The 461,373-nt window shown below is 29.6% G+C and carries 460 protein-coding genes, 20 tRNA genes, 3 rRNA genes and 15 pseudogenes (2 of these 498 only partly in view); 281 read left to right on the top strand and 217 right to left on the bottom strand.

The window, feature by feature from the left end:
* The 15 genes from CSPB_RS08105 to CSPB_RS08035 form a co-directional block, all read right to left on the bottom strand.
* Nucleotides 1–1,069, bottom strand: partial view of a heavy metal translocating P-type ATPase gene (locus tag CSPB_RS08105; RefSeq protein ID WP_404813368.1) — the 5' portion only. 1,001 nt of this gene lie to the left of the window's left edge; 1,069 of the gene's 2,070 nt are visible here — the first part of the coding sequence; the start codon lies at nucleotides 1,067–1,069; the stop codon falls past the left edge of the window.
* Nucleotides 1,047–1,391, bottom strand: a complete 345-nt coding sequence (locus CSPB_RS08100) for a hypothetical protein (protein ID WP_089193847.1) — start codon at nucleotides 1,389–1,391, stop codon at nucleotides 1,047–1,049. Before CSPB_RS08100 ends, CSPB_RS08105 begins: the two co-directional genes overlap by 23 nt.
* Nucleotides 1,392–1,688, bottom strand: a complete 297-nt coding sequence (locus CSPB_RS08095; RefSeq protein WP_089193846.1) for a hypothetical protein — start codon at nucleotides 1,686–1,688, stop codon at nucleotides 1,392–1,394.
* On the bottom strand, nucleotides 1,689–2,030 hold the full coding sequence (locus CSPB_RS08090; RefSeq protein WP_089193845.1) for a hypothetical protein: 342 nt from the start codon (nucleotides 2,028–2,030) through the stop codon (nucleotides 1,689–1,691).
* Between the two features lie 11 nt (nucleotides 2,031–2,041).
* Nucleotides 2,042–2,647 (bottom strand): hypothetical protein, encoded by a 606-nt coding sequence (locus CSPB_RS08085; RefSeq protein ID WP_089193844.1) that lies wholly within the window; start codon nucleotides 2,645–2,647, stop codon nucleotides 2,042–2,044.
* Complete coding sequence (locus CSPB_RS08080) at nucleotides 2,644–2,982, bottom strand: HMA2 domain-containing protein (RefSeq protein WP_089193843.1); 339 nt, start codon at nucleotides 2,980–2,982, stop codon at nucleotides 2,644–2,646. Before CSPB_RS08080 ends, CSPB_RS08085 begins: the two co-directional genes overlap by 4 nt.
* Nucleotides 2,983–3,058: 76 nt before the next feature.
* Entirely contained in the window at nucleotides 3,059–5,161 is a 2,103-nt protein-coding gene (locus tag CSPB_RS08075; RefSeq protein WP_089193842.1) for a heavy metal translocating P-type ATPase, read from the bottom strand.
* Nucleotides 5,149–5,577, bottom strand: a complete 429-nt coding sequence (locus CSPB_RS08070) for a Fur family transcriptional regulator (RefSeq protein WP_161492202.1) — start codon at nucleotides 5,575–5,577, stop codon at nucleotides 5,149–5,151. The genes CSPB_RS08075 and CSPB_RS08070 overlap by 13 nt, the downstream gene beginning before the upstream one ends.
* A 30-nt stretch (nucleotides 5,578–5,607) precedes the next feature.
* Nucleotides 5,608–5,739: a FeoB-associated Cys-rich membrane protein gene (locus CSPB_RS08065; RefSeq protein WP_089193840.1), complete on the bottom strand. Its 132-nt coding sequence runs from the start codon at nucleotides 5,737–5,739 to the stop codon at nucleotides 5,608–5,610.
* Nucleotides 5,740–5,777: 38 nt separating this feature from the next.
* On the bottom strand, nucleotides 5,778–6,596 hold the full coding sequence (locus tag CSPB_RS08060) for a DUF4198 domain-containing protein (RefSeq protein ID WP_089193839.1): 819 nt from the start codon (nucleotides 6,594–6,596) through the stop codon (nucleotides 5,778–5,780).
* 20 nt (nucleotides 6,597–6,616) lie between these two features.
* Entirely contained in the window at nucleotides 6,617–6,916 is a 300-nt protein-coding gene (locus CSPB_RS08055; RefSeq protein WP_089193838.1) for a hypothetical protein, read from the bottom strand.
* Nucleotides 6,913–9,438, bottom strand: a complete 2,526-nt coding sequence (gene feoB / locus CSPB_RS08050) for a ferrous iron transport protein B (RefSeq protein ID WP_089193837.1) — start codon at nucleotides 9,436–9,438, stop codon at nucleotides 6,913–6,915. The genes CSPB_RS08055 and feoB overlap by 4 nt, the downstream gene beginning before the upstream one ends.
* Nucleotides 9,435–9,659 carry a FeoA family protein gene (locus CSPB_RS08045; protein WP_033917240.1) on the bottom strand — a complete coding sequence of 75 codons (225 nt, stop codon included), beginning with the start codon at nucleotides 9,657–9,659 and terminating at the stop codon, nucleotides 9,435–9,437. Before CSPB_RS08045 ends, feoB begins: the two co-directional genes overlap by 4 nt.
* Nucleotides 9,660–9,889: 230 nt before the next feature.
* A complete protein-coding gene (locus CSPB_RS08040; RefSeq protein WP_089193836.1) occupies nucleotides 9,890–10,552 on the bottom strand; it encodes a TorD/DmsD family molecular chaperone in 663 nt (220 codons plus the stop codon).
* Nucleotides 10,549–12,210 (bottom strand): 4Fe-4S binding protein, encoded by a 1,662-nt coding sequence (locus CSPB_RS08035; RefSeq protein WP_089193835.1) that lies wholly within the window; start codon nucleotides 12,208–12,210, stop codon nucleotides 10,549–10,551. The genes CSPB_RS08040 and CSPB_RS08035 overlap by 4 nt, the downstream gene beginning before the upstream one ends.
* 123 nt (nucleotides 12,211–12,333) lie before the next feature.
* Here CSPB_RS08035 and selA point away from each other — a divergent pair, with 123 nt between their 5' ends.
* The 28 genes and pseudogenes from selA to CSPB_RS07905 all read left to right on the top strand — a co-directional run bounded on the left by selA (nucleotide 12,334) and on the right by CSPB_RS07905 (nucleotide 39,718).
* Nucleotides 12,334–13,668: an L-seryl-tRNA(Sec) selenium transferase gene (gene selA / locus CSPB_RS08030; protein ID WP_089193834.1), complete on the top strand. Its 1,335-nt coding sequence runs from the start codon at nucleotides 12,334–12,336 to the stop codon at nucleotides 13,666–13,668.
* Nucleotides 13,661–15,481: a selenocysteine-specific translation elongation factor gene (selB, locus tag CSPB_RS08025; protein WP_089193833.1), complete on the top strand. Its 1,821-nt coding sequence runs from the start codon at nucleotides 13,661–13,663 to the stop codon at nucleotides 15,479–15,481. The genes selA and selB overlap by 8 nt, the downstream gene beginning before the upstream one ends.
* 185 nt (nucleotides 15,482–15,666) lie before the next feature.
* Nucleotides 15,667–15,858 (top strand): twin-arginine translocation signal domain-containing protein, encoded by a 192-nt coding sequence (locus CSPB_RS08020; protein WP_033917245.1) that lies wholly within the window; start codon nucleotides 15,667–15,669, stop codon nucleotides 15,856–15,858.
* Between the two features lie 9 nt (nucleotides 15,859–15,867).
* The gene (locus CSPB_RS08015) at nucleotides 15,868–18,783 is read left to right on the top strand and encodes a formate dehydrogenase subunit alpha (protein WP_089193832.1); all 2,916 of its coding nucleotides are present in this window, start codon (nucleotides 15,868–15,870) and stop codon (nucleotides 18,781–18,783) included.
* Between the two features lie 12 nt (nucleotides 18,784–18,795).
* The gene (gene fdh3B, locus CSPB_RS08010; RefSeq protein ID WP_089189896.1) at nucleotides 18,796–19,368 is read left to right on the top strand and encodes a formate dehydrogenase FDH3 subunit beta; all 573 of its coding nucleotides are present in this window, start codon (nucleotides 18,796–18,798) and stop codon (nucleotides 19,366–19,368) included.
* A 146-nt stretch (nucleotides 19,369–19,514) separates the two neighbouring features.
* A pseudogene (locus CSPB_RS09160) lies at nucleotides 19,515–20,216 on the top strand (cache domain-containing protein); the annotation flags it as partial.
* A gap of 885 nt (nucleotides 20,217–21,101) precedes the next feature.
* Nucleotides 21,102–21,503 (top strand): annotated as a pseudogene (locus CSPB_RS09155) (methyl-accepting chemotaxis protein); the annotation flags it as partial.
* Nucleotides 21,504–21,633: 130 nt separating this feature from the next.
* Nucleotides 21,634–22,545, top strand: a complete 912-nt coding sequence (locus CSPB_RS08000) for a methionyl-tRNA formyltransferase (protein WP_089193830.1) — start codon at nucleotides 21,634–21,636, stop codon at nucleotides 22,543–22,545.
* Nucleotides 22,526–23,164 (top strand): biotin--[acetyl-CoA-carboxylase] ligase, encoded by a 639-nt coding sequence (locus tag CSPB_RS07995; RefSeq protein WP_089189893.1) that lies wholly within the window; start codon nucleotides 22,526–22,528, stop codon nucleotides 23,162–23,164. The genes CSPB_RS08000 and CSPB_RS07995 overlap by 20 nt, the downstream gene beginning before the upstream one ends.
* Nucleotides 23,161–23,931 (top strand): ParA family protein, encoded by a 771-nt coding sequence (locus tag CSPB_RS07990; protein WP_033916664.1) that lies wholly within the window; start codon nucleotides 23,161–23,163, stop codon nucleotides 23,929–23,931. The genes CSPB_RS07995 and CSPB_RS07990 overlap by 4 nt, the downstream gene beginning before the upstream one ends.
* Nucleotide 23,932: 1 nt before the next feature.
* Nucleotides 23,933–24,796, top strand: coding sequence for a ParB/RepB/Spo0J family partition protein (locus CSPB_RS07985; protein WP_089189892.1), 864 nt, complete (start codon nucleotides 23,933–23,935; stop codon nucleotides 24,794–24,796).
* Nucleotides 24,797–24,848: 52 nt separating this feature from the next.
* The gene (locus tag CSPB_RS07980; protein ID WP_089189891.1) at nucleotides 24,849–25,271 is read left to right on the top strand and encodes a F0F1 ATP synthase subunit B family protein; all 423 of its coding nucleotides are present in this window, start codon (nucleotides 24,849–24,851) and stop codon (nucleotides 25,269–25,271) included.
* 11 nt (nucleotides 25,272–25,282) lie between these two features.
* Nucleotides 25,283–25,798, top strand: coding sequence for a F0F1 ATP synthase subunit B (locus tag CSPB_RS07975; protein WP_089193829.1), 516 nt, complete (start codon nucleotides 25,283–25,285; stop codon nucleotides 25,796–25,798).
* Nucleotides 25,798–26,328 carry a F0F1 ATP synthase subunit delta gene (locus CSPB_RS07970; RefSeq protein WP_089193828.1) on the top strand — a complete coding sequence of 177 codons (531 nt, stop codon included), beginning with the start codon at nucleotides 25,798–25,800 and terminating at the stop codon, nucleotides 26,326–26,328. Before CSPB_RS07975 ends, CSPB_RS07970 begins: the two co-directional genes overlap by 1 nt.
* 13 nt (nucleotides 26,329–26,341) lie before the next feature.
* On the top strand, nucleotides 26,342–27,859 hold the full coding sequence (atpA, locus tag CSPB_RS07965; RefSeq protein ID WP_033916669.1) for a F0F1 ATP synthase subunit alpha: 1,518 nt from the start codon (nucleotides 26,342–26,344) through the stop codon (nucleotides 27,857–27,859).
* Nucleotides 27,860–27,867: 8 nt separating this feature from the next.
* Complete coding sequence (atpG, locus tag CSPB_RS07960) at nucleotides 27,868–28,758, top strand: ATP synthase F1 subunit gamma (protein ID WP_033916670.1); 891 nt, start codon at nucleotides 27,868–27,870, stop codon at nucleotides 28,756–28,758.
* 16 nt (nucleotides 28,759–28,774) lie between these two features.
* Nucleotides 28,775–30,175 (top strand): F0F1 ATP synthase subunit beta, encoded by a 1,401-nt coding sequence (gene atpD, locus CSPB_RS07955; RefSeq protein ID WP_033916671.1) that lies wholly within the window; start codon nucleotides 28,775–28,777, stop codon nucleotides 30,173–30,175.
* A gap of 12 nt (nucleotides 30,176–30,187) precedes the next feature.
* Complete coding sequence (atpC, locus tag CSPB_RS07950; RefSeq protein WP_033916672.1) at nucleotides 30,188–30,577, top strand: ATP synthase F1 subunit epsilon; 390 nt, start codon at nucleotides 30,188–30,190, stop codon at nucleotides 30,575–30,577.
* A complete protein-coding gene (locus CSPB_RS07945; protein ID WP_033916673.1) occupies nucleotides 30,577–31,149 on the top strand; it encodes a MotA/TolQ/ExbB proton channel family protein in 573 nt (190 codons plus the stop codon). The genes atpC and CSPB_RS07945 overlap by 1 nt, the downstream gene beginning before the upstream one ends.
* Nucleotides 31,149–31,544 carry a biopolymer transporter ExbD gene (locus CSPB_RS07940; protein ID WP_033916674.1) on the top strand — a complete coding sequence of 132 codons (396 nt, stop codon included), beginning with the start codon at nucleotides 31,149–31,151 and terminating at the stop codon, nucleotides 31,542–31,544. The genes CSPB_RS07945 and CSPB_RS07940 overlap by 1 nt, the downstream gene beginning before the upstream one ends.
* Complete coding sequence (locus tag CSPB_RS07935) at nucleotides 31,537–32,415, top strand: TonB C-terminal domain-containing protein (protein ID WP_089193827.1); 879 nt, start codon at nucleotides 31,537–31,539, stop codon at nucleotides 32,413–32,415. The genes CSPB_RS07940 and CSPB_RS07935 overlap by 8 nt, the downstream gene beginning before the upstream one ends.
* A gap of 2 nt (nucleotides 32,416–32,417) precedes the next feature.
* On the top strand, nucleotides 32,418–33,689 hold the full coding sequence (gene tolB, locus CSPB_RS07930; protein ID WP_089193826.1) for a Tol-Pal system protein TolB: 1,272 nt from the start codon (nucleotides 32,418–32,420) through the stop codon (nucleotides 33,687–33,689).
* Nucleotides 33,690–33,745: 56 nt separating this feature from the next.
* Nucleotides 33,746–34,264, top strand: a complete 519-nt coding sequence (locus CSPB_RS07925) for an OmpA family protein (RefSeq protein WP_033916677.1) — start codon at nucleotides 33,746–33,748, stop codon at nucleotides 34,262–34,264.
* 39 nt (nucleotides 34,265–34,303) lie between these two features.
* On the top strand, nucleotides 34,304–35,185 hold the full coding sequence (locus CSPB_RS07920) for a tetratricopeptide repeat protein (protein WP_227484179.1): 882 nt from the start codon (nucleotides 34,304–34,306) through the stop codon (nucleotides 35,183–35,185).
* A gap of 91 nt (nucleotides 35,186–35,276) precedes the next feature.
* Nucleotides 35,277–35,966 carry a thiol:disulfide interchange protein DsbA/DsbL gene (locus CSPB_RS07915; protein WP_404813370.1) on the top strand — a complete coding sequence of 230 codons (690 nt, stop codon included), beginning with the start codon at nucleotides 35,277–35,279 and terminating at the stop codon, nucleotides 35,964–35,966.
* A gap of 9 nt (nucleotides 35,967–35,975) precedes the next feature.
* The gene (gene dsbI / locus CSPB_RS07910; RefSeq protein ID WP_033916680.1) at nucleotides 35,976–36,626 is read left to right on the top strand and encodes a protein-disulfide oxidoreductase DsbI; all 651 of its coding nucleotides are present in this window, start codon (nucleotides 35,976–35,978) and stop codon (nucleotides 36,624–36,626) included.
* A 310-nt stretch (nucleotides 36,627–36,936) separates the two neighbouring features.
* Nucleotides 36,937–37,089 (top strand): hypothetical protein, encoded by a 153-nt coding sequence (locus tag CSPB_RS08630; RefSeq protein WP_161492201.1) that lies wholly within the window; start codon nucleotides 36,937–36,939, stop codon nucleotides 37,087–37,089.
* 805 nt (nucleotides 37,090–37,894) lie between these two features.
* On the top strand, nucleotides 37,895–39,718 hold the full coding sequence (locus tag CSPB_RS07905; RefSeq protein ID WP_033916681.1) for an aryl-sulfate sulfotransferase: 1,824 nt from the start codon (nucleotides 37,895–37,897) through the stop codon (nucleotides 39,716–39,718).
* Nucleotides 39,719–39,775: 57 nt separating this feature from the next.
* On the opposite strand, the gene CSPB_RS07900 is transcribed toward CSPB_RS07905, so the two are convergent.
* The 10 genes and pseudogenes from CSPB_RS07900 to CSPB_RS07870 all read right to left on the bottom strand — a co-directional run bounded on the left by CSPB_RS07900 (nucleotide 39,776) and on the right by CSPB_RS07870 (nucleotide 44,404).
* Nucleotides 39,776–40,459 carry a response regulator gene (locus tag CSPB_RS07900; protein ID WP_033916682.1) on the bottom strand — a complete coding sequence of 228 codons (684 nt, stop codon included), beginning with the start codon at nucleotides 40,457–40,459 and terminating at the stop codon, nucleotides 39,776–39,778.
* Between the two features lies 1 nt (nucleotide 40,460).
* Entirely contained in the window at nucleotides 40,461–42,089 is a 1,629-nt protein-coding gene (locus CSPB_RS07895; protein ID WP_089193823.1) for a sensor histidine kinase, read from the bottom strand.
* Nucleotides 42,090–42,172: 83 nt separating this feature from the next.
* A complete protein-coding gene (locus CSPB_RS08625) occupies nucleotides 42,173–42,328 on the bottom strand; it encodes a hypothetical protein (RefSeq protein ID WP_161492200.1) in 156 nt (51 codons plus the stop codon).
* A 96-nt stretch (nucleotides 42,329–42,424) separates the two neighbouring features.
* Complete coding sequence (locus CSPB_RS08620) at nucleotides 42,425–42,574, bottom strand: hypothetical protein (protein WP_156108491.1); 150 nt, start codon at nucleotides 42,572–42,574, stop codon at nucleotides 42,425–42,427.
* 85 nt (nucleotides 42,575–42,659) lie between these two features.
* Nucleotides 42,660–43,132 (bottom strand): annotated as a pseudogene (locus tag CSPB_RS07890) (MFS transporter); the annotation flags it as partial.
* Nucleotides 43,133–43,844: 712 nt separating this feature from the next.
* Nucleotides 43,845–43,932 (bottom strand) — tRNA-Ser (locus tag CSPB_RS07885).
* Between the two features lie 13 nt (nucleotides 43,933–43,945).
* Entirely contained in the window at nucleotides 43,946–44,101 is a 156-nt protein-coding gene (locus CSPB_RS08705) for a hypothetical protein (protein WP_193625294.1), read from the bottom strand.
* Nucleotides 44,102–44,122: 21 nt separating this feature from the next.
* Nucleotides 44,123–44,196, bottom strand: a tRNA-Cys gene (locus tag CSPB_RS07880).
* Nucleotides 44,197–44,214: 18 nt separating this feature from the next.
* Nucleotides 44,215–44,302, bottom strand: a tRNA-Leu gene (locus CSPB_RS07875).
* Between the two features lie 27 nt (nucleotides 44,303–44,329).
* Nucleotides 44,330–44,404: transfer RNA gene (locus CSPB_RS07870), tRNA-Gly, on the bottom strand.
* Nucleotides 44,405–44,766: 362 nt separating this feature from the next.
* On the opposite strand from CSPB_RS07870, the gene CSPB_RS07865 reads away from it, so the two are divergent.
* The gene (locus CSPB_RS07865; protein WP_089193821.1) at nucleotides 44,767–45,483 is read left to right on the top strand and encodes an MlaA family lipoprotein; all 717 of its coding nucleotides are present in this window, start codon (nucleotides 44,767–44,769) and stop codon (nucleotides 45,481–45,483) included.
* 109 nt (nucleotides 45,484–45,592) lie between these two features.
* Here CSPB_RS07865 and CSPB_RS07860 read toward each other — a convergent pair whose 3' ends face one another.
* The 24 genes and pseudogenes from CSPB_RS07860 to CSPB_RS07745 all read right to left on the bottom strand — a co-directional run bounded on the left by CSPB_RS07860 (nucleotide 45,593) and on the right by CSPB_RS07745 (nucleotide 73,230).
* Nucleotides 45,593–46,276: a tRNA threonylcarbamoyladenosine dehydratase gene (locus tag CSPB_RS07860; RefSeq protein ID WP_089193820.1), complete on the bottom strand. Its 684-nt coding sequence runs from the start codon at nucleotides 46,274–46,276 to the stop codon at nucleotides 45,593–45,595.
* Nucleotides 46,264–47,034: a 5'/3'-nucleotidase SurE gene (gene surE, locus CSPB_RS07855; protein WP_089193819.1), complete on the bottom strand. Its 771-nt coding sequence runs from the start codon at nucleotides 47,032–47,034 to the stop codon at nucleotides 46,264–46,266. Before surE ends, CSPB_RS07860 begins: the two co-directional genes overlap by 13 nt.
* 12 nt (nucleotides 47,035–47,046) lie before the next feature.
* The gene (locus CSPB_RS07850; RefSeq protein ID WP_089193818.1) at nucleotides 47,047–47,445 is read right to left on the bottom strand and encodes a DoxX family protein; all 399 of its coding nucleotides are present in this window, start codon (nucleotides 47,443–47,445) and stop codon (nucleotides 47,047–47,049) included.
* Nucleotides 47,446–47,497: 52 nt separating this feature from the next.
* Complete coding sequence (locus tag CSPB_RS07845) at nucleotides 47,498–49,873, bottom strand: ribonucleoside-diphosphate reductase subunit alpha (protein ID WP_089193817.1); 2,376 nt, start codon at nucleotides 49,871–49,873, stop codon at nucleotides 47,498–47,500.
* Nucleotides 49,874–49,887: 14 nt separating this feature from the next.
* Nucleotides 49,888–51,216, bottom strand: a complete 1,329-nt coding sequence (purB, locus tag CSPB_RS07840) for an adenylosuccinate lyase (RefSeq protein ID WP_089193816.1) — start codon at nucleotides 51,214–51,216, stop codon at nucleotides 49,888–49,890.
* Nucleotides 51,217–51,349: 133 nt separating this feature from the next.
* Nucleotides 51,350–52,375, bottom strand: coding sequence for an aspartate-semialdehyde dehydrogenase (locus CSPB_RS07835; protein WP_089193815.1), 1,026 nt, complete (start codon nucleotides 52,373–52,375; stop codon nucleotides 51,350–51,352).
* A gap of 38 nt (nucleotides 52,376–52,413) precedes the next feature.
* Entirely contained in the window at nucleotides 52,414–53,568 is a 1,155-nt protein-coding gene (locus tag CSPB_RS07830) for a sigma-54-dependent transcriptional regulator (protein WP_089193814.1), read from the bottom strand.
* The gene (locus tag CSPB_RS07825; protein WP_089193813.1) at nucleotides 53,569–53,967 is read right to left on the bottom strand and encodes a hypothetical protein; all 399 of its coding nucleotides are present in this window, start codon (nucleotides 53,965–53,967) and stop codon (nucleotides 53,569–53,571) included.
* On the bottom strand, nucleotides 53,943–54,449 hold the full coding sequence (locus CSPB_RS07820; protein WP_033916703.1) for an LPP20 family lipoprotein: 507 nt from the start codon (nucleotides 54,447–54,449) through the stop codon (nucleotides 53,943–53,945). The genes CSPB_RS07825 and CSPB_RS07820 overlap by 25 nt, the downstream gene beginning before the upstream one ends.
* Before the next feature lie 39 nt (nucleotides 54,450–54,488).
* Nucleotides 54,489–57,077 (bottom strand): DNA gyrase subunit A, encoded by a 2,589-nt coding sequence (gene gyrA, locus CSPB_RS07815; protein ID WP_089193812.1) that lies wholly within the window; start codon nucleotides 57,075–57,077, stop codon nucleotides 54,489–54,491.
* Between the two features lie 71 nt (nucleotides 57,078–57,148).
* Entirely contained in the window at nucleotides 57,149–57,931 is a 783-nt protein-coding gene (locus CSPB_RS07810) for an AAC(3) family N-acetyltransferase (protein WP_089193811.1), read from the bottom strand.
* Nucleotides 57,928–58,152: an acyl carrier protein gene (locus CSPB_RS07805; RefSeq protein ID WP_089193810.1), complete on the bottom strand. Its 225-nt coding sequence runs from the start codon at nucleotides 58,150–58,152 to the stop codon at nucleotides 57,928–57,930. The genes CSPB_RS07810 and CSPB_RS07805 overlap by 4 nt, the downstream gene beginning before the upstream one ends.
* Before the next feature lie 12 nt (nucleotides 58,153–58,164).
* Nucleotides 58,165–58,911, bottom strand: coding sequence for a GNAT family N-acetyltransferase (locus CSPB_RS07800; protein ID WP_089193809.1), 747 nt, complete (start codon nucleotides 58,909–58,911; stop codon nucleotides 58,165–58,167).
* The gene (locus CSPB_RS07795) at nucleotides 58,898–60,385 is read right to left on the bottom strand and encodes an amino acid adenylation domain-containing protein (protein WP_089193808.1); all 1,488 of its coding nucleotides are present in this window, start codon (nucleotides 60,383–60,385) and stop codon (nucleotides 58,898–58,900) included. The genes CSPB_RS07800 and CSPB_RS07795 overlap by 14 nt, the downstream gene beginning before the upstream one ends.
* Nucleotides 60,382–61,649, bottom strand: a pseudogene (locus CSPB_RS07790) (DUF4910 domain-containing protein). The gene CSPB_RS07795 and the pseudogene CSPB_RS07790 overlap by 4 nt, the downstream one beginning before the upstream one ends.
* 43 nt (nucleotides 61,650–61,692) lie before the next feature.
* On the bottom strand, nucleotides 61,693–62,265 hold the full coding sequence (locus tag CSPB_RS07785) for a ComF family protein (RefSeq protein WP_089193807.1): 573 nt from the start codon (nucleotides 62,263–62,265) through the stop codon (nucleotides 61,693–61,695).
* Nucleotides 62,262–62,810, bottom strand: coding sequence for a YajG family lipoprotein (locus CSPB_RS07780; protein WP_193625295.1), 549 nt, complete (start codon nucleotides 62,808–62,810; stop codon nucleotides 62,262–62,264). Before CSPB_RS07780 ends, CSPB_RS07785 begins: the two co-directional genes overlap by 4 nt.
* 9 nt (nucleotides 62,811–62,819) lie before the next feature.
* Nucleotides 62,820–63,542: a hypothetical protein gene (locus CSPB_RS07775; RefSeq protein ID WP_089193805.1), complete on the bottom strand. Its 723-nt coding sequence runs from the start codon at nucleotides 63,540–63,542 to the stop codon at nucleotides 62,820–62,822.
* Between the two features lie 89 nt (nucleotides 63,543–63,631).
* Nucleotides 63,632–63,793: a 2-hydroxymuconate tautomerase family protein gene (locus CSPB_RS07770; protein ID WP_089193804.1), complete on the bottom strand. Its 162-nt coding sequence runs from the start codon at nucleotides 63,791–63,793 to the stop codon at nucleotides 63,632–63,634.
* A 61-nt stretch (nucleotides 63,794–63,854) separates the two neighbouring features.
* A complete protein-coding gene (gene lepA, locus CSPB_RS07765) occupies nucleotides 63,855–65,645 on the bottom strand; it encodes a translation elongation factor 4 (RefSeq protein WP_089193803.1) in 1,791 nt (596 codons plus the stop codon).
* 64 nt (nucleotides 65,646–65,709) lie between these two features.
* The gene (locus CSPB_RS07760; RefSeq protein WP_089193802.1) at nucleotides 65,710–66,396 is read right to left on the bottom strand and encodes an SIMPL domain-containing protein; all 687 of its coding nucleotides are present in this window, start codon (nucleotides 66,394–66,396) and stop codon (nucleotides 65,710–65,712) included.
* 67 nt (nucleotides 66,397–66,463) lie between these two features.
* The gene (locus tag CSPB_RS07755; protein WP_089193801.1) at nucleotides 66,464–68,407 is read right to left on the bottom strand and encodes a BCCT family transporter; all 1,944 of its coding nucleotides are present in this window, start codon (nucleotides 68,405–68,407) and stop codon (nucleotides 66,464–66,466) included.
* 202 nt (nucleotides 68,408–68,609) lie between these two features.
* A complete protein-coding gene (locus tag CSPB_RS07750; RefSeq protein ID WP_089193800.1) occupies nucleotides 68,610–70,715 on the bottom strand; it encodes an AMP-binding protein in 2,106 nt (701 codons plus the stop codon).
* 1,021 nt (nucleotides 70,716–71,736) lie between these two features.
* On the bottom strand, nucleotides 71,737–73,230 hold the full coding sequence (locus tag CSPB_RS07745) for a C69 family dipeptidase (RefSeq protein ID WP_089193799.1): 1,494 nt from the start codon (nucleotides 73,228–73,230) through the stop codon (nucleotides 71,737–71,739).
* Nucleotides 73,231–73,390: 160 nt separating this feature from the next.
* On the opposite strand from CSPB_RS07745, the gene CSPB_RS07740 reads away from it, so the two are divergent.
* Nucleotides 73,391–74,230, top strand: a complete 840-nt coding sequence (locus CSPB_RS07740) for a biotin synthase (RefSeq protein ID WP_089193798.1) — start codon at nucleotides 73,391–73,393, stop codon at nucleotides 74,228–74,230.
* 24 nt (nucleotides 74,231–74,254) lie between these two features.
* Here the strand turns inward: CSPB_RS07740 and CSPB_RS07735 are convergent, their stop codons facing one another.
* The 9 genes and pseudogenes from CSPB_RS07735 to nspC all read right to left on the bottom strand — a co-directional run bounded on the left by CSPB_RS07735 (nucleotide 74,255) and on the right by nspC (nucleotide 82,535).
* Nucleotides 74,255–74,974 carry a winged helix-turn-helix domain-containing protein gene (locus CSPB_RS07735; protein ID WP_089193797.1) on the bottom strand — a complete coding sequence of 240 codons (720 nt, stop codon included), beginning with the start codon at nucleotides 74,972–74,974 and terminating at the stop codon, nucleotides 74,255–74,257.
* Complete coding sequence (gene fdhD, locus CSPB_RS07730) at nucleotides 74,967–75,749, bottom strand: formate dehydrogenase accessory sulfurtransferase FdhD (protein WP_089193796.1); 783 nt, start codon at nucleotides 75,747–75,749, stop codon at nucleotides 74,967–74,969. Before fdhD ends, CSPB_RS07735 begins: the two co-directional genes overlap by 8 nt.
* Nucleotides 75,750–75,761: 12 nt before the next feature.
* Nucleotides 75,762–76,703, bottom strand: coding sequence for a formate dehydrogenase subunit gamma (locus CSPB_RS07725; RefSeq protein WP_089193795.1), 942 nt, complete (start codon nucleotides 76,701–76,703; stop codon nucleotides 75,762–75,764).
* A 71-nt stretch (nucleotides 76,704–76,774) separates the two neighbouring features.
* The gene (gene fdh3B, locus CSPB_RS07720) at nucleotides 76,775–77,368 is read right to left on the bottom strand and encodes a formate dehydrogenase FDH3 subunit beta (RefSeq protein WP_089193794.1); all 594 of its coding nucleotides are present in this window, start codon (nucleotides 77,366–77,368) and stop codon (nucleotides 76,775–76,777) included.
* A gap of 10 nt (nucleotides 77,369–77,378) precedes the next feature.
* Nucleotides 77,379–79,883 carry a molybdopterin-dependent oxidoreductase gene (locus tag CSPB_RS07715; protein ID WP_324248622.1) on the bottom strand — a complete coding sequence of 835 codons (2,505 nt, stop codon included), beginning with the start codon at nucleotides 79,881–79,883 and terminating at the stop codon, nucleotides 77,379–77,381.
* 6 nt (nucleotides 79,884–79,889) lie between these two features.
* A pseudogene (locus tag CSPB_RS08985) lies at nucleotides 79,890–80,057 on the bottom strand (hypothetical protein); the annotation flags it as partial.
* A gap of 137 nt (nucleotides 80,058–80,194) precedes the next feature.
* Entirely contained in the window at nucleotides 80,195–80,377 is a 183-nt protein-coding gene (locus CSPB_RS07705) for a twin-arginine translocation signal domain-containing protein (RefSeq protein WP_089193791.1), read from the bottom strand.
* Entirely contained in the window at nucleotides 80,358–81,071 is a 714-nt protein-coding gene (locus tag CSPB_RS07700) for a TorD/DmsD family molecular chaperone (protein WP_089193790.1), read from the bottom strand. Before CSPB_RS07700 ends, CSPB_RS07705 begins: the two co-directional genes overlap by 20 nt.
* A gap of 309 nt (nucleotides 81,072–81,380) precedes the next feature.
* Nucleotides 81,381–82,535 (bottom strand): carboxynorspermidine decarboxylase, encoded by a 1,155-nt coding sequence (gene nspC / locus CSPB_RS07695; RefSeq protein ID WP_089193789.1) that lies wholly within the window; start codon nucleotides 82,533–82,535, stop codon nucleotides 81,381–81,383.
* A gap of 144 nt (nucleotides 82,536–82,679) precedes the next feature.
* Between nspC and CSPB_RS07690 the strand changes: the two genes are divergently transcribed.
* Together CSPB_RS07690 and CSPB_RS07685 are read left to right on the top strand one after the other, a co-directional pair.
* Entirely contained in the window at nucleotides 82,680–83,630 is a 951-nt protein-coding gene (locus CSPB_RS07690) for a hypothetical protein (RefSeq protein WP_089193788.1), read from the top strand.
* On the top strand, nucleotides 83,627–84,679 hold the full coding sequence (locus CSPB_RS07685) for an N-acetylneuraminate synthase family protein (protein ID WP_089193787.1): 1,053 nt from the start codon (nucleotides 83,627–83,629) through the stop codon (nucleotides 84,677–84,679). Before CSPB_RS07690 ends, CSPB_RS07685 begins: the two co-directional genes overlap by 4 nt.
* Before the next feature lie 72 nt (nucleotides 84,680–84,751).
* On the opposite strand, the gene CSPB_RS07680 is transcribed toward CSPB_RS07685, so the two are convergent.
* The 16 genes from CSPB_RS07680 to CSPB_RS07605 all read right to left on the bottom strand — a co-directional run bounded on the left by CSPB_RS07680 (nucleotide 84,752) and on the right by CSPB_RS07605 (nucleotide 103,079).
* Nucleotides 84,752–86,032, bottom strand: a complete 1,281-nt coding sequence (locus CSPB_RS07680) for an ANL family adenylate-forming protein (protein ID WP_089193786.1) — start codon at nucleotides 86,030–86,032, stop codon at nucleotides 84,752–84,754.
* A complete protein-coding gene (locus tag CSPB_RS07675) occupies nucleotides 86,025–86,741 on the bottom strand; it encodes an SDR family NAD(P)-dependent oxidoreductase (RefSeq protein WP_089193785.1) in 717 nt (238 codons plus the stop codon). The genes CSPB_RS07680 and CSPB_RS07675 overlap by 8 nt, the downstream gene beginning before the upstream one ends.
* Nucleotides 86,722–87,021: a hypothetical protein gene (locus CSPB_RS07670; protein ID WP_089193784.1), complete on the bottom strand. Its 300-nt coding sequence runs from the start codon at nucleotides 87,019–87,021 to the stop codon at nucleotides 86,722–86,724. The genes CSPB_RS07675 and CSPB_RS07670 overlap by 20 nt, the downstream gene beginning before the upstream one ends.
* Nucleotides 87,014–87,544, bottom strand: a complete 531-nt coding sequence (locus CSPB_RS07665) for a hypothetical protein (RefSeq protein ID WP_089193783.1) — start codon at nucleotides 87,542–87,544, stop codon at nucleotides 87,014–87,016. The genes CSPB_RS07670 and CSPB_RS07665 overlap by 8 nt, the downstream gene beginning before the upstream one ends.
* Nucleotides 87,545–87,576: 32 nt before the next feature.
* The gene (locus CSPB_RS07660) at nucleotides 87,577–90,150 is read right to left on the bottom strand and encodes a polysaccharide pyruvyl transferase family protein (protein WP_089193782.1); all 2,574 of its coding nucleotides are present in this window, start codon (nucleotides 90,148–90,150) and stop codon (nucleotides 87,577–87,579) included.
* Complete coding sequence (locus tag CSPB_RS07655; protein ID WP_089193781.1) at nucleotides 90,151–91,173, bottom strand: class I SAM-dependent methyltransferase; 1,023 nt, start codon at nucleotides 91,171–91,173, stop codon at nucleotides 90,151–90,153.
* Nucleotides 91,170–92,489: a capsular polysaccharide export protein, LipB/KpsS family gene (locus CSPB_RS07650; protein ID WP_089193780.1), complete on the bottom strand. Its 1,320-nt coding sequence runs from the start codon at nucleotides 92,487–92,489 to the stop codon at nucleotides 91,170–91,172. The genes CSPB_RS07655 and CSPB_RS07650 overlap by 4 nt, the downstream gene beginning before the upstream one ends.
* Entirely contained in the window at nucleotides 92,486–93,907 is a 1,422-nt protein-coding gene (locus CSPB_RS07645; protein WP_089193779.1) for a CDP-glycerol glycerophosphotransferase family protein, read from the bottom strand. The genes CSPB_RS07650 and CSPB_RS07645 overlap by 4 nt, the downstream gene beginning before the upstream one ends.
* Nucleotides 93,897–94,784 carry a class I SAM-dependent methyltransferase gene (locus CSPB_RS07640; RefSeq protein ID WP_161492199.1) on the bottom strand — a complete coding sequence of 296 codons (888 nt, stop codon included), beginning with the start codon at nucleotides 94,782–94,784 and terminating at the stop codon, nucleotides 93,897–93,899. Before CSPB_RS07640 ends, CSPB_RS07645 begins: the two co-directional genes overlap by 11 nt.
* Nucleotides 94,777–95,493 carry a phosphocholine cytidylyltransferase family protein gene (locus CSPB_RS07635; protein ID WP_089189847.1) on the bottom strand — a complete coding sequence of 239 codons (717 nt, stop codon included), beginning with the start codon at nucleotides 95,491–95,493 and terminating at the stop codon, nucleotides 94,777–94,779. The genes CSPB_RS07640 and CSPB_RS07635 overlap by 8 nt, the downstream gene beginning before the upstream one ends.
* Nucleotides 95,490–96,548, bottom strand: a complete 1,059-nt coding sequence (locus CSPB_RS07630) for a pyridoxal-phosphate-dependent aminotransferase family protein (RefSeq protein WP_089193777.1) — start codon at nucleotides 96,546–96,548, stop codon at nucleotides 95,490–95,492. Before CSPB_RS07630 ends, CSPB_RS07635 begins: the two co-directional genes overlap by 4 nt.
* Entirely contained in the window at nucleotides 96,545–97,987 is a 1,443-nt protein-coding gene (locus CSPB_RS07625) for a CDP-glycerol glycerophosphotransferase family protein (RefSeq protein ID WP_089193776.1), read from the bottom strand. Before CSPB_RS07625 ends, CSPB_RS07630 begins: the two co-directional genes overlap by 4 nt.
* A gap of 106 nt (nucleotides 97,988–98,093) precedes the next feature.
* Nucleotides 98,094–98,786: a pseudaminic acid cytidylyltransferase gene (gene pseF, locus CSPB_RS07620; RefSeq protein WP_089193775.1), complete on the bottom strand. Its 693-nt coding sequence runs from the start codon at nucleotides 98,784–98,786 to the stop codon at nucleotides 98,094–98,096.
* A gap of 114 nt (nucleotides 98,787–98,900) precedes the next feature.
* Nucleotides 98,901–100,730 carry a methyl-accepting chemotaxis protein gene (locus CSPB_RS07615; protein WP_418219548.1) on the bottom strand — a complete coding sequence of 610 codons (1,830 nt, stop codon included), beginning with the start codon at nucleotides 100,728–100,730 and terminating at the stop codon, nucleotides 98,901–98,903.
* Between the two features lie 130 nt (nucleotides 100,731–100,860).
* Nucleotides 100,861–102,141 carry a dihydroorotase gene (locus tag CSPB_RS07610; protein ID WP_089193773.1) on the bottom strand — a complete coding sequence of 427 codons (1,281 nt, stop codon included), beginning with the start codon at nucleotides 102,139–102,141 and terminating at the stop codon, nucleotides 100,861–100,863.
* Nucleotides 102,138–103,079: an aspartate carbamoyltransferase catalytic subunit gene (locus tag CSPB_RS07605; RefSeq protein ID WP_089193772.1), complete on the bottom strand. Its 942-nt coding sequence runs from the start codon at nucleotides 103,077–103,079 to the stop codon at nucleotides 102,138–102,140. Before CSPB_RS07605 ends, CSPB_RS07610 begins: the two co-directional genes overlap by 4 nt.
* Nucleotides 103,080–103,210: 131 nt before the next feature.
* Here CSPB_RS07605 and CSPB_RS07600 point away from each other — a divergent pair, with 131 nt between their 5' ends.
* A complete protein-coding gene (locus tag CSPB_RS07600) occupies nucleotides 103,211–104,446 on the top strand; it encodes a M20 family metallo-hydrolase (protein ID WP_089193771.1) in 1,236 nt (411 codons plus the stop codon).
* A 96-nt stretch (nucleotides 104,447–104,542) separates the two neighbouring features.
* Here the strand turns inward: CSPB_RS07600 and CSPB_RS08615 are convergent, their stop codons facing one another.
* The 4 genes from CSPB_RS08615 to CSPB_RS07585 all read right to left on the bottom strand — a co-directional run bounded on the left by CSPB_RS08615 (nucleotide 104,543) and on the right by CSPB_RS07585 (nucleotide 106,240).
* On the bottom strand, nucleotides 104,543–104,680 hold the full coding sequence (locus CSPB_RS08615) for a hypothetical protein (protein WP_161492198.1): 138 nt from the start codon (nucleotides 104,678–104,680) through the stop codon (nucleotides 104,543–104,545).
* A complete protein-coding gene (locus CSPB_RS07595) occupies nucleotides 104,681–104,935 on the bottom strand; it encodes a Fic family protein (RefSeq protein ID WP_089193770.1) in 255 nt (84 codons plus the stop codon).
* Entirely contained in the window at nucleotides 104,935–105,138 is a 204-nt protein-coding gene (locus CSPB_RS07590; protein ID WP_033916769.1) for a hypothetical protein, read from the bottom strand. Before CSPB_RS07590 ends, CSPB_RS07595 begins: the two co-directional genes overlap by 1 nt.
* A 67-nt stretch (nucleotides 105,139–105,205) precedes the next feature.
* A complete protein-coding gene (locus tag CSPB_RS07585; protein ID WP_089193769.1) occupies nucleotides 105,206–106,240 on the bottom strand; it encodes a type II asparaginase in 1,035 nt (344 codons plus the stop codon).
* Between the two features lie 146 nt (nucleotides 106,241–106,386).
* On the opposite strand from CSPB_RS07585, the gene CSPB_RS07580 reads away from it, so the two are divergent.
* From CSPB_RS07580 to CSPB_RS08960, 7 genes and pseudogenes are all read left to right on the top strand, one after another.
* On the top strand, nucleotides 106,387–107,697 hold the full coding sequence (locus CSPB_RS07580) for an amidohydrolase (protein ID WP_089193768.1): 1,311 nt from the start codon (nucleotides 106,387–106,389) through the stop codon (nucleotides 107,695–107,697).
* A gap of 10 nt (nucleotides 107,698–107,707) precedes the next feature.
* Nucleotides 107,708–108,409, top strand: a complete 702-nt coding sequence (gene pepE / locus CSPB_RS07575; protein ID WP_089193767.1) for a dipeptidase PepE — start codon at nucleotides 107,708–107,710, stop codon at nucleotides 108,407–108,409.
* 24 nt (nucleotides 108,410–108,433) lie between these two features.
* Nucleotides 108,434–109,738, top strand: coding sequence for a C4-dicarboxylate transporter DcuC (gene dcuC, locus CSPB_RS07570; protein ID WP_089193766.1), 1,305 nt, complete (start codon nucleotides 108,434–108,436; stop codon nucleotides 109,736–109,738).
* 10 nt (nucleotides 109,739–109,748) lie between these two features.
* Nucleotides 109,749–110,972 (top strand): peptidase T, encoded by a 1,224-nt coding sequence (pepT, locus tag CSPB_RS07565; RefSeq protein ID WP_089193765.1) that lies wholly within the window; start codon nucleotides 109,749–109,751, stop codon nucleotides 110,970–110,972.
* A gap of 131 nt (nucleotides 110,973–111,103) precedes the next feature.
* Nucleotides 111,104–111,618: pseudogene (locus CSPB_RS07560) on the top strand (PAS domain-containing protein).
* A 9-nt stretch (nucleotides 111,619–111,627) separates the two neighbouring features.
* Complete coding sequence (locus CSPB_RS08930; protein ID WP_256363465.1) at nucleotides 111,628–111,759, top strand: hypothetical protein; 132 nt, start codon at nucleotides 111,628–111,630, stop codon at nucleotides 111,757–111,759.
* 17 nt (nucleotides 111,760–111,776) lie between these two features.
* Complete coding sequence (locus CSPB_RS08960) at nucleotides 111,777–112,892, top strand: methyl-accepting chemotaxis protein (RefSeq protein WP_151899147.1); 1,116 nt, start codon at nucleotides 111,777–111,779, stop codon at nucleotides 112,890–112,892.
* A 43-nt stretch (nucleotides 112,893–112,935) separates the two neighbouring features.
* On the opposite strand, the gene cuyB is transcribed toward CSPB_RS08960, so the two are convergent.
* The 5 genes from cuyB to nrfH all read right to left on the bottom strand — a co-directional run bounded on the left by cuyB (nucleotide 112,936) and on the right by nrfH (nucleotide 118,959).
* The gene (cuyB, locus tag CSPB_RS07550; RefSeq protein ID WP_089193764.1) at nucleotides 112,936–113,619 is read right to left on the bottom strand and encodes a cysteate racemase; all 684 of its coding nucleotides are present in this window, start codon (nucleotides 113,617–113,619) and stop codon (nucleotides 112,936–112,938) included.
* Between the two features lie 43 nt (nucleotides 113,620–113,662).
* Entirely contained in the window at nucleotides 113,663–115,009 is a 1,347-nt protein-coding gene (locus tag CSPB_RS07545) for an anaerobic C4-dicarboxylate transporter (protein ID WP_089193763.1), read from the bottom strand.
* A gap of 56 nt (nucleotides 115,010–115,065) precedes the next feature.
* The gene (locus tag CSPB_RS07540) at nucleotides 115,066–116,475 is read right to left on the bottom strand and encodes an aspartate ammonia-lyase (protein ID WP_089193762.1); all 1,410 of its coding nucleotides are present in this window, start codon (nucleotides 116,473–116,475) and stop codon (nucleotides 115,066–115,068) included.
* Between the two features lie 283 nt (nucleotides 116,476–116,758).
* Nucleotides 116,759–118,441 carry an ammonia-forming cytochrome c nitrite reductase subunit c552 gene (locus tag CSPB_RS07535; protein ID WP_089193761.1) on the bottom strand — a complete coding sequence of 561 codons (1,683 nt, stop codon included), beginning with the start codon at nucleotides 118,439–118,441 and terminating at the stop codon, nucleotides 116,759–116,761.
* 20 nt (nucleotides 118,442–118,461) lie between these two features.
* The gene (gene nrfH / locus CSPB_RS07530; protein WP_089193760.1) at nucleotides 118,462–118,959 is read right to left on the bottom strand and encodes a cytochrome c nitrite reductase small subunit; all 498 of its coding nucleotides are present in this window, start codon (nucleotides 118,957–118,959) and stop codon (nucleotides 118,462–118,464) included.
* A gap of 174 nt (nucleotides 118,960–119,133) precedes the next feature.
* Between nrfH and CSPB_RS07525 the strand changes: the two genes are divergently transcribed.
* The 12 genes from CSPB_RS07525 to CSPB_RS07470 all read left to right on the top strand — a co-directional run bounded on the left by CSPB_RS07525 (nucleotide 119,134) and on the right by CSPB_RS07470 (nucleotide 131,522).
* Nucleotides 119,134–120,102: a putative transporter gene (locus CSPB_RS07525; RefSeq protein ID WP_089193759.1), complete on the top strand. Its 969-nt coding sequence runs from the start codon at nucleotides 119,134–119,136 to the stop codon at nucleotides 120,100–120,102.
* Nucleotides 120,103–120,174: 72 nt separating this feature from the next.
* Entirely contained in the window at nucleotides 120,175–120,966 is a 792-nt protein-coding gene (locus CSPB_RS07520) for a M48 family metallopeptidase (protein ID WP_089193758.1), read from the top strand.
* Between the two features lie 4 nt (nucleotides 120,967–120,970).
* Complete coding sequence (locus tag CSPB_RS07515) at nucleotides 120,971–121,633, top strand: 4Fe-4S dicluster domain-containing protein (RefSeq protein WP_089193757.1); 663 nt, start codon at nucleotides 120,971–120,973, stop codon at nucleotides 121,631–121,633.
* Nucleotides 121,633–123,579: a proton-conducting transporter transmembrane domain-containing protein gene (locus CSPB_RS07510; protein WP_089193756.1), complete on the top strand. Its 1,947-nt coding sequence runs from the start codon at nucleotides 121,633–121,635 to the stop codon at nucleotides 123,577–123,579. The genes CSPB_RS07515 and CSPB_RS07510 overlap by 1 nt, the downstream gene beginning before the upstream one ends.
* 8 nt (nucleotides 123,580–123,587) lie before the next feature.
* Nucleotides 123,588–124,505: a respiratory chain complex I subunit 1 family protein gene (locus CSPB_RS07505; RefSeq protein ID WP_089193755.1), complete on the top strand. Its 918-nt coding sequence runs from the start codon at nucleotides 123,588–123,590 to the stop codon at nucleotides 124,503–124,505.
* A gap of 1 nt (nucleotide 124,506) precedes the next feature.
* Nucleotides 124,507–125,154, top strand: a complete 648-nt coding sequence (hyfE, locus tag CSPB_RS07500) for a hydrogenase 4 membrane subunit (protein WP_033916786.1) — start codon at nucleotides 124,507–124,509, stop codon at nucleotides 125,152–125,154.
* A gap of 3 nt (nucleotides 125,155–125,157) precedes the next feature.
* Entirely contained in the window at nucleotides 125,158–126,624 is a 1,467-nt protein-coding gene (locus CSPB_RS07495; RefSeq protein WP_089193754.1) for a proton-conducting transporter transmembrane domain-containing protein, read from the top strand.
* Between the two features lie 9 nt (nucleotides 126,625–126,633).
* Complete coding sequence (locus CSPB_RS07490) at nucleotides 126,634–128,373, top strand: hydrogenase large subunit (RefSeq protein WP_089193753.1); 1,740 nt, start codon at nucleotides 126,634–126,636, stop codon at nucleotides 128,371–128,373.
* A complete protein-coding gene (locus CSPB_RS07485; RefSeq protein WP_089193752.1) occupies nucleotides 128,370–128,909 on the top strand; it encodes a formate hydrogenlyase complex iron-sulfur subunit in 540 nt (179 codons plus the stop codon). Before CSPB_RS07490 ends, CSPB_RS07485 begins: the two co-directional genes overlap by 4 nt.
* Nucleotides 128,906–129,733: an NADH-quinone oxidoreductase subunit B family protein gene (locus CSPB_RS07480; RefSeq protein WP_089193751.1), complete on the top strand. Its 828-nt coding sequence runs from the start codon at nucleotides 128,906–128,908 to the stop codon at nucleotides 129,731–129,733. Before CSPB_RS07485 ends, CSPB_RS07480 begins: the two co-directional genes overlap by 4 nt.
* Complete coding sequence (locus tag CSPB_RS07475) at nucleotides 129,727–130,101, top strand: formate hydrogenlyase maturation HycH family protein (protein WP_089183060.1); 375 nt, start codon at nucleotides 129,727–129,729, stop codon at nucleotides 130,099–130,101. Before CSPB_RS07480 ends, CSPB_RS07475 begins: the two co-directional genes overlap by 7 nt.
* 116 nt (nucleotides 130,102–130,217) lie before the next feature.
* A complete protein-coding gene (locus tag CSPB_RS07470; RefSeq protein ID WP_089189815.1) occupies nucleotides 130,218–131,522 on the top strand; it encodes a hemolysin family protein in 1,305 nt (434 codons plus the stop codon).
* Here CSPB_RS07470 and cheQ read toward each other — a convergent pair.
* Entirely contained in the window at nucleotides 131,519–131,995 is a 477-nt protein-coding gene (gene cheQ, locus CSPB_RS07465) for a cheVAW transcriptional regulator CheQ (RefSeq protein ID WP_089189814.1), read from the bottom strand. The two genes, CSPB_RS07470 and cheQ, sit on opposite strands and share 4 nt — an antisense overlap.
* 111 nt (nucleotides 131,996–132,106) lie before the next feature.
* Here cheQ and CSPB_RS07460 point away from each other — a divergent pair, with 111 nt between their 5' ends.
* The 15 genes and pseudogenes from CSPB_RS07460 (at nucleotide 132,107) to CSPB_RS07395 (ending at nucleotide 152,090) form a co-directional block, all read left to right on the top strand.
* On the top strand, nucleotides 132,107–132,736 hold the full coding sequence (locus tag CSPB_RS07460) for an NAD(P)H-dependent oxidoreductase (protein ID WP_089193750.1): 630 nt from the start codon (nucleotides 132,107–132,109) through the stop codon (nucleotides 132,734–132,736).
* 561 nt (nucleotides 132,737–133,297) lie between these two features.
* Nucleotides 133,298–135,039 (top strand): 16S ribosomal RNA (locus CSPB_RS07455).
* Between the two features lie 634 nt (nucleotides 135,040–135,673).
* A tRNA-Ala gene (locus tag CSPB_RS07450) sits at nucleotides 135,674–135,749 on the top strand.
* 83 nt (nucleotides 135,750–135,832) lie between these two features.
* Nucleotides 135,833–135,909 (top strand) — tRNA-Ile (locus CSPB_RS07445).
* Between the two features lie 553 nt (nucleotides 135,910–136,462).
* Nucleotides 136,463–138,196 (top strand): GGDEF domain-containing protein, encoded by a 1,734-nt coding sequence (locus CSPB_RS07440; protein ID WP_089193084.1) that lies wholly within the window; start codon nucleotides 136,463–136,465, stop codon nucleotides 138,194–138,196.
* Nucleotides 138,197–138,913: 717 nt separating this feature from the next.
* A 23S ribosomal RNA gene (locus CSPB_RS07435) occupies nucleotides 138,914–142,479 on the top strand.
* 564 nt (nucleotides 142,480–143,043) lie between these two features.
* Nucleotides 143,044–143,161: ribosomal RNA gene (rrf, locus tag CSPB_RS07430) — 5S ribosomal RNA — on the top strand.
* Between the two features lie 428 nt (nucleotides 143,162–143,589).
* Nucleotides 143,590–143,835, top strand: coding sequence for a hypothetical protein (locus CSPB_RS07425; protein WP_089193749.1), 246 nt, complete (start codon nucleotides 143,590–143,592; stop codon nucleotides 143,833–143,835).
* Between the two features lie 29 nt (nucleotides 143,836–143,864).
* Nucleotides 143,865–144,065, top strand: a pseudogene (locus CSPB_RS08880) (hypothetical protein); the annotation flags it as partial.
* 813 nt (nucleotides 144,066–144,878) lie between these two features.
* A complete protein-coding gene (locus CSPB_RS07420) occupies nucleotides 144,879–146,069 on the top strand; it encodes a major outer membrane protein (protein WP_089193748.1) in 1,191 nt (396 codons plus the stop codon).
* A 544-nt stretch (nucleotides 146,070–146,613) separates the two neighbouring features.
* Nucleotides 146,614–147,309 (top strand): annotated as a pseudogene (locus CSPB_RS09150) (methyl-accepting chemotaxis protein); the annotation flags it as partial.
* Between the two features lie 209 nt (nucleotides 147,310–147,518).
* Complete coding sequence (locus CSPB_RS07410; RefSeq protein WP_201260250.1) at nucleotides 147,519–147,869, top strand: beta/alpha barrel domain-containing protein; 351 nt, start codon at nucleotides 147,519–147,521, stop codon at nucleotides 147,867–147,869.
* Nucleotides 147,870–148,056: 187 nt separating this feature from the next.
* Nucleotides 148,057–149,403 (top strand): sodium-dependent transporter, encoded by a 1,347-nt coding sequence (locus CSPB_RS07405; RefSeq protein ID WP_089193746.1) that lies wholly within the window; start codon nucleotides 148,057–148,059, stop codon nucleotides 149,401–149,403.
* Between the two features lie 3 nt (nucleotides 149,404–149,406).
* Nucleotides 149,407–150,747, top strand: coding sequence for a sodium-dependent transporter (locus tag CSPB_RS07400; RefSeq protein ID WP_089193745.1), 1,341 nt, complete (start codon nucleotides 149,407–149,409; stop codon nucleotides 150,745–150,747).
* Nucleotides 150,748–150,749: 2 nt separating this feature from the next.
* Entirely contained in the window at nucleotides 150,750–152,090 is a 1,341-nt protein-coding gene (locus tag CSPB_RS07395; protein ID WP_089193744.1) for a sodium-dependent transporter, read from the top strand.
* Here CSPB_RS07395 and CSPB_RS07390 read toward each other — a convergent pair.
* From CSPB_RS07390 to CSPB_RS07380, 3 genes are read right to left on the bottom strand one after another with little or no spacing between them, the layout of a single operon-like run.
* Nucleotides 152,087–152,854, bottom strand: a complete 768-nt coding sequence (locus CSPB_RS07390; RefSeq protein ID WP_227484161.1) for a UDP-N-acetylmuramate dehydrogenase — start codon at nucleotides 152,852–152,854, stop codon at nucleotides 152,087–152,089. The two genes, CSPB_RS07395 and CSPB_RS07390, sit on opposite strands and share 4 nt — an antisense overlap.
* Entirely contained in the window at nucleotides 152,851–153,117 is a 267-nt protein-coding gene (gene fliQ, locus CSPB_RS07385) for a flagellar biosynthesis protein FliQ (RefSeq protein ID WP_033916361.1), read from the bottom strand. Before fliQ ends, CSPB_RS07390 begins: the two co-directional genes overlap by 4 nt.
* Nucleotides 153,118–153,119: 2 nt before the next feature.
* On the bottom strand, nucleotides 153,120–153,986 hold the full coding sequence (locus CSPB_RS07380; protein ID WP_089193742.1) for a menaquinone biosynthesis family protein: 867 nt from the start codon (nucleotides 153,984–153,986) through the stop codon (nucleotides 153,120–153,122).
* Nucleotides 153,987–154,134: 148 nt separating this feature from the next.
* On the opposite strand from CSPB_RS07380, the gene CSPB_RS07375 reads away from it, so the two are divergent.
* The 22 genes from CSPB_RS07375 (at nucleotide 154,135) to CSPB_RS07275 (ending at nucleotide 171,387) form a co-directional block, all read left to right on the top strand.
* Nucleotides 154,135–154,210 (top strand) — tRNA-Val (locus CSPB_RS07375).
* A gap of 14 nt (nucleotides 154,211–154,224) precedes the next feature.
* Nucleotides 154,225–154,301 (top strand) — tRNA-Asp (locus tag CSPB_RS07370).
* Nucleotides 154,302–154,307: 6 nt separating this feature from the next.
* Nucleotides 154,308–154,380 (top strand) — tRNA-Lys (locus CSPB_RS07365).
* Between the two features lie 248 nt (nucleotides 154,381–154,628).
* Complete coding sequence (locus CSPB_RS07360; protein ID WP_033916359.1) at nucleotides 154,629–155,129, top strand: hypothetical protein; 501 nt, start codon at nucleotides 154,629–154,631, stop codon at nucleotides 155,127–155,129.
* 111 nt (nucleotides 155,130–155,240) lie between these two features.
* Entirely contained in the window at nucleotides 155,241–155,975 is a 735-nt protein-coding gene (locus CSPB_RS07355) for a CPBP family glutamic-type intramembrane protease (RefSeq protein ID WP_089193741.1), read from the top strand.
* A gap of 281 nt (nucleotides 155,976–156,256) precedes the next feature.
* Nucleotides 156,257–156,331 (top strand) — tRNA-Glu (locus CSPB_RS07350).
* A 127-nt stretch (nucleotides 156,332–156,458) separates the two neighbouring features.
* Nucleotides 156,459–157,700: a GGDEF domain-containing response regulator gene (locus tag CSPB_RS07345; RefSeq protein WP_089193740.1), complete on the top strand. Its 1,242-nt coding sequence runs from the start codon at nucleotides 156,459–156,461 to the stop codon at nucleotides 157,698–157,700.
* Nucleotides 157,697–158,485, top strand: coding sequence for a TatD family hydrolase (locus tag CSPB_RS07340; RefSeq protein ID WP_089193739.1), 789 nt, complete (start codon nucleotides 157,697–157,699; stop codon nucleotides 158,483–158,485). The genes CSPB_RS07345 and CSPB_RS07340 overlap by 4 nt, the downstream gene beginning before the upstream one ends.
* Nucleotides 158,486–158,493: 8 nt before the next feature.
* A complete protein-coding gene (locus CSPB_RS07335) occupies nucleotides 158,494–159,711 on the top strand; it encodes a lytic transglycosylase domain-containing protein (RefSeq protein WP_089193738.1) in 1,218 nt (405 codons plus the stop codon).
* 64 nt (nucleotides 159,712–159,775) lie between these two features.
* Nucleotides 159,776–160,462 carry a septal ring lytic transglycosylase RlpA family protein gene (locus tag CSPB_RS08700; RefSeq protein WP_404813366.1) on the top strand — a complete coding sequence of 229 codons (687 nt, stop codon included), beginning with the start codon at nucleotides 159,776–159,778 and terminating at the stop codon, nucleotides 160,460–160,462.
* A gap of 6 nt (nucleotides 160,463–160,468) precedes the next feature.
* The gene (gene hisB, locus CSPB_RS08695) at nucleotides 160,469–161,041 is read left to right on the top strand and encodes an imidazoleglycerol-phosphate dehydratase HisB (protein ID WP_033916354.1); all 573 of its coding nucleotides are present in this window, start codon (nucleotides 160,469–160,471) and stop codon (nucleotides 161,039–161,041) included.
* Complete coding sequence (locus CSPB_RS07325; protein WP_089193737.1) at nucleotides 161,038–161,520, top strand: KdsC family phosphatase; 483 nt, start codon at nucleotides 161,038–161,040, stop codon at nucleotides 161,518–161,520. Before hisB ends, CSPB_RS07325 begins: the two co-directional genes overlap by 4 nt.
* Nucleotides 161,514–162,032, top strand: coding sequence for an LPS export ABC transporter periplasmic protein LptC (lptC, locus tag CSPB_RS07320; protein ID WP_089193736.1), 519 nt, complete (start codon nucleotides 161,514–161,516; stop codon nucleotides 162,030–162,032). Before CSPB_RS07325 ends, lptC begins: the two co-directional genes overlap by 7 nt.
* The gene (locus CSPB_RS07315) at nucleotides 162,014–162,490 is read left to right on the top strand and encodes an LptA/OstA family protein (protein ID WP_033916351.1); all 477 of its coding nucleotides are present in this window, start codon (nucleotides 162,014–162,016) and stop codon (nucleotides 162,488–162,490) included. The genes lptC and CSPB_RS07315 overlap by 19 nt, the downstream gene beginning before the upstream one ends.
* Nucleotides 162,487–163,083, top strand: a complete 597-nt coding sequence (gene yihA / locus CSPB_RS07310; RefSeq protein ID WP_033916350.1) for a ribosome biogenesis GTP-binding protein YihA/YsxC — start codon at nucleotides 162,487–162,489, stop codon at nucleotides 163,081–163,083. Before CSPB_RS07315 ends, yihA begins: the two co-directional genes overlap by 4 nt.
* Nucleotides 163,080–163,538 carry an N-acetyltransferase gene (locus tag CSPB_RS07305; RefSeq protein ID WP_089193735.1) on the top strand — a complete coding sequence of 153 codons (459 nt, stop codon included), beginning with the start codon at nucleotides 163,080–163,082 and terminating at the stop codon, nucleotides 163,536–163,538. Before yihA ends, CSPB_RS07305 begins: the two co-directional genes overlap by 4 nt.
* Complete coding sequence (locus CSPB_RS07300; protein ID WP_033916348.1) at nucleotides 163,505–163,993, top strand: hypothetical protein; 489 nt, start codon at nucleotides 163,505–163,507, stop codon at nucleotides 163,991–163,993. Before CSPB_RS07305 ends, CSPB_RS07300 begins: the two co-directional genes overlap by 34 nt.
* On the top strand, nucleotides 163,990–165,804 hold the full coding sequence (mrdA, locus tag CSPB_RS07295; RefSeq protein ID WP_089193734.1) for a penicillin-binding protein 2: 1,815 nt from the start codon (nucleotides 163,990–163,992) through the stop codon (nucleotides 165,802–165,804). The genes CSPB_RS07300 and mrdA overlap by 4 nt, the downstream gene beginning before the upstream one ends.
* An 83-nt stretch (nucleotides 165,805–165,887) precedes the next feature.
* Nucleotides 165,888–168,431 carry an alanine--tRNA ligase gene (gene alaS / locus CSPB_RS07290; protein ID WP_089193733.1) on the top strand — a complete coding sequence of 848 codons (2,544 nt, stop codon included), beginning with the start codon at nucleotides 165,888–165,890 and terminating at the stop codon, nucleotides 168,429–168,431.
* Nucleotides 168,428–168,916, top strand: a complete 489-nt coding sequence (locus tag CSPB_RS07285; RefSeq protein ID WP_089193732.1) for a hypothetical protein — start codon at nucleotides 168,428–168,430, stop codon at nucleotides 168,914–168,916. The genes alaS and CSPB_RS07285 overlap by 4 nt, the downstream gene beginning before the upstream one ends.
* Nucleotides 168,917–169,459, top strand: a complete 543-nt coding sequence (gene maf / locus CSPB_RS07280) for a septum formation inhibitor Maf (protein WP_089193731.1) — start codon at nucleotides 168,917–168,919, stop codon at nucleotides 169,457–169,459. It abuts the gene before it with no gap.
* On the top strand, nucleotides 169,456–171,387 hold the full coding sequence (locus CSPB_RS07275) for a transglycosylase domain-containing protein (RefSeq protein WP_089193730.1): 1,932 nt from the start codon (nucleotides 169,456–169,458) through the stop codon (nucleotides 171,385–171,387). The genes maf and CSPB_RS07275 overlap by 4 nt, the downstream gene beginning before the upstream one ends.
* Here CSPB_RS07275 and CSPB_RS07270 read toward each other — a convergent pair.
* The 9 genes from CSPB_RS07270 to CSPB_RS07230 all read right to left on the bottom strand — a co-directional run bounded on the left by CSPB_RS07270 (nucleotide 171,384) and on the right by CSPB_RS07230 (nucleotide 176,864).
* Nucleotides 171,384–172,022 carry a Crp/Fnr family transcriptional regulator gene (locus CSPB_RS07270; RefSeq protein WP_089193729.1) on the bottom strand — a complete coding sequence of 213 codons (639 nt, stop codon included), beginning with the start codon at nucleotides 172,020–172,022 and terminating at the stop codon, nucleotides 171,384–171,386. The genes CSPB_RS07275 and CSPB_RS07270 overlap by 4 nt on opposite strands.
* Complete coding sequence (gene mscL / locus CSPB_RS07265; protein WP_089193728.1) at nucleotides 172,016–172,420, bottom strand: large-conductance mechanosensitive channel protein MscL; 405 nt, start codon at nucleotides 172,418–172,420, stop codon at nucleotides 172,016–172,018. Before mscL ends, CSPB_RS07270 begins: the two co-directional genes overlap by 7 nt.
* A gap of 9 nt (nucleotides 172,421–172,429) precedes the next feature.
* A complete protein-coding gene (hemE, locus tag CSPB_RS07260) occupies nucleotides 172,430–173,452 on the bottom strand; it encodes a uroporphyrinogen decarboxylase (RefSeq protein WP_089193727.1) in 1,023 nt (340 codons plus the stop codon).
* Between the two features lie 77 nt (nucleotides 173,453–173,529).
* Nucleotides 173,530–174,531, bottom strand: a complete 1,002-nt coding sequence (locus CSPB_RS07255) for a beta-ketoacyl-ACP synthase III (RefSeq protein WP_089193726.1) — start codon at nucleotides 174,529–174,531, stop codon at nucleotides 173,530–173,532.
* A gap of 6 nt (nucleotides 174,532–174,537) precedes the next feature.
* Nucleotides 174,538–175,530 (bottom strand): phosphate acyltransferase PlsX, encoded by a 993-nt coding sequence (gene plsX / locus CSPB_RS07250; RefSeq protein WP_033916338.1) that lies wholly within the window; start codon nucleotides 175,528–175,530, stop codon nucleotides 174,538–174,540.
* A 3-nt stretch (nucleotides 175,531–175,533) separates the two neighbouring features.
* Nucleotides 175,534–175,680, bottom strand: coding sequence for a 50S ribosomal protein L32 (gene rpmF, locus CSPB_RS07245; RefSeq protein WP_033916337.1), 147 nt, complete (start codon nucleotides 175,678–175,680; stop codon nucleotides 175,534–175,536).
* Nucleotides 175,681–175,694: 14 nt separating this feature from the next.
* A complete protein-coding gene (locus CSPB_RS07240; RefSeq protein ID WP_089193725.1) occupies nucleotides 175,695–176,048 on the bottom strand; it encodes a DUF177 domain-containing protein in 354 nt (117 codons plus the stop codon).
* A 6-nt stretch (nucleotides 176,049–176,054) separates the two neighbouring features.
* Nucleotides 176,055–176,468, bottom strand: coding sequence for a nucleoside-diphosphate kinase (gene ndk, locus CSPB_RS07235; RefSeq protein ID WP_033916335.1), 414 nt, complete (start codon nucleotides 176,466–176,468; stop codon nucleotides 176,055–176,057).
* 111 nt (nucleotides 176,469–176,579) lie between these two features.
* Entirely contained in the window at nucleotides 176,580–176,864 is a 285-nt protein-coding gene (locus tag CSPB_RS07230) for a DUF362 domain-containing protein (protein WP_033916334.1), read from the bottom strand.
* A 178-nt stretch (nucleotides 176,865–177,042) separates the two neighbouring features.
* On the opposite strand from CSPB_RS07230, the gene CSPB_RS07225 reads away from it, so the two are divergent.
* Nucleotides 177,043–178,302 (top strand): uracil-xanthine permease family protein, encoded by a 1,260-nt coding sequence (locus CSPB_RS07225; RefSeq protein ID WP_089193724.1) that lies wholly within the window; start codon nucleotides 177,043–177,045, stop codon nucleotides 178,300–178,302.
* 23 nt (nucleotides 178,303–178,325) lie between these two features.
* Here CSPB_RS07225 and msrB read toward each other — a convergent pair whose 3' ends face one another.
* From msrB to CSPB_RS07205, 5 genes are all read right to left on the bottom strand, one after another.
* Nucleotides 178,326–179,342 carry a peptide-methionine (R)-S-oxide reductase MsrB gene (msrB, locus tag CSPB_RS07220; RefSeq protein WP_089193723.1) on the bottom strand — a complete coding sequence of 339 codons (1,017 nt, stop codon included), beginning with the start codon at nucleotides 179,340–179,342 and terminating at the stop codon, nucleotides 178,326–178,328.
* A gap of 105 nt (nucleotides 179,343–179,447) precedes the next feature.
* Complete coding sequence (locus CSPB_RS07215) at nucleotides 179,448–179,840, bottom strand: rhodanese-like domain-containing protein (protein WP_089193722.1); 393 nt, start codon at nucleotides 179,838–179,840, stop codon at nucleotides 179,448–179,450.
* Between the two features lie 48 nt (nucleotides 179,841–179,888).
* Nucleotides 179,889–180,563, bottom strand: a complete 675-nt coding sequence (locus tag CSPB_RS07210) for an anaerobic ribonucleoside-triphosphate reductase activating protein (RefSeq protein ID WP_033916330.1) — start codon at nucleotides 180,561–180,563, stop codon at nucleotides 179,889–179,891.
* A gap of 3 nt (nucleotides 180,564–180,566) precedes the next feature.
* Nucleotides 180,567–180,737 (bottom strand): anaerobic ribonucleoside-triphosphate reductase, encoded by a 171-nt coding sequence (gene nrdD, locus CSPB_RS08890; RefSeq protein ID WP_033916329.1) that lies wholly within the window; start codon nucleotides 180,735–180,737, stop codon nucleotides 180,567–180,569.
* 1 nt (nucleotide 180,738) lies between these two features.
* On the bottom strand, nucleotides 180,739–182,844 hold the full coding sequence (locus tag CSPB_RS07205; RefSeq protein WP_089193721.1) for a ribonucleoside triphosphate reductase: 2,106 nt from the start codon (nucleotides 182,842–182,844) through the stop codon (nucleotides 180,739–180,741).
* A gap of 717 nt (nucleotides 182,845–183,561) precedes the next feature.
* Between CSPB_RS07205 and CSPB_RS08870 the strand changes: the two genes are divergently transcribed.
* On the top strand, nucleotides 183,562–183,723 hold the full coding sequence (locus CSPB_RS08870; RefSeq protein WP_227484163.1) for a hypothetical protein: 162 nt from the start codon (nucleotides 183,562–183,564) through the stop codon (nucleotides 183,721–183,723).
* A 155-nt stretch (nucleotides 183,724–183,878) separates the two neighbouring features.
* Here the strand turns inward: CSPB_RS08870 and CSPB_RS07195 are convergent.
* A tRNA-Met gene (locus CSPB_RS07195) sits at nucleotides 183,879–183,955 on the bottom strand.
* Between the two features lie 187 nt (nucleotides 183,956–184,142).
* Between CSPB_RS07195 and mqnP the strand changes: the two genes are divergently transcribed.
* The 23 genes from mqnP to CSPB_RS07080 all read left to right on the top strand — a co-directional run bounded on the left by mqnP (nucleotide 184,143) and on the right by CSPB_RS07080 (nucleotide 200,220).
* Nucleotides 184,143–185,018, top strand: coding sequence for a menaquinone biosynthesis prenyltransferase MqnP (mqnP, locus tag CSPB_RS07190; protein WP_033916326.1), 876 nt, complete (start codon nucleotides 184,143–184,145; stop codon nucleotides 185,016–185,018).
* Nucleotides 185,006–185,530, top strand: a complete 525-nt coding sequence (locus CSPB_RS07185; protein WP_089193720.1) for a hypothetical protein — start codon at nucleotides 185,006–185,008, stop codon at nucleotides 185,528–185,530. Before mqnP ends, CSPB_RS07185 begins: the two co-directional genes overlap by 13 nt.
* Nucleotides 185,527–186,051 carry a hypothetical protein gene (locus CSPB_RS07180; RefSeq protein ID WP_089193719.1) on the top strand — a complete coding sequence of 175 codons (525 nt, stop codon included), beginning with the start codon at nucleotides 185,527–185,529 and terminating at the stop codon, nucleotides 186,049–186,051. The genes CSPB_RS07185 and CSPB_RS07180 overlap by 4 nt, the downstream gene beginning before the upstream one ends.
* A 9-nt stretch (nucleotides 186,052–186,060) precedes the next feature.
* On the top strand, nucleotides 186,061–187,026 hold the full coding sequence (gene moaA / locus CSPB_RS07175; protein WP_089193718.1) for a GTP 3',8-cyclase MoaA: 966 nt from the start codon (nucleotides 186,061–186,063) through the stop codon (nucleotides 187,024–187,026).
* Complete coding sequence (locus CSPB_RS07170; protein ID WP_089193717.1) at nucleotides 187,026–187,778, top strand: 7-carboxy-7-deazaguanine synthase QueE; 753 nt, start codon at nucleotides 187,026–187,028, stop codon at nucleotides 187,776–187,778. The genes moaA and CSPB_RS07170 overlap by 1 nt, the downstream gene beginning before the upstream one ends.
* Nucleotides 187,778–188,359 (top strand): 6-pyruvoyl trahydropterin synthase family protein, encoded by a 582-nt coding sequence (locus CSPB_RS07165; protein ID WP_089193716.1) that lies wholly within the window; start codon nucleotides 187,778–187,780, stop codon nucleotides 188,357–188,359. Before CSPB_RS07170 ends, CSPB_RS07165 begins: the two co-directional genes overlap by 1 nt.
* Nucleotides 188,360–188,539 carry a lipoprotein gene (locus CSPB_RS07160; protein WP_033916321.1) on the top strand — a complete coding sequence of 60 codons (180 nt, stop codon included), beginning with the start codon at nucleotides 188,360–188,362 and terminating at the stop codon, nucleotides 188,537–188,539. It abuts the gene before it with no gap.
* A gap of 29 nt (nucleotides 188,540–188,568) precedes the next feature.
* Nucleotides 188,569–188,931: a hypothetical protein gene (locus CSPB_RS07155; RefSeq protein WP_151899146.1), complete on the top strand. Its 363-nt coding sequence runs from the start codon at nucleotides 188,569–188,571 to the stop codon at nucleotides 188,929–188,931.
* Nucleotides 188,931–189,590 (top strand): 16S rRNA (uracil(1498)-N(3))-methyltransferase, encoded by a 660-nt coding sequence (locus tag CSPB_RS07150; protein ID WP_089193714.1) that lies wholly within the window; start codon nucleotides 188,931–188,933, stop codon nucleotides 189,588–189,590. Before CSPB_RS07155 ends, CSPB_RS07150 begins: the two co-directional genes overlap by 1 nt.
* Before the next feature lie 70 nt (nucleotides 189,591–189,660).
* Complete coding sequence (gene rpmE / locus CSPB_RS07145; protein ID WP_033916318.1) at nucleotides 189,661–189,861, top strand: 50S ribosomal protein L31; 201 nt, start codon at nucleotides 189,661–189,663, stop codon at nucleotides 189,859–189,861.
* Nucleotides 189,861–190,673, top strand: a complete 813-nt coding sequence (gene rsmI, locus CSPB_RS07140) for a 16S rRNA (cytidine(1402)-2'-O)-methyltransferase (RefSeq protein ID WP_089193713.1) — start codon at nucleotides 189,861–189,863, stop codon at nucleotides 190,671–190,673. Before rpmE ends, rsmI begins: the two co-directional genes overlap by 1 nt.
* A gap of 36 nt (nucleotides 190,674–190,709) precedes the next feature.
* A complete protein-coding gene (gene rlmB, locus CSPB_RS07135; protein WP_089193712.1) occupies nucleotides 190,710–191,390 on the top strand; it encodes a 23S rRNA (guanosine(2251)-2'-O)-methyltransferase RlmB in 681 nt (226 codons plus the stop codon).
* Entirely contained in the window at nucleotides 191,383–192,318 is a 936-nt protein-coding gene (locus CSPB_RS07130) for a helix-turn-helix domain-containing protein (RefSeq protein ID WP_089193711.1), read from the top strand. Before rlmB ends, CSPB_RS07130 begins: the two co-directional genes overlap by 8 nt.
* Nucleotides 192,312–192,953, top strand: coding sequence for a hypothetical protein (locus tag CSPB_RS07125; protein WP_089188590.1), 642 nt, complete (start codon nucleotides 192,312–192,314; stop codon nucleotides 192,951–192,953). Before CSPB_RS07130 ends, CSPB_RS07125 begins: the two co-directional genes overlap by 7 nt.
* 14 nt (nucleotides 192,954–192,967) lie before the next feature.
* Nucleotides 192,968–194,173 carry an LL-diaminopimelate aminotransferase gene (locus CSPB_RS07120; RefSeq protein WP_089193710.1) on the top strand — a complete coding sequence of 402 codons (1,206 nt, stop codon included), beginning with the start codon at nucleotides 192,968–192,970 and terminating at the stop codon, nucleotides 194,171–194,173.
* On the top strand, nucleotides 194,170–195,435 hold the full coding sequence (locus CSPB_RS07115) for a homoserine dehydrogenase (protein ID WP_089193709.1): 1,266 nt from the start codon (nucleotides 194,170–194,172) through the stop codon (nucleotides 195,433–195,435). The genes CSPB_RS07120 and CSPB_RS07115 overlap by 4 nt, the downstream gene beginning before the upstream one ends.
* Before the next feature lies 1 nt (nucleotide 195,436).
* Nucleotides 195,437–195,775 carry a YraN family protein gene (locus CSPB_RS07110; RefSeq protein WP_033916313.1) on the top strand — a complete coding sequence of 113 codons (339 nt, stop codon included), beginning with the start codon at nucleotides 195,437–195,439 and terminating at the stop codon, nucleotides 195,773–195,775.
* Between the two features lie 50 nt (nucleotides 195,776–195,825).
* Entirely contained in the window at nucleotides 195,826–196,140 is a 315-nt protein-coding gene (gene trxA, locus CSPB_RS07105; RefSeq protein ID WP_033916312.1) for a thioredoxin, read from the top strand.
* Nucleotides 196,141–196,155: 15 nt separating this feature from the next.
* Nucleotides 196,156–197,094: a thioredoxin-disulfide reductase gene (gene trxB / locus CSPB_RS07100; protein WP_089193708.1), complete on the top strand. Its 939-nt coding sequence runs from the start codon at nucleotides 196,156–196,158 to the stop codon at nucleotides 197,092–197,094.
* A gap of 161 nt (nucleotides 197,095–197,255) precedes the next feature.
* Nucleotides 197,256–197,858 (top strand): FKBP-type peptidyl-prolyl cis-trans isomerase, encoded by a 603-nt coding sequence (locus CSPB_RS07095; RefSeq protein WP_033916310.1) that lies wholly within the window; start codon nucleotides 197,256–197,258, stop codon nucleotides 197,856–197,858.
* A 14-nt stretch (nucleotides 197,859–197,872) separates the two neighbouring features.
* Nucleotides 197,873–198,802 carry an ACP S-malonyltransferase gene (gene fabD, locus CSPB_RS07090; RefSeq protein ID WP_033916309.1) on the top strand — a complete coding sequence of 310 codons (930 nt, stop codon included), beginning with the start codon at nucleotides 197,873–197,875 and terminating at the stop codon, nucleotides 198,800–198,802.
* Complete coding sequence (locus CSPB_RS07085) at nucleotides 198,803–199,486, top strand: 5'-methylthioadenosine/adenosylhomocysteine nucleosidase (RefSeq protein WP_089193707.1); 684 nt, start codon at nucleotides 198,803–198,805, stop codon at nucleotides 199,484–199,486.
* A complete protein-coding gene (locus CSPB_RS07080) occupies nucleotides 199,483–200,220 on the top strand; it encodes a tRNA 2-thiocytidine biosynthesis TtcA family protein (RefSeq protein WP_089193706.1) in 738 nt (245 codons plus the stop codon). Before CSPB_RS07085 ends, CSPB_RS07080 begins: the two co-directional genes overlap by 4 nt.
* Before the next feature lie 27 nt (nucleotides 200,221–200,247).
* Here the strand turns inward: CSPB_RS07080 and tpx are convergent, their stop codons facing one another.
* The 7 genes from tpx to CSPB_RS07045 all read right to left on the bottom strand — a co-directional run bounded on the left by tpx (nucleotide 200,248) and on the right by CSPB_RS07045 (nucleotide 204,564).
* Nucleotides 200,248–200,775 carry a thiol peroxidase gene (gene tpx / locus CSPB_RS07075; RefSeq protein ID WP_089193705.1) on the bottom strand — a complete coding sequence of 176 codons (528 nt, stop codon included), beginning with the start codon at nucleotides 200,773–200,775 and terminating at the stop codon, nucleotides 200,248–200,250.
* Nucleotides 200,776–200,844: 69 nt separating this feature from the next.
* Nucleotides 200,845–201,264 carry an RDD family protein gene (locus tag CSPB_RS07070; protein WP_089193704.1) on the bottom strand — a complete coding sequence of 140 codons (420 nt, stop codon included), beginning with the start codon at nucleotides 201,262–201,264 and terminating at the stop codon, nucleotides 200,845–200,847.
* Nucleotides 201,265–201,873 carry an orotate phosphoribosyltransferase gene (gene pyrE / locus CSPB_RS07065; protein WP_033916304.1) on the bottom strand — a complete coding sequence of 203 codons (609 nt, stop codon included), beginning with the start codon at nucleotides 201,871–201,873 and terminating at the stop codon, nucleotides 201,265–201,267.
* A 3-nt stretch (nucleotides 201,874–201,876) separates the two neighbouring features.
* Nucleotides 201,877–202,434 (bottom strand): ribosome recycling factor, encoded by a 558-nt coding sequence (frr, locus tag CSPB_RS07060; protein WP_089193703.1) that lies wholly within the window; start codon nucleotides 202,432–202,434, stop codon nucleotides 201,877–201,879.
* 141 nt (nucleotides 202,435–202,575) lie between these two features.
* Nucleotides 202,576–203,379: a polysaccharide deacetylase family protein gene (locus CSPB_RS07055; RefSeq protein WP_089193702.1), complete on the bottom strand. Its 804-nt coding sequence runs from the start codon at nucleotides 203,377–203,379 to the stop codon at nucleotides 202,576–202,578.
* A gap of 4 nt (nucleotides 203,380–203,383) precedes the next feature.
* Nucleotides 203,384–203,752, bottom strand: coding sequence for a preprotein translocase subunit SecG (gene secG, locus CSPB_RS07050; RefSeq protein WP_089193701.1), 369 nt, complete (start codon nucleotides 203,750–203,752; stop codon nucleotides 203,384–203,386).
* 122 nt (nucleotides 203,753–203,874) lie between these two features.
* Complete coding sequence (locus tag CSPB_RS07045) at nucleotides 203,875–204,564, bottom strand: Bax inhibitor-1/YccA family protein (RefSeq protein WP_089193700.1); 690 nt, start codon at nucleotides 204,562–204,564, stop codon at nucleotides 203,875–203,877.
* Between the two features lie 161 nt (nucleotides 204,565–204,725).
* Between CSPB_RS07045 and CSPB_RS07040 the strand changes: the two genes are divergently transcribed.
* The 4 genes from CSPB_RS07040 to CSPB_RS07030 all read left to right on the top strand — a co-directional run bounded on the left by CSPB_RS07040 (nucleotide 204,726) and on the right by CSPB_RS07030 (nucleotide 208,207).
* Nucleotides 204,726–205,391 (top strand): carbonic anhydrase, encoded by a 666-nt coding sequence (locus CSPB_RS07040; RefSeq protein WP_089193699.1) that lies wholly within the window; start codon nucleotides 204,726–204,728, stop codon nucleotides 205,389–205,391.
* On the top strand, nucleotides 205,369–207,375 hold the full coding sequence (locus CSPB_RS07035; RefSeq protein WP_089193698.1) for a mechanosensitive ion channel family protein: 2,007 nt from the start codon (nucleotides 205,369–205,371) through the stop codon (nucleotides 207,373–207,375). The genes CSPB_RS07040 and CSPB_RS07035 overlap by 23 nt, the downstream gene beginning before the upstream one ends.
* A 24-nt stretch (nucleotides 207,376–207,399) precedes the next feature.
* Nucleotides 207,400–207,552: a hypothetical protein gene (locus tag CSPB_RS08610; RefSeq protein ID WP_161492196.1), complete on the top strand. Its 153-nt coding sequence runs from the start codon at nucleotides 207,400–207,402 to the stop codon at nucleotides 207,550–207,552.
* An 88-nt stretch (nucleotides 207,553–207,640) separates the two neighbouring features.
* Nucleotides 207,641–208,207 (top strand): bacteriohemerythrin, encoded by a 567-nt coding sequence (locus CSPB_RS07030; RefSeq protein WP_089193697.1) that lies wholly within the window; start codon nucleotides 207,641–207,643, stop codon nucleotides 208,205–208,207.
* Here the strand turns inward: CSPB_RS07030 and CSPB_RS07025 are convergent.
* Nucleotides 208,204–208,845, bottom strand: coding sequence for a helix-turn-helix transcriptional regulator (locus tag CSPB_RS07025; RefSeq protein WP_089193696.1), 642 nt, complete (start codon nucleotides 208,843–208,845; stop codon nucleotides 208,204–208,206). The genes CSPB_RS07030 and CSPB_RS07025 overlap by 4 nt on opposite strands.
* A gap of 208 nt (nucleotides 208,846–209,053) precedes the next feature.
* Here CSPB_RS07025 and CSPB_RS07020 point away from each other — a divergent pair, with 208 nt between their 5' ends.
* From CSPB_RS07020 to flgE, 3 genes are all read left to right on the top strand, one after another.
* Entirely contained in the window at nucleotides 209,054–210,379 is a 1,326-nt protein-coding gene (locus tag CSPB_RS07020) for an aromatic amino acid transport family protein (RefSeq protein WP_089193695.1), read from the top strand.
* Between the two features lie 9 nt (nucleotides 210,380–210,388).
* On the top strand, nucleotides 210,389–211,753 hold the full coding sequence (locus tag CSPB_RS07015) for an L-serine ammonia-lyase (protein WP_089193694.1): 1,365 nt from the start codon (nucleotides 210,389–210,391) through the stop codon (nucleotides 211,751–211,753).
* A 123-nt stretch (nucleotides 211,754–211,876) separates the two neighbouring features.
* Nucleotides 211,877–214,444, top strand: coding sequence for a flagellar hook protein FlgE (flgE, locus tag CSPB_RS07010; RefSeq protein WP_089193693.1), 2,568 nt, complete (start codon nucleotides 211,877–211,879; stop codon nucleotides 214,442–214,444).
* Nucleotides 214,445–214,534: 90 nt separating this feature from the next.
* Here flgE and CSPB_RS07005 read toward each other — a convergent pair whose 3' ends face one another.
* Nucleotides 214,535–215,101: a molybdenum cofactor guanylyltransferase gene (locus CSPB_RS07005; protein WP_089193692.1), complete on the bottom strand. Its 567-nt coding sequence runs from the start codon at nucleotides 215,099–215,101 to the stop codon at nucleotides 214,535–214,537.
* Nucleotides 215,102–215,103: 2 nt separating this feature from the next.
* Nucleotides 215,104–216,369, bottom strand: a complete 1,266-nt coding sequence (gene leuC / locus CSPB_RS07000) for a 3-isopropylmalate dehydratase large subunit (RefSeq protein ID WP_089193691.1) — start codon at nucleotides 216,367–216,369, stop codon at nucleotides 215,104–215,106.
* A 67-nt stretch (nucleotides 216,370–216,436) separates the two neighbouring features.
* Here leuC and CSPB_RS06995 point away from each other — a divergent pair, with 67 nt between their 5' ends.
* From CSPB_RS06995 to CSPB_RS06970, 6 genes are all read left to right on the top strand, one after another.
* Nucleotides 216,437–217,753, top strand: a complete 1,317-nt coding sequence (locus tag CSPB_RS06995; protein WP_089193690.1) for an NFACT RNA binding domain-containing protein — start codon at nucleotides 216,437–216,439, stop codon at nucleotides 217,751–217,753.
* 18 nt (nucleotides 217,754–217,771) lie between these two features.
* A complete protein-coding gene (locus tag CSPB_RS06990; RefSeq protein WP_089193689.1) occupies nucleotides 217,772–218,113 on the top strand; it encodes a hypothetical protein in 342 nt (113 codons plus the stop codon).
* 35 nt (nucleotides 218,114–218,148) lie between these two features.
* Nucleotides 218,149–218,904: a phosphatidate cytidylyltransferase gene (locus CSPB_RS06985; RefSeq protein WP_089193688.1), complete on the top strand. Its 756-nt coding sequence runs from the start codon at nucleotides 218,149–218,151 to the stop codon at nucleotides 218,902–218,904.
* Nucleotides 218,901–219,986 carry a 1-deoxy-D-xylulose-5-phosphate reductoisomerase gene (dxr, locus tag CSPB_RS06980; RefSeq protein WP_089193687.1) on the top strand — a complete coding sequence of 362 codons (1,086 nt, stop codon included), beginning with the start codon at nucleotides 218,901–218,903 and terminating at the stop codon, nucleotides 219,984–219,986. The genes CSPB_RS06985 and dxr overlap by 4 nt, the downstream gene beginning before the upstream one ends.
* A gap of 781 nt (nucleotides 219,987–220,767) precedes the next feature.
* On the top strand, nucleotides 220,768–221,130 hold the full coding sequence (locus CSPB_RS06975; RefSeq protein WP_324248610.1) for a chorismate-binding protein: 363 nt from the start codon (nucleotides 220,768–220,770) through the stop codon (nucleotides 221,128–221,130).
* Nucleotides 221,096–221,578, top strand: a complete 483-nt coding sequence (locus tag CSPB_RS06970; RefSeq protein WP_227484165.1) for an aminotransferase class IV — start codon at nucleotides 221,096–221,098, stop codon at nucleotides 221,576–221,578. The genes CSPB_RS06975 and CSPB_RS06970 overlap by 35 nt, the downstream gene beginning before the upstream one ends.
* A gap of 682 nt (nucleotides 221,579–222,260) precedes the next feature.
* Here CSPB_RS06970 and fldA read toward each other — a convergent pair.
* The 3 genes from fldA to CSPB_RS06955 are packed head-to-tail and all read right to left on the bottom strand — an operon-like array spanning nucleotide 222,261 to nucleotide 223,688.
* Nucleotides 222,261–222,752 carry a flavodoxin FldA gene (gene fldA / locus CSPB_RS06965; RefSeq protein ID WP_089193686.1) on the bottom strand — a complete coding sequence of 164 codons (492 nt, stop codon included), beginning with the start codon at nucleotides 222,750–222,752 and terminating at the stop codon, nucleotides 222,261–222,263.
* Complete coding sequence (locus CSPB_RS06960) at nucleotides 222,749–223,381, bottom strand: hypothetical protein (protein ID WP_089193685.1); 633 nt, start codon at nucleotides 223,379–223,381, stop codon at nucleotides 222,749–222,751. Before CSPB_RS06960 ends, fldA begins: the two co-directional genes overlap by 4 nt.
* On the bottom strand, nucleotides 223,374–223,688 hold the full coding sequence (locus CSPB_RS06955; RefSeq protein ID WP_089193684.1) for a DUF2325 domain-containing protein: 315 nt from the start codon (nucleotides 223,686–223,688) through the stop codon (nucleotides 223,374–223,376). Before CSPB_RS06955 ends, CSPB_RS06960 begins: the two co-directional genes overlap by 8 nt.
* 146 nt (nucleotides 223,689–223,834) lie before the next feature.
* On the opposite strand from CSPB_RS06955, the gene lpxB reads away from it, so the two are divergent.
* The 25 genes from lpxB to serC all read left to right on the top strand — a co-directional run bounded on the left by lpxB (nucleotide 223,835) and on the right by serC (nucleotide 249,812).
* Nucleotides 223,835–224,863, top strand: a complete 1,029-nt coding sequence (gene lpxB, locus CSPB_RS06950; RefSeq protein WP_089193683.1) for a lipid-A-disaccharide synthase — start codon at nucleotides 223,835–223,837, stop codon at nucleotides 224,861–224,863.
* 45 nt (nucleotides 224,864–224,908) lie between these two features.
* On the top strand, nucleotides 224,909–225,397 hold the full coding sequence (gene greA / locus CSPB_RS06945) for a transcription elongation factor GreA (protein ID WP_033916283.1): 489 nt from the start codon (nucleotides 224,909–224,911) through the stop codon (nucleotides 225,395–225,397).
* Nucleotides 225,398–225,400: 3 nt separating this feature from the next.
* On the top strand, nucleotides 225,401–226,411 hold the full coding sequence (gene argC, locus CSPB_RS06940; protein WP_089193682.1) for an N-acetyl-gamma-glutamyl-phosphate reductase: 1,011 nt from the start codon (nucleotides 225,401–225,403) through the stop codon (nucleotides 226,409–226,411).
* Entirely contained in the window at nucleotides 226,401–227,123 is a 723-nt protein-coding gene (locus CSPB_RS06935; protein WP_089193681.1) for a UDP-2,3-diacylglucosamine diphosphatase, read from the top strand. Before argC ends, CSPB_RS06935 begins: the two co-directional genes overlap by 11 nt.
* Nucleotides 227,116–228,063: a chemotaxis protein gene (locus tag CSPB_RS06930; protein ID WP_089193680.1), complete on the top strand. Its 948-nt coding sequence runs from the start codon at nucleotides 227,116–227,118 to the stop codon at nucleotides 228,061–228,063. The genes CSPB_RS06935 and CSPB_RS06930 overlap by 8 nt, the downstream gene beginning before the upstream one ends.
* Nucleotides 228,064–228,072: 9 nt before the next feature.
* Entirely contained in the window at nucleotides 228,073–230,385 is a 2,313-nt protein-coding gene (locus tag CSPB_RS06925) for a hybrid sensor histidine kinase/response regulator (protein ID WP_089193679.1), read from the top strand.
* 4 nt (nucleotides 230,386–230,389) lie between these two features.
* Nucleotides 230,390–230,893 carry a chemotaxis protein CheW gene (locus CSPB_RS06920; protein WP_089193678.1) on the top strand — a complete coding sequence of 168 codons (504 nt, stop codon included), beginning with the start codon at nucleotides 230,390–230,392 and terminating at the stop codon, nucleotides 230,891–230,893.
* A gap of 1 nt (nucleotide 230,894) precedes the next feature.
* Complete coding sequence (gene serB / locus CSPB_RS06915; RefSeq protein ID WP_089193677.1) at nucleotides 230,895–231,521, top strand: phosphoserine phosphatase SerB; 627 nt, start codon at nucleotides 230,895–230,897, stop codon at nucleotides 231,519–231,521.
* An 11-nt stretch (nucleotides 231,522–231,532) separates the two neighbouring features.
* Nucleotides 231,533–232,543, top strand: coding sequence for a transaldolase (locus CSPB_RS06910; protein WP_089193676.1), 1,011 nt, complete (start codon nucleotides 231,533–231,535; stop codon nucleotides 232,541–232,543).
* A gap of 7 nt (nucleotides 232,544–232,550) precedes the next feature.
* Nucleotides 232,551–233,777 carry a type IV pilus twitching motility protein PilT gene (locus CSPB_RS06905; RefSeq protein WP_089193675.1) on the top strand — a complete coding sequence of 409 codons (1,227 nt, stop codon included), beginning with the start codon at nucleotides 232,551–232,553 and terminating at the stop codon, nucleotides 233,775–233,777.
* 76 nt (nucleotides 233,778–233,853) lie between these two features.
* Complete coding sequence (locus CSPB_RS06900) at nucleotides 233,854–234,390, top strand: 50S ribosomal protein L25/general stress protein Ctc (protein ID WP_089193674.1); 537 nt, start codon at nucleotides 233,854–233,856, stop codon at nucleotides 234,388–234,390.
* Between the two features lie 9 nt (nucleotides 234,391–234,399).
* On the top strand, nucleotides 234,400–234,957 hold the full coding sequence (gene pth / locus CSPB_RS06895) for an aminoacyl-tRNA hydrolase (RefSeq protein ID WP_089193673.1): 558 nt from the start codon (nucleotides 234,400–234,402) through the stop codon (nucleotides 234,955–234,957).
* Complete coding sequence (locus CSPB_RS06890; protein ID WP_089193672.1) at nucleotides 234,954–236,015, top strand: LptF/LptG family permease; 1,062 nt, start codon at nucleotides 234,954–234,956, stop codon at nucleotides 236,013–236,015. Before pth ends, CSPB_RS06890 begins: the two co-directional genes overlap by 4 nt.
* A 53-nt stretch (nucleotides 236,016–236,068) precedes the next feature.
* Entirely contained in the window at nucleotides 236,069–237,277 is a 1,209-nt protein-coding gene (gene lysA / locus CSPB_RS06885; protein WP_089193671.1) for a diaminopimelate decarboxylase, read from the top strand.
* Nucleotides 237,278–237,287: 10 nt separating this feature from the next.
* Nucleotides 237,288–238,367: a prephenate dehydratase gene (gene pheA, locus CSPB_RS06880; protein ID WP_089193670.1), complete on the top strand. Its 1,080-nt coding sequence runs from the start codon at nucleotides 237,288–237,290 to the stop codon at nucleotides 238,365–238,367.
* A complete protein-coding gene (gene hisC / locus CSPB_RS06875) occupies nucleotides 238,364–239,461 on the top strand; it encodes a histidinol-phosphate transaminase (protein WP_089193669.1) in 1,098 nt (365 codons plus the stop codon). The genes pheA and hisC overlap by 4 nt, the downstream gene beginning before the upstream one ends.
* 13 nt (nucleotides 239,462–239,474) lie before the next feature.
* Nucleotides 239,475–241,196, top strand: a complete 1,722-nt coding sequence (fliF, locus tag CSPB_RS06870) for a flagellar basal-body MS-ring/collar protein FliF (RefSeq protein ID WP_033916269.1) — start codon at nucleotides 239,475–239,477, stop codon at nucleotides 241,194–241,196.
* A complete protein-coding gene (gene fliG, locus CSPB_RS06865) occupies nucleotides 241,196–242,224 on the top strand; it encodes a flagellar motor switch protein FliG (protein ID WP_033916268.1) in 1,029 nt (342 codons plus the stop codon). The genes fliF and fliG overlap by 1 nt, the downstream gene beginning before the upstream one ends.
* Complete coding sequence (gene fliH / locus CSPB_RS06860; RefSeq protein ID WP_193625279.1) at nucleotides 242,224–243,051, top strand: flagellar assembly protein FliH; 828 nt, start codon at nucleotides 242,224–242,226, stop codon at nucleotides 243,049–243,051. The genes fliG and fliH overlap by 1 nt, the downstream gene beginning before the upstream one ends.
* 5 nt (nucleotides 243,052–243,056) lie before the next feature.
* Nucleotides 243,057–244,895: a 1-deoxy-D-xylulose-5-phosphate synthase gene (dxs, locus tag CSPB_RS06855; RefSeq protein WP_089193940.1), complete on the top strand. Its 1,839-nt coding sequence runs from the start codon at nucleotides 243,057–243,059 to the stop codon at nucleotides 244,893–244,895.
* A gap of 53 nt (nucleotides 244,896–244,948) precedes the next feature.
* The gene (locus tag CSPB_RS06850; RefSeq protein ID WP_089193667.1) at nucleotides 244,949–245,359 is read left to right on the top strand and encodes a Fur family transcriptional regulator; all 411 of its coding nucleotides are present in this window, start codon (nucleotides 244,949–244,951) and stop codon (nucleotides 245,357–245,359) included.
* Nucleotides 245,360–245,417: 58 nt separating this feature from the next.
* Nucleotides 245,418–246,833: a CYTH and CHAD domain-containing protein gene (locus tag CSPB_RS06845; RefSeq protein ID WP_089193666.1), complete on the top strand. Its 1,416-nt coding sequence runs from the start codon at nucleotides 245,418–245,420 to the stop codon at nucleotides 246,831–246,833.
* A gap of 9 nt (nucleotides 246,834–246,842) precedes the next feature.
* The gene (gene ubiE / locus CSPB_RS06840) at nucleotides 246,843–247,559 is read left to right on the top strand and encodes a bifunctional demethylmenaquinone methyltransferase/2-methoxy-6-polyprenyl-1,4-benzoquinol methylase UbiE (protein ID WP_089193665.1); all 717 of its coding nucleotides are present in this window, start codon (nucleotides 246,843–246,845) and stop codon (nucleotides 247,557–247,559) included.
* 1 nt (nucleotide 247,560) lies between these two features.
* Nucleotides 247,561–248,727: an exodeoxyribonuclease VII large subunit gene (gene xseA / locus CSPB_RS06835; RefSeq protein WP_089193664.1), complete on the top strand. Its 1,167-nt coding sequence runs from the start codon at nucleotides 247,561–247,563 to the stop codon at nucleotides 248,725–248,727.
* Nucleotides 248,728–248,741: 14 nt separating this feature from the next.
* Nucleotides 248,742–249,812, top strand: a complete 1,071-nt coding sequence (gene serC / locus CSPB_RS06830) for a phosphoserine transaminase (RefSeq protein ID WP_193625281.1) — start codon at nucleotides 248,742–248,744, stop codon at nucleotides 249,810–249,812.
* On the opposite strand, the gene CSPB_RS06825 is transcribed toward serC, so the two are convergent.
* Nucleotides 249,796–250,422, bottom strand: coding sequence for an IMPACT family protein (locus CSPB_RS06825; RefSeq protein WP_089193663.1), 627 nt, complete (start codon nucleotides 250,420–250,422; stop codon nucleotides 249,796–249,798). The genes serC and CSPB_RS06825 overlap by 17 nt on opposite strands.
* Nucleotides 250,423–250,430: 8 nt before the next feature.
* Nucleotides 250,431–251,258, bottom strand: coding sequence for a tungstate ABC transporter substrate-binding protein TupA (gene tupA, locus CSPB_RS06820; protein WP_089193662.1), 828 nt, complete (start codon nucleotides 251,256–251,258; stop codon nucleotides 250,431–250,433).
* Between the two features lie 116 nt (nucleotides 251,259–251,374).
* Between tupA and tupB the strand changes: the two genes are divergently transcribed.
* The 4 genes from tupB to CSPB_RS06800 are packed head-to-tail and all read left to right on the top strand — an operon-like array spanning nucleotide 251,375 to nucleotide 254,297.
* Complete coding sequence (gene tupB, locus CSPB_RS06815; RefSeq protein WP_089193661.1) at nucleotides 251,375–252,067, top strand: tungstate ABC transporter permease TupB; 693 nt, start codon at nucleotides 251,375–251,377, stop codon at nucleotides 252,065–252,067.
* The gene (gene tupC, locus CSPB_RS06810; protein WP_089193660.1) at nucleotides 252,064–252,996 is read left to right on the top strand and encodes a tungstate ABC transporter ATP-binding protein TupC; all 933 of its coding nucleotides are present in this window, start codon (nucleotides 252,064–252,066) and stop codon (nucleotides 252,994–252,996) included. The genes tupB and tupC overlap by 4 nt, the downstream gene beginning before the upstream one ends.
* A gap of 9 nt (nucleotides 252,997–253,005) precedes the next feature.
* Nucleotides 253,006–253,827: a bifunctional hydroxymethylpyrimidine kinase/phosphomethylpyrimidine kinase gene (thiD, locus tag CSPB_RS06805; RefSeq protein WP_089193659.1), complete on the top strand. Its 822-nt coding sequence runs from the start codon at nucleotides 253,006–253,008 to the stop codon at nucleotides 253,825–253,827.
* 11 nt (nucleotides 253,828–253,838) lie between these two features.
* The gene (locus tag CSPB_RS06800; RefSeq protein WP_089193658.1) at nucleotides 253,839–254,297 is read left to right on the top strand and encodes a hypothetical protein; all 459 of its coding nucleotides are present in this window, start codon (nucleotides 253,839–253,841) and stop codon (nucleotides 254,295–254,297) included.
* Nucleotides 254,298–254,312: 15 nt separating this feature from the next.
* Here the strand turns inward: CSPB_RS06800 and CSPB_RS06795 are convergent, their stop codons facing one another.
* The 3 genes from CSPB_RS06795 to CSPB_RS06785 all read right to left on the bottom strand — a co-directional run bounded on the left by CSPB_RS06795 (nucleotide 254,313) and on the right by CSPB_RS06785 (nucleotide 258,188).
* Nucleotides 254,313–255,302, bottom strand: coding sequence for a Cj0814-related protein (locus CSPB_RS06795; RefSeq protein WP_089193657.1), 990 nt, complete (start codon nucleotides 255,300–255,302; stop codon nucleotides 254,313–254,315).
* A 116-nt stretch (nucleotides 255,303–255,418) separates the two neighbouring features.
* On the bottom strand, nucleotides 255,419–256,633 hold the full coding sequence (locus CSPB_RS06790) for a saccharopine dehydrogenase family protein (protein WP_089193656.1): 1,215 nt from the start codon (nucleotides 256,631–256,633) through the stop codon (nucleotides 255,419–255,421).
* A 142-nt stretch (nucleotides 256,634–256,775) separates the two neighbouring features.
* The gene (locus CSPB_RS06785; protein WP_089193655.1) at nucleotides 256,776–258,188 is read right to left on the bottom strand and encodes an alanine/glycine:cation symporter family protein; all 1,413 of its coding nucleotides are present in this window, start codon (nucleotides 258,186–258,188) and stop codon (nucleotides 256,776–256,778) included.
* A 255-nt stretch (nucleotides 258,189–258,443) separates the two neighbouring features.
* On the opposite strand from CSPB_RS06785, the gene CSPB_RS06780 reads away from it, so the two are divergent.
* The 4 genes from CSPB_RS06780 (at nucleotide 258,444) to CSPB_RS06765 (ending at nucleotide 262,491) form a co-directional block, all read left to right on the top strand.
* The gene (locus CSPB_RS06780) at nucleotides 258,444–259,625 is read left to right on the top strand and encodes a glutathionylspermidine synthase family protein (protein WP_089193654.1); all 1,182 of its coding nucleotides are present in this window, start codon (nucleotides 258,444–258,446) and stop codon (nucleotides 259,623–259,625) included.
* A 2-nt stretch (nucleotides 259,626–259,627) separates the two neighbouring features.
* Complete coding sequence (locus tag CSPB_RS06775) at nucleotides 259,628–260,554, top strand: D-2-hydroxyacid dehydrogenase (protein WP_089193653.1); 927 nt, start codon at nucleotides 259,628–259,630, stop codon at nucleotides 260,552–260,554.
* A gap of 1 nt (nucleotide 260,555) precedes the next feature.
* Entirely contained in the window at nucleotides 260,556–261,053 is a 498-nt protein-coding gene (locus CSPB_RS06770; RefSeq protein WP_089193652.1) for a YajQ family cyclic di-GMP-binding protein, read from the top strand.
* Between the two features lie 109 nt (nucleotides 261,054–261,162).
* Nucleotides 261,163–262,491, top strand: coding sequence for a coproporphyrinogen III oxidase family protein (locus tag CSPB_RS06765; protein ID WP_193625284.1), 1,329 nt, complete (start codon nucleotides 261,163–261,165; stop codon nucleotides 262,489–262,491).
* A 10-nt stretch (nucleotides 262,492–262,501) separates the two neighbouring features.
* On the opposite strand, the gene CSPB_RS06760 is transcribed toward CSPB_RS06765, so the two are convergent.
* Entirely contained in the window at nucleotides 262,502–263,110 is a 609-nt protein-coding gene (locus tag CSPB_RS06760) for a nitroreductase family protein (protein WP_089193650.1), read from the bottom strand.
* 127 nt (nucleotides 263,111–263,237) lie between these two features.
* On the opposite strand from CSPB_RS06760, the gene tatB reads away from it, so the two are divergent.
* From tatB to CSPB_RS06660, 20 genes are all read left to right on the top strand, one after another.
* Nucleotides 263,238–263,636 carry a Sec-independent protein translocase protein TatB gene (tatB, locus tag CSPB_RS06755; RefSeq protein ID WP_089189728.1) on the top strand — a complete coding sequence of 133 codons (399 nt, stop codon included), beginning with the start codon at nucleotides 263,238–263,240 and terminating at the stop codon, nucleotides 263,634–263,636.
* A 2-nt stretch (nucleotides 263,637–263,638) separates the two neighbouring features.
* Complete coding sequence (gene tatC / locus CSPB_RS06750) at nucleotides 263,639–264,400, top strand: twin-arginine translocase subunit TatC (RefSeq protein ID WP_089193649.1); 762 nt, start codon at nucleotides 263,639–263,641, stop codon at nucleotides 264,398–264,400.
* On the top strand, nucleotides 264,393–265,412 hold the full coding sequence (gene queA / locus CSPB_RS06745) for a tRNA preQ1(34) S-adenosylmethionine ribosyltransferase-isomerase QueA (RefSeq protein ID WP_089193648.1): 1,020 nt from the start codon (nucleotides 264,393–264,395) through the stop codon (nucleotides 265,410–265,412). The genes tatC and queA overlap by 8 nt, the downstream gene beginning before the upstream one ends.
* Before the next feature lie 11 nt (nucleotides 265,413–265,423).
* Complete coding sequence (locus CSPB_RS06740; protein WP_151899145.1) at nucleotides 265,424–266,620, top strand: hypothetical protein; 1,197 nt, start codon at nucleotides 265,424–265,426, stop codon at nucleotides 266,618–266,620.
* A gap of 406 nt (nucleotides 266,621–267,026) precedes the next feature.
* Complete coding sequence (locus tag CSPB_RS06735) at nucleotides 267,027–267,947, top strand: Wzz/FepE/Etk N-terminal domain-containing protein (RefSeq protein WP_161492195.1); 921 nt, start codon at nucleotides 267,027–267,029, stop codon at nucleotides 267,945–267,947.
* Between the two features lie 9 nt (nucleotides 267,948–267,956).
* The gene (rfbA, locus tag CSPB_RS06730) at nucleotides 267,957–268,841 is read left to right on the top strand and encodes a glucose-1-phosphate thymidylyltransferase RfbA (protein ID WP_089193645.1); all 885 of its coding nucleotides are present in this window, start codon (nucleotides 267,957–267,959) and stop codon (nucleotides 268,839–268,841) included.
* On the top strand, nucleotides 268,838–269,413 hold the full coding sequence (gene rfbC, locus CSPB_RS06725) for a dTDP-4-dehydrorhamnose 3,5-epimerase (protein WP_089193644.1): 576 nt from the start codon (nucleotides 268,838–268,840) through the stop codon (nucleotides 269,411–269,413). Before rfbA ends, rfbC begins: the two co-directional genes overlap by 4 nt.
* The gene (rfbD, locus tag CSPB_RS06720; RefSeq protein WP_089193643.1) at nucleotides 269,406–270,278 is read left to right on the top strand and encodes a dTDP-4-dehydrorhamnose reductase; all 873 of its coding nucleotides are present in this window, start codon (nucleotides 269,406–269,408) and stop codon (nucleotides 270,276–270,278) included. Before rfbC ends, rfbD begins: the two co-directional genes overlap by 8 nt.
* A complete protein-coding gene (gene rfbB / locus CSPB_RS06715; protein ID WP_089193642.1) occupies nucleotides 270,278–271,321 on the top strand; it encodes a dTDP-glucose 4,6-dehydratase in 1,044 nt (347 codons plus the stop codon). Before rfbD ends, rfbB begins: the two co-directional genes overlap by 1 nt.
* Complete coding sequence (locus CSPB_RS06710; RefSeq protein WP_089193641.1) at nucleotides 271,314–271,727, top strand: sugar 3,4-ketoisomerase; 414 nt, start codon at nucleotides 271,314–271,316, stop codon at nucleotides 271,725–271,727. The genes rfbB and CSPB_RS06710 overlap by 8 nt, the downstream gene beginning before the upstream one ends.
* A 43-nt stretch (nucleotides 271,728–271,770) precedes the next feature.
* Nucleotides 271,771–272,973, top strand: a complete 1,203-nt coding sequence (locus tag CSPB_RS06705; protein ID WP_089193640.1) for an ankyrin repeat domain-containing protein — start codon at nucleotides 271,771–271,773, stop codon at nucleotides 272,971–272,973.
* Complete coding sequence (locus CSPB_RS06700) at nucleotides 272,970–274,070, top strand: DegT/DnrJ/EryC1/StrS family aminotransferase (protein WP_089193639.1); 1,101 nt, start codon at nucleotides 272,970–272,972, stop codon at nucleotides 274,068–274,070. Before CSPB_RS06705 ends, CSPB_RS06700 begins: the two co-directional genes overlap by 4 nt.
* Nucleotides 274,057–275,313 carry an O-antigen translocase gene (locus tag CSPB_RS06695; protein WP_089193638.1) on the top strand — a complete coding sequence of 419 codons (1,257 nt, stop codon included), beginning with the start codon at nucleotides 274,057–274,059 and terminating at the stop codon, nucleotides 275,311–275,313. Before CSPB_RS06700 ends, CSPB_RS06695 begins: the two co-directional genes overlap by 14 nt.
* Entirely contained in the window at nucleotides 275,306–276,106 is an 801-nt protein-coding gene (locus CSPB_RS06690) for a glycosyltransferase (RefSeq protein ID WP_089193637.1), read from the top strand. Before CSPB_RS06695 ends, CSPB_RS06690 begins: the two co-directional genes overlap by 8 nt.
* A gap of 6 nt (nucleotides 276,107–276,112) precedes the next feature.
* Nucleotides 276,113–277,414: a Coenzyme F420 hydrogenase/dehydrogenase, beta subunit C-terminal domain gene (locus tag CSPB_RS06685; protein WP_089193636.1), complete on the top strand. Its 1,302-nt coding sequence runs from the start codon at nucleotides 276,113–276,115 to the stop codon at nucleotides 277,412–277,414.
* 1 nt (nucleotide 277,415) lies between these two features.
* Nucleotides 277,416–278,552 carry a polysaccharide pyruvyl transferase family protein gene (locus tag CSPB_RS06680; RefSeq protein WP_089193635.1) on the top strand — a complete coding sequence of 379 codons (1,137 nt, stop codon included), beginning with the start codon at nucleotides 277,416–277,418 and terminating at the stop codon, nucleotides 278,550–278,552.
* A 287-nt stretch (nucleotides 278,553–278,839) separates the two neighbouring features.
* Nucleotides 278,840–279,844 (top strand): hypothetical protein, encoded by a 1,005-nt coding sequence (locus tag CSPB_RS06675; RefSeq protein WP_151899144.1) that lies wholly within the window; start codon nucleotides 278,840–278,842, stop codon nucleotides 279,842–279,844.
* Nucleotides 279,841–280,914 (top strand): glycosyltransferase family 4 protein, encoded by a 1,074-nt coding sequence (locus CSPB_RS06670; RefSeq protein ID WP_089193633.1) that lies wholly within the window; start codon nucleotides 279,841–279,843, stop codon nucleotides 280,912–280,914. The genes CSPB_RS06675 and CSPB_RS06670 overlap by 4 nt, the downstream gene beginning before the upstream one ends.
* Nucleotides 280,902–281,780, top strand: a complete 879-nt coding sequence (locus CSPB_RS06665; protein WP_089193632.1) for a glycosyltransferase family 2 protein — start codon at nucleotides 280,902–280,904, stop codon at nucleotides 281,778–281,780. The genes CSPB_RS06670 and CSPB_RS06665 overlap by 13 nt, the downstream gene beginning before the upstream one ends.
* Nucleotide 281,781: 1 nt before the next feature.
* On the top strand, nucleotides 281,782–282,600 hold the full coding sequence (locus CSPB_RS06660; protein ID WP_089193631.1) for a glycosyltransferase family 2 protein: 819 nt from the start codon (nucleotides 281,782–281,784) through the stop codon (nucleotides 282,598–282,600).
* Between the two features lie 2 nt (nucleotides 282,601–282,602).
* Here the strand turns inward: CSPB_RS06660 and CSPB_RS06655 are convergent, their stop codons facing one another.
* The 4 genes from CSPB_RS06655 to aspS form a co-directional block, all read right to left on the bottom strand.
* Nucleotides 282,603–283,541 (bottom strand): sugar transferase, encoded by a 939-nt coding sequence (locus tag CSPB_RS06655; protein ID WP_227484166.1) that lies wholly within the window; start codon nucleotides 283,539–283,541, stop codon nucleotides 282,603–282,605.
* 63 nt (nucleotides 283,542–283,604) lie between these two features.
* Nucleotides 283,605–284,114 carry an inorganic diphosphatase gene (gene ppa / locus CSPB_RS06650; protein ID WP_089188521.1) on the bottom strand — a complete coding sequence of 170 codons (510 nt, stop codon included), beginning with the start codon at nucleotides 284,112–284,114 and terminating at the stop codon, nucleotides 283,605–283,607.
* A gap of 15 nt (nucleotides 284,115–284,129) precedes the next feature.
* Complete coding sequence (locus CSPB_RS06645; RefSeq protein WP_089193630.1) at nucleotides 284,130–284,711, bottom strand: adenylate kinase; 582 nt, start codon at nucleotides 284,709–284,711, stop codon at nucleotides 284,130–284,132.
* Nucleotides 284,708–286,462, bottom strand: coding sequence for an aspartate--tRNA ligase (aspS, locus tag CSPB_RS06640; protein WP_089193629.1), 1,755 nt, complete (start codon nucleotides 286,460–286,462; stop codon nucleotides 284,708–284,710). The genes CSPB_RS06645 and aspS overlap by 4 nt, the downstream gene beginning before the upstream one ends.
* 93 nt (nucleotides 286,463–286,555) lie before the next feature.
* Between aspS and CSPB_RS06635 the strand changes: the two genes are divergently transcribed.
* Nucleotides 286,556–287,425, top strand: a complete 870-nt coding sequence (locus CSPB_RS06635; protein ID WP_089193628.1) for an NAD(+) kinase — start codon at nucleotides 286,556–286,558, stop codon at nucleotides 287,423–287,425.
* Nucleotides 287,418–288,944 carry an AAA family ATPase gene (locus CSPB_RS06630; RefSeq protein ID WP_089193627.1) on the top strand — a complete coding sequence of 509 codons (1,527 nt, stop codon included), beginning with the start codon at nucleotides 287,418–287,420 and terminating at the stop codon, nucleotides 288,942–288,944. The genes CSPB_RS06635 and CSPB_RS06630 overlap by 8 nt, the downstream gene beginning before the upstream one ends.
* Here CSPB_RS06630 and CSPB_RS06625 read toward each other — a convergent pair.
* From CSPB_RS06625 to dapB, 4 genes are read right to left on the bottom strand one after another with little or no spacing between them, the layout of a single operon-like run.
* Nucleotides 288,931–289,512: a hypothetical protein gene (locus CSPB_RS06625; RefSeq protein WP_089193626.1), complete on the bottom strand. Its 582-nt coding sequence runs from the start codon at nucleotides 289,510–289,512 to the stop codon at nucleotides 288,931–288,933. The genes CSPB_RS06630 and CSPB_RS06625 overlap by 14 nt on opposite strands.
* Complete coding sequence (locus CSPB_RS06620; RefSeq protein WP_033916074.1) at nucleotides 289,512–290,072, bottom strand: hypothetical protein; 561 nt, start codon at nucleotides 290,070–290,072, stop codon at nucleotides 289,512–289,514. Before CSPB_RS06620 ends, CSPB_RS06625 begins: the two co-directional genes overlap by 1 nt.
* Before the next feature lie 10 nt (nucleotides 290,073–290,082).
* Nucleotides 290,083–291,423 (bottom strand): amidophosphoribosyltransferase, encoded by a 1,341-nt coding sequence (purF, locus tag CSPB_RS06615; RefSeq protein ID WP_033916075.1) that lies wholly within the window; start codon nucleotides 291,421–291,423, stop codon nucleotides 290,083–290,085.
* Between the two features lies 1 nt (nucleotide 291,424).
* Complete coding sequence (dapB, locus tag CSPB_RS06610; protein WP_033916076.1) at nucleotides 291,425–292,186, bottom strand: 4-hydroxy-tetrahydrodipicolinate reductase; 762 nt, start codon at nucleotides 292,184–292,186, stop codon at nucleotides 291,425–291,427.
* Between the two features lie 118 nt (nucleotides 292,187–292,304).
* Here dapB and CSPB_RS06605 point away from each other — a divergent pair, with 118 nt between their 5' ends.
* Together CSPB_RS06605 and CSPB_RS06600 are read left to right on the top strand one after the other, a co-directional pair.
* Nucleotides 292,305–292,949 (top strand): uracil-DNA glycosylase, encoded by a 645-nt coding sequence (locus tag CSPB_RS06605; RefSeq protein ID WP_052137625.1) that lies wholly within the window; start codon nucleotides 292,305–292,307, stop codon nucleotides 292,947–292,949.
* Nucleotides 292,946–294,181: a hypothetical protein gene (locus CSPB_RS06600; protein ID WP_089193625.1), complete on the top strand. Its 1,236-nt coding sequence runs from the start codon at nucleotides 292,946–292,948 to the stop codon at nucleotides 294,179–294,181. The genes CSPB_RS06605 and CSPB_RS06600 overlap by 4 nt, the downstream gene beginning before the upstream one ends.
* Nucleotides 294,182–294,183: 2 nt before the next feature.
* Here the strand turns inward: CSPB_RS06600 and CSPB_RS06595 are convergent, their stop codons facing one another.
* From CSPB_RS06595 to CSPB_RS06585, 3 genes are read right to left on the bottom strand one after another with little or no spacing between them, the layout of a single operon-like run.
* Nucleotides 294,184–294,582 (bottom strand): YbgC/FadM family acyl-CoA thioesterase, encoded by a 399-nt coding sequence (locus tag CSPB_RS06595; RefSeq protein WP_033916079.1) that lies wholly within the window; start codon nucleotides 294,580–294,582, stop codon nucleotides 294,184–294,186.
* 1 nt (nucleotide 294,583) lies between these two features.
* Nucleotides 294,584–295,105, bottom strand: a complete 522-nt coding sequence (locus CSPB_RS06590) for a threonine/serine exporter family protein (protein ID WP_089193624.1) — start codon at nucleotides 295,103–295,105, stop codon at nucleotides 294,584–294,586.
* Complete coding sequence (locus tag CSPB_RS06585) at nucleotides 295,102–295,872, bottom strand: threonine/serine exporter family protein (RefSeq protein WP_089193623.1); 771 nt, start codon at nucleotides 295,870–295,872, stop codon at nucleotides 295,102–295,104. Before CSPB_RS06585 ends, CSPB_RS06590 begins: the two co-directional genes overlap by 4 nt.
* Before the next feature lie 82 nt (nucleotides 295,873–295,954).
* Here CSPB_RS06585 and CSPB_RS06580 point away from each other — a divergent pair, with 82 nt between their 5' ends.
* Complete coding sequence (locus CSPB_RS06580) at nucleotides 295,955–296,269, top strand: hypothetical protein (protein ID WP_089193622.1); 315 nt, start codon at nucleotides 295,955–295,957, stop codon at nucleotides 296,267–296,269.
* A gap of 198 nt (nucleotides 296,270–296,467) precedes the next feature.
* Here the strand turns inward: CSPB_RS06580 and CSPB_RS06575 are convergent, their stop codons facing one another.
* The 5 genes from CSPB_RS06575 to CSPB_RS06555 all read right to left on the bottom strand — a co-directional run bounded on the left by CSPB_RS06575 (nucleotide 296,468) and on the right by CSPB_RS06555 (nucleotide 299,126).
* On the bottom strand, nucleotides 296,468–296,788 hold the full coding sequence (locus tag CSPB_RS06575; protein ID WP_089193621.1) for a hypothetical protein: 321 nt from the start codon (nucleotides 296,786–296,788) through the stop codon (nucleotides 296,468–296,470).
* 3 nt (nucleotides 296,789–296,791) lie between these two features.
* A complete protein-coding gene (locus CSPB_RS06570) occupies nucleotides 296,792–297,484 on the bottom strand; it encodes a nucleotidyl transferase AbiEii/AbiGii toxin family protein (protein WP_089193620.1) in 693 nt (230 codons plus the stop codon).
* On the bottom strand, nucleotides 297,475–298,341 hold the full coding sequence (gene abiEi, locus CSPB_RS08865) for a type IV toxin-antitoxin system AbiEi family antitoxin (protein WP_227484167.1): 867 nt from the start codon (nucleotides 298,339–298,341) through the stop codon (nucleotides 297,475–297,477). The genes CSPB_RS06570 and abiEi overlap by 10 nt, the downstream gene beginning before the upstream one ends.
* An 85-nt stretch (nucleotides 298,342–298,426) precedes the next feature.
* Nucleotides 298,427–298,720, bottom strand: coding sequence for a hypothetical protein (locus CSPB_RS06560; protein WP_089193619.1), 294 nt, complete (start codon nucleotides 298,718–298,720; stop codon nucleotides 298,427–298,429).
* A gap of 31 nt (nucleotides 298,721–298,751) precedes the next feature.
* Nucleotides 298,752–299,126 carry a hypothetical protein gene (locus CSPB_RS06555; RefSeq protein WP_089193618.1) on the bottom strand — a complete coding sequence of 125 codons (375 nt, stop codon included), beginning with the start codon at nucleotides 299,124–299,126 and terminating at the stop codon, nucleotides 298,752–298,754.
* 402 nt (nucleotides 299,127–299,528) lie between these two features.
* On the opposite strand from CSPB_RS06555, the gene CSPB_RS06550 reads away from it, so the two are divergent.
* Nucleotides 299,529–300,044 (top strand): hypothetical protein, encoded by a 516-nt coding sequence (locus CSPB_RS06550; RefSeq protein WP_033916087.1) that lies wholly within the window; start codon nucleotides 299,529–299,531, stop codon nucleotides 300,042–300,044.
* Here the strand turns inward: CSPB_RS06550 and ciaB are convergent.
* Nucleotides 300,039–301,835, bottom strand: a complete 1,797-nt coding sequence (ciaB, locus tag CSPB_RS06545; RefSeq protein ID WP_089193617.1) for an invasion protein CiaB — start codon at nucleotides 301,833–301,835, stop codon at nucleotides 300,039–300,041. The genes CSPB_RS06550 and ciaB overlap by 6 nt on opposite strands.
* A 95-nt stretch (nucleotides 301,836–301,930) precedes the next feature.
* Here ciaB and CSPB_RS06540 point away from each other — a divergent pair, with 95 nt between their 5' ends.
* From CSPB_RS06540 to cydB, 3 genes are read left to right on the top strand one after another with little or no spacing between them, the layout of a single operon-like run.
* Nucleotides 301,931–302,143 (top strand): DUF4492 domain-containing protein, encoded by a 213-nt coding sequence (locus CSPB_RS06540; protein ID WP_089193616.1) that lies wholly within the window; start codon nucleotides 301,931–301,933, stop codon nucleotides 302,141–302,143.
* Entirely contained in the window at nucleotides 302,140–303,657 is a 1,518-nt protein-coding gene (locus tag CSPB_RS06535; RefSeq protein ID WP_089193615.1) for a cytochrome ubiquinol oxidase subunit I, read from the top strand. Before CSPB_RS06540 ends, CSPB_RS06535 begins: the two co-directional genes overlap by 4 nt.
* 1 nt (nucleotide 303,658) lies before the next feature.
* Nucleotides 303,659–304,771, top strand: a complete 1,113-nt coding sequence (gene cydB / locus CSPB_RS06530; RefSeq protein WP_089193614.1) for a cytochrome d ubiquinol oxidase subunit II — start codon at nucleotides 303,659–303,661, stop codon at nucleotides 304,769–304,771.
* Nucleotides 304,772–304,957: 186 nt separating this feature from the next.
* On the opposite strand, the gene CSPB_RS06525 is transcribed toward cydB, so the two are convergent.
* Entirely contained in the window at nucleotides 304,958–306,388 is a 1,431-nt protein-coding gene (locus CSPB_RS06525) for an SLC13 family permease (RefSeq protein ID WP_089193936.1), read from the bottom strand.
* 427 nt (nucleotides 306,389–306,815) lie between these two features.
* Between CSPB_RS06525 and CSPB_RS06520 the strand changes: the two genes are divergently transcribed.
* The 6 genes and pseudogenes from CSPB_RS06520 (at nucleotide 306,816) to CSPB_RS06495 (ending at nucleotide 313,598) form a co-directional block, all read left to right on the top strand.
* Nucleotides 306,816–308,159: an FAD-dependent oxidoreductase gene (locus tag CSPB_RS06520; protein WP_089193613.1), complete on the top strand. Its 1,344-nt coding sequence runs from the start codon at nucleotides 306,816–306,818 to the stop codon at nucleotides 308,157–308,159.
* 54 nt (nucleotides 308,160–308,213) lie between these two features.
* Complete coding sequence (gene pyk / locus CSPB_RS06515; RefSeq protein WP_089193612.1) at nucleotides 308,214–309,653, top strand: pyruvate kinase; 1,440 nt, start codon at nucleotides 308,214–308,216, stop codon at nucleotides 309,651–309,653.
* A gap of 619 nt (nucleotides 309,654–310,272) precedes the next feature.
* Nucleotides 310,273–311,815 (top strand): annotated as a pseudogene (locus CSPB_RS06510) (flavocytochrome c).
* Between the two features lie 55 nt (nucleotides 311,816–311,870).
* Entirely contained in the window at nucleotides 311,871–312,302 is a 432-nt protein-coding gene (locus CSPB_RS06505; RefSeq protein WP_404813395.1) for a cytochrome c3 family protein, read from the top strand.
* Nucleotides 312,281–312,916 (top strand): cytochrome c3 family protein, encoded by a 636-nt coding sequence (locus CSPB_RS06500; protein WP_235606480.1) that lies wholly within the window; start codon nucleotides 312,281–312,283, stop codon nucleotides 312,914–312,916. Before CSPB_RS06505 ends, CSPB_RS06500 begins: the two co-directional genes overlap by 22 nt.
* 25 nt (nucleotides 312,917–312,941) lie before the next feature.
* Nucleotides 312,942–313,598 (top strand): response regulator transcription factor, encoded by a 657-nt coding sequence (locus tag CSPB_RS06495; RefSeq protein ID WP_089193610.1) that lies wholly within the window; start codon nucleotides 312,942–312,944, stop codon nucleotides 313,596–313,598.
* A 124-nt stretch (nucleotides 313,599–313,722) separates the two neighbouring features.
* Here the strand turns inward: CSPB_RS06495 and glyS are convergent, their stop codons facing one another.
* The 12 genes from glyS to uvrB all read right to left on the bottom strand — a co-directional run bounded on the left by glyS (nucleotide 313,723) and on the right by uvrB (nucleotide 326,222).
* Nucleotides 313,723–315,744 carry a glycine--tRNA ligase subunit beta gene (gene glyS, locus CSPB_RS06490; RefSeq protein WP_089193609.1) on the bottom strand — a complete coding sequence of 674 codons (2,022 nt, stop codon included), beginning with the start codon at nucleotides 315,742–315,744 and terminating at the stop codon, nucleotides 313,723–313,725.
* Nucleotides 315,728–315,877, bottom strand: a complete 150-nt coding sequence (locus tag CSPB_RS08690) for a hypothetical protein (RefSeq protein WP_193625231.1) — start codon at nucleotides 315,875–315,877, stop codon at nucleotides 315,728–315,730. The genes glyS and CSPB_RS08690 overlap by 17 nt, the downstream gene beginning before the upstream one ends.
* Nucleotides 315,874–317,196 (bottom strand): endonuclease/exonuclease/phosphatase family protein, encoded by a 1,323-nt coding sequence (locus CSPB_RS06485; protein WP_089193608.1) that lies wholly within the window; start codon nucleotides 317,194–317,196, stop codon nucleotides 315,874–315,876. The genes CSPB_RS08690 and CSPB_RS06485 overlap by 4 nt, the downstream gene beginning before the upstream one ends.
* The gene (locus CSPB_RS06480) at nucleotides 317,193–317,663 is read right to left on the bottom strand and encodes a tRNA (cytidine(34)-2'-O)-methyltransferase (protein WP_089193607.1); all 471 of its coding nucleotides are present in this window, start codon (nucleotides 317,661–317,663) and stop codon (nucleotides 317,193–317,195) included. The genes CSPB_RS06485 and CSPB_RS06480 overlap by 4 nt, the downstream gene beginning before the upstream one ends.
* The gene (gene purU, locus CSPB_RS06475; RefSeq protein ID WP_089193606.1) at nucleotides 317,664–318,503 is read right to left on the bottom strand and encodes a formyltetrahydrofolate deformylase; all 840 of its coding nucleotides are present in this window, start codon (nucleotides 318,501–318,503) and stop codon (nucleotides 317,664–317,666) included. It lies immediately after the preceding gene.
* Nucleotides 318,504–318,557: 54 nt separating this feature from the next.
* Complete coding sequence (locus CSPB_RS06470) at nucleotides 318,558–319,655, bottom strand: tRNA nucleotidyltransferase/poly(A) polymerase family protein (protein ID WP_089193605.1); 1,098 nt, start codon at nucleotides 319,653–319,655, stop codon at nucleotides 318,558–318,560.
* Complete coding sequence (locus CSPB_RS06465; RefSeq protein WP_089193935.1) at nucleotides 319,639–319,974, bottom strand: CiaD-like domain-containing protein; 336 nt, start codon at nucleotides 319,972–319,974, stop codon at nucleotides 319,639–319,641. Before CSPB_RS06465 ends, CSPB_RS06470 begins: the two co-directional genes overlap by 17 nt.
* The gene (locus CSPB_RS06460; RefSeq protein ID WP_033916103.1) at nucleotides 319,971–320,219 is read right to left on the bottom strand and encodes a hypothetical protein; all 249 of its coding nucleotides are present in this window, start codon (nucleotides 320,217–320,219) and stop codon (nucleotides 319,971–319,973) included. The genes CSPB_RS06465 and CSPB_RS06460 overlap by 4 nt, the downstream gene beginning before the upstream one ends.
* On the bottom strand, nucleotides 320,209–321,285 hold the full coding sequence (leuB, locus tag CSPB_RS06455) for a 3-isopropylmalate dehydrogenase (RefSeq protein ID WP_033916104.1): 1,077 nt from the start codon (nucleotides 321,283–321,285) through the stop codon (nucleotides 320,209–320,211). Before leuB ends, CSPB_RS06460 begins: the two co-directional genes overlap by 11 nt.
* A 17-nt stretch (nucleotides 321,286–321,302) precedes the next feature.
* Nucleotides 321,303–321,785, bottom strand: a complete 483-nt coding sequence (locus tag CSPB_RS06450) for a 3-isopropylmalate dehydratase small subunit (protein WP_089193604.1) — start codon at nucleotides 321,783–321,785, stop codon at nucleotides 321,303–321,305.
* A 270-nt stretch (nucleotides 321,786–322,055) separates the two neighbouring features.
* Nucleotides 322,056–324,149 (bottom strand): RNA degradosome polyphosphate kinase, encoded by a 2,094-nt coding sequence (locus CSPB_RS06445; RefSeq protein WP_089193603.1) that lies wholly within the window; start codon nucleotides 324,147–324,149, stop codon nucleotides 322,056–322,058.
* Between the two features lie 96 nt (nucleotides 324,150–324,245).
* Nucleotides 324,246–326,222 (bottom strand): excinuclease ABC subunit UvrB, encoded by a 1,977-nt coding sequence (gene uvrB / locus CSPB_RS06440; RefSeq protein WP_089193602.1) that lies wholly within the window; start codon nucleotides 326,220–326,222, stop codon nucleotides 324,246–324,248.
* A 67-nt stretch (nucleotides 326,223–326,289) separates the two neighbouring features.
* Here uvrB and CSPB_RS06435 point away from each other — a divergent pair, with 67 nt between their 5' ends.
* From CSPB_RS06435 to CSPB_RS09140, 9 genes and pseudogenes are all read left to right on the top strand, one after another.
* A complete protein-coding gene (locus CSPB_RS06435) occupies nucleotides 326,290–326,523 on the top strand; it encodes a coiled-coil domain-containing protein (RefSeq protein ID WP_033916109.1) in 234 nt (77 codons plus the stop codon).
* Nucleotides 326,520–326,762, top strand: a complete 243-nt coding sequence (locus CSPB_RS06430; protein WP_089193601.1) for a hypothetical protein — start codon at nucleotides 326,520–326,522, stop codon at nucleotides 326,760–326,762. The genes CSPB_RS06435 and CSPB_RS06430 overlap by 4 nt, the downstream gene beginning before the upstream one ends.
* On the top strand, nucleotides 326,759–327,169 hold the full coding sequence (locus CSPB_RS08955) for a type II secretion system protein (protein WP_089193600.1): 411 nt from the start codon (nucleotides 326,759–326,761) through the stop codon (nucleotides 327,167–327,169). Before CSPB_RS06430 ends, CSPB_RS08955 begins: the two co-directional genes overlap by 4 nt.
* Before the next feature lie 18 nt (nucleotides 327,170–327,187).
* Nucleotides 327,188–329,029: a primosomal protein N' gene (locus CSPB_RS06420; protein WP_089193599.1), complete on the top strand. Its 1,842-nt coding sequence runs from the start codon at nucleotides 327,188–327,190 to the stop codon at nucleotides 329,027–329,029.
* 60 nt (nucleotides 329,030–329,089) lie between these two features.
* On the top strand, nucleotides 329,090–330,256 hold the full coding sequence (locus CSPB_RS06415; RefSeq protein WP_193625232.1) for a peptidoglycan DD-metalloendopeptidase family protein: 1,167 nt from the start codon (nucleotides 329,090–329,092) through the stop codon (nucleotides 330,254–330,256).
* 9 nt (nucleotides 330,257–330,265) lie between these two features.
* Entirely contained in the window at nucleotides 330,266–331,633 is a 1,368-nt protein-coding gene (mgtE, locus tag CSPB_RS06410) for a magnesium transporter (RefSeq protein ID WP_089193597.1), read from the top strand.
* Nucleotides 331,618–332,202, top strand: a complete 585-nt coding sequence (locus CSPB_RS06405; protein ID WP_089193596.1) for an NUDIX domain-containing protein — start codon at nucleotides 331,618–331,620, stop codon at nucleotides 332,200–332,202. The genes mgtE and CSPB_RS06405 overlap by 16 nt, the downstream gene beginning before the upstream one ends.
* Nucleotides 332,203–332,277: 75 nt before the next feature.
* Nucleotides 332,278–332,886, top strand: a pseudogene (locus tag CSPB_RS09145) (methyl-accepting chemotaxis protein); the annotation flags it as partial.
* A gap of 54 nt (nucleotides 332,887–332,940) precedes the next feature.
* Nucleotides 332,941–333,354, top strand: a complete 414-nt coding sequence (locus CSPB_RS09140; RefSeq protein WP_404813367.1) for a CZB domain-containing protein — start codon at nucleotides 332,941–332,943, stop codon at nucleotides 333,352–333,354.
* A gap of 43 nt (nucleotides 333,355–333,397) precedes the next feature.
* On the opposite strand, the gene purH is transcribed toward CSPB_RS09140, so the two are convergent.
* The 11 genes from purH to rpmH all read right to left on the bottom strand — a co-directional run bounded on the left by purH (nucleotide 333,398) and on the right by rpmH (nucleotide 344,675).
* Entirely contained in the window at nucleotides 333,398–334,936 is a 1,539-nt protein-coding gene (gene purH / locus CSPB_RS06395) for a bifunctional phosphoribosylaminoimidazolecarboxamide formyltransferase/IMP cyclohydrolase (RefSeq protein WP_089193594.1), read from the bottom strand.
* Nucleotides 334,937–335,147: 211 nt separating this feature from the next.
* Nucleotides 335,148–335,870, bottom strand: a complete 723-nt coding sequence (locus CSPB_RS06390; protein ID WP_227484121.1) for a type II restriction enzyme NmeDI-related protein — start codon at nucleotides 335,868–335,870, stop codon at nucleotides 335,148–335,150.
* A gap of 95 nt (nucleotides 335,871–335,965) precedes the next feature.
* Nucleotides 335,966–337,063, bottom strand: coding sequence for a DNA adenine methylase (locus tag CSPB_RS06385; RefSeq protein ID WP_418219547.1), 1,098 nt, complete (start codon nucleotides 337,061–337,063; stop codon nucleotides 335,966–335,968).
* 5 nt (nucleotides 337,064–337,068) lie between these two features.
* A complete protein-coding gene (locus CSPB_RS06380) occupies nucleotides 337,069–337,800 on the bottom strand; it encodes a J domain-containing protein (RefSeq protein WP_089193592.1) in 732 nt (243 codons plus the stop codon).
* A gap of 2 nt (nucleotides 337,801–337,802) precedes the next feature.
* On the bottom strand, nucleotides 337,803–339,998 hold the full coding sequence (gene purL, locus CSPB_RS06375) for a phosphoribosylformylglycinamidine synthase subunit PurL (RefSeq protein WP_089193591.1): 2,196 nt from the start codon (nucleotides 339,996–339,998) through the stop codon (nucleotides 337,803–337,805).
* A 66-nt stretch (nucleotides 339,999–340,064) separates the two neighbouring features.
* Entirely contained in the window at nucleotides 340,065–341,390 is a 1,326-nt protein-coding gene (gene mnmE / locus CSPB_RS06370) for a tRNA uridine-5-carboxymethylaminomethyl(34) synthesis GTPase MnmE (RefSeq protein WP_089193590.1), read from the bottom strand.
* Nucleotides 341,383–342,315 (bottom strand): Jag N-terminal domain-containing protein, encoded by a 933-nt coding sequence (locus CSPB_RS06365; RefSeq protein WP_089193589.1) that lies wholly within the window; start codon nucleotides 342,313–342,315, stop codon nucleotides 341,383–341,385. The genes mnmE and CSPB_RS06365 overlap by 8 nt, the downstream gene beginning before the upstream one ends.
* Nucleotides 342,302–343,846 (bottom strand): membrane protein insertase YidC, encoded by a 1,545-nt coding sequence (gene yidC / locus CSPB_RS06360; protein ID WP_227484134.1) that lies wholly within the window; start codon nucleotides 343,844–343,846, stop codon nucleotides 342,302–342,304. Before yidC ends, CSPB_RS06365 begins: the two co-directional genes overlap by 14 nt.
* Nucleotides 343,847–343,876: 30 nt before the next feature.
* Nucleotides 343,877–344,218, bottom strand: a complete 342-nt coding sequence (gene yidD / locus CSPB_RS06355; RefSeq protein WP_033916121.1) for a membrane protein insertion efficiency factor YidD — start codon at nucleotides 344,216–344,218, stop codon at nucleotides 343,877–343,879.
* The gene (gene rnpA, locus CSPB_RS06350) at nucleotides 344,215–344,544 is read right to left on the bottom strand and encodes a ribonuclease P protein component (protein ID WP_089193587.1); all 330 of its coding nucleotides are present in this window, start codon (nucleotides 344,542–344,544) and stop codon (nucleotides 344,215–344,217) included. Before rnpA ends, yidD begins: the two co-directional genes overlap by 4 nt.
* Nucleotides 344,541–344,675, bottom strand: a complete 135-nt coding sequence (gene rpmH, locus CSPB_RS06345) for a 50S ribosomal protein L34 (protein ID WP_033916123.1) — start codon at nucleotides 344,673–344,675, stop codon at nucleotides 344,541–344,543. Before rpmH ends, rnpA begins: the two co-directional genes overlap by 4 nt.
* Nucleotides 344,676–344,831: 156 nt before the next feature.
* Between rpmH and CSPB_RS06340 the strand changes: the two genes are divergently transcribed.
* The 24 genes from CSPB_RS06340 (at nucleotide 344,832) to rho (ending at nucleotide 365,932) form a co-directional block, all read left to right on the top strand.
* On the top strand, nucleotides 344,832–345,638 hold the full coding sequence (locus CSPB_RS06340; protein WP_089188481.1) for a flagellar hook-basal body protein: 807 nt from the start codon (nucleotides 344,832–344,834) through the stop codon (nucleotides 345,636–345,638).
* Nucleotides 345,639–345,654: 16 nt separating this feature from the next.
* Nucleotides 345,655–346,443 carry a flagellar basal-body rod protein FlgG gene (gene flgG / locus CSPB_RS06335; protein ID WP_033916125.1) on the top strand — a complete coding sequence of 263 codons (789 nt, stop codon included), beginning with the start codon at nucleotides 345,655–345,657 and terminating at the stop codon, nucleotides 346,441–346,443.
* Nucleotides 346,444–346,451: 8 nt separating this feature from the next.
* Nucleotides 346,452–346,628 (top strand): hypothetical protein, encoded by a 177-nt coding sequence (locus CSPB_RS08605; RefSeq protein ID WP_161492194.1) that lies wholly within the window; start codon nucleotides 346,452–346,454, stop codon nucleotides 346,626–346,628.
* A gap of 87 nt (nucleotides 346,629–346,715) precedes the next feature.
* Complete coding sequence (locus CSPB_RS06330; RefSeq protein WP_089193586.1) at nucleotides 346,716–347,141, top strand: desulfoferrodoxin family protein; 426 nt, start codon at nucleotides 346,716–346,718, stop codon at nucleotides 347,139–347,141.
* A gap of 119 nt (nucleotides 347,142–347,260) precedes the next feature.
* Nucleotides 347,261–348,358: a UDP-N-acetylbacillosamine transaminase gene (gene pglE, locus CSPB_RS06325; RefSeq protein ID WP_089193585.1), complete on the top strand. Its 1,098-nt coding sequence runs from the start codon at nucleotides 347,261–347,263 to the stop codon at nucleotides 348,356–348,358.
* The gene (gene pglF, locus CSPB_RS06320; protein ID WP_033916127.1) at nucleotides 348,358–350,157 is read left to right on the top strand and encodes a UDP-N-acetylglucosamine 4,6-dehydratase (configuration-retaining); all 1,800 of its coding nucleotides are present in this window, start codon (nucleotides 348,358–348,360) and stop codon (nucleotides 350,155–350,157) included. The genes pglE and pglF overlap by 1 nt, the downstream gene beginning before the upstream one ends.
* Nucleotides 350,157–350,768 carry an imidazole glycerol phosphate synthase subunit HisH gene (hisH, locus tag CSPB_RS06315; RefSeq protein ID WP_089193584.1) on the top strand — a complete coding sequence of 204 codons (612 nt, stop codon included), beginning with the start codon at nucleotides 350,157–350,159 and terminating at the stop codon, nucleotides 350,766–350,768. The genes pglF and hisH overlap by 1 nt, the downstream gene beginning before the upstream one ends.
* Nucleotides 350,769–351,479 carry a 1-(5-phosphoribosyl)-5-[(5-phosphoribosylamino)methylideneamino]imidazole-4-carboxamide isomerase gene (hisA, locus tag CSPB_RS06310; RefSeq protein WP_089193583.1) on the top strand — a complete coding sequence of 237 codons (711 nt, stop codon included), beginning with the start codon at nucleotides 350,769–350,771 and terminating at the stop codon, nucleotides 351,477–351,479. It abuts the gene before it with no gap.
* Nucleotides 351,480–351,559: 80 nt separating this feature from the next.
* Entirely contained in the window at nucleotides 351,560–351,925 is a 366-nt protein-coding gene (locus CSPB_RS06305) for a chemotaxis response regulator CheY (protein WP_033916130.1), read from the top strand.
* Nucleotides 351,925–352,749 (top strand): 50S ribosomal protein L11 methyltransferase, encoded by an 825-nt coding sequence (locus tag CSPB_RS06300; RefSeq protein WP_089193582.1) that lies wholly within the window; start codon nucleotides 351,925–351,927, stop codon nucleotides 352,747–352,749. The genes CSPB_RS06305 and CSPB_RS06300 overlap by 1 nt, the downstream gene beginning before the upstream one ends.
* A gap of 15 nt (nucleotides 352,750–352,764) precedes the next feature.
* Entirely contained in the window at nucleotides 352,765–354,684 is a 1,920-nt protein-coding gene (gene ftsH, locus CSPB_RS06295) for an ATP-dependent zinc metalloprotease FtsH (RefSeq protein ID WP_089193581.1), read from the top strand.
* Nucleotides 354,681–355,424 (top strand): CDP-diacylglycerol--serine O-phosphatidyltransferase, encoded by a 744-nt coding sequence (pssA, locus tag CSPB_RS06290; RefSeq protein WP_089193580.1) that lies wholly within the window; start codon nucleotides 354,681–354,683, stop codon nucleotides 355,422–355,424. The genes ftsH and pssA overlap by 4 nt, the downstream gene beginning before the upstream one ends.
* Before the next feature lie 41 nt (nucleotides 355,425–355,465).
* Nucleotides 355,466–356,980, top strand: coding sequence for a 2-isopropylmalate synthase (locus CSPB_RS06285; protein ID WP_089193579.1), 1,515 nt, complete (start codon nucleotides 355,466–355,468; stop codon nucleotides 356,978–356,980).
* 30 nt (nucleotides 356,981–357,010) lie between these two features.
* Nucleotides 357,011–357,622, top strand: coding sequence for a trimeric intracellular cation channel family protein (locus CSPB_RS06280; protein WP_033916190.1), 612 nt, complete (start codon nucleotides 357,011–357,013; stop codon nucleotides 357,620–357,622).
* A gap of 2 nt (nucleotides 357,623–357,624) precedes the next feature.
* Nucleotides 357,625–358,788, top strand: coding sequence for an acetylornithine transaminase (locus CSPB_RS06275; protein WP_089193578.1), 1,164 nt, complete (start codon nucleotides 357,625–357,627; stop codon nucleotides 358,786–358,788).
* On the top strand, nucleotides 358,778–359,758 hold the full coding sequence (locus tag CSPB_RS06270) for an SAM-dependent methyltransferase (RefSeq protein ID WP_161492193.1): 981 nt from the start codon (nucleotides 358,778–358,780) through the stop codon (nucleotides 359,756–359,758). Before CSPB_RS06275 ends, CSPB_RS06270 begins: the two co-directional genes overlap by 11 nt.
* Before the next feature lie 2 nt (nucleotides 359,759–359,760).
* Nucleotides 359,761–360,630, top strand: a complete 870-nt coding sequence (locus CSPB_RS06265; protein ID WP_089193576.1) for a fumarylacetoacetate hydrolase family protein — start codon at nucleotides 359,761–359,763, stop codon at nucleotides 360,628–360,630.
* Between the two features lie 52 nt (nucleotides 360,631–360,682).
* Entirely contained in the window at nucleotides 360,683–361,426 is a 744-nt protein-coding gene (fabG, locus tag CSPB_RS06260) for a 3-oxoacyl-ACP reductase FabG (protein ID WP_089193575.1), read from the top strand.
* Between the two features lie 54 nt (nucleotides 361,427–361,480).
* The gene (gene acpP, locus CSPB_RS06255; RefSeq protein ID WP_033916139.1) at nucleotides 361,481–361,714 is read left to right on the top strand and encodes an acyl carrier protein; all 234 of its coding nucleotides are present in this window, start codon (nucleotides 361,481–361,483) and stop codon (nucleotides 361,712–361,714) included.
* Nucleotides 361,715–361,737: 23 nt separating this feature from the next.
* Nucleotides 361,738–362,949: a beta-ketoacyl-ACP synthase II gene (locus CSPB_RS06250; protein WP_089193574.1), complete on the top strand. Its 1,212-nt coding sequence runs from the start codon at nucleotides 361,738–361,740 to the stop codon at nucleotides 362,947–362,949.
* A 2-nt stretch (nucleotides 362,950–362,951) separates the two neighbouring features.
* Entirely contained in the window at nucleotides 362,952–363,890 is a 939-nt protein-coding gene (locus tag CSPB_RS06245) for an acetyl-CoA carboxylase carboxyltransferase subunit alpha (RefSeq protein ID WP_033916141.1), read from the top strand.
* 66 nt (nucleotides 363,891–363,956) lie between these two features.
* Nucleotides 363,957–364,031, top strand: a tRNA-Gln gene (locus tag CSPB_RS06240).
* Nucleotides 364,032–364,058: 27 nt separating this feature from the next.
* Nucleotides 364,059–364,133 (top strand) — tRNA-Met (locus CSPB_RS06235).
* Between the two features lie 500 nt (nucleotides 364,134–364,633).
* Entirely contained in the window at nucleotides 364,634–365,932 is a 1,299-nt protein-coding gene (gene rho, locus CSPB_RS06225) for a transcription termination factor Rho (RefSeq protein WP_089193572.1), read from the top strand.
* A 3-nt stretch (nucleotides 365,933–365,935) separates the two neighbouring features.
* On the opposite strand, the gene CSPB_RS06220 is transcribed toward rho, so the two are convergent.
* Complete coding sequence (locus CSPB_RS06220) at nucleotides 365,936–366,400, bottom strand: hypothetical protein (RefSeq protein WP_089193571.1); 465 nt, start codon at nucleotides 366,398–366,400, stop codon at nucleotides 365,936–365,938.
* Between the two features lie 121 nt (nucleotides 366,401–366,521).
* On the opposite strand from CSPB_RS06220, the gene CSPB_RS06215 reads away from it, so the two are divergent.
* Complete coding sequence (locus tag CSPB_RS06215) at nucleotides 366,522–368,087, top strand: DNA polymerase III subunit gamma/tau (protein WP_089193570.1); 1,566 nt, start codon at nucleotides 366,522–366,524, stop codon at nucleotides 368,085–368,087.
* Nucleotides 368,088–368,103: 16 nt separating this feature from the next.
* Here the strand turns inward: CSPB_RS06215 and CSPB_RS06210 are convergent, their stop codons facing one another.
* Genes CSPB_RS06210 through CSPB_RS06190 form a run of 5 tightly spaced genes read right to left on the bottom strand, consistent with a single transcriptional unit; the run spans nucleotide 368,104 to nucleotide 372,201 of the window.
* On the bottom strand, nucleotides 368,104–368,748 hold the full coding sequence (locus CSPB_RS06210) for a tetratricopeptide repeat protein (protein ID WP_089193569.1): 645 nt from the start codon (nucleotides 368,746–368,748) through the stop codon (nucleotides 368,104–368,106).
* Between the two features lie 12 nt (nucleotides 368,749–368,760).
* Nucleotides 368,761–369,084 (bottom strand): type II secretion system protein, encoded by a 324-nt coding sequence (locus tag CSPB_RS06205; RefSeq protein ID WP_089193568.1) that lies wholly within the window; start codon nucleotides 369,082–369,084, stop codon nucleotides 368,761–368,763.
* A 10-nt stretch (nucleotides 369,085–369,094) separates the two neighbouring features.
* Nucleotides 369,095–370,198: a peptide chain release factor 2 gene (prfB, locus tag CSPB_RS06200; protein ID WP_089193567.1), complete on the bottom strand. Its 1,104-nt coding sequence runs from the start codon at nucleotides 370,196–370,198 to the stop codon at nucleotides 369,095–369,097.
* A 4-nt stretch (nucleotides 370,199–370,202) separates the two neighbouring features.
* On the bottom strand, nucleotides 370,203–371,222 hold the full coding sequence (locus CSPB_RS06195) for an alanine racemase (protein ID WP_089193566.1): 1,020 nt from the start codon (nucleotides 371,220–371,222) through the stop codon (nucleotides 370,203–370,205).
* 7 nt (nucleotides 371,223–371,229) lie between these two features.
* Nucleotides 371,230–372,201, bottom strand: a complete 972-nt coding sequence (locus tag CSPB_RS06190; protein ID WP_089193565.1) for a L,D-transpeptidase family protein — start codon at nucleotides 372,199–372,201, stop codon at nucleotides 371,230–371,232.
* A gap of 145 nt (nucleotides 372,202–372,346) precedes the next feature.
* On the opposite strand from CSPB_RS06190, the gene CSPB_RS06185 reads away from it, so the two are divergent.
* The 5 genes from CSPB_RS06185 to CSPB_RS06165 all read left to right on the top strand — a co-directional run bounded on the left by CSPB_RS06185 (nucleotide 372,347) and on the right by CSPB_RS06165 (nucleotide 376,498).
* Nucleotides 372,347–372,784, top strand: a complete 438-nt coding sequence (locus tag CSPB_RS06185) for a copper chaperone PCu(A)C (protein ID WP_227484123.1) — start codon at nucleotides 372,347–372,349, stop codon at nucleotides 372,782–372,784.
* A gap of 19 nt (nucleotides 372,785–372,803) precedes the next feature.
* Entirely contained in the window at nucleotides 372,804–373,355 is a 552-nt protein-coding gene (locus tag CSPB_RS06180) for an SCO family protein (RefSeq protein ID WP_089193564.1), read from the top strand.
* Between the two features lie 139 nt (nucleotides 373,356–373,494).
* Nucleotides 373,495–373,809, top strand: coding sequence for an HU family DNA-binding protein (locus CSPB_RS06175; protein WP_033916166.1), 315 nt, complete (start codon nucleotides 373,495–373,497; stop codon nucleotides 373,807–373,809).
* Nucleotides 373,810–373,888: 79 nt separating this feature from the next.
* The gene (locus CSPB_RS06170; RefSeq protein WP_193625233.1) at nucleotides 373,889–374,380 is read left to right on the top strand and encodes a putative metalloprotease CJM1_0395 family protein; all 492 of its coding nucleotides are present in this window, start codon (nucleotides 373,889–373,891) and stop codon (nucleotides 374,378–374,380) included.
* Nucleotides 374,381–374,491: 111 nt separating this feature from the next.
* A complete protein-coding gene (locus CSPB_RS06165) occupies nucleotides 374,492–376,498 on the top strand; it encodes a mechanosensitive ion channel domain-containing protein (protein ID WP_089193562.1) in 2,007 nt (668 codons plus the stop codon).
* A gap of 37 nt (nucleotides 376,499–376,535) precedes the next feature.
* On the opposite strand, the gene htpX is transcribed toward CSPB_RS06165, so the two are convergent.
* Genes htpX through ribA form a run of 5 tightly spaced genes read right to left on the bottom strand, consistent with a single transcriptional unit; the run spans nucleotide 376,536 to nucleotide 379,081 of the window.
* A complete protein-coding gene (htpX, locus tag CSPB_RS06160) occupies nucleotides 376,536–377,399 on the bottom strand; it encodes a zinc metalloprotease HtpX (RefSeq protein ID WP_089193561.1) in 864 nt (287 codons plus the stop codon).
* Nucleotides 377,386–377,757 carry a hypothetical protein gene (locus CSPB_RS06155; RefSeq protein WP_089193560.1) on the bottom strand — a complete coding sequence of 124 codons (372 nt, stop codon included), beginning with the start codon at nucleotides 377,755–377,757 and terminating at the stop codon, nucleotides 377,386–377,388. Before CSPB_RS06155 ends, htpX begins: the two co-directional genes overlap by 14 nt.
* Complete coding sequence (locus CSPB_RS06150; RefSeq protein WP_089193559.1) at nucleotides 377,741–377,983, bottom strand: PP0621 family protein; 243 nt, start codon at nucleotides 377,981–377,983, stop codon at nucleotides 377,741–377,743. The genes CSPB_RS06155 and CSPB_RS06150 overlap by 17 nt, the downstream gene beginning before the upstream one ends.
* On the bottom strand, nucleotides 377,977–378,519 hold the full coding sequence (rsmG, locus tag CSPB_RS06145; protein ID WP_089189994.1) for a 16S rRNA (guanine(527)-N(7))-methyltransferase RsmG: 543 nt from the start codon (nucleotides 378,517–378,519) through the stop codon (nucleotides 377,977–377,979). The genes CSPB_RS06150 and rsmG overlap by 7 nt, the downstream gene beginning before the upstream one ends.
* On the bottom strand, nucleotides 378,512–379,081 hold the full coding sequence (ribA, locus tag CSPB_RS06140) for a GTP cyclohydrolase II (RefSeq protein ID WP_089193558.1): 570 nt from the start codon (nucleotides 379,079–379,081) through the stop codon (nucleotides 378,512–378,514). The genes rsmG and ribA overlap by 8 nt, the downstream gene beginning before the upstream one ends.
* Before the next feature lie 135 nt (nucleotides 379,082–379,216).
* Here ribA and hemB point away from each other — a divergent pair, with 135 nt between their 5' ends.
* From hemB to CSPB_RS06110, 6 genes are read left to right on the top strand one after another with little or no spacing between them, the layout of a single operon-like run.
* Entirely contained in the window at nucleotides 379,217–380,191 is a 975-nt protein-coding gene (gene hemB / locus CSPB_RS06135; RefSeq protein ID WP_033916171.1) for a porphobilinogen synthase, read from the top strand.
* A gap of 24 nt (nucleotides 380,192–380,215) precedes the next feature.
* On the top strand, nucleotides 380,216–381,139 hold the full coding sequence (argF, locus tag CSPB_RS06130) for an ornithine carbamoyltransferase (RefSeq protein ID WP_033916172.1): 924 nt from the start codon (nucleotides 380,216–380,218) through the stop codon (nucleotides 381,137–381,139).
* Nucleotides 381,136–381,609 carry a DUF2603 domain-containing protein gene (locus CSPB_RS06125; RefSeq protein WP_033916173.1) on the top strand — a complete coding sequence of 158 codons (474 nt, stop codon included), beginning with the start codon at nucleotides 381,136–381,138 and terminating at the stop codon, nucleotides 381,607–381,609. Before argF ends, CSPB_RS06125 begins: the two co-directional genes overlap by 4 nt.
* A complete protein-coding gene (hemN, locus tag CSPB_RS06120) occupies nucleotides 381,606–382,964 on the top strand; it encodes an oxygen-independent coproporphyrinogen III oxidase (RefSeq protein WP_089193557.1) in 1,359 nt (452 codons plus the stop codon). Before CSPB_RS06125 ends, hemN begins: the two co-directional genes overlap by 4 nt.
* A gap of 14 nt (nucleotides 382,965–382,978) precedes the next feature.
* The gene (locus CSPB_RS06115) at nucleotides 382,979–384,250 is read left to right on the top strand and encodes a (Fe-S)-binding protein (protein ID WP_089193556.1); all 1,272 of its coding nucleotides are present in this window, start codon (nucleotides 382,979–382,981) and stop codon (nucleotides 384,248–384,250) included.
* Nucleotides 384,251–385,192 carry a DUF5416 family protein gene (locus tag CSPB_RS06110; protein WP_089193555.1) on the top strand — a complete coding sequence of 314 codons (942 nt, stop codon included), beginning with the start codon at nucleotides 384,251–384,253 and terminating at the stop codon, nucleotides 385,190–385,192. It abuts the gene before it with no gap.
* A gap of 28 nt (nucleotides 385,193–385,220) precedes the next feature.
* Here the strand turns inward: CSPB_RS06110 and CSPB_RS06105 are convergent, their stop codons facing one another.
* The 7 genes from CSPB_RS06105 to dcd form a co-directional block, all read right to left on the bottom strand.
* Entirely contained in the window at nucleotides 385,221–386,534 is a 1,314-nt protein-coding gene (locus tag CSPB_RS06105) for a citrate synthase (RefSeq protein ID WP_089193554.1), read from the bottom strand.
* An 86-nt stretch (nucleotides 386,535–386,620) separates the two neighbouring features.
* A complete protein-coding gene (locus tag CSPB_RS06100) occupies nucleotides 386,621–387,778 on the bottom strand; it encodes a cation:proton antiporter (RefSeq protein WP_089193553.1) in 1,158 nt (385 codons plus the stop codon).
* On the bottom strand, nucleotides 387,778–388,299 hold the full coding sequence (locus tag CSPB_RS06095; RefSeq protein ID WP_089193552.1) for a YfcE family phosphodiesterase: 522 nt from the start codon (nucleotides 388,297–388,299) through the stop codon (nucleotides 387,778–387,780). The genes CSPB_RS06100 and CSPB_RS06095 overlap by 1 nt, the downstream gene beginning before the upstream one ends.
* Nucleotides 388,292–390,370 carry a type I DNA topoisomerase gene (gene topA / locus CSPB_RS06090; protein WP_089193551.1) on the bottom strand — a complete coding sequence of 693 codons (2,079 nt, stop codon included), beginning with the start codon at nucleotides 390,368–390,370 and terminating at the stop codon, nucleotides 388,292–388,294. Before topA ends, CSPB_RS06095 begins: the two co-directional genes overlap by 8 nt.
* Nucleotides 390,371–390,471: 101 nt before the next feature.
* Nucleotides 390,472–391,593, bottom strand: a complete 1,122-nt coding sequence (gene pseC / locus CSPB_RS06085; protein ID WP_089193932.1) for a UDP-4-amino-4,6-dideoxy-N-acetyl-beta-L-altrosamine transaminase — start codon at nucleotides 391,591–391,593, stop codon at nucleotides 390,472–390,474.
* Nucleotides 391,590–392,576: a UDP-N-acetylglucosamine 4,6-dehydratase (inverting) gene (pseB, locus tag CSPB_RS06080; RefSeq protein WP_089193550.1), complete on the bottom strand. Its 987-nt coding sequence runs from the start codon at nucleotides 392,574–392,576 to the stop codon at nucleotides 391,590–391,592. The genes pseC and pseB overlap by 4 nt, the downstream gene beginning before the upstream one ends.
* 9 nt (nucleotides 392,577–392,585) lie before the next feature.
* Nucleotides 392,586–393,146: a dCTP deaminase gene (gene dcd / locus CSPB_RS06075; RefSeq protein WP_033916181.1), complete on the bottom strand. Its 561-nt coding sequence runs from the start codon at nucleotides 393,144–393,146 to the stop codon at nucleotides 392,586–392,588.
* A 136-nt stretch (nucleotides 393,147–393,282) separates the two neighbouring features.
* Between dcd and accB the strand changes: the two genes are divergently transcribed.
* The 9 genes and pseudogenes from accB to CSPB_RS06030 form a co-directional block, all read left to right on the top strand.
* Nucleotides 393,283–393,738, top strand: coding sequence for an acetyl-CoA carboxylase biotin carboxyl carrier protein (gene accB / locus CSPB_RS06070; RefSeq protein ID WP_089193549.1), 456 nt, complete (start codon nucleotides 393,283–393,285; stop codon nucleotides 393,736–393,738).
* On the top strand, nucleotides 393,738–395,072 hold the full coding sequence (locus tag CSPB_RS06065; protein WP_089193548.1) for an acetyl-CoA carboxylase biotin carboxylase subunit: 1,335 nt from the start codon (nucleotides 393,738–393,740) through the stop codon (nucleotides 395,070–395,072). Before accB ends, CSPB_RS06065 begins: the two co-directional genes overlap by 1 nt.
* Before the next feature lie 115 nt (nucleotides 395,073–395,187).
* A tRNA-Pro gene (locus CSPB_RS06060) sits at nucleotides 395,188–395,265 on the top strand.
* A 6-nt stretch (nucleotides 395,266–395,271) separates the two neighbouring features.
* Nucleotides 395,272–395,347 (top strand) — tRNA-His (locus tag CSPB_RS06055).
* Nucleotides 395,348–395,356: 9 nt separating this feature from the next.
* A tRNA-Arg gene (locus CSPB_RS06050) sits at nucleotides 395,357–395,433 on the top strand.
* A gap of 13 nt (nucleotides 395,434–395,446) precedes the next feature.
* Nucleotides 395,447–395,523: transfer RNA gene (locus CSPB_RS06045), tRNA-Arg, on the top strand.
* 10 nt (nucleotides 395,524–395,533) lie between these two features.
* Nucleotides 395,534–395,618, top strand: a tRNA-Leu gene (locus tag CSPB_RS06040).
* Between the two features lie 230 nt (nucleotides 395,619–395,848).
* Nucleotides 395,849–396,527, top strand: a pseudogene (locus tag CSPB_RS06035) (IS1595 family transposase).
* Nucleotides 396,515–396,736, top strand: a pseudogene (locus CSPB_RS06030) (restriction endonuclease subunit S); the annotation flags it as partial. The pseudogenes CSPB_RS06035 and CSPB_RS06030, both read left to right, overlap by 13 nt.
* 75 nt (nucleotides 396,737–396,811) lie before the next feature.
* On the opposite strand, the gene CSPB_RS06025 reads toward CSPB_RS06030, so the two are convergent.
* Together CSPB_RS06025 and CSPB_RS06020 are read right to left on the bottom strand one after the other, a co-directional pair.
* The gene (locus tag CSPB_RS06025) at nucleotides 396,812–397,804 is read right to left on the bottom strand and encodes an iron-sulfur cluster assembly scaffold protein NifU (protein ID WP_033915987.1); all 993 of its coding nucleotides are present in this window, start codon (nucleotides 397,802–397,804) and stop codon (nucleotides 396,812–396,814) included.
* A gap of 15 nt (nucleotides 397,805–397,819) precedes the next feature.
* Nucleotides 397,820–399,001, bottom strand: a complete 1,182-nt coding sequence (locus CSPB_RS06020; protein WP_193625234.1) for a NifS family cysteine desulfurase — start codon at nucleotides 398,999–399,001, stop codon at nucleotides 397,820–397,822.
* 191 nt (nucleotides 399,002–399,192) lie between these two features.
* Here CSPB_RS06020 and panC point away from each other — a divergent pair, with 191 nt between their 5' ends.
* From panC to tilS, 3 genes are read left to right on the top strand one after another with little or no spacing between them, the layout of a single operon-like run.
* A complete protein-coding gene (gene panC, locus CSPB_RS06015) occupies nucleotides 399,193–400,014 on the top strand; it encodes a pantoate--beta-alanine ligase (protein WP_089193545.1) in 822 nt (273 codons plus the stop codon).
* A 1-nt stretch (nucleotide 400,015) separates the two neighbouring features.
* A complete protein-coding gene (gene rimO / locus CSPB_RS06010; protein WP_089193544.1) occupies nucleotides 400,016–401,323 on the top strand; it encodes a 30S ribosomal protein S12 methylthiotransferase RimO in 1,308 nt (435 codons plus the stop codon).
* Nucleotides 401,316–402,287, top strand: coding sequence for a tRNA lysidine(34) synthetase TilS (gene tilS, locus CSPB_RS06005; protein WP_227484125.1), 972 nt, complete (start codon nucleotides 401,316–401,318; stop codon nucleotides 402,285–402,287). The genes rimO and tilS overlap by 8 nt, the downstream gene beginning before the upstream one ends.
* Nucleotides 402,288–402,298: 11 nt before the next feature.
* Here tilS and CSPB_RS06000 read toward each other — a convergent pair whose 3' ends face one another.
* The 6 genes from CSPB_RS06000 to CSPB_RS05975 form a co-directional block, all read right to left on the bottom strand.
* Nucleotides 402,299–402,823, bottom strand: coding sequence for a hypothetical protein (locus tag CSPB_RS06000; RefSeq protein WP_052137610.1), 525 nt, complete (start codon nucleotides 402,821–402,823; stop codon nucleotides 402,299–402,301).
* Nucleotides 402,813–403,337 (bottom strand): hypothetical protein, encoded by a 525-nt coding sequence (locus CSPB_RS05995; RefSeq protein WP_033915982.1) that lies wholly within the window; start codon nucleotides 403,335–403,337, stop codon nucleotides 402,813–402,815. Before CSPB_RS05995 ends, CSPB_RS06000 begins: the two co-directional genes overlap by 11 nt.
* Nucleotides 403,334–404,314: a DUF8341 domain-containing protein gene (locus CSPB_RS05990; RefSeq protein ID WP_089193543.1), complete on the bottom strand. Its 981-nt coding sequence runs from the start codon at nucleotides 404,312–404,314 to the stop codon at nucleotides 403,334–403,336. The genes CSPB_RS05995 and CSPB_RS05990 overlap by 4 nt, the downstream gene beginning before the upstream one ends.
* Nucleotides 404,315–404,380: 66 nt before the next feature.
* Nucleotides 404,381–405,010, bottom strand: coding sequence for a lysophospholipid acyltransferase family protein (locus tag CSPB_RS05985; protein ID WP_089182812.1), 630 nt, complete (start codon nucleotides 405,008–405,010; stop codon nucleotides 404,381–404,383).
* Entirely contained in the window at nucleotides 404,994–406,289 is a 1,296-nt protein-coding gene (gene miaB, locus CSPB_RS05980; protein WP_033915979.1) for a tRNA (N6-isopentenyl adenosine(37)-C2)-methylthiotransferase MiaB, read from the bottom strand. Before miaB ends, CSPB_RS05985 begins: the two co-directional genes overlap by 17 nt.
* Nucleotides 406,286–406,528 (bottom strand): HP0268 family nuclease, encoded by a 243-nt coding sequence (locus CSPB_RS05975; RefSeq protein ID WP_033915978.1) that lies wholly within the window; start codon nucleotides 406,526–406,528, stop codon nucleotides 406,286–406,288. Before CSPB_RS05975 ends, miaB begins: the two co-directional genes overlap by 4 nt.
* Nucleotides 406,529–406,697: 169 nt before the next feature.
* Here CSPB_RS05975 and nusA point away from each other — a divergent pair, with 169 nt between their 5' ends.
* Nucleotides 406,698–407,828 carry a transcription termination factor NusA gene (nusA, locus tag CSPB_RS05970; protein ID WP_089193542.1) on the top strand — a complete coding sequence of 377 codons (1,131 nt, stop codon included), beginning with the start codon at nucleotides 406,698–406,700 and terminating at the stop codon, nucleotides 407,826–407,828.
* Between the two features lie 30 nt (nucleotides 407,829–407,858).
* On the opposite strand, the gene glnA is transcribed toward nusA, so the two are convergent.
* Nucleotides 407,859–409,286 carry a type I glutamate--ammonia ligase gene (gene glnA, locus CSPB_RS05965; protein WP_033915976.1) on the bottom strand — a complete coding sequence of 476 codons (1,428 nt, stop codon included), beginning with the start codon at nucleotides 409,284–409,286 and terminating at the stop codon, nucleotides 407,859–407,861.
* Nucleotides 409,287–409,346: 60 nt separating this feature from the next.
* A complete protein-coding gene (locus CSPB_RS05960; protein ID WP_089193541.1) occupies nucleotides 409,347–410,126 on the bottom strand; it encodes a histidinol-phosphatase in 780 nt (259 codons plus the stop codon).
* 118 nt (nucleotides 410,127–410,244) lie between these two features.
* Between CSPB_RS05960 and CSPB_RS05955 the strand changes: the two genes are divergently transcribed.
* The 14 genes and pseudogenes from CSPB_RS05955 to CSPB_RS05890 all read left to right on the top strand — a co-directional run bounded on the left by CSPB_RS05955 (nucleotide 410,245) and on the right by CSPB_RS05890 (nucleotide 420,909).
* Entirely contained in the window at nucleotides 410,245–410,985 is a 741-nt protein-coding gene (locus CSPB_RS05955) for a chemotaxis protein (protein ID WP_089193540.1), read from the top strand.
* Nucleotides 410,982–412,247 (top strand): peptidase U32 family protein, encoded by a 1,266-nt coding sequence (locus CSPB_RS05950; protein ID WP_089193539.1) that lies wholly within the window; start codon nucleotides 410,982–410,984, stop codon nucleotides 412,245–412,247. The genes CSPB_RS05955 and CSPB_RS05950 overlap by 4 nt, the downstream gene beginning before the upstream one ends.
* 1 nt (nucleotide 412,248) lies before the next feature.
* The gene (gene purE, locus CSPB_RS05945) at nucleotides 412,249–412,743 is read left to right on the top strand and encodes a 5-(carboxyamino)imidazole ribonucleotide mutase (RefSeq protein WP_089193930.1); all 495 of its coding nucleotides are present in this window, start codon (nucleotides 412,249–412,251) and stop codon (nucleotides 412,741–412,743) included.
* A 9-nt stretch (nucleotides 412,744–412,752) separates the two neighbouring features.
* Nucleotides 412,753–413,223 carry a DUF3972 domain-containing protein gene (locus tag CSPB_RS05940; RefSeq protein ID WP_033915972.1) on the top strand — a complete coding sequence of 157 codons (471 nt, stop codon included), beginning with the start codon at nucleotides 412,753–412,755 and terminating at the stop codon, nucleotides 413,221–413,223.
* Nucleotides 413,224–413,225: 2 nt separating this feature from the next.
* Nucleotides 413,226–413,642 carry a GyrI-like domain-containing protein gene (locus CSPB_RS05935; protein ID WP_089193538.1) on the top strand — a complete coding sequence of 139 codons (417 nt, stop codon included), beginning with the start codon at nucleotides 413,226–413,228 and terminating at the stop codon, nucleotides 413,640–413,642.
* Nucleotides 413,643–414,509: a glycine--tRNA ligase subunit alpha gene (gene glyQ, locus CSPB_RS05930; RefSeq protein ID WP_033915970.1), complete on the top strand. Its 867-nt coding sequence runs from the start codon at nucleotides 413,643–413,645 to the stop codon at nucleotides 414,507–414,509.
* Nucleotides 414,487–415,221, top strand: a complete 735-nt coding sequence (locus CSPB_RS05925) for a Nif3-like dinuclear metal center hexameric protein (RefSeq protein WP_089193537.1) — start codon at nucleotides 414,487–414,489, stop codon at nucleotides 415,219–415,221. The genes glyQ and CSPB_RS05925 overlap by 23 nt, the downstream gene beginning before the upstream one ends.
* Nucleotides 415,218–415,910: pseudogene (locus CSPB_RS05920) on the top strand (zinc ribbon domain-containing protein); the annotation flags it as partial. The gene CSPB_RS05925 and the pseudogene CSPB_RS05920, both read left to right, overlap by 4 nt.
* A 116-nt stretch (nucleotides 415,911–416,026) precedes the next feature.
* Complete coding sequence (gene waaA / locus CSPB_RS05915; RefSeq protein WP_089193535.1) at nucleotides 416,027–417,175, top strand: lipid IV(A) 3-deoxy-D-manno-octulosonic acid transferase; 1,149 nt, start codon at nucleotides 416,027–416,029, stop codon at nucleotides 417,173–417,175.
* Nucleotides 417,159–417,911, top strand: coding sequence for a pseudouridine synthase family protein (locus CSPB_RS05910; RefSeq protein WP_193625235.1), 753 nt, complete (start codon nucleotides 417,159–417,161; stop codon nucleotides 417,909–417,911). The genes waaA and CSPB_RS05910 overlap by 17 nt, the downstream gene beginning before the upstream one ends.
* Before the next feature lie 279 nt (nucleotides 417,912–418,190).
* On the top strand, nucleotides 418,191–419,249 hold the full coding sequence (gene yedE, locus CSPB_RS05905) for a YedE family putative selenium transporter (protein WP_089193533.1): 1,059 nt from the start codon (nucleotides 418,191–418,193) through the stop codon (nucleotides 419,247–419,249).
* Nucleotides 419,249–419,458: a sulfurtransferase TusA family protein gene (locus CSPB_RS05900; protein WP_052137608.1), complete on the top strand. Its 210-nt coding sequence runs from the start codon at nucleotides 419,249–419,251 to the stop codon at nucleotides 419,456–419,458. Before yedE ends, CSPB_RS05900 begins: the two co-directional genes overlap by 1 nt.
* Complete coding sequence (locus CSPB_RS05895) at nucleotides 419,455–420,597, top strand: aminotransferase class V-fold PLP-dependent enzyme (RefSeq protein ID WP_089193532.1); 1,143 nt, start codon at nucleotides 419,455–419,457, stop codon at nucleotides 420,595–420,597. The genes CSPB_RS05900 and CSPB_RS05895 overlap by 4 nt, the downstream gene beginning before the upstream one ends.
* Nucleotides 420,598–420,663: 66 nt before the next feature.
* Entirely contained in the window at nucleotides 420,664–420,909 is a 246-nt protein-coding gene (locus CSPB_RS05890) for a putative Se/S carrier protein (protein WP_033915964.1), read from the top strand.
* Between the two features lie 10 nt (nucleotides 420,910–420,919).
* Here CSPB_RS05890 and CSPB_RS05885 read toward each other — a convergent pair whose 3' ends face one another.
* Together CSPB_RS05885 and mltG are read right to left on the bottom strand one after the other, a co-directional pair.
* Nucleotides 420,920–423,121: an NADP-dependent isocitrate dehydrogenase gene (locus tag CSPB_RS05885; RefSeq protein WP_089193531.1), complete on the bottom strand. Its 2,202-nt coding sequence runs from the start codon at nucleotides 423,119–423,121 to the stop codon at nucleotides 420,920–420,922.
* A gap of 77 nt (nucleotides 423,122–423,198) precedes the next feature.
* Entirely contained in the window at nucleotides 423,199–424,158 is a 960-nt protein-coding gene (gene mltG / locus CSPB_RS05880) for an endolytic transglycosylase MltG (RefSeq protein WP_089193530.1), read from the bottom strand.
* Nucleotides 424,159–424,204: 46 nt separating this feature from the next.
* Here mltG and CSPB_RS05875 point away from each other — a divergent pair, with 46 nt between their 5' ends.
* Entirely contained in the window at nucleotides 424,205–426,661 is a 2,457-nt protein-coding gene (locus CSPB_RS05875) for a YhdP family protein (RefSeq protein ID WP_161492192.1), read from the top strand.
* A 2-nt stretch (nucleotides 426,662–426,663) separates the two neighbouring features.
* Here CSPB_RS05875 and CSPB_RS08845 read toward each other — a convergent pair whose 3' ends face one another.
* On the bottom strand, nucleotides 426,664–427,677 hold the full coding sequence (locus CSPB_RS08845; RefSeq protein WP_227484128.1) for an RsiV family protein: 1,014 nt from the start codon (nucleotides 427,675–427,677) through the stop codon (nucleotides 426,664–426,666).
* Nucleotides 427,678–427,728: 51 nt separating this feature from the next.
* Here CSPB_RS08845 and CSPB_RS09135 point away from each other — a divergent pair.
* Both CSPB_RS09135 and CSPB_RS05860 read left to right on the top strand, forming a co-directional pair.
* Nucleotides 427,729–427,935 (top strand): annotated as a pseudogene (locus CSPB_RS09135) (RepB family plasmid replication initiator protein); the annotation flags it as partial.
* 126 nt (nucleotides 427,936–428,061) lie between these two features.
* A complete protein-coding gene (locus CSPB_RS05860; RefSeq protein WP_089193527.1) occupies nucleotides 428,062–428,355 on the top strand; it encodes an energy transducer TonB in 294 nt (97 codons plus the stop codon).
* Nucleotides 428,356–428,467: 112 nt separating this feature from the next.
* On the opposite strand, the gene CSPB_RS05855 is transcribed toward CSPB_RS05860, so the two are convergent.
* Nucleotides 428,468–428,544, bottom strand: a tRNA-Arg gene (locus CSPB_RS05855).
* A gap of 140 nt (nucleotides 428,545–428,684) precedes the next feature.
* Between CSPB_RS05855 and CSPB_RS05850 the strand changes: the two genes are divergently transcribed.
* The 6 genes from CSPB_RS05850 to CSPB_RS05825 all read left to right on the top strand — a co-directional run bounded on the left by CSPB_RS05850 (nucleotide 428,685) and on the right by CSPB_RS05825 (nucleotide 434,179).
* Nucleotides 428,685–430,115: an acetyl-CoA carboxylase subunit A gene (locus tag CSPB_RS05850; protein ID WP_089193526.1), complete on the top strand. Its 1,431-nt coding sequence runs from the start codon at nucleotides 428,685–428,687 to the stop codon at nucleotides 430,113–430,115.
* A gap of 2 nt (nucleotides 430,116–430,117) precedes the next feature.
* Complete coding sequence (locus CSPB_RS05845) at nucleotides 430,118–430,342, top strand: hypothetical protein (RefSeq protein WP_089193525.1); 225 nt, start codon at nucleotides 430,118–430,120, stop codon at nucleotides 430,340–430,342.
* Nucleotides 430,339–431,052: an arginyltransferase gene (locus tag CSPB_RS05840; RefSeq protein WP_089193524.1), complete on the top strand. Its 714-nt coding sequence runs from the start codon at nucleotides 430,339–430,341 to the stop codon at nucleotides 431,050–431,052. Before CSPB_RS05845 ends, CSPB_RS05840 begins: the two co-directional genes overlap by 4 nt.
* A gap of 582 nt (nucleotides 431,053–431,634) precedes the next feature.
* On the top strand, nucleotides 431,635–431,934 hold the full coding sequence (locus CSPB_RS05835; protein WP_089193523.1) for a hypothetical protein: 300 nt from the start codon (nucleotides 431,635–431,637) through the stop codon (nucleotides 431,932–431,934).
* A 4-nt stretch (nucleotides 431,935–431,938) separates the two neighbouring features.
* Entirely contained in the window at nucleotides 431,939–432,373 is a 435-nt protein-coding gene (locus CSPB_RS05830) for a hypothetical protein (RefSeq protein ID WP_089193522.1), read from the top strand.
* A gap of 981 nt (nucleotides 432,374–433,354) precedes the next feature.
* Complete coding sequence (locus CSPB_RS05825) at nucleotides 433,355–434,179, top strand: adenylosuccinate lyase (protein ID WP_089193521.1); 825 nt, start codon at nucleotides 433,355–433,357, stop codon at nucleotides 434,177–434,179.
* Here the strand turns inward: CSPB_RS05825 and CSPB_RS05820 are convergent.
* The 9 genes from CSPB_RS05820 to nikA all read right to left on the bottom strand — a co-directional run bounded on the left by CSPB_RS05820 (nucleotide 434,169) and on the right by nikA (nucleotide 441,670).
* Nucleotides 434,169–435,413: an RNA polymerase factor sigma-54 gene (locus tag CSPB_RS05820; protein WP_089193520.1), complete on the bottom strand. Its 1,245-nt coding sequence runs from the start codon at nucleotides 435,411–435,413 to the stop codon at nucleotides 434,169–434,171. The genes CSPB_RS05825 and CSPB_RS05820 overlap by 11 nt on opposite strands.
* 2 nt (nucleotides 435,414–435,415) lie before the next feature.
* Nucleotides 435,416–436,144, bottom strand: a complete 729-nt coding sequence (gene lptB, locus CSPB_RS05815) for an LPS export ABC transporter ATP-binding protein (protein ID WP_033915950.1) — start codon at nucleotides 436,142–436,144, stop codon at nucleotides 435,416–435,418.
* The gene (gene tsaE / locus CSPB_RS05810; RefSeq protein ID WP_089193519.1) at nucleotides 436,137–436,538 is read right to left on the bottom strand and encodes a tRNA (adenosine(37)-N6)-threonylcarbamoyltransferase complex ATPase subunit type 1 TsaE; all 402 of its coding nucleotides are present in this window, start codon (nucleotides 436,536–436,538) and stop codon (nucleotides 436,137–436,139) included. The genes lptB and tsaE overlap by 8 nt, the downstream gene beginning before the upstream one ends.
* On the bottom strand, nucleotides 436,535–436,780 hold the full coding sequence (locus CSPB_RS05805; protein ID WP_033915948.1) for an RNA-binding S4 domain-containing protein: 246 nt from the start codon (nucleotides 436,778–436,780) through the stop codon (nucleotides 436,535–436,537). Before CSPB_RS05805 ends, tsaE begins: the two co-directional genes overlap by 4 nt.
* 80 nt (nucleotides 436,781–436,860) lie before the next feature.
* On the bottom strand, nucleotides 436,861–437,646 hold the full coding sequence (locus tag CSPB_RS05800; RefSeq protein ID WP_089193518.1) for an ABC transporter ATP-binding protein: 786 nt from the start codon (nucleotides 437,644–437,646) through the stop codon (nucleotides 436,861–436,863).
* Nucleotides 437,643–438,389 carry an ATP-binding cassette domain-containing protein gene (locus tag CSPB_RS05795; RefSeq protein ID WP_161492191.1) on the bottom strand — a complete coding sequence of 249 codons (747 nt, stop codon included), beginning with the start codon at nucleotides 438,387–438,389 and terminating at the stop codon, nucleotides 437,643–437,645. The genes CSPB_RS05800 and CSPB_RS05795 overlap by 4 nt, the downstream gene beginning before the upstream one ends.
* Nucleotides 438,376–439,191 carry a nickel ABC transporter permease subunit NikC gene (gene nikC, locus CSPB_RS05790; protein WP_089193516.1) on the bottom strand — a complete coding sequence of 272 codons (816 nt, stop codon included), beginning with the start codon at nucleotides 439,189–439,191 and terminating at the stop codon, nucleotides 438,376–438,378. The genes CSPB_RS05795 and nikC overlap by 14 nt, the downstream gene beginning before the upstream one ends.
* Nucleotides 439,188–440,129, bottom strand: coding sequence for an ABC transporter permease subunit (locus CSPB_RS05785; RefSeq protein ID WP_089193515.1), 942 nt, complete (start codon nucleotides 440,127–440,129; stop codon nucleotides 439,188–439,190). Before CSPB_RS05785 ends, nikC begins: the two co-directional genes overlap by 4 nt.
* On the bottom strand, nucleotides 440,126–441,670 hold the full coding sequence (gene nikA, locus CSPB_RS05780; RefSeq protein WP_089193514.1) for a nickel ABC transporter substrate-binding protein: 1,545 nt from the start codon (nucleotides 441,668–441,670) through the stop codon (nucleotides 440,126–440,128). Before nikA ends, CSPB_RS05785 begins: the two co-directional genes overlap by 4 nt.
* Before the next feature lie 366 nt (nucleotides 441,671–442,036).
* Between nikA and CSPB_RS05775 the strand changes: the two genes are divergently transcribed.
* Complete coding sequence (locus CSPB_RS05775) at nucleotides 442,037–442,699, top strand: hypothetical protein (protein ID WP_089193513.1); 663 nt, start codon at nucleotides 442,037–442,039, stop codon at nucleotides 442,697–442,699.
* Here the strand turns inward: CSPB_RS05775 and CSPB_RS05770 are convergent.
* The 4 genes from CSPB_RS05770 to CSPB_RS05755 are packed head-to-tail and all read right to left on the bottom strand — an operon-like array spanning nucleotide 442,696 to nucleotide 446,952.
* On the bottom strand, nucleotides 442,696–444,417 hold the full coding sequence (locus tag CSPB_RS05770; RefSeq protein ID WP_089193512.1) for an ATP-binding protein: 1,722 nt from the start codon (nucleotides 444,415–444,417) through the stop codon (nucleotides 442,696–442,698). The genes CSPB_RS05775 and CSPB_RS05770 overlap by 4 nt on opposite strands.
* Nucleotides 444,417–445,646 carry an OmpP1/FadL family transporter gene (locus tag CSPB_RS05765; protein WP_089193511.1) on the bottom strand — a complete coding sequence of 410 codons (1,230 nt, stop codon included), beginning with the start codon at nucleotides 445,644–445,646 and terminating at the stop codon, nucleotides 444,417–444,419. Before CSPB_RS05765 ends, CSPB_RS05770 begins: the two co-directional genes overlap by 1 nt.
* Nucleotides 445,643–446,488 (bottom strand): deoxyribonuclease IV, encoded by an 846-nt coding sequence (gene nfo / locus CSPB_RS05760; RefSeq protein WP_089193510.1) that lies wholly within the window; start codon nucleotides 446,486–446,488, stop codon nucleotides 445,643–445,645. The genes CSPB_RS05765 and nfo overlap by 4 nt, the downstream gene beginning before the upstream one ends.
* Nucleotides 446,485–446,952, bottom strand: a complete 468-nt coding sequence (locus CSPB_RS05755; protein WP_193625237.1) for a hypothetical protein — start codon at nucleotides 446,950–446,952, stop codon at nucleotides 446,485–446,487. The genes nfo and CSPB_RS05755 overlap by 4 nt, the downstream gene beginning before the upstream one ends.
* A gap of 70 nt (nucleotides 446,953–447,022) precedes the next feature.
* On the opposite strand from CSPB_RS05755, the gene CSPB_RS05750 reads away from it, so the two are divergent.
* A tRNA-Glu gene (locus tag CSPB_RS05750) sits at nucleotides 447,023–447,097 on the top strand.
* Between the two features lie 33 nt (nucleotides 447,098–447,130).
* Here CSPB_RS05750 and CSPB_RS05745 read toward each other — a convergent pair.
* From CSPB_RS05745 to cls, 10 genes and pseudogenes are all read right to left on the bottom strand, one after another.
* On the bottom strand, nucleotides 447,131–447,838 hold the full coding sequence (locus CSPB_RS05745; protein ID WP_089193508.1) for a DUF4230 domain-containing protein: 708 nt from the start codon (nucleotides 447,836–447,838) through the stop codon (nucleotides 447,131–447,133).
* 12 nt (nucleotides 447,839–447,850) lie between these two features.
* Nucleotides 447,851–449,062, bottom strand: a complete 1,212-nt coding sequence (gene ilvA / locus CSPB_RS05740; protein ID WP_089193507.1) for a threonine ammonia-lyase — start codon at nucleotides 449,060–449,062, stop codon at nucleotides 447,851–447,853.
* A 3-nt stretch (nucleotides 449,063–449,065) separates the two neighbouring features.
* Nucleotides 449,066–449,461 carry a CoA-binding protein gene (locus CSPB_RS05735; RefSeq protein WP_089193506.1) on the bottom strand — a complete coding sequence of 132 codons (396 nt, stop codon included), beginning with the start codon at nucleotides 449,459–449,461 and terminating at the stop codon, nucleotides 449,066–449,068.
* A gap of 79 nt (nucleotides 449,462–449,540) precedes the next feature.
* A pseudogene (locus tag CSPB_RS05730) lies at nucleotides 449,541–449,877 on the bottom strand (TIGR02328 family protein).
* Between the two features lie 5 nt (nucleotides 449,878–449,882).
* The gene (locus tag CSPB_RS09130) at nucleotides 449,883–450,137 is read right to left on the bottom strand and encodes a DUF1722 domain-containing protein (RefSeq protein ID WP_089193505.1); all 255 of its coding nucleotides are present in this window, start codon (nucleotides 450,135–450,137) and stop codon (nucleotides 449,883–449,885) included.
* A 163-nt stretch (nucleotides 450,138–450,300) separates the two neighbouring features.
* The gene (locus CSPB_RS05720) at nucleotides 450,301–450,834 is read right to left on the bottom strand and encodes a ClbS/DfsB family four-helix bundle protein (protein WP_089193504.1); all 534 of its coding nucleotides are present in this window, start codon (nucleotides 450,832–450,834) and stop codon (nucleotides 450,301–450,303) included.
* A 624-nt stretch (nucleotides 450,835–451,458) separates the two neighbouring features.
* Nucleotides 451,459–455,220 carry an N-6 DNA methylase gene (locus tag CSPB_RS05715; protein WP_089193503.1) on the bottom strand — a complete coding sequence of 1,254 codons (3,762 nt, stop codon included), beginning with the start codon at nucleotides 455,218–455,220 and terminating at the stop codon, nucleotides 451,459–451,461.
* A 1-nt stretch (nucleotide 455,221) separates the two neighbouring features.
* On the bottom strand, nucleotides 455,222–456,328 hold the full coding sequence (gene trmA / locus CSPB_RS05710; protein ID WP_089193502.1) for a tRNA (uridine(54)-C5)-methyltransferase TrmA: 1,107 nt from the start codon (nucleotides 456,326–456,328) through the stop codon (nucleotides 455,222–455,224).
* A gap of 1 nt (nucleotide 456,329) precedes the next feature.
* Nucleotides 456,330–458,000, bottom strand: coding sequence for a Na+/H+ antiporter NhaC family protein (locus tag CSPB_RS05705; RefSeq protein WP_089193501.1), 1,671 nt, complete (start codon nucleotides 457,998–458,000; stop codon nucleotides 456,330–456,332).
* A gap of 85 nt (nucleotides 458,001–458,085) precedes the next feature.
* Nucleotides 458,086–459,585 carry a cardiolipin synthase gene (gene cls / locus CSPB_RS05700; RefSeq protein WP_089193500.1) on the bottom strand — a complete coding sequence of 500 codons (1,500 nt, stop codon included), beginning with the start codon at nucleotides 459,583–459,585 and terminating at the stop codon, nucleotides 458,086–458,088.
* A gap of 46 nt (nucleotides 459,586–459,631) precedes the next feature.
* On the opposite strand from cls, the gene CSPB_RS05695 reads away from it, so the two are divergent.
* The 3 genes from CSPB_RS05695 to CSPB_RS05685 all read left to right on the top strand — a co-directional run.
* Entirely contained in the window at nucleotides 459,632–460,357 is a 726-nt protein-coding gene (locus CSPB_RS05695) for a PHP domain-containing protein (RefSeq protein ID WP_089182761.1), read from the top strand.
* Nucleotides 460,358–460,456: 99 nt separating this feature from the next.
* Nucleotides 460,457–460,936, top strand: coding sequence for a molybdopterin-guanine dinucleotide biosynthesis protein B (gene mobB, locus CSPB_RS05690; RefSeq protein WP_089182760.1), 480 nt, complete (start codon nucleotides 460,457–460,459; stop codon nucleotides 460,934–460,936).
* Between the two features lie 18 nt (nucleotides 460,937–460,954).
* On the top strand, nucleotides 460,955–461,373 hold the beginning of the coding sequence (locus CSPB_RS05685; protein WP_089189601.1) for a class 1 fructose-bisphosphatase. The gene runs 421 nt beyond the window's last position; only the first 419 of its 840 coding nucleotides appear in the window; it begins with the start codon at nucleotides 460,955–460,957; its stop codon lies beyond the right edge, outside the window.

Genomic DNA, 461,373 nt, shown 5'->3' with positions numbered 1-461,373 from the left:
CTTTTCCAGCTTTGGAAATACTGCTTTTAAAAGCAACTGGAGTGGGAAGTTTTAATGCACACGAATAATCAGCTTGTAAAACAGATGCTACGCTAATCATATTGCGATTTAAAAAATAAGAAATTCCAGCAAGGCTAAGAGTTAAAGGCACTAATTTATCAGCTAGTTTTGTTGCTTTTAGTCCAACATTAGACTTTTCGTTAAGTGAATTTTGAATGTATTTTTTGATTCTCTGAGTGCTTGTATCTTCGCCAGCAAGCTCGGTCCAGATTTTAATCTTGCCTTCTTCAACAACGGTTCCACTCATAACTCTTGCGCCTCGTTCTTTTCTAACACAACCAGCTTCTCCTGTCATGGAAACTTGATTTATGCTAGCACTTCCTTCGATTATATATCCATCAATAGCTATGGTCTCTCCTGAGCCAACTACAACGATATCGCCTTTTTTTATATTATTTACGCTGATTTTTTCTAAGCTTTTTTTACTATTTTTTGTTATTTCAACCCAAGCTTCTGTTATGCTAGGTTTTGCTAACTCTTTTATCAAATCATCGCTTTTATGAACTGTGCTTTCTTCTATATATTCACCGATATTTAGCATGAAATTTGTGCTATTTGCAGCTAAATAATCTTTTCTTGAAAGTGAGATCCCAACTGCCATAGCTTCTAAAACTTTTGATGTAAGACCATCATTAAAAAGCTCACAAATCCCTTCTTTTAGCACAGGAAAAGCCGCAGCTATGCTAACTAATCCTTTAGTATTTTTTAAAAATGGAGTTAGCAAAAAAGAAGTGCCCGATATAGCAATATTTTTCTTGCTAATGGCTTTTTTGGGATCTGCAGTTAGTTTAATTTTTGAAATTTGCTTTAAAATTTCATCTAAATTACCATTAAATTTTATAATAACGCTTTTAGTAATTTTATTTACTCTAACCTCATCAACTCCATTTAGCTTTAAAATTTCACTCTCCAAAGCTCTTTCGTTTGTAGTATTTTTTAAATCAGGATAAAAAAATCTAACTCTATTTTTGCTTTTATGGATGATTTTAAAGCTGATTTTCTGCTTCAATTTCTGCCTTTGCATCTTCAAATCTCTCTTTTAGCTCTTCGCTACCAGCTTGGATAAATTTACCTATTTTTACAGCTGATTTAAATAAGGCTTGTTGTGCTTTCTCATTTGTCAAAAGGTAAGCCCCAAGTGCCCCAATAATTGCACCTTGAAAGAAGCTAGCAGAGTTAAAATTTCCAGGTAAAATTGAGCCTAAAATTCCACTATTTTGTGCATTTGTTTGATTTATATTTTCTTGCGTGTTATTTTTTAATTCATTTTGTGAATTTACTATTTTTTCTTCTATCTTTGTTTGTGTTTTTTGAATATATGGATTTATCATTTATATTTCCTTTTGTTTAAATACGCTTTCTATTGCTATTAGAAGTCCAATGCCAAGTGCTATATCAAAACCAGCTTTTAAATAGTTTTTTTGAACAATTTTATTTGATGCACTTATTGCAAGTGAAGTCGCAATTCCACCTTCAAGAGCATATTTTGTTGTGTTTTTTACTATTTGTGCGGTGTTTTTGTTTTTGCTTTGAAGTTCAAAAGCCCCAGCTGTAATGCCTCCAAAAAGTGCGCCACTTATAAAATGATCAACTGGAAGTCTTGAATTTGATGTTTTTAAACCCAACATCTACTCTCCTTTGCTTGTTGTTTTTTTAGATCTTGATGATGGTTTTTTTGAATCTAGTGTTGCACTGCCATTTTTTGTGCTAGATTTTTTTATTTGGCTAGTATTTTTTTGATTTTCATTGTGACATTTGCAATCACAACTCTCATCTTTTTCATCCTCGCAATCACAACACTTATCTTTTGATGACTTTAGTTTATTTTCTGCGCACTCTTTTAAATCCTGTGCTACTTCTTTGCCTTTTTCATATCCTTGCAATAACTTATCTTTTATTTTATCTTTGTTGTTAAATGCAACTACTGCTAATGACCCAACTGCTAAACCAGCTATAAATGGAAGTGCCATAATTTTCTCCTTTATTCTAAATTTTTGTTTTCTTTGAGAATTTGATCTATCAAAATTCCACCTACTGCCCCAAGCATAACACCCGATAAAAATGAGAAATACGGATTTTGTAAAAATGCATTTATATCATCTTTTGATGCTTTACCGTCTTTAAATTTAGCTAAAATTTCATTTAGTTCATTTATGGATTTTGTATCTAAATTTAAGCCCATCTGTTCTAAATTTTTAAAATTAAAAATTTCGCTTTGTTTGTTTTGAGTATTTTGTATTTCATTTAAAAGTGCTTTTTTATACTCATTTTCTGATGTAGCCCAAAGCCTAAAAAATAGATCTTTTAGTTTTTCATCATTTACACTATTTGTAAGTTCATCATAAATTTTTTCAGCTTTTTCTTCATAGCTTAGTGCGGTATATATCGCATCTTTTTTTGAATCAATATCAGGAGTTTTAAACTCTTCTAAAACCTCGTCTGTTTTAAAGCTTTCTAATAAAACAAAACCAGCTTTTTTAACTTCTAAAATTTGAGCAAAAATTTCACATCTAAAATTGTTATAAATTTCTGTGTATAGTAAAATGCCTTGATTTTCATAATTTAGTGCAGTTTGTAGTTCATTCATAACAACTCCTTTGCTTTTTCATTTATTTTAAGTAAAAAATTATCAACTTTTTTAAACTCTATAATGTCATTCCAAAAATCTTTATCGAACTCTTTTTTATCATATTCTATTGTTATTGAGCCAATTACTCGGTTAAATTTAACATTTTTTATACCGTTGATATTTTTTATCATTTCATCAAGTTTAGTTAAATTTATATTTTTTAAATTTTCATCGCCTAAATTTTCAAACTCATCTTTTATCTTACTTGAAATTCTAAGCCTTAACCGCCCGTGAGTGTGGTGTATTATCTTGCAATGAGATAAAACACTAACTAAAAAATCTTTTGTTATCATACTTTTCCTTGTTTTGTAATATTAATTATGCTTATTTAATTATCAATATAAGCTTAATTTCATTTGAAAATCATTATTATCTAACTCTGTTTGAATTTGCAATTATGGCTGATGTATGAGCTATATGAATTAATCCAGCACCAGCTGGATTAATTAAACCAAACATTGCTAAAATAGAACCAAAAATATTTGTAGATGTGCCTATTTTGTAATTTTGATTTGCAACTTTTAGAGCAAATTTACTTAAATCATAAAGTTTTATAATATCTTTTGGATTAGAGTTTGTTATAGCTATGTTTGAAACTTCAACAGCCGCTTTGCTCCCGCCACTTGCAAAAGAAACACTAACATTTGCTTTACTCATAGCAAGTGTGTCATTTACGCCATCTCCTATCATTACAACACTGTCTTTTTTGGTTAAATTTTCAATGATTTTTGCTTTTTCATCTGGCATTAAATCATAGTAAACTTCATCAAAATTCAGATCTTTTGCAAATTCTTTAGAAACTAGCTCATCATCGCCTGTTAGTAAAACTAACTTTTTAACACCTCTATTTTTGAGTTCTTTTAGCATCTCTTTTGTGCCTTCTCTAACTTCGTGGCTAAGGCTTAAAAATCCGATAAAATTTCCATTTTTAGCTAAATATATATTTGTAAAAGCTTTATTTTCTTTTGTATTTATTATAACTGAGTTGTTTTTCATAAATTTCAAATTTCCAAGCAGATATAAATTTCCTTCAAATTCCCCACTTACGCCTAAACCTATTTCGTTTTTTGTTATATTTTTTGTATTTGGTTTAATGTTTTTTTCTTTGCAAAAATTTATAATTGCTTTTGCTACTGGATGAGTATTTTTATACTCTAAATTTGCTAAAGTTTGAAAAAATTCATATTCATTTATATTAGTTTGATATGAGGCAACTACTGGAATTCCTGTAGTAAGAGTTCCGGTTTTATCAAAACAAAACACATTTGAACGGCTAAAATTTTCTAAATACTCTCCGCCTTTTATCAAAATATTATTTCTTGCAGCACTTGCTATTGCTGAGCTAATGGCTGAACTAGCTGCTAAGATAGTAGCACAGGGACAACTCATAATAATCATCACGCTAAAAACATTTGTAAAAGATGCTGTTAATAAAAGTGTGCTAAGTGTCATAAATGAACCTATTTTTAAGACTTTTTTTGCAAGCAGATCAGCAGTTACTTCACTTTTTGATTTTAGGCTCAGGGATTTTTCAACTTCATTAATTACTCTTGCAATATAAGTTTCATTGCCTAGGGCTTTGATTTTTACAAACACTCTACCATTTTCAACATTTGTATTTGCAAAAACATTGTTTCCTTGTTTTTTTAGCACACTTTCGCTTCTTCCATTTATCAAAGCTTCATTTATCAAAGCTTCGCCTTTTACTATAACTCCATCAACACAAATTTTCTCTCCACTTACAAAAACTGCTATATCGCCATTTTTTGCGTCTTTTAAATCAATCTCAACTTCAATATCTTCTCTTAAAACATAGAGTTTATTAACATCCATCTTGATTAAATTTCTTATCTCTACACGAGACAGGTTTGCTGTGTATTCCTCAAAAAGACGAGATCCTGTTAAAATATAAATTACTTCAAATGCTGCGCCAATTTCGCCACCAAAAATTGCTAAAATAAGTGAAAAAGCCATAAAGCTTTCTAGGCTAAAATTTCTGTTTTTTATATCATTTAATGCCTCATTTAAAAGTGGCTTTGCCATATATAAACTAAGTCCTACTAAGGCAAGTGCACTTAGAGGCGAAAATGCAGTAAGCAATATGTGTTCTTTTATAAAAACAAATGCTGCTACGCCGCTTAAAAAAGCAAATTGTTTGATTCTTTGTTTAAAAGTTTTTGTAGTTGAAACTAAATGGCATGGATTACAAGCTTTTGTGCAGTAATTTTGTTTGCTTGATAGCTCTTTTTTTGGTAAATTCAAACTTTTTTGTATAAGTTTAAGGATTTCTTCAAATGTGATTTTTTTATTGTCATAAATTATGATAATGCTTTTACAAATTTCATTTAGTCTTATTGAAATTATTTTTAAATTTAAAACTTCTTTTATCAGCTCAAAATTTTGCAATGTAAAAAGATGTGATTTAAGTCTAGTTCTATTTTTTATGTTCGATTTTATGGCTATTTCTTGCATTTCTCACAAATTCCTTCTAGTGATAAAATATGTCCTTGTATGATAAAATCATATTTTTTTGAGATTTCTTTTTGTAAATTTTGTAAAATTTCATCTTTAAACTCAATTATTTTTCCACATTTTTTGCAAATTAAATGATCGTGGTTTAGATGTATATTCATCTCATATTTAGTGGAATTTTTAGATTTTATTATGGTTAGTAGATTGTATTTTTTTAATAAATTTAGTGTGTTGTAAATAGTGCTTATACTTACTTGTTTTTTGTGCGTATTTTTGTATATTCTTTGAATTTCATTTATGCTTATATGCTTGTTGTAAAAAAGTATTTTTAGAATTTCTTTCCTTGGAATTGAATTTTTAGCTTTTTTGCTTAAAATTATATTCAAAAAATTGTTAAATACTGCTTCATTACACATCATACCTCCGAATTTATTACAAAATTACAATCAATGTTTTTTCTTAGAGCAACAATCTTTTTTACCGCAACCGCAACCACCTGTTTTGAATGTTGTTTTATATATAAAAAAACCAGCAAGAGCAGCTAATGCTATTAAAATAATAGCTTCATAAATTTGCATAATATATCCTTTTTTAAAAAAGGGGCAAATGCCCCAAATTATTTCATATCTTTTGCTTGAATCCAAATAACAGCGTCTTGACTTAACTCTTTGCCATCATGTTTATTATCTGGACCAACTCCAAGTGCTGCAAATCCCCACCATCCAGCTTTTGGAATTCCAAATGTAAATTTTCCATCTTGATCTGCTTTTATAGTAAGTGTTACAAAACTATCTTGAGGTGCAGTAATGTGAGCTTTTTTACCCATTTCGTTTTTCTTAATATCAACATCGTAGTTTAAATACTCAACTTCAATTTCTGCAAATGGAACTGGTTTGCCATTTCCTTTTACAATTCCTGAAAATGTGCTTCCTGCCCATATAGAATAAGGTTTTGTAAGTGGAACAATTTCAGCTTTTAAGCCAAGTTCAGCATCCCAATCAGTTGGTGCACCAGCAACATTTACTATCATTTTTGTTATTTGTTGAATATAGGCATCTTCATTTTTTTCATAATAAGGTGCTGGAGTTAAAACAAATACATGATCGCCCATTTTTTTTGCTTTATATTCAGTCTCATAGCCTTTGCCTGAGTTTGAATTACCTTTAAAAGCTATATTTTTAAGATCTTTTTTAAGATCTGTTTTTTTCTCTTTATTTATTACAAAAAAATCTTCAACTGGTTTAATTTCACCTTTAGCATTTAATCCCATATCCATAGTATGCTCATCAGCAAAAGGGTGATTAAATACTATTTTTAATGGAATGTTATCTGGTTTTTTTAATGCACTTTCTGGCGTATAAATCATTTGAAAATGTGCAAAAGCTGAACTAGCTAAAGCCGCCGCTGTGATTGTTGAAATAATAATCTTTCTCATTTAATGTCCTTTTTTTAAATTTATTTTGCTATATCTTTACTTTTTATAGTTATTTTATGTCCTTCTCCTGCATCAAGCTGAACTTCAAAATCACCATTTGGTTTTTTGAAAGTAACTTCACTATCTTCATTGAAAGTTTCTTCTAAAACGCTTTTTCCTCCTTGTATTAGATGAAATTTGACGCCTTTTGCAGTGCTTCCATCACTAAATCCACCCTCGCAAGTAATTGAGCCATCTCCATTATCAAAGCAACTCATAAGTGCAGTATGTGCAAACATCGAACTAATGGCAAATGCCAAAACTAATAGAATTTTTTTCATTTTTTCTCCTTTAAATTTGATTTATTATTAATTTTTAACCCACCTTGCCAATTTATGCGTTTTTCTGGGACTAATCCTAAAATTAACGCTATTAAAACTATACACACATAATAACCGCTCATAGCCACTAGACCACTTAAATTTAAAGCATTGCCTATGCTAAATACGAATGCTGCCATTATCATAGCTAATGTAAATGGAATAAAAAGTGCCAAAAGCATCCATTTATAGCTATTTGTTTGAAGCTTTACAACTACCATTGTGGCAATGCAAGGTGGGGTTAAGAGCATAAAGATGATTATAGCTGCGGCATGAAGTGGTGTGTAGCCACTATTTTGAGCCATCATATCCTCCGCTCTTGCATTGTCTTGTTTTCCTGTTTCGTAGATACTTCCTAGTGTTGCTACAGCACTCTCTCTTGCTGCAAATGAACTTAAGAATGCAACATTTATTTTCCAGTCAAATCCAGCAAATTTACTAATAGGCTCTAAAGCTCTTCCTGCCATACCAAGAAGTGAGTTTTCTATGCGGATATTTTTTTCTTCTCTTAAAATTTTATCTCTACCTTTTGAGAGTTTTCTTAACTCTTTATTTATGAGTTTTGCATCTTTATCATCGCTTGATGGTTTTATAATAGAGTAAAACAGCTCGTTTTCTTTTTTAAAATCTTCATCCACACCCTTGCTTCCAGCCATTTTTTTATCTTTATATGAGTCGTAAAAATTTAAAAGAGTTGCAACTTCATCTCTTGAATTAATATTCTCATAATATTTAGTTTTTTTAACTTTTGTATCAAAAGTAGCTAAAATTTTATCTTCTTGTGCTTTGAATTCGCTCATTTTTTCACTGCCGATTCCTGGAAATTGTAGCAATACAAAAAGCACTATCGCAACAGCTAAAACAATGGTGCAAACTTTTTTGATATAAATCCAAACTCTCTCACAAGCTCTAAAAATAACGCCTTTAAATGTAGGCATATGATAAGCTGGTAGCTCCATCACAAATGGGGCAGTCTCTCTTGTTTTAAGAAGTGTCATAGTTAAAACTTTTGCAATTATAAGAGCTGTAAAAATCGTAATAGTTGATATATAAAACATAACTAGGCTCATATGCTCTTTAAAAAACGCTCCTAAAAGCAGTGTATAAAATGGTACTTTTGCAAGGCAATTCATAAGTGGGACTGTAAAAATAGTAGCCATTCTAGCTCTTTCATCCGCAATTCCTTTTGTAGCCATAACGCCAGGAACCGCACATCCTCCTACAAACGCACCACCTAAAACTAATGGCAGTGTGCTTTGTCCGTGAAGTCCAAATTTTCTAAAAACTCTATCTAAAATAAAAGCCATTCTAGGCATATATCCAACATCTTCTAAAATTGCTATTAGAGCAAATAAAATAAAAAATATAGGCAAGTAATTAAGCAGGGCGTTTATGCTATTTATAAGCCAAACACCAAGATCTGTAAAAACTGGAACTTGAGTTATATTTGTAGCCGGTAAAATGTCTACTATGAAATTCTTTAAAGCTGCTAAAAGTGGCCATGTGTAATTTGTTAAATGATAGCCAAAAACTATTGAGAGTTGATAAATTCCAACTATTATTAAAAACAAAATAGGAAAAGACAGCCATCTATTTAAGACTATTTTATCGACTTTATCAGTAAAAGTTTCCTTTCCTTTTTTAGTCTCTTTTGTGCAGTTTGAGTTTACAATATCGGCTGAATCGTATCTAAAAGTAGCTAGAAAATTTTCTGTATTTTTATTAAATGTTTTTTTAAAAAGCCCTATTTCTTTTTTTGCTAACTCTTCAAAGCTTTCATTTTTATCTTTTAATAAATCATAAATAACACTATCATTTTCAAGTGCTTTTATAGCTAACCATCTATTTTTTATATTATAATCATTATCAATCATACTTTCTAATTTTGCAATAAAAGGCTCTAATTCTTCATAATTGATTATAAATTCTTCGTAGCTATAAAATTTATTATAAACCTCATCAATAGCTTTTAAAATTTCGTTTTTTCCGATTTTTTTAAAACCACTTGCAACAACAACAGGGCATTTTAGCATATCTGAAATTTTTGTAGCATTTACTTCAATGCCTCTTCTTTGAGCAACATCTATCATATTTAAAATAACAATAACAGGTTTGCCTATTTCTAAAAGTTGAAAAGTTAGATATAGATTTCTTTTTAAATTTGAAGCATCAATAACATTTAAAATAATATCTGGATCTTCTTTTAAGATAAATTCTTTTGCCACTCTTTCTTCAAGCGAATAAGAACTAAAAGAATAAGTCCCAGGAAGATCTACCATCTCAATCTCAAGGTCTTTATATGAAAAAAATCCTGATTTTTTATCCACAGTGACACCTGGATAGTTTGCAATGTGTTGGCGAATACCACTAAGCATGCTAAAAATTGTTGATTTTCCGCAGTTTGGTTGCCCAGCTAATGCAATTTTAACATTTTTTTTATTAGATTTTTTTACTTCATTTAAAGAGCTTTGAATTTCACTCATATTTTTTCAACCTCAATTAATCTTGCTTCGCTTTTTCTAAGAGTGATTAGGTAGTTATGAATTTTAAGTTCCATTGGATCATAAAGCGGGGCTTCTCTAATTATTTCTACTTTAGCACCATTTATAAAGCCCATATCAAGTAGTTTATAAAAAAGTTTCCCATTAGCATTAACATTTTTTATTTTATACAAACCACCACTTTTACAATAATCAAGTTCCACAACCCATCCTTTTTATAGTTATATAATAAAATTGATATCTATAATCATTATGTAAAAAATTAGCATATTGTAACTCAATAAAGCTTAAAATTACCAAAAATATTTATTTATTATTTAAAAAATAATTTATATTTACTTGTAGCTATGAAATAAATTTATTATGGTAGAAAGCTATATATAAATTATATGTAGATAAATTTATTTTTTAAAGTTTATAAAATGTAAATTTATCAATCCTCATTGTTTATAATTTCAGCCATATAAGATTGTTTTTTTAATGAAATTTCTGCTTGTGATACTTTTTTTGGCGGCTCTTGCACTTCTAAAAGCGATCTTTCTAAGGATATAAAATTTCTCATCACACTGGCATAAGCTTTGAAAAAAACTGCGTATTTTGATTTTTCTAACATATCTAAAAACTCATCTATAAAGTTATTTATAGAAGTTTTAAAAAGTTCACTGCTTAATTCTTGTTTGTTTTCATTTGCCTCATCTTTTAAAAATGTAGCCATCAAGCCAAAGATAAAGCCTATAAAATCCTCGCCTTCTTCGCATTTTTCTTCATCTCTTCTATAAGAACTTTTTTTGATAATATTTATAACATCAAGTCTAGCTTTTCCATTGTCTCTACCCTCATCATAAAAACTAGCTGTAGTTGGAATATTTGAGTAAGAGAGATTAAAAAATAGAGCGTTTTGTTCATCTTTAAATTTAGAAAAATCAAATTTAGCCATCACATCAAAATCAGTTTTATTTTCATCTGTGATTGGAAATTTAGAAAGTTCTTTTATTTTTTCTTGCATATTTTTAAACAAACTTTCTTTTTCGCTAAAAAAGAGTGCTGATGAAGCAAATTCATAGTAATACGATCTAGCTTTTAAAATATCTTTCATATTTTCCTACTTTCTTCAAATTGTTTCATTACTGTAAGTTTTGCCTTGCAATCAGGACAGCAATACAGCATTTTAGTCTTAAACTCATCGCCTTTAAACATTGGCGCCATCATATTTGCCACTTTTTGAACTGCTTTTGTGGTTGCAAATTCTTTTCCACACTCCACGCATTTAAAGAGTTCATCTTTTGCAAGTGTAGTGTAGCTATAAAAACTTGGATTTAACTCAATCTCTCCTCTATCTATAAAAATAGTATCTTTTTCTGCACAGCGCATAGTGCAATAGCCACAAGCTGTACAAAGCGAAGGGTTAAATTTAATAGAGTTATCTTTTGTATCAGCAACCAATGCATCCACATTACAAGCACCAACGCAACTTAAACAAAGAGTACAAGTTTCTTCGTTTATTCTAATTTTTGCGTATCTTAACTTTTGTGTGGTTTTTACAACACCAAGATCATCTCTCGCGATTAAAAACTCTAATCTTTTTGAAAAATCTGCTCTTTTATTTCCTTCTAAAAATGGATATGAAAAGTAACTATTTGGCACTAAATTTGCATTATTTAGAGCATTTTTTAGCTCATTTTCATTTTGTGCTATGTATATACCTTTTGTTTTAAATTTAATCTCATAAATTTGATTTATTAAATTTATATTATCTATAGTGATTTCACTAAATTTATCATTGTATAATACGATATTGCAGCCACTTTGAGTAAGCATAGTCATAAAATGCACGTGATCTAAAAATTCTATATTATCAACATAAAACGGCAAAACATTTGGCTTAAGATCTATTTTGATATCAAAATTTGTATTTTTATTTACTACAAGTATGATTTTATCTTTATATAAATTTGTAATTTCATTAAAAGAATTTCGTGGCATAATGCTAAAATCAATTGCAGAAGTCGGACAAATTCCTACACATTTGCCACAGCCTATACAATCAATATGTGAAAACATAAGTTGTTTTTTTTCATCATCTTTTAGTATCGCTACTGTTGGACAAATATCGGCACATTTGCCGCATATCTCATGTCTTCTTTCGTGATATTGGCATATTTTTTCATCATAAGTTATAAAGTTTCTATAATTTGTTAGTGGCGAAAGCGATTTTACAAGATTTAAAATTTCAGAGTTTTTTAATGTTGATATTTCATAACAACCGCTTTGTTTTAGCATATATTCTTTTGCATTTTCTATAAGCAAGATATCGCAATTTATCTCGTATTCATCGTTATTTGTGATTATATTTACATAAATTTCTCCAACTTGTCCATAAAGAAATTTTATTTCATCGTGCCTTAAAGTTATAACTTTAAAATCATTTTTTTCTAAATTTTCTTTTAAGCTACTTTTGTCATTATCGCTTATTATAATGATATTTTTCCCAATTTCTTTTGAGTGCATTATATCTTTTGATAAATCAAAACAGGTCGCTCTTGCTTCATATAGCAAACTCACATTTTCTGCTTTAGTAATTGTATCTTCTAAACTATTGTTTAAATAAAAATCTATTTCTTTTGCTATGATTTTTGCGTTTTGTAAATTTTTATTTGATATAAATATCTCTTCGTTTTCATCTGTAATAAACTTAATATTATCTTTAAGCACTGGTTTTTCGCTATTTTTATTGTAATAACCAAATTCTATCACTTGTATTCCTTTTGATTTTGTGGATAATTTTAATATAAACTCATAAAATTAAACTTAAAAAATATATAATGCATAATTTGGTATAATCACTTTGTTAGCTAGACAAAAAGCTAAGGAGAAACAATGCATTTTAGAGACATTCCTCAGATTGACAAAATCATAAATGATGATAAATTTAAAGATTATGTAAAGCCGATTTTAGCATATATTGCAAAAAATGAGATTGCGTCCATTAGACAAAAATTGCAAGACAAAAAGGATTTAAATTTATCCCAAGATGATATATTTGAAATGATTTCAAAAAAATATGATAAATTTAATAGGCAAAAACTTCAAAAGGTTATAAATGCAACAGGCGTTGTGGTTCATACAAATTTAGGTAGAAGTTTGATATCAGAAGAAATTTTTGATAGTGTAAAAAATACAATTTGTCACGCAAGTAATCTTGAGTATGATTTGCAAAACGGAAAAAGAGGCGAGAGATATACTTTTATATCAAATTTAGCTTCTATTCTATTTGGATGCGAAGATGTTTTAGTTGTAAATAATAACGCAAGTGCTGTATTTTTAGTCTTAAATACACTTGCTAAAAACAAAGAAGTTATAGTTAGCAGAGGTGAGCTAGTAGAAATTGGTGGAAGTTTTAGAGTGCCTGAGGTTATGTTAAACTCAGGGGCGATTTTAAAAGAAATTGGCACAACAAATAGAACCAAAATAGAAGATTACGAAAACGCTATAAATGAAAACACAGGTTTACTTTTAAAAGTCCATAGATCAAATTTCGATATAGTTGGCTTTACAAAAAGTGCGTCATTGCAAGAAATTTCAGCTCTTGCAAAAGATAGAAATTTGCCAAGTTATTATGACTTGGGTAGTGGATATCTTGGGGAATTGCCGTATTGTCTTAGCAAAGATGAGCCAAGTTTGGATAAAATTGCAAATAGCGTTGATTTATTAAGTTTTAGTGGCGATAAGCTTTTTGGAAGTGTGCAGTGTGGCATAATACTAGGCAAGAAAAAATACATAAATCAGCTAAAGAAAAACCAGCTTTTGCGTATGTTAAGAGTAGATAAAATAACTCTTAGCATATTAAATTTAACTATGTTTGCGTATTTAAATCACTCTTATAATCAAATTCCTACTTTAAATTTACTAAATAGAAGTGAAGATGAGTTGGTAGAAATTGCAGAATTTATCATTGCTAAAGTTGGATTAAAAGATATTAGTATCACAAAAACAAATACATATGTTGGTGGTGGCACAATGCCAAATAAAAAATTACCAAGCATTGCAGTAGCATTAGATGGAAATGCTGTAAATTTAGAGCGTAAATTTAGAGATAAAAATGTAATTGGTAGAATAGAAGATGATAAATTTATGCTAGATTTAAGAAGTGTTTTAAAAAGCGATATAAATGAACTTATAGAAATCATAAAAGAGGTTTTTAGCGATGAATAGCATTATCATAGGCACAGCAGGACATATAGATCACGGGAAAACCGCACTTATAAAAGAGCTAAATGGCTTTGAGGGCGACAAACTGCAAGAAGAAAAAAATCGCGGTATAACAATAGATCTTAGTTTTTCAAATTTAAAAAACAATGATACAAATATAGCTTTTATAGATGTTCCTGGTCATGAAAGCCTTATAAAAACTATGATAAGCGGAGCATACTCACTTGATGCTGCTATGGTTGTGATTGCAGCTGATGATGGAATAATGCCTCAAACAAAAGAACATATCCAAATTTTAAGCATTTTAGATGTCAAATCCATAATTATAGTTATCACAAAATGCGATTTGGTTTCAAAAGATATTTTAGATACTAGGCAAAATAAGATAAAAAACTATCTAAAAAGTTTTTCAAATTTAGAAATTTTACGAATTTTTGAAACAAGTATAAAAGATAAAAATAGCATAACAGAGCTTAAAGATTATCTTTTTATGATAAAACCAAAAGAGCACGCTTCTGATTTGGTTTTTCATTATTATATAGATAGAGCTTTTAGTTTAAAAGGAATAGGACAGGTTGTTACAGGAAGTTTGATAGGCGGAAGCATAAAAAAAGGTGAAAAAGTTTATAACTACGATACAAAAAAAGAATACATTGTTAGAAGTGTTCAAATCCATGATAATGATGTAGATAGCGCTAGTTCGCCAAATAGAGTAGCTTTAAATTTAAGTAGCAGTGATACAAAAGATATCACAAAAGGTCAAATGCTTAGTAAAAAAGGCTTTTTTAGAGCTTTTGGAGATGTTGATTGTGTTATGACAAACGGCGAGATTTTTCAAAATCAAAATGTAGTATTTTGCGTTGGGACAAAGCAGCTAAATGCCAGAGCAACAATTTGCGGAGAGATAAATACATTACAATTTGTAACATTTAAATTTAGCAAACCAGTTTGTCTTAAATTTAAAGAAAGCTTTGTTCTTTTGTCAAATAATCGCGTAATTGGTGGCGGAAAAGTTTTAAATTCTATAAGTGAGCCTATGAAAAAAGCCCAAAAAATGCCTATATTAAAAGCATTATATGAAAATGATTTTTTACTTGCTTTTTCTTTGCTAAAGACCTTTCATAGGCATGGATTTGGGCTTATTTCATCTTATCAGCGTTTTGCACTAACTCATGAAGAAGCACTAGAAATCGCACTAAATTTAAAAGATACTTTTATTGATAAAAAAGAGTTAAATGTGTATGACAAGTTGGCATTTAATGAGATTTCAACGATAATTATAAATATATTTGCGAAAAATAAATTTGCCATAATTTCGGCATCAAGTATCTCAAATAAAATTTCTTGGGCGAGTGAGAGCTTATGCCTTTATGTTTTAAACTCACTTTATGAAAATAACAAAATTGCAAAAAATGGATCGTTTTTTATAGATAAAAATGCAAATTTAGGTGGGATTTTAGAGAGTTTAGACAGTAAAATTTATGATATTTTATTGTCTGAAAATTTTACCCCATCAGCTCCATACAATATATATGATGAACTTGAGATAGATAGAGTAAGTGGGGATAATGCGATGAAAAAACTAACAGCAAGTAAAAAGATAATAAGACTTGCTCACAATCTTTTTATAACTCAAGTTGCCTTAAGTAATGTTTTAAATTTAATGAGAGAAATGATAAAAATCGATGGTTTTATAAATGTTACTTCAATAAAAGATAAATTAAATTTAAGTAGAAAATATGCTATAGCATATTTAGAATATCTGGATAAATTTGATGATATCGTAAAAGACGGCATAGATAGAAAATTTAAATAAAGTATATATTAAATTTATAAACTAATATAAAAACAAAAGCTATAATATTTATTAATATGCTAAAATAGCATATAGCTAGAGTATAGGTTTTACTTCACATTTTGTTATTTTTTTGTTACAAAATATGCTATTTTTGCATATTTAATTTTTAAAATGTCATTTTTGACAAATTTTAGGAGGGGTTCATGCAAGAAACTCGTAGAGAATTTTTGAAAAAAGTCGCTAAAGCTAGTGCTGGAGTTGGTGCAGTAGTAGCTGCTGTAACAGCTGCAAATGCAGTGCCTGTTTCAAAGATAAGCAACTCAAAAGGCAAACATTCAGAGGTGCTTTACTGGAAAAGTGAAGCTTGGGATAAATTTTATAAAGTAGCTTATTAAGGATATTTTATGAGTAAAACAACATATGTAGGAAGGCGTTCGTTTCTAAAGCTTGCTGCCCTTGGTGCTGCAGCAAGTGGTGCGTTTGGATCCAACGAAACACTAAGAAACGCAACCAAAGAAGAGATAAAAAATCCTTTTCCTAATTCTGTAATGAAAAGAACTATATGTTCGATATGTTCTGTAGGCTGTGGGATTGAGGCTGAGGTTGATGAAGGTTCAAATGTTTGGATTCGTCAAGATATGGCGGTTGATCACCCGATTTCACAAGGTAGTCATTGTTGTAAAGGTATAGATCAAATAGATTTAACAAAATCAAAAATGAGACTCAAATACCCACTTAAAAAAGTAAATGGAAAGTGGGAGAGAATTTCATGGGAAACAGCCGTTAATGAAATTGGCGATAAAATGCTTAAAATCCGTGAGGAAGATGGACCAGATAGTGTTGAGTTTTTAGGTTCGGCTAAATTTTCAAACGAACAAGCTTTTTATTTTAGAAAATTTGCAGCATTTTGGGGAACAAACAATATAGATCACGTAGCTAGAATTTGACATAGTGCAACAGTCGCCGGTGTGGCGAATACTTGGGGTTATGGCGCTATGACAAATCATGTTGCTGATATGATAAACTCAAAAGTTATACTATTTATTGGTGCAAACTCAGCTGTAGCAAATCCTGTTGGTGCAATGAAAAGAGCCTTGCAAGCAAGAGATAGAAATAATGCCAAAATAGTTGTTGTTGATCCTATATATACAAGAACTGCCGCAAAAGCAGATATGTTTATTAGGATTAGACCTGGAACTGATATAGCTTTCATTTATGGTATGCTTCATTTGATATTTAAAAATGGCTGGGAAGATAAAGAAGTTATTGCAAAGCAAAGTTATGCAGTTGATGAAATCAAAGAAGAAGCTAAGCACTGGACACCGCAAGAAACAGCTCGTGTTACAGGTTGTAGTGTAGAAGAGCTTGAAAGCTTTACTAAGCTTTTTGCTACTGCAAAACCTGCTACTTTATGCTGGGCTTTAGGTATAACTCAACACTCAGTTGGTAGTTCAAATACTAGAATTTTAGCTATTTTACAATTAGTTTTAGGAAATATGGGTAAAGCAGGTGGCGGAACAAACATCTTAAGAGGACATGATAATGTTCAGGGTGCTACCGATATGAACTGTCTTGCCGATAGTTTGTCTGGTTATTATGGTTTGGGAGATTCGGCATTTAAACACCATTGTAAAGGCTGGGGTGTTGATTTTGATGAGTTTGTAAAACGCTTTGCAGTTTCAGTAAAAGAACCACGAGAAAAGCTTGGCGAACCTGTAAAAGGCACTAATTTTAGAGAGTATTTTTATCACGATCCTAAAAATCCTGAGGATAGAAACTGGCGAAATGAAAAAGGTTGGTCACTTTCTAAATGGTGGCAAGGTGTTTTAAAAGAAGAAGAGACTTTTTCAAGTGGAAATTTAAGAGTGCTTTGGGTTCAAGGAACAGGTATTACTTCTATGGCTCATCAAGTGAAGATAAAAGAAGCCATAGATAAGCTTGATATGCTTGTAGTTGCAGAGCCATTTTTGAATGAAGTTGCTATACTTAGTGATAGATCTGATGGAATTTATGTTCTTCCTGCTTGCACTCAATTTGAAAGCGAGGGATATTGCTCAGCAACAAATCGTTCAGCACAATGGAGAACACAAGTTATAAAACCACTTTATGAAAGTAAAGAAGATCAAGAAATAATGTTTTTATTTGCTAAGAAATTTGGTTTTTACGATGAGTATGTAAAAGGCATGAAGATGGGAATCGTTGATGGCGAGATTAAGCAAGTTAAAGATGATTTCAAATGGCCAGAAGACGCAACAGATGAGATAGCTAGAAATACTCAAAGTATTGGAAACAATGGTAGAACTGCTGCAAGACTTAAAAAACATCAAGAAAATTGGCAATTCTTTGATCCACTCACTCTAAAAGGTAGAGGCCCAGTTGAGGGTGAATATTATGGACTTCCATGGCCTTGTTGGGATGAAAAACACCCTGGGACCCCTATACTTTATGATACGACAAAGCCTTATATAGAAGGTGGTATGGGCTTTAGAAATAGATTTGGCTTAGAGCATGATGGCGTTAGCCAACTTGCTGATGAAAGCATAACTTTGCCGGGCTCAAAAATAAAAGGCGGTCATCCACAAATTACTAAAGAAAATATCGAAAAAGTTTTAGGTATCACTCTTAGCGAAGAAGAAAAATCTAAAATGGGTTCAAGTTGGAGTATGGATTATAGTGGAATCATAGCTAAGAAATGCCGTGAGGCTGGAGTATGTCCTTGTGGAAATGCAAGAGCTAGGGTAAAAGTTTGGGAATTTGCAGATCAGATTCCAAAACACAGAGAGCCTATCCACTCACCAGATTGGGATTTGGTTAAAAAATATCCTACTTTTGAAGATCAAAAGAGAAATTTCCGTGTTGCAACTAAATTTATAAGCGAACAACAAGAAAAAGATTGGTCAAAAGAGTTTCCAACTATCATAAGCTCACTTAGAGTTGTAAATTTAAGCGGTGCTGGTATGATTGAAAGGACTAGTAAATATCTAGCAGCTATCACGCCTGAAATGTTTGCTCATGTTAATCCTGAGTTAGCAGCAAAATATAATATAGCAGATGGATCTATGATGTGGATACACGCTCCACAAGGAACTAAAATAAAAGTAAAATGTATATATTCTTACTCCGTTACACCAGATAGAATTTGTTTACCATACAACTTTGCTGGTATTTTGCAAGGTGTTGATTTAAGTGATCGTTATCCTGAGGGCGCAAAACCTTATACAATAGGTGAGAGTTCAAATACTATTACAAACTACGGATTTGATATAAATACTCAAATTTCAGAATTTAATGCTGGTCTTTGTAGACTAGAAAAAGCGTAAAAGGAGTAAGTTATGGCAAGAATGAAATTTTATGTAGATATTCAACGATGTATAGCTTGTTATGGTTGCCAAGTTGCTTGCTCTTCAGCTCATGAAGTTCCAGTTGGTATCAATAGGCGTAAGGTTCTTATAATAAACGAAGGCATTCCGGGCAAAGAATTTGCTAGTACAATTGCTTGTCAACACTGCACTGATGCACCTTGTGCACAAGTTTGTCCAGTAAATTGTTTTTATATAAGAGATGATGGGGTTGTTTTACATGATAAAAAAACTTGTATAGGTTGTGGATATTGCTTGTATGCTTGTCCTTTTGGTGCACCACAATTCCCAAGAGATGGTGCTTTTGGTATAAAAGGCGAGATGGATAAATGCACAATGTGTGCAGGTGGTCCAGAAGAGACAAACTCTCATGAAGAGAGAGAACTTTACGGACAAAACCGCATAGCTGAGGGCAAAGTTCCTATGTGCGCTGCTATCTGCTCTACAAACGCACTTTTGGTTGGTGATGCAACAGAAGTTTCAAATGTATACAGAAAACGCATTATGACAAAACAGCCAAATGTAAAACCTGACTTTTCTTCATAAATTTTTGGAGGAATTTTTCCTCCAAAAATACCTAAATTTATACTAAAAATTATTTTTTTATCTTTGCTAAACCTTGACAACGGGGGGGGGGGAGTGATATAATCTACTTCTGAATTACGAAATTTGAAATTTAAAGGAGTATTTTTATGTTGCGTAAAGTTTCAAGTAGAGTTTCTTTTATTGTTTTTTGTTTATTAACTACTGCTTTTATTGTTTTTTCTACTATAAATTATAATTTCGTTAAAAATCTATATATTGATATGGGAGAATCTGGAAATTCTTCATCTAGTGGAATTACTAAAATTTTAGTAGAACAGTTTGTTGGAGAAAAAATAAATGTTGTAAATTCTTTTTATAACCATTTACTAGAAAATCCAAATTTATTATATGATAGAGATATTCTTAAAGAAAAATTAATATCATCAGCACTAACATCTGGTTTAAATGAGTTTTATATAGGTTTTGAAAGTGATGGCTCCCTTCATGATGTTGTGACAGAAGATGGTAAAAAATTTGAATTTGTTTACAAAGATATGCAAAATCTGTCATATGATGCAAGATCTAGAGGATGGTATAAAGATGCTGTAAAAAATGGTAAACTAACATTTTCTCAGCCATATTTAAGCTCTACTGGATTTCCTTGCGTTACAATATCTATTCCAATTACTATACAAGGTAAACTTATAGGTGTATTTGCAGGAGATATATTTTTAGACTCTTTAAATAAAAAATTGGGTTCTATAAAAAACTCTACAACCTCTATGGTATTTTTAGTTGATATACAATTAAAAAACTTTGTCTCTCATGCAAGAAAAGATATGATAATGTCTGATAACCCTGAAGTAAAACAAATTGCTACGAATTTTATAAACTTTTACAATAAAGATGGAAACAAACCTTTTGAATATGACTTTATGGGAGATCATAAAGTTGGTGCTTGCGAAAAATACGAAGCTGCTAACTGGCTTATTTGTTCAGCAAACTCAATGAGTGATTATGATAGCACACTAAGTTATATAATTAAAAGTCAAAGTGTAACTTCAACTATATTTATTATACTTATAGTATCTATCTTAACTTTCATAATAACAAGAGCTTTAAAACCAATCTCTATAATCCAATCAGGTCTAAACAATGTATTTAAATTTATAAATCATGAATCAAAAGATGCTAATACAATAAATGTAAAAACAAAAGATGAATTTGGAGCTATGGCTAAAGCTATTAATGAAAACATTGAAAAAACTAAAAAGAATTTATCTGATGAAGAAGTATTTATAAAACAAGCTAATACATTTGTAGATGAGATAAAAGAAGGTAACTTCTTAGTATCATTTGAAGCAAATTCTTCAAATCCAGCACTTAATAATCTAAAAGAAGCATTTAAAGAGTTACAAACAACATTAGTCTCACTTATAGCAGATAATGGACATAATATACTAAATTTATTAAAATCTTTCCAAAACAAAGACTTTACAACTTCTATAGAAGATAAAGGTGTTATTGCTCAAGGTATAAATACTTTAGGCATTGAAATATCAAATATGCTTAAACAAAATCTATCTCAAGCAGAGAGCTTACAACAAAAATCAGATCTATTATCTAAAGCAGTAGATCAAATAACAGCTTCAGCTAAAAAACAAGCTAGTTCACTTGAAGAAAGTGCAGCTGCAGTTGAAGAGATGTCTAGCTCAATGAACTCAATTAATCAAAAAACAACAGAAGTTATAGCTCAAAGTGAAGAGATTAAAAATGTTATAACTATTATAAAAGATATATCAGAACAAACTAATCTTCTAGCACTTAATGCTGCTATAGAAGCAGCAAGAGCTGGAGAAGCAGGAAGAGGATTTGCAGTTGTTGCTGATGAAGTTAGAAAACTTGCTGAAAAAACAGGTAAATCTTTAACTGAGATAGAAGCTAATGTAAATGTTTTAACTCAATCAATAAATGAGATGAGTGAAAGCATTAGAGAACAAACTGAAGCAATATCTATGATAAATAACTCTGTAGCTGATGTAGATGCTTTAACAAAAGAAAATGTTAATATTGCAAACAATACAAACAGCATTACAAAAGAACTTGATACTATGTCTAAAGATATAGTTGATAGTGTAAGGAAGAATAGGTTTTAAATTTAAATTTAGATGTTAGAGAAAACTCTAACATCTAAATGCTTATACCACATCACACTTCATAAATTTACTATACATAAAGTAAAAATAAGTTATCATTTCATAGTATAAATTTAACAAAAGAGATGATATGAATATAGTTTTTATGGGAACTCCAGATTTTGCTACAAATATTTTAAAAGAGCTTTTATTAGAGAATTTTTGCATTAAAACTCTAGTTTGTGCTGAGGATAAAGCTGTTGGTAGAAAAATGATATTAACACCGCCTGATACTAAAAAATTTATTTTGCAAAACTATCCTAGTATAGAAATTTTACAACCCAAAACACTCAAAGATAAAACTATAGTAGAACACATAAAAAATTTAAATCCTGATTTTATAGTTGTTGCTGCTTATGGAAAAATTTTGCCAAAAAATATTTTAGATATCGCACCTTGTATAAATTTGCATGGCTCAATTTTACCAAAATATCGCGGTGCAAGTCCGATACAATCCATGATTTTAAACGCAGATAATATTTTTGGTGTAACTGCTATGAAAATGGGCGAGGGGCTTGATGATGGAGATATGCTAGGTTTTAGTATGTGTAAAAATAGTGGGCAAAATTCTACTTTGCTTTTTGATGAGCTTTCTAAAATGGCTGCGAAATTATGTGTAAAAGCGTTAAGAAACTATGATAGTATTATGCCTTTAAAACAATTTGATGCTATTTCATCTAGTTGTGTAAAGATTAAAAAAAGTGATGGCGTTGTAAGTTTTGATAATAATATAGATGATGTGATGAATAAATTTAAAGCTTATTTTGGTTGGCCTGGAATTTATTTTGAAAATGGTTTAAAACTTTTAGACATAAGAAAAAACTCAAATAAAAATATTGATAATAAAGGAATTATAACAAATATAACAAAAGATGGTTTTTGTGTGTCTTTTAATGGTGGCGAGTTAGAGATTTTATCTCTTCAAGAAGTTAGTAAAAAAGCTGTATTGGCAAAAGATTTTATAAACGGAAAAAGGTTAAAAGTTGGTGATAGAATTTGTTGATGAGATAGATTCAACTCAAAAAGAGCTTTGCGAAAGAGTGAAACATGGCATTGTTAAAGAGTCATATTTCATTGTTGCAAAATCCCAAACTAGCGGTATTGGTAGCAGACAAAATGAGTGGGTGAGCGAAAATGGAAATTTATATTTTTCTTTTTGTGTAAAAAAAATTCATCTTTCAAATGACATAAAAGATGTCTCTGTTTCTATATACTTTTCTTGTATTTTAAAAGAAATTTTAAATGAATTTGGCTCAAGAGTATGGTTAAAATGGCCCAATGATTTTTATATAAATGATAAGAAAATAGGTGGCACAATCACTACAAAAATAAACGATTTTTTTATCTGTGGTATAGGTTTAAATTTAGTTAATTGCCCAAAAAACGCAGCTTTTTTAGATATAACATTAAGTGTTAATGATATAGTTTATGCTTTTATAGATAGATTAAAAAAAAGAATTTCATGGAAGCAAATTTTTAGTAAGTTTTTGATAGAATTCCAAAAATCAAGAAAATTCACATCGCATAATGAAAATAATGAATTGGTTAGCCTAAAAGATGCTATTTTATGCGACGATGGTTCTATCTTGATAAATAACAAAAGGATGTATTCGTTAAGATGAGTGAAATTATAGCTATTGCAAATCAAAAGGGTGGAGTAGGTAAAACCACAACGGCTGTAAACCTGGCAGCTTCTTTGGCTGTTGCAGAAAAGAAAGTTCTTCTTATAGATGTAGATCCACAAGCAAACGCAACCACTGGAATGGGATTTAGTAGAAGTGATTACGAGTATAATATTTATCATGTTTTAACTGGTAGAAAAAAACTTTCTCAAATCATTTTAAAAACAGATATCCCAACACTTTTTTTAGCACCTTCAAATATAGGTTTAGTTGGTATTGAACAAGAGATTAGCGAAAAAGATAGCAAACTAATACTAAAAAACAAAATAGCTGAAATTTTAGATGATTATGATTATATAATCATTGATTGCCCTCCAGCTCTTGGAAGCATAACTATAAACGCTCTTAGTGCTAGCGATAGTGTCATTATACCGATTCAGTGCGAGTTTTATGCACTTGAGGGACTTGCTCTTATATTAAATACGGTAAAAATAATTAAAAAAACTATAAATCCTAAGTTAAATATTAAAGGATTTTTACCAACTATGTTTAGCTCACAAAATAATCTTGCAAAAGAAACGGTGGCAAATTTACAACAGCATTTCAACAACAAGCTTTTTAAAGATGATAATGATGCTTTAGTAGTAATTCCAAGAAATGTTAAACTAGCAGAAAGCCCAAGCTTTGGTAAACCTGTCATACTCTATGATATCAAATCACCTGGCTCTCAGGCATATCAAAGTTTAGCATATTCGATAATGAGTTAAAATGGCAAAAAAACCAAGTTTAGGAAGAGGCTTAGAGGCTATATTAGGTGATGTTGAAGAGGCTTATGTAAGAGAGCTAGAAAGTGGTTCTAAAAGCGATATGGTTTTAGAATTACAAGTTAGTAAAATACTTCCAAACCCATTTCAACCTAGAAAAAATTTTGATAAAAACGCACTTGAAGAGTTGGCTGCTTCTATACAAAAACATGGTCTGTTGCAACCAATAGTAGTTAAGCAAGATGGCGAAAATTATGTAATAATAGCTGGCGAAAGAAGATTTAGAGCAACTAAAATTTTAGGTAAAGAGACTATAAGAGCTATAGTGGCTGATATGAAGTCTCAAAATTTAAGAGAACTTGCTTTGATAGAAAATATTCAAAGAGAAGATTTAAATCCAATAGAACTTGCAAACTCATATAAAGAACTCATAGATGAGTATAATATAACACAAGATGCTCTTGCAGACATAATTAAAAAATCTCGTGCTCAGATAACAAACACTCTTAGGCTTTTAACACTAGATGATAAAACAAAGCATTATTTGAGTATAGGAGAAATTTCACAAGGTCATGCAAAGATAATGGTAGGACTAAACAAAAACGATGAGCTTGCTGTTTTAGATACGATAATAGGTCAAAAGCTTAGTGTTAGAGATACTGAAAATTTAGTAAAAAATATAAAAAATAAAAAAATAGATAATATTAAAACAAACATTTCTAAACACATTGATTACATAGATGAGTTTAATATATTAAAAATAGCACTCAATGAAATAGGTATAAATAGCACACTTAAAGGCAAAAATATAATTTTAAAATTTAATGATATCGATAGTTTAAAAAATTTAATTGAAAAAATAAAGTAAAAATGGTAAAATTAAAGGTTTTAAATTATAATTTAATTATAAAGGGGATTTTGTGTTAGAATTTGATATTCGTTTAATGATATTTACAGCTATAGTTTTTTTATTTCTAATAGCTCTTTTAAATAAAATTTTGTATAAACCTGTAATAGCATTTATGGATAAAAGAGAAGCTTCTATAAAAGAAGATGAGAAAAATGCAACTAGGAATGATGACGATATCAACGCATATATTGTAAAATCAAATGAGATAATAATTAATGCTAAGAATGAAGCAAATAAAATAAAGCAAGATACGCTTAATGATGCTAAAGAAAAAGCACTTAAAGAACTTGATAATAAAAAAGTAAATTTAGAAGAAGATTATAGTAATTTTATATCAGATTTAAATAAACAAAAAGAAGAATTTAAAGATAGTTTATTGTCTAAACTTCCTGAATTTAAAGGTAGTTTAAACGATAAATTTGCAAAAATTTAAGGAGGGTAAATTTGAAAACCAAGATACTTTTTGTATTGTTTGTGCCGATATTTCTTTTCAGTGCTACTTCTGATGCACCAAAAGATTATGATATAGTGCCAAGAACTATAAATTTTATTATATTTGCAGCGATACTATACTATTTAATTGCACAGCCTTTAAAGAATTTTTTTATAAATAGAAGTAATGGTATAGCAAAAAGATTAGAAGCTATTTCAGAAAAATTAAAAGATTCAAAAAACAAAAAAGAAGCAGCTATAAAAAGAGTTGATGAAGCAAATGTACTTGCAAAAGATATTATCAATACTGCGCATAAAGAAGCTGAAAATTTAAAAAAAGGCGTTGAAAAAGATTTATCTCAAGATATTGCAAATTTGATTAAAAATTATGATAATCAAAAAGAATTTGAAAAACGCAAGATGACAAAAGAAGTTGTTTGTAAAGTTTTAGATGAAATTTTTGCAGAAAAAAATCTAAAACTAGATCAAGGTGATTTAGTTGATATCGTTCTTAAGAAGGTTGGATAATGAGCAATCAAGTTTCTAAAAAATATGTTAAAGCCATTTTAAGCGAGTTTGAAAACGAAGAATTAGATTATGTTATATCAGCACTAAATGATATAAAGTCAGCTTTTTTTATAGAAAAATTTAATTATGTGGTAACTTCACCAATTCTAAATAGTTTTCAAAAAGCAGATTTTATATTATCATTAGTTGATAATCCAAATTCTAAATTTATAAATTTTATAAAATTATTATCTGAAAATAAAAGATTAACAATAATACCTAGTATAGCAAAAGAATTAAACCACGCAAATGCATTATCTAAGAAAATGTATAAAGGAGTGGTTTATACTAAATCTAATCTTTTGGATGAACAAAAAAAACTTTTAGAAGATAGTTTTTCAAAGAAATTTAATGCAAAAGTTGTATTTGATTTTTATACAAATGATTTTAATGGTATAAAAATTAGCATACCAGATCTTGGTGCCGAGATTAATTTTTCTATCGATAGGCTCAAAGATATGATGAGTGAATATATATTAAAAGCAATATAAAAGGAGTAAAATAGTGAGTGAAAAAATTAAAGTTGAAGAAATTAGCTCTATAATCAAAGAAAGAATTGAAAATTTTGATTTTAGTGTTGATATTGAAGAAACTGGTAAGGTAGTATCTATAGCTGATGGCGTTGCATCGGTTTATGGCATAAAAAATGTTATGGCAAATGAGATGGTTGAGTTTGAAAATGGAACAAAGGGCCTTGCTTTAAACTTAGAAGAAAATAGTGTTGGTGTTGTTGTTTTAGGAAGTTGTGCTAACATAAAAGAGGGTCAAAGCGTAAAAAGACTTGGCAAACTTCTAAGAGTTCCTGTTGGAGATGCTCTTATAGGCAGGGTTGTAAATGCTCTTGGTGAACCGATAGATGGCAAAGGTCCTATAGAAGCAACAGAAAGTAGATTTGTTGAAGAAAAAGCAAAAGGTATTATGGCTAGAAAATCTGTTCATGAGCCACTTCAAACAGGTCTTAAGGCTGTTGATGCACTTGTTCCAATCGGTAGAGGACAAAGAGAACTTATCATTGGCGATAGACAAACAGGAAAAACCACAGTTGCAACTGATACTATCATAAATCAAAAAGGCGGAGATGTTATTTGTATCTATGTAGCAATAGGTCAAAAACAATCAACCGTAGCTCAAGTTGTTAAAAAACTTGAAGAGTATGGTGCTATGGATTATACTATAGTAGTAAGCGCTAGTGCGAGTGAAGCTGCGGCACTTCAATACATTGCTCCTTATGCAGGATGCACAATGGGCGAGTATTTTAGAGATAACTCAAGACACGCTTTGATAATATATGATGATTTAAGCAAGCACGCAGTAGCATATCGTGAAATGTCGCTTATCTTAAGAAGACCACCAGGAAGAGAAGCATATCCTGGCGATGTTTTTTATATTCATTCAAGACTTTTAGAAAGAGCAAGTAAATTAAGCGATAAATTAGGAGCCGGCTCACTAACAGCACTTCCTATTATAGAAACACAAGCTGGAGATGTTTCTGCATATATTCCAACTAATGTTATTTCTATTACAGATGGCCAAATTTATCTTGAAACAAATCTTTTTAACTCAGGTGTAAGGCCAGCTATAAATGTTGGGCTTTCAGTATCAAGGGTTGGCGGTGCAGCGCAGATTAAAGCTATCAAAAAAGTTTCAGGAACTCTAAGACTTGACTTGGCACAATATCGTGAACTTCAAGCATTTGCACAATTCGCAAGTGATCTTGATGAAAGCAGTAGAAAACAACTTGAAAGAGGACAAAGAATGGTTGAGATACTAAAACAACCTCCTTATTCACCTCTTGGTATTGAGAAACAAGTTGTTATAATATATGCAGGAAGTCAAGGGTATTTAGACGATATACCAGTATCTGCTATATCTAAATTTGAAAATGAGCTTTATCCATATATAGAAGCAAAATGTCCTGAACTTTTTGAGCAAATTTTAAATAAAAAAGCACTTGATAAAGAAATAGAGGAGTTGCTTATTAAAGCATTAAATGATTTTAAGGCGACTTTTGTAGTTGAATAAGGTTAGAAATGTCAAATTTAAAAGAGATTAAAAACAAGATAGTCAGTGTTAAAAATACCGAAAAAACAACTAAGGCTATGAAGCTTGTTTCTAATGTTAAACTCAAAAAAGCTAAAGAAGCGGCTAGAAAATCTAGTGCCTATGCTATTAAAATAAACGAAATTTTAAGTGAAATATCGTATGAATTAAAACAAAATGCAATTTCACTTGATGAAAGTAATTTTTTTAATGCAAGCAAAGAAGTAACAAAGGTTGATATTATTTTTGTTACTTCCGATAAAGGTCTTTGTGGCGGCTTTAATATGAATACTATTAAAACCGTAAAAGAACTTATAAATGAGTATAAAACCAAACAAGTAAAAATAAGACTTAGAGCTGTTGGAAAAAAAGGTATAGAATATTTTAAATTTCAAGGCGTAGATCTTTTAAAAACATATGTCGGGGTTAGCTCTTCACCTAATTATGAAAAAGCTATAGAGATTATAAATGATGCTATTAATGATTTTGAAAAAGGTTTAACCGATAAAGTTATTTTAGTTCATAATGGATATAAGAGCATGATAGCTCAGCAAATTAGAATCAACGATATAGTTCCTATAGAACCTATATCAACATCTGATATTGTAAATAAATCTACTTCGCTTCTTGAGATAGAAGCCGAAGATAAAAATGCACTTATGACAGAACTCATTAAGAAGTATTTTGAATATAGTATGTATTTTTCATTAATAGACAGCTTGGCAGCTGAACATAGTGCTAGAATGCAGGCTATGGATAGTGCTACAAGTAATGCAAAACAGAGAGTTTTTGAGCTAAATTTAGAATATAACAAGGCTAGACAAAGTTCTATTACTACAGAGCTTACTGAGATTATCAGTGGCGTTGAATCAATGAAATAAAAACAAAAGGAGTTATATGAAAGGAATAATCAGTCAGGTTATGGGACCTGTTGTAGATGTTGATTTTAATGATTATCTGCCTAAAATTAACGAAGCAATAGAAGTTAATTATGAATTAGATGGTAAAAAAATAAGACTTATTCTTGAAGTAGCTGGACATCTTGGCGATAACAGAGCAAGAACCATTGCTATGGATATGAGTGATGGTTTACAAAGAGGATTAGAAGTTACGGCTCTTGGTGCACCTATAACAGTTCCTGTTGGAGATAAAGTTTTGGGTAGAATGTTTAATGTTGTAGGTGACCTAATAGATGAAGGTGAAGTGCCAGAATTTGATAAAAGATGGGCTATCCATAGAGATCCTCCTTCTTTTGAAGATCAAAGTACAAAAAGTGAAATTTTTGAAACAGGTATAAAAGTAGTTGATCTTCTTGCACCTTATGCGAAAGGTGGTAAAGTTGGTTTATTTGGTGGTGCCGGTGTTGGAAAAACAGTTATCATAATGGAACTTATACATAATGTTGCATTTAAACACAGCGGTTATTCAATTTTTGCTGGTGTTGGCGAGAGAACAAGAGAAGGTAATGATCTTTATAATGAGATGAAAGAGTCTGGTGTTTTGGATAAAGTTGCCTTATGTTATGGACAAATGAATGAACCACCAGGAGCAAGAAACCGTATAGCATTAACAGGTCTTACGATGGCTGAGTATTTTAGAGATGAAATGGGACTTGATGTGTTAATGTTTATAGATAATATTTTTAGATTTTCTCAATCAGGTTCTGAAATGTCAGCGCTGCTTGGAAGAATTCCATCTGCTGTTGGTTATCAACCAACATTAGCAAGTGAGATGGGAAAACTTCAAGAAAGAATTACTTCTACTAAAAAAGGCTCAATAACATCTGTTCAAGCTGTTTATGTGCCAGCAGACGACTTAACCGATCCTGCGCCTGCAACAGTTTTTGCTCATCTTGATGCGACAACGGTTTTAAATAGAAGTATAGCTGAAAAAGGTATTTATCCAGCTGTTGATCCGCTTGATTCAACTTCAAGAATGTTGGATCCGCAAATTGTTGGCACAGATCATTATAATATTGCTCGTGGCGTTCAACAAGTATTGCAAAAATATAAGGATTTGCAAGATATAATAGCTATTCTTGGTATGGATGAATTAAGCGAAGAGGATAAACTTGTAGTTGATAGAGCTAGAAAAATAGAGAAATATTTATCTCAACCATTCTTTGTTGCTGAAGTTTTTACAGGTAGTCCCGGAAAGTATATAACACTACAAGAGACTATAGAAGGATTTAAAGGCATTTTAGAAGGAAAATACGATGATTTACCTGAAAATGCTTTTTATATGGTTGGAAATATAGATGAGGTTATAGCTAAGGCTGAAAAAATTAAACAAGCTTAAGGAATATAGTTTATGGATACATTGAAATTAGAAATTGTAACTCCTGATGGTATGATATTTTCAAATGATGTAAAATCGGTAGTTATTCCTGGAGCAGAGGGTGAGCTAGGTATTTTACCTAGACACGCCTCTTTGATAACGCTTCTTAAAGCAGGGGCAATAGTTATAGAAGATGTAAACGGTTCTCATGAAGTTGTTGCTATAAACTGGGGCTATGCTAAGATAGATGAAAATCATGTTAGTATATTAGCAGATGGAACTGTTTACGTTTCTGGAAATAATGATAGTGAGCTCGCAAAATCTTTAGAAGATGCAAAAGAGCTTATAAGTAGTATGAGTAGTGATAGTATAGCCATGGCTTCAACTATGTCAAAAATAGATAGTACGGTGAGAAAACATTAGTGGGCGGCTTAGATATATTTTTTGATTACTTTTTAAGAAGCAGTTTTATAACTATTTTTGTCTTAACATGGTTGTCTATATATTTTATTGTAAGTTTTACTATACTTATATCTAGATTAATTGGGCTTAAAAAATGGATTAGCGATGAACAAAGTGCCCTAGAATCCTTTTTGATGGGGAGTAAGGTTGTTCCTGTTAATACTATATTAAAAAAATGTACTTCAGATAAGATTTCAAAAGAAAAATTAAATATTTGTATAAGTAAAGCCCAAAAAAACTCCACAAGTGGATTAACTTGGCTTAGTATTATAGCTTCTACATCACCTTTTATAGGACTTTTTGGCACTGTCGTTTCAATATTAGAAACTTTTTCTAAGTTAGGACAAAGCGGCGGTTCTATAAGTGTAATAGCACCAGCTATTAGTGAGGCATTAGTTGCAACCGGATGTGGTATTTTCGTTGCTATCCCTGCTTATACTTTCCATCTTATACTTAAGAGAAAGTCATATGAACTTATGTATGTTATAAATAATGAAGCAGATATCATTTTGGCTAATTCCAAAGAAGATTAATGACTACATTTGAGGAAGATTCACCAGAGTTAAATATAACTCCGCTTGTTGATATAATGCTAGTTCTACTAGCAATACTTATGGTTACAGCACCTACTTTGGTTTATGAAGAACATATTACTTTGCCAGATGGTTCAAAAAGCAGTGCAAATCAAAGTAAGTCTAAGGATTTAGTCATTAGAGTTGATGTTAATAAAAAGGTTTATATAGATCAAAGCACAATGTCTATAATGGAACTTCCTGACAATATAATGCTTTTGTCTTCAAAATATGATAAAGAATCACCCGTTTATATAAAAGCCGATAAAAATTTATTATATGATGATGTTATGTTTGTATTAAAAAGTGTTAAAAATGCTGGCTTTACAAAGGTAGCTTTACAAACAAATGGTTAAAAATGATAATGGCGTAAAATATCCAGTTTTTAGTTCTTTTTTCTTTTCTTTTTTTATATATTTAACTCTTTTGTTGTTGCTTTTTTTTAAAATAACACAATATAAAGAAGAGGCAAAAAAATATACAGACACATTGGATGCGTTTATGGATGTTGTAGTAATTGATAGTCAAATAGAATCAAATACACCAAAAACACAAAAGCTAAAAGAGGAAAAGCTAGTTGAAGAAAAACCAGTTGAGACTCAAAAAATAGATGAAGTGGTAAAAGAACAAACTACTATGAAAGAGCCTAAAACTCAAAAAGAAATTAAAGAAGTAAAAGAGGTTAAAAAAGAACTACCGCCTCCGCCAAAGCCAAAGGAAGAACCTAATATTCAAGATTTGTTTAAGGCGGTAGATACATCCAAGATAAAAGATACAAAAACACAAAAGAAAGAAGTTATTAAAAAAGAAGAAGTTTCATCGCCACAAAAAGTTCAAAGTAGAAAAAAGAGTGATAATGATACAACAACTACTAAAAAGTCTGCAAGTGATCTTGTAAAAGGTCTAGAAATAGATCAAATTGCAAAGTCGCCAAAGGCACAGAGTACCGGTATATATGATCCTTTTTATGGAGCAATTACAAGGATACTTGAACAACATTGGAGAGTTTATCGTGCACAAACAGATAATACAGCAGAGGTTGAAATAAATATAGATAAATATGGTAAATTCAGCTACAATATAGTAGGATTATCTCCTGATAATGAGTTTAACCAAAAAGTTAAAAAATTCTTAGCAGATATGCAAAATGTTACATTTCCTCCAGCTCCAGCTGGTAAGGATAATGTTATTAAAGTAGTTTTAGAAGATAAAACAGTAACGGAGTGAGTATGAAAAAAATTTTCTTAGTAATGGTTATGGCGATTAATTTATTTGCAGTAGATGCTACTATGTCAATAGTTAATCAAGGTGTAGTTTTACCAAAAATAGTTGTTCAAGATGCAACAACCGAGGTCAGTGATGAAGCATTAAAACAGAAGTTTTTTAAATTAGTTGTGGGAGACTTAAAAGTTGGTGCTACTTTTGAAGTTTTAGATGAGTATATAACTAGTAGTTATGCTGGCGATCCAGTTAGTAATGTTATGAGTGAAAAAGGTGCACAAATTATATATAGATATGCACTACAAGGCTCAAAAAATTCTAGCTTAAAATTAAATGTAAAAATAATAGATCCAAAAAAAGCTCAGGTTAGATATGAAAAAGTGTACGATATATCAAATGGAGAAAAATACCCATATCTAGCACATAAAAGCGTCATGGATCTTATAGATAATCTTGGAATGTCTCCAGTAAAATGGATGGCTAATTCTATAATTTTTGCAAGAGAAGTTTCTCCTATGAGAAGCGAAATTATAATAGCTGATTATACGCTTACATACCAAAAAACTATATTCAGAGATGGTCTTAATGTATTTCCAAAATGGGCAAACAACGAGCAAAGTGCGTTTTATTATACTAAATATAATAAAACAAATTTGTCTATTTATAGATATGATCTAGATAGTGGCAAAAATACAAAAATAATAGATGGGGAAGGTATGCTTGTTGCTTCTGATGTGAGCGAAGATGGATCAAAACTTCTTTTAACTATAGCTCCACACGATCAACCAGATATATATCTATATGATTTAAGAAATAAAAATTTAAAACAACTAACCGATTATAAAGGTATCGATGTTAATGGAAATTTTGTTGATAATGATTCAAGAATAGTTTTTGTAAGTGATAGACTAGGATATCCAAATATATACTCTCAGGGCATTAATGATAAAGCAATAGAGCAGATGGTTTATCAAGGTAGAAACAATAACTCAGTAAGTACATATAAAAACTATATAGTATATTCTAGCAGAGAAGATAGTATAGGTCAATTTGGTACTAGGGATTTTAATTTATATCTAATATCAACACAAACAAATTATGTTAGACAATTAACATCTGGTGGTAAAAATAACTTTCCAAGATTTTCTAGCGATGGTGGAAGTATAATCTTTATAAAAGATATGGGTGGACAGACAGCTGTTGGTATAATAAGAGTAAATGAAAATAAAAGTTTTCAATTTCCTTTAAAAATTGGCAAAATTCAATCAGTAGATTGGTAGAATTTTTAAAATTTTGTGTTATAATACGCAAAATCAAATCAAAAAAGGGAAGAAATATGAAAAAAATACTTTTAGTTTCAGTAGCAGCAGCTGCTATTTTATTTAGTGGTTGTAGCCAAAAAAGTCCAGAAGTTGACACAAGTGCAAGTTCACAAGGTGTAAGTAGCGATTATTCTGGTAGTAGAGATACAATGAGTGAGGCAGACAGACTTAATGCTCTTATAGCTCAACTTAATTCACAAATCAAAACAGTATATTTTGATTTTGATAAATTTAATATCAAAAGTGATATGCAACCAGTTGTAGCAACAAATGCCGATCTTCTTTCATCTTCAGATGCAAGTAGCTTGTCTATAAAATTAGAAGGAAACTGCGATGAGTGGGGAACAGATGAATATAACTATGCACTTGGATTAAAAAGAGCGAAAGCTGTTAAAGACGCGCTTTCTAGCCGTGGTATAAATGCAGATAGAATTTCTATCGTTAGCAATGGTAAAAGTAACCCAGTTTGTACTGAGAGATCAAAATCTTGCGATTCTCAAAATAGACGTGCAGATTTTACACTTCTTCCATAATTTATGATTAAAAAAAGTCTTTTTTTGGTAGCTATTTTTATGGCTACCACTTCACTATTTTCTGCAGAAGTTTCAGTATTTGATGCTGGAAATTTAGATGCTTCTAATCCTTATGGTCTTACAAAAAATGAGCAAGTTTTATTAAATAACAAAAACAAAGTAGAAAAACTAAATCAAAGTTTTGGAAGCACAGAAGCAAAACTAAATAACGCTATAGAGCGTATAGAGGGTCTTCAAAGTATTGTAGAGGGCAATAATGCTCAAATAGGCAGAATAGAGCAAAGACTTAATATGCTAGAAAGTGGCGGTTCAAGTGGTGGAGACTCTGCTAAGGGTGATCTTAGAAAGTATGTAGAAGAAAGTAGAGCTATACAAGAAAAAAATAACAATGAAATAAAAAAAGTTTTAGCCGAGCTAAGTACCTTGATAGATTCTATTAATTCAAACTATGTATCAAAAAGTGATTTATCTAAAATGAATTTAAAAGATACCACTAAAGTTACAACTCCAAAAAAGAAAGAACCAGAAGCTAAAGTAGAAACAACTTCATTAAATTCTGATTTTACTTCAAAATCTCCAGCCGATATTTTAAAAGAAGCATCTAATATGTATAAAAGCAAAGATTACTCAGGTGCTAAAGCAAGATATGAGTATCTTATAAGTATCAATCATCGACCAGCCGAAGCAACATTTATGCTTGGTGAAATTGAGTATTTTAACACATCCTACTCATCTGCTATAGAGTACTATCAAAAAAGTATAGCTATATATGATAAAGCAAACTATACTCCTAAATTACTATATCATACTGCAATTAGTTTTGATAAAGTTGGCGATAAAAATAGTGCTGATAAATTTTATAAATTTCTAAAAAGTACTTACCCAAATTCAGAAGAAGCGAAAGTTTCACCTAATCGTTAATAGATATAATTAATATTATATTAAGTTTTATGTCAGCGTATTGATAGATTAATTTGCTACTATTACAATGTAATTTCACATAAGGAGTAATATAATGTTTTTAAAAACTTTTACAAAGTCTTTAGTAGTTTTAGCTATGCTAACAGGAATCAGTGCAAGTGCAGCCGTAGTAGAGGGTACAGATTATGTTAAACTCGAAAAACCTATTGCTAATGCAGAAGGTACAGTTATAAAAGTATTTAGTTATGATTGTCCATTTTGCTATAAATATGACAAAGCTGTAACAAAACCTGTTATGAAAAAAGTACCAGAGATGAAATTTGTTCCATATCATTTAGCTACAAAAGGTCAATTTGGTAAGTATGGTAGCGAAATTCTTGCAGTTATGATTGCAAAAGATCAAGCAGCTGGTATTGATTTACTAGATGATAATTCAAATTTCAAAAAAGTAAAATTTGCTCTATATAAAGCTTATCATGACAAAAAAGAAAAATGGGGTAATGATGCTAGTAAACCTGAAAATGTTGAGGCGTTTTACAAAACAGCACTTGAACCAGTTGGTATGACTAAAGCAGATGTTGATGGAGCAGCTAAAGATCAAAAAGTTCAAGATATACTAAATAAATGGGGTATGGATCAAAGCAGTGATTCTTATATGGTAGCCAAAATACAAGGTGTTCCGGCATTTGTAGTTGATGGTAAATATCTTATCTATACAAAATCTATAAAAGGTATAGATCAAATGGCAAATACTATCAAAGAGCTTCATAATTTAAAATAAGGAAATTTTATGAGTCTATGGAGTGATTTTAAAAGTTCGCCTATTGACACTATGTCAAGATGGCAAGATCAAAGATTTTTATGGATATTGATGGTAGTTGCTATGGGTGGGCTAGTTATATTAGCCCATAGCTTCTTTCAAAATTATCTATATATGTTGCCATGCGAACAATGTGTTTACATAAGATTTTCAATGATAGTAATGGCACTTGGTGGCATTATAGCAGCAATTAATCCGAAAAATATTATTCTTAAAATAATAGGTTATGTTTTTGGATTTTATGGAGCTATTATTGGTATAGGCTATAGTGTTAAACTCCACAGCATTCACGAAGCCGTTCACGGGGATGATCCTTTTGGTGTTCAAGGTTGTTCGACTGATCCTAATTTCCCTTTTGGTCTCCCGTTAGCTGAGTGGGCACCTGATTGGTTTAAACCAACAGGAGATTGTGGTTATGATTCTCCAGTTGTTCCAGATGGTGCACAGCTTGATGCAATTCAGACATTTTTTACAAATTTCTATTCTGAAGGCTGGTATTTGGTTCCATCTGCTAAATTTTTAGATATGGCACAATGTACACTTATGGCATATGTTTTAGCTACAGTGCTTTTAGCAGCTATGCTTGGATCATGGATTGTGACATCTATAAAAAATAAGTAAGTATCAATAAAGTGCCACTTTTTTGGCACTTTATTGTTTTATTTGTTCTTCTTTAATTTTTTCTAGACATTAATTTTTCAGAGTAATAAACATAAATCATAACTTGCAATATATTATTTAAATTATTGTATAAACTAAAAGTTAGAAAATTTTATGATTTTTGCACTTAATATAGCATTTTGCTTAATAATATACTAATTAATATTATTAGTTTTATTTTTCAAATTTATTAGACTTAATAGTAAAAAATTTTTGTAAGGCTGTTATAGTTATAAAATTTAAGTTATTTTTAGTTTGTAAAAGAAATTTCGTGAAATTTCCAGTTACCTTCGCTCACCTAGAAGTTAAAAATTTGAAATATATGAAAGTTGTTTCAAAGCCAAAAGAAACAGATGGATGGATAGGCAATAAGAAAAAAAGTATTTCTATTTTACTCGTAGCCGTAAATATAAAATATGCTTAAACACATGATGATAGATAACTAAAAACTGTTTACCAAACAAACTAGCCCTATTTTAAGTAGCTTGGTAAATTAAATGAAAGCATTATCTTGTATGATTATACCTACAAAATATTTTAAATAACTTCTTTTTTATTTAGATTTTATATAACTTATATTTTTGTTAAAATATTTTTTAGATCCTGTATATTATCTATGTTTTTAAAATAAAATTAAAGATTTAGGGCTAAATAAGGTTAATAGTTTGATTAAAATCTATTTAAGCTTATTATAGATTGATTATGTAACAAAGATTAACTACTGCTTTAAACACTACAAGAACTAGTTTGAAAATGATAAAAACCAAATAACATAGTATAGAAAATTTCGATGGTTATTAAAAGCATGATGGTTAAGTAAGTTTAAATATACAAAGAGATATTATTTATATTACACTTCCTAGTGGCATAGTTTCTTTACGAGTGTAAGTGAAGTAAAAAAGAGTGTGAATTTAGATGCTGCAATAAAGAAAATCTCTAATACATTTTACTAAATATTGATAATATAAAATTCTGCTTAAATTGTCTCTAGTTTAAAGTTTGGCGGTTTTTCTATAATACTTAACTTTTTAATTTATACAAATTTTTATATCTGATATTTATAAAGGTGCTTATGAAAAGTCAAAAAATTAGTAACAATTCCAAAAAACTGATAAATTTTGTCTGATATTGTATACAATTTATTTTAAGCCAAATTTAATTTTAATGTTAGAAATTTGTTATAAAATTCTAATATATTTTCATAAACAATACAATAAAAAGGAGTATTTATGAAAAAAATATTGAGTTCAGTTTTAGTAGCTGGCACCATTTTAAGTGTCGGTATTACAACATCTGCTTTTGCAGCTGGTGGAGCTAGTGGTCCTGTGTCATATAAACCAGTTGGTAAACTTGGAGCTATACATATGAATCCATACAAAGTAGCACCTCTTACAGCTGTTATTATGGATGGCGGATATGATGTTACAGATGTTAAAGTAGTAGTCAAAGGTAAAGAAGGTGGCGGTATTGATATAAAATACGATGTAAGCGATAACGCTGTAAGACAACATGGCGGAATTCCAGTTTGGGGACTATATCCTGAGTATAGAAACAGTGTAGAAGTAAGCTATAAAAGAAATGGCGAAGCTATGAGTGAAACATATTTGATTTATGGACCAGCGGTATATCTACCAGGACCAGGAAATAATCAAATAGGCACTCTTCCAAAAGCAAATGTTGTAAAAATGGATGATAAATTCAAAGATAGATTATATTTATTAAATCATATTATAAGGGCTTCTACTCCAAATTCAGGTCAAGCTGTTTGGAATCATCCAGCTGGTGGAGCAATGGAGTGGGATAATGAGCCATACAACTGGATTATAGATGCAAATGGTGATGTTAGATGGTATATGAAAGCTGATGAGATAAGAGATCCATCAAATATCTATAAAAAAGGTAACATGATGGGCTTTGATCAAACAAAAGACGGAGCACTTTTATTTGGCATGGGGCAAAGATATATGAAATATGATTTAATGGGTAGAGAAATTTTTGATAGAAGATTACCACTATCATATGTAGATTTTTCTCACCATATAGAACAAACTCCAAAAGGCACATATATTATGCGTGTTGCTTCAGCTGATCAAAAAAGAAAAGATGGCAAAAATGTTAGAAGTGTTAGAGATGTGATTATAGAGGTAGATGAGAGCGGAAAAGTAGTAGATGAGTGGAAAATTTATGATATTTTAGATCCATATAGAGACACAAATATTCTAGCACTAGACCAAGGCGCAGTTTGCTTAAATGTTGATGCAAGTCAAGCTGGTCATACACTTGATAAAGAAGCTCTAGAAGATAGTTCTATGCCGTTTGGAGATGTTGCTGGCGTTGGCGTTGGTAGAAACTGGGCGCATATCAACTCAGTAAATTATGATGCAAGCGATGATAGCATAATACTATCAGTTAGACATCAAAGTGCAGTTGTAAAAATCGGTAGGGATAAAAAAGTAAAATGGATTTTAGGTGCTGCTAAAGGATGGAATGATAAATTTAAAAAATATTTATTACAACCAGTTGATAGTAAAGGTAAAAAAATTGTTTGTGAAGATGAAGGTTCAAAATGCCCTGGATATTTAAATGAAAAAGGTGGATTTGACTGGACTTGGACACAACACACTGCTTATGTAGTTCCAGAAAAATCTAAAAAAGGTATGCCTGCTGTAACTGTTTTTGATAATGGTGATAGTCGTGGTAATGAACAACCAGCACTTGCTTCTATGAAATATAGCCGTGCTGTTGAATATGTAGTAGATGAGAAAAATATGACTGTAAAACAAGTTTGGGAATATGGCAAAGATAGAGGATTTGATTGGTATAGCCCTATTACTTCAGTTGTAGAGTATCAACCAAAAAGAGATACTATGTTTATATACTCAGCTACAGCAGGTTTAGGAAAATTCTTGCTTGGAACTGGAAATACTGAGCCTATATTAAATGAGATAGAAGATGGCACACAAAATGTTAAAGTAGAAATTCGCTTTACCGGTCTTGGTGCTACTATCGGATATAGAGCACTTCCTATAGATATAAACAAAGCTTTTAATTAATTTTTAGGCGAGGAAACTCGCCTTTTCAAATTTACCCTAGCTTTAAAATAAAAAATTTTACTCTTTGTATTTTTTTAATGTATATCCGGTAGATGGAATATTTATAATATCTATATCTCCAAGGCTTTTTTTAAGTCTTGTTATTGCGTTATGTATTGAGGATTTTTGAGTGTCTTTTCCAAAATACACATATTCGTTAATCATATCATAGCTTACTGTTTTATCAATATTATATATAAAAAGCCATAAAAGTCTGTGTTCATTTAAGCTTAAAAATACAAGTTCATCATCTATAAATACGCTTTGCCCTTCTTCTTTAACAAATATATGCTTAGATATTTGTATCTTTTTTTCTTTGTTTTTTAGTAAATTTATTATAAGTACATTTAAAAGCTCGTCTACTACTATAGGTTTTTTAAGAAAGTAAGTAGCACCATTTTTCATGCTTTTAAATAAATTTTCATCTGTGTCATAAGAAGTTATTACAAAAAACGTCTGATCTGGTTTTATATTAATGATTTCCTCCATCATCTCAAAACCATTTAAATTTGGCATATTTATATCAGTTATTATGATATCTATATCATTTTTTTTAAATTCTTCAAGTCCATTCAAGCCGTCTTTTGCCGTTATTAGTTGTTTTACATAAGGTAAGAGTGCATTTTTAAGTCCAAGTAATGATATGTCATCATCTTCAACCAAAAGAATACTTTTGTTTTGCAATACATCAAATCTACTCATTTTATCTCTTTATTTTAAGTTCAAATGTGGTTGGATTTTTTAAGCTTATTAATTCTAAATTTCCACCAAGTTTATAAAGGGCTGTTTTTTTAGCAAAATATAGTCCTATAGCACTACCATCTCTTTTAGATGTAAGCTTTAAACTTGAAAATATTTTTTTACTAAGTTCCTCGCTAATTCCTATTCCAAAATCTTTAACTAGTATATACACAAAATTCTCATCAAATGATACATCTATATTTATAATGCGTTCTTGTGGAGCTTGTTTATGTTTTTGTATAAGAGCATCTTTAGCATTTTGTATAAGGATTAATAAAATTTGTTGCAAAAATGTTTCTTTGTTTCTAACTACTAAATTTTTATCGCAATTAAGATTGATATTTACATTTTTACTTTTTAGATGCACACTTAATATTTTTAGTAAATTTGATATACTTTGATAAATGTTGAATTGTGTTATATAATCACTATATTTATAAAAATTTCTTATAGTATCTATGGTATTGGCCATCAATGTTGTTGATTTTATAGCAAGTGCTAGATTTTCTTTTAATTGTTCATCGCTTAATTTGTTTTCATTTTTTAAAAAAACCGTGCTACTTAGTATAATAGAGATAGAATTTAATGGCTCTTTTAATTGATGAGATATATTTGCAACTAATTCACCACTTCTAGAAAATTGCAGTTGTTTTTGTAGTAAAACTTCATACTCTTTTTGTCTAATTTGAAGTTTTTTTAACATCTTGTTATAAATTAAATTTCCAAGAATAGTTAAAATAAAAAAACAGATAAATACAAAATTTGCATTTTTTATCAAAACATTAAAAGAGTCTTGTGTGAGTCTTTCTTTATCTATACTTATACCAACAAACCAGTTTATATCTGGTATTTTAAAAAATGTGATATTGTCTATTGTAAATTTAAAATTATCTGTTTTTTTGTTTTTTAAAAAGCTACTAGAAATTTTATCTTTGGTTTTTTCATCATCTATACCACTTATGTCCCCTCTTGTATCTATTAAAAACAGATATTGCAAGTTTGTATTTTTTATATCTATGATTTTTTTAAGCATTTCATCAGCATTTATAACTCCACAAAAAACAGCTACTTTTTCTCCATTTTTATGGATAGGTGAACAAATATTTATGGATTTTATATTTAAAATTCTATGAACATCCATAACATTTATAGTTGTTTTTTCTTTCATCATTGTATTTTTATACCAAAGTGTATTTTCTCTAAAGGAAAGATTTCTGATTTTTTCTTTTTCATTATTTACATAAATATATTTGTCTTTATCAAGATATAGTTGAAATATATCAAAAATAGTATCGTTTTTATGTAAGTAGTTAAGATGTTTTGAGATTTTATCTGGCATACGCAAAATATCTGAATTTTCTTCTATAAATTCTGCTTTTTTTGTTACAGAATCACTTTGTGAACTTAACCAAGCTGTTATAGAGTTTGAGATTTCTATGCCAAGTGAACTTGTAAAGTTTTCTCCGATATTTCCTACTTCTGAGCTTACCTTTATAAAACTAATGATAGTTATACAAAAATACACTATTGTGATTATTAGTAGCATAAGATAAAATTTAAAATGTGGTTTAGATATGAATTTTTTATACAAAAATCACCTTTTCATTTTTTAAATTTGGCTAAATTTTTACTCTTTTTATTTATAAAATAATAGTTAAGATTATGAAAATTATATCAAGTTCTAACATAGAATATGTTAAAAGCATAGGAAATTTTTCGTTTGCAAAAAATTTCTAGTAATGGCGTAACACCACCACTTATTGGATATATGACATTATAAGAAAATGAAATTTCTGTCAATTTAACATTTGATGGAAATAACTTAATCATGAAAAAATGTGCCACAGCTTGCCCAATACATCGAAAATCCAGAGCTATGAAATAAAACATTCTTGTGTTTTTAAAGCTTATAGTACTGTTATAATGCTAATCTTTTTCAAGTCCAAATTTATCACTCAAATATCCATATACAACGCATTCAAAACACATTAAAAATACGCAAATCATCTTCATATTTATAAAATCAGCTCTTGGGTATCCTTGTGTTGAAAAGATATTTGTCATAAAATTTGGCATTAAAATTATCATTATAACTTAAAACTCAAGTGAAAATTATAGATAAAAGAACATTGTTTTAGAGGCATTTTTTATATCTCATTTCTTTTTTTGTATTGCCAAAAAACAGGTGTTTGACTAAGAAATTTCCTTAAATATATGGAAATTATGTCAAATATACCGCCTATTATAAAATGTATTCTCCAAGCCCATTGTGCAATGATGCTGGTTTCATATTTTTTATGTATGATAAGACTTACTATGCTTCCTGCAACAGCTGCTGTTAAAATACCTGTGCTTGTAAATAAACTCTCTTTTATAGAATGTTCACCCATAAAAACCCAAGCTCCACGAAGTTCGCCGCCTATAGAAATTCCTTGCATTATCCTGATACAAAGAAGTAAGATTGGTGCCAAATAACCAATAGTTTCAAATGTGGGCATCACACCAATAGTAAAAGTTAGTATTACCATCAAGACGATAGAAAGCATAAGCATATTTTTCTGCTATGTTTATCTCTAAAGTGTGCCATTTGACCTCGCTAAGAGGTCTTGCTAAGTATCTTAGTGCAAATGCTCCATTTGCTCTTTTTTGTTTAAATTTTTTTGGTTAAGTATTTTTATCTTAAAAGGATTAAAAAATGCTTATCTTAATTATTTTTTTAATGTTTGTATATTTAAATTCATAAAAATGTATCTAGGTTGAACTTGAATTACTAGCGAAAATATCATTTAAGAAAATGTAAATTTCAAAATAACATTAATATAAAGAATGATCTTTTATAAAAATATTTAAAGATAATATTATATTTATTTTAAATTTATAAAAATTTAATGTGAAAAACATAGTTTTTATTTTGTTGTGTATTTACACACTTTTTACAAAAGATTTTTACAACAAAAAATCTATAATAGAGATGATAAATACTTGTTAATAAAAAAGCTCAATGATAATTATTGTGGAAATTTTGTTTTGCTATGATAATTTAAATTAAATGATACTAATGAGCTAAATTTTGGCACACTTGCCAAAAAAGGCTAAAGAACTACAATAAAATATAAAAGAAGCTACTTTATGATATTTAATTTACTATTCAAGTCACTTAATGCTATGTACTTTTTTAAAGTTCAAATAAAATCTAAGGATTGCAAATAACTATAGTTGGATATTAATAATATAATTTATGTAATTAAAATTGAGCTTTCAACTAGTGTAGTATTAATTCTTTATAAAATAAAATGTTGATAAACTACTATTTCATTAAAGCTAAGAGATAATTATATTATAAAAGTGGCCGGGAGAAAGGGATTCGAACCCCTGGAGGCTTTCACCTCAACGGTTTTCAAGACCGCCGCTTTCGACCACTCAGCCATCTCCCGATATAAATGCAGACTATCTTGTTTTTTCTTCTACCCAGCCAGCACCATCGTTTACTTTATCTTTTGACCACTCATAGGCATTGTTTGTATCTTCTTTAGCACCATGCCAAGTATTAGAACAACCTACAAAAAAAGTTAATGCCAAAATAGTACCTATTAATAAACGCATTTTTTCTCCTTTTTATTTAATTGGAGGCGACACCCGGATTCGAACCGAGGATAAAAGCTTTGCAGGCTTCTGCCTTACCACTTGGCCATGTCGCCATGCATAACTTATAAAAATGGTGCCCGAGGCCGGACTTGAACCGGCACGGAAAAAATTTCCGAGGGATTTTAAGTCCCTTGCGTCTACCAATTCCGCCACCCGGGCACTACAACAATAAAACAATCACAAAACTGGAGCGGGAAACGAGAGTCGAACTCGCGACATCGACCATGGCAAGGTCGCGCTCTACCACTGAGCTATTCCCGCAAAAAATAAATGAAATGTCATTTTAACTAAAAGAACCTTAAAAATTTATTTTATTTGTTAAAAATAGTATTGTTTTTCTAAATTTTACTATATTTTTTACAAATTTAAAAACAAAATATAGTATTTAGATGATATTATCAAAAATTTTTATTTTATTTATATTTCTTTTGACAATTAATTTAAAAAAGGTTGTAATTAGAAAATCAATTTGGTTGTTATTTTTATGCTTGATATGATTTAAATGTTTAAAAAAGAGATTTGAGATATTTTTTAGCTGATAATTCCTTTACAAAAATAGCATAAACTTGTTTCAATAAATATAAAATAGTATAATAATACTTATGAAAAATAAAGGAATAATAATGAAAAAACTATTTTTGATTTTAAGCATTAGTGTTGTTTTATCTTTTGCAAAAGACATAGATAATACTCAAATAGAGCAATTTAAGGCAAACTATGTTGTAGATCAAAATAAATTTGACCCGCTTTATTGGTATAATAAACCTATGACATATTTTAACCACTATGCGTATAGTTATGTTTTAATACCTATAGCAAAAGGCTATGATTATGTTATGCCAGATCCTTTGCAAGGTGCTGTTAACAATTTTTTTAATAATCTTTTGTATCCTATGAGATTAATAAATAACATTTTGCAAGGAAAATTTCAAAACTCCCTCGATGAAACAAAAAGATTTTTGATAAATACAACTATAGGTTTTGCTGGGCTAAGCGATGCTGCTAGTATGCATTTTGATATACCAAAACATGATGAAGATTTTGGTCAAACTCTGGGTTATTGGGGACTAGGAGAAGGAATGCCTGTAGTTTTACCAATACTTGGACAATCAAATTTAAGAGATATGTTTGGTCTTGTTGGTGATCATTTTGCAGATCCTATAACATACATTGATAGAGATAATGAATGGACATCGGTTGCTATAAAATCTTATAGATATATAAACGATACTTCTTTGCAACCTAATGCGTATGAAATTCTTACTAAAGATGAAGAAAATTTATACGAGTTTTTAAGAGATTTCAATAGTTTGAAGCGAAATAAAATGATTTCTGAATGATATGTAAAAAACAGACGAAGTAAAAATCGTCTGTTTTATAAAAGGAGGTTTTTATTAGTTGGGTATTGATATAATATATCAAGTTATTAAATAATATAAAAATGTAAAATTAATATAACTCTTCTTCGCATATTTTTTGAACTACATAGCTAGCAAGATAAAATCCAAATGTTGCGGTTACACCCATAAAACTCCCTAAAGATGTGCATTTTGGAAGTTCTGTTGAAAAGACTACATCAAATTTTCCACTAAAATTTATCTTTTTTAATTCGCTTCTAAATTTCCTTGCAAGAGGATCGTTTGTAGTTTGCCATATGTTTGAAATTTTTATTTTACTTGGATCCATGCGTTTTGCTCCACCCATAGAACTTATAAAAATTATCTGTTTTTTAGAGTTTAAATTTATATCGTTTATCTTTTTAGCAAGAGCAATTTTAGCTTTCATATCATCTATAGCATCTATGATAACATAAAATTTGTTAAAGTTAAAATTTTGTATAAACTCCGGCGTTAATGTCTCAAAAATAGGCTTTATCCCGCTAAATTTATTTGCAAAAACTTCTACTTTTTTCTCGCCTAAATTTTCGCTTCCAAACTGTCTGTTTTGATTTGTGATTTCAAATATATCTTTATCAATTATGCTTAAATTTACAAACCCTGTTCTATAAAGAGCTTCTATACAAGCTCCGCCAACGCCACCACATCCACAAACTAATATATTTGTTTGTTTAAATTTTTCAAATTTATTTCCAAAAAGTAATCTTGAGCGAGAAAATCTATCTATTTGATCCATTGAGAAATGTTCTTTAGCTCTTCAAAAGAGGTTAAATTTAGTTTTATTGGCGTAATGCACGCATATCCATCCATAACTATGCTTATGTCTGTGTTAATATTTTGATCTATATCAAAATCCATAAAATCAGCACCAATCCAGTATCTTTCTATGCCACGTGGATCGCGGTTTAGCTGAGCTGAAGTTGAGTAAATTTTCTCTCCAGCTGGTGCTATTTTTAAACCTTTATAATCTTTTTTGCTAACAGAGGGTATATTTAAATTTAAAAACTGCTTTTTAGGTAGCGGATAGCCTTTTTTGAAAATATTTTTAACAATATCAAGAGTTATTTCACAAGCTAAATCAAAGCCGTATTTTTCGATACCATCTTTATCGTAGTATTGCGAAACTGCAAGCGATGGAATTCCTTGTAAAACTCCTTCCATTGCTCCAGCACAAGTTCCTGAGTATGTGATATCTTCACACACATTCGCACCATGATTTATGCCACTTATTATAAGATCTGGTTTTTTTTCATAAAGAGCATGTAGTGCTAAATATACACAATCTGTTGGCGTAGCGTCATCAAGTTTAAAAAAACCATCGTCTATTTTTATAAATCGTAATGGTCTAGTACAGGTTATGGAGTGAGCACAAGCTGATTTTTCGCTACTTGGTGCAACTATGGTAACGTTTGCTATGGTTTTTAGAGCTTTTGCAAGTTCTCTTAATCCTAATGCTTCAAATCCATCATCATTTGTTATTAGTATTTCTTTCACATTTTACCTTGATTAATAGTCTTTTGTTAAAGAAAATTTTCCACCACCACAAAAAATTAAGCATATTGCACAGCCAATGTAAAGGTATAAAATCTCGGCTACAAATCCTCCGTTTGAAGTAAGTGCAAAAGGAGCTGATGCGTTTGCTACATAAAAAATTACACAGCATGTTCCAAAAAGAATAAAAGCAGCAAATCTGGTAAAAACTCCAAATATTATCATAAGTGGTGCCAAAACTTCTCCAATATACACGCCATATGACATAATTTGCGGTAAGCCACTAGCTACTAACATACTTTTTACTCCTGCTATGCCATTGTTTAGTTTAAATATACCATGCATTAAAACGCATATTCCAAGAAAAACTCTTAAAAACAGAAGCCCTATGCTATGACTATTTACAAATTTCATTTTTTTCCTTTCAACTACTCTTGTTTATTTATTATAGTAAAAATTAATCAAATTATTGACAACCCTCACATTCTATACTTCTATCAACTGCAGTTTTTTGATCTATCTCGCTTTCTGGGCTTTGGCTTCTTAGATAATAAGTTGATTTTAATCCAAGTTCCCACGCAAGTGTGTAAATTTGATTTAAAATACCACCAGTTGCTTTTTCAAGTGATATAAATATATTTAAACTTTGACCTTGATCTATCCATTTTTGACGAATAGCACCGGCTTTTATCAAAAGTCTTTGATCTATATCATAAGCTGGTGTGTAGTATTGCCATGTATCAGGGCTTAAATTTGGCACAACTACTGGTATCATACCGCTTAGATTGTGTTCAAACCATTTACGTTTATAAACTGGTTCTATGGTTTGGGTTGTTCCAACTAAAATGCTTATACTAGAAGTTGGAGCTATAGCCATAAGATACCCATTTCGTATGCCATCGCTCATAACTTTTTCTTTTAGTTTTTTCCAATCCCTTGTTCTTTCATCAAAAAGCCCATCTCTTTTTATAAGATCTTTTGCTTTTTGATTTGCTGTGTCTATTGGAAAAATACCTTTGCTCCATTTTGAGCCTTCAAAATCAGGATATTTACCTTTTTCTAGTGCCAAATTTGAAGATGCATAAATAGCGTTATAGCTTATATTTTCCATTATCTCGTCTATCTTTACAAGATGTTCATAGCTTCCCCATTGTATGCCCTTTTGGGCTAACATTTGAGCTTCGCCCATTATTCCAAGTCCTATTGATCTTGACGCTAAGTTTGTATTTTTAACTTTTATGTGAGGATAGAAATTTAAATCAATTACATTATCAAGCATTCTTATGGCTATTGGGACAACTCTATTGATATCTTCTTGAGAATTTATCTTACTTAAATTTATACTTGCAAGATTACAAACCGCAGTTTTACCCTCTATAACTTCTTTTTCTACGATATAAATTTCTTTAGAGTTTATACTATCAAGTGCTGTGATTTTCTTAGCTTTTTTTGTATATCCGCCATCTACTGTTACATCATCTTCTTCATCAAAAACATCTATGCTTTTATCTTTATAAATTACTTTTATTTTATAGTAGCTTGGATCTGTATTTTGGAAAATTTCGGTGCATAAATTTGAACTTCTTATAAGTCCTTTGTGGTTATTCGGATTTGCTTTATTTGCACTATCTTTAAAACATAAAAATGGCATTCCGGTTTCAAAGTAATTTGTTAAGATTTTTTTCCAAAGTTCTTTTGCTTGCATTGTGTTTTTTGGGATATTTTCATCATTTTCATACTCTGTATATTTTTTTTCAAATTCTTCCCCATAAAGTTCACAAAGATCTTTTACATCAACTGGATCAAAAAGTGTCCATCTTTCATTGTTCGCAACTCTTTTCATAAAAAGGTCATTTATCCAAAGTGCCGGAAAGAGTTCGTGTGCTCTCCTTCTTTCTTCGCCAGAGTTTTTTCGTAAGTCTATAAAATCGCTTACATCCATATGCCACGGCTCTACATAAACTGCAATTGCACCTTTTCTAGTGCCAAGTTGATCAACTGCAACTGCAAGGTCATTTGTTATCTTAAGAAAAGGGATAATTCCGCCAGCAGCATTTTTATGCCCATCTATCGCTCCACCAACTGCTCTTACTTGATTCCAATCCCAACCAACACCACCGCCAAATTTAGATAATAGTGCCATTTCTTTATAGCTATCAAAAATCCCCTCTATATTATCTGGAGTTGAGCCAATATAGCAACTTGATAGTTGATGGCGAGTTGTTCTTGCGTTTGATAGAGTTGGGGTTGCTGGCATTACTTCAAATTTACTTATTAGATCATAGAATTTTTTTGCCCAACTTTGGCAGTCAAATTCATTTTGTGCAAGAAACATAGCTATTGCCATAAACATATGTTGAGGTAATTCTATAGGCTTGGCGTTACTATCTTTGATAAGATATCTGTCATAAAGCGTTTTGATACCAAGATAGTTAAATTGTAAATCTCTTTTGTAATCTAAATATGAATTTAAATCATCTAAATCATATTTATCTTTAAGTCCAAGCATTATACGCCCAGCTTTTTCGCCTTTTTCAAAATATTCTCTAAGGTGGTTGTATCCGCTATATCCTGTAACCTTATGATATAAATCATATAAAAATAGCCTTGCTGCAACAAATGTCCAATTTGGTCTATCAATGTCTATCTTTTCAACAGCTGTTTTTATGAGAGTTTGTTGAATCTCTTCTGTTGTTATCATATCACGAAACTGAATTTTTGCATCAACTTCAAGCTCACTTAAACTTACATTATCTAAGCCCTCAACAGCTTCTTTTGTGTATTTTTTAATCTTACTTATGTCTAACTCTTCTGTTCTACCGTTTCTTTTTATTACTTTCAATTTATTTCCTTAGTTTATTTAAAAACTCTTGTAAAAATTTTATCTACATTTTTTGTATAGTATGAGTAATCAAAACACTCTTTAATCTCATCTTTACTTAATGCTTTATTTAAGTCTTCATCGTTTAGTAAATTTTGCAAAAACAGACTATGACCATTTTCATCAATGGCTTTTTTACCGCTTTGCAAATCGCCCCAAACTTTCATAGCATTTCTTTGGACTATCTTATACGCATCTTCCCTACTTACGCCTTTTTTTGGTAGTTCAAGCAAAACTCTTTGAGAGAAAACTAAACCGCCAGTTAAGTTTAAATTTCTGAGCATATTTTCAGGGTAAACAACTAGCTTATCTATCAAATTTGTCAAACGATTTAGCATGAAATCAGCTGTTATAAATCCATCTGGAAGTATAAATCTCTCAACTGAACTATGACTTATGTCTCTTTCATGCCATAAAGCCACATTTTCCATGGCCGGCATTACATAAGAGCGTATCATTCTACAAAGTCCGGTTACATTTTCGCTTAAAACAGGATTTCTTTTGTGTGGCATTGCTGAGCTTCCTTTTTGTCCGGGGCTAAAATACTCTTCGCACTCATAAACTTCAGTTCTTTGGTAGTGGCGAATAGCAACTGCAATTTTTTCGCAACTTGATGCAAGGATAGATAAAGCACTCATTACTTGTGCGTATCGATCTCTTTGTATAACTTGGTTTGAAGCTGGAGCTGGTTTTAACTCTAAAAACTCACAAACTAATTCTTCTAGATCAAGTGGAGCGTGAGCGAAATTTCCCATAGCACCGCTGATTTTACCTACACTTATTACTTTTTTTGCATGTTCTAAAAGTTCTAGTGAGCGAGAAATTTCATCATACCATATAGCTAAAACCAAACCAAAAGTGATAGGCTCACCATGAATTCCATGACTTCTACCAACCATTAGCGTATTTTTGTGCTCAAACGCTCTTTTTTTGACAGCGTTCATTAAATTTTTAACATCAGATATTATAAGGTTTAAACTATCTCTTATTTGCAAAGCAACAGCTGTATCTATGGTATCGCTTGATGTCATTGCAAAATGAACAAATCTGCTTTCATCACCCAAACTTTCGCTAACGCTTGTTAAAAAAGCAATTACATCATGTTTTGTGGTCTTTTCTATCTCATTAATTCTATCTACATTAAATTTAGCATTTTTTATAATTTTTTCGCAATCGCTATCATTTATCAAGCCAAGCTTATTCCAAGCTTTTACAGCTGCTTTTTCAACTTCCAACCAAGCATCATATTTTGCTTGTATACTCCATTTTTCTTTCATTTCTTTTCTTGCGTATCGCTCAACCATATTAGTGCCTTTTTTGAAATTTTAAAGTAAGAAATTTATTTTATCTAGAAAGTTATTATAAAGTCATTAAAATATTTAATTTTAAAGATATAGTCAAATTTAATTTAGTATTAAATTTGACTATTATTGTGTTTTAATCTTCTAATTCTATCCATTTTTGTGCTATTCTTACAGCGTTTGTTGCTGCTCCTACGCGGATTTGATCAGCTGCACAAAATAGATGTAAAACATTGTCTCGAAAATTATCTTTTCTAATTCTTCCAACATAAGTTTCATTTGTATCAGTTGAAAGAAGCGGCATAGGATATATATTTTTAGACGGCTCATCTACCACAACTACGCTTGGTGCATTTTTTAAAATATCTCTTGCTTTATTTGCATCAATTGCATTTGCAAAATGTATAGTTATAGCTTCACTATGACTTCTTAAAATAGGCACCCTAACACAAGTTGCACTTACTTCGATTTTTTTGTGCAATATTTTTTGTGTCTCATTTACCATTTTCATCTCTTCTTTTGTATAATCATTATCCAAAAAAACATCAATATGTGGTATCAAATTTAGTGCTATTTGGTGTTGAAAAACTTTTGGTTCACACTCATCAAGTCTAAAGGCAAAAAATTGTTGCATTTGAGTAACCAACTCTTCCATTCCTTCTTTTCCAGCCCCACTTGTTGCTTGGTATGTGCTAACATCAACTCTTTGTATATCAAAAGCATCGTTAAGTGGTTTTAAAATTTGAACCATTTGTATTGTAGAGCAGTTTGGATTTGCTATGATTCCTGTGTTTTTCCACTCTTTTATATCCTCTGGATTACACTCAGGAACAACCAAAGGAACATCACTTTGCATTCTAAAATGACTTGTATTATCTATAACTACAGCACCGCTTCTAGCTGCAAGTGGTGCAAATTTTTCTGAAATAGATCCGCCGGCACTAAAAAAAGCTATGTCTATTTCATGTTCATCAAACACTGTATCTGTGAGTTCAACTACTTTATAGGTTTTTCCAAAACACTCTATCTCGCTTCCGGCACTTCTACTACTTGCTAGTGGTAAAATTTCATTAATAGGAAAATTTACTTCTTCTAAAACATTAAATATTTCTTCGCCGACTGCGCCTGTAGCTCCAACTACAGCAATATTGTATTTTCTCATGGTAGACCTTTAAAATAAAATTTTGTTATTATATCAAATTAAAAAGAATTTTTTCTACTATATAAAAAAAGATCGTCTTTACTAATGGCTTCTTTGTCGCTTAAAATAGCCGCTCTTTCTACGATAGATATAAGTTCTCTTATATTTCCTGGAAAATTATAATTCATAAGCTCATTTTTTGCTTCATCGCTAAAATATTTTGTGCCAAGATCATACTCCTTGCAAGCTCTTTGCAAAACAGAATTTGCTATATCTTCTATCTCATCTTTTCGTTCTCTAAGTGGTGGAATGATGATAGGAACTGTATTTAGACGATAAAAAAGATCTTCTCTAAATTCTCCGTTTTCAACTTTTTGTTTTAAATTTGCATTTGTTGCACTAATGATTCTAACATCAATCTTTGTGCTTTTTGTAGCACCAAGTCTAGTTATCTCTCGCTCTTGTAAAGCTCTTAAAAGTTTTGGCTGAAGTTTTATAGGTATTTCACCAATCTCATCTAAAAATAAAGTTCCGCCATTTGCTAGTTCAAAAAAACCTATTTTTTGAGCAGTTGCATCTGTAAAAGCTCCTTTTTCATAACCATAAAGTTCACTTTCTAATAAATTTTCTGGAATTGCAGCCATATTTATAGCTATAAATGGATTAGTTGAGCGTTTTGAGTTTTTATGTATAAATTTAGCAAAAACTTCTTTTCCAACTCCGCTTTCTCCAATTAACATAATATTTACATCTGTTGGAGCTGCCTTTTTTGCAAAATGTAAAGTTTTTTCAAGAATCTCAGAATTCCCAGCAAAATCTTTATCATCTGTTTTTAAATCTTTTTTCTGTTTTGACTTAATTTTTGTTTTAAATTTTTGAGAGCGTATTATAGCTTCATAAAGTGTTGTTATATCAAATGGTTTAGTTAAGAAATCTTTTACACCAAGTCTAACGCTTTGTATGGCTCTATTTAGCGTGGCATTTCCTGTTATGATTATAACATCAAATTTTCCGTCAAGTTCCTTGATAAATTCTATGCCATCCATCTTTGGCATATTTATATCTGTTATTATAACATCTGTATCATCGCTAAGCTTTTTTAATGCATCAACTGCACTTTTAAAGCTAGTTATGTTAAATTCTTCGTATTGGCTAAGTGCAATTTCTAGGGATTTTCGCATATTTATATCATCTTCAACTATAACAATATTCATCTAAAATCCTTTATCAAATTTGTTTATAATAGCAAAATCAGACTTAAATTCAACCTCAAAACGAATTGGCGAAAGTGTTAATATAAGATTTGAGTAAAAATTTTTATCTTCTAGTTTGGATTTATCTTTAATATGTATTTTTGAAGCAGAAAAACATGAAAAAAGCTCATTTTGGTGTCTAGTTAAAAAATGATAAGAACTTTCATTTTTTTTTGGTATATCGTATATTTTGCAAACAAAATTTGGTATCTCATTGGTTAAAATCATAGCTTTTGATATAGCTATGATTTCACTTTTTATAATGTTATTTTGAGAATTTATTTGAGCCCAAAAAATAAACTGATCTGCTCCAAAAGCAAATTTACAAAAAAGTATTAATAAGCAAAAACTTCTTGCCACTTTTCTTGATTCATTTCGAGTTCTAATTCAACTTTATAAAGCCCATTTTGAAAATATTCATTTGTAACAGCTGCATTTTTCACAAGACCATCAACTTGAGATGTGATGGATGAATTTTTAAGCATAGCATCTTTTACTGTATCTTTAGAGTTGATTTTAACACCATAAAGCTTTGCAGCTAAATTTCTATAAGCATCAGCCATAGCAGCTCTTTTTGCTAGAGCTAGAGCTTGAGCTGGAGAAACAGTGTTTAATGGTGCTATACCTTCACCTACTGCACTAAAAGTAGCATTTGCAGATTCTGGTGCAGTATATATCATCTTTTCTTGTTTCATAACTTCTCTGATGTCATCTTTATCTACTTTTTGTATAACGACTTCTTGAGCCGGTGTGTTTGCAGAAGAACCAAAGCCATTAAAACTACAACCACTAAAACCCAACATTGCTATAAGAGCTGTAGCAAGGATAGATATATTTTTCATTTTTTACCTCGTTTTTTGATAAAATTTTATAAGCAAATATTATTCCAATAATCCATCTTCAGAAATATCATCGTCTTCATCTTCTTGTTTTGGACATCTAGCTATACTTACAACATCTTCGCCATCTACATCTAAAATTTTAACACCACTTGTGTTGCGTCCAGCTTTTCTGATAGTTTGCATATCTACTCTTATCATTTTTCCACTTGAAGTAAGAGCCATTAAATCCATACTTTCATCAACGATAATTATTCCAACTAAATCACCTGTTTTTTGGGTTAATTTCATACAAATTACACCCTTTCCACCACGTTTTTGAAGTCTATACTCATCTGCTGTTGTGCGTTTGCCTATACCTTTTGCAGACACACTTAAAATTTCTTCTTCATCATGTTCTATAACTTGTGCACCAACAACTTTGTCATCTTTTTCTTTAAATCTTATACCAGTAACGCCTCTACTTGCTCTTCCTATCTCTCTTGTATCGCTTACATTAAATTTAATACACATACCTTTTTGAGTTACTATTAAAAGTTTTTTACCACCAGAGTTATCAACTTCGGCATTTTCATCGCTGTCATCTTGTACTTCTAAATTTTCATTTTCTGTGTATTCTTTGTCATTATTTTGTGCGTTGCTGTCAAAAACATCATCATTTTCGACTATTATTGCAGTTACTAAATCATCATATTCATCTAAATTTATAGCTTTTATTCCAACGCTTCTTATGTTTTTAAACTCACTTAAATTTGTTCTTTTTACAATACCATTTTTTGTAAAAAATGCTAAAGATTTACTATCATCGAAATCTGTAGTTGGAATGATAGCCATGATTTTTTCATCTTGTTCAAGTTGAACTAAATTTACAACAGCTTTTCCTTTGGCTGTTCTGCTACCTTCTGGTATCTTATAAACTTTTAACCAATAAAGCTGTCCGCGATCTGTTACAAACATGAGCGTATCGTGCATATCACATATAAAGAAACTTTCTATGAAATCATCATCATAAGTTGTTATGGCAACTTTACCCTTTCCGCCACGTTTTTGTTTTTCATAAGTCTTACTTGGAACGCGCTTAATATATCCTCTGTGTGTTATGGTTACTACCATATTTTCATTTGGTATTAAATCTTCTATATCTATATCATCATAATCATCAACAATTTCGGTAATTCTAGGGCATTTAAATTTATTTTTTATTTCTATTAATTCTTCTTTTATGATATTTTCTATAAGTTTTTCGCTTTTTAATATGGATTCTAATCTTGAAATTTCCAAAATAAGTTCTTTTAGTTCATTGTCAAGTTTTTCTCGCTCAAGTCCTGTTAGTTTGCTTAATTTCATATCTAAAATAGCATTTGCTTGTAGTTCACTAAGCCCAAATTTATCCATCAAACCATTTCTTGCTGATGGCGTATCCTCGCTATTTTTGATGAGTTCTATAACATCATCAATATTATCAAGTGCGATTTTTAGACCTTCTAGTATGTGAGCTCTTGCTCTTGCTTTTTGAAGTTCAAATATCGTTCTTCTTATGATTATAGTTTTTCTATGTTTTAAAAATAGATCTAAAAGTTCTATGAGATTGAAAATTTTCGGCTGCTTGTTGTCAATTGCGAGCATTATAACGCCAAATGTAACTTCCATTGTAGTGGATTTAAAAAGATTATTAAGCACTATATCGCTCATAGCATCGCGTTTTAGCTCTATAACAAGTCTTATTCCATCTCTATCACTTTCATCTCTAACTTCGCTAATTCCTTCTATTTGTTTATCTTTTGCTAAATTTGCTATTTGTTCGTGAAGTTTGGCTTTATTTACTTGGTATGGTATCTCATCAACTACTATGATATCTTTATTTTGTTTTTTTTCTATGTGAGTTTTAGCTCTTAGTTTTATTCGTCCACGACCAGTTTTGTAAGCTTCGATTATACCTTTTTTACCAAATATTATGCCCCCTGTTGGAAAATCTGGTCCTTTGATTACACTCATTAACTCTTCTAAGCTAGTATCTTTGTTTTCAAGAAGCATAAGTAAGCCATCTATAAGTTCATCTAAACTATGTGGAGGTATATTTGTAGCCATACCAACAGCAATACCGCTACTTCCATTTAAAAGTAAATTTGGAACTCTTGCAGGTAAAACCGCTGGTTCAACTATACTATCATCATAGTTTGGTGTAAAATCAACAGTATCTTTATCTATATCTTTAAGCAACTCTTCTGCTAAAACAGTCATTCTAGCTTCTGTATAACGCATAGCAGCAGCACTATCTCCATCAAGTGAGCCGAAATTTCCTTGTCCGTCAACTGTGGGAACTCTCATAGAGAAATCTTGTGCCATTCTAACAAGTGCATCATAAACTGCGGTATCACCATGCGGATGGTATTTACCTATAACATCTCCAACAATACGAGCTGATTTTTTGTAAGGACTTCTACTGCTTACTCCTAGATCATTCATTGCATAAAGAATTCTTCTATGCACTGGTTTTAAGCCATCTCTAGCATCTGGTAGAGCACGCCCTACAATAACACTCATTGAGTAGGTAAGGTAGCTATCTTTTACTGAATCTTCTACATCTACAATCGTTATATCTTGATTTTCATCAAAAATATTGTTTTCCATTTTTATCCTTGTAACTAAACGATGAATTTTAGCTAAAATTTAATAAAAAGTTGCTAAATGCTAAAATTAAGCTAATATGGCTTACAACAAAAATTATCATTTTTTAATGCTGATATTGTATCGTTAAAGTATCTTTTGGCATCTATACTTGTGATTGTGCCGTTTCCTATATTTACCGTGTTAAAATTATCAGTTTTTTGAAGTAGTAAAATTTGTTTTTGTATGTTAAAAATGGACTTTTCATCTAGTTTTCTTACGTAGTAATCAATGCTTTTTTCTATCTTTTTTCCGTTTTCGTCTATCATAATTCCGCTAAATGTTTTATAGTACCTATAGCTAACCTTTGCAGCTTTTTCGATATAGTGTGTAAAAGTAAAGCCTCTTGTTTTATTTCCAAACAAAACTATCTTACCGTTAATACTTCTTAAAACATCATAAACACTATTTTTATCGAAACAAGTTTTAGTATCTTTTAGAAAAATATTAGCATTCTTTCCATTTATTGCAAATGAAAAAATTGGGTCATTCGTTCTAATTGGATTTTTATAAGTCCTAAAATATTCAGTTAAAATTCCAATTGTGCTTTTTGAATTTACCTTATCATAAATTTCGTTTTTGCAAAAACTATATGTGAAAGTTGGCATTATAAGTGTGCCATCTTCCCTTATAACTTCGTAAAAACAATCAATCAAAGCAGATAAAAGCTCATCTTTTTTTACAGCTGAAATACCAAAACTGAAAATTTCACTATGAACACAGATAATATCGCCATTTTTTATGCCACTTTGTTTTATAGCATCTATAAAATCTGTATCATAAATCAGTGAATTTCCAGACTTAAAAAGTGCTTTCATTTCATTGCTTTGTTTATCATATCTTCTATAGTTTCAAAGCTATAAAAACTATCAGCATTTATAAAGTCTGCATTTAGTGGTTTTTTGTATTTTTGTTCTATAGCTGTAACTAATGCCATTATATCCATACTATCAATAATTCCACCATATACTAAATCTTTCATATTTTTAGTTACATCATCTCTATCTATAGCCTTAAAAAGCTCCTTGATTGCATCCATAGTCAAACTCCTTTAAAAATTTTTATAATATTTTATTTTTCTACCATTATGCATAAAACCAAGTCTTTTGTAGAAATTTATAGCTTTTACATTATCATCTCTTACATAAAGAGAAAAATTTTTTATATTTTGATTTATGTTAAAAAGTGAACTCATGAGCATAAAAGCTACATTTTTATACGATAAATTTCTATCTACTGCGATAAAATCTACAAAAACAGAGCTTATAGTTTTACTAAAAATCAAAGCACCGTGTACATTACCATTTTCTTTGTAACATAAAATTTCTCTTATTTTACTTTTCGTTTTTAGTTCATCAAAAGTAAAATTAAAAAGATGAGGTTCGCTAAAATATTTCATAAAAAACTCATATATAGCTGTTATTTCACAATCTTTGCAAAAATCTATAATTTCTAATTTACTAAAATTCGTTGTTGATATTTTTAAGTTCATACTTTCATTGGTTTCAAAATTTTTAAATTTATTTTTATTCAAAAATTCTAAATGTTTATCATTAAATTTTGCATTTTTATAGTGAATTCTTAAAGATATATTTTCTATATCAAATTTTATTGGCTCATTTATAAAATATGTTAGTAATCTTGGCGTATCTTCGTAAAAGAAAAAATTATTGTCACTTTGTTTGAGATATGCTTTTTTGGTAACGAGTTTATCTTTTATATATTCTAAACTATAATAATTGTTTGTTATGTAAAACCCATCAAAGTAAGTTTTTAAAAACTTGTCATATAAGTTCAAACAAAACCTTTCTATCTATTTTTCCATTTTGATTAAGTCTAAAACTATCAACTTTTATAAATTTTCTAGGAATCATATAATTTGGCAATTTGTCTTTTAATAAATTTTTTAAATTTAATTCATGCATTGCTTCGTAAAAACATATAATTTCTCTATCTTTAAAGATACAAACAGCATTTAAAATTTCACTCAAGCTATTTAGCACAGTTTCTATATCTCCAAGTTCTATTCTAATACTAAGATATTTTATTTGATTATCTTTTCTACCATAGCATAAAAGTTCGCCATGCTCGTTGTAGGCTGCTATATCACCAGTTTTGTAAATTATGTCACGATAGTTATTGTGAAGTGGATTTTGTATAAAAACCTCACCACTTTTGTCTTTATTTGCATAATATCCAAATGAAAGCGAAGTTCCACGAACGCAAAGTTCGCCTTTTTTGAAAGGTTCATTTGGTGCTATCAAGTTTAAACTCTCATCAAAAAGTAAAATTTCAGTATTTTTACAAGCTTTACCTATAGGTAAAAGCTCATCATCTTTAAATTCCCTATCACATATATAATAAGCACAATCAACAGTAATTTCAGTAGGTCCGTATAAATTTGCAAACAGGGCATCTTTAAAATATTGTCGCCACACATTTAGCTGTTTATTTGGCATAATTTCGCCAGCAAATAGAATTTTATTCAGGTTAAAACCACTTAAATTTGTAAAACTATCTGTATTTGCAAAATATATAAGAACAGATGGTACCCAAAAAATCATCGTAATTTTATGTTCTATTAGATATTTTAGCACCTCTTTAGGAAAAGAAAAAAGTTGATTTTGTAAAATATGCAATGTTGCACCAGCTTTTATTGTAGAAAAAATATCTAGAACAGAGTTATCAAAATAAAATTGCGATTGATTTGCTAAAATTTCATTGCTTTTTACATCAAATGTTTCACATACCCAAAAAGTAAAATCAATCACGCTTTTATGACTTATACTAACACCTTTTGGAACACCAGTCGAGCCAGATGTAAAAAATACATATAGTAAATTTGTATCGATATGAGCGTTTTTTACAGCATTTAAAGAGCTTTTATCTATTTCAAATTTATCTATATCCTCACAATAAATTTGCTCTATATTGAATCTATTTGGATAATCGCTTTTTGTTATAATAATTTTTGGTTTTAAAATTTCTATAACATCATTTATGCGAGATATTGGTGTTTTTTCATCAAGTAGAGTATAAAAATTTCCACTTTTTGCTACGCCAAAAAACGATACAAGCGTGTCTATGCTTTTTGATACAATTATTAAAATAGGAGAATTTTTGATGTTTAAACTAATGATTTTACTTGCTAATTTATTGCTCAAATTATCAAATTCTTTATAGCTTACTTTCTTGTCTCTATCTACAAAAAGTGTTTTATCTGGATATTTTTCTACACTTTTTTCTAAAAAATCACACACGTTTGTTATCATTTTATCTCCTTTATAAGACCAAATTTAAGACAACTTTCTATAACTTCTTTTAGTTCTTTTAGCTCTAAATTCATGATATTTGCTATCTCGATTGCCTCTCGTTTTCCGTCGCAATATGCTAAAAAATGCCGTATATTTTCCACACTTCTTGAACCAGCTGATAGGGTTGAAATAAGCCCACGAGAGCCTAAATTTGGTTCGCAATATGTTGTAATTTGATAGACTTTGTTTAATTCTAAATTTGATATTGCATTTTTTACAAAATTAAATCCGCCCCGCAAACCTTGCTCACTTACTAAGCTTAAATCATCTAAGCTCGTATGATATTCTTTATACATTCCAAATTTTGTTTTGCAAAGCGTAACTACACCTAAATTTAACAAAGGGCTATTAAACTGCCTTTCATCACTTCCACGAGATAAGAATGGATAAATTTTTGGCTCGTTTGTTAGGAATTTTATCGTATGAAGTGCAATTCTATCACTTAAGCTATTTTCGCCTGGGCTTAAAATCATACTGTAATTCATATCATCTCCTAAGCAACTTAGCACAAAACCTGCTTTTACACTATGTTTTAAAAAATCTAAATTTTTACTTATATAGCATATTGAACCTATAGTTTCAGGGATAATAATAAATTTATAGTTATAGTTTCTAGTTTTTTGTGTTTTCAACCAGTTTATAAGCTTAGCCATAACAACAGGTCCGCTAAGTTCATTGTTTGCCATTTGAGGATGACAAAGATATGTTGAGATTAAAATCCAATCTTTTGAGCTTGTTGTTGATAAAATTTCCATTTCACCGTAGTTCAATTCGCCATTTTCTTTAAATTTGCTATCTATAAAAATCTCATAAATACCGTCTTTTAGACTATCTCTTTGATTTTGAGTTATGCAAAATCCCCATCTTTTTTCGTAGTAGCTAGTAACATATGGTATAGCAGTTGGTAAATTTGGCAGTGAATAAAGGTAGTTTTGCAATTCATCAAGTGTAAGTTTTGTATGAATTGGCTCAGAGTAGCCAAGCAAGTGAAGTGAATTTTCTTTAAAATCACATATCTTTTTGCCATCGGGAGTTATGATGTAGGCATCGTTTATAATCCACTCTGGCGGAACTACCCAATCAAAGCATTTTGTCCCGCTTAAAACTGAAATTTGCCTAATCCCCCCCCCATATAAGAGTTTAATATGGTCAAACTTTTGCGAAATCCGTCACCCGTAATGCTTCGTGGTATATAAAAAAGTTCTTTTAGTAGTTCATACATCTAATCTCTTTAAAAAATTTTTATAATTATATCAAATAAATTTTTAAAACTCAACATTTGCAAGTGTTAAGCCAAAAAGTACTTCTACGCCATTTTTTGAAAGAACTTCTCTTGCTTGCTTCATACTTTCACCAGTGGTTATGATGTCATCCACTAAGATTACTGGACTAGTTATATCTTTTTTTAAAATATATTTTCTTTTGTGAGTTTGTCTATAAGCCAAGCTTTTTCCGCTGTACTTTACTTCAGATGTTGCTTTTAAAGCACCATAAATTGGTTTGATATTTTTGCTTTTTAATGCTTTTAGCAAAATTGCAACTTGTGAATAGTCTCCATTTACGCTATCATCTAAGGCTATAGCGTTTACTTTATATGGATATGAGAAATTTATACCAAATTTATAAAAACTAAATTTAGCTAACCTAGAATATATAAAGGAGCCATAGAATTTATGTTTTGAATGGATGAGTTTTTTTATTTCACTATAAAAATAAAACGAATACACATCTAAATTTGAGTTAACAATTCTTTTGTGTAGAGTGCATTCGCTAAGGATTCTTTTGCAATCATTGCAAAAATACGAAAAGCTAAATCTTTCGCAGTTTAGACATCTCATTGAACTAAAATTTGATTTGCAGTTTTTGTCACAAGATCTCTTAAAAGCTCCCAAATAAACGGATCAAACGCACCACCTGTATGGATTGGTGCAAATTTGCTTTGAGATTGCGAAACATGTTTTGTTATTATTGTGCCATCATCTTTATAAATTCTCGCTTCAAATTTAGCTTCGGCTTTTAGATTGTCTTTTGCGTAACCTTGTAAAGTCGCGTTTAAGCTAAGTATATCAACTTCAACTCTTGTGCCATTTGGAGATATATTTGCACCTCTACTTGCAAGTTCTGAGCGTAGAGATGAGTCTATCCAACTAGCTAGATTATTTTGAAGCATAACATACTCTTTTGTAGAGCCTTGCGAGTCTAGTATAGTGGCTATGACGCCTTTGTTTTTTCTTAAATCATTTATCTTAGATATAAATATTTCTTTGTTGATTTTGCTTTGATTTCCAGAGTTTGTATAAGGCTGGAGCATTATAACTGTTCCTTTTTGAGAACAACCAATAAAAAACAACAAAAGTAAAATAAAAGAAAAAACTTTTTTCATAACCATCCTTTAAAATTTAGAAATTTCTTCGGCAACTTTATTTGCTGCTTGTCTGATTAACAAATCTAAATAAACACCAAAATCATCTGGATCATTTGTTTGAAATTTTCTTACATCTTGAGTTGTTGAAATTTTGTATCTTTTTGTTTTATTAATATCTTTTAACATTAAAAATCCATAAAGATTTGATGCTAAATGTGCAGACGATGGCGAATAATAGCTTTGTAAGCCTAAAAAGTCAAAATCAAGTTTCATCACATAAGGACTAGATCTTTCTTCTAGCACGATTATACCACGCTCTTTAAGTTCTTGTTTTAGCAAAAGATAAAACATATAATCAGCTCTTTTGTTCATATGCATATCTTGAAATTGTTTATCTTTACCTTGAATGCGAACTATCTTTTGATCTTCTCTTAAGTCATTAACTCTGTGAATATATACTTTTTTTAAAGCTAATCCCGTGTCTATTTTTCTTACATTCTTGCAACAACTAAGTGAGATATCACTACTATAATCTACGCCGTTTATCGTTATACTACTGCCACTTCCATTGTCGCAAGGTTCACATTTTGGGTTAATTCTCATAACTTCTTTGAAGTTTTTAAAAGAATTTGAGTCTATTTTTTTTTCATCATATGTTCCATTTATGTTATAACCAGTGCCATTTGGTTGCATTGTGCTAGAACAAGCTGTGAAAAATATCATAAAAAACAGCATAAGAGCATTTTTCATTTTTAATCCTTTTATAATTAAGTGAGATTTTAGCATATATTTTTAAAATATGCTATAAAAGTATTAAAATTAAACTTTTCTAACCTCACTTATATTTTGCCACCAAGCCCATAGTTATCATTATTTATCTCATCTATTATAACTACAGTCGAAGCTTTGTTTCTATCTAAAATTTCACTTACTAAATTTGTAACACCTTTTATCAAAAGCTCTTTTTGTTCCCTCTTTTCTTTAGTGACTTTTATGTTTATGTATGACTTTTTCCTCTTTTATATTAATAACTCGCACGGATTAGTCTAAATCGTAAAGTTATTAATCAATCTTAAGCACACTCAAAAATGCTTCTTGAGGAAGTGTGACTTTTCCTATGGCTTTCATTCTTTTTTTACCTTCTTTTTGCTTTTCAAGAAGCTTTCTTTTACGCGTAATATCGCCACCATAGCACTTTGCAGTTACATTTTTACCCATTGATTTAACTGTTTCTCTTGCTATGATTTTATTTCCAATACTTGCTTGTATGGCTACCTCAAAAAGCTGTCTTGGAACTATTTCTTTCATAGCTTTTACAAAGTCTCTTCCTTTGCTTAAAGCTTTTTCGTTTGGAACTATTATGGAAAGTGCGTCCACCGTTTCTCCTGCAACTTTTATATCAAGTTTTACCAAATTTCCAGCTCTATAATCAATCGGTTCGTAATCAAAACTTGCATAACCTTTAGTGCAAGATTTTAATTTATCATAAAAATCCATTATAATTTCATTTGTTGGTATTTCATACTCAAGCAAAACGCGACTTGGCGTGATATAGTCCATTTTAGTTTGTATTCCACGGCGTGTATTTAAAAGTGTGATAATATTTCCTAAAAACTCACTTGGAGTTATGATAGTAGATTTTACATATGGTTCTTTTATGGTCTCTATCTCATTAACTGGCGGCATATCGCTTGGATTTTCCATCTTTACAAGACTTCCATCTGTTTTATAAATTTCATAAGTTACTGTTGGTGCAGTTGCGATAAGATCTAGCTTAAATTCTCTTTCTAGTCTTTCTTTTATAACTTCCATATGAAGAAGTCCTAAAAATCCTACACGAAAGCCAAAACCAAGTGCTATTGATGTTTCAGGTTCGTAGCTAATGGAACTATCATTTAGTTTTAGTTTGTCTAATGCATCGCGAAGATCTTCAAATTTGTCCGTATCTATCGGATAAATTCCTGCAAAAACAAAAGGTTTTGCCTTTTGAAAACCGCTTATTGGTTTAGCAGCCTTATTTGTAGCCAAAGTTATCGTATCGCCAACGCTTACATCACTTACATTTTTCAGTCCTAAAACTACTATACCAACTTCCCCGCTTGTAATTTCTTTTGTTTTTATTGGCAAGAGCGGATGAGGAAACATAAGGTCTAAAACTTCATGTTTTTTACTAGTTCCCATAACATAAACTATATCACCTTTTTTAATAACACCATCATAAATTCTAACTAGCGCCAAAGCTCCTAAATAGCTATCAAACCAGCTATCATAAATTAAAGCTTTTAGTGGTGCTTCATCATCTGTTTTTGGAGGTGGAATTTTTTCAATTATTGTCTGTATCAACTCTTTTATACCAATTCCTGTTTTTGCACTAACTTCAATTGCACCCTCACAATCAAGTCCTATGATATGTTCTATTTCATTTTTGACTTTTTGTGGATCTGCTGCTGGAAGATCGATTTTGTTTAAAACCGGTATGATTTCAAGGTTATTTTCAAGTGCAATATAAACATTTGCGATAGTTTGGGCTTGCACACCTTGACTTGCATCAACTATAAGCAAAGCACCCTCACAACTTGCTAGAGATCTTGAAACTTCGTAGCTAAAATCTACATGCCCTGGAGTGTCTATTAAATTTAAAATATATTCTTCATTGTTATATTTATATGTAAGACGAACTGATTGTGCTTTTATGGTTATTCCACGTTCTTTTTCTATATCCATTGTATCCATGAGTTGAGCGCTCATCTGCCTATCGCTAACAGCTCCGCACTCGCTTATAATTCTATCTGCGAGTGTGCTTTTACCATGGTCAATATGTGCTATGATGCTAAAATTTCTTATATTTTTCATAAAATTCCTAAAATTTACTTTTAAGGGTTAATTTTAGCGAAATTTAGCTACTATTTTGATTAAACTATTTTATAGCAAATTTAATTCTAACTTTGGCGTTTATATCTATAACTCCATCATTTCCATTTAAATTTTGCTGCGATTGTGCAACAGTTGAAATTCTATAAGACCTATAAACTGGACTTACTTGAATTTCTTCGATTTCTAGTATATCTCCAAGCGTAACATTAGCACTGCTAGTCATATTTTTGGCTTTTGATATAGCATAGTTTATCGCCTCTTTCATAGCTAAATCAACTTGTTGCTCAATGTCTGATTTTTGATATTTTGTAGTAATATCTTTTATGCCTATATTTGTTAATGTGTCTAAAAATTCGCTTTCTTTGGATATGTCTGTAAGTGTAATTTCAACATTTTGAGACGCCATATAAAATGTTTTTTCTATTTTTCCATTATCATCATATATATTTTGTGGCATAATTACATTGTTTTTTATTTTTACATTTTGTTTTTGGATATTGCTTTTATAGATTATTTTTTTTACTTTATCTGAAAGTTTGTTATTTTGTGTTTTTGCTTCTTGAGATGTATCACCTTTTGAAGAGATTATAAAATCGATAATAGCCATATCTGGCTCTACTTTTAACTCTCCTTGCCCATAAACAACGATATTTTTTTGATTTATGTAATTATTCGCAAAAGCAAAAATTTGTGAAGCCATGATAATAAAAGCTATAATTTTTAGTTTCATTTTTATCCTTAATTTTAAAAATAATTTGACAAATTATCACACAATAAGGCAAATTTATCATAAATATTTATCTTGTTTTATGTAAAAAATGCATATGTCGCCTGTATTGTTCTATAATATCATTTATTACTGATGCTTTACTCCATCCTATAATGTCATAATCTTGTCCGCCTTCTTTTAAAAACACTTCAGCTCTATAGTAACTATCACTCATAGCATAATCAGGTGAATTTGTTTCTATAAGCTTTACGCCATAAATAAAATTTTGTTCATCGCCTAAATCTATTTCTAAAGCTATTTTTGATTTATTAACATCTTTATGTATTTTTGGATTAAGAGAGTTTTTATTAAAAATTTCAGAAATTTCACTAAAAGCTGGCTGTATTATGTCTATTAAAAAATCTTTTGCTTCATTTTTATCAGGGGTATCAATGATAGCTTGAAGTCTTTCTTGCCAACTTTTTGTGCTTCCTATGGTTGTTGGCAAATTTGCAACGCTTTGAGTATATTTTTTCTCAGAATCTATTCTTAAAGCTTTTAAAAGTCCATAAATGGACCCAAGCATAGCTAAAGTTAGTGGAAGTGCTGAAACAATAGTCATTGTTTGAAGAGCATCAAGCCCACCTGTATAAAGTAAAGCAGCAGCTAGAATTCCGGTTAATGCACACCAAAATACTTTTTGCCATTTTGGGGTTTTATCTTCACCTTTTGAACATAGCATATCTATAACCATAGCAGCTGAATCAGCAGAAGTAATGAAAAATAAAATTATCATAAAAACTGCAATAAATGCCAAAATTAAAGTTAGCGGAAATTGTTCTAAGAATATAAATAATGCTAGTGATATATCTTTATTTACCATAATGGCAAGTTGTTCAAAACCACCATTTACCAAATTTATAGCACTATTTCCAAAAACAGTCATCCAAATAAGCGTAAAGCCAGCAGGAACAAATAAAACCCCAATAACAAATTCTCTTATTGTTCTACCTCTTGAAATTCTTGCTATAAAAAGTCCAACAAATGGCGACCAAGAAATCCACCAAGTCCAGTAAAGTATAGTCCAGCCACCAATCCAGCTATCGTTTTGTTTTTCATATGCATAAAGATTAAATGTATCTCCTATAAAAGATGAGATATATGTGCCAGTATTTTCTATTAGAGATTTTAAAAGCGTGCTAGTTTCGCCTAAGATTAATATGAAAATAGCAAATAAAACAGCCAAAACCATATTTGTATTACTAAGTAATTTTATGCCTTTATCTACACCGCTTGTTGCTGAAAGTGTAACTCCTATAGTTATTGCAAAGATTAACAAGACTTGAGAAACATTACTTATTGGCATACCAAAAAGATAGTTAAAGCCCGAATTTACTTGTAAAACGCCATATCCAAGAGATGTTGTAACACCAAAAAGTGTTGCAATAACTGCAAATACATCTATAGCATCTCCAAATTTTCCATATATTTTATTGCCAATTATTGGATAAAAAGCCGATCTAAGAGTTAAAGGAAGATTGTGTCTATATGCAAAAAATGCAAGTATAATTGCAACTATACCATATACCGCCCAAGCGTTTAATCCCCAGTGAAAAAATGTTATATTCATGGCTTTTTTTGCTGCTTCAATGGTTCTTGGATCTCCACTTGGCGGTGCAAGATAGTGCATTAAAGGTTCTCCTACGCCAAAAAACATTAAACCTATACCCATTCCTGCAGCAAAAAGCATTGCAAACCATGAACCGTTTGCATAATCTGGCTTTGAATGATCAGGTCCTAATTTTATTTTACCAAATCTTGAAATTCCTAAAAATACAACAACAAAAAATATAATAGTCATGCTTAAAACATAAAACCAGCCAAAATTTACAGTTAAATACTCTTGTGCAAGTTTTAATTTTTCAAGTGTAAATTTTGGGAAAATAGTTGTTATTGCTATAATCAAGGCTATGATTATAACAGAAGTATAAAAAACTGGTGGATTGTATTTTCTTTTAAATTTAAAATTCATATATTCTCCTTATTTAAAGCTTTTTATGTGAAGTTTTTTTATCTTACATTAATTTTTTAAATAGTATTAAAATTTTGTTATAAATTTATTTGATAATTTTATTTAATTACAAATAAAATAATTCCGATATTTTTAAAAGTAGTATAAAAATATAAATTTTTTTTAAACAAATATTATTTTATCTGTGAATAAAATGCTCATTTTAATCAAAATATATATTGCTTAAAGCAACATAATCAGTTTTTCCAGTGCTTAAGAGTGGAATTTCTTTGATATAAATAACTTTTTTTGGTATATAAAGTTCGCTTAAGCCATTTTGTTTTGTTGTATTTAATATTTCATTTCTACTTAGTTTTTCATCTGTTGTAAATAGTATCAAAGATTCACCCTTTTTTTCATCTTTTATACTAATTACAGCATGTATAAAATTTGGCGATATTTTTGTTGCTAATTTTTCGATTTCTTCAAGTCCAATCATTTCTCCAGCTATTTTTGCAAAGCATTTAACTCTTCCTACGATATGCAAAAATCCATCTTCGTCTATTTTTACGATATCTCCAGTTTTATACCACTCATTTTGTTTTTCAAGTATGCCAGGATTTGTATCTTTTAAATATCCACTCATAATGTTTTCGCATTTTACATACAAAATACCGCCATATTTAATTCCCTCTATATCTTCAAGTTTGATTTCAATCCCTGGTAAAACCTTGCCTACCGAATCAATTTTGTAAGCAAGTGGTGTATTTACGGATATTATAGGTGCGGTTTCTGTCGTGCCATAACCTTCTAAAATTCGTATGCCAAATTTTTCTAACCATAGTTCTTTGACATTTTTAGAGAGTTTTTCTGCTCCACATATCACAAATTTTAATTTATGAAAGTCGTATACATGGGCTTTTTTAGCATAATTTCCTAAAAATGTGTTTGTAGCTATGAGTATAGTTGCGTTTGAATCATATGAAATTTCTGGAATTATTTTATAATGAAGTGGTGAAATATATAAAAACAGCTTAGTTCCGCTTAATATAGGCAAAAACCCTCCGGCATTTAATCCAAATGAGTGAAAAAGTGGTAAGGAATTTAGCATTTTATCCTCATTTGTGATACTTATGACCGAATTTATTTGATAAATATTTGCCAAAAATGCATTGTGACTAAGGCTAACTCCTTTTGGTTTTCCTTCACTTCCTGATGTAAAAAGCACGGCAGCTTCGTTATTTGGATCTTGCTTTTTGTATGTTAGATGTATAAAATTTCTCTCAAAAAATATAAGCCAAATTTTATCAAAAATATTTATATGCTCTTTAAAATCTTCTATATAAAGTATTTTTATGTTTGTTAAGCTGTTTATTTTTTCTTCTAGTTTTGTAGTTTTTAAAAAATTTTTTGATGTTATTATAAATTTTAAATTTGCAGCATTTATAGCATTTTGCATATTTGAAACACCTGATGTGAAATTTATCATTGTAGGTGTTTTTCCTTTTGAAATAAGTCCGAAAATGAGTCCTAAAGTGACTATCATATTTGGCATAATTATGCCAATTCGTTTTTCATTTTTAGTTAGTTTTACGCATACTTTACCTAAAATAAGGCTCATTGTTAAAATATCTTTGTATGAATACACACCTTTTATATCCTCAGCTATTTTAAATTTGCAACCATAAATTTTTTTAGCATATAAAAATTCTTCGAAAATATCTCTTTTTGTGCGTGATTTGAAAATCAAATTTTGCATTTTTGTTTGTAAAAATTGCGCCCCTTCATATCTTTTTTGCTTATTTGTCTTTGTTTCATCAAATTTGATTTTAAATGGCTCGAAATATGTTATGTTAATTTGTGTAAAAATTCGTTTTGGAAATGTTTTTGACATCCTTGAAAAATGTGTAAATTTGCTTCCGTTTATTATGATTGGCAAAATTGTGGCGTCAGTTTTTTGGGCTATAAATACTACTCCTTCGTATATTTTCATAAGTCCGCCGGTATTTGTTACTCTACCTTCTGGAAAAATAACAATCGGTCTTGATGTGGTATTTATAGTTTGTATGACGCTTTTTAAAGACATCGGATTTAGTTGATCTATAGTGATATAATCACAAAAATGTATAAAAAATTTAACGATTTTTTTATTTGCCATAGTTGTATTTATGAGAAAAAGTGGTTTATTTGGCAAAATAGCCCAAAGCAAAGCACCATCTAAAAGAGATTGATGGTTTGAGATTATTATAGTTGGTTTTTTGGTTTCAAATTTTCCATAAATTTTTATGTTGTATAAAAATTTACATAGTAAATAAAATATGGTTTTCATAGTTAATACCTTTTTTGTCAAATGATATTAACATAAATTTAAGATAAAAGCTATAAAACTTAATTTTTTTATTTAGTTTTATAGATCGATGGTAAACTTTTAATTACAAAATGCAATATGAAATTTTTATGAAAAAGCTCTTAAAAAGTTATTTGATATTAAGTAATTTTATTTAAAATTTACCAGTAAAAAGAAAATACTTTATTTTAAAGTATAATAAGGTAGAATAGATTATTAAATAATTACAAATCTAATTCACTATGAGAATTTATACGAAGTGCAGTTAATATCAACTCTTCTTTTTAAATACAGTAAAGCAAAACCAAATCCGGCTTTATATGACAATCTCTTATTCCATACTAAATTTCCTTTTAATGCATGGTCTTTGTATTTAGCTTCTAATTTTTAACAATTTATAAGCTTTTCTAATACAATACCTGTTTCATCTTTTAATTGTTTGCTTGGTTTTTATACTCTCTTTTGTTTTGTTGCTATTTTCTTTAAATAAATTACCTTTTTCGCTTTGTGAGGCTGGATTAATTCTTTCTAAAGTGATATTAAAGGATTAGGGTGATTTGTGTTAATACTGGTTTTATTTGAAATTTTATCATTTAATAGTATTAAAATTATTAAATTCTTCATCGCTAATTTATATTTTGTAGAGAAATCATCAGGCATTTTTTAATCCTTTAATCTATATTTTTCATAAACATTTTTTATATTATTGGCAGTTTCTAAAAAATTCCACTCTTTTTCGTTTGATGAATAAAGTTTATTTTATAAATTTACTAAATAAAGTCTATGAAAATAGCATTTAAATTTCGTGTCATATATATTGATAATTAAAAGCATAAGTTTCTCAAATATATAAAGGCGTTGTAATTTAATTAAAATTAGGATGACACATTTGATATTTAAAATCTAAAATATTTGCAAAGATGATTGTGTAGTAATAAACAAACTATTTTTGAAATGAAATAAGCAAATTTAGCCCAAATTTTGGGCTAAATTTTGATATTTTTTAATCTTTTTTATTTTTATTTAGTTGTTTCCACTTAATATCTGTATCATTGGTAAGCATAGTAAAAATTTTGTTCGTAAGATCAATTGTCAAAAGTTTTGCATCCATCATAACTTGTTTGCTAAAGCTGTTTAAAAGCTCATTTGCTTTTGCTTTATCTTTTTTATAAATTTCAACATATTCTTTTTCCATTTTAGCTTGTCTTGCTTCTAGTGAAGCTTCAAAGTTTTTATAAGCATCTTTTACTATTGGTGCGTATTTGTTGTAATCCATCATAACTAAAGTTTGAAGTTTTCTATACACCCAGTAAATAGATTCATTGTCTGCTTCATATGAACCTTTATCGTATCCGTCTATAAATCCATCTAATCCATAATAATATGGCAAATAAACGCTCAAATCAGCCATGCCAAGTGCTACATAAGTAACTCTGCCGATTTCCATAGGAAGCCAAGGCCTAACTTGCATAATATGCGATTCGTATGTTCTAAATACACTTATAGTTCTATAAATGTCATCTTGTGTATTTTGATTTACATAAGGATCGTATTTTGTGCCATCGTAATGTGAACGCATGGCATCTTTTAAATCCTGCACACTTAGCTTTTTATCAGGCTCTAAAAATACAGGGAAATTTGCACCTTTTGTTATATCTTGATTTAAAGATGGATTAAACATCTTTTGAATCCACCAAACTCTTGGATAATTATATGTTAAATCTCTATCGTCATCTCTTGTATAAGCTTTTGTAAAGTTAAATTCGCCATCTTTTTTAGGATTATATGTGCCGTTTTTGATAGCAAATTCAACCAAGCCTTTTGAGGCTAGAAAATTTGAATTATTTGGTTTGTAAATCTGTAATCTACCTTGATTTCCTGAGGCAAAATATTTATCTTTTGGAAGTTTGTTTGCTATCCAGTGATGGCCTGTTCCTGTTTCAAAATACCAAGTTTCGTTTTCATCTATAAAAATAACTCCAAATCCCTCTCCAGCACCTATTTTTTCAACTATATCCCCAAGAAGCAAAACACCTTCTTTTGCACTTTTCATTCTAGGAAGTAAAACATCAGGTATATCATCTTCTGTGATACCTGTTTCTTCGTTATATGGATCTATTTTTAGTAGTTCATCTTTTGCGTAAATGGTTTCAGTTCCACTTATGCCAACTCCTGCTTCATTATATCCAACTGCACCATGAAGTTTTGTGTGAGAATTCGCTATAGTTGTATAACGCATGGAATTTTCTGGAAGTGGATATTTAAAATCATTAGCACCATCATGGGCTTTTGAACTATGAACTCCTGTTTGCCCAACTTTTTTTGGATGTATTAAAAATACTTGTGCTTTTATGGCTTTGCTATCAGCACTTCTTGCTACCAGAAGTGAACCATCTTTTGAGGCTTTTTCACCAACTAAAATTGTGGTGCAAGCTATTGCTGATGAACTTAATAAAGCAACTAAAACCGAACTAACAAGAAAAAATTTAGTTTTCATGCTACATTACCTCTTTTCGTAAGTAAATTTTTTGTATTATAACTAAAAAAATAATATTAGATTATAAATTTAATATAAAATCAAGAATATTTTTGTTTTTTAAATTTAGATTATTTAAGTATTATACGAAATAAAAAATAGATATAAAAAGGTTTAATAAATGAAAGATATATTTTTATGTTCAATTTCTAATGTAAGTAGTGGAAATTGTAGCGAGGATTGTGGATATTGTATGCAAAGTGCTCACAATGATTTGGATATAAAAACATATAAATTTAAAGATAAAGATGAGGTTTTAAAAGAAGCAAAATTTCTTAAATCATATGGTGCTCTTGGATTTTGTTTAGTTACCTCAGGAAGAGGACTTGATAGCAATAAATGCGAATACATAGCCTCTCTTGCTAGTATTATAAGTAAAGAAATCCCATCTTTGCATATCATAGCTTGCTGTGGAAGAGCTGACAGGCAATCTCTTTCTTATCTTAAGCAAAATGGCGTGGCAAGTTATAATCATAATCTTGAGACCGCAAAAAGTCATTTTAGTAAAATTTGCACAACACACACTTGGGAAGAGAGATATGAGACAAATGAAAATGTAGCTAGCGTAGGTCTTGGAATTTGTAGCGGCGGTATTTTTGGGCTGGGTGAGAGTAAAGAACAAAGACATGAGTTTTTAAAACAAGTCGCAAGTATTAAGCCTCACACTGTGCCTATAAATTTTTTTATAAATGCAAAAGGTCTTAAGATTAATCAGCCAACAATGAGTAGAGAGGAGGCTTTAGAGTGTGTAAAGCTTGCTAAACAATATCTTCCAAATGCTCGTTTAATGATAGCAGGAGGCAGAGAAACTGTATTTGGCGATAATCAAAAAGAACTTTTTGAGTGTGGTATAAATGCAGTTGTATTGGGAGATTATCTCATAGCAAAAGGAAATACGCCTGCAACTGAGGTTGAAAAAATTAGAAGTTATGGATATGATATAGCAAAAACATGTCATTAATATTGTAGCTTTTTGGCTACAATATCAGTCTTTTTTCAAGAAAAGTTCTTTAAATCTTTTGTTTGCAAACTCTTCTATATCTTGTTGTAATTTTCTATAATTCTGTATAAGCTCAAATGCTTTTGGTTTTAGTTTAGTTCCAGCGTCATCGCCACCACCTTGTTTTGTTTCAAAAAGTTCATCTTTGAAATTTGTTTCTAAAATTTTAAGGTGATTCCAACATTTTTTATAATTCATGCCTAAAATTTCAGATGCTTTTTTTATACTTCCAGTTTGTTCTATAACATCTAAAACTTCAGTCTTTCCTTTGCCAAAAAGCAGTTCACCTTTAGAATTTTCAATCCAAATTTTTGTTTTTATTTTCATAGATTTACCCTTTTTTTCTTTGAAACAACCAAGCTCACAATATTTTACATCTATCTTAAAGTCTTTTAGAGCAGAGCGAACTTTTTTAAGACTAATCCCACTAGCACAGGCTCTAGCATCTTTGCAAAAAATTCTATTTTTATCATCTAAAAAAGGCTTTAATTTTTCTAGCACTTCTGCGCTGCCATTTTGCATTTCAAGTTTTCCAAACTGACCTAAATCGCAGTTATCTATCCTTATGTTTAGTTCATTTGCTACGCTAGAAACATCTTTTGGTTCAATTTTTGTTTTTGTTGCTATTTTAAAAGCAGTTGCGCAATTTAATCTACCGCTATCATTTAAAGAAGTTTTTATAAGCTCAGCTATATCTTCACGCATAAATTCTCTCTTCAGCACTATAAACATTGATATTTTCGCCTCTTGCAAAGCCGCATAATGTTAGATTAAATTTCCTTGCTATCATAACCCCAAGACAAGTTGGAGCGGTTCGTGAAACGAGAAGTGGAATTTGATGCATTACTGCTTTAGCAACCATTTCTGAGCTTAGCCTTCCGCTTACCATAAGAAATGTTTTTGTTAAATCAACACCAGCAAGTCTAGCTTTTCCTATGGCTTTATCTATAGTGTTGTGTTGAGCTATATCTTCTCCTATGAAGAAGGTGTTTTCATCTACAAAAAGTTTTGCAGTATGAACACATCCTGTTTTTTCATAAAGTTCACATTGTGTGTAAAATTTACTCATTTGATCAAGCACTAAGTGTTTATTAAATTTGATATCATTTTGAATAATTTTGGCATTTATAGCATCTGGATCAATGTTTGCAGTATTGCTTCTACCACATCCACTTATAACAACACCTTCGGCATTTAACCTTTTTAAACTATCTTCATTTATATTTGCTTTTATTGATATTTTCATACCATCTTCAAGTTCGTTAATTTCTTTTATGTCTTTAATATTAGATATGATATCTTCGCTCATAAGATATCCAATAGCTAATGCTTTTTGATCAACTGGAGTTGCCATAACAGAGCCTACTTTTTTATCATTTACTAAAATTTCTAGTTTTATTTCTCTAACTAAAGTATCATTACAAATAAAACTTTCACTCTCTTTATATTTAGTAATCTGTGTGCTAAAAAGTGGCTCCATTAAACTTTCTCCTTACGCTAGATTTTTATATTGGTTTTCAAAAGTTGATTTTTGAATTTGTCCTTTTCTTACTAACTCTTGATACCAATAGTGATGAAGTATATAAACTTCTTCTTCTTCTTTGTATCCTGTTATGATAGAGTGTATTGAGCCTTTTATAGCAAAAACAGCCATATAGATATGAACTAATAAAAATACGGCACAAGCAGCTCCTAAAATATTATGAATAATAGCAGATAATCTTAAAATTTCTATTTGACTCATTCCCATAATTTCTCTTAATGAAGAGATATTATAATCAAGATAAAACATACTTGCACCTGTTAATATCATGAAAAAACCACCAACAGTAGCGACCCAAAACCAAGCTTTTTGACCAGCATTAAATTTGCCAGCTGGTATTGGCTGCTTGTTTTTTGAAAGATATCCACCAACCATAAACATCCATTTGATATCATAAGTTGCAGGTAGCATTCTTACAAACCAAAATAAAAACATTGGTATAAGTGAGATTGTAAAAATTATCGTAGCTAACCCGTGTAAATTTTTACACAATCTTACAAAAAATCCTCCACCAAATTCATCTCCAAACATTATTATAAGTCCTGTTGGAACTAAAATAACCCAAGCAACAGCAGCAAGAAGATGAATTAATCTTTCTATGCTATTAAAAGCATATATTTTGCCATGATGATGAGAAAATATTTTTGGACCAACTATTGCATAATGCCCCACAAAAGCTAAAATAACAGCTATTATTGCACCAGCAGCAAGCCAAGCAAAATAACCATTGCTTTGCCAATTAACAAAAAAAGACGCAAATCCATTGTAATAGCTATCAATGTTTTGTATACGACCTTCAGCCCAAACTGGACTATCGTGTTGAAGCTTTTCTAAAAACTCATTTCCAAATGCAAAACACGAAAAACTAAATAAAAAAAGTAATTTTTTCATAGAATTCCTTTAAATTTTAATATCATAAACTTGTACTATAAATAGTTTTAAACTATTATAGCACAGTTTGTTTAAAAAATATTTTCTTTAGGAGTTCCTAGTTCTCCATTTTGACTTTTTCTCTCTGCTACTCTTGCTCTATATATAGCGTCTACTTCTTCGCTATTGCCGACAAGTAGAGCTTTTGTAGAGCACATTGCGGCACAAACAGGAACTTTTCCTTCAGAAATTCTATTTTGACCATACATATGTCTTTCTTCTTCTGAGTTTGTTGGTTTTGGACCACCGGCACACATTGTACATTTATCCATTGCACCTTTTGCACCAAAAATTCCACTTTTTGGAAATTGTGGCGCACCAAACGGACACGCATATAAGCAGTATCCACATCCAATGCATATGTCTTTATCGTGTAAAACTATAGCATCTTCTCTTATATAAAAACAATCAACAGGACAAACTTGTGCACAAGGTGCATCAGAGCAGTGCATACAAGCAATGGTGCTTGATACCTCTTTACCTGGAATTCCTTCGTTTAAAGTTATAACTCTTCTTCTTCTAATTCCAAGTGGCAACTCATGTGCATCATCGCAAGCAACAGAGCAACCATTGCAGTCTATACATCTATCTAAATCACATAAAAATTTCATTCTTATAGCTGACATGTTTTGCTCCTTAAGCTTTTTCTATGCGGCATAAACCGCCTTTTGTTTCTGGAATTTGACATGATATATCATATCCATAGTTTGTAACGGTATTTGCACTCTCTCCGCTTGCATAAGGCGCTGTTCCTGCTGGAAAATTCTTAGTCATATCAACACCTTGCATAATTCCAGTAAAGTGGAAAGGCAAGAATATACTTTTTTCATTTACAGCGTGTGTAAATCTTGCTTTTACTTTTATCCAAGTACCTTCTGGGCTATGAATTTTCATCATAGAGCCATCTTTTATATCATATTTTGCTGCAAGAGCTGGATTTATATCACAAAACATCTCTGGGGTTAATCTAGTTAAATACATACTAGCCCTATTTTCCATACCTGCACCATTTAGATTTACAAGCCTAGCTGTGATTAAATTTATAGGAAATTCCTTACTATAATTTTTAGCTGATTGAATGGATTTAAATCTAGTAAATACTCTGTATTGATTTTCTTGATCTTCAAAAGTTGGATACTTCTCTACTAAATCTTGTCTTGGTGAATGGAGAGGTTCTCTATGAAGTGGAATTTGATCAACAAAATTCCAAGCTATAGCTCTAGCTTTAGCATTGCCATAAGGTGCTATCTCTTTTTCAAGGCATTTTTGAGCAATTATATTACTAGCATCTGTTGACCAGCTATTACCCATCTTAGCTTTTTCTTCTTCGCTTAGAGTAATTCCTAAAACTTTTTCTATGTTTTCTTTAGTAATTTGTGGATATCCCCCATTTATACTAGAATCAACTGGTGCAGACCCTTCTTCTGCAAGTAAATTTTTACCATCTCTTATATGTCCAAATCTTGCTCTAAATCCCATACCGCCCTTACTTACAGGTAAATTTATATTATATAAATTTGGACTTCCTGGATGTTTTTCGCTCCAACATGGCCAAGGTAGACCATAATATTCGTTTTCAAATTCACCACTTCCTTTTAGTGTAATTTGGTCAAATTTATCCCAGTTATCTGTGTGTTTTTTAAGTCTTTCTGGAGTCCATCCTGTGTAACCGATACTTTTAAGAGTGTTTGCTATCTCTCTTGTAGCAGCTTCTGGCCAGTTTATATTACCATTATCATCTCTTATAGTTTTTGTATATTCGTCGTAAAAGCCAATTCTTTTTGCAAGTTCAAATAAAATTTCTTGATCGGGTTTGCATTCATATAATGGTTCAACTACTTGATATCTCCATTGGCCACTTCTATTTGTTGCAACAACTGATCCTGATGTTTCAAACTGTGTTGCTGTTGGAAGCAAGAAAATATTATCTTTTTTATCCGTTATTATACCAGCTTCGTTTACAAATGGGTCTGCTAGTACTAACAAATCAAGATTATCAAGACCTTCTTTTACTTTAGCTTGTTGTGCAGTTGAAGTTATACCATTTCCTAGCACAACCAATGCTTTTAAGCTTGTTCCAGCATTATCTATAGGATCGTTTCCGTCTTTACCATTTAAAACCCCAGCCCACCATCTAGCAAGTGTAAAGCCTTTTTTATACATCATATCTTCATTTATGAATCTACTTTTCATCCATTCATGACTTACACCCCATTGGTTGCTAAACCATTTCCATGAAGTTTCGTTAAGATCATAATACCCTGGTAAATTTTCACTCAAACATCCCATATCAGAAGCACCTTGAACATTATCGTGCCCTCTTAATATATTTGTTCCTCCGCCTTCAACACCAACATTTCCAAGAACTAATTGCAAGATTGGAGCCATTCTTGTGTTTGATGTGCCTATTGTGTGCTGAGTTAAGCCCATAGCCCAAATGAGTGTTCCAGGTCTATTTTGTGCATAAACTTTAGCAATTTCTTCTAAAATTTCTTTTTTTACACTAGTTACATCTTCAACAACTTCAGGAGTCCATTTTTTAGCTTCTTCTATAATTGCTTCCATTCCATAAGTTCTTTTTTCTATATACTCTTTATCTTCCCATCCATTTTTGAAAATAATGTTAAGCATACCATATATAAATGCTATATCGGTTCCTGGTCTAATTTGTGCAAAATAATCAGCCTTAGCAGCAGTATGTGTAAATCTAGGATCTACAACTATTAGTTTTGCACCTTTTTGTTTAGCAAGTAAAAAGTGTCTAAAACCAACAGGATGATTTACAGCAGGATTTGCTCCAAATATAATTATAGCTTTACTTTTTTGTATATCTCCAAGGTGATTTGTCATAGCGCCATAACCCCAAGTATTCGCCACACCGGCGACTGTTGCACTATGTCAAATTCTAGCTTGATGATCTATATTATTTGTTCCATAAAATGCTGCAAATTTTCGTATATAATACGCTTGCTCATTACTAGTTTTTGCAGAGCCTAAAAACATAGCTTGTTCTGGATTTTCTTCTCTTAGAGCTTTTAGCTTTGCTCCTATTTTATCAAAAGCTTCTTCGTAGCTTATTCTTTTCCATTCTCCATTAACTTTTTCCATAGGGTATTTTAATCTAACAGATGATCTAACCATATCAACCATGTCAGATCCTTTGCAACAATGCCCTCCAGCACTGATTGGGTGATCTTGAGCTACTTCTTGTCTTACCCAAACACCATCTTGAACTTCTGCTATAACACCGCATCCAACAGAACATGCTGTGCATACTGACTTAACAAGTTTTGAGTTTGGAAACGGGTTTTTCATCTCTTCTTGTGTGGCTTTTCTTGTAACATCGGCTAGACTTAATGTGCCAAGTCCTACGCTACTAGAAAGTGCTGCCATTTTAAGAAAAGATCTACGACCTATCTTATTATGACTTATTGACATATTTTTATCCTTTCTTAATGTGCTTGTTTATAATAAAATTCCCAAGTAGGGTTTTTTTGATATAAAACTTCGGTTTTTTTACCGCTATCTTTTTTAATATCTTCAAGTTTAACGGCTAAAGCTGGAACGCTTGCAACTGTAATACCACTAGCTACCATGGCTGCGTTTTTTAAAAAATCACGCCTTTTTTCTTTCATTTTCTTTCTCCTTATTTTTTCTAGCTTTATTAACTTCTCTTCTTATCATTTCAGATCTTGAAAGGTCATTGCTAACTTGTTTATGTTTTTGCGTATCAGGTTTGCTTTGGACAAAATAAGCTCTTTCAAACTCAACAAAATTAGCCATTATAATCGCGATATCTTTGTATATAGATGCTTTTGGATGAGTTAATATAGAGTTTATAAACTCATCTATAAAAGGATTTATGTAATTTACAAAAAGTTCTTCGCAAAGATGTTCAAATTTATCGCCATTTTGTATATTTTGAGATATCATATATCCCATTAGTGTGAAAATAAAACCAAAACTATCTTCACTTTCTTTAAATTTATCCTTATCTTTTCTTATATCTGTTTGTGCTGTTATCTTTTTGATTTTCACACAAGCTTCGCCTATCTCTCTACCTTCATCAAAATAACTGATAGTGGTTCTAAGTGGTTTTGGTGGGGTATGGAAAATGTTATCATACTCAGATATTATTTTTTCAAGATTGCCATCAAAGCTCATTAATAATCTATTAGCAGCGTACAAACTCTCATCATCGAGCGGATTTTGGCAAATGAGAAGAAGTTTTTCTTTTACGCCATCAAATCTATCATTTTTTGTAGTAAAAATAAATAGTTTTGAAAATAGCGAATAATATAACCCTCTAGCCAAATTTAAGTTTTCCACTTTTTATTTACCCTTATAAATTTAATTCATCGTATGGAATTTACTACAAATTTGTTTAATTAGATGTGATTTAAAATTTCTAGTTTTTATTATTAAAATTAGCTTAAATATGCTATTTTAGAATATTTATAAAAGCACCAATGTGTCAGTTTATCAGCAAATATGAAAAATATAAAAAATGGATTAAATTTAAAATTTAAAAATAATAATTAAAGATTAAATTTATAAATCATATCCTGAATTTATAAATTTATAAGCAATATATAAGCAAAATTTAATAATAAATACTCTTTTAATATTAAAAATTTGCTAGTTTCTGTTTTTATACTCTTCATATCCAAAAAATTTAGAAGATATAACATCTCCATTTTTATCTACTAAATGCAAATCAGGAAGTTTTATTCCGTTAAATGTAGTATTTTTTACTATTGTATAATGAATTTGGTCTTCGAAAATTATTTTATCGCCTATTTTTAAAGGTAAATCAAATTTATATTCAGAATTTCCTGCATCTTGTCCGATGATATCACCTGCAAGACAAGTGTTTCCACCAAATCTATATATAAATTTACCATTTTTACTCTCATTTCTAACATCTGGACGATATGGCATGATAATAGTATCTGGCATATGAGCTTCAGCTGAAGTATCAAGGATAGCTATATTTGTTTCATTTTCTACTATATCAAGGATTGAACTTACTAAGTATCCTGTTTGCCATCCAACTGCTTCCCCTGGTTCTAAATAAACCTCAACACCGTATTTTTGTCTAAATTTGGTTATTAAATTTATTAAAAGTTCTGTGTTGTAGCCATTTTTTGTGATATGATGTCCGCCACCAAAATTTACAAATTTAACCTTTTTTATAAATTCTCCAAATTTTCCTTCAAATTCATTCAAAACTATTTCTAAGCTCTCGCTACTTTCTTCACAGAGTGCGTGAAAATGAAATCCTTCTATATCATCTAAAAATGTGGCGTCTTTTTGCATGGCTAAAAGCAAATTTGCTTTTGTCATACCAAGGCGGCTAAATCTTGAGCAAGGATTATAACTATCAGTTGGTGAAAATGAAGTTTCTGGATTTAGCCTTATTGCGGTATGAACTGAGTTTTTCAAGGCTTTTGTTTTAAATTTAAGCACTTGATTGAAGCTATTAAAAACTATATGATTTGAGATATTTAGTATCTCATCTATATCCTCATCTTTAAAGGCTGGAGAATAGGTGTGAATTTCGCCATTTTTTATAAATTCTTTAGCATATTTTGCTTCGTGTAATCCACTACAAGTAACGCCATTTAGGTATTTATCAATATATGGCATTGCTAGAGAAAAAGCAAAACCTTTCAATGCACAAAGCACTTTTGCTCCACTTTTTTGTGAGATTTCATTTAGAATTTGTAAATTTGATATCAGTTTTTCCTCTTCGCACACATAAGCTGGGGTTTTTATCTCATCTATAGTCATTTAATAGCCTTTAAATTTGAAGTATTTTTTGAAATTATTGCTTTTTAAGGCTTTGATATTACTTAGAAATAAAAAAACCTGTATTTTATAAATAAAAATTTATATTTGGATTTTTTTTATATAATATCCAAACAAAGGTTTAAAATGATAGTAATTCATGCAAGAGGTAACGAAAATATAGGCATAGGCAATCTTTCGAGATGTTTTGAGTTGCTTAAATTTCTTTGCGATAAGCACGAAGTTACAGCTATTTTTGAATGTAGCGAGGAGCTTTTTACAAGATATAAGCATAAAAATAGCCTTAGAAGTAAAAATTTAGACAACTCATTAAAAATTATAAAAGGCATAAAACCGCAAATTTATATATGTGATTTACTAGATGCAAATAAAAAATTAAGCGATATTTTACGCTTAGAATGTGGTGTAAAAAAGATTATTCATTTCAATAGCATTGAGTTTGGTTTTGAGCCTGATATACTTGTTGTGATGGATGGATTTGATTATGAGATTAAAAAAGGAAATTATGAAATTTATCGTGGTTTTGAGTATTATATAATCTCGCAAGATTTACTAAAATATCGTAAAAAAAATACAAATTTGCAAAGTATAAAAAATGTTTTAATTAGTTTTGGAGGAGCTGACCCTGCAAATTTTAGTGAATATTTTGCAAATGTTATAAACGATGATAAGTATAATTACACCATAGTTTTAGGCCCAGCGATGAGTGAAAATAGAAAAGAAGCGATAGCAAAAATCAAAAAACCAAATATTACTTATGTTAATAGCCCAAAAAATCTTATAAATTTGCTTTTACAAAATGATATTTTAGTAACTCTTGGTGGAATGAGCACATATGAGGCGATGATGCTTGGTGTGCCTGTTTGTGGAGTTAGGTGGAGCTATCTTGCGTATTGTGTGGAAAATTTCGCCAAACTTGGTATGATAAATGATCTTTTTGATATAAATAGTGCTTATGATAATTTAATAAATTTAAAAATTGCCGATGTAAATGAAAAATGTGCTTATGCTTATAAACTTATAGATGGCAGTGCGTTAAAAAATATAGAAAGTATTATAACAAAGGATAAAATTTGATAAATATAAATGGTAAAGTGATATCAAACGATGCCCCAGCTTTCATTGTAGCTGAAATTGGTGCAAACCACAACGGCGATATATCTTTGGCAAAAGAAAGCATTGATGCGGCTTATGAGTGTGGGGTTGATGCTGTTAAATTTCAGACCTACACAACCGAAGAGCTTCTTTCAAATAAAGATATGCAATACACTTACAAATACGGCAAAAATGAGCACACTACGCAAACACTAAAAGAGATGTTTGATATGGTAACATTTAAGAGAGAATTTCATAAAGAAATTTATGATTATGCGGCTAAAAAAGATCTTATCTGCTTTTCTACGCCTTTTAGCTTAGAGGGTGTTGAGTTTTTAGAAAAACTAAATAACCCGATTTATAAAATCGCATCTTCTGATGTAAATTATGTAGATATGCTTGAATTTGTAGCTAAGCTTAAAAAGCCCGTTTTTCTTTCAACCGGCAAATGCACACTTGCTGAAATGGATATGGCAATAAATTTGCTTGAAGAAAATGGCACACAAGATCTATGTTTGCTTCATTGCGTGGCGAATTATCCATCAAAAATGAAAGATATGAATCTAAATGTCATAAAAACTTTAAAACAGATGTATCCTGAGCATGTCATAGGCTTTTCAGATCACTCTCTTGGCATAACTGCAACGCTTGGAGCTATTTGTTTTGGTGCAAAAATCATAGAAAAACATTTTACGATAGATAAAAATTTAAAAGGACCAGATCATTGGTTTAGTATGGATCCAGCGGATATGAAAAATATAGTAAATGAGGTTAGAAATTTAGAAGTTGCTTTTGGAAATCAAAGAAAGATTTTACCTCAAAATGAAATATCTGAAAAACACTGGGCAACTAGATCTTTGCACACAAAAAAAGATTTAAAAGCAGGGGAGATAATCAAAGAAGAAGATATTGATATGCTTCGTCCAGGTTATGGTATATCTCCATTTGATAAGCATAAAGTTATAGGACTTAAACTAAGCAAAGACATAAAAAAAGGCGAGGTTTTAGAGTGGAAACATCTACAATTTTAAAGTTATTTTTTATTTTAATTCATTAAATAATTTAATCTGCAAGAGTTAAATTTAATTTTAAAATATTTAAGTTTATAGTCTTTGTTTTTTATATCTACGATTTATGCGAATTTCTTGTTTTAAATTTATTTGGGTTGGAATTTTATGTTTTTCAAGATTATTTTTACATATATCTATAATATCTTTTTTTGTTATATTTTCATCAGCTATAATATCAACACAAAGCATTTGACCTGTTATTAATGATTCTTTCCCGTAAGCAACAACATCTTTTATGCCTATAAGTTTCATTATAGTATTTTCTATCTCGGATGGTAAAACTTTATTTCCTCCTATATTTATCACCTCTTTTTTTCTGCCTATTATTTGTAAATATTTACCACTTTTTACAACTATATCACCTGTTTTAAACCAACCATTTTCTAGCTTTTCATCAGTATTTAAGTAGCCTAAAATTTGGGTATTTGTTTTTAAATACAGTTCATTATCAATGATTTTATATGATACATTTTTATCATCTATTTTTATAAAAAGAGAATCATTTGATAAGTTTTTCGTACTAAAACTTCCTGTTTCGCTTGTTCCAAATTTCTGAAATATTTTAACATCTTTAAAAGTTAAATTTACTCTTTTTAATAACTCTTCGCTCATTGTTTCTGCACCATATGTTATAATTTTTAGTGATGATATATTATGTTTTGGTATTTCTCCGCTTAAGATAAGTAAATTTAGCATAGTTGGTGTTGTTGGAATGATGTTAACTTTGTATTTTTCAACACATTTTAAAATTTCTTTTGGAGTTAAATTTTGTGCTATACTTATGCTTGCGCCTTCAAATAAAGTTCTTAAAATGCAGTCTATACCGCCTATATGATCTATAAAAAGCAAAAGCAAAAGATTGTATGATTTTTCATTTTTATTATAAAAATTCTCTATCATATTGTCAAAATCATGAAGCATTGATTTAGCTTTTCCGGTTGTTGCACTTGAGTATAAAATAAGTCCAGATCTGTTTTTTGATTGCAAATTTTGTATAAGCTGATGTGTATTTTGGTTATCTAATGTTTTTATATTATTTTTTGTAATGATAAATTTAGCAAACTCAAGCTTGTTTTCATCGTATTCTATCATGGGTAAAATTATGCTTTTTCTTAAACTTAAAGCAAAAATTATAGCGATAAAATCGCTACTTGGAGCTAAATTTACAGCTACAACTTCATTTGATAAATTTGCAAATTTATCATAATAAAATCTTATTTTATTTATTAAGTCCGAGTAAGTGTATAAATTGTCTTTTTCGTAAATCGCTATTTTATTATCAAATTTAGAAAATTTATCAAACAAATCAACCATTTATGCCACCAAGATATAAGCATTGCCCTGTTATAAAGTCGCTTTTTTCATTTATGAAAAAATCTATCGCATTTGAAACATCGCTAAATTCGCCATATCTTTTGATAGCTTGTCTGTTTATTAGAGAGTTCATTTTTTTTTCATCTACACCTTTTATAAGATCTGTTTTTATAGGAGTTGGGGCAATGCAGTTTATGGTTATACTAAAAGGAGCTAGTTCATAGGATGCAATTTGACTAAAATTAACAATAGCAGCTTTACTAGCAGCATAAATACTTTCGCCTTGTAATCTTAAAGGAGTGGCAACTGTTGCAAAATTTACAATTCGAAAGTGTGGATTTTGCATTTTTTTAGATGTTAAACTCATTACTTTTGCGACTTCTCTAAGTAGTAAAAAAGTTCCTTTGAAATTTACATTAAAAATATTTTCAACACTTTTAAGTGGTGTCAATAAAATTGGATTCATAGAAGCAATTCCGGCATTATTAAGCAAAATATCTATATGTTTAAATTCTTTTTGAATGTTTTTTATCATAGAAATTACAGCTTTTTCGTCGCTTATGTCGAGTTCAAAATGCCTGTAATTTTTGTGTGTTATACTTGAATTTGCTCTTGCACATCCACAAACTATAAAATTTCTTTCTAAATAATACTGAGATAAATATTTTCCTATACCACGGCTTGTTCCGCTAATTACCATTACTTTCATCTATTTCCTCGCATATAAATTTGCTTAAGCTTTTGACATTTAAAAAAGGCGAGTTTTTCATGCTCATAGCTTTTTCATTTGCTAAAGTTATATTTATGTCAAATTTATCTGAAATTTCACTTTCTATTGCACTTATAAGTGCAACAAGACCCAAAGAATCTAAAGCCCCATTTTCACCAAAAATTTGAGTATTTTCATCTACTTTTAGAGTTAAATCGGTATAATTTTGCACTGTTTCATCAAGGCATTTTATAACTATATCTGAAATTTTTTTATTCATATATATCTCCATCTAGTTTTATTTTAGTTTTTAGAGTATCGACAAATTTGAGTAATTTTTTAGTTTTATGATCTTGCCATTCATCTTTTGTAAGGCTAAATTTTATCATATCTTGGTCTTTATAAATTTTATAAAAGCCAAAGTTTGTTGTAAATTTAATGGAGTTTTCATTATTTGGTTTTACATATGAATAAAGTTTGTCAAAACGCAAAAAGATGAAATTTAAAAATTCATAAACACATACAACTTTTATAAAAGGATTTGTATCTTTATCGAAAAATACACCCCAACTAAACTTATTTTCATTGATGGTATAATTTAATCCACCGATGATTTTTCCATCTAAAAAAACAGCAAAATACTGAGCATTTATAAGATTTTTAATCCAGTTTAAATGCTCTGCTTTTTGTATAATTTTTGTATCAAAAGATGAATTTCTAATGTAGTCTTGATTTCTTAAATTTAGTAATTCATCTGTCTCATAATCAAGTAAATTTTTATAATTTTTAAAAGTTATTTGCAAAAATTAATCCTTAGCTATAATTATTTAGGTAATTATATGTAATCCCTTTCAAGTCCTAAAATTTCATATGTTTTTTCATAAAATTTGTCTTGTTTTTCTTTTAAAATATCTAAAATTTTAGTTGTGTTTTGCGAAATTTGCTCTTTGTTTTTCAAAATATACTCAAATTTCTCATCAAATTTAGCCAAAAATTCACTCTCATTTAAATCAACGTTAAAATCCTTCATCTCAAAAAGCTCCAACGCTCCGGCATTTTTGTGCATATAATACTCGCTGTAAGTTAGGCTAATAACTGGTACTTTTTCGCCCATTGCAAAAATTATAGGGTGATGCTTCATACTAACGCAAAGTTGAGAGTTTTTAATAACTGATCGAATTGTTTTAAAATTAAAATTGTATTTGAAAATTTGCACTTTTTCATTTGGATATTTTTGTAAATAATCCTTCATCGCAATCTCATCAGCATTTGGTGTCATCGGTATAAAAACGATATTAAAATCAGTTTTTGAAATGATTTTATTGATTATATCATTTACGCATTTTAGGTATTTTTCTTTGTCTTTATCGTCATTTAGCCCCCAGTAGTGGATGTTAAAAGCTATATAAGAGCCAAATTTGTTTTCGTAAGCTTCATCGCATTCGCAAAAAAGTGCGTCATCGCAGGTATATATCGCGTCATTAACGCCGATTTTTGCAAGTTCTTTAATTGAAGAGCTTGGATCTCTTGTTGAGATTAAATCTACTTTACTAAAAGCTTTTTTGGCTAAATATGCGTTAAATTTGTTTTTCCAAATGCCGATTGTTTGACCTGAAAGAACCACTTTTATATCAAAAACTTTAGCAATTAAGATCATTAAAATTCCATCATAAAGCCTTGAAAGCGTATCGCCAGTTAAATATCCTCCACCTGAGAAAAACAATAAATCGCAGTTTTTTAGCTCGTTTAACAAAGCTGCTTTTTTAGCATTTATAAAAAATGTAGGAAGTTCGGCTCTTACTAAAAATGCATTTATATAAATTAACACGAAATTTAGCCAAAAATGAGCCTTTTCGCCAAAAGTTTTTAGATCATACATGCTTGATTGATTGTGATCAAAAAACGCTTCCCTAGGCGAATCAAAAAGCGTTTTATGCTCGTGGTTTGTTAAAGTGTGCATTCTATTGTGAGTGCCAACGATTTTTATATAATTTGGAAAAAAGCTTTGTAGATTTTTAAGAGTTGTGTTAAGCTGGGCTTCATCTCCAGTGTTTGAATACCCGTATCCGCCGACAATAAAAATTCTTTGCATAGGAAAATACCTATCGTAAGAAAAAACTTTTAGCAGTTTTTCAGGCACCAAAGCATTTAGTAAATTTGATATCGCTTCAAATACGCGTGTAGCATAAAATGTCGTTTTAAAGCCAAATTTAGCAAACAAATGCGATGAAATTTTGCTTATTAGATACTTTTTAAAATACCCTTGAGCGATATTTTTTATGCTAAATGGTTTTTGTGTGGTTCTATAAGTTATTTGTCTGTATTTAAAAAGTGCGGTATCTCTTTGCATACGAACTACAATGTTATAATCAATTTTTTCTTTATAAATGTTATCACAATTTAGAAAAATTTCTTCTAAATTTTTATTTTTGAAAAATATCACATTATGCCCAAGCGGACTTTGTTTGCTCCATCTTCCCCAAGCATCTTTTGTGCAAATATCAGCTTCATTTCCCCAAAAATCAGCACATTTAAAACAGATGTTTAGCGAAAAATAGTATCCACGCCAAGCTTGTATAAATCCATTTGCGTAGTGGATCTCTTCACTAATTGTTTTTTTTAAGCCATCTTTAAGCGTATAAAAATGCTGGCGAAAGTGATCAGCGTCTGGGATATTGTTTTTTGAGCGGAAATTTATAAAAAACGGCGTTTTATCATCAACTTTTTCATGTGCTGCGATATAATCCCCCATAGCTCCGCTTACATTATGAGAACAAGCCAAAGCTGCGGTGTAAATCGTGTTTTGCTTATAAAGCGGGTTTTTGCTAAAAAGTTTTTTCATACCACGCACAACGCAAGGAACGCCGATAACTAAAATTTTCTCATTTTTATTTTGGAAAAATTTCAACACTTTTTCAAAAGAGATAGGAAAATAAAACGAACCTCTTTTTTTGTCGATTTCATCTAAACTTGAGCTAATGCTTGCTTCAAAATGCTCTTCGCCGATTTTGCCTTCTTTGTAGTTTGCATGAATTACATAATTTATCACGCCGCGTTTCATCATTTCTTTTGCAAGTGCGTTTAAAGCACCGCCACTTGGGCTTAAAGCACGATTTTTAGCGTCTAAATCATATGCAATGTAAGTTTGCTTAGAATTTCCGTAAGTAAAGGGATTGTGGTGATTTAACGCTTTTTGAATGCCTTTATTTATCTCATTTTTAGTATGCGGACAATACGCAACGCAAATTTTGCATTTCGTGCAGTTTTCATTTATGCGTGGTTCATGTCTTTTAAATTTGCTATAAATCATATTTATAGCATTGTGTGGACATACAGCTTCGCAAATTCCACAACCAACACAATTATCATAAGATAGTGTGCTATCATATACATTGAATTCTTTTTTCATTTACTGCCTTTTGTAACAAATTGCAATCAAGTTGTTTTTCTCATCAACTTTTGTTGAAATATCGCTAAAACCGACATATTTTAGCATCATTGTAATTCTTTTTTGCGTATAACCGCACTTATGAACATCCCAGTAAGTTTGGTTATAGTTCTCTTTTGATGGATCGCACTCTCTTTGCCAACCCCAGCACCCTGCAACAGACCAAATTTCATCTTGAGTTTTGTTTTCAAAATCTTCCCACTCACAGCTTAAAAATTGTTTGCAACGAAGCTCGAAATTTGGCACAATTATATGCAAGACCCCCCCCGTTTTTAATGCTCTAAACCAGTCTTTTAGTGCGTAAATTCCTTCATCTTGTGTTAAATGCTCTAACATATGTCTTGTGTAAATTTCGCTTAAATTTGAGATATGTTTCGAAACTTCCCACGCATTACACGCAAAATCAATGTGGGATAATTTTCTTAAATCGCAGTGAATGTAGCCTTTGACATAATCTTCGCCACAACCTATGTAAATTTTATCTCGGTTTATGTAATTTGTTAAAAAACTTATGTGTAAATTTGTGGCATTCATAAAAGCTTTTTTAGCGTGATTTAATGTGTAAAAAACTGCGTAATTTTTGGGATTTTTCATATAATCAAAAAGCGTGAAAATTTCCAAATTTGAGTTATTTTGGCTAAAAAATAGCAAATTTGATAAAATTTTATCTCCGCCAAGCTCGTAGCTAAAAAGCACTTCGTTTGTTTCGTCGATATTTAGCGATAAAATTTGATGATAAATTTGTTCGCAGTAGTTTCCGCTTATAACAATTAGCGAATTTTTCACATTACAAAGCATTTTTGGCGAAAGTGCGTTTATGCCTTTACGAGATAGGGTTTCGTAGTTATTATCGATAAATGCTTTTGGGTTTTTGTTTAGCTCATTTAAAATTTGACGCGATGAGTTTGAATGCCCCCACATAAAAATATCTTTGTTTGAATTGCTTAAAATCTCGAGTAATTCGGCGTTTTTTAACATTTTCATTTTATATCCTTTAAGTAATCTTGTTTGAAAATTTTCTCTAAATAATCTTTGAGTTTAATATCAATGATTCGTGCGATTTTATCTTTATCGTTGATATTTGCGTTTAAATTTTGCATAAAATATGTGATAAATTTTTTGATATAAAGCTTTTGGTTATCATTTAATTCGCTTGGAATGCTAAGTTTGGCTATATCTTTACAAACCACGCAACAGCTTTCATAATCAGCTTTTCCAAAAAGCACGACAGGTTTTAAATGCATTAAAGCTTCAAAGCCAACGCCTGAGTTTATCGTAAAAACTGTACTTGCGTTTTTTATAAGCTGATGAATCGAAGCAGTTGTGATAAAAACATGCTTTAAGCTTGAAATTTTGCTAAAAAGCTTATCTACATTTTTATCGTGGCAGCGTGGGTGCCTTTTAATAACCAAATTTAAGCCATTTTGCTGCGTAAATTTAACTAGCTTTTTAACTAAATCAATGGGCTCAAAATAGCTAAGTTGCATAACTGCGTCATCTGTTGTTTGCATAGCTAAAAATAGATATTTTTTAGGTAAATTTAACTTTTGTGGTGCGGTTTGTTCGTATTTGGATAAATTTTTGGCAGTATATGCTTGATAAATTTTATCAAAATATTCATTTGCTTCGTTTTGATTTATCAAATTTACTTTTTTAGAATCAATATTTGATGAAAATCCACTAAAACCGATATTATCAAAAAACATAATATCGTGAAAATAGCCTTCTTTGTATCGTAAAATGTTTGCAGTTTTTTTGCCAATTGAGTGATAAGATATCAAAAAGTCGTATTTGCCTGCTTTTCGTGGTGCAAAATACCACTGGTTGTTGTGTTTTGTAGAAGTTGTGAGTATAGGCACATTATACCAAGCAATTGCGTCAAAAATCGCTGTAGCCATCGAAAACTGCGGATTATTTTTTTCAAATTTGGCTCTATAGTCCATCGTTTCTAGATGAAATTTAAACTTATCGCCAAAAAACCGCTCAAAACAACTTTTATCATACTCAATCGCAAAAATATCAAATTTTAAATCCAAAATTTGTTTAGCAAAATCTTGCATATAAGGACAAAGAAAAATTACGATTTTATGAGATTTTTTAAGCTGTTGTGGCGATATAATTTTTATGTTTTTAAATTTTTTGCTCTGTTTTTTAGGATCGTTATCAAGCACGGCTACTACATTTTTTGATAAATCAAAGCGATTTAAAATATCCATAACTCTTAGCGAAAGCCCCATTATGATGATATTTTTTTGCGTTTTTAATAAATTTAAAAACTCATTTGGATAGTAAAATTTCATAGCAAACTCTCAATTTCTTGTTGCAAAATTTCGCAAGAGCTTTTAGTTAGGTTTTCAAACATAAGCTCTTTTATGCGTTTTCGCTCGTTTTTATAGCTATCAAAGGTTAAATTTGAACTAATCTTATCAAGCAACTCATCAAAAGTATAAGCCTTATCGCCTGGCGAAACCGAAAAATAATCAATACAAACCCCACCTTCACTTAAAACCCACTCATCATAATCATACGCAAAAAATACAATCGGCTTATCTACAAACAAAAAGTCAAAATACATCGAACTATAATCAGCAATCATCATATCACATTGTGGCATTATCGCATAAGCGTCCATATTTGCTGGATAAATTATGATATTTTCAAAACTTTTACCACTAGCTTTGTAAGCATTTAGATCATCACGCAGTTTTTCGGCGATAAATGGGTGCATTTTCATGATAAATTTCACGCCATTTTGTTTGGCAAATTTATCTAGCTTTTCATAATCAAGCGGATTTGCATTAAAGCTGTTTGCTCGGTGCGTTGGGGTATAAATTATGTATTTAAACTCGTGCTTTTTCATCTCATTAAGCAAATTTAAATTAACATTAAAAATATCTGTTTCAAAGCCACGCAAAATGTCATTTCGTGGATATCCTGCGTGAATTATCTTTTTGTAATCATAAATTTTTGAAAAACTATATTCGCTAACAAATGGTGAAGTTGAAAGCACGATTTCGTATTTTAATGCTTTATAATTTGCTAAAATTCCAAGCGTTTCAATCGTGATTCCATGCCAAAGCTGAACGCATTTGCCGATTTTAAGCGCGTTTATAAAAAACGGCACAACTGGCGTTTGATCGATGATTTTTACTTTACATTTTAACGCTAAGCTTACAAACTCTTTACTATCAAGCCAAGTTATGTTAAATCCTGCGTTTTTATACATTTCATAATCTCGTTTATTGTAGGTTGCTAAATGAACCGGGATGTTTGAGTGCTTTAGCATATAAAAATAGAGATATTTTATGTTTAAATCGACAAATGAATAGCCGATAAATAAAATTTCATTTTGCAAATTTGGCCTTTGTTTTGCTAAAAGTTCGCTAGTTTTTACAAAAGGCATTTCAATCGGCTCAGCGTGTAGCTCGTAATTTTTTTTATCATTTAAATGAACGCAAATTAGCTTTTGCTTAGTCACGCTTTGAGTGCAAAAATCATAAATTTCTCGCTCGTGATTTGGTGAGTAAATCACGATATAATCAAACTCTTTAGCTTCATCAAGCGTGATTGAGTTGATATTTGTCAAAGTTTTTTTATTTTTATCGATAAAGCCAAGAATTTGTGCATTTTTGGCTTTTGCATAAGAACTAAATGTTAAAGTTGTATCAGAAAGCGGATAAATGTAGATTTTTTGACCGCTTAAATCATCAAGTTGCATTATCTTTCCTATAAACAAAAAAATGGCAAGTTTTTAGGCTAGGATCGATGAAATTTTTAACAATATCTTCTAAAAGCATAGGATTTGCCTTGATCTCATCTCGTTTTTCATCGCCAAAAATACTAAAAAATTTATTTAAATGATATATATTATAGCCATAATCTCTATAGCTTTTTACAAAATACGGCTCAAAAATTCCTTTTTTATAAAAGCTGTAGTTTCTATAGTAAGCTACATAATTTTTGGATTTATAATCTTCATGGCCGATTATTTTTGTGCTATCTCTACTAAGCAAGACCCCCCCCATATTTAGCAAATTTAAAAGCTTTTTAAACATAGGTTTCACATCAATATCAGGAGAATACATAAACATATCACTAGCAAATACAAAGTCAAATTTATCATCCATTTCAAAAGCATTTTGGCACTTAAATTTCAAATTTGGTAGCGAATTTTCGGCGATATTTTTCTCAATTCTTTGTTTTGAAAAATCAACTCCAGTTACTTCATCAAAAATTTGTGCTAAAAATTTGCTAGTATCGCCATTTCCACAACCAAGTTCAAGGGCGGTTTTTTTAGATTTACAATGCGTGTTTATAATGTTTTTGATAAGTTCGCATTCATAAGGAAAACGAAGCTCACGCATTCTTGTGTCATTTGTGATATATCCGCCATCAGCGTAGTTTTTGTAAGCGTTTTGCCAAAAAGTATTTATGATAAATCGCTCAGCTTCGGTTGTATCTGTCGTAGGACTATCAAAATATAGATGAATTTTATCTTGAAGTGCGTTGTATTCGCTATCTAATGATTTTTTTAGTTCATCAATCTCATCAATTCGCTTTTTTGCAGCAATAATTTCTTGATTTATTTTATCCATTAAATTTTCCTTTGACATGTTCTTTGATTCGCTCATAATCTTCGATATAATCAACTTCTGCCCAGAAAATTCCAGCTATATCTTTGATAAAAACTGGTTTTTTATCAATATTTCGGTAAAAAACGTCCTCCCACCAAAAATTGTGCTTTTGGCTGTGGATAAATTTGGTTAAATTTTCTTTGAAAAATGCCACATCTTTTGCACAAATTTTGGCAATGCCAACATATTCGCCACTAGTTTCGTTTTCGCCTAATTCTTTGCCAAATTTAACTAATTTTTCATTGTCCCATAAAAACTTATAGTCCGCATCTTTTATGCGTGTGCTATCTGCTAAAAATAGTGGACTTTGTGAGCTTTCAAGTAAAGTTTTAAGTCCATTTGTCTCGATAAAAACATCAGCATTCATTAGTATCAAATCATCGTTTTCATCGATAAAATCACGTGCAAAATAAACTGAAGCAATCGAGTTTGTAATGTCAAAAAACGGATTTTGAAAATGCGTAAATTTAAATCCATCAAGTGCTTTTAAAATGTAGTCTTGTGCATATCCAGTTACAATCCCGATATCTTTTATTCCAAGGCTATCTAGTAGTTTAAAAGTGTAGCGGATGAGCGGTTCATTTTCTAAATAAACACAGCACTTTGGCTGTCCTTGTAGATGGCGAGAAATTCTGCTACCAACTCCTGCTGCCATAAGTAAAATTTTCATTTTATTCCTTTAAAATATTCTTTAAGACACTTGATTAAAAATTTCATATCTTTTTTGCTTAAATTTCCCAAATGCCCAACTCTTATGAGTTTATCTTTTAAATCACCACCGCTTGGCGTAAGAGTTATATCATATAACTTTTCAAATTTGTTAATAAAATCAAAAGCTTTTTCACCATTTGTTATTTCTACCGCACTCATTGCGTTTGATGGAAATTTAGAATAAAGTTTTAATGGCAAATCTTTTATATGATTTCTAAAATATTTAGCTAAATAGTGAGTTTTTTTATTATAATACAAAACACCTTTTTTATCTATCTCTTTTAATCTCACAAGTAACTGATAAATAATACAAATAGGTGGAGTAAAAGGTGTTTGACCTCTTTTTATATCATTTAAATAACTTACAAAATCCATATAAAAACTATCACAAGGTACTAAATTTTCTATAGCATTTTTACTAAGTATGATTATAGCAAGTCCTGGTGGCAAAGCTAATCCCTTGTTTGAACTTATTATCAGAGCGTCTATTTTTTGTTTTGTCATGTCTATCTCATCTGCCATAAACGCTGAAATAGCGTCTACGCAAAAAAGCATTCTGTTTTTTTCACAAAATTTACCGATAGCTTTTAAATCATAAGCTCTGCCAATAGTTGTTTCGTGAGCATTTGTAAAGAGTGCTTTGGAATTAGTGTCTATTTTATTTAGATCTAAAATTTCATTTAAATTTAGTTTTATTTGGCTAAATTGTAAATTTTTTTTCTCGCAAATTTTAATAAATCTCTCGCCAAACCCCCCTCCATTTATAATGGTTGCTTTTTCATTGTTATTTATTAAATTAATAAGTGTTGCCTCCATGCCCAAGGTTCCGCTACCCGTCATAAATATTAAATCGCTATTTTTCGGTGCATTTACAAATTTTAAAATTAATTGCTTACATTCAAGTATAATTTTAGAAAATTTATCATTTCGAAAATACATTGGCTGATTTGAACCTATTTTTAGCACTTTTTTGCTCATCATCACAGGACCTGGCGTAAAAAGTAGTTTTTTCATTTTTTTAATACCTCTATAATTCTCCCACTAGCTTTATTGTCTTGAAAATTAAATAATTTTCTTGCTAATTCCTCTCTTTGACATTTAAATTCATCATTTCCATTTATAATTTTTGTTATTTTTTCGTGTAATTCATCCTGATTAAAAGCTTTTTCTCCTGGGCTGTAATCATCAAACTCATAAATGTATCCATGAGCCATTTTTGAGCAATGCCCGTGATCGTATAAATAAAACAAAATCGGTCTATTTAGCAATAAAAAATCGTAATAAACCGATGAATAATCTCCTGCTAAAATATCAGCAAATTTAAGCAAAGGATAAATATCTCCAACAGCTTCGTGAAAAAAAATGTTTTCAAATTTGGCATTTTGCAAGAATTTATCATAATAAATATGTACAAATGGGTGAAATTTAATGATAAAATACGCATTTAAGCCTTTTAAAAACTCATTTAAATGCGTAAAATCAAGACCTAAATTTGAAATTTGTGTAACTTGAGAGTTAAAATCACTTTCACGCCATGTTGGCATATAAATGATGATTTTTTGGTCGTTTTGCTTTGCGTTTTTTACAAAATTATATAGCTTTGTATCGGTAAAAATGAGATCGTTTTCGTTATGTTCTCTTAGCAAAACGTCATTTCTAGGATATCCAAAATCAAGAAATTGTTTTGCTAAAAAAACCTTTTTAAAACCGGTTTTGCTCACAAAATCACTTGTTGATGCAAAATAATCATAGCTAATATCAGTTAGTAAATTCATATGCTCAAGCGGGATTCCATGCCAAAGTTGGAGCGTTTTTTGGCGTGGCGATTTTAGATTTAAAAGTGCGGAATTATCGCCTTGATCGACAATTATCACTTTAGCTTTTGCTAAATTTATGTGAGCTTTTAAAGAATTGAGTTTAAGTGCCTTAAATCCACGCTTTCGTAGCTCATTTAGCTGAGAAATGTTGTTTGAAAGCATGGTGCATTTGAGATTTTTTTCATGCATTTTTAAAAACAGAAATTTGTTGTTGCCGTTAATGAAGTTTTTGCTGATAAAAACATAAGAATCTCGGCTAAATTTATCGTAAAATAAAGCTAGTTTTTTAAATACAAACTCACGAAATTTACGTGGAATTTCACGCATTTTTTCAAAATTAATATCAAATTTGGATAAAAATTTATATTCGCCATTTTGACTAATTACTTTTAAAACTCTTGATCTTACCGAGCGATAATCATCATAAATGCTATCAAAATGATTTGGCGAAAAGATCAAAATATAATCAAATCTGGTGTTTTTTATCTCATCAAATTTAAAAATATTTTCGCCTTTTTGATTTTTATCTATAAATCCTAAAAAGGTTGTATTTTGGTAACTACTAAGCAACTTTTGACGCAATACATCGCTAGTTTTCGAATACGGAGCGATATAAATTTTTTTATTTTCAAACAAAATTCGCCTTTTAAGTTTTATTGTATTATACCAAAACAATATCGTTAAACAATAAAAATACTTTAATATTTTAAGAAAGAATATAAAATTTTAGAATACTCTTTTTTTACAACTTCGCCTTTTGTATAACTTCATACATTATCTCAGCTCTGACCCAGTCTTCCATAGTATCGATATCTTGCACAAGATAGCGTGGCAAGATAATTGGGATAGTATCTTTACCAAAAAAAATATCTGATGGGGTTTTATTAAGGTTGGTCCAGTAAAATTGTCCTGCATCTTGATAGGCTTCTTCTAAATCTTGACTCCTTGTTTTAAAATGCTCTTTAAAAAACATTTCACATCTCTCATCTTTTGTTATTTTAAAAGTTCTTTGGATTGGAAAAGGCATAGAAGTGCATGAAAAAGCGCCACTTGCGTCTGAATTTTTGAGTTTTTCATAGCCGAGTTTAAGGTATTTTATCTGCAAAAATGGTGTTGTTGCGTATAGAGTGCATACAAAATCTATATTTTTACCCTGTTTTTTTAAGAAATTTAAAGCATGAGTTACAACATCTCCTGATGTTGTAAAATCATCGCTTAGTTCTTTTGGGCGGATAAACGGCACATTAGCACCGAAATTTTTAGCGACTTGCGAAATTTCATCATCATCTGTAGAAACGATTATATCATCAAAAAGCTTTGAGCTTATAGCAGTTTTTATGCTATAAGCGATGATTGGTTGTCCATGAAAATCTTTGATATTTTTCTTTGGTATTCTTTTGCTACCGCCACGAGCGGGGATTATGCAGACATTCATAAAAAGCCTTTTAAAATTTTGTATTTATTTTAGCATAACTTACAAAATTTAAAGGTAAATTTTAAAATTTTAAGGAAGCCATTTAGGCTTCCATTTTTCGCTTTCCGTATCTGTTTACACCCTAAATTTCCCAAGCTCATTATCAAGTTTAGAAGTCATATTTGATAGATGTTCACTTGCACTTGCTATCTCTTCAACACTTCTAGCATTTGCACTTGTAATAGAATCAACTTCTTTTACTTTGTTTATGATATTTTTAATATTATTAGAAACCTCTTTATACTCTTTTACGCTTTGTATATTAGAGTTAATGCTTTCTTGTATTATAAGAGCGTTTTTATTTACTACATCTTCTAAACTTTTTGCATTTTCGGATAGATCTGTTATGTTTTTTGTAGATTCATCCATTTGAGAACTTGCATCATTAACAGATTGAACTACTAAATTTATAGTTGTGTTTATCTCATCTAAACTTTTTTGAGTTTTCTCAGCAAGTTTTCTAACTTCATCAGCAACTACAGCAAATCCTCTTCCTGCTTCTCCTGCACGTGCTGCTTCAATAGCAGCATTTAATGCTAAAAGATTTGTTTGATCTGATATATCATTTATAACAGTTAAAACAGTTTTAACTTCTTCTGTATTTCTACTTGTTTGATTTAGTTTTTTAGATAGTTCAATTTCTTTTTGAGCTATATTACTTAATACATAGTTTAGTTTTACCATCTCATTTTTTATAGATTCAAGATTATCATTTGCTTTTGATAACTCTTTTGAATTCTCTTCAGCATGTTCAACTGAATTATTAATATTATTTAATATCTTTTCACCATCTTTTGTTACACTATTTACAACAGCACTTTCTTCTTCAACTTTCTTTCCAACTGCAAGTGATGTTTGAGATAGTTCATTTGCAACAGAAGCGTTTTCAGAACTTGTTGCTTTTGAATTTATTATAAGAGTTTGAATTTTTTGTATGAATGTATTTACATCTTTACCAATCTTAGCTATCTCATCTTTGCCATTAATCTCAACTCTTTTTGTAAGATCACCTTCTCCAACTGCTAAATCTTTTATCATAAGTCCTAAACGGTTTAGAGGTTTGAAGAGGATATATAGTAGAAATATAATTATTGCTAAAGATATTACTATGCTAAATATACTTAATATAAGAGAATTTCTAAATGTAGAATTTATCTCTTCATATGCTATTTCTTCATCTATCTCAGCTGCAACTTTCCAACCTGTTTTTTCTAGCGTATTATATACCATAATTTTTTCTTGATCAGCTAGAGAATAATGAGTTATGCCTTTGTTATTTGCATATATCTCATCTATGTTAGATTTTATCTCAGGATAAGTTTCTGCTAGTTTTTTACCAACTATTTTTTCATCAGGGTAGCCTAAAATTAAGCCATTTTTATCTAAGAAATACAGCCCCCCCCCTTCTATTTTATTTTCTTTAGAAATTTTTACTAGCCTATCAAGTTTTATATCTGTTACAACAACGCCTGCAAATTTACCATCTTTTATCATAGGTGCTGTTACCGATATCACAATAACATTTAGTTCAGAATCCATATAAGGTTCTGTTACTATTGGTTTATTTGCTTGTTTTGTTAATGTGTACCAATCTCTTTGTGTTGGTTTATAACTTGTATCAGGAATCCAGCCAGACCCATCTATGTATACATCATCTTCATATCCAACATATACAACATGCGAATCTAGTGCATCCATACCAGCATTTAAAAATTTCATAATCTCATCTGTTTGGTTGCTATCAAATTTAGCTATTTGCTTAGAAAGAGCTTGTGTAGTTGCACTTAATGAATTTATCCAATCATCAAGTTCGTTAATACGATTATTAATATTATCATTCAAACTTTTTTCTATATTTCTTGTTAAACTTTCTTGCGTATTTGAGTAGCTAAGAAAGCTAAACATTCCATAACCAAGTATGAGCAAAACGCTTATAGTAGCATAAATTTTTTGTTTAAAACCCATAAAAACTCCTTTTAATAGTGATTGTAATTAATACTATTATACCAAAAATATAGATATATAATTGCAAATTTTATTTTATAACATTTGGAAAATCAAAAACAATTTTACCATTTTTTATAGTTTTAACCGCTGCTCCTTTTAATTTTTTACCAAAAAGTGGTGAATTTGTAGATTTTGATTTGTTTAAATTTGAATCATAAATATACTCTAAATTTGGATCTATTATAGTAATATCAGCTAGAAAATTTGGGGCAATTTTTCCTTTGTTTTTAATACGCAAAATTTTTGCTGCATTGGTGCTAGTTAGCTGTGTAAATTTCTGCATAGAAATAACGCCTTCTTCAACTAGTTTTAAAGTAAGAGGGATAAGAGTTTGAAGCCCTAAAATTCCAAAAGGAGCTTTATCAAATTCTATAAATTTATCATCAAAACTATGTGGTGCATGATCTGTTGCTATAACATCAATCAATCCACTTTTTAAACCTTCTTTCATAGCAAGTATATCTTCATTTGTGCGAAGTGGCGGAGACATTTTAAAGGCTGTGTTATAACCATAAAGTTCTTCTTCGCTAAAAGTAAAGTGATGAGGTGTAACTTCACAAGTTACATTTATGCCCTCATTTTTAGCCATTTGTATAAGCTTTAGCGACCAAGCAGAGCTAACATGTGCTACATGTATATGACCGAGAGTTAGTTTTGCAAGAAGTAGATCTCTTGATATCATTATCTCTTCTTGTTCTTTTGGCATACCCTTTAATCCGAGTTTAGCTGCAACTTTGCCCTCATTCATCACGCCATGTCTGCAAAGCGAACAATCTTGTGAATGATTTATGATAAAAGAACCAAAGTGTGCTGAGTATTCAAGAGCTGAGCGCATAACCAAACTACTGCTTACAGGAAGTCCGTCATCACTAAATGCTACAGCACCAGCTTCAATCATATCGCCCATTTCTACTATAGCATCTCCGTTAAAGCCTTTTGATATAGCGCCTATTGGGAGTAAATCAATAAGTCCTCTTGCTTTTGCTTTTGCTATCATTTGTCTTGTTATGGATGCATTGTCATTTATAGGCGTTGTGTTTGCCATACACATAGCTGTAGTTACGCCACCAGCAACGGCTGTTTCAGAGCAACTTATAATATCATCTTTATATTCAAGCCCAGGATCTCTAAAATGTGTATGCATGTCAATTAATCCAGGTACAACAAAAAGCCCCTTTGCATCGATTATACTATCAGCTACTTTTTCTTCATTTGTGATTTGAGATATAATCTCATCTTCTAATAAAATATTTGCTTTTATCGTCTCATCGCTGTTTACTATAACTGCATTTTTTATAAGGGTTTTCATTGCTTGCCTTTGTATCTGTTTTGATCTAGTGTGCTAAGTATTGCCATTCTTATAGCAACGCCATTTTCAACTTGATTTAGAATATGCGAAAATCTTTTATCATCTGCTACATTGCTATCAACTTCAACGCCTCTGTTTATCGGTCCTGGATGAAGTATCATAAGACCATCTTTTGCAATTTCCATTTTTTTCTTTGTTAAGCCAAAGTATTTAGAGTATTCTCTGATGGATGGAAATTTAGCACTTCCATCTTGTCTTTCAAGCTGAATTCTAAGCATTATTAAAACATCACTTCCATCGATTGCTTCTTCCATATTTTTACAAATTTGACACCCTAGTGCCTCCATGCCAATAGGCATCATTATAGGAGGAGCAAAAATTTTTAAATTTATACCAAGTGTTTTCATTGCCCAAATATTTGATCTTGCAACTCTGCTATGAAAAACATCACCTATAATAGCAACTGTTAAATTATCTAAATTTCCTCTTTGTTCTCTTATAGTATAAAGATCAAGAAGGGCTTGGGATGGGTGTTCGTTTAATCCATCTCCTGCATTTACCACACAAACATCTGTATTTTGTGCTATAAACTGAGCTACGCCAGAGCAATCATGACGCACTACGAAAATATCACTTCTCATAGCTTCAAGATTTTTTATAGTATCAATTAGTGTTTCGCCTTTTTTTGTGCTGCTATTTGAACTTGTGAAATTTATAGCGTCCGCTCCAAGTCTTTTTGCTGCTATTTCAAAAGAGGTTCTAGTGCGCGTTGAGTTTTCAAAAAAAACATTTATAACTGTCTTTCCAACAAGCAAATTATCTTTTTTATTTGGTTTTTTATTTAGATTTTTAAATTTGTCGGCTAAGCTTAAAAAAGAAAATATATCTTCTTTTGTAAGGTTTTGTGTGCTTATGAGATCTTTTTGTGTGTAGGTCATTTTTAACCTCGTAAAATGGATTTAGCAATTTTATTATATTTCTGCTTAAAAAAAATTTTAAGTTTATAAATTTATTAAATTTGATATAATTAAACTAATTTATAAATTTAAATTTACTAAAAGGAGCAACTATGATAAATGAAAAAAGATTTAAAGAGAATTTTGATGAAATTTCTAAATTTGGTGCTTTAGATGGTGGCGGTTTAACTAGACTTGCTTTTAGTAATGAGGATAAAAATGCAAGAGAATTTTTAATAAATTTGATGAAAAATGCTGGATTAAAAGTAAGGATAGATACAGTTGGAAATATTTTTGCTAAATTTGATAATGTTATAGATCCAAATTTACCTGCAGTAAGCGTCGGATCACATATAGATAGTGTTCCAAAGGGTGGATTTTATGATGGAACTTTGGGCGTTATGGCAGGACTTGAGGCTATTATGAGTATAAAAGAAAGTGGCATTAAAATTAAAAGACCACTTGAGCTTATAGTTTTTGTTTGTGAAGAATCGAGTAGATTTAAAATGGCAACAATTGGAAGTAAAATAGTAAGCGGAAAACTTAGTCTTGATAGAGTTAAAGAATTAAAAGATGATAATGAAATTTCAGTTTTTCAAGCTATGAAAAATTTCGGTTTAATGCCTGAAAATTTACAAAAATCTATTTTAAAAGATAACACATATAAAAGTTATATAGAACTTCATATAGAGCAAGGCAGAGTGCTTGAGCAAAAAGGTTTTAGTGTTGGCATAGTTACTGGTATAGCAGCACCGATTCGTTTTGAGCTAAATATAAAAGCAAGAGCCGATCATAGTGGTGCAACACCTATGGATATGAGAAATGATGCTTTAATTGCGGCTAGTCATATCATTTTAAAAGCACAAGAGCTTGCAAAAAAAGAAAAAACAGCAGTAGCGACTGTTGGATATATAAGAGTAATTCCTGGGGCTTTAAATGTAGTTCCAGGAGAAGTTGTAATGGGTGTTGACATTAGAGATATAGATGAATTAACATTAGACTTAGTAAATGAAAATTTAAGAGCTTATATAAAAAGTTTGTCTAAAGAGTTAAATTTTAGTTATGATATCAAAGAATTAGCATATGACAAACCTGTAAAACTTGATGATGATATGATAAATTTACTTTATGAAAATGCAAAAAATTTAGAAATAAATTCGCTTAAAATGCCAAGTGGAGCTGGGCATGATGCTATGCATTTAAAAGGTATTGCAAAAAGCGTTGGAATGATTTTTGTGCCTTGTAAAGATGGTATAAGTCATAATATAAATGAGAGTATTAATTTTAGTGATGCTATAAAAGGAACAAAAATATTAGAAAAAACAATGTTAGTTCTAGCTAGCGAGTAAAGTTCTGTTTTACAAAATTTGATTGTAAATATTATATAATATTTCATAGTTTTTGCAATTTTATTTTAAATATTATTTTTAGAATTTTTGAATAATTTAATATTTTATTTCATTGTTTAAAAATTCTATTCTTAAAAACTCTTTTAAACCTTCTTTTGATAGACTATTTTCTGCAAGTTTTATAACGATATTTTCCATTTTTTTTAAAATAATCTTTATTAAAGTTAATTCCATTTATTTAGCAAAATACCTACTTATATGAATTGCTGTTCTTTTATTTCCATCTAAAAATGGATGAAATTTTACACAAGCAAAAATTAAATGTGTAATTTTGTCTATAAAATTTGGATAAAAATCATCATTTTGAATTTGATTTAATGCTGAAATCAAATAACCAATGCTTTGTTTGTTGTATCCTTTTATTCCACCAATTTCATCAATGATTGAATTATGAATTTTTTCTACAAAATAAATGTCAAAATATTGCATTATTTATCTTTTAGCCTTTTAAAAACAGCCCTAATTTCTGGATCTTTTAATTCTTGCAAACTTTCTTGATATAATTTATCAAGGATATCTTTACTTGCCATTTTTGATTTAAGATTATTAGCGGTTTTTAATAAAATTTGAGCTATTTCAATCAAATCTTCCCTATCATTTGGTAATTCAAAATGAAAAGTTGTTGTATTCACAAATACTCCTTAATATTTTTGTAACTTTAATATCATTTAAAGTTACAAATATTATATAGTTATAGTTTTAATGAGTATCAAAAATTTTTTGAATTTCATCTGTGTTTTGAGTTTTGCTTAATGCTAGCATTAGCAATACCCTTGCTTTTTGCGGATTAAGGTTATCAGCTGTAATAAAGTTAAATTTTTTATCATCAATTACTGAGTTTTGGCTAGTTGAACCACTTCCAACCCTTGAGCTTCTTACGACTGCTATTGCGTTTTTGCTAGCTTTAGCTAAAGCATCCCAAACTATTTTTGATGGATTTCCATTTCCCATACCAGCAAGAATTATACCCTTTGATCCGCTATCAATTGCAGTTTTTATAAATTTATCACTATCTCCTGCATAAGCATAGATGATATCGACTTGTGGTAGTTTATCTAGTTTCATAATGTCAAAATCTGAATTTATTGTATGTTTTTTGTTAAATTCGCTAGTAAATTCTACTTTTGCGTAATTAACTGAGCCTATTTTACCAAAATTCAGAGATTTAAAAGTTGCAACATCGCTTGTATTTGTTTTGGTAACATCTCTAGCTTGGTGAATTTCATTATTCATAACAACCATAACTCCTCTTGCAAAACTATTTTTATCACTTGCAACACCAACAGCATTGTATAAATTTAAAACCCCATCAGCACTCATGGCTGTTGCTGGTCTCATGGCACCAACTAATACAACTGGTTTTTTACTTTTGATTGTTAAGTTTAAAAAATACGCTGTTTCTTCCATAGTATCTGTTCCGTGAGTTATTACAATACCATCAACATCATCTCTACTTAGCAATGTATTTACTCTTTTTGAAAGATTTAGCCAAATTTCTGGGTTCATATTTGTAGATGGTATGTTTATAAATTGTTCGCCTTTTACATTTGCTAAATTTTTCATTTCAGGAACGGCACTTATTAGCTGTTCTACGCCTATGGTTCCGGCTTTGTATTCTTTGTCGGTATTGCTTTTAGCAACTCCTGCTATAGTGCCACCAGTTGCTAGTATATAGACATTCGGTTTTGCAAAAACACCAACGCACAATAGTAAAATAAGTAGAAATTTGCGCATTTATCATCCTTTTTGTTTATGTTTATAGCATATGTTTGGATTATATTATATAAAAATTAAAAAAATCTTAATTTTAAAAATATTACTTTTATTTAAGATTTAAAATTATATAATGAAAGAAACTGCTAGTAAAAAGGAGAAATAATATGGATAAGATTGCAAATATGGTTTTAAGCTTAAAAGATGAAATGATTAAAACTCGTAGATTTTTTCACTCACATCCAGAAACTGGTTTTTTTACATTTTTTACGACAGCTGTTATTGCTGATAAATTAAGCAAACTTGGATATAAATTAAAAATGGGTAGAGAAGTTGTAAAGCCTGATGCTAGACAAGGTCTTGGCACAAAAGAGGCATGTGAAGAAGCTATAAAAAGAGCAAAAAGTTTACTAAATGATGAAGAGGCAAAATATCTTGATGTTATGGAAGATGGATTAACTGGTTTAGTAGCTGAGATTGACACTGGTAGAAGTGGAAAACTTGTCGCATTTAGATTTGATATAGATGGTGTTGATGTTACTGAAAGTAACGATGAAAATCATAGACCATTTAAAGAGGGTTTTTGTTCTGATATAAAAGGAATTACACATGCTTGCGGGCATGATTCTCACATTACTATGGGGCTAACTTTAGCAAAATTAATAGCTGATAATTTAGATGATTTTAATGGCAAATTTAGGTTTATTTTCCAAACAGCAGAAGAGGGCACAAGAGGAGCTGTAGCTATGGAAAAAGCTGGTGTTTGTGATGACATAGATTTCTTACTTGGTGCTCATATGGGATTTCAAGCCGATAAAATAGGATCAATAATTTGTGGAAGCAATAAACTTCTAGCTACAACTAAATTTGATGTAACGATAAATGGAGTTTCTGCTCACGCAGCAGGAGCACCTCAAGATGGTAAAAACGCTCTTCTTGCAGCTTCCCAGATGGCTCTTAATATGCATGGTATTACTCGTCATTCAGGCGGTGTAACTCGTGTAAATGTTGGTGTTTTGCGTGCAGGAGAGGGTAGAAATGTAATAGCACCAAATGGGTATCTAGCTTGTGAAACAAGAGGCGAAACAACTGAACTTAATGAATTTATGTTTGAAAGATGTAAAGATATCATAAAAGGTGTAAGTGAAATTTATGGAGTTAGTAGTGATATAAAAATCACAGGCGGCACAGCAGGTGGCGATACGGATAAAGAAGTAAGTCAGATGATTTATGAACTTGCTAAAACTTCACCTTTTATCACCGCAGAGATTATAAAAGAAAAAGACTTTGGTGCCTGTGAAGATTTTGCTCATTTTATGCATACTGTTCAAAAAAATGGCGGAAAAAGCGGATATATGATGATAGGAACAGAACTTAAAGCTGGACATCACAACTCTAAATTTGACATAAACGAAGATTCAATGCTTGCTGGAGTTGATATGTTTTTAAGAGCTAGTTATAAGTTAAATTCAAAATAAAGGAAAGATTATGAAAAGAGCTTTGCTTTTTAGTGCTTCAAGTTATAAGGATACTGGCTATTTAAGGCATTGTAAAAATCCTATAAAAGATTTTTTAGGAGATGATTATAAAGATGAGATACTCTTTATACCTTATGCTGGAGTTAGAAGAACAAATGATGAGTATGAGCAAAAAGTTATTGATAGACTAAAAACTAAAAATATTAAATCTATTCATCACTATGAGGATAAAAAAGCAGCCATAAGAGGAGCTAAAACTATCGCAGTTGGTGGCGGTAATACTTTTATGCTTATGAGCGAGCTTTATAAATTTGATTTACTTGATGAGATAAGAGACGCTGTGGAAAATGGGGCAAATTATTTTGGTTGGAGTGCTGGTGCAAATATAGCGGGAAAAACAATGATGACAACAAATGATATGCCTATAATTATGCCAAAAAGCTTTGATACACTAGGAATTTTTCCTTATCAGATAAATCCGCATTTCATAAGTGGCAAAATTTCAGGACACAATGGAGAAAGTAGAGAAGAGAGATTAGAAGAGTTTTTGATAGCAAATCCTAATGAGACAATTTATGCTTTACCAGAAGGAACTTGGCTTGAGATAAATAATGATGAGTGTAAAATTTGTGGTTTAGTAGATGAAATTTATAAATTTGAATATAAAAAAGATATTCAAACTTTAAAAATTGGTGATAAATTTAAAATTTAATAACTTAAAATAAGAGGAGTTTTTATGGAAACATTAAGACTATTTTTGTCGCTTGTTGGTATATTTGCAGTTGTTTTTTTGCTTATTAAAAAACACGACACAAAAACTGTTTTAATAGGTGTTGGATTAATACTTTGTGTGATTTGTTTGCAGCCAATGAGTGCATTTGCAGCTTTTACAAAGTCAATGACAAATGCAAATTTGATAAAGGCAATATGTGCTAGTATGGGTTTTGCTTATGTTATGAAAGTTACAAAATGTGATCAACATTTAGTGGCTCTTCTTACAAAACCTATAAAAAATTTAGGATTTTTTTTAATTCCATTGACCACAATTTTGACATATTTTATAAATATTGCCATTCCATCAGCTGCTGGGTGTTCTGCTGCTGTTGGTGCAACTTTGATACCTCTTTTGATGGCATCAGGTGTTCGCCCTTCTATGGCTGCAGCTTCTGTGCTTGCTGGAACTTTTGGTTCAGTTTTAAGTCCAGGTGCATCACATAATATTTATGTAACTGATTTAGTTGTAAAGTCTGGAAATGCAGCTTACACCGTTCAAGATGTTATAAAAGTTCAGATGCCAAATGCTTTTGTTTCTCTTGTAATAGTTGCTATTTGTATTTCTATAATGGCGATAATTTTAAAAGATTATGATAAAACCAAAGATTATACAATCAAGGCTAATGCTAAAGATGAAGGAGTTATTAAATCAAATGTTATTTATGCATTGATGCCTATAATTCCACTTGCTATTTTGGTAATTGGTGGAACAGGCTTAAGTGATACTCAGTTTTTGAAATGGACAAAGATGGGTGTTGCTGAGGCAATGATTTTGGGTGCTATTATATCTATTTTTGCCACATGGACAGATCCACAAAAAATCACTAAAGAGTTTTTTAATGGTATGGGAAGTGCGTATGCTGAGATAATGGGTATTATCATAGCTGCTAGTGTTTTTGTTGCTGGACTTACAGCTTGTGGAGCAATAGAGTGGGTTATAGAGTTTTTGAAAAGCGAACAAACTTATGTTAAATTTGGTGGAACTTTTATACCATTTATAATGGGAATTGTTACTGGCTCAGGCGATGCTGCAACAATGGCATTTAACGCTGCCATTACAGTTCATGCAGCTGATCTTGGTTTTGCACAAGATAAACTTGGAATGGCTGCTGAGATCGCAGGAAGTCTTGGAAGAAGTGCTTCTCCGATAGCTGGTGCTTGTATAGTTTGTGCAGGAATTGCAATGGCAAATCCAGTTGAGCTTGCAAAAAGAACATTTTTGGGAATGTTTATTTCAACAGTTGTAATAGCATTTTTTATACTCTAAAGGATAAATTTTGGATATTATAGAGAGATTTTTAAATTATACAAAGATCAATACCACTACAAATAGAGCAAATGGTGCAGATGGCATAATGCCATCTAATCCTAGTGAATTAGAACTTGCTAAGTTTATAAAAAGCGAATTAGAAGGTTTTGGTATAAAAGATATTAGATTAGATGAAAAATCCATTTTGATAGCGAAAATCCCAACAAATTCTAAAAAATCTCTGCCAAGTATCGCATTTTTTGCTCATCTTGATACTAGCGCGGAACAAAGTGGAGATACAAAAGCTAAAATAGTCCGTAATTACAGCGGTGGAGATATAGCTTTAAACAAAAATATAAGTTTAAAGGTAAATGAGAATCCAGAACTAAAAAATTATATTGGTGATGATATCATAACAACTGATGGAACTAGCTTACTTGGAGCTGATGATAAGGCCGCAATTGCGGCTATTGTGGATATGGCTGAGTATTTTTGTTTAAATCAAGATATAGAGCATGGAGAGATAGTAATATGCTTTTTGCCAGATGAAGAGCAGGGTTTAAGAGGTGCAAAAGCTCTTGATGTAAAAGATATCGGTGCTGATTTTGGTTATTGTTTGGATTGTTGCGAAATAGGCGAGTTTATATATGAAAATTGGAATGCTGGAGATTGTGAGATAGAATTTATAGGTGCTTCAGCTCACCCTATGAACGCAAAGGGTAAGCTTATAAACTCTCTTTTGATGGCTCATAAGTTTATTTCGCTTTTGCCAAGTGGCGAAGCACCAGAATATACAGAAAACAAAGAAGGGTATTTTTGGGTAAAAGAGTTAAGTGGGAATAGTGCCAAAACCATATTAAAAATAGATATTAGAGAATTTGATGAAGTTAAGTATCATCAAAGAATGCAATTTTTGCAAACTATGGCTGATTATTTTAACAAAATTTATGACAATAGAGTAAAAATTACTTTAAATGATAGATATAAAAATGTTTTTAATTATTTAAGCTTAGATCATATGGCTATAAATTTGCCGCTTCAAGCTTTTAAAAATTTAGGAATATCGCCAAAGATAAAGCCTATGCGTGGCGGATATGATGGTGCTGTAATTTCTCAAAAAGGAATTGCTACTCCAAATTTATTTACAGGTGGACATAATTTTCACTCTATTTATGAATACATTCCTGTAAATTCTCTAAAAATGGCTAGTGAAGTTATAAAAGAAATTGTAAGGTTAGCTGCTAATAGATAAAATTTATTATTGATAATGAAATTCTTAAATTTATAAAATAATGTTTAAATATTGTTATATTTTCGTTTCCTAGTAAATTTGCTAAATTTGTCTAAATTGGTATAATTATATTAAATTTACTAGGAGAGTAAATGGCAAATTTAGATACTACAGCTTTTCAAAAAGAGGTTGATGAAAATGCTTTTTTAGTTTCAAAAACTGACATACATGGTCATATAACATATTGCAATGAGCCTTTTTTAAAGATAGTTGCAACAACTGAGGAAAATATTTGCTTGGTAAACCACACAACATTATAAGACATCTAGATATGCCAAGAGTTGTTTTTAAAATTTTGTGGGAGCATATAACAAAGCAAAATGAAGTTTTTGCTTATGTCAAAAATAGAAGTTTTGATAATTCTTATTACTGGGTTTTTGCAAATATTACAGCCTCAGTTGATCAAAGTGGAAAAACCATAGGTTATTACTCTGTTAGAAGGAAGCCAAATAAAAAAGCATTGGATATCATAATTCCTCTTTATAAAGAGCTTTTAAATGCTGAAAAATCAGGTGGAATGGAAGAATCACAAAAACTTTTGGATAGCATGCTTGCACAAAAAAAATTAAGTTATGACGAGTTTGTAAACAACCTACAAAGACTATAAAGGAAAATTATGTTTTTTAAAAAAATACCTTATTATGATGAAATTTTAAAGGTAATTGAATCTGCTAGAAATGGTATTTTAGAGCCTAGAATAACAGGTATTAATCAAAAAGAATCTATGGCAAAGATAGCAATGGGATAAATGATGTTTTAGATCAGATGGAAGCTTTGCAAAGAGAAATGTCAACATGTGTAGATCACGCAAATAAGGGCATAACATATAGAAATATTTTTCAAGATGGATTTAGAGGACTTTTTAAGAAAAATGCCATTTTTATGAAAGATGGAATTGATGGAATTACTGCTGGTATAAAAGGTAAAACTAGGGGCATTTTATCTGAAAAATTTGAGCAACTTGGTAATGGAAATAAGGGAATTGATGATATTCAAAAGGATTTAAATTTAAGTATAAAAGAGCTTTCAAATATGACAAATATGGCAAATAATACTGCAAAAAATGCAAATGAAACTATGAGTGATTTAGAAAACTTAAATGAAAATGTTATATTGCTTACAGATCTTATCAACAATTCAACCCAAGAAATAAATGCATTAGCAAATAAAACAAATGAAATTTCAACTATTATAGAGTTGATACAAGATATCGCAGAACAAACAAATTTACTATCTTTAAATGCTGCCATTGAATCCGCAAGGGCAGGCGAAGCTGGTAGAGGATTTGCTGTGGTTGCTGATGAGGTTAGAAAATTAGCTGAAAATACTCAAAATGCTATAGTTGAGATTAGTTCTAATATAAAAGAGTTGCAAGAAAAGACGAATGGTTTAAATGAAAATGCTTCTAAGATAGATAAAATAGCACAAAATGCTAATGAAAGTGTTAGTAAATTTAAAGACACTATGGATAAATTTAATATAGATGCTAACAAAACATCAAAAAATTCAAGATATGTCGAAGATAAAATTCTTAGTATAATAGCAAAAATTTCTCACATAGTTTATAAGGTGAAGGCGTATTCTAGTGTGGTAAACGAATCAGATAAATTAGATGAATTACAAAGCATTTCTAATAGTATAAAAGCGTGGTATTTCCAAGATTGTAAAGATAAATTTGGTAATACTAAAACTTATGTAAAACTGCAAACTCCTATAGAAAATTTTATCTCTTTGATAGATCAAAATTTAAATGATGCTAAAAATGGATATAGTGATAGAAATATAAATATATTTGTAGATAAATTTGAAAAAGTTGAAGCTCTAAATAGTGAAATATTTAAACTTTATAATCAAATGGTAGAAGAAAAAACCCATGGTTAATTTTTATAAGAGAGATTTTTTCTTTTGATGTTGAATATAAAATTTATTTTCCTAGGCTAAATTTTACCATTGTTTTAGCAAGTTCAAGTGTCGCATCTATAAATAAATCTTTTTTATTACAATATGGTAAAAGTAGTGGTATTTCGGTGCAAGCAGCTATATAAACATCTGCTTGTATATTGTCTATTGTATTATTAAAAATATCTACATACTCATCTGTTTTATTTGCTTTTACGCCTTTGTATATACAATCCATTATATTTTGCATATTTTCATCGCTTATTTTAACACATTCATATCCAGAAGAAATTAGATTATCTTCATAAATTTTAGCTTTTGTTGTGCCTGTTGTGGCAATAACCGCTATTTTCTTAGCATTTGGAAATTTAACTTTTATAGCATTTACTGCATTTTTTGCTATGTGTATTAAATTTACACCTGTTTCATCTACTAGCTTTTGTGCAAAAAAATGAGCTGTATTACAAGCCATACATATAGCTTCACATCCTGCTTGTTTTAGTCTTAATGCACTTTCTTTTAGATATGGATATGGATTTTCTTTATTATCAAGTATATAAGCGGTTCTATCTGGAATTTGAGGATAATTATCTATAACTATAGGAATGTTGTCTTGATCTTTGTTGGCATTTGTTAATTTGACTATTTTTTCAAAAATATCTATAGTTGCAAGCGGACCCATACCGCCAATAATACCAATTCTTTTCATTTTAATGACCTTTTTTTAAGGAGAGTTACCTCTCCTTAAACTTTTAAAGTAAAACAGGTGCTAGTATAAAACCAAATGCAACAGAAAATGCAATGGCTAAAATACCAGGTAAAAAGAAAGGGTGGTTAAATACAAATTTTCCAATCCTTGTTGTTCCTGTATCGTCCATTTGAACAGCACCTAATAAAGTAGGATAGGTTGGTAAAACAAATAAAGCCGAAACAGCAGCAAATGAAGCTACCAATATGTAAGCATCACCGTTATTTGTAGCATTAAGCCCAAGAGCAACAATAACAGTTGGGATTAACGCTTTTGCAGTTGCTGCTTGAGAATATAAAAGCATGCTAGCAAAAAATAGTGCTACTGATAATAAAACTGGATAATCTCTAACTAAATTTCCAGCAAAATCCTTAATTTCTTGTGTGTGATTTGAAACAAAAGTATCTCCAAGCCAAGCAACACCTAAAACACAAACGCAAGCAGTCATACCGCTTCTAAATGTGCTTTGGAGTGGAATTTTGTCAATGTCAATTTTGCAAAACATAACAATTAAAGCACCAATTGTTAGCATTATGCTCATAATAGCACCATCTCTAGGAAGTTTAATATCTTTGATTAATGCAAATTGTGGGCTAATAGCTGAAGCATAAAGCACAACCACAATAACACCGACTAAGAAAATAAGAACAGATGTTTTTGCACCTTTTGGAAGTTCTTTGTAGCTTCCCTCCATTTGAGGAGCTTCTACTAAGCCTTTATTTAGTCTATCAAGATAAACTGGGTCGTTATCAAGTTTTAAATTCCAAAATAAGTTCATTATAAGTGCAGTTACCATACAACCTAAAAATGTTGTAGGAATCCAAATTGCAAGTAAAATAGGATATGAAATTCCTAGTCCCCCAAGTGCTTTATCTCCGGCCATAAATATAACAGCAGCAGATACTGGACTTGCAGTGATGGCAATTTGAGAAGCTACAACACCAATGCTAAGTGGAACTGATGGTTTTATATTTTGACCTTTTGCAACTTCAGCAATAACTGGTATCATTGAAAAAGCAGTGTGTCCAGTTCCTGCAAATATTGTCAAAAAGTATGTAACTGTTGGTGCTAAGAAATTTATATATTTTGGATTTTTACGAAGTATTTTCTCAGCTATTTGAACCAAATAATCAAGTCCGCCAGCAACTTGCATAGCACCAATTGCTGATATAACAGAAGCTATGATTAAAATAACATCCCAAGGAATACTTCCAGCTTTTAACCCAAGACCAACTGATAAAATTATAACGCCAATTCCGCCAGCATAACCTATACCTATACCGCCTAGTTTAACGCCTAAAAATATCGCTCCAAGTAAAACGATAATTTCTAAAATAAGTGAAATGTCCATTATTTATGCTCCTTAAAATTTAATAGTGTGAAATTTTAGATTTCAAACTTTTTTAATTATTTTCCAGTATGTGACATATGGGGGTTAAGCATATTTTTTGGATCTAAAATTTTATCTATTTCAGCTTTAGATAAATAACCTTTTTCTAGGCAAATATCCCCTACTGCTTTACCTGTTTGTAATGCTTCTTTGGCAATACCTGCTGATTTTTCATAACCAATATATGGATTAAATGCTGTTACTATACCAACTGATCCAAGAACTGATTTTAAGCAAGCTTCTGGTTTAGCTTCTAGATGTTTGATTGCTTTATCAGCGAGTGTGTTCATAGCATTTTCAAGTATTGTTATAGAGTTAAATAGTGCATAAGCAATACCTGGTTCAAATGCATTTAACTCAAATTCGCCTCTTTCAGAGCAAAGCATAATGGTTACATCATTTCCCATAACCTCATAGCAAGCCTCACCTACAACTTCGCAAATTACAGGATTAACCTTTCCTGGCATAATTGAACTACCAGGTTGCATTTTAGGAAGCTCAATCTCTCCTAGACCACATCTTGGGCCTGAGTTCATAAGCCTTAAATCATTTGCAATTTTGCTTAGTCTTACAGCTGCTGTTTTCAAAGTTCCGCTAACTTGCACAAAATCGGCTGTATCTTGTGTAGCAGCTATGAAGTCGCTAGCTGGTTTAAATTCGCTTCCTACTATTTCAGTTAGTTTTTTGTGAACAGCTTTTTTATAATCAGGATGGCAATTAATTCCTGTTCCTATAGCTGTTGCACCCATGTTGAGATATGACATATATTCTCTTGCTTTTGTGATTTGCTCTATACTATCTTTTATATAAGTCGAAAATGCGTTAAATGTATTGCCAAGAGTTGTAGGGACAGCGTCTTCTAGCTCTGTTCTACCCATTTTAATCATATCTTTATAATCTTTTGCTTTTTTATCTAGTTCGTCTTGCAAATGTTTCATGGCTTTAAGAAGATCTGTTAATTTTGCATAAGTAGCTACTTTAATTGAACTTGGATAAGTGTCATTTGTGCTTTGACCTAAGTTTGTGTGATCATTTGGATGAAGATATTTATATTCGCCTTTTTTATGTCCCATGCTTTCTAATGCAATGTTTGTGATGACTTCATTTGCATTCATATTTGTAGAAGTTCCAGCCCCACCTTGAATCATATCAACTACAAACTGATCAGCATATTTGCCAGCAATAATTTCATCGCAAGCTTTTGCGATAGAATCTGCTAATTTTGAATCAAGAACTCCAACTTCTTTGTTTGCTAAAGCCGCTGCTTTTTTAATTTGTGCAAAAGCTTTCACAAAAAATGGATAATCACCAAATGTTCTTCCTGTCATATGGAAATTTTCAACAGCTCTAAATGTTTGAACTCCATAATAAAATTTGTCATCGATTTCTAGTTCGCCTATAAAATCATGCTCTTTTCTTGTTGCCATAATTTCTCTCCTTGTTTTGAATTTGATCTTGCCCGAATTATACACTATAAAATATAAATATAAAATTAAAAAATTAATTTTAATTATTTAATATTTTATAAGAAAATAATATTTCTTTAAGCAAAAAAGGATTAGAATTTAGCCCCTTAAATTTACAAAAATATATTAACCAAATAGTAGAAATTTATAGTAAAGCATGCTTTGAAATTAGTAACTTAGGTTAACCAAGATGGTTTAAGAAATTACCCAAAATAAATTTTGGGTAATTTTAGTAAGTGTAGAATTATTTAAAATTTAAATTTTTAATATCTTGATCTAATTTTAATAACTCATCTGAAGGCGGTGTTGCCACAGGAGCTTTGTGAGAAGTAATTTGCTCAGGAGTTGCAGGCTTATTAGCTATTTTTGTTAAATTTATACTTACGCCATATTTTGAAAGTGCGTTTGCTAAATCAAGCTGTCCTTGTCTTGCGTATTCTTGGCATTGACCTATTATCCTAGTTGCTTCGCTTGGTGCATGGAAGCCATAACTATTTTCACTAAATGCAAAATCCCATCTAATGTGAGCTTTTCTATGCATTTTTAGCGCATCTTTTAATGCTTCACTAATAGCAGCTTTTTGCTCATCTGGATTTAAATTTATAAATTCAGAATGTTTGGCAAGTTCCCCTCTACCTGTTTTAATGTCTGCAATAAGCGATAAAAGTGAATTTTCACATTTTCTTAACTCATAAGAGTGGCGATTTTGTATAAATTCGATTCTTTGTGCTAACTCTTTTGTATCTTGCATATGGCAAGTTTTACAACTTGCTGTTAAATCAGCATAAGGGGTTTGGACTGTATGGTTAGTAACTTTTTGTGCACCTTCTCTTTTATAAGGCATATGGCAATCAGCACAACTTACACCATTTCTTGCGTGAATTCCTGATGAGCTTAGCTCTGCTTCAGGATGTTGCATTTTTACTATAGATGCATCTGTTTGTTTGTGTTTATAATCGAATTTAAAACTTTCATTTTCAAATGCTTCATCATAGTATTCATCAAACATTTCTATCTTAAATGGCTCGTCTTTTGGCCATTTTGACCATGGGAAAGTTAGAGTTGAGTCTTTTCCTTGGAAGTAGTATTCGACATGACATTGCATGCAAACATAACTTCTCATTTCAGCCCTAGTTGCTTTTATACCGCTTTTGACATCAGCTTCATATCCTCTTTGAACCATTGCATTTACAAATGCAGGTCTTGTAACTCTTAAACTCATATCATCAGGATTATGGCAATCAGCACAGCTACTTCCTAAATGTGAGCCTTCGATTGCATCTTCGCCGTGTTTGTTTGCAACCATTTTCATAACATTAAAGTATGGCATTGAGTTCATTTTTGTCCAAGCTGCTTTTTTTACCGCACCATTTTCTTTATCAATATCAAAAAAGCCCATAGGATTATTTGCTGCTTCAACTGGATTTTCACTTAAATGATAATCAGGGTCATTTATGATAGCTGTTAAATGTCCTGTATGGCAGTTAACACAGGCACCTGGTTGACCTTTAAATTTAGGAAGACCATGAGAGTTTAAATACTCTTTATCATTTCTTTTTGTTTCTATTTGATCTATTTGCGAGTAGTAATGTAATCTTGGTCTATTGTAATCAACCGCAAAAGCATATCCATCCCAAAAAACAGTTGCAGCTGGCCATCTTATAAGTTTGCTATATGGCATAGAACCGGCAAATGGCGTCTCAAAGTTGATATCCCTCATAGCTATAAAACTATCAAATTGTGAAGGAAAATTTTTACCCCATTTTTCTATATCTGGATCTAAGTCGCTAACTTTATGAAGCATCATAGGGTATTGTCTTTCTTCAGCTTTTTTCTCGCCAATATCTGCAAAAAGAGCAAACATAGCACCGCCTAATATAACTGCGATTAAAAACGCAATTGTAAAAAGTATTCCATTTTTTTTCATTTTATCTCCTAAATTTTTTATTAGTAATTATGTGCATGACCAACTGATCTATGGCAACTTACGCAGTTAAGCGGCTCATTTCCAGGAGCACTTGCTTTCATAGTTGCATCTATAGAATGTGCGGCATACTCTTTGTGGCATGACATACAGTTGTTTTGTATGATTTTCTTACTTTTTGGTGTTGGACTAAAAGAAACGGGATTATCTTTAAATGTAACTGCATATCCGTGATGAAGCCCACTTTCTGCCTTCATCATCCATTTTCCTATGAAATCATGCGGAACATGACAATCATTACAGGTTGCGACATGTTGATGTCCACCTTTCATCCAGCTTTCATACACTTGATTCATAACATGGCAGTTTTTACAGGATGTTGGATCATTACTCATATATGAAAATCCTTTGGCATACACAAATGTAAAAAGCCCATGCCCTATAACCACTCCAAAACTTATAATAAGAATTAAAATGGCAAAAAAAGATGGGTAGTTTTTGATTTTTTCAACTATACTCAAAAAACCTCCTTTGTAGATTTTATTAATTTTGTATTGTATTATAATTTATTATAAAATTAATTGATATTAATCAATATTTTTTTAAATTTAAACAACTAGCAATGTAAATTTGCGATTAAATACAATATTTATAACAAAAATTGTAAAATTATGGTTTTTATTTTAAGGAATTTAATGTTTCGTTCATTTTTTGCAAATAAAAAGTGGTTATTGTGGTCTTATGGTGGTGGATTATTGCTTGTAATTCTTCTTTATGCACAAGTTCAGTGTAATGTAATGATAAATGAATGGTATAAAGACTTTTACGATATGATGCAAAATATATCTAAACACACAATTGATGAGTATTGGGCGCAGGTTAGAAGGTTTTTGTATATTGCAATGCCTTATGTGATAATCGCTACTTTGACCCAGTATTTTACGAGCATATACACTTTTAGGTGGCGTGAAGCGATGACATTTGATTATATAAATCAATGGAGAGGCATAAAAAAAGATATAGAAGGTTCATCGCAGCGTATTCAAGAAGATATTTATAGATTTGCAAAAATTGTAGAAAGCTTAGGTCTTATTTTTATAAAAGCTGTTATGACTTTAATAGCTTTTTTGCCTATACTTTGGCATTTAAGTGATGGGCTTAGTATACCATTATTTGGAGATACAAAAGGTTCTTTGGTTTGGCTTGCTTTGATTGTCTCAATTGGCGGTATAATCGTATCTTGGTTTGTTGGTATTAAACTTCCAGGGCTTGAATATAATAACCAAAAAGTTGAAGCAGCATTTAGAAAAGAGCTTGTTTATGCAGAAGATGATAAGAAAAATTATGGAGATATAAGCACTTTAACTGAACTTTTTACTGGACTTAGATTTAATTATCATAGACTGTTTTTACATTATGGATATTTTAATATTTGGCTTTATTCTTTTGAACAATTTATGGTTATAGTTCCGCATCTTTTTATGGGAACTTCGCTTTTTAGTGGAGCTATAACTCTTGGCATTTTGATACAAGTTTCAAATGCTTTTTCGCAAGTTAGAGAAAGTTTTTCTATATTAGTAAGTAATTGGACAACTATAACAGAATTAAGGTCAATTCATAAAAGGCTTAAAGAATTTGAGTATAATATCAATTATAAACGATAATTTAATAAAAAATATTTGCTAAAGCTTTAAAATGTTAGAATACGCAAATTTGAAAATTTTAGGAACAAAATTATGAGAAAAATTATCATTGTTTTGCCATTTTTGATTTTATTATTTGCTGGATGTAGTAGTTCTACAAGTGCTGGAATGGTTGGCATTGATAGAAAGCAGCTATTTTTAATAAACGAAAATGAGATGAATCAAGGTGCTAATCAAGCTTACTTAAAAGTTCTTCAAGATGCAAAATCAAAAAATGTATTGAACAATAATAATCTTACAACAAAAAGAGTAAGAGATATAGCAAATAATTTAATATCTCAAGTTGGAGTTTTTAGGCAAGATGCATTAAATTGGGATTGGCAAGTAAATGTTATAAATCAACCTATTTTAAATGCATGGTGTATGCCTGGTGGAAAAATAGTTGTTTATGATGGAATCATTACAAAGCTAAATTTGGATGATGATGAACTTGCTGCAATTATAGGTCATGAGATGTCTCATGCACTAAGAGAACATAGTAGAGAACAAGCAAGTAGAGATAGGATAAAACAACTTGGAATTTTTGCTATATCTCAATTTAGTGGAATTGGTGGAAATTTAGCAAATGTTGCAGCTCAGTATACTTTTGTCTTACCTTTTTCAAGAGAAAATGAAGTTGAAGCTGATAGAATAGGTATAGAGCTTGCCGCAAGGGCTGGATATGATCCAAATGGAGCTGTTAGATTATGGCAAAAAATGGTTGCAGCTAGTAGCTCATCTCAACCAGAGTTTTTGTCAACTCATCCATCTCCGCAAAGCAGGATAGAGGATTTAAAAATAATAGCTAAAAAAATAGAGCCAATTTATAAGGCTAATAAAAGATGATAATATGTCAAAAATAAATAAATTTGTTATAACAAACCCAGAGTTATGTGTAGCTTGTAATGCTTGTATGAAAACTTGCGTAAAAAATGCTTATATCAGAGGAAGACTAGCTAAAAGTAGATTAGATGTTTTAACGCTTGATAGTGGAAAAATGCCAAATCAATGCAGACAGTGTGATGATGCACCATGTGCAAATGTATGCCCAACTTCAACTCTTCGCATAGTAAATAATTGTGTTGAGGTTCATGAAGAACTTTGTATAGGTTGTAAGCTTTGTACTATAGCCTGTCCTTATGGGGCTATAGAAATAAATGGTGAAATTCAGCCATCTATAAAAGATGAGGCAGAGATAAATTTGGAAGTTGGCTGTGTTAGTGGTTTAAAAAGTATAGCTTTAAAATGTGATTTGTGTAGTGGAAGAGATGATGGTCCAGCTTGTGTAGAAATTTGTCCAAAAGGAGCTTTGGTGTTTGTGGATCCTATAAACGCTGAGGCTAAATTTGGTAAAAAATTAAAAGCCGATATGAGTGGGTTTTTAAAGAAAATACTTCCAGAAGTGGATATACAAAATATACCAGTTGTAGAGCCAAAAAAGCCTAAGGTTGTAAAAGAAGCAACTGAAGATAAATCAGAAGAGCCTACTAAAAACAATAATGGAGAAAACTAATGCAAAATATATATTTACTACTTTTTTGTATTTCTATAGTATCGATTTTACTATATAAAAAACCATTATTATCTCAAAAAATAGGCTTTTGTGCAACATCTTTAGTAACGCTGTATGGTGCTATATATTTTTTTATAAATTTAAATCAAGTTATGAGTTTTGAACTTTGTGGAAATTTCATATCAAATCCTAAATTTAGACTAGAACCGCTTGGGAATTTCTTTAGCTTTGTTATATGCTTGATATCTTTTGCTGTATCATTATATAGTATAGAATATGCTAAAAGTTATGTAAAAAAAGCAAATTTGGCGGTATTTACATCTTTATATAGTGCTTTTGTGTTATCAATGCTTTTAGTTGTAGCCAGTGATGGAGTTTTTTCATTTATGCTTTTATGGGAGCTAATGACGCTGATTTCTGCATTTTTGATTATGATAAATGAGCAAAAAGATTCTTCAAGAAGTGTTATGATATATCTTGGCATATCACAAATAGGTGCATTTTGTTTGATGATGGCGCTTATTATAATGGGAAGTTTGGCTGGAAGTTTTGAGTTTTCTAAATTTGGAAATTTAGAATTGTCAAGTTTTTCTTGTTTTGGTATTTTTATTTTACTTTTTATAGGATGTGCTTCAAAAGCTGGTCTTTGGCCTTTTCATGTTTGGCTTCCTCTAGCTCACCCAGCAGCACCATCAAATATCTCTGCTTTAATGAGCGGAATTATGATAAAAGTTCCGCTTTTTGCATTTATTAAATTTACACTAATGCTACCTATATCAACTTATTTTGCATATATATTAATATTTTTTGGAGCCATAGGTGCTGTTTTTAGTGTATTATATGCTGTATTTTCAAGCTATTATAAAGTAGTTACTGCTTATAGTTCATCAGAAAATATCGGTATAATTTTTCTAGGTCTTGGAGTAGCTTATTATGGTATTAGTCAAAATTTGCCTTATGTAACTCTGATTGGTTTTATAGGTGTTCTTTTTCATATATTAAACCATAGTGTTTTTAAGTCTCTTATATTTATGCTTTGTGGAAATATTTATCACGCAACACATTCAAAAGATATGAATGATCTTGGCGGTCTTAGTAAAAAAATGCCAGTTAGTGCAACACTGTTTTTTATAGCCACACTTTGTGTTTGTGCAGTGCCACCATTTAATGGCTTTGCAAGTGAGTGGATAATATATAAAAGTTTTATAGCAAGTGGTGCAAATAATGGCATTGGAGTTAGGTTTTTTTCAATGCTTGGTATAGTTGGATTAGGTGTTGCTGGAGGGCTTGCTATAATGGCATTTTCAAAAACTTTTGGAGTGATATTTTTAGGGTATGCTAGAAATGAAAATATAGCTCAAAATGCAAGAGAAGTTAGTAAGATAATGCTTTTTCCGCTTATACTTTTAGCTATTATAGCGATTTGTCTAGGTGTATTTATGATAAATGTTGTAAAAATACTTTTAGATGTTGTGGATTTTAGTGTAAATTTAAGTGTAGAAAATTTATCAACAAAAGATTTTGTATTATTACCTCTATTTTTAGTAGTATTATCTATATTTTGCATAATCCCATTTTTACTTTTTGTTATATTAAAAGCAAACAATTCTCCGCATAGAATATGCAAACCATGGGCTTGTGGTTTTATTTATAATAAATCAATGCAAACAAACTCAGATTCATTTACAGGAGATCTTAAAAAAGCACTTAGATTTTTATTTAAAAATAAGCGTGAAATTGAGATTGATGGATACTTTTCTAGGGTTAAATACACAAGTAAAATGTATGATTTAATATGGGATAATGCATATAATCCTGTTATTAAATTTTGTGTATTAGTAGCTGATAAGATTGGTATATTTCAAAATGGCAGAACAAATTTATATGCTGTTTATATACTCTTGTATCTTTGTTTGATGGTTGTTTTTGTGTATCACTATTTGTAAGGAAAAATATGGATTTTTTATTAATACTTTTACAGCTTTTTACAGCTTTTTTAGTAGCGCCTTTATTTGATGGAATAGCTAGAAAACTTAGGGCTAAATTTCAATCACGCATAGGACCAAATATTTTTCAAACATATTATGATATTTTAAAGTTAGCAAAAAGAGGAAGAACGAAGCCAGAATGCTCAAGTTTGATATATCAAATTTCGCCATATTTGCTATTTTTATCAAGTGCAATGATGTTTTGTTTATTGCCAGTTACTTATGGAGCTGATTCGCCTTTTGCTCGTATTTCAGATGTTTTGCTTTTTATATATATTGCAGCTATGTTTAGATTTATTTTTATAATATCAGGCATAGATACCGGAAATGCTTTTGGGGCAGTTGGTTCAAGCAGAGAAGCTACTATTGGGGTATATTCTGAGTGCATAGTTATAATGTGTCTTGTTGTTGTTATGCTTGGCATTGGAACTTCAAATTTAGTAGAAATTTCAAATGCAATTAGAGCTGGCGAGTATGGATATTTCATACCATCTTTTGCTATAGCTTCAACTGCATTTATATGGATGATGTATGTTGAGACAGGCAGAAAACCTTATGACTTAGCAGAAGCAGAGCAAGAACTTCAAGAAGGAGTTTTAGGTGAATACAACGGAAAAGATCTTTCTATAATGGGACTTTCTTTAATGCTTAAACAGTTTAGTATGCTCGGGCTTTTTCTTGTTATTTTTGAGCCTTGGAATTTTGATAATCCGATATTAGCTCTGATAGTTTTTATATTAGAGATTGGAATTTTATATGTTTTAGTTGTTTTTATAGATAACTTTGGACCAAGATTTACTATGAGTAAGGGTGTTAGAAAAACGCTTATTTTCCCATTTGCGATAGCTTGTAGTGCTATTTTTTGTTTTATACTTGGAGTTTAGAATGGTAAATTTGATAAATATTTTAGCTATATTAATGATGATAACGAGCTTTTGTGTATTTAGCTTAAGAAAATATAATCAAAGTATAAAAATGTATGCTTTTCAAACGCTTATACTTGTTAGTATATTTGTATGTCTATATTTTAAGTACGATGCAAAAGAGCTTATAATATGGGCAATAACAGCATTTTTTATAAAAGTAGTTTTTGTTCCATGGTTTTTATTAAGACTTGTTAAAAGAATCGGCGTTATAAATGAAGTTGAACCAGTTGGCGGATTTTTTATATCGCCAATCATCGCACTTAGTTTTTCTTTAGCGGTTTCTATGATGTTATATAAGGTTTTCATGGAGTTTTCTATATTTAAAGAAAGTATTTCTATGTTTGGAGCATCTTTTATATTTATGATAGGTGTTTTTGGTTTTATACTAAGAAATTCTTTTATAAAGCAGATTTTATCTTATTGTTTATTTGAAAATGGAATTCATCTTAGCCTAGCACTTATGGCATATAATGCTCATGAGATAGTTGAAGTTGGGATTTTAACAGATGCTGTATTTGCAGTCGTAATAATGGGAATTTTAGCTAAGAGGTATTATAAAATATATGAAACACTTGATACATCTAAGGCTATAAATTTAAAAGGTTGATAAATGAATATTTTATTTTTGATTTTGATTTTACCAATGATATTTGGTGTAACTATGTTTTTTTCGCCTTTAAATTTTAGAGTTTTACAAAATTTACATATAGCATTTAATACCTTGATATCGGCTTTTTTGTTATGTGCTGTTGGTCTTGTTGTAAAAAATGGTTATATTTCTTATTTTAACGAGTTTTTATTTTTAGATTCTCTTGGAGCTATATTTTTATCTTTGATTGCAATAACTGGCTTTTTGGTTAATCTTTACATGAGCTCATATATGAAATGGGAAATTGAAGCTAAGCATATAACATTACGCCAGTTAAAAAACTACTTTTCACTTACTTTTATTTTTACTTTCACAATGACTTTAAGTGTAGTTTGTAACAATATCGCATTTATGTGGGCAGCTATTGAAGCAACAACTCTATCTTCTGTATTTTTAGTTGCTTTAAATAAAGATAAAAAATCAACTGAAAGTGGGTATAAATACATAGTAATATGCAGTATTGGATTGGCATTTGCACTTTATGCGACAATTTTGCTTTATTGTGCTGGAAACAATAATATTAGCGGCGATAGTATGCTTTTTACAAATTTACTTAAAAATGCTGAAAATTTAAATCAAGACGCACTTAAACTTATTTTTATATTTGCATTAATTGGCTTTGGAACAAAAGCCGGTCTTGTCCCAACTCATACTTGGCTTCCAGATGTCCATGCACAAGGGCCTGCACCAACTTCTGCTTTGTTATCTGGAATTTTATTAAAATGTGCAATGCTTGGTCTTATAAAGTATTATGCAATTGTTGGAAAAGGTATTGGGTTTGATTTCGTGCAAACTATAATGGTTGTTTCTGGTCTTATTACACTTTTTGTTGCAGGATTTTTTCTTATACGTCAACACGATGTAAAAAGAATGTTTGCTTATCACTCTATAGTTCATATGGGCGTTATTGCATTTGGGCTTGGAGTAGGCAGTTTTATAGGTATATTTGCAGCTATTTTTCACTGTATGGCACATAGTTTTACAAAGGCTTTAGCGTTTTGCGTAACTGGAAATATGGCAAAAATTTATGGAACAAAAGATATGACTAAGATGGGTTCAATGATAAAAATGGCTCCACTTACAACAGTTTTGTTTGGTATATCCATATGCTCTTTGGTTGGTGTACCAGGATTTGCTATTTTTGTTAGTGAGTTTTGGATATTTAAAGCAGCTGCTTTAAATTCGCAATACATTTTAATGATTCTTTTTGCGATTGCTTTAGCTATTATTTTTATTGCAGATTTTTCACACTTTTTTCTAGCTAGTTTTGGTAAGGTAAATGGTGAGATAAAATATGCAAAAGAGATGACATTGACTGAAAATTTATCACTTATTTTACTTGCTTTGCTAGTAATATCTTTTGGTATATGGCAGTTTGATGTTTTTATGGAACTAATAAATAACAGCGTAAAAATAATAATGCGTTAAGGAAATTTGATGAAATGTGATAAATTTATACAAGCACTAGAACAAAGAGTAAAAATTTTAGAGGTAACAAGACAATGCGAAGATCAAGTTACTGCTTTGGTAGAACTTAATGATTTGCCAGAAGCTGTTAGATTTATGTATTATGATATGGGCGGTTATCTTTCAACAATGGTTGCAAATGATGAGAGGTCTATAAACAAAAACTACGCTTTATATTATGCTCTTTCTATCGAGGGCGGAAAAATGAGCGATGAAGACGAAATAGCACAAGATGAGAAATGTTTTGTAACTATAAAAGCTTTAGTGCCGCCTGAAAATCCAACTTATCCAAGTGTAACTCCATTTGTTCCAGCTTGTGTTTGGTATGAAAGAGAAGCTTATGATATGTTTGGGCTTGTTGCCGAGGGACTTCCTGATAAAAGAAGACTTGTTTTAAGCGATGATTGGCCAAATGATCTTTTTCCGCTTAGAAAAGATTCTATGGATTATAGATACAGACCTGATATGTTAGAACATCAAAATGAACCAGAATACGAGTTTTTAAGACCACAAGGTGCAAATGTTACTGATATTCCTCTTGGTCCGCTTCATGTTACGGCTGATGAGCCAGGACATTTTAGACTTTTTTGTGATGGAGATATGATAGTAGATGCTGATTATAGGTTGTTTTATCAACATCGCGGTATGGAAAAACTAGCAGAAAATAGAATGAATTATGATCAAATGGGTTATCTTGCCGAGAGAGTTTGTGGAATTTGTGGTTACGCACATGCAATAGCGTGTATTGAAGCTGCTGAAAAAGCTATAAATTTAGAAATTCCAGCTCGTGCTCAAGCTATAAGAGTTATATGTTCTGAGATAGAAAGACTTCATTCTCATCTTTTAAATATAGGCTTAGCCTGTGAGGTAACAGGAAACTATACGGCTTTTATGCATATATTTAGAATTCGTGAGTATTCTATGAAATTAGCAGAACTTGTAACTGGCGGTAGAAAAACTTATGGTAGTGTTGTAATGGGTGGTTTAAGACGCGACATAACTGGTGTAGAAATAAAAGAAAGCCTTAAAATTTTACAAACCATAGATACTCAAGTTGATGAAATTTGGGATGCTGTAATGGATGATAAAAGGCAGATAAAACGCTGGAAAGGTGTTGGTATACTTGATAAGCAAATAGCAAGAGATTTTTCAGCAGTTGGTCCAAATATAAGAGGAAGTGGCATAAAAAGAGACACCAGATACGATCATCCATATGATTTTTTTAAGAAAATTAAATTTGATGTAGCAGTTGAGCATGGTGGAGATGTTCTTTCAAGGCTTACTGTTAGATATAAAGAGCTAAAAAGCTCAGTTAGTATAATACGCCAGTGTTTTGAGCTAATGCCACAAACTGCTATTATTGAAGATCCTAAACTTAGAATAAAACCTGAAAATTATGCACTAGCTTATGTTGAGGCGCCAAGGGGTGAAAATGTTCATTGGATTATGCAAGGAAGTGCTCAAAAGGTGTATCGTTGGAGATGTAGGGCTGCAACTTATAACAATTGGCCAAGTTTGAGATTTCAGTTTCATGGAAATACAATAGCAGATGCAGCACTTATAGTCTGTAGTTTGGATCCTTGTTATTCTTGCACAGAAAGAATAACTTTAGTAGATATAAAAACACATAAAACAAGGATTTTGACAAACAAAGATTTAAAAGAATTTTGTAAAACTTTAAAAAATAATCCTTTAAAGGATTTAAGATGATGAAACTTCTTGATATAACAGAAAAATATGGAAAAAGCACTCATAAATATCCATTTGAACCATATGAAGTAGCAAATAATTTTCGCGGAAGACCGCTTTATAAGTATGAGATTTGCATAGGTTGTGCAGCTTGTGGTATAGCTTGTCCGCCAAATGCCATAACCATAAAACTCAATAATGATAAAACAAAATTGATATGGGAATTTAATTGTGCTAGGTGTATATTTTGTGGGCGTTGCGATGAGGTTTGTCCAACTGGAGCTATAAGACTTAGTGATGAGTTTGAATTGGCTGTTAAATTTGATAAATCAGCTTTAATTCAAAGAGGTGAACTTGAAGTAGAGTGTTGTGAAAAATGCGGTAAAGTTTTTAGCACAAAAAGACTTGTTGAGTATAGTTTTTTAAGACTTAGTAAAGCAAATTTAACACCAAAAAGGTTAGAAGATTCAAAAATGTATTTACACATATGTCCAGAATGTAAAAAAAATATGACTGTTGATAATTTTACTAAAACAAATGGAGCAGAGGTAAAATGAAAATTTATGAAGTTCCTCAAAATATAAAAGATGCAAATGCTCTTGAAGATAAATTAAAACTTCTTAAAATAATTGGTAGAAGTTTTAGCGTTTTTAGGATAGATTGTGGTAGTTGCAATGGCTGTGAAATAGAAACATTTGCTGCAATTACGCCTATGTGGGATCCTGAGAGATTTGGTTTTAAGCTAGTTGCAAATCCAAGACATGCGGATATTTTGTTATGCTCTGGTCCTGTTACAAGACAGATGTATTACCCGCTTTTGCGAGCTTATGAGGCTGCTCCTGATCCAAAGCTTGTAGTCGCTCTTGGTGCTTGTGGTTCGAGTGGCGGTATATTTTATGATTGTTATAGTGTTTTAAGCGGCGTTGATAAGATAATTCCTGTTGATGTTTATATACCAGGCTGTCCGCCACATCCTGCTAGTATTATTTATGGCTTAACTTCGGCTCTTGGTGTAATGGATCAAAAACTAAAAAAAATTAGTTTTGAAAAAGAAGAAAAAATGCCTTTGATTGTTGAAGATTCTGTGCTTGATAATATACTTTTTGAAAGAGATTTGTTGGTTCATGCAAAAAGGTTGATGAGTTATATTTTTGGTAGAAAGCTTTATGATAAGTATTTAGATGCTATAAAAGATAGTAAAGACCCACAAGATCCAAAAGAAACAAAAAAATCTATCATAAAAGCAATGCAAAACGAAGAAGACCCTAGATATGCTGAGTGCTTGGGTATATTGCACAATGAAGTTTATATAAAATACATATCTTGCGAAGATGAAGACAAAATAGAACTAAATAGTGCATTTGGTGCAGAAAAATGGTAGAAGTTCATAAACTTACAAAAAGACATCTTGATGGAGAAAAGATAAATACTAGTAAAGCTTCTCAGATAAAAATTTTTTCTACATGCATAGGACATGGTGTTGGAACTATAGATTTTAGTGAAAAAATTTTAGAAATAAGCGATGAGGAATATGAAAAAATTTTAAATTCGCCAAATGAATACATTAAATTTAAGATAGGAAATTTAAGTAGATATTTTGAAATTGAAATTTTTCCAGAACATGCTAAAAGACTTGTTGAAAATATGATAGATTGTAAATTTAAAGAAATTTTATCAAATTTACATGAAGGTTATTTGGTTTTAAGAAAAGATTTTGTTGGTATAAAACATACAAATTCTGGTTTTTAATTGCTAAATATTTTGTTTTAAATTTCTAAAATAAGTATAAATTATAAAAAATTTGATATAATATTCGAAATTTTTTCAAAAAGGATGTTTAATTGGACCCCGAACACTCGGTTTTAATGTTAATATTAGCTGGAGTATTCATACTTATGAATGCTTTTTTTGTTCTTTCTGAGTTTGCTATAGTAAAAGTTCGTAAAACACGCTTAGAAGAACTTATAAAAAACAAAAACTCAAATGCAAAACTTGCCTATGAAATAACTAGATCTTTAGATACATATTTAAGTGCTACGCAGCTTGGTATTACTCTTAGCTCACTTGCCTTAGGTTGGATTGGTGAACCAGCAGTTTCAAGACTTATAGAAGGACCTCTTAAGGAATATTTTGGATTAGAAGGCGTGGTGGTTCATAGCGCTTCTTTTATTATCGCATTTACATTTATCACACTTTGCCACGTAGTTCTTGGCGAACTTGTTCCAAAATCAATAGCAATAGCACAAGCAGAAAAAGCTACTTTGTTTGTTGCAAAACCTCTACATATGTTTTGGATTGTTTTTTCTCCTGTTATCAAAATTTTTGATTTTTGCTCTAGTGTTATACTTAGAATTCTTGGCGTTAGAAGACCAAAAGAAAATGAAATAGCACATTCTGAAGAAGAGATAAAAAGTATCGTTAGTGAGAGTTTTAAAGGCGGTGTTATAGACTCAATGGAGAGCGAGATTATAAAAAATGCGTTTGATTTTAGTGATACTGTTGCAAAGGAGATAATGACGCCTAGAAAAGATATGGTTTGTTTAAATAAACAGAAAAGCTATGAAGAAAATTTAAAGGCAATAGCTGAGTTTAAATACACTCGCTATCCATATATAGATGGTAGCAAGGATGCAGTTTTAGGAATGATACATGTTAGAGATATTTTGCAAAAAGGCATCATTCCAAACAATAAAATTGACTTTGATTCTATAGTTAGAAAATTTCTTATTGTTCCAGAAAGCTCATCTATATCAAAAATTTTAGTTATGATGAATAAAGAAAGAATTTCGGCATCTTTAGTTATCGATGAGTATGGCGGAACTGCTGGGCTTCTTACAATGGAAGATATTATTGAAGAGTTAGTTGGCGATATAAACGATGAGCATGATGATAAAAATTTAAATTATAAAAAAATTAGCGATGAGATTTATGAATTTAACGGAAGATATGAGATTGAAGATATAGAAGAGTTGCTAGATATTAAGTTTGATGATGATTTAGAACAACTTACGATAGGCGGATATGTAACAAGCTTATTTGAAAGATTGCCTATGGTTGGTGATAAAATAGAAGATATTAATTGTATGTATGAGATAACAAAAATGGAACAAAACAGTGTAAAAACTGTAAAAGTTACTAAAAAAATTTATGAAGATGATGAGGATAATTAATAGTATCCCAAGCACAAAGTATCTGAAATTTTGATACGCTTTTCAAATGGAGTAGGTGAGAAAAATTTGCATTTTTCTATGTATATTATGAAGTTATAGTTTAAATTTAAATCATCATAAAATTTTTTTAAATTTACAAATTTGATTCCAGATATTTCAGATATTTCAAGCATATCATAAATTTTAGATCCATTTGATTTTGTTAAATGAGAACTTGGTAATCCAGTAAAAGAACAAAATGTGCTAGAAAGCACAAGCCCATCTAAATTTGTGCATTTTTTCACCACGCTTATGTATTTTTGCGGTATACTCTCTTTTAGTAAAAAAGAAACTCTTGAGTTTTCAAATTTCCCCACTACTATATTTTTCCAAAAAAGATAAGCATTTGATGATATGTTGGCTATCTTTGAAAATTCTGTATTTAATATATATCCATTTAGAAAATTATTTGGTGCTATTGTGATTTTTAACATTTTATTCCTTAAGACTTAGAAAATTTTACAAGATATGTTATTAAAATTGTTTGAAATTATATTTATAAATAAATGATAAAATCAAATAAAATTTAATAAAAGGAGCTTTGTATGGATATAAAAGATGCTATAAAATTTAGACATGCTTGTAAAATTTTTGATAAAAATAAAAAGATAAAAGCTGATGATTTTGATTCTATAATAGAATCAGCAAGACTTAGCCCATCTTCTTTGGGAATGGAGCATTGGGATTTATTGTTAGTTGAAAATAAAGAAATCAGGGAAAAATTAAAAATTGAATGCTGGAATCAAGCTCAGATTACAACTGCTTCGCATCTACTAGTAGTTTATGCAAAAATTTCAGATCTCAAACCAGGAAGTGAATATATAAAAGATATGATTTCAAGAAGAGCTGATAAAAATAGCGAACAACACGAACAATATATAACTAAAATTGAAGGTTTTATAAAAAGTAATGTTGGTCTTAGTGATGATAAAATATTTGCTTGGAGTAAAGCCCAGTGTTTTCTTGCGTGTGAAAATATGATGTTAATGGCAGCAACCTTGGGTATAGATAGTTGCCCGATAGAAGGTTGGTTTAGCGAAGAAAATTTGCATAAAATTTTAAATAACGACCCAAAAGATAGGCGTATAGCTATGTTGCTTACTTTTGGATATAGACTAAATGAACAAAAACCAAAAATTCGTAGAAGTAAAGATGAAATTTTAAGCATTGTTTAATGTTTATATTTTAAAATTATGCAGATATGTATAATAAATTTGTATTGTAAAATTTTTTAAAATACAAATTTCCTACATTTCTCAACAATAATTTTATAAATTTACAATCCCTCTACTTTTTTCAGCTCACTTTAAGCAATATTTCTATACAATTCAATTTCCGCTTCGCAGAAAAACCTTTTAAAAAGATCTTTTTTGTTGTTAAGTGTGTTTTTTAAATTAATATTGTTAAACATTTTTAGTCAATCTTTGAAATCTAAACAAGTGATCGATTGAGCCATCTATTTTTAGGCTTTCTTTGGAAAGTAAAAAGTAGTAAAAAATATAATTATTAATAATAAAGATTAAAATATCAAATTATTAAAAAATAAAAAGTTTTTAGATTAAAACTTCATATAAAAGCGTGATTAAATTTCTTTAAGTTATTTAGAAATTTATACAAACACCTTAGATTTATCATTATATGAAAAACTAAGTTTTTCGTAAATGTATGTAACTTTAGGTGGGTGTAAGAGAGTAAAACTCCTACACGCAGAACGGACTTTGTTCGTTTAAGTAATAAATATGGAGAGTTTGATCCTGGCTCAGAGTGAACGCTGGCGGCGTGCCTAATACATGCAAGTCGAACGATGAAGTCCTAGCTTGCTAGGATGGATTAGTGGCGCACGGGTGAGTAATGTATAGCTAATCTGCCCCATAGAGAGGAACAACACTTAGAAATGAGTGCTAATACCTCATACTCCAATTATACATAAGTTTAATTGGGAAAAGTAGCTCTTAATAATATATATCAAAGATAATTTATAAATAAAAAATCATAAATATAACAATGAGTTTTTTTAAAGCTTTATATTAATAAAGCAAAAAAAGCAAAGTAGTTAGATTTATTTAGTTTTTAAATATTTTTAAACATAAACAAATTTAATCATAATAATTAAATTTAAATTATCACTAAATTTCTAAACCATCATTTAGAAATATCTTAATATATATTATTAAGAGCTTTCGCTATGGGATGAGGCTATATTGTATCAGCTAGTTGGTAAGGTAATGGCTTACCAAGGCTATGACGCATAACTGGTCTGAGAGGATGATCAGTCACACTGGAACTGAGACACGGTCCAGACTCCTACGGGAGGCAGCAGTAGGGAATATTGCTCAATGGGGGAAACCCTGAAGCAGCAACGCCGCGTGGAGGATGACACTTTTCGGAGCGTAAACTCCTTTTCTTTGGGAAGAATAATGACGGTACCAAAGGAATAAGCACCGGCTAACTCCGTGCCAGCAGCCGCGGTAATACGGAGGGTGCAAGCGTTACTCGGAATCACTGGGCGTAAAGGACGCGTAGGTGGATAGATAAGTCTCTTGTGAAATCTAGTAGCTTAACTACTAAACTGCTTGGGAAACTATCTATCTAGAGTAAGGGAGAGGCAGATGGAATTCTTGGTGTAGGGGTAAAATCCGTAGATATCAAGAGGAATACTTATTGCGAAGGCGATCTGCTAGAACTTAACTGACACTAATGCGTGAAAGCGTGGGGAGCAAACAGGATTAGATACCCTGGTAGTCCACGCCCTAAACGATGTATACTGGTTGTTGCTATGCTAGTCATGGCAGTAATCCACCTAACGGATTAAGTATACCGCCTGGGGAGTACGGTCGCAAGATTAAAACTCAAAGGAATAGACGGGGACCCGCACAAGCGGTGGAGCATGTGGTTTAATTCGAAGATACGCGAAGAACCTTACCCGGACTTGATATCTAACAAATCATCTAGAGATAGAAGAGTGTCTGCTTGCAGAAATGTTAAGACAGGTGCTGCACGGCTGTCGTCAGCTCGTGTCGTGAGATGTTGGGTTAAGTCCCGCAACGAGCGCAACCCACGTGTTTAGTTGCTAACAGTTAGGCTGAGCACTCTAAACAGACTGCCTTCGTAAGGAGGAGGAAGGTGTGGACGACGTCAAGTCATCATGGCCCTTATGTCCGGGGCGACACACGTGCTACAATGGCATATACAATAAGACGCAATATCGCGAGATGGAGCAAATCTATAAAATATGTCCCAGTTCGGATTGGAGTCTGCAACTCGACTCCATGAAGCCGGAATCGCTAGTAATCGTAGATCAGCCATGCTACGGTGAATACGTTCCCGGGTCTTGTACTCACCGCCCGTCACACCATGGGAGTTGATTTCACTCGAAGCCCAAATACCAAATTGGTTATGGTCCACAGTGGAATCAGCGACTGGGGTGAAGTCGTAACAAGGTAACCGTAGGAGAACCTGCGGTTGGATCACCTCCTTTCTAGAGTACAATGAATATTTCTCACAAAATATTCATCAAAGGAAAATTTTAGATTAGTATATATAAACTAATCTACTCAATCATCCTTGTTTAGTTTTCAGAGATTGATCTTAATAAAGATATATAGTGCTAAAAAGAAATTATATAATTTAGATTTTACTTAAATAAAAAATAATTTATTTTATTGTTTAAAGCTATCTAAAACAGAATATGTGAGCTTTGCACAATAAAAAGCAAACTGCTTTGCTTTTTAATTGATTACTGTTGTGAGCAAAGCGAACCAGTAAGCATACTGCGTGCATTTGAGTTTATTTGCATAAGAAAATATATAAATATGGGGAATTAGCTCAGCTGGGAGAGCGCCTGCTTTGCACAATAAAAAGCAAACTGCTTTGCTTTTTAATTGATTACTGTTGTGAGCAAAGCGAACCAGTAAGCATACTGCGTGCATTTGAGTTTATTTGCATAAGAAAATATATAAATATGGGGAATTAGCTCAGCTGGGAGAGCGCCTGCTTTGCACAATAAAAAGCAAACTGCTTTGCTTTTTAATTGATTACTGTTGTGAGCAAAGCGAACCAGTAAGCATACTGCGTGCATTTGAGTTTATTTGCATAAGAAAATATATAAATATGGGGAATTAGCTCAGCTGGGAGAGCGCCTGCTTTGCACGCAGGAGGTCAGCGGTTCGATCCCGCTATTCTCCACCATTTAGATAATACAGAACTGAATATGGAAAACAGATTAAAGAAAATATCCGTTATCTGCACTCAGACATCCGTATTTGGTAAGAGGGCCTATAGCTCAGCTGGTTAGAGTGCACCCCTGATAAGGGTGAGGTCATAAGTTCAAGTCTTATTAGGCCCACCATTATATCATTAATTAGTTTTTAGTGCATTGTTATAATAAAAATGTTTATAATATAATATTATTTAATCCAAAAAAACTTCTAGTATTCATTTTATTCAAATGCTAAATTTAAAATAGCTTTAAATCTTAAATTTGTTTTTATAGTTGCTTGTATTATAACGAGATACTATTTAACTGTTATTATTAAGATAAATTTAATATCTAGAGTAATCATATATAATGATGAATATTAAAAAAACTAAATTTTGTGTATTATTTAGTTTTAGCACTGTCTTATGTAAATATTTATTATTAAGACTTAATAACTTCTGTTATTATCCAATCAAAATATAAATAACAATTTATGATTTTATTTATATGTTTTATAAAATATTTTTTATACCCTGTATTGGTTTTAAAACTTATTGCTATTTTTAAAGATTTTCTTCTAAAACTACTTATAATTTTAGATATTTTAATAATACACAAATTTTAAAAAGTTATAAAGAGAAAAATAGTCTTAAGTGTGTTTTGATATAATTATAAATAAATATTTATATAAAGTGCAATTAAAATGAATAAGGAAATTTCTTTTCGTTTTACGATTATAATGATTTTTAGCTTTTTATCATTGTTTATTATTATGATAATGTTTGGCTTCCAGTATATTTTTAGTGAAAAACTTGCTAAAAATATAACTCTTGAAAAATTTGAAACAATGGTAAATCAAATTGAAGCAGGTGCTATTAATAGACATGAGACAAATATTGATTCTATTGAACAACTTGCTAAGATTATGGAATATTACAATATTAATAACGCAAAAGATACTCAAAATAATAAATATAAATTGCTTGATGTTTTTAGTGCTATTTTAAATAACAAAACTAGGTTTTATGCTATTTATATTGGCGATAAAGATAATAATTATTTTGAAGTTATCAAACTTACACCCTTTGATGATGAAAAATACAACACCACAAGTAACGAGAAGTGGGCACTTATCGAGGTTAAAGAAAACGATATTGGTTATAAGTATATTAGTTTTTATGATAAAAATTTACACAAAACTAGGGAATTAAGATTACAAGATAATTATCTTGTAAGTGCTCGTCCTTGGTTTAAAGAAGCAAATGTAAGCGTTACAAAAATATCTCCGTATGAATTTACAGCAGCTTTAATTCAAGGTGTTATGGGTATGACTTATACTAAAAAAATTAACGAAAATACTGTTTTGGCAATAGATTTACTAATAGATGATATAAAAAATTATTTAAAAGAAAGCTCTAAAGTTTTTAATACTGAGTTTTATATGTATTCATCAAACGATAAACAACTTATAATAAAATCACAAAATGCTAGTTCCAACATTGTATTAAATGATATTTTAAAAAACAAAAATGACTATCTTTATACGGATAAAAATGGTGAGACATTTATATACAAGATTTTAAATTTAAATCAAACATACATAATTTTATTAGTTAATTTAAACGAAGCAAAAAGCGAATATTCTGATAAATTTAAATATATGATTTATATAACAATTGGTGTTATTTTACTACTTTTGCCTTTTATTTTTTATATGTCAATGCTTATTTCAAAACCTATTATTGCTTTAGTTAAAAACACTATTTTAATCAAAGAGCATAAATTTAACGAAATAAAAACTATAAATTCTAGAGTAAAAGAAATTTCACAGCTTGTAAGTTCTCTTACAGATATGGCTGATTCAATTCATGATTATCAAACAAATTTAGAGAGCAAAATTCGCCAAAGAACAGAGCAATTAGAAGAGAAAAATAACGAGTTGCAAATTCTTTCGATTACTGATAGACTTACTGGGATTTTCAATCGTATTAAAATTGATGAAGTTTTAGAGCAACATATGGAAAATGCAAATGATTTTGGTGTTAACTTTGGTTTAATAATGATAGATATAGATCATTTTAAAGCTGTTAATGATACATATGGTCATAACACAGGAGATATTGTACTTAAGGAATTTGCATCTATTATTAAAAGAAATGTTCGTTCAACTGATACTTTTGGTCGTTGGGGTGGTGAAGAATTTATGATAATTTGCGTAGATGTAAATTTGGAAATTTTAACTAAAATAGCAAACAAATTTAAAAAACTTATCGAAGAACATGATTTTTCAATAATTCACAAAAAAACTGCAAGTTTTGGTGTGTCTATATACAAACAAGGCGAGAAGGTAGAACAAATGGTTGATCGTGCAGATAAAGCACTTTATAAAGCTAAAGAAAATGGCAGAAATCAAGTTGTAAATGAGAGTGAAGTTTAATTAGTATAAGTAGTAAATAGTAATGTATGTTTTAATAAATATTTAAGCTTAAATTAGTATAATTACATTTCCGTTTCGCAGAAAAAGAAAAATAAACGAAGCGATGTTATTTAACTTACTATTGTTAAAAGTCACAAACAAGTTTTAATAAAATAAAACAATTTTACAGGACCTTGTTAAAGCTTTAATTATATTGATTACAAAAAAGCAAGCTTTTAGATTTATCTGTTATCTAAATTTAAAAGTTTAAAGATTATGTCACGGTATATAAAGAGTTAAAAACTTATCTTTATATATTATTAATCTCTTTCCGTCTTAAATCATATATAATTAAACATTGTAAATAAAGTAAGATAAAAATAAAGAGAGAATTTTTTAGACATTTAAAAGTTTAAAAGGTAACTTTTTATTAATTAAATAATAAAAATATAGTTCTTATTTATAACTTTATTAGCTATAGAGTTTAAATATCAATTATTAATATTTAATTATTTAAAATATTTTTATTACTATTTATCTTTAACAAGGAAGTGATGCGAATTAGAATATAAACATAATAAACAATTCTAATAAATTCCAAAGACAATAAAATTAAATTTACTTACAATCGGTGAATTTATGTTTTTGTTGTAAATCTTTATAACTTTAGGTGGGTTGAGAGAGTGCTTGCACTCCCCACCGTAAAGACGAATTTTATTCGTCTGCGGAATTAAAAAAAGGTAAGCTACTAAGAGCAAATGGTGGATGCCTTGGCTGGTAGAGGCGATGAAGGACGTACTAGACTGCGATAAGACACGGGGAGCTGTCAAGAAGCTTTGATCCGTGTATTTCCGAATGGGGCAACCCAGTGTATAGTAATATACATTATACGGGTTACAGAGAATAGATTAAATACCAAATTTTATTATTAAATTTATTATGATTAACTTTTAAATTATTTCTTAGTCTATAAATCATAGTTTAGAAATAACTATAAAAGAGTAATAAATAGAATAGATAAAAATATTTTTTACTTCATAAAGATTAATTATAATAAACTAAAAACTAAAATTTCTGTATATAGTTATCTGTTGTCTGTAATCCGTAGGCGAACGTGGGGAATTGAAACATCTTAGTACCCACAGGAAAAGAAATCAAAAGAGATTACGCTAGTAGCGGCGAGCGAACGCGTAAGAGGGCAAACCACTAGTTTACTAGTGGGGTTGTAGGACTGCATAAAAGACTAAAACATGATAGTAAAACAATCTGGAAAGATTGAGCATAGAGGGTGATACTCCCGTATACGAAATCATCTTTTTACTTAGCAGTATCCTGAGTAGGGCGAGGCACGTGAAACCTTGTCTGAATCTGGGAAGACCACTTTCCAACCCTAAATACTACTACTAGACCGATAGTGCACAAGTACCGTGAGGGAAAGGTGAAAAGAACTGAGGTGATCAGAGTGAAATAGAACCTGAAACCATTTGCTTACAATCATTCAGAGCACGATTCTTTATGACGTGTGATGGACTGCCTTTTGCATAATGAGCCTGCGAGTTGTGGTGTCTGGCAAGGTTAAGGAAACCCGGAGCCGTAGCGAAAGCGAGTCTTAATAGGGCGTTTAGTCAGATGCTGCAGACCCGAAACGATGTGATCTATCCATGAGCAGGTTGAAACCGGTGTAAAAACCGGCGGAGGACCGAACTGGCAAGCGTTGAAAAGCTTTCGGATGACTTGTGGATAGGGGTGAAAGGCCAATCAAACATCGTGATAGCTGGTTCTCTCCGAAATATATTGAGGTATAGCGTTGTGTCGTAACTATAAGGGGTAGAGCACTGAATGGGCTAGGGCGTATACCAATGTACCAAACCCTATCAAACTCCGAATACTTATAGTGTAATCACAGCAGTCAGGCGGCGAGTGATAAAATCCGTCGTCAAGAGGGGAACAACCCAGACTACCGACTAAGGTCCCCAAATCTTATTTAAGTGGAAAACGATGTGAAGTTACTGAAACAACCAGGAGGTTGGCTTAGAAGCAGCCATCCTTTAAAGATAGCGTAATAGCTCACTGGTCTAGTGATTTTGCGCGGAAAATATAACGGGGCTAAAATAAGTACCGAAGTCGTAGATTCGGAATACAGATTACAGAATACAGATTACAGAGTTTAAAGAAATAAAACAGAGTGAATACAAATAATAAAAAACTAGATGTAACTGATTTAGAAATTTATAAATCATCTTATAATCTTATGTTAGAAATTCACAAATTAACACTATCTTATCCAAAGATAGAACAATTTGGTGGTATAGCTGATCAATTAAGAAGATCAAGTAAAAGTATAACTGCTAATATGGTAGAAGGTTATGCTAAACATAGATTCTATAAAGATGAGTTTAAAAGAATGCTAGTTTATTCAATAGGAAGTACAGATGAAACTATCTTATGGATAAGAGTTTCAAAAGATTTAGGTTACATTGATGAAAAAATATCTAATAAATTAATAAAAGAGTATAAAATCTTAGTTAGAAGATTATCTGTATTTACAAGTAGTATTAAATAATTAACTTTAAATTCCGTAATCCGTATTCTGTCATCTGTATTCCGTCTGGTAGGAGAGCGTTGCATTCAGCGTTGAAGGTGTACCGGTAAGGAGCGCTGGAGCGGATGCAAGTGAGCATGCAGGCATGAGTAGCGATAATTAATGTGAGAATCATTAACGCCGTAAACCCAAGGTTTCCTACGCGATGCTCGTCATCGTAGGGTTAGTCGGGTCCTAAGCAAAGTCCGAAAGGGGTATGCGATGGAAAATTGGTTAATATTCCAATACCTTTGATTATGTGCGATGGAAGGACGCTTAAAGCTAGTGGGGCTAACTGATGGAATAGTTAGTCTAAGGATGTAGGTTGAGTTATAGGCAAATCCGTAACTCTTTATCTGAAATCTTAAAGGCTTACAAAACTCTTCGGAGTAGCGTAAGAACCCATGATGCTATAGAGCCAAGAAAAGTTTCTAAGTTTAGTAATCAAAGCCCGTACCGTAAACCGACACAGGTGGGTGGGATGAGTATTCTAAGGCGCGTGGAAGAACTCTCTTTAAGGAACTCTGCAAAATAGCACCGTATCTTCGGTATAAGGTGTGCCTACCAGGGTGTTAAAGCCCTAGAGGTTACAACAAAGAGTCCCTCCCGACTGTTTACCAAAAACACAGCACTCTGCTAACACGTAAGTGGATGTATAGGGTGTGACGCCTGCCCGGTGCTCGAAGGTTAATTGATGGGGTTAGCATTAGCGAAGCTCTTGATCGAAGCCCGAGTAAACGGCGGCCGTAACTATAACGGTCCTAAGGTAGCGAAATTCCTTGTCGGTTAAATACCGACCTGCATGAATGGCGTAACGAGATGGGAGCTGTCTCAAAGAGGGATCCAGTGAAATTGTAGTGGAGGTGAAAATTCCTCCTACCCGCGGCAAGACGGAAAGACCCCGTGGACCTTTACTATAGCTTGACACTGCTACTTGGATAAAAATGCGCAGGATAGGTGGGAGGCTTTGATCCATAGATTTTGGTTTATGGTGAGCCATTGTTGAGATACCACTCTTTTTTATTTGGGTAGCTAACTAGCATGAGTTATCCTCATGTAGGACAATGTCTGGTGGGTAGTTTGACTGGGGCGGTCGCCTCCCAAAATGTAACGGAGGCTTACAAAGGTTAGTTCAGAACGGTTGGAAATCGTTTGTAGAGTATAAAGGCATAAACTAGCTTAACTGTGAGGCATACAAGCCGAGCAGAGACGAAAGTCGGTCTTAGTGATCCGGTGGTTCTGTGTGGAAGGGCCATCGCTCAAAGGATAAAAGGTACCCCGGGGATAACAGGCTGATCTCCCCCAAGAGCTCACATCGACGGGGAGGTTTGGCACCTCGATGTCGGCTCATCGCATCCTGGGGCTGGAGCAGGTCCCAAGGGTATGGCTGTTCGCCATTTAAAGCGGTACGCGAGCTGGGTTCAGAACGTCGTGAGACAGTTCGGTCCCTATCTGCCGTGGGCGTAAGAAGATTGAGGAGAGTTGACCCTAGTACGAGAGGACCGGGTCGAACCAACCACTGGTGTATGGGTTGTTCTGCCAAGAGCATCGCCCAGTAGCTAAGTTGGGATGTGATAAGAGCTGAAAGCATCTAAGCTCGAAGCCAACTCCAAGATGAATCTTCTTTTAAGAGCTCTTATAGACTATAAGTTTGATAGGCTGGATGTGTAAGTGATGTAAGTCATTTAGCTGACCAGTACTAATAGCTCGTTTGCTTATCTTTTATTTTTTTTGTTTGTCTTTTTTCTACTAAACTGCGTCAGACTTCATATAGTTCTGCGGTCATTACCTATATGGTAACTCCCTTGAACTCATTTGTCTTCCTTGTTTAGCGAAAAAATACCTCCAAAAATACATAATAACTATACAAATAAATAGTTAAAATTAAGCATCACTTCCTTGTTAAGGATAAAATTAATAATGATTTAGTTTAGTGTAAGAACAATTGCACGAAAGCTTGATTAGATTTTTGCATTCATTACCTTTAAGGTAACTCACTTAAAACTAATCAAACTTTTTACAAGCCTTACATCTAATCACAAATCAAGTTTGCTAGAAAGATATAAAAGTGAAATATCTTTAATCCTTAATAAGTAAAAAGTTTTATAATTAAAACTTAGACTTTTAACAATTTATCTAACAGTGTTTAATAAGAATACTTTTATAAGTTCGTGGTTTGCTTAAAATACGACTATTTTTAATTTAGATAAGGAAAGCGAATAATAAGCATACTTTTTAATCTTGACGCAGTATAAATAAAAAGAGAAAGTATTTTTATTTAACACTGCTTTGTGGCTATACAGATATGGAAACGCCTTGCCCCATCTCGAACCAAGAAGCTAAGCATATCATGGCTGATGATACTCTCCCTTACTGGGATGTGGAAAAGTAAGTCGCTGCAAAGCGTGTTAATAATTTATTCTACAAATCTTTCTTAATTTATTCACATTTATTTATATTAAAATAATTAAATAAATTTAGTATTTTTTATATAATAATTCATATTAAATTAAATATAATTTACTTTTATTACTTTTGTTTCACAATTATTTTATTGATTATAAATAATATAATATTTATAAATTTAATGTTTCTTTATTGGTATTTATATCTTTAAATTTATTTATAGTATTTGATTATTAATATATTGAATTGAATATATAGGGACTAGCCTAGCATTATAGTATAATAATACTTATTAAAACTCTAAATAATCGTGCTTTAAGCACTTATAAAATCAAAAAATTATTTTTCACTTCTAACTTGCGATACAAATGCCACTTTTAGAAGTAAACTATTAAGCATTAATCGCAATACTATAAATCTATATTTTATGATTTTTAGACAAGAAATTTACGAATATCAAATGGCTAAATTTGATAAAATTATCGGTAGTGTGAACTTGATGAAAGTCGCTTCGAAAGCTATAAACAAGGTAAAACTAAAAATAGATAGAGGCACTAGTATGCAACATGTATTTGGAGTAGCAACAAAGAAGTTTTACCAAAATCACACCTTATATGAGAAAGGCAACACTTTAATAGAGCGTAAAATTGATGTAAAGCGTGATTTATACTGATGATTATTGTTGCGATGGACTAGCAGAATAAACATTTTAGGGTAAATCACAGCAAGAACTAATTTACACTTGATGGAGATATATACATAAATGTAATTGAAAGTTTTTGGAGTGCAACAAAATGTAGATTAGCTGAATTTAACGAAGTAAAGGCAAATTTTGAACTTCATTTGAAAGAGTGTGAATTTAGGTGGAGAAAAGATAAAAATTTATGTATAATATACTTTTAAAATTACTTAAAAAGAAATGGTTGCTAGGCTAGATCCATATATAATATAAACTAACCATTATTTTTAGTAAAATTAATTAGTATAAATTTAATTTTTTAAGAACTACTATAAAATATCGTGCTAGTGATATATCTTTTTAAATTTAGATTATTTTATATTTTTGTTAAAGTCTTTTTCATGCTTTATCTGAATGTTTGTATAAAAATAAATTTTAAATTATTGCTAATATTTATAATGTTTAAAGTGTAGGTAGTGTATTGGGATATCAATTTAATTATGTTTAGGCTCAAGGTAACAAAATTCCATTTTACTTCGCTATGCTTGTAGCTTTGTAGAAATAGTTTCTAAAAAGTTTGTAAGAACTATTATTAATTTTAGTAAAATTGATATGAATTTTCTTTATTGCTGAACTAGTGTTTGAGGAATAAAATAATATTTAAAAATATTTTAAAATATTAAAAATAAATTAAATATATTATAAAATCAAAAATATCAAATTTTATAGTAAATTGATAATTTATTAAATTCATCTCCTTTTCGTGTGTATGAACTAAACTGATCTAAACTAAGCACAAGGAGAACTAACAGAGCAACTTTATTTTTATAGTTTTAAATATGTTTTTTGGTAGTATGTTGGGATGTGAGGGGGGGGGTATAAAGTAAAGCAATATATTTAAAAATATGTTTTAGTGCAGAAATTACAAATTTATTTTTTATTTGTTAATCTTTACATATAAATTTATAAAATTTTAAGCATAAAAAATGATTTTTTATGTTATCATTCGTTTACCAAAACAGATTAAGGAGAAATTTATGAAATTAACTAAACTTAGTTTAGCGGTTATGGTTGCACTAGGTACATTTTCTGTGACAGCTTCGGCTATTCCACTAGAAGATGCTATAAAAGATGTTGATGTTAGCGGATATTTAAGATATCGTTATACACATGATGATGACGAATCTGAAAAAAATGAGTCAAAAGGTGAACATGGATTTAAAGGCGTAGTAAATTTTAAAGCTGCTTTAGATGATAACTTCTTTACAGTAGTTGGTTTACAATACGATTCAAGAGATCCATCTGGAGAGAAAGGTGCTAATAACTGGAATTTTGATGGAAAAGCAAGCAGCACTGGTGAAGATTACGATGATTTTAAACTTAGACAAGCATTGTTAGGATATACAATAGGCAATACAACTATCATGGCTGGTCGTCAAGAAGTTGGTGCATTTTTCACTGATGATATGGTAGGTGATGGTATCAAAGTTCTTAACCAAGATATAGAAGGTTTAACTCTAGCTGCTATAGCATTTGATAACCTAGATAACGATAGTGATATTGGTTCTTTAGAATTGAAAACCAATGAACACAATCTATATGGTGTAGCTGCTATAGGTTCTTATGATCCACTATCTTTCCAACTATGGTATGCATCACTTATAGATGTAGCTGATCTTTTTGCAGCTGATTTAGCATTTAACTTCGATTTAGATCCAGTAATGCTTGGTGTAAAAGCACAATACGCTTTCTCATCAGTTGATGGTGATTTAGAAGAATTAACTAATAATTTAGCAGATGATGCACAGTTTTATGCAGCTGAGTTAACTGCTGAAGTAGCTGGTTTTGATTTAAGTGCTGGATATATAAACTTCGAAGCTGATTCAAAAGATAAAGCTGGCGTAATCTCTTATGAGGATCAAGGATCATTTATTAGCCCAGGTGAAGAACTACTTGATTATACATTATTTGAAGGTGAAAATTGGTTCTGGTTTGCTGGTGCTGGATATACATTCTTTGATAAGTTAAGAATAGGTGGAGAGTATATAGACGGTGAAAACAAAACAAATGCAGGTACTCAAGATCAAAGCGAATGGGTTGCTAGAATAGACTATGCACACACTAAAAATCTTAAATTTAAAACATGGTATTCTCAAGTTAATTATGATGGAGCCGGTAAAGATCACGATGATAATAGATTTAGATTTGAGGCTAAATACTCATTCTAATTTAGTTGATGAGCGAGCTTTCGCTCATCTTTTTTTTCTTAAATTTCTATATTTTTTCTTTATTTTTTACAATACTAGCTAACAAAACATAAAATTTAACAATAAAACTATGATATAATGATAAAAATAATTTAACAAAAGGATATTTATGTTTTTGAATTCTAAAAAATCTCAAAATTCCGCTGAGTTGGAACTATTAAAAAAAGAAAATGATTTACTAAAAGCCGAAATAGAAAATCTAAGATCTAAACTAAATAGTTGCGAGACAAATAAAGATAATATAAAAGTAGTTGATAGCACTAAGCAAAAGGCATTAGATCTCCTTATAGCAAGTTACTCAGATGGTATAAATTTTTTACAAGGAACTATGGAAGAAAATCTTGTTATGTTAAATAGTATGAATGAGTTAAACAACGAAACTTTTGGTAAAACCAAAATTCTTACAGAGGAAATAAGTTATATAAATGAGTCTATGCAGAAAGTTGAAGTAACTAGCAGTGAACTTCAAAATAGCTCCCATTCATTAAACGAAAGCGTTGGTGCCATAGTAGAGATTATAAATTTGATAAAAGATATATCAGATCAAACAAATCTTCTTGCACTAAATGCTGCCATAGAAGCAGCAAGAGCTGGTGAACATGGTAGAGGATTTGCTGTGGTGGCTGATGAAGTTAGAAAACTAGCTGAGAGAACACAAAAAGCAACCGGTGAAGTTGAAGTGAATATAAATCAACTAAAACAAAACTCTAACACAATGTATGAGATGAGCGAGAAATTTAGAGAACTTTCTGGGAATGTTACTCAAAGACTTGATGAGTTTCATAAAAATATAGAAGATGTTAATAATAACACAAATGATACTATAAATAAAGCTACTAACATTACTAATGAGATTAGTATAAGTAATGGCAAGATAGATCATATAAATTTAAAGCTTAGTGCTTATAAAGCGTTTTTATATAACGATATACAACAAATTCCAGACCATACAAGCTGTAGATTTGGAAAATGGTTTGGCGAACAAGTTAAAGTTATATTAAAAGATAACCAAGATATAGTAAAAAAAGTAGCATTTCATCACGAAAATGTCCATAATGGTCTTTTAAAGGCTGTAAATATATTTGCAAACGAGGCATCTAAAAATAAAGAAGAAGGTATAGAGATTATGGAAGATGTTGAGAATTCAAGTAAAGTTGGATTTGAAATGCTTTTAGATGCAATTAAAAAAGTAAGAAAATAATTATTTATATTTAAATTTAATTTTTATATGGTTATTATCATAACTTTTGATAAATTTTATAAAAATAAAAACTATTTTGGAGAAAAAGTAGCAAGTTTCTTGGTGGAGTTATAATGGATGTTACAGATGTGTAGCAAGCAAAAATAGCATAAGATATTTGCTGTTGCTGTTATGGCACTTGAAAGAGTTTTTGCTGATGATACTAACATATAGAAAAAATATTTAAAGCACCTTTTGTTTGTGGTGCTAGAAATTTAGGCGAAGCATTAAGGCGTGTTAGTGAAAGTGCTAAAATGATACGAACAAAAGGTGAAGCTGGAACAGGCGGTGTTGCAACTCCAGCAGATGCCGCACTTATGAGACAACTTGGGGCAGAGGGCGTATTTGTAGGAAGTGGTATATTTAAATCAGGTAATCCTGCAAAAATGGCAAATGCTATAGTTAAAGCTGTGGCGAATTATAATAATATAGATGTTATACTAGAAGTTTCTAAAGATCTTGGCGAAATTATGGTTGGCATAAACGAGGAAGAAATTAAGACTATTATGTCTTTAAGGTAATTATTATGCAGGCTTAGGCTTGCATAATTTTTGTTTAAAATACCAAATTATAAACAATAACTACAATTAAAATGCTTTTACATCATAAATTTTTAATGTATTTGATTTTTTAAGTTTAAAATTATATTATTTAAGCTTTGTTTTGATAACATTAAATTTTTAATTTAAAAAATATGGATATTTGTTTATGAATGAGAAATTTAGTCGCATAGGGTTTATTTTAGCTGTTGCAGGAAGTGCTGTAGGTCTTGGAAATGCTTGGAAATTTCCAACTTTGGTAGGGCAAAATGGTGGAAGTGCATTTGTTTGCCTGTATCTTTTGCTTACACTTTGCGTTGGATTTGTTATATTTTTAGCAGAGCTTAGCATTGGAAAATTAAGCGGAAAAGATCCAGTAAATGCATACAAGGCTTTAGGCGGTGAAAAAAGTTCTTGGAAATTTGTTGGCTTTAGTATGCTTGGTGCTATTTTGATAGTTAGTTTTTATAGTATTATTATCGGCTGGACTGTTTATTATGTGTATTTGAGTTTTTTTTCACTTCCAAGCGATATACAAAGTAGCAAAATTGTTTTTGACAATTTACTTACAAATAGCTTATTTTCTCAATTCATTAGTTTTAGTATAGTTTTTGTTTGTATTTTTATAGTTGTTTCAAGAGGTGTAAAAAACGGCATAGAAAAATTAAATGTTTGGATGATGCCAGCACTTTTTATCATACTTGTCTTAATGCTAATATACTCATTTACAATGAATGGGTTTATGGATGCTTTTAAATTTCTGTTTTTACCAGATTTTAGCAAACTTGGTGTAAGTGCTGTTTTGCAAGCCTTAGGCTTAGCATTTTTTAGCCTTTCTATAGGTGCAGGTTCTGTTATAACATATAGTGCAAGTTTAAACGATAATACAAATTTCATCTCTAGCACTTTATACATTATATTTATAAATATTTTAATCGGTCTTATGATGGGACTTGTTGTATTTACTTTTATTTTTGAGTTTAATGCCAATGTTTCACAAGGTCCAGGACTTATATTTATCTCCTTAACAACGCTTTTTGCAAAACTTGGGATAATTGGAAATATTTTAGCGATAATGTTTTTTATAGCACTGTTTTTCGCTGGATTAACAAGTGCTGTTTCTATGGTAGAACCATTTGCTTTTTATCTTATTAATACTTATAAAATGCAAAGAAAAAATGCACTGATTTTAATAGGTTTTATAGTTTATTTGCTTTCTAGCATGTGTATTTTGTCTTATTATACTGTTACGAGTGATAAATTTAGCTTTTTTGATATGAGTTTTTTTGATATTTTGGATTATTTAGCATCTAATATAATAATGCCTCTTGGTGGATTTTTCGCTGCGATTTTTGTAGGTTATGTTATCAAAAGAGATATAATAAAGAAATTTTTTGGAAAATACTTAAAAGATGTGTATTTTGAAATTTGGTATTTCTTTTTAAAATTTGTTTCGCCTTTTGCTGTTATTGTGATAATGGCTTATGAGCTGTTTTTCAAAAAAATGATAGGATAAAATATGAATGAGAAATTTAGTCGCATAGGGTTTATTTTAGCTGTTGCAGGAAGTGCTGTAGGTCTTGGAAATGCTTGGAAATTTCCAACTTTGGTTGGACAAAACGGCGGAAGTGCATTTATACTTTTGTACCTTATTTTGACACTTAGTGTAAGTTTTGTGATATTTTTAGCAGAAATTGCAATAGGTAGATTATCAGAAAGCGATGCAGTAAATGCTTTTAGAAAATTAGCTCCAAATAATAAGGAAAAATGGAAATTTGCTGGATTTTTTATGATAGGGGCTTTGCTTATTTACTCTTTTTATTCAGTTGTTATGGGCTGGATTTTAAAGTATACGGTTACTAGCGTAGTTTATTTGCCAAAAAGTATGGAAGAAAGTGGAGCAGCATTTAATGCTTTGCTTAGTAATGATTTTTTTGTATCTTTTATATGTTTTACAATTTGCTCGTTGGTTTCATTTTATATAGTTTCAAAAGGTGTAAAAAATGGCATAGAAAAATTAAATGTCTGGATGATGCCAGCACTTTTTATATTACTTTTGCTTATGGTTGCTTATTCTCTTAGTTATGATGGATTTTTGAAGAGCTTGTCATTTTTGTTGGTTCCGGATTTTTCGGCTTTAAATAAAGATAGTGTTTTATCTGCACTTGGACTTGCATTTTTTACACTTTCTCTTGGTGTAACAACGATAATAACATACGCTGCAAGTTTGCCAGAAAAAACAAATATATTAACATCAAGTTTGAGTATAGTTTTTATAAATATTTTAATCGGTATAATGATGGGACTTGTTGTTTTTACATTTATATTTGAGTTTAATGCAGATCCATCGCAACAAGGTCCTGGACTTATTTTCATCTCTTTGACCGTGCTTTTTGCAAAACTTGGAATAATTGGAAATATTTTAGCTTTTGCATTTTTCCTTTCTTTGCTTTTTGCTGCTATAACTTCTGCTATATCGATGATAGAGCCAAGCATATATTATCTTGTAAATTCTCACAATATGACGCGTAAAAATGCAATTATTGCTATTTTTATATTTACATATATTTTAGGTGTTTTTTGTATTTTAGGGTATTATAGTAAAACGGCTGATGTTTTTAGCTTATTTGGAAAGAGTTTTTTTGATATATTAGATTATTTAACATCAAATATCATGATGCCATTAAGTGGTATAGTAACTTCTATATTTGTTGGCTTTGTAATGAAAAAAGGTCCAATTGAGATTTTGTTAAAACCTTATATGGGAGAAAAACTTTTTAATATTTGGTATGTTTTGCTTAGATTTGTTGCACCTTTTGCAGTGCTTGTTATCATGATAAATCAAGTGTTTTTTTCTTAGTCATGAATGATAAATTTACTCGTTTAGGTTTTATACTATCAGTTGCGGGTGGTGCTGTAGGTCTTGGAAATGCTTGGAAATTTCCAACTTTGGTTGGACAAAATGGTGGTTTTGCCTTTGTATTATTATATCTTGTGCTTACTTTAAGTATAGGTTTTAGTATATTTTTAGCAGAAATGGCTATGGGAAGACTTAGCGGAAAAGATCCAGTAAATTCGTATAAAAATTTAGCTCCGTCGCATTTAAAAAATTGGAAATACTCTGGTTTTACAATGCTTGGTGGAATTTTTGTTTTGTCATTTTATCTTGTGATAATGGGATGGGTCATAAGATACATTTTTATATCTTTTAGTGCCCTACCCCAAGATATAGAGACATCTAGCAAACTTTTTGGCAATTTTATAACAAACGATTTGAGTGGAAATTTATTTTTTTATTTTTTAGCTTTTTTTAGCACTTTAGCAGTAGTTTCAAAAGGTATAAAAAGTGGGATAGAAAAGCTAAATATTTATATAATGCCAACTCTTTTTATACTGCTTTTAGCATTGCTTGTTTACTCATTTAGTATGGAAGGTTTTAGCAAAGCTTTTGTTTTTCTTTTTAAACCAGATTTTTCTAAAATAACTTTTGATTCCGTTTTAACAGCTCTTGGACTTGCATTTTTTACACTTTGTGTTGGCATTGGATGTATTACAACTTACGCAGCTTCATTAGAAGATGATACAAATTTGGTAAAAAGTTCCATTAGTATAGTTTTTATAAATATTTTAATAGGGTTAATGATGGGACTTATAGTTTTTACATTTGTTTTTGAATTTAACGCAGATCCATCTACTCAAGGTACGGGACTTGTTTTTGTTAGCCTGATGACACTTTTTGCGAAAATTGGTATAATTGGAAATATCTTAGCGGTAACTTTTTTCGTGTCATTGTATTTTGCAGGAATCACAAGTGCAGTTTCTATGATAGAGCCTTTTGTATTCTATCTAATAAACGAATATAAAATTTCTCGCCTTAAAGCTTTGAGTTTTTGCGGTGTTTTGATTATATTTTTAAGTACTTTGTGTATTTTATCTATGCACTCTTCTTTTGGTGCTAAATTTACATTTTTTGATAAAAGTTTCTTTGATATTTTAGATTTTATTAGTTCAAATTTAATGCTACCTTTGGGTGCGTTTTTAACTGCAATTTTTGTTGGATATGTAATGGATAAAAATAAAATTTATAATTTATATAAAAAAAATATGAGTGGATTTTGGTTTAAAATTTGGTATAACTTTTTAAGATATGTTGCACCAGTTTGCGTTGTTATTATAGTTGTAAAACAGATATTTTTTAGCTAAACAACAACAACTTCTGTTTGAAGTAAAACACCAAATTTTTCGTAAGTTAGCTTTTTTGCGAGATTGATAAGGTGTATTGCTTCTTCATAAGATCCACCACCATAGTTGATTAAAAAATTTGCGTGTTTTTCGCTAAAGCCGCAATTTCCGTATCTGTAGCCTTTCAATCCAGCAAGTTCTATTAGTCTTCCCGCACTATCATTTGGAGGGTTTTTAAAACAACTTCCAAAACTATATCCCTTTGGTTGATTTGACCTTTTTAATGCTATATTTGTGCAAATTTCGTTATCAAAGCCATTAATTGCATTAAAATTTGCTTCAAAAATGATACCTTTGATATCGCTTTTTCTATATTCAAATTTTATATCGTCTTTGTAAAAAACACCTAAATTTGTTTTTAAATTTATTAGATTATCGGATATATTATATCCACAAAGTCCTGCATTCATTATAAGAAGTCCGCCAAGAGTTCCAGGGATTCCAGCTAAAAACTCAAAACCTTTAATGTTATGTTTTTTTGTAAAATTGTAAATTTTAGCACTTTTGGTTTTTGCTCCAATCCTTAAAATACCGTTTTCAAATTTAATAAAATCAAATTTATTATCTAAAATTCCGAGTTTTGGTGGATTTGGCGATACTAAAATATTATTTGCACCGCCTATCATAATGCCACTAAATTTAGATTTTTCATCTACTATCTCAACTTCGCAAATAGAGCCTATACGCACAGAGCTAAATTTAGAAAAGTCAATTATTTTTTTCAAAATATAAACTTAGGTATGAAGTTAAACATATTTGTCGTAAAGTCTATCATCATATTCATCATCCAAGGCATTGTAAATACGATAACAATAACAACTAAAATTATTTTTGGTACAAAACTTAGCGTCATTTCGTTTATTTGCGTGGTTGCTTGAAAAATACTTATGGCAAGACCAGCTATAAGACCGGCTAAAAGCATAGGAAGTGATAGATATAAAGCTATTTTAAATGTTTCTATGCCAAGTTTTATGAGTGTTGATTCCATATTTACGAGTTCCTAATATTTTCATAATCTGTTGGTATTAAATAATCATTTATATCTATTAGCTTATGGAAAAAATTAGCCCTAAAACCAAGTTCAAAAAGCTTATTTGCTGCTTTTAGTTGAAGTTCATTCATACTAATAGACTCGGCATTTGCATAAAGACCAAGATATTTTTCGAGTTTTATCTCATCAACTCTTATCATATTTCTTTCCATTAACATAGATGATAATGTTTTTGCATTATCGTGGGCCACTTTTACAGCTTTTGTAAGTGTTTTTTCGCACTCTATAGCATCAACTAGTGGCATACTTCGCCTTAATGCCATACAGCCTAAAGGAAAAGGCAAATTTCCACCACTTAATTCATTCCAAATATCCCAAAGTTCTCTTTCAACACAAAGTGAGCTATCAAATTCTAAAATACTTTCATGTATCAAAACTCCAGCATCAACTTCGCCATTTAAAACTGCATTTTCTATATCTAAAAAATTCTTATAAATAATTTTTGCTTGCGGGTATGCTATGCGAAAAATAAGTGCATTGCTTGTGTTTTCTCCGCTTAATGCAACCTTGAAGTTTTTCTTTAAGCTAACGCCTTTTTTCTTTATAAGTTTTGGTCCATATCCATCTCCAAAACTTACAGCACATCTTAACATTGCATAATCATCAGCTATTTTTGGATACAAACCAAAACTAATGGCTGTCACATCATATGTTCCTTTGATAGATTCAACATTTAATGTTTCTATATCAAGAGCTGTATTTTTAAAGTTAAGCGTTTTGCTAGTAACCCAGCCAAATTTGATCGCCATATACATAAAAATATCATCAGCATCTGGAGAGTGTGCTACACTTATGTTTTTTTTCAAAATTAGTCCTTTTTTATAAAGATTTTAACATAAAAATATATAAAAATAAATAACAAAAATTATAAATATTTATGGTTTTATTATTTTCTTGACTTTTAAAAATTATTTTTATATAATTGCAACTTTCTTATAATTTCTATAACTTGATGGTCGCTTAGCTCAGTTGGTAGAGCGCCACCCTTACAAGGTGGATGTCATAAGTTCGAGTCTTATAGCGACCACCATGTCATTACTTGGTGCAGCGGTAGTTCAGCTGGTTAGAATGCCGCCCTGTCACGGCGGAGGTCGCGAGTTCGAGCCTCGTCCGCTGCGCCACTTCTTGTCTCGTTAGCTCAGCTGGTAGAGCATATCACTCTTAATGATGTGGCCGTAGGTTCGAACCCTACACGGGACATAATTAACTTAAATAAAAAACATACAAACAAAAAGTAGAATAAACAATTTAAAGCAAGTTTATATAAAGAGAATTTAGATTGTAAAAGTAGTTTATTTTATTGTAAGTTATGAAGTGCGTATAAGGAATAATTTATAAAAATTTGAATTAAATTAAAATTTTTATAAAAAATTAAAAAATTATTGCGAATTATGGTATAATAACTTCTCAAAACAAAGCAGAAATTAAAATTGACTTTAAGGAAATTTATGAAAAGAATTATATTATTAATTAATGCCTTTTTTATACTTTTTATTTTTAGCGGTTGTGCTAGTATTATAAAAGGCGGAAATCCAGAGGTTTTTTCATTAAACTCAAAACCTAGCAACGCTGATGTTACTATAACAGATATTAAGAAAAATGTAGTAGTTGTTGAAGAAAAAACCCCTTTTACAATAAGTCTTAGTAAATCAAATGGCTATTTTTCTAAAGCAAATTATTTAGTTAAAGTTAGCAAAGATGGATATAAAATAAAAGAGTTTACTATCGAATCAAAAGCTAATGGTTGGTATATTGGTGGAAATCTTGTATTTGGTAGTATTATTGGTTGGTTAATAGTCGATCCTCTAACAGGAGCAATGTATAACTTAGTGCCTGAAAAAATTGATGGTGTTGATACAACTGATAATAACTCAATTACTATAACGCTTTTAAGTGATTTAAGTAAAGAAGATCAGTTAAAAGTAAAAAAACAAAAACCTATAAATTAATAAAAATAAATAAAATTTCTGCTTTGTTTTATACTTCTAAATAAAAAACTTTTAAGATAAACATTTATTAAAATTTTGGTAAAATTGCCAGCAAATTTTTTAAGGATTTTTATGCAAACTTACTATAAAAACAAAAATTCTAAAATCACCACACTTTGTTGGTTTGATATTTTAACCATAACTTTGATTATGTTTTCGGTTGCTATTTATAATTCAACTACGCAGTATTTTGCCTTAAGTAGCGGGGATGTTAGCTTAGAAGAGAATTTGATATTTTCTTCATATCACAACTATATAGCCATTTTAGTTGAAGTTTTTTATCTATTTTTACTGTTTTTATATTTGAAATTTAGAAAATTTGATTTTAGTGTTTTATTTGGCAATATTAAATTTAGCCTAAAAGCAGTTTTGCAAGGGGTTTTAATTTTTTTATTTGTTGCGGTTTTGATGGACATTTATTTTTTTATTGTAGATATTTTTTTTGAGCTTTTTTATACAGATTCTGATATAGAAAATTTAGTTAAATTTGATATTTCTATTATTCTTTTTGCTTTAATTAATGGATTTTTTGAAGAGATTTTTTTCTTAGGAATTTGCTTAAGTGTAAAAAAAGAGTATATTAAATTTGCATTTTTATATAGCCTAATTATAAGGTTTAGTTTTCACACTTATCAAGGGATTTTAACTGCTCTAGGAATTGGTATTGTTTTGGGGACTGCTTTTTTTGTGATTTATAAATTTATGAAAACTAAAAATTTATTTGTATTTTTTATAGCACATTCTATTGGTGATATCATTGGCTTATCAATGGGATATTTTTTTGTACTGTTTGACTTGTGGTTTTAAATTTTTTTATTTTAAACTTAAAATAGTCTAAATTTAATGGATAATTTTTGTAAATTTAAAGAATAACAAAGCAAATTTGAAAATTAAAAGATAATTAGTTTATAAAATGATGGTTGAAAAGATTTAAGAATATATTATAATTTTATATTGACAAAATACAAAATAAAAGTGTATAATGGCATTTTACTTTTTCTTAAACATAGGGATTTTTGCTTACTAATTTTAATTAAGATAGCTAAATTAGGACAATACTCTACGGCATAATATACTTCAATATGTTTGGCTCCTTCGTCTAATGGTTAGGACGCTGGCCTCTCACGCCTGCAATACGAGTTCGAATCTCGTAGGAGTCACCATTTGATAAAATCCATGCATTAAAATAAATCACATATTCTTACTTAAATTTGGTTAATACTTATTTAAGCTTAATAATAAAAAAAAATGTTAAAATAGCACGATATTATATTAAAAAAAGAGTTTTTTATGAATAGTGAAAAAATACTAATAGTAGATGACAATAAAACATTAGCTAAGCTCATAGCTAGAAAAATGCAAAATAGCGTTGAATTGGATGTTGATGTTGCATATGATTTTGCTGAGGCTAAGGATTTAATGGATGAGAATAAAAATTATTTTCTAGCACTGCTTGATTTAAATTTACCAGATGCTCCGTATGGCGAAATAGTTGATTATGCCATATCAAAAGGTATCTTAGTTATAGTTTTAACAGGAAGCACAGATGAAGAAACTAAAAAGATATTTATAGAAAAAAATATAGTAGATTATGTCTACAAGGGAGATAAATATAATGTTGATTATATTTTTGAGACAGTAAATAGGCTTTATAGAAATAGAAAATATAAAGTCATGGTTGTAGATGATTCAATGCCTACTAGAAACATGATAAAAAATATTCTATCATCACAGCTTTTTAAAGTTTTTGCAGCAGCTCATGGCGAAGAAGCTATGGGCTATTTTGAAACAAATCCAGATATAAAATTGGTTTTAACTGATTATAATATGCCTGTAATGAATGGTAAGGAGCTTATCAAAAATCTTAGAGAAAAACATGATAAAAACTCATTAATAATTCTGGCATTAACAAGCGAAAGTTCGGTTGCATCAGATTTTCTTAAACTTGGTGCAAATGACTTTATCACAAAACCTTTTAGCAAAGATGAGCTTATTTGTAGGATAAACAACAACCTTGATACTATGGAAAATATCAATAAGATTTTTGATCTTGCAAATAAAGATTTTTTAACAGGATTATGCAACAGAAGGTATTTTTATGATGATATGGAAAAATATACTCATGATTTTCCTCTTCAAGATTTTGCAGTGTCTATGATTGACATAGATCATTTTAAAAAAGTAAATGATACATATGGACATGATGTTGGAGATGTTGTTATCAAGACTTTGGCAAAAGTTCTACTAAACAATACAAAAGAAAGTGATCTTGTGTCTAGATTTGGCGGAGAAGAGTTTTGTGTTGTTTTAAGAAATATAACTAAAGAAGATGCGGCAAAAATGCTCGTTAAAATTCGTGCAGCTGTAGCTAACGAGTTGGTAAAAATCAAAGATCATGAGATAAGATTTACGATTTCAATTGGTTTTTGTATGAATGATGGAAATCTTGATATAGATGAACTTATAGATAAAGCAGATGAGGCTTTATATAGAGCCAAAGAGGGTGGAAGAAATAGGGTAGAAATGTTATGATAATAGACACGCATTGTCATTTAGATGATGAATCTTTTGATAAAGATTTAGATGCTGTTATTCAAAAAGCCTTTAATAGTGGTGTAAAAAGCGTGATAATACCAGGGGCTAATTTGCAAGATTTGCCAAAAGCAAGAGATATTGCCCATAGATATGAAAATGTATTTTTTGCAGCAGGAATTCATCCTTATCATATAGATAATTTTGATATTGAAATTTTAAAGGAATTTTTAAAAGATAGTAAATGTATAGCTGTTGGTGAATGCGGTTTGGATTATTTTAGATTGCCAAAAGATGAGCAAGAAAAAGAAAATATAAAGTCATTACAAAAGCGATATTTTGGCTATCAAATAGAACTTGCAATGGATTTAAACAAACCTTTGATTATACATGCAAGAGAAGCTAATGAAGATATTTACCAAATTTTGCTAAAATACAAAGTTGATTTTAAAAAGGTGGTTTTGCATTGTTTTAATGCTTCTTTGCTATTGTTATCTTTAGCAAAATATGGAGCCTATTTTGGTATAGGTGGCGTTTTAACATTTAAAAATGCTAAAAATTTGGTTAAAATTTTACGCGATATTCCACTTGAAAATTTATTAATAGAAACAGATGCCCCTTATTTGACACCAGAGCCTCATAGAGGGACTAGAAATGAGCCAGTTTATACTAAATATGTAGCTAGTAAAATGGCTGAAATTTTAAATATGGATGTAAATGAGATAGAAGAAATTACGACTAAAAATTCAAAAAAACTATTTAAAGAGTTAAATAGTGTAGTGTAAGGAGAATCATGAGACGCATAATGGCTGTACTATTATGTTTTATTTTTACAACTCAGCTTTTTGGCTATGCTAAAAGTAGTTATATAAATCAAATCAAAGTTCTTAAAGAATTAGATATCCAGACAAGATATGCAAGTGATCCGATATTTTTATCAATAAAAGAAAATATTACTACAAGTGATAAAAAAGAATTTATAGATATTATTCAAGATGGATATAGTTATATACCAATGCTTAAAAAAATTATAGATGAAGCAGATATTCCTCACTCATTTTTATATCTTGCAATGGTAGAATCAGGCCTTTCAAATCATGCAAAATCAAATGTAAGTGCTGTTGGAATGTGGCAATTTATGAAAGAAACTGCAAGACTTTATGGTTTAAAAATAGACCAATATGTAGATGAAAGAAAAGATCCTATAGCTGCTACGAAAGCTGCAATTTCATATCTAAAAGATTTAAAAGGTAAATTTGGTAAATGGTATTTAGCAGCTATGGCTTATAATTGTGGCGAGGGAAGACTAGGTAGGGCTATAAAATTAGCAGGAACTGATGATTTAGCAACATTAATAGATCCTCAAAAAAAATATGTTCCACTAGAAACTAGAATGTTTATAAGAAAAATTCTCTCAGCTGCTTATATAGCCGAGGATAATGACTTTATAATTTCAAATAATTCAGCTTTATTAAATAGACCAAATAAAATAAATGTTACTAAGGTTATAGTTCCTGGTGGAACACTATTATCGGAGATAAGTGATAGTATCGGACTTAGTTTAAATAAAATGAAAATTTACAACCCTCATTTAAAAAACGATATTACTCCGCCAAATACAAAAAATTATTATGTTTATATACCTTCAAATAAACAAGGTCTTTTTGCTAATAACTTTGATCCTAAAAAACAAGTGAAAAAAAATATATATATAGTAAAAAATGGTGATACTCTTAGCGGTATAGCAAGTAGATTTAATACAGATTCTAGGACAATAAAAGACATTAATTCTTTAAAAACAGATAAATTATCTATAAATCAAGAGTTGATGGTGCCTGCTTTGGCAGTTAAAAATGAAAAAGAAATTTCTAAAAGGCATTATATTATACAAAAAGGTGATACGCTTTCTGGCATAGCTCAAAAATTTTCAGTTAGCGTAAAAAATTTAAAAAGTGTAAATAATATAGCTAGTTCAAATTTACGCATTGGAGAAAAAATTGTTATACCATAAATACTCGCTTATAAGCATAGTTATATGTCTAGTTTTTAGTGGGTGTTCTTTAGGCGCACCAATAATTTCACCATCTAGAAATGATGGCGGAACAATAATTAATTCCCCAAATATGCATAGAGCTACCATGAGACCATATAAGGTTAACGGAAAAACATATTATCCGACTATTGTAAATGTTGGGGATATAGCAAGCGGTATTGCTAGCTGGTATGGACCTGATTTTCATGGCAAAAAAACATCTAATGGCGAAATTTATAATATGTATGCAATGACTGCAGCACATAAAACTTTGCCAATGAATACTGTTGTAAGAGTTACAAATTTAAGTAATTCTAAAGAGGTAGTCGTTAGGATAAATGATAGAGGACCTTTTGTGCAAAACAGAATTATAGATCTTTCTAAAAGTGCTGCAAGTAAGATAAATATGATAGCAACAGGCACAGCCCCTGTAAAAGTTGAAGTTATAGGATTTAACGGAGCTGTAAATACTGCATCTAAGTCTGCACCTGTTAGTTTTGAGGGCGGAAATTTTATGGTTCAAATTGGTGCTTTTAGAAATATAGATGGAGCAAAAGTATATCAGAAGAATTATCATGGTTCTGATGGATATAAAACGGTTGTAAAAACATATAGATTAGATAATAAACCAATCCATAGAGTTTTTTTAACTGGATTTAGAAGTGAAGATGAAGCAAGAGATTATGCACGCTCAGGAAAAATAGATGGTGCATTTATTGTTAGGGAATAGGTAAACATGATACAAAAAACAAGAAAAACTAAAGAAACAGATATAAGTATAGAACTTGAAATTTATGGAACAGGCAAACATGATATAGATACAGGTATAGGTTTTTTTGATCACATGCTTGGTTCCTTTGCAAAACACTCTTTATTTGACCTTAAAATTAAAGCTAATGGTGATTTGAATGTTGATTTTCATCATACTGTTGAAGATGTTGGTATTTTATTAGGAGAGTGTTTAAAAGATAGCATATACCCAATTAATGGAATTGAGAGATTTGGCGATAGTGTAGTAACTATGGATGAAGCTGCAGTTAGTGTAGCTATAGATCTTTGTAATAGATTTTACCTAGTGTATGAGAGTATTGATAGTGGCAAAGTAGGAGATTTTGATATAGAACTTGTTGAAGAGTTTTTTAGAGCATTTAGTTTAAATTCTTGTATAAATTTGCATCTAACAAAACTAAGAGGAAATAATTCTCATCATATTATAGAAGCTAGTTTTAAGGCTGTTGCTGTCGCATTAAGAAGAGCTTTAAGTAAAAATGACAGGGTTGAAATTCCAAGCACAAAAGGTGTTTTATGATAGAGATTATTTTTTTGGATGTTGATGGTTGTTTAACGGATGGAAAAATAATATATTCTCCAAACGGAGAGATAAAAGAATTTGATGTAAAAGATGGTTTTGGTATAGAAGGTTGGTTAAAGCTTGGCAAAAAAGTAGCAATAATAACAAAAAGAAACTCACTTAGAGTTGAAGAAAGAGCAAGAGATCTTAAGATATCTTATGTTTTTCAAGGTGTGAAAGATAAACTCAAAACAGCTGAAGAAATTTTACAAAAAGAAAATTTAAGTTTTGAAAATGCTGCTGCTATAGGCGATGATTATAATGATCAAGCTTTGTTAAGTAAGGTTAAAAGAAGTTTTAAGCCAAGTGACGCTACAAATGAACTTATTGTTCAAACTACTTTAACTCGCAATGGTGGCAATGGTGCCATAAGGGAGATGATAGAAATACTAATGAAAGAAAATGGCATTTTTGAAGATTGGGCTAAAGTGTGGTAATAAAAATATTTTATTTTGTCATAGCTCTCTTTAGTGTTTCAATGGCTCTTATTGCTTTTCAAAGTCCATATTTAAAGCAAATTTCTAAAATTGAAGTAGGCATTGCTAGTATGCAAATGAATGGAATTAAAAACTACGAGATAAATTCCAGCGGTATAAATGGACTTTATGAAGCAACAAAAGCTCTTAGAATAAATGACGATGATTATTTTTATGATTTTAAAGGAAAAATTCTAAGGGACGATACTGTGCATAATCTTCGTTCAGATGAAGGGATTTACAAAAAAGACGAGGTTATTTTCAAAAAAAATGCTTTTTATGAAAATAGCAATAATTTAAATTTTTCATCGCAAGAGATTATTTATGATATCAAAAGTGGAATTGTAAAAAGCGATGTCGATTTTGTTGCTACGCAAAATAAGGATAAAATTATTGGCAAAAGTGTAAAATACGATACCAAAAATAAGCAAATTTATGCAAAGGGTGTGCATTCATGGATAAATTTAAAATAAAAATCGCTTTTTTTACTATTTTGTTTTCTTCGATATTATTTGCAGAACAAGTTGAGGTAACTGCTGATAATTTTTTTGCAGATGAGAAGAATTTTTATAGCGATTTAAAAGGAAATGTTGTTGTAAAAAAAGGCGATTACGATACTCTTTGGGCAGATAGCGTTAGAATAACATTTAATGAAAAAAAAGAACCCATCAAATACTTTGCCAAAGGCAATGCTAAATTTAAAGTTTTAGTAAATGAAAAACACTACGATGGAAATGCTGATGAACTAACCTATATCCCTCAAAAACAGCTTTATATCATGGATGGAAAAGCTTATTTACATGAAGAAGAAACAGATAAAAAGATTTATGGTAATATCATAGAAGTAAATCAAATAAATGGAACTTATGAAGTAAAAAGTAAAGATAAAAAGCCTGTTAGAATGATTTTTCAAGTTGAGGATAAAAAGTGATAAAAGTAGTTGATGCTAAATTTATAACTTCATGTGTAAATTTAGAAAGCTCTCCTGAATTTTCTACAAGTGAAATTGTATTTTTGGGGCGTTCAAATGTTGGTAAAAGTAGTTTTATAAACGCTATTGCTTGCAACAAATCTTTAGCAAAAAGTTCATCAACTCCAGGTAAAACCAGGCTTATAAATTTTTTTGATATTACATTTATGGATTTACAAGATAAATTTAGTCTTATTTTTGTAGATTTACCTGGATTTGGTTACGCAAAAGTTTCTAAAAAAGAGCAAGAAATTTGGAAAAAAAACTTAGATAAATTTTTAAATTTTAGAACCCAAATAAGACTTTTTGTACATCTTGTAGACTCAAGGCATGTTGGTTTGGAATCTGATATAAATTTAAAAAATTATATAAATGAATTTAAAAGAGTTGATCAGGAATTTATAACATTTTATACCAAATGTGATAAATTAAATCAAAGTGAAAAAAGTGCTATTTTAAAATATGATAAAAACGCACATTTAGTGTCTACTCTAAAAGGCATTGGTATAGATGAAGCTAGGCAAATCATCGTAGATAGGAGCTTAAATTTATGATTTCGTATAAAAAAGCTCTTTTGAAAGATATTTCTAGTATGCAAGATCTTGTTAAAAGCGAAGTTGAAAAAGGCATTATACTTCCAAGAAATAAAGATGAAGTAGCAACAAATATCCGCTCATACACTTTATGTTTTGAAGATGATACTTTGGCTGGATACGGTGCTTTACATATTCATAGTGATTTTTTAGCAGAAGTTAGAAGTTTGGTAGTATCTAAAGATTATAGAAACAGAGGCGTTGGTAGTGAAATTGTAAAACAACTTTTAGCAGAAGCAGAATTTTATGGTGTAAAAAATGTTATGACACTTACTTATAGAGATAAGTTTTTTATAAATTTAGGTTTTAAAATTATAGATAAATCAGAAATTCCTATGCAAAAAATTTGGGCTGATTGTATAAAATGTAAGCATTTTCCTATATGCGACGAAATAGCACTTATTTATCAAATATAAAATATATAATAAGTGTTTTAGCACTTTTTTTATATCAAGTTTTTACTACGATTATGCCATTACCGCCGCTTGTAGGTGTTGTTTTTTGTTATATGATAGTTATGCTTTTAAAAAAAGAGAAAACTCTTGGTAATCTTGGTAAAGATTGGTATGTTTGCATATTATATCTGTTTTTTGTAGAACAAATTCATGGATTTTACCTTTTTTCTATGTTGATAGCATTTTTGATTTTTTATAATTTTTTATTAGACTGGTTGCTAATAAATATGAAATATAGATCATTGATTTTAGTTATAATAACGGCTGGATCATATATCTGCATACTTTTAATAAATGAACTTTTTGCATATATACAAAATAGCCAAGATTTTTTAAACTTTAGCAAAGAGTATTTTATTTTTATTGGTATAGAATCTTTTATGTCTATATTTTTATTTCGTGAGAAAATATTATGAGAATGCGCCTTATTTTTGGGATAATTGCTATTTTTTGGATTATTTTGCTTACGAGAATTTACTATTTATCCATAAAATCAAATAAATATTATGAAGAAATAGCAGAGCAAAATGCAGTAAAAACTGAACTAATAGCACCAGTTAGGGGCAATATTTATGATATAAAAGGTAAGCCTCTTGCTGTAAATAGGCTTGGCTTTTCTATATCCGTAAAACCACATATAAGCAATAAAGAAGAGATTTTAGATGATGAGATAAATGCTATAGTTTCTTTATTTGGTGATTTAAATGCTACGAAGATAAAAAAAGATTATAAAAAAAATGATTCTCCTTATAATCAAGATTTTATAGAAGTTGTGGATTTTATAGATTATGATGTAATGCTTCCACACTTTGCTAAATTAGTTCTAAGACATAATTTACTTATAAAACCAGCTTCAAAGCGACATTATCCCAATGATAACATAGCTTCACATGTTATAGGATATGTTGGTAGAGCAAATTTGGATGATTACAATAACGATCCTATGACAAAACTTACAAACTACACAGGTAGAAATGGTGTAGAGAGGTATTATAACTCGGTATTACAAGGAATAAACGGAGAAAGAAAGACAAAAGTTACCGCACTAAATAAAGAAGTTGAGGAAATTTCATATACAAAACCAAGGAGTCAAGATATAAAGCTTACTATAGATCTTGATTTGCAAAAATATATATATGAAAATTTTGAACATAGAGCTGGTGCTATAATTGTTATGGATTTAAATGACGGAGCTATTTTATCGGCAGTAAGTTTTCCAGAATACAATCTAAATCCTTTTGTAACTGGAATTAGTTATGAGCAGTGGAATAATATAGTAAATAGCCCAGATCATCCCTTTACAAATAAGTTGGTAAATGGTCTTTATCCACCAGCATCAACTATAAAAATGGCTAGCGCAATGGCATTTTTAGATAGTGGAAAAATGACAAAAGATGATGGATTTTTTTGTAGCGGAAGTTTTGAGTTAGGTGGGCGTAAATTTAGATGCTGGAAGAGTTCTGGACATGGATTTGTGAATTTAAATGATGCGATAAAATATAGTTGCGATGATTATTTTTACAAAGGAAGCTTTAAAGTTGGTATAGATGAAATGGTGCCTATATATGAAAAATTTGGTTTTGGTTACAAAACTAATGTTGATTTGCCAAACGAATTTGTTGGAACTGTGCCTAGTAGAAGTTGGAAAAAGCAAAAAACAGGGGAGAGCTGGTATCAAGGCGATACGCTTATTACATCTATTGGACAGGGTAGTTTTCTTGTAACTCCTATGCAAATGGCTAAATTTATAGGAGCACTTGCAACAAATAAAAATATAACGCCTCATTTTTTAGATTCTATAGATGAACAAAAAGTCAAATTTGAAGTTACTGATTTATTTATAGATCCTCAAAAAATACAAAATTTATCGTATGTTAAAAAAGCTATGAAAGATGTTGCAAATAGCGAAGGTGGAACTGCTCTTAGAGTTTTATCTCAAAGCAATATAACTCTTGGAACAAAAACAGGAACAGCTCAAGTTGTTGGTATTGCACAAAGCGAAAAAGTTCGTATGAAAGAAGCCGATATGGAATACTATCAAAGATCTCACGCTTGGATGACAACATTTGGACCTTACGAAGAGCCAAAATATGCAGTAATTGTCTTAGTAGAACATGGTCAAAGTGGCGGTAGAGCAGGTGGACCAATAACTGTTAAAATATTTAATAAACTAATAGAAATGGGTTATATAGATAAGAAATTTTTAAAGCAAAATCAAAAAAAATAGATTTAATTTTTATCTTTTATAGGATTAAAACAAATTTTAGGATAAAATAATAAGTTTTAATATAAAAATTTAGGAAAATAAATATGGATATAAGAAAAGAATTTTTGGATTTTTTTAAAAATAAAGGACATGAGGTTATGCCTAGCTCACCTCTAGTTCCTGATGATGCAACGCTTCTTTTTACAAATGCAGGAATGGTGCCTTTTAAGAATATTTTTACAGGCGAGATTCCTAGACCAAATCCACCAATTCGTACAAGTTGCCAAACATGCATAAGGGCGGGTGGAAAGCATAATGATTTAGATAATGTGGGCTATACTGCAAGACACCATACTTTTTTTGAAATGCTTGGAAATTTTAGCTTTGGAGAGTATTTTAAGAATGAAGTTATACCTTATGCTTGGGAATTTATAACAGAAGTTTTAAAACTTCCAAAAGAAAAACTTTATGTTACTGTCCATGAAAAAGATGATGAAGCTTATGAAATTTGGTCTAAATATATCCAAAAAGATAGAATTTATAAATTTGGCGACAAAGATAACTTTTGGGCTATGGGAGAAACTGGACCGTGTGGACCTTGTAGTGAGATTTTTTATGATCAAGGACAAGAGCATTTTAATACTAGCGAAGATTATATGGGCGGAGATGGAGATAGATTTTTAGAAATTTGGAATCTTGTTTTTATGCAATTTGAAAGATCATCTGACGGCTCTTTAAAACCGCTTCCAAAACCAAGCATAGATACTGGTATGGGATTAGAGAGAATTACTGCTATTAAAGAAGGCGTATTTAGCAACTACGATACATCGATATTTATGCCCATTATAAACGAAGTTGCAAAGTTATGTTCTAAAAAATATGAATATAAAAGTGGAGCAAGTTATAGAGTTATAAGCGATCACATAAGATCTGTTGTGTTTTTGCTAGCTCAAGGCGTAAATTTCGATAAAGAGGGAAGAGGGTACGTTTTAAGAAGAATATTAAGAAGAGCATTAAGACATGGATATCTTCTTGGTATAAAAGAGCCTTTTATGTATAAACTTGTAGATATTGTTGTTAAACTTATGGGAGAGCATTATTCATACTTAAAAGATAAAAGCGAAATTGTAAAAGAACAGATAAAACTTGAAGAAGAGAGATTTTTAAGCACCATAGCATCTGGTCTTGAGTTGTTTAATGATGAATTAAAAAATACTAAAAATATTTTTAGTGGCGAAGTTGCATTTAAATTATATGACACTTATGGTTTTCCACTAGATCTTACTATAGATATGCTAAGAGAAAAAAACCTTAGTGTTGATGAGAAAAAATTTGATAAGCTTATGAGCGAACAACGCAAAAAAGCCAAAGCTAGTTGGAAAGGTAGTGGCGATAAGGCTATAGAAAGTGGAGATTTTAAGGTATTGCTTGAGAAATTTGGAGAAAATGAATTTGTTGGTTATGAAAAAACGATAAATAAAACAGAAATTCTAGCACTACTTGATGAAAATTTTAAATTGATAGATGAGTTAAGACCAAACACAAACGGTTGGATTATGCTTAAACAAACACCATTTTACGCACAAAGTGGCGGACAATGTGGTGACAAAGGAATTATAAATAATCAAAATGAAGTTATTGACACTCAAAAATTCTTTGGATTAAATTTAAGTTTTGTTAATTCAATAAATACTCTTAAAGTTGGTGATGAGGTAGAGTGCAAGGTTGATATAATAAGAGATGAAATAGCAAGACATCATAGTGCAACACATCTTCTTCACGCAGCATTAAAAAAAGTTTTAGGTAGCCATGTTATGCAAGCTGGAAGTAGCGTGGAAGCTACTAGACTTAGGTTTGATTTTTCTCACTCAAAAGCTATGAATAGCGAAGAAATAAGACAAGTTGAGGATATGGTAAATTTAGTTATATCTAGTAAAGAGGATGTAAAAACTGAGATTATGGATTTACAAGATGCTAAAAATAGCGGTGCTACAGCTCTTTTTGGTGAAAAATATGATCAAAAAGTAAGAGTTTTAAGTATGGGAAATTTTAGCAAAGAACTTTGTGGTGGAACTCATGTTAAAAATGTCAGTGAAATAGGCATGTTTTTAATATTAAAAGAAAGTGGAGTAAGTTCTGGAGTAAGAAGAATAGAAGCTGTATGTTCAAAAAGTGCTTTTGAGTTCATTAAAAATTTAAGAAAAGATTACACGGAAGTTTGTGAGATTCTAAAAACGACTTCTCCTATAGTTTCTATAGAAAAATTAAAAGATGAAATAAAAGCTTTAAAGTCTCAAATAAGTGCAATATCAAATTCAAGTGCCTTGGTTATCAATGATATTAATGGAATAAAAGTTGTTGTTAGTGATTTTGAAGGCGATATAAAAGAAAAAATAGATGAAGTAAAAAACAGATATGAAAAAGTTGTAATTTTACTTGGAAATAAAAAAGATGATAAGATAAATTTAGCAGCTGGTGTTAAAAATGCTCCGATAAAGGCTGGAGAGCTTGTTAGAAATGTTGCTAAAATTTTAGGCGGCGGTGGCGGCGGTCGTGATGATTTTGCAACTGCTGGTGGAAAGGATATATCAAAGATTAATGATGCTTATGAGTATGCAAAATCTTTTATAAAAGAGAGATTAAATTGATAGATATCGCCTTTGCAAAGTTAGAAAATATAGCTCCTTTTTTGCATATTTTGTCAGTTGCTATTTTTTTAGGCACAAGCATTAATGGGTGGGTAAGTGCAAAATTTGTATTTAGAAGAGTTGTTATAAATGAAGATAATGTTGAATTATTTTTTTATGCAATAAAAATCTTTGGCATAGTTATATTTTCATCGATGATAATTATTTTTTTAACCGGTATATTTTTAATAGGTGATAATCTTTTAAAAATAGCTGATCCTATGCTTGAAGCTATCATAGCTACGAAATTTGCAATCTTTTTATTTGTTTTAATAAATTTATTTTATATGGCTTTTAGATTTAAAAAATCCCTTAATGCAAAAAAACATCAAGATTATTTAGAAGTAAGAGAAAATTTGGTTATTATTTTTAGATATTTCACGCCATTAAATATCGTTTGTATGTGTTTTGCGATATTTTTGGGAATAAATTTTAGGAATTTATAGATGTTAACGCTTGCATCTTCATCTCAAACAAGAGCCGAAATTTTAAGGGAAAATGGCATTAATTTTAATCAAATTAAATTAAATTTTAAAGAAGAAGTAGAGCGTGTGGGTACTCCTTCAAAATATGTTTTAGATGTTGTAAAATCCAAACAAAAAGAATTTTTTGATATTTATCCAGATATGCAAAATGTTTTATTTGCTGATAGCATAGTTAGTGTTGGGGATAAAATTTTTGGTAAAGCAAAATATGAAAAAGATGCCTTAGATATGCTTCTTACACAAAGTGGAAACATTGTAAGTGTTTTTAGTGCAATGCTATTTTACTCTCAAAAATTTGAGATGATTAGCGTAAATGAGACGAAATTTGAATTTTTCAAATTTGAAGAAAATGATTTAAATTTTTATTTACAAAGTAATCAGTGGCAAGGAAAAGCAGGGGCTATGATGATAGAAGGATTTAATAAAAAATATATAAAAAGTTACTCTGGTTATTTAAGTAATGCAAGAGGGCTTTGTGTAGAAATTTTAAAGGCATTTTTATGAGGTATATTTTTGGAATTTTATTTGCTTGTTTTGTGGCTTTGGCTTTATTTATTGGAAAATTATATAGCGATATTCACTTTGAGGCATATAGCATAATTGATTATAATCCAAGATTAACTACTCAAATTTATGATAGAAACGGCGAACTTATAGCAAATGTATTTGATGATGAAAATAGATTGTATGTGGATTATAAAGACATACCGGGTAGAATCATAGAAGCACTTGTTGCGATAGAAGATACATCTTTTTTTGAACACGAGGGCATAAATATAGAAGCTATTTTTAGAGCTTTGATAAAAGATATAAAAGCCATGAAATTAGTTGAGGGTGCATCAACAATTACTCAACAACTTATAAAAAATGTCGCACTTAGTCCAGAAAAAAAGATTATAAGAAAAATGAAAGAAGCAGTTCTTGCATATGAAGTAGAAAATAAGCTTACAAAAGAGCAAATTTTAGAAAGATATCTAAATCATGTTTATTTTGGGCACGGGTATTATGGTATAAAAACTGCTGCAAATGGGTATTTTAGAAAAACTTTAGATGAACTAACATTAAAAGAAATTTCAATGCTTGTTGGTATGCCAAAAGCACCAAGTGCGTATGATCCAACAAAACATATGGATTTAGCTATTTCTCGTGCTAATAGTGTAATTAGCAGGATGTATGATTTGGGTTGGATAAATAAAAATGAGTATGAGATAGCTTTGGCAGAAGAACCTAAGGTATACAATGATACACTTAGCAAAAATAGAGCTCCTTATGTTGTTGATGAAGTTATAAAAGAAGCGTCTCTTTATTTTTCAGATATACGAATTGGCGGTTATATCATACAAACTAGCATTGATTTACAAGCCCAAGATAAAGCAGTAGAGGCGCTAAGATTTGGTTATAATGAAATTTTAAAAAGAGATAAAGATGCAAATAGCACGGTTTTAAATGGTGCTTTAATAGCAACCCATCCGCAAAGTGGCGATATATTAGCTCTTGTTGGTGGAGTTGATTATAATAAAAGTAACTATAATCGTGCTACTCAAGCTACTAGACAACTTGGTTCTAGTTTTAAGCCTTTTATTTATCAATTAGCTTTAAATTTGGGATATTCGCCTATGAGTAAAATTCCTGATGTAGCAAGAGTTTTTGAAAATGCAAATGCTGGTGAAGATTGGACTCCTAAAAATTATGGTAATAAATATAAAGGATTTATAACTTTAAAAGAGGCTTTAAGGGATTCAAGAAACTTAGCAACTATAAATTTACTAAACCAAATAGGTCTAGATGTGGCATATCAAAAACTTACAGAACTTGGTTTTAGTGGTGTATCTCAAGATTTATCAATAGCTCTTGGTAGTTTTGGTGTATCGCCTTTAGAAGCTTCTAGATTTTATTCTATGTTTCCAAATTTAGGAGAGATTGTTGAGCCAAAACTGATTAGAAAAGTTACAAATAAATTTGGCATAACTAAAATTTATGATTCAAAAAGAGCTTTTATAATGGAGCCTGAACAAGCGTATCTTATGGTTGATATGCTTCAAACTGTTGTAAATGAAGGAACTGGTAGAAGAGCAAGGGTTGATGGAGTAGAAATAGGCGGTAAAACTGGAACTACAAACAACAATGTAGATGCTTGGTTTTGCGGATTTGCACCAGAGCTTGCTGTGATGGTTTGGTATGGAAATGACAACAATACTCCAATGAAAAAAGTTGAGGGCGGAGCTAGAACTTCTGGACCTGTATTTAAAAAATTTGTTGAGGATTATAAAAAATTAAATCCAGATATGGAAACTAAGTTTGTAAAACCAGATGGTGTAAAAAGTATGATGTATCAAGGAAAAGAAGCATTTTATACAGATAAGTCCCCTCTTCCAAATTCATCTCAAATGGATAACTTGAATATGCAAGAAAGTGAAGGATTGATATTTTAAAGTAGTATATAAAGCTCTTTTAGGGCTTTGTTATTTATTATTTTTATTGTTTCTTTTTGTATTTCTATTAGTTTATTTTTTTTAAATTTAGATAGAATTCTAGACAGTGTTTCTGGAGTGATGTTTAACATTGTTGCTATTTGTATATTTTTAAGCAGTGAGAAAATTTCCAAATTTTCTACTAACTGTTTTGCAACTTTTGCTTCTGCGTTGAGTATTAGTTCGTTGTGTATAACCTCATTCATTATTTTGAGTTTTTGACTAAGTGATTTTATCATACCTAAAGATATATTTTCGTCGCTTAAACACTCTTTTTTAAAAAAATCAAATTCTATTTTTACTACTTCAGAATTAGATACAAATTTAGCACTAGCAGGATAAGGAATTCCTTCTAAAGTTGCAATTTCTGCTATGAACGATGGTGCTAAAATATTATGCAAAAAAATTTCACTTCCATTTTGCTTGGTTTTAAAAATCCGTATCTCACCTTTTATAAGAAGATGAAGCCATTTTGATTCCTCTCCTTCTATAAAAAGCAAATCTCCATTTTTATATTTTTTGATAACACTTGCATTTTCGATTTTTTTAATTTTTTGTTTATCAACATATTTAAAAAAAGATATTTTTTCTAGCACTGTTTTTTAAGCAAATCTCTTATTTCTGTAAGTAAAACTATATCTTCTTTTGGTTCTGGTTGTGCGTTTTCTTTTTTCTCGTCTTGTTTTCTTATTTTATTCATAGCTTTTATTGCTAAGAAAATGGCAAATGCTATGATTAAAAAATCAATTATGGTTTGTATAAATGAGCCGTAATTTAGCGTAACAGCGGGCGTTGTTCCAACGGCTTCTTTTAAAATAATATTCATATGACTAAAATTTACTCCCCCTGTTAATATTCCCATAATAGGCATTATGACATCTGAAACCAAAGATGAAACAATTTTTCCAAATGCTGCACCTATCACTACGCCAACTGCCATATCAACAACATTGCCTTTCATGGCAAATTCTTTAAATTCCTTTATAAAACTCATTTTTTTCCTTTATTTTTGAGATCTTTTTTGAACTTCTTTTATAAAATACTTAGCATTTTCAACAGGGATATCTGGTAAAATGCCATGTCCAAGATTAAATATATGAGGTTTGTTTTTCATAATACATAAAATTTCATCGATGCCTTGCGAAATACTTTCTTTACTATAAAGTCTGCATGGCTCCATATTTCCTTGAAGTGTAAATTTAGAAGATAATGTGTCTCTAGCACTTTTTAAAGGTGTACTCCAATCAACGCCAAAAACATCAAAATTTCCATCAATTTTTTCTAAATAACCACTAATGCCTTTTGGAAATACAATTACGGCAATATGCGGATATTTTTGTTTAATGTAAGAAGCTATTTCGTTTATGTATGTAAAGCCAAATTCAAAATATTTATCCATTTCAAGAGCATTTGCCCAACTATCGAAAATTTGCACAGCATTTGCACCAGCTTTTATCTGTTCTTCTAAATATAATTTTAAAACTTCTGTCAATTTTGATAAAATTTTATGTAAAAACTCAGGATTTGTGTATAAAAGTTTTTTACATATGTTATAAGTTTTGCTGCCTTTACCTTCTATCATATAAGTGGCAATTGTCCAAGGAGCACCGCAAAATCCTATCAAAGCTTTATCTTTAGGTAGTTTTTCTCTAGTTAGTTTTATAGCATCATAAACATAATTTAGATTTTTTACAGCTTTTTGTGAATCTAATTTATTTAAATCTTCATTAGTTTGTATTCTTTTTTCAAAAACAGGACCTTCGCCACTTACAAAATTTAAATCCATGCCCATTTCAAGCGGAATAACTAAAATATCGCTAAAAATGATTGCAGCATCAACTCCTAGTATATCAACTGGTTGAAGAGTAACTTCACTAGCTTTTTTATAATCTTTGCATAGGGATAAGAAATCACCAGCTTCTTTTCTAACTTTCATATATTCAGGAAGGTACCTACCCGCTTGTCTCATCATCCAAATAGGAGTATATGGAGTTGGTTTTTTAAAGCAAGCATCTATAAAAATCATATTTCACCTTTTTTTAATTTTATTATACTTGTTTTTAATAAATTTAATATATTATTATATTGATTTTTTATAAGAATTTAGAGCTGATTAAAATTAATGCCACCAAATTTAAGCAAAGCACTACCCCAAGTAAATCCACCGCCAAAAGCATCTAAAAGTAGTAAATTTCCATTTTGGATTTTGCCTTCTTCATAAGCATCGTTTATCGCCATAGGAATCGAAGCTGCACTTGTATTGCCGTATTTATGAACAGTTATAATACTTTTTTCATCATTGATATTAAGTTTATCTTTAACTGCTTGAATTATTCTTAAATTTGCTTGATGAGGTATAAAAAAATCAATATCATCACTTGTAAGGTTATTTTTTTCTAAAATATTTATAACATCATTTGTTAGAGTATTGACCGCAACTTTAAATACTTCATTTCCTTTCATATGAATGAAATTTAATCTATTTTGTATTGTATTTGAATTTGCTGGATTTAAACTTCCACATCCTGGAATCATTAAAAGCTCTCTTTTTGAGCCATCACTTCCTAAATGGATATCAATAATCTCGTTTTCATCTCTAGCTGATATCACAGCAGCCCCGGCACCATCACCAAATAAAATACAAGTTGTTCTATCGCTCCAGTCTACAAAAGAGCTGATTTTTTCAGCACCAATTATCAAGATATTTTTTGCACAATTGCTTTGTATAAAAGATTTTGCAGTGTTTAGTAGATATATAAAACCTGAGCAAGCTGCACTGATATCAAAAGCTGGAATGTTTATCAAATCAAGTTTTGATGCTATCACGCAAGCGGTTGATGGCATGCAAAGATAATCTGGCGTAAAAGTAGCACAAATTAACATATCTATATCTTTTATGTTAAGTCCTGAGCGATTTATCGCGATTTTTGCAGCCTCATATCCAAGATCAGATGTAGACATATTTTTAGCAATTCTGCGTTCTTTTATACCTGTTCTTTTTGTTATCCATTCATCGCTGGTTTCAACCATTTTTTCTAAATCGAAATTATTTAGGATTGTATCTGGGGCATAAGCCCCTATAGATATCATTGAGGCTTTTTTCATATTGTATTATTGCTTTGCGAAATAAGCAAGTTCATTTTCTATAGTATTATTTATTTTAGAATCTGAAAATTTAATTGCTTGAAATATAGCATTTTTTATAGCTTTTGGACTACTTTTGCCGTGGCTTATAATAACGCAGTTTTTAACACCAATTAGAGGTGCACCTCCGTATTCGTCATAATCAACTAATCTTTTAATATTTTTAAACACTTTTTTCATTAAAAATGCACCTATTATAGATATGAAAGATTCTTTGATATTTGTTTTAATGATTTTAGTCATAGAACTAGCTACGCCTTCGCTTGTTTTAAGCACTAAGTTACCGATAAATCCATCGCAAACCACAACATCTACGCTTCCATCAAAAATTTGTCCGCCTTCAACATTTCCGATAAAAGAATCAAGGTTTTTTAAAAGCAAAAAAGCTTCTTTTGTTACATCATTTCCTTTACTTTCTTCTTCTCCGTTGCTTAAAAGACCTATTTTTGGTGATTGTATTCCTAAGATCTCTTTAGCGTAAGCTTCGCCCATTACGGCAAATTGAAAAAGATGTTCTGCTTTGCAATCAACATTAGCTCCAACATCAAGCATAAGTGTTTTTTTATTGTTTTGACTTGGCATAAGTGTTGCTATAGCAGGTCTAAGAACATTTTTTAACCTACCTATCCTAAGTGTTGCTAAACTCATTGTAGCTCCACTATGTCCAGCTGAAACAACTCCGTCGCATTCGCCATTTTTTAAAAGTTCTATAGCCTTGTATATGGTGGTTTCTTTGTTTTTTATGGCATCAGTTGCATGACTTGCCATAGAAAACATCTCATCTGCTTGAATATAAGTAATATTATTTGAAAAACGATCTGGTATCATTTTTTCAATTTCTTGTCTATCGCCAACTAAAATGGCATTAAAACTTTTTTCTTCTAAAGCTTGTAAAACACCATTTATAATTGGCTCATAACCAAAATCACCACCCATTGCATCGATAGCAACACGAACCATATATTAGTATTCTCCCGTTGTTTTGTTTGCTCTATGTGGTATTTTCCAACTGCCGTCTTTATCTTTAACGGGAATTGGAAGATTTACCTTATAGTGAGTTCTGCGTTTTGCTGCGCGAGTTTTGCTCACTCTTCTTTTAGGTACTGCCATTTTTAACTCCTTTACTAAATTTTACATTTTTCGCAGTAAAAACAGTCGCTTTTATATGACTCTATTTCACTGGTCATTATTTCATCTAAATTTATATTTCCATCAAAAAACTCAATGACATCATCAAGTTTTCCATCTTCGTCTTTATAGTATCCATTGCTTAAAATTAAACTCAAATCATAATCTAAAATAAGCATTATATCATCACCACATCTACTACATATATACGGTAGATTGCCTTTTATATGGGCATCGCAACTTACTAAATTTCCACTAATTTTTTTTAAATTTCCACTTAATTTTATATTTTCTTTTATAAGCTCAAACGGATAACTATTTTTATTTATTGTAGAAAATGCAATTTTCATTATTTTTTAGCAAATCTCTCTATTTGAGAAGAAAAATGATATTTCTATAGCGGCATTTTCTAAACTATCGCTTCCATGAACTGCATTTGCATCTATGCTATCTGCAAAATCAGCTCTAATTGTGCCTTTTTGTGCTTCTTTTGGATTAGTTGCTCCCATTAATTCTCTATTTTTGGCAACAGCATTTTCTCCTTCTAAAACCATTACAACTACTGGACCACTTGTCATAAATTTAACAAGCTCACTATAAAAAGGTCTATCTTTATGAACTATATAAAAATTTTTAGCATCTTCTTCACTAAGTTTAAGTTTTTTTGCTGCTGCAATCCTTAAACCATTACTTTCAAATCTATCAATAATTTTACCAATAACACCTTTTTTAACTGCGTCGGGTTTTATAATAGATAAGGTTTTTTGCATGTTTATCCTTTAATTACAATAAAAAATAATTTTAAGGGAAAGATTATATCAAAAAAAAGTAAAAAATAAAAGTAGGCTCATTTTATGCCTACTTTTTGGTAATATGAAAGATTATTGAACTACAGGGGTAGAACCATTTCTCATATCTGCAGATATTTCACTTCTGCTAGGTTGACCAGAAACTGGTGCATCCCAAACTATACAGCCATCTGTTGGACAAGCTGATGCACAGGCTGGTTGATCATTATGACCTACGCACTCTACACATTTATCTGGATATACATAATAAATGTCTTCGCCTTTTGGGTTATCGCTATCGTCAACTATAGCTTCAACTGGACACTCATCTATGCAAGAACCGCAAGCTATGCATATATCAGTAATTTTTACCGCCATTTTTTCTCCTTAATAATAATTTATATGAGTTTATAACTATACCAAAAATATATTAAATTTGATATAAATAATATGAAATGGTTATAAATTTTATATATATGAAAATTTATAAGTAAATTTACAGATAAACTGGCTAAAATTCACAGATTTTTATTTTAATGTATCTTAAGGAAAATTTATGACAAGTTCAACAAAATACAATTTTAGATTAAAAGACTCACTTTTAGGAGCACAATTTTTATTTGTCGCTTTTGGAGCTTTGGTTTTGATGCCGATTTTAACAGGCTTAGATACAAGCGTTGCCCTTTTTACGGCTGGAATTGGAACTCTTATTTTTCAATTTGTTTGTCGCAAAAAAATCGTTCCTATTTTTTTGGCATCAAGCTTTGCTTTTATTGCACCAATTAGTTTTGGTATATCCAAATGGGGATTAAGTGCTACAATGGGAGCTGTATTTTTTGCAGGACTTGCATATAGTGCTTTTAGTTTTGTTGTGAAGTATAAGGGATATGAGTTTATACAAAAGATTTTACCTCCAATTGTTGTTGGTCCTGTTATAATGACAATAGGTCTTGTTCTTAGTCCAGCTGCCGTAAGTATGGCAACTCCATCAGGAGAGGCACTAAAAGTATATCAAATTTTAAATCCAAATTTTAGCACAAATGATGCTATGATTATAGCTGGAGTTTCTCTTTTGGTAACTCTTATGTGTATAGTTTTTGCAAAAGGTATGTTAAAACTCATTCCAATTTTGTGTGGCATAGCAGCTGGATATATAATGTCTATGTTTTATGGGATTATTGATTTTTCTGTTGTAAAAAATGCTCCTTGGTTTAGTGTGCCAAATTTTGTATTTCCTACATTTCATCTTGATGCTATTTTATATATGATACCTGTTATAATTGCTCCCATAATTGAGCATATTGGCAATGTTATAGCAATTAGCAATGTTACAAAAGAAGATTTTACTAAAAATCCAGGACTTGAAAAAACTCTTCTTGGTGATGGTATTGCAACTAGTGTAGCAGCACTTCTTGCGGGACCACCTTGTACAACTTATGCTGAAGTAACAGGAGCTGTTAGATTAACTAGAGCTTTTAATCCTGCTATTATGACATGGTCTGCTATAGTAGCAATAATGCTAGCTTTTATAGGAAAGCTTGGGGCATTGATATCTAGTGTGCCATCTTGTGTTCTAGGTGGAATTATGATACTGCTTTTTGGAATAATAGCAAGTGTTGGCATGGAAAGTCTTATAAAAAACAAGGTTGATATGGATAATCCAAGAAATATGATTATAATAGCTCTTGTTTTAGTTCCTGCACTTGGCGGTATGGTGCTTGATTTTGGTTTTGCTAGTTTTTCTCAAATTGGGCTCGGGGCTATTATAGGAGTTGTTTTAAATTTAGTTTTACCTCATAAAAAAGTTCAAGATTAGTAAATTTGCGTTTTAGCGCAAATTTACTCTACATACATTATATAATCTTCATATCCCATATCTTTCATCTTTTCAATAGGAATAAACTCTAAACTAGCACCATTTATGCAATATCTTAATCCACCTTTTTCTTTTATACCATCATCAAAAACATGTCCAAGATGGGAATTGCCAAGTTTAGAGCTAACTTCTGTTCTTTGCATTCCATGAGTTAAATCTTCATTGTATTTTATAACATCTGTAGTTATTGGTTTTGAAAAACTCGGCCAACCACATCCTGCATCAAATTTATCTTTAGAGCTAAAAAGAGGTTGTTTTGTTACAATATCTACATATATACCTTTTTGATTAAATTTATCAAATTTAGAACTAAATGGTGCTTCTGTTTGTTTATACTGTGTAACATTGTATTGCAGTTCACTTAAAGAGTTTTTTATCTCATCTTGACTTGGTTTTTTAAATTTACCAGCATAAAGAGGTTTTGAAGATAAACTTAAATCTATATGGCAATATCCGCTTGGATTTTTATCTAAATAATCTTGATGATAATCTTCTGCTAGGATAAAATTTTTAAGTTTTTGAACCTCTACTGCTATTTTTTGTTTATATTTGTTTTGTTCATAAGAGATAAATTTGGTTATATATTTTTCCATATTTTCATCATTGTAGTAAATTCCACTTCTATACTGTCTGCCAGTGTCGTTTCCTTGTTTGTTTATGGATATGGGGTCTATAATTCTAAAATAATGAGCCAAAATTTCAATCAAACTAATAATATTTTCATCAAATTCAATTTTTAATGTTTCTGCGTGATCGCTTTTTGATAATTCTTGATATGAAGTTTGTGGAGTTTTTCCATTTGCATAACCAACAGATGTTTGCAAAATCCCTGGTATTTTTTTAAAGTATCCTTCCATTCCCCAAAAGCAACCTCCTGCTAAGTATATCTCTTTTTGGTTTTGCATATTTTCTCCTTTGATTTCTTTTGCATTTGCAATTAGCATAAAAAATATGCCAAAAACTAATAATATTTTTTTCATACTTACTCCTTTAAGTAAGCAAATTTGCGATAAATTTTAATTTAAAATTATTAACGAAGAAGATGAGTTTTGTAAATAGTGGCAAATTTGCCACTATTTTTTAGTTTATTCTTTAACCGTTTTGTATCCGTGAGATATAAGTTTATCCATACCGCCTTTTAAATTTGTTACATCGTTTATACCATTTTCTTGTAGTAATTTAGCTGCTATTTCGCCTCTTCTACCACTTTTACAAATCACATAGATTGGTCTAGATAAATTTATCCCACTAGCTTTTACTTTTTCTATAAAGTTTTCATCTATGGTTTTTTTATCATCTTTTGTAAGAGAGATTTTATAAGCACCTTTTATAGTTCCAGTATCTTTCCATTCAGCTGGTGTTCTGGTGTCTATTATCTGCATATCCTCTGTTATATTAGATGGTTCCATATCTAATTGTTTAACTCCTGCGTTTAGAGTAATTATAGCTGCGAATAAAAAAACTAAAATTTTTTTCATTCATTTTCTCCTTTTAAAAATATTTTTAAAATTATATCATAGCGTGTATTAAAAATTTCGCAATACTATGTTTAATTTTGTGAGTATTTTGTTTTTGTCTATAACTCTTTTTTGTGGTGTAATTTCGGTAAAATTATGATTTGTTTGTAAAAAGTTTTGTAAATAATAGTTATTTTTATATCCTAAATTTTCAAGATATTGTGCCATTTTAGAAATATCATTTTCATTTATAAAATCAGTATGAATTGTCGTTCTAACTTCAAATTTAAAGTCAATTTTTATGAGATATTGTAGTGTTTGTTCAAATTTATAATATAAATTTGATTTTGTAATTTTTTTAAATTTATTAATGTGTGCTTTAAAATCAAGTGCAATGTAATCTATAAGATTTTCATCCAAGGCTTGTTTTATGATGTCTGTATTTGTGCCGTTTGTATCAACTTTAAGCTTATAACCTAGGCTTTTAACATTTCTACAAAGAGTTAAAAAATCTCTACAAAGTGTGCATTCGCCGCCACTAAATACAACGCCACTTAATTTTCCAACTCTTGATTTTAAGAAATTTAAAAACTCATCATTTGTTATTTTGCCTTGATTTAAAACCGCATCTATATTGTAGCAATAGATACAACGCATATTACATCCACTAAACCAAACTATACAAGCAAGCTCGTCTTGATAGTCTGTTGTGGTAAATTTAGTAATTTCATAAATTTGATTCATAATTTATGCTGTTTTTTGTTCCTTTTTATCGCATTTTTCTACAAACTGAACACGCTCTTTATGCTCTCCTTTTTTACCTAAATTAAAGCTCTCAACTGGTCTTAAATATCCCATAACTCTTGTGTAAACTACACATTTTGTTCTTTTTGATTCTAACTCTTTTGGAAATTCCATTTTATGCTCCTTTTTGATTTTTTTTATATTCATTTAGTAACTCTTCATCGCAATATGGACAGTATTCATGCTCTCCAGAAATATATCCGTGCTTATGACAAACGCTAAATATCGGGGTTATTGTAATATAAGGAAGTTTGTAATTTGTTACTATATTTTTCACAAGCATTTTGCAAGCCTCAGCCGAACTTAACTTTTCTTTCATATATAAGTGAAAAACGGTTCCGCCTGTGTAGCTTGATTGAAGTTCATCTTGCAAATCAAGTGCTTCAAACGGATCGTCTCCAAAATACGCAGGAAGTTGTGTTGAGTTTGTATAATAAATGTTATCGCCACTTCCAGCTTGCAATATATCATCGTATCTTTTTTTATCTTCTTTTGCAAATCGATAAGTTGTGCCCTCAGCAGGGGTTGCTTCGAGATTATAAAGATTTCCAGTGCTTTCTTGAAAAGAGCGTATTTTGTCTCTTAAATGTTCTATAAGTTCAATGGCAAATTTAACTCCAAATTTAGTTGTAATGTTTTCTTTATCATTGCTAAAATTTCTTATCATTTCATTTGCACCATTTATGCCTATGGTGCTAAAATGGTTGTTGAAATTTTTAAGATATCTTGCTGTGTATGGATAAAGTCCTCTATCATACATTTCTTTTATAAATTTACGTTTTTTCTCAAGAGTGCTTTTTGCAAGTTCTAAAAGTTTATCTAAATTTTCATAAAGTGCCTTTTTATCATTTTTATAAAGATAACCAAGACGGGCTAAATTTATCGTTACAACGCCAATTGATCCAGTCATTTCAGCTGAGCCAAAAAGTCCGCCACCTCTTTTTAGTAGTTCTCTTAAATCAAGTTGAAGTCTGCAACACATTGAGCGGACTGCACCTGGTTTATAGGCTTTTTCATTTTCTATTTTGTTTCCATTTTCATCTATGATATACTGACTTCCTATGAAATTTTGAAAGTAACTTGAGCCCATTTTGGCGGTATTTTCAAACAATACTTTAGCCACTGGGCTATTCCAGTCAAAATCTTGTGTTAAATTTACAGTTGGTATTGGAAAGGTAAAAGGTTGAGAGCATTTATCTCCTTTTGTTAAAACCTCGTAAAATGCTATGTTTATGCGATCCATTTCGCTTTGAAAATCGCCATAAGTCATATCGATTAATTTATCTCTGCCGCGTTCTTTTGCCTTTTTTATAAGAATTTCATCGTCTAAGTCTTTAAAAAGATGTTCGTTTTGGCTTGTTGGAATTTGATCTTTTAAGTCATCTGGGCAGGTTAAATCTATCGTAACATTTGTAAATGGACTTTGCCCCCATCTTGCCGGTACATTTAGATTGAAAACAAAACTAGTAATAGCTTTTTTTATCTCTCTATCTGTTAAATTATCTCTAAAAACATAAGGTGCAAGATATGTATCAAAACTTGAAAATGCTTGTGCTCCTGCCCATTCGCTTTGTAAAATTCCAAGAAAATTTGCCATTTGATAAAGCGCTTCTCTAAAATGATGAGGTGCTCTGCTTTCAACCCTTCCTCTAACCCCATTAAAACCTTCATTTAACAACGCTCTTAAGCTCCATCCCGCACAATACCCAGTTAGGCAGTCTAAATCGTGGATATGATAATCCCCATTTCTATGTGCTAATCCTTCCTCTTTGCTATAAACACTATCAAGCCAGTAGTTTGCTATAACTTTTCCAGCGGTGTTGTTTATAAGTCCTGCGTTTGAGTAGCTTGCATTTGAATTTGCTAAAATTCTCCAATCATGTTTTCCTATATATTCGTTTATGGTTTGAGTTGAGTTTATGTATGTTGTATCTTCATTTAATCCTAAAATTTGCTCTCTTTGCATTTTATGAGTATGGCGATATAGCATAAAACTTTTTAAAACATTGAAATGTTTGCGTTCAAATAGCTTTTTTTCTATCAAATCTTGTATATCTTCAACTGCTGTTATCTCTTTTGATGCTATTTCATCGATAACGCCGTAAAATACTTTGTTATCATACTCTTCATTTTCACTTTCAAATGCTTTTTTTATAGCATCTTCTATCTTATATGATAAAAATAGCTCTTCTTTTCCATCTCTTTTTAAAATTTTTTTCATTATGTAACCTCAAAATTGTGATTTTGGATTATATCATTTGTGAAGTTTAAACTTACTTAAACAAATTTAGAGTTAAACGATATAAATTATCAATAAGAATAAAAAAGTTATATTTTAAAGGTTTTTTTATAAATATATTTAATATACTAAATTAAGGGATTTTGTAAATAAAAATTAAAATTTATATAGAAAAATATAAAATATATTAATTAATATAATTTTTTAAGATTATTTGTTAAATTTATGAGTATTTTATAATCTTACGGTTTAGATATTTTATTTGCTTTATTGCTAATTTACTATTAAGATTTTAATTTATTTTAAAACAAATAAATTTTTTATACAACATAGTATATAAATTTAGAAAAGTTATTTGGTGGTTTAAATTTATTTTTTGTATTGCTTAGCTATTAACACTTAGCAGCATATTTTTGCAAGTCAGTTAGTCATAAATGGAGCCCTTTATTTACAATATCAAAGCTTTTTAGATGAAGCCATAAAAATACTTAAAAACTTAGCAAAAGAACAAAACCAAGACTTAAATATAAATGAGTATTTAGGCGATAATTTAGAACATAATTTACCAATTTTAAGTGATGATGAAATTTACAACGAAGTGAAAAAAAGAAGCGAAGCTATACACAATAAAATGGCTAAACTTTTAAGTCACGATGAAGTAAAACAAAATATCAAAAATCACATTTTAGGGCTTTAAATTTGCTAGTTTATACAGAGCAGTTTTATGGCGAGCTAGAAAACATAACAGACTTTATAAAAAAAGATAGCATAAACAGAGCCTTAAAATTTAGTGATGATTTATTTCTAAAACTTGAAAATATTCCATATTATCCGTTAGCTTATCCAAAATATAAAAGATGATAAAAATATAAGAAAATTAATTTTTAAAGGTTATGTAATACCATTTGAAATTTTAAAAGACGATATTTATATTTTAGGTATTTTTAAAAACAATTTATTGACTAGAAAAAAAGAGCTAAATTTAAAGTTACTACTTTAAATTAAAATAGAGTAAATGGTGTCAAGAGAGAGACTTGAACTCTCGACCTCCGGCTTATGAGACCAGCGCTCTAACCAGCTGAGCTACCTTGACACAACATAAATAGAATTGATGATTCTATCAAACATAAGCTTATAAATTTATAAATTATGCTAATTATTGCTTCAAAATTTACAAATTTAAAAAATTTAATATATTTTCATACCAAAAAAACCGAAGTTTTTAACTAAATATTAAGCTAAATATAATAAAATTACTAAATTTTGACACTAGGTAAAATATGAATAAATTTATGCAAGTTTTAAAAGATATTAATGAGCTTATAGTTTTTAAGCACTCTGTATTTGTGTTACCATTCATTTTTATGTCAATGATAGTGGCTTCTAAGATAGATAATGGCACAATGTGGTTTGGTATAAAACTTTTTATATTAGGTACACTTTGTGCGGTTACTGCAAGAAATTTTGCGATGGCTACAAATAGATATCTTGATGAGGATATAGATAAACCAAATCCTAGATGTGCAAATAGACCAAGTGTTGATGGCAGAATTGGCAAAAAAAATTTAATTATTTTTATAATTTTTAACGCTTTTGCTTTTATTTTTATAGCATATTTCATAAATGATTTAGCTTTTAAACTCTCTTTTCCTATACTTATAGCACTTGGTGGATATTCATTTTTTAAACGATTTAGTTCGCTTGCTCATGTGGTTTTGGGGCTTTGTGAAGGATTAGCACCTATTGCTGGGGTTGTTGCTGTAAGTGCTGATATACCACTTTGGAGTGTTTTGCTTTGTTTTGGTGTATCATTTTGGGTTGCTGGATTTGATGTGCTTTATTCACTTCAAGATATTGATTATGACAAAAAAACCGGACTTTTTAGCATACCATCAAGATATGGTGTAGAGGCTTCTATGTTTATATCTGCTATGTTTCACTTTATAACTATTATATTTTGGTTATTATTTGCATGGTCTGCTAATCTTGGTGGATGGGCGTATTTTGGTATCATTTTGAGTGCTTTTATATTGTTTAAAGAGCATCAAATTGTGAGAAAAGATTTTAGCAAGATAGATAAAGCGTTTTTCACATTAAATGGATATCTTGGCATAATGTTGTTTGTTTTTATTTGGATAGATTTATGGACGATGTAAGATTAGTGGATGCCTTTTTAGACATTAAATTTGATAAATTTGAAAAAAATGAAATAGAATTTATGGAAGAATTTGATACCTTATCAAAAGATAGTGTTGATTCTATAAATGAGTGGATTAGACATCAAAAAGCAAATGGTAATGCTGATGAAACTGATAAAATTTTGCTAAGTCTTATTGTAGAATTGCATAAAAAGGTAGATATGCTTTATAAAAAATTAGATGGAAATCACGCTGATACTTATTTAAATTTAAGCAACAAAAGCCATATAATTTCTATTGGATACGGATATTTTAAGATAAAAGATGAAAAATTTGATATAAATAATAAATATTATGGCAGAATATTTTTGCCAGTATTTCCTAAAAGGGAAGTTCCTGTAGTATTTATAGCAAAAAGTAAAAGTATAGCTAGCATTGATAAAATGAGCTTTAGTGATGAAAAAGATTGGGATAGTTATGTCTCTCAAAGAGAGCGAGAGTTAATACGCGAAATGAAAGGCCTTTTATGATAGAAATCATAGCATTTATAGCATTTGGCGTTGTTTTGCTAATAGTTATAGCACTTTCTTATATGAAAGATTCTGAAATGACTAGAAAATTTTCAAAATACGAAAAAATTTTAGATAGTTTAATGAAAGAAAATCATGCTATAAAAAAACAACTTCAAACTTTAGAAATAACCGCTTCATTGCCTAAAGAAACTGAAGATTTACAAAATATAGAAGAAAAACTTGCATTAAAAATACAATCTGAGATAAATGATAAAATCATACCTGTGATTAACTCTATACAAAATATAGAACAAGCTATAGAAAATTTTCAATCAGAACAACAAGATAGAATTTATGATCTTGAAGAAAGAACAAAAAGTATAACTAAAATTTCTCCACCAAATAATGGAAGCGATGAAGAAAAAATAGTATCACTTTATAATAACGGATTAAGCGTTGAAAGTATTGCGAAAGATTTACAATTAAGTGTAGGTAAAGTAAATTTGATACTAAAAATCAGAGGTCTTTTGCGTACATAAATTAGGAAAATTATGATAGACAAATATGGAAGAAAAATAAATTATCTAAGAGTTTCGGTTACTGAAAGGTGTAATTTTAGATGCAAATATTGTATGCCTACAAATCCATTTGAGTGGCAGCCAAAAGAGAATTTGCTTAGTTTTGAAGAGTTGTTTTTGTTTGTAAAAGTCGCTATAGATGAGGGTATTGATAAGATAAGAATAACAGGTGGCGAACCTCTTATAAGGCAAGATGTGGATAAATTTATAGCTATGATAAATGACTATAAAAAAGGACTTGATCTTGCAATGACTACAAATGGGTATTTTTTAAAAGATAAAGCAGCCTTACTTAAAAGTGCTGGATTAAAAAGACTAAATATTTCGCTTGACACACTAAATCCCAAGAAAGCTAAATTTATATCACAAAAAGATATATTAGGCAATGTTTTGAAAGGCATAGAAGCTGGAGTTGAAAATGGTTTTAAAATCAAGTTAAATACAGTTGCATTAAAAGGAATAAATGATGATGAATTGATTGATTTAATCAATTTTGCTAAATCAAAAAATGCTCAAATAAGATTTATAGAATATATGGAAAATACGCACGGAAGCAACGAAATAAAAGGTTTAGATAAAAATGATATTTTAAATATAATTTCTAAAAAACATTTCATAAAAGAACTTCAAAAAGAGCCAAATTCACCATCTTCGCTTTTTGAACTAGAAGATGGTTATAAGTTTGGTATAATTGCACCTCATAAACACGACTTTTGTCAAAGCTGTAATCGTATTAGATTAAGCGCTGAGGGCTTACTTATACCTTGTTTGTATTTTGATGATGCACTTAGTATAAAAAAATCTGTTAAAGATGGAGATATAGCTGCTGCTAGCGAAATTTTGCGAAATGTTATAAATAATAAGCCAGAAAAAAATAGATGGGGCGAAGATACTAATGAAATTTCAAATCGAGCTTTTTACGAGACGGGCGGTTAATGTTAAGATTAGTTGAGAGTTTTATAAGTATCCAAGGCGAGGGTAAATACTCTGGCAAATATGCACTTTTTGTAAGATTTGCTGGGTGTAATCTTAGATGTAGAGGTTTTGGTGTAAATTTAAAATCCCCAAAAACAAGTGAAATTTTGGTAGGTTGTGATACTATAAAAGCTGTTGAAACTTCGCATTTTTCATATCAAAATATTTCAAATTTACAAGAACTCCTAAGCCTAAGTGTTGCAAAAATTCCAATAAATTTAAAACCTATCGTAGTAATAACTGGTGGCGAACCTTTAATTCATCATAAAAATGATATTTTTTGCGAATTTATAAATTATCTTCTTAATCATAAATTTGAGGTGCATTTTGAGACAAATGGCAGTGTTTTTGTTGATTTTGATAAATTTAGCTTTTTAAAAAATTGTATTTTTTGTGTAAGCATAAAGCTATCAAATAGCGGAGAAATCATGCAAAATCGTATAAATTTAGATGCTCTTAGAGCTATAAATAAAAACGCAAAAGATAGTTTTTATAAATTTGTTTTAAACGCAAAGGATATATCAAATTTAAGTAAAGAGATAAAAGAAATTTTAGACATTGTGCCAAATGAAGTTTATTGCATGCCAATGGGTGCAACACAAACCGAGATTATTTCAAACGCAGCCAAAGTTTGTGATTTTTGTATAAAAAATGGGTATAATTACACAGACAGGCTTCATATCAGACTATGGAATGATAAAGAGGGAGTTTAATGATAATAAGAAAGATATTTGATTTTGAAAATGCTCACATTGTAAGATTTTGTAGTTCAAAAAGATGCAAGACAAGTATACACGGGCATTCTTATAAATGTGAGGTTTTGCTTGATTCAAATTTTTTAGATAACGCTGGTATGGTTTATGATTTTGGATTAATGAAAGATGGCATAAAAACTATTATAGATAGCTTTGATCATGCAACTACACTTTATAGCAAAGATGATGAAAATTATATAAAGGATATGAAAAAGCATTCAAAAAGATGGATAGAAATACCGCAAAATCCAAGCGCAGAGCAGTTTTGCAGGATATTTTTTGTGCTAATTGACAAACTTTTATCGCTGAGTTTGATGAATAATGGAGAGAAAAATGTTAAACTTTATAGCATTATAGTTCACGAAACTGCAACTAGCTACGCGCAATGTTTTAGAGATGATGCATATAATGAAAATATGGGTAAAATAGAACTTGAAGAGATTAAATTTTCGCCAGATATAATAGATGAATGGGAAGATAAATTATTGTTTGAAAAGATTAAAGCTGGTAAAATGATACAAACCAAAAAAGAGTGCTAAATGAGAAAAATATTTTTATTTTTTATGTTTATGTTTTTTTTAACTGCTTGTAGCGATGAGCCAAAGGAAATTGTGGATAGAAATTTTACAGATCCGCCAAATGATGTTCCAATTGGCATTAATGAAAATAAGCCAAATATCGATTTGCAAAGTCCACCAGAGCCAGTAGCAGAGCAGTAATGGAGCTTTTTTATATTACAAGCTATAAAATGCATATTGTTTTTGTTTGCGTGATTTTAGTCGCCGTATTTGTTCATTTTTTGCTTATAAATTATAAAGTGGGCGATGTCAGATACGCCATTAGGCTTCGCAATTTTTTTCCATTTTACTACACAATTCTTACGCTTGTAGCTTTAAGTGGTTTTAACATGGCTTCTGTGCTTAAATTTGATATCAGCTATAATTCTTATATTATGATTTTATCCGTTTTTGTACTTATTGGACTTGGGGTTTATGAGTTTAAAATTTTAAAAAAAACAATAAAAACAAAAAGTTTTATCGAGTTTAGAAAAAAGGCAAATATAAAAGTCTGTTTAGATTTTTTAATAATATTATTTGCGAGTGTGATTTAATGCAGTTTTTATACTCAAATGATGCTTCTAATGATAGTATAATTATAAAAGACGATCAATTTTTACATCTAAAAGCAAGAAGAGTAAAGATTGGCGATGAAATAAACATTAGAAATTTAAAAGATGAATTAAATTATGTTTATGAAATTTCTCAAATTTCCAAAAAAAATATACTTTTAAATTTAAAAAGATCTCAAAAAGTTTCAAATTTAGTATCAAATCTAAGCATAGCTTGGAGTATAGTTGATATAAAAATAGTAGAAAAAACTTTGCCGTATTTAAATGAAATGGGGTTAAAAAAGCTTATTTTGGTTTATGCTGAATTTTCTCAAAAAAATTTCAAATTTGACATAAACAGATGCGAGAGAATTTTGATATCATCTTGTGAGCAATGTGGTAGAAATTCGCCTTTAGAAATAGAAATTTATCCTAGTATTGAAAAAATGCTTGAAAAATATAAAAATATTGCAAGGATTGATTTTAATGGAAAAAGTCTAAATTTGCAAAAAGATATAAACGAGATACTATTTATCGGTCCAGAAGGCGGTTTTTCAAAAAATGATATAGAAAAAATTCCAAAAAGTTATTCTCTAAATTCAAATTTAATTTTGCGTTCACAAACTGCTACTATAGGCATTGTAGGAAAGCTACTTTTATAAATTTGATTTTTTATTAAATTTATTATATAATAAAAGCTTTCAAAAAATGATACCTGAAGGAAATTATGTAATGAAAAAAGAAATACACCCTGAATATGTTGAATGCAAAGTTACTTGTGCTTGTGGAAACAGCTTTACTACTATGTCAAATAAAAGTGAGATGAGAGTAGATATTTGTTCGGCTTGTCATCCATTCTTTACAGGCAGTGAGAAGATAGTTGATTCTGCTGGTAGAGTTGATAAATTTAAGAAAAAATATAACATGAAATAATGCTCTATTTTGTCCCTACTCCAATAGGCAATTTAGATGACATTTCATCTCACGCTTTGGATATTTTGAAAAGGTGTGAGATTTTAATCTGCGAAGATACTCGTGTTAGCAAATCTTTAATCAATTTACTAAATCAAAAATATCAAATTTCCATCTCTCCTGATAAATTTTATTCACTTCATACGCATAATAGTGATGAGTTTTTTAGAAATGTAAATATTGATATATTTGACAAAATTTGTGTCTATGTAAGTGATGCTGGAATGCCATGCATTAGTGATCCTGGAATTGAACTTGTTAAATTTGCTCAAAAAAATTCTATACCTTATGAAGTGATAAGCGGCTCAAATGCCGCTCTTTTAGCTGTTGTGGCGAGCGGTATGGTTGAAAAAGAATGGATATTTATAGGTTTTTTACCAAATACATCAAGAAATAGAATTGTCGCTTTACAAAATACATTAAATTTACCTTATCCAAGCGTTATATATGAATCTCCGCAAAGAATTTTCCCACTTATTGAAGATATATCAAAAATAGATCCAAATAGAGAAATTTTCGCTATCAAAGAAGCCACAAAAAAATTTGAAACCAAATTTAAAGATATTTCTATAAATTTGCTAAATGATTTAAAAAATGCAAATTTAAAAGGCGAATGGTGTATTGTTGTAAAAGGTAGTGATAATATTACGCATTCAAACATAACTCAAGATGATATTTTAAGTCTTGATATAGCTCCAAAAATCAAAGCAAAACTTCTTTCTAAAATAACTGGCGAAAACGCAAAAAAAATCTATGAAAAAATAATAAAATAAGCTATTTTTTACACATTTTTAGGTAATATTTAATCTATGATTATTTATGGAAAACAGCTTTTTTTACATATTTTAAGCAATAAAAAAGATATAATAAAATGTGTTTATTTGGCAAAAGAGTGCGATAAAGCTATCTTTAATCAAATAATTAAAGCAAATTTAGAAGTAAAAAGAGCAGATTTTAAAAAAGCTCAAGCATTAGCTAGAGGCGGGAATCATCAAGGCTTTTTGGCTGAAGTTGAGGATTTTGTTTTTTGTGATATATCAGAAGTTAAAAAATTTGATAAGATAGTGATTTTATACGGACTTAGTGATGTTGGAAATATAGGTGCTATCATAAGAACTGCTTATGCTCTTGGTATGCAAGCTGTTGTGATAGTATCAAAAAGTGTAGCCATGGAAGGCGTTATTAGGACAAGTAGTGGTGCAGCTTATGAAATACCTATTTGTATTTGTAAAGATGGACTTAGTTTTATAAACGAGTTAAAACAGAGTGGATTTAGTGTTTATTCGACTGCAAGTGGCGGAGAAGATGTTAAAAATATTAAATTTGAAACAAAAACAGCGCTGATTATGGGGAGTGAAGGTGAGGGAATTCCAAAAAAAGTTATATCAAAATCTGATAAATGCATTGGGATTTGTATGAAAAATAGTTTTGATTCTTTAAATGTAAGTGCAGCTTTTGCAATAATATGCTATAGGATTATGAATGAATAACATAAATATGTTAAAAGAAATAGGTCTAAAAGAGGTAGCTAGAAAAACTCATATTGAGTTAAAATACTTAGAAGCAATTATGGAAAAAGATTTTCAAGCTTTATGTAGGAAAAATGTTAAAGGTTATGTGAAAATCTTGTCTAGAGAGTATGATATAGATTTTGAAAGTTGGATGAAAGAGTATGAAGAATACTCTCTTGCAAATACTGAAGATATATCTAAAACACCTTTTGTTTCTCCAAAAATTCCAGCATATAGGCAAAAAGATAAGTCTAACTCAGCTTCTTTAATGATTTTTATAGTTATTTTGGTTGTGTTTTTGGCATGGTTTTTTGATGCCGCGAAATATCTAAGTATGATACCAAATATGTTAAATGATGAAAATAGAAGTGTTGTTTATTCTGATTCAAAAGTTGTAGAAGATGTAGAAAAAAATATCATAGATGATAATAATACGAAAAATATAATTGAAGTAAATGCTAGTTTAGTTGATGAAAATTTAACAATTTTTGATGAAAATAGCTCCACTTTAGTAAATTTGGATGAAAATATATCTTTAAATTCTATAGAAAATAGCATAAAAAAAGATGAAAATATATCAAATTTAGATAAAAATAGTTCTTTTTCTAGTATGATTTCAAGTAAAATGCAAAAAGTTATTATAAAACCAAAAACATCCATTTGGATAGGCACAATAAATCTTGATAATGGTGCTAAAAAAACGATTACTACAAATAAAGATTATGAAGTAGATATGAGCAAATCACAACTTATTTTAACAGGACATGGCAATTTTAGTATTGATATTGATGGCGAAAACAGACCATCGGGTACTAGCGTTTCTACTAGATTTTTAGTTAAAGATGGAGAGTTTAAGTCTATTAGTGTTGATGAATTTATGATTATGAACAAAGGCAAAGCGTGGTAAAAAAGTTCATTTTTTTTGTAAGCATTTTATTTTTGTCTATCTATGCTTATGCAACCGATGTTACGATTAGATTTACGCTAGATACTAAAGCAACGCCGCTGTTTGCAAGACAAATTAATGACAGCTTAGAAAGTCTAGGATATAGTTTTGTTTTAATCAAAAATTTTCAAAACTCACAAAATGGTTCGGTTTTAGAAGTTTTTTTAGAAACTAATCATCCTTTTGATGGAACAGCTTTGTTAAATGAGCTAAAAAAACGCAATATTATCATATTAGATAGCAAAACAAGCAATGGATATTATCTGTATTCTTTAAGTTTATCAAAAAGTATTTTGCAAACTAATCAATATGAAAAAAATAAATTAATCGAACTCCAAAGACCACTTGAAGATTATGTGGTTGATATAAGAAATTCTCAAAGCATAGAAATAATGGCAAAACCAGGAGATAACTGGTTTGTTAATGTAAGAATTTTAGATAAAGATATGAATTTGATATCTTCTCAAACAAGAGATAAGCCTCTTAGGTCATTTACTTTACCAATACCGCAAAATGCTTATTATATAGTTATAAGCGATGCAAAAAATTTAGAAAATATAAAGCGTGGATTAAATATTTATATTCATTCAAGATAATAAAAGGAAAAAATATGTTTGATGAAATTCGTTTTAATAGAATAGAAAGACTTCCAAACTATGTTTTTGCTGAAGTTAATGAAATCAAGATGGCTGCTCGTAGAAATGGCGAGGATATTATAGATTTTTCTATGGGAAATCCTTCTGGCAGAACACCTGATCACATTGTTCAAAAACTTTGCGAAAGTGCGTTGAAGGATAAAACTCATGGATATTCTGTTAGTCAGGGAATTTATAAGCTTAGATTGGCTTGTTCAAACTGGTATAAAAGAAGTTATAATGTTGATTTAGACCCACAAACTGAGATAGTAGCTACTATGGGAAGCAAAGAGGGCTTTGTGCATCTAGTTACTGCAATAATTAATCCAGGCGATGTTGCAGTTGTGCCAGATCCTGCTTATCCTATACACACTCAAGCATTTATAATTGCTGGTGGTAATGTTGCTAAAATGCCTCTTATTTATACGGATGATTTGAAGCTTGATGAAGATAAATTTTTTCAAGATTTGCAAAAAACTTTTGATGAAAGTATACCAAAACCAAAATATGTTGTTGTAAATTTTCCTCATAATCCAACTACTGTCACTGTTGAAAAAAGTTTCTACGAAAGACTTGTGGCTATGGCTAAAAAAGAGAGATTTTATGTAATTAGTGATATTGCATATGCTGAACTTGCATTTGATGGATATAAAGCTCCTTCTATTTTTGAGGTTGATGGTGCTAAAGATGTTGCAGTTGAGGCTTACACTCTTTCAAAAACTTATAATATGGCAGGTTGGAGAGTCGGATTTATTTGTGGAAATAAAAAATTAGTTGCTGCTCTTAAAAAAATAAAATCATGGCTAGATTATGGTATGTTTACGCCTATTCAGGTTGCTGCAACTGTGGCTCTTGATGGACCACAAGATTGTGTTGAAGAGTTAAGAGAACAATATATAAAAAGAAGAGATGTTTTACTTGAAGCGTTTGATAATGCTGGTTGGAGTATGCAAAAACCTAGAGCATCTATGTTTGTATGGGCAAAAATCCCTAAAAATCTTAATTTAAAAAGTATGGAATTTTCAAAAGAACTTATTACAAAAGCAGGAGTTGCAGTAAGTCCTGGGATTGGTTTTGGTGTAGCTGGCGATGATTATGTTAGAATTGCACTTATAGAAAATGAAAATAGAATTCGTCAAGCTGCAAGAAATGTAAAAAAATATTTTAAAGAACTTCTATGAATATAGCAATACTTGGTGTTGGAACGGTTGGCTGTGAGGTTGCCAATACTCTTATAAAAAATAAGCAAGTTATATCTGCTAGAGCAGGAGTTGAAATCACTCCTGTTATCGGTGTAGTTAAAAATTTAGATAAAAAAAGAAATGTAAATATACCTTTGAGTGATGACTTAAATGCTGTTGTAGCCAGAGATGATATAGATGTTTTTGTGGAATTAATGGGTGGTATAGATGAGCCTTATAATATAATAAGTAAAATTTTAAAAAACAAAAAGCCAGTGGTTACAGCAAATAAAGCAATGCTTGCTTATCACAGATATAAGCTTCAAAATTTAGCAGGAGATACTCATTTTGGTTATGAGGCTAGTGTTGCTGGCGGGATACCTATTATAAAAGTTTTAAGAGAAGGGCTTAGTGCTAATCATATACAAAAAATTGTAGGCATAATGAATGGAACTAGTAATTATATACTTACAAATATGATGCAAAAGAGCGTGCATTTTGATCAAATTCTTAAAAAAGCACAAGAATTAGGATACGCAGAAGCAGATCCAACTTTTGATATAGGTGGGTTTGACGCAGCTCACAAGCTTTTGATACTAGCAAGCATTGCTTATGGAGTTCATGGTGATCCAGAAGATATTTTGATAGAGGGTATAGAAAATATAACTCTTGATGATATTTATTTTGCAAATGAGTTTGAGTTTGTAATAAAGTTGATCTGTGTTGCAAAAAGAAATGGCTACAATGTTGAGCTTAGAGTTCACCCAGCTTTAATTGATAAAAACAATATGATTGCTAAAGTTGATGGCGTTATGAATGGTGTTAGTGTTTTTGGAGATGTTGTTGGAGAGACTATGTATTATGGTCCAGGAGCTGGTGGAAAGGCAACTGCAAGTGCAGTTATAAGTGATCTTATAGATATAGCTACAAATAGCTCAAGACCTATGCTTGGGTATAAAAAATCTCTAGAGGGTGTAAATTTAAAACTTATAGATAGTAATGATATAAGAACGAAATATTATTTTAGATTAAAAGTTGAGGATAATATCGGTGTTTTAGCAAAAATAACAAACATTATGAGCCAAAACAATCTCTCAATAGATACATTTTTACAAAAGCCAAAAAAAGAAGATGAAGATGTGGCAACGCTATTTTTTATAACTCATACTAGTTTGGAAAGAGATGTTAAAAAAGTTTTTTCAATTTTAGAAAAAGAAAACTATATAAAAGCCAAACCATTTATGATTAGGATAGAAAGTTAGCTTGGGACTAAAAGAGTATATTTTTGGTTTTGATAGTGAAGATAAGGCTGTTAGTTTTTTAAAAAATGAGTCTTTTGATATAATCTGTAGAAATTATAAAACAAAAGTTGGTGAGATAGATATAATCGCTAAAAAAGATGATATTTATCATTTTATTGAGGTAAAAGCTACAGCTGGCAACTATGAAGTTTTATATCGCATTACTAAAAGTAAATACAATAAAATTTTAAAAGCTATAAATTTATATATTCAAAAACATAATATTTCTAATGATTTTCAAGTTGATGTGATAATAATACAGAAAAATCAACTAGATTTTATACAAAATGTTAGTGTTTGATTTAATATTTTTTTAGTATAATGGCATACAAATAAATTTAGGAGAAAATAATGGGAAAATACATAGAATTAGATGCTTCAAATTTTGATGAAGTAAAAAGTGGTGTTGCTTTAGTTGATTTTTGGGCTCCGTGGTGCGGACCTTGCAGGATGCTTGCTCCAGTTATCGAAGAGTTGGCTGCTGATTTTGAAGGAAAAGCAAAAGTTTGTAAAGTAAATACTGATGAAGCTCAAGATTTGGCTGCTCAATATGGCATAAGATCAATTCCTACAATACTATTTTTCAAAGATGGTGAATTAAAAGATCAAGTTATAGGGGCACAATCAAAACAAGCTTTAAGCGATAAGCTAAACGCACTATTGTAATTTAGGTTTTTAGACATGCTTGATTTAGCAATTATTGGCGGAGGACCAGCTGGGCTTAGTGCAGGACTCTATGCAACTCGAGGTGGGCTAAAAAATGTTGTTATGTTTGACAAAGGAATGCCTGGAGGTCAGATAACATCCAGTTCTGAGCTAGAGAATTATCCAGGAGTCGCACAAGTTCAAAATGGAATGGACTTTATGGCACCTTGGATAGAACAATCTAAGCGTTTTGGATTAAAACATGAAATGGCTTTAGTTGAAAGAGTGATTAAAAATAATGATAAAACATTTAGCGTTATTTTAGAAGGTAATAAAGAAGTAAAAGCTAAAACAGTGATCGTTTGTACTGGTGCTGTTCCTAAAAAAGTTGGTTGTAAGGGCGAAGATGAGTTTTTTGGAAAAGGTGTAAGCACATGTGCAACTTGCGATGGTTTTTTTTATAAAAATAAAGAAGTTGTTGTAGTTGGTGGCGGAGATACGGCATTAGAAGAAGCACTTTACTTAGCAAATATATGCTCAAAAGTTTATCTAGTTCATAGAAGAGATGCTTTTAGAGCCGCACCAGTTACTGTTCAAAAAGTAAAGAAAAATCAAAAGATAGAGTTGGTTTTAAATGGCGTTGTTGATGAGATAAAAGGCGATAAAAGCGGTGTTACAGATGTCATTGTTAAATTTAATGATGGAAAAACTAGAGATATAAAAGTTCCTGGTATTTTTACCTTTGTTGGGCTTAATGTAAATAATGATGTTTTAAAGCAAACTGATGGATCTTATCTATGTGATATAAGTAAAAATAACGAAGTTATAGTAGATTTGAAAATGAAAACATCTGTTGAAGGTCTGTTTGCTGCCGGTGATATCAGAATAGATGCTCCTCGTCAAGTTGTATGTGCTGCAAGTGATGGTGCTATAGCTGGACTTGGTGCAATTTCATATATAGAAATGCTTCATTAAAATACAAAATTTACTAAAACAGCTATAAAGAAGTTGTTTTAGTAAAACATTTAAATTTAATTTTTATAATTTTTAATAAAACTTTCATTATCTTTTAATTATTGTTTATAAATTTGTTATTTATAATATGCTACAATCATACAAATTTATTAGGAGAAAATATGCAAAACAAAGTAATATCAATGTTTTATGAATTAAAAGATGCAAATACAAAAGATATTTTAGAATCCAATTTTAATCATCAAGAGATATCATTTCTTACAGGCAGAGGTCATATTATAGAGGCTTTAGAAAAAGAAGTTTGTAAAATGGATATAGGCGAAGAAAAGCTTATAAACATAAAAGCAGTTGACGCAGCTGGGGAATATGATGATAAAGCGCTTCAAGAGATAGATAAAGAGCAATTTGCTGGTATAGATTTACATGAAGGCATGGAGCTTTTTGGAGAGGGAGAAGATGGGACAACTGCTAGAGTTATTGTAAAAAATATAGGCGAAAAAACAGTGATAGTTGATTTTAATCATCCATACGCTGGCAAGGATTTAGAATTTAATGTAAAAATTACTGATATTAGAGATGCTACAGAGGATGAAATTTTAACAGGTAATGTTGCTAATGCCCATGTTTGTTCTTGTGGTGGACATAGCCATGAAAAAGATCACAAATGTTGTGGCGGCGGACATCATCATGAGCACGAATGCTGCGGTGGTCACCATCATGAAAAAGATCATGAGTGCTGCGGCGGACATAAACACGATAAATAATTTTAGGTATTTTTATGGAAAAAATAGGATTTATTTTCCCAGGACAAGGCTCTCAAAAACCAGGAATGGGCTTTGATATATATGAAGAATTTAGTGCAGCAAGAGAACTTTTAGACACTAGTAGTGATTTATGTAAGATAGATTTTAAAAAATTGCTTTTTAGTGAAAATGAAAATTTAAATATAAGCGAATTTACACAACCTGCTATTGTACTCAATTCATTTATGATACTACTTGCTTTGCAAGAGCGACTAAATTTAAAACAAAGTCTTAGCTTGGGGCATTCTTTAGGAGAATTTGCTGCTCTTGGTGCAAATGACGCAATAGAACTAAGAGATGTTGTAAGGTTAGTAAATTTGCGTGGCAAATTTATGCAAGAAGCTTGTTTTGGTAAAAATGCCTCAATGATGGTTGTTTTAGGTTTAGATGATGAAAAGGTAGAGCAAATTTGCGATAATGCTAGGTCTAAAGGTGCCCAAATTTGGGCAGCTAATTATAATTGTGATGGGCAAATAGTAATAGCTGGATTAAAAAAAGACCTTGCAAATGCTGAGGCTATTTTTAAGGAAGCTGGAGCAAAAAGGGTAATGCTTTTAAATATGAGTGTTGCTAGTCATTGTCCAATTTTAAATTTAGCTTGTGATAAATTAGTAAATGAGATAGAACCAATCATAAAAGATAGTTTTTTAAAAGTTATTTCAAATGTCAGCTCTAAGCCTTATGATACAAAAAATGAAGCCCTTGTTTTGCTAAAAGAGCAATTAGTAAAACCTGTTTTATACAAACAAAGTATAAAAAATATAGAAAACGAAGTAGATTTTTTTGTAGAAATTGGATCTAGTATTTTAAAAGGAATGAATAAAAAAATCACACAAAAACAAACTTATGCTATTTTTGATATAAAATCGCTTGATGAGTTTTGTAAAACAATGGAGGAGAGATAAGTGAAAATAGCCATTCTTGGAGCAATGGAGGAGGAAATTTTTCCATTATTGCAAACGCTTAAATATGATGTAATTTCTCATGGTAATAATAAATTTTATATAGCAAACTATAAAAATCACGAATTAATTATTGCTTATTCTAAAATAGGCAAAGTAAATTCATCTCTGAGTGCAACCATAATGATAGAGAAATTTGGGGCTGAAATTTTGTTTTTTACAGGTGTTGCAGGAGCTTTAAATGAAAATTTGAAAATAGGCGATATACTTTATGCTACATCACTTGTTCAGCATGATTTGGATATAACGGCTTTTGGCCATCCATATGGATATGTTCCAGGAATCGATATTTTTTCTAAAAGTGATGTTAGACTAAATGCACTAGCAAATGATGTTGCTAGGAAACTTGGGATAAATTTAATGAGTGGAATTATAGCAAGCGGGGATCAGTTTGTATGCAGTAAAGAAAGAAAAGAGTGGATAAAAGAAACATTTAAAGCCGATGCAGTAGAGATGGAGGGTGCTTCAGTTGCTCTTGTTTGTGTATCTCTTGGGATACCATTTTTTATACTTCGTGCTATAAGTGATGAAGCTAGCGGTGGAGCTGAATTTGATTTTGATAAATTTTTAGTTGAGAGTGCGAAAAATAGCGCAGATTTTATTTTAAAAATGGTTGATATGATATGATTGAAATTTCAAAAAATCTTTTGAGGCAAGTCGGTAGAACAAATGCAAAATACAGTATGTTTGAAGACGGAGATAAAATTTTACTTGGATTAAGTGGTGGCAAAGATAGTTTAGCATTAGCTCATATAATGAAGCATTTTTGTAGTGTTAGTCCAGTAAAATGGGAATTTAAAGCCGTAACGCTAAGCTATGGAATGGGCGAGGATTTTTCATATCTTATAAATCATTGTAAAGAGCATGGTATTGATCATGAGATTATAGATAGTTCTATATTTGAAATTTCAAAAGATAAAATACGCAAAAATTCAAGCTTTTGTAGTTTTTTTTCAAGAATGAGAAGAGGACATCTTTATACTTATGCATTAAATGGCGGATACAATAAACTTGCAATTGCTCATCATTTTGATGATGCAACAGAGAGTTTTTTTATGAATTTTACATACAATGGTGCTTTAAGAACTCTTGCTCCAAAATACACAGCCAAAAATGGTTTAGTGCTCATAAGACCGCTTATAGAAGTAAGAGAGAGGCAGCTTAGAGATAATGCTATTAGAAATTCACTTCAAGTTATAGGAGACGAGGCTTGTCCTGCTATGAGATTTGATGTAAAAATGCCACACGCAAGATATGAAACAAAACAACTTCTTTCAAATTTAGAAAAAGAAAATCCAAAATTTTTTACTAGTCTAAAGACAGCTTTTACAAATATACATAAAGAAACTTTTTTTGAATAAATCCCCTAAATATGGGGATTTGTCATATTAGTTGCTGCAACCGCAACCGCAGCTTCCATTTAAAGATTTTTTGACAGCTTCATAATCAGGCTCTGTTGTAACTTCTGAAACTAACTCTTTGTGAATTATTTTACCATCTTTCCCAACTACAAATATTGCCCTAGCACAAAGTCCGGCTAATGGACCATCTTTCATTAAAATGCCATATGAATTTGCAAAATCTTTATTTCTAAAATCACTTCCAACGGTTAGATTTTCTATACCTTCAGTTGAACAAAATCTACCCATAGCAAAAGGAAGATCCATTGATATAACTGTTAATTTTACACCTTCTTGATTTGCTGCATTTTGATTAAATTTTCTTGTTTCGGTAGCACAAACACCAGTATCTAAAGAAGGAACGGCTATCAAAACTTGTACTTTATCGCTTGATCCGCCAATTTTTATCGGCTTTAAATCTTGACCAACTACTTCAACAACTGGAGCCATATCGCCAACGCTAATATTTTCACCTTGCAAATTAACTGTTGAGCCTTGAAATTTAACTGTAGACATTTTTTCTCCTATAAAATTAAAATTCAAAAAATTTTATCAAAATAAGATGAATAAACTCTTAATATAAAATTATGATTTTTTTGTAACAACTATACTTTTGCTTAGTAAGTCGTGCAGACATAGTTTATCTTTTCTAAAAAAGCATATTAAAAGCCCAATAATACTCATTCCTGATATTAAAAAACAAATATATCTAAAAATGGATTTTAAAAAAGATACCTTTTTTCCACTGATTGTATCTATAAGATAGATATTTTGTGCTCTATATCCAGGAGATTGAGCTGATTTTGCAAAAAAAATAGATATTATGATACCATATATGGCCCAATCAATTGATATGGCAAGTTGATTTTGTCTAAAAGAGTCTTTTCCATCTAAAAAAATATAAGCAGTTATGTATAAAATCGGCATTGATATCAAAAACATATCTATAAAAAATGCTTTTATCCTATCTATTGGGCTTGCTACAATAACTTTTGTTTTAGGCACTTAGTTTCCGCGACTACCGGGTTTTATAGCAATACTACCATTTTTGCATAAAGGGCAATTTTGTGGTTCATAAATTTCAAACTCAAAATTTCCAAGAGTAAAAAATGGCTTATCAAATGGTAGTTTACAACTATCTTTTCTTTTGTTTTTTAAATTTGTAACTTCACAAAATCCACGATTTGCTAAAGCTGCGAATCCAACAACAATACCACCAAGATTTTCTATAATTTTTGCACTTTCTAGTGCTGAGCCGCCAGTTGTGACGATATCTTCGCATATGATAAATTTTTCGCCTTTTTTTACCTCAAAGCCTCTTCTTAGGCACATAACTTTTTCAACTCTTTCAGTGAAAATAAATCTTTTTTTACCAGATCTTGCCAGTTCATATCCTGCCAAAATACCACCAATTGCGGGAGAGCAAACTGAGTCAAATTCTATACCATATTTTTTTATTATCAAAAAAAGTTCATCAGCTAATTTACCTGCAAGTATAGGATTTTCAAGCACTTTCGCACTTTGAAGATAAAACTCAGAGTGATTTCCGCTAGTTAATAAAAAATGTCCTTGCAAGAATGCACCACAATCTTGATAAATTTGCTTTATATCCATAACTTATACCTTTAAAAGCTCGCTTTCTTTATCTTTAACTAAAGAATCAATCTTATTTGAATAGTTATCTGTTATCTTTTGGACTTCATCATATGCTTTTTTAATCCCATCTTCTGGAACTGATTTTTCTTTTTCTAGTTTTTTTATATCATCATTTGCGTCTTTTCTTATATTTCTAATACTAATTTTTGCTTTTTCGCCCATGGCTTTTGCTTGTTTTGCGTTTTTTTCACGCTCTTCTTTTGTCATAGGAGGGAAAAATAATTTTACGCATTCTCCGTCATTATTTGGATTTACTCCTATATTTGCGCCCTGTATTGCAGCTGTTATAGTTTTTAACATAGGTTTTTCCCATGGAGTTATTGTTATTGTTGTCGCATCTGTTGCTAAAACTGTAGCTACCTGATTTAATGGTGTTGGATTACCATAGTAATCAACAAAAATTCCATCAACTATACTTATGTTGACTTTACCCGTTCTTAGTGTGTGAAAATCTTTTTTTAAAGCATCTATAGCTTTATCACTAAGATTTTTTTGATTTTCATAAATTTCATTTAACATATTTATCCTTTATGATGAAGTTTGTATTTTCTTTTTTGCCTGCTTTTAATATTATTTTAAATTTATCTTTTTTTATAGGTTTATTTAATGCGAAATTTAGCATACCGTCTATTATATCAACATCTTTCCAACCATATCCACTTATAAAAAGTTTTGCTTTTTTATATTTTTATCCTTTAAATTAGCTTTTATATCGTCTATAAAACCATTTTGTGGAAAATTTAGCGGTTTTGTCCAATTTACATCCAAGTATTCTATGGCTAGCATTACATCTTGTTTTGTTTCATTATTAAAAGATGATCTATCTAATATAATATTTTTTGTTTGAGAAAAGACAGCTCCATAATTTTGAGTTAATATACACTCAAACCCATTTTCTTTTGCTATTTGATTAACCCTATTGCTATAATATCCATATGGATATGATATACATTTTGGCTTGTACCCTAGATTTTTTTCAAAAAAATTAATTGCTTTAGTAAAATCTTTTTTTATCTCGTCATTACTCATATTTACCAAATTTACATGAGAATATCCATGTAACTGTATATCCCCAAATTTAGATATCTCTTTTATCATATCTTTTGTCAAAAAGTCGCCATAATTGTTTTCTATAGCTTTTATATAGATAAATAAAGTAAATGGATAGTTGTATTTTTTAAAAATTTCAAGACCGTTGTTATAAAAACTTTTATAACCATCGTCTATTGTAAGTACAACCCAATTATCAGGGACTGGCTGACCGCTATTTATAGCAAGAAGCAGTTTTTCAAGTGGTACTACTTCGTAATTATGTTTTTTTAAGTATTCAAAGTTTTGTATAAGCTTTTTTGTGCTTATATTGGTATTTTGATATATATAATCATCAAATCTATGGTAATTAAAAATATGTGCATCGCCATAAATAAAATTTATAAAAAACAGCAATACACATATATAACGCATAGTTTTACTTAGTTTGATTTATATCTTTTGGTGTTGCCGGCACTGAATTTGCAGGTACTGCTGGTATAAAGCTAGAGTTATTTTCGATATTTTTTTGTGGGATAACAATATTTTTGCTATCAATTTTATCTAAAACTGATTTATTTGAAGTTTTATTATACATATAGCCTAAAGCAAGTGTGTTTATGATAAAAAGAACGCCAAGAAAAAAAGTAAATTTAGCCAAAAATCCTGCTGGACCTTTTGCACCAAAAAGACTTTCATTGCTTCCACTATATGCACCAAGTCCTATAGAAGAGCTTTTTTGTAGTAATACTGTTATGGTTAGAATTATAACTATTACAAATTGAAAAATAAGTAGTATAGTTTCCACTAAATAATCCTTAAATATATAAAATTAAGGGGTAAATTATATAATATTTTTAATAAAATTATGGTTAAACTTTTTTGTGATTAAAATAAGTTGGAGTATAAAATTCCAACTTATTTAATTTTTTAGTCATTGTTATTAAATATACCTAAAATTTGAAGAAGTGCAACAAAAAGATTTATGATATCAAGATATAATGCAACTGCACCAAGTATAGGAGAATCATAGTTTCCTCTTATAATGTTTTGTGTATCATAAAGTATATAAGCACTAAATAATATAGCACAAACAGAGGCTATGACTATTTGAAGCATAGGGCTTTGCATGAAAATATTTATAATCATAGCAACAAGCACTACAATAAGGGTTATAAATAACATTTTGCCCATTGAGCTAAAATCTTTTTTTGTATTAAATGCAAAAATACTAAGTCCACCAAAAGCAACTGTTGTAAGCAAAAAAGCTTGAGTTATAACTGAACCCATTCCAGCGGCAAGGTAAAAATTTAGCGTTGGTGCTAGTGTAAAGCCAGAAACAAATGTAAATGCAAAAAGCAAAACTACTGCCAAAGTTGGATTTTTCTTAGCAAACATTAAACCTACTAAAAGACCTATTTCTAAAATAAGCATCCACAAAGAAGGTCCAACACCCATACTCATACCAACATATGCACCAGCTGTGGCTGCAAGTAGAGATGCAGCTAAAAATTGATATGTTTTTTTGATAAATTCGCTTCTGCTACTTTGCAGACTCTCGCTTTGCGAGTAGCTATTGCTAGCTTCATTCTCGATATAGTTTCTATCATATAAACTCATCTAAATCTCCTTTTTTATTTTTGCCCAAATTTAACCAAATTTATATAAATAAAACATAAATTATATATTTTGGAAACAAAAAGATTATAATATTTATCAAATTTATATTTTGCTATAATCTCTAGTTTTAAATTTATACAATATTATGGTTAAGGAAATTTATGAACGAGCAAATTTTTATAAATAATTCACTTTTTGATGGTGTTAATGAATTTATGGAAAATGGATATTTAGAACATAAAGATCTTTTTGTGAGTTTAAGCTCAATGCAAACACCGCACACGCTTTTTATAGGTTGTTCTGATTCTAGGGTTGTGCCAAGTTTGATAACAAGTTCTAAACCAGGCGAACTTTTTGTTGTTAGAAATATTGCAAACATAGTTCCTCCTTATAGACTGAGTGATGAATTTTTGGCTACAACTTCAGCTATAGAATATGCGATAAATGTTTTTGATTTGAAAAATATTGTTATATGCGGACATAGTAATTGCGGTGGCTGTGAAGCACTTTATTATGATAAGAGTAAATTTGAAAAAATTCCAAATGTTAGAAAATGGCTTGAGATATTATCTCCTATAAAACACGCTGTATTAGAAGTTTATGGAAATAATGCCTCAAAAAGAAGTTGGGTAACAGAGAGATTAAATATAATTAACTCAATTGATAATATACTTACATTTCCTACCCTTAAAGAGAAATTTGAATCTGGCAAAATAAATATACACGGTTGGCACTATATCATAGAGACAGGCGAAATTTTCGAGTATGATTTTAATTCTAAACAATTCAAATTTATAGGTGAAAATGATAAATCAAATGATAAATAAGCTTTTTGTTATATTTTTTCTGTTTTTTATATCGCTTTATGGAGCTAATTCAAGTGAGCTTCAAAAAAGTATAGATGAAACACTTTTAAGCGTGGATGAAAATGATACTAAAAAAGCTGTAGAAAATATAGCTAGTAAGTTAGTAAATTTAAGTAAAGATAAAAATGATGATAATCAAACACTCGAAATAGCAGAGCTTGTAGCTCAAAAAATAGTTGATGAAAATATATCAGATATCAAAACAGATAGCAAAATATCGTTGAGTTTTTTAGTTAATGATATTAAAAATTTAAATTATCAAATCAAAATTTTACAAGATAGAAATACAAGCAGTGATGATTTAAATAGTTTAAAAAAAGATAAAATAAAATTATTTGAAAAAATTCCATCTGCCATAACAAATCAAAAAATATCTTATGAACAACTTTTGAATTATATTGATATTAAAAAACAGATTGCTTATAAGCTAGAAAAATATCCTAAAAAATCAAAAGAATATATGGTGGCTAGGATGGATTATTACAATATAGAAATAGGCGAAATTTTTTATACAGCTTTGTTAAAAATAGAAAAAATGTATATAAATGGAAGCAGTAAAAAAGATATATCTAATGTGATTCAAAAAGCCATATTATCTTTACAAACTAAAGATTATGTAGAAATAAAAAAATTATATGAAAAACTAGACAAAGATGTATTGCTTGATATAGGAAGTAATTTTCAAACACTTAAAATAAATCAAGAAACTTATATGGAAATATTTGATTATTTGCTTGAAAATATATCAATTTTAGAAAGTAGTTTTGTTTTTAATTTTCTAAATTTAAAAAACACACTTAATTACATAAACTCAAAAATAAATTTAACACATTATGGTATAAATTCTGGAAAAACAATCTTTATAGTTGTCATAACCTTGCTATTTTACTCTTTAAGAAGAGTGTTAGCAAAGATACTATTGTTTATTTTTGAAAAAGTATTTTTAAAGCAAAAGAGTGGCTCAGAGGCACTTAGAATACAAGCTGTAAATACCATAAAAAAGCCTATGGGAATTTTGCTTATTGCATATGCTATAGATATTTGTATAGATATGGTTTATTATCCTTCTCCTGTTCCTGCTATTTTTTATAAGATATTTTCTATAACTTATATAATATTTTATGCATGGTTGATAACTGGTATACTAGACGGTTATGGGATGATACTTTTTAGCAAAATAGCTAAAAAAAGTAATAGAAAAGAGGTTATAAATTTAATTATAAAAATAGCTTATATAATGATATTTATTATAGCTATTCTTCTTATGTTAAACAGCATTGGTTTTGATGTTTCTACCATCATAGCCTCACTTGGAATTGGCGGTTTAGCCATAGCTCTTGCAACAAAAGACATAATAGCTAATTTTTTCGCATCTATAATGGTAATTTTTGATAACTCTTTTTCGCAAGGTGATTCTGTGGTAATTGGTGGCAATATAGAAGGGACTATTGTTGAAACAGGGCTTAGAAAAACAGCAATTAGAACATCTGATAACTCTCTTTTATATGTTCCAAACTCAAAAATAATAGATAGTACAATAAGAAATTGGAATAGAAGAACTGTTGGCAGACTTGTTACAATGACACTAAATATTAGTTACGAAACAACATTTTTTGATGTTGAAAAATGTATAAAAGATATAGAAAATTTGATAGTAAATCATCCACAAACATCAACTAATATAAATGATGTTGTAAATGATGAATACAATTTTTTAAAATATCGTAAAAATATGATTTCAGTAGATGATTTGGCTGGATATAAAAGTGGATATTATGTTTGGTTGGATGATTTAAATGATAGTGGAATTGTTGTAAAGATTGAATTTTTTACAATACCTATAAATAAAAATGACTATATTAAAGTAAAACAAGATATAATATTAAAAATTTTAAATATAATTGAGACAAATGCTGTAAAACTTACTACAAAATTTGTGAGTTAAAATTTAAAACATAAGGATATAATAATGTATAATGAAAATAGCGAATATAATGAAGATGAGTTTGTAGATAACGAAGATTTTGATTTTGATTACGATGAAAATAGTGGTAATGGTTCGTTTTTATATGATGAGGGTGATTATAGCTATGACGATGAGGATGAAGAAGAGGATTATTGATACTATAATTTGATTATTTAAAATATATTTATATTGTAATTAAATTATAGTTTTGATATAATATATTATTTAATTTTAAAGAGGCAAAATGTTACCTACTTGGGAAGATTCTTATAGTATAAATAACGAAAGTATAGATGCTCAGCATAAAAAACTTTTTGAACTTGCCGCTGTTGCTTATAACCTAGAAAATAAATATGTTTCAAAACAGCAAATAAAAGATGTTTTGAATGGGTTTTTTGAGTATATGAAAACTCATTTTTCAGACGAAGAAGAATATATGCTTTCTATAGGATACCCTAAATTAGATGAGCATAAAAAAATTCATAACTATATAATTCAAAGTATGGTTCGTCTCATTAGCAAAATTCATAATACAAATGATATGAAAGAACAGCTTGGTGTGATTGCTAAAAAATGGCTACTAGAACATATTTTGCAAGAGGATATGAAAATAGAGTCTTGGAGACGAAAATCTATTTTGAAAGCTGAAAAAGAACCAGAAGCTCGAAAGCCAAAAGAGAAATTTTACTATGTTTGTTCTTGTAAAAGCCATTTTGTTACAGCCGAAATTCACGAAAAAATCAAATGTGGAGCTAAATTTATTTGTAAAAAATGTGGCGAGGTCATAGTTTATATGCCAAATAAAAATTAACTATTTTTTTGTATATTTTGTAAATATCTATAAATACTAGATTCTGATATTTCCATATATTTAGCAACTTTTGGTATGGAATTTTTTACATTAAAAATACCTTTTTCGTATAGCTTGATTATACATGCTATACGCTGTTTAGGTTTTAGTTTATGTGTGTCTTGAGGGCTTATATTTAATATATTTTCTATTATTTCTTCTAAACTTTCATTTAATTGTTCAACGGCTTCTTCTATTATCACCTTTGGTTCTTTTGGATCTAAATTCCCAAGTTTTAAAATTTCATTAGAAAGTGTTTCAAATTTACTCGTATCATGATTTATACACAACATTCCAACTAAATTTTCACCATTTTTTATAAATAGAGTTGATCCGGTTATATTCTGGTTTAATTTGCTTTTTGCTTTATAATTTGTTATATAATCAGTCTCTAGGTATTTTTTTGACTGCATTAATTCAAGTGCAAAGCCGGTAATCGGTGAGTTTGTACTTCTTCCACTTATATGAGAATTGGATATAGCTGCGATGTTTGCTCCTGGTTTGTTGATATCGTGGAGTATAACTTCATAATTGCTTCCTAGCGCTTCTGCAAGGAATTTAACGATTATTTTGTATTGATCTCTTAATTCTTCTGTCATTTTGCAACCTTTTTTTGATAAAATTATATCAAACTTTATTACAAAAAGACACATTTTTATAAAATTTAATAAATATTTATTATATTTAATAAAAAGTAAAGGTTTAAAAAGACATAATTTACATCTGAAAACTATAGTAGTGTAAATTAGCGTATATATCGCTATTTTATTACTATAAGTGTTTAATTTATACATAAAGGTTTGATGTATGCAAAGTAATCTTACTTGGAACACGTTCGATAAGCGTTGGATGTTCTCTTTGTTTGGAACTGCTGTTGGTGCAGGTATTTTATACTTGCCAATTAAAGCTGGAACAGGTGGTTTTTGGCCCGTTGTAGTGATGTGTTTTATCATTTTCCCAATGGTATATTTAAGTCATAGAGCACTTAGTCGTTTTGTTTGTCAAGCACAAGGAAGTGATCATGATATTACTTACGCAGCCGAGGAGTATTTTGGTAGAAAGATAAGTGTATTTATATCTGTGCTTTACTTTTTTGCTATTTTCCCGATTTGTTTAGCGTATTGTGTAGGTATTACAAATACATTTGAGAGTTTTATTTTTAATCAACTTTTACCACTTTTAGATTCAAACTCAGCTATGCATACTTTTATAAGCTCAATGTATGTAACAAGCACAAATGAATTTGGAAGAGTTATAGGAAATCTTACTCCATTTTATAGAGCTATTTTTGCTTTTGTTTTGGTTAGCACATTTATGCTAATTATGCTTTTTAGTGAAGAATTTATAACTAGAGTTTGTGAGCTTTTGGTTTATCCTTTGTGTGCTATTTTGCTAGTTTTTTCTTTGTATTTAATACCTCAGTGGAGTTTTGAGAGTTTTAGTGCAGTACCTAATGCTAGTAAATTTTTTATGGTTGTTTGGTTAACACTTCCTGTTTTAGTATTTTCATTTAATCACTCTCCTGCGATTTCAACTTTTTCACTAAGTGTAAAAAGAGAGTATCCAGATAATCCAGTTGAAAAAGCAAATCAAATTTTACTAAGAACTTCTATAATGCTTTTAGTTTTTGTTATGTTTTTTGTAATGAGCTGTTCTTTATCTTTAACGCCAGCTGAATTTGCTGATGCAAGAGCACAAAATATCCCAGTGTTATCATATTTTGCAAATAAACTTGATAATCCTTTGATATCTTATGGTGGGCCAGCAGTTGCATTTTTAGCTATTGCGAGTTCGTTTTTTGGGCACTATTTTGGTGCAAGAGAAGGTTGCTATGGAATAATAAGAAAATGTGCAAAATTAAGCGGAAATGAAAATCCAAATATGAAAAAAATAGCTGTTATTTCAACTGCTGTAATGTATATAATAATGCTTTTTACAGCCTATGAAAATCCAAGCGTTTTAGGTTTCATAGAAAATTTAGGAGGACCAATTATCGCAGCTATTTTATTTATAATGCCGATGATTGCTATCTATACAGTTTCAAAACTTAAAAAATTCCAAAACAAAGCTTTAGATGCTTTTGTTTTTATAACTGGACTTTTAACTATAATAACAGTTATTTTTACATTTTAAGGATAAAATTTGAGCAATTTAAATATTTTTAAGATAGGAGTTGGTCCATCGTCTTCTCATACTCTTGGACCACTTGTTGCTGGAAATTTATTTTGCAAACTTATAGAAGATAAGCTAGATTTAATCGATAAAATCAAAATAGATTTATATGGCTCTTTGTCATTAACAGGCAAAGGGCATTTAACTGATAAAGCTATTTTATGGGGACTTAGTGGTTTAGAGCCAAAAACTATAAATTCATCTGCACAAGAAGATATTAATAACAGAGCTTTGAACGATGGAGTTTTGAAACTATGTGATAAAAAACAGATATCCTTTGATTATAATAAAGATATTGTTTTTCACAAAGATTTTTTACCACTTCATGAAAATGGTTTAGTAATTAGTGTTTATAGCAAAAGTAGTTTAATAGAAGAAAAAACTTACTATTCTATTGGCGGCGGTTTTGTTATGAGTAAAGTTGAGCTTGAGATATATCTAAAAGATGGCAAAAAAGAAGAAAAATTGCCAGATGGGTTTATGAGTATAAATAATGCCAAAGATGCTTTAGAAATATGCAATAAAAATGGATGGAATTTGGCAAAACTATCTTTAGAGTATGAGCTTCAATTCCACTCACTAGAAGATATAAAAGAGTATTGTTTGGAAATTTGGGATGTAATGCAAGAGGCATTTGCAGCTGGCATAAATCCAAAAAGTCTAGATTTACCTGGAAATTTAAAGCTTCATAGAAGAGCAAAAGGGCTTTATGAAAGACTTTATGCAAGCGATGATCCAATGGTTATACTGGATTATGTATCTTTATATGCTATAGCTATAGCTGAAGAAAACGCAAGTGGAGCCAAAGTAGTAACTGCTCCTACAAATGGTGCTTGTGCTGTGGTTCCAGCCGTAATGCTATATCTTAAGAATCACACCAAAATTTTTAGTGAAGAAAAAGCTATAGAGTTTTTACTAACTGCTATGCTAATAGGCTCATTTTACAAAAAAAACGCTTCTATAAGTGGTGCTGAGGCTGGTTGTCAAGCTGAGATAGGAAGTGCAAGTTCAATGGCAGCTGGTGCTATGGCAACTATTAGTGGCGGAAGTGCTATCGTAGCTTGTAGTGCTGCTGAAATAGCAATGGAACACCATTTAGGTCTTACTTGTGATCCTGTTGATGGACTTGTGCAAATTCCTTGTATAGAAAGAAATGCTTTTGGTGCTATAAAAGCAATTTCTGCTGCTAAAATGTCACTAACGAGAAAAAGCACACCTAGGGTTGGACTTGATGATGTTATAAAAACTATGTATGAAACCGGTAAAGATATGAACTCAAAATACCGCGAAACATCTCTTGGTGGTCTTGCTACAAATGTTAAAAGTGTTTGCTAGGCACTTTGGATAAAAGAAGTTTTTGCTTCTTTTATCTTTTTTAAATTTCAATCTAATAAAAAATAATTTTGGAACACATTTTGCTTTTATATTTTTAATAAAATTATATAAAAGGATAAAACTATGATGAGATCACTTTGGTCTGGAGTATCTGGACTTGGAGCACACCAAATAGCAATGGATGTTGAAGGACACAACATAGCAAATGTTAGTACAACAGGATATAAATACTCAAGGGCAAATTTTGAAGATATGATGAGTCAAACTTCCAAGATTGCAACAGGTCCTCAAGGCGATCTTGGTGGTACAAATAGTATGCAAGTTGGACTTGGAACAAGTGTTACGAGTGTTACAAAAATTTTTAAACAAGGTTCAGTTCAAACCACGGAGAAACTAACAGATGTTGCCATACAAGGAGATGGATTTTTTATAGTTAGTGGAGATGGTGGTTATACTCAAAAATATACTAGAAATGGCGATTTTCTTTTCGATAAATATGGAAATTTTGTTAATAATGCTGGTTATATTGTGCAAGGCTGGATGAGAGACGAAGAAACAGGCGAAATAGACTCAACAAGACAAGTTCAAAATATACTTGTAAAACCTGATCTTACAATGCCAGCAAGAGCTACAACTAAGCTTGATATAGCTGCTACTCTAAATACCGGAGATAATATAGGCGATCAAAAAGTTCCCATCTATGAGTTAGATTCATTTCGTGGATATACAGATAGAAATCAAGATGGAGTTACAGCTGGTGCAGCAGAACTTCATGATGAAAATATAGAAGATTCATTTAAGAATACTAAAAATAGTGATTATAGGCTTGTAGAAAAAGGTGTAGATATGGGCATACTTCACAATCAAAAAGGAGAGGCTTATAATCTAAGAGAAGGACAAGGTATATGGGTTAGTTATGCTACAGCTAAAACGCAACCAATTACTGTAGAAGATATTGATCCAGCCGTCGGTAAAGCCTTTGATGTAACTATAAATGGAACGCAGGTTAAAGGAAATGTAACTAGCATAAATGAATTGGCAAGACTTATAAATAGCCGTTCACAAGAAACTGGAGTAAAAGCTGTAGTGGTAAATGGCTCTCAAATTCAGCTAGCAAACCAAAATGATTCTGGAACAACTTCATCAACAAAAAACATTAAGATTACTAATGTTGTTAGTGGTCTTGGAATAACAGAACAAAAGGTAATAACAGCTTATCAATATAAATACACAACCGCACAAATTGGCACATATAAAGATCCAAAAGCAGATCCAAAAGTGCCATCAAGTATGATACAAGCTGGAAAAGAACCTTATGATGATACCTTAGAGCGATCTTTTCATTCTACAGAGGATTTAAGAGCAGCTATGCAAGAAGATGCCAGAAAAAATGTTGATTATGATGGAGATCCAGCGAGCAATGGTAAGTCAGATCCAAATTTAGGAGTAATGGTAACAGTAAATAAAGAAGGACAATTTGAGATAAGAAATGAATTTTCAAAAGAGTCTGTTGAGGTAAGTAAAAAAGCTAATGATGTTTTAATAAGCAATACCCCTATAGGTAAACCCACAGCTGCGGCTAATTATACAGCAGGTGCGTTTGAAAATAACTCTGATAAAGAAATAACTGTTAGTATTTATGATAAAGATGGTAAAAAGACAGAAGTTAAAATACCAGCAGCAAATGCTGGTGTAGCTGGAACTAGCCCAGAGATCACTATACCAGATGGCGGATATGCAACAATGGATGGTGATGTTACAGTAAAAAATGATATAACTTATATATTAACAGGAGAAGCTGCATCTGGTAAAGGTATGAATTTATATATCACAGGTTTAACAGATCCTGCAAACAATGTAGGAGAAAATATAAGATTTACAGAAATCATGTCTCCTATGAGAGGAGCTTTAAATCGTAGTGAATATCCAAAAACTACTCAAGCTAGTTATATATCAGCCCATAGCACCACAACACCTATTTATGATTCTCTTGGTGGAACAAAAGATATAAAATTTGACTTTATTAAAGAGGGTTATGCAGATAATGGCGGAACTAGATGGAAAATGATTATTCAAGTGCCAGAACCAGCAAAGATAAATTTTTCTGGCAATACAACACTTCCATCAAATTTGGTTGTAGGTGAAGTTACATTTAATCCAGATGGAACACTTGCAACATACTATCCTACTAGTATTCAATATAGTTCAAATAACGGTTCTATTGGCGGACAACCGATTTTATTAGATCTTGGAACAGCTGGTGATACAGATGGTCTTGTGGCTCATGATGCGAAATCAAATACTAAATTTTTTACTCAAGATGGCTATAAGGGCGGAGATTTAGATGGTATAAAGATAGATGAATCTGGAACTATCATAGGTAGCTTTACAAATGGTCGAAGTCTTGGTCTTGCTAAGATTGCTATGGCTAAATTTATAAACAATGAGGGATTAACAAGCGAAGGTGGAACGCTATTTTCTGTTTCTCCAAACTCAGGAGAGGCTATCATAGGCGAGGCCATAACTGCAGGTAGAGGAAAAATGCAATCAAGTGCGTTAGAGATGAGTAATGTTGATTTAAGTAGAGCTTTGACAAATCTTATTGTTATACAAAGAGGTTTCCAAGCAAGTTCTAAAACTATTACAACAAGCGATCAAATGCTAAATACCTTACTTCAATTAAAACAATAATCTAATATCATAAATATAAAAGGGATTGCCAAAAGGCTATCTCTTTTGTTATTTTATAAAATCTTTTATTGCGTATTCTCTCAAAAATATTTAAACTTGTAACAGAAATTCTTTAGCTTTTTGGTAATCTTGCGGTGTGTTTATATTGAAAAATTCATCACTATTTTCAAAAAATATAGTTTTAGAATTACATTTTTGTCTTAAAAAGCCTATTTTATGTATATTGTTTTCATATAATTCTTTTGCAATATTAGCAACTTTTGAATGAAAAAATCCACATAAAGAGTGTGTAAATTCATCATCTCTTGGGTTTATTATGTCTGAATTTTGCAAATTTTCATAAAGCAAATTTATAGTTTGTATGCTGATAAATGGCATATCTGCTGGAATTATAAAAACATATTCATCTTTGAAATTTGAAAGTATCTGCCATAACGCACCCATTGGTGAAAATGTTTCAAATTTATCTTCTATAGTTTCAAATTTATCTGCAAATTTAAAATTTTTTGAACTCACGTAAATATTTTCAAAAATTTTACTAAATTTATTTACTTCAAAATCAACTAAAGTTTCAAATTCTCCAAAAGGAAGCTTTGTTTTATCACTTCCCATTCTTGAGCTTTTTCCACCTGCTAATATAACGCAATGTTTAAGCATTTTTACAAATCTCTTGGATCTGTTATTTTCCCAGTTATGGCAGAAGCTGCAGCAACTGCTGAGTTTGCAAGATAAATTTCGCTAGTTTTATCGCCCATTCTACCTATGAAATTTCTGTTTGTTGTAGCAACACAGCGTTCATTTTGAGCTAAAATACCCATATATCCGCCAAGACATGCTCCGCATGTTGGATTGCTTACTAATGCTCCAGCATTTATAAAAATTTCTATTAACCCTTCTTTTTCTGCTTCTCTTGCGATTTGTTGTGTTGCAGGAGTTATGATAAGCCTTGTTTTTTGTGCAACTTTTTTTCCTTTTAAGATTTGTGCGGCTATCCTTAAATCGCTTAATCTACCATTTGTACAGCTTCCAATGAAAACTTGATCTACGCTTAGGTTATCTTTTTTTGCTACACTTATGCTTTTGCCATTGCTTGGCAAATGTGGATATGCTACGATTGGCTCAAGTTTGCTTACATCTATGTGTAAAGTTTTTTCATAAATGGCATCTTCGTCTGAATAGAAAAATTTTGGTTCTCTTGCTAAATTTTTATCTTTTAAAAATTCTTTTGTTATATCATCTGCTGCGATAATTCCGCTTTTTGCTCCAGCTTCTATAGTCATATTACAAAGTGAAAATCTATCATCCATATTTAACTCTTTTATACTATCACCACAAAATTCCAATGTTTTATAAAGTGCCCCATCTACGCCTATTTGTCTTATAACTTCAAGTATAAGATCTTTTCCATAAACGAATTTTGGCAATTTTCCACTAAAAACAACTTTTATGCTAGATGGAACTTTAAACCAATTTTTACCACTAATCATAGCAAATGCAATGTCAGTTGAGCCCATGCCTGTTGAAAATGCCCCAAGTGCACCGTGCGTACAGGTATGCGAATCAGCTCCTATTATCACATCTCCTGGCACAACTAAACCTTTTTGTGGCAAGAGAGCATGTTCAATACCCATATCTTTTTCATCAAAAAAGTTTTTTAGATTGTGTTTGTAAGCAAAATCTCTATTTATTTTAGCTTGATTTGCTGAAGCGATATCTTTTGGCGGTATAAAGTGATCTAATACTATGCTAAAACCATCAGGATTTGCAAGTTTTTTTGCGCCGCTTTCTTCAAAAGCTTTTATTGAAATCGGTGTTGTTATATCGTTTCCTATAACCATATCTATGGTACATTCTATGATTTGTCCAGCATAAACTTCATTACCAACATGATTTGAAAATATTTTTTCTGTGATTGTTTGAGACATAGTTTTTCCTTGTAAATTTTAGTAAGATTATATCAAAAAACGCCTAAATTTTGATATAATGAATACTATGAAGTATTCAAATTTAACACAAATTGCAAGTTTTATTGCTAAATTTAAAAAAATAACAAAGATAAAAAGAATTCAAGATAATGCTATATTTATAAAATTTGATAACGATTTTGAGCTGATTTTTGACTTAAGTAAAGATATTTCTAGTATATACCAAAATCCAAATTTAATCTTTCAAAAAGAATACAAAGCTCCTTTTGATACTATTTTAAAAAAGCGTTTTACTGGGGCTGATATAGTAGATATTTTTGTGCCAAAAAATAATAGAATTTTGGTTTTTAAAACAATTTATAGCGGTTCATATAAAGCATTAAAAAGTTATCTTATTATGGAATTTACTGGGCGTTTTACAAATGTTATAATAACAGATGAAAATGAAGTGATTTTAGAAGCCTTAAGACACCATGAAAATGATTTTAGATCCATAAAAGTTGGTAAAAAACTGCTCCATCTTGAACCATTTTTAATAAAAGAAAAAGAGTGTGAAAAGATAGAAAATTTTGAGCTATTTTTTAAAAGTGAGTTTGAAAATTTAGTTGATAATAAATTTACTCAAATTAAGCAGATAAAAATTGCTCAGATTAGTAAAAAAATAGAAAATTTACTTACTAGCTTAAACGAGCTTGAAAATGCAGATGATTTGTTGATTCAAAGCGAAATTTATAGCAAAAACGCTACACTTATTTTAGCAAATTTAAGTATGTTAAATGATTATGATAGAAATATAAATTTAATAGATTTTAATGGCAATGATGTATCTTTAAATTTAGAAGAAAGTCCAAAAGATAGTGCAAATTCATTTTGGAACAGATCAAAAAAGCTAAAACAAAAAGCAAAAGGTATTGATATAGAAAGAAAAAATTTAAACGAAAAAATAGCTTTTTATGAAAATTTACTCTCTCTTATAAACTTAGCAAAATCAGCCGAAGAGCTTGAGATAATTTATCCAAAAGCAAAAAATGTAAAAAAAGTTGATACAATGCCTTTAGATGTGCAAAATTTCTATATCGATGAGTTTAAAATAAGTGTTGGTAAAAATCAAAAAGGCAATGTGAGTTTACTAAAAAATGCATCAAAAAATGATTTTTGGTTTCATATAAAAGATATTTCAAGTGCCCATGTTATAGTAAAAACAAATAAAAAAACTATGAGTGATGAAGTTATATATCTTGCTGCTCAAATTTGTGTAAATTTTAGTACTAAAAATGCTGGGAATTATCAAGTTGATTACACAAAAAGAGAAAATGTAAAAATCATTAAAGATTCTCATGTAAATTATATCAATTATAAGACGATATATATAAATAAGGAGTAGTTTTATAAAGGAGTTAAAATGCCTGTATCAGCGATAGGAAGTACGATATATGTAAATCAAAATATGGGAGTTGCTGCTTCAACTCAAAACGATTTTCAAGCAAGGCTTGATGCTCAAAATTTAGCTATGCTTGAAGCTACAAATAAAGATAAAAAAGAGATAGAAGAGATTAGACCTACTGAAGAAACATATAAAATAGATCCAGAGCGTGAGCATGAAAAAAAACACGCTGATGCACAAGAAGAAGCTCAAGAAGAGGCACAAAAAGCTCAAAATGAAGATGAAAATAAAGAAGAAAATGAAGATGATGAGGAGTTAGATGATTCTATAGAAGGACAAATTTTAGATATAAAAATATAAGTAAATTTTAGCTATAATTTACAAAAAGGAGAGTTATGAATAGTAAAATTTACACAGGAATCATTCTTTTTGCTTTACTAACTTTAGTATGTGTTTTAGATATTTTTATTATAAATTTTTTATTATTTGGTGTAGTTATTTACTTTGCTTTTTTAGAATCTTTAAAACTTTTTGATATTAAAAACAAAAATTTAGTCTATTTGGCATTGGCTTTTTATCTTTTTGTCTTTATTTTTAGTTCAAATTATGAAGCAAATTTTATATCTCCAAAATTGATTGCTTGTTATGTTCTCGTTTTGGCTTCGTTTGTGGCTTATTTTAAGATGGAAAATTTAAAAATACTATATCCATTTTTATATCCACTTGCACCATTTCTTATAATGTTTGAGATATATCTTTTCTTTGGTATAAATTATATATTTTATATGCTATTTACAGCTATTGTATGCGATAGCAGTGCGTATTTTGTAGGTAAAAAATTTGGTAAAACATCTTTTTCTAATAGCTCACCAAACAAAACTTTAGAAGGTGTCATGGGTGGAGTTATTATTGCTAGTATTGGTGGAGCGTTGATTTCATATAATTTGTTTGATTTTGTTTTTATTAAAGCTATTTTAGTTAGTTTTTTAATAGCAATTTTTGGAGTATTTGGCGATCTTTTTGAGAGTTATATAAAGCGGATTGCTGGTGTAAAAGATAGTGGAGATATTTTTCCAGGTCATGGCGGAATGTTAGATAGGATTGATGCGTATTTGTTTGCTAGTGTTGCAATGTATTTGGTTTTAGCATGATTATACTGGGTTCAACTGGAAGCATAGGTGTAAATGCTTTAAATTTAGCAAGAAAGCATAGTATAAAAATTTCAGCGTTAAGTTGTGCTAAAAATTATAAAATTCTAAATAAGCAAATAGATGAATTTAGGCCAAAATTTGTTTGCATAGAAGATAAAAATTTAAAATCTTTCGTTAATCACGATAAAGTTTTTTGCAGTAAAGATGGCTTGCTAGATATGATAAATGAATGCGATGATGATATAGCTATAAATTCTATAGTTGGTTTTGCTGGACTTATGCCAAGTTATACTTTGCAAAAAAGTGGTAAAAAACTAGCGCTAGCAAATAAAGAAAGCTTAGTAGCAGGTGGTAAATTTTTAGATACAAAATCTATAAATCCGATAGATAGTGAACATTTTGGACTTAAATTTTTGCTTAGCTGTCCGCATAAGGTAAAAGAGCTTGTAATAACTGCAAGTGGAGGTGCTTTTTATAAAACTCCAGTAAAAGCTTTAAAAAATGTTACGCCAAATGATGCGTTAAAGCACCCAAACTGGGATATGGGTGCGAAGATAACTATAGATAGTGCAACTATGGCAAATAAACTTTTTGAAGTTATGGAAGCTTTCTGGCTTTTTGGCATAAAAAATATAAATGCCATAATAGAGCCAAGTTCTGCTATTCACGCTTTAGTTCATTTTAAAGATGGTTCAACTACAGCTCATATTTCAAAAACAGATATGATTTTAGCCATAGCTCATGCTATTTTTGAAGATAAGGTCCCGCAAGTTTTAGAAAATGTTGATTTGCTAAAACTAAAAAGCATTAAATTTAAAAAAATAAATTTAAAAAAATATCCAATATTTTCGCTAAAAGACGAGGTTTTAAAAAATCCAGATTTAGGTGTTATTATAAACGGGGCTAATGAAGTTGGAGTTTATTCATTTTTAGATAAAAAGTGTTCTTTTTTGGATATTTCAAAGGTTATTTTTAATTCGCTTGATAAATTTACAGATATAAAAACAAACAATATAGAAGATGTGGTTTTTCTAGACAGCGAAGTTAGAAAATTTGCGAAAGAAAACTTGCAAAAAAGATGAGTAAAAAGTCTTATTTTGGTCGTTATTAGCATTATAGTATTATAATGTGCTTGATGGAGTCAAGTAATTTATTTTAAATTTTCTTATTAGTTAGTGTTTTTAAATCATCGCTTTTAAATATTGTTTTAGCAAATTCTAAATTTTGCTGATTATTTCTAAGATGTTTTTAATTAAATTTTTTAATATTCTATTTTGAAGTTTTAAGACTGGGTGTCTATGAAGGTAGGTTAAAGTTTGATTAAATTTTTATACATTTAAATCTTTTTTACCCACACTTACACATTTAGTGTAAAATCTATCATTTCTAGGTTAAAATTTATATTTTAATATCTAAATTATCTTACAAGTAACATACTCATCTTTGATGCTAAATTTCATAGTTTGAACTATGTTTAAATTTCTTTTATATTAAATTTAAGCAAATTTATATCATAAATAGAATTGCTTAAAATTTAAAATTATTATTTTTATTTTCAATATATTTATGCATTTAATTATTAAAATTTACACACATATTTAATTAATTATCTTAAAGTTGTAATTGGCGTGAGTAAGTTTAAATTTAAAATGAAAATTTTTATAAATAGTTAAAAATTAGTTTTATAGTATTTTAAAAAGGAAAATTTTGACACAATTGACGCTAAAATCCCAATGGCACGCGAAATTTTGCTAAATGACAAAAAAAGTTGTCTGAGCAAACAATGATAACTGATCTTATGCGAAATGACTTAAGTATGATATCTAAGAAGTACAAGTAGAGAAATTTCGCTATTTTAGCAAAATTAAAACAAAACGAGGCGAAATTTTACAAACAAGCACCAAAATTTCAGGGCGCTTAAGCGAGCATTTCTCGCAAAATTTTGGTGATTTGTTTGAGAAAATTTTACCAGCTGGTTCTATTACTGGTGCCCCAAAAATGCAAGTTTGTGAGATTTTACGGGAAGTTGAGCGTGAAAAAAGAGGTTTTTATACTGGTGTTTTTGTGCATTTTGATGGACGAGTTTTGAGAAGTTTTGTTTTGATTAGATTTGTTGAAATTTCGCCAAGCGGTTTGAAATTTTTTAGTGGCGGTGGAATTACACTTGAAAGCACTGCAAGAAAGGAATTTGATGAGTTTATTAAAAAAGCCTATTTTACTTTTTGAGACAATAAAAGTGCAAAATTTTGAGGCTCAAAATTTGGAATTTCACATAAAAAGAGCTCAAAACTCAGTGCACGAAAATTTGAAATTTGACTTTAATGAGGTAATAAAAGTGCCTAATAATAGACTTTTTAGGACAAAAATTATCTATGATGAACTTGGGAATTTTATAAGTAGTGAAAATTTTAGCTACAAAGCTCGAAATTTTAGTAGTTTTAAGGTTTTAAAAAGCAAAATTTCTTACGAGCGAAAATTTTTAGATAGAAGTGAAATCAATGAACTTTTCTTGCAAAAAGGCGATTGTAGTGATATTATTGTGGAGAAAAATGGTGTTTTAACGGACACTTCAATCGCAAATATCGCAATTTTTTTGCATGGCATTTGGATAACACCAAAATCGCCACTTTTAAAAGGCACAACTCGCGAGAGACTTTTGCAAACTGGCTTTTAAAGGAGTGAGATTTTGGCACAAGCGAGCCTTAAAGGCTGATAAATTCGCAATCTTAAATGCAATATTAGGATTTTTTGAAATCAAAAATGCAAAATTTGAAATTAACTTGTATGACTACTCCTACAAAAACATTTTATAAAATATTTAAAATTTTAAAAATTTTCTAAGTAAATTTTAGTGGCAATATATATCTTTAAATAAATTTTTGTTTATAAACTTTACAAAATTTTATATGGATTGTTTTTGATTTTACTTCACAAATCTCGCAATGGCACAATACTTACTGCAAATACAAATTAAATTTTTAAAAAATTCTCTAAAATTTTTTGTCATACTTTGTAAAAATAGCTTTTTGATGAAGTTAAATATCGCAAGTTGTGAATTTTGCGAGAGATTATCAGAATTAACCATCTAGTCTTTACTAAAATTTCAACATCATGCTAAATTTTATAGATAAAAAATCAGGTATTAATTTTATAAAATAGCAAAAGATAGGTTTTAAATTTAAAAACTATTTCTAAATCTAAAAAGGCAAAATAGTATATTTTTAAATTTACATGTCAAAATCTTTTGCATAAACCAAAATAAAATTAAGTATATTAAAATAACCAAAATACAGCGGATATTTTCGCTACTATTTTTTTTAATTTTATTTTAATATACATTTAAAACCAAATTTAAATTACTCAAAATTTGGTTTTATTAAATTTATCCAATTAGTTATTCTTTCGTCTGTTTTATCGTTTTCGTTATCTATGTCTAGAGCAAGTCCTATAAATTTATTATTTATGACAGCGCTACTTTCATCAAAATTATATTCGCTAGTATCGGTTTGTCCGACTATATTTGCTCCTTTTTCTTTAAAAGTTTCATATAATATTCCCATTGCATTACAAAATGTATCGCTATAGCTTTGAGAATCTCCAGTGCCAAAAAAGGCTGTTGTTTTACCATTAATCTCTAGGCTATCAAAATCAAAACTTTCCCAATCATCTTGAAGTTCTCCATCATTCCATGTTGATGAGCCAATTATCAATTTGTCAAAAGCATTTATATCGCTAGAATTGATATCGCTTACATTTACTACTTTGCATTCAAGTCCTAGTTTATTTGCGATTTTGTTTGCAACATCTTCTGTATTACCAAGAGTTGAGCCATAGATTATTCCTATCATCTTTTTTCCTTTATTTTAAGATTTGTAAGTGTATATGGTACTATTTTTACGCCCATATAATCACTGTTTTGTGTTTTTATTTCTATATGTTTTCTAAAACTTAAATTTCGCGGACAAACTATATATAAATTTTGTAAATTCTGATTTTGTTTTATATCCAAAGCTTTGGCAATATCACATTTTAAAGAATTTAGATTATTTATATCAACTTTTTTATAATTTGTCATTATGCCTAATTTTTCATCTCCATTTTCTATAATTATTAAAGAATTTTTGCAATACACTTTTTTATCTGCATTTTTTGATACAATTTTTCCATGAACAAAATCTCTAAATATTAAATCGAAATTATATTCATTGTGCATAAGTTCTGAGTAAATTTGTGCAGCTTTTAATTTTGGTAAACCAATTGTATTTTTTAACTTTTTGAAATTTTTGGTTTTATATGCTTGTATTATCAAATTTGAGTGCAAGCATACATCTTTTGCTTGCGTAAATTTGAGATTTTTTGGATACAAAAGATCGTTAGCATAATGCTCCAAACTTTCCTTTAAAGTTGCAAATTTTGTATAATAAGCCGGCACTTTGCTTTGTGTGACATAATTATACAAAAAAAGTTTATCACTCATTGCAGTTCTCACATTCTTTGTTTAAACCAAAGATTTTACAATATTCGCAATAAACATGACTTACGCTTCTTTTTGCACAAACTACTGGAATTTTTCGTTTTTTTGCTTCAGATTTTATTTTTTTCATAGTGTTATGATTTAAAAAACTCGTAAGCATTACTACACAATCTGTTTGAGTTGGAATTGGTTTTTTATTTACTCTGTTTTCATTTCTTGCGTCCCAGTGTTCTATCTTATCTGCTCCTAAGTTATTTAAAACAGCTTTTATCGGGGTTATCTCATCTGCACCAACTACCAAAACTGACATTTTATCTCCTTTGTATTTGATAATCGTTATTATAAAATACAAAAACTAAATTTATAATTAAACTGATAATAAATATCAAATAACTAAATTATAGCTATTTGCTTTAAATGTGATATAATCAAAATAAAAATTTGGATGATATTTTTATGAAAAAGCTATTAATATCGTGTTTAGAGCCTTCTGCAAATTTGCATTTTAAAGAGGTTTTGAAATATTTAGAAAATTATGAATTAAAAGGTATTTTTGATCCTAAATTTGGAAATCCTTATATGAGAAGCGAAGAGTTTTCGGCAATGGGTTTTGTGGAAATTGTGCCGCTTATCTTTAAAGCAAAAAAAGCTATCAAAGAGATGGTAAAACTTGCCGAAGAATGCAATCATGTGTTGTTAATTGATTCGCCTGCTTTTAATATACCTTTAGCAAAAGCCATAAAAGAAGCTGGAATAAAAACTAAAATAACATACTACATTTTGCCACAAGTTTGGGCATGGAAGCCAAAAAGAGTTAAAAAGGTTGAAGCATATTGCGATAACTTGGCTTCTATTTTACCATTTGACAATCAGTTTTATACTCGCAGTATTTATGTAGGACATCCACTTTTAGATGAGATAAATGTATTTAAAGATAAAGATAAACATTGTAATCAAATAGCGTTTTTACCTGGTTCAAGAAGATCTGAAATAAAGCGTTTAATGCCTATTTTTAAAGAGTGTGCAAAAAATATAAACTCGAAAAAAGTTCTTTGTGTGCCGCATTTTTATGAAAATAAAGTTGATGAAATTTATGGCGATGTGAGTGAGTTTAGTGTCCAAAGTGGCACTACTGGGATTTTGAAAAATAGCGATTTTGCTTTTATTTGCTCTGGAACGGCAACGCTTGAATCAGCACTAATAGGCACCCCTTTCGTATTATGCTATAAGGCAAAAGCTATAGACATTTTTATAGCAAAACTTTTTGTAAAGTTAAAGCATATTGGACTTGCAAATATATTTTTTGATTTTATGGGAAAAGAGCAGTTAAATGATGAGTTTATCCAAGATGAAGTAAATACTAGAAATTTATTAAATTCTTATAAAAATTACAATTTAGATAAATTTGTAATGGCATCTAAAGAATTAAGGGAATATTTGCAAAATGGAAGTGCAAAAAATGTAGCAAATTTGATCAATACTTAAAATTTTAAAATCAAATGATATAATAAAACTAAAAAAGGAAAAATTATGACAGAACCAATGACTGCTTATGGTTATGAGAAAATTACAGCAGAGCTTAAAGATTTAAAAAATGTTCAAAGACCACAAATTGTAAAAGAAATAGACATAGCAAGAAGCCATGGCGATTTAAAAGAAAATGCAGAATATCACGCGGCAAAAGAAAAACAAGCTTTTATAGATGCAAAGATTGCAGAGCTTAGCGATATTGTAAGTAGAGCAAATGTACTTGATCCTAGCACTTATTCACACGATAGCATTAAATTTGGCTCAAGTGTTAGAATTTTGGATGTAGAAACTGAACTTGAAAAACATTATACGATAGTTGGCATTAGTGAAAGCGATATTTCTAAAGGATTGATATCCATAAATACGCCTTTAGCAAAACAGCTAATCGGTAAAAAAGAAGGCGATGAGATAACACTCCATTTGCCAAATGGAACAAGTGATGTTGAGATTTTAGAAGTTTACTATAAGCCTATAAAATTTGAGGATTAAAAAATGAAATTTAGAGCTGGTATTATCGGAGTTAGTGGTTATACGGGATTAGAGCTTATTAAAATTTTGCTAAATCATCCAAATTTTGAAATTTCTTATTTGGCTGCTTCTAATGCTAGTAAAACAGATGAAATTTTTCCGCTACTTGATGGCATTTTAGATATGGATATAGAAGTAGCAGATCCAAACAAGGCTGCAAAAAAATGCGATATAGTTTTTTTAGCTCTTCCGCACGAAAAATCTATGTATTTTGTCAAAGAACTTTTATCTTTTAAAGATGTAAAGGTTGTAGATTTATCGGCTGATTATAGGCTTAGTTTAGAACTTTATGAGAAAAATTATACAACACACATTGACAAAGATGGCTTAAAACAAGCGGTTTATGGTTTGGTTGAATTAAATAAAGAAAAGATAAAAACTGCTAGAATAGTTGCAAATCCTGGTTGTTATCCTACTGCTTCGCTTTTAGCTATAGCGCCTTTTATAAATTTTGTAGATACTAAATTCGGAGTTATAATAGATGCAAAAAGCGGTGTAAGCGGAGCTGGAAAAAGCCTTAAAACTACAAGTCATTTTTGCTCCGTTAATGAAAATATTAATGCTTATAATCCTTTTAAACATAGACATGCAGATGAGATAAAAGAGCGTATTGAAATGCTTTTAAATTCCCAAATTTCGCTTCATTTTATCCCTCATCTTGTTCCGCTTACAAGAGGAATGCTTGTAAGTGTTTATGTAAATTTAAAAGAAGATATAGATGAAAAAGAAATTTTAAGAGAGTTTTATAAAAATGCACCATTTATTAGGGTAAAAAATGAACCAGTTGCCGTAAAAAATGTAGTTGGAACACATTTTTGCGATATTTTTGCACAAAAACATGAAAATTTACTTTTTATAAACTCAGCCATAGATAATTTGCTAAAAGGTGCAAGTTCTCAAGCTATTGCTAATGCAAATTTAATGTTTGGATTTGATGAAGGTCTTGGACTTCCAAAAATTGCACATGGATTATGAGATAAAAAATGGAGCTATTTTTGTAGCAGATGTTCACATAAATAGTTCAAGAAAGCAATTTATCGGTGTTTTAGAAGATATTCATAGTGGCAAGATAAAGACTGAACAGCTTTTTTTACTTGGAGATATTTTTGATTTTCTTTCTGATTATGCCGATTTTACGCAGAGTTTTTATGCTTATGAGATAAATTTGATAAATGAAATTTCAAAAACTACTCAAATATTTTTTTTCGAGGGAAATCATGATTTTAATCTTAAAAGAATATTTCCAAATGTTGTAGTTTTTGATATATATTCTCAGCCTGTAAGATTTATAGATATTAATAAAAACGATGTTTTAATAGCACATGGTGATAAATTTCTGCCGTTTGTAAGTGCTCATATACTTTTAATTCTTAGAAATAAATACTTTTTAACTTTTTTAAATTTCATTGATAGAAAGATTAAATTTAAGATAACAAAATATATTTTAAAAAGCCAAAACAGTAAAAATTTAACATATAAAATTAGTGATTTTAAATCTGTTTTAATGCCTAAAATTGGTCATTATAATTCAAATTTAATAATAGAAGGTCATTATCATCAGGGAAAAGAATTGATTATTGAAAATAAAAGATATATAAATTTATCTAGTTTTGCGTGTGACCAAAGATATTTTATAGTAGAATACGACTTAAACAAACAATTAAATCTAAGGGGCCATAATGTTTGATAATAGTTCTAAAATGGGCTCTAGTGAGATGGAGCTTGTTGATTTTCGAATCATAAAACAAGGCGAAAAAGGTCCTTATGAGGGAATTTACGGCGTTAATGTAGCCAAAGTTCGCGAAATCATAAAGATGCCAAATCTTACCGAGTTACCTGGAGTTCCAGAATATATAGATGGAATTTTTGATCTAAGAGGTGTTGTTATACCTGTTGTAAATCTTTCAAAATGGATGAATGTAAAAGTTCCAGATGATCTGAAGATAAAACCAAGAGTAATTATCACTGAATTTAGTGATATTCTTATAGGTTTTATAGTCCATGAAGCTAAGAGAATTCGTAGAATTAGCTGGGAAAATATAGAACCTGCAAGTTTTTCTTCAGAAGGTGGTGCTTTTGAAAAAGGTAAAATTACAGGTGTGACCAAGATAGAAAATGATGAAGTTTTGCTTATACTAGATCTTGAAAGTATAGTTGAAGAGCTTGGTATATATTCTCCAAAAATGAACTTTAATATAGAAAAAAGAGATATGCTAGATGGATTGTGCTTAATTTTAGATGATAGTTCAACTGCTAGAAAACTTTTAAGAGATTCACTTGAAAAAATGGGTCTTAAAGTAATTGAAGCTAAAGATGGCGTAGATGGTATGCAAAAGATGGAGGATCTTTATGATGCTTATGGAGATGATTTAGAAAAAAATCTTAAAATCATAGTTAGTGATATAGAGATGCCTTTGATGGATGGATATCATTTTGCTTCAAAATTAAAAAATAACGATAAGTTTAAAAATATACCAATTATTTTCAACTCTTCATTAAACAATGAGCAAAGCGTTGTTCAAGGTGAGCAAGCTGGTGCTGATGCTTATTTAATTAAATTTGATGCTACTATTCTTTGTAAAGAAGTTATGAGAGTAGTAAATAAACATAAAAATACTGCTAAATAGGAGAAAACAATGGATGATATGCAAGAAATATTAGAAGATTTTCTCGTTGAAGCATTTGAGCTAGTTGAACAAATAGATCACGATCTTGTAGAGCTTGAGGCTAATCCTGAGGATTTAGAGCTTTTAAATAGAATTTTCCGAGTTGCACATACAGTAAAAGGTAGTTCGTCTTTTTTAAATTTTGATATATTAACAAGACTTACTCATCATATGGAGGATGTTTTAAATAAAGCTAGAAGAAGCGAGTTAAAAATAACTCCAGATGTTATGGATGTTGTTTTAGAATCAGTTGATGATATGAAAAATCTTTTAGGATCTATTAGAGATAATGGAAATGATACTGCAATAGGACTTGATATAACTGATGTTTGCTCTAGATTAGATCAAATTTCAGGTGGAGATGGTTCTGCCCCAGTGCCTCCTAGAAAAGAGGAAGAAAAACCAAAAGAAGAAGAAAAGGTAGAAGAGCCTGTAAAAGAGGAGCCAGAAGAAGAAGTAGATGTAAATTCTCTTAGCGAATCTGAAGTTGAAGCTGAGATAGAAAGACTTCTTAAAGTTAGAAAGGAAGAAGATAAAGCTAGAAGAGCTAAGAAAAAAGATACTGCAGCTTCTACTCCCCTTAAACCAAAACCAACTCCTGTTGCTAAAGAAAATAAAGAATCTGATTCAAAAGCTGTTGCAGCAAGTAGTTCTACTCAAATGGAGCAAACTATTAGGGTTGAAGTTAAAAGACTTGATAATTTAATGAGCCTCATTGGAGAGCTTGTTTTAGGCAAAAATAGACTTATTAAAATTTATGAAGATGTAAGCGAAAGATATGACGGAGAGCAATTTTTAGAAGATCTAAATCAAGTAGTTGCAGCACTTTCTATAGTTACAACAGACATTCAGCTTGCTGTCATGAAAACAAGAATGCTTCCTATAGCAAAAGTATTTAACAAATTCCCTAGAATGGTTAGAGATTTAAGTAGAGATTTAAATAAACAAATAGATTTAGAAATTAGTGGCGAAGAAACTGAACTTGATAAATCAATTGTTGAAGTTATAGGAGATCCTCTAGTTCATATTATTAGAAACTCTTGTGATCATGGCATAGAAAGTCCAGAAGCTCGTTTGGCAGCTGGTAAACCAGAAAAAGGTGTCATTCAGTTAAAAGCTTATAGTGAAGGCAATAATATAGTTGTAGAAATAGCCGATGATGGTAAAGGAATGGATCCTGATGTATTAAAAGCAAAATGCATAGAAAAAGGTTTGATTACAGAAAGAGAAGCTGATGCTATGAGTAATAAAGAAGCATTTGGATTAATCTTTAAACCTGGATTTTCAACTGCGGCACAAGTTACCAATGTTTCAGGAAGAGGCGTTGGAATGGATGTTGTTAAAACCAATATTGAAAAATTAAATGGTATTATAGATATAGATAGTGAATTTGGAAGAGGAACTATTTTAAAACTAAAAATCCCTCTTACTTTAGCGATTATTCAATCATTACTTGTAGGTTCTCAAGAAGAAACATATGCACTTCCTTTGGCCAGTGTTTTAGAAACGGTTCGAGTACCTCTTGATGATATTTATACAATTGAAGGCAAAAATGTTTTAAGACTTAGAGATGAGGTTATATCTCTTGTTAGGCTTTCTGATCTGTTTAATGTTAAAAAAGTATTTGATGGTAGCGAACAGACTTATGTGGTTGTTATAGGTGTAGTAGAAAGCAAGATAGGTATTATTGTAGATAGTTTAATAGGACAAGAAGAGGTTGTTATAAAATCTCTTGGTAATTATTTGCAAAATATAAAAGGAATTGCTGGTGCAACAATTAGAGGCGATGGTAAAATAACTCTTATTGTAGATGTTGGAAATATAATTGAGATGGCACAAGATATTAAAGTTGATATTAAATCAGATATGGAAAATAGTTCCGAGAGTGTAAAAAAAGAAAAACCAAGTGATTTTATTGTTTTGGTAGTTGATGATTCTAAAATGGATAGAAACATAATGAAAAAATCACTTGAACCTATTGGTGTTAGTATAATAGAAGCGGCAAATGGGGTTGAGGCTTTAAATATTATTAAAACTAATGAAAAAACTATTGATGCTGTGCTTATAGATATTGAGATGCCTAGAATGGATGGTTATACTCTTGCAGGCGAGATTAGAAAATATTCTAGATATAAATTCTTACCTCTTATTGCTGTTACTTCAAGAACAAGTAAGACAGATAGGTTAAGAGGTGTTGAGGTAGGTATGACTGAATATATCACTAAGCCATATTCTTCAGAATATTTAGAAAATGTTGTTAGAAAAAACTTAAAGATGGAGTAGAGCTATGAGCGATAAGTTAAATCAAGTTTTACAAAAACAAAAGAAACAAATAACCGATCCTACTCAAGTAGACAGAGAAGATGAGGTTATACAATTAGTTGGCTTTATAATTGGGCAAGAGGAGTATGCTGTTCCTATATTAGATATAAAAGAAATTATAAAACCTCTTGATTATACTAGAGTTCCAAGTGTGCCAGATTATATTTTAGGAGTTTTTAATCTTAGAGGAACAGTAATTCCTCTTATAGATTTGAGAATAAAGTTTAATTTGCCACCTACAAAACCTACAGATCATACTCGTTTTATTATCATGAAAAACGAAGAAGATATGGCTGGATTTTTAATAGATAGTTTAACGCAAGCTATAAGAATTAAAAAAAATAGGATTGATGCACCACCTGAAACTCTTTTGAAAGAAAAAGGTGGAATGATATATGGAATAGGAAAAAGAGACAATAATATCTTAACAATATTAAAAGTTGATTCGCTTTTAAAGCGTGAGTTTTAGTATGATAAAGCTTTGTGTATGTGATTTTGATTCTACATTAATGGATGGCGAGACTATAACATATTTTGCACAAGCTGTTGGAGCTAGTAAGGAAGTTGGAGATATTACAAAAGAAGCAATGGCTGGTAAAATCGACTTTTATGAAAGTTTTACAAAAAGAGCTTCTTTTTTGAAAGGTATGAAGGAAGATGAGGCAAAAAAAATAGCTTCAAACCTTCCTTTTATAACAGGAGCAAAAGAACTTATCTCGCATCTAAAATCAAAAGGTATAAAAGTTGTAGTTTTTAGTGGTGGGTATCATTTGGCTACGGATATAGCCAAAGAAAAATTAGGTTTTGATGCAAGTTTTGCAAACTATCTTCAAGTAAAAGATGGCATTATTACTGGAAAAGCTGGCGGAGAAATGATGTTTGGATACTCAAAAGGCGCCATGTTAAAAGAGCTTAAATCTTTGATGAATTTACAAAAAGATGAAGTTATGTGTGTTGGAGATGGTGCAAATGATATATCTATGTTTAAAGAAGCTGGACTTACATTTGCTTTTTGTGCGAATGAAATTTTAAGAAAAGAAGCAACGCATTGCATTAATATAAAAGATTTGCGAGAAATCATTAAATTTATTAAATAAAAGGTATTTTTGTGTATAAAAATAACAATATCAATTTTTCATTATGGTGCGATTTTTTGCAAAGAGATTTTATAAACGGTGAGTTTAAAGAACTCATATCTTCAGGTACTATAAATGGTGCTACTAGTAATCCTACGATATTTAAAAATGCTTTTTGCAATTCTAATAATTATGAAAATGCTATAAAAAGTTCTAAATTTAAACATCCAAAAACTGTTTATGAGATTTTAGCCACACAAGATATAAGACTTGCTGCAGAAAAATTGCTGAAAAATTATGCAAATAATGATGATGGATTTGTTAGTATAGAAGTTGATCCTTGTTTATACGATGATGCTAGCGCTAGTTTTAAAGAGGGTAAAAATTTATACTCTACGATAGGTATGCCAAATGTTATGATTAAAATTCCTGCCACAAAAGCTGGATTTGAAGCTATGAATGAACTTATGAAAAAAGGAATAAATATAAATGCAACTCTTGTATTTTCGCCACAACAAGCACTTGATTGTTTGGATTCTTTTGAAAATGCAACTAACGAGTTTATAAAAAGATTTCCCAAAGCCAATCTCCCAAAAGCTGTTATAAGTGTTTTTGTAAGTAGATTTGATAGGCTTTTAGATACTAAAATGAATGAAAAATCACTGCCAACTTCTCAAATAGGTATAATGAACGCATCAAAAATTTATAACATAATACAAAAGAAAAATTTACCAAATGTTAAAACACTTTTTGCAAGCACAGGTGTAAAAGGAGATAGTTTGCACAAGGCTTATTATGTAAAAGAACTTTTGTATAAAAATTCAATAAATACAGCCCCTCTTGAAACTATCAAAGCTTTTGGAGATGTTCATTTTGAAGAAAAAAGCCCATTAAGTGATGATAGTATAGATAAATTTTTTGATGTTGTAAAAAAAGCTGATATAGATATGACTAAAGTTTATAAAGATCTTTTAAACGATGGCATATCATCTTTTGTAAAATCATTTGAAGATATTATGGGTGATTTAAAGAAAAAAATATAGACTAACAATGAGCAGTAAATTTGTTGATATAAATGAACTAGATTATAAACAAAGAGATAGACTTGATGTTTATTTGAAAAAATTAGTTAGTGACAATGGAAGCGATCTTCATTTTAAATCAGGTTCAGTTGTAAGAGGGAGATTTAATGGAAAAATCAAACCAATGTCAGATGAAATTTTTTCACAAAAAGATGGATTAACACTTGCTAAAGAACTGCTTAGAACCCGTTTTGACGAACTTATTGAAAAAAAAAGTGTAGATTTTACGTATACGATAAATAAAGATTATAGGTTTCGTGTAAATATATTTTTTCAAATGGATGGAGTGTCAGCTGTTTTTAGAACTATACCAAAAATTCTACCAACTATAGAAAACTTGGGTTTGCCACCTGTTGTAAAAGACATTTGCGATAATATAAAAAGAGGAATTATACTAGTTACTGGAGCTACGGGAAGTGGTAAAACAACAACTTTGGCTAGTATTATCAATAGAATCAATAAGCAAGATAATTCACATATAATCACAATTGAAGATCCAATAGAATTTGTTTATAAAGATGATAAGTGTATAGTAAATCAACGTTCAATAGGTCAAGATGCTACGAGTTTTAAAGATGCACTAAGGGCTGCGCTAAGAGAAGATCCAGATGTTATTTTGGTTGGTGAAATGAGAGATTTAGAAACAATAGAAATAGCTATAAATGCAGCTGAAACTGGTCACCTTGTTTTATCAACGCTTCATACTTTAGACGCAAAAGAAACCATAAATCGTGTTATATCAATGTTTCCTATAGAAGAACAAGAGAGAATAAGAATGAGCTTTGCTTCGGTTTTAGGAGCTATAATATCACAAAGACTTATACCAACAACAGATGAAAAAAGGGTTGCCGCTGTTGAAATTCTCATAAACAATCATCGTGTAAAAGAAAAAATTCTTGATAAAAAAGATCAAGAAATTTATGATGTTATAAAAGAGAGCAAAAATACTCTTGGAATGCAAACTTTTGATCAGCATTTACTTGATCTGTTTAACGCCGGAGTTATAACAGAAGAATCAGCTTTAGAAAATTCTACAAAGAGAGACAATCTTAAAATTTTACTTAAAAATGCAAAGCTTGCTAAAGTTAATACTAGTTTGTATACGAATGATAAAGAATCTATCAAAGATATTTATGAAAAAGCCGGATATTCTCTTCCTAAAATAAAATCAATTTCTGATGATGATGAAGATTAAAAATTAAATTTATAAAATATTAAATGTTTTTTAGATAAAATCAAAGTTTATTTTTATTTTATATAAAGGAAAAATGATGTTAGAAGGTATTGTTAGAGAGAGTATCGATAAAAAGTCTACTAAGACTTTAAGAAGAGATGGTTATCTAATTGCCAATATTTATGGCAAGGGATTAGAAAATATTAACGCGGCTTTTAAAGTCAATGATTTTATAAAAGAGCTTCGTTCTAAAGATAAGCTTGCCTTTGAAGTAAAAGTTGGCTCTAAAACTTTAAAAGTTGTTGTTGTTGATTATCAAAAACACCCAGTTACTAATGAGCTTAAACATGTCGATCTAAAAGTTGTATTAGATGGTGTTAATTCAAAATACTTAATACCTATAAAAATTTCGGGAACACCAATAGGTCTTAAAAATAAAGGTGTTTTGGTAAATTACAAAAGAAAACTAGCCGTTAAATGTGCTGGCGAAAATTTACCAAATGCATTTGATTTAGATGTAAGCGATCTTGATGTTAATGATAATATTTTAGTTAAAGATGTTAAAATTCCTGATGGTGTTACTATGTTAGAAAGTGCTAATATCGCAATAGTTGGAGTAACAACAGCTAATTAAGGATAAATTTTGATCTTAATAGCAGGACTTGGAAATCCAGGTATTGAGTATGCTAATACAAGGCATAATATAGGATTTATGGTAATAGATGCTATTTTAGATGAATTAGATTGTGAAAAGATATCAAATACAAAATTTAAAGGCGAACTTTATAAAAAAGGTTCGCTTCTCTTTTTAAAACCTATGACTTTTATGAACCTTTCTGGACAAAGCGTAAGTGCTGTTAAAAATTTTTACAAAATAGATAGAGTAATTGTTGTACACGATGATTTGGATCTTAAGCTTGGAAGACTTAAATTTAAAAATGGTGGAAGCAGTGGTGGACACAATGGCATTAAATCAATAGACGCATCTATAGGAATAAATTACGATAGAATTAGAGTTGGAATAGGAAGTGAACTTAAAAAAGACACAGTAGAATTTGTTTTGGGGAAATTTTCTCAAAAAGAACAAGAGTGTGTAAAAAAAATTATTTCCATAACAAAAGAAGCCACTTTAGAGTTTATTAATCAAGATATAGATAAAATATCTCAAAAATACTCTTTAAAAAAAGGCTTTTGCGATTGAAAATTTATGCTAAACATATAGCTTATGTATATTTTAAATATTTTTTGATTATATTTATAGCTTTAGAGCTATTTTATGCTGGTATAGATATTTTAACAAATTTAAAAAGATTTCCAGAAAGTGCAAATTTGCAGCTTATATACTTTTTTCTTACAACTTTGATTGCCCTAAATTATATTTTACCTCTTAGTCTTGTTTTTGCTTTTATTGCTACATATTTTAATATGATAAGAAATAATGAACTTGTAAGTTTTTATGCTCTTGGCATAGATAAAAATAGAGTTATCATACCTACTTTTTTAGTAGCATTGATTGTTACTTGTAGCTATATAGCTTTAAATTTTACAGATTTTACTTATATAAAAGAGTATAGAAAAAACATCACATCATCATCTTTTATGCCTCAAAATTTAGATGAAAAATTTGTAAAGTATGATGGTAAATATATTTATATAAGTAGGTTAAATCCTATAACTAATGATGCTAAGATTATTAATATTTTTGATGTAAACGATACAAAGCTTTTAAACATAGTTTCTGCTAGTAGTGGTAAATTTGATGGAAAAATATGGAATTTAGAGGATGTAAATATAACAAATTTACCATCAAATTTAGAGTTTATGGCAAAAGGTTTTGATCTGCAACATTTAGAAAATTTAGAAACACTTAAAAAATTTAGACCAAAAACTATAGAAAATATTTATGAAAGCGACACACCGTATTCCATAAATGACGCACTAGATGCTATAAAAACATTTAAAAATGAAGGTATAAATATAAACTCACTCAAAGTTGCTCTTTATAATTCCATATTTTTCCCTCTTTTTGCACCCATAATGGTGCTTATATTTTACTACTTTTTACCATCTACATATAGGTTTTTTAATCTTGCTTTGCTTGGTTTTATTTTTGTTGTTGCAACGCTTTGTTGTTGGGGGGTATTGTATGTTTTGATTAGATTTTCTCAAAATGGAGTTATACTTGCAGAACTAGGCGTAGTTTTGCCTATATTTTTACTATTTTTATTTGCCATAAAACTTTATTTTTCAAATCGTTAAAACTCTTTTTTATATAAAATTAAGTATAATCTCTAAATTTAAAAAGGGTAATTATGGATTTTATAAATTTAGCAAAAGTTTACAAAACACCGCTTTATGTCTATGATTTTGATATGATTGAGCAAAAATATCTTTCTTTAAAAAACGCTTTTAGTGCCAGAAAGTCGTTACTTTGTTATGCTGTAAAAGCAAATTCAAATTTAAGTGTGCTTAAATTTTTGGCTAATCTTGGAGCTGGATTTGATTGTGTTTCTATAGGCGAAGTAAAAAGAGCATTATTCTCTGGTGCAAAAAACTATCAAATAATTTTTAGTGGCGTTGGAAAAAATGATGATGAAATAAAAGAAGCACTAAATTTAGACATACTTATGTTAAATTTAGAAAGCGAAGCTGAGTTTTATAGGGTTGAAAAAATAGCCCAAGAACTTGGTAAAAAGGCTAGAATTTCAGTTCGAGTAAATCCAAATATAGATCCAAAAACTCACCCTTATATTTCAACTGGATTAAATGAAAATAAATTTGGCGTTGAGATAGAAGTTGCAAGAAAGATATATCTAAAAGCCAAGTCTTCACCTTTTATAGAGCCAATTGGGATTCATTTTCATATTGGTTCACAATTAACCGATCTTAAACCAATTTATGATGCTTGTAATGTTGTCTCAAAGCTCTTAAGAGAGCTAATCGCACTTGAAATAAATATAAGATTTTTTGATGTAGGTGGTGGCATAGGTATAGTTTATGATAATGAAATTACCATAAAACCTTATGATTACGCACAAGCTATACTTAGCACACTTAGTGGACTTGATGTTACTATTGTGTGTGAGCCTGGACGATATATTGTTGGAGAAAGTGGATATTTTGTAAGTTCTGTATTGTATGAAAAAGTAAATAAAACAAAGAGATTTATTATAGTTGATGGTGCTATGAATGATCTTGTAAGACCTAGTTTGTATAATTCTTATCATAAAGTTACTCATATATCTTTAGAAAATAAAAATGAAGAGAAGAGTGTTTGTGATATAGTTGGGCCAATTTGCGAAAGCGGAGATTTTCTTGCTAAAGGTGTAGAAATTGGTAAAACAAATAGAGGAGATTTGCTTGTTTTTAGTTCAGCTGGTGCATATGGATTTAGTATGTCAAGTAATTATAATACTAGAAACCGTGCAGCAGAAGTTGGAATTTATAATGGCAAAGATAAGCTTATAAGAAAAAGGGAGAGTTTCGAGTATCAAATAGCATTAGAAAAAGAGTGTTTATAGAAGGATAAAAATGCAAAATATTGATGATTTACGCTCACAAATTGATAAATTAGACGATAAAATATTAGAATGTTTAAATCAAAGAATGACTCATGTTAAAAAAATTGGCGAGTTAAAAAAATCAAGTGGAACAAATATATATAGACCAGAGCGTGAAAAAGCAATTTTAAGCCGTTTGTATAATCAAAATAGCGGTCCTTTAAATAAAGAAGCAATTGAGGCAATTTATTTTGAAATTTTTGGTGTTTCTAGAAATTTAGAAATGCCTCAAAGGGTCGCTTTTTTGGGTCCTGATGGAACATATTCGCATCAAGCTGCTGAAAGTAGGTTTGGTGCAATGAGTTCTTATACTCCACTTGCTACCATTGACGCTGTTTTTACAGAGATTATAAACAAAGAAGCAAAATACGGAGTTGTTCCAGTCGAAAACAATACAGAAGGTGCGGTTGGGCTTACTCTTGATTGTTTGGGTAAATTTGATACTATAAAAATAGTATCAGAACTTTATATGGACATCCATCACTCTTTTGTTAGTTTAAATGAAAATTTTAAAAAAATAAATAAAATTTATTCTCACCCACAAGCTTATAATCAATGTTTAAAATTTTTAGAAAGCCATAATCTAAGTGATGTAGAGTTTATCCCTTCAAAATCTACTGCAATGGCAGCAAAGATGGCTTTAGAAGATGAAAATAGTGCAGCAATTTGCTCAAAAATAGCAGCTAAAATTTATAATATCCCAGCTATTTTTGAGACCATAGAAGATAATTGTGCAAACAAAACTAGATTTTTAATTTTAAGTGATTTTAAAGCACTTCGAGGTGAGCGTAATAAAACCTCTATTTTGGTTAATGCAGATCATAGACCAGGCGGACTTGTCGATTTGCTTTCAATTTTTAGAAACGAGGGTATAAATTTAACAAAACTTGAAAGTAGACCCATGAAAAATAAAGATTTTAAAACTATATTTTTTATAGATTTTGAGGGATATATAGATGATGATAGAGTTCAAAGTGCTTTTGATCTTGCATTAAAAAGAGGTCATGATATTAAGTGGCTTGGAAGTTATATAAATGGAGAAATACAGTGAAATTTAATAAACATTTGCAAAATATATCAAACTATGAAGCAGGAAAGCCAATAGAACTTGTTGTAAGAGAATTTGGTGTAAAAAAGAGGGATGTTTTAAAATTAGCCAGTAATGAAAATCCACTAGGATGTTCTAAAAAAGTTCAAAAAGCTATCAGAGATTGTGCTAAAAATGCAAGTCTTTATCCTGATGATAGTATGTTTGAACTAAAAGAAAAACTTGCTAAAAAATATGAAGTTAAAACTCAAAATATCATAATAGGTTCAGGAAGCGATCAAACTATTGAGTTTGCAATGCATGCCAAAGCCAATGAAAATAGTGCTATTTTGGTTGCAGGAACAACTTTTGCTATGTATGAAATTTATGCTTCTCATGTTGGTGCGAAAGTCTATAAAACAAACTCTAAAAATCATAATTTAGCTGAGTTTGAAGAACTTTATAACAAACATAAAGAAGAAATTTCTATAATATTTCTTTGTATCCCAAACAATCCGCTTGGAGAGTGTTTGGATGCTAAAGATGTTTATGATTTTATATCTAAAATAGATGAAGACACTCTAGTTGTCATTGATGGAGCTTATCAGGAGTTTGCTAGTTTTAAGGATAGTAATAAACATATAAATGTAAAAAAACTTATAAATGATTTTAAAAATACAATGTATATGGGAACTTTTTCAAAAGCATACGGACTTGGTGGAATGAGAGTTGGATATGCCGTGTCTTCAGAAAGTATTATAAAAGAGTTATCAAAATTAAGAGTTCCTTTTAACATAACTACGCTTAGTTTAAAGGCTGCAATTGTGGCATTGGACGATGATAAATTTATGCAAAAGACTCTTAAAAATAATTTTTCTCAAATGAAAAAATTTGAGAAATTTGCTAAAAAATATGATATAAAATATATAAAAAGTTACACAAATTTTATAACTTATATTTTTAAAGAAAAAAATGCTACAGAAATTTCACAAAACTTGTTAAAAAAAGGTATAATTTTAAGAGATTTAAAAAATTATGGAATGAATGCTATTAGGATTACTATTGGTAAGCCAAAAGATAATATTAGAGTTTTTAAAGAATTAGAAAAATTAATTTAAGTAAAGCGTATATATGGATTTTAAAGCTATTGTAAATCAGATTGGAAAATTATATCAAAATCTTACTTTAAGACAAAGAATAGTAGCTGCAGGCTCTATCGTTGTAGTTATAGGATTTTTGGTATTTTTAAGTATCTATAAAGGATCTCAAAGTAGTAATACTTATGATGGATATAGTGTTTTATTTGAAAATATTTCTCCAAGCGATTCTGCACTTATTATTCAACAACTAAATAGTGATAAAGTTCCATATAAGCTTTATAACGAAAGTACAATTTTAGTTCCTAATGATAAAGTTTATCAAGAAAGAATAGCAATTGCGAGTCTTGGTATTCCCAAAGATAGTAAGGTTGGTTTTGAAATTTTTGATAAACAACAATTTGGTGCAACAGATGAAGAACAAAGAGTAAAATATCAAAGAGCTCTAGAAGGTGAACTTGCAAGAACTATTGAAGGGTTAGCACCTATAGAAGCTGCAACTGTTCATATAGCTTTGCCAAAAGATAGTGTTTTTACTAAGCGTCAAATTAAGCCATCAGCTTCTGTGCTTTTAAATGTAAAACAAAATTCAAAACTTACTAGCAAACAGATATCTGGTATAAAAAATTTAATCGCAGCTTCTGTCCCAAATTTAAATGCAGAAAATGTTAAGCTTGTAGATCAAGATGGAACCCCTCTTGGCATTGAAGAAGGGGTAATAGATGATGAGCTTATTTCTAAACAAATAAGATATAAAAAAGATTTTGAAAGTTCTTATGAGAGAAAAATCATAAATGTTTTATCGCCCATAGTTGGTGGAGATAATAAAGTTGTAGCAAAAGTTACAATTGATTTTGATTTTGCTAGAGAAGATTTTCAAAGTGAAGTTTATGATCCAAACTCAGTTGCTAGAAGTGAACAAAATATAGAAGAAAAAAGAGAAGGAAAAGCACCAAAAGAAGTTGGAGGAGTTCCAGGAGCAGTTAGTAATATAGGTCCAGTAGAAGGTTTGGAAGACAATCAAAAAACAGAACTTTATACAAAGAGTTCAGCTACTACAAATTATGAAATTTCTAAAAAAATTACTAAAGTTTTAGGAGAATTTGCCACTATAAAAAGAGTAAGTGTAGCTGTGGTTGTTGATGGAAAATATGAGTATAAAAAAGATGAAAATGGAAATCCAACAAAAGAAATAGAGTATGTTTCTTTACCTCAAAATGAACTAACTGCTATAAACAATATAGTAAAACAAGCAGTTGGTTATAACCAAGCAAGAGGAGATGAGGTTACAGTTAGTAACTTTCAGTTTAAAGAGCCAACTACAACTAAAACACCAGCAAATACAATTGCTAGATTTTATGAGTTATACTTAAGTCCTTTTACTACGCTTGTAAAATATCTATTGGCTGCTTTAGTTCTTTATATTTTTTACAAAAAAATTATTGTTCCATTTTCCGAAAAAATGCTTGAAGAACAGATTGAAGAATATGAGCCTACCAAAGAAGATTTGGGTCTAATGGATATACAAGAAGACACAGAAGATACTTTAGAGAAGTTTAAAGCTGCAAAACAAAAAGTTGAAGAACAACTTGGATTAAGAGATGGAAATCTTAACGAAGAGGAGCTAAAATATGATATACTTCTTGAAAAGATGCAAACTATTGTAAGCTCTAAATCCGAAGAGATTGCTACATTACTTCAAGAGTTGGTAAATAATGATGGGGAAATCATGTCTTCTATAAGTAAGGATACTTGATGGTAAAACTCACTGAACAACAAAAGGCTTTGTATAATGACCTTTCTATGGCTGAAAAAATAGCAATTTTATTAATTCAACTTGGCGAGGAGCCAACTGCACTTATTTTTTCACACATGGAAATAGAAACTATAACTGAAATTTCTAGATATATAGCAATTTCTAAAAGTATTGATAGACAAATAGCCGCGGCTGTTTTAGAGGAATTTTATGCTTTAATGCAATCAAATCAATATATGAAAACAGGCGGTATAGAGTATGCAAAAGAGATACTTTATAAAACCTTTGGTCCTGAAATAGCACAAAAAATTCTTGATAAACTTTCTAAAAGCATGGAATCAACTAAATCATTTTCATATCTTGAAAAGATTAAACCACAACAAATTGCAGATTTTATAACAAAAGAACACCCTCAAACGATAGCTTTAATTTTGGCTCATATGGATGTAACAAGTGCTGCTGAAACGCTTAATTATTTTGATGATGAATTAAGAGGTGAGGTGGTTTTAAGAATGGCAAATTTAGGCGATATCAGCCCATCTGTGATAAAAAGAGTTTCAACTGTATTAGAAAGTAAACTAGCTTCTCTTACATCTTATAAAGTTGAAGTTGGTGGTCCAAGAGCTGTTGCTGAAGTATTAAATAGACTTGGACAAAAAGCAAGCAAAACTACTATTGAAAAGATTGAGCAAGCAGATACAGAACTTGCTTCAACCATCAAAGATCTTATGTTTACATTTGAAGATATTACAAATCTTAATGCAACTGCTATAAGAGAAATTTTAAAAGTTGTTGATAAGAAAATTTTAATGATAGGGCTTAAAGGTTCTGGTGAAGCTTTAAAAGAAAAATTCCTTCAAAATATGAGTCAAAGGGCAAGTGAAGCGTTTCTTGAAGAAATGGGATTTTTAGGTGCAGTTAGACTTAAAGATGTTGAAGAAGCTCAAAGGAAAGTTGTAGAACAAGTTCAAGTTTTGGCTTCTCAAGGTGTGTTCCAAATAGGCGAACAAGATGAGATGATAGAATGATGTCAAATACGGTAATTTCAAATTCAGTTGCACCATCGCATAATATTGAACCATATAGATTTAAAGTTATTGGATCAAATTTAGAAGAAGAGCAAAAAGCAAGCAACAAAAAAGAAGAAAATAGTGAAAATATAGCTCCAATAGAGAGCAAAACTATACAAAATGAAGAGATTGTAGAAGTTAGTTCTCAAACAGAAAATACGCCAAAACAAAATCCATTAGAAGAAGCTCATAGTAGCTTTATAGAAGAGCTTTTGAAGCGAACAGATGAACTTAGTGGAAACATTATAAAACTTCAAATGCAAATAGAAAATCAAGAAAAAGAATTTGAAAAAAGACTTGATAGTGAAATTTTAAGGGCTAAGGAAGACGCACAAAAAGAAGGTTATGAAAAAGCAAAATCAGAATTTGACATTAAATTTGACGAACTTAATGCAAAATATCTAAGTTCTATCTCAAAACTTGAAAGTGAATGTCAAAATTTACAAAATTTTTTGGCCACAAATGAAAATGAATTAAGCTTAGCGGCTATTGACATAGCAAAAGAGGTTATACAAAAAGAGGTAAATGCAAACTCATCTATAGTCGCACAAAATCTTGCAAAAGCTCTTATGAAAGATATAAAAGATGCTACTCATATAGAGTTAAAGGTAAATCCAAAAGATTTTGAGTTAATGCAAAATTTAACCAAAGAAGATTCGAAAATAAAAATAACTTCAGATGATGCGATTAGTCCCGGCGGAGTTATACTTTTAAGCGATGTTGGAAATTTGGATGCTACGCTTCAAAATAGATTAATGAGTGTAAAAAAGATAATTGGTGAGTAGTTGTGATAGAAAATTTAAAAAATTTAAACACAGAAGAGTTAGAAGAATTAGCATTTGATATAAGAAAAAAAATAGTTGAAGTAGTTAGTAAAAATGGCGGTCATCTCAGCTCAAATTTGGGTGCTGTAGAACTTACTTTGGCAATGCATTATGTTTTTAATCCAAGCATAAACCCTTTTATTTTTGATGTAAGTCATCAAAGTTATACCCATAAACTTCTTACTAGAAATTGGAGCGAGTTTGAAACATTAAGACAATTTAATGGCATTAGTGGCTACACAAAACCGAGTGAAAGCAATAAGGATTATTTCATAGCAGGTCATAGTTCAACTTCTATATCTCTAGTTGTTGGAGCCTGTAAAGCAATAAAACTAAAAAAGGAATTTAAACTCCCAATAGCACTCATAGGAGACGGTGCACTTAGTGGCGGTATGGCTTATGAAGCATTAAATGAATTGGGAGATAGAAAATATCCTTGCGTTATTATACTTAATGATAACGAAATGAGTATAAGTAAACCAATAGGGGCACTTAGTAAATACCTTTCTCAGATGATGGCAGGTCAGTTTTATCAGAAATTTAAAGGTCGTATAAATCAGCTTTTAAGCTATGTTCCACAAGGTGCTGCTTATATGGCTAAGAAATTTGAAGAGGGTTTTAGACTTATAACTCCTGGTATGTTTTTTGAAGAACTTGGACTTGAATACATTGGACCAGTTGACGGACATAACCTAAAAGATCTTATCTCTGCTCTAGAAGTTGCTAAAAGTATGAATAAACCAGTTATAGTTCATGCTCAAACTTTAAAAGGCAAAGGATACGAAAAAGCTGAGGGGCATTATGAGAATTGGCATGGTGTAGGACCTTTTGATATACAAAGTGGCGAGTTTATAAAAAAAGAATCAAGCAAAAATGCTACAAAAATTTATAGTGAAAATTTAATGAATCTTGCTTTAAAACATGATAATGTAGTAGGAGTTACCGCTGCTATGCCAACAGGCACTGGGCTTGAGCCTTTGATAAAGAGATTTCCTGATAGATTTTGGGATGTAGCCATAGCAGAGCAACACGCAGTAACTTCAATGTCAGCTATGGCAAAAGAGGGTTTTAAGCCATATATCACGATATATTCTACATTTTTGCAGCGTGCTTATGATCAGATTATACATGATTGTGCTATTTTAAATACAAATGTTGTTTTTGCAATAGACAGGGCTGGAATTGTCGGAGAAGATGGCGAAACTCATCAAGGTGCTTTTGATATAAGCTATCTAAATGCTATTCCAAATATAACGATTTTTGCACCAAGAGATGAAAAAAGCTTTAAATTTGTTATTGAGTATTCATATGAGCATAAAGGTGTTTGTGCTTTTAGATATCCGCGTGGAGCTTTTATTTTACAAGATGAATTTGAGCCTAAAAAGATACAATATGCCAAAGGCGAAATTTTATGCAAAGGAAATTCAAATGTAGCTTTTATAGGCTATGGTAATGGTGTTGGAAAAGCTTATAAGGTATCACAAAATTTAAAAAACGAATTTAAACCAACTTTAGTAGATCTCGTTTTTGCAAAACCATTAGATAAAGAACTTTTGGTAAATTTAGCAAAAAATCATAAAATTTGGTATATTTTTAGTGATAGTGCAAAAAGTGGAGGTATTGGCTCAATATTGTCAACATTTTTACAAGAAAATGAAATAAAAGATGTCTGTATAGTTAGTTTTGAATATGATGATAAATTTATAACTCATGGTAATACAAATTTAGTAGAAAAATCATTGCAAATAGATGTGGAGTCGCTATCTGCAAAAATTCTAAAAGAAAAAAAATATCAACTAATATAAACTTCTTTTAAATAAAATAATGTATAATAATTCAAAAAATTGAAGGAGATGCTATGGATCACATTTCATTATTGAAAAAATTTGATTTAAAAGCAACACCACAAAGACTTTGTATTTTGAGTGTTTTAAGTGAACATAAACATCCAAATATAGATGAGCTTTATGAAAGCATTAAAAACTATTATCCATCTATATCTTTGGCAACTGTTTATAAAAATTTAGCAACACTTATGGATAAAGGTTTGGTAGTTGAGGTTAATATGCCAAATCAAAAAACAAAATATGATATCTATGAATATCCGCATATTCATGTAGTTTGTGAAAATTGCGGTCATGTTGAAGATATGATTTTTGAAGATGGGTCAATGGAAAATTTTCAAAAAAATTTAGAGCAAAAGCTTTCAAATTTTGTAGAAAAATTTAATGTGGTGGCTAGTGTAAAAACTTGCAAACATTGTTCTTAATTTGATATTTTAAGCACTATTTTGCTACAATTAATCAAAATTTTGCAAGGATAGTGCTGTGGTTCTAGAAATAGAGCGTAAATTCCTCATAGATAGTGAAAGTATTTTAGATGAGTTTACGCTTGATGATATAAATTTCCAACTTTTAAAAGTTGAGCAATTCTACACACAAATAACTAAATTTGATGAAAGAAGATATCGAAAAAGCTCTAAGAGTTACTTTTTTACATACAAAAAAGGCAAAGGTATTTCAAGGGTTGAAAACGAACATGAAATAACCAAAAAAGAGTTTAAGCGAGCAAAAGAGCATAAGCTTGGAAGCTTGATTAGTAAAGATAGATATCTTTTTAAGATAAATAATTTACCTTGCAATATAGACATTTATAGCGGTGATTTATCAGGGATTATTGTTTTGGAAATAGAATTTCTTACTATAGATGACGCTAATAATTTTAAAATTCCAAATTTTTTACAAAAGCATATTTTAAAAGAGATTACTTATGAAGATGGGTATAAAAATAAAAATTTAGCTCTTTTTGGAAATCCTGATTCTCGTTTTGATGTTGAAAAAAGTATGGATATTTTAGATAAAGTAAGCCCGATTCTTCAAAATTTGGTTTTTCCAGACAGCATTAATGCAATAGACGGCGCAAGAGTTAATTTTTATTATCTTTTTAAATTGATACAGCATTATAAAAATGATTATTTAAAAACATTTAATGACGAATCAATGCACCAATTTAGAGTAAATTTAAGAAAAAGTAGATCACTTTTAAAGCTTATAGGCTCTGTTTTTGATGAAGATATTACTAAATATTTTTGCGATGAGTTTAAAAAACTAGCAAATTCTACAAATAAGATTAGAGATATTGATGTTTTTTTAAATTTTATAGATAATTCAGATGAATATGAGACTTATAAGGCTATTTTAAGAAATAGTAAAAATAGGCAAATTACCGAGTTTAAACAAATTTTAGAAGATAGTGAAATTTTGTTTGAAGAGTGGAGTATGCTGCTAAGAGAAAATAGTGATTTTTATAAAGGTATAAATCATGATAAAAAGCTAAAAAAACTTATTTCAAAAGCACTTAGACTTCAAATGGTAAAGTTGCAAAAAATGCTATTTAATCTTAATAGTAATTGTAAAAATTCGTATTTTCATAAAATTAGAATAGAGTTTAAAAAATTTAGATATTTAGCTGATATGTATAAGAGTTTTTATAAGGATAAGAAGTTATTAAATTGTATTTTAAAATCAAAAGAAGCACAAGAACTTTTTGGAAATCTTCAAGATAGAGATGTTTTGTTATCGATGATAGACGAATTAGAAAATCATGATAAAGACGATTTATCTGAGTTAAAATCTAAATTTAAAAAAGATATTATAAATTTAAGAGATGAAATACTTAGAAAAAAAGACAAACTTAGAAAAAGATTTTTAAAAAGTTCAAAGATAATTAAAATTTACACATAAAGAAAGTTAATGGAAAAGCAAAAAGAAATCGTTGAAATGTTTAATGAAATAGCACCAACTTATGATAAAGCAAATAGAGTTATAAGCTTTGGTATAGATACAAGTTGGCGTAAAAATGCGTGTAAGATAGTGTTAAAAAAAATAGATAAAAAAGATATAAATATCATAGATGTTGCTTGTGGAACTGGTGATATGATGGGTATCTGGGAAGATATTTCTAAGAAATTTGGTATTAAAATAAACGATATGATAGGCATTGATCCAAGTGTTGGAATGCTTAATGTGGCAAAAAATAAATTTCCAAATTATAAATTTATAACAGCAAAAGCTGATGATACTACACTTGATTCAAATTTTGGAGATATTTTAAGTATTAGTTATGGTATAAGAAATGTAGTTCAAAGAAAAGAAGCCTTAGGTGAGTTTAATAGAGTTTTAAAAAGTGGCGGCTATCTTGTAGTTTTGGAATTTACTAAAAGAAAACATGGTGGTTTGATACCATTTTTTAGAGATTTTTACATAGCAAATATTTTGCCTACACTTGGTGGAATGATATCTAAAAATAAAAAAGCATATGAGTATCTTCCAAATTCAATTAGCAATTTTTTAGATAAAGAGAGTTTCAAAGATGAGCTTAGTGAGGCTGGTTTTGATCTAGAACTTACAAAAGGATATAGCTTTGATGTTTGTACTCTTTTTGTTGCTAAAAAGATAAAAGATATATAAAATGCTTAGCGTTAGTGAGTTAAACGAGCAGGCAAAATCGCTTCTTGAGACTAATTTTTCATCTATAGAAGTTGAGGGCGAAATTTCAAGACTAACAAAACACTCATCTGGTCATTGGTATTTTACTCTAAAGGATGAAAAAGCTAGCATTTCTGCAACTATGTTTAAATTTGATAATGTAAAAGTAAAATTTACTCCAGTTGAGGGTATGAAAATTGTAGCTAGTGGTAAGATTACACTGTTTTCTCCAAGCGGTACATATCAAATAAATTTAAAATCCATGCGTCCAAGTGGCGAGGGCGAGTTAGAACTTGCTTTTAAACAACTAAAAGCTAAATTAGAAAAAGAAGGTTTGTTTGATATTTCTCATAAAAAACCACTTCCAAAATATCCAAAAAAAATAGCAATAATAACATCAAAAACAAGTGCTGCGCTTCAAGATATGTTAAAAATTGCAACAAATAGATGGCAGTTAGTAAAAATAAGCGTATTTGATTCTTTAACTCAGGGTGAAAATGCACCAAACGAACTTATAAAAACCCTTATAAAAGCCGATAGTATAGGATATGACGCTATTATAATTGCAAGAGGTGGTGGAAGTAGAGAAGATCTTTGGTGTTTTAATGATGAGGGTTTAGCAAGGTGTATTTATGCACTAAAAACACCTATTATAAGTGCTATCGGACATGAGATTGATTTTAGTATAAGCGATTTTGTAAGTGATCATAGAAGCCCAACGCCAAGTGCTGCTATGATGGATTTACTTCCAAGTATTGATGAAATTATACAGCTACTTGATAAAAAAGAAGATGTATTAAAAAATCTTATAAATTATAAATTGCAAAATGCCATTTCGCTGCTTAATCTAAAAAAAAGCTTATTTTTAAACTCAAATTTAAAACAAAAACTATCTATATATAATCAAAATTTAGAACATATTAAATTTAAGCTGAAAAATTTGATAAATATGAATATTTCTAATTCATTAAATAAGATTGAAAATTTACAAAATATTTTTAAAGAAAAAGAGATTTTTTTTGCTAAAACAAAAGATCTTGTAGAAATACGCAAAAACGGAAAACTTATGTCTTTAGAAAATCTTAAAAAAGATGATATTATAACTATTTATTCACAAAATTTCTCAAAAGATGCAAAAATAATAAATTAAATGGAGGATTGATTATGAGGGCTTTAAATTTTAACGCAGGACCAAGTTGTATTCCCTTAGAAGTTTTAGAATATGCGAAAAATGAATTTAGCGATTTTAATGGATGTGGCAGTTCTATAATGGAACTTAGCCATAGAAGCAAAACATTTGAGCAAATTTTAGACTCAGCCATAGCAAATGTAAAAGAGCTTTATAATATAAGTGATGATTTTGCTGTGTTATTTTTACAAGGTGGCGGCAGTTTGCAGTTTGCGCAAGTTCCTATGAATTTATATAATGGCGGTGTTTCCGAGTATGTAGATACTGGCACTTGGACTAGTAAGGCTATAAAAGAAGCACAAATTCAAGGCATAAACTGCGAAGTTATTGCAACTAGCGAGGATGCTAAATTTAACTATATTCCAAAATTTAGTTTTAGCGACAATGCTGATTATGCGTATATTTGCTCAAATAATACAATTCACGGAACACAATACCAAGAACTTCCAAAGACAAAATGTCCGTTAGTTGTGGATAGTTCAAGCGATCTTTTAAGCAGGGATGTTGATTTTAGCAATATCGGGCTTTTTTTTGGAGGAGCTCAAAAAAATGCAGGACCATCTGGCGTAACTCTTGTTATAATTAGAAAAGATTTAGCAGATCGCGTAAAATCTAGTGTTCCAACTATGCTTCGCTATTCAACTCATATTAAAAATAATTCACTTTACAATACGCCAAATACATTTGGAATTTACATGTTTGATCTTGTTACAAAGTGGATTAAAAAACAGGGCGGTTTGGCAAAAATAAATGAGTATAATGTTAAAAAAGCAAACATATTGTATGAATTTATAGACGCAAATAGTGATTTTTACAAGCCTTTTGCAAGAAAAGATTCTAGATCTTTAATGAATGTTACATTTAATCTAAAAAGCGAAGAGCTAGAAAAGAGATTTATTGAGATGTCTCAAAAAGAAAATATGATAGGTTTAAAAGGACATAGGAGTTTAGGCGGCATAAGAGCGTCTATATATAATGCTGTTAGTTTAGAAGATGTAAAAGCCCTAGTTTCGTTTATGAATGAGTTTGCTAGGAAAAATGGATAAAATCTTTTGCAAAAAGTGGCAGAGCTAGAAATTTAAAACCTTGATTTTCTAAATTCATGCTAAATTCAAGCAAGCTTGCAAATTCGTTTTGTGTAAGCTTGCACTCCACTACACACCCATTTTGGTTGAAAGTTTTGTTTGTAATTTGTAATTTTTCTTTCTCAAAAAAATACTCAAATTTGCGTGTTAGGATAAATGAGATGAAAAATATACAATCATCTTTTATCTCAAAAGGTATCAAATTTGCACCATTTATAGCCAAATTTACACTTGTTGAATATGCTCTTACTAAACCGCCAGTTCCAAGCTTTATACCCCCAAAATATCTTACTACAAAAACACCGCAGTTTATTAAATTTGCTCCACGCAAAGCATTTAAGCTAGGTGGACCACTTGTTCCTTTTGGCTCACCATCATCGCTTTGATTTTCTACAATTTGAAAAAATTCATTATAATGCCTATACGCCCAAACTATATGAACGGCTTTTGGATGTTCTAATTTTAGTTTTTCATTAAGTATTTTAAATTTATCAAACGGGCATAGATAGGAGATAAAAGTTGATTTTTTTATCTCCTGTTTTGCTGTGAAAATTTCATTTATGGATTGCAAATACGATTTTACTCTTTTCTATCTTTTGCATCGGCTGTAAATAGTTGTTTATCCATAAGTTTAAAGTCATTTATAAATTTTTGCCCCTCATCACTTGTTATCCAATTTGCAAATTCTTTTGCATTTTCCTCGTCAGCTTTAGGGCATTTTTCCGGATTTACATTTATAACTGAGTAGAAATTTTTAAGATTATTATCGCCTTCATTTAGAAGTACAAGCGGTGGATTTCCTTTATGTTGTGCTTCGTATTTTATGAAAGTTCCACGATCTGTTAATGTCACACCTTTTTGTTCGGCTGCTACATTTATAGTTGTAAGCATACCTTGACCGGTTTGTTTATACCAAGACTCTTTTTGAGGAACATTTGATATAGATTTTTTCCATATATCTAGCTCTTTGTTGTGTGTTCCGCTTTTGTCTCCTCTACTAAAGAAAGGAATTTTGTTGTTTTGTATAATTTCGAAAGCTTCTTTTAAGCTTTTACCTTCAAATTTATTTGCTAATGATTTATCGCCTATTAGCACATAATCATTATACATAACTGGTTTTCTATCTACACCATATCCATTTTTTACAAACTCTTTTTCTAATTTTGGCGAATGAACAAAAAGCACATCGACATCGCAGTTTTTGCCCATTTCAAGAGCTTTTCCAGTTCCAACTGCTGTCCATTTTAAATCAACACCTGTTTTTGCTTTATAAACAGGATACAAAGCATCTAGCAAACCTGTGTCATCAGTGCTTGTTGTGGTTGCCATTATGAGATTGTTATCTTTTGCATAAAGCGAACTAGCCATAAACATGGCAATACCAAATGTTAAAATTTTACTTTTCATATACATCCTTTTAATAAAATTTTAAAATTGTATCATTTGCTTATAAATATATATACAACAAATATGTATTTTAAGCATATTTTTGTTAAACTTAAAATAAAAATTAAGGCAGTATTTTGGGTTTTATATTAGATGGTATTGTGCAAGCTTTTGTTTTACTTTATAGTGGAAATGAAGAGACATATTCAGCTATAAATGCAACTATTATAACTTCTAGTATTTCTATAATTTTTTCCTTGCTTATTGGTATGCCAATAGGCTTTTGTTTGGGATTTTATAAATTTAAAGGTGCTAAAACTTTAAAACTTCTTAGTGATACAGCTCTAGCCATGCCAACAGTTGCTATTGGTCTTATCTTGTATGCTTTTATATCAAGTAGAGGACCTTTTGGTTTTATGGAGCTTTTATTTACACTAAAAGCTGTAATTTTAGGGCAAATTTTCTTATCTTTACCAATTATCATTTCGCTAACTGCAAGTGTTGTAGAAAATATGGATAAAAAGCATTTACTAACCATAAAAAGTTATCAATTAAGTTCGTTTAAGCAAGTTTTAACTGTGCTTTACGAACTTAGATACTCTTTGATGGTTGTAGTTGCTACTGCGTATGGTAGAATAGTGGCTGAAGTTGGTGTAGCTATGATGGTTGGTGGAAACATTAAATGGTTTACTAGAACTATAACAACAGCAGTTTCACTAGAGACAAACAAAGGCGAGTTTGCTATGGGAATAGCCCTTAGTATGGTTCTTATCGCTATGGCTTTTGGTGTAAATTTAGCCATACATGCTTTTAAAAGATTAGATAAATGATACTAAAAAATATAACTCAAATTTATAAAAATCAAAAAGTTTTAAATATTTCAAATTTAAATATAAATGAAAGCAAGATTACTGGACTTCTTGGTTCAAATGGAAGTGGTAAAAGCACACTTTTACGCATACTTTCACATATAGAAAAGCCATTTAGTGGCGAGATAAAAAGCAACCTTTATAAAAAAGATATATCCATTCTTTTACCAGAACCAATGCTTTTAAAAAGAAGTGTAAAACAAAATTTCATTTTTGCACTAAAAGCTTATGATGATATCAAAGATAGCTATGATGAGAGAATTTCTATGGCACTTTCTATGGTTGGACTTGATTCTAGTTTTTTAAACAAAAAACATTATGAGTTAAGCAGCGGACAGACAACAAGGCTTGCTTTTGCGATTCTCGTTGCTACAAGGCGTAAATTTATGCTTTTAGATGAGCCAACAAATAGTATAGATTTAATGTCATCAAAACTTTTTGCAAGAGCCATACAGACGCTAAATAAAGATTATGGATGTGGGTTTTTAATAGCAAGCCACGATGAAAAATGGCTTAGTGAAATTTGCGATGAAAATGTGTTTTTATATAAAGGAAGTGTTAGTAAATTTGAGCTTAAAAATATTTTTAATTGTGAAAATTCTCTTATAAATTTTGGTTCAAATTTAAATATAACTTTACCAGATGATTTTAAAAATGCTACAAAAGTCGCATTAGATCCTGCTAAAATAATCATAACTAAAGACGATTTGTCTTATGAGGGTTTTTTGCACTCGCTTTCTGTTATAAGCAATAAAAGATTTTTAATAAAGATAAAATTTGGAGATTATCTTTTAAAAACAGTTATAAAAATACAAGACTTTCCAAATTTAAAAGTTGGTGGTAAAATTAATTTTTATATAGATAAAAGTGGCTTTTTGGCACTAGAGTAAAGGAAAGTGATGAAAATAGCATTAAGTATTGCAGGATCTGATAGTGGTGGAGGGGCAGGTATTCAAGCTGATTTAAAAACCTTTGAAGAGCTTGGAGTTTTTGGAACGACTGTTATAACTGCAATTACGGCACAAAACACACTTGGTGTAAGTCATATTTATGAGGCAAGTTTGCAAAGCGTAGAAGAGCAGTTAAAAGCTGTTTTATCTGATTTAAGACCAAATGCCATAAAAACTGGAATGCTTTTTGATAGTAATATTATAAATTTAGTTTATGAGAGTTTAAAAAACCAAAATATCCCGCTTGTTTGTGATTGTGTAATGGTGGCAAAAGGTGGAGCGAAGCTTTTAAAAGACTATGCTATAAATGCGTTGATTTCTAAATTAATCCCAATTTGTGATCTAATCACACCAAATATCCCTGAGGCTGAAATTATTTCAAATTTTAAGATAACAGATGAAAAAGATATGATAAAAGCTGGGCTAAGTATCCAAAAAATGGGTGTTAAAAGCGTGTTGATGAAAGGCGGACATTTAAGTAGTAATAATGCTTTTGATATCTTGATAGATGAAGATAAAATTTATAAATTAACATCGCCAAGAATAGATACAAAAAATACTCATGGGACTGGTTGTACTTACTCAGCTGCCATAACTGCTGGTTTGGCGGATGGTTTAAATATGCTAAAAAGTGTCATTAGAGCAAAAGCTTTTGTGTATGAAGCTATAAAAAATGATTTGCATTTAGGTAGCGGACATGGGCCTACAAATCACTTTGCTTATGTTAAAAATAGACAAGATGATAGCGAAATAAAAGTTGAAAATTTATAAAGGATACAATCTTGATAATAAAAGAAGATAATAAAAAAGCCCGCAATGCACTTTTTATGAATATTACTCTTAGTATTGTTGGTTTAGTGGTTTTTGTATTGGAGTATGGAAACATAGGCTTATTTGTGCTTTTTGTTGGTTTAGTTGGTGTATTTTTTTGTGCTAAGAAAATGCTGTTTAGCAATAATTTTTTGAGAGTTGATGAAGATGGATTTTTTATAAAAAATGGCAAAAAAGAGCAGAAATTTAACTTCAAAGATATAGAAAAAATAGGCATAAAAACGATAGAAAAAAATAAAAATATACAGGTTTTAAATTTCGTTTTTAAGAAAAATTATAAGATAGAAGATAAATTTAGCTTTTTAAGATTTTATAATGACAAAGAAGCAACTTTACCAAATATATATGAAAAATCATTTTATGAGATTGAGAAAATTTTAAGAGACAAGTTTATAGAGTTTATTGCATAGATGTTTTAAGTTTTTTCATATTTTTATATTTAAACTCATTCCTTTATCATAATTTTCTAGTTTTATTTTAGGATTTGGCACTATAGTAGTATCTTTATGTGTTTGTAAATCTTTTAAAAATTCTTTACTTGCTTTATCTAACTCTTTAATTAATTTATCTATCTCTTGACCTATAACATCAGGATTTTTGCCATATTCTATGGCACTTTTTATTAGATCTTGTTTGATTTTATTTATACTATCTTTTCCTACAAAGTCTTGTAGGCTTTCACCACTTTGTATAAATTCATGAAATTTTCTTATTTTTTCTCTAGTTGATTTTGGTTCGTAATTATGAGTAGATTCATGTATAAATTTAAGAAAAAGTTCTGATGCTGATAGTTTATCTTTTGGTGTATTTGGCTCTAAATCCATTCCTATTATTTCTTTTATGTCACTTTTAATGCGATCGGCTACTTTTTGATCAGTAGTTTCAGGACCTTTTGCCCAATAAACTGGATTAAAAACAAAATCTCCTGCATATAATTCACCTTGCGATAGAACAATAATGTCTGTATTATAATTAGTAACTGGTTGTTCATCAGTTATTTTAACAGCTTTTCCAAATATTAAATCTTCACTTTGATATATATATTTTGGCATTTTTGCTAAGCTATTTTTATCATATAATTCATTTCCTGTTGTGCTAATATAATCTTGAAAAAAGCTCCATGCTTTTTTTGTAGCTTGTATAGGATCTAAATCAAATCCACCATCTTTAGCATATTCATCAATTTGCATTAAAGTTCCAATATGAACTTTTATATCTTTTGGTATTCCTGCTGCAACATTAAAGGCTTGTTCTAAAATGCCATTTAAATCTGTTTTAAAACCATATTTTGTGGTATAATATTCTATTTTTGTATCTGTAGAAACATTATTTGTGTTTGCAATATTGTTTACTCTATAAACTCTAGGATTTGGTATTCCATTTTTATATATTTGTGTGGTTAGAGAAATATCCATGGCTTAAACCTTAATAAATAAAAATTATTAAGGTTTGAGCAAATATTATTCCAAATTATTTTAAATATCTTGATAAGAAAATCATTGTAATTATATATTATTAATTTTGATTACATTTAAACTTCATACCTCTGCCCTGGTTTCATCTCTATGATTTCCCATGGAAGTCCTTGTATCATTAGTTCATCCATAAATGGTTTTGCATCAAATTCTTCCATATTAAACACGCCTTTACCACTCCATTTTTTTGTAGCTATCATTTTAGCTCCTATCATAGCAGGAACGCCAGTTGTATAGCTAACTCCTTGAGCTCCCGTTTGGGTATAGCACTCTTCGTGATCACAGACATTATAAATATAAACTTGTCTTTCTTTGCCATCTTTTATGCCACGAATTACGCAACCAATATTAGTTTTACCTTTTGTTCTTGCTCCTAGGTTTGCAGGATCTGGTAAAAGTGTCTTTAAAAATTGAATCGGAACTATTTTCATTCCATTGTGCTCAACTTCGTCAATTCTAAGCATTCCTACATTTTCAAGGCATTTCATATGTGTTAAATAACTCTGTGAAAATGTCATAAAAAAGCGAATTTGCTTAAGTCCTTTTATATTTTTGCTAAGGCTTTCTAGCTCTTCATGATAAAGCAAATAACTATCTTTTACGCCAACTTTAGGATAATCCCATTTAAACATTATCTCCATAGGTTTTGTCTCAATCCAACCTTTTTCTTTTTGCCAGTAGCGTCCGTTTGCTGAAACTTCGCGCAAATTTATCTCTGGATTAAAGTTTGTTGCAAATGCGTATCCATGGTCCCCTGCGTTGCAATCAAGTATATCTATGTAATTGATTTCATCAAAAAGATATTTCATCGCATAAGCACAAAAAACATTTGTTACGCCTGGATCAAAACCGCTTCCTAAAAGTCCCATAATGCCAGCTTTTTTAAACTCATCATTTTTCGCCCATTGTAGTTTATACTCAAATTTAGCTTCGTCTGGATGTTCATAGTTTGCTGTATCTATATAGTGAATTTTAGCCTTTATACACGCATCCATAAGTGTTAAATCTTGATATGGAAGTGCCACATTTAGCAAAATTTCAGCACCTGTTTTTTTGATGAGTTCTACAACAGCGTCTGTGTTGTCAGCGTCAATCCCAGCTGTATCTATCGTAACTCCTAAACGCTCTTTTATAAATTTAGCTATCTCATCGCACTTACTTTTTGTCCTACTAGCTAGAGTGATTTTAGTAAAAGTTTCTTTATTCATCGCAGCTTTTATTGTTGCAACTCTGCTAACTCCACCAGCTCCGATTATTAGTAAATTTGACATCTTAACTCCTTTAAATTTAAAAAGTATTGTAACAAATTTATATTAAAGCTTGGAAACTTTTTCAAACATTAATAGAAATTAATTATTTTAGTTTTTAAATTTGTATGAAAAATGGTGCAAATAATGCACCATAAAGCTAAATTTATTTTTCCCAAATCCCAGTTTTTATTTTTTCTTTTAAATTTGGGTATTTATTGATATTAAATTCTGGATTTTTACCAGCTTTTATTTGCTCTTCAAAATCTTTTAAAAGCAAAAATGCAGCCGGAGAAAGCAGTAAAATACTAACTAGGTTCGTAAACGCCATAATTCCCATGGAAGCATCAGCCATATTCCATACTAGTGGCAATTCTTGTATAGAACCAAAATAAACCATAGCTAAAACCATTATCCTAAATATAATCATAATAAACTTATTATTTTTTATGAACTGGACATTGCTTTCAGCATACGCATAATTTCCTACAATTGATGAAAAACAAAATAGAAGTATTATAATGGCTAAAAAAGAAGAACCATAGCTTCCTATCCCAGCTTCTAGTGCCATTTGTGTAAGCTCTGCTCCTGTTGCATCTGTTGTGCCATAAACGCCACTTAAAAGTATGATAAATGCTGTGCATGAACAAATTATTATAGTATCTACAAATACTCCAAGCATTTGTATCAACCCTTGATTTGCAGGGTGATAGGCATCACTTGCTGCTGCGGCATTTGGAACAGAGCCCATACCAGCTTCATTTGAAAAAAGACCTCTTTTGATTCCTTGCATCATAGAAACAGTAAATACGCCAATAGCTCCTCCGCTTGCAGCTTTAAAATTAAATGCTTCTGATATTATAAGATAGATAACTTTTGGAACCATAGTTATATTTGTTATAATCATATAAATAACTGCTAAAAGATATAAAATAGCCATTATAGGAACGATTTTCTCTGCAACTTTAGCAACTCTTTTTATTCCACCAAATATGATAGGTGCAACTATCAAAACTAATCCTATGCCAACATACTGCGCATTCCATCCCCATGCTTTATGCGTAGCTGCAACCATTGTATTTGATTGAACTGCATTAAAAACAAAGCCAAATGCTAAGATTAAACTTAGTGCAAATACAATACCAAGCCATTTTTGTCCAAGTCCAATTGTTATGTAATACGCTGGTCCACCACGGTAGCTACCATCTTTGTTTTGAACTTTATAAAGTTGACCTAGACTTGATTCTATAAATGCGGAGCTCATTCCGATTAACGCAGTTATCCACATCCAAAAAATAGCCCCAGGACCGCCTATGACTAAAGCTATGGCAACTCCTGCTATATTTCCAGTACCAACTCTACTAGCTAGTCCTGTGGCAAAGGCTTGAAATGGACTAATAGCATCATCTGATGCTCTTTTGCCAACTTTCATTCTAGTCATACTTTCTTTAAAATGTCGAAATTGAACAAATTTAGTTTTTAGTGTAAAATAAATTCCTGCTCCAAGCAAGACATATACAAGTATAGTCCATATATATGCATTTATTGTATCTACAACTACTTTAAGAATTTCAATCATAAGTCCCCTTAATAAGTTATATTTAAAACATAATTCTAATGAAATTATAATAAACATTTTATTTTATGTAGTATTTATAGTTTCAAATTTATAAATATTTAATTTTGTAAAAAAATATAATTATAAATATATTTAAATAATTAAGAGCTTAAAATATATAGTCAAAATAGTTTAATTTATAATATTATTGTATTTTGATTATCAATTTTTAAGGGCAATTTTAGTATTATAAAGATTATTAAAAATGAGGAAAATATGTTAAATTTACAAAAAATAAAACCACTTACTAAAAAATTTTTAGAAGATTCAAATTTTACTTGGCATACAGATTTGGACAATACGCCTTATATAAGCGATGAAATTTTAAAAGTTAGTCAGAGTGAGGCAAATGCTTACTATGAAGCTGCAAATGAGCTTTATGATATGTTTGTAACTGGTGCAGAACATGTCATAGAAAATAATCTTTTTCATGAGCTAGGAATTCCATTTAATCTTATAGATATCATAAAAGATAGCTGGAGCAATGATGTTCATTGGCATTTATATGGCAGATTTGACTTTGCTGGAGGACTTGATGGAAAGCCAATAAAACTACTAGAATTTAACGCAGATACTCCAACTTCACTTTTTGAAACTACTATTATTCAATGGGCAATGTTAAAATATAATGGTATGAATGAAATGGAGCAGTTTAACGACATTTATGAAGCTATAAAAGAAAATTTCAAAAGATTAATAACTCTTAGTGATGATACAAGCGAATTTAGCAAATACTATGATGGATGGAAAATACTTTTTAGCTCAATTGCTGGAAGTAATGAAGATGAGCAGACCGTGAAATTGTTACAAAATATGGCTGATGAGGCTGGATTTCATACTAAATTTGCTTATGTTGATGAGGTTGGATTTAGCGATGAAGAAGGCGTGTTTTTGGGAGATGAGGGGTTTGAGTATTGGTTTAAATTAATTCCTTGGGAAGAAATAGCGATAAATGAAGGAGAACTTGCCCTCATAATAAAAAATATTATAAAAAATCAAAAGGCTATTATATTAAATCCTGCTTATACTTTACTTTTTCAAAGTAAGGCTATGATGAAGATTTTATGGGATTTGTATCCTAATCACCCACTTTTACTTGAAACATCTTTTGAACCACTAAATGCGAAAAAACAAGTAGTAAAGCCATTTTTAGGTAGAGAAGGTGCAAATATAAGCATTTTAGATGAAAATGCTAAAGTTATAGAAAGCAAAGATGGGGATTATGCTAATCAAAACAAAATTTATCAAGAATTTTATGAGTTAAATAAAGATGAAAAAGGTCAAAACTATCAAGCCGGTGTATTTTTTGCTTACGAAGGGTGCGGACTTGGTTTTAGAAGAGGTGGTAATATCATAGATAATTACTCAAAATTTGTAGGACATTTTATAAAGGGGTAAAGATGAAGATAGTATGTTTAGACGCTGATACTCTTGGCGATATTGACTTGAGTAAATTTAATGATTTTGGTGAATTTGTTACATATGAAATAACGTCTGATACTCAAAGACTAGAAAGATTAAAAGATGCTGATATTGTTTTGACAAATAAAGTTATTATCGATAAATATATAATGGATAATACTAACTTAAAACTTATTTGTGTTACTGCAACCGGAACAAATAATATTGATATGGAGTATGCAAAAACTAAAGGTATAGCTGTAAAAAATGTAGCAGGATACTCTACAAATGCAGTCGTTCAACAAGTATTTGCTTCGCTTTTTTATCTAACAAATAAAATGAGATATTATGATGATTGGGTAAAATCAGGCGAATGGATAAAAAGCCCAATTTTTACAAATGTTTCTAAAAATGTTTATGAGATTAATCCAAAAAGATTTGGTGTTATAGGTCTTGGAACTATTGGTTTGCAAGTTGCTAGGATTGCAAAAGCTTTTGGTTGTGATGTTGTGTATTACTCAACTAGTGGCAAAAATAACTCTACTGAGTTTCCTAGTGTTAGTTTAGACGCACTTTTAAAAACTTGCGATATAGTTTCTATACATTGTGCATTAAATGATAAAACCAAAAATTTAATAGATACAAATGAGTTAAAAAAGTTAAAAGATGGTGCCATTATAATGAATTTTGGAAGAGGTGGTATTGTCAATGAAACAGCTTTATCTAAAATATTAGATGAAAGAGAAATTTATGCAGCACTAGATGTATTAGAAAAAGAACCTATGAGTGCAGATAGTCCATTAATGAAAGTAAAAAACAGAGATAGATTTGTGATAACTCCGCACATAGCTTGGGCTACTTATGATGCTAGAGTAAAACTTATGGATTTAGTTTATAAAAATATACAAGATTTTTTAAAGGCATAAAATAGCAAGCGAACATAGTTTTGATGTGAGTGCTAGTGTTGATATGATGGAAGTTAAAAATGCTATAGAGATATCTAAAAAAGAGATTGCTTCTAGATATGATTTTAAGGGAGTTGTAGCTGAGATAAATTTAAATGAAAAAGATAAAACTATAACTCTTTTAACATCAAGTGAGAATAAAATAGACGCTCTTAAAGATATTTTGATATCAAAACTCATAAAAAGAGATATATCATCAAGCGCATTAAAAGATGGAAAAAAAGAGAGTGCAAGTGGCTCAAATGTCCGTTTAGTTATGTCTATAAATGATACTATAGATCAAGAAAATGCTAAAAAAATTACAAAAATCATAAAAGATTCTAAGCTCAAAGTAAATTCATCTATAAGGGGTGATGAAATACGAGTTGTTGGGAAATCTATAGATGATTTACAAGAGTGTATAAGATTGATTCGCTCGTTAAATTTAGAACTTCCTGTGAGTTTTAAAAATCTTAAATAGCTTTAGTTTTATACTCTTATTAAAGATGTATTTTAGTTTAAATTTATAATAAAATATTAAAATGCATCTAAAATTATTTTAAAAATTTAGAAGGTAAAGAATGGGATTTATGAATATAGGTAAAGAGTTTGCTATAAATTATGCTCACAATAAAATGCAAAAAGCACTTTATAATGGGCTAAATATCGATATGTTAGACAAACCTTTGCAAAAAACTCCAAAAGAAAATATTAATTATATGCTTTATATGCATGTGCCGTTTTGTCATACATTTTGTCCATATTGCTCTTTTCACAAATATCACTATGATGAAGAAGCGTCAAAACAGTATTTTATAAATTTAAGAAAAGAGATGCAAGCTATAAAAGATAAAGGTTTTGATTTTAGCTCTTTATATGTTGGTGGCGGAACTACTCTTATAAATGAAGATGAGCTTTTAAAAACTCTTGAAATGGCAAAACAACTTTTTAACATAAAAACAGTTTCTTGCGAGAGTGATCCAAGCCATATTTCGCCACAAAGTTTGCAAAAATTTGTTGGTCTCATAGATAGACTTAGTGTTGGTGTGCAGAGTTTTGATAATGAAATATTGAAAAAAGTCGCAAGATATGAGAAATTTGGCTCAAAAGATGTTTTGATTGAAAAGCTAAATAAAGCAGTTGGAATTTTGCCAATTCTTAGCATAGATTTGATATTTAATCTACCTTTTCAAACTGAGGAAATTTTAAGAGAAGATATAAGAATTGTAAAAAGCATAAATCCAGAGCAATTTACATTTTACCCACTTATGAAATCGCCCCTTACTAGAGATTCCATCGCAAAAACGCTTGGTGTTAGCAATGAAGATAATGAATATAAGTTTTATAAGATTATTTGCGAGGAATTTAAAGATTTACACAAAAGCAATGCATGGGCATTTTCAAAACAAAAATATGATATGAATGATGAATATGTCGGTTCAAATCACGAGTATGTGGGCATTGGTAGCGGTGCTTTTAGTTTTTTAAACGGGGAACTTTTGATAAATGCTTTTGATTTAAATGATTATGGTAATTTTATAAACTCAAATACCCAGCCAGTTATAGCAAAATGCAGTTTTAATAAAAAATATAAGATAAGATATCTGTTTTTAACAGAGCTGTTTGATGGAAGTATAAATATAAGTAAATTTAACAAAGCAAACGATACTTTCTTAGCAAAAGAGCTTTTTATGGAGTTATTTCTTTTGAAACTTGTAAATGCTATATATGAAAAAGATGGAATGATTTATGTTACAGAATTTGGAAGTTATTTATGTTTAGTTTTAATGAAAGAATTTTATACCGGTATGGATAAAGTTAGAGCAACTTTTAAGGATAACAATAAAATAAAAAATGTAAAAACTCTAAGGATAATGGAACAAGTTGACGCTCCTATACAAAATGTCGCAAATGTTTAATGCGACATTTTTAGATCCAAGTTACAACTTCGTTTAGTTTTTTTCTTAGCTTTGGTTTATTGTTTGTTGGACTACCATATCCAAGAGAAATCAATAAAACAGTGTTAAAAGTATCATTAAATTTAAAAAACTCATTTGCTTTTTTAGCATCAAATCCGCCTATAATGCAACTTTGAACGCCTTTAGAATAAGCGATATTTACTAGATTTGCACAAGCTAAATAACATTGAAGTGCACAGTAGTGATTTATTTCTTCTTTACTCATAGTATTAAATCTTTTTCCAAAAATATCCAAAACTTTTTTAAATTTCTCTTTATCTTGTTGTTTTCTAGCTATTATATTTTGCAAATACTCATCTTTTTCTTGAATATCGTTTCTTGAAACTATTGCAATGATATGTGAACAATTTTTCACATGCTCTTGATCTTTTGCGATTTTTCCTAGCTCAAGTATATCATCTTTTTTGCTAACTACAATAAAATGCCATGGCTCTAAACCAAGAGAGCTTGGAGATAGTCTTGTAAGATCTAAAATTTCGTTTATTAGCTGATCGTCTATTTTTCTTTTTTCAAAAACTCTACAAGAATATCTTTGTTGAATGATTTCATCTATAGTCATTTAATATCCTTTTTTATTATTATTTCTGTAATTGTATCATAAAGTAAACAATAAAAAGAAGCCATTTTATACTAAATTGAGCAAATTTTATGTAAAATAAACAACATTATCTATTTAGGAAAGTTATATGCTTGGAATGAGTTTTTCTGAAATTTTAGTTATAGCTTTGATTGCTATTTTGGTTTTAGGACCAGATAAATTACCAAAAGCAATGGTAGAGATAGCTAAATTTTTAAAATTTTTTAAAAAGAGTATAAATGATGCAAAAGCTAGTTTTGATCAAGAAATTAAGATAGCTGAGTTAAAAGCTGATGCACAAAAATACAAAGACAGCTTAAATGATGCAAAAAACAAAGTTAGAAAAAAACTTACATTTGAAGAATTAGAAGAGTTGAAAAACGGCGTAAAAGATATATCTGATGAATTTAACAGTGCTAAAAATATAATAAGTGAAAATGTTGCAAATTTATCAAATTTACAAGAAAATACTACAAATTTAAAACCACAAGATAAAAAAGAGGATTAAGTATGTTTGAAGATCTTAAACCTCATTTAATAGAACTTAGAAAAAGATTGTTTATAAGTTGTGCATCCATTTTTATAATGTTTTTTGTATGTTTTTCTTTTTGGAATCCAATCCTTTCTTGGATGACTACGCCATTAGTTAAAATTTTGCCACAAGGCAGTGATATTATATTTACTCAGGTTCAAGAGCCATTTTTTACAGCTATGAAAGTTTCATTTTTTGCAGGACTTGTAGTTTCTATGCCTATAATTTTCTGGCAATTTTGGCTTTTTGTATCTCCTGGTCTTTATGATAATGAGAAAAAATATGTTTTGCCATTTGTTTTGTTTGCTACATTTTTCTTTATAGCAGGAGCTAGTTTTTGTTACTATGTGGTAATACCGATAGGATTTAAATTTCTTATAAATTTTGGTGGACAACTTTTTACGGCACTTCCTAGCATTGGTGAATATGTAGGATTTTTTACAAAACTAATTGTTGCATTTGGGATATCTTTTGAACTGCCTGTTGTTACATTTTTCTTAGCAAAAATTGGTCTTGTTGATTATAAAACTTTGCTTGGATTTTTTAGATATGCAATTATTATAATATTTGTTTTTGCAGCTATTGTTACACCGCCTGATGTTATAAGCCAAATTCTTATGGCATTACCTCTTGTTTTACTTTATGCTCTTTCTATACTTGTTGTAAAATGGACATGTAAAACTACTGAAAACGAGATTGCTGATGATGAACAAAAAGATGGTGAAAATTTAGATGATTGATTTAGTAAAAACATCTAGTTATGATTATTTCTTGCCACAAGAGTTAATAGCAAAAGAGCCAGTTTTGCCAAGAGAAAATGCAAAAATGCTTGTTTATGATAGAAAAAAAGACACTATTTTACATAAACATGTGAGAGATTTGCCAGAAATTTTGCCAGAGTGCTCTATTGTTTTTAATGATACAAAAGTTATAAAAGCAAGGGCTTATGGTATAAAAAGTAGTGGCGGAAAAGTAGAAATACTTCTTAATGCACCACTTATAAATGGAAATTTTGGTGCGTATATCAAAGGTAGGGTAAAAGTTGGTAGCGAGATTGCATTAAGTGATAGCTTTAAATTTATAGTTAAATCACTTTTTGATGATGGTTTGAGAGAAGTTGAGTTTTATTTGAAAGATAAAAAGTTAAATACAACTGAAGTTTTTGATGAGATGGAGCGTATAGGACACGTGCCTATTCCACCATATATCAAAAGAGATGATAATAAAAATGATGAAATTTGGTATCAAAGTATTTTTGCAAAATACCAAGGTGCTGTTGCTGCTCCAACCGCATCTTTGCATTTTAGTAGTGAGCTTGTTGATAAGCTTAAAACAGATCATGATATTTACACACTTACTTTACATGTTGGAGCAGGAACTTTTAAGAGTATAGAAAGCGAGGATATAACAAAACATAAAATGCACGAAGAGTGGTATCATCTTCCGCAAAATACTATAAATTTGATAAACTCAACGGATAAAATTTTAGGCATTGGAACAACTGTTACTAGGGTGATTGAGGATTTTGCTAGAAATGGTAGGAGTAATGGTGTTTGTGAGTTATTTTTAAATCCTTTTAATAAACCAATTAGGCAAAATTATCTTCTTACAAATTTCCATCTTCCAAAATCAACTTTAATAATGCTAGTTTGTAGTTTTATAGGTTTTGAAAAAACTATGGAAATTTATGATATAGCCATAAAAAATAATTATAGATTTTATTCTTATGGCGATTGTATGTTAGTTTTATAGGAGTAAGTAAGATGCGTTATGTATTTGTATTATTTGCAAGTTTTGTTATGCTTTTTAGTGAAGAAAATGTATATTTGCAAATCACAGATAATTATATAGATATTTTTTATCTAGTTTTTATGGCATTTTGCTTCATTATCCTTGTAGTTATGGTTAAATTTTTAAAAAATGAATTTAAAAAAATAAATGATATTAAAGCAGAGAATAAAACAAATTCTGGCATAAAAAATGAGAATTTTTTAGCATCTAATAATGAAAATATTTTTAATTTAAATTTTAAAGAAAGAAAATATGCGATAAATAAAGCGGTATCAAACATAAATATCTTCTCAAGATTAAGTCATGCTTCTAAGGCTATTTTTGATAGTTCTTTTAAAAATAAATCTGTTGTAATCTTTGATTTTGATGATAGCCTTGATAGAAAATACAATGTTAATTCGCAGCATTTTATACAATGTCTTGTATCTTGCATAAAGTTTTTTTTACAAGAATTTAAAGAAAATACAATAATTGTAGAGTTTTTTCCTATAAGTCAAGGAGTTAATGCTGTAAATTTTGAGCTAAAGGTATCTTCAAATTCTATTTTAGATATTGATTTGTATGAAAAATTAAAAGTTATTATTCACAAAAAAAATATGCTAAACATTGGTAGATTTAAAACTATTTATGAAATGAATAAATATATAGATCAGTTAGGCTGGAGTGTTAAATGTGAAAATGTAAATAATTTTGGTATATGTTTTAATGGGTTTTTAAAACTAGGATATAACGATGATGATACAAATAAAACTTATAGTGATAAATTTAAAAATTTAAGCTCTGTCTTGTTATGTAATAATTTAGCATTAAAAAATATTATCATAAAACAAGTAGAAAAATTTCATATAGATATTAAGCCTTGCGAGAATTGGGAAATTTTAAACGAGCATATAAAAAGTAGGATATATTTGCCTTCTATAGTTTTTATTTATATTGATGATTATAACGGCATTAGCGATGAAATGTATCAAAGTTTGCAAGAAAATAAAAAGAAAAAGAATTTTGTCATTGTATTTTTCATAGGTAATAGAAATCAGATAAGTTGCGATTTGAAAATAGGTGATTTTTTTATAACTTCTCCATATACAATAAGTACTTTAAAAAATGTTTTAGATTTATCTTACGGGGGGGGGCGGAAAACATTAACAAAAACGAAAATTCTTCTATAGATTTTATAGAATATAAAATTTAGAATTTTAAAAGTTTTAATGTTTGAAGATGCTATAAATTTAGAATATCTTGTTATTTTTATGCCAAAATTTCTTTTCTATTTTTTTAACTAATCTTATTTTGACCCATTATTTATTGCCACTTAGGTTGTTTCCTTTTTTTGTATATGAAAATTTGCATTGAGCGTTAGAAGAAGTTGATTTGATTAGGATAAATTTTGGCTTCTTTTGTCCTAGTTTTCGATATCTTTATTTTTAAGTTCTGGTTAAAAAACTACCAAAATTTTCATTTGTATAAATATGTAGTTATTTTATATAGTATAGTTTTATTAAGCTTTTTATGTATTATTATAGTTTAATATTATATTTAGTATAATTCATACTTTAAAAACTGAAGGACAATATCGTGAATGATGCAAAGATTACAGATGAAGATGAGATAGATTTAGTAGAGCTTTTTAAGACATTATGGGGATATAAGTTTATAATACTTGGAGTAACTTTACTTTTTGGAATTTTGGGATTTTTATATGCGTTTGTTTTAGCAACTCCAAAATACCAAGTAAGCGCTATTTTTGAGAATGGATATATCAAAACTTCTATAAATGATAAAACTTCTATAAATGATAAAACTTCTATAATTAATGGATTAAAATTTCAATACATTGATAAATTAAAAGACAAAAGTGGGCTTGATTTTAGTTTTGGTAAAATTGAGGATATAAAAAATGGTAATAATTTTAAAATAGACATTTTGGCAAATAGCAATGAAATAGGTATTTCTAATATGAAAGAGGTTTTAGAAAATTTACAAAAAAATGATCAAAAATTTTTAGATAACTATATAGAGAAAACTAAAAAGAAGATAGAATTAAATGATGAAAAAATTTCTATTTTAAATGCAAGGAAAGTTTCTATAGAAGAAAACATAAGTTCTATTAAATCAGCAATTGCTAATTTTAATAATCGAATTTTTGATTTATCAAAAAATAATAATTCAAATATTGATATAAACTCAAAATTTGAATTTAGCAGGTTGATTGAGGTTAAAAATTCAATCAATCAAGAACTTTCTATTTTAAATAAAAACTTAACAGAACTAACAGCTGAAATCTTTAATACTCAAAGTATGCAAATAGAATTAAAAAATCAAATGCTACCTGCAAATATGCATAAAACAAGCTTTATTGGAGATATATTAATATATGAAAATCCAGTTAAGCCAAAAAAAGCTTTGATTTTAGCCATAGCAATTTTTGCGGGATTTTTTATAGCTATTTTTGGAGTGCTAGTTTTTGATGCGGTTAAGAGATATAATAAAAATTAAGGTATAGATATGAAAGGTATAATTTTAGCTGGCGGAAGCGGAACTAGGCTTTATCCTATAACAAAAGGAGTTAGTAAACAACTTTTGCCGATATATAATAAGCCTATGGTTTATTATCCATTATCTGTTTTAATGCTTGCGGGCATAAAAGAAATTTTAATCATAACAACTCCAGAGGATCAAAAAAATTTTATAAATTTATTAGGCAATGGAAGTGATTTAGGCATAAAACTAGAATATATAATACAGCCTAGTCCAGATGGTTTGGCGCAAGCTTTTATACTAGGTAAAGAATTTTTAAATGGTGATGATGCTTGTTTGATACTTGGTGATAATATCTTTTATGGTCATGGATTTACAAATTTATTACAAAATAGTATAAAAAATGCAAAAAAAGAAGATAAAGCTACTGTTTTTGGATACTATGTAAAAGACCCTGAGCGTTATGGTGTGGCTGAGTTTGATAATAATGGAAATGTCATAAGTATAGAAGAAAAACCAGCTAACCCAAAGTCAAATTATGCCATAGTTGGGTTGTATTTTTACCCTAAGGATGTTGTTAAAAAAGTTTTAGATGTAAAACCTAGTGGTAGAGGCGAACTTGAAATAACCACTCTAAATCAAATTTATCTTAAAGAAAATAGACTTAAATTAGAACTTATGGGAAGAGGTTACGCATGGTTTGATACTGGAACTCACGATAGCTTGATAGAATCAAGTCAGTTTATACAAACTGTAGAAAAAAGACAATCTTTAAAGATAGCCTGTTTAGAGGAAATAGCTTATAAATTTGGTTATATAAATAGAGAAGAACTTTTAAAACTAGCTGAGCCTCTTAAAAAAAATGAATATGGGCGGTATCTTATAAATTTAGCAAAAGGTAAAAATATATGAAATTTATAAGAACGGCTATAGAAGATGTAGTAATTTGTGAGCCTACTATACATGGTGATAGTAGAGGGTATTTTTGTGAGACATTTAGACTTGATTTGCTAGAAAATTTTTTAGGTAAAAAAATAAATTTTGTGCAAGATAATGAGTCAAAATCATCAAAGTATGTTTTTCGTGGATTTCATTTTCAAATTCCACCATTTGCTCAAACAAAACTAGTTAGAGTTATAAAAGGAAAAGTTTTAGATATAGCAGTAGATATCAGAAAAAATTCTCCTACTTATGGCAAATATGTTTGTGTCATGCTTTCTGAAGAAAATAAAAAACAAATTTTTATACCCATAGGTTTTGCTCATGGATTTATAGTATTAGAAGATGATACAATATTTTCATATAAAGTAGATAATTATTATAGTAAAGAGTGTGATAGAGGTATATACTTTGCTGATAAAGCTTTGGATATAGATTTTGGTGTGGATTTAAATAAACTTATTTTATCAGATAAAGACACAAAGCAGCCGTTACTATCAGATATAGAAGAATATTTTACATATGGTGTAAATTATTATGAATGAGTTTAATGTGTTAGTAACTGGTGCTAATGGACAACTTGGTAGTGAGATACATGCTCTTTCTAGTCATTATGTTTATAAATTTTATTTTACAGATAAAAGTAAGCTTGACATAACCAATATGGAAAGTATTAAAGAGTATATGCAAAATAAAAATATAAATGTGATTATAAATTGTGCTGCTTATACTGCTGTGGATAATGCAGAAAGTAATCAAGAACTTGCATTTAAAATAAATACTGAGGGTGTTAGAAATTTAGCTTTAATATCAAAAGAAAATGGTATTAAATTAATTCATATTTCAACAGATTATGTTTTTGATGGCAAAAATTTTAAGCCATATATAGAAACAGATATAGCTTCACCACAAAATATATATGGCAAAAGCAAACTAGATGGCGAAAAAGAGATGATTAGTATCAATCCAAAAAACTCTATAATCATTAGAACATCTTGGGTTTATGGTTATTATGGTAAAAATTTTGTTAAAACTATGCTAAAAATTGGAAAAGAAAGAGATAGTTTAGGTGTAGTGTTTGATCAAATAGGAACGCCTACTTATTCAAAAGATTTGGCAAAAACTATATTAGATATTTTGCCTTTTATAAAAAATGAAAATGCAGAGATTTACAACTACTCAAATGATGGTGTTGCTTCTTGGTATGATTTTGCAAAAGAGATAATGTGTATGGCAAAACTAAAATGTGATATAATCTCAATAGAGACAAAAGATTATCCGACTTTGGCTAAAAGACCATATTTTTCTCTATTAAATAAAACAAAAATAAAAAAAGAATTTGGTTTAAAAATTCCATACTGGAAAGATTCTTTAGATGACTGCTTAGCAAGACTAGGAGAGAGAAGATAATGAAAACAAAAAATATCCTTGTAACTGGATGTGCTGGATTTATAGGTTCAAATTTTGTGCCATATTTTTTAAATAAATACAAAAACTATAATATTATAAATTTGGATTTACTTACTTATGCTGGAAATTTAGAAAACTTAAAAGAAATAGAAAATAATCCAAGATATAAATTTATAAAAGGTAATATTTGTAACAGAGAGTTGATAGAATATATATTTAAAGAGTATGATATTGAAGGTGTTATACACTTTGCTGCTGAGTCACATGTAGATAATTCTATAAAAAATCCAGGAATTTTTATAGAAACAAATATAAATGGCACTTACACACTTTTGGATGTGGCTAAAAAATATTGGATGATTAAACCTTTTGTGTATAAAAATGAATATAAAGTATGTAGATTTCATCATATATCTACTGATGAGGTTTATGGAACCTTGGGAGAAATTGGACTATTTAGCGAAACCACGCCGTATGCACCAAATTCGCCGTATTCAGCTAGTAAAGCAAGTGGTGATATGATAGTAAGAAGTTATATTGAAACTTATGGTTTAGATGCAGTTATAACTAACTGCTCTAACAACTATGGTCCAAAACAACACGATGAAAAACTAATACCGACAATTATAAGAAATGCCATAAAGGGAAATAAAATCCCAATCTATGGAGATGGCAAAAACATACGCGACTGGTTATATGTGCTAGATCATTGCAAAGGGATAGACCTTGTTTTTCATAAAGGAAAAAAAGGTGAAACATATAATATAGGCGGAAGAAATGAGAGAACAAATTTACAAATAGTTGAAGCAATTTGTAAAATTTTAGATGAAAAAATTCCAACTTCTAAAAATGGTTTAAATATAAAAAGTTACAGTGAGTTACTAACTTTTGTAGAAGATAGAGCCGGACATGACAGAAGATATGCTATAGATGCTACTAAGATAGAGACTGAACTAGGTTGGACGGCTGATGAAAATTTTGACAGCGGGATTGTAAAAACTGTTGAATGGTATTTGGAAAGATATGGGATGAAAAATGAATAGTTCGAGTTATAGGATTATAGATTTTAATACTTTTGGCGATGAAAGAGGCTCCCTTATAGCATTAGAAGGTGTATATGATATTCCTTTTGATATTAAAAGAGTTTATTATATTTTTGATACAAAGGAAGGTGTTGAGAGAGGTTTTCATGCTCATATAAATTTAAAACAAATTTGCATAGCTGTAAAAGGCAGTTGTGTTTTTGTGCTAGATAATGGAAAAACAAGAGAAGAGATAAAGCTTGATAACCCAAACAAGGGTTTGTTTATAGAGGGTCTTATTTGGAGAGAAATGAAAGATTTCAGTTCCGATTGTGTTTTGGTTGTGATAGCAAGTGAGCATTATTATGAGAGTGACTATATAAGGGATTATGATAATTTTTTAGAAATTACTAAAAAATCAAAATGACTATTTTCATGTTATATGTTTTTATTTTAAATAAGGCTTGGTAATGAAGATTTGTATTGCTGGAAAAAATAATATCGCGGTTGAAATTTTATTTTATTTGCTTAGTTGTAATGTAAAAAAAGAGAATATTTGCATAATACCAAATCAAACAGATATTGGACAAGATAATTGGCAGAAATCATTATTAAAACAAGCTAATGAAAAAAACATAGAAGTTGTAACATTAGACAAAATTTATGATATTGAAAATTTACTATTTTTATCTTTGGAATTTGATAGAATAGTTGTTCCAAGTAAATTTAAATCAAATAAGCTATTTAATATTCATTTTTCCTTATTGCCAAAATACAAAGGTATGTTTACTTCTGTTATGCCTATTTTAAATAATGAAAAATCTACAGGAGTTACATTTCATAAAATAGATAAAGGAATAGATACTGGAGATATAATTGCTCAAAAAGAATTTACAATAGATTTTATGGACAACGCAAGAGATGTTTATCATAAATGTACCAGAAATGGCATAGCATTGGTAAAGCAGTGTTTAGACGATTTAATGAGTGGTAAATTTATGGAAACAAAAAAACAAAATCATATAAAATCTTCATATTTTTCTAAAAGTTCTATTGATTTCAAAAATTTAAATGTGGATTTAAATCAAACGGCAATAAATATTCATAATCAAATAAGAGCTTTTAATTTTAGAGAATATCAGGTTCCAAAAGTTTTTAGCACAGACATCATATCTAGTAAAATTCTAAACATAAACTCAAATAAAAAGCCAGGTACAATTTTATATAAAAATGATATATGTTTTGTAATAAGTACTATTGATAAAGATATTGTGTTATATAAAGATAGGGTAAAAGATTTATTTGTAGCTTGTGAAAATGGCTATAATCAAATAGTAGATAGATTATTACAAATTCCAAAAATCATTAATATCCAAAATAAGAATGGATGGACACCTCTAATAGTTGCTATATATAATAACAAAAAGGATATTGTTAAAACTTTATTATTAAATGGTGCTGATTTAAGTATTTGTAACTTTAAAGGAACAACACCTTTAATGTATGCAAGAAGTGCTTATTCGGAGCACAAAGATTCTGAAATTTTGCAATTATTGTTAAAGCTGGGTGTGGATATACATCAAAAAGATTATTCAAACAAAAGTGTTTTGGACTATTGTATAGAAAATAATGAAATTGAAGTATTAAATATTATCAAGGGAGAAAATTTTTGATTTCGTTTTTAGATTTAAAAGCTATAAATGCTCAGTATAGAGATGAGTTGGTAAAAGTTTGTGAAAATGTGATAGATAGTGGCTGGTATATACACGGCAAACATTGTTCTGAATTTGAAGAGAATTTTGCTAAGTATTGTGGTACTAAATTTTGTATTGGTGTTGCAAATGGATTAGAGGCACTTATTTTGATAATGAGAGCTTATAAAGAGCTTGGTGTGTTTAATGATGGGGATGAGATTATAGTTCCTTCAAATACATACATAGCATCCATACTTGCTATATCTGAAAATAATTTAGTGCCAGTATTAGTTGAGCCAGATATAAATACATACCTTATAGATCCCAATAAAATAGAAGAAAAAATTACAAAAAAAACAAAAGCTATTTTACCTGTTCACCTTTATGGACAAGTTTGTGAAATGGATAAGATAAATGAAATAGCTAAAAAATATAATTTAAAAGTTATTGAAGATTCAGCTCAATCACACGGGGCTTTTTATAAAAACAAAAAAAGCGGGAATTTAGGTGATGCAAGCGGATTTAGTTTTTATCCAGGTAAAAATTTAGGGGCTTTAGGTGATGCTGGAGCAGTAACTACAAATGATGAGGATTTAGCTAATACTGTTAGAGCTTTAGGAAACTATGGAAGCCATAAAAAATATAAAAATTTATATAAAGGTATCAATAGCAGGTTAGATGAAATTCAAGCAGCTATGCTTAATGTTAAATTGAAATATCTTGATGATGAGATAGAAAAGCGAAGAGAGATTGCTAAATTTTATTTGAATAATATCAAAAATGAAAATTTTATCATGCCTTATGTTAGGACTGAAAATGGTCATGTTTGGCATCTTTTTGTATTAAGGACTTCAAAAAGAGATGAGTTACAAAAATATTTAGCTGATAGCGGAGTCCAAACTTTGATACACTATCCAATTCCATCCCATAAACAAAATGCATATAAAGAATGGAATAAACTATCATATCCTATAAGCGAAAAAATTCATAATGAAGTATTAAGTTTGCCTATCAGCGGTGTTCAAAACATAGAAGATACTAAGAAGATAGTTAAAATAATAAATGACTTTAATTAAAACATCATTTCTTTCAGCCATTGCAACTATTGTCCAAGTTTTAAGCGGATTTGTAGTAACAAAAATAATAGCTGTTTATATAGGTTCTTCCGGTCTAGCTCTCATAGGACAATTACAAAATTTTATAAATTTAGTATTGTTGGTGTCTGGTGATTTTTTCAAAACAGCTGTTACAAAATATACAGCTGAGCTTAAAGACGACGAAGTAAAAAAATATGGATTTTGGTCAACTGCTACGAAAATAGCAAGCATATTATATATAGGTATATTTATTTTTCTATTTTTCTTTTCTAATCAAATTTCTGCTTATTTACTATCTAGTAGTAGATATGGCTATATATTTAAAATACTAGCTTTTAGTATCCCGTTTTTTATATTAAATGGTTATTTATTAGCAATTTTAAATGGACAAAGACAGATAAAGCAATATATCACCCTATCTATATCTCTAAATATAGTTTCCCTTGTTTTAGTAAGTTTTTTAAGTATAGTTTTTGCAATAGATGGCGCTTTAATAGCCTATGTTACTAATCAATCAGTAGTTTTATTAATAACACTTTTTTATCTTAGAAAAGAAGTTTGGTTAAAATTAAAAAATTTTTCATATAAACCAAAGCTAGAAAATATTAAAAAACTTTTTGAAATGAGTGCTATATCGTTTTCAGCAGTTATATCATCAAATATTTCCTTATTGTATATCAGAAACTATATTTCAAACACATTGTCTTTAGAAGATGCTGGATATTGGCAAGGTATTTGGATAATTTCTAATGTTTCACTATCGCTTATTACAACTTCGTTAGTAACTTATCTTTTGCCAACATTATCTAGTATAAAAGAAAAATATTTAATGACGAAAGAGTTAAAAAAGACTATTTATTTAGTATTTCCAATAGCAAGCGTCATATCTGTAGCTTTATATCTACTTAGATATTTTATTATAGATATATTATATACAAAAGATTTTTCGCCTATGGGTGAGCTTTTTTTGTGGCAAATGGTTGGAAATGTTATAAAAGCTTGTTCTTGGGTGCTTGGCTATGTGCTTGTTGCAAAAGCTATGGTTAAATACTTTGTGTTGACTGAATTTATTTTTGCTTCAACAATGGTTTTATTGAGTGTTTATTTTATAAATCATTTTGCACTTGTTGGTGTAACATATGCTTATGCAATAAATACTTTTTTATACCTTATTGCAGTTACGATTATTTATAAATTTAAAGTAAAGGAAAAATATGTCTAATAAAGTTTCTATTTTATTATTAACTTACAATGGAGAAAAATATTTAAAAGAAACCATAGATTCTTGTCTTAACCAAACGCATAGTAATATAGAAGTATGTGTTATTGATGACTGCTCAACTGACAAAACAATAGAAATACTTAAATCATATGGAGATAAAATCAAAGTAATTTATAACAAAACCAATCAAGGCATATCAGCTAATCTAAATAAACTAGGCTTAAATGTAGAGAGTGATTATATAGTATGGTTAGGTCACGATGATAAACTTGCCCCAAATCATGTAGAACTTATGCTCAGTGAGTTTGAAGAAGATACAGCTTTGGTGTTTTGCAATGCTATAATTATTGATGAAAACAATAATGAAAAGAGTATTATGAAAAATGATAATGAAATGTTTCAAAAGCTTAAAAATCCAATGTTTGAGCTTTCTTTAGATAACTTTTTAAATGCCATAGGGCAAATGATAAAAGTTAATGCTTTTAAAAAAGTTAATGGATGGAATACGGATTATAAAAATTATGGTGATTGGTTTTTTTATATAAAAATTCTAAGTGTTGGCAAAATAAAATATACCACAAAAGTAAAATCATACTATAGAGTGCATAAAACTAATATTTCAAATATATTAAGAACAAAAAAAGTCAGAGGTTCTGTTGAAGAATGGGCAAAACAAGCTAGAAAATTTGCACACGAACAGTATAATAATTCTTTAATAGAAAATATTATATACCACTATAATTTGATAAAAATTGATACAAAAATATTAATTAAAAAAATTTTGGGAGTATAAAAGTAAATGAAACCAAATATTATAGAACTTGTAGTGGATAAAAATAGATGCATAGGTTGTGGAACTTGTGTTGCCATTTGTCCTGCTAACGTACTTCATATAGGTTTTGATAAATCAGGGCTTTATCAAGTTTTTGAAACTAATGGCTGTCTAGAGAAATGCTCTTTATGCATTGATATATGTCCTTTTATAAAAACAAATAAAAACGAAATGGAAATTGCAAAAAACATATATAAAAAGCAAGATAAAATCAATTTTCATAAAAACTTAGGTTATTTTATAGACACTTACGAAATACATAAAAAAGATATAAACGATAGATTGAAATCTGCATCTGGTGGAGCAGGACACGCTTTATTAGAAAATTTACTTGATAAAAATATTGTAGATTTAATTATTAGCATTGAATCAAACAATGATGTTGATAAACTTTTTAAATTTACTGTTTTTAAAAATTCGCAAGAGTTGAAAAATACAAAAGGTTCGGTGTATTATCCAGTTGAAATGTCTGAGGTTTTAGACTATGTTTTAAAAAACGATAAAACCTGTGCCATTACTGCTCTTCCTTGTTTTACAAAGGCTATTAGATTAGCTCAAGAAAAAAATCATAGGCTAAGAAAAAGAATAAAATTTATTATTGGTTTGGTTTGTGGGCAAATGAAGACAAAAGAATTTACTCATACATTAGCTAAAAATATTATTGGAACTGATAGGTTGGAATCTGTTCGTTTTCGTGTAAAACAAGAAAACGAACCAGCTGTAAATTTTGCTTTTGAGTTTATAGAGAAAAAAAATAGCAAAAAAGCCATTGTTAAATGGTTAGATTATAGCGGACCTTGGGTTTTATGGAGCAGTAGAGCATTTACACCAAATGCTTGTAATAATTGCATTGATACATTTAATTTGTGTGCCGATATAGTTCTTATGGATGCGTGGTTACCTGAATATATAAAAGATTACAGAGGGCATACTTTGGTTATTGTTAGGGCAAAAGAGATAAAAAATATCTTAGAAAATATGCAAGGTATAGAAATAAAAAAAATAAATCATAAAAAAGTATTTTTATCTCAAAAGGCTGTTGTTGAAAATAAAAAATTATTCTTTTACGGAAGCAAAAATTTATTTGTTAGTATGATAAAAAACATCAAATTACAAATACAAAAACTCTCAAACGAAGATTATGAAAAAAATATAAATGAACTAAAACTACTTTTATTGAAATTAAAAAAAATAGAAAAAACTTATAAAATCATAAGTTTGCCTAAAAGGGCTATTTTAAAACTAGGAAGAAGACTAAAAGGTATATAAAATGAAAATAGGAATTTTAACTTTGCCAATAGCAGAAAATTATGGAGGTATTTTACAAGCTATAGCATTATATAGATTGTTGTATGAAGCTGGACATAATGTAGTGCTTATATATAAAGAAGATACTGATTTTTTATGGAAAAAAATCTTAAAAATTATACTTAAAAAAATTCCATTTTGCGATATTAAAAACCTAAAAGAAAAATGCTATAACGAACAAGAAAGACAAAAGCGAAAATTATTTCATAGAGTTTTTATAGAGCAAGAAATTTTTAATATAAGTAGAGTTTTATACACAAAAAAAGAATTGGAAAATTTTGCATTACAAGAACAATTTGATGCAGTAATTGTTGGAAGCGACCAAGTTTGGAGAGGTTTGTATATAACAAATTGGAAATATAATAAAAGTTATTTTTTGGATTTTGTAGATAGTAAAAATACAAAAAAAATAGCATATGGTGCTTCTTTTGGAACAGATTATTGGGATGGAAAAAAAGATAAAGCTATATCAAAACTTTTACAAGATTTTATAGCGGTTTCAGTTAGGGAGATTTCTGGTATAGAAATATGTAAAAATACTTTTGGGTATGACAAAGCAGTGCATGTGCTTGATCCAACTATGCTTATGAGTAAAGATTTTTATATAAAAGAATTGATTGAAAAATACAATCCAAACAAATTTCAAAAAGGCGGACTCTTAACTTATATTCTTGATGAAAGCGTAGAAAAATATGAAATTGTCAGCTTTATAAAAGAAATTTTACAAAACAATAAAATTCATCATATTAAAGCTTTTAACGAAAATCAAACAACATATAGTGTGCCAGAATGGCTAAGTTTTTTTTATAATGCTGATTTTATAATAACTGATTCTTTTCATGGATGTGTTTTTTCTATAATTTTCGAAAAAGATTTTATAGCAATTGCTAATCAAGCTAGAGGTTTAGGAAGATTTAAATCTCTTTTGGAAATATTTGATTTGCAAGACAGATTGATTTTTGATGCAGATGATTTAAAAAATAAAAATATAGTTATAAACAAAATAGATTATACTAGAATAAACAAAATTTTAGAAAAAGAAAGAAAAAAGTCTTTAAATTTTTTGTTTGATTCCTTGTTGGCAAATAAAGGAATATAACAAAAATGATAAAAAAAATAGCAAATAGTACTTTTATATATATAGTTTTATTTTTATATGTATATGGAATACAATATATTTTTATTCCTTTTAGCACAAGAGCTTTATTAGGTATTTTTGGTTTTTTTATATTTTTTTTATATTTTTTTAAAGTAAAAAAGAAGTTCATGGTAAATAAAGACTTGCTTACAGTTTTTATTTTTCTACTTTTTATAAGCTTAAGTTCTTTTGCTAGTATGACATATAATAATACAAATGATATTGAATTTGTTAGGTATTCTATTTCTATGATAGTAAATATGTTTGCTAGTTATTTTTTTATAAAAATACTGAAAAAATTAGATTATAAATTAAATTTTAAGACAATATCGACGCTATTAATTAACATCATATTGATTCAAACCTTAATAGCATTAATTATGTTTATTTATCCTGATTTAACTGTTTTTCTGTTTAGCATAGAAAAGATGAGTGAAGAAACTTTTGATAGAAATATTTATTTGTCTGGTATTAGATTTATGGGTATTGGTGCTGCAAAAACATTTACATCTGGAATAATAAATGGATTTGGATTGATACTTATTGCAATCTTACTTAGGCTTTACAAGACTTCATCAAAGGAGATTATATTGCTTTCTATAAAATTTTTAGTTATTTTTTCTTTAGGTATGATGATGGCAAGAACAACTTTAATAGGAGCCATTCTGGCACTTGTAATAATTTTACTACCAGAAAATTTTAATTATTCAATAAGTTTAATAAAAAAACGAACTTTATTTTTTATAACATTAACATGTGTAACAATAACAGCTTTGTTTTTTATTATTATTTTTTATTCAGATTTTTTATTGGTTTTTCAATATGGTTTTGAAATGTTTATAAATTATTTTAAAACAAGCACTTTTGAAACAGCCTCTACTAATGAACTTAAGGAGATGTTTATTTTTCCGAATGAAATTAAAAGCTGGATTATTGGTGATGCTTATTGGTACAATCCACTAAAAGATAATTTTTATTATATGAACACTGATGTTGGATATTTACGGTTGATTTTTTATTTTGGTTTGATTGGTTTGTTTTTTTATTTTAGTTTGCAATTTTTTCTCGTTAAAGTGTATAAACACTTTGATATTAAATTTAAATATTACATTTTTATAATTATATATTTATTGATTTTAAATTTAAAAGGCTTTGCTGATTTGTTTTGGTTAAATATAATATTTTTTATGGCGTATATTTTAAATAAAAATAATCTGAATAAAAAATTAATTAATTCAAATAGTATTAAATGAAAATTATTTATATTATTGATAAACCAAATATGTATGGTAGTGAACAGCATCTGCTTGATTTGATTAAATACTTTTCACAATTTTACAATGTTAGTCTTATTGCTTTTTCAAAAGGAGAGATGTTGAATTCTTTACCTGCTATTAAAACAAAAATTTTTACAATAAAATGGTTAAGGAGTGTTTTAGAGTTTATAAAACTATATAAGTTTATAAGAAATGAGAAACCTGATTTAATACATTGCCATCAACCAAAAGCGTTATTTTATGGTAGCATTATCGGTAAAATTTTAGGAATAAAGACGCTAATTACAATACATTCAAAGGCGTATGATCATGCTTTGATTCATAAAAATTTATTTAAAAAATTAATTGTTTTTATTTTTCATAGTTGTGTAGATTTTGTTTCAAAAATTTTAGCAAATAAAATAATTTTTGTTAGTAATAAAATGTATTTACAAAGTATTTTTAAATATAAATCCCATTATATATCAAATTGGTTAAAATCTGATTTTAAATACAAACTTAATGATAAAGAATTTAATATAAAAGAAAATATTAATTTTTTAACGGTTGGTTCTGTAAGCAAGGCAAAGGGATTTGATTTGCTTATGGAATTTTTTAATATATTAAAACAAAATGATGTTAAATTCACTTCTAAAATTTATGGAGATATTCAAAAAAAATTTATAAAAAGTATTGTAATTCCGTCAGAAGTAAAATTGTGTGGATTTAAAAAAGATATCAAAAGCGAGTATGAAAATGCCGATATTTTTATTCTTTTTTCTAGATCAGAAACATTTGGTTTATCTTATTTGGAGGCTATGAGTCAGGGTCTACCAATAGTTTGTTTGGATTTAGATAATCTTAAAGAATTAATTCCAGATGAGAATATAAAGGTAAAAAAAATTACAGACAATATAATTAATTTGTTAAAAGAAATAATCAAAAAAGATAACTATAAAAAAATTTCAAAGATTAATATGAATAAATCTAAAGAATATTCTTATGGTAAAAAAATGAAACAAACAAAGAGAATTTACGAAGAAATGAGAAATAAATGTCAAAAATAGATATGGTTTTAGTTACATATAATCCAAATTCTGAATTATTATTAAATTGTATTAGCAGCATAGAAAACGATATTAGAAATATATACATCATAGATAATGGCTCAAAAGATTTTGAAATTAATAGAAATAGTGAAAAAATAAAACTTATAAGATTAAAAGAAAATATGGGTATTGCCTATGCACAAAACATTGGCTTAAAAGAAGCTATTCAAAACAATGCCGATTATATTTTATTATCAGACCAAGATACATCTTATCCAAAAGACTACATAGAAAAAATGATAAAAAATTTTTCTATTAATGAACGAGTTTGTGCTATTGCGCCTTTATTTAAAGACATTAATAGCAAAAAAATAAATGATGGTTTTTATATAAAAAGTTTTTTATACACTAAACGAATTTTTCCTAATTATGGTTTTTATGAGCTTTTTCACACAATTGCCTCTGGAAAAATAATAAATGCTAAATATTTATATGATATTGGATTTATGAATGAAAAACTCTTTATTGATTGGGTTGATTATGAATGGTGCTGGAGAGCAAGAAATAAAGGATATAAAATCATAGGAAATGCTTATGTAACAATACATCATCAGCTTGGAAATGAGTCTAAAGATATTGGTTTTAGGGAGATAAATCTTAGAAGCTATATAAGGCATTACTATATAACAAGAAATGCTTTTTATTTGGCTTTATATTCAAAAAACTTAAACATATCGAACAAGATTGTACTATTTTTTAAATCTTTTAGATATATAGTTGCCTACCCTGTTTTAACAAAACCGCATTTAAAAAATTTAAAATATGTTTTGCTCGGTTTTTGGCATGGCATAAATAAAAAATTAGGAAAATTAAAGGTATATTAAGATGCAAATTAACGGCTCAATAGTTTTATATAAAAATGATATTAAAAAAATTAGTAAAGTTATAGATAGTTTTTTGGCAAATAAAAATCTAGAATTTAAATTATATTTACTTGATAACTCTCCAAATAACGATTTAAATATACTATCTAAAAAAGATAATAGGATAGAATATATTTTTAATAATGCAAATTTAGGATATGGTAAAGCACACAATATAGCTATTAAAAAAAGTATTAATGATGGTGCTTTGTATCATGTGATATTAAATCCAGATATATATTTTGATAATACTGTTATTAATGGTATTTTAAAATATATGGAACAAAACTTAGATGTTGGTAATATTATGCCAAAAGTATTATATCCAGATGGCGAAATTCAATATCTTTGTAAGCTTCTACCAACTCCTATAGATTTGGTATTTAGGAGATTTATACCTTTTAAGGGTATAAAAGACATGATAAATGAAAGATATGAGCTTTATTTTAGTCAATATGACAAGATAGTAAATATCCCAAATTTAAGTGGCTGTTTTATGTTTTTAAGAGTTGAAGCGTTAAAAGAAGTTGGATTATTTGATGAAAATATTTTTATGTATTTAGAAGATGTTGATTTAAATAGACGTATTCATCAAAAATACAAGACTATGTTTTATCCGCATGTTCAAATTTATCATGAGCATGGCAAAGAGTCTTATAAAAATAAAAAATTACTAAAAGCACATATTAAATCAGCCATTTATTATTTTAACAAATGGGGATGGTTTTTTGATAAAGATAGAAAAAAAATAAATAATAAATGTATAAACAGTTTATTGTAAAATTACATCCCTTTTTTAGAAACCATAATTACTATAGTTTTAAATATTGTCTTTATCTCAAGCCATAGTGACCAGTGTTTTATATAGTATAAATCATACATTAATTTTTGTTTAGTGTCATATGTATTTGTACCATATGGATAATTTACCTGTGCCCAGCCTGTAATTCCTGGTTTTACTATATGACGTTCATTATAGTATGGAATTTCTTTTTCATACTCTGCTACTAGTATATTCCACTCAGCTCTTGGTCCTATTAGATGCATATCTCCTTTTAAGACATTTATAGCTTGTGGCACTTCATCTATCCTACTTTTTCTCATAAATTTACCAAAACTAAATATCCTATCGTCATCTTGTTTTGTGTATTTGCTAAAATAAGATTTTTCATGCATAGTTCTAAATTTATAGCATTTAAAAGTGTTTAAATTTTTCCCAACCCTTTTTTGTATAAAATACAAATTTCCAGGACTTTCTTTTTCTATTTTTTTCTTAATATAAAATTTTAAGAAAAAATTTACACAATATAAAATTCCGCCACACACTAAGTCTATGCATCTTTTTATAATATACTCAAATATATTATATGGTTTTATATCCATTAAAAACTCAAGATTTTTGTCGTCATCTGGAATATATAATTTATAAAGATGTTTTTCTAAAAGTTTTTGTATGGATATTACGCGAAGTGGTTTTTTTCTATATCTAAATTGTAAAAGAGTTAGAAATTTTATCATCTTTTTATCTATACTATAGTCGCTATTTATGACTAAATATTTACAATACACATCTTTTAGTAAATTCTTAATCTCTCTTCTAGTTATAACAGAACTTTTAATTTCGGCATCATAATTTAAAAATTTTATATCTTTAAATTTCTTATTTAGTTTTTTTAACTCTATTTCATTAAATTTATACTTATCTCCAAGTATTATTATCAAATCTAAGCCCCCCCCCTTCGCCCTCAATTTACTTATATAAATTACTGAAATTACAAAACAATATTAACTCATCGCCTTGTTTAAAATTTCTTCAGCTTTTTTTACATCTTCGAAATTTTTAACTTTAACCCATTTGTTTGGCTCAAGCATTTTATATGTTTCAAAGAAATTTTTTATTTTATTTAGTGTAGCTTTTGGTAAGTCGTTAATCGATTTTATATCATCATATCTTGGATCTATTTTACTAACTGGAACTGCTAAAAGCTTCTCATCCATTCCTGCTTCATCTTCCATTACAAGAACTCCTATAAGACGGCATGGTATTACTGAACCAGCTTGAAGCGGATATTCGTTTAATACAAGTATATCAGCAGGATCGCCATCATCTGCTAATGTATTTGGCACAAAGCCGTAGTTTGCTGGATAAAACATAGCTGAGTATAAAACTCTATCAACGCAAACTGCACCGCTATCCTTGTCTATTTCGTATTTTATGTTTGAACCATAAGGTATCTCTATAACAGCATTTATCTTATCTGGATTTGATCCTGGTTTTATTTTTGAAATATCCATTTTATTCCTTTAAATTTACATATTTTTCATAATTTGAGAGACTATTATTTCATTCATCTCGCCAACTATCTCTTCTATCGTTCTTTCGCCATTTACTGATTGATAAACGCCTTCGGATTTATAGAAATCCCTTATTTCATCTATAGGCTCAAGATAAACTCTCATTCTATTTTTAAACACCTCTTCATTGTCATCAGCACCTCTTGCTCTTCCTAGCACTCTTTCTTTTGCAACTTCTTCGCTAACTTCAACTTCTATAACGGAATTTAGTTTTATTTCTCCATCTGTTTTTATAACTTTATCAAGCTCTTTCATCTGCTCTACGCTTCTTGGATACCCGTCTATTAAGATAAAATCTTTTGGAGATTTTTTTATAGCAGAAACTATAGTGTTTATAACTACATTCAAAGGAACTAAATTTCCATTGCTTATATAGCTATCTATCTCTTTTCCAAGTTCGCTTCCACTTGCAACTTCGGCTCTTAAAAGATCTCCAGTTGAGTAGTGCTCTACGCTTTGATTCATCTTTGCAATCAAGCTAGCATCGGTTGTTTTGCCACTTCCTGGTGCTCCAATAATTAAAAATAATATTTTCATTTATTATCCTTTTTGTTTAATTTTAATCCAAGTTCACGCAACTGCTCACTTGTAACTGCACTTGGTGCTTTTGTTAAAGGACACTGTGCTTTTTGTGTCTTAGGAAATGCTATAACTTCACGGATACTATTTGATTTTGTAACAAGCATCATAAGCCTATCAAAACCTATCGCAATGCCACCATGCGGAGGAGCACCAAAACTTAATGCATCAAGCAAGAAGCCAAATTTCTCTCTTTGCTCATCTGGCGATATTTTTAGTAGATTAAATACTTTTTCTTGAATGTCTGCTTTGTGGATCCTTATGCTTCCGCCACCAAGTTCTATGCCATTTAATACAACATCATAAGCTATTGATGTGATATCTTCAATATCTTCTTCATCTACATTGTTTGGCATTGTAAATGGATGGTGCATTGCTGAGTAAGTTCCATCATCGTTTTGTTCAAACATAGGAAAATCAACAACCCATAAAAACTCTAACCTGTTTTTATCTATAAGTCCAAGTTGATCAGCTAAAAATAGTCTAAATCTTCCCATATAATCTAATACTATCTTTTTCTTTCCTGCTCCAAAAAATACAACATCTCCAACTTTTAGTTCACATCTTTTCATAATCTCATCAAGATCGCTTTGCGCAAAAAATTTAACAAGAGGACCTTTTAAGCCATCTTCTTTAACTTGAAAAAATGCTAGTCCTTGTGCTCCAAATTTACGCACAAATTCTTCAAATCCTTGCATTTGTCTTTTACTAAAGATATTATCGCCATTTTCTACTTTTATTGCTTTTATGCGATTTTTCTTTTTATCTTTTGCTAGAGAGCTAAAAATTTCGTTATTTGATCTTTCAAAGATATCATCTACATCAACAAGAGGCATATCAAATCTAAGATCTGGTTTATCACTACCATAAGTTTCAGTTGCAACTTTGTACGTCATCTTTCTAAATGGTGTTTGTATCTCATAGCCACATGATTTAAAGATATCTTTTAAAACAGCTTCGCCAACTTTCATTACATCTTCCTTAGTATTAAAGCTCATTTCTATGTCTATTTGAGTAAATTCAGGTTGACGATCTGCCCTTAAATCTTCATCTCTAAAACATTTTGCTATTTGAAAATATTTATCAAACCCAGAACACATCAAAAGCTGTTTGAAAAGTTGTGGGCTTTGTGGAAGTGCATAAAACTCACCAGGATGAACTCTGCTTGGAACAAGGTAATCTCTCGCACCTTCTGGTGTAGCACGAGTTAATATAGGTGTTTCAACCTCTATAAAACCAAGTCTATCAAGAGAATTTCTTGCCGCTATTGCAGCACTTGAACGCATTTTAAATTTATTAAAACTCTCAGTTGTTCTAAGATCTAAAAATCTGTATTTAAGCCTAGTTTCTTCTCCAACATTGTTATCACCAATAACAAATGGAAGTGGAGCACTTGGATTTTCTACTATAAGTTTTGTTACAATAACTTCTATTTCACCTGTTTTTAGCTTTGGATTTGCTAATCCTTCGCCTCTTGCTCTAACTTTTCCTTTTGCTTTTAAAACAAACTCATTTCTAACGCTATTTGCTATTTCATAAGATTCTTTGCTATCTGCAGGATCGCAAACAAGTTGCAAAAGTCCGCTTCTATCTCTTAAATCTATAAAGATAACTCCGCCATGATCGCGGTATGAATTTACCCAACCGCAAACATCGACCTCTTTTCCGATGTCATCTCTTGATAAATCGGTACAATAATGACTTCTCATTAAGATTCCTTTTTATTTTATAAAACTAGTTATTATATTAAAACTTTGCTTTTGCTTAGCTAAGTTTATAAATTTTATGTTAAAATTGATTTTATGGAAAAAGAAAAAATTAATCATAAAAATATAAAAAATATTGGCATTGTTGCAAAAAATCATGAAAATATAAAACAAAATATACATCATATTTCACAAATTTTAAATTTATATGGGGTAAATATTATACTTGAAACCGAGAGTGCAAAATTATTAAATTTAAAAGGACAAAGTTTATTAAAACTAGCTAAAACTTGTGATATGATAATCTCTCTTGGTGGCGATGGAACGCTACTTGGCGTTTGTAGAAAAATAGTAGATTTTAATACGCCAATTATCGGAATTTACGCTGGAAATTTAGGTTTTTTAACAGATGTTAATATGGCAAATACAAAAGAATTTTTTGCTGATTTTTTTGATGGTAAATTTGAAATACAACGTCCATATTTACTTGATATTAATTTAAAAAAAGATGAAAAAATCCTAAATAAAATTGCATTTAATGATGTAGTTTTAGTTCGCTCAAAGATAAAATCCATAGCAAAAATCGAAGCTTTTTTGCACGATAAGCATTTCAATTCATATTTTGGCGATGGAGTGATAGTAAGTTCTCCTATAGGTTCAACTGCGTATAATATGAGTGCTGGAGGATCTATAATTTATCCACTTTGTAATGTTTTTAGTATCACGCCAATATGTTCTCACTCGCTAACTCAACGCTCTTTAATACTGCCAAAAGATGCAGAAATTTCGTTTAAAAGTAGAGATAATGTCGTTGTTGTAATAGACGGTCAAGATGTTTATGAGATGAGTGATTATGACGAGGTTATTGTTAAATTAAGTGATAAAAGAGTAAATTTAATAAAAAGCGTTAAAACTGATTATTTTGATATTTTAAAAGAAAAGCTAAGATGGGGTCATAATGATTGAGAGATTGTATATAAAAGATTGTTTAGCATTTAATGAAGTTGATCTTAAATTTAGTAGTGGCTTAAATGTTTTTACAGGCGTAAGCGGTGCTGGAAAGTCTGTTCTTTTTAATGCACTTTTAGGTGTATTTGGCCTAAAAGATAGTGAAGCAAAATTAGCTGAAGCAAATGTTGATTATAAATTTGATATGGTGGAATTTGGATTAGAAAATGATGAAATAAACTCTTTTAAGATGTTAAAAGATAAAAGCGTGAGATTTTTTATAAACTCACAACTTGTTTCAAAAAAAAATGTAGCTAGCATTGCAAAAGAACATATAAAATATCTAAATGCTAAAGAAAATGGCGAATTTGAAAATGACAAATTGCTCGAAGTTTTAGACGCTATTTGTATGAAAAAAGACTTAAAATACAAAGAAATTTTAGCAAATTTTAAAGTAAATTACGAAGAGTATTCAAAAATTTTAAAAGAGCTAAATAAGATAGAACTTGAAGAAAGCAAAATAGAAGAGTTGAAAGAATTTGCTAAATTTGAGATATCTAAGATAGATGAAATTTCTCCAAAGATAGGCGAATATGATGAATTGATGGAAATCAAAAAAAAGCTTAGTAAAAAAGATAAGATAATAGAGTTTTGGAATAGGGCTGAGAACATTTTTAATTACGAAAGTGCTGTTGTTGAAGCACTTAGATTAAGTGACAAAGACAGCGCATTTTTTGAAGATAGTATGAATGAGCTTAGAAACATTAAAGAGAGTTTAAATTTAAATGAACTTGATGATATTGATATAGAGCATATTTTAGATAGGATTGAGTTATTAAGCTCATTAAATCGCAGATATGGAAGTATAGAAGAAGCTTTAAATGTGCTTAAAAAACGAAAACAAGAGTTGGCTCATTATGAAGACATTAGTTTTGAAAAAGAAAATCTTCAAAAAAAATTAAAGAGTGTAAAAAATGTAGTTGATGAGTTGGCACTAGAAATTTCTAAAGCAAGAAAATCTAGTTTAGATGAGTTTGTAAGTATTTTAAATGATTTTTTATTAAAGCTTTATATGAATGAAGTTAGCGTAAGTATAGAGCAAAAAGAGCTTGATAATAGTGGTTTTGATGAGGTTTTGATAGAGCATAGTGGTGTTGATATAAAAAAACTTAGCAGTGGTGAAACAAATCGTTTAAGGCTTGCTTTTATAGCCCTTAGATGCGTTGTTACAAAAAAGGGAGATGGCGTAATTTTGCTTGATGAAATAGATGCAAATTTAAGTGGAAAAGAAGCTATGAGCATAGCAAATGTGCTAAATGAACTATCTCGTTTTTATCAGATTTTTGCAATCTCTCATCAGCCGCAACTTTCAAGTAGAGCACATACGCATTTTGTTGTAGAAAAAAATGGCGAAATTTCAAGCGTTTATGAGATAAAAGATGATGAAAAAGCAAAAGAGTTAGCTAGGATGATAAGTGGTGAGAATATAAGTAAAGAAGCTATGGATTTTGCTACAAAAATGCTTAATGAGAAGTAGGTATAAAAAGAATTTTTGATATCTCTTTTGATACTAAATCTTCAAAATCATTCATAGCTTCTTTGATGTCATTATAGTTGCTTGAGTAGTCTAAATTTGTGGTAAAAGTTTTTGATTTATCGTTTTTATTTTTAATTTGTATAAGTAAACTTGAGCTAGCTTCATATAAGTTACTAAATGATGTATCAAAACTATCGTCTTTTTTTATATTGCCCAAAACATATCCAACTTCTATCTCTTTTTGTCTATATCCGTGATTACCAATCCCAATGCCAACATTTACATATCCTCCACTTGTTTTTGGTATCGGCGTTTGTTTGAAATAATTTATAGTAAGTTTTATATCTATGCTAGAATTATTTTCATTTGATAGTGTAAGTCCATTGTTTTTTAAGGCTTGTATTATTTTTTTGTCAAGAGAGCTAAAAGTTCCACTATAATTATCAAATTTAATGTTGAAATTTCTGTTTTTTGGGATGATATCAATATTAAATTTATTTGTATAAGTAATCTCAGAGCCAATCAAACTAGAAAATATAAATAAGACAATAAAGCAAATTTTTAGCATTAAAATTCTAGAAAATGGAGTATCTGAGTGCTTATCTTATCTGCAAATTTAGCCATTATCGTGCTTGTTGAATATACGCCTCTATCGCTTTGTAAATTTAAATTTGTCGAGTAATCCTGTAAATTTTTTAGTTTAATTAGCAAAGAAACTTGTGCTTCGTAAATGTAACTTGTATCATTATATTCATACGGATTGTCATAATCATAAAAATGTCCGAAACCACCATAAAATCTACTCATACCAAAACCAAAACCCATATAAACATTTGGATCTTTTACATATATTCTTTTAAAATCAACTAAATCACCATAAATTGCATAATCACTACTATTTGAATCTTGAGATATCTCATATCCATTGTTTTGTAGCATATATTCTACGCTTTTTGTTATATTGTTTTCAATATTTATAGAATTATTAAATTTAATATAAACTTTTTTACCCTCAGGTTTTTGTGTTATTATTAAAGGCTCGCTAGTTTTTAAATGCACAATAGAGTTTGTAGATGCACAACCTGTAAAAAATGCTAATAAAAAAAACAAAAAAATACTCTTTTTCATTATTTATTCCTTATTTGATAAAATAATTCCCATCAAAACTCAAAAGCGAGTATTTTCTTTCATTTCCTAAAGCATTTATTAGCTCATCTATCTCTAAAAATTCTAAACTATCTGAACCTATATATTTACAAACCTCATCTTTATTCATATTTGCACTTATTAACTCTTCTTTTGTAGGTGTATCTATACCATAAACATCTGGAAATTTTATCTCAGGTGCAGCAATTCTCATATGTATCTCTTTTGCTCCAGCTTGTCTTAAAAGTTCAACTATTTTTTTAGATGTTGTTCCTCTTACTATGCTATCGTCTATTACTACAATTTTTTTATCTTTTAAAACTGAAGTCATAGGATTTAGCTTTAGTTTTACTTTTAAATTTCTCATAGCTTGTGTTGGTTCTATAAATGTTCTTCCAACATAGTGATTTCTAACGATTGCCATTTCAAATCTTATGCCACTTTCTTGAGAATATCCAAGTGCAGCTGGAACGCCACTATCTGGAACAGGTATTACAAGATCTGCGTCAATTTTAGATTTTTTAGCAAGTGTTTTGCCAAGTTTAATTCTTGTTTCATAAACATTTTTGCCATCTATTATGCTATCAGGTCTTGCAAAATAAATATACTCAAAAGCACATATTCTAGGATCTGTTTCCTCAAAAAGCTGGATACTTTTAAATTTGTCACATCCTTCTTCAAATATAATCATTTCTCCTGGTTTTACATCTCTTATAAATTTAGCTCCAACTAAATCAAATGCACAAGTTTCGCTAGCTACTATGTATCCGCCATCTTTTAATCTTCCTATGCTAAGTGGTCTAACGCCGTGCCTATCTCTAATTGCAAAAAGTTTTGATCTACTCATTATAAGAAGACAATACGCACCTACGATTTTGTTTATAGCTTCAACTATGCGTTCTTGCAGATGATTTTCCTTGCTTCTTGCTATAAGATGAAGTATGTTTTCTGTATCCATATGTGATTGAAATATCGAACCTTCGTTAATAAGAGCATTTCTAATTTCATCTTTGTTTGTTAAATTTCCATTATGAACAATTGAAATTTCGCCCAAAGAATAGTTTGCAAACACAGGTTGAGCATCAGCATAAGATTCACCTCCTGCAGTGCTGTATCTATTGTGTCCGATAGCCATTTTACCGACTAGTTTATTTATATTTTCTTGATTAAAAACATCAGTTACTAGACCTTTATTTTTTATAGTAGTTATGTGATGGTTATTGTTTGCACTAATACCTGTTGCTTCTTGTCCTCTATGTTGCATAGCAAAAAGAGCGTAATAGGCTGTTTTTGATGCGTGATTTGAGTTTATTACTCCAACTATTGCACACATATTATATCCCCAAACAATCATTTATGGTATAAAGACCATTTTTTTGCTCACTTACCCAAAGTGCAGCTTTTATAGCACCATTTGCAAATGTCGCTCTACTTGTTGCTGTGTGAGAAATTTCTATAAATTCGCCATCGTTATAAAATCCAATGGTGTGCTTTCCAACTATATCGCCACCCCTTAAAGACATAACAGCTATTTCGTCTTTACTTCTCTCTCCAACCATTCCGTTTCGACCTGTAACCATAACATCTTTTAAATTTAAATTTCTTGCATTTGCTACATTTTTTGCAAGTGTTAATGCTGTGCCACTTGGTGCGTCTTTTTTATGATGATGATGCATTTCTGTTATTTCTATATCAAAGTCTCTTAATGTTTTAGAGGCGAGATATGCAAGTTTATTCGTTATTGCTACGCCTAAACTCATATTTGTAGCATATAAAATTGGCATCATATTGCTTGCTGTTTTAAGCAAGTTTTCTCCATCTTCTCCAAGTCCAGTTGTACCCATGCAAATTGGTTTTGGATTTGTTCTTGCGTAATTTAGTAAATTTATAGCACCATCTTTTATTGTAAAATCAATTACAACATTGCAATTTTCAAAAAAAGTTTTAAAATCATCCGTTATTACACACTTTGGCTCATAATTTAGTGGTTCTATAGTGTAAATAGAGCTAACTTTTGCCTTAGTGCTATTTTTTAGGCATTCAAAAATCATTGTCCCCATCTTTCCACTACCGCCGTGGATACCAATGTTTATCATAATTTTTCCTTAGAATAAATATATTAAAGAGTATATCAAATTTTGGCTTTTAAAATTATATATTTTATACAAAATTAAAAGCTATTTTGATAAAATCAAGCTTATGGAAAAATTAGCTATGCTTAGAAAGTTGTATTATTATAAGGCGTTTGGCTTTAAGTATATAAATGAAAATATGCTAAAAGATGGAAGTTTTAAAACTTCTTTTTTAAATTCTACTAGTATATCAAAGATAAAATCTCAAGTGTTAAATTGCTCTTTATGCACACTTTGTAAAAGTAGAAAAAACGCTCTTTTTTCTTTTGGTTCAAAAAATGCCAAAGTTTTTTTTGTATCAGATTCCCCAAGTATTGCGGATGATTTAGGGGGCGAGCTTTTTAGTGGGAAAAGCGGAAAATTTTTTTTAGATTGTTTAAAAAAAACAATTGGAGATGAAGAATTTTATTTTTCAAATATCATAAAATGCAAAATAAGTGGCGATGAAGTGCCAAATATAGAGTATTTTCAGAAGTGCAGTCCATACATTATGCAAGAAATTGATATAATAGCTCCAAAAATAATAGTTACTTTAGGCTCTTTAGCTTTTAATCTTATAACAAATGATTTTGGAGAGAGTGTAAATTTTGATAGTTTAAGGGGAAGTGTTTTTAAATTTAAAAACACTTTATTGATGCCTACATATTCGCCTTATTGGATTATAACAAATCCAAGCAAGATGGATGAATTTATGGTAGATTTAAATAAAATTAAAGAGTTTATATGAAAAAAATAGTCATAATTTTGATGTTTATGGTATCTTTTTTAGTTGCAAAAAAAGAAGAGATAAAATCTTTTATACCTCCTGTTAGTGAAGAGTGGATAAATTTAGAAATAGAGCCTTGTGATGACAAATGTTTAAAAAAACTTATAGATGAAAATATGCTTGCTAGCTTTTTATCTAGATTTAAGGGCTCAAAAGATGCTCAGTTAAATAAAATTTATGCAACATATGTAACAAAAAGCATCTCAAACGAACCTTTTAATATGCCTACAGATTTTAATCAAACAACCATAGCTGCGATAATTCCACAAAAGGTTATAAAAAGCTATTCAATTATCGTAAATAATGCAATTTTATCATACATAATAAGGCAAAATGCTAATTTAAATGTGAAGTTTTTTTTGATAGGTGATGAGAGTAGTTCTTCTATATCAAGTGCAACAAATGCTATAAAATCTCAAAATATTAAGTTTATCATAGCTCCAATGACTGCAAATGGTGTTAGAAATTTAGCTCAAAATATACAAAACGATACTCTTGTTTTTGTTCCAACGATACACAAAAAAGCCTTAGGTGAAATGGATTTTAATTTCATTTTTGGTGGCATAGATTATGAAGCACAAATTTCTAAACTTTTAATGTATTCAAATTCCAAAGTTGTCACTTTTTCAGATGGAAGTAGTCTTGGAAATATGCTAGATGGATATGTTAATAATCTAAGCGGTGGCGTTATATATGGATCTATAATGCAAAGTGGAAATTTAGATTTAAAACGCGAAATTTCTGGCAATTCAAGACTTAAAAACTCAAGTGTATTTTTTAATGTTCCTATGGTAAAAGCAGCTCTTCTTGCATCTCAGTTAAAAATTTATAACTCAGATACTTACGCACTTTTATCAACGCAGATAAATTATGATCCTATGCTTTTAAATTTCGCTCAGTATTCTGATATAAAAAATATGTATTTAGCTACATCTATAACTTCGGTAGATCAAAATTTAGAAAGTATAAATAGCGTTTTAAAGCAAGCTTTGAAATACGACTGGATTGCTTATTCTACAAGTGTTGGTATGGATTATATTTATAGTTTGATAAATCCTAGTGGAAATAAAATATTTAATGAAAATATAGTAAATTCCCAAGTTGTTTATGATACTTTGATTTATAAAACAACGCCTTATGGCTTTGAGTTAGCTACTCAGTCAAATTTAGAGCAAAATGGTGTTAGTCAGTAAATTTATATCAGTTTTGTTGATATAAAATTAAAAATATTTTCAGGTATTTTGCTAGGTTTTCCGTTATTTACAAAAGCTAATTTTATTTGTGCTTCAAATAAAATTTCATTTAAACTACATTCTTTTATAGATGCTATTTTGTAAATTTTATGCTCTATTATGCAACTTGCTTTTTTGATCTCTTTTACTTTGGTTGTTATTTCTATAGTATCGCCAAATTTAGCCGGAGATATGTATTTTGCATTTATTTGGCTAACTACAAAAAAACCATCTTTTGTAAAAGGAGCTAAATTTTCTTTTAAGAAACACTCACTTCTTGCTCTTTCGCAAAATTTTATATAATTTGCATGATAAACAATGCCGCCAGCATCAGTATCTTCATAATATATTCGTATTTTCATTTTATCTTCCTAATATATCTTTATATTTTTCTCTAAAATGTCCATTTCTTGTCATCACAAAAGATTTTTCATAAAATATAAGCAAAACTATGGAAATACCAGTAGCTAGCGCGAAGATTATAGAAATTGCTGTATATGCGTTGTCAAAAATTTCTAAAAGATAATGGATTTTTTCATTTTCGTCTTTTGAGCGCATAAATATAAATATTGCAAGTATTGTTTTATATGCTTGAATTCCAGGAATCATTGGTAAAAGCGATGGAAAAGCTATAACTTCTATCGGTGTTTTTAGTTTTTTTGCAAAATATACAGCAAATAAACCAATACTAATTGAACCAACTAGCGTCGCACCTGCATAATTTAGTATATTGGTTTCTAGCAGCGTAAGTCTTAGTGCGTATCCAAGTCCACCAAGCAAAGCACAATATAAAAGTATTCTTTTTGGTGGATTGTTTGCATAAGAAAAACCAAGACCCGCAATAGCTGCAAAAATGACATCTATTATAAAAGTAGTTAAACTCATAATAATCCCAAATTTGAAATGCCTAAAGTTATGTAAATTCCAACACTCATACATAGTATTAAAATAGCTGCATTCACAGCTCTACTTATACCTATAAGTACATTTCGATCAAGTATATCAAACATTGAATTTAGTATTACAATACCAGGAAAAAGATAGAGTATGCTAGCGCTAATTGCGGGTGTAGGTGTTTTGCTTAGATCAAAATCTGTCGCTAAATAGGCAATAAAGGATGATGTAAAAGAGCAGATTATGTATGTTACTCTTATATCCATATTTTTCTTATTTAAAAAATGTCTTATACTAACACCAGCCATTGTGCCAATTATTACAAAAAATATACTCCAAAAATCCCCGCCAAAAAGTTTACAAAATGCGCCAAATGCCGCACTTATAAAAATTATAGAAAGCCCAAACTTAGTACCTTTTGTTTTTAAGATTTCTTTATATATTTTTTTAGCTTCATTAAGAGTAAGATTTTCATCTTTTATAGACCAACTTAATGCACTAAGTTCTGATATCATACTTAAATTTATAGAATGTTGGGTTATATCTTTTACATAAGTTCTTCTATTTTCGTAATCATCTATATCTGTTACACTTATAGATATGTGCTTTAAAAGAACAAATATAGATGCGTCATATCCGTAATACGCGGCTATTCTTTTTACACATCTACTAACTCTTGAGTTATAACTACCAACTGATATCATTGTAGATGCATAATCTGCAAGAAAATTTGTAAGTTCTAATATATTTTGTTTCATTTGGCTAATTATATAAAAAATTTAGTTAAAGAAATTTTATGTAATGACGATGTAAGTTTAAGTTTCCAAAAAGGAGAGGGCTATGAAAATACAAAATACGCATTTTTACGACAACATTTTTGTTAATTCAGATAAAATTAAACAAAACTCTATAAAAGAAGGTTTAAAAACCGAAGAATCTGTAAAACCAAAAGATCCTATAGCAGAAATTTGGAATAAAATAGAAAAGTTAAAAAAACAACTATCAAATTTACAAGCAAGGATAGCAAAATTATCTTCAAATAAAGATGAAGCAAGTAAAGAGCTAGTGGCTCAGCTAAACGTGCAATGCGGTCAGATAAATGCTCAGATTTTAGCTTTGTTTGAACAGCTTTTAAAAGGAAATGTAAAAGCTTAAAACTTGTATTTGCAAAGAAGCTTCTTGTAAATATTATTATTTCATTTTGTTAAATGATCCGTATTTGTGCTATTTATTGCTAAATTTTTATCATGAGGACCATTCCATATCGGTAGCTCTTACTTTTCTATCTGGGAATCCAACCCATCAACTTGTATATTTTGCACCTCACGCTTTTTGACTTCGTGTTCTAATTCATCAGCCAAATTTGCTGTTTTCACTCAGTTTATCAGCTATGTGCTCTCGTAAATTTTGAATGCTATCAAAATCAATAATTAAATTTCTAGCCCAAATATTAGCGGTTTTTACCTCTCCTAGCTGCCTAAGACAAGCTAAAAGCTCTTGCCTAACTGCCTTTGCACCTGTATAATGTGCTTCATCATCTTTGCGTTTTTCAACAACTTCATCAAAAAGTTTTTGAAAATAATCTACCTTATCTTGGTCGTCTAAAAGCAAAATACAATATTCTAGCTCTCTTAATAGAGATTGAGAATTTATACTTCTTGCTTGTTGTATCATTGCTTATCGCCTATGGATTTTTGGTTTATTTGATAAATTTTTTATATCAAAAAAGTCATCAAATATAGTTTTGTAATTATCTATAAAATCCTTTAAAAAACTACTATCTTTTACTTTTATATCCATAATATCTATCATTTCTTTTGGAAAGCTTTTTATTCTAGCACATATAATTTCAGGCTCACTAGCACTTTTTTTGTTTAAATTTTCCATACTTTTTATAAGATTAACATCGCATTGCTTTATTATGGTATAAATATCAAACAAATCTCTACTTTGTTCTCTTGATAATACGGCATCATACTTATTTGCCAAAATATTTTCCACATTATCAACTAAAACACCATTGATATTATTAAAATTACCTATATGCTCTGTAGTGTCGTGAACTATATCTATTTTGAGATTATTTTCTTTAACTATCAATCTTTTAAAGTTTGGCACATCGGTTAAAACATCAAAAGCAACGCCATTGTTTTTTAAAAATTTGACGAAATTTGACATATCGTCTTTTCCGGCAACACTTCTATTTGCTGTAAATAAATCTATGTCGTCTGAGTATCTTGTTCCTTGCAAAATAAATCTATGAAGTGCTGTGCCACCTGTTAGATATAAATAGCAAGAGCTTTTTGCAAGTAGCTGTAATATCCTATCTTGTGCTTGATATAATTTTTCATAATATTGTTTTAATTCCATCTCTTATCCCTTAATTGATACGAGCTATCTATGTAAGCGTTAAAAAGGGCATCAATTCTTAATCTTAGTCTTTCTTTGTTAAAATTTATAGATTTATGTTGCCACTCTTTAATAAATTCTTTCACATAGTTTTTATTTATGATTGTTAAATCTTTTGCCATAGATTTTGAATTTTCTAAAATAGCTGAAAAAATTTTTTTGGCAAAAAATTTATTATTAATATTTTCCATTATATATTCAGGGGTATAGTTTGTGTTGCCCCAATAACAAGTGTTAATAATATTATTCGCGATTTGTAAATCATACTCATCAAAGCAAGAAGCATTTTTCTTTTTTTGTTCATGGATTAAATCGACAGAGCGTCTATGCAAATAAGCATCTTTTATAGCACGATTTGGTTTTGCTACATAAATCCCTCTTGACTTATCTAGGTAAATTTCATTATTTTCAAATATATCAGAAATTTTACCTTTGCAAAATTCAATAATGCCATAAGGCGTATGAAACGTTTCACTTCTGCTTTTTGAGATAAATGTTAGCCTGTTTGGAATTTGTGAAATAATACCATTGTCGCTTAAGACGCTTTCTAAGCTCAAGTAAAATTCATTTCTATCTCTAATCAAACAAGCTATACCCTCTAGCATATTGTTTGGCATATTTTTACTTCTAGGATTACAATAAAGTCCTCTACAAATACGCACAATAATTCCACTTTTTACTTGCCTAGCCAAAGATACTCTAAGGGTTTTTTTATCTTCGTTTGGAAAAAATAAACTTAATTGATTAATGCTGATAAAAGGCATTTTAAACTCTCTATCAAGCCTATCTAAAACATTAATCATCTCTTTGATTGTCATTTACTACCCTAAAAATAAATATTTTTATTAATTTTTATTGTAATTATAGGCAAAATTTGCTTAAAATATCGTTATAAATATTATATTATAATAATTTATTTTTCTTTTTTAGCTCAAAAATCATCTCTTTATCTTTTAACAAGATGTCTTTTTCTTGATTGATTAAAGTCTTGATAAGCTTATTTTCTTCTTCCAATAAAGTTATATTTTCACTAACTTGCGGTATCAAATTTGTTTTTATAATATTTGTTTGGCTATCCACTGAAGTTGTGATTTTATTTGTAAGATTATTAAATGCATTTGTTATATCAGTGGCACACAAACAAGCTGATAAAATACTTATTGCTCCTAAACTACCTAGAATAACTATTTTCTTCACTTTTTATCCTTTTATGTTATTGTAATAAATATTATGCATTCTTGTTATCTAAATATGAGTATAAATTTAGCTTGTCTTGCTGTCGCTTGACTATTGGATTAACCAAACTAAAAAACTCATCTTTGCCAATATATTGCATTAGTGGAATTTTATCAGCCGTCTTTCCACAATATGTGGTAGGTTTACCATATTCAAATAGTGTGCTTTCCGTTTGAGCTACGGCTCGGTGCATTTTGCCATTGCCAAAAACTATCATTTCACCCTCATTCATATTTGATACCTCGCTATGTTCTATAGCTGGTCTCTCCTCACTTCTAAATGTATCTTCTATGCTACCTTGACCCTCTACCTTCTTTAATATAGCGTTTTGAGAGTTTATATAAGCTGCTACACAAAGCTTCTTCATCTGTCAAAATAGCAAAATTGAGGCATATTTTTGTTTTATAAATTGTGCTATTTTTATAATTCTATACATTCGAGCACCTGTATTATAACTATCATCGCTCAAGATTGGCTATAAATGAAATAATCCTCATTTTCTACATCTAGATTAGAATTTTGTATCAGAGTATGGCATTGTTAGCATTAAGCTATTGTTAATACTATGAAAATATTTTATATTAATCTATTTTTGTATTATAATATTTGAAAAAAATATACTATTAACTTATATAAAAATTAATAAGTAATAAAATTATATTTAGTTATTTAGTTTATATTTAATAATATTTTTGCATGCCTTATGTCATTTAAATATATTGCAAAATCTTTTTTGATACAATAAACAAAAATTTATAAAGGCAAAACATTGAAAATTATACTTACACAAAACGATATAATAAATTTGAAAATTTTTATGCTAACAAAGAGTAAAACAGCAAAAAAACAGCGTTTGATAAGCTATTATGCGATACCATTTGAGTTTATTTTGGTTGGAATTTTTATAGATGGTATATTTAAAGTTGCTCCAATTGTATCGATAATATCAGTAATTTTTGCAATTTTATGGATGATTGTTTATCCAAAATTGTATAAAAAAATGCAAGATGGACACATTAAAAATGCAAAAGAGACTAAATTTGCTGATACTATTATGAATTTTAAAGCAGATGAAAATTTCATATCTTTTAGTGTGGGTGAGCCAAAACCTAATGAAAAATTTGAAACAAAACACTTAAAAACCATAGAAGAAAGTAAAAATAATTACTTTCTTGGTTTTAAAAACTCTCTTTACATAGTGCTACCAAAAAATGATGAAACACTTAAAGAAATTAAAAATATATCTTCAAATTTACATATAAATTTAGAAAATATAGAGTTATAACCACTCTTGCTTTGATGAGTTTTCATCAACTTCGTTGCCAATCTCATCGTAAAGTTTAGCATAATAAATAACAAATTCCTTTGCATTTTTATTTATCGGTAGATATACCCCATTTTCTAATATGCAAAATTTATTTAAAAACTCGCTTGCATCAATTTTTTCATAGTAGGTTTTAGCTAAAGTTGTATAGTTTTGCAAACATAAGCTTTTAAATTTTTCATAAGAGCTATTGCTGAAATCAACTACAAGTTTATTATTTTCAAAGCTTAATGTCTTACTTTCAAAAAGTAAACTTAGATGAATTAAACCTTCGCAGTAATAAGGCTTAACTTCATCGACTTTTTGCCATGCTATTAGACCAACACTTCTTCTTATAAGTTCATTAAATACTGGCATTTTTAATTCGTCTTTTTCGTGAAAAAAGAAATTTACTAGTCCGCCAGTTGTTGCTTTATACTCTTCGATAAGTTTAAAAAGACCTTTTTTATTCATAGAATTTTCTGTGTCATTATCTATGAAAAATATATGCCCAAATTCGTGTCCTATCGTACTTACTTCATAAACTTTTCGCCAAATTTCAGGCTTTTTAAATAAAATTTCTCTTCCATAATCTAAAAATTTTTTTTCAAATATTATTGAGCTTAGTTTCATAAATGGTTTTGCTTTTGAACTTTCATATACAAAATTTACAAAAGCAAATATTTTTTTACCACATTTATTGCTAACAAACTCATCATTTGGAACAACTTGAGCACTAAAAAGTCCGTTCATTTCAGCTCCGTAATAAATCATCGGAGTTGAGATGTAAAGTTGTGTTTTATCTATATTTGAAACTACATTTTGATACATTTTTGGATTTTGTGCGTTTATATTTTTATAAACTTTATCAAAACTTTCTAGAATTTCTTTTTTAAATTTATTTTCTTCAAAAGATGAACTTTCTTTTAATCTTATATCCCATTCTAGAGCAACTGCATGAGTATAAGCATCTTCGTAGTATTCAAGCGGATGTCCAACTTGCAAATCACCTTTTACATCCATCCAAGCAATCTCTGCTTCTTGCCATGATGATATAACTTTGTCATTGTCTGTTTGTAAAAATGCTTCTTTTAATTTTTCAAAATATTTTACATAACTTGCATGCTCTGGGGTTTTGCTAGATTTGTTTAGATTGTGTATAATCTCGTCAAAAGCTTCTTCTAGATTAAACTCACCAAAAAATATAGAATATGGCACAAATTTTACATTCTCGTTTTTAAATAAAGCAACACCATAGCTTCTATCACAAGCTAAGCCATCATTTGAAATTTGATAAAGTTCATTTTCTTTTATAAATTCGTAAGGATTTTGAATTTTGGAAAACAATTCGCTATTTTTATCTACTACGATTTCTTGCCATTTTTTTTGCATTTCATTAAATATTATGCCGATATTATGAACACTTTTCAGTAAATTTAAATTAAAATCATCTAGTATATTTGCTTTATTAATTTTCTCAATTAACTCTTCGTGCAAATTAGTATGAATTTGTGCAGTAAATTCATACATTTCATCTCGATATTTTAAAACTCTTTGATTGTCTTTATGGACTTTTTTTAGTTCTATTAAAAGCGGATCTGGTTTTAGATCAACTATGCGTCTTAATATAGCAATTTTTTGAGATTTTTCACCACTAAATTTACAAATTTCAAGAGCTTTTTTTATGATATCACTATCTAAATCATCATATAAACCATTTAATTTTTTGTTGTTTTCATTTACTAAATTTAGTAATTCTTTATAATTATTCATGTTTTATCCTTTAAAAATTGTGATTATATAGTTCAAAATTTAATAAATTTTCGCAAATTTAACCATGGATAAAGATAATTGAAGTAAAATATCACATGCTAATACAAAAAATTATCAAGTTCTATTTAGATGGATTTAAAAGTATGAGACTAGGCAAAACGCTTTGGCTTGTTATACTTATAAAACTTTTTGTTATAGTTTTTATTTTAAAAATCTTCTTTTTTTCTAATACGATAAATACGAAATTTCATAACAAAGAAGATAAAATAAATTTTATTTATGAAAATATCACAAAGGAAATAAAATGATCGATTTGAGTTCTGTTGATTACTCAAGAGCCCAGTTTGCCTTGACAGCACTTTATCATTTTTTGTTTGTTCCATTAACTCTTGGACTTTCTTTTATCATAGCTTTTATGGAAACAATTTATGTTAAAACTGGCAATGAAGAGTGGAGAAAAATAACTAAATTTTGGCTAAGACTTTTTGCTGTAAATTTTGCTATTGGTGTCGCAACTGGTATAATAATGGAATTTGAGTTTGGAACAAATTGGGCGAATTACTCTTGGTTTGTTGGAGATATATTTGGTGCTCCTCTTGCTGCTGAGGGGATTTTTGCATTTTTTTTAGAAGCTACATTTTTTGCAGTTATGTTTTTTGGATGGGAAAAAGTTAGTAAAAAATTTCATCTTTTATCAACTTGGATGGTTGCAATAGGTTCAAATTTGAGTGCTTTTTGGATACTTGTTGCAAATGGATGGATGCAAAATCCAGTTGGGACGATGTTTAATCCAGATATGGCAAGAAATGAAATGATAAATTTTTTACAAATTGCTTTATCTCCAACAGGTATATCTAAATTTTTACACACTGTTGGCGGCGGATATATCACTTCAGCACTTTTTGTGCTAGGTATTAGTGCGTATTTTATGCTAAAAAACAAGCATTTTATAATGGCAAAAAAAAGTTTTATAGTTGCTGCTAGTTTTGGATTTTTAAGTTCTCTTTTTGTGCTTTTTAGTGGCGATGAAAGTGCTTATCAGGTTGCACAAAAACAACCAATGAAACTTGCGGCGATGGAAGGACTTTATAAAGGAGAGGTTAATGCTGGAATTGTGGCTATGGGTATTTTAAATCCAAATAAGCAAATAGGAGATGATAAAAATCCATTTTTACTTGAGATACAAGCACCATATCTTCTTGGACTTATGGCAACAAGAGGGATAAATAACTTTACTCCTGGTATTGAAGATATGGTTTATGGAAATGAGAAATTTGGTATAGTTTCTGCCAAAGAAAGAATAGATAGTGGCAAAATTGCTATAAAAGCACTAAGTGATTATAAAAAAGCAAAAGATAATAACAATAGCGATTTAATGCTTAAAAATAAAGATTTACTTGATAAGAATATGAAAAATTTCGGATATGGATATTTTGATAATCCAAAAGATATAGTTCCGCCAATAGCACTTACTTTTTATAGTTTTCATATAATGGTAGCACTTGGTAGCTTTTTCATACTATTATTTTTTGCAACTTTGTATTTATCTATGGCAAATGAGATTGAGAAATTTAGGAAAATTCTTTGGATTTGTGTATTTAGCATTCCTCTCGGTTATATTGCTTGTGAGGCTGGTTGGATAGTTGCTGAGGTCGGAAGACAACCTTGGGCTATACAGGATTTAATGCCAGTTGGCATAGCTGCTACAAATTTAGCATCTACGAATATAATGATATCATTTTGGCTATTTGCAGTTCTTTTTACAGCACTTTTCATAGCAGAAATAAAAATTATGTTAAAACAGATAAAGATAGGATTTTAAGATGTATGAAGCATATCAACTTTATTGGTGGTTTATAGTTAGTTTGCTTGCTGGAATTTTTGTATTTATGATGTTTGTTCAAGGTGGTCAAACTTTGATTTTTTGTGTGAGTGAAAATGAACTTCACAAAGATATGATTGTTAATTCAATTGGCAAGAAATGGGAACTTACATTTACAACTCTTGTAATGTTTGGAGGAGCTTGTTTTGCTGCTTTTCCTCTATTTTATGCAACTAGTTTTGGTGGTGCATATTGGATTTTGATGGCTATACTTTTTTGTTTTATAATCCAAGCTGTTGCATATGAGTATAGGAAAAAACCTGATAATTTTTTTGGTCAAAAAACTTATGAAATTTTTCTTTTAATAAATGGAAGTGTTGGTGTGTTTTTGATAGGTTTGATATTTAGCACATTTTTTAGCGGGAACGAATTTAAACTAAACGATACAAATTTCGTTGTTTGGCAAAATTCACTCCGCGGACTTGAGATATTTAAAAACCCATTTAACTATATTTTAGGAATTGCGCTTGTTTTTTCATCTAGGGTTGGTGGAAATTTATATCTTATGAATAATATAGACGATGAGTATTTAAATGCTAAATTTAGAAAATCACTAAAAGTAAATTTTATAATATTTTTACTATTTTTTATTCTATTTTTGCTTTGGATTTTTACAAAAGATGGTTTTATGATGGGTGAAAATGGTATTGTTATAATGAAAAAATATCAATATATTTTAAATTTTATAAATACCAAGATACTTTTAATAACATTTGTTTTGGGTTTGATACTAGTTTTGTATGGGATATATAAAGCACTTTTTACAAAAAGTAACAAAGGAATATTTTTCTATGGACTAGGTATTGTTATGACGGTAACTTCTTTGTTTTTTAGTTTAGGATTAAGTGGAAATTTGTTTTATCCATCTTATACACACTTGCAAAGTTCATTAAGCGTATATAATTCAAGTTCTAGTATTTATACGCTTAGAGTAATGAGTGTTATTTCGGTTTTTATACCTTTTGTTTTAGCTTATATTATCTATGTTTGGAAAGCTATGGATAAAGTTAAACTAACTAGCAAAGAGATACAAAATGATGAGCATATTTACTAAGGAAACAAAATGGCAAAATCTATAATAATGCTGGCAATTTGGTTTATTTTTATATTTTTAAGTTATAAATTTGTAAAACTAAATATAAAAGAAACACAAAGAAGACTAAAAGAAGACGAAAATAAATAATTATTTTTTAATCCATGATATGAAAATCTCAACCATTTTAGGTTGAGATTTGTTTTTTTAAGTTAAGAAAAAGTATGTGTATAGTGTTATAATCGCTATACAAAAGATATTTAAAACTCCACCAGCTTTTAACATCTGCTTTTGCGATATATAACCTGTTCCAAAAACAATGGCATTTGGTGGTGTTGCAACTGGAAGCATAAACGCACAACTTGCACCAACTCCTATAACTACAACAAGAGATTCTTTTGGCAAACCAAGCTCTGTTGCTATGGTTGCAAATATAGGCACTAAAAGTGCAGCTGAGGCAGTATTGCTTGTAAATTCAGTAAGCACAAGTATAAATATAGCAGTGACTAATATAACTACAAAAAGTGGCACTGTTCCAAACAGTTTAGATACTTCTAAGCCAAGGACTGCTGATGCACCTGAATTTTTAAGCACCATACTTAATGCAAGTCCACCACCAAAAAGCATTAAAATACCCCAGTCTGTTCCATGGGCTATTTCTTTCCATTTTGCAAGACCAAGCACTCCGATGGCACTAGCTGCAACTAATGCAACTAAGGCATCTGTGATTTTCATTCCCAAAAGTGTGCTTAAATTTTTTGAAAAAATCCAAAAAAATGCAGTTAGTCCAAACACCACTAAAGTTAAAATTCTTTTTTGTGTCCAAGGAATGTGATTAATTTTATCAACTTGTATTGTTTTATTTAAATTTGGTTTAAATACAACATATAAAACTATAAGCATTGTTGGAAATATGATTAACATCAAAGGTATTCCTATCTTCATCCAATCTGTAAAGCTATATCCAAGAGCTGATGAAACTATGGCATTTGGAGGTGAACCAACGATAGTTCCAAGTCCGCCAATACTTGCTGAAAATGCTATGGCTAAAAGTACAAATGTAAATGTATTTCTATCTTTCTCTTCATCTAAATTTGATAAAATTCCAATTGCTAAAGGTAGCATCATAGCAGCAGTTGCTGTATTTGATATCCACATAGAAAGTCCTGCCGTGGCAACGCATATCGCAATAACTGCATAGCCTAAATTTGAGCCTGACATAGAAATGATTTTAGAAGCTATTTTTTTATCAATTTTTTGTATATGAAGAGCAGTTGCTAAGGCAAAACCGCCAAAGAAAAGAAATATAGTTGGATCTGCAAAATTTGTTAAAATTGTTTTTATGGATAAATCACTTAGTGTTCCATCTTTAGCAACATTTTGTATACCAAGGATTATGGTTAATACAGGCACCATAAGTGCTGTTATGGTTATATGTACAGCTTCACTAAGCCATAGCACTGCTATGAATACAAGCAAACATAAGCCTTTTTTTGCATTAACATCATAAGGCATAACATAAAAAAGTATCATAGATACAATAGCTGCAATTGCTATAATAATCCATGACTTTTTGTTTTGATGCCAAAAGCTAGTTGCTTGTTCTAGCTCTTCTTCATTTGTTTGGAATTCCTCCATCTTTACATCCGCCATTTTATCTCCTTAAAAATTAACTTTAGTAGCACAATTATATCTTAATAGATGTATAAAAATGGATTTTTTAATGTAAAAGATAAATAATTTTATCTAAAAATAATAAAATTGTAACCATAGGTAACTTTATTGATTTAAATTTGTATAAAATTAAGTAATATTTAAAAAATATCTTTAAATTTATAAAATAAATTTATAAAAATATATGTTACAAAATGTGCTATTTTATTTAAAAATATCAAAATATATAGTAATTTTTTATTTTTTTAGCCCTTTTGGGATACAATTACTCATTATGTTATTAAAAATGATACTGTGGTAAAGTTATAAACTACTATTAGTTTAAAAAATATACAGTATTTTAAACAAAAATATAGCAAAATACATAAAATAAATATTGGAGATGAATATAATGAAAGAGATGCATTATGAAGTTGTTGTAGTTGGTGGTGGAATTTCTGGCTCTGCCTTAGTATACTTGCTTTCAAGATATACAAATATAAAAAGTATTGCTTTGGTAGAAAAATATGAAGGAGTTTCTACTTTAAATTCAAAAGGAACTGGCAACTCCCAGACTATACATTCTGGAGATATTGAGACAAACTATACTTACGAAAAAGCTAGAAAAATTAAAAAAATTGCAGATATGATAGTAAAATATGGACTTCAATACGGTTATAATGAAAAATTTATGTTTAAACATCAAAAATTTGCTATGGGTGTTGGAGAAGAAGAAGTTGAGACCATAAAACAAAGATATGGTGAGCTTAAAAAAATATATCCTTATTTAGAATTTTATGATAAAGATAAGTTAAAACAAATAGAACCAAGAGTTGTATTTGATGAAAATAGCAATGTTAGAAAAGACAATATTGCTGGTATAGGAACTCTTGATGGTGCTTATACAACTGTTGATTATGGTGCCATGTCAAATTCATTTATAGACAATGCTAAAAAAGAGAACTCAAAACAAGTAGATGTCTATCTAAATTCCGAAGTAAAAAGAATAAATCAAGTTGGCGATAAGTTTTATATAAATACTATTAATAATCTTTCAATAAGTGCTGATTTTGTGGTTGTAAATGCTGGTGCTCATTCTTTATATTTGGCTCATAAAATGGGCTATGGAACGGATATGGGGACTCTTCCTATGGCAGGAAGTTATTATTTAACAAAGAAAAAACTTTTAAATGGTAAAGTTTATATGATGCAAAATCCAAAACTTCCTTTTGCTGCACTTCATGGTGATCCTGATATTTTAGCAGATGGTTGCACCCGTTTTGGACCAACTGCTTTACCTATGCCAAAACTTGAAAGATTTCATGGATCAAAAAGTATTTTAGAGGCTGTATCTTCTTTAAATTTTGGTATGGATACCATGAGTGTTTTTTGGGATTTGTTAAAAGATAGTGATATTAGAAATTATTTATTTAGAAATATAGCTTTTGAGGTGCCTATTTTAGGAAAAAAACTTTTTGTAAAAGATGCTAGAAAGATTGTTCCTAGCTTGAGAGAAGATGATATTTACTATGCAAAAGGTTTTGGCGGTATTAGACCACAAGTAGTTGACAAGAAAAACAAAACTCTTATGTTTGGAGAAGCTTCTATTGATACAAAAAGAGGTATTATTTTTAATATGACACCAAGTCCAGGGGCTACAAGTTGTCTTGGAAATGGAGTAAAAGATACCAAAAAAGTGTGCGAGTTTTTAAATAGAACTTTTGATGAGAGTAAATTTGAAACAGAGTTAGGGTAAAAATTATATCTAAAATGTTTCTTTAAATTTGTATAATTTAAAAAAAGGAAATTTATGGTAAAAAAAACAAAAATTGTGGCAACTCTCGGACCAGCTAGTGATAATAAACAAACGATATTAGAAATGGTAAAAAATGGAGTTAATGTATTTAGGTTAAATTTTTCTCACGGAACTCATGAGTATCATAAAAAAAATTTAGATATTGTAAGGGAAGTTGAAAAAGAATTAGGCATTAGAATAGGTGTTCTTCAAGATATTAGCGGTCCAAAGATACGCATAGGAAAACTAGAAAATACTTTTACATTAAAAATAGGCGATCATATAGTTTTTAAAAAAGAAGAAATTCTTGGAAAACAGATAATGGAAAATCGTTATGAGACATGTATAAATCATCCCGAAATTTTAGATATGTTAAAACTTGGTGAATATATTTATCTTTATGATGGTGCTGTTAGAGCAAAAGTTATCAAGGTTGGTGAATATGTTGAAACCATAATAGAAAACGATGGTGTTATCACATCTAATAAAGGTGTAAATTTCCCAAATACAAGGATAAATGTAGATATAATAACACAAAAAGACAGATTAGACATGGAGTGGGGAGCTAAAAATGGCGTAAATTTTGTAGCTATATCATTTGTGCAAAATGCTAATGATGTTATAAAAGCTAGAAAGATATTATCTGAGTTTAATTCTACAGCAAAGCTATATGCTAAAATAGAGAAATTTGATGCGGTTGAAAATATTGATGAAATTTTAGAAATTTGTGATGGTATAATGGTAGCAAGAGGCGATCTTGGCATAGAAGTTCCGTTTTATGAAGTTCCAAATATACAAAAAATGCTCATAGCAAAAGCAAATAATATGAATAAACCAGTTATCACAGCAACTCAAATGATGCTTTCTATGACAGAACATGACAGAGCAACAAGAGCTGAAATAAGCGATGTTGCAAATGCTGTTTTAGATGGAACCGATGCTGTTATGCTCAGTGAAGAGAGTGCTATTGGAAAACATCCGCCTCTTGTTGTAAAAGCAATGGCGAATACGATAAAAGAAACAGAAAAGCTTTATCCTTATAATAAATTTGATAAATTTAGTTTTTTTGATGAAACAGATATGATAGCATCAAGTGCATCTAAGCTTGCTACAAATATAGGAGCAAATGGTATACTTTCTATAACTGGATCTGGAAAATCAGCTATAAAAATGTCAAGAAATAGACCAAAGATGGATATATTAGCAATAGCTCATGATGAGCAAACTGCACATTCTTTATGCATGGTTTGGGGTGTTGAACCTATAATGGTAAAAGATAAAATTAGGGTTGATGATCTTATTGCAAACATTATAAAAGATGGAGTAAAAGAACATTTTATAAAAGATGATAGTGTTTATGTTATGACAGCAGGTTTTCAAACAGGAATAGAAGGTAGCACAAACTATATTCGTATCATTAAAAAAGATCAGATTGATTATTATAAAAATTTATGATTCAATAAAATTATAATTTATTTTTGTTATGTATTAAAATAAGCCTAAAAAACATTTTGATTTTAGGCTTATTAATAGTATAAAATTGTATATAAATTTAACGCCACTTTACAAATTGTAGTTAAGTATAACCATGTATTTTAAGTTTTTACCATCTTTAAATTTGTTCATAGCTTTAGGCGCAATATTTAAAAGCTTCTTAAATCTAGCTTTTTGCTTGTCATCTTTTCAAGGCGGATTATGATTAAATCATACTAATAATATAATTTCTTTAGTGATAAATAAGAACAAGCAATCACCGCATATTTAGGCGTAGAATTTTGGTTTTTACAAAATGTTTCTAAATAAGTATCATTTTATTACGAATTTTTTACACTCATAAAATCTTTATTTGCAAAGATGATTTTAGTAAAATTTTACCATATCTTTATCTCGCGAAAGATTTTATAATAAATATAAGCTTAAAAATTTATATTTATTATAAAATTTAAAAATTTATAGATAAATATCACTGATAACTCACATATAAAATGATATTATTTCATATAAAGAATAAATATAGATGTTTTAAATAAAAATATCTTTAATTTATTCTTATCTTAATTATAAAGGATATTTCATGAACCATAATGATTCAAGAAGAAAGTTTATCAAACTTGCAGGTGTTGGTGTAGGTGCTAGTATGCTTGGTGGATCAAATTTAATGGCTAAACCAATTGATGTAAAAGATGTTAAATTTGATGAAGAATATGATGTTGTTGTTATAGGAACAGGTTTTGCCGGACTTGCAGCAGCAGCAAAAGCAGCAGAAAAAGGTTTAAGTGTTCTTGTGATTGAGAAAATGGGTAGAGTTGGTGGAAATTCAACCATAAATGGTGGTGGAATGGCAGTTCCAAACAATCCTATTCAAAAAGAAAGAAATATTAAAGATTCAAAAGAAATTTTTATCAAAGATTGCTTAAAAGCGGGACTTGGCATTAATCATGTTGAACTGCTTGAAACAATAGTAGATAGAGCTGCTGATTCTGTATCTTTTGCAGAAAAATGCGGTACAAAATTCCAGCACGAACTATCATGGTTTGGCGGTCACTCAGTCCCTAGAACAATTGTTACTGAAAATAATAGCGGCTCAGGAATAATCATCCCTATGTCAAAATATGTTGAAGAAAATGAAAAATGCAAACTTTACAAAAGAACAAAATTTGATGAGTTTGTGCTTGACGAAACTGGTAGAGTTGTAGGAATAAAAGCTAGAGTTAATTATAGATTTGATTCAAAATTACTTAATGACGATAAAGAAAACAAAAGCGGTGAAGTTAAATATTTTGGTGCAAAAAAAAGGTGTTGTATTAGCATCAGGCGGTTTTGGTATGGATAAATTTTATAGAAAATTACAAGATCCAAGAATTCCTGATGATATGGATTCTACAAATCACCCAGGAGCAACTGCTGGTGCTATGGCTAAAGCATTTGAAATCGGAGCTTGTCCGGTTCATGTAGATTGGATTCAATTTGGTCCATGGGCTAGTCCAGATGAGAGAGGTTTTGGAGTGGCTCCGATTTTAACTCAACAAGGTTTATTTAAATATGGAATAGCTGTTGATGTAAAAACAGGAAAGCGTTTTATGAATGAGCTTGCTGATAGAAAAACAAGAGCTGACGCTGAATTTGTAATACTAAGAAAAGATCCTAAGGCCAACCCAGTTGCGATAGGAACTGAAAATACATTTGGTCCAGAAATTAAAAATGTAATCCAAAAAGGCTTAGATAGTGGCGTTATGAAAAAATACAACACACTTGATGAGGTTTCACAAGCTTACAAAATTCCAGCCTCTGCTTTAAAAGAAAGTGTTAAAAAATACAACGACGGAGTTAAATCTGGAAAAGATGAATTTGGCAAACCAGTTGAAACAACAGGCGGAATTGATATTTCAAAACCACCATTTTATGCTGAGCGCGGCGTTCCAAAACTTCATCATACAATGGGCGGAATTAAGATAAACACAAAAGCACAAGTTATTTCTATTAATACAAAAAAACCAATACCTGGGCTTTATGCAGCAGGTGAGGTTACAGGTGGAACACACGGAGCTAGCAGACTTGGAAGCGTGGCAATCACTGATTGTTTAACTTTTGGAATGATAGCTGGAGAAAATATCTAACTTTTAAGTTGCCCAAATTTTTGGGCAACTTTTCTAAGGAAAAACAATGAAATATATGCGACTTTTGTTTAGTTTTTTATTTTTTGCCTGTATTTCAAATACACTACTTGGCGAAGAAAATTCATCTAAAAGTGCGATTGTTTCTATTTTAGAAATTAGTGATGAGCTTAGAGCAAAACACAAAATCAAACCACATCACGCAAAGCTTTATTTTGATTGTATCCACTGCCATACAAATCAAGGAGATAATCCTGCTAAATTTAAAAACCCAGGAGATGAGGACTGTTTATCGTGTCATAAAAGCAAAGAGCATATGGCTAAAAGAACAGGATTTATGGATACTTTGAAAGCAAATCCGCATAATTCGGTTCATGATGGACCAAATTTGTATTGTGATGAATGTCATATGGAGCATTCAAAATCTATAAATATGTGTGATGAGTGTCACGAGGCTGAAGTTAAACAATGGATGAGGCCTACACCATGAAAAAGAAAATTTTATCATTTATTTGCATTGGTTTTTTAATCGGAGTTGTTGTTTGTTACGCTATGTATGAGGGCGTTACAAGAACTAGTGGGGAGAAATTTTGCATAGTTTGCCATGAAATGGCACCAATGCTTGCTTCTTATCATAACGATGTTCATGGTGGTGCTGGAAAAATGGGCATAAAAGCTCAGTGTGTAGACTGTCATATGCCACATAATAATATTTTTAACTACATTTTTACAAAGGCTAAAAATGGAGTAGTTGAAGGATACATACATTTCTTTAAAGATGTTGATCAAATAAATTGGTTAGAAAATAGAAAAAATAGATTAAGGTTTGTGTTTGATGATGGATGTTTGAAGTGCCACGCAAATTTTCAAAACTTGCCTGAAATTAGCCCAAAAGGTAAGCAAATGCACGAGCATTATACGAGTTTGTTAAATACAGACAAAAAAATTGGTTGTGCTAGTTGCCATTTGGAGGTTGGACATAGTAATTTAAGAAGCGTGTTAAATTACTATGCCAAAGAACCTGAATATGAAATTTATAAAGATAAACCAAAAATGCTTGAAGAAAAAGATAAAATTGTAAAAGAATTAAGTGAGCAAAAATAATGTAGATTAGACAAAGGAGTATAAAATGAAAGTTTGTTTGATGAGAATAGACCATAAGATGACAGAAATTTTAAGTTCTATTTCAAAACAATTTAAAATTTCATTTTACTCTTTTGAGGCATTTTTCGATATACCTATAATTTTAGATCACAAAATTCGCTATGATGCTTTTGTGCTAAATATTTATAATGATTATAAAAGTGGGATTGAGTTTGTAAAATCTTTAAAAGAAAGCTCAATTCAAGCGCCTGTTATAGTAATTTTAAATCAGATAAGTGCTAATTTGATAAAAGAACTTTATTATATTGGGTGCGATGATTTTATTTTAAAAACAAATGAAATAATTTCAGATTCTGCACAAATTCTTTTTAAAATTTTAACTCATTGTAAATATAATAAATCTCTTGTTTATCATATAAAAAAAGGTGTTTATTTTAATGTTGATTTATCATGTCTTTTTGTTGGAAAGAATGAAATTTATCTTGGAAGAAAAGAGTCTAAGCTTTTAGAAATTTTACTTAGACATCGTAGAAAAGTTGTTACTATGAGACAAATAGAAATTTTTGTTTGGGGTAATGAAATTCCTAGAGATGAAGCTTTTCGCTCTCTTGTAAGACAATTAAGATCAAAAATTCCCTTTGAAATAAAAAATTTTAAGGGAATTGGATATAAAATTCCATAATACTCTTTTTATATTAGAGTAAGATTTTTAAACCATATATTTATTTTAATTTATGTTGTAAATTAAAATAAAGCTTTTATAAAGCCGTTTTATTTAATAGATCCTAACATAACTTATAAATTTATTAAAAACTTATCTCTTTTATATCCGCAACTCTTAAGAATGCTTTGTAAATTTGACCTATGATTGCAATTCTATTTGATTTTATAGACTGATTTTCTACATTTATCATAACATTATCAAAAAAGTAATCTATATGATTTTTAAGACTAAATAGAGAATTTAAGTATATTGTGCAATCTTTTTCATTAAGATTTAGTTTATTAAATTCGCTATGAAGATTTTTTTCAGCATCTAACTCAAATAAATTTGTATCAACTTCTATTATATCTTCATTTTTGATAATATTTGCAAGTCTTTTAAAAGTATCAAATTTATCCTTAAAACTCTCATCTTTGCTTATCTCATCAAGTGCTTTTATGGCATTATCAAGTTTTTTGATATCTCTTTGACCGCTATTTATACAAGCTTTAACGATAGACGCATTTGCATCATACATTGTCATCATTCTATCAAGTATAAAATCAATTAAAGTGTTTACATCAAATTTAGCATAATTTGGCGATATTTCTTTTAAAATGGCATTTATATCAAAACTTAATGTTTCATTTAAAACTATTCTCAAAATTCCGTTTGCAGCCCTTCTTAAGGCATAAGGATCTTTATTTCCAGTTGGAATTTTATTTATGCTAAAAAGCGCCATAAGGGTATCTAGTTTGCAAGAAAGCGAAACTAAAGCTGAAAACAGGTTACTTGGAAGCTCGCTATTTTCGCCTGTTGGCAGATATTGTTCTTTTATGGCTGTGCAAACTAGCTCATGTTCGCCAGCATTTTTTGCATAATATCCACCCATAATACCTTGAAGTTCGCTAAATTCTCCTACCATCAAACTAACAAGGTCTGTTTTGCTTAGCATTATTGATCTTTCTAAAAGCTCATTTATATTTGAAATATTAAATTTACTAAGCTCATCTTTGTATAAATTTGCTAGAATTTGTGCTAATTTTGCTTCGCTTTTTTCTTTTTGCTCTATGCTTCCAAGTTCTTTCATGTACACAACATTTTCTAGCATTTTTGAGTCAAATTTTGTTTTTAGATCACTTTGCCAAAAAAACATTGCATCACTAAGTCTTGCCCTTAAAACCTTTTCGTTTCCTTTTATTATAAGCGAATAATCATCACTAATGGCGTTACTAACTACGATAAATCCATTTAATAACTTACTATCTTTAAAAACAGGAAAATATCTTTGATTTACTTTCATAGAAGTTATGATAACTTCACTTGGAACATCTAAAAACTCATTTTCAAATTTACCAAGAAGTGCAGTTGGATACTCTGTTATAGCGACAACTTCGCTTAAAAGTTCATTGTCTATTTGTATTTTTATGTTGTGTTTTTGCTCTAAATTTTTAAATTCTGTTAAAATCTTGTTTTTTCTCTCTTCGTCTTTAAGTATTATCCCGTTTTGATATGTTTTGCTAAAATATTCATCTATAGTGTTAAATTTAACTTTATCATATCCATATGCTTTGTGCGGAAAAAATGCTTTATCACTTTGTATGCCAAAAACACTCATTTCAACACTTTCATCTCCTAGCATACAAACTATAGATGTTATCGGTCTTATAAACTCAAACTCGCCATTTCCCCAACGCATAGATTTGCCAAAATTTAAAGATAATAAAAATTTATTTATCATTTCACCTAAAATTTCTTTTGAATTTTTGCCTATTTTTTCTTCTTCGTAGTATAAAACTTCTTTTGCGTTTATTTCTTTAAATTCAAGTTCATTTTCACTAATACCACATTTGTTTGCAAAACTAAGAGCAGCTTTTGTCCAAACTCCATCTTTTTGTGCGACATTTCTTGGTGCACCTATATTTTGTATAACGCTATTTGGCTGTTTGCTTAAAAATTCATTATGAGAAAAGATAAGTCTTCTTGGTGTATAAAAAAACTCAAATTTGGTTTTTAAGCTGTATTCTTCTAATATTTTTTCCCATTTTGTTTTTATATTTGGAAGCTCTTTTAAAAATGGTATAGCAGGTAGTTCTTCAACTCCAATTTCAATCAGTAATTTCATCTTTTTTCCTATCTTTTATAATTTTATTTATCTCATCTCTTTTTCTGTTTTTTTCATTCATCTGTTTGTTAAATCCAATTATCATAAATGCCATAAAAATACAAAATGCCGTTATGATGATAAAATCTATCATTTTATGATAAGTTCCTTTTGACCTTTATAATTCCAAAATAACGCTTCTTTCAAATCCAAGTTGTCATTTAACTTTTTAGAGCGTGAAAAAAGTTTGATTTTTCCAAACTCAGTGTGTAAATATCCATTTTTTACATCGCCAACTATATTTGTTATGATATCACCGCTTCTTGCTTCGTTTATATTTTTAAAATCAATTTTGTATTTATCTATATTTGTAATTTTATCATAAGAATTGATAATTTTTGCACTAGTTATCTCAAAATTTCCATCATAAATTTCGCTTTTATAAGCTATCAAATCATAAATTTTCCCAACATCAACCACTGCGTTTTTGTCAAAAACAAATACGCTTTCTCCGTGTCCTTGAGAAATCACATATCCAGCTTCATCTTTGTAAATTACAGCTGCTTTTTGTATGAGTGTTTTGGTATTAATTTGTTGATTTTTATAAATTTCATTTATAGTTTTTGTCGCTAAATCAATACTTGTTTTTTCGCTATTTATGCTAAAACAAAGTGGCAAATGATCTGAAATTTCAAAGTAGTTAATATCAGCTTTGCAAATCCCAAAACTTCCTTTTTTGTAGTATGGTGAACTTTCAAAAAAACTTTGTGATAATAAAACATGATCTATTGCGCGCCTACTTTTGTGAGAAATTTGAGAATTTACTGGCACTTCATCCCAAAGGTTTGTAAATTTATTTATCCTTATAATATCGTTTAGTAAGAAATTATCTCCTAAATCGCTGTTAAAATCTCCTAGTAAAATTAGATTTTTTTTGCCGTTTTTGATTGTTTCATTTATAGCTTGATAAAGTGTTGTAGCTGCAGCTTTACGGTGTCTTATTGGGTTTTTGGCAGCTGGAAAGTGATTTATAAATATACTAAACTCGCTATCATCAAATTTAAAATCTGCTCTTAAAATATCCCTTGTTTTTACGCTTTTTACGGCATAGTTTTTTGTGCTTAAAATTTCTATTTTAGACATAACTCCAACTCCAAAAGGCGAAGTTTTATCTTTTGTAAATTTATAGAATTTATAACCACTTTGTTTTGCTAAATCTTGCAAAGTTGAGTAGTTTTCAACTTCTTGTAGTGCGATGATATCTGGGTTTATTTTGTTTATAACCTCACTTAAATTTGAGAGTTTTTCTTGATATTTTTTTGTATTCCAAGAAGATTTTTTGATATTAAAGTCATAATATTCTGTTCCATCAAATTTATCATCAAAAAGATTTTCTACATTATAAGTTGCGATTTTTAGCTCACTTGAATATAAAAAAACAAAAGATATTATAAGTAAAAATATTTTTTTCATTTTCTAAACTCGAAATTTTTTATATTTTGTCTAATTGCTTCATAAGCTATTATCCCAACACTCATAGCTAAATTTAAACTTCTGCCACTTTCTCCCATTGGTATTGTTATAGCATTTTTCCAGTTTTTTTTCATAAAATCCATTGGTAGCCCTGTGCTTTCACCACCAAAAAATATAAAATCGCCACTTTTGAATTTAGTATCATAATATAATTTATCTGTCTTTGTGGTTGCAAAGTGAAATTTATCAAAGTCGCTGTTTGTATTTAAAAAATCATCCAAACTTTCCCATATTTTAGGATTTAATTTTTTCCAGTAATCAAGTCCAGCTCTTCTTACAGCTTTTTCGTCAATATCAAAAACGGTTGGTTTTATAATGTGTAAATTTAGATTTGCATTTACACAAAGCCTGCCTATGGCGCCAGTATTTTGTGGAATTTGTGGATGAACTAAAACTATGTTAAACATCTAAAAAATTACTGTTTTGTTGTTATAAACAAAAATTCTATCATCAAACACAAGATCAAGTGCTGCAGCAAGGACATTTCTTTCGATATTTCTACCTACTTTCTGCATATCTTGCCAACTCATCTCATGATTTACTCTTGCTACATCTTGAGTTATTATTGGTCCTTCATCAAGGTCGTTATTTACAAAATGTGAAGTTGCACCAATGATTTTTACACCTCTTTCATAGGCTTGTTTATAAGGATTTGCTCCTATGAATGCAGGTAAAAATGAGTGATGAATGTTAATGATTTTGTTTTCATAAATATTTACAAAATTTGGTGACAAAATTCTCATATATTTTGCTAAAACCATATAATCAAAACTAAATTTACTAAGTAAGTTTAAGATATCTTGTTCATGATCTTCCCTTTTTGTTCCATTGCTTTCAACACAATAAAACTTAATGCCAAATTTCTCTACAAGTTCTCTTAAATCATCGTGATTTGCAATTACAGCCAAAATATTCGCATTTAATTCACCACTGCTATGTTTTATTAGCATATCTCCCAAGCAATGAGTTTCTTTTGTGGCTAGTATAATTATATCTTTTTTGCTAGATTTTTTTAAAACTATATTTGCTTCGCTGCCAAGCATTGCACTAAGTGTGCCACAAAATGCAGTTTCATCTATACTTTTTTCGCAGTCTATTTCGGCTCTATAAAAAAATTTATTAACTTCATGATCGACAAATTCGTGATTTTTTGCTATATTTAATCCAAATTTAAATATAGTATCAGATATTCTATATATCAATCCTTTTTGGTCTTTGCAGTCGATTTTTAGTATGTATTTTTCCATAATTTTAACCTTTTAAAAAAGGTGCATTTTATCAAAATTTCACTTTTAAGTAGTTTAATTATTTTTAATCAAAAATTTATCTATTTCTTCTAGCTTTCTTCTTTTGATTTCTATTCCGATATTTTTACCACTAAACCCATCTTTTATAACATCGCTTGAAGATATATTTGTTTTAAAGGTATTATTATAAATTCCTAGATTTTTTGCTATATTTACGAGTTCTTTCGTATCTAATCCAAGCCAGTTAGAAAGTGGCATTTCAAGGCTAGTTATAAGAAGATCTTTTTTTGTTGGATTTTGGAAAAATGGCTCATTTAGTATTTTTTTATATTGAAAAGATAAATTTAAATGTTTTAAAAGTTTTGATTTATTGCATTTTGTTATATTTGAAAATTTATATAAAAAATACATATCATTATCAACAAGTTTAAATCCATCATTTAAATTTTGACAAATTTTTTCAAATTCATTTTTTGTTATTTCTATACCAAAAACAATCGGACAAAGATTAAGTTTGTAAAGGCATTTAAATGCTTTTTCTTGAAATTTTCCCTTAAACATTTTTATCATTTCAAGGCGAATTCTATCTTTACTAAGATCATTTAAATCAATATTTTTCATAATTTCAAAGCTGTTTTTATCTATATTTAGATTAAATCTTGCTACAAATTGGATAGCTCTTAAAACTCTAAGACTATCTTCTTTAAAACTCTTTGCATCAATAATTTTTAAAATTTTATTTTCTAAATCATTTTTTCCACCCCAAAAATCCAAAAGTTTTCCATCAAATATATTTAGCATTAGCGAATTTATAGTAAAATCGCGTCTTTTTGAAGCTAATTTTTCGTCATTGCAGACACTAACTTCAAAAGCTTTGTGGCCATGACCTATCTTGGTTTCAGTTCTTGGAAGAGAAATATCGATATTTTTATATTTATAAACAAAATAGCTTTTACCAACGCCAACTGCACCGATTTTTTGCATTAAAAGTTCAAATTTATCTTTAGAAATATCATAAACTTCTATATCATAATCGATATTTTTGATATTAAGTAGTTTGTCTCTAACGCTGCCGCCAACAAAATATGCTCTATTTGTATATGGTTTTAAAAAATCAATAACTTCTTTTAAGTCGTTATTTTCGCAATTCATCTAGTCTATTTTCGATGCTAGCAAGTAAAAATTCTAAAAATTTTATTGTTAAATCTAGTCTTAAACTTATATCGCCTTTTGTATTTTCGTTTAAGCCTTCAAACAACACCAAAATTCTCTCTTTTGTATTTTGTAAAAAAATCTGCTCTTTTGTGTTGTTATCGCCATCTATTTGATTAAGCTCTTGTTTGATTTGTGCTATATTTTGTGCATTATCATCAACTTTTTGCTCACTTTTAAATATCTGCTGTTCTCTTTCTTGTTCTAATTCTGCACTGATTTCATCAGCTACGCTTTTTGCCAAGTCTTCTAGTTTCATATTTTTATCAACCATCTTTTAAATTCGTTTATTTCTTCATCAGTTTTTAAATTTACAAAAAAATCAAGCATATACTCATTTACATCTTTATATTTTTTTCTAAGCCCGGAAATTCTGCGTATTGCATTTGTCGCATCTTTGTTGTGTGGGTCTGATTTTAATATATTTTTATATACCAAAAGTGCATCATCCTTAAGACCTTGAGACTCATAAATAAGAGCCTCTGTTATAGTATTATTTCTCATATCTTGTTACATAGTTAGCTATAATGCTGCCTATCTCGCTAGTTGTGCATATTTCTTTAGCACCAAATGCTGCTAAATCTTTTGTTCTATAACCATCTTTTAAAGTTTGTTTTACAGCATTTTCTATACATTTTGCCGCATCTTCTTCATTAAAAGCATATCTTAGCATTAAAGCTGCACTTAAGATAGTTGCCATTGGATTTGCTATACCTTGATTTGCTATATCTGGTGCACTTCCATGAATTGGTTCATAAATGCCAACTTTACCACCTATGCTAGCACTTGGCAAAAGTCCGATAGAGCCACAAATCATACTTGCTTCATCGCTTAAAATATCGCCAAATAGGTTTTCTGTTAAAATCACATCAAATTGTTTTGGATCTCTAATGATTTGCATTGCAGCATTATCAACATACATAAAACTTAGTTTTACATCCAAATAATCTTTTGCAACTTCATTTACAACTTCACGCCATAAAGAGCTTGTTTCAAGGACATTTGCTTTATCAACAAGACATAAACTTTTTTTTCTTTTTTGTGCTATTTCAAAGCCTATTTTTGCTATTCTTTGTATCTCTTGTTTTGAATAAATCATAGTGTTATATGCTTTATCGCTCTCTTGTTTTCTTGGTTCGCCAAAATATATGCCGCCTGTTAACTCTCTAAGAACTACAAAATCAACGCCTTGTACAACTTCTTTTTTTAAATTTGAGGCGTCTATTAACTCATCAAAAATTGTTGCTGGTCTTATATTTGCAAACACTTCTAAATTTTTTCTAAGTTTTAAAAGTCCGCTTTCTGGTCTTTTATCGCGCGGTAGATTGTCCCATTTTTCTCCGCCAATTGCACCAAAAAGCACAGCGTCGCTACTTAATGCTTTTTGCAAAGTTTCATCTGGAAGTGGTTCGCCAAATATATCATAAGCAGCTCCTCCCATTTGACAATATTCATAATTGAACTCTATATCAAATTTACCACTTATTGCATCTAGTACTTTTATCGCTTCATCTATGATTTCAGGACCTATACCATCGCCTTTTATTACACAAATATTATATCTTTTCATATAAATTAACCTCAATTTTATTTTATTGAATTTTTAGCGTATTTTATCAAGCCGCCACAGCTTAAAAGATTTTGCATAAACTCAGGAATTGGTTTAAATTTATATGTTTTTCCTGTAGTTAAATTTTTAATTTTTCCATTTTTTAAATCAATATTTATTTCATCACCCTCATTTATTTCCTCTGTTTGATTAATTTCTAATATTAAAAGACCTGTGTTAAAACTGTTTCTATAGAAAATTCTTGCAAAAGATTTTGCTATAACGCAGCTTATTCCAGCTGCTTTTAGCGCAATAGGAGCATGTTCTCTACTGCTACCGCATCCAAAATTTTCTCCAGCTACTATAAAATCACCTTGTGAAATTTTAGATGAAAAACTACTATCAGCATCCTCCATTATGTGTTTAGCTAATATGTTTTCATCTGAAGTATTTAGATATCTCGCTGCTATTATTATATCTGTGTCGATATTGTTTCCAAATTTCCAGACCTTGCCTTGCATAAAACTACCTTTTTTTAAATTTATGTATTTTATCAGAAATTTGTTTTTAAAATAATAAAATTTACCAAAATATCATCCATAAAGCAACTATGCTAAGAAAAATAGCTGAAAGTTTTGGATTAAAGATATGTTTTGCGATAAACTTTTTAAAAAAAGTTCTTTCGCATTTAGTATGTGTAACTTTGTTATCTTTGATTTTATTTGATACAAAAAAGTAACCAATCTATCAAAAAAACCTTTATAATTATGGGAAAATCCCATAATTATTTTTTAACTTTCTTTAAATAATTTAAAAGCTATATTTTTGGTTCGTGAGTTGATATCTTTATCTTTTTGAGTTGCTTTTATTTTTGTTACATATTTTTCTAAAAGATCATGGCTGTTTATTTTAAGCTTATTTTGGGCTGGCACAACTTGCGTGTATTCTCCATCTTCTTTAAGTTCATAAGCTAAAACATTATCTCTTAGTTGAATGTGTAAAATTTCTTGTAAAGTATTTTTATGTTTTTGTTCGTAAATAGGCGTCATAAGTTCAAATCGTCGCTCTAAATTTCTTGGCATCCAATCAGCACTAGATATGTAAAATTCTGGATTTGAGTGTTTAAAATAAAATATCCTTGCATGTTCAAGGTATTTACCGATAATAGAGCGAACTCTTATATTTTCACTTAAATCTTTTACCCCTGGTTTCAAGCAACAAATTCCGCGTATTATAAGATCTATCTTAACTCCTGCTCTACTTGCATCATAAAGTGCATCTATCATATCACTATCAACAAGTGCATTCATTTTTGCTATGATTAAACCCTCGCTTCCTTTGTCTTTTTCATTTTTTATCATTTCAAGTAGTCTTGATTTTATTTGCATTGGCGACATAGAAAGACTATTTAAAGTTCTGTTTTTGCTATATCCAGACAAGATATGAAAGAAGTCTGTGGAATCTTTTGCAAATTCTTCTTTGGTAGTAAAATAACTAATATCTGTATAAATTTTAGCACTTCCGCCATTGTAGTTTCCAGTTCCAAGATGCATATAAAATTTAAGTTTGCCATTTTGTTGGCGTATGATTTGAGTAACTTTTGCATGGACTTTAAATCCAGCAATTCCGTATATCACATGTGCACCTGAGTTTTCAAGAGCTTTTGCCCAATGAAGATTGTTTTCTTCATCAAACCTAGCTTTTAATTCAACCATAACAGTAACTTGTTTGCCATCGCTTGCTGCATCTATTAGCGACTGAACTATTGGTGAGTTTTTTTCAACTCTGTAAAGAGTCATTCTTATGGATATTACTTTTGGATCTTTTGATGCTTCTTTTATAAGAGTTGCCACTGGATCAAAACTTTCATAAGGTTGATATGTCAAAACATCAGTTTTATCAAGAGTATCAAAGATAGATACATTTTCATCAAATGGTTGTAATACTTTTGGTGTATAAAGTGGCAAACCAAGATGTAAGAAGTTTTTATTTCCAACTATTTGCCAAAGCGAGTCAAGTGTTAATGGTATGGAGTATTCATATATGTCTTTTTTGAAAATTTTCATATGCAAATTTAAAAATTCTAAAATTTCAGGATCAGCGTTGGCTTCTATTTGAAGTCTTACAAAAGCACCTTTTCTGCGAAGTTTTAGACCCTGTTCTAATATCATCATAAAATCATCAGCTTCTTCTTCTTCTATTACAATATCTGCGTTTCTTGTAACTTTAAATGTTGCCGAGCTAATGATCTTATATCCTGGGAAAATCTCTTCGGCATGTTTTCTAACTATGCTTTCTATTGGCACATAAGTAGTGTCATCTGCTTCAAAAAATCTTGGAATTACTCTTGGGATTCTTATCATTCCAAATTTCATATGGTCACTGTGTTCTGGATCAATGATTTTTACAGCTAAAGAAAAACTAAGGTTGTTTAGATGAGGAAATGGGTGTGTTGCATCTACCGCAATTGGGACAATAACTGGCATTATATTTGAGAAAAAATACTCATCTGCTTTTTGTTTTAAATTTGTGTTTAGCTCATCATAATTTTTTATAAAAAGACCATTTTTAGAAAGTTCTTTTGTAATATTTTTATAGTGGTTTTCAAGGGTAATTTTTTCATTTTTAAGATATTCCCTTATCTCTCTTAACTGATTAATTGGTGCCATTCCATCGTTGCCACTTACCACAACTCCAGCTACAAAAAGTTGTTTTAAACCAGCTATTCTAATCATATAAAACTCATCTAAATTTGTTGTATAAATAGCTATAAATTTAAGTTTTTCCATTAATGGAATATTTTTATCACATTGAGATAAAACTCTTGAGTTAAATCTAAGCCAAGAAAGTTCTCTATTTATATAATCATTTTTGTCTTTTGCCATAACTTATTCCTCATAGATAAATTTTATAGTTTGCATTTTACCTAGTTTTTGCTTGATAAAAGTTTTATTTGATTAAAATGTTTCTAAAATGTAGTTTTAAATTTTTCTTAGTTTTGCTATCTCATCACGCAGTGCTGCTGCTTTTTCAAATTCAAGCTTAGAAGCAGCATCCATCATCTGTTTTCTAAGCTCTTTTACTATTTTAGCTCTCTGGCTTGCTGGCATTTTTTCGCTATTTTTACTAACTCTGTAAATTTCTGCCCCATCTTCTATTTTTAAGCTTTCTTCAATGTTTCTTGTGGCACTTTTTGGTGTGATATTATTAGCTTTATTATACTCATCTTGAAGCTTTCGTCTTTGCTCTGTTGTATCAATGGCTTCTTTCATAGATTTTGTTATTTTTTTACAAAACATTACAACTTCGCCATTTAAATTTCTAGCAGCTCTTCCTATGGTTTGTATAAGGCTTGTTGTAGAGCGCAAAAAACCTTCTTTGTCTGCGTCCATTATAGCAATTAAAGAAACTTCTGGCAAATCAAGTCCCTCACGAAGTAAATTTATACCTATTAACATATCATAATTTCCGCTTCTTAAGCCTCTTATCAACTCGTTTCTCTCGATAGCATCGATATCTGAGTGCATGTATTTTACCTTAAGCCCAAGTTCTAGATAGTATTTTGTGAGCTCTTCTGCCATTTTTTTGGTTAAAACAGTTACAAGAATTCTCTCTCCTCTATCTATGACTTTTTTTGCCATATCGTGCAGCACTTCGACTTGGTTGTCACTATCTTTTAAGGTGATTTTAGGATCAAGAAGTCCAGTTGGTCTCATAATTTGATGAAATACATTTTTTCCACTTAGTTCTAACTCATACTCATTTGGGGTAGCTGAAACAAATAAAAATTTAGCCTTTTTTGATATAAACTCATCAAATTTCAAAGGGCGGTTATCAAGTGCTGAGGGAAGTCTAAAACCATACTCTACAAGAGTTTCTTTTCTACTTCTATCTCCTGCATACATACCACGAAACTGAGGCAAACTTACATGGCTTTCATCAATTATAACAAGATAATCATCAAAATTTATCTCATAATAATCAAAAAGTGTGTATGGTGTTTCACCTGCCTTTTGCCCTGTTAGATAGCGTGCATAGTTTTCAACACCTTTTGTTGATCCTGTTGAACTTAGCATTTCAAGGTCAAACTCAACCCTTTGTTTTAGCCTTGCATACTCTACAACCTTACCTTCTTTTTCAAAGTATTCAAGTCTATCTTCAAGTTCAGACTCAATGCCTTTTATAGCTTCTTTTAGTCTATCAACGCCAACTATAAACTGACTTGTTGGATAGAGTATAAATTTTTTAATCTCTTTTGTTTTTTTGTTTTCTAACACATCAAAATGATACATATAATCTAGCTCATCTCCAAAAAATTCAAGCCTTAGTGCTTCATCGTTATGGTAAGCTGGGTAAATATCAATAGTGTCGCCATTTACTCTAAAATCGCCTCTATCAAAATAGTTATCATTCCTTTTATATCCCATTTCAACTAGTTTTAAAAGCAGTTTTTTTTGACTTAAACTTTTTCCTAGTTCAAAATACATAACCATACCTTGATACTCTTTTGGATTTCCAAGACCATAGTTTGCAGAAACCGAGGCAATTGTTATAACATCATCATAACTTAAAAGTGAAGCTGTCGCACTTAGTCTTAGACGCTCTAACTCTTCATTTACTGAGCTGTCTTTTTCTATGAAAAGATCGTTCCTTGGTATATAAGCCTCTGGTTGATAATAATCATAATAGCTTATAAAATATTCTACATGATTTTTTGGAAAAAATCCCTTAAATTCACTATAAAGTTGTGCCGCTAAGCTTTTATTGTGTGTCATTATAAGAGTTGGTATATCTAAATTTTTAATAATATTTGCCATACTAAAAGTTTTACCACTTCCAGTAACTCCAAGCAAAGTTTGAAATTTATTTCCTGCTTTGATAGATTTTACAATGCCATCTATTGCGTTTTGCTGGTCTTTGTTTGGAGAAAATTTACTAGAAATTTCAAAATTTTTCACTTACTTTCCTTATTATAAAGCTTTTTATGTTACAATTATAAGATTATATCACAAAGTGAGGTTAAGAATGCTTGAAAATGACAATATACTAAATGGTTTAACAAGTAAAGTTAATGAGCTATTAAATAAATATGATGAGATGTGCAAAGAAAACGAAAGGCTTAGAAATGAGCTTGTAAGTGTAAAAGCACAGAATGAAGCAAAATCAAATCAAATAGAAAGATTGGAGTCTGATTTAAAAGATAAAAATATCGAATCAGATGATGTTATCAAAAAGATAGAAGCAGTTCTTGGTAAATGAAAAAAATAGTCATATCGGTAAATTCTCGTGATTATACAATCACATTAGAAGATGAATTTGCTGTGGCTTTTGAAAGAGATATGCAAATTTTTCTTGATGGAAAAAAAACATTTTCGGTTAAAGATCTGCTAACTGCTTTTGTGCAAAAATGTCAAGAAAATTATTTTCAAGATAAAGAGTTAAAAGAGCTTATAAAAAATATAAGCGATGAGTTAAAACATGATGAGGATTATAAATGAAAAAAGGTTTTTCTTTAATAGAGCTTGTGTTTGTTATAGTGATTTTAGGAATTTTAGCTGGCGTTGCTGTGCCAAGACTTACAGCAACTAGAGATGATGCGCAAATAGCAAAACTTAAATCAGATGTAGCAGCTATCCAAAGTGGTTTAGCTTTGGAGCGTAGCACAAGAATGATGAGAGGCGATATGAGTTGGCCTACTAGACTTGATCAAAAATCAGATGGCGTGGATTGCGGTAGCTCATTTTGTGCTGTTACTCAAAATGCTATAAAAGGTGCTTGGAGCACAAGCGATGGTTTAAATTATGAGTTTAAATTTAACAACAGCACAACTTTAAATTTTGTTTATGATAATAATAACGGAACTTTTGATTGTTCTGATGAAAAATGCAAAGGTTATTTAAATTAAATTTCTAAAGACTGAGTTTTGTTTTATTATGAAGTAGCTATTTTGGGTTCAGCCTTAAATCCATTAACATATGAAAGCAAAAACGAGTTTTTAGATGGCGATATAGTAAATATAAATTTACGAAATAAAACCACTATTGGTGTAATAGCAAAGGAGGTTAAAAAACCATCTTTTAAAACTCTGCCAATAAGCTCAAAAAGTCATCTTAAATTTACGCCACTTCAGATAAACTTAGCTAAATTTATATCGTATTATTATTCTAGTTTTATTGGTGTAAGTTATGATTTGTTTGAGCCATATAGCGAATTTAAAAACACAAATTTATATATACAAGAGTCACCAAATTTAAATGAAATTCAAAAAAAAGCTTTTGAATTTATTGATAAACACGATGTTTCACTGCTTTTTGGAGATACTGGAAGTGGCAAGAGTGAAGTGTATATAAGCCACATAGAAAAGGCTTTAAATTCTGGTAAAACGGCACTTTTTTTGATGCCAGAAATTTCTCTTACTCCGCAAATGCAAAAAAGACTTCAGAGCTATTTTGGAGATAGTGTAGGGGTTTGGCACTCAAAAATTAATAAAAATAAAAAAGCCCAAATTTTATCAAAACTTCAAAACGGAGAAATCAAATTAATTGCTGGAGCTAGATCTGCTCTATTTTTGCCATTTAATAATCTTGGATTAGTTATAGTTGATGAAGAGCACGATGATAGCTATAAATCGTCATCAAATCCACATTATAATGCTAGAGATTTAGCGATTTACATATCTAAATTTGGAGTTAAAGTTATATTAGGCTCTGCAACACCTTGTATAACAACTATACAAAAGCAGCCGTATTTTCGTATGAAAGGCACATTTTTTAAGAGCAAAAAAGAGTATATTTTTGATGATAATGAGACATCAATTAGTGAAATTATCGTAGAAAATATCGCAAAATGTTTGGAGCGTAAAAAACAAATTGTTGTGTTTTTGCCAACTAGGGCAAATTTTAAATTTATAACTTGTAAAAGTTGTTTTAGCACGATAAAATGCCCATATTGTTCAGTTTCTATGAGTTATCATAAAAAAGAAAATATGCTTAAATGCCATTATTGCGGCTATGCCACTAAAGTGCCTAAAATTTGTGATAAATGCGGTGGCGATATGCTAGAGGCAAAAAAAATTGGCACAAGTGAAGTTTTAAGCAAACTCAGTGAAATTTTTCCAGAGGCTAAAATTGCTAAATTTGATAGAGATGAGATAACTACTCAAAAAAAATTAGAAAAAATTCTAAAAGATTTTAATGATAAAAAAATTGATATTTTGGTTGGCACACAGATGTTAAGCAAAGGACATGATTATCATAATGTCGAGCTTGCTGTTATTTTAGGGCTTGATGAGTATTTAGAATATAGCGATTTTAGAGCTAGAGAAAAAACCCTTGCTTTAGCAATGCAAGTCGCAGGTAGAGCTGGAAGATTAGAGTATGGAAAAGTTATACTTCAAACAAAAAAAAGAGATTTTTTTGAGAAATTTATAAGTGATTATGACTCTTTTATAAATGAAGAAACTACATTTAGAGATCCTTTATATCCGCCATTTAGCAAACTTATGCGTATAAATATATCATCTAAAAAAGATGAAGAAGCAAATTTTATATGTTTAGAATGTGTGAAAATTTTAGAAAAAATTCTTTTAAAAACAGATGATTTTGAGATAATAGGATACGGTAAATCCCCAATAGAACTTATCGCGTCAAAGTTTAGATACAACATACTTTTAAGAGCAAAATCACATAAACCATTTATAAAGATTTCAAGTTTATTACAAAATAAAAATGTAGATATAGACATTGATCCGATAAATTTTAGTTAAGTTTAATAGCTTTTAAGTAGAAGTTTTGTAGAATGATTTACATTTTTTTTAGGGTTGCTAATGAGAATATTATTTATTTTTTTAATACTTATAACATTTGCTTTTTGTGAAAATGAATCAAATTTAGAAGAACTTACTTGGCCAAATGGCGAAACATTTACCAATTTTTTGGAAAATAATTCTTTACCTCTTAAGCTTTATTATAATTCTTCAAAAGAAGATCAAGAGCTTTTAAGCGAGATTACATCAGGAACAAGTTTTCAAATTTTAAGAGATGATGAAAATATAATTTCGCAAGTTTTGATACCAATAAATGAAGAGCTTCAAATACATATTTATAAAAACAAAGAAAATTTATATGAATTAGAGTTTATACCTATAATTTATAATGAAGAAAGTCATGTTTTAAGCATAAAAATTCAAACATCTCCATATCAAGATATTATAAACGAAACAAATAATAAAATTCTAGCAGATGCTTTTGTAAATGTTTTTAAAAAAAGTGTTGATTTTACAAAATTAAGAAAAGGTGATAGTCTTGTTATAGCTTATACTCAAAAAAGAAGGCTTGGTAGGATTTTTGGCTATCCTGAAATATCTTCAGCTATGATAGAAACAGGCGGTAAAAAATATACACTATTTTTATTTGAGGGAAAATACTATAATGAGAGCGGTAAGACAAATGAAACTTTATTTCTTATAAAACCTGTAAAAAATGCAAGAATATCATCTAGATTTACTAAAAAAAGATTTCATCCGATACTAAAACGATACAGAGCCCATCTTGGCGTTGATTATGCTGCACCAAAAGGAACTCCGATAATGGCAGCTGGTAATGGAAAAGTTAAATTTGTTGGAACAAAAGGTGGATATGGTAAAACGCTAATTATATCTCATGATTATGGCTATGAAACTCTTTATGCACATTTAAATGGTTTTGCTAAAAATATAAAAAGAGGAAAAAATGTCAGACAAGGAGAGATTGTTGCTTATATAGGAAATACTGGAATGTCAACAGGTCCACACCTTCATTTTGGACTTTATGCTGGTAAACAAGCAATAGATCCTGAAAAAGTCGTTAAAATACAAAGAGATTTATTTAAAGGAAAAACAAAAGAGCAGTTCCTTGCTTTGGTTAAAGATAGCAAAAAAATTATAGATGAGTATTTGCAAAATCCTAAAAATCCGCAAAAAGAAGAGGATTTTAGTAACTTTATGGCTCTTTAAGGAGTATTGATGAGTGAAGAACTACAGATTGCTAAAGAGCAGCTCGATTCACATTTTGAAGAAGGGTTAGAAGATGAACTTAGTAGCACCGATATAGCAGAATACCTTAAAACCATAAAGAAAAATGATGATGAACAATATGAAGAGTATTTAGAAAAACTTGACCCAGAGGTGTTGGGTGAAGTTGCTATGGAGATGCCAGATCACATGATAAAAGATGTGATTGAAATACTTCCAAAAGACAAAATAGTAGAAGCGATTGAAGAGCTTGAGAGTGATGATCAAGTAGAACTTTTAAAATATATAAAAGATATAGATGATAAAAAAGCTAGAGAGCTTTTTGATGAGTTAGATGAAGAAGATCAAGCTGACATACTAAAACTTTCTATATATGAAGAAAATGAAGCCGGTGCGTATATGCAAACTGAGCTTTTTAGTGCAAGATCTGATGAGAGTTTAGAAAGTGCCATTCAAAGGCTCAAAAGACTAAAAGAAGAGGGTGAATTAGAAGACATTTATCAGCTTTTTGTAGTTGATGAAGAAAACAAGCTAAAATACTCTATCCCACTTTATGACCTCATAACTTGTAATTTTAAAGATACTATAGGGGATATAGTTAAAAACGCCCCAGAAGATGAGTATAAACCACACTTTGCACTAGATAGCGATAATATAGAAGATGTTGCTACTGATTTTCAAGAGTTTGACCTTAGTGTTTTACCCATTGTAAATAGTAGTGGTGCTTTAGTTGGTAGAATAACAACTGATGATATACATGATTTTATACAAGAGAGTGCTACTGAGCAAATTTATAATCTTGCTGGTCTTGATGATGAAGCAGAAGAAGAGGATGATACTATATATAAGGCTAGCTTATCAAGGGCTTCTTGGCTTTTTTTAAATTTAGTAACAGCACTTTTGGCATCTTTTGTTATAAGTCTTTTTGGTGCCACGATAGAATCTTTTGTCGCACTTGCTATATTAATGCCAATAGTTAGTGGAATGGGTGGTAATACTGGCACTCAAGCACTTACTGTTACAGTTAGAAAACTTGCACTTGGAGAGATAGAATTTAGTGATGCAAAATATGTTTTAAAAAGAGAAATTAGCATAGCTGTAATGAATAGTGTTATTTTTGGCGTTCTTCTTGGCATAGTATCTGCTATATGGTTTAAGACGCCTATGCTTGGAGTTGTTATATGTAGTGCTATGATTATAAATTTATCTTTATCTGGATTTTTTGGGGCAATAATTCCAATGACTCTTAAAAAATTCAAGATAGATCCAGCAGTTGGTTCATCAGTGTTACTTACAACTTTTACCGATATTATAGGATTTCTAAGTTTTTTAGGACTTGCAACATGGATACTGATGTAAAAAATATCAAAATAACTAATTTAAAAAGTAGTAAATTTATAAAGCCTTTTAGTATTGAATTTACCCAAAATGGGATTAATAGAGTTTGGGACTGTATAGAAATACACGATAGTGTTTCTGTATTGCTTTATCATAAAAGTAAAGATGCTTTTTTACTTGTAAAGCAGTTTCGTCCTCCTCTTTGGCATTATCAGATGAAAAATAACATAAAAAGCGATGAAGCCGGTTTTTCTTATGAACTTTGCTCTGGCATAATGGATAAAAATATAGATGAAAAACAAACAGCCATACAAGAAGTCGAAGAAGAAACTGGATTTAGAGTAAAAGATTTACAAAAAATTATAACAACATATGCATCTTTTGGCGTTTCATCAAATAGGCAAAGTTTGTTTTTTGCTTTTATTGACGATGATATGAAAGTATCAAATGGCGGTGGCATTGATGATGAAAGCATAGAGTTGGTTTATATTTCAAGAAATGAAGCTATGAGTTTTGCTTATGATGAAAGTAAAGCAAAAGCAGCTAGTTTAATATTCGCTTTTATGTGGTTTTTTGAAAAAAATATATAGGTTTATTTATTTTTATTTATTTATTTATTTTTTTTTTTTTTGATATAATTCCTCGCATAAAAAAGAGGGGGTTATATGTTTATTAGAAAAAAAGATAATTCACAACAAATTCCACAAGAAAATTTGGAATACAAAAAGCTTCAAACTGAAAATTTACAGCTAAAAGAAGAAATTGTTAAGCTTAAAGAAGAGCTTGAAAAAACTACGATAGATGATAAATTGTCTATTTTTAAAGAAGAAGTATTGCAAGCATTGCTTGTGATGACAAAAGACAATATATCTGTTATACAAAGTGATTTGGCTAAAAATGTCGAATATATTCTTAATGTTAGAAAAAAAGCTGAAGAAACGGGTATTAATGGTGTAGCATTAGAAAATTTTAGCAACACCATAACTGAAACTTTTCAAAATGTCTCTTATACTTCAAATGAAACTTTATCTAGTGCAGAAAGCTTACATAAGGTTGTTAATGATATTTCAAATGTAGTAAATTTAATAAAAGATATTTCAGATCAAACAAATTTACTTGCACTAAATGCTGCTATTGAAGCAGCTAGAGCTGGAGAAGCAGGAAGAGGATTTGCTGTGGTTGCTGATGAAGTTAGAAAATTAGCAGAAAAAACACAGAGTGCTACAAACGAAGTTGAGATTAATATCAAACTTTTAAATCAAAAGTCAGATGAAATTTTTAACGATAGTAAAAAAGTTGCAGATATTACAAATGAATATAGTTCAAAAATGGAGGATTTTAAGTCAAAATTTATGTTTTATGTTTCAAATTCTAGATCACTTATGGATAATGCGATAAAGAGTTTTTTAATTTTAGTAAAATTAGATCACGCATTTTTTAAAATAAATGGTTATGGAAAAATTTTGACAAATGATACTGGGTTAATGGGTGATCATAAAAACTGTAGTCTTGGAAAATGGTATAGCGGCATTGGAAAAGATTTTTATGGCAAACTACCTTCATTTGCAAAAATAGACAATCCTCATAAAGAGGTCCATGATTTGATAAATGAATCATTAGAATTGTATTCTAAGAAAGAAAACTTTGATAAAATTGTTTCAAATTTACACAAGGCAGAAGAGCAAACAAAAGAGCTATTTGGATATTTTAATCAGATGATAGAGCAAAGCAATAATCAATAATTTCATAGCTAAAAAACTTAGCCTATTTTATTAGGCCAAGTTTTTAGTGTAAAAAATGTCTGATTTTTGTAAAATACATAGCTATGTTAGCTTCATTTGCTGCTTGTATAACTTCATCGTCACGGATTGATCCGCCTGGCTGGATAACTGTTTTTACGCCAACTTTTGCTGCTATATCAATGCTATCTCTAAATGGAAAAAACGCTTCGCTTGCTAAAGCACATCCTTGCAAATCAAGTCCCATATCTTTAGCTTTTGCAACAGCTGCACGAGCAGCATCTACTCTACTTGTCATACCCATTCCAATTGCTATCATTGCACTATTTTTTACATAAACAACACAGTTTGATTTCGTAAGGGCAGCTATTTTCCATGCCATTTGCATATCAACAAATTCATCTTTGCTAGCTTTTCTGTTTGTAACACATTTAGCATTTTGGACTTCATCATCTTTTACAAAATCGCGTTCTTGATATACAAATCCTCCATCTATATGTTTAAAATCAAACTTTTCATCGTTTCTTTCTAAAAATTTATTTTCTTGAGTAAAAATTTTAGTTCTTTTTTTATCGCTAAAAATTTCTAAGGCTTCATCTGTTACATTTGCTGCTATTATAACTTCCATAAAAGTGCCTTTTTCGTGAAGTTTTTGGGCTAACTCTTTATTTAGTGTGCCATTTATCGCTATTACTCCACCATAAGCTGAGATAGGATCGCATTTTAGCGCCTCTATGTAACTTTGAAGTAAATTTTCTTTTATGGCAAAACCGCAAGGATTTGCATGTTTGCATATAGCAACGGCAGGTGCATCTCCAAAGCTAGTTGCAAGCATTAAAGCCCCGTGAATATCGGTAAGATTGTTAAAGCTAGCTTCACCTTTTAGGGCTTTAAAATTTTGACTAAAATGGTTTTCAAACTCATATAAGGCTCCTTTTTGATGAGGATTTTCTCCATATCTTGTATCAAATACTTTACTTCCTACGATGAATTTTTTAGCTCCAAAATCTGAGTTAAATCTTTTATTCATATAATTTGCTATCATGGAATCATAAGCTGCTGTGTGTTCATAAGCTTTTATCATTAGATCCCTTCTAAAATCATAATCTATACTATCTGTTTTTAATCTTTTTAAAATCTCATCATAATCAAGTATATCTGTAACTATCAAAACATCTTTGAAATTTTTAGCAGCACTTCTAACCATAGTTGGACCGCCGATATCTATGTTTTCTATAATTTCTTCAAAATCATCAGTCCTAGCTATGGTTGCTTTAAATGGATATAAATTTACACATACTAAATCTATGCCAAGAACCCCAAATTCTTGTGCTTGTTTTACATGGTCTTGATTATCTCTTTTGTATAAAATTCCACCATGAATTTTTGGATGAAGAGTCTTAACTCTACCCTCAAACATTTCTGGACTTTTTGTAAAATCACTAACTTCTAAGGCTTTTATACCATTTTCTTTTAAAAGCTTATATGTGCCACCAGTGCTTAAAATTTCATAACCTAGGTTTTGCAGTTCTTTTGCAAACTCAACTATGCCATCTTTGTCGCTAACGCTAAGCAATGCTCTCATTTTTACTCCTTTATTAAATTTAAATCTTTTATTTTTTAATCATCTTAAATATTTTTATTTTCATAGTTTTCAAATCTTTTCTATATAAATATAAATTTAATGATTGCTTCATCTAAATTTTTATCTCTTATAAATATAATATTTGCAGTTATTAAATTCTTTATCATTATTATAATGTGTATACCCGTCTGTGATTATAATTATAAAATTTTTAAATCCCACTTTCAAATTTTATACTTTCTTGCTCAAATTGTTTGATAATGGTTTCATAATCAGCAAATTTAATATTGTTTTTTATATTTTTATAAATAGATGCACCTAAAACATCATTAAATTGACAACGACGCTCTTTTTTGGCAACTATAAAAAAATTTGCTCTAAAATCTTGTAACTCGTAAAATTTATTGATTGAATTTTTAAAGTTGGTACTATGTTCTATTTCATAAAAAGAGTGTGGCATATCTCTTTCATTGAACCAAATCACATCTATTGTTTTTGCAAATTTTAAAATTTTCGGATATGTAAACTCGTAAATTTTAGTTAAATTTGCTATATCGCAAAGTTTATCATTAAGAAAATATTTGTTTTTATCTTGTGATGGAATGTATGTTTTAAATTTTCTAATATTGCCTATTTTAGCAACTATTCCTTGATAATAAGAATGCGTAAATTCATTTTCTGTTATTATTTTTTCATCTTTTATATCATAGTTTTTTAAAATTTCTCTTTTTTTTGAACTAAGCCCCCAAAGTCCAGGCTGAATTTTAAAAAACTCGCTGTTTGTTTGAATAATTCTCCTAATACTTGCAAAAGGTGTTTTTGTTTTCCAAAAACTAGTATCAGTTAGATGATAAAGTTGAAAAAGAGTTGCAACTCCATTTAGTTTTTTTAAAGCTTCTAAAACACACTCTTTTTGTGTTATTTTTTTGCTCAAATTTATCTCCTTAAGTTATTAGCGAAATATAGAAAAATCAAAAGTATTTATTAAAATTTGAATACATTTTTCAAATTTTTGTTCATTAATCGTTCTCATATATTTTTCCTTAAAATATATAGATTTTCTTTTACATAAATATCTCTGCTGTTTAAATTTCTGCTACCGCGAAAAGTATTGTATTCTTGCTCTAAAATTTTTACTTTGCCAAATTTTTTAAGAGTACCTATGAATTCATCTTTTGAGATAATTCCTTCATTATTATAAGAAACTAAAATAAATTTTGCTTTTAGATGTTCTATAAGATCACAAAATACCTCTTTTGCTACTGCTTTTTTGTTGTAATCACTTCTATTCCAGTTTTTTGGTATTCCCGAAATTTCAGAAATTTCTTGTGGCCTTTGATAAGACGCTATTAAATTTAGCATAAAATAATTTGAGCCATATGGATGTTGATTGTAAGGCGGATCTATGTAGCAAATATCAAAACTATCAAGCTCTTTTGCTAAAGTATTTGCATCTTTTTGATAAACATTAAAATCACAACTAAAATTTGAAAAAATTGGCTTTATAAGCTCCATTTTATGGCAAATTCGCTTAAGCGCATTTTGCCCACTTCCTCCAAATTTACCGATACCATTTTTATCTTTATAAAAACCCTTAAAAACGCCGCTTGTATTTGTGTGATTGCTTGCAAGATATAAAAGCGGTGCTAAGAAAAATTTCTGTATATCATTAGGAATTTTTGATATCTCTCTCCTTGCAGTATCTATGAAATTTGCATTATATTTTGTGTAAAAAACTCTTTCGCTTTTTTTTATAAAATCATCGTTTTTTGGTGCATAAAGCTCACTTATAAATCCTGGTTGTAAATTTTCTTTTATATTTTTGTTTAGTATTTTAAAATTTATGTCTATATCTTTTTGTAATTCTAAATTTACATTTGTTAAATAACACTCATTTATGATTTTTGAGTAAAGTTCTAAATCATTTGCAACCAAAAAATTAGAGTGTGCTTTTAAAAACCTAGCAACTATCCCACTTCCGCTAAATATATCAACGCAACTTAGTTTTTTTTTGTTAAGCTCGTTTTTTGCTATATTTATGCCACTTTCTATAAAATTTAAAAGCGATCTTTTATTTCCAAGATATGTTATGATTTGATCTGTTAAAAAGCTATTGTTTTCTATAATTTTTTTCATTGCCTATGTATCTTTTTTAAGCTTTCATAAGCTTCGTTTATCTCTTGTAGTTTTTTTGTGCCATTTTGTACGGTTTCATCATTTTCACCTTTACCCATTAATATATCTGGGTGGTATTTTTTAACAAGTTCTCTATATGCTTTTTTGATATCGTTAAAATCAGCGTTTTTATCCACTCCTAAAATTTCATAAGGAGATTTTTTGGAGTCTTCTTTTGGTTTTGCGTTTGTAAAACTTCTATCAAAACTGCTAATTATCTGTTTTAATATGTCATGATTTATGCTAAAACCATCTGCTATTTTTGTAATTATTTCTATCTCATCATCAGTTATTTCGCCATCAACATAAACTATATTTAGTAGTGAATATATCTTTTGCATACATTCAACTTCGCTAAGATTAAATTTGATTTTATATTCTAATGCTAGTTTGAATGTATTGTTAAGATCCATTTTTTGAGTATTGAAAACTCTTTTTAAATTCTCTCTTGTTGTATTTGAACCATTTAGTGCATTTGTGATATCTGTGAGAATCTGGCTTACTAAATTTGCTTCTTTCACACTCACTTTGCCATCGCTTTTTGTTATTTTAGCTAAAAGTGATACAATATAAACAGCTTCTTCGTAACCAAATTTTCTTTTATTTTGCTGGTAAGTAAAGTTTTTTGTTCCACCAGAAATCAACCAAAATACAAAAAATACAGCACCTATAAAAAGAAGTAAATTCACTCTTAATCCTCTTTTGTTACTATTTTTGCAAACTCGTTAAAATAAATTTCTTGCATATCTTTTAAATTTTTATTTATATCATTTAGTATAAATTTATCCTTACAAGTTGTTCCTATTTTTGTTATTTTTATGTCAAATTTTTTTGCTAAATTGATAAATTTATCATCATTTTTTGCACAAACTATCGCTCTTGAAAAACTTTCATCAAAGATAAATTTATCGTCATTAAATTCTATTTTAGCATCAATTCCTATATTTGAAACACAACTCATTTTGGCTAAACTCATCGCAATTCCGCCTATACCAACAGAGTTTGCACACTCAAGAAGTTCAAGTTCATTTGCTTTTATAACAAGATTCCATAAAGCTTTTTCTTGATTATAATCTAGTTCGCAAAGTTCGCCATTTACTTCATTATAAAGTGTTTTCATATATAGAGAACCAGCGAAATTACCTTTTGTTTCGCCTAGTAAATACACACTTTTTTCTATGTTTTGAAAAACAGATGGAAGTAGTTTGTTTGCATTTTTATTTACCCCAACTGTTACTATGGCTGGAGTTGGTTGTATGCTAATGCCATCTGTTTCGTTATACAAACTAACATTTCCGCTTACAACGGGTGTATTTAGCTCTTTGCAAGCTTCTTTTATACCATCACAACCTTGTGCAAACTGCCACATAACTTCTTCATTTAACGGATTTCCATAATTTAGACAATCTGTTATCGCAAGAGGCATTGCACCACTCATCGCTACTTTTCTACCAGCTGTTGCAACTGCTACGGCTGCTCCTATTTTTGGATTGATATAGTTATATCTTGTGTTGCACTCCATTGCCATAGATATACTAGCTCCATTTTCTTTAACTCTAAGTGCCGCTGCTCCTAAAAATCCTGGTTTTTTTATGCAGTTTGTGCCGACATTTGCATCGTATTGATCATAAATAAAAGATTTGTTTAAGATATGTGGATCTTTTAAAAGCATATCAAAAGCTGTATTATTGTCTATATTTTTTAAATTTGAAAAATCTATTTTTTTGATATTTTGTAGATACTGCGGTTTTTTTGTTGGACGATCAAGAATCGGAGCAGCTTCACTTAATGGATTTATAGGTATAATTCCTGCTAACTCTCCTTTCCAAAAAAGTTCCATATTTCCGCTGTTTGTAACCTCTCCTATAACCTCAGCATCTAAGTCCCATTTGGCAAATATAGCTTTTATTTTATCTTCATAACCTTTTTTAGCACAAATTAGCATTCTTTCTTGCGATTCGCTAAGCATTAATTCATAAGGTGTCATGCCAGTTTCACGCATTGGAACTTTATCAAGGTATAGTTTCATGCCGCTTCCGCTTCTTCCTGCCATTTCAAAGCTAGAACTTGTAAGACCAGCTGCACCCATATCTTGGATTCCTATGATATAATCAGTTTTGAAAAGTTCTAAGCAAGCTTCCATCAAAAGTTTTTCCGCAAAAGGATCTCCAACTTGAACTGTTGGACGAAGAGATTTGTTTGTTTCGTTAAAGCTATCGCTAGCCATAACTGCCCCACCAAGACCATCTCGACCAGTTTTTGAGCCAACATAAATTACGGGATTTCCGATACCTTCTGCTTTTCCATAAAAAATTTCATCACTTTTGCAAATTCCAAGAGCAAACGCATTTACAAGTATATTTCCATTAAAACTCTCATCAAAACTAACTTCACCGCCAATAGTAGGAATTCCCATGCAATTCCCATAATGAGCTATCCCGCTTACTACACCTTTAACTAAATATCTTTGGTGTTTGCTAGTATTATCTTGGGATGAGATATTTCCAAAGCGTAAAGAGTTCATATTTGCTTCAACTCTTGCACCCATTGTAAAAATATCTCTTAAAATACCACCAACTCCTGTTGCAGCACCTTGAAATGGATCAATAAAACTAGGATGATTATGACTTTCCATTTTAAAAATTGCAGCCATACCATTGCCTATGTCTATAACACCTGCATTTTCACCCGGTCCTTGAATAACCCAAGGAGCTTTAGTTGGAAAACCATTTAGATATTTTTTACTAGATTTATAAGAGCAATGCTCGCTCCACATTGCTGAAAATATGCCAAGTTCAAGTAAATTTGGCTCACGACCTAATATTTCTAAAATTTTTTTATACTCATCATCACTAATTTTGTGTGCTTTAATGGTATTTTGATCCATGGAATTCCTTTTGAATTTTTTTAAAAAATTATAACTAAAAGTTGCTTATAAATTTAGAAACTTAATTTATTTACCTAAGCAAAAATTACTAAACATTTCATCTAATATCTCACTTCTCTCAAATGGTTTTGTTATAGAAGAAATGCCTATAATCGCTTCATTTATCTCAAATGCAAAAAGTTCAAGTTCAAATTCATTTAAAAGCTCTTTTGCATTTTTTAAAGAATTTAGTGCATTTTTGCTAGATATTATTTGGCGGTTTGAACTAAGCATAAGTCCATCGTAATTTTTAGTATTTAAATATATTTCTAAATTTTTTAAAATGTCATCAGTGTTTGCTTTTGCTGATATTTTTATAGGATTTTTTAGCTCTAAATCAAATTTGAACTCTAAATCATTTTTATTTAATACATTTAAAATTTCTTTACCAGATTTTTTGCAAATTTCCAAAATTTCTATATCTTCTTTATCGCTTTTTTTGCTACTATCAAAAACGGCTATGATGATATCCGCTTCATTTGCTGCGTTTATAGAGTGCGATATCCCTATATTTTCTATATTATCATTGCTATTTCTAATACCTGCTGTGTCTATTATTTTTACTAAATGTGTGCCTATTTTTATACTTTCTTGTATAGTATCACGCGTGGTTCCTGCTATATCGCTTGTGATAGCACGATTAAATTTAAGCATAGAGTTTAAAATAGAGCTTTTTCCTACATTTGGCTTACCTATAATGGCTATTTTAAAGCCATCTATCAAGCCTTGTCTTTGTTCGCTAATGTTTAAAATTTGAGTTAATTTTTCTATATTTTTATCTAATAAATCCATAGTTTGAGTAAGAATTTCTGGTGGTAAATCATCTTCTGCATAATCAATACAAGTTTCAACATATGCCAAAGTCTTAGTAAGTTCATTTCTTAGAGAATTTACAAATTCTTGAAGTTCACCATGCATAGTTCTTGCTAGTATTTTAATAGCATTTTGGCTTTTTGCATTTATCATACTTTGGATATTTTCAGCCTTACTTAAATCCATTTTATCATTTAAAAATGCTCTTTTGCTAAACTCACCAGGACTAGCAAGTCTTGCTCCAAGATATATAAGTTCATTTACTATTGTGTCAGCTATAACAATTCCACCATGCATTTGAAACTCAATTACATCTTCTCCTGTAAAGCTATATGGAGCTTTAAAGTATATAACTATACCTTCATCTATAAATTCTCCATTAGATAAAAAAATATCGCATAGTGTTGCGTATCTTGGTTTTAGATTTTTGTTTTTTGTAAGTTTTGTAGCTAGACTTAGAGAATTTGGTCCACTAAGCCTGACTATGCAAACCGCACCAACTCCATAAGCGGTTGCGATTGCAGTAATTGTATCATTCATGTTTTTTTATAAAATCATTTACAACTATAAATTTACCATTATTAGATGTTTTTATGCCAACATATTTTTCTGGAAATTTCTCTCTGAGTTGTTCTAGTGCAATTTTTATAAGAACTCCATCTAAAATTTTAGTTTGAGCATAGCCATTTTTTTCAACTCTTTGAATTACGCTTTGAGTATAAATAGAAATTCTCTCTTCTTGTGTTTTTAAAAACTCAGCTATTTCAAGTCTTATAGAAAGGTTAAATTTATTGTTTATCCAGTTGAAAAGTAAATATGATAATGCTTTATATCTATATCCTTCTTTTCCTATTAAAAGTGCAGCATCTTCCCCGTCTAAATTTATAAGCACACAATCTTTGCTATACTCACTAACTTCTATTTTATTTATGTTAAAGCAGTTATTTGAAAATAGCAATTCAAGACCTTTTTTTATTTCATTAATAGTTTCTAATGGTATGTTTTTTTTATCTTGTTTTAAATTTGATCTGTTTTCTTCATCTACATTTTTAGAAATGTTATAAAAATTATCAACTAAGGAATTTACTTTATCTTTATCTATAGAAGTTTTGCTTTCGGTATGATTTTTTGTTTTTTTATCACTATTTTTAACTTCATTGTTTGAATTTTCTGTATTTAAATTTGTAGCATCATTGTTGGGTTTGATGGATTTTTTCTTATGATTTCTTTTTTTATCGTTATTAAATTCTTTTGTATGTTTTTGTGTAGATTTTTGGGTCTCTTTATTGTTTTGTTTTTCGTTTTTGTTTATAGCTTCTATGATAGCTGGTTTTTTAAAAAAACCTAAAAAACCGCTATTTGAATTTTGCAAAATGTTATACTCTAAATCTAGTATAGAACAATTAAGTTCCAAAGAAGCTTTGCTAATAGCTTCTTGTAAAGTTGGAGCTTCAAATTTTTTCATGTTTTGCCTCCGCAATTTCCTTTTGTTTTTGTTTTTTAAATATAGCATTTACAGTAAGTTGCTGTATAATTGAACAAACATTATTTATAAACCAATATAGTGTTAATCCAGCAGGGAAAGTTATAAAGAAAAATGTAAAAATTAGTGGTAAAAATTTCATAATTTTTTCTTGCATAGGATCTGTAAAATTTGTAGGTGTAAATTTTTGTTGCAAAAACATAGTTGCACCCATAAGTATTGGTAATATATAGTATGGATCTTTTATGGCAAGATCATTTATCCATAGTATCCACTCAGCTCCTTTTAGCTCAATTGCGTTTAACAATACCCTATAAATTGCAAAAAATATTGGAATTTGAAGCAATATTGGCAGACAACCACCCATTGGATTTGCACCATTTTTTCTATATAATTCCATCATATGAGTTTGCATTTTTTGAGGATCGCCTTTGTATTTAGCTTGAATTTCTTTTATCTTAGGGGCGATATCTTTTAGTTTATTCATAGAAACCATGCCCTTAAATGTCAAAGGAAATAAGATAATCCTTATAATAAGTGTCATTGCTACTATAGCCCAACCCCAATTACCCAAAAATCCATGTAAGAAATTTAAAAATGAAAAAAGAGGTTTTGCTAAAAATGTAAACCATCCATATTCGATAACATCTAAAAGCTCTTTGTCAATATTTTTTAATAAATCATGTGCTTTAGGTCCTATGAAACCATTTAAAGAAATGCTATTATCAGCTGAAATAAAGATAGTACCATTTTTTGATACATCTGTATTTATGGCTAAATTTAAACCTTTGTTAAAATCATAAAATAGCGTTGTATAGTATCTATCTGATGCTGCTGCTATGAAGGCATTTTGAAATCTCTCATCTCCTTTTGCATCGCCATCTTGAATGCCAACTAAGCTACCGTCATTTTGTTTTATCATTAATCCATGGACTGTATAGCTATCAACTGCAACATTTGGTCTAAATCCTGGTGTTATAAAGAAATTCGCTGGATTGCTTAAAGTTATATCTACTGTGTAGTTTCCATTTGGGCTAAAAGTTATTTTTTTAGTTAATGTAAGAGTTCCAAGATTTTGTGTTAAGATTATACTTTGTTTTCCATCTTTTAAATCTATATGTTTTTTATCTGCAGTGTAATGATTGCTAAATGCTAGATTATTTAAATTTTCGTCACTAAATCTTACTTCTAAAGGATATGGCTCTTTTGTTATAAGTTCAAGTTTACTACCATCTTCTGCTATGTATTTTTTTTCATTTAAAGAAAATTTAGATATTCTTCCAAGTGCGTCAATATGGGCTTGAAAATACTTTCCATCTATAGTTGTTAAAGTTTCAAGTTCTTGCTTTGGTGTTGGGTTTGGACTATTTTCAACATTTAAAACAGGAGCTTGTTTTTCTTGTAAAATAGTAGTATTTGTACTATTTAACTCTTGTGCTGTAGGTTGTTTTGGTGGAAAAAAATACCAATATACTCCAAAAAATAAAACCGATAAACAAATCGCAATAAACATTCTTTTTTGTGGGGATAAATCATCTAACACTTATTTTTCCTTTGTATTTTTGAAGTTCTTTATTATATAAAATTTATTTTTTTTATTATAAGGAACTAGCCAAAATTTAAAATTATTTTTATTGTTTCTCATAATAATAGAAACATTTTTTATCTCTTTTTTTATAATCGGATGGTCAAATCCACCTTTAAAAAGCTGATTGCATCTTAAAATTCTTAAAATAGTATTTATAAGAGCAATCAAAAAAAAATTATATTTAAATTCCAAATATGCATACTCAGAACATGTTGGATAATATCTACAAGTTTTTGGGAAAATAGGAGAAATCCATTTTTGATAAAATTTAATAAAATAGATGAAAATATGATTCATTTTGTTAATGCCTCAAGTTTTTTAAACGACCATTTTAAATTTTTTTTGATTTGTAAAAATGGAATTTCATTTAGACCAGGTTTTGCTATTATCACATATATACCATTTTTTAAGGTATCTGATATATCGGCAAAAGCAGCCCTTATAACTCTTTTTGTTCTATTTCTTATAACTGCACAACCAACTTTTTTGTTTGCAACAACTGCAAATTTATTAAACTCAGTGCCTAAGTATAGCACAACCATACACTCACAATGCCATTTTTTAGCATTTTTATAAACATGAGAAAACTCAGATGTTTTGCTTAGTGAGCTAAATTTTTTCAAACAGATAGTCTTTTTCTTCCTTTTGCTCTTCTAGCATTTATAACTTTACGACCATTTTTTGTTTTCATTCTAGCTCTAAATCCGTGAGTTCTAACCCTAGGAAGTTTATGTGGTTGATATGTTCTTTTCATAATATTGTCCCTTTTTAAAATTAAATTAAGCTGTTATTCTATCTAAAATATACTTAAAAAAGCTTTTATTTATTTTATGAGTTATAAAATGTGATATTTTAAATTTGGAACACTAATTGCTTTGTTATAGTTTAAATAATATTTTTAGGATTGAGTATGCAAAATGGTTATTATCAAGTAACAGGAGCCATGGTCACTCAGTTTAACAGACTTGATGTGATATCAAATAATCTTGCTAATACAAATACTATAGGATTTAAAAGAGATGATGTTGTAATAGGTGATTTTGAGAGAATATTCAAAGAAACTAGAGATATTTTACCTCTTGATAATCACACAAAGCAAGCGGCTAAATTTCTAAATAGAACTATTGATAGAGTTCCTCAGGTTAGTGAGCAATATGTTGATTTTTCTCAAGGACCATTAAAGCACAGTTCTAACCCATTAGATGTTTCCATGGGTAGAAAAGATCTGTTTTTTTTAGTAGAAACTGATAATGGCGTAAGGCTTACTAAAAATGGTGCTTTTAACATAGATAATAATGGAAATTTAGTTACAAAAGAAGGATATAATGTTCTTCCAAGTACATATTTTACAGCAAATACAAATGAAATAAAAATACCACAGAATACAGAAGTTACCATAGATAAAAATGGTAATGTTTATTCTGGTCAAAACTTGATATCAAGGCTTTTTGTAGCTCAACCAAGAGAGATTAGAGATTTAACAAAAGAGGGCGATAATCTTTATATTTTAGATAAATTAGAAGATTTGAGTGATGTAGATAATAGCGGTGCAGTTTTGCAAGGATATGCTCAAATGTCAAATATAAATCCAGTTACTGAGATGGTTGGTCTTATACAGACAAATAGGCTTGTTGATGCATATCAAAAAGTTATGACTTCACATATGAATGATTTAAATCAAGATGCTATACAAAAATTAGCATCAACTAAAGCTTAATATAAAAGGATAAATTATGATGAGATCACTTTATACCGCAGCAACTGGTATGATAGCACAACAAACACAAATAGATACAACTTCACATAATATTGCAAATGTCAATACTATAGGTTATAAGAAAAACAGAGCTGAATTTGCTGATCTTATGTATCAAACTATGACATATGCAGGCACTCCTACAAGCACAACAACAATGAGTCCAACTGGAATAGAAGTTGGTCTTGGCGTAAGACCTACGGCTATTACAAAACTTCATGGGCAAGGTTATTTTAAAGAAACAGGAAATAATCTAGATATGGTAATAGCTGGAAATGGATTTTTTCAACTCCAGTTACCAGATGGAACTACAGCTTATACAAGAAATGGTGCTTTTAAGCTTGATGGAGATGGAAATATAGTAAACTCCGATGGTTATATGTTAAATCCAAATTTAGTTATACCAGCTGATGCTATGCAAATATCAGTTGGTGTTGATGGAACCGTTTCTGTTTTGCAGCCAGGCAATCAAGAGATGACTCAAATTGGACAAATAGAACTTGCAACATTTGTAAATCCAAGTGGACTTCACTCCATGGGAGATAATAATTTTCTTGAAACAGCTGCGAGCGGTGCCCCTATAGTTGGTGTTGCAGGAACAGAAGGTATTGGGCAAATTAAACAAGGTTTTGTTGAAATGAGCAATGTTCAGCTCGTTGAAGAAATGACAGATCTTATAACAGGGCAAAGGGCATATGAGGCAAATTCAAAAGCAATTACAACAAGCGATGAGATGCTCCAAATTGTAAATGGATTAAAGAGGTAAAGTATAAGATGATTTTTGTTGTAATTATACTTTTTTTGATAGTTATAATTTTTATAGTTGATGCTGTTTTTTATCCAAATTATAGCGTTATAGATCAAAATAGATCTACTTTTTATGAAAAAAACGTTAGCGAGGATTATGATTCTATAAAATATTTTAACGAACACATAAACAAAGATAAGTAATTTATACTCACTTTGATTTAGATAAATTTTAGTATATTAAAAATTTATGATACAATAAATTTTATATTTAAATCAAAGGAGAAAATAGTGAAAAGAAGAGACGCTTTAAAAGTTATCGCTCTTAGCGGTGTTGCAGTTAGTATTGCTGGTGCCTATGATAAAGCACTTATTGTAAATAAAGAAGATATGAAATTACAAGATCCTAAAAATCCAAATGAATTTGAATACAAACATCTTCCACAAATTTCTATAAAAGATAAAGATAAAAAAGGCTATACACTTATTGAGATAACAGTAGGGCAAAAAGATATCATACATCCAAGCGATGCAGATCACTGGATATATAAAATAGATTTATATGCAGACGATAAACTTGTGGGTTATACAGAGCTTGAGCCTGTTATTTCAAGAGGATATTATAGCACTAGAGTTAAACTTGATGGAGTTAAAGAGCTTAAATCAACAGCTTTCTGTAATCTTCATGGAAATTATACTGCTACTAAAATCTTATAAAATTGGAGCTAAATGCTCCGATATAACTACAAAATTTACTGCGATTAAAATATAGATATTTAAAAATAACATTAAATCATTTTTTTGATATAATTTCATTTTAAAAAAAAGGATAAATTATGGCTAGAGTATTTTTAAGCCCACCAAATATGGGTGGAAATGAATTTGAATATGTCAAAAAAGTTTTTGAAAGCAACTATATAGCTCCGCTTGGAGAGTATGTGAATAAATTTGAAGATAGTGTAAAAAACTACACAAAAGCAAAACAAGCCTTAGCTTTAAATGCGGGAACCGCAGCACTTCATTTAGCATTAAGGGTTTTGGGTATAAAAGATGGCGATGTTGTTTTAGCATCAAGCTTTACTTTTATGGCTTCTGTTAATCCGATAATGTATGAAAGATGTGAGCCTGTTTTTATTGATTCAGATAAGAGTTGGAATTTAAGTCCAGAACTTCTTAAAAAGGCTATAAAAAATGCACAAAAAAAACCAAAAGCTCTCATTGTAACTCATCTTTATGGACAAGCTGCTAAGATGGATGAAATAGTTCAAATTTGTAATGAAAACGATATTATTCTTATAGAAGATGCAGCAGAAGCACTTGGTGGATTTTATAAAGATAAAGCACTTGGAACTATTGGTAAATTTGGTGCATTGAGCTTTAATGGAAATAAAATAATAACAACTGGTGGTGGCGGTATGCTTATATCAAGCGATGAAAAGCTGTTAAGCAAAGCAAGATATTATAGTACTCAAGCAAGAGAGCCTCTTGTTCATTATGAACATTTAGATTATGGATATAATTATAGATTAAGTAACGTTCTTGGTGCTATTGGCGTTGGACAAATGGAAGTTTTAGAAAGCAGAGTTGAAAGAAAAAGAGAGATTTTTGATTTATATTCAAAACTTTTGAGTTCGCTAGATGTAGAATTTATGCCAGAAGTTGAGGGAAGCAGAGGAAATAGGTGGCTTACAACATTGTTATTTAAAAATAAAAACGATCATTTAAAAGTTATTGATACTCTTGCAAAAGAGAATATAGAAAGTAGACCGCTTTGGAAACCAATGCATATGCAACCAGTATTTCAAGGCAAGAGTTGTGTAATTGACGGAACTAGCGAAGATTATTTTAGTAGAGGAATTTGTCTTCCAAGCGGTAGTGATATGAGTGATGAGAGTGTAAATAGAGTGTGTGAAATAATCAAAAGGTCTATATAATGTTTTTAAAACCTAGTAAATTTAAAAGAGTTACATTTTTTTTATTTGCTGATATATTAGTTTTTGCTATATCTATATATGTGGCTTTTTTACTTCGTTTTAGTGGTGATATACCAAGCGATTTTTTCAAAGGTATGATTCTTAGCGGAATTTGTTTGATTGTACTCAAAGTGATATTTTTAGCTCTATATAAAATTTACATGGTGCCTTGGAGATTTTTTGGGCTATATGAAGCTAGGAAAATATTTTATTCGCATATTCTTGCTGGAGCTGTTTTTGCTATTATATTCTTTTTCTTTTCAGACATCTTTAATCCATTTCCAAGAAGCGTTATTATAATAGATGCAACGGTGTCTTATTTAATTTTAAGTGGAGTAAGAATTTCTAAAAGAATGTTTTTAGAAAGACAAAAAAACAGCAATAATGAACCTTGTGTTGTTGTTGGTGCTACAAGCAAAACAATGCATATATTAAAAGGAATTAGGCAACAGTATATAAATTATTATGTGGTTGGTATAGTAGATGCTAGGACTGATCTTGTAGGAACTTACTATGAAAACCATTTAGTAAATTCAAAAGATAAAATCAAAGATATGGTAAAAGAATATAATCTAAAAACAGCTATCATAGCTTTAGCTCTAAGACCAGAAGAACTCAAAGAACTTTATGATGAGTTAGTTGATTACGGAATAACTGAAGTTAAGATATTTTCTTTGCTTGAAAACGGACAAGACAATATCAAAGATATTTCCATAGAAGATTTACTTGCTAGAAAACCAAAAGATCTTGATTTAAATAAAATTGAAGAGTTTATAAAAGATAAAGTTGTTATGGTAACAGGGGCTGGTGGAACAATAGGAAGCGAGATTTGCAAGCAGTGTTTAAAATTTGGTGCTAACAGGCTTATAATGGTTGATCATAGCGAATACAACCTTTATAAAATAGATCAAATTACAAATGATAATAGAAATGTCTTAAAAATGTTAAATATAGTTTTTAAGGATAAATTAGAAGAAATTTTTAAAGAATACAAGCCAGATTTAGTTGTTCATGCTGCTGCTTATAAACATGTGCCTCTTTGTGAGTTTAATCCTCATTCTGCAATAATCAATAATATTATTGGCACTAAAAATGTTATAGATCTTTCTAAAAAATATGAAGTTTCAAAAGTTGTTTTAATTTCAACTGATAAAGCTGTTCGTCCTACAAACATAATGGGAACAACAAAAAGAATTTGTGAGCTTTACTCGCTTAATTCAAATGAGAGTGGAAAAACTGAGATTGTTGCTGTGAGATTTGGAAATGTTCTTGGAAGTAGCGGTTCTGTTATCCCTAAATTTAAAACTTTAATTGCTAAAAATAAGCCACTTACTGTAACTCATCCTGATATAGTTAGATATTTTATGCTTGTTAGTGAAGCGTGTCAGCTTGTGCTTCAAGCTGGGGCTATTGCAAAAGGCGGAGAGCTTTTTGTTCTTGATATGGGCGAACCTGTTAAAATAGTAGATCTTGCTAAAAAAATGTTGCAACTATCAAATAAGCAAAACTTAGGTATAGAATTTGTAGGTTTAAGGCCAGGTGAAAAACTATATGAAGAGTTGCTAGTTGATAAAAATGACAAAAAAACTTGTTATGAATCTATTTTTGTAACACACTCTGAAAAATATGAATTAGAACTTTTAAATACCCAAATTTCACAACTTTTAGAACAAAAAAGTGAAGATGATATTATTCGTATTTTAAAGCAGATTGTGCCAGAGTTTAATAGAACATCAAATAAAAAAGATGGTGTTGATTAATGATAGGAATTATTGATTATGGTGCGGGAAATTTACAAAGTGTTAGAAATGCTTTGGATTTTTTAGGACAAAAATGTGAGATTATAAATGATCCAAATTTAGTGTGTAAATTTGATAGGATTATACTTCCTGGTGTCGGTGCTTTTGGCGATGCAATGCAAAAATTAAGAGCAAATAATCTTGATGAAAGTATAAAAGAATTTATAAAAAGTGGAAAACCGTTTTTAGGGATTTGTCTTGGTATGCAGCTTTTATTTGAGAAAAGCGATGAGTTTGGAGAAAATTTAGGACTTGGTGTTATAAAAGGTGAAGTTATTAGATTTGATGAGAATAAATTTGATAAAAAATTGAAAATTCCGCATGTTGGTTGGAATTGTGTAAATTTTAAAAAAAGTAATGCGATAACTAAAAATTTAAACTCAAGCATATATTTTTATTTTGTTCATAGTTATCATGTTGTGCCAAAAGAAGATTGTGTTTTGGCTACAAGTGAATATGGATATGAGTTTGTAAGTGCAATTTGTAAAGATAATATTATAGCTTTTCAACCTCATCCAGAAAAGAGCCATAAAAATGGTATATTAATATTTAGAAATTTTATGGAGATGTAAATGGAGATACTGCCAGCAATTGATTTAAAAAATGGACTTTGCGTTAGACTTAGTAAAGGTGATATAAATAGTGCCAAAGTATATTCTAATGAACCTTGGGAGCTAGCAAAAGAATTTGAAGATATGGGTGCAAAGTGGCTTCATATAGTTGATTTAGATGGCGCTTTTGTTGGAGAATCTATAAACTTTAGAACTATAGAAAAAATTATATCTAGCACAAATTTAAAAGTAGAAGTTGGTGGTGGTATTAGAAACGAAAATTCAATTATAAGATATAAAAATATAGGTGTAGATAGGTTTATTTTGGGTTCAGTTGCTATAAAAGATAAAGAATTTGTAGCTAAAATGACAAAAAAATACAAAATTGCAGTTGGAATTGATGCCAAAGATGGAAAAGTTGCAGTTGAAGGCTGGGCTAAGCTAAGTGATAAAAAAGCAACTGATCTAGCAAGAGAATACTCTAAAGATGGCGTAGATGCCATAATATGTACTGACATTAGCAAAGATGGAATGCTTAGTGGCGTAAATATTAAATTTAGTGAAGAAATTGCCGATATAAGCGGAATAAAAACTATTGCAAGTGGCGGTGTTAAGGACATAAATGATATTATATCGCTTAAAAATAGTGGCAAGATTTATGGTGTCATAGTTGGCAAAGCGTATTATGAAAAAACTTTAAATTTAAAAGAAGCGTTTAAAATCAATATTTAATTAATTATGATAGTATTTAATAAAGTTTTGTTAAATAAAAATTTGTTACAATTACCACAAACATTTGAAAGGATAAAGTTGTGAAACTCTTAGTTGTAGACGATAGCTCGACAATGCGAAGAATTATAAAAAACACCCTTGGCAGACTCGGACATAAAGATGTTTTAGAGGCAGAACATGGTGTCGAGGCTTGGGATATTTTAAGTAAAACACCTGATATTAATGTGCTTATAACAGATTGGAATATGCCAGAAATGAACGGACTTGAGCTTGTTAAAAAAGTTAGGGCTGAACAAAAATATATTGATATGCCTATAATTATGGTTACAACAGAAGGTGGAAAAGCAGAAGTTATTACAGCTTTAAAAGCAGGAGTAAATAACTATATTGTAAAACCTTTCACACCTCAGGTTTTAAAAGAGAAGCTAGAAGATGTTCTTGGGTAATGAAAGATCATTTTTTTGAATTAAGTATAAAATCTAGTCTGTATTTTGAGCTTTTTTCAGATTTTATTTTTTCTTTAGGTATAACTTGTATAGAGCAAAAAGATGATTATTTAATAATAAGATCCGAAGAAAATTTAGATGATGTGCTTTGGGGTATTAAAGAATATGCAAAGCGTCTTGAAGAGATATATGATAAAAAAATAGTAATAGAATCTAAATTAGAAAAAAAAGAAAATATTGATTGGATAAAAAAATATCAAGATAGTGTTCAGCCTATACAAATAGGCGATTTTTATATAAGACCTAGTTGGAAAAAGCCTAAAAATAGTCTTTTGGATATTATTATAGATCCAGCGCTTGCTTTTGGTTCTGGACATCATGAAAGCACTGCAACTTGCATTCAACTAATACAAAAATACACAAAAGATACTAAAACAGCACTTGATGTTGGATGTGGAAGTGGTATTTTAAGTATTGTTATGTCTAAATTGGGACTTAGTGTAGATGGTTGCGATACAGACGAGCAAGCTATACAAAGTACTTTGTCTAATGCTAAAAAAAATGGCGTTAGTCTTAATAATCTTTGGTGTGGTTCTATATCAAATTTAGAAAAAAAATATGATTTTGTTGTTGCAAATATCATAGCTGATGTGATTTTTGTATTAAAGAGTGATTTAAAAAAAGCGATCAATAAAAACGGATATCTTTTGTTATCTGGTATCTTAAATAAATATGATGATAGAATAAAAGATAGCTTTAGTGATTTAACATTGCTAGAACATGAAAAACTAAATGAATGGTCTAGTTTTATATTTAAAAAATAATTCTAAGGAACAGTAGTGAATAATAACGACAATAAAAATAATGGAAATAATTTTTTTAATAAAAATCCAATACTAGTTTTTGCAATATTTGCTATAGTATTAGTAATGGTTTTTAGGGGATTTTCAGAAAGTGGTGTAGGATTTGGACAACAAGGTGCTTCTACAAAAAATATAGCTTACTCAGAATTTAAAAATCTTATAAAAAATAAAAATATAAGCGAAGTTGCGATAGGTAATACAACTATAAAAGGTATATCTTCATCAAGCGGTATGAAAATAGTTTATGTTGCAAAAAAAGTAAATGACAATACTCTAATCACCTTGCTTGAAGAAAACGGAATTCCATATGGCGCATATAGTGAGACAAATTGGTTAAGTGATATACTTTTTTCTTGGGTAATTCCTATATTTATATTTTTTGGTATATGGATGTTTCTTGCAAGTCGTATGCAAAAAAATATGGGAAGTGGAATTTTAGGTATCGGAAGTAGTAAAAAACTTGTTAGTTCAGAAAAGCCAAAAGTTAAATTTAATGATGTTGCTGGTGTTGAAGAAGCAAAAGAAGAGGTAAAAGAAATAGTTGATTTTCTTAAATTTCCAGATAGATATATCTCTCTTGGAGCTAAAATTCCAAAAGGTGTTTTATTGGTAGGACCTCCTGGAACTGGTAAAACTTTACTTGCAAAAGCTGTTGCGGGAGAGGCAAATGTTCCATTTTTTTCAGTTTCTGGTTCTAGTTTTATAGAGATGTTTGTCGGCGTTGGTGCTAGCAGAGTTAGAGATCTTTTTGAAAACGCAAAAAAAGAAGCTCCTGCGATAGTATTTATAGATGAGATTGATGCTATAGGTAAAAGTAGGGCTGCAAATGGCTTTAATGGGGGAAATGATGAAAGAGAACAAACGCTAAATCAACTTTTAGCTGAGATGGATGGATTTAGTTCAGATTCAAGTCCTGTTATAGTTTTAGCAGCGACCAATAGACCAGAGGTTTTAGATGCTGCACTTCTTAGACCAGGACGCTTTGATAGACAAGTATTGGTTGATAAGCCTGATTTTGAAGGAAGGGTTGCTATACTTAAAACACACAGCAAAGATATAAAACTTTCAAGCGATGTTGATTTAGAAGCACTAGCTAGATTAACTGCCGGTCTTGCTGGAGCAGATTTAGCAAATATTATAAATGAAGCTGCACTTCTTGCTGGAAGAAATGCAAGTCCAAGTGTTAATCAACAAAATTTAGTAGAAGCTGTAGAGCGAGCAATAGCTGGACTTGAGAAAAAATCTCGCCGTATAAATGCAAAAGAGAAAAAAATAGTAGCTTATCATGAGTGTGGTCATGCCCTGATATCTGAAGTTACAAAAGGTGCTGAAAAAGTTACAAAAGTTTCTATAATTCCAAGAGGACTAGCTGCACTTGGTTATACATTAAATACCCCTGAAGAAAATAAATTTCTTATGCAGCGTCATGAACTAATAGCAAGAGTTGATGTGCTTCTTGGTGGTAGAGCAGCTGAACAAGTATTTATAAAAGAAATTTCAACTGGTGCTAGTAATGATTTAGAAAGAGCAACAGATATTATAAAAGCCATGGTTTCGATGTATGGAATGAGTGATATTGCTGGTCTTATGGTTCTAGAAAAACAAAGAAATGTATTTTTAAATGGCGGACAAAGTTTAAAAGATTATAGTGATGATATGGCTAAAAAGCTTGATGATTTCGTAAAAGAAACATTAAATGAGAGATTTGAAGAAGTTCTAAAAACTCTGCAAACTTATAGTGGTGCTATAGAAAATATGGTAAGTGCGTTATATGAAACAGAAACTATAACAGGAGAACAAGTTAGAGAAATTATTAAAAAATACGAAGAAGAAAATTCTCTTCCAAGTAGATTAAATATCTCCAACAAAGATGAAAAAGAAGAGATTGAAGTATGAAAGAAAATAACAATAAGCCGCAAATTATATATATCTTACCCAATTTATTTACAGCAGCAAGTGCGTTTGTTGGGATTATAAGCATTATTTCTGCAGCAAATGGTCATTATGGTAAAGCGGTACTTTATATAATTTTGTCTTTATTGTTAGATGGTCTTGATGGAAGAGTCGCAAGGCTTACGCACACTACATCCAAATTTGGTTTAGAGTTTGATAGTTTAGCTGATATAATAGCCTTTGGAGTTGCTCCTGCAATGCTGTTTTATTTTACATATGGTCATAGTTTTGGTAAATTTGGCTCTTTAGTGGCAAGTATGTTTGTTGTTTTTGGTGCCATTAGACTTGCAAGATTTAATGTGACTACTGGAACTTATGAGCCAAGCGTTTTTATAGGTCTTCCAATACCAACTGCAGCAGTTGTAACTTCTGTTTGGATTGCTTTTTATTTAGAGTATTCTTTTATGAAAGGTTATGAATGGTTGTTAATTTTTGTTATTAGTGGTCTTGCACTTTTAATGGTGAGTAATATAAGATATCCTAGTTTTAAAAAAATTGATTATCAAAAAGCAAGCTTTTTGAAAGTTTTAGTGTGGATATTATTAATATTTTTTCTTTTATATCTATACCCTTTAGAATTTGCTTTTGTCCTGACAAGCGGATATGTTTTATATGGTATAATTAGAGCTATTTATAGTATTTATAAAGCAAAATTTTCAAGAAATATTCAAAATAAATTTTAACTTTATAAATAATTTTTTAAATTTAAAATAAAAGGCAAAATATGTGTAACGATAAAATTATTATTTTTGATACTACTTTAAGAGATGGAGAACAAAGCCCAGGTGCTTCCATGAATATAGAAGAAAAAATTCAAATCGCACTACAACTTGAAAAATTAGGTGTTGATGTTATAGAAGCAGGATTTGCGGCCGCAAGTTTAGGTGATTTTAATGCTATAGACTTGATATCAAAAGAAGTTGATAAGATAAAAGTTTGTTCTTTAGCAAGGGCTGTCGAAAATGACATAAAGTCTGCTGCTATGGCTATATCAAAAGCCAAAAATCAAAGAATTCATACATTTATAGCTACAAGTCCAATACACATGGAGTATAAATTAAAATTAAAACCAGATGAAGTTATAAAAAAAGCTGTAAATGCTGTAACTTATGCTAAAACATTTGTGGATGATATTGAGTTTAGTTGCGAAGATGCTAGTAGAAGTGAAATATCTTTTATGAAAGAGATAGTTGATGCTGTTTTGCAAGCTGGAGCTACGACTATAAATTTACCAGATACAGTAGGATACAGACTTCCAAACGAACTTGCTGATATGGTAAAGCAAATGAGCGATTTTATAGGAAAAAGAGCTATAGTTTCTGTGCATAATCATAACGATTTAGGGCTTGGGGTTGCAAATACTTTGGCTTGCTTAAAAGCTGGTGCAAGGCAGGTTGAATGCACCATAAACGGACTTGGCGAAAGGGCTGGAAATGCAGCACTTGAAGAGATAGTTATGAATATCAAAACAAGAAAAGATATATTTGAGCCATTTTATACAGATATCATAACTAAAGAAATTTATACAACTAGCAGACTTGTTGCTAGTATTACAGGAATTGAACCTCAACCAAATAAAGCTATAGTTGGTAAAAATGCTTTTGCTCATGAAAGTGGTATTCATCAAGATGGTGTTTTAAAACATCCTCAAACTTATGAGATAATGTCTTCTAAAGACATAGGTGTAGAAAACGATAATTCTATAGTCCTTGGTAAACATAGTGGAAGACACGCTTTTAAAGATAAGCTTTTAAATTTAGGTTATGATTTAAATGATGAAGAGTTGAATAGAGCATTTTCTAAATTTAAAGATTTGGCAGATAAGAAAAAAGATATATTTGATGATGATTTAAGGGCTTTAGTTGCAAACGAGATAACAAAAATTCCTAAATCTTATGAAATTATTGCTCTTAGTTCAAATTCTTGTAATAAAGCCCATGCAAGTGCATCAATAAGCATAAAACATAATGATGATATTATAAGTGACTCAGCACTTGGAAACGGTGCTGTTGATGCAATATTTAAAGTAATTGATAGAATTTCAAATATAGATGGTGTTTTAAAAGATTATCAAGTTGATGCAGTTTCACAAGGAAAAGATGCACTTGCTAAAGTTGTTGTAAAAGTAGAGTTTGATGGAAAAAAAGCTGTAATGGGTCATGGACTTGATGTTGATACTATGATGGCTACTGCAAAAGCATATATTGGTGCTTTAAATAGCTATCTTATTATGAAATAAATTATTAAATAAAAAAGATAAAAAGTGGATATTGATATAGTTCTTTTGTCTGAATATATCGGCATAGCCTCAGCTGCTCTTAGTGGGTTTTATTTTGGTGTTTCAAAGAAATGTGATTTTTTAGGCATTTTTATATCCTCTTTTTTAACAGCGCTTGGTGGCGGTATTTTAAGAGATATCACAGTTGGTCGTCCACTTTATTCTTTTACTCATTATATGCCATGCTCAATTGTAATAGTTGTTATGACTCTTGCAATTATTTTAAAACTTCATAAAAACGATAGGATAAAAACGCACGCTGCTTTTGTATTTACAGATGCTATAGATGTGGTTGCGTTTTCTATAGTAGGTTCAATTGTCGCTATAGAGTATAATTATAATGTATTTGGTGTGATAGCCATTGGGTTTATAAACGGAGTTTGTGGTGGTCTTTTAAGGGATATTGTTTTAAATGAAGTTCCTTGGTTTTTGTTAAGCGGACTTTATGGAAGCGTTGCTATACTCATAAGTGCGATATATTATTTGCTTCATTTAATAGGAATAGATAATAATATCATAACATTTATTTGTCTTTTATCTTTTGGGATAGCATTTAGAATGTTAGCTTATTATAGGCAATGGAATTTAGGAACATTGGAGTAAAAATGAATTTGATGAATTTATTTAATAGGGCTAATATTAGCTTTGTTTATGGTAAGGGTGCTAGACTTTATGATAATAAATCTATAGAGTATATAGATTTTGGCTCAGGCATTGGTGTTTGTTCTTTGGGTCATTCTCATAAAAAGCTTATTTCAACTATACAAAATCAAGCCAAAAACATTATTCATAGTTCAAATTTATATCATATAAAAACTCAAGAAAAACTTGCAAAACTCATAAGCGATACACTTGGATACAAAACATATGCATTTTTTTGTAATAGCGGTTGTGAGGCAAATGAGTGTGCTATAAAATATGCTAGAAAATATGGCTATGTTAAATTTAAAAAGCATAAATTTGAAATACTAACATTGAGCAACTCATTTCATGGAAGAACATTGGCTACGCTAAAAGCAAATGGTCAAGATAAATTTCATCCTGATTGTTTTGCGCCATATCCTGAGGGATTTAAATTTTTTGATAGCATTGATGAGATTATAAAAAATATCAGTGAAAATACTATTGGAGTTATGATTGAGCTTGTGCAAGGCGAGGGTGGAATAAAAGCACTTGATAAATCAGAAGTTCAAAGATTAGCCAAAGTTTTAAAAGAGAAAAATTTACTTTTGATAACTGATGAAGTTCAGTGTGGCGTGTATAGAACTGGTGAGTTTGTGACATCTAAACACTATGGCATTAAACCTGATGTTATAACTTTTGCAAAAGGATTAGCAGGTGGTGTGCCAATAGGAGCCTGTGTTGTAAGAGAAGATATATTTGAATTAGGAGATCATGGAAGTACTTTTGGTGGCAATTTCTTGGCAACTTCTGCTGGATTATGCGTTTTAAAAGAGTTAAATAAACTTAAAAAAAGCTCAAAACTAGACCATACTATTAGCGATTTTAACTATGGACTTAGTATCTTCGTATCAAAATATCCTAAAATTTTTAAAGAAAAAACAGGTCTTGGACTTATGCTTGGTTTAAAAGTAAATAATGGAATTGATTTTAGTAAAATTTATGATTTATGTCTTAAAAACAAACTTCTTGTTTTAAAATCGGGCAAAGATACTTTGCGCTTTTTACCGCCTTTAAATATAAACAAAAAAGAGATGGAAGAAGGTTTTAAAAGATTTAAAAACGCACTTGATGATTATGAAATTTAGTGAATATTTCGAAATTTGGTTAAATCATAATTATTATAAAAGTAGTGTAAATGTAGGAAAAAACGGAGATTTTTACACCTCTGTGAGTGTTGGGTCTATCTTTGGTCTAACTCTTGGAAAATATTTTATAAATTTGGTAAAAAGTGGACAAATCAATCAAAATTGTAACATTATAGAAATAGGTGCAAATGATGGTAGTATGATGGTTGATTTTATACAAGGCTTATATAGTTTTGATAAAAACATTTTAGAGAGTTTAAAATTTCACATTATAGAACCACATGAAAATTTAAGGAAAATACAACAACTTAAATTTAAACAAAGTTTTAAAGATAAAATAACTATATATCATCATTTAAATTTAAAAGAGTGTAGTTTTGAAAATGCATTTTTTATAAGTAATGAGCTTTTAGATACTTTTGCGTGTGAAGTTATTAAAGATAACAAAATGCTATATGTTAATGATGATGATTTAAGGTTTGAAAAAATAGACGAACAAACTTTGCTTTTATCAAACAAATTTGATATACAAAATGGTGAAATACCTATCAATTTAGAGAATTTTGTAAAAGAAATTTATAACTCATCTAAAAAATGTTGGTTTTTAACTGCTGATTATGGCGATATGAATAACACTCAAAAATCCACGCTTAGAGTTTATAAAAACCATCAAGTTTATAATTTTTTTGAACTTTCAAATTTAAAAGATTTTTTTGGCATTAGCGATATAACTTATGATGTAAATTTTAAGCTTGTAAAAAAAGTATTTGAAAATAATGGTTTTAAAATGGTTAAATTTGATAAACAAGGCTCTTGGCTTATAAATGCTGGCATTATGGATATAGTAAAAGAAATAGAACAAAATGCAGGATTTAAGGCTTATCAAAACGCTATATCGCAGGTTAAATATCTTGTAGATCCTCGTATTATGGGGGATAGATTTAAAATAATTGAGTTTAAAAAGGATTAAATGTGAAATTTATAACTTTTAAAGAAAATGAAACTATTTTTCTTGGTATTTTAGGCATAGATGGATCTGTTTTTAAATTTAAAGAAGCAAATGTAGATTTTAGTGATATGCATGATTTTATAGTAAATCATTCTTCTAACGATATGCAAAATTTAAAAGATTTATCAGCTAAAAGCGGTGGAATAAATATAAATAAAATAAAGCTTTTAGCACCCATTAATCCGCGTCAAGATGTGATATGTCTTGGTATAAATTATATGGATCACGCAAGAGAAAGTTATAAATTTAAAAATTTAAACTTTGATGGCAAACGCGAATACGCTGTGTATTTTTCAAAAAGAGTAAATGAAGCCATTGGAAGTGGTGATATTATATGCTCTCATGGTGATATTACTTCTAAGCTTGATTATGAAGTAGAGCTTGGGGTTATCATATCAAAAGATGCAAAAAATGTTGATATAAAAGATGCAAAAGATTATATATTTGGTTATACAATCATAAATGACATTAGTGCTAGAGATTTGCAAAATCGCCATAAGCAGTTTTATTTTGGTAAAAGTCTCGATTGTTCTTGCCCAATAGGTCCAATGATAGTTAGTACAGATGAGATAGATAGTTCAAATTTAGATATAAAATGCTTTGTAAATGATGAAATCAGGCAGAGTTCAAATACAAAATATATGATATTTGATGAAAAATTTGTCATATCTGAACTTAGTCAAGGTATGAAACTAAAAGCAGGAAGCGTGATATCTATGGGCACTCCAAGTGGTGTTGGTATGGGGCTTAATCCACCTAAGTTTTTAAAAAGTGGTGATAAAATACGATGTGAAATACAAGGTATTGGCGTTTTAGAAAATGAAATTTTATAATAAATTTAAAATTTTCTTGTAATATTAAAAAATATTAAAATTAAGGAATAAAATGAAATTTAGTGGAAAAAATGTTTTAGTAACAGGTGGAAGTAAAGGTATAGGTGCAGAGATATGCAGAGTTTTAGCAAGTTTTAATTTAAAAGTATGGATAAATTATCGCTCAAATCCAGATATAGCAGATGCTTTAGCAGATGATATTCGCTCAAATGGTGGCGAGGCAGCTGTAATAAAATTTGATGCATCAAATGAAGAAGAGTTTATAAATGCTATAAATGTTATTATGCAAAGTGATGGCGAATTAAGTTATCTTGTAAATAATGCCGGTATTACAAATGATAAATTAGCGCTTCGTATGAAGCTGGAGGATTTTACAAGTGTGATAGAAGCAAATTTAACTTCTGCTTTTATTGGCTCAAGAGAAGCATTAAAAGTAATGAGTAAAAAACGCTTTGGTGCTGTTGTTAATATCGCTTCTATTGTTGGCGAGATGGGAAATGCTGGTCAGGTTAATTATTCTGCAAGTAAAGGTGGTATGATAGCAATGTCAAAAAGTTTTGCCAAAGAAGGTGCTAGTAGAAATATTCGTTTTAATTGTATTACGCCTGGTTTTATAGAAACTGACATGACAAATAAGCTTAGCGATGATATCAAAAAATCATATACAGATGCAGTTGCTTTAAAAAGATTTGGAAGCACAACCGATGTTGCAAACGGCGTTGCATTTTTGTTAAGTGATTATTCATCATATATAACAGGAGATGTTTTAAAAATAAATGGTGGGCTTTATATGTAGTTTTTAAGCTAAAATATTTTATAATTGTATTTTAATTTTTATAAGGAGCTGTAAATGGCAGTATTTGAAGATGTAAGAGATGTGGTTGTAGAGCAACTTAGTGTTAGTCCAGAAAGCGTAAAGCTTGAGTCTAAAATAATAGAAGATTTAGGCGCTGATTCTCTAGATGTTGTTGAATTAGTAATGGCTTTAGAAGAAAAATTTGATGTTTCTATCCCTGATAGTGATGCTGAAAAATTACTTAGCATTCAAGATGTTGTAACATATATAGAAAATTTAAATAAATAGTTATAAATTTTTAAGGATATACATTGAAAAGAGTTGTTATAACAGGCATCGGGATGATAAATGCATTAGGACTTGATAAAGATAGTGCGTTTAAAGCTATATGTGAAGGCAAAAGCGGTGTTGATAGAATTACTCAATTTGATGTTACAGATTTTCCTGTTCAAATTGCAGCAGAGATTAAAAATTTTGATCCTTTAAATGTAGTAGACCCAAAAGAAGTTAAAAAATTAGATAGATTTATTCAACTTGGCATCAAAGTAGCAAAAGATGCTATGAACGATGCTAAATTTGAAATCTATGATGGTGAAAATTTTGGTGTTTGTTCTGCTGCTGGTATAGGAGGGCTTCCAAATATTGAGAAAAACTCTAATACATGTTTAGAAAAAGGGCCAAGAAGAATATCTGCATTTTTCATACCATCAGCACTAGTAAATATGCTAGGCGGAGTTATTTCTATAAATCATTCTTTAAAAGGCCCCAATTTATCATGTGTTACTGCTTGTGCTGCTGGCACTCATGCTATCAGCGAAGCTGCAAAATCTATAATGTTAGGTTGTGCTGATAAAATGCTTGTTGTTGGAGCTGAATCTGCTATATGCCCTGTTGGTATAGGCGGATTTGCAGCTATGAAAGCACTTTCAACTAGAAACGATAGTCCACAAACTGCTTCAAGACCATTTGATAAAGACAGGGATGGTTTTGTTATGGGAGAAGGTGCTGCTGCTTTGGTATTGGAAAGTTATGAAGATGCTATTGCTAGAGGAGCTAGAATTTATGCAGAGTTAGTAGGATTTGGTGAAAGTGGAGATGCCTATCATATAACCTCTCCAGTAGTAGATGGACCTGCTAGAGCCATGAAAAAAGCATTGCAAATGGCTGGAAATATCAATATAGATTATATTAATGCACATGGTACCTCAACATCTATAAATGATAAAAATGAAACAGCTGCATTAAAGCAAATTTTTGGTTCAAAAGTTCCTCCTGTTAGCTCAACAAAAGGTCAAACTGGGCATTGTTTAGGTGCTGCTGGAGCAATTGAGGCTGTAATTTGTTTAATGGCTATGCAAGAAGGTATCATTCCCCCTACTATAAATTATACAACACCTGATGAAGAATGTGATTTAGACTATGTTCCAAATAAAGCAAGAAAAGCTGAATTAAAAGCAGTAATGAGCAATTCATTCGGTTTTGGTGGAACTAATGGCTCTTTGATTTTTAAAAGATTGGATTAAAATTGGCTAGTTATCTAGATTTTGAAAAAAATATCAAACAACTTGATGAGAGTATAGCAGTAGCTAAGATAAAAGGTGACACTCATGCTGTTGAAATTTTAGGTAAAAATTTAGAAAAAGAAATTTCAAAAACATATAAAAATTTAAACGAATTTCAACGTTTAAGCCTTGCTAGACATCCTGATAGACCTTACGCATTAGATTATATAAGAGCTTTGCTAACAGATTCATATGAACTTCATGGAGATAGAGCTTATAGAGATGACCCAGCAATTGTTTGCTATATTGGATATATTGCAGAGCAAAAAGTTATGGTAATAGGTGAACAAAAGGGAAGAGGGACTAAGAATAAACTAAAAAGAAATTTTGGGATGCCTCATCCTGAGGGTTATAGAAAAGCTTTAAGATTTGCTAAAATGGCTGAAAAGTTCTCTTTGCCTGTTGTATTTTTAATAGACACTCCTGGTGCATATCCTGGGATTGGAGCTGAAGAGAGAGGACAAAGTGAGGCTATAGCTAGAAATTTGTTTGCACTAAGCGATATTGCTACACCAACAATAGCTATAGTTATTGGTGAGGGAGGAAGTGGCGGTGCTTTAGCAATAGGTGTTGTAGATAGACTTGCTATGCTTACTAACTCAGTGTTTTCAGTGATTTCGCCTGAGGGTTGTGCTGCTATTCTTTGGAATGATCCATTAAAAAACGAAATAGCAACTAAAGCAATGAAAATAACAGCAGATGATTTAATGGAATTAAATTTGATAGATGATGTTATAAAAGAGCCTATAAATGGTGCACATAGAGATAAAGATGGAGCCGCTAAAGCTATTGGGGCTTATATATTAAATACATTAGATGAGCTTTATAAACTTCCAAAAGATGAACTTTTAAAAAACAGAATGAATAAAATTTTAAAAATAGGTGCTTTTAAAGAAAATTAAATTTGTTTTTAAAATACTTGACATTTAAATTATGATTAGATATAATTATATTTCGTTTTATGATATTGGGGTATAGCCAAGCGGTAAGGCAACTGGTTTTGGTCCAGTCATTCAGAGGTTCGAATCCTCTTACCCCATCCACTAGTATCTAGTAAAGCTAGGTTTTATCGCAGAGTAGAGCAGTGGTAGCTCGTCGGGCTCATAACCCGAAGGTCGGCGGTTCAAATCCGTCCTCTGCAACCAAATTTAATGTTTATAATATGATATGAATGTATTTTATCTTTCTTTTATATTTTTCCTATTCGAGATTATTGATATTTATTTAGTTAAAAGTGAAAATTTTTTAGATATTATTCAAGAATATATAAAAAATTATACAAAATTTCCCATTTTATTTTTAATGTCAAAAGGAAATTTTATATTACTTTGTTTTATTGTATTTGCATTAAATGTGCATAATTTTATTATGATAAGCTTATTTATAGTTTATTTTTTAGATATTTATATGAATATTTCTATTATAGACAAAGTTTTAAATGGTAAAAATTTAGGTATTTACAAAGATATATTTATTGTAAATCCAAAAATTAGTAAAAAATCTAGATTAATAATAAGTTGTTGTATTACAATTTTATTTTACGCTGGTATTTCTTGACAATTTTTAAAAATTTAACTAAAATAATCTTTTTATAAAACTACTTTTATTCTTTTTTGTGATTCTACGCAAAATTTAAAGAGGAACGATGGAAAATGGCAAAAAACAGCATCAAAGGACACACATTCCTGTTGATGGCTACAAGATAGAGGATTTAAGACTTTTAGATATTAATAGTTTAGTTGATATAGCTGAAGAAATTGGAGTTGAAAATCCGCGAGAATTTAGAAGACAAGAACTATGCTTTGAGATATTAAAAGCTCAAACTAAACAGGGTGGCTTTATACTATTTACCGGAATTCTTGAGATTACAAATGATGGTTATGGATTTTTAAGGGCAATGGATGCAAATTTTAGCGATACTGCCAATGATGCTTATGTTAGCCAATCGCAAATTCGCAAATTCGCTCTTAGGGTTGGGGATATAGTTACAGGACAAGTTAGAGAGCCAAAAGATCAAGAAAAATATTATGCTTTATTAAAAATAGAAGCAGTTAATTATATGCCTTTACAAGAAGCTAAAGATAGACCTCTTTTTGATAATCTAACACCGCTTTTTCCTACTAAAAAAATAGTTTTAGAGTATGAATCTTCAAAATTAACAGGAAGGGTTTTAGATCTTTTTACGCCCATTGGAAAAGGACAGCGCGGATTGATAGTTGCACCTCCAAGAAGTGGTAAAACAGAACTTATGAAAGAATTAGCACATGGTATTGCTATAAACCATCCAGAGGCACATTTGATGGTTCTTTTGGTTGATGAAAGACCAGAAGAAGTTACAGATATGCAAAGATGTGTAAAGGGCGAGGTTTATAGTTCAACTTTTGATCAACCTGCAATAAATCATGTAAGAGTTGCGGAGCTTGTTATAGAAAAAGCAAAGCGTTTGGTTGAGATGAAAAAAGATGTAATCATACTTCTTGATTCTATTACTAGACTAGCAAGAGCGTATAACACAGTAACTCCTTCAAGTGGCAAAGTTTTAACAGGTGGAGTGGATGCTAATGCGCTTCATAAACCAAAAAGATTTTTTGGTGCAGCTAGAAATATAGAAGAGGGCGGTAGTCTTACTATAGTTGCAACAGCGCTTATAGATACTGGTTCAAGAATGGATGAGGTTATATTTGAAGAGTTTAAAGGAACAGGAAATAGTGAAATAGTTCTTGATAGAAACATATCCGATAGAAGAATTTATCCAGCTATAGATATTTTAAAAAGTGGAACTAGAAAAGAAGAGCTTTTACAAGGTCCAGAGAGTTTGCAAAGAATTTGGATTATAAGAAGTGCAATGTCTAATATGGATGACATAGAAGCTCTTAAATTTTTATATTCTAAAATGCTTAAAACTAAAAATAATGAAGAGCTTTTGGCTGTTATGAATGATTAAAGATTATTGATAAACATCAAAATATACTTTGATGTTTAAATCTTTATCTCCTGAATACACGGCAAGTTCATATCTCATTACGCTAATAACACAAGCGCTAAGTGTGACTGTTGCCATATGTTTTAAACCAACACTTTTTAAATTTACTTTAATTGTTCCCATATCCATATTTACACCGTTAAATCTCACATTTAAATCTTTGATATCACTATCAAGTCCAGAAATTAATAAGTCAAGCGGTGTCATTACTTGTATTGGTGTAGGACTAAGAGATATTTCAATTTCTTTTGAGTTATAAGTCACTTTGCACGGATGTTCTGATAAATTACATTCTAAAGGTTCTAGGTTTTTAGATATTTGATCTTTTGAAATTATATTATTTTTGTTTTTTTCAAAAGATATATTTGATAAAATAATTCCAAGTATAAGAGCTATTGTTATAATTATTATAACTATTTTTTTATTCATTTTTATCCCCACATATACAATTTTCTAGCATTATAGCAAAATAAAACTATATTTATGATATATAAAGAGATTTATTATGAATGGTGTGTTAAAATATAATTTTATTTTATTTTGAGGAAAATTGTTGGCATTAGCACTTAAATACAGACCTAGTAACTTTGATGGATTAATAGGGCAAGATCAGGTAGTAAAAAGTTTAAAAAATGCTCTTGATATACAAAGATTGGGTCATGCGTATCTTTTTTCTGGACTTAGAGGAAGTGGCAAAACATCAACTGCAAGAATTTTTGCAAAAGCTATGGTTTGTTCAAAAGGACCTACTTCAATGCCTTGTGAAGTTTGTGATAATTGTAAAATGGCAAATGAAAATCGCCACATTGATATTATAGAGATGGATGCTGCAAGCCATAGGAAAATAGATGATATAAGAGATCTTATAGAACAAACTAGATATAAACCAGCTATAGCAAGATTTAAAATTTTTATCATAGATGAAGTTCATATGCTTACAAAAGAAGCTTTTAACGCTCTTTTAAAAACTCTTGAAGAGCCACCTGAGTATGTTAAATTTATACTTGCTACAACAGATCCATTAAAACTGCCTCTTACTATCATCTCACGAACGCAGCATTTTAGATTTAGACCTATCAATAAAAACGAAATAGTAAAACACTTGCAGTTTATTTTAAGTAGTGAAAACATAAAATATGAAGATGGTGTTGCTGAAATACTTGCAAGATCTGGAAGCGGTTCTCTTAGAGACACACTAACTTTACTTGATCAAGCTATAATATTTACAAACTCAAATTTAACAAAAGCATCTGTTTCTTCTATGCTTGGACTTTTGGACCCAGATAAAATAGAGAAAATTTTTGAAACTATACTTAAAAACGATAAAAACGAGTTAATAAACCTTGCAAAAGAACTAGAAGGATATGAAACTCAAAATATAATAGATGAGATGATTGTTAATTTAAAAGATAAATTTTTAAATAAAGATAGCAGATATTCTTTGTTGCTTTGTGAAAGATTTTTTAAAATTCTATCAAAATCAAAAACTATGCTTAGTGTGGATGTAGATGACAATTTTGTTTTACTTTTGATGTTTTTTATGATGATGGAAGCTACAAATTTAAAGAGTATAGATGAAATGATAACCTCTTTAGAAAAAGATAAATTAAATACTTTAGATACTTCTATACAAGTAAGTTTTGATAAACCAAAACAAGTTAAGAAAGCCCATTATGATGAATTTTTAAAAAATTTATACGATAGAAGTTATGAACTTGGAAAATGTTTTGATGTATGTATAGAGTTTGTAAAATTTGAGAATAATATAATGTTTTTAAACTCAAGTGCCAGTGGCGAAAACCAAGATATTCTTCGTAAAAGTTCATCTGTCATAATGAAAGTTTTAAGACAAACTTTCGATAAAGAGACCAAAATAAAAATAGATTCTTATACAAAAGAAGAAAATATTCAAAAAAATGACAAAAATATAGAAAATGGAAATTTAAAAAACGAAACTAATGAAGAAATGCAAACTCAAAATTCTTTAAATGAATTAAAGACTTCTGATATAAAAATTGATGATGAACAAAGTTTAAATTTAAATAAAAACAAAGAAGATGAAAATATATCTTATATGAACAGACTCTTTGGAGATCCGCAAATACAAAACACATAATCTAGATAAATAGGTTTTACTTATCTAGTTCTTTCATTTTTTTACAACCATCACTATCACCTCTAAAACAAATGGTTGTATATATATTTTTTGCTATTTCTAAGTCTTTTGGAATTTCACCTTTACCTTTTTCAAATATTTCAGCCATCAAAAAACATGACTTCATCTCATAAAGACCGCAAGCATAGTTGAAGTATTCAAGCGCTGTTTTTATGTCGTCTTTTTTATAAAAGAAATTACCCGCTTTTGTGCAAGAAAATTTATCACCCTTTTTGCATGTTTGGTCATAAATTTGTAAAGCTTTTATCTCATCTTTTATGTTAGATTGTGTTGCTGTTTCATAAACATTTGCAAGTTTAATGCAAGATGAAAAAAAGTTTTGTTTGCAAGAAATATCATAATATTTTATAGCTATATCGTATTTTTCTAAAGCATTTGCACTATCGCCTACTTGTTCGCATACTTGTGGATTTTGTGAATTATCGCAAGAGGTTTTTAAAATTTCTAACTTATAGGTTTGGGCTTCTATCTGTTTTTGTGTTAATGGGGATTTATCTGCTGTATTTTTTTTATAATTTTTATCATTTAAATTTTTAGATGTTGTTGCACAGCCAATAAAAATTAACGACAAAAGTATAGAAAAAATTATATTTTTTTTCATTTTTTCTCCTTTTTAAATTTTATGAGTTATATAGTATGTCTCTTTATTCTCAACTTTTTGTATAGCTATTTTGTATTTATCAGACCAATTTTCTATAATATTAATGATGTCTTCTTTTATATTTTGCGGTGATTTTTCATATTTTATTTTAAAATAATCATATGAATTTGACATTGTTATATAACTAAGATAAGGCTTTAATTTGTCATTTAACTCTACTATATGTTGTAGTTCTTTATCCGTTAAATCGCATTTTGATAATATTCTTTTAATCTTTTCTATACTCGCATCATTTTGTGTGTAACCTAGCTGAACTAAAACTGCTTCGTAATTCATATTTTCTCCTTTATTTATTACTTTTTTGTGCTATAAGCACATCTTCGATAACTTTTTTTATATCTCCATCTAATATAGCATCGGTTTGCGAATATGCTATATTAGATCTGACATCTTTTACTTGTTGATAGGGAAATAACACATAAGAGCGTATTTGATACCCCCAACCTATATCGCTTTTTTGGGATGAATTTTGGGTATTTTGTTTTTGTTTTTCTAGCTCTAATTCGTAAAGCCTAGATTGCAATACTTTTAGTGCTGTTGCTTTATTTTTGTGCTGACTTCTATCATTTTGACATTGAACTACTATTCCTGTTGGAATATGTGTAATTCTAACCGCACTTTCTGTTTTATTTACATGCTGTCCCCCAGCACCGCTTGCTCTATAGTAATCAAATCTTATATCTTTTTCTTCTATATCTATTTGTATATCGTCATCTAACTCTGGGCTTACCATCACAGAACTAAAACTTGTGTGTCTTCGTCCTGCACTATCAAAAGGGCTTGTGCGAACGAGTCTATGTATTCCATTTTCTGCTTTTAGATATCCATAAGCGTTTTCGCCACGCACAATAAAGCTCACATCTTTAAGACCCGCCTCTTCACCTTCTTGAAAATCAAGTGTTTCGACTTTATATCCCATTCTTTCAGAAAATCTCAAATACATTCTATAAAGCATGCTTGCCCAGTCATTGCTTTCTGTTCCACCAGCCCCTGGATGGATGCTAACTATGGCATTTTTGCTATCATCTTGGCTACTTAACATCATTTGAATTTCAAAATTTGTTATTAAATTTTCTAAATTTGAAGATTCTTCAAATAAAGAATTTATAGTTTCTTGATCGTTTTCATCTTGCGCTAATTCAAAAATATCTTTAGCATCATATAGGGCATTTTTTGCTTTTTCATAACTAGATAAAATATTACTTAGTTTCGTTTTTTCTTTATTTAAAGCACCAGCTTTTTTTGCATCATTCCAAAGCAATGGATCTTTTTGAAATTCTTCTATCTCACTTATACGCTCTTGTGCCTTAGTGGGATTTATTATAGATATTATATTTTCTATTTTGTTTTTTAAATTTTTTAGAAGCTCTAAATATTCATAACTGTCCAAATTTTTACTCCATTACAATTTTTCTTTTTATTCGTGGCGATAGCTTTACTAAAATTTCATAATTTATTGTATTAAAAAAGTTAGCCCATTTTGTAACATCTTTAAAAATACAAATTTTTTCTCCGCTATCTTCACAGCTAAAACTATCCATAGACATTTTACCAAGTAGTTTTTTACCATTTTCTATCAAAAGTTCGCCATTTCCATTATATCTAAAAAGACCATCTGCATATCCTAAATCATAAGTGGCTATATTTATATCTTCTTTGGCGCAAAATTTCGCACCATAGCCCACGCAACAACCTTTTTTTAAAACCCTTTTACTAACTCTATTTGCCCATAAGCTAAGTATTGGTTTTAAATTTAATGTATCACAAAATTCATTATATCCATATAAAGATATACCAACTCTTATAAAATCATCATCAATCTTCTCGGCTCTATTTGTAGCAGCTGAATTGTGAGAGTGGAAAACTAAATTTTCATATCCAAATTTACAAGCTACCATTTTTAAACTTTTTTTTGATTTTTCATATACCATTTTTTGTGCAAAATAATCGCTACTGATTTCATCAGCAGATCTGAAATGCGTGTATGCACCAAGAAGTTTTAAATTTCTTTTTTTGGCAATTTTACAAGCAAGTTCAAAATCTTTTTGCAAAATCCCATTTCTATGCATCAATGTATCGATAGCAAAATGAATTTTTGAGTTTTCTTTTATTATTTCAAGTGCCGATAAATCATTTATAGCATATGTAAAGGTTATATTTTCATTTCCGTTTGGTATGTGTGAAAGCACTAATATATCATCAAAAAATTCTTTTATCTCATTGGCTTCATCTATACTTCTTACACAAGCATGACGCACACCTAAATTTGCTAGTTCTTTTGCCATTAAAACTAAACCATGTCCATAAGCATTGTCTTTTAAAACTGCTATGATTTTCTTAACACTTCCTATTTTGGTTGAAATTTGCGAAACATTATGTTTTAAATTATTTAAATTTATTAAAATTTCAGACATTTTAAAACTACTGTTCTAAAATAATTTTCATTTTACCATCTTTTATCATAGCATATAGAGTTTTTTGACCTTGAAATTTATGACTAGGTGCTTCGTAATGCTCCATAAAAGCTATTCTAAATATTTTTTTGCCTTGCGAGTTTGGATATGGGGATATTTCATAATCACTAAATACAATTTTTTTACTCTCTTTTTTGTCAAATATCCTTTTTTTCATGACTTTAAAATCATCAAATTTCATACCATCATATCTAACAAAACTATCATCATAAAAGTTTAAATATTTGTCTATATCGCTAATAGTCCAAGCTTGTTTCCAAAAAAATATATCTCTTAAAAGTATAGCAATATCATCTTTTGAAGTCTTTGCTTCACCTGATTCTGATATAAGAGCTATTGCTCTTGATGTTTGCTTTTGCATAAGTTCATCAAATTCTAAAAGCAAATCGTTTTTAAGTGCAACGCAACCTTCTGTCGTAAGCTCGTTTTTTCTATTTCCATCACTTGGAAATCCGTGTATCCATATGCCGCCACCTGTTTTTCCAAGTATTTTATCATATAAATTTGGATAAGATAGAGAAAAAGCTATTGGTCCATAATAATCGCTTGGCGGAGTAAATCTTCTTGTAACTTCATACGCACCAACTGGCGTTTTTAAATCACCTTCTTTAAATTTATCGCCAAGTTCCCCGGTAATGATATCTTGATGAAAAATATTTGTAAGATTTCCATCCTCATATGTATACATACTCATTTTTTTACCGACTTTGTCTACCGTTATTATGGTTGTATTATTATCATAATAACCATATTTTACATCTATATCTTTTATTGTATCTATCCAAAAATTTGATTTTTTGATATTTTCATCTAATATCTTTTTTACAGCTTCTATGCCATCTTCAAGATAAATTTGCTCTAAACTTTTTGAATATAATAAACCAATAAATAAAACAACAAAAACAACTATTTTTTTCAAAACAATACTCCAAAATTTTTGATTTAAAATAAAATAATTTGTGATTATATTAAATTTTTTCTTAAAATCTAAATTTATGGTATATAAATTTATATTTAATATTTGATTATATAATTAAATTTATTTATATTTTTAAGGAGAGTAAATGAAAAAAGTACTTTTATCAACTATAGTCAGTGGAATGATGTTTGCATACGCAGCAGATATTGATGTAAGTAATGTTTATGCAAAAGCTACGCCACCAAATGCTAAAAATAGCGGTGCTTTTATGTTAATTAAAAATAATACTGATAAAGATATAGCTTTGGTTTCAGCTACAAATAGTCTTAGTGATGTTACAGAGCTTCATACTCATATAGAAGAAAATGGTATGAAAAAAATGATTCAAGTGCCAAAAATAGACATTAAAGCTAACTCAACAACAGAGCTAAAACCAGGAGGTTTGCATGTAATGTTTATAGGCATTAAAAAACCAATGGTAGTTGGAGAAAATGTAAAAATGACACTTACTTTTGATAATGGACAAACAGTTACATTAGATAAAGTTCCTGTTAAAGAAATTAAACCTATTAAAATGCATTAAAAAATAAAAAAGGTTCATTGTGAAAAAAATTCTTACATATATATCTTTAGCGGTTGTTATATTTGCTATTAGTTTTGGTGTTTCAAATATACTAAAAGATAAAAACAAGTATGATTTTAGTGCTCAAAGTATCAATGGGAAAGTAACAATGGACTCTTTTGATGGAAAATATAAGATATTTTATTTTGGTTATACATTTTGTCCAGATGTTTGTCCCACTACTTTAACACTCGTCTCTACTGCTTTAGAAAATCATCCAAAAAAAGATGATGTTGTGATTGTATTTGTAACACTTGATCCTAAAAGAGATAAAATTAAAGAAACCGATGAATTTGTGAAGTATTTTTACCCCAACTCAGTTGGTATTGTAGTAGATAATCTTGATAAAATGACATCAAATTTTGGTGTTAAATACCAAATAGTAGATCTCAAAGACTCTCAGATGCAATATTCTGTGGCACATAGTTCTGCAATTTATCTTTTTAATAAAGATGGAAATTTTGTAAAAGAAGTAACAAATTTAACAATGCAAGAAATAAAATCTTCCGTAGAAGAGCTTTTAAAACACTAAAAAATCATTGTATTTTCTAAAATTTTATTTATAAATGCTCAAAATTTAAGAAATTTAGTATATTTTTTTTAAAAAACTATTGAATATTCCTTAAAAACATTGTAAAATATATCGTATTAATTTCTTTTAAGGAGTCATCATGACAAAAGCGGATTTCATTCAAAAGGTTGCTGAAAAAGCAGAATTAACAAAAAAAGATACAACAGCTGCATTAGACGCTGTTTTAGAAAGCTTAACAGAGGTACTTTCTAAAGGTGAAAGCATGACTTTTGTAGGTTTTGGTACTTTTAGTGTATCAGAAAGAGCTGCTAGAACTATAAAAGTTCCAGGAACACAAAAAGAGATGAAAATAGCTGCTAGAAATACAGTTAAATTCAAAGTTGGTAAAAAACTTAAAGAGTCAGTTGCAAATGGTGGAAAAACAAAAGCACCTGCTAAAGGCAAGAAAAAATAATTAATTATTTACAAAATGGATGTTTATAACATCCATTTTGCTTGTTAATGCTCTTTATGAAATAAAATAAGGAGATATAGTGCAAATATACACATCTTTTACATCAAATAATCCTTACGAAAATAATTATAATAAAAACAAAAATGAACTCTCTCAGGAAGAAAAGCTGCAGGTTGCAAAACTTCAAAAGAGAGATAGTGAAGTAAAAGCACATGAGGCAGCACATCTTGCAAGTGGAGCTGGACTTACAAGAGGGCTAAATTATAGTTACGAAAAAGGTCCAGATGGCAAGCAGTATGCCGTTGGTGGCGAGGTTATACTTGATACTAGCAAAGGTAAAACTCCGCGAGAAACTATTCAAAAAAGTGAGCAGATAAAAAGAGCAGCCTTAGCACCATCTAATCCAAGTTCTGCTGATTTAAAAATAGCCGCAAATGCTGAGGCTATGAAAAATAATGCACAATCTGAACTTAGAAAAGAGCTTATCGATACAAAAGTAAAATTTAGCTCAAAAAATCCTTTAAAAATATACAATGATACAGAAATTCCAAATATTTTAGGTTTATTTTAAAATTTAATACAATTATATTTAAATTATTTTCATTACAGTAATTTAAAAAATATTTATTTGTTTATAGTAAATTTTGCCAATATTTCTTACTCTTATAATTCAAGGAAATTCATGAATAACAAATTTATATCTATTTTTATTCTTATATCTTTTTGTTTAAATTTTTTGTATGCGACTGATAATAATAGTTCAAATGTTTTGTCGTCTCAAAATCAAGAACTAGCAGAAAATATATCAAAGATGGTTGATGCAAATTTAACCCAAGATAATCAAAATCAAGAGCTTGTCAATATAATAGCTCAGAAAATCGTTGACGATAATACCACTGAAAAGACCGAAGATACGCTCAAAAATACACTTTTTGAATTTGTAGATGAGTTAATTGGTATAAATAAACAAATAGATATACTAAAATGGCAAAATGATCAAAACTCAACCGAAGATGAAGTGCAAAAATTAACTAATACCAAAACAGATTTATTAAATAAAATTCCATCAGCCATAACAAATCAAAAATTTCCATTAAGTTTTATAGAGAAATATATTGAGGAGAAAAAAAAATTAACAAGAGATTATAAAAAATATAAAAATAATACTAAAAGTGAGCAATTTATTAAAACTGCAATCAAGCTTTATACAACAGAACTTAGTGAGATTTTTTATTCTACATTGATAAAAATTGAAAAAATGTTCATTGAAGGAACTAATCAATCTGAATTAAAGGATATCATAGAAAAATCACTATTGAATATAAAAACTAACAATTTTACTAAAATAAAAATTTTAGAAAATGACATTGATAATAGTGCTCAAGAACTTTATAAGGAAGATTTTTATATTTATGAACTGCATAAAAAGACATATGAAGAAATATTTGAATTTTTGCTTTCAAATACAAATCTTCTTGCTAGTAATATGTTTTTTACAAGCCTAAATTTAAAAGGATTTATAAAATTTATAAATCAAAGAAGTCCTTTTGATGTAGAAACCATAAATAGTGGAAAAGTTGTTTTAATATCTGTGATTATGCTGTTTTTCTTTTCTCTTAGAAAATCGTTTGCAAATATTATATATTTTATTTTTACTATTTTTTCAAAAAACAAAGACCATAAAGATAATGTAAAAAAAGAAGTTGTTGATATCATTAAAAAGCCTATGGGATTTTTACTCCTTGCTTATGGCGTGGATATTAGTATGAGTATATTTTTCTATCCATCGCCCGTTCCTATTAAATTTGCTAGTGGGTTAAATATAGTCTATATTCTCCTTTATGCTTGGTTGGTAACTAGCGTTATGGATGGTTATGGCGTAATGATAATAGGTCATCTTGCAAAAAAGGGTGGAAAGAAAGAGATTTTAAATTTATTTATAAAAGTGATCTATATAATAGTAATAATTATAGCAATTTTGCTTATTTTAAGTTCTCTTGGATTTAATGTATCAGCTTTTGTCGCTTCTCTTGGTATAGGAGGTTTGGCTATAGCTCTTGCAACAAAAGACATTATAGCTAACTTTTTTGCCTCAATAATGCTTATACTTGATAATACATTTTCCCAAGGAGATTGGATAGTTTGTGGAAATGTAGAAGGAACAGTTGTAGAAACTGGACTTAGAAAAACTACCATTAGAACATTTGACAACGCTCTTGTTTTTGTTCCAAATTCAAAAATAATGGATAACAGTGTTAAAAATTGGAATAGGCGCAAAGTTGGAAGGCAAATCAAGATGTATTTGAGTATAGATTATAGCACTACTCCTAATCAGATTAAAGCTTGTATAGCAGATATAAAAGATATGCTAACAAATCATCCTGGTATAGCAGTACCTGTGGAAACAACAAGTTCAAAAGAAATATTTAAATATGGAAGAAGCATGGTTTCTGTTGATGATTTAGCTGGATATAAAAATAATCTTTTTGTTGTATTGGATGAATTTAGTGAATCATCTATAAATATCATGATATATTGCTTTTCAAAAAGCGTTGTTTGGGCAGAGTTTTTATCAGTTAAAGAAGATGTTATGTTAAGGATAATGGATATCTTAGAAAAACATCATGTAAAATTTGCTTTTCCAACTAGAAGCATTTATTTAGAAAATGCAAAAGATTTAAGGGACTAGTTTAAATTTAAAACAGAATATTCTGTTTTAAATTTATCTACCAACCCATATTCATTTTTATTTCTTTAAGCGCATTAATTCTATCTTGTGTGCTTGGATGAGTTCTAAAAAGAGATGAAAAGCTATTTTTTAAACCACTAAAAGGATTTATTATAAACATATGAGCACTTTGCGGTGTTGCGTTTTGTAACATAGCGCCACTTCTTGCATAGTTTTCTAGTTTACTAAGAGCATCTATCAAACCTTGTGGGTTTTGTGTTAGCATAGCCGCACCTTTGTCTGCTGCGTATTCTCTACTTCTGGATATACTCATTTGAATTATTGTAGCAACTATTGGCATAATTATAGCTAGCACTAATATCAAAATAGGGTTTCCTCTATTTTCTCCATCTTTATTTCCGCCCATCATTGCTCCAAATTGTGCAAAATTTGCAAGCATTGCTATGGCTCCTGCAAAAACCGCTGCAATAGAGCCAGTTAATATATCATAATGCTTAACATGACTCATTTCATGAGCTAGCACAGCTTGTATTTCTTTTTCATCAAGTAAATTTAAAAGCCCCTCAGTTACTGCAACTACAGCATTTGATGGATTTCTTCCAGTTGCAAAAGCATTTGGTGTATTATCTGGTATAATGCAAACTTTTGGCATAGGAGTGCCAGCTTTAGTAGCCAAATTTCGCACGATTTGATAAAGTCCGCTTGCGTTTGATTCATCAACTTCTATTGCATTGTAATGTTTTAATACCATTTTATCGCTAAAAAAGTAGCTAAAAAGATTTGTAGCACAAGCCATTAAAAATGCTATTATCATACCTTGTTCTCCACCTATAGAATATCCCACAAATATAAAAAGTAGCATTAAAGCCACCATTAAAAAAGTTGTTTTAAAAATTTCCATTTTTTATTGCTCTCCTATAAATTACAGCATCAATTCTAAGCTTTATAGCTCTTAAAATGTCGTTTTTGTCATTTACTATCATAGCTATTTTGCTATCAAAAAGATAGTATGTTGCCAAATTTTGTATTTCTTGTATTATGTTTTCATTTTTGATAATTATAAATTTAGCACCGACTGCATTTGCCATAATTGCTTCGTAACTATCATTTACTATTAAAGAAAATTTGAGATTTGAGTTTATTGCAAGTTGTATATTTTTTTCATCATAATCAAATATAATATGCTCATTCAAATTACTGGGATTTTTTGTGTAAATAAGCGGCTCGTAATTTACAAGTCTATCACCAATTATCTGCATTTTGCTCCTTTTTTATACACTCTTTGCATATGTATTTACCGTCTTTTAAAACAGTATCTTTAAGTTCTACAAAAGTTGAACATTTCTCGCATTCTACAAAATTTTCTGCACTTGCATTTTTTTTCTTTTTTTTTGTGTTATTTTCTACATTTTTTCTTTGTATTTTAAAAAATAAAATATATACAATAAACAAAATGGCTAAAAGTGCTAAAATTTTTACTAACATAATTTTTCCATAAATAGATAATTTCTTACTCCGTCATTAAAGATTTTTGTATTTAAATCTTGAATTTCATCTTCTACGCTACTTCCTTTATAAAAAAGGAATTTTGTATTTTCATCGTAGAAACCATTGCAAATTTTAATTAAATCTTTGGTTTTCATAACTGCTCTTGATGTTATAAAATCGGCTATAAATTTTTTGCAACTCTCAATTTTAGCATTATAAACTATAATATTTTCTAAATTTAAAGCCACTTTTACATAGTTTAAAAATGACGATTTTTTAGTGTGTGGTTCATATAGACTCCATTTACAATCTTTTAAAATAAGTGCCAAAAAAATAGCAGGAAAACCAGCGCCACTTCCTATATCAATAGCATTTTTAGGATAAAAATTTAAAAACTCTAAAGGTTTTATGCTATCTTCTATAACATCATCAATGTTTTTGTATGTTGTAAAACTATGAATTGTGTTAAATTTATATAGCAGTTCTTTAAATTTATCACACTTTTCATAAAAATTATCAGGTATATCAATCATCAAGCATATGTCCCATTTTTTCCTGTTTTACTTTTAGATATTTTTCATTATATTTATTGGATTTTATAATTATTGGCACTCTTTTTACAACTTCTACGCATTTTAATCCCATAAGCTTTTTAGGATTATTTGTAAGTAAATTTATCTTTTTAATGTCATAATGTTTTAGTATAAAATCCACTATTTCATATGTTCTTTCATCTGCTTTAAATCCTAGCTGATGATTTGCCTCAATTGTATCATAGCCTTTATCTTGCAAAGAATATGCGTTTATTTTATTTAATAATCCTATATTTCGTCCTTCTTGTCTAAGATAAATTACCATGCCAGTATTTTTATATATATATTTTAAACTAGCTGCTAGCTGATCTCCGCAGTCACATTTAAGGCTTCCAAGTGCATCTCCAGTTAAGCATTCTGAGTGAATTCTTACATTTAAAATATCCCCAAAAGGCTCTTTAAATATAACTAAATGATCTTTTTTACCTTCTTTAAAAGATTGAACTTTAAACATACCAAAACGTGATGGTAGATTAGCTATTTGTGAAATTTCTATTTGCATAAAACATCCTATTATTTTTTGAGACATTATAATACACTAAATAATATAATATATAAATTATGTTATTTAAATTTTTATTAGATATTTAATGCAATTATGATAAACTAATAAACATTTTACGAAAAAGGATAAACTATGTTTAAGAGATTTAGAAGATTAAGACTTACTACTCAGATGCGAGATTTAGTTAGGCAAACTTATCTAAGTAGCAATGATTTTATTTATCCTCTTTTTGTAGTTGAGGGTAAAAATATAAAAAATGAAATAGCATCAATGCCTGGCGTTTATCAAATGAGTTTAGATGAAATTTTAAAAGAGTGCTCTGTTGTTGTAAATTTAGGTATAAAAGCTATTATGCTATTTGGAATTCCTAGCCTAAAAGATAGTATAGGAAGTGATGCTTTAAGCAATGATGGCATTATAGCTAAAAGTTTAAGGGCTATAAAAGATAAATTTCCAGATCTTATAGTCATAACAGATCTCTGTTTTTGTGAATATACAGATCACGGACATTGCGGTATAATCGATTATGTTCATGGTACTGTTGATAATGATGCTACGCTAGATATTTCTGCAAAACAAGCTTTGATACATGCAGAAAATGGTGCAGACATGATAGCCCCAAGCGGAATGATGGATGGCATTATAGAAACACTTCGTTTTGCTCTTGATGATGGAGGATATGAAAATTTACCTATAATGGCATATTCAACTAAATTTGCTAGTGCTTATTATGGACCTTTTAGAGATGTTGCTGAAAGTACTCCAAAAACTGGTGATAGAAAGTCGTATCAAATGGATCCTGCAAATAGATTAGAGGCTATAAATGAAAGTTTAGAAGATGAAGCACAAGGTGCGGATATACTTATGATAAAACCAGCTTTGGCCTATTTGGATCTTATAAGGGATTTAAGAGATAGAACTCTTCTTCCGATATGTGCTTATAATGTAAGTGGAGAATACGCACTTTTAAAAGCTGGAGAAAAGCTTGGTGTGATAGATTATGATAGGGTTATGATGGAAACTTTGCTTGGTATGAAAAGAGCAGGTGCTGATATGATTATAACTTATCATGCAAAAGAAGCTTGTGAAATTTTACAAAAAGTTTAAATTTAAGTAGTTTGAAAGAGAGATATGAGGCATTTTTTAACAATTAATGATTTTAGTAAAGATGAAATTTTAGAAATTTTAGAAATTTCAAAAAATATAAAAAAAGAAACCAAGAAAAAAGAGTATAAGCCTTATTTAAAGGATCAAATTTTAGCTATGATTTTTGAGAAAAGCTCAACTAGAACTAGAATAAGCTTTGAAGTTGGCATTCACCAACTTGGAGGAAAAGGCTTATTTTTAAGCTCAAAAGATATACAGCTTGGAAGAGGTGAGCCTATAAAGGATACAGCAAGAGTAATAGGGCGAATGTGCGATATGATCATGGCTAGGGTTTATAAGCAAAGTGATTTAGAAGATCTTGCTAAATTTTCAGGCGTTCCTGTGATAAATGGACTTAGTGATGATTTTCATCCAGTGCAGATAATGGCTGATTATATGACTATACTTGAGCTTGGTGTGAGTGGAAAAGTTGCATATATAGGGGATGGAAATAATATTGCAAACTCATGGTTAATGCTTGCATCAAAATTAGGTTTAGAACTTAGTATAGCAACACCAAATGGCTATGAGTCACCAAAAAATGTAGTTGATATTGCCTTAGAAAATGCTAAAAAAAGCGGTGCAAAAATTTGTGTAAATAATAACATAAAAGAAGCCATTAATGGTGCAAATGTAGTAATTACAGATACTTGGATTTCTATGGGGCAAGAAGAAGAAAAACAAAAGCGTATAAAAGATTTTAGTGGCTTTATGGTTGATGAAAATTTAATGAAATTAGCAAATAAAAATGCCATATTTATGCACTGTTTGCCCGCATATCGTGGATATGAAGTTAGTGAGGAAGTTTTTGAAAAACACGCAGATGAGATATTTTTAGAAGCAGAAAATAGACTTCATGTCCAAAAAGGTGTAATGGTATGGCTTGATAAAAATAGGAATATTAAATGAGTGAAAAAAATCCATATGAAAAAATACAAGAAATAAGCAGTGAACTTGGGCTAAAAAGTAGTGAGCAGACGATAGTTGAAATTTTGCCAACAGATAATCCAACTGAGCGTTTTTTAACGCTAAAAAATGGCTCTTGGGAGGGTGCAGAGCCTTGGTTTGCTATAGATGAAAAACAAAATCTCCATACAATGGTATCGGTAAAATCGCTAAGCGAGCTTATAAAAGCTTATCAAAGGGCACAAAAGGAGAATTTTGATTTAAGGCTTGAAAAAAGTATTTATAGACATGTTCCAATTGATTTTGGAGATGTTTGGGTTGTTGCTATGGATGAGATAAAAAACATAGCAATGAGTAAAAAAAATGAGAAAAAAATCAATATAGATTTAGATAAACTCATAGATAAGATAAAAAAACAGCATCCAAATTTATTTGTTGATATTGATAGATTTATCCAAAAGGAGAGCATATGATAGATTTTGATGCTTATGCAAAATACTCAAAACCAGGTCCAAGATATACCAGTTATCCAACCGCACTTGAGTTTAGTGAGAATTTTAGTTATGATGAGTATATAAAAGAACTGTCAAATCAAGACTCAAAAACGCCTCTTTCTTTGTATTTTCATATGCCATTTTGTAGATCTGCATGTTACTTTTGTGGTTGCAATGTGATTTATACAAGCAAAACAGATAAAATGGATAGATATATAGATTATATATCTAAAGAAATGGAAATTTTAAGTAAATTTGTAGATACATCAAGAGTTGTAACGCAAATGCATTTTGGTGGTGGAACTCCAACTTATTTTAATGCAAAGCAGCTTGAAAAACATATAAAAAATATCAAAAAGCATTTTAAAAACTTTAGTCAAGATGCTGAAGTTAGCTGTGAGATAGATCCAAGGCATTTAAATGAGGAACAACTTAAAGTTATGGTTGAAAATGGTTTTAATCGTATAAGTTATGGCGTTCAAGATTTTGATGAAAAAGTTCAAAAAGAGATTCATAGAATTCAACCTTTTGAAATGACTAAAAATGCTGTTGATATGGCAAGAAAAAATGGTATAAAATCTATAAATATGGATCTTATTTATGGGCTTCCTTATCAGAGTTTAGAAAGTTTTAAGAAAACGCTTGAAATATCATTAAAACTTGATACAGATAGATATGCGATTTTTAATTATGCACATCTTCCTTGGCTTAAAAAATCTATGCGTAAATTTGATGAAACAACGCTTCCTAAACCAAAAGAGAAACTAGAAATTTTAAAATTTACCCATGATTTTTTAACTTCTAATGGATACAAAATGATAGGAATGGATCATTATGCAAAAGAAAATGACGAGCTTTTTAAAGCTTTGAATAACGGAAGCTTGCATAGAAATTTCCAAGGTTATACTACAAAAGGTGGGGCTGATCTTATAGGCATAGGTCTAACAAGTATAGGTGAGGGCGTTAGACATTATGCACAAAATTACAAGGAAATGAGCGAGTATGAAAAAGCTATAGATGAAAATAAACTTCCTTTTTTTAAAGGAGTTTTATTAAACCAAGAAGACATTATTAGAAAAAGCGTTATAATGGGTCTTATGAGTAATTTTATGATAAATATAAAAGACATTGAAAATAGATTTAATATAAACTTTTTTGATCATTTTAAAAGTGCTTTATCTAAACTAGATAGCTTAAAAGATTTTATAGATATTTCGCCAAATTTTATTAAAGTAACTCCAACTGGAACACTACTTATAAGAAATATAGCAATGTGTTTTGATGAGTATATGGATAAAAATGTTGGCGAAAAAAGATTTTCTAAAACGGTTTGATAAAAGGTTTCAAAGTGTATAGTTTTAATTTCGAAGAAATTAGCACTAAATGTGTAAAATGCGGTAAGTGTATACAGGTTTGCACTATTTATGGCATTAACAAAGATGAAGTAACTTCTCCTAGAGGATATTTGGATCTTCTTGGTGCTTGTAATAATGGCAGTTTAAAATTAGATAAAAATTTAAAAAATATTTTTGAGAGCTGTTTTTTATGTACAAATTGTGTTGAAGTGTGTCCAAATTCACTTAGAGTTGATACCGCTATAGAAAATATCCGCTATGAGATAGCTAAAACACATGGCGTAGCACTATATAAAAAGGCAGCATTTTGGTTGCTAGGACATAGAAAAATACTTGATCTTTGTGCTAGACTTGGCTATGTATTTCAAAGTTGTGCTTTTAAAATACATAAAGATAATGAATTTGGAAATACAATGAAAGCACGCTTTAGTATACCTATGCTTAAAAAAGAACGAACACTTCCAACTGCAAGTAAGAAAAGTTTTATGAATTCGCATGAAGAATTTATAGATAATGGTGGAGAAAAAACAGTTGGTCTTTTTATTGGATGTATGGGAAATTACGCTTATACAAACATTGGAGAGAGTGTTTTAAAGATTGCCAAAGAGTTAAAACTAAATGTTCATCTTATGAAAAAACAAGCTTGTTGTGGTGCTGCAGCGTATTTTACAGGATGCTTTAAAGAAGTTGAGAAAGCTGCAAAGTTTAATATACCTTATTTTGAAAAAATGCTTGAGAGTTTAGATGCCATAATAATACCAGAAGCGACGTGTTCTGCAATGATAAAGATAGATTATGTGCATTTTTTTCATAATGATAAAAATTGGCAAGAAAGAGCAAAAAAAGTTAGCCAAAAGATATTTTTAGCAACAGAGTATTTTGATAAATTTACAAATTTAGGAGAAATTTTATCTACAAAATCTAAAATAAATAAAACTTTAACTTATCATGATCCTTGTCATGCTAAAAAAATGCAAGGAGTTTTTAAAGAGCCAAGAAATTTACTTTCTAAAAATTATGATTTCGTAGAAATAGATGATCAAAACTCATGTTGCGGATTTGGTGGTGTTACTATGCAAACTGGGAAATATCATTTAAGCAGAGAAGTTGGCATAAAAAGAGCAGAGCAAATAAATAAAACAAATGCGAGTATAGTAAGTGCTGAATGCAGTGCTTGTAGAATGCAGCTTAGTAATGCACTAAATTTAATAGACTCAAAAACCAAATTTAAAAATCCAATTGAGCTTATAGCCGAGGTATTGTGATTGCAAAGAGCATTTTTTATAGAAGAAGGACCAAGTAAAAACACTATAGATGAAAATGAAATCAGTGCAAGATATAGCGGTAAATACAGCGAATACGAAATCAAACCATCTAAAAATATGCCTGGATTTTATATCATCAAAGACAAAGTAAAAAATCGCGATAGCTCTGATCTTATAAATTCAAAAATACAAAAAATTATTTTTAGCGATTGTGTTAAAAGTTTTAATGATATTGAGCAAAGCGTGGTTAAATTATCACAAATTCAAGAAAATATAGCCAAAGGTCTTGAGGATATAATATCTAAAAAACCTCATAAAGATATTTTTAGTATAGAAGAAACAAAAGTAGAAAATGTGAGTGAGAGTAAAAAAGATAAAGAAAAAATTCCTGATGAAAATATAGATATTGGCGAAATTTTAGAAAATGATAAATTAGAATATATAAATTTACTTGAATTTCAAAATATTGCATCCAATACTATTGATATATGCAATGAAAACGATAGTTTTGATTTGGATTGCAATGATGGTTTTATAAATTTAGATGAATTAAAACAACTTGATGAAGAGTGCGGAAATACAGATAAAAATTGTATAGATATGCAAAATTTTTCTTATGATGATTTTTATGATAATACAAATAAAAAATCATTTGGAAAAAATATTATTATCAAAGCAATGATAGTAAATAGCATAATTATAAGTGTAAATGGCTATGATGAGAAAAATGATAAAATGATTTTTGATGTTTCAAAAATTCCTATGAGTGTGGATTATCGATATGCAATATCAAAAAATACACTTGAGATAAAAATATCTGGTTTTTTAAATTTACAAGATGCAAGAGAATTAATGAATAGTTTTGAATATAGTTTTGTTGGCTGCGGTAAAAACATAAAAGTTATTATAAATGATGTTTTGGCTTATGATGAGTTTTTCTAGTCTTAATTGATTAAGACTAGAAATATTTTTAGAGTTTTTTATATTCAACTTCGCTTTTTTCTAGATTTGCATTGCCTTCTTTTGGCCCTACATATAGTTGTCTTGGGCGAACAATTTTTATAGTCTCTTGTTGTTTTAATTCCATCCACTGAGTTATCCAACCTGGAGTTCTACCTATTACAAATATAACAGCAAACATATTTGTAGGTATTTTTAAAGCTTTTAACATAAGACCAGAGTTAAAATCAACATTAGGATATAAATTTCTACTTACAAAGTATTCATCTTCAAGGGCTATTTTTTCTATTCTATTTGCTATTTTTATTAAATTTGAATCAATGCCTATTTCGTCTATAAGCTCATCTCTTAGTTTTTTAAGAACCTTTGCTCTTGGATCATAGTTTTTATAAACCCTGTGTCCAAAGCCCATCAATCTAAATGGATCGTCTTTGTCTTTTGCTTTTTTAATGTATTTATCTACATTATCCACACTTCCTATCATTTCTAGTTGTCTTACAACGCTTTCATTTGCACCACCGTGTGCATGTCCCCAAAGAGCACCAATTCCAGCACTTATGCATGAGTATGGATGAGAGTGGGTTGAGCCAACAGTTCTAACTGTTGTTGTGGATGCATTTTGCTCATGGTCTATATGAAGCATTAATATGGTATCTAGTGCTTTTATTTCAATTGGTTTTAAATCAACATGTGAATGAGGAAAAGATCTCATCATGTATAAGAAATTTTCTGTAAATCCGCGATCTAAATCAGGATAAATAAGTGGATAACCCATAGAATGTCTGTAATAAAATGCAGCAAGAGTAGGCATTTTAGCTATGATTCTAATTGCAAGCTCCATATATTCTTTTGGATCATCAAAATTCATATCTCTTGAGTAATAAGTGCTAAGTGTTGCCACACAAGCTTGTAAAACAGCCATAGGGTGAGCTTTATCTGGAAAAGCATCAAATAGTCTTATCATTTTTTCATTTATAAAAGATCTTGTTTTTAGCTCTTGTCTAAAATCATCAAGTTCATTTACGCTTGGTAATTTTTTAAATAACAATAAATACGCAACATCTAAGAAAATTTTGTTTTCTGCTAACCAAGCTATGTCATAACCACGATGTTTTAATATGCTTTTTTCACCATCTATAAATGTTATATCAGAGCGACACATAGCAGTAGAGGTATAGCCTCTATCAAATGTAAACATACCGGTATTTTTATGTAAAGATGAAATATCTATCACCGAAGGACCAAGAGTTCCATCAAGTATAGGAAACTCATAACTTTTTCCATTTCTGTTATCAGTTAATGTAACTGTATTAGAACCGCTCATTATTTCTCCTTTATTTATTTTTAAGTTATTGTATCAAAAAAATAACTATTAAAGTTAATGATAAATTATTAATTTTAAAATTTATACTATTTTTTATAAGACACTATTAGCTTAATTGTATTAAGAGTTATTATAGCACTAAGTAAGCTTGCTAGGATGAGTCCAGAATATTCATTGTAGTTTATATATTTTGATTTATAGCCTATAGTGGCAGTTGCTACAAGTAGTGTTAGTGGCATTGAGTGAGAAAAAGATATCAATATGCTATTTTTAAAACCTATAAATTTAAAAAATGCTATAGATGATACAAATCGTAACACAATTAGAGCAATTGATACTATTATTGCATATTTGACAATATCTGCTGATAATAATGATTCTAATTTAAAAGTTGAACCAAGATGTATAAAAAATACAGGAACTAAAAAACCATATCCAACGCTAGATAGCTTTTGAGTAAGATCTTTTTTGTGATCAAAAAATGTTGCTATAAAAATGCCAGCTACAAATGCACCAAATGCTATTTCCATTTTTAACCATAACATCACAGAAATTATGCTAAAAAATAGAGCCATACAAATCCTTATGTCTTGCTCTTCTTTATCATTTTGTGGCATTAATATAACTTTTATTTTTGGAAACCACCAAAACAACACATCTGTAAATTTATAAATAGCAACACATAAAAGCAAAAATGCTATCAAGTAACCTATGCTTGAATACAGCTGTATTCCCATTCCAAATTCCAAATAAGAACTTAAAAATGTCAAAAGAGCTATAGAAATAATTTCTCCAATGGAGCCAATTAACATAGAGATATTTAGCCAGTTCTCGTTTTTGCCATAGTCTTTATATAAAGTAGATAGAAGCCCAACGCTCATTATAGGAAGTATGATTAAAAAAAGTATATTAAGATTAAATCCAAAAGTTGTGGTTACAGAAAGCACATATAGTATAAAAAGATATGTAAAAGCCTTTTTCAATATATCCTTATCGGCACTTAAAAATACTTTTAAATTTACTTCACTTCCTGCTAAAAACATTAAAAAATAAAAGCCAACATTTGCTACAAGTTTTAGCATATCATTATCATTTATAAGTCCAAAATATCCAGCTATAGCACCCAAAATTATTTCAACCGAAGCTATTGGCATTTTTGAAATTTTAGAAAAAAATGGAGATGAAATTATTATAAAAGCTAGTGTTAAAAGAAGCAGTAGTGTTGTAATTCCAAACTCAAACATTAATCTTCACCTAGAAAAAATTCTGTTTTTGTCCAATCCGTGCTTTTTATATCTTTTTGAAATTTAAATACTCTAAATTTTAGGTTTTCATCGCATTCAACGAGTGCAAATTCATGTAAAGGTTTTTTTCTAGCACAAATTTCACCAGAATTTAAATAAAGTATATTTTGCATTACAAAAGCTGTAAAATAGTGTGTATGACCATAAATATTTATATTTGCATCTTTTGTTAAATACATTGGGTAGTGCATAAGATTAATTGTGAGATTTTTAAACTTAAATTTATATGGCTCTTCGTAAAGATAAAATTCATTTTGATATTTTTTTAATGATTCATCATTATTTCCAAGAACAGCAACATATGGAATATGAGAATTTCTAAGGTGTTTTAATGTATCAAATTCCACTATATCTCCTGCGTGTATTAAAATATCTACTTTTTGAGATTTTAAGATATCTATAGCTTCAAGTGCGATATCGCTTCTTTTGTGAGAATCCGATATTATTCCTATTTTAGCCATTTATCTCTCTTTTAAATTTGCATTCCGGGCACTGCTCAAATTTACCACTTTTTAGTTCTTTTATGACTAAATTTGCTTTACCGCATTGTGGGCAAATTTCATTTGTAGGTTCGTATTTGCTTATAAAATCACAATTTGGGTAGTTCAAGCAGCCAAAAAATTTACCTCTTTTTGATATCCTTACAACTATATCGCCACCACATTTTGGACAAGATACTCCTATCTTTTGCGGTTCTTTTTTAGGTTGTGTATCGTTTTTTAAATTTCTTGAATATTTGCATTTTGGAAAATTCAAACAAGCTATAAACTCACCATATCTACCTTTTCTTTTTACTAACTCTCCTCCACATTCAGGGCATTTTTCGTTTATAGGTATAGCTATTTTTCTACTTTTTATATTAGTTTTTCCTTTTTCAATACTATCCATAAAAGGGTAATAAAAATCGGATAAAATTTGTTGCCAATCGCTTTTTTCTTCTGCAATTTCATCTAGTTTGGTTTCCATTTTTGATGTAAATTCGCTATCTACTATGTTTTTAAAATGTTCTTCTAAAACTTCTGTTATGCTAAATGCAATTTCTGTCGGTACGAGCTGTTTTTTTTCTATATTTACATAGTTTCTTGAAGTTAAAAGTGATATGGTTGGTGCGTAAGTTGAAGGTCTTCCGATACCAAGTGTTTCAAGTTTTTTAATAAGCCCAGCTTCAGAATATCTTGCAGGCGGCTCTGTTTGTTTTTTTTCATCTTTTATATTTTGTATTATCATCTCGTCATTAAGATTTAAATTTGGCAAAATTTTATCTTTATCTAAATCTCCATAAATTTTGTAAAATCCATCAAAAAGCAGTTTTCTACCACTTAGCTTAAACTCAGCTTTTTTTGAAGAAATTATAACTGTTGCGTTTTCAAAAATAGCGGGTGTCATTTGAGATGCTAAAAATTTATTGTATATAAGAGTATAGAGTTTTAATGCATCTTTATCAAGATATTTTTCTGCAATTTGCGGTGTGAAATCCGTATTTGTCGGTCTTATAGCCTCGTGAGCTTCTTGTGCTCCTTTTGATTTTGTTGTATAAATATTTGCTTTGCTTGGAAGATATTTTTCATCATAATTATTTTTGATATGCTTTCTTGCCATTGCAATTGCTTCTTTTGCTATATTTAGCGAGTCTGTTCTCATATAAGTAATAACGCCGTGAAATCCGCTATCAGTTTGAACGCCTTCATATAAATTTTGAGCTATCATCATAGTTTTTTTAGGGCTAAATCCCAAGGATGAACTAGCGCTTTGTTGAAGAGTTGATGTCATAAAAGGTGGTTGTGGAGAAATTTTTCTTTCTTTTGTGAAAATGTCAGTTATATTAAATTTCTCTTCTTTTATTGTATTTACGATATACTTTGCTTTTGCTTCGCTTTGTATGGTAAGTTTTTCTATCTTTTCATTTTCAAATTTGACAAGTTCGGCTTCTAGATCTTTTTTAAATTTAGTTTGAATTTCATAGTATGTTATTGGTTTAAAGGCTTTAATTTCTCTTTCTCTATCTACAATTAGTTTAAGAGTAGCACTTTGAACCCTTCCTGCACTTAGACCTTTTTGAATTTTTTGATTTAAAAGAGGGCTAAGTTTGTATCCAACTATCCTATCAAGAAGTCTTCTTGCTTGCTGTGCATTTACGCTATCCATATCTATATGTCTAGGATTTTTTATCGCTTCATTTATAGCATTTTTTGTAATTTCGTGAAAAACTATTCTTGGCAAACTTTGTGGGTCTTTGCCTATAGCGTTTGCTATATGAAAAGCTATTGCTTCACCCTCTCTATCTTCGTCGGTTGCAAGATAAATGTTATCTGCTTTTTTTGATAATTCTTTTATATCTTTAACAAGTGCCGAGTGATCTTTGCTTATTTTGTATTCTGGTGTAAATGTATTTTCTTCTATTTTTATGCCAAAGGTTGTTTTTGGAAGATCTCTAATATGCCCTTTTGAGGCTATAACTTCGTAATCTTTCCCTAAAAAATTTTTTATCGTTTTTGCTTTTGCTGGAGATTCTACGATTATTAAATTTTTCATTATTTAAACCTTTTAGACTAAATTTGTAACGGGGCTTATTCTACAAGAAACTAGCTTAAATTTAAGACATGAAAGCTGATTTAGTAGCTGTATAAGCTATCTTAGACAAGACAACCTTTATATTTTGATAAAATTTCATAAATTTTAGAAGCTACAAATTTAGCATCATCTATACTCATCATTTGATGGCATGGAATACTAAGTTCAGATTTGTAAAACTCATCTGCATTTTTAAGCTTTATCTCGCCATATCTTTTTTTATAAAAATCAAACTCATAAGTTGGCTTATAATGTACCTGCACACCAATACCGGCTTTGTGAAGTTCTTCATAAATATCTTGCTTCTGGCACCATAAGTTTTGATTTAGCAAAATTGGATAAAGATGTCTTGTGGATTTTTTGTTTTGTGGTATTTTTATAGTGGTAAAAAACTTAGAATTTTCAAATTTTTCATCATAAAATTTAGCAATATCTTCTCTTTTTTGAAGCATATTATCAAGTTTTTTAAGCTGTGAAAGCCCAAGAGCACACGCTACATCACTTAGTCTATAGTTATATCCAAGCAGATTCATTTCGCTATTCCAAACTTGTTTTTTGCTTATACCATGACTTCTATATAATCTTGCTAAGTTTGCGATATTTTCATCATTTGTACAAAGACAACCACCTTCAAAAGTGGTTATTGGTTTTATAGCATGAAAACTAAAAACGGTTATATCTGTTTTTGAACCTACTTTCCTGCCATTAATTTGGCTACCAAAAGCATGAGAAGCATCATCTAATACTTTTATATTGTATTTTTTTGCAATATCTAGTATTTTATCCATTTCTACGGCATTTCCACCAAAATCAACTGGAGTTATAACTTTTGTTTTTGGAGATATTAAATTTTCTATCTTATTTTCATCTATATTTCCATCAAATTTAATATCGCAAAATTTTACATCTCCGCCACACATTAAAGCTGCATTTGAAGTAGCCGCAAATGTTATAGGAGTTGTTATAATTTCATCGCCTTTTTTTAATCCAAGACATAGATATCCTACATGTAGTGCAGAAGTCGCTGAGTTCATTACAACTGCGTATTTAACGCCTATATAATCACATATTGCTTTTTCAAACTCATCAACTCTTTGCCCGCATGTTATTATGTCATCTTTTAATGCGTCTAAAACATCGCTAATGTCGTTTTCATCTATTAATTGTCTGCTATATGGTATCATTTTATTATTTCTAAAAGTTCTTCTTTGGTAAGCCATTTTTCGTTTGTATCAGAAGCATATTCAAAACCAAATTTTACTTTTTTACCTTTTTCACCAAGTTCATTTATACTAAAATCTACTTTTCTAAAAGTATCTATGGATGGCTGTATAACATAATGGTCATCAAATTCAAGCACAAGATGTGAATCATCTCTTGATATCATTGATTCGTGTAATTTTTCTCCAGGCCTTATGCCTATAATTTTTATTTTTAAATTTGGAGCCATAGATTTTGCTAAATCTATTATTTTCATAGATGGAATTTTTGGAACAAAAATTTCTCCACCTTTCATTCTATAAAAATTTTTTATAACAAAATTTGCCCCTTTTTCTAAAGTTATCCAAAATCTTGTCATATGTTCATCTGTTACTGGTAGTTCTTTTGCACCGTTTGTTATCAGTTTTTTAAAAAGTGGCACAACTGAGCCTTTTGAGGCTATTACATTTCCATATCTTACCACACTATATTTAGTTTTTTTGTTTCCTACTATATTGTTTGCGGCTGTGAAAAGTTTATCACTTGCAAGTTTGGTAGCTCCATATAAATTTATAGGATTTGATGCTTTATCTGTTGAGAGTGCTATAACTTTTTCAATGCCACATTCCAAGCTAGCATTTATTACATTTTGAGCACCCATTATGTTTGTTTTTATGCATTCCATAGGGTTGTATTCTGCTATGGGAACATGTTTCATAGCAGCTGCGTGTATAACAAAATCTACTCCATTCATAGCTGTTTTAAGTCTTTCTAAATCTCTTACATCTCCTACAAAATATCTCATACAAGAAGCGTTAAAAATTTGAGACATCTCATAATGTTTTTGTTCATCTCTTGAGTAAATAATAATTTTTTTGGGTTTATATTTGTTTAGTAAAATTTCTGTAAATTTAACACCAAATGTTCCTGTGCCACCAGTTATTAAAATAGACTTGCCATCAAACATTTTTACCCCTTATTTTAGTATTTTAGGAAGAGTTATGCCAGTTTGATTTTGATATTTGCCTTTTTTATCAGCATAGCTTATTTCGCACTTTTCATCACCTTGTAAAAACAGAACTTGTGCGATACCTTCGTTTGCATAAATTTTAGCTGGAAGTGGAGTTGTATTTGATATTTCTATAGTTATATGCCCTTTAAAACCTGGTTCAAATGGCGTAACATTAACTATTATTCCACATCTTGCATATGTGCTTTTGCCAAGACAAATTGCTAGAACATCTTTTGGCATATTAAAATATTCAACGGTTCTTGCAAGAGCAAATGAGTTTGGTGGGACTATGCAAATATCTCCAACAAAATCAACTACATTTTTTTCATCAAAATTTTTTGGATCCACAACTGTTCCGCCAATATTTGTAAAAATTTTAAATTCCTTTGCTACTCTTATATCATATCCGTAACTTGAAAGTCCATAACTTACTACGCCAACACCAACATTTTGCTCACAAAAAGGTTCAATCATATTATACTTCAAACTCTGTTCTCTTATCCATTTATCACTTTTTAGACCCATATTTTTCCTTTTTATTTTAAGGATTATATCAAAATTTAAGTAAAATTAAATAAAAATTATATGTTATAATATCAATTTATTTAAATATGTATAAAATTTAGATACAATAAAATTAAATTTATTTAGGAGACATTTAATGAAAAAAGAAGAAATAGAAGAGTTGATGAAATTTTTTGAGAGTATAAATATAGGTAGAGTAAAGATTAAAAGAGATGATTTTGAAATAGAATTAGAAAAAATGCCAAATGAAAATCAATGTTGTCCAACATCTACAACTATAATACAATCCCCGCAACAGTCAACTCCAATGCAAATTGCTCCATCAAATGCAATCTCAGAAAAAGGAGTATCAAAAGATACTATTAATTCGCCGATGGTTGGAACATTTTATATAGCCCCAAGTCCTGGTGCTGCACCATTTGTAAAAGTTGGTCAAAGTGTTAGAAAAGATGATGTTATAGGTATAGTAGAAGCTATGAAAATAATGAATGAGATAGAAGCTGAATTTGATTGCAAAATAACTGAAATTTTAGTAGCTGATGGACAGCCTGTTGAGTTTGGAATGCCACTATTTACAGTGGAGAAATTATAATGAAAATCAAAAGAATACTTATAGCAAATCGTGGAGAAATAGCACTTAGGGCTCTTAGGACAATTCAAGAAATGGGAAAAGAAGCTATCGTAGTTCATTCAACGGCTGATAAAGATGCACTTTATGTAAAATATGCTGATGCAAGTATATGTATAGGGGCTCCAAGAAGTAGTGATAGTTATCTAAATATCCCAGCTATTTTAAGTGCAGCAGAGATAAGTGAGGCTGATGCTATATTTCCGGGATATGGATTTTTGAGTGAAAATCAAAATTTTGTTGAAATTTGCCAAAAGCATAATATAAAATTTATAGGCCCTAGTGTTGAAGCGATGTCTTTGATGAGCGATAAAAGCAAAGCAAAACAAGTTATGCAAAGAGCTGGAGTTCCAGTAGTTCCAGGTAGTGATGGCGAGATAACTGATATGGGTGTTGCAAAAAAATTAGCAAAAGAAATAGGCTATCCAGTGATATTAAAAGCTGCAGCTGGAGGCGGTGGACGTGGAATGCGTGTGGTTGAAAAAGAAGAGGATTTAGAAAAGAATTTTTGGGCAGCAGAAAGTGAAGCTATGAGTGCATTTGGCGATGGAAGTATGTATATGGAAAAATATATTTCAAATCCAAGACATATTGAAGTTCAAATTTTAGCAGACAAACATGGAAATGCAGTTCATATAGGAGAAAGAGATTGTTCTATGCAGCGTCGCCATCAAAAACTTATAGAAGAGAGTCCAGCATCCTTACTAGATGAAACAACTAGAAAAAAACTTCATGAAACTGCAGTAAAAGCCACTAAAGCTATAGGATATTGCGGGGCTGGAACTTTTGAGTTTTTATATGATCAAAAAAGCAAAGAGTTTTATTTTATAGAGATGAATACAAGACTCCAAGTTGAACACTGCGTAAGCGAAATGGTAAGTGGGCTTGATCTTATAGAGTGGATGATACGCATAGCTGAGGGTGAAAAACTATTATCTCAAGATGAGATAAATCTTAGTGGGCATGCATTAGAGTGTAGAATAACAGCAGAAGATCCAAAAAGTTTTGTTCCAAATCCAGGTAAAATTATAAAATATATAGCACCAGGTGGTAGAAATGTAAGGATGGATAGTCATATTTATGAAGGTTATAGCGTTCCTCCTTATTACGATTCTATGATTGGAAAATTAATTGTATATGAAAAAGATAGAAATAGAGCAATAGCAAAAATGAGAGTTGCCTTGGATGAACTTGTGATACAAGGGATTAAAACAACAAAAGATTTTCATAGAACCATGATGGATAATCTTGATTTTATTAACAATAAATACGATACAAATTATCTATCAAAGCATTAATTTTTGATATTAATTGATTAAAGTCAAGAAAATTTAGAAATTTACTATTTTTTCTTGACTTTATAAATTTTTTTAGTTAAAATAACATTTCGTTTTTACAATTTTTATGATTGTGCGGGGTGTAGCGCAGTCTGGTTAGCGCATCTGGTTTGGGACCAGAGGGCCGAAGGTTCGAATCCTTTCACCCCGACCATTTATGGTGAGTTTAGCTCAGTTGGTAGAGCATCAGATTGTGGTCCTGAGGGTCGTGGGTTCGATCCCCACAATTCACCCCACTTTCATTGGCGCTCGTGGCTCAACTGGATAGAGCAACAGACTTCGGATCTGTAGGTTGAAGGTTCGATTCCTTTCGAGCGTACCACCGTTGTTTTTAAGCGCTCATAGCTCAGCTGGATAGAGCAACGCCCTTCTAAGGCGTAGGCCAGAGGTTCGAATCCTCTTGAGCGTACCATTTAAATTGTGCGGATGTGGTGAAATTGGCAGACACGCCAGACTTAGGATCTGGTGCTTCGCGGCGTGAAGGTTCAAGTCCTTTCATCCGCACCATTTATCTTTCTTTTTTACTTCGTTTATTATTTTATTTTTGATTAAATTTAGAAATTTATCTTTTAAATAAATTTCTTTTATATGGTTTTCTTTAAATTAATATTATCAAAGTAGTGTCATACTGTATTCTATTTATATAAATAATTTAGCCTCAAAACACTCAAGCTCTAATAAATTAGCAATAAATTATGATTTTACCTTTGAAAAACAAGTATGTATATCGTTCATAAATTTCAGAAAAGAAATTTATAGAAATTCTTAGGTATTTTTGCCAAGACAAAAGATGCTGCAAAAATAGTTGAAATTTGTAATATCTAAAGAAATACAATAAATAAAATTCTAAACCAAATTAGAATATTAATGATGAATGAGTGTGAAAAGATATCTAAATTCAGTGGTGAGATAGAAATAGATGAGAGTTACTTTGGAGGTAAAAGAGAGAGGTGTAAGAAATTAAGCACCTGTGTTTGGAATGCTAAATATAGATGGCAAGGTTTATACTAGGGTTGTTAAAAACTGCTCTAGTAAGAGCTATTGCCTATTTTAAAGGAATTTAGCAAATTAGATAATAGTATTTTATTCAGAAAGCATATGATGGCTTAGTTGATTATGGTACTCACTATAGAGTAAAACATTCTAAAGATGAGTTTACAAATGACAAAAATTATATAAATACAATAGAGAATTTCTGGAGATAGTGCAAACACAGGCTAAGTAAATTTAAAGGAATTAAAAGAGATAATTTTATACTTCACTTCCTAGTAGCGTAAGCGAAGTAAAAAAGAGTGTGAGTTTAGATATAATATAAAAAAAGATAATAAAGGTTTATATAAAGTTTTATTAAAACTAATAAGAGAAAATTTGCTTAAGTTGTTTGGGTCAATTTATATTATTTATACTATGTATTGAAATACTTAAAAATACAAGGAGTTGGAGTAAATATACCACAACTAACTGTTTCAATTGTAAAAAATATCAAAATCCCACTTCCATCGCTTGAAATTCAAAAGCAAATTGTTGAGGAATTTGAAATATTAGAAAACGAAATAAAAGAAAAAGAAATGAGATTGCAAGAGTTATTAAAAGCCTATGATAAAATCTTAGAAAAATATTTATAAAATTATTTAAATTTTTAGAATAATTAGTTATATTTGAATTTCTTATAAAAAACATTGCGATTTCTCGCAATGTTATCAAACAGGATAAACTCTTATATTTGGACTTAAATTTTCTTGTAATACATTTTCTATCGCATAAAGTGTTCCACTTGCTCCGCTTGCACATCCACTACAAGCACCAAGATATCTTATATATATGTCAGTTTTTCCATCATCTTCAGTTTTTACATCTAGTATTTCTAAATTTCCACCATCAAACTGCAACATTGGGCGTATTTCATCATCTATAACGCTTTCTATAGCTTTAAATTTACCAATAGTATTTAGCTCTTCAAAACTCATATCATTTGTACCGCCACTTACTTTTGCATCCGCGATAGCTTGTAGCTGTTCTTTTTGCATTTCAGCTCTTGTTTGTGTCAAAATATCTACTAAATGATACTCTCTTTTTTCATGTCCGCCAGGCTTTACACAGCTTTTACAAAATGCACCAGCTTTTGTAAACTGAGTGATCTCTTCAACTGTTTTTAAATCATTTAATCTTATAACTTCTTTTATAGTTCCAAGACTTACTCTTGCACACTCACATACTATTATTTCGTCTTCAAAATGCTCTGGATCTACACCTTTATACTGTGCTGCTGCTGCTTTTATGACATCATATGCCATAACAGAACAGTGCATTTTTTGAGGTGGTACGGCTGGAGTATTAGGATCATCGCGCATAGCTTTTTCAACATCGATATTTGTTATTTTTACAGCTTCATCTACGGTTTTTCCTATGCAAAGCTCAGCCATTGTATCACTACTTGCTATAGCAGTGCCACATCCAAAGCTTTTAAATTTTGAATCCATTATTTTATCTGTCTTTTCATCAACAAGCCAATAAAGTCTCACTGCATCGCCACAGCTTTCGGCTCCAAAGTCAGCTATGATAAGTTTATAGCCTTTTTTGTCTGCTTCTTCTTGTGTGATTTCTCCCATAAATTTAGGATTATTCATCCTATCTTGAACTTTTTTAGAATACTCTTCCCAGATAGAACCACCGATAAGTTGATTTTTTGCCATTTTATTTTCCTTAAATTATTTTTTTATATTATAAGCGAATGTGGATGAAATTTCTCTTAGTCTATGAATCGCTTTTGTGATATGCTCTATGGCATACTCTATCTCTTCAAGTGTGTTAAATCTACTTAAAGATAACCTTAGAGCCGTATGAGCTAACTCTTTATCAGCACCTATTGCTTCCATAATAGGGTTGCTTTCAAGGGTTACGCTTGCACAAGCTGAGCCAGTTGAAGCACCAATCCCTGCTTGATTTAAATCCCAAAGCATAGCTTCTCCTTCAACACCTTTTATAGAAGCTAGTATGGTATTTGGAACCCTTTTATCTCTATTTCCAACAACTGTAACATCGCTTATTTTAAGAAGTGCATCTTCTAGTGTATCTCTTAGTTTTCTAACATGCGAGTTTTCGAAATCTATAAATTTATTGCAATTTTCAAGAGCTTGTCCCATAGCTACTATGCTTGCTACATTTAAAGTTCCGCTTCTTCTACCACCCATATGTTCTCCACCATGAAGAAGTGGTGTGAGCTTTATGCCATCTTTTATATAAAGTCCGCCAATTCCTTTTGGTCCATGAAATTTATGTGCTGAAAAACTCATAAAATCTACATCCACATCTCTTACATCTACTTTTAATTTTCCCACAGCTTGAGTTGCATCTGTGTGAAATAAAACACCTCTTTCGTGAGCTATTTGTGCAAGTTCTTTTATGGGAAAAATCATTCCTGTTTCATTATTTGCCCACATTATGCTAACAAGTGCTGTTTTATCAGTTATTGCATCTTTTAAATCATTTGGATTTACTAATCCTTGATTGTCTACTGGAAGTTCGATTATATCTACACCAAGAGATTCTAAGAATTTACAGGCAGCTAAAACAGCAGGATGTTCTACTGAGCTTGTGATAATGCTGTTTTTGTCATTATCAAAAATTTTATCAAAATAAATACCTTTTATAACCCAGTTTATACTCTCTGTCGCACAACTTGTTACTACTATATCATCACTATCTTTTGCATTTATGCCAAAATACAGCTGATCCATAGCTTTTCTAAGAGCTTTGTGAGTATTAGTTCCAAAGCTATGAAGAGAGTTTGGATTACCATAAAAACCATTTTCTTCTAAGAAAGGTTTCATGGCTTCATAAGCCTCAGGATCTAGCATAGTTGTTGCATTGTTATCCAAATATACTTTCATAATTTTTTATTCCTTTTTTATTTAGGATAATTTTTATCCTTTTTTGCAGATGATATTATATCAAATTTACTAAATTTTAGTTTAAAAAGATGTAAATAATTTAAAAATGTTTTAAAATAAATTATTCTTTATATTTTTAAAATTATAATTTGTTATAATACGGCTTAAATTTAATATAAAAAGAGATATTTATGATTGTTATAAAAACTATCAAAGAGTTGCAAGAATTTCTTGAAACATCTAGTAAAAACATAGGTTTAGTGCCTACAATGGGTGCTTTGCATGACGGACATGTTAGTCTTATAAAAAAGTGCGTGAGTGAAAATGAAGTTAGCATAGTTTCTATATTTGTAAATCCGGCTCAGTTTTTGCCAGAAGAAGATTTTGATAAATATCCTAAAAAAGAAGAAGCGGATATAAAAATTTGTGAAATGCTTGGAGTTAGCGTAGTTTTTATGCCAAACAAAAACGAGATGTATTTTGAAAATGAACCACTCATAAAAGCACCAGAGTATTTATCAACTATCTTAGAAGGGAAAACAAGACCAGGGCATTTTGATGGTGTTTTAAGAGTTCTTAATAAATTTTTTAATCTTATAAAACCAAAAAATGCCTATTTTGGTAAAAAAGACACACAGCAACTCATAATAGTTCAAAATATGGTAAAAACGTTTTTTATGAATATTAACATAATTCCTTGTGATATAATTCGTGCAAACGATGGACTTGCGCTTAGTTCAAGAAATACATATTTAAATGATGATGAGCTTTGTATGGCTCTTAAACTTTCTCGTTCATTAGTAAAAGCTACAAATTTAATACAACAAGGCGAGTTAAATTCACAAAGTATAAAAACTCAAATGCTTCAAATTTTAGAACCATTAAAAGTTGATTATGTTGCTATAACTGATAAAAACTTAGCCGAGGTACAAAAAATAGAACTCGGAAATACAATAATCTTAGTTGCTGTTTATATTGGTCAAACTCGTCTTATAGATAATATCTGGTTATAAAATGTCAAAACTTTATCTTGTTTCTTTGGGGTGTAATAAAAACTTAGTTGATAGTGAAATAATGCTTGGAAGATTAAAAAATTACGAACTTACTCAAGATCCAAGCCAAGCTGATGTTATGATAGTAAATACATGCGGTTTTATAAATAGTGCAAAAGAAGAGAGTATTAATACTATTTTAGAGCTTGCTAGTCATAAAAAAGAAAACTCAGTTTTGGTTGTAACTGGATGTTTGATGCAGCGTTACAAAGAAGATCTTATGAGAGAACTTCCTGAGGTTGATATATTTAGTGGGGTTGGGGATTATGATAAGATAGATGAGATTATTTTAAAAAAACAGAGCATTTTTAGTCCAAAAACTTACTTGCAAAAAAACGAAAAAAGAGTTATAAGTGGCTCAAATTTCCATGCTTATATAAAGATATCAGAAGGTTGTAATCAAAAATGTAGTTTTTGTGCTATACCTACTTTCAAAGGTAGATTAAAAAGCCGTAGTTTAGATGATATAGTAAATGAAGTTAAAGAGCTTTGTGAAAATGGGTATCATGATTTTAGTTTTATAGCTCAAGATACTAGCAGTTTTAATAAGGATAATGGCGTTAGCGATGGACTTATTGAGCTCATAGATAAAATTGAGAAAATAGGTGGAGTAAGGTTTGCAAGGATACTTTATCTTTATCCAACTACGACAAGCGATGCTCTTATAAAACGCATAATATCTTCTAATATATTTGTAAATTACTTTGATATGCCCATACAGCATATTAGCGATGATATGCTTAACATAATGAAAAGAGGTGCAAATAAAACTCGTATAAAAGAACTTTTAAATTTGATGAGTAGTGCTAAAAATGCTTTTTTGAGAACTGGCATTATAGTAGGACATCCTGGCGAAAAACAGAGTGATTTTGATGAGTTGTGCGAGTTTTTAAGTGAATTTAAATTTGATAGAATTTCGGTTTTTGCTTACTCTAAAGAAGAAGATACGAATTCTTTTAGCATGGAGCAAATTCCAAATAATATAATTGTAAAAAGATTAAATAAAATTGAAAAAATAGTCAATAATATCATTTCGCAAAATTTTAAAAATGAAATTGGCAAAGAAATTTTATGCGAAATAAATGGCGTAAGTAGCGAAGGCGAGATGTTTTATGGTGCTAAAAATGTTATCTGGGATAAAGACATAGATGGCGAAATTTTGATAAATGATAGCGCCCTTAAAAATTTACAAATAGGTAAAGTTTATAAATGTAAAATAACTGATGCTACAAATGATAAACTAATTGGGGAAATTTTGGATATTGCTTAAAAATATAGATATCTTAAAAAATGAAAAAAATTTACTCGCATTTTCTCACGGCAGTGATAGCACCGCACTTTTTTATATATTAAAAAATGCTAGTATAAATTTTGATCTTGCTTTTGTAAATTATAAAACCAGAAAACAAAGCGATGAAGAAGAAAGTTCTGCAAGAGAGTTGGCAGCTAAATTTGATAAAAAAATATTTGTAAAAGTTGTAAAACTTGATTTGCAAAATAGTTCAAATTTTGAAAAACACGCCAGAGATATAAGATGGAATTTTTTCGAAGAACTTGCACTTAAATTTGGTTATAAAAATATCATAACAGCTCATCAACTAAACGATAAATTTGAGTGGTTTTTAATGCAACTTAGCAAAGGCGCTGGATTAAATGAGCTTCTTGGCATGCAAAAGATAGATAAAAAAGAGCATTTTAATATCATAAGACCACTTTTGGATGTATCAAAACAAGAAATTATGAGCTTTTTAAAAGAAAATAATATATATTTTTTCCATGATAGTTCTAATGATAATGTTAAATTTAAAAGAAATTTTATTAGATCAAAATTTAGTGATGATTTTATAAAACTTTATGCAAATGGATTAAAAAAAAGTTTTTGTATATTACAAAGTGATGCAAAAAATTTAAAAAGTGAGCTTGTTTTTAGAAAATATAATCTTTTTATAATAAAAAATGATAAATGTTTTTTAAGGGGAATTGATAAATGTTTAAAAAAACTTGGTTATGTAATGAGTGAAAATCAAAGGAAAAACATAACTGAAAGTTGCGTTATGGGAGGCAAATTTGCCATATGTAAAAACGAAAAATACATTTTTATCTGCCCTTTTTTAAATGTTAAAATGGATAAAAAATTTAAAGAAATTTGCAGAGTTTTAAGAGTGCCAAATAAAATAAGACCTTATTTGTTTGCTAAAGAAATAAATCCAAGCACTTTAAAAAATTTTCTATAAAATTTATATAATTATTTTACACCATAAATTCTAATGTTAAAAGTTGTATGTATAAGATTTCCTTGGCTTTTCATATTTATTGGAAAATCAACTTTTACAACATTGTCATAAGTTTTAAGATCATCTAAGAAATTATAAAATTTAGAAGGCGTGTTCATAGCACTTGTAACATTTAGTTCATATCTATAAAATTCATCATTTTCATCTGTTTTTGGAAGCTCGTTTAAATTTACATTATCAAAATATTTACTAGCAAATGCAATAAATGAAATTTCGTTAAATTTATTATTTAATGATTTTAGGGTAAATTCGTTTGTTTTTTCTATATTGTTTAATTCATCAAGAGTATTTTCAAAGTTCTTTTGAATTTTTAAAAGTGCGTGTTGACTAGAAGCATAAGTTGCTTCTATTTGTCTATATTCCTTTATATTTGGCACTATAAATGAAAAAATCATAATAGCACAAATGATTAAAAAAATTACAATATATATAAGTAGTTTAACTATATCCATATCTTCAATGCTTCTATCGTTCATCATATATTCCATAATCATCGATTTTGTTGGTATTGACGAAATTTAACCAACCGTTTTTTGTTTGGTAAAAAGTGGTATTTGATGTAGTAAAAATAGATTTTAGTGGAACAGCTAAAAGCATTTCAAATACATTTTTTGTTGGGGTTACACCTTTTATAATAAGCGTTGTTTTATCCATATATACTTCATCTAAAGTTATGCTATCTGGAACAAGATCAAATAAATTTTTTATACTTTGTTTTAGTATTAAATTTGTAGCATATATGCTATTTGCTGCATTTTTTTGTTTTGTAAGAGTTGTGATTTGCTGTTCGCTTTGATGAATTTTATCTATAGTCTCTGCATATTTACTATTCATACGCTTTGTTTCTTTGCTTAGAGCGTTATTTTGATATATTATAAATAAATTTGATGATACAAGTGCTATGAAAACAAAGGCAATAAATCCTATCCAAATTCTAGAAAATAATGAAAATATCGGTTTTTTCTTCGGCTTTATTAGACTATATGTCATATGTTTATCTCTTTTATCATAAGATTGTTCATAATTTCTATTGTATTTACATCATAATTTTCTATTTTCAAAAGTAGTTGTGATTCTATATAGCTTAAAAATGTTTTGCTCATTTTTGTGTTGTTAAAAAATACAATTTTTTCTAAAAATTTAGCATCATAAAGTTTGTTTGAATAATACTCATCTATAGCGCTTACTATATATTCATATGCTTTCATATCTCTACCAAATATAGAAATAGAATTTTGTCTATCTTCTAAGCTATTTATATCTTGAAAATCAAGATCTTTTATGTCATCAAATTTATCAAGAGATTCTAATTTTTCAAAGCTATTTAGTTCTTTTTCATTTGAAAGTATCTCGTCTATTTGAGATGTATTAATTTGTTGTAAATCCCTTTCATCCTCTTCTATTTCATCTGTTGTTGCTGTGATAAAAAAAGCTCCAAATTTCATCTTATCTTTTTCAAAAATAGCAAGTGCTAGTGAATTTATGTGATTGTAAACATAAAGAGTAGTTTCTTGAGAAAAGCCTATTTGCTGAAGCTCTCTGTATAAAAGTGCAAATGGTGAATATAAAAGATCAACTTGCAAGTTTCCAAGTATATTTTTTGCAAGTTTCATTTCCATATAATTTGCATAAATTGACCAATTTGATGGCATATTTATGATTTTTACTTTATTTGGATCTACTCCATAATTTATATATTCATTAGTATTTGTAGTAGGCAAAGCACCTTGTGACATATAGTCAAAAAATAGAGCTATATAGATATAAGAACACTCTTTTTCATATTTTTTTATATACTCTATGGCTCTTATATTTGCTTTATTATTTTCTAAATGCTCAAAGCTTGTTTCTATTCTTTTGGCTATTTTTCCATTTTTTAATATAACGCCATAAATTTTGCACTCTTTTGCTTCTACTATTATGCTTACAAACAGATTAGAAAAGAATTTTCTTATTGAAAATGACATAATTATCCTATTTTGTTATTAACTGTATATATTATCAAAAATGACTTTAAATTTAAATTTATTTCTTTATTCTTTATTTATTTGAGACATTTTTTTTTGTAAAAATTCTTTTGCTTCATCCATTTTCATTCCAGTTATGTAAAATGGTTCGCTTAAAATGTAATTTATAGTGCTAAATGGTTTTGGTAAAATCATCTTATCCCAACTATTAAATCGCCAAAAACTACTTGCTTCATAGCTTAAAATTTGTATTGGTGTATTCTTTTTTTGTGGAATTATAACCGTTCCATCGCTGATTGAATGTCTTGGACCTCTTGGTCCATCTGGAGTTATTAGTATATCAATGCCGCTATCAATATCTTTAAAAGATTGTATTAAAACTCTAGCTCCACCTTTTGATGTGCTGCCACGGATAGCTCCTATGTTAAATCTTTTTATCACTCTTGTGATTATTTCGCCATCTTTGTGATCGCTTATTATAACATTTGTCTGTCTTTCTTTACTCCACCAATGTTTTTTTACAAAAGGCATCATTGCAAGTCTATCATGCCAAAACATCAAAAAGCAAGTTTTATCACTAAGTTTTGTATCTGAGTATGTTTTTTTGCAAGTAAGAAATATCATTTTTATAAGTATAAAAATGATAAATTCTGATAAAAAGATCAAAAATTCTGATTTTTTATTGGACTTTGCCATTTAAAACCATTCTTTTTGGATTGGTTATTAAGACATCTTTTGTTAAACCAAGAAGTTCTTCGCTTCCATTAACTTCAACTAAAAAGTTATTAAAACTTCTACCTGCGATTTTTCCACCGCTTCTTAACTCATCAAAATACACTTTGTGAGTTTTATCTTTTTGGGCTAAAACTATTTCATCTAGGATTTCATTTCCATAGTTTTGTAGAGTTGTAAGGCGATTTGATGCTATGCTTTCTTCTATAAATTTATCTTTCATATTAGCAGCTACTGTAAGTGGACGAGGGCTAAATTTAAAAGAGAAAATTTGCTCAAATCTCACTTCTCTCATAACATCAAGCGTATCTTCAAAATCTTTATCGCTTTCTCCTGGAAATGCTACGATGATATCAGTGCTTATGGCTACATCTTTACAAAGAGAGCGAATTTTCAGAGCTCTATTTAAGTACCATTCTTTTGTATAGCCTCTTTTCATGGCTTTTAAAATTTCAGTTGAACCACTTTGAAGTGGCATATGTATGGATTTACAAATTTTTTCATTATTTACAAAAACATCAATAAATTTATCATCCATATGCAAAGGATGAGGACTAGTAAAACGAATTCTTTCTATTCCGCTTATATCGCTAATTTTTTCTAAAAGATCACTAAAATCAATTTTTTCATGAGAACTAGAAAATCTTTTACCATAGTTATTTACATTTTGTCCTAATAAAAATACCTCTTTTGCACCACTATTGGCGGCTTTTTTTATCTCATTGAGTATAATTTGTGAAGGTATAGAAAGCTCATCTCCTCTAGTTTGTGGAACTATGCAATATGTGCATTTTTTATCACAACCTATCATTATATTTACATAAGTTTTATAAGGTGAGCTTCTGTATGAGTTAAAATCATATGTAGTTTCATCATTGTTTATGTCTGTGCTTATAAATTTAGGTTTTTTTATAGCCTGTGAAATTTTTGAAACATTTCTAGCTCCTAAAACAAAATCAACATAAGGAGCTTTTTTAAAAATTTCATCCCCTAAATGACTTGCCGTGCAACCACAAACCCCTATTTTTGCATTAGGTTTTTTTTCTTTTGCGAAAGCCCCTATCTCACTAAATAGTTTATGAACAGGTTTTTCTCTAACAGAACAAGTATTTATAAGTATAAGATCGGCTAATGAAATGTCTTGGGTAAGGGTGTATTCATCTTGAAGTTCTGCTATGATATGCTCACTATCACGCACATTCATAGCACAACCAAGTGTTTTTATATACAAAAGCTTACTCAAAGTATATGCACCTCATACATATAGTCATTTTCACTAAGACCGTATTTTACAGTTCTGTGATATACGCTAAAGCCTTTTTTTTCAAAATATTCCACAAAAGCCAACATGTCTTTATGTGAATTTTCTTTATCTAAATAAAAAATTTTTTGTCCAACTTTTTGGATATCTTCTTCTATTTTGGTTATAGAAATGGCTTTTGGCTTACCATTTATTTCACTTCTAGCTAGTTTTAACTCCATTTTTTGCCTTTCATACTTTTTAGAACTAAAGAGTATATCAGTTTTTGACTAAAAATGCTATTAAACTAAATGAAAGAGTAAAAATTGTATAATTACTAGTCTTACTAATATTTAAATCCCAATTAGATTTATTGCTGTTAGATAAAAAAGAAAATAAAAGGATATAAATTTGGAAAAAATTGTAGATATAATCGAATCTATCGCAAATGAAAAAAAATTACAAATACAAGATGTTAAAGAGCGAGTAGTAACTGCTATTACAAATACTGCTAAAAAAATTTATGGATATGAGTTTGGATATGATGTAAAGTTTGATTCTGTTAGTAAAACCGTCAAATTATATCAAAAAATTTTGATTCTTGATAATGAAGATGAGAGGTTGAAAGAAGAGTGTAAAAATTTCATTTCTTTAAATGATGCTAAACAAATAGATTCTAGTTTAGAAATAGGTGATGCACTAACTTATGAACTTAGTTTTGATAATCTTGGTAGAACTGCTGCTGGAATACTATCAAAAGAGCTTGATTATCATATACAAAAACTAATAGAAGAGAAAATTTTTGATAAGTATAAGCAAAAAATAGGAAAAATAATATTTGGTGTTGTAACTCATATAGATAGCGATGAAAATACATTTATAGAAGTTGATGATATAAAAGCTATTATGCCTAGAAAAAATCGTATAAAAGGTGAAAAATTTAAAGTAGGAAGTGTTGTAAAAGCTGTTATAAAAAATGTTTATATGGATAAAATTTATGGTGTTAAAGTTGAAATTTCAAGAACGACGCCTAAATTTTTAGAAGCTCTTTTAAGTGCTGAGGTTCCTGAAATAAAGGATGGCTCAGTTATCATTCAAGCAAGTTCTAGAATTCCAGGCGAGAGAGCTAAAATCGCAGTTACTTCATCATCTCCAAATATTGATCCAGTTGGTGCAACAGTTGGAACAAAGGGGGTTAGAATAAATGCAGTAAGCAGTGAGTTAAATGGTGAAAATATAGATGTTATAGAATTTGCAGCTCAGCCTGAAATTTTTATATCTCGTGCAATGAGTCCAGCTATAGTAAGTTCTGTAAAGATAGATGATAAAAAGGCTATCGTGTCTTTAGTTAGCGAACAAAAGAGTAAGGCTATTGGGAAAAGCGGTATAAATATCCGTTTGGCTTCTATGTTAACTGGTTATGAAATAGAGTTAAATGAAATTGTAAAAAATGCTAATACTACAACAAGTATTGAAGATAATATTGACGTTAAGAAAAGTAACGATTTAACAGATCTTAAAAAGCTTTTTGGAGATTTATAAATTTAAGTCCTAAAAAAGGACTTAAATTTGCTAACAACTATAACAAGTTTTAAACTCAAACACAGTTGGTCTTTTTTCATAAGGCCAAACTTGGCTTTTAAATTTATAATGCTGATAAGCTTCAACAAATTTATCGTCCATGATAGGAGATAAATACGCATTATCGCGTATTAAAGCTTCTAGCGAACCGCGTAAAGTGTGCGGGAATTGCTCGATTCCTCTTTGTCTGATCTCATCAAGAGTTAATTTAAATAAATTTTCATCCATTGGTCCAACTGGCTCTGTTTTGTTTTTAATACCATCAAGTCCAGCCATAAGCATACTAGCAAAGGCTAAATAAGGGCAAGAAGTGCTATCTGGGAAACGCATTTCAGCTCTTACTGAGTTTTCACCGCTGCCATAAGGAATTCTAACTGATGCTGAGCGGTTTTGTGATGAATAGGTTAAAATGCTAGGTGCTTCAAAACCAGGAATTAGTCTTTTGTAGCTATTTGTACTTGGATTTGTAAAAGCAGCTACACTTCTTGCATGGCCTAAAACTCCACCTATATACCATCTTGCAATATCGCTTAAATTTGCATAATTGCCTTCTTTATAAAATAAGTTTTTACCATCTTTCCAAATAGATTGATGAACATGCATACCGCTACCATTATCTCCATGTATAGGTTTTGGCATAAAAGTAGCTGTTTTGCCATTTAGGTGAGCCACCATTTTTACAATATATTTATATATTTGAACATTATCAGCAGCTTCAACTAGGGTTGAATACTTAACCCCGATTTCGCCCTGTGCTTGTGCAACTTCATGATGAACAACAAATACTTCAAGTCCAACTTGTTCTAAAACTTGAACCATTTCGGCTCTTAAATCAACCATGCTATCAACTGGTTGAACTGGGAAATATCCACCTTTTCTACCTGGTCTATGACCTGAGTTGTATCCGTCTTGATAATCTTTTCCGCCATTCCAGCCACCTTCTTCGCTGTCTATTCTATACATAGCACAATTCATAGAATCTATTATTTTTACATCATCAAATACAAAAAATTCATTTTCTGGACCAAAGAAGCAAGTGTCGCCTATGCCACTTTCTTTTAGATATTTCTCAGCTTTTTTGGCGATAGATCTTGGACATTTTGCATAAAATTCATTTTTGTAAATATCATAAACATCGCAAATTACAACTATCGTGACATCAGCTGTGAATGGATCTAAAAATGCAGTTCCAATATCTGGAATTAATACCATATCTGATTTTTCAATAGGCTGCCAAGCATCAAAACTACTTGCATCAAATGATATTCCTTTATGAAAATCTTTAGATAATCTTTTATAATTATAAGAAACATGATGCCAAGTTCCTTTTAAGTCAGTAAAACGAAAATCAACAAAAGCTACTTCGTTTTCGTTACAAAATGAGTAAAACTCCTCAATATTGTTTACAAATTTGCCCATTTTTTTATTTCTCCTTAAAATTTATTTCGTATTGTATCATACAAAACATAAGAATTAAATTTAAAACTCAACAAAATTTCTATCTCTATTTTTAAAGATGGCAGCTTTTGTATAGCCGAATTTTTTAGCTTTTGCCACAGCTCTTTCGGAGTTTAAGCCAACTTGATTTTTAGCATGAGCATCTGAGCCAAAAGTTATTGGTATATCAAGTTCTGCCATTTGTTTTAAAATTTCATCGCCAGGATAAAGTTCGTTTACTGGTTTTCTATATCCAGAAAGGTTAAGCTCAACTACCATATCAGCTTTTTTTATGGCTTTTAATGCATTTTGTGATAAAATTTTTATATCTTTTGTTGGCTTAAAATTAAATACTTTTATAAGATCAATGTGTCCGACTATATCAAATAATCCTGATTTTGCCATATTTTCGATACTAAGAAAATATTTTTCATAAATTTCATCTATATTTTTATTTTTGTATTCTCCTATGTATTCAGGATTATCAAATCCCCAAGAATCTAGAAAATGAACCGAACCTATGAGATAATCGCATTTTGATTGTAAAACACAATCTTGCATAAAATTTGGTAAAAAATCTACTTCATATCCTAATGAAATATCTATTTTATCTTTAAATATATCTTTTAATGTTAAAACATCTTGTTCGTATTTTTTTATATCTTCAAATTTCATTCTATATTCTTCATCAAATTTCATGGGAGCATGATCAGAAAAGCCAAAAAATTTTGTTTTATTTTTTATGGCTTGCAAAATATATTCTTCCATACTGTCTTTTGCGTGATTGCATAAAACAGTGTGATTGTGTAGATCGACTATCATTTTATCTCCTAATTTTTGAGTGTCGTTTTGTAATTTTACAACCAAATTTTATACATTAAACAAATATTTCAGCAAATTTTTAATATAATATGAAAAGATTTTGCATTTAGGAGTTTTTATGACGCAAGAAGAACTAGACGCTCTAATGTCCGGCGGACTTGATGATGTATCACTTATGGATGAAGAAACAAAAGATGATATTGAAGATAATATCAATGAAGAAAATATTGTTGATAAGAATGAGCAAAAAGATAGCAAATATGATGATGGGTTAAATAGCGAAGAAGCTAAAAATTACAAGATTAGCTCAACATCGGCTTGGCCACCACCACCACCAACAGAAGATCATAAAATGGTTAAACAACTTGATGATGTTACAAAAGATTCTGAAGTAAAAGCTACTGAAATGTTTGATAAGCTTGAAACTATCACAAATTTTTGTGCAGATGCTGAAAATTCTGCAAATAACATCATAGAAGGACTTGATTATAATATAGAATTATTTACAACGCTTTGTGAAAAATTTCCAAATGTTGGAACATTTAAAGAAGCTTTAGAAAGAAATAATAATCTTAAATCTGATACAGAATCAGCTATTAGTAATTTACAGATGGGGCAAGATGAGATTATGATGATTATGGATATGATGCAGTACCAAGATATACATAGACAAAAAATAGAGCGTGTTATAAATGTTATGAGAGCACTTAGCAAATATATGAGTAGCTTATTTGAAGGCTCTATAGATGATGAAAAGCGTGTAGGTTCTGCTATACACATTCAAGGTGATACAGAGACAGAAAATGTTGTTAGCAATGAAGATATAGAAGCACTTATTGAGAGTTTAACTAAAAAATGATAATACCAGAGCTGTTAAGTCCTGCAGGAAATCTCTCAAAACTAAAAATAGCTCTTGAATATGGTGCTAATGCTGTATATGGCGGAATTTCAACTTTTTCTTTAAGAAGTAGGGCTGGAAGAGAATTTGATAAAGATAGTTTTAACGAGGGTGTAAAATTTACTCATCAAAAAGGTAAGAAATTTTATGCAACAATGAATGCTTTTCCTTTTAATTCGCAGCTTAAAAATTTAAAAACCTATATAGAGCTTTTAGTTGAAATGGGTGTTGATGCGTTTATAGTAGCAACACCAGGCGTTATTTCTTTGATAAAAGAGATTTCTGATAAGGTTGAGATTCATCTTTCAACTCAAGCAAATGTTATGAATTATTTAGATGCTAAGATGTATTATGAAATGGGCGTAAGTAGGATAGTTGTTGCTAGAGAGATGAGTTTAAAGGATGTAGTTAAAATAAAAGAAGAAATTCCTAATCTTGAAATAGAGATATTTTGTCACGGCTCTATGTGTTTTGCTTATAGTGGAAGATGCCTTATAAGTGCGGTTCAAAGTGGGCGTCTTAGTAACCGAGGAAGTTGTGCTAATGATTGTAGATTTAAATATGAACTTTATGCAAAAAGCGAAGATAATTCAACGCTTTTTAGATTAAATGAAGATGAAACTGGAACTTATATATTTAACTCAAAAGATTTGAATTTAGCTTCTCATGTAGAAAATATCATTAAAACCAATAGCATAGATAGTTTAAAGGTAGAAGGAAGAACAAAGAGTGAATACTATGTTGCTTGTGCAACAAAAGCTTACAGAATGGCTATAGACGATGCATTGAGCGGAAAATTTGATGATAAAAAATATCAAAATGAGCTTAATACTTTAAAAAGCAGAGGTTTTATGGATGGATATATAGTTCATAAACCTTATGATAGAGATGATTCACAAAATTTTAATTCAAATCTTGAAGATGGTACAAAAGAAGTGCATGCTATAAGTGAAGATGGTGAGTTTTTTAAAACAAAAGGCAAGATAAAGCTTGGAAGTAAGTATGAAATTTTTATGCCACTTGGTTCAAAATTAGAAGAAGTTGATAATGAGTTTGGAAAAGTTTATTTCAAAAACAACACATATTTTATTGAATTTAAAAAACTTATTAGCTCTAAAGGTAAAGAATTTGATGAAATTCATAGTGGTAATGAAAATGAGATAAAACTTCCGGTTAAATTACCTAAGTTTAGTTTTTTGCGAAAGGAAATTGATGAAAAATGATATTAAATTTGTATCTATTATAATGGGTAGTAAAAGTGATTATGAGATAGTAAGTGAGTGTGCTAAGATTTTTGATAAATTTGATATTTTATATGAAATGATTGTTAGCTCAGCTCATAGAAGTCCAAAAAGAACAATGGATTATGTAATAAATGCTGAGAAAAAAGGCTCGCAAGTATTTATCTGTGCTGCTGGAATGGCTGCACATTTAGCAGGAGTTGTTGCGGCTCATACTACAAAACCAGTAATTGGTATACCTATGAGTGGAAGTGCGTTAAATGGCGTAGATGCGTTGTACTCTACTGTTCAAATGCCCGGAGGAATTCCTGTTGCTAGTGTTGCTATAGGTAAAGCTGGTGCTACAAATGCCGCATATTTGGCTATGCAAATTTTGGCACTTAGCGATGAAGATCTTGCAGCAAAGTTAAAGAAAGATAGAGAAGCTAAAAGCAAAAAAGTCGAAGAAGATTCTTCTAGCATAGAAAAATTACTTTAAGGATAATATATGCAAACATATCTTGAGATTGATGAGTTTTGTAAGCTTGTTCATTTAGACCGCGAAGTTATAGAAAATATGATCGAAAAAGGAACGCTAAATTCAAAAGAGGAAAATGGTGTTGTTTATATAGAAGCATCGCAAGGCACAATGAGTATAATCCCTTCAGATATGCAAACACCGGTTATGCAAAATACTTCTTTGCCAGGCGAGAGTTTTGTAGAGAAAACCATAGGGACTATTTTAAATTTACACGAAAAAGTATTGGATGCAAAAGATGAAACGCTAAGTTCTTTAAGGAATGAAAATAAATTTTTAAAAGATGCAATTTGTTCTATGCAAGAGCTTTATGATGAAGATAGAAAAACAGTTGAGCTTTTATCAACTCAGTTAAAAAACTCTCAACAAGAAGTTGAGTTTTTAAAGCGTAAATACAAACTTATGTGGAACAAAGCAGTAGATAATTTTAAAGAAAAATAGTTATGCGTTTTGTGGAAATTTTAGAAGAATTTGAAGTTTATGGATTTAGTGCAAAAACTTCAAATTTAGATGAAACAAAATCGCCAAAAATAGCACCATTATGGGGCAAATTTCTACAAAGCTATGATGGTAAAAGTGAAATTTATTGTACTTATAGCGATTATGAAAGTGATGTAAATGGAGAATATATTTTTTGTATAGGCACCAAATCACAATCTTCTTTAAATTTAAAGACATCAAAGATTAGTAGTGGTAAATATGCAGTCTTTACTTCTAAATTTGAAAATAGTAGCGATACTTTAAATTTATGGAAACAAATATGGAGTTTTTTTGAAAGTTCAAATTTAACAAGAGCTTACAAAACAGATTTTGAACGATATTTTGATGGAAATTTAGAAATTTATATAGGGATAAAATGAATGACATTTTCGCAGATTATTTTAACATTACAAAAATATTGGCATGAGCAAGGTTGCTTGATAGTTCAACCTTATGATATGCCAGCAGGAGCTGGAACTTATCATCAAGCCACATTTTTACGCTCTTTGGGACAAAAACCATGGAATGTAGCTTATGTAGCTCCCTCTCGCCGTCCAACTGATGGAAGGTATGGCGAAAATCCAAATAGACTTGGAAGTTATTATCAGTTTCAAGTTATAATGAAGCCAAATCCAGCAAACTTGCAAGAGCTTTATCTAAAAAGCTTGGAAGTTTTGGGGCTTGATCTTAAAAAACATGATATAAGATTTATAGAAGATAACTGGGAGAGTCCAACTCTTGGTGCTTGGGGACTTGGTTGGGAAGTTTGGCTAGATGGGATGGAAGTTACTCAGTTTACATATTTTCAACAAGTTGGCGGAATTCCTTGCGATAAGATAAGTGGCGAAGTTACTTATGGTTTAGAGCGACTTGCTATGTATCTTCAAGATGTGGATAATGTCTATGATATCATTTGGGATGATAATAAAGGTAGTATCGTAACTTATGGTGATGTTCATAAAAGAAGTGAGTATGAGTTTAGTGTTTATAACTTTGAAGTTGCTGATACAAAAATGCTTTTTTCGCATTTTGATAGTTATTTTAATGAGTGTAAAAATGCGCTTAGTAAAGGTATAGCTCTTCCAGCGTATGATTATTGTATGCTTGCTGCACATACATTTAATGTTTTAGATGCAAGAGGTGTTATAAGTGTAACACAAAGACAAGAATATATATTAAAAATTCGCGAATTAGCCAAATCTTGTGCATTGGTGTATTTAGAAAATGAAAATAGAAAAAATTTATAGTATTTTAGATGATATCGCACCATTTTGTGACCAAGAAAAATGGGATAATTCTGGACTTCAAATAGGATCAATGAAAAGTGAGTTTGGTGATATTTATTTAAGTTTGGATATAGATAGTAATATGATTGATGAGTTGAGTCAAAACTCGCTTATTATAACTCATCACCCTCTTATATTTAGTGGATTAAAAAGTATAAATACCGCTTTGTATCCATCAAATATCATTAAAAAAATGCTTAAAAAAAATATATCTTTGATATCTATGCATACAAATTTTGATAAGTATGTTTTAAATAAATTTGTGGCAACTGAAATTTTAGGTTATGATATAAGCAAGATAGAAGATTTTGTGATATTTTTTGATATAAATTCAAGTTTTGATGAGCTTTTGGAAGATGTTGCAAAAAAGTTAAATTTAAAAAATGTTAAGTTTGTAAAAGCGAACCAAAATGTTTCAAAAGTTGGATTTTGCACGGGAAGTGGCTCTGAACTTGTAAAAGATATAGATGTGGATTGTTTTATAACAGGCGACATAAAATATCATACTGCTTTGCAGTGCTATGAAAATAGAGTATCTTTAATAGACATAGGTCATTATGAAAGCGAGCGGTATTTTGGTCATTGTCTAAGGGAGCTATTGCAAAAAAAACAAATTAAGAGTATAATTAAAAATTCAATTAATCCATTTAACTACTACGAAGGAAAATTATGAATATATATTTACAACAGCTAGTTGAACTTTCTAAAATAGATGCTCAAATTGACAGTTTTGAACCAAGACTTAAAAAGGCACAAAAAGAACTTGCCAAAAAACAAGATGAGCAAAAGGCTATAGATGAGAAAATAGAAAATATAATATCTGAAATAAAAGATATAAATTCTCAACAATCGCAAACAAATATCCACATAGCTGAATTTGCCGCAAAAATAAAAGAGATATCTAAAAAATCATCTCAAGTAAAAACAGATAGAGAAAGTAAAGCTTTAAAAATAGAAGAAGATGTTACAAAAGAGCAACTTGATGCCGCAAATGACGATATGCAAAAGTATGAAAAACTTATAGAAAATAGAAATGTGTTAAAAGAAGAGCTTGAATTAAAGAAAAAAGAAATTTTAAAAGAGATAGAAAATTTAGAAAATAATTCAAAAGATGAGATAGAAGCTATAGAAAAAGATAGAAAAAAAGTGTATGATAAAAAAGATAAGTTAATTAGTAAAATGAATCAAAAAATACTATCTTTTTATGAAAAAGTCCGTAAATGGGCTGGAAATACATCTGTTGTTGAAGTTAAAAAACAGGCTTGTTACGGATGTTTTATGAAAATAAATGATAAAACTTACGCCTCTGTTTTAAAAGGTGATGATATAATAACTTGCCCTCATTGCGGTAGAATACTTTATGTAAATGAAGTAAATGACACTGCTGTGGATGTAGAGCAAATAAAAGAAAATAAACCAAAAAAAACATCATCTAAAATAAAAGTGCAAGAAGATATACAAGAGTAGTAAGAAACCTTGTGATATACTCTTTTTTTACTTTTATAATTTGGATAGTTTGTGCTCCATTTTTGTTTGTGCTGTCTTTTAAAAAAAAGTATCAAAAGAGTATACCGGCTAGATTTTTTTTGTATAAAAATGCTTCATTAAAAAATTCAGATATACATTTTCATATGTGTAGTTATGGCGAAGTTAATGCTTGTGTACCACTTTTAAAAGAGTTTAGAAATTTATCCATAACAACCATAACAAATACTGGGTATGAACTTGCAAAAAATTTCAGTTCAAATTTAGCCTTTTTGCCATATGAAATGTTTTTACCTTTTTGGCTTAATAAAAGTAAAGTTGTAGTTATATTTGAAGCTGAGCTTTGGCTAAATTTAGTAAGAAGTGCTAAAAAAAATGGATCTTATGTGATTTTGCTAAATGCTCGCATAAGTGATAAATCGTATAACAGATATTTAAAAGCAAAGTTTTATTATAAAAAAGTATTTGAGTGTATTGACCTTGTTTTGGCTCAAAGTGAGAATGATAAAAAAAGATTAGAAGAGCTTTGTGCTAAAAATGTGCAAGTTGTAGGAAATATAAAAAGTGCAAATTTAATGACACCTTCAAAAATATATAATAAATTTAATGAAAAGGTTATTTGTATAGCAAGTACGCACGAAGGCGAAGAAGAGTTGATATTAAAAAATTTGAAATTAAAAGAAAATGAAAGCATTATCCTAGCTCCAAGACATCCAGAGAGATTTGATAAAGTTGATAAAATTTTTTCTTCTTGGGCGAAAGATAGAAATTTAAGTTATGAGAAATTTTCTCAAAACTTAGGCTTGAAATCACGCTGTATTTTGCTAGATGCTTTAGGGGAGCTTATAAATTTTTATAATATTTGCGATATAGTCATTCTTGGTGGTAGTTTTATAAAAGGTATCGGTGGACACAATCCTATAGAAGTTGCACAGTTTGAAAAAATTCTTATAAATGGTAAATTTATAGAAAACCAAAAAGCACTTTTTAGTAGTGTGGAAAATGTATATTTTTGCGATGTTGATGATATAGATGTTAAAATTCATCAAAATTTAAAAGCTAGCCGTATAAAAAATAGATGTGATTTAAATTTGATAAAAAATATAATAATAGAAAAGATTGAAAATGGAAAAAGCTTATAAACTTCTTGCATTGCAAGAAAAAATTTCAAACAATGAAGCAAAGGCTCTTATCGATAATGGTCTTGTAAGTGTTGGCGGAAAAAAAATAGTTGTAGCTAGGGGAGAGATTGGCGAAAAAAGTGTTTTTAATATTTTAAAAGTTGCCAAGCCAAAAGTTATTTTTGAAGATGAAAATATAATAGCGATAAATAAGCCACCATTTACAATAAGTGAGAAAATTGCAAAAGATTTTAAATTTACTCTTTTAAATAGGCTAGACAAGGATACAAGCGGTGTATTGCTTCTTTACAAAAATGAAGAATTTGGCAAAATTGCTATCAATGAGTTTAAAAATATGCGGGTTAAAAAAACATATATTGCGATGGTAAAAGGCATAATTAGCGAAGAGTTGCATATAAATAATCCGATAATAACTATAAAAGGCAAGGGTGGAGCGTATTCTAAAATTTCGCCACAAGGTAAGAGTGCAATTAGTGATATTTATCCATTTATGATAAGTGGCAAAAAATCAATAGTAAGAGTTGATATCAAAACTGGTAGAACACATCAAATAAGGCTTCATCTTGAGAATTTAGGATATCCAGTTATAGGCGATGAAAAATATGGTAAAAATAGTTCAAAAAGAATGTTTTTACACTCTTATAAAACTGAAATTTTAGATTATAAATTTATAGCAGAATTGGACAATAGCTTTAATGAATTTGGTTTTGAAATTCCCAAAATATTAAATTTTTAACTTTTATAAAATATTTAATATTAAATTTTTTATTTTTGAGTGTTTTGAGATTAAGTCTAAAAATATTTAATTTATAGTTAAATTTAGAATTATTCTAAATTATTCATCATATATTGTAGCTTAAAATTATTTTTACTTTGCAATTATAGATATAGTAAGATTGGTAAATTAAAAATATAAAATAATACATACTTAATTTTATTGATTTATAAAAATTTTTGATATAATATCGTTATCTGCACTAGGTTAGTGTTACATTTCTTAATCAAAGGGAAAATCATGAGAATTGCTGTTATTCCTATAATAGCTGGATTTGCAATAGGAGCAATAGCTTCTTTGCTTGTATATTTTGGAAATCCTGGTAATATGGGATTTTGTGGTGCTTGTTTTTTGAGAGATATAAGTGGTGCAATAGGTCTTCATAGAGCTAGTATAGTTCAGTATATAAGACCTGAAATTATTGGCTTGGTTTTTGGTGCTTTTATCTCATCTATGTTTTTTAAAGAATTTCGTCCTCGTGGAGGGTCTTCGCCTTTAATGAGATTTTTTCTTGGAGTTTTTGCTTCCATTGGTGCACTTGTATTTTTAGGTTGTCCTTGGAGAGCTTGGATAAGACTAGGCGGCGGAGATCTTAGTGCAATAGCTGGTATTGTAGGACTTTTTGTTGGTATATTTATAGCTAGTATATTTTTAAAAAATGGCTATAGTCTTGGAAAAAGCAAGAATATTTCTAAAATTGAATCTCTTTTAATTCCTATCTTTATGTTGATTTTATTTGTTTTTCTTATAACAAAATTTAGTTTTGGTGAAAATTTACCTATATTTTTTTCACAAAAAGGACCTGGCAGTAATCATGCAAATATCGTTATATCTATAATTGCTGGATTAATAATTGGAGTTTTAACTCAAAGATCAAGATTTTGCACAATAGCTGCTTTTAGAGATACAATTTTATTTAAAGATACACATCTATTACAAGGTGTTTTAGCCCTATTTGTTGGTGTTTTTGTTGTGAATTTGGTTTTAGGACAATTTCATCTCGGATTTACAAATCAGCCAATTGCGCATAATGATATTGTATGGAATTTTCTAAGTATGGTTCTTTGTGGTTTGGCATTTGCATTAGCTGGAGGGTGTCCAGGAAGACAACTAACGCTTAGTGGAGAAGGTGATAGCGATGCTGGAATTTTTGTTATTGGAATAATTGTAGGAGCTGCATTTTCGCATAATTTTGCTCTAGCTTCATCTGGAGCTGGAGTTAGTGTATTTGGTCCTTATATGGTTATAATAGGTCTTGTATTTTGTCTAATTTTAGGATTTTTTGCAAAGGAGAGATAGTGAAAGTAGATGCAACTGGACTTTCATGTCCAACACCGGTAATATTATTAAAAAATGAGTTTGATAAGGGAGAAAAAGAAATAGAGCTCATTGTTGATTGTGGGGCAGCACAAGAAAATACAAAAAGATTAGCTTTAAGTTATGGTTATTCTATATTGGGCGAAGATAATAAAAATGGTGTTATTACTATCAAATTAATGAAAAAATGATTTATTTAGATAATGCCGCAACATCTTTTCCAAAACCAGAATGCGTAAAAACAGCTTTAGTGGATTTTTTGGAAAATTATGGTGCAAATGCTGGTAGAAGTGGACACACAATGTCCATTGAAGCTGGTAAAATCATATTTGATACAAGAGAAAAATTGGCAAATTTACTTGGGCTCAAAAATCCTCTAAATGTTGTTTTTACTTATAATGCAACACATTCTTTAAATTTAGCTATTAATGGAGTTGTAAAAGAAGGTGATATTGTAGTAACCTCGCCATTTGAGCATAATTCTGTAAAAAGAGTGCTAAATTTTTTACAAAATAAAAAGAATATAATAGTAAAAATTCTTGAAGTTGATAAATTTGGGCACATTATAAACTATGAAGAAACTCTAAAAGGTTCAAAATTAATATGCTTAATGCATGCAAATAATGTAAGCGGTGCAATTTTTCCAATAAAAGACATATTTAAAGTAGCAAAAAAACTAGGCGTTATAACTTTGCTTGATGGAGCCCAAAGCATAGGTATAGTTGATATTAATATGAAAGATGATTTTATAGATATTTTGTGTGCAAGCGGTCATAAAGGGCTTTTTGGTATACAAGGAACTGGGATTTTGGTTATAAATGATGACTTTGAAATAAGTTCTATAACGCCTTTTATGCAAGGCGGAACAGGTAGTAAATCTGAGCTTGAAACTCAACCTATGTTTATGCCTGATATGCTAGAAAGCGGAACTCAAAATGGTCATGGTATAGCAAGTATAGGTGCTGGAATTGATTTTATAAATAAAATTGGCATCAAAAATATTTTTTCTCACGAAATTATGTTAAAAGACTATCTTCTTAAAGAAATTTCAAAAATAGATGATTTAATAATTTTAAAAACACCAAATGATTATAAAAGTATATCAAATTTAAGTATTATCGCAAAATCTATGTGTATTTCTGATTTGGCAAACAGACTTGATTATAATGGATTTTTAACTAGGGCTTCTTTGCATTGCAATCCTAGTACACATAAATTTTATTCTACTTATCCAGATGGTGCTTTAAGGATATCGCCAGGATTTTTTAATACCATAGAAGAGCTTGAAAAACTGATAGAAACATTAAAAAAGATTTTAACAAAAACATAAAATAATCTAAATTTAAAAAGATATTTTGTAAAATGTTTTTTAAGAGTAATCATACAAGGTATTATAATGACAAGTGGATATATAACATTCCCAACAAGTGCTGGTGCTTTCGCAACTGAGAAAATTTTGCGTGCTAATGATATAAAAGTTAAACTCATATCAACGCCTAGATTTTTATCAAGTAGTTGTGGTGTTAGTGCGTATTTTTGTGGGGCTAATGTTGAGGATGTGTATAAAATATTGCAAGAATACGACTTAGAGTTTAACATAAAAGAGTATGTTGATGAATATATAGAAAAAAGGATGCACTAGGCACCCCTTTTTATTTGTTTATAATGTCATTTAGTGTTTTGCTAGGACGCATAATTTCACTCATTTTTTCATCATCAAATTTATAATATCCTCTTACATCTACGCTGTTTCCTTGAACTTTTGATAACTCATCTAGTATTTTTTCTTCATTATCTTGAAGGCTTTTTGCTATATTTTTAAATTTACAAGATAGTTCTTTGCCATTTTTAGCTAAGCTTAAAGCCCAGTAAAGTGCCAAATAAAAATGACTCCCTCTATTATCAAGCTCACCTACATTTTTCTTTGGTGATCTATCATTTTTAAGAAGCATTGATATTGCCTCTTCAAGAGTGTTAGAAAGTATAAGTGCATTATTTATATTTTTTACTCTATAGAGATGATCAAGAGAAGCACTAAGCGCTAAAAATTCTCCCAAGCTATCCCACCTTAAATGATTTTCTTTTATTAGCTGTTCGGCAATTTTTGGAGCACTTCCGCCAGCTCCAGTTTCAAACATACCGCCACCTTGCAAAAGTGGCACAACAGAAAGCATTTTCGCACTTGTTCCAAGTTCTAATATAGGAAAAAGATCTGTTAAATAATCCCTTAAAACATTTCCTGTTACGCTTATGACATCTTTGCCTTTTCTTATGGTTTCTAGTGTTAGTTTAGCTGCATCTTGCGGGGCTAAAATTTCTAAATCAAGCCCATTTGTGTCAAGCTCTTTAAGATATTTTTTTACTTGATTTATCATTATATTGTCGTGAGCTCTTTTTTCATCTAGCCAAAAAATAGTCTTAGATTTTGTGATTTTAGCTCTATTTACTGCTAATTCGACCCAGTTTTTTATGGCATCATCTTTTGCTTGACACATTCTAAAAATGTCGCCTTTGCAAACTTCAAATTTAAATATTTCTCTGTTTTTATCATCGCTTACTATTATGGTTCCGTCATTTTGCATTATGAAAGTTTTATCATGGCTTCCGTATTCTTCAGCTTTTTTTGCCATTAATCCTATGTTAGAAACTGAGCCGATTTTTGCAGGGTCTAATTTGCCATGTTCTTTTAAATTTTCTATTACGCTTTCATAAAGTGTAGCGTATGTTTTATCTGGAATTACTGCCATACAATCATCTGCTTTGCCATCTTTATCCCACATTTTACCGCCATTTCTTATCATTGCTGCCATTGAAGCATCAACTATGATATCGCTTGGAACATGCAAATTTGTTATGCCTTTATTACTATCTACCATAGCTATTCTTGGATTATTATTATAAATTTGAACTAATTTTGATTTAATTTTATCTTTTAAATTTGAATTTTCTAGCTTGTTTTCAAGATCTTTTAAGCCATCTTTTTCATTAAATTTAAGCTTGTTTATTTCATCTTTAAACTCATTAAATAGTTCTTTAAAATACACACGCACAGCATGTCCAAATATCACTGGATCACTTATTTTCATCATTGTAGCTTTTAAATGTATGGAAAAAATAATATTGTTTTTCTTGGCTTCATCAATGCATTTTTGCAAAAAATCCTCTAGTTTATTTACGCTCATAAAAGTTGCATCAACTATTTCATTTTTTTGTATAGACAAATTTTGTTTTAAAATAGATTTTTCGCCATTTTTAGATATAAACTCTACTTTTAACTTTGTTATTTCATCAAAAAGGCGTGATTTTTCGTTTGAATAAAAATCGCCATCATTCATATATCTTACGCACGTTTTACTACTTTTATCCCACGAGCCAACTTTGTGTGGAAATTCTTTTGCATAGTCTTTTACTGCTTTTACACTTCTTCTATCAGAATTTCCTTGTCTAAGTACTGGATTAACTGCACTTCCTAAAACTTTTGCGTATATTTCATTAATCTCTTTTTCGTTATCATTTTTAGGATTAGTTGGATATAGCGGAACATTTATCCCTTTTTTTCTTAACTCATCTATGGCAGCATTTAGTTGTGGAATTGAAGCTGAGATATTTGGAAGCTTGATTATATTTGCAAATTTATCATTTGTTGAATCTCCAAGTATTTCTAAGTAATCTGGAATTCCTTGATCTGGCCTTAAATCTTGTGAAAAATTTGCCATAATCCTTCCTGCTAAAGATATATCTGCTAGGGATATGCTAATATCAGCTTCATTTAAAAATTTCTTTATAATTGGGTATAAAGAAAATGTAGCCATAGCTGGGGCTTCATCGGTGTAAGTGTAGACAATATCGCTCATAATTTACTCCTTTTTTTAAATTGATATTATTTTATCATTATTATATTAAATAAAATTTTTTTAAAAATTAAATTTGATTATTTTCTTTGTCTATTTATGACATTTATATGTTCTTTATATGTTTTTGAAAATATATGTTTTTTATTTTTCTTATCTAAAACAAAATACAAATAGTCGCTTTTTGCTGGGAAAATAGCCGCTTTTATGCTATCAAAACTAACAGTACAAATAGGAATTTCTGGCAATCCTTCGTATAGATATGTATTAAATTTGCTAGTGTCTGATTTTATTCTATCTGCTGTTATTACATCGTGAGAATAAATTCCGTAATTTAGCGTTCCATCCATTTGCAATTTCATATTTTTTTTAAGTCTATTGTATATAACAGACGACACAAGCGGCATTTCTTCAGAATTTGCTGCTTCTTTTTGTATTATTGATGCTACTACCAAATACTCTATCCAGCTAGTTTTGTTAAAGTTACCAAATATTTTTTCACTTATTTGTTTATGTTGATTTTTAGATGTGTTGATAAGATAATAAATAAGGTGTCTTTCGCTAATGCCTTTTGGAATTTTGTATGTTTCAGGTACCAAAAAACCTTCTGTAAGTGGAGCATTTTCAGTATATTCTTTATATAAAGTATCAAAGTTTAAATTTAGTTGTTTTGATAGCAAATTTAAAAATACAACAGTTGTTTCTCCAGGTATCAGTGTGATTTCATTCATAGCTGCTTTTGCTGTTGTAAGTTTGTATAAGAAATCGTATTTGCTAAGTTTTGTCTCGCCGATATCTATCCAACCTGATTGAGGTTGCCCAATCATTGCTAAAAAAAATTTATCTATTTTGCTTAGATTGAAATTTCTATCTTGTAAATATGCTATAATCGTGCTTATACTACCTTGCGGTAAAAATACAACCTTGCTTGTATATACAGGTCTGCTAAGGTAGAGTAGTAAAAAAAGGAAAACTATGAGAACAATTTCTAGCATTTTTAAAAAAATAACAATTTTTTTTATTGTTCTTTTGTTTGCCATATTTGTCCTTTTTTATTTTCTCAAAAGTGGGATAAATATCCAAAATTTGGATTTCAAAACTTTTCATATTGGTCAATTATATATAAAATTAGATAAAAAACTTATTTTAGCCACAAAAGATATACAAATAAATACTCAAAATAAAAAAAATAACTCTTCAAACAATATAGATATATTAAATTTAACAAAAAAAATAAATCTATTAAATTCATTGTTTTCTAGTATTGTGGTAGAAAATTTGCATTATGGTGATTTGAAATTTGATATGGTTTTTCAAAATAATATGTTTTTTGTAGATATGCCATATGTTAGATTAAACGCTTCTTTTGATACAAAAGGCGATAAAATCATAATAGATACAAAAGAGATAGCTCTTAAAGATTTTAATGCAACTATTTGCGGCACAGGAGTGCTTGATGGCAAAAGTTATGATTATGATTTCAAAGGAACATTTGTTTCGCATGAGGTAAATGGAGATTTGAGATTAAGAGTACAAAAAAATAAGCTATATTACAATTTTTCAAATGTCTATGCAATATCTTTAAAAGGTCTCATGAGAGAAATAGAAGAGAATAAATGGATAGATAAAGAGGTAAAAGAGTGGATATATGGTCATATTATAGCTAGGGAATATTTTATACAAAATCTTAGCGGCATGATGGATTTAAAAAATAAAAATATGCATTTTGATCACATGGAAGGAAATGCAAAAGCTAAGGATTTAAAAATAAAATTTGATAAGAATGTTAAAGAAGTTAATGTAGATGATGCAAATATTAGTTTAAAAAACGGGGTTTTATCTTTTGTTTTAAAAAATCCAAAATACTACGATAAATCACTAGATGGCTCAAGTGTTGCTATAAATGATTTATTTGGTAATAATACAAATATAGACATAAATATAAAAACAGATTCTTTGCTTGATGAAAAAGTCCAAGATATACTAAAAGTTTATGATATTAATATCCCTATAATTCAAAAAAAAGGTGAATTAAAAACAGATTTATATCTAAATATAACTTTTAAAAACTTGCTAACTAAAGCTAGCGGTGTATTTGAGCTTAAAAATGCAGATATAAATATATCCAAATCGCCATTTTTCAGTGAGTATGCCAAAATAATCCTAGAAAATAACTCTTTAGTTAGAATTGAAAATTCTCATCTATCAAATAGTTTTTTGGATGCTAAAAATTTAAATGGAGATATATATACAGATAAAAATAGTGCTAAATTTGAAGCTATTTGTGACCTAGATATAAAAGCAAATGAAAAAAATTCCATAGTAAAATTTGAGCAAAAACCACTTCATATAGATATGAATTTCGAAAAAAACGCAACAATTTTAGATATAAATGAGTTAAATACTAAGATTATTTTATCTGATTTAAATTTAATAAATATACAAAGTTTATCAGATGTAGTGCAGTATAGTGCACTTTTAAATGATGTAGGTATAAAAAGTGGTAGTAATTTAGATATAAAAACTCAAGATTTTGAAAATTTTGATATAAGTGCTCAAAATGTAATTTTTGATGTTCCGTTTATTAAAAAAGATGGCACAAAATACGATATGGATAGTTTTAAATTTATAGTATCAAAAGATTATATAAAAGGTTATTCAAAAAGTGATTTTTTTAATTTTTCATATAAAAACTCTTTTTTGAATATAAATTTAAAAAATCTTGATTTTATATACAAAGATAGTGCAAATAACGATGAGAATAGTTCTAATGGATTATCAGTTCATATAGATGCACAAAATTCAAATTTGATTTTGCTTGATCTTAATAAAACAATACCGTTTGATAGCTATAGTGGCGATATAAAAGGTAAAAATATAGAGCTTTTAGCTAAAAAAGATAACGGAAATTTCCATTTAATATCAAATAATGATAAGCTTATTTTGGATGTTACTAAATTAAATGGAGAATTTTTAAATTCTTTGTTTGGTTCTAAAAGTTTTGAAGGTGGTAAATTTGATTTGCATTTGCTTGGCAGAAATGCAAAAAACTATAATGCTGAGATTATTCTAAAAGATACATATTTAAAAGATTATATATTTTATCATCAATTTCTTACATTTTTAAATACAATTCCTTCGTTGCTAGTTTTTAAAACTCCTGATTTTAATTCAGATGGATTTACTGTAAATAGTGGCAAAATTTACTTTAGTAGAAATGGAGATATACTGAATTTTAAAGCTATAAATTTAACCGGAAGTAGTGCTGACATAGGTGGACGAGGTGTTATAAATTTAAGCAATGGGCAAATAGATATAGACTTAGAGTTAAAACTTTTAAAAGACGCAAGTAGTATCATAAATAAAATCCCGCTTGTAAATCAGATTATATTAGGAAAAGAAAGAACTATATCAACAGTTATAAAAATAAGCGGAACGATAGATGAGCCAAAATACGAAACACAAATACTAAAAGATACTTTATTAACACCATTTAATATAATAAAAAATACCTTAGAATTACCGTTTGTATTGTTTGAATAGCTTTATAATATACTTAAAAATTCATCTTTTAAAAATGGTTTAATTTCGCTAAATTTAAAAAATGCTTCTATGATTCCAGCAGAAAAAGGACCAATCTCATAAGGATTATACACAAAAGTAATACCATAAGGAGATATTGAAAAATTCTTTGAAATTTCAAGATCACTTTGTTTTATATAAGCATAAACTTTTACTTTATCCCAAATCATAGAAATTAAGCTTTCATCATGGATATCTTTTAAAATGTCACTTAATTCAAGTTTTTTTTCTTTATAATTAACTTCATATTGTTTGCTTGTATTATCGTGAGCACCACCACTATAAAAATATTCATCTGTTAAAAATATGCTCAAATCGCCTTTTTTATAGTAGATATTTTCTAAATTGTTATTGTATCTTATAAAAGTAGGGCTGTTAAAATTTACATTATTTGATGCAAAAAATTCGTTATACCAATTTGATAATTCGTCTAGATAACTATTTTTTAATAAATTTGCCATCTTAAACCGCATTTGAGAAGAGTTTTGATCTTTAAAATCTATAGCATCATAAACAAAGCTTTTTTTAAATATAAAATCTCTTTGTGATATTTGCTCGAAATTTGCTTTTGCTGTTATCATTATAAGAGAATACTTTTTATCAAGAGAGGCATTTATATCTTGTGTTGTGTTATTTAGCTTAATTACTCCCTCAAAATGATCATTTATAACATTTGCTTTTACTGATATATTTTTGGTTTTGATATTAAAAATAGTTTTATTTTCGTCTTCTTTTGGTGTAACATCTGAAAAAGTATATACATTTCCCTTTGTAAAAATATGCCCATAATATTTGTTATTTTTACCATCTAAATTGCTATTTTTATCATAATAATTTATGTAAATTTGAGTTGAATTTGTCTCATCGCTACAATTATTATCTTTATATATAAAGCTATATCCATCTTCAATTGTGATATTTTCATAAGCAAATGATAAATTTATAAATATTAAAAGTAATGCAAATATATTTTTCATTTTTTGTGTTATAACCTTATGTGTTAAAAATGCGAATTATACAAAAAATATGTTAAAAAGGTTTTAAAATTTAAGGATTTTAAAATTTTTAAAGTTGTTTTTGAGGGTGATGAATACATAAAATACAAGTTAAATGATAGTTTGATGCAATATCTAATAAATTTAGAAAAAAACTTCACTCAGCTAAATTTAAAGATATTCAACAAATGCGATCAGCGTATGGTATTAGAATTTATAATATGCTTTTATCAGAAATAGGACAAAATAGGACAATTTTTAAATAAATTTAGCTGTTCTTTGTAACATATTGGAAGTTCCAGAAAGTATGCAAAAATGGTATGAGTTTATAAAAAATGATGTTGAGGGCAAAACACATCTCAAAGTTTGACTCCAGCCCAAAAAGCAGATATAGGTGCACAAATTCAAGCTATCATAGCAAAGCAAGCTCAAAAAAATTATCCAAGAGTTGCTAGAAGGATGAGAAAACAAGGTGTTTCAGTTATTGAATTTGCATATCATAAAAATGGCGATGTTGCAAATTTAAAGGTTGCTAAATCTTCTGGTCATAAAATTTTAGATGATACAGTTATATCTGTTATACAATCAGTCAAAAATAAATTTCCAAAGATAGATGTTAGCACTACTTTTGAAGTGCCGATTAAATTTGCACTCAAGTAAGCTTTAATTTTTTATATTTGTTGCTATTTTTTGTTTTAATTAATAGCAACATTAAAGTAATTTTAGTCTTAAATTTAATAATATTTACAAATATAGTCGAAATTAAGTAAAATGGTACGCCCTAGAGAATTCGAATCTCTGACCTTTTGAACCGCAATCAAATGCTCTATCCAGCTGAGCTAAGGGCGCATAAATATAAACAGAATGCGTATTATATCAAATTATTCTTAAATTTAACAAATTGGCTTAAGAATTTAAGTATTTTTTTTATTTTAGTTATTTTATGATATTATAGCGACTATAATTAATTAATAAATTTAAGGTAAGGGATGATAAAGAAAATACTTATAGCAAATCGTGGTGAAATAGCGGTTCGCATCGTTAGGGCTTGCAAGGATTTACATATAGACTCTGTTGCTATTTTTACTGAGCCTGATAGAGAATGTTTGCATGTAAAAGTTGCAGATGAGGCAATTTGCATGGGAGAAGATCCTCTTAAAGGATATTTGGATGCAAAAGCCATAGTAAAAGTAGCAAAAGATTGCGGTGCTGATGCTATACATCCAGGATATGGATTTTTAAGTGAAAATTATGAATTTGCAAAAGAAGTTGAAGATACAGGGCTAATTTTTATAGGACCAAGTCCTGATGTTATAAGAAAAATGGGAAATAAAAATATAGCTAGATATTTGATGAAAAAAAATGGAATTCCAGTTGTTCCAGGGACTGAGCCGTTAAATCAAGAAGATATGCAAACTATAAAAGATTATGCTGCAAAGATAGGTTATCCTGTTATATTAAAAGCTAGTGGAGGCGGAGGAGGTCGTGGCATAAGAGAAGTTTGGGATGAAAAGGATATGGAAAGTGCTTATGAGTCTTGTAAAAGAGAGGCATTAAAATACTTTAATAATGATGAAGTTTTCATGGAAAAACTTGTTGTAAATCCTAGACATATAGAGTTTCAAATTTTAGGCGATAATTATGGCAATATAATACATTTATGCGAAAGAGATTGCTCAATCCAAAGAAGACATCAAAAGATTATAGAGATTGCACCTTGTCCAACAATAAGTGAAAATTTACGCAAAGTTATGGGCGTTGCTGCTGTTTCTGCTGCAAAGGCTGTAAATTATTCAAATGTTGGAACAGTAGAGTTTTTGCTTGATGATTACAATAATTTCTATTTTATGGAAATGAATACTAGAATTCAAGTAGAACATGGTATAACAGAAGAAATAACCGGTATTGATTTAATAGTTAGGCAAATAAGAAGTGCAAATGGTGAAATTTTGGAATTAGAGCAAAGTGATATAAAGCCATATGGTTTTGCCATAGAAGCTAGAATTACAGCTGAAGATGTTTGGAAAAACTTTACTCCAGCTCTTGGAACTATTAAAGAGTATTACCCAGCACTTGGACCATCTGTGCGTGTTGATAGTCATATATATAAAGATTATTCAATACCTCCATTTTATGATTCACTTCTTGCAAAATTGATGGTTAGATCAAGTAGCTATGATTTAGCTGTAAATAAATTAGAGCGTGCATTAGATGAATTTACCATAGAAGGAGTTAAAACAATCATACCATTTTTACTAACTATTTCCAAAAGAAGAGAGTTTAGAAGAGGATTTTTTGATACATCTTATGTTGAAAAAAATTTACAATCCATTTTAGAAAATACCAAAGATGAAATAAATGAGAATAAAGATGAGTTGGTAGCTGTTATAAGTGCAACTTTAAAAAAGCATAGGAGTTGATAATGAATGATTTTTTAGATAGCTTAAAAGAGATAAAAAAAGAGCTACAAAAAGATGTAAATTTAGCACTAAAAAAGACAAAAAAACCAAGACAAAATCCAAATAGAGATGAATTTAAAGATATTTTCAAAGATGAAGATGGTTTAAAAAGTCATCAAGATAAATTAGACGACTTAAAAGACGAGTTTTTAAAATACGCAGGATATAATAATATAAAAAAGATATGATAAGCATCGATTTTTGCACTCTTAGTTCGCCTTGCCCATATCTTGACGCTAAAGCTTCAAGAAGTTCTTATAAATATGTTTTTGATGCAAGTTTTAATTTAAATACTACGTTAACAGAACATGGATATAGGCGTTTTGGAAGATATTATTCAAAACCTATATGTCAAAATTGTAATGAATGTGTTTCTATAAGAATAGATGCTAAGAATTTTAAATTTACAAAAAGTGCAAAAAAGGCGATAAAGCGTAATAAAAATACACTATCATACATATCAAGCCCAATTTGCGATGAAGAACATCTAAAGCTTTATAGTAAATATCATATGTATATGAGTAATAAAAAAGATTGGAAATTTTATGAACTTAGTTATCAAAAATATTATGAACTTTATGTAGATGGAGCAGGGGAGTTTGGTAAAGAAATTTCGTATTATGATGGGAAAAAATTAATTTGTGTTGATCTTGTAGACTTTGTAAATAACGGAATAAGTTCTATTTATTGTTATTATGATCCAGAGTATTCTTGGTATAGTTTGGGTAAGTTTTCTCTTCTTAGGCAAATAATGATAGCAAGGATAAATAATCTTCGTTGGATTTACTTAGGTTTTTATGTAAAAGATTGTCCAAGCTTGGCTTATAAGGGCGAATATGCTCCTTTTGAAAGCTTAAAAGAGTATGTAGAAATAAATCAAGAGTGTGTTTGGGAGTAGTATAAAATAACTTTTTGGTTTATAAAATTGATATATCTTATGTAAAATGTAAAAAAGAGAAAAAGTTAGTAATTTGAAAAAATGAGAACTCAAAAGCAAATTTGCAAAATTTATGTATTTTTTATGCAAAAAAGTAAATAATTCAAAAAACTTACAACATTGTTTTAAATGTCCTAAATAATGCAACGCAATACTTTTTTAATAATTTGAACTTTTGTGTTATTATATTATCAGATTGTATGGCTTTTGTAATGCTTATTAATACTTACAATGGGACTTTTATATTAAGTAAAAATTTTAGAAATTTAAGTAAGAAAAACATAATAAAAAGCTATAAACTTGGTTAAAATGCTTTTATTTAGTCAAATAAAATTGTAATGAAAAAGACAATTAGCTTAGTAAAATACATAGATTTACCATAATTGTGACTTAAGATAAATTTAAAATATTAATTATATTTTCTAAAATTTACACAATTTCATAAAATTATTAATTTACTACTTTTATTATAATTTTTAAGAAATTTTTTATGGGGGAGGGGGGTGTATAATAGATTTGTTTAAATACTTTAAAGGAGGAATTATGAATCAGAATAAAAATCAAATATATCCATTTAAAAGTGGTGCAAAAATTTTGTTTGATAGAGGTGGATTTGAGGTAGCTTATGGAATAAGTGAAGTGTGCGGTAAAATACGAGTAGGAATGAGATATAATAAAAGTATGAGTGGTAAAGATTATCCTGTTGGTCGCAATGGAACACCTGTATATTTCATTATTTCAGAAGAATTAGATGTTGGTTTTTTGACTACTCTTTTAAACGGCGATAAAAATAATGATATGCAAATTTTAGATGCTATAAAAGATTTGGTTATAAGAGGGTAGAAAAATGAAAAAATTAATTTTATTTTTATCTTTTTGTTTGATCATGGGGACAAATACATATGCACAAGATGAAGATGATTTGTTTGAGATAAATAGTAATATTTGTTCTGGCATAGGAGGAAATTATAGGTGCTTACAGATAACTTCTAAAGTAGATGATTTAACTATATATAAAGTAATAGCAAATAGGGGGAATTGTGAAACAACAATTGTGTTGAATAATGAAACTTATGTAATTAAGAACACAGATGATGGTATATTTTTTCATACTTTTAATAATCAATTAGGGTGGGTTCCTGTATCTAGAGAAGATGAATCAAAATTTTATATAAAGTTAGATTTTGGTCAAACAAAAAATTTAGGTTTAGAAAGTGATTGTAATTTATTAGAAACCATTGTAGAAACTGACAAAGGTACAGTAACTCATAGTTGGGAGTAGAAGATAATTTAAATAAAAATATGAAAAAGATATCTTAGCTTTTGCTTTAACATTAATATATGTTTTTGGGGTAGGTATAGAAAATTGTAGATAATGTTTTTTATATGATTTTTTGGATATTATAGAAGTAAAAGTGAGTATATTGATATGGGAGAAGATAATAAATTTTTAACAATATTTCCATCAAATACCAAATTTTAATTTATATTAGTGATTTGAAATATTATTTTGGATTAAAAAGTAAATAAAGATATATTTTATCGATATGATTGGGAATGATATTGTTTGTTTATACGATATAGAAAATAAAAAGGATATAATGTATTTCCTTAAAGTTTTTTAAAAAGAAATTTTGATTTAATCCAAGATATTTTCATTTACAGCCTAATAAAAGTCAAAAATATCGCCATTTTTCTGATTATCATCCACATAAAATTATTTGTTTGCAGAATATGGTGTATGGATATGAAATTGATTTAATAATTCCAAAATTTTAGTAAGTCTAGAAATTTTTAAGTTAAGGTTGGCTGTATGATTAAACTATTATAGTCAAGTTAGCTTTTAACAAAATTAATAAAATATTTTATAATTAAATTTGTTTCTAATTTAATATTCTTTTTTAAAATCTATAATTATTTTGTAATTTTGCATTTGATAATTTTAAAATTAAATATTTTTTATGTTTCAATTTTAAATTTATGATTTTCTAACCAAAAATTTTTGCATAGATTTTTTTTTGATATAATATTTTTTAAGAATGACATTTTTTATAATTAATTAATCAAATTCTTTGGTATAAAGATAAAGAGTCGTTATTGGGCTTTTTAAAAAATTAAAAGTATAATAAATATTTTAAATACATAAAATTTATTATAGTGTGAAATAGAACTAATTTGGAAACTTGACTTATAATATAAAAATATATAAATTTGGAACGCTATTTGCTTTAGTGATTATGTAACTTTGCGATGGAGAGCTTTTATGAATATAATTCAAACTTTAGAGTCTATTTCTATAAATACAGATGATATTAATGTGTTTTCTCAGCTGCAATCAATGATTAAGAAAAATTTTAAAAAAAGTGTTGGCAATAAAGGTAAAATAATATCATTTTATGATGAGAGTGAAAAAGTTCAAAGAAAGTATTTCTTTAAATTTTTACAAAATATGTATAAAAAATATCATAATAAAAGTTTTGATTTTAAGATGAGCGAATTTTCTACTATAAAATTAAGTTTAATTCAGCAAAATACACTCAAATCAGTAGTCTTGATAGAGGCAAATTTTAAAAATAGTGAAGTAACTTTAAATATAAAAAATAGTGATAATTTTTTCATTTCTTATATAAATCAATGTTGCAATGAGTGGGGAATTAAATTTGATAAATTTGAAAATATCATTACGCTAAACATACAAAATGAAGAATCTCTAGATATGCTTGATATGTTTTTTAACACAAAAGAGATATTTAATTATACAATAGATTGCAATTATGATGAAAAATCTTTCGCTAAATTTAAAAAAGAGATTAAGGTTAGACAATCAAGTAAATTTATAAAAAGATTTAAAGCACTTGCAAATTTACTAGAAGAGTATTTTGAAATTTTGGGCTGCGAAAAAACAGATGATAGTGAGACTGTTAGATCTAGTTATTTAAGTCTTATAAAGCTTTATCATCCAGATAGGCATCAAAATAAACCTGTGGAAATTCAAAAATCATATCGAGAAAAATTTGAAAATATTCAAAAAGCATATGATGCATTAAAACCATACTTTAAAGAGCAAGAAAACTTCATTAGTGCGTGATAGCGTAGAGCTTTTTTCTTTGACTAGAAGAGCCTATATTTAGAGATTTTCGATATTTTGTGATAGTTCTTCTAACTAAACTTACATCAAATTCTTTTTGAGCCATTTCAAGTAGGGCAAAATCGCTGAGCGGTTTTTTCTTGTTTTCGCTTAGGATTGCGTTTTGTATAAATTCTTTTATAGCGACATTTGAAACCTCTTCACTTGCAGCACCAGCAAAAAATAGTTTTAATGGAACTGTGCCACGAGGTGAAGATAAAAATTTATTTGTTATAGCGCGAGATATGGTAGATGGATTTCTTCCTAAATCGACAGCAATATCTTTAAGTCTCATCGGTTTTATATCTCCACCTATAAAATAATCATATTGATATTCTATAATCATTAATCCTATTTTATAAAGTGTGGATTTACGCATTTCAAGTGCATCTATTAAATCTAAACCCTCTTTTATACGAGAGCTTATAAACTCATTGTCGTTATTTATATATTCATTTTCTATAACTATTTTTGGGTAATAGTCATCATTTATACTAACTTGTATGCCATCACTTGAGCTTGTAACTATAATATCTGAAATTGCTTGCATTTGATTTTCTAGATATTCAATAGCTGGAGGATTTTTAAATTTTTTTATTATATTCATGGCTTCTGAATATCTAGTTAAATTTACAAATTCTTCAAGATTTTCAAAATTTTCTATAAGTTTTTTGCAAATATCATAAAGTTCGCTATCTATTTGCATATCTTCAAGTTGAAATAAAAAACTTTCTTTGTAGTTTTTAGATCCAACTCCAATTGGCTCAAGTAGGCTAAATCTAGCCCTTATGCTTTCTATTTCGTCTTTTGAATACTCTTTATAAATTTCACTATCTTCTTCAAAATATCCTTCGTTATTTATACATTCTATGATTTTATAAGCAATATTTTGTGATTTTTGAGTAGGAAAAAGTGGCTTATTTATCTGTTCATAAAGTTTTTCATATAAGCTTTTTTCATATATACAAAGGGATTCTATATTGTCTGTTGTGGAGTTTTTAGTATTTGTGGAAAAAAAAGACTTTTTTCTTATTGATTTTGGATTTGTTTCTATGCTTACAAATGGATTTCCGCTAACTAATGGCTCAAGAGTTTCTTTTAAATCTTCGCTGCTTGCTTGTAAAATTGGCAACCAACTTTGTAGTGTGTGATTTAGCTTTGCTTTTGGTCCAAGAGTTTGGCTTTGACGAAGCATATTTATAAGAGTTTAAACTCTGTTCCTAGATAGTAAGTTCTAACCATTTTATTGTTGGCAACTTCTTGTGATGATCCGCTTGCTAGTAGTGAGCCATCTTTTATAACATAAGCTCTAGAGCATATCGCAAGTGTTTCTCTAACATTGTGATCTGTTATTAAAATACCTATATTTAGCTTTCTTAAATCTTTAATGATATTTTGAATATCAGCAACTGCAATAGGATCAACCCCAGCAAAAGGCTCATCAAGTAGCAGGAATTTAGGTGTTATCATAAGAGATCTGGCTATTTCACATCTTCTACGCTCCCCGCCACTTAGACTAATGCCTTTTCTGTTACGAATTGGCTCAATGTTTAAAAGCTCCAGCATTTCATCGACTTTTTTTAGTATCTGTTTGTCATTTTTCTTATATGTAACTTCGGCGGCTAACATAAGATTTTCTTCTACACTTAAATCTTTAAAAATGCTACTTTCTTGTGGTAAATAACCAATGCCAAGTTTTGCTCTTTTATGAAGTGGAATTTTAGTAATATCTAAATCATCTAGATAAATGTTGCCGCTACTTGGGGGAATAAGTCCACAAATCATATAAAATGTTGTTGTTTTTCCAGCTCCATTTGGACCAAGCAACCCAACAACTTCGCCGCTTTTTACACCAAGAGATATATCTTTTATAATGTTAGATTTTTTTATAGTTTTTTGTAGATTTTTTATCTCTAATTTATGCACGAACTACCTCATATTTTCTTTTGTCTTCAAAAGGAGTGATTGTTATTTTTATATAATTTAGAGAATTTTCATTAAGTAAATTTTCTAAGCTTTTATCCGCCCATTCTACTACATGCAAACCATCTTCAAATAAATTTTCAAAAAGACCAGTTTCTAAAAGCTTTTTTGTGCCATCATTGTATATATCATAATGGTATAAAATATCGTCATAACTTTGCATGATGTTAAAAGTTGGAGATATAATCTCATCTTCAATTCCTAAATTTAGTGCTATTTTTTTAGTTAGCGTTGTTTTACCGCTTGCTAAATTTCCACATAATAAAATTATGCCTTCTTTAGGAAGTTTTTTAACAAAATCATCTAATTCATCTAATGATAAAATGTAGGTTTTCATATCTTTTTTATAAACTCGCTTTGTAAATTTTTTGGTATATTTTTTGTTATTGGTATGGCTAAAACTTCATATTCGTCAGTTTTTGTGATAAATTTAATAGAAATTTTATCACCAACTTTTACATCTTTTGAAGCTTTAGCTACTATACCATTTATGCTTACAACACCACTTCTACACATATCTTCGCTTATTGTTCTGCGTTTAGTGATATTTACCGCATTTAAAAATTTATCAACTCTCATAGATGTATTTTAACAAAAAAATGTAAAATTTTCTATGAAAAATTCCATTGTCATAAGTTTATTTGCAAAATAAGGAATTTTTAATAAAATTGTGTAGGTTTTATTGGAAGTATTGAGGCTATTAGTTTTCTGCCGATATTACTTTGAAAAGTTTGTTTATTGTTTAGTTCTAAATTTTCTATTATTTTACCATCATCGAGCAGTATTACTCTATCACATATCGTTTTAACAATTCTCATATCGTGTGTTATTATTACAAAACTAAATTTTCTTTTCATTTCGTTTATTAAATTTATTATCTCTTTTTGCAAGATAATATCAAGAGAAGATGTTGCCTCATCTAAAATGATGATTTTTGGTGATATCGCCATAGCTCTTGCTATGCAAACTCTTTGAGCCATTCCACCGCTTAAAAAGGATACTTTTGTATCTAGGCTTATATCAAGATGAACTTTTTTTAGTAAATTTGTTACTATTTTTTTCTTTTCATTTTTTGTAAATTTACTAAGATAATCAAGTGGTTCACTTATAACTTCAAAGATGTTTAATGCAGGGTTTAGTGCTGAGATGCTATCTTGAAATACTATTTGAACTTTCTTGTAAAATTCTCTTTTTTGGCTTAATGTTTTTAAATTTACTTTTTTATCTTCAAGATAAATTTCTCCATTATCTTGTTTTGTAATGTTACAAATAATCTTAGCAATTGTGCTTTTACCACTGCCGCTTTGTCCAAGAAGAGCCAATGCTTCGCCTCTATGTAAGCTAAAAGATATATCTTTTAATACTTTATTTGGTTTTGTTGATTTAAAAAATGAGAAAGATTTATATGTTTTTGAGATATTTTTTAGTTCTAGAATTTTACTCATATTGTCTCTTTGTATAAATTTAAATGTGCGTTCAGCAACTCTTTTGTTATGAGATGCCTTGGATTTGCAAAAATTTCTTTTACGCTGTTTTCTTCTACTATTTTACCTTCATCTATAACAAAAACTTTGCTAGCTATTTTAGCTACTACTCCAAAATCATGTGTTATTAATAAAATTCCTATGTTTTTTAGTTTTGCAAGGTCTGATAAAATTTCTAAAATTGTGCTTTGAACTATTAAATCAAGATCCGTTGTGCATTCATCTGCTACTAAAAATGGTGTATCTTGAAGCAAAGCAAGGGCTATCATAGCTCTTTGGAGCATTCCGCCACTCATCTCAAAAGGGTACAAATTTGCTACATCTTTTTGTAGTTTAACTGTTTGTAGGGCTTGATAAATTTCATCTTTATTGAATTTTTTATCATTTGCTTTTTGTGTTTCTTTGGCATGCCCCATTATTGTTTTTGTTGGATGAAATGCTGAAGCTGGATTTTGCATTATATAGCTTATGTATCTATGTGTTTTCAACTCTTTTAAATTTGTGTTATTTATATAAAAATCTCCGCTCATATTTAGATTTTTTGGTAAAAAACCTAGAAGTGCACTTGAACTAAGAGTTTTACCACTTCCGCTTTTGCCAACAAGAGCTACTATTTCTCCGCTATTTATAGATATGTTTAAATTTGAAACGATATTTTTATCATTATTTTTTATATTTAAGTTTGAAATTTTAAGGCTTTTCATGAATTTCCACCGAAACATCTAGTTTGTCACGCAACATATCTCCAAGCATATTAAATACAAAAACAGTTATAAATAGTGCAAGTCCTGGATATAATATAAGCTCACTATGAGAAAAAATATACTCTTTTGCATCACTTATCATGATTCCCCATTCAGGAGTTGGAGCTTTTACCCCAAGACCTAAAAAACTAAGCCCTGATATGTGAAGCATTATATGACCTATATCAAGAGTTGCGAGAACAAAACATTGAGAGATAATTGGTTTTATCATATTTTTACTAAAATTTTGAGTTATACTTGCACCGCTTATTTTACTTATTAAAACATATTCTTTTGATTTTAGTGATAAAACTAAACTTCTTATTATTCTTGCATACCAAGCCCAGTGCGTTAGAGCTATGGCAATAATGACATTAGTAAGACCGGTTCCTAAGATTCCAACTAAAAATAGAGCTAAAACAACTGTTGGAAAACTTAAAAACATATCACAAATTCTCATCAATAAATTATCTATTTTTCCTCCTATAAAACCACTTAATCCGCCTATTATTATACCTAATGCTAGTATGAAAAATAGTGTTATAAAAGCTGATTTTAATGATAAAGAACTGCCAGCTATTAGTCTTGAAAATTGATCTCTTCCAAGATGATCGCAGCCTAGAAAATGTTCTTTTGAAATAGGTGCAAATTTAAGGGACAAATTTACTAAATTTGGATCATGTGGTGCTAGATATGAACCAAAAAGCATTATAAAAATTATAAAAATTGCTAAAAATATAGTTATATAGTGAATTATTTTCATTTTTCAACCATACCTTTTTTGACCCTAGGATCTATAAAAGCATAGAGTATATCAATTATCAAATTTAAAATAATAAAAATAAAACTCATCATAATTATAAAACATTGAATAACTGGATAGTCATTATTTGATATCGCATTTACAGCATATCGCCCAATTCCAGGATAAGCAAATATATTTTCTATAATAAGTGCTCCTCCAATAAGCTCTCCTATGTGCATTCCAAGTGTCGTTACTATAGGAAATAAAGAAATTTTAAAGATGTAATTTATATAAATTTGATAGTTTTTTAAACCCCTTGATTTAGCATATATGATATATCTTTTATTTTTATTTTCTAGCATATTTGCTCGAATTAGTCTTATATTTATTGCAATTGACATAAAAGATATTGCAATTGCTGGCATAATCATATGCGAAAAAGAACCTATGCCAAATGGCGGAAGCAAATCTAATTTTACTGAAAAAATAACTATAAGCATAAGTCCTAGCCAAAAATTTGGCGTACACACCCCAAGATAAGATATGATTCTAGTAAAATAATCAAAATAACTATCTTTGTAAATGGCACTTATAATTCCAAGTGGAATTGATATAATAAGTGTTAAAAAAAGTGCAAAGGCGGCTAATTTTAGTGTTGATGGGAGATAATAAAGCATATCAGCTGCAATATCTCTTTTTGTTAAAAATGATGAGCCAAAATCCAGCATTATTGCCTGTTTTATCCATATGAAATATTGAGTAAGTATAGGTTTATCTAGCCCAAGAGCTGCTTTAGCACTAGCTATAGCTTCATCAGTTGGTGTTATACCAGATGCTACAAGATAGCTTAAAACAGCGTCTGTGCCATTTAATCTAAGTAGAGCAAATATAAATATACTTACTACAAATAGCAAAGGAAATAGATAAAGTATTCTTTTTGTAATAAATTTAATCATTTTGCGAAAAATATCTTATCAAATTGAATATTGTCTTTTAAAATAGAAATTTCAATACCATCAATTTTTTTATTAGATACTACCGTATTTACTTCATATGTTATTGGGATATAAACGGCTTGTTCGTGAAGTGTGGTTAAAATTTCTTTTACTAACTTTTCACTTTCTTTTTCATCTATGGTTTTTAACATAAGTGAAATTTGATCATCTATTTGTTGTTTGTTTTTAAGACCAAGTTGTGCTTGATAATCAGCATGAGAAGGTGCTCTCATAGAGGCTAAAAAACTTTGTGGATCATAAGGTGCTCCCCAAGTTGCATTAAATATAAGACTAAATTCGCCAGTCCTTTGTTTTTTAAAGAAAATCGTTTTTTCATCTGCTTTTAAATCAAGTAATATTCCTATATTTTTAAGTTCAGATTGTAAAACTTCTCCTATAGATTTTTGAGAAGCATCGCTTCCTATATATGATAGTTCTAGTTTTAACGCTTTGCCATCTTTATATCTTATGCCGTCATCTTTTAGCTTCCAACCGCTTTTTTCAAGAAGTTCATTTGCTTTTTTTGTATTAAATTCATAAGGTTTGGCATCTATATGAGTAAGTTTGTTTGTAGGCGAAAAAAGAAAATCCGCTTTTTGTTGTATGTTAAAAAACACTTGCTTCATGATAGCGTCTTTGTCTACTGCCATATTTATAGCTTTTCTTATATTTATGTCGTTGGTTGGAAATTTATTAGAATTTATAGCTATGGCTGTTGTTATAAGCGGTTTTGATATCATTGTGTTAAATTTTTTGTCTTTTTGCATTAAAGCAAAACTATCGAGTGAAATTTGACCTTTGCCATAGATAAGATCTATATCTCCGGTTTTTAAAGCTATAAATTTTGTATTTGGATCTGGTATAACTTTGGCAATAATTTTTTCATAAGATGGTTTTTTACCATAATATCTATCATTTCTTTCAAATACATCATTAACTCCAAGTTTACTACTAACTAGTTTCCAAGGACCAGTTCCAATAGGAGCTTTTATACCATCTTTTGTAGAGCCGTTTATCATTGCACTTGGAGCTATAAAACGATAAGGTCTTATTAGTGAAAGTTCATTTAAAGTTAAAGAGTAAGCATTTTTTAGTTTTAATTGTATTGTATAATCATCTATTTTATCGCACTCAAGGAGTATGTTTGAGAGTTCTAGCCATTTGTGCCTATCTTTATTTTGATGTATTGCATCAAAATTTGCTTTTACAGCATTTGCGTCAAATTTTTCGCCATTTGAAAAAACAATATCTTGTCTTAAGTAAAAAGTGTAAGTTTTGCCATCCTTGCTTATATCCCAAGATTTAGCTAGCCAAGGCTGAATACTTCCATCTTCTGCATATCTTACTAATGACTCATAAACCATATTTTGTGCAAACATTTCGTTTGGACTATAAAGATGTGGATTTAAAGGACCAACATTTTTAGATGTGGCAAAATTCAGTGTTTGGGCAACTAAGAAATTTATACATATGATAAAAATAGTTATGTATTTTCTAAGCATAATATTTCTCCTTGAGTTATTTTAATATTATTAATATAAATTTAGTAATATTAAAAACATATAATATCAAATATAGTATTATTTTATTCTTAAATATTTATAATAAATTTATAAATTATTATGTTTTTTAATTCGCATAGTAAAGGCATTTTTTTGTATAAATAGTGTAAATGTTTGTATTGTATAATTACTAAATTTATTTTTAAATTTATAGAAATTTTATATATTTTTAGTTACAATCAAAATCTAATTACAAATATAAATTCAGTGATAAATTTAATACTTGAGTTAAGTTACGAATTTAGTTTAAGCTTAAATAAATTGTTTTACAGTTGCATTTGTTTTTATATTGTAAAAGGATTTTTTGTGTTATTAAAGCCGTATTTTGCACCTATTTTAACAATTGTAATGTTATGCATATTTTATACAATAAGTATGTTTTTTGAAGATGTTATAAGCTTTTATAAAGTTGAGGGTGGACTTGATTTCATAACATATTTTATGTATTTTTTATCCTTTTTTATTGTGATTTATTATAAATCTGCTTTTAAGAAACATATGATTGATTTTTATCTTTTTATGTTTTTATTTATAGTTGCCTTTTTAAGAGAAAGTGGAGCACAAAGCTGGATACCAAGCAAAGATACAACCGCTTTTAAAATCAGATTTTTTACAAATCCAGATAATCCTTTAATAGAAAAAATTGTTTCATTGATAATTATTGTAGTTTTATTAGTTGTTGTGGGTTATTTATTAAAAAAATACTTTGTTAAAATATTTAAAGGCTTTTTTAAATTTGATACTCTTTACTTAACAGTGGTAACTTTTGGAGTTATAGGAATATTAAGTAAAATAGCTGATAGATTTCCAAGTATATACAATAAGGTAGTAGGAGTGGAAATACAAGGGGATTTTGAAATTTTATTACTCTTGATAGAAGAGGGTTTAGAGGCTATGTTGCCTGCTTTGTTTGCAATAGGAGTAATGCAGTATTTTTATATACAAAAGCAAAATTTAAATCAGTTTTAAATTAATCCAACCTTTTTTTCATTTCCAAATGCTGAAATTTGCTCCCTTTTTATAGTGCTGATAAAATCTTCCATACAAAATATCGCATCTTCTTTTGTAGCTACTTTTAGGGCTGTATTTTTAAGAACTAATACTATTTGAGCACCGCTTAATTCATATTTTGCAAGCTCTTTTATATCAAAGTTTATTTCAAAACTTGCATTTTCAGGTAAAATTTTTCTCCAAATGCTAAGTCTTTCTTCATAGTTTGGTTTTTTGAACTCTATTTTATAATCAAACCTTCTTGAAAAAGCACTATCAAGGCTTTGCATGAAGTTTGTTGTTGCTATTAAAACACCCTCAAATCTCTCAATTTGCTCTAAAAATATATTTTGCATCTGATTGTGCATTTTTTCAGCACCGCTTCCACCATTTTCTATTCTTGTTGATAAAAACTGATCTGCTTCGTTTAGCAGCAAAACTGGTTCGCTATTTGATTTTTTACATATTTCTTTATAAGTATCAAATATTTTTCTAACATTTTGTTCGCTTTCACCAACATATTTTGAAAGTATTTTTGAGCAATCAAAATGTAGAACCTGTTTTTTCAAACTTTTTGCTAAAGATATAGCTGACATTGTTTTTCCAGTTCCAGCAGGACCATAAAATATAACTTTTACATCTACATTTTTTCTTTTTTTTATTCCCCAAGAATTTAGTCTTGATATAACTTTTTTATCCATTTGACGCATAATGTGTTCTAAAAGCTCTTTGGTTTTATCATTTAAAACTACATCATTTATATCTGTTTTTGGATCTATTAACTCGAAAATATCTTGATCTTTTACAATACTTTCTAATTTTATTTTTTTATTTTGTTGTTTGTTTTGTGGTCTCATAATCTCTTGAAGAGTGTCTTCATTTATAAAAAAACTTCTACTTATATTTCCTGATAAATTTAAAATTTCATCATAGTCTATGAGAGAATTTTGTATAAGCTTTGAGCTTTCTTCTAATAGCGAGCGGTTTTTTATCTTTTCAAATTCATTTTCACTCACTAAAGAAAGCAAAGTATTCATATCTCTTAAAATTTCATATTCGCCAGAGTATTCCTCTTTTAAAATAGCTAAAAAAATTATTTTTTCTTTATGAGAGAGCATATTGTCTTTGAAAATTTGCTCTACATTTAGAGTTATTTTGCTTATTTTTATACGCTCTGCTATGCGGGTTTCTAAATTTTTTATATGATTTATTATTCTGTTTTTAGCATCTCCTCCTTGAGATATGAGTGAGAGTTTATAATACAAATCTATGCATAAAAACTGATCTTTTAAGTATTCTAAATGATCTTCGTAAGCTGTTAATTCTGGTATATCATGAGTAATGCTACCATCTTCTAGCAGTTTTAGAAATGACTGTGAAAGAGAAATTTCTGTATGAAGAATCGACAAAAGTCCAATTTGTTTTGAAATATTATCTGTTTTAAATATATTAAAACCTTGTATTATCCAACCTAAATCAAGTAAAGACTTTATATCTTTTATATGCGATAAATGTTCATAATTTTTATCTCCATAAATTTCAACTAGAATGTCATACACACTATTTTGTGCATTTCCGCTTATATAAGCTTTTGTCATATGTTTGAGGATTAAAGACTCATCATGCGAAAATTTTATAAGCTTTGTTAATTCACACTCTTTTGTTGTAGAAGTTAAAAATGTCTGTAAATATTTCATTAAAAATTATACCTAAAAGTTAAATTGGCTATTTGCGCATCTCCGTTATTTATCGTTCCTTGTGCTGTACCTATATAATTTCCTGTATATGAATTTACGTCTTGATTGGTTCTTTGCATATACAAGTAAGCAAGAGCAACTTCGAATTTTGGACTGAATTTATAGTTTAATCCTGTTGAATATATATAAGATTTTGAATTTGGAAGTTCAAAATTCATTTTATCACTATGAGCTGGATTTTCATCTATCGCAAAACCAGCCATTAGTCTTAGTTTAGTGGTTGCATCAAATGCAATACCAAATCTATAAGTGCTTGAATTATCCCAGTTTCTTTGAGCTGGATCATCAAATACTTTTTTTGCTATCGCATTTGGCATCTTTTTGTCATAATCAAAATCGAGCTCTTTAAAATCAGACCAATAAGTTCTTTCATAAGCAAACATATATGTAAATGCGTTATAGTTATAAGCTATAGCTAAAACTAGATTTGCTGGAAGCGGCAGAGTGATTTTTGCTGGAGTACTCATAGTTGCATTGCCAAATTTAAAATCACCATCTCCTTTTACGGTTAAATCAACTTTTGATCTATATGTTGCAGATAAACTAAGATCTTCTATAGGTTTATATGTAATGCCTAAGTTATATCCATAGTCTATACTATCACCTTGCAGTTTTCTGTTAAAATTCGTAATGCCATTTTCTACTGTTCCATCTGAATATAAAGCTCTTAATCCTAAACCAAGCGATATTTGATCACTTAGTCTATATGCAATGCTTGGATTTACTTCAAGAATCTTAAGATCAAATTTTTTACTAGTTGCTGCTGGATAAGGATCATCCCATAGCATCTGAACTCCAGCTGGAACTGCAGTTGAAAGACCAAATCTAACATTTGGAATGTATTCTGGCGATATAAAATATAGTTGAGGTACAAAAATATTATAGTTTTGAGATTTTGTGCTATATGTTCCGGGCACGCTTGATTTGTTCTCAAAACTTGTTTTTCCTAAATAAAAATATGATATACTTGTTTCCAAACTATGCCAAATATCATACATAAACATCATGTTTGCAGGATTGTAATATGCTGCGTCACTTCCAAAACTATAAGCGTAGTTTGATCCAGCAAGTGCGACAGAATCGGCACTTTGCTCCGGAATTTTGTATCCAGATGCGTTTAATACACTGGTTATACAAATTGGTAAAATAATTAAGTTTATTTTTTTCATTTATCTCCTAATTTTCTAAGTAAATTTATCTCTTTATCCCAAATAGTATCATCAATAGTTTCTAAAATAAGTGGAATATTATTACTCATATCATCTTGCATTAAATTTGAAAAGCCATCAAGTCCGATAGTTCCTTTACCTATGCTCTCATGCCTATCTTTTTTGCTTCCAAATTTAGTCTTAGAATCGTTTATATGCATACCTTTTAGAAATTTTTTGCCAATGATTTTATCAAATTCATCAAAAGTTTTTTTATATTTGCTTTTACTTCTTATGTCATAACCTGCAGAAAAAAGATGACATGTATCTATACAAACACCGATACGCTCTTTGTCTATGCAGTTTTGCACCAAATAAGCAAGATGAGAAAAATCAAAACCTAAATTCGAGCCTTGTCCTGCTGTATTTTCTATGACTAAAGTAACATTGTGTGAATTTTGCAAAAGATAATTTATAGAATTTGATATATTTTCAAGACATTCATCTGTGCTTATCTCATTTAAGTGTGATCCTGGATGAAAATTTATCAGCTTTAAACCAAGTAAATTTACTCTATTTATCTCATCTAAAAAAGAATCTATGCTTTTTTGTCTCTTGAGTGGATCATTTGAGCCTAAATTTATAAGATAACTATTGTGAACTAAAACATGCTCTGGCAATATTTCTGCTTTTTGCAAGTTATTTTTAAACTCACTTATATTTTTATTATTTAATGGCTTTGCACTCCATTGTCTTTGATTTTTAACAAACATTCCAAAAGCATTTGCACCTATATTCATAGCATTTAGTGGCGCATTTTCAATCCCACCTGCTATACTAACATGTGCACCTATAAATTTCATTTTATTAACCTTAAAACTATTGTAATATTATTTTTTGTATCTTTAAATATAGATTTATTATTACAAACTTCGTATTCTATAGAATTTTTGCTTATATTTTGTTTGAATCCACAATCTGTTTTTATTAAACTTTCTTTTTCGTAAATTGGTTTTTGATTTATAATGTCGTTTAAAAAACTATCATAATGGGACTCTAGAAGGTATTTTTTATTAAAATCTATTTTATTGCTACAAGCTGAGTTTATGCAAATTTTATCTTTTATATCAAGCTTTAATATGCTAACTCCGGAGTTATAAATTTGCAGCGTTGTGTAGTTGTTGTAATAATGGATAAAACCAGCGTCACTTATCTTAAGATTTGGAGAATTTATAGTAAAAAAAACTGATGATGAGCTTTGTGGTGTATTTTTTATAGAACAAGCAGTAAAAAATAGCACAACTATAATAGTTAATAAGTTTTTCAAACTCCATATCCTTTTTTATTTAAATTTAAGATAAATCTTTGTATAATTCGAACTTCATTCAATTTAACTTGGCCCCTTCGTCTAACGGTTAGGACATCGCCCTTTCACGGCGGTAACACGAGTTCGAATCTCGTAGGGGTCACCAACCTCCCACCTTTTTTTTGTTAAGTTTATTTAGTTAGATTTTCTCTTCTTTTGTATCTTGTATATCTAGGCTAACTTTTGAACTTTGTGCTTTGTTATCTTGAAATACATACTCGATATTTTTAGCACCAAAACTATTCGCAATTGCATTTAGAGTATCAGTTGCGGATTTGTGAATTTTTGTTTCAAGATCTTTTATCATCGATAGTGATATAGATTTTACTTCATTTTTCGCCTCATCTATAAGTTTATTTTTATCTTCTTCGCTAAAACTAACACCTAAAAGTCCATTTATAGAATCAGGCAACAAAAATGGTAAAAATTTAGAATTTTTTTCATCATAAATTTTCATATCAGTTATAGAGTATTTATACTTACAAGGAGGCATAGTTATCTTGTATTCGCCATTTTGAAGATTTACTATGTTAAATTCATCGCTTTTTAAATCATAAATAAAATTTATCTCAAAACCAAATATTATTGCAATTTGCTTTTGAGAAAGCGACCAGCCAAATAAAGGTTTCCATAGTTTTCCATTCATTGCATCTGCTTTTTTTGTAACTATTTCTTTGCTGATAATTTGAAAAACATTTAATTCGCCTATGCTTCTAAAACTTGTTATTTCAGATGTAATGTCTGGTTTTGAAACTGTGTTTAGCGCTTTAATCTCTTTTGCCTGTCTATATACAAAAGTTAGCGTTAAAACAAGTAAAAAAGTTATGATAAGTGTTAAAATTTCCATTTTTATTTCCTTTTAATATTTTTGTGTAAATTCATATCCAGATTCGTGCAATTTGGTTGCAACAAGTTCTTGATGAGCCTTGCCTTTTGTTTCAAGTGTAATCGAAATTCTTGCATCGCCATAATCAAGTTCGGTTGAAAATCTGTCATAATCAATCTTGATTATATTTGCATTTGCTTGTCTAAGAACATCTGTAAGTCCCATTAGAGCACCGGGTTTATCAACAAGAGTTACGCTTATATACATTTTTCTATAAGATTTTATAAGACCTTTTTCTATGATTATATTTAGCATTTGAACATCTATATTTCCACCACTTAAAATTATTCCGATGTTACTACCTTTTTTGTATTTAAACTTATCGCTCATTAATGCTGCAACTCCGGCTGCACCAGCTCCTTCGACTATGATTTTTTGCTCTTCAAGCAGATAAAGTATAGCATTTGCAATCTCTTCATCATCAACTTGAACAAACTCATCGACACATTCTAAAATGTGTTTTAATGTTACGCAGCTTGCATCTCTAACTGCTATGCCATCTGCGATTGTTCTAACACTTTTTGAATTTATAGGTTTTTTTGACTTAAAGCTATCAAACATTGCAGGTGCACCTTTTGCACCAACTGCTATAACTTTGATTTTTGGATTTATTTGTTTAATGCAACTTGCAACACCGCTTGCAAGCCCACCACCACCAACAGGAAGAACTAATATATCTAGGTCACTAACTTCTTCAAGCATTTCTAAAGCGATAGTTCCTTGTCCTGCTTCAACAAATTCATCATCAAACGGGTGAATGAAAACTAGTCCATTTTCTTTTGCATATTCTTGTGCATAAGCATATGCTTCATCGAAATTATCGCCTTTTAATATAACTTCAGCACCAAGAGATTTTGTCCCGCTAACCTTAAGAAGAGGAGTTGCTTCGGGCATTACGATAACTGATCTTATGTTAAAACTTTTTGCACTTATTGCTACACCTTGTGCATGATTTCCTGCACTTGCTGCAATTACTCCTTTTGCCATTTCATCTTTTGTAAGATTTGCTATTTTATTGTAAGCACCCCTGATTTTGTAAGCACCAGTTCTTTGCAAGTTTTCTTTTTTTAAATATATATTTGCTTCATGTATTTGGCTTAGTTTTGGAGCCAAAGCACATGGAGTTTTGTTTATAAATTTATCAATAGTTCTTTTTGCTTGAATGATTTTATTTAAATTTACCATTGTTTATTGTCCTTTTATTGCTTTGTGTTCTATCATAATGCATTTATCTTGTATAAAATTTATCCCTTTTTCTTTAGCTATTTGTGATGCTTCATCATTTGTTATTCCAAGTTGAAGCCAAAGAGTGTTTATGTTGTGCTGTATGCATTTTTGTAGTAAATTTTTTGCATACACTCCTTTTCTAAACACAACAACTATGTCTATTTGGGTATTTATATCATCTAAATCTCTATATACTTTTTGATTTAAGATTGTATCAAATTTAGGATAAATTGGAAAAATATTAAAATTTTGTTCTAATAAATACTTGCCAACTATATTACTCGGTTTACTTTCATTTGGTGAAAGCCCTACTATTGCTATGTTTTTAGCACTATTTAAAATTTGCTTTATATTCATATTTTTCCTTTTTTAAGTAGGAAATTCTATCATATTAAAATTAATTTAATTTTATCAAATTATGATTTATAGATATAAATTATAAAAAGATATTTTTTTGTTTTAAATTTTCAAGACACTCTTGTAAATATGATTTATCGTGTTCACTATAGATTGGATGAGGTAAGATTGATGGAATTTCTAATGTCAGATAGGGGGTAGATTTTTTACCACGATACCTTGGATCTAGCCATTTTTTGTCTATATGGTAACCCCTTAATGTCATTTCTGTCATTATCAAAGAGTGATATAAAAACAGCTTATTTGGATTATGTCTAAACACATAGTCTACGGTAGAGTGTTTTTTTGCCCCAGCCATTTCCTCTTAATGCACAACATTCTCGGTGCTGTCCTAAAAGTTGAGCTCTTGGTAAAATAGGTATTAGCTCTTCGTGCCAAAGTCTCGTTTATTTATCTTTTTATAATAATCAAAAATGCTTGTGTTTTGCAAATACTCATTTGGATACATAATAAGAAGTTGTTCTAAGAAGCAAAAAATCTCGATATTATGTATTTTGGAGAGTTTGTATTCACTAAGTAGAAAGAAAAATTTATTCTTCTCATTTGATTTAGCTTGTTTTTTAAAATAGCCCCAAATATGCTTAGAAGAGTTTAATAATGGTTTTAATACATTTATAAATAATTACACAACAGAACTTACATACTATATAATAGAAGATAAAAGATATAAAATTTCAGATATTACTTTAGAAATTCCTGATTTTGTATGTGTAAATGCAGATGAAATAAAAGATGATTTCAGGCTTGAAGTTGCCGACACAATCTGTCAATTTTTTATTTTACGAAACCGTAATTTGTAACGCTATCTTCTTCCATTTTCTGATTTTTGTTTTGAAAGTTTTAAAAGGTGCAACAGTATTCACATGAATAAATTTATATACTTCCCATACTGCTGTTTTAGTAGCTTCATCAGCCCATTTTCTCATATGTGGTTTAAATAATTCTTCGTTACTTAACGAATCAATCATTACATAGATAGAATTAACATTTTCATTTAATTTTGCCTTCAACTCTTGTAAGGATAAATGAGCGTAGGTATCCGTGAACCACTGATATAATTCACCAAGTTGATTCCATTTAAATTCATCCGATGGTGTTTTTACTTGAAGCCCCTTTCTTTCATCTTCTTCCCATTTAAGAAGCAAACTTGTCCAGCCAACCTGATAAGCAAGATTTTCTGCTGGAGTTCTATCAACTTCATCAACTCTCTTATCTTTTAAATTTTCTGGAATATTATCAAATTCTGAAATATACTTCTCAAATGCTTTATTAATTTCAGTCTTGAGTTCTTCTTTATTTTTATATGTTTGCAAAAATCGACCTTCTTTTTGATTTGTACTGACCTTATTCTATCATTTGTCTCTTGCAAGAACGTTATAAGCACTACCACAATTATCGTTATTCCATATGGGATGACAATCCAATAATATTCCTAATAGTAACATTTTTTGTATAAAAGAAGCTATGATACCAAATATACAAAACATCATTAACAAATTAATATACTTTTCTTATACCGATTAAGAATGTTCAAAAGGCAGTTATAATGCTTAGAAATAAATCGATTGGAAATAGGATTATTTTTATTATCCATACTTATAATTTCTTATTCCTTGCTTCTCAAATCATTCTTTGTGTCTCTAAATGCCATATTAATACAAACATAAACAATCAATATAATTTTTCTTCTTTCTCCACTATACTTTATTAAATATAAAATGCTTTATTATCATATTTTTCATTTTTTAAAAGAAAATTTTACCATATTAACATTAATTTAATGTTAGCATAACGTCACATTCTATATAGCTTTGTACGCTCTTGGAACTATCGAAATTTATTTATTATATTATTCAGCCCAAAATAAAAGATATAGCTATATTATTACAAAATAAATAATCAGCTAAAACTATCTAACTATGGTTGATTTTTTACTATTAATTTAGGTATTTTTTAAGAATATTGCTTATTTCAGTATTTGAATCAAATTGAGCTTCTTTAAGTTTTTTTATTTTTTCTTCAATACTTATTACTTTCATCATATTTTCGTTTTGTATTTCTATGCCCGGAACTTTAACAGAAATACTTTTTATTCTATCTAGAGAGGCTCTATGTGCTCTAGAAAATCCTATTCCTTTACCCTCTTTTTCTAAAAGATATGCCATATATCTTGGATTAATTTTACTTTCATCAACGCTCATTACTCCGCAGTGATCAGTAGGATAAAACTCATAGCCTTTAGCTAAAATATTTACCATCCAATCTCCATCAATGCCCCATATTATGTATGGTTTACTAAAATCTCCTATTAACTCTCTTTTAATTAAACCCATTGGTTCAAATACATTTGCACTATAAACAGGGATTCCTTTTTCAGTAAGATCACTTTGTAAAACTCTTTTACCGATAGAAAGGTCAAATACATTGGAATCACTTAGTTTATATGTTATATACTCCCCCCTCCCGTTAGGTTTTATGACTTCAAGCTCTTCAAATATTTTTTGAATTTGTGATTTATACTCTTCTATTTCCATACGAGTTTTTTCATATTTTTCTTCGAGTTTATTGCATTCAGAAATTATTTTTTCTTGGATATCTAATGGCGGTACTGGAATTTTAATATTTTCAAAATCTGATGAAATATTTTTTATATTTCCGCCTAAAGCAAGACTTTTTATTTGTTTTTCGGTAACATCTGATGATAAAACAAAAAATAAATATTTTGCTAATATCTCTTCTATTAAATTAATTCTAATTATTCCCATAAAACCACCAGCATATTTTTCTAAATTTGAATTAATAAATGCCATCTTACCAATATGCTTTAAACTACCACTAGATAAACATATAAAAATATCCTCTTTAATCAACTTTTTTTCTTCATCCATTTCATAACTATTATCTATAAAAATCTCTTTTTTTATATCCAATCTGTTATCTAATGTTATATTGTCTGCGGTTAAAATCACATTATTTGTTACAAATAAACTTTCCTTATCTTTTGGGTAGGTAACTCCTCTTATTAATAAAAACCCATTTATATTTTTTAATTTCTTTATATTATATTTACTAACAATATTTATATTTCTTTTTTCTATTAAGCTTATTGACGTATCAAACTTTTCTCTCTCAAAGTCAAGCATATTTTTAGTTTGAAATATATTTGTATATTCTTCTAACTCTTCATCAATATTTTTAAGATTACCATTATACATCTTTCTAATTAATGGTGAAATGTGTTTATGGCTTTCTCGATTTTTAGGGTCATATAAGAGTCCACTCATTTTTTGAATTTGTATGCCCTCGTTACCTTTTCTGTTAGACCATTTATATCCCAAATATTTATACTGTTCATTTGCATTTGTGGGAGATTTTACAATTAAGGTTTCCTGATTTCTAACAAGAGAAAAATAAAATAATTTATCTTTTTCTATTTCTTTTACATTAACATAAAAAATATTATTTATCTTAATTTTTTGTTCTTTTTCATTAAGTTTCTTAAATGTATTTTTAGCAATTAGGTTTTTTAGCTCTGTAGAATTTTTAAAGTCATTTACATACATTTTGAAATAATCATCATCTGAAAAATCTTCATAGTCCCTTTTTTCTTCTATAAAATCAATATAAATTTCTTCGTCTACACCGATATGATTAATATAATCATCAAGTATTTCATTGTCCAACCATTCACTAACTTTTTGATTATTAAAAATCGCTTGTACTGTATCTTCTATAATTTTAAAGTATTTTGGAGGTTCATTATATTTTTGTAAAAATAAAACTATAGTATTCGTACCTGTCGCACTAAAAGTTTTATCAGCAAATTGTGCAATAGCTTTAATTTTAAAATTTTTTAGTATAAGCTCTCTTGCACCTATATAGCTATTAGAGGTATTACTCAATATACTTGATGGAAGTATTACAGCCGCAATGCCATTAGGTTTTAAAAGTTGTGCTATCTTTTCTACAAATAAAACCTCTATCTCACTACCATCATTTGAAATAAACTCAGTTAGTTCAAATTCATTTTCTTCTAATTCTAAATGACTTTTAAAAGCTTTTACAGAATATGGAGGATTAGCCACTAAAATATCAAAAGAATTATTTTCTACTCCTTTATCCTTATGATTATCAAGTCCATCTCCAAAAATAATATTTCCTTCTCCTGCACCATTCATAAAAAGAGAGATTTTGGAAACTCTTGCAAGTCTATAGTCCTTCTCTATTCCATAAATATTTTCACTTACCCAATTATTATCATTATTTCCTTTGACTTTGTTTATTAAATCTATGCCTTCAGTTAAAAAATGTCCGCTTCCACAAGCATAATCGATTACTTTAGGGTAGGCATCTTTTTTATCAAGGCTTTTTAAATTTTCTATTGGCAGACTCTCCCAAATAAATCTTGTTATTGGAATAGGTGTAAAAAATTGACCCTCGTTTTGCTTAAAACCTTGATTTAATAATTGTTCAAATAAATCTCCCAAAAATTGATGTTTTGATGGATATACAATCCTATAATTTTCAAATAGTTTTACAACTTCTACTAAAATTTTGCCATTTTGCCTGAAAAGTTCTTCATTATGAACATCTTTAAATGCAAAATCGCTGTTGGAATAAAATTTTAATTTTCTAAAAGTTTCTTTTAAATCTTCAATGGCATTTTTTCTATTTTGTCCCTTGTATGTCTGGAATAAGTTTAGTGGATATTCCGAAGATATATAAAATATCTCCTCTTTCATAAATTTATCCATACCATCTTTATAGAGCCTTTGAAGTCTATCTAATAAAGTTTCGTAAGTATCAGTACCATATTTAAATTGAAAATCTACTATGTCTTCTTTGCTTTTTGTTATTTCATCTACTAATTTACAAATAAATAAGGCTGTAAGTTTATTAAAGGCATTTTCCTTATCAGATACATTGTTATGTCTTAAAATTTCTTCAAATTTATTAACGATTTTATCTCTTGGATTAAATTCTTTTAAATCTTTAATTCTTAAAGGTTTTTCGCCAATGTTATAAGCTATAGTATCTTCTCTAAAGATTAAATCATCATATATCTTTTGATTATATGTTTTTATCCAAGTTTCAAAAGCTTTTTCTTTTGAGCTTGAATTTTCATACAAGTCTATATTTTTATCCTTTTTTTGCATATCCTCTGTATCAAAAACAGGTATAGTTTTTACTTGGTGCAAGAGTTTGCTATTTTCAAAATTTGAAGCATATAAAATCAGCCATTTTGCGGATTTTTCTTGTTGATAGTAAGAAAATAATTGCCCTCCGTCAGATTTTAAAGTCTTTAATTCTTTATCAAATTCATCTCCATATGTTTTGCATTCAATTATAAATAAAATATCATTGCCAGTAGCATTCATTACGCAAATATCTGCACGACCGCTTTTTTGTAAATGTCCTAAAGACCATCTTTTTTCAATCTCTATATGTGATGGCTTATATCCCTTTTCTAAAAGCCTGTGAATACATTCAAAAACAACAAAATTCTCGTTGTCTGAAAAATTTGTTGTCTGTCTTTCATTAACTGTTAATCCTTTTTCTATTGGATATATTATTTTTTCATTATTAAAATCTACTATGATTTCACAATTTGTAGTGTCAAAATGATAAATGTATTTATCTTTATTTTCTGTATATCCTAAATGTTCTAATAGATTTTTTAAATTATCTTTTGTAATCAATCTATACTCCTTCATTGTATTTTCTAGACATCAATACTATACACTCTATATGATCTGTGTTTGCAAATTGATCAAATATAGCAAATTTCGTAATCTTGTGGGTTTTTAATAGTTTTAAAATATCTCTTTTTAGTGTGTTTGGATTGCATGAGATATAAACTATATTTTTAAATTTAGCTGCAAATTCGCATACTTCATCACTAAGTCCAGCTCGTGGCGGATCAACTAAAAGATGAGAAAAATTAAATTCATTTAAGCTTATATCTTTTAGTCTTTTAAACTCTCTTCCGTTAAAAGCTTCTATCAATTCATTTGCATCAAGCCTAACAAAGTGTATGTTATTTGTGCTGTTTAATTCGCAATTTTTTATAGCATTTGCTATGGATTTTTTAGAAATTTCAGTAGCTAGAACTTTTTTAAATTTAAATGAAATTGGTATAGTAAAATTTCCATGCCCACAATACATTTCTAATAAATCTTTACCATCTTCAATGCAGTTGATTGCCCAAGAAATCATTTTTTGATTTACTATTTTGTTTGGTTGTAAAAACGCACCTTCACTTATGATATATAAAAATTTTTTACCATTTATAATTAGTTCTTCTTTTAGATTTTCGCCATTAAATGAAAGTTTTTTCTTTCTTGATCTTGCTATAAGAGAGATATTTAGCGTCTTTGACAACATCTCAAGCTCATCTTTGATAAGAAAAATATCTTTATGATATAGTAAAACTACTTGTGTTTGAAATTTAGTTGTTAGAAACTCAGCTCCAAAAAGTTTTGTTCTTAGGTTTTCATTTTGATTTATAATATCAAGTAATTTTGGCATTAAATTAGCTATTTTTTCATCAACTTTTGGACATTCATCGATGAGAACAAAACGCGTCTGTTTGCCATTCATTGCGTAATTTGCTCTGCTTTCATCATGATATATGCTAAACTCAGATCTTATTCTATATCCACTTGGCAATGATGAGAAAATTTCTATCTCATCATTATAAATTTCATTAAAAATATTTTTTATAGTTGTAAGTTTATCAACAAGCTGTTTTTCGTAAGGTTCGTTTTTAGTACAACTTCCGCATATCCCGAAGTATTTGCAATCCAAATTACACCTTTTTACCAACAAATCTTACTATAAGTATAATGCTTAAAGAACCTAAAGCCAAAGTTATCCATACATTAAGTCCAAGAGCTGTCATTATGTATGAAAATATGCTTATTATACAAACTGTTATCGCGTAAGGAAATTGCGTAGAGATATGTTTTATTAAATCACAATTTGAGCCCATTGAAGAGAGTATGCTCGTATCTGATATCGGAGAGCAGTGATCTCCAAATATAGCTCCTGTTAAAACAGCACTAATGTTTAAAATCATATATCCATGAAGTATTTCATTTTCAAATCCGCTTGCATTTCCAATACCAGCAGCCAAAGGCACAGCCAAAGGCATCAAAATACCCATAGTTCCATAACTAGTTCCTGTTGAAAAAGATATAAAGCTTCCTAATATAAAAATAAACACAGGCAGTATAAAATTAGGCGTATGATCGCTTAATACCATAACAAGATAAGCAGATGTTCCAAGTTCTTTTATAGCAGAGCTTAGTGACCATGCTAATAGAAGTATAACTATGGTTATTATCATACTTTGCCAACCTTTTATCCATGTGTCAATTGCTTCTTGTATGCTAAAAATTTTTCTATATATTCCCATAAAAATAGCAACTATAGATGCAAAAAGAGCTGCTTCAAAAAGCACTATTGAGGCATCTGCTGCACCAAAAGTTTCTCTAAATGCAAGTAGACTAAAGGGCGCATCTTTAACTTTTTGTAAAATTTCGCCTTCTAGTGCACTTAAACCGTTTATATAAAATCCTACAAATGAACCTATCATTAAAATAAGCACTGGAACTAATGCATTGGATACTTTAAGTTCTATACCGCTTTTTGCTTCTAGTGTTTGATTGTCTATATTTGCTATTTTATACTCTTTTGAATCTATTAATCCTTGCTTTGCTCTTCTTTCTGCTTTTAACATAGGACCAAAATCTCTACCAAAATACGCTATACAAAATACAAAAAACAGCATAAAGATATTGTAAAATCTATATGGTAATGTTTGAATAAATATAGAAAATGCATTGATATTTGTAATTCCTATGATAGAATATGCATCTTTTATAAGAGAAATTTCAAGCCCCACCCATGTCGAAACTACCGCTATTCCAGTAACTGGTGCTGCAGTTGAGTCTATGATAAATGCTAACTTTTCTCTTGAAATTTTAAATTTATCAGTAACAGGACGCATAATAGGACCAACTATGAGAGAGTTTGCGTAATCATCAAAAAATACAAAAAGCCCCATTAACCATGTCGAAATTTGCACAGAACATCTATTTTTAGATTTTTTGCTAAGCCAAATTGCCATAGCTTTTGTGCCGCCCATTTTTGTAATAAGTGCTATAAGTCCGCCTATACATAAAACTTGTAGCATAATTCCGGCATTCCATTTATCAGCCATTGAGTTAACAATTCTCATCGCTATATCTCCAAAAGCATTCATAAATGAGCTTATGGCTGAATTATTGTTTAAAGCGAGTAAATATCCACCACTAAAAACACCAATAAACAAAGATAATATAACATTTTTTGTTATAAATGCGAGTCCTATGGCAAGTAGTGGCGGTAGTAGTGTCCAAGAACCATAAATTTCTGCATTTGCATGTGTATCGGCTAGTAAAAGCATTGGAAATAAGAACATCAAAAGAGCTCTCATGTGTAACCTTTTATTTAAAATACAATCTATGATTTTATAAAAATAATGTTTTAAAAAAGTTTAATTTTAAAAATTATATATAAATTTATAAAAGTGGCGATATTATTTTACATATATGATCTCTAAGTTTTTGCAAAACACCATATCTTTTTAGGTCGCTAAGGGATATTTTTTTACAATATTTCATATCTTCATAGAAGTTATCTTTTAACTCTTGTGATATTTTTTTATCATAAAAAATAGTATTTATTTCGTAATTTATATTAAAACTTCTATTGTCAAAATTGCAAGTTCCTATCGTGCTTAAATCATCATCGCATATCAAAACTTTACTATGTAAAAATCCATTTGTATAAATGTAAATTTCAATTCCAGCCAAAAGAAGCTCTTCGTAATATGTTTTTGATACCCAAGCCATTATTTTATGATCCGGTTTTTGTGCTATCATAATTTTTACTTTTTTTGATGAAAGAGAGGCGATTTTAAGTTGATTTAAAATGCTGTCAGTTGGTATAAAATACGGCGTTTGAATTAAAATTTCATTTTTGGTTTCAGTTATCATTTTTGTGTATAAAAATTTCAAATTTGGATAGTTGCTATCAGGGCCGCTTGAACTAACTTGGGCTATGTATTTTGTTTCTGTTTTATTTTTTAATTTTGCTTTAATATAATTTTTTATATTTTTAAAATTCATCTCTCCGCCACTATTTAGCCAATCTGTTATAAAAATAATAAGATAATATATGACAATATTGCCTTTTAGGCGTATGTTTGTATCACGCCAATTATCATAATCATTCCCGCCATTTATATACTGATCTGATAGATTCATACCGCCAGTATGGACAATATCATTATCTATTATTGTCATTTTTCTGTGATTTCTATAATTTAGCTTTAAAATAGAAGTTTTAATATCTAAAAAATACAAAAACTCCACTCCGGCTTGTTTTAATTCGTTTCTATAAGCTTTGCTAATAGTTCTAAATGATCCAAGCCCATCAAAAATAAGTTTTATTTCTAAGCCTTCTTTTGCTTTTTTTACTAAAATATCTTTTATTTTAGTGCCAAGTTTATCTGAATGCCATATATAATACTGCATATAAATGGATTTTTTAGCACCCAAAATATCGTCAATGAGCGAACTAAAAGCGTCTTTTCCGTTATAATAAATATCATAAGACTCATTTTCTTGCGTTGGTAGTGTTTTTTCGCAATTGTATAGTAAATTTATAACAGATTTGTTTTTATTTGAAATTTTATTATTATACTCAAAAGCTTTTAAATTTTCTACAGAGTTTTTTGAAAATATATTTGTGCTATCATATTTGCTAAAATTGCTATTTAAAGTTGATATTAAATCTTGTTTATTTAATTTTTTGTTTATGTATTTTCTTTGTCGCCAGTTTATTCCAAAAAGTAAATACGCTATCATTCCAATTATTGGCACAAATGTAATTGCCAAAAGCCAAGCAGTTGTGTCGCTAGATGTTTTGTTTGATAGCAATACTGACATTGCAAAAATAATCCAAACAATAAGGTATAAATTATCAAAAGAAATAATCCAATTGATAAAATTTTCCATTTATTCTCCTTAGACATAATTTTACAATATTTGATATAATAAATTTATGAACTATGATTTACACATACATTCAAATTTTTCTGATGGCAAAGCTAGTATTAGAGAAATTTTAAGTAAAGCCAAAGAGCTAAATATCGGTATTTCTATAACAGATCACAATGAGTTAAGAGGCAGTATTATCGCTTCAAAGATAGCTAAAAAACTTAACATACCTTTTATTATAGGCGTTGAGCTTGGCACGAAAGAGGGTAAAGAAATGCTACTTTATTTTAAAGATGAGTGTTATGCAAAAAAATTTTATGAAAATGAGATAAAACCATTTAAAACTTCCAGGATGACGCGTATAAATCGCTATATGAGTGAGTTTTTAAGTGCTGATTTAAAAATAAAATATAATATTTTTTTAGCTATTATTCCACACCCTTTTGGAGTACTTTATAAAAATATTTATAACGATATGCCGCTTGGAGAAAAAATGATAGAATTTTGTGATGGTATAGAGTGTATAAATGCCTCTCAAAGCTCTAAATCAAATACTCTTTCTAAAATTCTTTGTGCTCAAAAACAAAAACTAGCTTTTGCATCAAGCGATGCACATCTTATAAAAAATATAGGAAAACTTAGTACAAATATAACTTTTGATAAATATAACATTTTAAAAACCGATATTTCTCACAATAATTACAAAGATGATTTTTTAACATTAATCCAAAGTTTGTATCAAATTTCGAAGATAAATTTAAACTATTTTTTAAAAGATAAGATAAATTAATATTTTTGATTTTACAATTTCAAATCATTACAATTTGTCAAATATAAATACTTTTTTATATTTTATGTGATAAAATCATAAAATTTATTTAGGATTGATATGAAAAGATTAGCAGTTGCATTTTCAGGACCTTCAAATAGCGGTAAAACTACTCTTATAACTAAAGTTGCAAAAATTTTTTTAGATGAGAAACTAAAAGTTGTAGTTATCAAACACGATCCAGCTAATAAGGCTAAATTTGATGTTGAGGGTAAAGATAGTTATAAATTTTATCAAATCGGTGCTGATGTTGTTGTGCTTAGCCCAACAAGAAGCACATATTTTTCACAAGAAAAAAAAGATTTAGATGATGTTATAAGAATGCTTGGGGATTTTGATATTTTGATAGTTGAGGGGCTAAAAACTCTGCCTTTACCAAGAATATCTGTTTTTAGAGATAAAATAGATGATAGTTATTTGTCTTTTTCAGATGCAATTGCAACAAATGGCATAAAATTCGATACAAATTTGCCAAATTTAGATATAAATAATCCAGTGCAAATTTGCAAATGGATAAAAAATAACGCAAAAAAAGTTTAAAAAAGATAAGGAAAAAATATGCAAGAAATTTTTGAAACTATAAAAAAAGCTGCAATCCGTATAAGCGATGCTTTAAAATACTCAGATCTTGGCTACACACATAATCAAAACTCAACAGGCGATACTCAGCTAAAATTAGATGTAATGAGTGATAATATCATAACTGAAGAGTTTTCAAAGATAAATGTAAAAGCTTTAGTAAGTGAAGAAAAAGATGAAGCATTAACTTTAAATGAAGATGGCAAATTTATAGTTGCTTATGATCCTCTTGATGGAAGTTCTTTAGTTGATGTAAATTTCGCAGTTGGGTCTATTTTTGGAATTTATGAAAATGAAATTTCACCAAAAACACTAAAAGCTGCAGCTTATACGATATACGGACCTAGATTAGAACTTGTTATAGCAAGTGATAAAGTAAGACTTTATAGACTTGATAG

This window comes from Campylobacter sputorum (genome assembly GCF_002220775.1).
Classification (GTDB): Bacteria; Campylobacterota; Campylobacteria; order Campylobacterales; family Campylobacteraceae; genus Campylobacter_F; species Campylobacter_F bovis.
Note: the sequence above shows the minus strand (reverse complement) of the source record. Positions and strands in the feature narration are given on the sequence as shown.

Bases quoted from the DNA above. Each gene is read 5' to 3' on its own strand.
- CSPB_RS07725 (WP_089193795.1), bottom strand. From the start codon at position 76,703: ATGAAAAAATTACTTTTTTTATTTAGTTTTTCGTGTTTTGCATTTGGA.
- CSPB_RS06900 (WP_089193674.1), top strand. From the start codon at position 233,854: ATGTTAGAAGGTATTGTTAGAGAGAGTATCGATAAAAAGTCTACTAAG.
- CSPB_RS06165 (WP_089193562.1), top strand. From the start codon at position 374,492: ATGAATAACAAATTTATATCTATTTTTATTCTTATATCTTTTTGTTTA.
- CSPB_RS06100 (WP_089193553.1), bottom strand. From the start codon at position 387,778: ATGTTTGAGTTTGGAATTACAACACTACTGCTTCTTTTAACACTAGCT.
- CSPB_RS07160 (WP_033916321.1), top strand. From the start codon at position 188,360: ATGAGAAAAATATTTTTATTTTTTATGTTTATGTTTTTTTTAACTGCT.
- CSPB_RS07030 (WP_089193697.1), top strand. From the start codon at position 207,641: ATGTTACCTACTTGGGAAGATTCTTATAGTATAAATAACGAAAGTATA.
- tolB (WP_089193826.1), top strand. From the start codon at position 32,418: ATGAAAAAAATTTTCTTAGTAATGGTTATGGCGATTAATTTATTTGCA.
- CSPB_RS08055 (WP_089193838.1), bottom strand. From the start codon at position 6,916: ATGAAAAAAATTCTATTAGTTTTGGCATTTGCCATTAGTTCGATGTTT.
- CSPB_RS08065 (WP_089193840.1), bottom strand. From the start codon at position 5,739: ATGCAAATTTATGAAGCTATTATTTTAATAGCATTAGCTGCTCTTGCT.
- CSPB_RS06505 (WP_404813395.1), top strand. From the start codon at position 311,871: ATGCGACTTTTGTTTAGTTTTTTATTTTTTGCCTGTATTTCAAATACA.
- CSPB_RS06195 (WP_089193566.1), bottom strand. From the start codon at position 371,222: ATGTCTGAAATTTTAATAAATTTAAATAATTTAAAACATAATGTTTCG.
- CSPB_RS08090 (WP_089193845.1), bottom strand. From the start codon at position 2,030: ATGGCACTTCCATTTATAGCTGGTTTAGCAGTTGGGTCATTAGCAGTA.
- rsmG (WP_089189994.1), bottom strand. From the start codon at position 378,519: ATGATTGATATACCTGATAATTTTTATGAAAAGTGTGATAAATTTAAA.
- CSPB_RS06785 (WP_089193655.1), bottom strand. From the start codon at position 258,188: ATGATTGAAATTCTTAAAGTAGTTGTAGATACAATAAATGCATATATA.
- glyQ (WP_033915970.1), top strand. From the start codon at position 413,643: ATGACATTTTCGCAGATTATTTTAACATTACAAAAATATTGGCATGAG.
- CSPB_RS08690 (WP_193625231.1), bottom strand. From the start codon at position 315,877: ATGATAGATTTTATCATCATAACGGCATTTTGTATTTTTATGGCATTT.
- CSPB_RS06985 (WP_089193688.1), top strand. From the start codon at position 218,149: ATGAATAGTAAAATTTACACAGGAATCATTCTTTTTGCTTTACTAACT.
- CSPB_RS07080 (WP_089193706.1), top strand. From the start codon at position 199,483: ATGATTGAAATTTCAAAAAATCTTTTGAGGCAAGTCGGTAGAACAAAT.
- CSPB_RS05985 (WP_089182812.1), bottom strand. From the start codon at position 405,010: ATGGCAAAGTCCAATAAAAAATCAGAATTTTTGATCTTTTTATCAGAA.
- CSPB_RS06025 (WP_033915987.1), bottom strand. From the start codon at position 397,804: ATGGCAAAAAATCAACTTATCGGTGGTTCTATCTGGGAAGAGTATTCT.
- CSPB_RS05885 (WP_089193531.1), bottom strand. From the start codon at position 423,121: ATGAGCGATATTGTCTACACTTACACCGATGAAGCCCCAGCTATGGCT.
- thiD (WP_089193659.1), top strand. From the start codon at position 253,006: ATGAAAATAGCATTAAGTATTGCAGGATCTGATAGTGGTGGAGGGGCA.
- CSPB_RS06690 (WP_089193637.1), top strand. From the start codon at position 275,306: ATGTCTAATAAAGTTTCTATTTTATTATTAACTTACAATGGAGAAAAA.
- frr (WP_089193703.1), bottom strand. From the start codon at position 202,434: ATGTTAAATGAAATTTATGAAAATCAAAAAAATCTTAGTGATAAAGCT.
- CSPB_RS07460 (WP_089193750.1), top strand. From the start codon at position 132,107: ATGGATATAAAAGATGCTATAAAATTTAGACATGCTTGTAAAATTTTT.
- CSPB_RS06925 (WP_089193679.1), top strand. From the start codon at position 228,073: ATGGATGATATGCAAGAAATATTAGAAGATTTTCTCGTTGAAGCATTT.
- CSPB_RS08080 (WP_089193843.1), bottom strand. From the start codon at position 2,982: ATGATAACAAAAGATTTTTTAGTTAGTGTTTTATCTCATTGCAAGATA.
- CSPB_RS07020 (WP_089193695.1), top strand. From the start codon at position 209,054: ATGCAAAGTAATCTTACTTGGAACACGTTCGATAAGCGTTGGATGTTC.
- mltG (WP_089193530.1), bottom strand. From the start codon at position 424,158: ATGGCAAACAAAAGAACAATAAAAAAAATTGTTATTTTTTTAAAAATG.
- CSPB_RS06435 (WP_033916109.1), top strand. From the start codon at position 326,290: ATGCTTGAAAATGACAATATACTAAATGGTTTAACAAGTAAAGTTAAT.
- CSPB_RS05995 (WP_033915982.1), bottom strand. From the start codon at position 403,337: ATGACATATAGTCTAATAAAGCCGAAGAAAAAACCGATATTTTCATTA.
- CSPB_RS06095 (WP_089193552.1), bottom strand. From the start codon at position 388,299: ATGGCTAAAATAGGAATAATATCGGATTCTCACAAAAGAAGCGATATC.
- CSPB_RS07045 (WP_089193700.1), bottom strand. From the start codon at position 204,564: ATGAGTTTATATGATAGAAACTATATCGAGAATGAAGCTAGCAATAGC.
- CSPB_RS08085 (WP_089193844.1), bottom strand. From the start codon at position 2,647: ATGAATGAACTACAAACTGCACTAAATTATGAAAATCAAGGCATTTTA.
- CSPB_RS08095 (WP_089193846.1), bottom strand. From the start codon at position 1,688: ATGTTGGGTTTAAAAACATCAAATTCAAGACTTCCAGTTGATCATTTT.
- CSPB_RS07655 (WP_089193781.1), bottom strand. From the start codon at position 91,173: ATGAAAATGTTAAAAAACGCCGAATTACTCGAGATTTTAAGCAATTCA.
- purL (WP_089193591.1), bottom strand. From the start codon at position 339,998: ATGGATCAAAATACCATTAAAGCACACAAAATTAGTGATGATGAGTAT.
- dcd (WP_033916181.1), bottom strand. From the start codon at position 393,146: ATGGGTCTAAAAAGTGATAAATGGATAAGAGAACAGAGTTTGAAGTAT.
- CSPB_RS05840 (WP_089193524.1), top strand. From the start codon at position 430,339: ATGATAAGCATCGATTTTTGCACTCTTAGTTCGCCTTGCCCATATCTT.
- CSPB_RS07750 (WP_089193800.1), bottom strand. From the start codon at position 70,715: ATGAAAACCATATTTTATTTACTATGTAAATTTTTATACAACATAAAA.
- mrdA (WP_089193734.1), top strand. From the start codon at position 163,990: ATGAGAATGCGCCTTATTTTTGGGATAATTGCTATTTTTTGGATTATT.
- CSPB_RS06705 (WP_089193640.1), top strand. From the start codon at position 271,771: ATGAAGATTTGTATTGCTGGAAAAAATAATATCGCGGTTGAAATTTTA.
- CSPB_RS06585 (WP_089193623.1), bottom strand. From the start codon at position 295,872: ATGAAACAAAATATATTAGAACTTACAAATTTTCTTGCAGATTATGCA.
- CSPB_RS08930 (WP_256363465.1), top strand. From the start codon at position 111,628: ATGTTTTTTAAAAAAATACCTTATTATGATGAAATTTTAAAGGTAATT.
- CSPB_RS06850 (WP_089193667.1), top strand. From the start codon at position 244,949: ATGGATCACATTTCATTATTGAAAAAATTTGATTTAAAAGCAACACCA.
- CSPB_RS07205 (WP_089193721.1), bottom strand. From the start codon at position 182,844: ATGAAAAAAATTTTAAAAAGAGATGGAAAAGAAGAGCTATTTTTATCA.
- CSPB_RS07785 (WP_089193807.1), bottom strand. From the start codon at position 62,265: ATGAGATGTCTAAACTGCGAAAGATTTAGCTTTTCGTATTTTTGCAAT.
- CSPB_RS06065 (WP_089193548.1), top strand. From the start codon at position 393,738: ATGAAAATCAAAAGAATACTTATAGCAAATCGTGGAGAAATAGCACTT.
- CSPB_RS05955 (WP_089193540.1), top strand. From the start codon at position 410,245: ATGACGCAAGAAGAACTAGACGCTCTAATGTCCGGCGGACTTGATGAT.
- hisB (WP_033916354.1), top strand. From the start codon at position 160,469: ATGATACAAAAAACAAGAAAAACTAAAGAAACAGATATAAGTATAGAA.
- CSPB_RS05940 (WP_033915972.1), top strand. From the start codon at position 412,753: ATGCAAACATATCTTGAGATTGATGAGTTTTGTAAGCTTGTTCATTTA.
- CSPB_RS06000 (WP_052137610.1), bottom strand. From the start codon at position 402,823: ATGAACGATAGAAGCATTGAAGATATGGATATAGTTAAACTACTTATA.
- feoB (WP_089193837.1), bottom strand. From the start codon at position 9,438: ATGAGTGAAATTCAAAGCTCTTTAAATGAAGTAAAAAAATCTAATAAA.
- rsmI (WP_089193713.1), top strand. From the start codon at position 189,861: ATGCTCTATTTTGTCCCTACTCCAATAGGCAATTTAGATGACATTTCA.
- CSPB_RS08615 (WP_161492198.1), bottom strand. From the start codon at position 104,680: ATGGAATTAACTTTAATAAAGATTATTTTAAAAAAAATGGAAAATATC.
- CSPB_RS05830 (WP_089193522.1), top strand. From the start codon at position 431,939: ATGAAAAAATTAATTTTATTTTTATCTTTTTGTTTGATCATGGGGACA.
- CSPB_RS07315 (WP_033916351.1), top strand. From the start codon at position 162,014: ATGGATAAATTTAAAATAAAAATCGCTTTTTTTACTATTTTGTTTTCT.
- panC (WP_089193545.1), top strand. From the start codon at position 399,193: ATGATTGTTATAAAAACTATCAAAGAGTTGCAAGAATTTCTTGAAACA.
- CSPB_RS08040 (WP_089193836.1), bottom strand. From the start codon at position 10,552: ATGAAAGATATTTTAAAAGCTAGATCGTATTACTATGAATTTGCTTCA.
- CSPB_RS05805 (WP_033915948.1), bottom strand. From the start codon at position 436,780: ATGAGAGTTGATAAATTTTTAAATGCGGTAAATATCACTAAACGCAGA.
- CSPB_RS05925 (WP_089193537.1), top strand. From the start codon at position 414,487: ATGAAAATAGAAAAAATTTATAGTATTTTAGATGATATCGCACCATTT.
- CSPB_RS07905 (WP_033916681.1), top strand. From the start codon at position 37,895: ATGAAAAAAATATTGAGTTCAGTTTTAGTAGCTGGCACCATTTTAAGT.
- greA (WP_033916283.1), top strand. From the start codon at position 224,909: ATGACAGAACCAATGACTGCTTATGGTTATGAGAAAATTACAGCAGAG.
- accB (WP_089193549.1), top strand. From the start codon at position 393,283: ATGAAAAAAGAAGAAATAGAAGAGTTGATGAAATTTTTTGAGAGTATA.
- CSPB_RS07595 (WP_089193770.1), bottom strand. From the start codon at position 104,935: ATGCAATATTTTGACATTTATTTTGTAGAAAAAATTCATAATTCAATC.
- CSPB_RS05890 (WP_033915964.1), top strand. From the start codon at position 420,664: ATGACAAGTGGATATATAACATTCCCAACAAGTGCTGGTGCTTTCGCA.
- CSPB_RS07230 (WP_033916334.1), bottom strand. From the start codon at position 176,864: ATGGCGGTAAAAATTACTGATATATGCATAGCTTGCGGTTCTTGCATA.
- CSPB_RS06930 (WP_089193680.1), top strand. From the start codon at position 227,116: ATGTTTGATAATAGTTCTAAAATGGGCTCTAGTGAGATGGAGCTTGTT.
- CSPB_RS06905 (WP_089193675.1), top strand. From the start codon at position 232,551: ATGAGCAGTAAATTTGTTGATATAAATGAACTAGATTATAAACAAAGA.
- dapB (WP_033916076.1), bottom strand. From the start codon at position 292,186: ATGATAAACATTGGTATCCACGGCGGTAGTGGAAAGATGGGGACAATG.
- CSPB_RS06430 (WP_089193601.1), top strand. From the start codon at position 326,520: ATGAAAAAAATAGTCATATCGGTAAATTCTCGTGATTATACAATCACA.
- CSPB_RS06955 (WP_089193684.1), bottom strand. From the start codon at position 223,688: ATGTCAGTTTTGGTAGTTGGTGCAGATGAGATAACCCCGATAAAAGCT.
- pyk (WP_089193612.1), top strand. From the start codon at position 308,214: ATGGTAAAAAAAACAAAAATTGTGGCAACTCTCGGACCAGCTAGTGAT.
- CSPB_RS07420 (WP_089193748.1), top strand. From the start codon at position 144,879: ATGAAATTAACTAAACTTAGTTTAGCGGTTATGGTTGCACTAGGTACA.
- CSPB_RS07485 (WP_089193752.1), top strand. From the start codon at position 128,370: ATGATGAAACTTCTTGATATAACAGAAAAATATGGAAAAAGCACTCAT.
- serC (WP_193625281.1), top strand. From the start codon at position 248,742: ATGAGGGCTTTAAATTTTAACGCAGGACCAAGTTGTATTCCCTTAGAA.
- CSPB_RS06175 (WP_033916166.1), top strand. From the start codon at position 373,495: ATGACAAAAGCGGATTTCATTCAAAAGGTTGCTGAAAAAGCAGAATTA.
- fliQ (WP_033916361.1), bottom strand. From the start codon at position 153,117: ATGGAATCAACACTCATAAAACTTGGCATAGAAACATTTAAAATAGCT.
- CSPB_RS07210 (WP_033916330.1), bottom strand. From the start codon at position 180,563: ATGAATCAAATTTATGAAATTACTAAATTTACCACAACAGACTATCAA.
- CSPB_RS05975 (WP_033915978.1), bottom strand. From the start codon at position 406,528: ATGGAGTTAAAACTAGCTAGAAGTGAAATAAATGGTAAGCCAAAAGCC.
- CSPB_RS07405 (WP_089193746.1), top strand. From the start codon at position 148,057: ATGAATGAGAAATTTAGTCGCATAGGGTTTATTTTAGCTGTTGCAGGA.
- glyS (WP_089193609.1), bottom strand. From the start codon at position 315,744: ATGAAATTACTGATTGAAATTGGAGTTGAAGAACTACCTGCTATACCA.
- CSPB_RS07520 (WP_089193758.1), top strand. From the start codon at position 120,175: ATGAGAAAAATTATCATTGTTTTGCCATTTTTGATTTTATTATTTGCT.
- CSPB_RS06340 (WP_089188481.1), top strand. From the start codon at position 344,832: ATGCAAAATGGTTATTATCAAGTAACAGGAGCCATGGTCACTCAGTTT.
- CSPB_RS06760 (WP_089193650.1), bottom strand. From the start codon at position 263,110: ATGACTATAGATGAAATCATTCAACAAAGATATTCTTGTAGAGTTTTT.
- CSPB_RS07495 (WP_089193754.1), top strand. From the start codon at position 125,158: ATGAATATTTTATTTTTGATTTTGATTTTACCAATGATATTTGGTGTA.
- CSPB_RS08000 (WP_089193830.1), top strand. From the start codon at position 21,634: ATGAATATAGTTTTTATGGGAACTCCAGATTTTGCTACAAATATTTTA.
- CSPB_RS06680 (WP_089193635.1), top strand. From the start codon at position 277,416: ATGAAAATAGGAATTTTAACTTTGCCAATAGCAGAAAATTATGGAGGT.
- CSPB_RS06155 (WP_089193560.1), bottom strand. From the start codon at position 377,757: ATGCAGATAATTGGTGATAGACTTGTAAATTACGAGCCGCTTATTTAC.
- purF (WP_033916075.1), bottom strand. From the start codon at position 291,423: ATGTGTGCAATAGTTGGAGTAATAAACTCAAATCACGCATCAAAAACA.
- CSPB_RS06795 (WP_089193657.1), bottom strand. From the start codon at position 255,302: ATGGATATTTCTCTAACCACACAAATATATAAAAATGGAATACCAAAT.
- nfo (WP_089193510.1), bottom strand. From the start codon at position 446,488: ATGAAATTTATAGGTGCACATGTTAGTATAGCAGGTGGGATTGAAAAT.
- CSPB_RS08075 (WP_089193842.1), bottom strand. From the start codon at position 5,161: ATGCAAGAAATAGCCATAAAATCGAACATAAAAAATAGAACTAGACTT.
- CSPB_RS06710 (WP_089193641.1), top strand. From the start codon at position 271,314: ATGAATAGTTCGAGTTATAGGATTATAGATTTTAATACTTTTGGCGAT.
- purB (WP_089193816.1), bottom strand. From the start codon at position 51,216: ATGGTTGAGCGATACGCAAGAAAAGAAATGAAAGAAAAATGGAGTATA.
- CSPB_RS05795 (WP_161492191.1), bottom strand. From the start codon at position 438,389: ATGAAAAGCCTTAAAATTTCAAACTTAAATATAAAAAATAATGATAAA.
- purU (WP_089193606.1), bottom strand. From the start codon at position 318,503: ATGGAAAAATACATACTAAAAATCGACTGCAAAGACCAAAAAGGATTG.
- CSPB_RS05960 (WP_089193541.1), bottom strand. From the start codon at position 410,126: ATGATAGTCGATCTACACAATCACACTGTTTTATGCAATCACGCAAAA.
- CSPB_RS07920 (WP_227484179.1), top strand. From the start codon at position 34,304: ATGGCTACCACTTCACTATTTTCTGCAGAAGTTTCAGTATTTGATGCT.
- CSPB_RS08625 (WP_161492200.1), bottom strand. From the start codon at position 42,328: ATGATTAAGTTATTTCCATCAAATGTTAAATTGACAGAAATTTCATTT.
- CSPB_RS06275 (WP_089193578.1), top strand. From the start codon at position 357,625: ATGAATTTGATGAATTTATTTAATAGGGCTAATATTAGCTTTGTTTAT.
- CSPB_RS07480 (WP_089193751.1), top strand. From the start codon at position 128,906: ATGAAAATTTATGAAGTTCCTCAAAATATAAAAGATGCAAATGCTCTT.
- CSPB_RS07240 (WP_089193725.1), bottom strand. From the start codon at position 176,048: ATGAAAATTGCATTTTCTACAATAAATAAAAATAGTTATCCGTTTGAG.
- CSPB_RS06775 (WP_089193653.1), top strand. From the start codon at position 259,628: ATGAAGATAGTATGTTTAGACGCTGATACTCTTGGCGATATTGACTTG.
- CSPB_RS07340 (WP_089193739.1), top strand. From the start codon at position 157,697: ATGATAATAGACACGCATTGTCATTTAGATGATGAATCTTTTGATAAA.
- CSPB_RS07355 (WP_089193741.1), top strand. From the start codon at position 155,241: ATGCAAACTTACTATAAAAACAAAAATTCTAAAATCACCACACTTTGT.
- CSPB_RS07985 (WP_089189892.1), top strand. From the start codon at position 23,933: ATGGCAAAAAAACCAAGTTTAGGAAGAGGCTTAGAGGCTATATTAGGT.
- fliG (WP_033916268.1), top strand. From the start codon at position 241,196: ATGGTAAAACTCACTGAACAACAAAAGGCTTTGTATAATGACCTTTCT.
- CSPB_RS06460 (WP_033916103.1), bottom strand. From the start codon at position 320,219: ATGAGAAATAATACTATAACAGAGGCTCTTATTTATGAGTCTCAAGGT.
- pglF (WP_033916127.1), top strand. From the start codon at position 348,358: ATGTTTTTAAAACCTAGTAAATTTAAAAGAGTTACATTTTTTTTATTT.
- CSPB_RS07970 (WP_089193828.1), top strand. From the start codon at position 25,798: ATGAGCAATCAAGTTTCTAAAAAATATGTTAAAGCCATTTTAAGCGAG.
- CSPB_RS06995 (WP_089193690.1), top strand. From the start codon at position 216,437: ATGAAGTATTCAAATTTAACACAAATTGCAAGTTTTATTGCTAAATTT.
- CSPB_RS06935 (WP_089193681.1), top strand. From the start codon at position 226,401: ATGGATTATGAGATAAAAAATGGAGCTATTTTTGTAGCAGATGTTCAC.
- CSPB_RS07540 (WP_089193762.1), bottom strand. From the start codon at position 116,475: ATGGCAACAAGAAAAGAGCATGATTTTATAGGCGAACTAGAAATCGAT.
- tatC (WP_089193649.1), top strand. From the start codon at position 263,639: ATGTTTGAAGATCTTAAACCTCATTTAATAGAACTTAGAAAAAGATTG.
- CSPB_RS07120 (WP_089193710.1), top strand. From the start codon at position 192,968: ATGTTTGATGAAATTCGTTTTAATAGAATAGAAAGACTTCCAAACTAT.
- ilvA (WP_089193507.1), bottom strand. From the start codon at position 449,062: ATGGTAAATTTAAATAAAATCATTCAAGCAAAAAGAACTATTGATAAA.
- yedE (WP_089193533.1), top strand. From the start codon at position 418,191: ATGAGAATTGCTGTTATTCCTATAATAGCTGGATTTGCAATAGGAGCA.
- CSPB_RS07660 (WP_089193782.1), bottom strand. From the start codon at position 90,150: ATGAAAAAAGAATTCAATGTATATGATAGCACACTATCTTATGATAAT.
- CSPB_RS08605 (WP_161492194.1), top strand. From the start codon at position 346,452: ATGATTTTTGTTGTAATTATACTTTTTTTGATAGTTATAATTTTTATA.
- lpxB (WP_089193683.1), top strand. From the start codon at position 223,835: ATGAAAAAGCTATTAATATCGTGTTTAGAGCCTTCTGCAAATTTGCAT.
- CSPB_RS07115 (WP_089193709.1), top strand. From the start codon at position 194,170: ATGAATATAGCAATACTTGGTGTTGGAACGGTTGGCTGTGAGGTTGCC.
- hyfE (WP_033916786.1), top strand. From the start codon at position 124,507: ATGGTAAATTTGATAAATATTTTAGCTATATTAATGATGATAACGAGC.
- CSPB_RS07490 (WP_089193753.1), top strand. From the start codon at position 126,634: ATGAAATGTGATAAATTTATACAAGCACTAGAACAAAGAGTAAAAATT.
- CSPB_RS07510 (WP_089193756.1), top strand. From the start codon at position 121,633: ATGCAAAATATATATTTACTACTTTTTTGTATTTCTATAGTATCGATT.
- CSPB_RS07585 (WP_089193769.1), bottom strand. From the start codon at position 106,240: ATGCGCAAATTTCTACTTATTTTACTATTGTGCGTTGGTGTTTTTGCA.
- CSPB_RS07810 (WP_089193811.1), bottom strand. From the start codon at position 57,931: ATGAAAGCACTTTTTAAGTCTGGAAATTCACTGATTTATGATACAGAT.
- CSPB_RS07305 (WP_089193735.1), top strand. From the start codon at position 163,080: ATGATTTCGTATAAAAAAGCTCTTTTGAAAGATATTTCTAGTATGCAA.
- rlmB (WP_089193712.1), top strand. From the start codon at position 190,710: ATGATTATTTATGGAAAACAGCTTTTTTTACATATTTTAAGCAATAAA.
- pepE (WP_089193767.1), top strand. From the start codon at position 107,708: ATGAAAAGAGCTTTGCTTTTTAGTGCTTCAAGTTATAAGGATACTGGC.
- CSPB_RS07940 (WP_033916674.1), top strand. From the start codon at position 31,149: ATGACTACATTTGAGGAAGATTCACCAGAGTTAAATATAACTCCGCTT.
- cydB (WP_089193614.1), top strand. From the start codon at position 303,659: ATGTATGAAGCATATCAACTTTATTGGTGGTTTATAGTTAGTTTGCTT.
- CSPB_RS07760 (WP_089193802.1), bottom strand. From the start codon at position 66,396: ATGAAACTAAAAATTATAGCTTTTATTATCATGGCTTCACAAATTTTT.
- CSPB_RS06285 (WP_089193579.1), top strand. From the start codon at position 355,466: ATGTGTAACGATAAAATTATTATTTTTGATACTACTTTAAGAGATGGA.
- CSPB_RS05935 (WP_089193538.1), top strand. From the start codon at position 413,226: ATGCGTTTTGTGGAAATTTTAGAAGAATTTGAAGTTTATGGATTTAGT.
- CSPB_RS08620 (WP_156108491.1), bottom strand. From the start codon at position 42,574: ATGCCAAATTTTATGACAAATATCTTTTCAACACAAGGATACCCAAGA.
- CSPB_RS07035 (WP_089193698.1), top strand. From the start codon at position 205,369: ATGATAAATCAAATGATAAATAAGCTTTTTGTTATATTTTTTCTGTTT.
- CSPB_RS07225 (WP_089193724.1), top strand. From the start codon at position 177,043: ATGACAAGTTCAACAAAATACAATTTTAGATTAAAAGACTCACTTTTA.
- maf (WP_089193731.1), top strand. From the start codon at position 168,917: ATGTTAACGCTTGCATCTTCATCTCAAACAAGAGCCGAAATTTTAAGG.
- CSPB_RS07675 (WP_089193785.1), bottom strand. From the start codon at position 86,741: ATGAAAGTAATGGTAATTAGCGGAACAAGCCGTGGTATAGGAAAATAT.
- CSPB_RS07775 (WP_089193805.1), bottom strand. From the start codon at position 63,542: ATGAAAAATGCTCTTATGCTGTTTTTTATGATATTTTTCACAGCTTGT.
- trxA (WP_033916312.1), top strand. From the start codon at position 195,826: ATGGGAAAATACATAGAATTAGATGCTTCAAATTTTGATGAAGTAAAA.
- tupA (WP_089193662.1), bottom strand. From the start codon at position 251,258: ATGAAAAGTAAAATTTTAACATTTGGTATTGCCATGTTTATGGCTAGT.
- CSPB_RS09140 (WP_404813367.1), top strand. From the start codon at position 332,941: ATGGAGGATTTTAAGTCAAAATTTATGTTTTATGTTTCAAATTCTAGA.
- CSPB_RS05765 (WP_089193511.1), bottom strand. From the start codon at position 445,646: ATGAAAAAAATAAACTTAATTATTTTACCAATTTGTATAACCAGTGTA.
- CSPB_RS07395 (WP_089193744.1), top strand. From the start codon at position 150,750: ATGAATGATAAATTTACTCGTTTAGGTTTTATACTATCAGTTGCGGGT.
- CSPB_RS07605 (WP_089193772.1), bottom strand. From the start codon at position 103,079: ATGACCTACACACAAAAAGATCTCATAAGCACACAAAACCTTACAAAA.
- dsbI (WP_033916680.1), top strand. From the start codon at position 35,976: ATGAGTCTATGGAGTGATTTTAAAAGTTCGCCTATTGACACTATGTCA.
- CSPB_RS07600 (WP_089193771.1), top strand. From the start codon at position 103,211: ATGATAAATGAAAAAAGATTTAAAGAGAATTTTGATGAAATTTCTAAA.
- rfbA (WP_089193645.1), top strand. From the start codon at position 267,957: ATGAAAGGTATAATTTTAGCTGGCGGAAGCGGAACTAGGCTTTATCCT.
- CSPB_RS05950 (WP_089193539.1), top strand. From the start codon at position 410,982: ATGATAATACCAGAGCTGTTAAGTCCTGCAGGAAATCTCTCAAAACTA.
- CSPB_RS05705 (WP_089193501.1), bottom strand. From the start codon at position 458,000: ATGAGAGCTCTTTTGATGTTCTTATTTCCAATGCTTTTACTAGCCGAT.
- CSPB_RS07820 (WP_033916703.1), bottom strand. From the start codon at position 54,449: ATGAAAAATATATCTATCCTTGCTACAGCTCTTATAGCAATGTTGGGT.
- CSPB_RS07670 (WP_089193784.1), bottom strand. From the start codon at position 87,021: ATGAATAAAAAAATTTCAGATATAGTTATAAAATGCCTTGATGAAACA.
- fabD (WP_033916309.1), top strand. From the start codon at position 197,873: ATGGAAAAAATAGGATTTATTTTCCCAGGACAAGGCTCTCAAAAACCA.
- CSPB_RS06105 (WP_089193554.1), bottom strand. From the start codon at position 386,534: ATGAGCGGTTCTAATACAGTTACATTAACTGATAACAGAAATGGAAAA.
- pheA (WP_089193670.1), top strand. From the start codon at position 237,288: ATGCAAAATATTGATGATTTACGCTCACAAATTGATAAATTAGACGAT.
- CSPB_RS07755 (WP_089193801.1), bottom strand. From the start codon at position 68,407: ATGAATTTTAAATTTAAAAGAAAATACAATCCACCAGTTTTTTATACT.
- CSPB_RS07735 (WP_089193797.1), bottom strand. From the start codon at position 74,974: ATGCGTGAAGATATAGCTGAGCTTATAAAAACTTCTTTAAATGATAGC.
- CSPB_RS07335 (WP_089193738.1), top strand. From the start codon at position 158,494: ATGAGACGCATAATGGCTGTACTATTATGTTTTATTTTTACAACTCAG.
- queA (WP_089193648.1), top strand. From the start codon at position 264,393: ATGATTGATTTAGTAAAAACATCTAGTTATGATTATTTCTTGCCACAA.
- pseB (WP_089193550.1), bottom strand. From the start codon at position 392,576: ATGTTTGATGGCAAGTCTATTTTAATAACTGGTGGCACAGGAACATTT.
- CSPB_RS06695 (WP_089193638.1), top strand. From the start codon at position 274,057: ATGACTTTAATTAAAACATCATTTCTTTCAGCCATTGCAACTATTGTC.
- ubiE (WP_089193665.1), top strand. From the start codon at position 246,843: ATGGAAAAGCAAAAAGAAATCGTTGAAATGTTTAATGAAATAGCACCA.
- CSPB_RS07805 (WP_089193810.1), bottom strand. From the start codon at position 58,152: ATGGATGCAATCAAGGAGCTTTTTAAGGCTATAGATAGAGATGATGTA.
- CSPB_RS06990 (WP_089193689.1), top strand. From the start codon at position 217,772: ATGCCTGTATCAGCGATAGGAAGTACGATATATGTAAATCAAAATATG.
- fdhD (WP_089193796.1), bottom strand. From the start codon at position 75,749: ATGGAGCCACTTTTTAGCACACAGATTACTAAATATAAAGAGAGTGAA.
- CSPB_RS05835 (WP_089193523.1), top strand. From the start codon at position 431,635: ATGAATCAGAATAAAAATCAAATATATCCATTTAAAAGTGGTGCAAAA.
- ciaB (WP_089193617.1), bottom strand. From the start codon at position 301,835: ATGAATAATTATAAAGAATTACTAAATTTAGTAAATGAAAACAACAAA.
- CSPB_RS07925 (WP_033916677.1), top strand. From the start codon at position 33,746: ATGAAAAAAATACTTTTAGTTTCAGTAGCAGCAGCTGCTATTTTATTT.
- atpC (WP_033916672.1), top strand. From the start codon at position 30,188: ATGGATACATTGAAATTAGAAATTGTAACTCCTGATGGTATGATATTT.
- CSPB_RS06300 (WP_089193582.1), top strand. From the start codon at position 351,925: ATGAAAGATCATTTTTTTGAATTAAGTATAAAATCTAGTCTGTATTTT.
- CSPB_RS06520 (WP_089193613.1), top strand. From the start codon at position 306,816: ATGAAAGAGATGCATTATGAAGTTGTTGTAGTTGGTGGTGGAATTTCT.
- CSPB_RS05695 (WP_089182761.1), top strand. From the start codon at position 459,632: ATGAACTATGATTTACACATACATTCAAATTTTTCTGATGGCAAAGCT.
- rfbC (WP_089193644.1), top strand. From the start codon at position 268,838: ATGAAATTTATAAGAACGGCTATAGAAGATGTAGTAATTTGTGAGCCT.
- cheQ (WP_089189814.1), bottom strand. From the start codon at position 131,995: ATGTTAAAAATCACAATAGCACCAAATAATTTTCTAAATGGATATATA.
- topA (WP_089193551.1), bottom strand. From the start codon at position 390,370: ATGAAAAATTTAATAATCGTAGAATCTCCAGCAAAAGCAAAAACGATA.
- CSPB_RS06270 (WP_161492193.1), top strand. From the start codon at position 358,778: ATGAAATTTAGTGAATATTTCGAAATTTGGTTAAATCATAATTATTAT.
- CSPB_RS05990 (WP_089193543.1), bottom strand. From the start codon at position 404,314: ATGTCATTTTCAATAAGAAAATTCTTTTCTAATCTGTTTGTAAGCATA.
- CSPB_RS05785 (WP_089193515.1), bottom strand. From the start codon at position 440,129: ATGATTAAATTTATTACAAAAAGAATACTTTATCTATTTCCTTTGCTA.
- CSPB_RS06220 (WP_089193571.1), bottom strand. From the start codon at position 366,400: ATGAATAAAAAAATAGTTATAATAATTATAACAATAGCTCTTATACTT.
- CSPB_RS07185 (WP_089193720.1), top strand. From the start codon at position 185,006: ATGGACGATGTAAGATTAGTGGATGCCTTTTTAGACATTAAATTTGAT.
- argF (WP_033916172.1), top strand. From the start codon at position 380,216: ATGAGGCATTTTTTAACAATTAATGATTTTAGTAAAGATGAAATTTTA.
- yidD (WP_033916121.1), bottom strand. From the start codon at position 344,218: ATGAATCATATTTTCATCTATTTTATTAAATTTTATCAAAAATGGATT.
- CSPB_RS06670 (WP_089193633.1), top strand. From the start codon at position 279,841: ATGAAAATTATTTATATTATTGATAAACCAAATATGTATGGTAGTGAA.
- CSPB_RS07215 (WP_089193722.1), bottom strand. From the start codon at position 179,840: ATGAAAAAAATTTTAGTTTTTTTATTCGCAGCTATAATTACTCTAAAC.
- htpX (WP_089193561.1), bottom strand. From the start codon at position 377,399: ATGGAAATTTTTAAAACAACTTTTTTAATGGTGGCTTTAATGCTACTT.
- fliF (WP_033916269.1), top strand. From the start codon at position 239,475: ATGGATTTTAAAGCTATTGTAAATCAGATTGGAAAATTATATCAAAAT.
- CSPB_RS07095 (WP_033916310.1), top strand. From the start codon at position 197,256: ATGCAAAACAAAGTAATATCAATGTTTTATGAATTAAAAGATGCAAAT.
- CSPB_RS06500 (WP_235606480.1), top strand. From the start codon at position 312,281: ATGGATGAGGCCTACACCATGAAAAAGAAAATTTTATCATTTATTTGC.
- hemB (WP_033916171.1), top strand. From the start codon at position 379,217: ATGTTTAAGAGATTTAGAAGATTAAGACTTACTACTCAGATGCGAGAT.
- CSPB_RS07935 (WP_089193827.1), top strand. From the start codon at position 31,537: ATGGTTAAAAATGATAATGGCGTAAAATATCCAGTTTTTAGTTCTTTT.
- hemE (WP_089193727.1), bottom strand. From the start codon at position 173,452: ATGATTTTTATAGATGCTTGCTTTAAAAAACCAACTCCATATACTCCT.
- CSPB_RS07475 (WP_089183060.1), top strand. From the start codon at position 129,727: ATGGTAGAAGTTCATAAACTTACAAAAAGACATCTTGATGGAGAAAAG.
- CSPB_RS05845 (WP_089193525.1), top strand. From the start codon at position 430,118: ATGAATGATTTTTTAGATAGCTTAAAAGAGATAAAAAAAGAGCTACAA.
- glnA (WP_033915976.1), bottom strand. From the start codon at position 409,286: ATGGGCAAATTTGTAAACAATATTGAGGAGTTTTACTCATTTTGTAAC.
- rimO (WP_089193544.1), top strand. From the start codon at position 400,016: ATGTCAAAACTTTATCTTGTTTCTTTGGGGTGTAATAAAAACTTAGTT.
- mscL (WP_089193728.1), bottom strand. From the start codon at position 172,420: ATGAGTTTTATAAAGGAATTTAAAGAATTTGCCATGAAAGGCAATGTT.
- CSPB_RS07470 (WP_089189815.1), top strand. From the start codon at position 130,218: ATGTTAATATTAGCTGGAGTATTCATACTTATGAATGCTTTTTTTGTT.
- fldA (WP_089193686.1), bottom strand. From the start codon at position 222,752: ATGATAGGAATAATCTATGGCTCAACTCTTGGTAATACAGAAGATGTT.
- mnmE (WP_089193590.1), bottom strand. From the start codon at position 341,390: ATGAATGATACAATTACTGCAATCGCAACCGCTTATGGAGTTGGTGCG.
- CSPB_RS07525 (WP_089193759.1), top strand. From the start codon at position 119,134: ATGTTTCGTTCATTTTTTGCAAATAAAAAGTGGTTATTGTGGTCTTAT.
- CSPB_RS07780 (WP_193625295.1), bottom strand. From the start codon at position 62,810: ATGAAAAAAGTTTTTTCTTTTATTTTACTTTTGTTGTTTTTTATTGGT.
- CSPB_RS06125 (WP_033916173.1), top strand. From the start codon at position 381,136: ATGAGTGAAAAAAATCCATATGAAAAAATACAAGAAATAAGCAGTGAA.
- CSPB_RS08845 (WP_227484128.1), bottom strand. From the start codon at position 427,677: ATGAAAAATATATTTGCATTACTTTTAATATTTATAAATTTATCATTT.
- flgE (WP_089193693.1), top strand. From the start codon at position 211,877: ATGATGAGATCACTTTGGTCTGGAGTATCTGGACTTGGAGCACACCAA.
- argC (WP_089193682.1), top strand. From the start codon at position 225,401: ATGAAATTTAGAGCTGGTATTATCGGAGTTAGTGGTTATACGGGATTA.
- dcuC (WP_089193766.1), top strand. From the start codon at position 108,434: ATGGAAACATTAAGACTATTTTTGTCGCTTGTTGGTATATTTGCAGTT.
- dxr (WP_089193687.1), top strand. From the start codon at position 218,901: ATGATTATACTGGGTTCAACTGGAAGCATAGGTGTAAATGCTTTAAAT.
- CSPB_RS08020 (WP_033917245.1), top strand. From the start codon at position 15,667: ATGCAAGAAACTCGTAGAGAATTTTTGAAAAAAGTCGCTAAAGCTAGT.
- CSPB_RS06605 (WP_052137625.1), top strand. From the start codon at position 292,305: ATGCTTAGAAAGTTGTATTATTATAAGGCGTTTGGCTTTAAGTATATA.
- tsaE (WP_089193519.1), bottom strand. From the start codon at position 436,538: ATGAAAACCTACATTTTATCATTAGATGAATTAGATGATTTTGTTAAA.
- CSPB_RS07615 (WP_418219548.1), bottom strand. From the start codon at position 100,730: ATGTTTAGCTTTCTTAGCTACTCAAATACGCAAGAAAGTTTAACAAGA.
- CSPB_RS07180 (WP_089193719.1), top strand. From the start codon at position 185,527: ATGATAGAAATCATAGCATTTATAGCATTTGGCGTTGTTTTGCTAATA.
- CSPB_RS06495 (WP_089193610.1), top strand. From the start codon at position 312,942: ATGAAAGTTTGTTTGATGAGAATAGACCATAAGATGACAGAAATTTTA.
- CSPB_RS06600 (WP_089193625.1), top strand. From the start codon at position 292,946: ATGAAAAAAATAGTCATAATTTTGATGTTTATGGTATCTTTTTTAGTT.
- CSPB_RS06405 (WP_089193596.1), top strand. From the start codon at position 331,618: ATGGATACTGATGTAAAAAATATCAAAATAACTAATTTAAAAAGTAGT.
- CSPB_RS08955 (WP_089193600.1), top strand. From the start codon at position 326,759: ATGAAAAAAGGTTTTTCTTTAATAGAGCTTGTGTTTGTTATAGTGATT.
- mobB (WP_089182760.1), top strand. From the start codon at position 460,457: ATGAAAAGATTAGCAGTTGCATTTTCAGGACCTTCAAATAGCGGTAAA.
- CSPB_RS06450 (WP_089193604.1), bottom strand. From the start codon at position 321,785: ATGCAAGGCAAGGTCTGGAAATTTGGAAACAATATCGACACAGATATA.
- tpx (WP_089193705.1), bottom strand. From the start codon at position 200,775: ATGTCTACAGTTAAATTTCAAGGCTCAACAGTTAATTTGCAAGGTGAA.
- CSPB_RS06480 (WP_089193607.1), bottom strand. From the start codon at position 317,663: ATGTTTAACATAGTTTTAGTTCATCCACAAATTCCACAAAATACTGGC.
- atpG (WP_033916670.1), top strand. From the start codon at position 27,868: ATGTCAAATTTAAAAGAGATTAAAAACAAGATAGTCAGTGTTAAAAAT.
- rpmH (WP_033916123.1), bottom strand. From the start codon at position 344,675: ATGAAAAGAACATATCAACCACATAAACTTCCTAGGGTTAGAACTCAC.
- CSPB_RS08705 (WP_193625294.1), bottom strand. From the start codon at position 44,101: ATGCGTTTATTAATAGGTACTATTTTGGCATTAACTTTTTTTGTAGGT.
- acpP (WP_033916139.1), top strand. From the start codon at position 361,481: ATGGCAGTATTTGAAGATGTAAGAGATGTGGTTGTAGAGCAACTTAGT.
- CSPB_RS07610 (WP_089193773.1), bottom strand. From the start codon at position 102,141: ATGAAAACCCTTATAAAAAATGCAGTTATAGTAAACAGCGATGAGACG.
- CSPB_RS05825 (WP_089193521.1), top strand. From the start codon at position 433,355: ATGAATATAATTCAAACTTTAGAGTCTATTTCTATAAATACAGATGAT.
- rfbB (WP_089193642.1), top strand. From the start codon at position 270,278: ATGAAAACAAAAAATATCCTTGTAACTGGATGTGCTGGATTTATAGGT.
- pseC (WP_089193932.1), bottom strand. From the start codon at position 391,593: ATGATACCATATAGCAGACAATTAATAGATGAAAACGACATTAGCGAT.
- pglE (WP_089193585.1), top strand. From the start codon at position 347,261: ATGGCTAGAGTATTTTTAAGCCCACCAAATATGGGTGGAAATGAATTT.
- aspS (WP_089193629.1), bottom strand. From the start codon at position 286,462: ATGAGAAGTCATTATTGTACCGATTTATCAAGAGATGACATCGGAAAA.
- CSPB_RS06525 (WP_089193936.1), bottom strand. From the start codon at position 306,388: ATGGAGGAATTCCAAACAAATGAAGAAGAGCTAGAACAAGCAACTAGC.
- yidC (WP_227484134.1), bottom strand. From the start codon at position 343,846: ATGTTTATTGCGATTTGTTTATCGGTTTTATTTTTTGGAGTATATTGG.
- hemN (WP_089193557.1), top strand. From the start codon at position 381,606: ATGATAGATTTTGATGCTTATGCAAAATACTCAAAACCAGGTCCAAGA.
- CSPB_RS05820 (WP_089193520.1), bottom strand. From the start codon at position 435,413: ATGCTTCGTCAAAGCCAAACTCTTGGACCAAAAGCAAAGCTAAATCAC.
- CSPB_RS07005 (WP_089193692.1), bottom strand. From the start codon at position 215,101: ATGCTTAAACATTGCGTTATATTAGCAGGTGGAAAAAGCTCAAGAATG.
- fdh3B (WP_089189896.1), top strand. From the start codon at position 18,796: ATGGCAAGAATGAAATTTTATGTAGATATTCAACGATGTATAGCTTGT.
- CSPB_RS08070 (WP_161492202.1), bottom strand. From the start codon at position 5,577: ATGTGTAATGAAGCAGTATTTAACAATTTTTTGAATATAATTTTAAGC.
- CSPB_RS06790 (WP_089193656.1), bottom strand. From the start codon at position 256,633: ATGTCAAATTTACTAATAATCGGAGCTGGTGGAGTTAGCAGAGTTGCA.
- CSPB_RS07865 (WP_089193821.1), top strand. From the start codon at position 44,767: ATGAAAAAACTATTTTTGATTTTAAGCATTAGTGTTGTTTTATCTTTT.
- CSPB_RS07515 (WP_089193757.1), top strand. From the start codon at position 120,971: ATGTCAAAAATAAATAAATTTGTTATAACAAACCCAGAGTTATGTGTA.
- CSPB_RS06630 (WP_089193627.1), top strand. From the start codon at position 287,418: ATGATTGAGAGATTGTATATAAAAGATTGTTTAGCATTTAATGAAGTT.
- CSPB_RS06970 (WP_227484165.1), top strand. From the start codon at position 221,096: ATGAGTTTATTAAAAAAGCCTATTTTACTTTTTGAGACAATAAAAGTG.
- serB (WP_089193677.1), top strand. From the start codon at position 230,895: ATGATAAAGCTTTGTGTATGTGATTTTGATTCTACATTAATGGATGGC.
- CSPB_RS07705 (WP_089193791.1), bottom strand. From the start codon at position 80,377: ATGAAAGAAAAAAGGCGTGATTTTTTAAAAAACGCAGCCATGGTAGCT.
- CSPB_RS07150 (WP_089193714.1), top strand. From the start codon at position 188,931: ATGCAGTTTTTATACTCAAATGATGCTTCTAATGATAGTATAATTATA.
- CSPB_RS07025 (WP_089193696.1), bottom strand. From the start codon at position 208,845: ATGACAGAAGAATTAAGAGATCAATACAAAATAATCGTTAAATTCCTT.
- CSPB_RS06555 (WP_089193618.1), bottom strand. From the start codon at position 299,126: ATGAAGAAGCTTTGTGTAGCAGCTTATATAAACTCTCAAAACGCTATA.
- mqnP (WP_033916326.1), top strand. From the start codon at position 184,143: ATGAATAAATTTATGCAAGTTTTAAAAGATATTAATGAGCTTATAGTT.
- CSPB_RS06365 (WP_089193589.1), bottom strand. From the start codon at position 342,315: ATGAAAAAATTTGAAGCTCCAACTTTACAAGAAGCTATTAGCAAAGCT.
- CSPB_RS07325 (WP_089193737.1), top strand. From the start codon at position 161,038: ATGATAGAGATTATTTTTTTGGATGTTGATGGTTGTTTAACGGATGGA.
- flgG (WP_033916125.1), top strand. From the start codon at position 345,655: ATGATGAGATCACTTTATACCGCAGCAACTGGTATGATAGCACAACAA.
- CSPB_RS07440 (WP_089193084.1), top strand. From the start codon at position 136,463: ATGAATAAGGAAATTTCTTTTCGTTTTACGATTATAATGATTTTTAGC.
- CSPB_RS06570 (WP_089193620.1), bottom strand. From the start codon at position 297,484: ATGGAATTAAAACAATATTATGAAAAATTATATCAAGCACAAGATAGG.
- nikC (WP_089193516.1), bottom strand. From the start codon at position 439,191: ATGAAAATAATTCACTATATAACTATATTTTTAGCAATTTTTATAATT.
- CSPB_RS06020 (WP_193625234.1), bottom strand. From the start codon at position 399,001: ATGAAAGTATATTTGGATAACAATGCAACAACTATGCTAGATCCTGAG.
- CSPB_RS07345 (WP_089193740.1), top strand. From the start codon at position 156,459: ATGAATAGTGAAAAAATACTAATAGTAGATGACAATAAAACATTAGCT.
- CSPB_RS07850 (WP_089193818.1), bottom strand. From the start codon at position 47,445: ATGAAATTTGTAAATAGTCATAGCATAGGGCTTCTGTTTTTAAGAGTT.
- CSPB_RS07830 (WP_089193814.1), bottom strand. From the start codon at position 53,568: ATGAATATTGTTATAGTTGAAGATGATATAAATATGCGAAAATCCCTA.
- CSPB_RS06740 (WP_151899145.1), top strand. From the start codon at position 265,424: ATGCGTTATGTATTTGTATTATTTGCAAGTTTTGTTATGCTTTTTAGT.
- CSPB_RS07990 (WP_033916664.1), top strand. From the start codon at position 23,161: ATGAGTGAAATTATAGCTATTGCAAATCAAAAGGGTGGAGTAGGTAAA.
- CSPB_RS07545 (WP_089193763.1), bottom strand. From the start codon at position 115,009: ATGGACATTTCACTTATTTTAGAAATTATCGTTTTACTTGGAGCGATA.
- nikA (WP_089193514.1), bottom strand. From the start codon at position 441,670: ATGCTTAGAAAATACATAACTATTTTTATCATATGTATAAATTTCTTA.
- CSPB_RS07630 (WP_089193777.1), bottom strand. From the start codon at position 96,548: ATGAAAAAACTACTTTTTACGCCAGGTCCTGTGATGATGAGCAAAAAA.
- CSPB_RS06445 (WP_089193603.1), bottom strand. From the start codon at position 324,149: ATGGCAAAAGACAAAAATGATTATATAAATAGAGAACTTTCTTGGCTT.
- CSPB_RS05850 (WP_089193526.1), top strand. From the start codon at position 428,685: ATGATAAAGAAAATACTTATAGCAAATCGTGGTGAAATAGCGGTTCGC.
- ndk (WP_033916335.1), bottom strand. From the start codon at position 176,468: ATGCAAAAAACCTTATCTATTATAAAACCCGACGCAGTTAAAAAAGGT.
- hisA (WP_089193583.1), top strand. From the start codon at position 350,769: ATGGAGATACTGCCAGCAATTGATTTAAAAAATGGACTTTGCGTTAGA.
- CSPB_RS07745 (WP_089193799.1), bottom strand. From the start codon at position 73,230: ATGAAAACTAAATTTTTTCTTGTTAGTTCGGTTTTAGTTGCTTTATTA.
- fdh3B (WP_089193794.1), bottom strand. From the start codon at position 77,368: ATGTCAGCTATAAGAATGAAATTTTTATGTGATTTAGATAGATGTATA.
- CSPB_RS05800 (WP_089193518.1), bottom strand. From the start codon at position 437,646: ATGAGTAAAATTCTAGAACTAAAAAATATCTCAAAAACATATAAATCT.
- CSPB_RS06485 (WP_089193608.1), bottom strand. From the start codon at position 317,196: ATGAAAAAAATATTTTTACTTATAATATCTTTTGTTTTTTTATATTCA.
- nspC (WP_089193789.1), bottom strand. From the start codon at position 82,535: ATGACTATAGATGAGATAAAAACCCCAGCTTATGTGTGCGAAGAGGAA.
- CSPB_RS06470 (WP_089193605.1), bottom strand. From the start codon at position 319,655: ATGAATTGCGAAAATAACGACTTAAAAGAAGTTATTGATTTTTTAAAA.
- CSPB_RS06540 (WP_089193616.1), top strand. From the start codon at position 301,931: ATGCTAATACAAAAAATTATCAAGTTCTATTTAGATGGATTTAAAAGT.
- leuC (WP_089193691.1), bottom strand. From the start codon at position 216,369: ATGTCTCAAACAATCACAGAAAAAATATTTTCAAATCATGTTGGTAAT.
- msrB (WP_089193723.1), bottom strand. From the start codon at position 179,342: ATGAAAAAAATATTATTAGTTTTTGGCATATTTTTTATGCTAATTGCA.
- selB (WP_089193833.1), top strand. From the start codon at position 13,661: ATGAATAGCATTATCATAGGCACAGCAGGACATATAGATCACGGGAAA.
- CSPB_RS06595 (WP_033916079.1), bottom strand. From the start codon at position 294,582: ATGAAAATACGAATATATTATGAAGATACTGATGCTGGCGGCATTGTT.
- selA (WP_089193834.1), top strand. From the start codon at position 12,334: ATGCATTTTAGAGACATTCCTCAGATTGACAAAATCATAAATGATGAT.
- CSPB_RS06645 (WP_089193630.1), bottom strand. From the start codon at position 284,711: ATGAAAATATTATTTTTAATTATTGGAGCACCAGGAAGTGGCAAAACA.
- CSPB_RS08100 (WP_089193847.1), bottom strand. From the start codon at position 1,391: ATGATAAATCCATATATTCAAAAAACACAAACAAAGATAGAAGAAAAA.
- pyrE (WP_033916304.1), bottom strand. From the start codon at position 201,873: ATGGATATAAAGCAAATTTATCAAGATTGTGGTGCATTCTTGCAAGGA.
- CSPB_RS06575 (WP_089193621.1), bottom strand. From the start codon at position 296,788: ATGATACAACAAGCAAGAAGTATAAATTCTCAATCTCTATTAAGAGAG.
- CSPB_RS06665 (WP_089193632.1), top strand. From the start codon at position 280,902: ATGTCAAAAATAGATATGGTTTTAGTTACATATAATCCAAATTCTGAA.
- CSPB_RS07165 (WP_089193716.1), top strand. From the start codon at position 187,778: ATGATAATAAGAAAGATATTTGATTTTGAAAATGCTCACATTGTAAGA.
- CSPB_RS07580 (WP_089193768.1), top strand. From the start codon at position 106,387: ATGGATAAGATTGCAAATATGGTTTTAAGCTTAAAAGATGAAATGATT.
- CSPB_RS06150 (WP_089193559.1), bottom strand. From the start codon at position 377,983: ATGTTAGTAAAAATTTTAGCACTTTTAGCCATTTTGTTTATTGTATAT.
- alaS (WP_089193733.1), top strand. From the start codon at position 165,888: ATGGATATAAGAAAAGAATTTTTGGATTTTTTTAAAAATAAAGGACAT.
- rpmE (WP_033916318.1), top strand. From the start codon at position 189,661: ATGAAAAAAGAAATACACCCTGAATATGTTGAATGCAAAGTTACTTGT.
- CSPB_RS07740 (WP_089193798.1), top strand. From the start codon at position 73,391: ATGAAAGATATATTTTTATGTTCAATTTCTAATGTAAGTAGTGGAAAT.
- CSPB_RS07275 (WP_089193730.1), top strand. From the start codon at position 169,456: ATGAGGTATATTTTTGGAATTTTATTTGCTTGTTTTGTGGCTTTGGCT.
- leuB (WP_033916104.1), bottom strand. From the start codon at position 321,285: ATGAAAAGATATAATATTTGTGTAATAAAAGGCGATGGTATAGGTCCT.
- nrdD (WP_033916329.1), bottom strand. From the start codon at position 180,737: ATGGAATTTCCAAAAGAGTTAGAATCAAAAAGAACAAAATGTGTAGTT.
- CSPB_RS07690 (WP_089193788.1), top strand. From the start codon at position 82,680: ATGATAGTAATTCATGCAAGAGGTAACGAAAATATAGGCATAGGCAAT.
- ppa (WP_089188521.1), bottom strand. From the start codon at position 284,114: ATGGATATTTCAAAAATAAAACCAGGATCAAATCCAGATAAGATAAAT.
- abiEi (WP_227484167.1), bottom strand. From the start codon at position 298,341: ATGACAATCAAAGAGATGATTAATGTTTTAGATAGGCTTGATAGAGAG.
- CSPB_RS05895 (WP_089193532.1), top strand. From the start codon at position 419,455: ATGATTTATTTAGATAATGCCGCAACATCTTTTCCAAAACCAGAATGC.
- CSPB_RS07795 (WP_089193808.1), bottom strand. From the start codon at position 60,385: ATGATAACAAACGTGTGTGATTTTTTAGAAAAAAGTGTAGAAAAATAT.
- CSPB_RS07040 (WP_089193699.1), top strand. From the start codon at position 204,726: ATGAACGAGCAAATTTTTATAAATAATTCACTTTTTGATGGTGTTAAT.
- CSPB_RS06580 (WP_089193622.1), top strand. From the start codon at position 295,955: ATGAAAATACAAAATACGCATTTTTACGACAACATTTTTGTTAATTCA.
- CSPB_RS06625 (WP_089193626.1), bottom strand. From the start codon at position 289,512: ATGCTAAAAATTTGCTTTATTGTCTTATTTATATTTTCTAGTTTGATT.
- cls (WP_089193500.1), bottom strand. From the start codon at position 459,585: ATGGAAAATTTTATCAATTGGATTATTTCTTTTGATAATTTATACCTT.
- ribA (WP_089193558.1), bottom strand. From the start codon at position 379,081: ATGCAAATAGAAATTTCACAAATAGCTAATCTACCATCACGTTTTGGT.
- CSPB_RS06205 (WP_089193568.1), bottom strand. From the start codon at position 369,084: ATGAATTACGAAGCAGTTTTAGTTCAGCTAGGTTACACACAAAATGAT.
- rho (WP_089193572.1), top strand. From the start codon at position 364,634: ATGGAAAATGGCAAAAAACAGCATCAAAGGACACACATTCCTGTTGAT.
- CSPB_RS07900 (WP_033916682.1), bottom strand. From the start codon at position 40,459: ATGAGTAGATTTGATGTATTGCAAAACAAAAGTATTCTTTTGGTTGAA.
- CSPB_RS07635 (WP_089189847.1), bottom strand. From the start codon at position 95,493: ATGAAAATTTTACTTATGGCAGCAGGAGTTGGTAGCAGAATTTCTCGC.
- CSPB_RS07300 (WP_033916348.1), top strand. From the start codon at position 163,505: ATGCGACGAAATAGCACTTATTTATCAAATATAAAATATATAATAAGT.
- CSPB_RS05735 (WP_089193506.1), bottom strand. From the start codon at position 449,461: ATGAATATAAAGCAAATTTTAAATAGTGCTAAAAACATAGCAATAGTA.
- CSPB_RS06535 (WP_089193615.1), top strand. From the start codon at position 302,140: ATGATCGATTTGAGTTCTGTTGATTACTCAAGAGCCCAGTTTGCCTTG.
- CSPB_RS06590 (WP_089193624.1), bottom strand. From the start codon at position 295,105: ATGAGTTTAACTACTTTTATAATAGATGTCATTTTTGCAGCTATTGCG.
- CSPB_RS06185 (WP_227484123.1), top strand. From the start codon at position 372,347: ATGAAAAAAGTACTTTTATCAACTATAGTCAGTGGAATGATGTTTGCA.
- CSPB_RS07425 (WP_089193749.1), top strand. From the start codon at position 143,590: ATGATTTTTAGACAAGAAATTTACGAATATCAAATGGCTAAATTTGAT.
- CSPB_RS06765 (WP_193625284.1), top strand. From the start codon at position 261,163: ATGAATATAGGTAAAGAGTTTGCTATAAATTATGCTCACAATAAAATG.
- CSPB_RS08610 (WP_161492196.1), top strand. From the start codon at position 207,400: ATGTATAATGAAAATAGCGAATATAATGAAGATGAGTTTGTAGATAAC.
- CSPB_RS07400 (WP_089193745.1), top strand. From the start codon at position 149,407: ATGAATGAGAAATTTAGTCGCATAGGGTTTATTTTAGCTGTTGCAGGA.
- CSPB_RS07255 (WP_089193726.1), bottom strand. From the start codon at position 174,531: ATGAAAAAAGCCTCAATGATATCTATAGGGGCTTATGCCCCAGATACA.
- gyrA (WP_089193812.1), bottom strand. From the start codon at position 57,077: ATGGAAAACAATATTTTTGATGAAAATCAAGATATAACGATTGTAGAT.
- CSPB_RS06685 (WP_089193636.1), top strand. From the start codon at position 276,113: ATGAAACCAAATATTATAGAACTTGTAGTGGATAAAAATAGATGCATA.
- CSPB_RS05770 (WP_089193512.1), bottom strand. From the start codon at position 444,417: ATGAAATATTTACAGACATTTTTAACTTCTACAACAAAAGAGTGTGAA.
- CSPB_RS07835 (WP_089193815.1), bottom strand. From the start codon at position 52,375: ATGAGAAAATACAATATTGCTGTAGTTGGAGCTACAGGCGCAGTCGGC.
- CSPB_RS07640 (WP_161492199.1), bottom strand. From the start codon at position 94,784: ATGGATAAAATAAATCAAGAAATTATTGCTGCAAAAAAGCGAATTGAT.
- CSPB_RS07505 (WP_089193755.1), top strand. From the start codon at position 123,588: ATGGATTTTTTATTAATACTTTTACAGCTTTTTACAGCTTTTTTAGTA.
- xseA (WP_089193664.1), top strand. From the start codon at position 247,561: ATGCTTAGCGTTAGTGAGTTAAACGAGCAGGCAAAATCGCTTCTTGAG.
- fabG (WP_089193575.1), top strand. From the start codon at position 360,683: ATGAAATTTAGTGGAAAAAATGTTTTAGTAACAGGTGGAAGTAAAGGT.
- CSPB_RS06920 (WP_089193678.1), top strand. From the start codon at position 230,390: ATGAGCGATAAGTTAAATCAAGTTTTACAAAAACAAAAGAAACAAATA.
- tatB (WP_089189728.1), top strand. From the start codon at position 263,238: ATGCTTGGAATGAGTTTTTCTGAAATTTTAGTTATAGCTTTGATTGCT.
- CSPB_RS07130 (WP_089193711.1), top strand. From the start codon at position 191,383: ATGAATAACATAAATATGTTAAAAGAAATAGGTCTAAAAGAGGTAGCT.
- mgtE (WP_089193597.1), top strand. From the start codon at position 330,266: ATGAGTGAAGAACTACAGATTGCTAAAGAGCAGCTCGATTCACATTTT.
- plsX (WP_033916338.1), bottom strand. From the start codon at position 175,530: ATGGTTCGTGTTGCTATCGATGCAATGGGTGGTGATTTTGGTTATGAG.
- purH (WP_089193594.1), bottom strand. From the start codon at position 334,936: ATGAGAGCATTGCTTAGCGTTAGCGACAAAGATGGCATAGTTGAGTTT.
- CSPB_RS06210 (WP_089193569.1), bottom strand. From the start codon at position 368,748: ATGAAAAAAAATATAATTTTTTCTATACTTTTGTCGTTAATTTTTATT.
- CSPB_RS08060 (WP_089193839.1), bottom strand. From the start codon at position 6,596: ATGAGAAAGATTATTATTTCAACAATCACAGCGGCGGCTTTAGCTAGT.
- CSPB_RS07650 (WP_089193780.1), bottom strand. From the start codon at position 92,489: ATGAAATTTTACTATCCAAATGAGTTTTTAAATTTATTAAAAACGCAA.
- CSPB_RS07860 (WP_089193820.1), bottom strand. From the start codon at position 46,276: ATGGATCAAATAGATAGATTTTCTCGCTCAAGATTACTTTTTGGAAAT.
- CSPB_RS07055 (WP_089193702.1), bottom strand. From the start codon at position 203,379: ATGCGTTATATATGTGTATTGCTGTTTTTTATAAATTTTATTTATGGC.
- CSPB_RS07360 (WP_033916359.1), top strand. From the start codon at position 154,629: ATGAAAAGAATTATATTATTAATTAATGCCTTTTTTATACTTTTTATT.
- CSPB_RS07155 (WP_151899146.1), top strand. From the start codon at position 188,569: ATGCATATTGTTTTTGTTTGCGTGATTTTAGTCGCCGTATTTGTTCAT.
- CSPB_RS06660 (WP_089193631.1), top strand. From the start codon at position 281,782: ATGCAAATTAACGGCTCAATAGTTTTATATAAAAATGATATTAAAAAA.
- CSPB_RS06620 (WP_033916074.1), bottom strand. From the start codon at position 290,072: ATGAAAAAGAGTATTTTTTTGTTTTTTTTATTAGCATTTTTTACAGGT.
- CSPB_RS07680 (WP_089193786.1), bottom strand. From the start codon at position 86,032: ATGGTTGATTTGTTTGATAAATTTTCTAAATTTGATAATAAAATAGCG.
- pssA (WP_089193580.1), top strand. From the start codon at position 354,681: ATGAAAGAAAATAACAATAAGCCGCAAATTATATATATCTTACCCAAT.
- CSPB_RS07535 (WP_089193761.1), bottom strand. From the start codon at position 118,441: ATGAAAAAAAATGGAATACTTTTTACAATTGCGTTTTTAATCGCAGTT.
- CSPB_RS06465 (WP_089193935.1), bottom strand. From the start codon at position 319,974: ATGAAACTAGAAGACTTGGCAAAAAGCGTAGCTGATGAAATCAGTGCA.
- pseF (WP_089193775.1), bottom strand. From the start codon at position 98,786: ATGAATGTCTGCATAATCCCCGCTCGTGGCGGTAGCAAAAGAATACCA.
- rfbD (WP_089193643.1), top strand. From the start codon at position 269,406: ATGAATGAGTTTAATGTGTTAGTAACTGGTGCTAATGGACAACTTGGT.
- lysA (WP_089193671.1), top strand. From the start codon at position 236,069: ATGGATTTTATAAATTTAGCAAAAGTTTACAAAACACCGCTTTATGTC.
- CSPB_RS07645 (WP_089193779.1), bottom strand. From the start codon at position 93,907: ATGCAACTTGATGATTTAAGCGGTCAAAAAATCTACATTTATCCGCTT.
- CSPB_RS06415 (WP_193625232.1), top strand. From the start codon at position 329,090: ATGAGAATATTATTTATTTTTTTAATACTTATAACATTTGCTTTTTGT.
- fliH (WP_193625279.1), top strand. From the start codon at position 242,224: ATGTCAAATACGGTAATTTCAAATTCAGTTGCACCATCGCATAATATT.
- CSPB_RS06675 (WP_151899144.1), top strand. From the start codon at position 278,840: ATGATAGTAAATATGTTTGCTAGTTATTTTTTTATAAAAATACTGAAA.
- lepA (WP_089193803.1), bottom strand. From the start codon at position 65,645: ATGAAAAATATAAGAAATTTTAGCATCATAGCACATATTGACCATGGT.
- CSPB_RS05745 (WP_089193508.1), bottom strand. From the start codon at position 447,838: ATGGAAATTTTAACACTTATCATAACTTTTTTACTTGTTTTAACGCTA.
- atpD (WP_033916671.1), top strand. From the start codon at position 28,775: ATGAAAGGAATAATCAGTCAGGTTATGGGACCTGTTGTAGATGTTGAT.
- CSPB_RS06960 (WP_089193685.1), bottom strand. From the start codon at position 223,381: ATGAGTGATAAACTTTTTTTGTATAATTATGTCACACAAAGCAAAGTG.
- CSPB_RS08960 (WP_151899147.1), top strand. From the start codon at position 111,777: ATGGAAGCTTTGCAAAGAGAAATGTCAACATGTGTAGATCACGCAAAT.
- rpmF (WP_033916337.1), bottom strand. From the start codon at position 175,680: ATGGCAGTACCTAAAAGAAGAGTGAGCAAAACTCGCGCAGCAAAACGC.
- trxB (WP_089193708.1), top strand. From the start codon at position 196,156: ATGCTTGATTTAGCAATTATTGGCGGAGGACCAGCTGGGCTTAGTGCA.
- CSPB_RS05910 (WP_193625235.1), top strand. From the start codon at position 417,159: ATGGAAAAAGCTTATAAACTTCTTGCATTGCAAGAAAAAATTTCAAAC.
- CSPB_RS06635 (WP_089193628.1), top strand. From the start codon at position 286,556: ATGGAAAAAGAAAAAATTAATCATAAAAATATAAAAAATATTGGCATT.
- cuyB (WP_089193764.1), bottom strand. From the start codon at position 113,619: ATGAAAAGAATTGGTATTATTGGCGGTATGGGTCCGCTTGCAACTATA.
- CSPB_RS07170 (WP_089193717.1), top strand. From the start codon at position 187,026: ATGTTAAGATTAGTTGAGAGTTTTATAAGTATCCAAGGCGAGGGTAAA.
- hisH (WP_089193584.1), top strand. From the start codon at position 350,157: ATGATAGGAATTATTGATTATGGTGCGGGAAATTTACAAAGTGTTAGA.
- CSPB_RS06780 (WP_089193654.1), top strand. From the start codon at position 258,444: ATGTTAAATTTACAAAAAATAAAACCACTTACTAAAAAATTTTTAGAA.
- tupC (WP_089193660.1), top strand. From the start codon at position 252,064: ATGATACTAAAAAATATAACTCAAATTTATAAAAATCAAAAAGTTTTA.